The sequence below is a fragment of the Prosthecodimorpha hirschii genome, from assembly GCF_001305515.1.
Lineage (GTDB): Bacteria > Pseudomonadota > Alphaproteobacteria > Rhizobiales > Ancalomicrobiaceae > Prosthecodimorpha > Prosthecodimorpha hirschii.
This window is the reverse complement of record NZ_LJYW01000001.1, coordinates 3,221,718-3,556,426: the sequence shown is the minus strand read 5'-3', so window position 1 is coordinate 3,556,426 and position 334,709 is coordinate 3,221,718. Positions and strand designations below refer to the sequence as shown.

Annotated in this window: 287 protein-coding genes and 9 pseudogenes (1 of these 296 only partly in view); 115 read left to right on the top strand and 181 right to left on the bottom strand. The window is 67.6% G+C overall.

The features are described 5' to 3' along the window. From ABB55_RS29035 to ABB55_RS15530, 5 genes are all read right to left on the bottom strand, one after another. On the bottom strand, positions 1 to 1,180 hold a 1,180-nt coding region (locus tag ABB55_RS29035), incomplete at its 3' end, for a sigma-54-dependent transcriptional regulator (RefSeq protein WP_160321248.1). Further along, complete coding sequence (locus tag ABB55_RS15535) at positions 1,181 to 2,515, bottom strand: sensor histidine kinase (protein WP_210168256.1); 1,335 nt, start codon at positions 2,513 to 2,515, stop codon at positions 1,181 to 1,183. Positions 2,516 to 2,697: 182 nt separating this feature from the next. After that, a complete protein-coding gene (locus ABB55_RS31145) occupies positions 2,698 to 2,820 on the bottom strand; it encodes a hypothetical protein (protein WP_276326403.1) in 123 nt (40 codons plus the stop codon). Between the two features lie 65 nt (positions 2,821 to 2,885). Further along, complete coding sequence (locus ABB55_RS31140) at positions 2,886 to 3,008, bottom strand: hypothetical protein (protein ID WP_276326403.1); 123 nt, start codon at positions 3,006 to 3,008, stop codon at positions 2,886 to 2,888. A gap of 21 nt (positions 3,009 to 3,029) precedes the next feature. Beyond that, positions 3,030 to 4,904 (bottom strand): hypothetical protein, encoded by a 1,875-nt coding sequence (locus ABB55_RS15530; RefSeq protein ID WP_152982064.1) that lies wholly within the window; start codon positions 4,902 to 4,904, stop codon positions 3,030 to 3,032. Positions 4,905 to 5,182: 278 nt separating this feature from the next. On the opposite strand from ABB55_RS15530, the gene ABB55_RS15525 reads away from it, so the two are divergent. The 3 genes from ABB55_RS15525 to ABB55_RS15515 are packed head-to-tail and all read left to right on the top strand — an operon-like array spanning position 5,183 to position 11,240. Next, positions 5,183 to 6,367, top strand: a complete 1,185-nt coding sequence (locus ABB55_RS15525; RefSeq protein ID WP_054359617.1) for an HlyD family secretion protein — start codon at positions 5,183 to 5,185, stop codon at positions 6,365 to 6,367. After that, a complete protein-coding gene (locus tag ABB55_RS15520; RefSeq protein WP_054359616.1) occupies positions 6,364 to 9,111 on the top strand; it encodes an ATP-binding cassette domain-containing protein in 2,748 nt (915 codons plus the stop codon). The genes ABB55_RS15525 and ABB55_RS15520 overlap by 4 nt, the downstream gene beginning before the upstream one ends. A 2-nt stretch (positions 9,112 to 9,113) precedes the next feature. After that, entirely contained in the window at positions 9,114 to 11,240 is a 2,127-nt protein-coding gene (locus ABB55_RS15515; RefSeq protein WP_054359615.1) for an ATP-binding cassette domain-containing protein, read from the top strand. 85 nt (positions 11,241 to 11,325) lie between these two features. Here the strand turns inward: ABB55_RS15515 and bchJ are convergent, their stop codons facing one another. The 15 genes from bchJ to ABB55_RS15440 all read right to left on the bottom strand — a co-directional run bounded on the left by bchJ (position 11,326) and on the right by ABB55_RS15440 (position 25,108). Beyond that, complete coding sequence (bchJ, locus tag ABB55_RS15510; protein ID WP_054359614.1) at positions 11,326 to 11,913, bottom strand: bacteriochlorophyll 4-vinyl reductase; 588 nt, start codon at positions 11,911 to 11,913, stop codon at positions 11,326 to 11,328. Positions 11,914 to 11,915: 2 nt separating this feature from the next. Then, positions 11,916 to 13,541, bottom strand: a complete 1,626-nt coding sequence (gene bchE, locus ABB55_RS15505) for a magnesium-protoporphyrin IX monomethyl ester anaerobic oxidative cyclase (protein ID WP_054359613.1) — start codon at positions 13,539 to 13,541, stop codon at positions 11,916 to 11,918. A 147-nt stretch (positions 13,542 to 13,688) separates the two neighbouring features. Next, a complete protein-coding gene (locus ABB55_RS15500) occupies positions 13,689 to 13,967 on the bottom strand; it encodes a hypothetical protein (protein ID WP_054359612.1) in 279 nt (92 codons plus the stop codon). A gap of 336 nt (positions 13,968 to 14,303) precedes the next feature. Further along, the gene (gene pufC / locus ABB55_RS15495) at positions 14,304 to 15,326 is read right to left on the bottom strand and encodes a photosynthetic reaction center cytochrome PufC (RefSeq protein WP_054359611.1); all 1,023 of its coding nucleotides are present in this window, start codon (positions 15,324 to 15,326) and stop codon (positions 14,304 to 14,306) included. A 2-nt stretch (positions 15,327 to 15,328) separates the two neighbouring features. After that, the gene (gene pufM / locus ABB55_RS15490; RefSeq protein WP_054359610.1) at positions 15,329 to 16,294 is read right to left on the bottom strand and encodes a photosynthetic reaction center subunit M; all 966 of its coding nucleotides are present in this window, start codon (positions 16,292 to 16,294) and stop codon (positions 15,329 to 15,331) included. Positions 16,295 to 16,306: 12 nt separating this feature from the next. Next, complete coding sequence (pufL, locus tag ABB55_RS15485; RefSeq protein ID WP_054362085.1) at positions 16,307 to 17,131, bottom strand: photosynthetic reaction center subunit L; 825 nt, start codon at positions 17,129 to 17,131, stop codon at positions 16,307 to 16,309. A 127-nt stretch (positions 17,132 to 17,258) separates the two neighbouring features. Further along, complete coding sequence (gene pufA, locus ABB55_RS15480) at positions 17,259 to 17,450, bottom strand: light-harvesting antenna LH1, alpha subunit (protein ID WP_054359609.1); 192 nt, start codon at positions 17,448 to 17,450, stop codon at positions 17,259 to 17,261. 13 nt (positions 17,451 to 17,463) lie between these two features. Next, positions 17,464 to 17,688: a light-harvesting antenna LH1, beta subunit gene (gene pufB / locus ABB55_RS15475; protein WP_054359608.1), complete on the bottom strand. Its 225-nt coding sequence runs from the start codon at positions 17,686 to 17,688 to the stop codon at positions 17,464 to 17,466. A gap of 120 nt (positions 17,689 to 17,808) precedes the next feature. Next, positions 17,809 to 18,039, bottom strand: coding sequence for a hypothetical protein (locus tag ABB55_RS15470; RefSeq protein WP_244472047.1), 231 nt, complete (start codon positions 18,037 to 18,039; stop codon positions 17,809 to 17,811). Positions 18,040 to 18,098: 59 nt separating this feature from the next. Then, complete coding sequence (gene bchZ, locus ABB55_RS15465) at positions 18,099 to 19,544, bottom strand: chlorophyllide a reductase subunit Z (RefSeq protein WP_054359607.1); 1,446 nt, start codon at positions 19,542 to 19,544, stop codon at positions 18,099 to 18,101. Then, positions 19,544 to 21,070 (bottom strand): chlorophyllide a reductase subunit Y, encoded by a 1,527-nt coding sequence (bchY, locus tag ABB55_RS15460; protein ID WP_054359606.1) that lies wholly within the window; start codon positions 21,068 to 21,070, stop codon positions 19,544 to 19,546. Before bchY ends, bchZ begins: the two co-directional genes overlap by 1 nt. 11 nt (positions 21,071 to 21,081) lie before the next feature. Next, positions 21,082 to 22,065 (bottom strand): chlorophyllide a reductase iron protein subunit X, encoded by a 984-nt coding sequence (locus ABB55_RS15455; protein ID WP_054362083.1) that lies wholly within the window; start codon positions 22,063 to 22,065, stop codon positions 21,082 to 21,084. After that, the gene (bchC, locus tag ABB55_RS15450) at positions 22,062 to 22,991 is read right to left on the bottom strand and encodes a chlorophyll synthesis pathway protein BchC (protein WP_054359605.1); all 930 of its coding nucleotides are present in this window, start codon (positions 22,989 to 22,991) and stop codon (positions 22,062 to 22,064) included. Before bchC ends, ABB55_RS15455 begins: the two co-directional genes overlap by 4 nt. A gap of 73 nt (positions 22,992 to 23,064) precedes the next feature. Then, on the bottom strand, positions 23,065 to 24,243 hold the full coding sequence (locus tag ABB55_RS15445; protein ID WP_054359604.1) for a methyltransferase: 1,179 nt from the start codon (positions 24,241 to 24,243) through the stop codon (positions 23,065 to 23,067). 1 nt (position 24,244) lies between these two features. Beyond that, positions 24,245 to 25,108 carry a polyprenyl synthetase family protein gene (locus tag ABB55_RS15440; protein WP_054359603.1) on the bottom strand — a complete coding sequence of 288 codons (864 nt, stop codon included), beginning with the start codon at positions 25,106 to 25,108 and terminating at the stop codon, positions 24,245 to 24,247. Positions 25,109 to 25,209: 101 nt separating this feature from the next. Here ABB55_RS15440 and crtD point away from each other — a divergent pair, with 101 nt between their 5' ends. Both crtD and ABB55_RS15430 read left to right on the top strand, forming a co-directional pair. Then, positions 25,210 to 26,736 (top strand): 1-hydroxycarotenoid 3,4-desaturase CrtD, encoded by a 1,527-nt coding sequence (gene crtD / locus ABB55_RS15435; RefSeq protein WP_054359602.1) that lies wholly within the window; start codon positions 25,210 to 25,212, stop codon positions 26,734 to 26,736. Then, the gene (locus ABB55_RS15430) at positions 26,733 to 27,596 is read left to right on the top strand and encodes a hypothetical protein (RefSeq protein ID WP_244472046.1); all 864 of its coding nucleotides are present in this window, start codon (positions 26,733 to 26,735) and stop codon (positions 27,594 to 27,596) included. Before crtD ends, ABB55_RS15430 begins: the two co-directional genes overlap by 4 nt. Positions 27,597 to 27,601: 5 nt before the next feature. Here the strand turns inward: ABB55_RS15430 and ABB55_RS15425 are convergent, their stop codons facing one another. The 21 genes from ABB55_RS15425 to bchF all read right to left on the bottom strand — a co-directional run bounded on the left by ABB55_RS15425 (position 27,602) and on the right by bchF (position 51,955). Continuing rightward, complete coding sequence (locus ABB55_RS15425; RefSeq protein ID WP_054359601.1) at positions 27,602 to 27,811, bottom strand: hypothetical protein; 210 nt, start codon at positions 27,809 to 27,811, stop codon at positions 27,602 to 27,604. Continuing rightward, complete coding sequence (locus ABB55_RS15420; protein WP_420848248.1) at positions 27,808 to 28,848, bottom strand: phytoene/squalene synthase family protein; 1,041 nt, start codon at positions 28,846 to 28,848, stop codon at positions 27,808 to 27,810. Before ABB55_RS15420 ends, ABB55_RS15425 begins: the two co-directional genes overlap by 4 nt. Next, a complete protein-coding gene (locus tag ABB55_RS15415; protein ID WP_054359599.1) occupies positions 28,832 to 30,367 on the bottom strand; it encodes a phytoene desaturase in 1,536 nt (511 codons plus the stop codon). The genes ABB55_RS15420 and ABB55_RS15415 overlap by 17 nt, the downstream gene beginning before the upstream one ends. Next, entirely contained in the window at positions 30,364 to 31,314 is a 951-nt protein-coding gene (gene bchO / locus ABB55_RS15410; RefSeq protein ID WP_083463653.1) for an alpha/beta fold hydrolase BchO, read from the bottom strand. The genes ABB55_RS15415 and bchO overlap by 4 nt, the downstream gene beginning before the upstream one ends. After that, a complete protein-coding gene (dxs, locus tag ABB55_RS15405; protein ID WP_054359598.1) occupies positions 31,311 to 33,155 on the bottom strand; it encodes a 1-deoxy-D-xylulose-5-phosphate synthase in 1,845 nt (614 codons plus the stop codon). The genes bchO and dxs overlap by 4 nt, the downstream gene beginning before the upstream one ends. Positions 33,156 to 33,376: 221 nt before the next feature. After that, positions 33,377 to 35,131, bottom strand: coding sequence for a magnesium chelatase subunit D (locus tag ABB55_RS15400; RefSeq protein WP_054359597.1), 1,755 nt, complete (start codon positions 35,129 to 35,131; stop codon positions 33,377 to 33,379). Continuing rightward, complete coding sequence (gene bchI / locus ABB55_RS15395; protein ID WP_054362080.1) at positions 35,128 to 36,105, bottom strand: magnesium chelatase ATPase subunit I; 978 nt, start codon at positions 36,103 to 36,105, stop codon at positions 35,128 to 35,130. The genes ABB55_RS15400 and bchI overlap by 4 nt, the downstream gene beginning before the upstream one ends. Positions 36,106 to 36,236: 131 nt before the next feature. Beyond that, positions 36,237 to 37,451, bottom strand: a complete 1,215-nt coding sequence (gene hemA, locus ABB55_RS15390; protein WP_054359596.1) for a 5-aminolevulinate synthase — start codon at positions 37,449 to 37,451, stop codon at positions 36,237 to 36,239. Beyond that, positions 37,451 to 38,293, bottom strand: a complete 843-nt coding sequence (puhE, locus tag ABB55_RS15385; protein WP_083463651.1) for a putative photosynthetic complex assembly protein PuhE — start codon at positions 38,291 to 38,293, stop codon at positions 37,451 to 37,453. The genes hemA and puhE overlap by 1 nt, the downstream gene beginning before the upstream one ends. Positions 38,294 to 38,376: 83 nt before the next feature. Next, positions 38,377 to 39,447, bottom strand: a complete 1,071-nt coding sequence (acsF, locus tag ABB55_RS15380; RefSeq protein ID WP_054359595.1) for a magnesium-protoporphyrin IX monomethyl ester (oxidative) cyclase — start codon at positions 39,445 to 39,447, stop codon at positions 38,377 to 38,379. Beyond that, entirely contained in the window at positions 39,444 to 39,743 is a 300-nt protein-coding gene (locus ABB55_RS15375) for a hypothetical protein (RefSeq protein WP_200912107.1), read from the bottom strand. The genes acsF and ABB55_RS15375 overlap by 4 nt, the downstream gene beginning before the upstream one ends. Positions 39,744 to 39,809: 66 nt before the next feature. Next, a complete protein-coding gene (gene puhC / locus ABB55_RS15370; RefSeq protein ID WP_054359593.1) occupies positions 39,810 to 40,244 on the bottom strand; it encodes a photosynthetic complex assembly protein PuhC in 435 nt (144 codons plus the stop codon). Between the two features lie 19 nt (positions 40,245 to 40,263). Beyond that, positions 40,264 to 40,908: a photosynthetic complex putative assembly protein PuhB gene (puhB, locus tag ABB55_RS15365; RefSeq protein ID WP_054359592.1), complete on the bottom strand. Its 645-nt coding sequence runs from the start codon at positions 40,906 to 40,908 to the stop codon at positions 40,264 to 40,266. After that, positions 40,905 to 41,666 carry a photosynthetic reaction center subunit H gene (gene puhA, locus ABB55_RS15360; RefSeq protein WP_054359591.1) on the bottom strand — a complete coding sequence of 254 codons (762 nt, stop codon included), beginning with the start codon at positions 41,664 to 41,666 and terminating at the stop codon, positions 40,905 to 40,907. Before puhA ends, puhB begins: the two co-directional genes overlap by 4 nt. 107 nt (positions 41,667 to 41,773) lie before the next feature. After that, complete coding sequence (locus ABB55_RS15355; protein ID WP_054359590.1) at positions 41,774 to 43,207, bottom strand: MFS transporter; 1,434 nt, start codon at positions 43,205 to 43,207, stop codon at positions 41,774 to 41,776. Continuing rightward, entirely contained in the window at positions 43,204 to 43,902 is a 699-nt protein-coding gene (gene bchM, locus ABB55_RS15350; RefSeq protein ID WP_054359589.1) for a magnesium protoporphyrin IX methyltransferase, read from the bottom strand. Before bchM ends, ABB55_RS15355 begins: the two co-directional genes overlap by 4 nt. After that, positions 43,902 to 44,801, bottom strand: a complete 900-nt coding sequence (gene bchL / locus ABB55_RS15345) for a ferredoxin:protochlorophyllide reductase (ATP-dependent) iron-sulfur ATP-binding protein (RefSeq protein WP_054359588.1) — start codon at positions 44,799 to 44,801, stop codon at positions 43,902 to 43,904. Before bchL ends, bchM begins: the two co-directional genes overlap by 1 nt. A 13-nt stretch (positions 44,802 to 44,814) precedes the next feature. Then, on the bottom strand, positions 44,815 to 48,552 hold the full coding sequence (locus ABB55_RS15340) for a magnesium chelatase subunit H (protein ID WP_054359587.1): 3,738 nt from the start codon (positions 48,550 to 48,552) through the stop codon (positions 44,815 to 44,817). After that, positions 48,527 to 50,161 (bottom strand): ferredoxin:protochlorophyllide reductase (ATP-dependent) subunit B, encoded by a 1,635-nt coding sequence (gene bchB, locus ABB55_RS15335; RefSeq protein ID WP_054359586.1) that lies wholly within the window; start codon positions 50,159 to 50,161, stop codon positions 48,527 to 48,529. Before bchB ends, ABB55_RS15340 begins: the two co-directional genes overlap by 26 nt. A 1-nt stretch (position 50,162) precedes the next feature. Further along, positions 50,163 to 51,443, bottom strand: coding sequence for a ferredoxin:protochlorophyllide reductase (ATP-dependent) subunit N (locus ABB55_RS15330; protein ID WP_054359585.1), 1,281 nt, complete (start codon positions 51,441 to 51,443; stop codon positions 50,163 to 50,165). After that, positions 51,440 to 51,955 carry a 2-vinyl bacteriochlorophyllide hydratase gene (bchF, locus tag ABB55_RS15325; RefSeq protein ID WP_054359584.1) on the bottom strand — a complete coding sequence of 172 codons (516 nt, stop codon included), beginning with the start codon at positions 51,953 to 51,955 and terminating at the stop codon, positions 51,440 to 51,442. The genes ABB55_RS15330 and bchF overlap by 4 nt, the downstream gene beginning before the upstream one ends. A gap of 236 nt (positions 51,956 to 52,191) precedes the next feature. On the opposite strand from bchF, the gene ABB55_RS15320 reads away from it, so the two are divergent. The 6 genes from ABB55_RS15320 (at position 52,192) to fni (ending at position 59,179) form a co-directional block, all read left to right on the top strand. Further along, the gene (locus ABB55_RS15320) at positions 52,192 to 53,091 is read left to right on the top strand and encodes a cobalamin B12-binding domain-containing protein (RefSeq protein ID WP_083463649.1); all 900 of its coding nucleotides are present in this window, start codon (positions 52,192 to 52,194) and stop codon (positions 53,089 to 53,091) included. Positions 53,092 to 53,112: 21 nt separating this feature from the next. After that, the gene (gene ppsR / locus ABB55_RS15315) at positions 53,113 to 54,540 is read left to right on the top strand and encodes a transcriptional regulator PpsR (RefSeq protein ID WP_054359582.1); all 1,428 of its coding nucleotides are present in this window, start codon (positions 53,113 to 53,115) and stop codon (positions 54,538 to 54,540) included. 119 nt (positions 54,541 to 54,659) lie between these two features. After that, complete coding sequence (gene chlG / locus ABB55_RS15310) at positions 54,660 to 55,544, top strand: chlorophyll synthase ChlG (RefSeq protein WP_054359581.1); 885 nt, start codon at positions 54,660 to 54,662, stop codon at positions 55,542 to 55,544. After that, positions 55,541 to 56,875 carry a BCD family MFS transporter gene (locus ABB55_RS15305; protein WP_054359580.1) on the top strand — a complete coding sequence of 445 codons (1,335 nt, stop codon included), beginning with the start codon at positions 55,541 to 55,543 and terminating at the stop codon, positions 56,873 to 56,875. Before chlG ends, ABB55_RS15305 begins: the two co-directional genes overlap by 4 nt. Before the next feature lie 16 nt (positions 56,876 to 56,891). Then, positions 56,892 to 58,091 carry a geranylgeranyl diphosphate reductase gene (locus ABB55_RS15300; protein WP_054359579.1) on the top strand — a complete coding sequence of 400 codons (1,200 nt, stop codon included), beginning with the start codon at positions 56,892 to 56,894 and terminating at the stop codon, positions 58,089 to 58,091. Positions 58,092 to 58,159: 68 nt separating this feature from the next. After that, entirely contained in the window at positions 58,160 to 59,179 is a 1,020-nt protein-coding gene (gene fni, locus ABB55_RS15295) for a type 2 isopentenyl-diphosphate Delta-isomerase (RefSeq protein ID WP_200912106.1), read from the top strand. Positions 59,180 to 59,259: 80 nt separating this feature from the next. Here the strand turns inward: fni and ABB55_RS15290 are convergent, their stop codons facing one another. From ABB55_RS15290 to ABB55_RS15270, 5 genes are all read right to left on the bottom strand, one after another. Further along, on the bottom strand, positions 59,260 to 60,135 hold the full coding sequence (locus ABB55_RS15290) for an SRPBCC domain-containing protein (protein ID WP_054359578.1): 876 nt from the start codon (positions 60,133 to 60,135) through the stop codon (positions 59,260 to 59,262). Between the two features lie 160 nt (positions 60,136 to 60,295). Beyond that, positions 60,296 to 60,637 carry an ArsR/SmtB family transcription factor gene (locus ABB55_RS15285; RefSeq protein WP_181184292.1) on the bottom strand — a complete coding sequence of 114 codons (342 nt, stop codon included), beginning with the start codon at positions 60,635 to 60,637 and terminating at the stop codon, positions 60,296 to 60,298. Positions 60,638 to 61,064: 427 nt separating this feature from the next. Continuing rightward, entirely contained in the window at positions 61,065 to 62,033 is a 969-nt protein-coding gene (locus ABB55_RS15280; protein WP_054359576.1) for an NAD-dependent epimerase/dehydratase family protein, read from the bottom strand. Beyond that, on the bottom strand, positions 62,030 to 62,368 hold the full coding sequence (locus ABB55_RS15275; RefSeq protein WP_054359575.1) for an EthD family reductase: 339 nt from the start codon (positions 62,366 to 62,368) through the stop codon (positions 62,030 to 62,032). Before ABB55_RS15275 ends, ABB55_RS15280 begins: the two co-directional genes overlap by 4 nt. Further along, complete coding sequence (locus ABB55_RS15270; RefSeq protein WP_054359574.1) at positions 62,365 to 63,078, bottom strand: GntR family transcriptional regulator; 714 nt, start codon at positions 63,076 to 63,078, stop codon at positions 62,365 to 62,367. Before ABB55_RS15270 ends, ABB55_RS15275 begins: the two co-directional genes overlap by 4 nt. A gap of 88 nt (positions 63,079 to 63,166) precedes the next feature. Here ABB55_RS15270 and ABB55_RS15265 point away from each other — a divergent pair, with 88 nt between their 5' ends. The 5 genes from ABB55_RS15265 (at position 63,167) to ABB55_RS15245 (ending at position 67,774) form a co-directional block, all read left to right on the top strand. Next, the gene (locus ABB55_RS15265) at positions 63,167 to 64,087 is read left to right on the top strand and encodes a fumarylacetoacetate hydrolase family protein (RefSeq protein ID WP_054359573.1); all 921 of its coding nucleotides are present in this window, start codon (positions 63,167 to 63,169) and stop codon (positions 64,085 to 64,087) included. A gap of 73 nt (positions 64,088 to 64,160) precedes the next feature. Further along, positions 64,161 to 65,156, top strand: coding sequence for a TRAP transporter substrate-binding protein DctP (dctP, locus tag ABB55_RS15260; protein ID WP_054359572.1), 996 nt, complete (start codon positions 64,161 to 64,163; stop codon positions 65,154 to 65,156). Beyond that, positions 65,153 to 65,725: a TRAP transporter small permease gene (locus ABB55_RS15255; protein ID WP_054359571.1), complete on the top strand. Its 573-nt coding sequence runs from the start codon at positions 65,153 to 65,155 to the stop codon at positions 65,723 to 65,725. The genes dctP and ABB55_RS15255 overlap by 4 nt, the downstream gene beginning before the upstream one ends. Continuing rightward, positions 65,722 to 67,014 (top strand): TRAP transporter large permease, encoded by a 1,293-nt coding sequence (locus tag ABB55_RS15250; protein WP_054359570.1) that lies wholly within the window; start codon positions 65,722 to 65,724, stop codon positions 67,012 to 67,014. The genes ABB55_RS15255 and ABB55_RS15250 overlap by 4 nt, the downstream gene beginning before the upstream one ends. A gap of 19 nt (positions 67,015 to 67,033) precedes the next feature. Further along, complete coding sequence (locus ABB55_RS15245; RefSeq protein ID WP_200912031.1) at positions 67,034 to 67,774, top strand: SDR family NAD(P)-dependent oxidoreductase; 741 nt, start codon at positions 67,034 to 67,036, stop codon at positions 67,772 to 67,774. 97 nt (positions 67,775 to 67,871) lie between these two features. Here ABB55_RS15245 and ABB55_RS15240 read toward each other — a convergent pair whose 3' ends face one another. The 12 genes from ABB55_RS15240 to ABB55_RS15185 form a co-directional block, all read right to left on the bottom strand. Then, a complete protein-coding gene (locus tag ABB55_RS15240; protein ID WP_054359568.1) occupies positions 67,872 to 68,552 on the bottom strand; it encodes an ABC transporter permease in 681 nt (226 codons plus the stop codon). A 1-nt stretch (position 68,553) separates the two neighbouring features. Beyond that, positions 68,554 to 69,216, bottom strand: coding sequence for an ABC transporter permease (locus tag ABB55_RS15235; RefSeq protein WP_244472045.1), 663 nt, complete (start codon positions 69,214 to 69,216; stop codon positions 68,554 to 68,556). A gap of 41 nt (positions 69,217 to 69,257) precedes the next feature. Beyond that, complete coding sequence (locus tag ABB55_RS15230; RefSeq protein WP_054359566.1) at positions 69,258 to 69,863, bottom strand: hypothetical protein; 606 nt, start codon at positions 69,861 to 69,863, stop codon at positions 69,258 to 69,260. 60 nt (positions 69,864 to 69,923) lie between these two features. Further along, the gene (locus ABB55_RS15225; RefSeq protein ID WP_244472044.1) at positions 69,924 to 70,814 is read right to left on the bottom strand and encodes a transporter substrate-binding domain-containing protein; all 891 of its coding nucleotides are present in this window, start codon (positions 70,812 to 70,814) and stop codon (positions 69,924 to 69,926) included. A 216-nt stretch (positions 70,815 to 71,030) separates the two neighbouring features. Further along, positions 71,031 to 71,732, bottom strand: coding sequence for a helix-turn-helix domain-containing protein (locus ABB55_RS15220; RefSeq protein WP_160321245.1), 702 nt, complete (start codon positions 71,730 to 71,732; stop codon positions 71,031 to 71,033). A gap of 193 nt (positions 71,733 to 71,925) precedes the next feature. Beyond that, positions 71,926 to 73,425: a M81 family metallopeptidase gene (locus tag ABB55_RS15215; protein WP_054359564.1), complete on the bottom strand. Its 1,500-nt coding sequence runs from the start codon at positions 73,423 to 73,425 to the stop codon at positions 71,926 to 71,928. Beyond that, the gene (locus ABB55_RS15210) at positions 73,422 to 74,447 is read right to left on the bottom strand and encodes an oligopeptide/dipeptide ABC transporter ATP-binding protein (RefSeq protein WP_244472043.1); all 1,026 of its coding nucleotides are present in this window, start codon (positions 74,445 to 74,447) and stop codon (positions 73,422 to 73,424) included. The genes ABB55_RS15215 and ABB55_RS15210 overlap by 4 nt, the downstream gene beginning before the upstream one ends. Continuing rightward, positions 74,444 to 75,403, bottom strand: coding sequence for an ABC transporter ATP-binding protein (locus ABB55_RS15205; protein WP_054359563.1), 960 nt, complete (start codon positions 75,401 to 75,403; stop codon positions 74,444 to 74,446). The genes ABB55_RS15210 and ABB55_RS15205 overlap by 4 nt, the downstream gene beginning before the upstream one ends. Position 75,404: 1 nt before the next feature. Continuing rightward, positions 75,405 to 76,250 carry an ABC transporter permease gene (locus ABB55_RS15200; RefSeq protein WP_054359562.1) on the bottom strand — a complete coding sequence of 282 codons (846 nt, stop codon included), beginning with the start codon at positions 76,248 to 76,250 and terminating at the stop codon, positions 75,405 to 75,407. A 1-nt stretch (position 76,251) separates the two neighbouring features. Beyond that, positions 76,252 to 77,178, bottom strand: coding sequence for an ABC transporter permease (locus ABB55_RS15195; RefSeq protein ID WP_054359561.1), 927 nt, complete (start codon positions 77,176 to 77,178; stop codon positions 76,252 to 76,254). Positions 77,179 to 77,226: 48 nt separating this feature from the next. Beyond that, on the bottom strand, positions 77,227 to 78,798 hold the full coding sequence (locus ABB55_RS15190) for an ABC transporter substrate-binding protein (protein ID WP_054359560.1): 1,572 nt from the start codon (positions 78,796 to 78,798) through the stop codon (positions 77,227 to 77,229). 47 nt (positions 78,799 to 78,845) lie between these two features. Then, positions 78,846 to 79,724 carry a MurR/RpiR family transcriptional regulator gene (locus ABB55_RS15185; RefSeq protein WP_054359559.1) on the bottom strand — a complete coding sequence of 293 codons (879 nt, stop codon included), beginning with the start codon at positions 79,722 to 79,724 and terminating at the stop codon, positions 78,846 to 78,848. Positions 79,725 to 79,896: 172 nt separating this feature from the next. On the opposite strand from ABB55_RS15185, the gene ABB55_RS15180 reads away from it, so the two are divergent. Then, complete coding sequence (locus ABB55_RS15180) at positions 79,897 to 81,033, top strand: NAD(P)/FAD-dependent oxidoreductase (RefSeq protein WP_054359558.1); 1,137 nt, start codon at positions 79,897 to 79,899, stop codon at positions 81,031 to 81,033. Positions 81,034 to 81,143: 110 nt separating this feature from the next. Here ABB55_RS15180 and ABB55_RS15175 read toward each other — a convergent pair whose 3' ends face one another. Beyond that, positions 81,144 to 82,025, bottom strand: a complete 882-nt coding sequence (locus ABB55_RS15175; RefSeq protein WP_054359557.1) for a LysR substrate-binding domain-containing protein — start codon at positions 82,023 to 82,025, stop codon at positions 81,144 to 81,146. A 71-nt stretch (positions 82,026 to 82,096) separates the two neighbouring features. Between ABB55_RS15175 and ABB55_RS15170 the strand changes: the two genes are divergently transcribed. Next, positions 82,097 to 82,849, top strand: a complete 753-nt coding sequence (locus tag ABB55_RS15170) for a BtpA/SgcQ family protein (protein ID WP_054359556.1) — start codon at positions 82,097 to 82,099, stop codon at positions 82,847 to 82,849. Beyond that, on the top strand, positions 82,846 to 83,472 hold the full coding sequence (locus ABB55_RS15165) for a phosphoribosyltransferase family protein (RefSeq protein ID WP_152982062.1): 627 nt from the start codon (positions 82,846 to 82,848) through the stop codon (positions 83,470 to 83,472). Before ABB55_RS15170 ends, ABB55_RS15165 begins: the two co-directional genes overlap by 4 nt. 23 nt (positions 83,473 to 83,495) lie before the next feature. Here ABB55_RS15165 and ABB55_RS15160 read toward each other — a convergent pair whose 3' ends face one another. The 10 genes from ABB55_RS15160 to ABB55_RS15115 form a co-directional block, all read right to left on the bottom strand. Further along, the gene (locus ABB55_RS15160) at positions 83,496 to 84,296 is read right to left on the bottom strand and encodes a GntR family transcriptional regulator (protein WP_083464129.1); all 801 of its coding nucleotides are present in this window, start codon (positions 84,294 to 84,296) and stop codon (positions 83,496 to 83,498) included. A 5-nt stretch (positions 84,297 to 84,301) separates the two neighbouring features. After that, positions 84,302 to 84,796 carry a nucleoside deaminase gene (locus ABB55_RS15155; protein ID WP_054359555.1) on the bottom strand — a complete coding sequence of 165 codons (495 nt, stop codon included), beginning with the start codon at positions 84,794 to 84,796 and terminating at the stop codon, positions 84,302 to 84,304. Between the two features lie 169 nt (positions 84,797 to 84,965). After that, positions 84,966 to 86,057, bottom strand: coding sequence for an ABC transporter ATP-binding protein (locus ABB55_RS15150; RefSeq protein ID WP_054359554.1), 1,092 nt, complete (start codon positions 86,055 to 86,057; stop codon positions 84,966 to 84,968). Further along, positions 86,054 to 86,887, bottom strand: coding sequence for an ABC transporter permease (locus ABB55_RS15145; RefSeq protein WP_054359553.1), 834 nt, complete (start codon positions 86,885 to 86,887; stop codon positions 86,054 to 86,056). Before ABB55_RS15145 ends, ABB55_RS15150 begins: the two co-directional genes overlap by 4 nt. Next, on the bottom strand, positions 86,884 to 87,717 hold the full coding sequence (locus ABB55_RS15140) for an ABC transporter permease (protein WP_054362074.1): 834 nt from the start codon (positions 87,715 to 87,717) through the stop codon (positions 86,884 to 86,886). The genes ABB55_RS15145 and ABB55_RS15140 overlap by 4 nt, the downstream gene beginning before the upstream one ends. Positions 87,718 to 87,816: 99 nt before the next feature. Next, the gene (locus tag ABB55_RS15135) at positions 87,817 to 88,944 is read right to left on the bottom strand and encodes an ABC transporter substrate-binding protein (protein ID WP_083464128.1); all 1,128 of its coding nucleotides are present in this window, start codon (positions 88,942 to 88,944) and stop codon (positions 87,817 to 87,819) included. A gap of 310 nt (positions 88,945 to 89,254) precedes the next feature. Beyond that, positions 89,255 to 90,505, bottom strand: coding sequence for a site-specific DNA-methyltransferase (locus ABB55_RS15130; RefSeq protein ID WP_054359551.1), 1,251 nt, complete (start codon positions 90,503 to 90,505; stop codon positions 89,255 to 89,257). A 217-nt stretch (positions 90,506 to 90,722) separates the two neighbouring features. Next, entirely contained in the window at positions 90,723 to 92,261 is a 1,539-nt protein-coding gene (locus tag ABB55_RS15125) for an amidase family protein (RefSeq protein ID WP_054359550.1), read from the bottom strand. Positions 92,262 to 92,344: 83 nt separating this feature from the next. Next, complete coding sequence (locus tag ABB55_RS15120) at positions 92,345 to 92,542, bottom strand: hypothetical protein (RefSeq protein WP_054359549.1); 198 nt, start codon at positions 92,540 to 92,542, stop codon at positions 92,345 to 92,347. 28 nt (positions 92,543 to 92,570) lie between these two features. Next, positions 92,571 to 93,977, bottom strand: coding sequence for an amidase (locus ABB55_RS15115; protein ID WP_054359548.1), 1,407 nt, complete (start codon positions 93,975 to 93,977; stop codon positions 92,571 to 92,573). A gap of 479 nt (positions 93,978 to 94,456) precedes the next feature. On the opposite strand from ABB55_RS15115, the gene ABB55_RS15110 reads away from it, so the two are divergent. From ABB55_RS15110 to ABB55_RS15040, 15 genes are all read left to right on the top strand, one after another. Beyond that, positions 94,457 to 95,266, top strand: coding sequence for a GntR family transcriptional regulator (locus ABB55_RS15110; RefSeq protein WP_083464127.1), 810 nt, complete (start codon positions 94,457 to 94,459; stop codon positions 95,264 to 95,266). A gap of 117 nt (positions 95,267 to 95,383) precedes the next feature. Further along, a complete protein-coding gene (locus tag ABB55_RS15105) occupies positions 95,384 to 96,115 on the top strand; it encodes a type 1 glutamine amidotransferase (RefSeq protein ID WP_054359547.1) in 732 nt (243 codons plus the stop codon). A gap of 88 nt (positions 96,116 to 96,203) precedes the next feature. Then, positions 96,204 to 97,250, top strand: a complete 1,047-nt coding sequence (locus tag ABB55_RS15100; protein WP_054359546.1) for an ABC transporter substrate-binding protein — start codon at positions 96,204 to 96,206, stop codon at positions 97,248 to 97,250. A 2-nt stretch (positions 97,251 to 97,252) separates the two neighbouring features. Further along, the gene (locus ABB55_RS15095; RefSeq protein WP_054359545.1) at positions 97,253 to 98,383 is read left to right on the top strand and encodes a M24 family metallopeptidase; all 1,131 of its coding nucleotides are present in this window, start codon (positions 97,253 to 97,255) and stop codon (positions 98,381 to 98,383) included. A gap of 4 nt (positions 98,384 to 98,387) precedes the next feature. After that, on the top strand, positions 98,388 to 100,148 hold the full coding sequence (locus tag ABB55_RS15090; protein ID WP_200912030.1) for an ABC transporter permease subunit: 1,761 nt from the start codon (positions 98,388 to 98,390) through the stop codon (positions 100,146 to 100,148). Then, positions 100,145 to 101,149: an ABC transporter ATP-binding protein gene (locus tag ABB55_RS15085; RefSeq protein WP_054359544.1), complete on the top strand. Its 1,005-nt coding sequence runs from the start codon at positions 100,145 to 100,147 to the stop codon at positions 101,147 to 101,149. Before ABB55_RS15090 ends, ABB55_RS15085 begins: the two co-directional genes overlap by 4 nt. 370 nt (positions 101,150 to 101,519) lie before the next feature. After that, positions 101,520 to 102,161, top strand: coding sequence for a TetR/AcrR family transcriptional regulator (locus ABB55_RS15080; protein WP_054359543.1), 642 nt, complete (start codon positions 101,520 to 101,522; stop codon positions 102,159 to 102,161). Positions 102,162 to 102,314: 153 nt separating this feature from the next. After that, positions 102,315 to 103,550: a metal-dependent hydrolase family protein gene (locus tag ABB55_RS15075; RefSeq protein WP_054359542.1), complete on the top strand. Its 1,236-nt coding sequence runs from the start codon at positions 102,315 to 102,317 to the stop codon at positions 103,548 to 103,550. A 46-nt stretch (positions 103,551 to 103,596) separates the two neighbouring features. Beyond that, positions 103,597 to 104,820: an ABC transporter substrate-binding protein gene (locus ABB55_RS15070; RefSeq protein ID WP_054359541.1), complete on the top strand. Its 1,224-nt coding sequence runs from the start codon at positions 103,597 to 103,599 to the stop codon at positions 104,818 to 104,820. A 253-nt stretch (positions 104,821 to 105,073) separates the two neighbouring features. Beyond that, entirely contained in the window at positions 105,074 to 105,940 is an 867-nt protein-coding gene (locus ABB55_RS15065) for a branched-chain amino acid ABC transporter permease (RefSeq protein WP_054359540.1), read from the top strand. Continuing rightward, positions 105,940 to 106,824 (top strand): branched-chain amino acid ABC transporter permease, encoded by an 885-nt coding sequence (locus ABB55_RS15060; RefSeq protein ID WP_054359539.1) that lies wholly within the window; start codon positions 105,940 to 105,942, stop codon positions 106,822 to 106,824. Before ABB55_RS15065 ends, ABB55_RS15060 begins: the two co-directional genes overlap by 1 nt. Then, positions 106,821 to 107,582: an ABC transporter ATP-binding protein gene (locus ABB55_RS15055; protein ID WP_054359538.1), complete on the top strand. Its 762-nt coding sequence runs from the start codon at positions 106,821 to 106,823 to the stop codon at positions 107,580 to 107,582. Before ABB55_RS15060 ends, ABB55_RS15055 begins: the two co-directional genes overlap by 4 nt. Continuing rightward, complete coding sequence (locus ABB55_RS15050) at positions 107,579 to 108,277, top strand: ABC transporter ATP-binding protein (protein WP_054359537.1); 699 nt, start codon at positions 107,579 to 107,581, stop codon at positions 108,275 to 108,277. Before ABB55_RS15055 ends, ABB55_RS15050 begins: the two co-directional genes overlap by 4 nt. Before the next feature lie 215 nt (positions 108,278 to 108,492). Then, entirely contained in the window at positions 108,493 to 108,951 is a 459-nt protein-coding gene (locus tag ABB55_RS15045; protein ID WP_054359536.1) for a type III secretion system chaperone, read from the top strand. Between the two features lie 19 nt (positions 108,952 to 108,970). Then, complete coding sequence (locus tag ABB55_RS15040) at positions 108,971 to 110,332, top strand: hypothetical protein (RefSeq protein ID WP_054359535.1); 1,362 nt, start codon at positions 108,971 to 108,973, stop codon at positions 110,330 to 110,332. Positions 110,333 to 110,620: 288 nt separating this feature from the next. On the opposite strand, the gene arsC is transcribed toward ABB55_RS15040, so the two are convergent. The 10 genes from arsC to ABB55_RS14990 all read right to left on the bottom strand — a co-directional run bounded on the left by arsC (position 110,621) and on the right by ABB55_RS14990 (position 119,420). Continuing rightward, positions 110,621 to 111,055, bottom strand: coding sequence for an arsenate reductase (glutaredoxin) (arsC, locus tag ABB55_RS15035; protein ID WP_054359534.1), 435 nt, complete (start codon positions 111,053 to 111,055; stop codon positions 110,621 to 110,623). Then, on the bottom strand, positions 111,048 to 112,118 hold the full coding sequence (gene arsB, locus ABB55_RS15030; RefSeq protein ID WP_054359533.1) for an ACR3 family arsenite efflux transporter: 1,071 nt from the start codon (positions 112,116 to 112,118) through the stop codon (positions 111,048 to 111,050). Before arsB ends, arsC begins: the two co-directional genes overlap by 8 nt. Continuing rightward, positions 112,105 to 112,635, bottom strand: a complete 531-nt coding sequence (locus ABB55_RS15025) for an arsenate reductase ArsC (RefSeq protein WP_054359532.1) — start codon at positions 112,633 to 112,635, stop codon at positions 112,105 to 112,107. Before ABB55_RS15025 ends, arsB begins: the two co-directional genes overlap by 14 nt. After that, complete coding sequence (locus ABB55_RS15020) at positions 112,628 to 112,981, bottom strand: ArsR/SmtB family transcription factor (protein ID WP_054359531.1); 354 nt, start codon at positions 112,979 to 112,981, stop codon at positions 112,628 to 112,630. The genes ABB55_RS15025 and ABB55_RS15020 overlap by 8 nt, the downstream gene beginning before the upstream one ends. A gap of 195 nt (positions 112,982 to 113,176) precedes the next feature. Then, positions 113,177 to 114,169 carry an FAD:protein FMN transferase gene (locus tag ABB55_RS15015; protein WP_054359530.1) on the bottom strand — a complete coding sequence of 331 codons (993 nt, stop codon included), beginning with the start codon at positions 114,167 to 114,169 and terminating at the stop codon, positions 113,177 to 113,179. 8 nt (positions 114,170 to 114,177) lie between these two features. Further along, positions 114,178 to 116,361, bottom strand: a complete 2,184-nt coding sequence (locus ABB55_RS15010; protein ID WP_054359529.1) for a PepSY domain-containing protein — start codon at positions 116,359 to 116,361, stop codon at positions 114,178 to 114,180. 17 nt (positions 116,362 to 116,378) lie between these two features. Further along, on the bottom strand, positions 116,379 to 116,849 hold the full coding sequence (locus ABB55_RS15005) for a DUF2271 domain-containing protein (RefSeq protein WP_054359528.1): 471 nt from the start codon (positions 116,847 to 116,849) through the stop codon (positions 116,379 to 116,381). Between the two features lie 29 nt (positions 116,850 to 116,878). Then, on the bottom strand, positions 116,879 to 117,292 hold the full coding sequence (locus ABB55_RS15000) for a hypothetical protein (RefSeq protein ID WP_054359527.1): 414 nt from the start codon (positions 117,290 to 117,292) through the stop codon (positions 116,879 to 116,881). Positions 117,293 to 117,384: 92 nt separating this feature from the next. Beyond that, positions 117,385 to 118,683 carry a HAMP domain-containing sensor histidine kinase gene (locus ABB55_RS14995; RefSeq protein WP_083464124.1) on the bottom strand — a complete coding sequence of 433 codons (1,299 nt, stop codon included), beginning with the start codon at positions 118,681 to 118,683 and terminating at the stop codon, positions 117,385 to 117,387. A 65-nt stretch (positions 118,684 to 118,748) separates the two neighbouring features. Next, positions 118,749 to 119,420, bottom strand: coding sequence for a response regulator (locus ABB55_RS14990; RefSeq protein WP_054359525.1), 672 nt, complete (start codon positions 119,418 to 119,420; stop codon positions 118,749 to 118,751). 138 nt (positions 119,421 to 119,558) lie between these two features. Here ABB55_RS14990 and ABB55_RS14985 point away from each other — a divergent pair, with 138 nt between their 5' ends. Beyond that, positions 119,559 to 119,861, top strand: a complete 303-nt coding sequence (locus ABB55_RS14985) for a PepSY domain-containing protein (RefSeq protein ID WP_054359524.1) — start codon at positions 119,559 to 119,561, stop codon at positions 119,859 to 119,861. 115 nt (positions 119,862 to 119,976) lie between these two features. Here the strand turns inward: ABB55_RS14985 and ABB55_RS14980 are convergent, their stop codons facing one another. The 3 genes from ABB55_RS14980 to ABB55_RS14970 all read right to left on the bottom strand — a co-directional run bounded on the left by ABB55_RS14980 (position 119,977) and on the right by ABB55_RS14970 (position 123,871). Then, positions 119,977 to 120,783, bottom strand: coding sequence for an IclR family transcriptional regulator domain-containing protein (locus ABB55_RS14980; RefSeq protein ID WP_054359523.1), 807 nt, complete (start codon positions 120,781 to 120,783; stop codon positions 119,977 to 119,979). A gap of 215 nt (positions 120,784 to 120,998) precedes the next feature. Beyond that, positions 120,999 to 122,435: a glutamine synthetase family protein gene (locus tag ABB55_RS14975; RefSeq protein WP_054362071.1), complete on the bottom strand. Its 1,437-nt coding sequence runs from the start codon at positions 122,433 to 122,435 to the stop codon at positions 120,999 to 121,001. Between the two features lie 74 nt (positions 122,436 to 122,509). Further along, on the bottom strand, positions 122,510 to 123,871 hold the full coding sequence (locus ABB55_RS14970; protein ID WP_054359522.1) for an aromatic ring-hydroxylating dioxygenase subunit alpha: 1,362 nt from the start codon (positions 123,869 to 123,871) through the stop codon (positions 122,510 to 122,512). Between the two features lie 502 nt (positions 123,872 to 124,373). On the opposite strand from ABB55_RS14970, the gene ABB55_RS14965 reads away from it, so the two are divergent. The 14 genes from ABB55_RS14965 to ABB55_RS14900 all read left to right on the top strand — a co-directional run bounded on the left by ABB55_RS14965 (position 124,374) and on the right by ABB55_RS14900 (position 140,959). Then, positions 124,374 to 125,777 carry an aldehyde dehydrogenase family protein gene (locus ABB55_RS14965; protein WP_054359521.1) on the top strand — a complete coding sequence of 468 codons (1,404 nt, stop codon included), beginning with the start codon at positions 124,374 to 124,376 and terminating at the stop codon, positions 125,775 to 125,777. A 2-nt stretch (positions 125,778 to 125,779) separates the two neighbouring features. After that, positions 125,780 to 126,817: a D-cysteine desulfhydrase family protein gene (locus ABB55_RS14960; RefSeq protein WP_054359520.1), complete on the top strand. Its 1,038-nt coding sequence runs from the start codon at positions 125,780 to 125,782 to the stop codon at positions 126,815 to 126,817. Then, a complete protein-coding gene (locus ABB55_RS14955; RefSeq protein WP_054359519.1) occupies positions 126,814 to 128,070 on the top strand; it encodes a sarcosine oxidase subunit beta family protein in 1,257 nt (418 codons plus the stop codon). Before ABB55_RS14960 ends, ABB55_RS14955 begins: the two co-directional genes overlap by 4 nt. Before the next feature lie 3 nt (positions 128,071 to 128,073). Beyond that, entirely contained in the window at positions 128,074 to 128,337 is a 264-nt protein-coding gene (locus ABB55_RS14950; protein WP_054359518.1) for a sarcosine oxidase subunit delta, read from the top strand. Further along, a complete protein-coding gene (locus ABB55_RS14945) occupies positions 128,334 to 131,273 on the top strand; it encodes a sarcosine oxidase subunit alpha family protein (protein WP_054359517.1) in 2,940 nt (979 codons plus the stop codon). Before ABB55_RS14950 ends, ABB55_RS14945 begins: the two co-directional genes overlap by 4 nt. Continuing rightward, the gene (locus ABB55_RS14940) at positions 131,266 to 131,790 is read left to right on the top strand and encodes a sarcosine oxidase subunit gamma family protein (RefSeq protein ID WP_054359516.1); all 525 of its coding nucleotides are present in this window, start codon (positions 131,266 to 131,268) and stop codon (positions 131,788 to 131,790) included. The genes ABB55_RS14945 and ABB55_RS14940 overlap by 8 nt, the downstream gene beginning before the upstream one ends. A 12-nt stretch (positions 131,791 to 131,802) precedes the next feature. Beyond that, entirely contained in the window at positions 131,803 to 133,164 is a 1,362-nt protein-coding gene (locus tag ABB55_RS14935) for an aminotransferase family protein (RefSeq protein WP_054359515.1), read from the top strand. 287 nt (positions 133,165 to 133,451) lie between these two features. After that, positions 133,452 to 135,059: an ABC transporter substrate-binding protein gene (locus tag ABB55_RS14930; protein ID WP_054359514.1), complete on the top strand. Its 1,608-nt coding sequence runs from the start codon at positions 133,452 to 133,454 to the stop codon at positions 135,057 to 135,059. A 34-nt stretch (positions 135,060 to 135,093) separates the two neighbouring features. After that, positions 135,094 to 136,095 (top strand): ABC transporter permease, encoded by a 1,002-nt coding sequence (locus ABB55_RS14925; RefSeq protein ID WP_054359513.1) that lies wholly within the window; start codon positions 135,094 to 135,096, stop codon positions 136,093 to 136,095. Continuing rightward, entirely contained in the window at positions 136,092 to 136,997 is a 906-nt protein-coding gene (locus ABB55_RS14920; protein ID WP_054359512.1) for an ABC transporter permease, read from the top strand. The genes ABB55_RS14925 and ABB55_RS14920 overlap by 4 nt, the downstream gene beginning before the upstream one ends. An 11-nt stretch (positions 136,998 to 137,008) precedes the next feature. Beyond that, positions 137,009 to 137,836, top strand: coding sequence for an ABC transporter ATP-binding protein (locus ABB55_RS14915; RefSeq protein ID WP_054359511.1), 828 nt, complete (start codon positions 137,009 to 137,011; stop codon positions 137,834 to 137,836). Between the two features lie 17 nt (positions 137,837 to 137,853). Continuing rightward, entirely contained in the window at positions 137,854 to 138,585 is a 732-nt protein-coding gene (locus ABB55_RS14910; RefSeq protein WP_054362070.1) for an ABC transporter ATP-binding protein, read from the top strand. A gap of 173 nt (positions 138,586 to 138,758) precedes the next feature. After that, a complete protein-coding gene (locus tag ABB55_RS14905) occupies positions 138,759 to 140,315 on the top strand; it encodes a gamma-glutamyltransferase family protein (protein ID WP_054359510.1) in 1,557 nt (518 codons plus the stop codon). Positions 140,316 to 140,473: 158 nt separating this feature from the next. Next, on the top strand, positions 140,474 to 140,959 hold the full coding sequence (locus tag ABB55_RS14900; protein ID WP_054359509.1) for a RidA family protein: 486 nt from the start codon (positions 140,474 to 140,476) through the stop codon (positions 140,957 to 140,959). Here ABB55_RS14900 and ABB55_RS14895 read toward each other — a convergent pair. After that, a complete protein-coding gene (locus tag ABB55_RS14895) occupies positions 140,920 to 142,908 on the bottom strand; it encodes a heavy metal translocating P-type ATPase (protein WP_054359508.1) in 1,989 nt (662 codons plus the stop codon). The genes ABB55_RS14900 and ABB55_RS14895 overlap by 40 nt on opposite strands. A 581-nt stretch (positions 142,909 to 143,489) precedes the next feature. On the opposite strand from ABB55_RS14895, the gene ABB55_RS14890 reads away from it, so the two are divergent. Further along, positions 143,490 to 144,164: a trimeric intracellular cation channel family protein gene (locus ABB55_RS14890; RefSeq protein ID WP_054359507.1), complete on the top strand. Its 675-nt coding sequence runs from the start codon at positions 143,490 to 143,492 to the stop codon at positions 144,162 to 144,164. Between the two features lie 58 nt (positions 144,165 to 144,222). On the opposite strand, the gene ABB55_RS14885 is transcribed toward ABB55_RS14890, so the two are convergent. From ABB55_RS14885 to ABB55_RS14750, 28 genes are all read right to left on the bottom strand, one after another. Continuing rightward, the gene (locus ABB55_RS14885; RefSeq protein WP_054359506.1) at positions 144,223 to 144,927 is read right to left on the bottom strand and encodes an ABC transporter ATP-binding protein; all 705 of its coding nucleotides are present in this window, start codon (positions 144,925 to 144,927) and stop codon (positions 144,223 to 144,225) included. Next, positions 144,914 to 145,690, bottom strand: a complete 777-nt coding sequence (locus ABB55_RS14880) for an ABC transporter ATP-binding protein (RefSeq protein ID WP_054359505.1) — start codon at positions 145,688 to 145,690, stop codon at positions 144,914 to 144,916. Before ABB55_RS14880 ends, ABB55_RS14885 begins: the two co-directional genes overlap by 14 nt. Then, positions 145,687 to 146,688, bottom strand: coding sequence for a branched-chain amino acid ABC transporter permease (locus tag ABB55_RS14875; RefSeq protein WP_054362069.1), 1,002 nt, complete (start codon positions 146,686 to 146,688; stop codon positions 145,687 to 145,689). Before ABB55_RS14875 ends, ABB55_RS14880 begins: the two co-directional genes overlap by 4 nt. Then, positions 146,688 to 147,569: a branched-chain amino acid ABC transporter permease gene (locus ABB55_RS14870; protein WP_054359504.1), complete on the bottom strand. Its 882-nt coding sequence runs from the start codon at positions 147,567 to 147,569 to the stop codon at positions 146,688 to 146,690. Before ABB55_RS14870 ends, ABB55_RS14875 begins: the two co-directional genes overlap by 1 nt. Beyond that, the gene (locus tag ABB55_RS14865) at positions 147,560 to 148,402 is read right to left on the bottom strand and encodes a VOC family protein (RefSeq protein WP_160321244.1); all 843 of its coding nucleotides are present in this window, start codon (positions 148,400 to 148,402) and stop codon (positions 147,560 to 147,562) included. Before ABB55_RS14865 ends, ABB55_RS14870 begins: the two co-directional genes overlap by 10 nt. Before the next feature lie 2 nt (positions 148,403 to 148,404). Then, positions 148,405 to 149,199 (bottom strand): enoyl-CoA hydratase/isomerase family protein, encoded by a 795-nt coding sequence (locus ABB55_RS14860; protein WP_054359502.1) that lies wholly within the window; start codon positions 149,197 to 149,199, stop codon positions 148,405 to 148,407. After that, the gene (locus ABB55_RS14855) at positions 149,196 to 150,326 is read right to left on the bottom strand and encodes an acyl-CoA dehydrogenase family protein (RefSeq protein WP_054359501.1); all 1,131 of its coding nucleotides are present in this window, start codon (positions 150,324 to 150,326) and stop codon (positions 149,196 to 149,198) included. The genes ABB55_RS14860 and ABB55_RS14855 overlap by 4 nt, the downstream gene beginning before the upstream one ends. Positions 150,327 to 150,344: 18 nt before the next feature. Then, on the bottom strand, positions 150,345 to 151,547 hold the full coding sequence (locus ABB55_RS14850; RefSeq protein ID WP_054359500.1) for an acyl-CoA dehydrogenase family protein: 1,203 nt from the start codon (positions 151,545 to 151,547) through the stop codon (positions 150,345 to 150,347). A 155-nt stretch (positions 151,548 to 151,702) separates the two neighbouring features. Further along, positions 151,703 to 152,446 carry an SDR family NAD(P)-dependent oxidoreductase gene (locus ABB55_RS14845; RefSeq protein ID WP_054359499.1) on the bottom strand — a complete coding sequence of 248 codons (744 nt, stop codon included), beginning with the start codon at positions 152,444 to 152,446 and terminating at the stop codon, positions 151,703 to 151,705. Then, on the bottom strand, positions 152,443 to 154,089 hold the full coding sequence (locus tag ABB55_RS14840; protein ID WP_054359498.1) for an AMP-binding protein: 1,647 nt from the start codon (positions 154,087 to 154,089) through the stop codon (positions 152,443 to 152,445). The genes ABB55_RS14845 and ABB55_RS14840 overlap by 4 nt, the downstream gene beginning before the upstream one ends. A 17-nt stretch (positions 154,090 to 154,106) precedes the next feature. Beyond that, positions 154,107 to 155,372, bottom strand: a complete 1,266-nt coding sequence (locus ABB55_RS14835; protein ID WP_054359497.1) for an ABC transporter substrate-binding protein — start codon at positions 155,370 to 155,372, stop codon at positions 154,107 to 154,109. 45 nt (positions 155,373 to 155,417) lie between these two features. Beyond that, complete coding sequence (locus ABB55_RS14830; RefSeq protein ID WP_054359496.1) at positions 155,418 to 156,188, bottom strand: SDR family NAD(P)-dependent oxidoreductase; 771 nt, start codon at positions 156,186 to 156,188, stop codon at positions 155,418 to 155,420. A gap of 17 nt (positions 156,189 to 156,205) precedes the next feature. Beyond that, positions 156,206 to 156,961 (bottom strand): SDR family NAD(P)-dependent oxidoreductase, encoded by a 756-nt coding sequence (locus ABB55_RS14825; protein WP_054359495.1) that lies wholly within the window; start codon positions 156,959 to 156,961, stop codon positions 156,206 to 156,208. Positions 156,962 to 157,016: 55 nt separating this feature from the next. Continuing rightward, positions 157,017 to 158,276, bottom strand: coding sequence for an ABC transporter substrate-binding protein (locus ABB55_RS14820; RefSeq protein ID WP_054359494.1), 1,260 nt, complete (start codon positions 158,274 to 158,276; stop codon positions 157,017 to 157,019). Between the two features lie 334 nt (positions 158,277 to 158,610). Further along, a complete protein-coding gene (locus ABB55_RS14815) occupies positions 158,611 to 159,396 on the bottom strand; it encodes an enoyl-CoA hydratase (RefSeq protein ID WP_054359493.1) in 786 nt (261 codons plus the stop codon). Positions 159,397 to 159,495: 99 nt separating this feature from the next. Continuing rightward, positions 159,496 to 160,212 carry a TetR/AcrR family transcriptional regulator gene (locus ABB55_RS14810; RefSeq protein WP_160321243.1) on the bottom strand — a complete coding sequence of 239 codons (717 nt, stop codon included), beginning with the start codon at positions 160,210 to 160,212 and terminating at the stop codon, positions 159,496 to 159,498. A gap of 18 nt (positions 160,213 to 160,230) precedes the next feature. Beyond that, positions 160,231 to 160,713 (bottom strand): thioesterase family protein, encoded by a 483-nt coding sequence (locus ABB55_RS14805; RefSeq protein WP_054359491.1) that lies wholly within the window; start codon positions 160,711 to 160,713, stop codon positions 160,231 to 160,233. A gap of 476 nt (positions 160,714 to 161,189) precedes the next feature. Further along, entirely contained in the window at positions 161,190 to 161,819 is a 630-nt protein-coding gene (locus ABB55_RS14800; protein ID WP_054359490.1) for a TetR family transcriptional regulator, read from the bottom strand. A gap of 473 nt (positions 161,820 to 162,292) precedes the next feature. After that, a complete protein-coding gene (locus ABB55_RS14795; RefSeq protein ID WP_054359489.1) occupies positions 162,293 to 163,873 on the bottom strand; it encodes a hydantoinase B/oxoprolinase family protein in 1,581 nt (526 codons plus the stop codon). Further along, positions 163,870 to 165,963: a hydantoinase/oxoprolinase family protein gene (locus tag ABB55_RS14790; RefSeq protein ID WP_054359488.1), complete on the bottom strand. Its 2,094-nt coding sequence runs from the start codon at positions 165,961 to 165,963 to the stop codon at positions 163,870 to 163,872. The genes ABB55_RS14795 and ABB55_RS14790 overlap by 4 nt, the downstream gene beginning before the upstream one ends. Before the next feature lie 282 nt (positions 165,964 to 166,245). Beyond that, complete coding sequence (locus ABB55_RS14785) at positions 166,246 to 168,288, bottom strand: sensor histidine kinase (RefSeq protein WP_054359487.1); 2,043 nt, start codon at positions 168,286 to 168,288, stop codon at positions 166,246 to 166,248. Continuing rightward, entirely contained in the window at positions 168,281 to 169,669 is a 1,389-nt protein-coding gene (locus ABB55_RS14780; RefSeq protein WP_054359486.1) for a sigma-54-dependent transcriptional regulator, read from the bottom strand. Before ABB55_RS14780 ends, ABB55_RS14785 begins: the two co-directional genes overlap by 8 nt. A gap of 108 nt (positions 169,670 to 169,777) precedes the next feature. Further along, positions 169,778 to 171,493, bottom strand: a complete 1,716-nt coding sequence (locus ABB55_RS14775) for an OFA family MFS transporter (protein ID WP_054359485.1) — start codon at positions 171,491 to 171,493, stop codon at positions 169,778 to 169,780. A gap of 477 nt (positions 171,494 to 171,970) precedes the next feature. Beyond that, a complete protein-coding gene (locus ABB55_RS14770; RefSeq protein ID WP_054359484.1) occupies positions 171,971 to 172,855 on the bottom strand; it encodes an ABC transporter permease in 885 nt (294 codons plus the stop codon). A gap of 7 nt (positions 172,856 to 172,862) precedes the next feature. After that, positions 172,863 to 173,732 carry an ABC transporter permease gene (locus ABB55_RS14765; protein ID WP_054362068.1) on the bottom strand — a complete coding sequence of 290 codons (870 nt, stop codon included), beginning with the start codon at positions 173,730 to 173,732 and terminating at the stop codon, positions 172,863 to 172,865. Beyond that, on the bottom strand, positions 173,729 to 174,844 hold the full coding sequence (locus ABB55_RS14760; RefSeq protein WP_054359483.1) for an ABC transporter ATP-binding protein: 1,116 nt from the start codon (positions 174,842 to 174,844) through the stop codon (positions 173,729 to 173,731). The genes ABB55_RS14765 and ABB55_RS14760 overlap by 4 nt, the downstream gene beginning before the upstream one ends. 116 nt (positions 174,845 to 174,960) lie before the next feature. Continuing rightward, positions 174,961 to 176,040 (bottom strand): extracellular solute-binding protein, encoded by a 1,080-nt coding sequence (locus ABB55_RS14755; protein WP_054359482.1) that lies wholly within the window; start codon positions 176,038 to 176,040, stop codon positions 174,961 to 174,963. Between the two features lie 97 nt (positions 176,041 to 176,137). Beyond that, positions 176,138 to 177,238: a mandelate racemase/muconate lactonizing enzyme family protein gene (locus ABB55_RS14750; RefSeq protein ID WP_054359481.1), complete on the bottom strand. Its 1,101-nt coding sequence runs from the start codon at positions 177,236 to 177,238 to the stop codon at positions 176,138 to 176,140. Positions 177,239 to 177,618: 380 nt separating this feature from the next. Between ABB55_RS14750 and ABB55_RS14745 the strand changes: the two genes are divergently transcribed. Beyond that, positions 177,619 to 178,053 carry a helix-turn-helix domain-containing protein gene (locus ABB55_RS14745; protein ID WP_054359480.1) on the top strand — a complete coding sequence of 145 codons (435 nt, stop codon included), beginning with the start codon at positions 177,619 to 177,621 and terminating at the stop codon, positions 178,051 to 178,053. On the opposite strand, the gene ABB55_RS14740 is transcribed toward ABB55_RS14745, so the two are convergent. Further along, the gene (locus tag ABB55_RS14740; RefSeq protein WP_054359479.1) at positions 177,965 to 178,345 is read right to left on the bottom strand and encodes a transcriptional regulator; all 381 of its coding nucleotides are present in this window, start codon (positions 178,343 to 178,345) and stop codon (positions 177,965 to 177,967) included. The genes ABB55_RS14745 and ABB55_RS14740 overlap by 89 nt on opposite strands. A 179-nt stretch (positions 178,346 to 178,524) precedes the next feature. On the opposite strand from ABB55_RS14740, the gene ABB55_RS14735 reads away from it, so the two are divergent. Genes ABB55_RS14735 through ABB55_RS14710 form a run of 6 tightly spaced genes read left to right on the top strand, consistent with a single transcriptional unit; the run spans position 178,525 to position 185,570 of the window. Then, positions 178,525 to 179,460 carry a carbohydrate ABC transporter permease gene (locus tag ABB55_RS14735; RefSeq protein WP_054359478.1) on the top strand — a complete coding sequence of 312 codons (936 nt, stop codon included), beginning with the start codon at positions 178,525 to 178,527 and terminating at the stop codon, positions 179,458 to 179,460. Continuing rightward, positions 179,457 to 180,356 (top strand): carbohydrate ABC transporter permease, encoded by a 900-nt coding sequence (locus tag ABB55_RS14730; protein WP_054359477.1) that lies wholly within the window; start codon positions 179,457 to 179,459, stop codon positions 180,354 to 180,356. Before ABB55_RS14735 ends, ABB55_RS14730 begins: the two co-directional genes overlap by 4 nt. 3 nt (positions 180,357 to 180,359) lie before the next feature. Further along, positions 180,360 to 181,460, top strand: coding sequence for an ABC transporter ATP-binding protein (locus ABB55_RS14725; RefSeq protein ID WP_054359476.1), 1,101 nt, complete (start codon positions 180,360 to 180,362; stop codon positions 181,458 to 181,460). Between the two features lie 3 nt (positions 181,461 to 181,463). Continuing rightward, positions 181,464 to 182,867: an FAD-dependent oxidoreductase gene (locus tag ABB55_RS14720; RefSeq protein WP_054359475.1), complete on the top strand. Its 1,404-nt coding sequence runs from the start codon at positions 181,464 to 181,466 to the stop codon at positions 182,865 to 182,867. Beyond that, positions 182,867 to 184,261 (top strand): FAD-dependent oxidoreductase, encoded by a 1,395-nt coding sequence (locus ABB55_RS14715; RefSeq protein WP_054359474.1) that lies wholly within the window; start codon positions 182,867 to 182,869, stop codon positions 184,259 to 184,261. The genes ABB55_RS14720 and ABB55_RS14715 overlap by 1 nt, the downstream gene beginning before the upstream one ends. Before the next feature lie 19 nt (positions 184,262 to 184,280). After that, on the top strand, positions 184,281 to 185,570 hold the full coding sequence (locus ABB55_RS14710; RefSeq protein ID WP_054359473.1) for an ABC transporter substrate-binding protein: 1,290 nt from the start codon (positions 184,281 to 184,283) through the stop codon (positions 185,568 to 185,570). Positions 185,571 to 185,970: 400 nt separating this feature from the next. On the opposite strand, the gene ABB55_RS14705 is transcribed toward ABB55_RS14710, so the two are convergent. Continuing rightward, a complete protein-coding gene (locus ABB55_RS14705) occupies positions 185,971 to 186,666 on the bottom strand; it encodes a GntR family transcriptional regulator (protein ID WP_054359472.1) in 696 nt (231 codons plus the stop codon). A 244-nt stretch (positions 186,667 to 186,910) separates the two neighbouring features. Between ABB55_RS14705 and ABB55_RS14700 the strand changes: the two genes are divergently transcribed. From ABB55_RS14700 to ABB55_RS14675, 6 genes are all read left to right on the top strand, one after another. Beyond that, positions 186,911 to 187,918: an ABC transporter substrate-binding protein gene (locus tag ABB55_RS14700; RefSeq protein ID WP_054359471.1), complete on the top strand. Its 1,008-nt coding sequence runs from the start codon at positions 186,911 to 186,913 to the stop codon at positions 187,916 to 187,918. 61 nt (positions 187,919 to 187,979) lie between these two features. Continuing rightward, positions 187,980 to 188,762 carry an ABC transporter ATP-binding protein gene (locus ABB55_RS14695; protein WP_054362067.1) on the top strand — a complete coding sequence of 261 codons (783 nt, stop codon included), beginning with the start codon at positions 187,980 to 187,982 and terminating at the stop codon, positions 188,760 to 188,762. A 4-nt stretch (positions 188,763 to 188,766) separates the two neighbouring features. Continuing rightward, positions 188,767 to 189,621: an ABC transporter permease gene (locus ABB55_RS14690; protein ID WP_054359470.1), complete on the top strand. Its 855-nt coding sequence runs from the start codon at positions 188,767 to 188,769 to the stop codon at positions 189,619 to 189,621. A 31-nt stretch (positions 189,622 to 189,652) separates the two neighbouring features. Next, positions 189,653 to 191,383 (top strand): L-arabinonate dehydratase, encoded by a 1,731-nt coding sequence (gene araD, locus ABB55_RS14685; RefSeq protein WP_054359469.1) that lies wholly within the window; start codon positions 189,653 to 189,655, stop codon positions 191,381 to 191,383. Between the two features lie 15 nt (positions 191,384 to 191,398). After that, a complete protein-coding gene (locus tag ABB55_RS14680; protein WP_054359468.1) occupies positions 191,399 to 192,112 on the top strand; it encodes a ribonuclease activity regulator RraA in 714 nt (237 codons plus the stop codon). A gap of 503 nt (positions 192,113 to 192,615) precedes the next feature. Continuing rightward, entirely contained in the window at positions 192,616 to 194,574 is a 1,959-nt protein-coding gene (locus tag ABB55_RS14675) for a methyl-accepting chemotaxis protein (protein ID WP_054359467.1), read from the top strand. A 153-nt stretch (positions 194,575 to 194,727) separates the two neighbouring features. Here the strand turns inward: ABB55_RS14675 and lpdA are convergent, their stop codons facing one another. The 9 genes from lpdA to ABB55_RS14630 form a co-directional block, all read right to left on the bottom strand. Further along, positions 194,728 to 196,146 carry a dihydrolipoyl dehydrogenase gene (gene lpdA / locus ABB55_RS14670; protein ID WP_054359466.1) on the bottom strand — a complete coding sequence of 473 codons (1,419 nt, stop codon included), beginning with the start codon at positions 196,144 to 196,146 and terminating at the stop codon, positions 194,728 to 194,730. A gap of 1 nt (position 196,147) precedes the next feature. Then, entirely contained in the window at positions 196,148 to 196,549 is a 402-nt protein-coding gene (locus ABB55_RS14665; protein ID WP_054359465.1) for a MaoC family dehydratase, read from the bottom strand. 8 nt (positions 196,550 to 196,557) lie between these two features. After that, positions 196,558 to 196,971: a MaoC family dehydratase gene (locus tag ABB55_RS14660; protein ID WP_054359464.1), complete on the bottom strand. Its 414-nt coding sequence runs from the start codon at positions 196,969 to 196,971 to the stop codon at positions 196,558 to 196,560. Then, the gene (locus tag ABB55_RS14655; protein ID WP_054359463.1) at positions 196,971 to 198,284 is read right to left on the bottom strand and encodes a dihydrolipoamide acetyltransferase family protein; all 1,314 of its coding nucleotides are present in this window, start codon (positions 198,282 to 198,284) and stop codon (positions 196,971 to 196,973) included. The genes ABB55_RS14660 and ABB55_RS14655 overlap by 1 nt, the downstream gene beginning before the upstream one ends. A gap of 10 nt (positions 198,285 to 198,294) precedes the next feature. Beyond that, positions 198,295 to 199,269, bottom strand: a complete 975-nt coding sequence (locus ABB55_RS14650; protein WP_054359462.1) for an alpha-ketoacid dehydrogenase subunit beta — start codon at positions 199,267 to 199,269, stop codon at positions 198,295 to 198,297. Between the two features lie 10 nt (positions 199,270 to 199,279). Beyond that, positions 199,280 to 200,233, bottom strand: coding sequence for a thiamine pyrophosphate-dependent dehydrogenase E1 component subunit alpha (locus ABB55_RS14645; protein ID WP_054359461.1), 954 nt, complete (start codon positions 200,231 to 200,233; stop codon positions 199,280 to 199,282). A gap of 9 nt (positions 200,234 to 200,242) precedes the next feature. Beyond that, the gene (locus ABB55_RS14640) at positions 200,243 to 201,406 is read right to left on the bottom strand and encodes an acyl-CoA dehydrogenase family protein (RefSeq protein ID WP_054359460.1); all 1,164 of its coding nucleotides are present in this window, start codon (positions 201,404 to 201,406) and stop codon (positions 200,243 to 200,245) included. A gap of 242 nt (positions 201,407 to 201,648) precedes the next feature. After that, positions 201,649 to 203,223, bottom strand: a complete 1,575-nt coding sequence (locus tag ABB55_RS14635) for a class I adenylate-forming enzyme family protein (RefSeq protein ID WP_054359459.1) — start codon at positions 203,221 to 203,223, stop codon at positions 201,649 to 201,651. 25 nt (positions 203,224 to 203,248) lie between these two features. After that, positions 203,249 to 204,043 (bottom strand): SDR family NAD(P)-dependent oxidoreductase, encoded by a 795-nt coding sequence (locus ABB55_RS14630; RefSeq protein ID WP_083463636.1) that lies wholly within the window; start codon positions 204,041 to 204,043, stop codon positions 203,249 to 203,251. 219 nt (positions 204,044 to 204,262) lie between these two features. Between ABB55_RS14630 and ABB55_RS14625 the strand changes: the two genes are divergently transcribed. Continuing rightward, positions 204,263 to 204,913 carry a TetR/AcrR family transcriptional regulator gene (locus tag ABB55_RS14625; protein ID WP_054359458.1) on the top strand — a complete coding sequence of 217 codons (651 nt, stop codon included), beginning with the start codon at positions 204,263 to 204,265 and terminating at the stop codon, positions 204,911 to 204,913. Here the strand turns inward: ABB55_RS14625 and ABB55_RS14620 are convergent. The 4 genes from ABB55_RS14620 to ABB55_RS14605 all read right to left on the bottom strand — a co-directional run bounded on the left by ABB55_RS14620 (position 204,904) and on the right by ABB55_RS14605 (position 209,602). Next, positions 204,904 to 205,611: an ABC transporter ATP-binding protein gene (locus tag ABB55_RS14620; RefSeq protein ID WP_054359457.1), complete on the bottom strand. Its 708-nt coding sequence runs from the start codon at positions 205,609 to 205,611 to the stop codon at positions 204,904 to 204,906. The genes ABB55_RS14625 and ABB55_RS14620 overlap by 10 nt on opposite strands. Then, on the bottom strand, positions 205,598 to 207,415 hold the full coding sequence (locus ABB55_RS14615) for a branched-chain amino acid ABC transporter ATP-binding protein/permease (RefSeq protein ID WP_054359456.1): 1,818 nt from the start codon (positions 207,413 to 207,415) through the stop codon (positions 205,598 to 205,600). Before ABB55_RS14615 ends, ABB55_RS14620 begins: the two co-directional genes overlap by 14 nt. Then, positions 207,412 to 208,296 (bottom strand): branched-chain amino acid ABC transporter permease, encoded by an 885-nt coding sequence (locus ABB55_RS14610; RefSeq protein WP_054359455.1) that lies wholly within the window; start codon positions 208,294 to 208,296, stop codon positions 207,412 to 207,414. Before ABB55_RS14610 ends, ABB55_RS14615 begins: the two co-directional genes overlap by 4 nt. 76 nt (positions 208,297 to 208,372) lie before the next feature. Beyond that, complete coding sequence (locus ABB55_RS14605) at positions 208,373 to 209,602, bottom strand: ABC transporter substrate-binding protein (RefSeq protein WP_200912028.1); 1,230 nt, start codon at positions 209,600 to 209,602, stop codon at positions 208,373 to 208,375. Between the two features lie 484 nt (positions 209,603 to 210,086). On the opposite strand from ABB55_RS14605, the gene ABB55_RS14600 reads away from it, so the two are divergent. Beyond that, on the top strand, positions 210,087 to 211,454 hold the full coding sequence (locus tag ABB55_RS14600) for an MmgE/PrpD family protein (RefSeq protein WP_054359454.1): 1,368 nt from the start codon (positions 210,087 to 210,089) through the stop codon (positions 211,452 to 211,454). 150 nt (positions 211,455 to 211,604) lie between these two features. Here the strand turns inward: ABB55_RS14600 and speB are convergent, their stop codons facing one another. The 7 genes from speB to argH all read right to left on the bottom strand — a co-directional run bounded on the left by speB (position 211,605) and on the right by argH (position 219,053). Then, the gene (gene speB / locus ABB55_RS14595; RefSeq protein ID WP_054359453.1) at positions 211,605 to 212,648 is read right to left on the bottom strand and encodes an agmatinase; all 1,044 of its coding nucleotides are present in this window, start codon (positions 212,646 to 212,648) and stop codon (positions 211,605 to 211,607) included. Positions 212,649 to 212,693: 45 nt separating this feature from the next. Further along, positions 212,694 to 213,563, bottom strand: coding sequence for a polysaccharide deacetylase family protein (locus tag ABB55_RS14590; protein WP_054359452.1), 870 nt, complete (start codon positions 213,561 to 213,563; stop codon positions 212,694 to 212,696). A gap of 21 nt (positions 213,564 to 213,584) precedes the next feature. Beyond that, positions 213,585 to 215,003 carry an MmgE/PrpD family protein gene (locus tag ABB55_RS14585; RefSeq protein ID WP_244472042.1) on the bottom strand — a complete coding sequence of 473 codons (1,419 nt, stop codon included), beginning with the start codon at positions 215,001 to 215,003 and terminating at the stop codon, positions 213,585 to 213,587. A gap of 97 nt (positions 215,004 to 215,100) precedes the next feature. Further along, complete coding sequence (locus tag ABB55_RS14580) at positions 215,101 to 215,937, bottom strand: ABC transporter substrate-binding protein (RefSeq protein ID WP_054359451.1); 837 nt, start codon at positions 215,935 to 215,937, stop codon at positions 215,101 to 215,103. A gap of 26 nt (positions 215,938 to 215,963) precedes the next feature. Further along, complete coding sequence (locus ABB55_RS14575; protein WP_054359450.1) at positions 215,964 to 216,731, bottom strand: amino acid ABC transporter ATP-binding protein; 768 nt, start codon at positions 216,729 to 216,731, stop codon at positions 215,964 to 215,966. A 14-nt stretch (positions 216,732 to 216,745) separates the two neighbouring features. Further along, positions 216,746 to 217,597 carry an amino acid ABC transporter permease gene (locus ABB55_RS14570; protein WP_054359449.1) on the bottom strand — a complete coding sequence of 284 codons (852 nt, stop codon included), beginning with the start codon at positions 217,595 to 217,597 and terminating at the stop codon, positions 216,746 to 216,748. 49 nt (positions 217,598 to 217,646) lie between these two features. Continuing rightward, positions 217,647 to 219,053 (bottom strand): argininosuccinate lyase, encoded by a 1,407-nt coding sequence (gene argH / locus ABB55_RS14565; protein ID WP_054359448.1) that lies wholly within the window; start codon positions 219,051 to 219,053, stop codon positions 217,647 to 217,649. 109 nt (positions 219,054 to 219,162) lie between these two features. Between argH and ABB55_RS14560 the strand changes: the two genes are divergently transcribed. Then, positions 219,163 to 220,071, top strand: a complete 909-nt coding sequence (locus ABB55_RS14560; RefSeq protein WP_054359447.1) for a LysR substrate-binding domain-containing protein — start codon at positions 219,163 to 219,165, stop codon at positions 220,069 to 220,071. A 16-nt stretch (positions 220,072 to 220,087) separates the two neighbouring features. On the opposite strand, the gene ABB55_RS14555 is transcribed toward ABB55_RS14560, so the two are convergent. From ABB55_RS14555 to ABB55_RS14525, 7 genes are all read right to left on the bottom strand, one after another. After that, the gene (locus tag ABB55_RS14555; protein WP_054359446.1) at positions 220,088 to 220,564 is read right to left on the bottom strand and encodes a GNAT family N-acetyltransferase; all 477 of its coding nucleotides are present in this window, start codon (positions 220,562 to 220,564) and stop codon (positions 220,088 to 220,090) included. Positions 220,565 to 220,878: 314 nt separating this feature from the next. Next, positions 220,879 to 222,150, bottom strand: a complete 1,272-nt coding sequence (locus tag ABB55_RS14550) for a TRAP transporter large permease (RefSeq protein WP_054359445.1) — start codon at positions 222,148 to 222,150, stop codon at positions 220,879 to 220,881. After that, complete coding sequence (locus ABB55_RS14545; RefSeq protein ID WP_054359444.1) at positions 222,150 to 222,620, bottom strand: TRAP transporter small permease; 471 nt, start codon at positions 222,618 to 222,620, stop codon at positions 222,150 to 222,152. The genes ABB55_RS14550 and ABB55_RS14545 overlap by 1 nt, the downstream gene beginning before the upstream one ends. 9 nt (positions 222,621 to 222,629) lie before the next feature. Beyond that, on the bottom strand, positions 222,630 to 223,640 hold the full coding sequence (locus ABB55_RS14540; RefSeq protein WP_054359443.1) for a TRAP transporter substrate-binding protein: 1,011 nt from the start codon (positions 223,638 to 223,640) through the stop codon (positions 222,630 to 222,632). Between the two features lie 49 nt (positions 223,641 to 223,689). Then, complete coding sequence (locus ABB55_RS14535; RefSeq protein ID WP_054359442.1) at positions 223,690 to 224,451, bottom strand: SDR family NAD(P)-dependent oxidoreductase; 762 nt, start codon at positions 224,449 to 224,451, stop codon at positions 223,690 to 223,692. Between the two features lie 10 nt (positions 224,452 to 224,461). Further along, on the bottom strand, positions 224,462 to 225,649 hold the full coding sequence (gene rhmD / locus ABB55_RS14530; protein ID WP_054359441.1) for an L-rhamnonate dehydratase: 1,188 nt from the start codon (positions 225,647 to 225,649) through the stop codon (positions 224,462 to 224,464). Between the two features lie 11 nt (positions 225,650 to 225,660). Then, a complete protein-coding gene (locus ABB55_RS14525) occupies positions 225,661 to 226,413 on the bottom strand; it encodes an SDR family NAD(P)-dependent oxidoreductase (RefSeq protein ID WP_054359440.1) in 753 nt (250 codons plus the stop codon). 199 nt (positions 226,414 to 226,612) lie between these two features. Here ABB55_RS14525 and ABB55_RS14520 point away from each other — a divergent pair, with 199 nt between their 5' ends. After that, positions 226,613 to 227,617: a LysR family transcriptional regulator gene (locus ABB55_RS14520; protein ID WP_054359439.1), complete on the top strand. Its 1,005-nt coding sequence runs from the start codon at positions 226,613 to 226,615 to the stop codon at positions 227,615 to 227,617. A 75-nt stretch (positions 227,618 to 227,692) separates the two neighbouring features. On the opposite strand, the gene ABB55_RS14515 is transcribed toward ABB55_RS14520, so the two are convergent. Continuing rightward, on the bottom strand, positions 227,693 to 229,078 hold the full coding sequence (locus ABB55_RS14515; RefSeq protein WP_244472041.1) for an FAD-binding oxidoreductase: 1,386 nt from the start codon (positions 229,076 to 229,078) through the stop codon (positions 227,693 to 227,695). Positions 229,079 to 229,203: 125 nt separating this feature from the next. Here ABB55_RS14515 and ABB55_RS14510 point away from each other — a divergent pair, with 125 nt between their 5' ends. Then, positions 229,204 to 230,124 (top strand): LysR family transcriptional regulator, encoded by a 921-nt coding sequence (locus ABB55_RS14510; RefSeq protein WP_054359437.1) that lies wholly within the window; start codon positions 229,204 to 229,206, stop codon positions 230,122 to 230,124. 38 nt (positions 230,125 to 230,162) lie between these two features. On the opposite strand, the gene ABB55_RS14505 is transcribed toward ABB55_RS14510, so the two are convergent. From ABB55_RS14505 to ABB55_RS14465, 9 genes are all read right to left on the bottom strand, one after another. Further along, positions 230,163 to 231,284 (bottom strand): M20 family metallopeptidase, encoded by a 1,122-nt coding sequence (locus ABB55_RS14505; protein WP_200912027.1) that lies wholly within the window; start codon positions 231,282 to 231,284, stop codon positions 230,163 to 230,165. Positions 231,285 to 231,288: 4 nt separating this feature from the next. Next, entirely contained in the window at positions 231,289 to 232,227 is a 939-nt protein-coding gene (locus tag ABB55_RS14500) for a polysaccharide deacetylase family protein (RefSeq protein WP_054362062.1), read from the bottom strand. Between the two features lie 8 nt (positions 232,228 to 232,235). After that, the gene (locus ABB55_RS14495) at positions 232,236 to 233,144 is read right to left on the bottom strand and encodes a polysaccharide deacetylase family protein (protein ID WP_054359436.1); all 909 of its coding nucleotides are present in this window, start codon (positions 233,142 to 233,144) and stop codon (positions 232,236 to 232,238) included. After that, a complete protein-coding gene (locus tag ABB55_RS14490) occupies positions 233,141 to 233,899 on the bottom strand; it encodes an aspartate/glutamate racemase family protein (RefSeq protein ID WP_054359435.1) in 759 nt (252 codons plus the stop codon). The genes ABB55_RS14495 and ABB55_RS14490 overlap by 4 nt, the downstream gene beginning before the upstream one ends. A 37-nt stretch (positions 233,900 to 233,936) precedes the next feature. After that, the gene (locus ABB55_RS14485) at positions 233,937 to 234,749 is read right to left on the bottom strand and encodes an ABC transporter permease (RefSeq protein ID WP_054359434.1); all 813 of its coding nucleotides are present in this window, start codon (positions 234,747 to 234,749) and stop codon (positions 233,937 to 233,939) included. Further along, the gene (locus tag ABB55_RS14480; protein ID WP_054359433.1) at positions 234,746 to 235,603 is read right to left on the bottom strand and encodes an ABC transporter permease; all 858 of its coding nucleotides are present in this window, start codon (positions 235,601 to 235,603) and stop codon (positions 234,746 to 234,748) included. The genes ABB55_RS14485 and ABB55_RS14480 overlap by 4 nt, the downstream gene beginning before the upstream one ends. Then, entirely contained in the window at positions 235,600 to 236,667 is a 1,068-nt protein-coding gene (locus tag ABB55_RS14475) for an ABC transporter ATP-binding protein (protein ID WP_054359432.1), read from the bottom strand. The genes ABB55_RS14480 and ABB55_RS14475 overlap by 4 nt, the downstream gene beginning before the upstream one ends. A 3-nt stretch (positions 236,668 to 236,670) precedes the next feature. Then, the gene (locus ABB55_RS14470) at positions 236,671 to 237,702 is read right to left on the bottom strand and encodes an extracellular solute-binding protein (protein ID WP_054359431.1); all 1,032 of its coding nucleotides are present in this window, start codon (positions 237,700 to 237,702) and stop codon (positions 236,671 to 236,673) included. Between the two features lie 107 nt (positions 237,703 to 237,809). Continuing rightward, complete coding sequence (locus ABB55_RS14465) at positions 237,810 to 239,453, bottom strand: thiamine pyrophosphate-binding protein (RefSeq protein WP_054359430.1); 1,644 nt, start codon at positions 239,451 to 239,453, stop codon at positions 237,810 to 237,812. Positions 239,454 to 241,024: 1,571 nt separating this feature from the next. On the opposite strand from ABB55_RS14465, the pseudogene ABB55_RS29030 reads away from it, so the two are divergent. Beyond that, a pseudogene (locus ABB55_RS29030) lies at positions 241,025 to 241,304 on the top strand (tripartite tricarboxylate transporter permease); the annotation flags it as partial. Between the two features lie 870 nt (positions 241,305 to 242,174). Here the strand turns inward: ABB55_RS29030 and ABB55_RS14455 are convergent. Then, entirely contained in the window at positions 242,175 to 245,882 is a 3,708-nt protein-coding gene (locus tag ABB55_RS14455; RefSeq protein WP_054359428.1) for a caspase family protein, read from the bottom strand. A gap of 682 nt (positions 245,883 to 246,564) precedes the next feature. After that, a complete protein-coding gene (locus tag ABB55_RS31285) occupies positions 246,565 to 246,972 on the bottom strand; it encodes a hypothetical protein (RefSeq protein ID WP_152982061.1) in 408 nt (135 codons plus the stop codon). 46 nt (positions 246,973 to 247,018) lie between these two features. Between ABB55_RS31285 and ABB55_RS29025 the strand changes: the two genes are divergently transcribed. Beyond that, complete coding sequence (locus ABB55_RS29025) at positions 247,019 to 247,309, top strand: hypothetical protein (RefSeq protein WP_083463635.1); 291 nt, start codon at positions 247,019 to 247,021, stop codon at positions 247,307 to 247,309. Here ABB55_RS29025 and ABB55_RS30910 read toward each other — a convergent pair. Together ABB55_RS30910 and ABB55_RS14445 are read right to left on the bottom strand one after the other, a co-directional pair. Further along, positions 247,254 to 247,415, bottom strand: a pseudogene (locus ABB55_RS30910) (ankyrin repeat domain-containing protein); the annotation flags it as partial. The gene ABB55_RS29025 and the pseudogene ABB55_RS30910 sit on opposite strands and share 56 nt — an antisense overlap. A gap of 208 nt (positions 247,416 to 247,623) precedes the next feature. Beyond that, positions 247,624 to 248,514: a MurR/RpiR family transcriptional regulator gene (locus ABB55_RS14445; RefSeq protein ID WP_083463634.1), complete on the bottom strand. Its 891-nt coding sequence runs from the start codon at positions 248,512 to 248,514 to the stop codon at positions 247,624 to 247,626. Positions 248,515 to 248,778: 264 nt separating this feature from the next. Here ABB55_RS14445 and ABB55_RS14440 point away from each other — a divergent pair, with 264 nt between their 5' ends. The 7 genes from ABB55_RS14440 (at position 248,779) to ABB55_RS14410 (ending at position 258,217) form a co-directional block, all read left to right on the top strand. Beyond that, positions 248,779 to 250,425: a class I adenylate-forming enzyme family protein gene (locus ABB55_RS14440; RefSeq protein WP_054359426.1), complete on the top strand. Its 1,647-nt coding sequence runs from the start codon at positions 248,779 to 248,781 to the stop codon at positions 250,423 to 250,425. Between the two features lie 75 nt (positions 250,426 to 250,500). Continuing rightward, complete coding sequence (locus ABB55_RS14435) at positions 250,501 to 250,890, top strand: hotdog fold domain-containing protein (RefSeq protein ID WP_244472040.1); 390 nt, start codon at positions 250,501 to 250,503, stop codon at positions 250,888 to 250,890. A gap of 614 nt (positions 250,891 to 251,504) precedes the next feature. Beyond that, positions 251,505 to 254,222 carry an FAD-dependent oxidoreductase gene (locus ABB55_RS29015; protein ID WP_083463633.1) on the top strand — a complete coding sequence of 906 codons (2,718 nt, stop codon included), beginning with the start codon at positions 251,505 to 251,507 and terminating at the stop codon, positions 254,220 to 254,222. A 41-nt stretch (positions 254,223 to 254,263) separates the two neighbouring features. Next, a complete protein-coding gene (locus tag ABB55_RS14425; protein ID WP_054359425.1) occupies positions 254,264 to 255,322 on the top strand; it encodes a polyamine ABC transporter substrate-binding protein in 1,059 nt (352 codons plus the stop codon). 164 nt (positions 255,323 to 255,486) lie between these two features. Beyond that, positions 255,487 to 256,308 carry an ABC transporter permease gene (locus ABB55_RS14420; protein WP_054359424.1) on the top strand — a complete coding sequence of 274 codons (822 nt, stop codon included), beginning with the start codon at positions 255,487 to 255,489 and terminating at the stop codon, positions 256,306 to 256,308. Further along, the gene (locus ABB55_RS14415; protein ID WP_083463632.1) at positions 256,305 to 257,126 is read left to right on the top strand and encodes an ABC transporter permease; all 822 of its coding nucleotides are present in this window, start codon (positions 256,305 to 256,307) and stop codon (positions 257,124 to 257,126) included. Before ABB55_RS14420 ends, ABB55_RS14415 begins: the two co-directional genes overlap by 4 nt. A 38-nt stretch (positions 257,127 to 257,164) precedes the next feature. Then, complete coding sequence (locus ABB55_RS14410; protein WP_054359422.1) at positions 257,165 to 258,217, top strand: ABC transporter ATP-binding protein; 1,053 nt, start codon at positions 257,165 to 257,167, stop codon at positions 258,215 to 258,217. Between the two features lie 36 nt (positions 258,218 to 258,253). On the opposite strand, the pseudogene ABB55_RS14405 reads toward ABB55_RS14410, so the two are convergent. Further along, positions 258,254 to 258,556: pseudogene (locus ABB55_RS14405) on the bottom strand (integrase core domain-containing protein); the annotation flags it as partial. Positions 258,557 to 258,741: 185 nt separating this feature from the next. Between ABB55_RS14405 and ABB55_RS14395 the strand changes: the two are divergent. The 5 genes and pseudogenes from ABB55_RS14395 (at position 258,742) to ABB55_RS14375 (ending at position 269,868) form a co-directional block, all read left to right on the top strand. Beyond that, a pseudogene (locus ABB55_RS14395) lies at positions 258,742 to 259,877 on the top strand (IS3 family transposase). A gap of 529 nt (positions 259,878 to 260,406) precedes the next feature. Further along, positions 260,407 to 263,217, top strand: a complete 2,811-nt coding sequence (locus tag ABB55_RS14390; protein ID WP_083463630.1) for a S8 family serine peptidase — start codon at positions 260,407 to 260,409, stop codon at positions 263,215 to 263,217. Between the two features lie 7 nt (positions 263,218 to 263,224). After that, positions 263,225 to 265,339, top strand: coding sequence for a trypsin-like serine peptidase (locus ABB55_RS14385; protein ID WP_054359418.1), 2,115 nt, complete (start codon positions 263,225 to 263,227; stop codon positions 265,337 to 265,339). Continuing rightward, the gene (locus ABB55_RS14380) at positions 265,336 to 268,857 is read left to right on the top strand and encodes an AAA family ATPase (RefSeq protein WP_054359417.1); all 3,522 of its coding nucleotides are present in this window, start codon (positions 265,336 to 265,338) and stop codon (positions 268,855 to 268,857) included. Before ABB55_RS14385 ends, ABB55_RS14380 begins: the two co-directional genes overlap by 4 nt. Positions 268,858 to 268,905: 48 nt before the next feature. Then, entirely contained in the window at positions 268,906 to 269,868 is a 963-nt protein-coding gene (locus ABB55_RS14375; RefSeq protein WP_054359416.1) for a DNA/RNA non-specific endonuclease, read from the top strand. 43 nt (positions 269,869 to 269,911) lie between these two features. Here the strand turns inward: ABB55_RS14375 and ABB55_RS29010 are convergent, their stop codons facing one another. Beyond that, positions 269,912 to 270,214 carry a helicase-related protein gene (locus ABB55_RS29010; RefSeq protein WP_244472172.1) on the bottom strand — a complete coding sequence of 101 codons (303 nt, stop codon included), beginning with the start codon at positions 270,212 to 270,214 and terminating at the stop codon, positions 269,912 to 269,914. Here ABB55_RS29010 and ABB55_RS30905 point away from each other — a divergent pair. Continuing rightward, a complete protein-coding gene (locus tag ABB55_RS30905; protein ID WP_054359415.1) occupies positions 270,171 to 271,310 on the top strand; it encodes an RHS repeat protein in 1,140 nt (379 codons plus the stop codon). The two genes, ABB55_RS29010 and ABB55_RS30905, sit on opposite strands and share 44 nt — an antisense overlap. 449 nt (positions 271,311 to 271,759) lie before the next feature. Next, on the top strand, positions 271,760 to 272,452 hold the full coding sequence (locus ABB55_RS30900) for an RHS repeat-associated core domain-containing protein (RefSeq protein ID WP_244472171.1): 693 nt from the start codon (positions 271,760 to 271,762) through the stop codon (positions 272,450 to 272,452). On the opposite strand, the gene ABB55_RS29820 is transcribed toward ABB55_RS30900, so the two are convergent. The 3 genes from ABB55_RS29820 to ABB55_RS14350 are packed head-to-tail and all read right to left on the bottom strand — an operon-like array spanning position 272,382 to position 273,405. Further along, the gene (locus ABB55_RS29820) at positions 272,382 to 272,663 is read right to left on the bottom strand and encodes a hypothetical protein (protein WP_054359413.1); all 282 of its coding nucleotides are present in this window, start codon (positions 272,661 to 272,663) and stop codon (positions 272,382 to 272,384) included. The two genes, ABB55_RS30900 and ABB55_RS29820, sit on opposite strands and share 71 nt — an antisense overlap. Next, on the bottom strand, positions 272,660 to 272,878 hold the full coding sequence (locus ABB55_RS14355; RefSeq protein ID WP_054359412.1) for a hypothetical protein: 219 nt from the start codon (positions 272,876 to 272,878) through the stop codon (positions 272,660 to 272,662). Before ABB55_RS14355 ends, ABB55_RS29820 begins: the two co-directional genes overlap by 4 nt. Beyond that, positions 272,875 to 273,405: a crossover junction endodeoxyribonuclease RuvC gene (locus tag ABB55_RS14350; RefSeq protein ID WP_244472039.1), complete on the bottom strand. Its 531-nt coding sequence runs from the start codon at positions 273,403 to 273,405 to the stop codon at positions 272,875 to 272,877. Before ABB55_RS14350 ends, ABB55_RS14355 begins: the two co-directional genes overlap by 4 nt. A 704-nt stretch (positions 273,406 to 274,109) precedes the next feature. On the opposite strand from ABB55_RS14350, the gene ABB55_RS14345 reads away from it, so the two are divergent. The 3 genes and pseudogenes from ABB55_RS14345 to ABB55_RS14335 all read left to right on the top strand — a co-directional run. After that, complete coding sequence (locus tag ABB55_RS14345; protein ID WP_054359411.1) at positions 274,110 to 274,367, top strand: helix-turn-helix domain-containing protein; 258 nt, start codon at positions 274,110 to 274,112, stop codon at positions 274,365 to 274,367. Continuing rightward, entirely contained in the window at positions 274,367 to 275,647 is a 1,281-nt protein-coding gene (locus ABB55_RS14340) for a HipA domain-containing protein (protein WP_054359410.1), read from the top strand. The genes ABB55_RS14345 and ABB55_RS14340 overlap by 1 nt, the downstream gene beginning before the upstream one ends. A gap of 38 nt (positions 275,648 to 275,685) precedes the next feature. Next, positions 275,686 to 276,048 (top strand): annotated as a pseudogene (locus ABB55_RS14335) (integrase core domain-containing protein); the annotation flags it as partial. Between the two features lie 33 nt (positions 276,049 to 276,081). On the opposite strand, the gene ABB55_RS14330 reads toward ABB55_RS14335, so the two are convergent. Next, positions 276,082 to 276,573 (bottom strand): VapE domain-containing protein, encoded by a 492-nt coding sequence (locus ABB55_RS14330; protein ID WP_054359409.1) that lies wholly within the window; start codon positions 276,571 to 276,573, stop codon positions 276,082 to 276,084. Between ABB55_RS14330 and ABB55_RS30625 the strand changes: the two genes are divergently transcribed. From ABB55_RS30625 to ABB55_RS14295, 8 genes are all read left to right on the top strand, one after another. Beyond that, complete coding sequence (locus tag ABB55_RS30625; protein WP_200912147.1) at positions 276,566 to 276,769, top strand: hypothetical protein; 204 nt, start codon at positions 276,566 to 276,568, stop codon at positions 276,767 to 276,769. The two genes, ABB55_RS14330 and ABB55_RS30625, sit on opposite strands and share 8 nt — an antisense overlap. Continuing rightward, positions 276,769 to 277,275 (top strand): DUF2924 domain-containing protein, encoded by a 507-nt coding sequence (locus ABB55_RS14325; RefSeq protein WP_054359408.1) that lies wholly within the window; start codon positions 276,769 to 276,771, stop codon positions 277,273 to 277,275. The genes ABB55_RS30625 and ABB55_RS14325 overlap by 1 nt, the downstream gene beginning before the upstream one ends. Further along, positions 277,275 to 278,657: a recombinase family protein gene (locus ABB55_RS14320; protein ID WP_083463624.1), complete on the top strand. Its 1,383-nt coding sequence runs from the start codon at positions 277,275 to 277,277 to the stop codon at positions 278,655 to 278,657. The genes ABB55_RS14325 and ABB55_RS14320 overlap by 1 nt, the downstream gene beginning before the upstream one ends. Continuing rightward, the gene (locus tag ABB55_RS14315) at positions 278,654 to 279,058 is read left to right on the top strand and encodes a hypothetical protein (RefSeq protein WP_054359407.1); all 405 of its coding nucleotides are present in this window, start codon (positions 278,654 to 278,656) and stop codon (positions 279,056 to 279,058) included. The genes ABB55_RS14320 and ABB55_RS14315 overlap by 4 nt, the downstream gene beginning before the upstream one ends. A gap of 222 nt (positions 279,059 to 279,280) precedes the next feature. Continuing rightward, positions 279,281 to 279,874, top strand: a complete 594-nt coding sequence (locus ABB55_RS14310; RefSeq protein WP_054359406.1) for an ATP-binding protein — start codon at positions 279,281 to 279,283, stop codon at positions 279,872 to 279,874. Between the two features lie 122 nt (positions 279,875 to 279,996). Continuing rightward, positions 279,997 to 280,779, top strand: a complete 783-nt coding sequence (locus ABB55_RS29815) for a hypothetical protein (RefSeq protein ID WP_152982059.1) — start codon at positions 279,997 to 279,999, stop codon at positions 280,777 to 280,779. A 14-nt stretch (positions 280,780 to 280,793) separates the two neighbouring features. After that, a complete protein-coding gene (locus ABB55_RS14300) occupies positions 280,794 to 281,786 on the top strand; it encodes an ImmA/IrrE family metallo-endopeptidase (RefSeq protein WP_054359404.1) in 993 nt (330 codons plus the stop codon). After that, on the top strand, positions 281,783 to 282,442 hold the full coding sequence (locus ABB55_RS14295) for a hypothetical protein (RefSeq protein WP_160321241.1): 660 nt from the start codon (positions 281,783 to 281,785) through the stop codon (positions 282,440 to 282,442). The genes ABB55_RS14300 and ABB55_RS14295 overlap by 4 nt, the downstream gene beginning before the upstream one ends. Here ABB55_RS14295 and ABB55_RS14290 read toward each other — a convergent pair. The 3 genes from ABB55_RS14290 to ABB55_RS28995 form a co-directional block, all read right to left on the bottom strand. Continuing rightward, positions 282,439 to 283,020: a hypothetical protein gene (locus ABB55_RS14290; protein ID WP_054359402.1), complete on the bottom strand. Its 582-nt coding sequence runs from the start codon at positions 283,018 to 283,020 to the stop codon at positions 282,439 to 282,441. The genes ABB55_RS14295 and ABB55_RS14290 overlap by 4 nt on opposite strands. Then, the gene (locus ABB55_RS14285; RefSeq protein ID WP_054359401.1) at positions 283,017 to 283,850 is read right to left on the bottom strand and encodes a bis-aminopropyl spermidine synthase family protein; all 834 of its coding nucleotides are present in this window, start codon (positions 283,848 to 283,850) and stop codon (positions 283,017 to 283,019) included. Before ABB55_RS14285 ends, ABB55_RS14290 begins: the two co-directional genes overlap by 4 nt. 1,059 nt (positions 283,851 to 284,909) lie before the next feature. Then, positions 284,910 to 285,691, bottom strand: a protein-coding gene (locus ABB55_RS28995; RefSeq protein WP_420848231.1) for an IS5 family transposase whose coding sequence is annotated in 2 segments (ribosomal slippage) — positions 284,910 to 285,367 and positions 285,367 to 285,691 — 783 coding nt in all. Because the reading frame shifts where the segments join, the coding sequence is not laid out codon by codon here. A gap of 782 nt (positions 285,692 to 286,473) precedes the next feature. Between ABB55_RS28995 and ABB55_RS14270 the strand changes: the two genes are divergently transcribed. The 12 genes from ABB55_RS14270 (at position 286,474) to drmC (ending at position 309,432) form a co-directional block, all read left to right on the top strand. Next, positions 286,474 to 291,765 carry a phosphorylase family protein gene (locus tag ABB55_RS14270; RefSeq protein WP_054359398.1) on the top strand — a complete coding sequence of 1,764 codons (5,292 nt, stop codon included), beginning with the start codon at positions 286,474 to 286,476 and terminating at the stop codon, positions 291,763 to 291,765. A 654-nt stretch (positions 291,766 to 292,419) separates the two neighbouring features. Continuing rightward, entirely contained in the window at positions 292,420 to 293,235 is an 816-nt protein-coding gene (locus tag ABB55_RS29810) for a hypothetical protein (protein WP_152982057.1), read from the top strand. Between the two features lie 238 nt (positions 293,236 to 293,473). After that, on the top strand, positions 293,474 to 293,725 hold the full coding sequence (gene mads1 / locus ABB55_RS28990) for a methylation-associated defense system helix-turn-helix domain-containing protein MAD1 (RefSeq protein WP_083463622.1): 252 nt from the start codon (positions 293,474 to 293,476) through the stop codon (positions 293,723 to 293,725). Then, positions 293,718 to 294,815, top strand: a complete 1,098-nt coding sequence (locus ABB55_RS14260) for a DNA cytosine methyltransferase (protein ID WP_054359396.1) — start codon at positions 293,718 to 293,720, stop codon at positions 294,813 to 294,815. Before mads1 ends, ABB55_RS14260 begins: the two co-directional genes overlap by 8 nt. Continuing rightward, on the top strand, positions 294,787 to 295,227 hold the full coding sequence (locus ABB55_RS28985; RefSeq protein WP_083463621.1) for a very short patch repair endonuclease: 441 nt from the start codon (positions 294,787 to 294,789) through the stop codon (positions 295,225 to 295,227). Before ABB55_RS14260 ends, ABB55_RS28985 begins: the two co-directional genes overlap by 29 nt. Continuing rightward, the gene (gene drmD / locus ABB55_RS14255) at positions 295,218 to 298,337 is read left to right on the top strand and encodes a DISARM system SNF2-like helicase DrmD (protein WP_054359395.1); all 3,120 of its coding nucleotides are present in this window, start codon (positions 295,218 to 295,220) and stop codon (positions 298,335 to 298,337) included. Before ABB55_RS28985 ends, drmD begins: the two co-directional genes overlap by 10 nt. Continuing rightward, the gene (locus tag ABB55_RS14250; RefSeq protein ID WP_054359394.1) at positions 298,334 to 300,550 is read left to right on the top strand and encodes a type IIL restriction-modification enzyme MmeI; all 2,217 of its coding nucleotides are present in this window, start codon (positions 298,334 to 298,336) and stop codon (positions 300,548 to 300,550) included. The genes drmD and ABB55_RS14250 overlap by 4 nt, the downstream gene beginning before the upstream one ends. Further along, entirely contained in the window at positions 300,543 to 300,986 is a 444-nt protein-coding gene (locus tag ABB55_RS29805; RefSeq protein WP_160321240.1) for an Eco57I restriction-modification methylase domain-containing protein, read from the top strand. Before ABB55_RS14250 ends, ABB55_RS29805 begins: the two co-directional genes overlap by 8 nt. Beyond that, positions 300,910 to 302,841: an Eco57I restriction-modification methylase domain-containing protein gene (locus ABB55_RS29800; protein ID WP_160321239.1), complete on the top strand. Its 1,932-nt coding sequence runs from the start codon at positions 300,910 to 300,912 to the stop codon at positions 302,839 to 302,841. The genes ABB55_RS29805 and ABB55_RS29800 overlap by 77 nt, the downstream gene beginning before the upstream one ends. Before the next feature lie 2 nt (positions 302,842 to 302,843). After that, positions 302,844 to 306,833, top strand: a complete 3,990-nt coding sequence (gene drmA, locus ABB55_RS14230) for a DISARM system helicase DrmA (RefSeq protein WP_054359390.1) — start codon at positions 302,844 to 302,846, stop codon at positions 306,831 to 306,833. Next, positions 306,830 to 308,671: a DUF1998 domain-containing protein gene (drmB, locus tag ABB55_RS28980; protein ID WP_083463620.1), complete on the top strand. Its 1,842-nt coding sequence runs from the start codon at positions 306,830 to 306,832 to the stop codon at positions 308,669 to 308,671. The genes drmA and drmB overlap by 4 nt, the downstream gene beginning before the upstream one ends. Continuing rightward, positions 308,671 to 309,432, top strand: a complete 762-nt coding sequence (drmC, locus tag ABB55_RS14220; protein ID WP_054359388.1) for a DISARM system phospholipase D-like protein DrmC — start codon at positions 308,671 to 308,673, stop codon at positions 309,430 to 309,432. Before drmB ends, drmC begins: the two co-directional genes overlap by 1 nt. A 2-nt stretch (positions 309,433 to 309,434) precedes the next feature. Here the strand turns inward: drmC and ABB55_RS14215 are convergent, their stop codons facing one another. After that, a complete protein-coding gene (locus ABB55_RS14215; protein ID WP_054359387.1) occupies positions 309,435 to 309,680 on the bottom strand; it encodes a hypothetical protein in 246 nt (81 codons plus the stop codon). Between the two features lie 117 nt (positions 309,681 to 309,797). Here ABB55_RS14215 and ABB55_RS14210 point away from each other — a divergent pair. Next, positions 309,798 to 310,466, top strand: a pseudogene (locus ABB55_RS14210) (IS30 family transposase); the annotation flags it as partial. A gap of 4 nt (positions 310,467 to 310,470) precedes the next feature. Continuing rightward, positions 310,471 to 310,773, top strand: a pseudogene (locus tag ABB55_RS14205) (integrase core domain-containing protein); the annotation flags it as partial. Positions 310,774 to 310,882: 109 nt separating this feature from the next. On the opposite strand, the gene ABB55_RS14200 reads toward ABB55_RS14205, so the two are convergent. Continuing rightward, positions 310,883 to 314,599, bottom strand: a complete 3,717-nt coding sequence (locus ABB55_RS14200) for a caspase family protein (protein WP_054359385.1) — start codon at positions 314,597 to 314,599, stop codon at positions 310,883 to 310,885. Positions 314,600 to 315,207: 608 nt separating this feature from the next. Between ABB55_RS14200 and ABB55_RS14195 the strand changes: the two are divergent. From ABB55_RS14195 to ABB55_RS29795, 3 genes and pseudogenes are all read left to right on the top strand, one after another. After that, a pseudogene (locus ABB55_RS14195) lies at positions 315,208 to 315,441 on the top strand (transposase); the annotation flags it as partial. 165 nt (positions 315,442 to 315,606) lie between these two features. Further along, the gene (locus tag ABB55_RS14190; protein ID WP_083463619.1) at positions 315,607 to 315,942 is read left to right on the top strand and encodes a transposase; all 336 of its coding nucleotides are present in this window, start codon (positions 315,607 to 315,609) and stop codon (positions 315,940 to 315,942) included. Between the two features lie 593 nt (positions 315,943 to 316,535). Then, positions 316,536 to 319,238: a diguanylate cyclase domain-containing protein gene (locus ABB55_RS29795; protein ID WP_152982053.1), complete on the top strand. Its 2,703-nt coding sequence runs from the start codon at positions 316,536 to 316,538 to the stop codon at positions 319,236 to 319,238. Between the two features lie 50 nt (positions 319,239 to 319,288). Here the strand turns inward: ABB55_RS29795 and ABB55_RS28960 are convergent, their stop codons facing one another. The 4 genes and pseudogenes from ABB55_RS28960 to ABB55_RS28955 all read right to left on the bottom strand — a co-directional run bounded on the left by ABB55_RS28960 (position 319,289) and on the right by ABB55_RS28955 (position 322,010). Beyond that, positions 319,289 to 319,780 carry a BLUF domain-containing protein gene (locus tag ABB55_RS28960; RefSeq protein ID WP_083463618.1) on the bottom strand — a complete coding sequence of 164 codons (492 nt, stop codon included), beginning with the start codon at positions 319,778 to 319,780 and terminating at the stop codon, positions 319,289 to 319,291. Positions 319,781 to 320,141: 361 nt separating this feature from the next. After that, on the bottom strand, positions 320,142 to 320,627 hold the full coding sequence (locus ABB55_RS14185) for a Ros/MucR family transcriptional regulator (protein ID WP_244472037.1): 486 nt from the start codon (positions 320,625 to 320,627) through the stop codon (positions 320,142 to 320,144). A 173-nt stretch (positions 320,628 to 320,800) separates the two neighbouring features. After that, a pseudogene (locus tag ABB55_RS14180) lies at positions 320,801 to 321,037 on the bottom strand (IS21 family transposase); the annotation flags it as partial. A gap of 598 nt (positions 321,038 to 321,635) precedes the next feature. Then, positions 321,636 to 322,010, bottom strand: a complete 375-nt coding sequence (locus ABB55_RS28955; protein WP_083463616.1) for a hypothetical protein — start codon at positions 322,008 to 322,010, stop codon at positions 321,636 to 321,638. Between ABB55_RS28955 and ABB55_RS14175 the strand changes: the two genes are divergently transcribed. From ABB55_RS14175 to ABB55_RS14165, 3 genes are read left to right on the top strand one after another with little or no spacing between them, the layout of a single operon-like run. Next, positions 321,988 to 323,679, top strand: a complete 1,692-nt coding sequence (locus ABB55_RS14175; protein WP_338053651.1) for a recombinase family protein — start codon at positions 321,988 to 321,990, stop codon at positions 323,677 to 323,679. The genes ABB55_RS28955 and ABB55_RS14175 overlap by 23 nt on opposite strands. Beyond that, positions 323,679 to 324,590, top strand: coding sequence for a plasmid partitioning protein RepB C-terminal domain-containing protein (locus ABB55_RS14170; protein WP_054359384.1), 912 nt, complete (start codon positions 323,679 to 323,681; stop codon positions 324,588 to 324,590). Before ABB55_RS14175 ends, ABB55_RS14170 begins: the two co-directional genes overlap by 1 nt. Beyond that, positions 324,587 to 325,504 carry a plasmid partitioning protein RepB C-terminal domain-containing protein gene (locus tag ABB55_RS14165; RefSeq protein WP_054359383.1) on the top strand — a complete coding sequence of 306 codons (918 nt, stop codon included), beginning with the start codon at positions 324,587 to 324,589 and terminating at the stop codon, positions 325,502 to 325,504. Before ABB55_RS14170 ends, ABB55_RS14165 begins: the two co-directional genes overlap by 4 nt. Positions 325,505 to 325,753: 249 nt before the next feature. On the opposite strand, the gene ABB55_RS14160 is transcribed toward ABB55_RS14165, so the two are convergent. The 12 genes from ABB55_RS14160 to ABB55_RS30395 form a co-directional block, all read right to left on the bottom strand. Beyond that, positions 325,754 to 326,122 (bottom strand): hypothetical protein, encoded by a 369-nt coding sequence (locus tag ABB55_RS14160; protein ID WP_054359382.1) that lies wholly within the window; start codon positions 326,120 to 326,122, stop codon positions 325,754 to 325,756. A 231-nt stretch (positions 326,123 to 326,353) separates the two neighbouring features. Then, positions 326,354 to 326,689: a hypothetical protein gene (locus tag ABB55_RS30400; RefSeq protein WP_054359381.1), complete on the bottom strand. Its 336-nt coding sequence runs from the start codon at positions 326,687 to 326,689 to the stop codon at positions 326,354 to 326,356. Positions 326,690 to 326,691: 2 nt separating this feature from the next. Then, positions 326,692 to 327,171: a TIGR02594 family protein gene (locus tag ABB55_RS14150; protein ID WP_054359380.1), complete on the bottom strand. Its 480-nt coding sequence runs from the start codon at positions 327,169 to 327,171 to the stop codon at positions 326,692 to 326,694. A 119-nt stretch (positions 327,172 to 327,290) separates the two neighbouring features. After that, a complete protein-coding gene (locus ABB55_RS14145) occupies positions 327,291 to 328,331 on the bottom strand; it encodes a phage late control D family protein (RefSeq protein WP_054359379.1) in 1,041 nt (346 codons plus the stop codon). An 11-nt stretch (positions 328,332 to 328,342) separates the two neighbouring features. Further along, the gene (locus ABB55_RS14140; protein ID WP_054359378.1) at positions 328,343 to 328,564 is read right to left on the bottom strand and encodes a tail protein X; all 222 of its coding nucleotides are present in this window, start codon (positions 328,562 to 328,564) and stop codon (positions 328,343 to 328,345) included. A gap of 58 nt (positions 328,565 to 328,622) precedes the next feature. Then, positions 328,623 to 329,036, bottom strand: coding sequence for a phage tail protein (locus ABB55_RS14135; RefSeq protein WP_054359377.1), 414 nt, complete (start codon positions 329,034 to 329,036; stop codon positions 328,623 to 328,625). After that, a complete protein-coding gene (locus tag ABB55_RS14130) occupies positions 329,036 to 331,009 on the bottom strand; it encodes a phage tail tape measure protein (protein WP_160321238.1) in 1,974 nt (657 codons plus the stop codon). The genes ABB55_RS14135 and ABB55_RS14130 overlap by 1 nt, the downstream gene beginning before the upstream one ends. Before the next feature lie 5 nt (positions 331,010 to 331,014). After that, positions 331,015 to 331,503: a hypothetical protein gene (locus tag ABB55_RS14125; RefSeq protein ID WP_054359375.1), complete on the bottom strand. Its 489-nt coding sequence runs from the start codon at positions 331,501 to 331,503 to the stop codon at positions 331,015 to 331,017. Further along, positions 331,503 to 332,033, bottom strand: a complete 531-nt coding sequence (locus ABB55_RS14120; protein WP_054359374.1) for a phage major tail tube protein — start codon at positions 332,031 to 332,033, stop codon at positions 331,503 to 331,505. The genes ABB55_RS14125 and ABB55_RS14120 overlap by 1 nt, the downstream gene beginning before the upstream one ends. Positions 332,034 to 332,129: 96 nt before the next feature. Then, positions 332,130 to 333,644: a phage tail sheath protein gene (locus ABB55_RS14115; RefSeq protein ID WP_054359373.1), complete on the bottom strand. Its 1,515-nt coding sequence runs from the start codon at positions 333,642 to 333,644 to the stop codon at positions 332,130 to 332,132. A gap of 82 nt (positions 333,645 to 333,726) precedes the next feature. Continuing rightward, complete coding sequence (locus ABB55_RS14110; RefSeq protein WP_054359372.1) at positions 333,727 to 334,179, bottom strand: hypothetical protein; 453 nt, start codon at positions 334,177 to 334,179, stop codon at positions 333,727 to 333,729. 24 nt (positions 334,180 to 334,203) lie between these two features. Next, positions 334,204 to 334,709, bottom strand: partial view of a glycine-rich domain-containing protein gene (locus tag ABB55_RS30395; protein ID WP_054359371.1) — the final stretch only. Its footprint extends 2,332 nt past the window's final position; 506 of the gene's 2,838 nt are visible here — the last part of the coding sequence; its start codon lies off the right edge, out of view — the gene reads right to left on this strand; the stop codon is at positions 334,204 to 334,206.

Below are 334,709 nucleotides of genomic sequence, written 5' to 3'. Positions count from 1 at the left end.
CGGCATCCTCGATCTGGTCGCGGGCGCACATCAGGCTGGCCTGCTCGATGACGTTGCGCAGTTCGCGAATGTTGCCGGGCCAGGCGTGGCGCACGAGCGCCCGGCGCGCGCCCTCCGACAGACGCAATCCGGCGCGGCCGTAGCGCCGCCCGAACTCGGCCATGAAGGTCTCGGCGATCGCGATGACGTCGTCGCCGCGGGTGCGCAGCGGCGGCACGTCGAGCGTGATCGTGTTCAGCCGATAGAACAGGTCCGAGCGGAACTCGCCCTGGCGGACCCGATCCTCGAGCGCCGCATTGGTGGCGGCGACGAAGCGCACATTGATCGGTCGGTCGCGGACGCCGCCGACGGGTCGGATGACGCGCTCTTCCAGCGCCTTGAGCAGCTTGGCCTGCTGCGACAGCGGCAGCTCGCCGACTTCGTCGAGGAACAGGGTGCCGCCGTCGGCCGCCTGGAACAGCCCGATCTTGCGGTCGCCCGCGCCCGTGAACGCACCGCGCTCGTGCCCGAACAGTTCGGATTCGACGAGCTGCTCCGGCAGGGTCGCACAATTGACCTCGATGAAGGGCTGCGTCGCGCGCGATCCATCGAAATGCAGCGCTCGGGCGACCAGCTCCTTGCCGGTGCCGGTCTCGCCAAGGATCAGCACCGGCGGACCGGGCTGGGTGGCTGCCGTGTCGCCGCTGCGCTCGGCCTGGATCAGAAACCGGATCCGTTGCTTCAATTGCAGAACCGGTGGCGACTGGCCGACGATCCGGTCGAGCCCGCTGCGGGTCTGCTCGCGCGCGCGCAGAAACGACAGCGACTTCTCCATCTTGGCCTGACGCAGCAGCTTGCCGATCAGGATGCCGATCTCGTCGAGCGCGACCGGCTTGGTCAGATAGTCGTCGGCACCCGCCTTCATGGCCGCAACCGCCACGTCGACCCCGCCATGGGCGGTGATCATCACCAGCTTGGTCCACCGGTCCTGCGCCCGGATCTCCCCGATCAGCGCAAGTCCGGTCCCATCCGGGAGGTTATGGTCGATCAGGACGATATCGGGCTGCAATTCGCGATACCGGTCGAGGGCGGCCGCGATGCAGTCCGCGGTCTCCGCCTCGTATCCGCCGTTGCGCAGAAACGTGCGGATATTGCGTGCGAGCAGCGGCTCGTCGTCGACGATCAGGATCACGCCGCCCATTCAGGCCGACCTCAGCTCGATCGCGACCGTCGTGCCGGCACCGGGCTGGCTGGCGATCGTCAGTTGGCCGCCGAACCGCTCGATGATGCCCTTGGCCAGCACCAGGCCAAGACCGAGGCCGCGCGCCTTGGTGGTGAAATAGGAGTGGGCGACGCGGTCGATGATCTCGCCCGGGATGCCGGCTCCGCTATCGACGACGGCGATCCGGACGCGGCCGGCTTCCGTCGCCGGAACGACCGACAGATCCAACCGCCCGCCAGTCGGCATCGCTTCGATCGCGTTGGTGACGATGCTGTTCAGGGCCTGCTCGAGCAGCATCTCGTCCGCCATGACGCGGACCGGCGCGGCTTCGATGCCGCCGGCCACCTCGATCCGATACCGCTTGATCGCCTGGGCATACTTGCCGATCACGCGGCCGGCAACCTTCGCGAAATCGACCGCCTGCAGCTGGTACGGCTCGGCGCGCGCATAGGCGAGCAGGTCGCGAACGTAGCCGTCCATGCGGTCGACCTCGGCGATGACCTCGGCGGCGGCCCAGCGTTCGTCCGGAGGCAGACCGCTATGCCAGAGCTCGGCCGACGACCGGATGCTGGCCATCGGATTGCGCAGGCTATGGGCGACGGCGCTGGCCATCTGGCCGATCGCGGCGAAAGCCTCCATGCGACCGATATTGTCCTGCTGGCGCTCGATCAGCAAGGCGCCGCGCTGAACGATCCAGTAGAGCGACGAATAGAGCAGAAGCGCACTCAGCGCCGCGGCGAACCAGACGATCGCGGTCGCCGACCGGATGGTGGCGTCGAGCGACTGCGGCAGCTTGTAGATTTCGACGATGCCGAGAACCTTGCCTTGGCCGCGATCCTCGCGGATCGGAATATAGGCTTCGACGAAATGGCCCGTCTCGGCCAAGGCGACATGCTCCGCCTTGGTGTCGCCCGAGACCGAGCCGATCTCGGTCACGCGCTGGCCTTTCGAGGCAGCGACCAGTTCCTGATTGTCGTTGTAGACCTGACCGATCAGTTGCTTCTCGTTGGACCACAGCATCCGCCGGTCCGCCGAGTAGATGTTGACCCGGATGATGCCCGGCATGCTCATGATATGGCTGGCGTAGTAGCTGAGCGACTGCTCCTGCTGCGAAGTCTCGCCGCCGAACATGGCGGCCCCGTCGACGCGGATGATGCTTTCCATGAACTCCTGCGAGACTTCCGCCTCGCGTTCCAGCAGGCTCGTCGTCAGGAAATCGGTGACCGCATAGGCCGACATCGTGGACACCGCCGCGATGGTGCCGAGCGCACAGACGGCGAACCACAATCTGAGATTAAAGGCGCGTTTCGGCATCTCGTTCGCACCCGCAAGCGGCGGTGCGACGACCCCGATCGTCCCCGTCACCCTTTGCATCTTCGATAGAGCCATGACGCCTGGGAAGCAATCAAGCGAGACACCGATCGGCCGCGGGACCCGGAACCGGCCCGCGCCGGGATGCGCCTGCGCACCCGGACGCGGAGCCGGACGAACCCGGCCTAGATGCCGACGCAACGGGTCACGGGCGGCACGTAGACCGGGGTCGAGCCGCTGGTGTCGTTTCCGGCATCGTTGCTGCCGCGGGTCTGCTTGCCGGCGCGGACATTGGTCTGGATCTTCATGGTCGTCTCCCTTCGCGAAATCATGTGCCGCAGAGCGGCGGTTCGATGCGATCCGGCCGTCGGTTTCAGATGCCGACGCAGCGGGTCACCGGCGGCACATAGACCGGGGTCGAGCCGCTGGTGTCGTTTCCGGCGTCATTGCTGCCGCGGGTCTGCTTGCCGGCGCGGACGTTGGTCTGGATCTTCATGTTCGTCTCCTCATGGCACGTTCAGTGCTGTTGTCCGGCCGGCACTGCGCCGGCCGAATTCCATCGTGGCGGCGTTCCTTGGGCCGCTCCGATCTCGATGCCCTCCCGGCTGGTCGAAAGACCGATCCCGAAGAGGTCCGCCAGGTCGTCGAGCAGATACGGCAGCCGCGGCCGCTCGACCCCCTGCAGGCGGTTGTGAATGTCGACGTCGGCCGAGGCGAAGGCGCGCGCCGGCGCCGCCCGACCGAGACGGTCGTTGACGCGGTCCTGCGCCGCCGCGGCCGAGGTCAGCAGCGCCCGTTCGCGCACCAGATAGTCGGCGATCGCCGCCGCGAGCGCCGGCACCGGGTCGTCCGGGCCGGACCCGAAGTCGCGCGCGGCGCGGATCGCCGCGTCGACGCGGGCGACCAGGGCTGCGTCCGGGGGCGCGTCGCCGCGGGCGGGCAGGCGGTCGTCTCGGCCGAGACCCCGGCCGCACCAGACATACATGTCGTCATAGGCCCGCTCCCGATCCGCGCACCAATCCTCGCGGCCGAGATAGGTCGCATGCTCCAGCTCGGTCATCCGCGCCGCCAGATGGTTGCGGGTCCGGGCGGCGTCCGGCGACGCCTCCGGCAAGGCGACCGCCGCGAGGGCCCGGTAGGCGCGCGCGGTCGCCGGCCAGACGGCGAACAGCGCCGCGTGGGCGCGCATGGCGAGGAGTCCGTAGTCGAACGCGGCTTCGACGGCCGACAGCGCGTCGGCCACGGCCGCATCGAGCGGTTCATCCGCGTATCGCGCCGCGGTCGACCCGAGGATCAGGGTCTCGGCGAATTCGCGCACCATGATCCGGGGCCCGGCGCAGACCCCGGTCTCGGAGTGGAACGCATGATTGCGCTCGGCATAGTCGAGGATGTCGTCGACCGTGACGCGCGTTTCGGGCGCCACGGTCGGTTCGCCGACGGGGACGAACATCATCTGGTGCATGGCCATGCGCAGGCCGTCGGTGACCCGGAACACGGACGACAGCACCGGGTGCAGGTCACCCGTCGCTACCGGCTGGTCGCATCTCACCAGGGCGTAGGTCGGCACCGCCAGAACCAGGGCGGCGAGCCGTTCGACATGGCCGACGGTCCAGCCGTCCGCCGCTTCGGGGAAGCGCTTCAGGAAGGCCGAGCGGATCGCCAGCAGGACCGACATCATCTGCGGCCAATGGGTCCGCATGGCCTTCAGTGCCGTCGCGTTCATCGGCCGATCGCTGCGGTAGCGCGTCCCCGGATAGGTGCAGGCGAGCCACTCGGTCGGCGCCTCGAGACGCAGCGCACGGGGAAACACATTGGCCTCGCCGACCTGCCGTCCGTCCCGATCGACCGCGATATGGGCGATCCGGAACATCGGCACGATCAGTTCCAGATGGCCGGGATCGACCGCCCGACCGGTCAGTTCCTGCGTGATCGCCGCGCAGTCGGTCCAACTGCGCGCACGCACGGCCGGGGCCGGCGGCAACGGCGACGGTCGGGTACGATCCTCGAACAAGGCCGGTGTCGCGACCGACGCATCGGCGCGCACCAGGATCCCGGCCTCGAGCAGGTCAAGAAGAAGCGGCGCCACCGCATCCCAGGCATAGCCCGAACCCCAGCCACAGGCCGCGCCGGCCCGGAACCGCGACTGCCGCGCCAGCGTCTCGCCGAAGGCGAAGAAGGCCGGATCGTCGAAGCTCACGTCCTTGTCGCCGTAGTAGAGGTTCAACACGCGGACCTTGTCCGCCCCCGTCCGATACTGGACGACCATCCGCTTCGGCGCCGGCAACTCCAATTCGTCCGACGGATCGATCCCGGCCGCCACGACTCCCATTGCGGGAGCGGCGACCGGGAGATCGGCTGGCCGGGATGAGGCGAGAGTGTCGGTGGCGGACATCGGGGCTCCTGTCGGGCTCGATCCCTTCATTGCAGCCGCCGTGCCAACGCCGTCTCGCCGGCGGGCGAACGGGCACATGCCTATGAGATCTTGAATTTATTCGCGCGCTGCCGCCGATCGGCCGGGTCGGTGGGGCCGGTGCGTGGGTGGGGCATTTGCCCCAACCGGCTGGGTCTTCCCCCACGACTTGCACCCGGTTCCGGCGAGCCGCTAACCGTCGTGTCGCGAGAAAGGCAGCCGGCCGCCGGAGACCGCCTTCGCGCCAGCGGAGGCCACCCGTGGCGACCCCCTTCTCCCAGACCCTGCGATCGCTTTCGGGCGACAGCCCGCGCCGCGCACACGCCGCCTGGCTGGCCGCCCTGGCCCTGGCCGCGCTCTGGCTTGCCTGGCTCCAGTTCGGCTCGGTCACGGTCTATGAGATTTCGACGCGTGCGCGGCTGGAAGCGCTCGATGCGCCGCATCCGGTCGCGGCACGCGTGGCCAGCACGGTTCTCGCCACGCATCTGTCGATCGGCCGGGCGGTTGCCGCCGGCGATGTGCTGGTCGAGTTCGACGCCGCCGAGGAGCGCTTTCGGCTGGCCGAGGAGGAGGCGCGCGCCGACGCGCTGACCCGCCGCGTCGAGGCGCTTCGGGCCGAGATCGCCGCCCACCAGGAGGCCAAGACCCAGGAGATCGATGCGGCGCGCGCCGCCGCGGAGGGCGGTCGCAGCCGCATCCTGGAAGCCGAGATCGCCCTTCAGCTCGCCCGCGACAGCGAAAAGCGCGTCGCCAAGCTGAGTGCCAGCGGCAGCGCCTCGGCCGTCGAGGCCAGCCGGACGGCGGCCGATGCGCTCAGGCTCGCGGCTGTCCGGGATGCCCTCGTGGCCGAGACCCGACGGACCGAGATCGCCGCGCGCATGCGGGCCGCCGAGCGAAACGCGCAGATCGAGGGACTGCTGCAATCGGTGGCCGGCTTCGAGGGCGACATCGCCGCCAGCCGCAACGCGGCACGGCGCCTCGCGGTGGCGATCGAGGCCCATCGGGTCCGCGCGCCCGTCTCCGGGCGGATCGGCGATGCCCTGCCGCTGTCGCGCGGCGCCTACGTGGCCGAGGGGCAGCGCGTCGCCACCGTCATACCCGAGGGCGGCCTGATCGCCGTCGGGGAGTTCGACCCTGCCGCCACGGTTGGGCGCATCCGCGCGGGCCAGTCTGCCGTGGTTCGTCTCGACGGCTTTCCGTGGACCCGCTTCGGAACCGTCTCGGCCACGGTCACGAGGGTCGCCAGCGAGGTGCGCGACGGCCGCGTCCGGGTCGAATTCGGACTGTCGTCCGACGCCGCCCGCGTCGGCCTGCAGCACGGCCTGCCCGGATCGATCGAGGTCGTCGTCGAGGACGTGGCCCCCGTCGCGCTGGTGCTGCGCGCGGTCGGACTGATCCTCGCAGAGCCGGTGACGGTGGCGCACGCCGTCGGAGACCGGTCGTGACGACGGCCCGACGCTGGTTCGCCCCCGAGGTCGTGCAGACATCCGTGATGGACTGCGGCCCCGCAGCCCTGAAATGCGTCCTGGAGGGGTTTCGGATTCCGGTCTCCTACGGACGCCTGCGCGAGGCCTGCCGGACCGACGTGGACGGGACCTCGATCGATGCCCTCGAGGTGGTCGCCAACGATCTCGGCGTCGGTGCCGAACAGCAGCTGCTGCCGGCCGACCACGTGATGCCGAACGGCAATGACCTGCTGCCGGCCCTGGTCGTGGTCGCGCGCCCGGGTGGCGCAACCCATTTCGTGGTCGTCTGGCGGCGCGTCGGGGGCTGGCTCCAGGTCATGGACCCGGCGGTCGGGCGCCGCTGGGTTCCGGCGGCCCGCTTCGCCGGCGAGCTGTTCCGACACGAGACCAGCGTCCTGGCGGCCGACTGGCGTGGCTGGGCCTCCACCGAGGCCTTTCTGGCGCCGCTCCGACATCGCCTGCGCGCGCTCGGCGGGGCCGGCGCCGAGATCGATCGCCTGATCGCTCTCGGCACCGCGGATCCGGGCTGGTTTGCCTTCGGCGCGCTCGACGCCGCCGTTCGGCTGGTGGCATCGCTCATTGCCGCCGGCGGCATCGCGCCGGGCGAAGCGGCGCTCGGACTGGTCATGTCGCTGCACGCGGAGACGCTGGCGGCACCGACGGACATCCATCGCCTGATCGCCGCCGACTACTGGTCCGTCGTCCCCGACGCCGCCGGGTCTGCCGCGGGGGAGCGGCGGGTGATGCTCCGCGGCGCCGTCCTGGTCCAGTTCACCGGGCCGCGGACGCCGGCCGCAGCGGCGCGGCGCTGGACCGAGACCGACCGGCCGCTGTCGCCGGACCTGGCGGCCGCTCTGGCGGATCCGCCGGCGCGGCCGTTCGCGCCGCTGCTGCAGGGCCTGCGCGAGGACGGGCTGACCGCTCCGCTCGCGCTCGCCGCCGCGACGCTCGCCGCCGGCGCCGTCGCGATCGCCGAGGCGCTTCTCTTCCGCGGACTGATCGACATCGGCGAGGGTCTCGCCCTCGGCAGCCAGCGTGCCGCGGCCGCCGCCGCTCTGCTCGTCTTCCTGGCGATCGGCCTCGCCATCCGCTATCCGCTCGTCACCGAAGCGTTGCGGTTCGGCCGCGCCATGGAGCTTCGCCTTCGGCTGGCCTTGTTCGCCAAGCTGCCCCGCCTCGACGACCGCTATTTTCAGAGCCGGCCGGTTTCCGACATGGCCGATCGTGCCCATGCGGTCCAGCTGGCCCGGTCGGTCCCGAGCATGGCGCTGCACGGCCTGCTGACGGTGTTCGAACTGCTCGTCACATTGGCCGCCATCGCGGTTCTCGATCCGGCGAGCGCGCCGATCGCTCTTCTGCTCGCCGGCGCCGCCGCATTGGTGCCGGTCCTGCTCCAACCGGTCCTGAGCGAGCGCGACGCGCGCCTGCGCATCCATGGCGGTGCGCTCGCCGGCTTCTATCTCGATGCCCTGCTCGGCCTCGTGCCGATCCGGGCGCATCGGGCCGAGGCCGCAGTCCGGCAGCAGCATGAGGGGCTTCTGGTCGAATGGAGCCGCTCCGCACGTGCCTTCCTGGCGGCCGCCACCCTCGGCCGCGCCGTCCAATCCCTCGTCAGCGCCGGGCTTGCGGCAGCGTTGCTTGTCGCACATTTCCAGCGCCTCGACGGCGTCGCCGGCTCGGACCTCCTGCTCGTCTACTGGACCCTCAAGCTGCCGGCGCTGGGCGGGACGCTGACCCTCCTCTCCCAGCGCTATCCGGCGCAGCGCAACATACTGCTGCGGCTGATGGAACCGCTGTCGGCCCCCGAGCCAGCCGCCGCGACGGCCACCGCAGCGGCGCCGGCAGCCGTCGCCGCGGTACCGGCCGGCGTGGCGTTTCGCATCGAGGCCGGCCGGGTTGCCGCGGCCGGACACACCATTCTGTCCGACCTCGATCTGGTCGTCGCCGCCGGCGAGCAGATTGCCGTGGTCGGACCGTCCGGCGCCGGCAAGTCGAGCCTGATCGGCCTGCTGCTCGGCTGGCACCGCCTCGCCACCGGCCGCCTGATCGTCGACGGCCGTCCGGCCGGGCCGGCCGAGGTGATCGATCTGCGTCGCCGGATCGCCTGGGTCGATCCGGCTGTCCAGATCTGGAACCGATCGCTGGTCGAAAACCTCGCCTATGCCACCGACATGCCCGACACCCGGCGGATGATCGAGGCCCTCGACGCCGCCGAGCTGCGCGATCTGCTCGGCGGACTTCCCGACGGTCTGCAAACCGCGCTGGGTGAAGGCGGCGCCCTCCTGTCCGGCGGCCAGGGGCAGCGGGTTCGCCTTGCGCGCGCCTTTGCCCAGAACGCCGTCGGCCTGGCCTTGCTCGACGAGCCGTTTCGCGGCCTCGACCGCCGGCAGCGCTCCGAACTCCTCGCCGTCGCCCGCCGGCACTGGGCCGGCACGACCCTGATTTGCGCCACCCACGACGTTGCCGACACGCTCGGCTTCGATCGCGTGCTGGTCGTGGAGAGCGGGCGCATCGTCGAGGACGGCGCGCCCGACCGGCTGGCATCCACGCCCAGCCGGTACCGCGACCTCCTCGACGCCGAAGCCCGCCTGCGCGAACGGCTGTGGCGCAATCGCGACTGGCGGCGCATCCGCGTCCAGAACGGCCGGATCCACCCGGTTCCGGCCGGGCTCGTCGACGTCGCCGCGGAGGCCCGACAAGCCAACCGACGGGAGAGCGCCTGACCATGGACGCGATCGCCGCTGCCGCATGGCCGCCGGAAAGCCTTGCCGAGGCGCTGCTCGAACTCGGTCGGCGCGCCGGCCTCGCACCGGCCGCAGCCGAGATGCCGCCGCCGCCAGCCGCCGGACCGGCCGATGGCGCCGCCTGGACCGCCTGGATGATCTGGGCCGGCCAGCATATGGGCGTCGATGTCGAAGCCGTCGAGACGCCCCTCGGCGACCTCGACCATGTGCTGCAGACCTTCGGTCCCGCGCTGGTGCGCACCGAACTCGACGGACGCCCGGTCGTGTTCGCCATCGTCGGCAGACGCGGATCGGGCCTCTGCCTGATCGCGCCGGACCTCCGCGAGGTCCGGGTGCCGGTCGCCCGACTGCGGGCCCTGATTGCCGGCCGCCTGGAGCAGACGGCCGCCGATCACGTCGATCGGGTCATCGAACGGGCCGGAATCCCTGCGGAACGACGCGGGATCGTGCGCAGCGCGATGCTGCGCGAACGCCTGGGATCGGTTCCGGTCGCCGGCCTCTGGACGCTGCGGCTTCCGCCCGAAGCGTCGTTGCATCGCCATCTCGCCGACGCCCATGCCTATCGCCGGCTGACCCTGACCGTCGCGCTGCTCGCATCGGTCTTCGGTCTGGAGATTCTCGGGTGGATGCTGATCGGCTCCGCCGTTCTTGAGGGCCAGCTCAATCTCGGCTGGCTTGCCGCCTGGACGCTGCTGATGATCACCATGGTGCCGGCGCGGGCCGTCGGCGAGTGGATCGGCGGAGCGCTGTCGATCGATCTGGCCACATTTCTGAAGGGCCGGCTGCTCGCCGGGGCGCTGCGCTTCGATGTCGACGCCGTCCGCCGCGAGGGCGCCGGCCAGTTGCTCGGCCGGGTGATCGAGGGGCAGGCTTTCGAGGCGGTCGCCATCGGCGGCGGGCTGGCGACCTTGACGGGCGTCATCGAGATCGGCCTGGCCTTCTGGATCCTGGCCAAGGGCGCGGGCGGCGGTGTCCAGGTCGCGCTCCTCGCCGGCTGGCTGGTCGTGGCGGCCGTCCTGGCCCTGCGGTCCTGGAACCGTCAGGCCGAATGGACCGCCAATCGTCTCGCCCTGACCGGCGATCTGGTCGAGCGCATGGTCGGCCATCGGACGGCCCTGGCCCAGGAGCAGGCCGGGCGGCGCGACAGGCACGACGACCACGCCGCCAACCACTATCTTGCCCTTTCGTCGCGCATGGATGCCGCCGGCGGCAGGCTTCTCGCCCTGATACCGGGCGGCTGGTTGCTGGTCGGTCTTGCCGGCCTCGTCCCGGCCTTCGTATCGGGCGCGGCGGCCCCGGCCGCGCTCGGCGTCGCGGTCGGCGGCGTCCTGTTCGCGCAGCGGGCCCTCGCCACCATGACCGGCGGGTTCGACGCACTCGCGCGCGCCGCCATCGCCTGGAAGGCGGTCGGTCCACTCTTCCGGGCCGGCGCCCGGGCCCCCGATCCGGGCCGCATCCTGCCGCAAGCCGCCCCCAGGGCCGCCCCCAGCCCCCCGGGCACCCGGCTGCTCGATCTGGACGGCGTCGTCTACACCCATCCGACCCGCCGCGATCCGGTCCTCGACGGCGCGAGCCTCGGCATCGATCACGGCGAGCGCATCCTGCTGGAGGGCGGCTCGGGCAGCGGCAAGTCGACCTTGGCGTCGGTCATCGCCGGCCTGCGCAAGCCTCATGCCGGTCTGGTCACGATCGATGGTCTCGACCAGGCGACGCTCGGCGACGGCTGGCGGCGGCTGGCGACCGAGGCGCCGCAGTTTCACGAGAATCACATCCTGACCGGCAGCCTCGCATTCAACCTGCTGATGGGGCGGGCCTGGCCGGCGCAGCCGGCCGACCTCGCCGCCGCCGAGGCGCTGTGCCGCGAGCTCGGCCTCGGCGATCTCATCGACCGGATGCCGGCGGGTCTGATGCAGCCCGTCGGCGAGACCGCGTGGCAGCTGTCGCAGGGCGAGAAGAGCCGTGTCCATCTCGCCCGTGCGCTGCTTCAGGGCGCGCCCCTGACCGTGCTGGACGAGAGCTTCGCGGCGCTCGATCCGGACAATCTCGACCGCTGCCTGGCCGCGATCGATCGGCACGCCGGCGCCGTGCTGCTGATCGCCCATCCCTGATCACGCGCTGCGTCCGTCCGCCGCCGGACGGGCGGATCGCAGGCTCGGATCGATCCGTCCTCGATCGCGCGTCGATGGCGGCGGCTCATCGGCCGCGGCAGATCCTGAAGCGGCAGACATGGGCGCCGGTGACCGCCGCGCAGTCGGTCTCGACGCAGATGCAGGTCCGGTCGACCAGGGCGGCGTAGAGATGCCCGAATACGGCGGCGTTCCAGCCGCAGAGCGGCGATGGGGACGTCTCGCCGCGGATCAGCGGATTGTCGCGGATCTCGAAGGTCCAGGCATCGACGGCGCGGAACGTCCCCGTCCCGGCGAAGGTCCAGGCATGAGCGGCGATCGCGCGGGCCAGCAGCCGGGCCGAGAGCGGTGCCGGCAGGGCCTTCAGGAGCCGTTGCGCGGGCTTCGGGATGCGGTGGGCGAGGATATAGGCCGCGGTGCCGCGCCCGGCCTCGGCGGCCATGCCGGCGGCCTGTCGCGGCATCAGGCGGCGCAGCGTCCGGTGCAGGGCGGCTGCCTCGGTCTCCGGAATCATCCGGGTCCCGTCCGGGGACCCGGCCAGACCGGCCGCCGCCAGCATCCGCCGCGTCCCCTCCCGCCCCTGCTGACGGTCGATCACCGGCAGGAACTGCAGGATGGCGTTGGGGCCGATCTCGTCCCGGCGTGCGGGCGTCATGGTCAGGCCTGTTCGAGCTGCCGGTCGCCGCCGCCGCAGGCGCGAACCTCGGCCCGATCCTTCATCTGCGAGCGCACCGCCTCGCGTCGCTCGGCAGCCCGCGCGGCGCGGTCGGCGGCGGCATCCCAGTCGTCGAGCTGGGCCTCGGCCAGCGTCCGCGTCTCGTCGAAATGGAAGTCGACGGTCTTCTTGGTCTGCGGCCCCCAATAGCCCGCCTTGCCCAGATCGTAGAAGGTCCGCTGGAATCCGGCCTTCAGGAAGGCGTAGAGGCAGCCGAGCAGATAGCGACGGCGGAAGCCCGTTCCGCGCCAGGGATAGTGGAACAGGGCCTTCTTCATGTAGAAGCGGCGGTAGTTGTTCATCACACCGTCGAGCAGCTCGCCGCGCTCCATCGCCGCCGGCTTCATGATCGGCGTGACGAAATTGTACTTGCTGAAATCGAACACCTCGACCTGGTCCTTGATCTCCTGGAACAGCGGGGTGAACGGCCAGGGCGTATACATCGACCAGTTGGCCAGATCCGGCTGCCAATCCCAGGCCATCCGGTAGGTTTCCTCGAGCGTCTCGGGGGTCTCGTTGTCGAGCCCGACGATGAATTGCGCCTCGACCAGGATGTCGGCCTCGCGCAGCAGCCGGATGGCCGTCCGGTTCTCGTCGACCTTGGTCTCCTTGTTGAAGGTGTCGAGCTTCATCTGCGCCGCCGCCTCGGTGCCGAGGCTGACATGGACGAGGCCGGCGCTGCGGTAGAATTTCAGCTCGTCGCGGTCGCGATAGATGTCCGTGACCCGGGTGTTGATGCCCCATTTGACCCGGCGCGGCAGGTCGCGCGCGATCAGTTCCTGGCAGAAGGCGACGAATTTCTTCTTGTTGATGGTCGGTTCCTCGTCGGCCAGGATGAAGAAGCCGACGCCGTGATTGACGACCAGATCCTCGATCTCGTCGACCACGTCCTTCGGGTCGCGCACCCGGTAGTCGCGCCAGAATTTCCATTGCGAGCAGAACGAACAGGTGAACGGGCAGCCGCGCGCCAGATTGGGGATCGCCACGCGGGTGCCGAGCGGGATGTAGATGTATTTCTCCCACGCGAGGATCGACCAGTCGGGCTTGATCTTGGACAGATCCTTGACGGTGCTCGCCGCCGGCGTCGCCACGATCTCGTCGCCGTCGCGGAAGGCGAGGCCCTTGATGGCGCGGCGGTCGGCCGGCCAGCGGCCATCGCGGATGGCGCTCATCAGTTCGGTGCAGATCTCCTCGCCCTCGCCGCGGACGATGACATCGACCCACGGCGCCTCGCTCAGCACCTGCTTGTACATGAAGGTGGCATGGACGCCGCCCAGGATGCGGACCGCCGCCGGCACGACCTCCGCGGCGATCTTCAACACGCCCTCGGCCTTGTAGATGGACGGCGTGATCGCCGTGACGCCGACGGCATCCGGCGCCAGCCGTGCGATGCGCCGGGCCAGATCCTCGTCGGCGATGTCGTCCGTCATCGCGTCGATGAAATGGATATCGTCGAATCCGGCCTGACGCAGATGGCCGGTCAGGTAGGCAACCCACGACGGCGACCAGGTTCCGGCGATCTCGGCCCCACCCGAATGGTAGTTGGGATGGACGAAAAGGATCCGCATGGCCTGCCTCCCGAGTGTCTTTGATGATTGACAGTTGATGCGTCAATATGAATTGACATCAATCAAACACGGGTCAGGCCGGGTGCCTAGTACCGTCCATTGCGGACCTCGCGGGGCGCCTTCGCGGTCTGCGTCAGGCGGGGCGCCTCAGCCGTCCCGGCGCCGCCAGCGCAGAACCACCTCGCCAAGATGGGCGACGAGGGCGAAGACCAGACCGGCGGCGACCATGGCGGCGCCCGCGCCGGTCAGGGCGGCCCGCAAGGCCAGGAGCAGCCCGGCGCCCGCACCGGCATTGCAGAGGATCGCGGCCACGCCCGGGCCGCGGCCGAGACGCCGGGCGAGCCAGAGCGACACGAGGGTCTCGACGAGAAGGGCGGCGAGCGCGAGATCGGCCATGCGGCCTCCGGCGAACAGACTGTCGAGCATGCCGGCTCCTCAGGAGAATGGATCGACGCAGGTCGGCGGCCGCGGGACCGGCCACCCGAGCCGCTCCCGTTCGGAAGATGGACGCGGCAGGGCCAAGCGGTCGCGCATGGCGCATCGGGTGCCGCCAAGGCCGGACGCCGGTGCCGATCCGAGGCCGGGGCTGACGCCGCGGCCGGACAGAAAGACGCCCCCCGGGGTTCAGGACCGGGAGGCGTCGCTTCGATGGCGGGTGACCACCGTGCCGGAGGCATCGAGGGGGGTCCCGGCAGGTCCTGAACCGCGGGTGGCACCATGCTGGGAACGGTCCCGCCCCGCCCTTCGAAAGGGACCGCGCCGCTATTTCGGCGCGGTTTCGGTCGCCAGTGCCGGACGGTAGTCCTGCAGCATCGACGCCCCGAGCAGCGGCTTGCTGGCACCCTGATGGCAGGTCTGGCAGTTGGCCTTGGCCGGATCGCCCAGCGGACCCTTGCGGTTGTCGGGGAACACCGCCGCGAGAAGCGAGATGTAGTCCTTGTTGATGTCCGAGACCATGCGCAGCCCGTGCCAGGCCGTGACGCGCTGCGGATTGCTTTCGCTCCAGTTCGAGAAGGAGCGGCTGTTGTGGCAGAAGTCGCAATTGACCCCGAGCGATTGCGACAGATGGAACATCAGCGCGTAGGTCATCTCGGTGTCCTGGATCGTCTTGGACATGCCAGGCGCCAGAGCGGAGGTGGTCTGCAGACGGATCTTGCCCGGATCGGTCAAGAGCGATGTGAAGGGATCGTCGTAGAGCGCCGTGATGCCGGCGGTCCAGGACGCCTTGTTCTTGCCCGTGCCGGTCGCCGCCATGCCCTGGGCCTCGGCCGGTCCGGGATTCTGCACCCAGCTATAGGCCGGGATGCCGTTGCCGCGATGGCAGGTGTAGCAGGTCACGCCGACCTCGCCGACATGGGCCTTCCACTTCTCATTGATGTGCTGCGTCATCTGGATCATGCGACGCGCGACGACCTTCTGGTATTTCGAGTCGTCTTCCATCTTCTCGGTATTGTGGCAGTAGTCGCAGCCGGCCTCCGGGGCGACCCATTCGTTGATCGCCAGCATGGTGCGGTTGAACTCTTCCTCCGAGAGGTCGCCCAGCACCTTGAGATTCTGGTAGACCTCCTTGGCCCGCTTGCCTTCCTGGGAGGCCGGCGGTTGGGCCTCGGGGACCTGATTGGCCGCCGCCAGCGCGGCGGTCTGCTTCGCGGTGGACACTTGCACCATGCCGGTGCCGCGATAACCGGATTGCTTGCTCTCGACCTGGTCCTTGCAGCCGGCGAGCAGACCGGCGCCGACGAGGAGCATCAGGGCGGCGGCGGCGCGTTTCGAGGATGGCGTCATGATCAGCCTCCAGCCGCCGGGTTGACCACCGGCTTGTCGGGAAGGGGATAGGCGGGGGCCACGCCGTGGTCGACGGCCCATTGGAACCAGTTGTCGACGACGGTGCCGGTGAGGAGGATGCCGATGCCGCCGGTGAGCGGGCACAGCACCGCGAACCACCACGCCCAGCGATGGATCGATTCCATCGTGGCGTTGAAGCCCATCGTCCAGCGCCAGAACAGGGCGGCGCGCTCGGCGGCCGTGCCGCGATCGACGATCTGCTCCAGCTCGCGCTCGCCGCCGTAACGCCCGACCGCCAGGATCGTGGCGCCATGCATCGCGAAGAGCAGCGTCGATCCGTACAGGAAGGCGATCGAGAGGCAGTGGAACGGGTTGTAGAACAGGTTGCCGTAGCGGATCGAGAAGGCGGCCGTCCAATCGAGATGCGGGAAGATGCCGAAGGGCACCGCCTCGGACCACGAGCCCATCATCAGCGGCCGGATGAAGCCGAGCACCAGGTAGAGCCAGATCGCCGCCGCGAAGGCCCAGGCGACATGGGTGCCCATGCCGAGGGCGCGAGCCCGGACATAGACGCGGACCCACCAGAGCAGGATCGATGCGGTCAGGCAGAAGCCGGCAAGCAGCCACCAGCCGCCTTCCGCCATGGGGGGAATCGAGATGCCCCATTTCGGCGACGGCGGCTCCAGGGCGAGCCAGGGCAGTTGGCGCACGAACTGGACCGGATCCCAGTTCACCGACGCCCACATGTTGAGACCGATGATCTCGAAGGCGGTGATGCCGAAGATCAGGGCGGCAAGGCCGGTCCAGCCGAGATAGATCGGGCCGATCTGGGCGTCGCCGAAACGGCCGAGCAGATGGGAGAAGCCCATGCCGCCCTGACGCGGCCAGGCGGCCGCCCCGTCGATCACGCCTTCATAGGCCGGCCCGCGGGCCTGGACACGGGTAAAGATGTTGCGAAACTCGCTCATGTCCGGCCTCCCTCAGTTCCAGATCGGCAGGTCGAGCCACCAGCCCCACCATTCCGGCCATCCGCGCGTCCAGAGCGGGCCGCTGATGATGATGCAGACGGCGCTCCAGAAGCCCGCGCTGAGGGCGAGCAGGAGGCCGAGGCGGTGGATGCCGAGCGTGCCGATCGAATAGCCGATCGTGTCGCGGAAGAAGGTGTTCTCATGCTCCGCGGTCTTCATCGCCTCGCCCTTGGGCGGGTTCGCAGCCGACAGGATCAGAGAGCCGTGCAGCGCCAGCGCGAAGGTCGTCGTGAAGAAGAACGACACCGCGATCATATGCGCAGGGTTGTAGTGGAAATGGAGATACTGGTAGCCGACATTGGACACCCAGTCCAAGTGGCTGAAGATCCCGTACGGGAAGCCATGTCCCCAGGCGCCGAGCAGGACCGGCCGGATCACCACCAGCGAGACATAGGCGAAGATCGCGACGCCGAAGGCGAAGGGCACGTGATAGTCCATGCCCAGCTTGCGGCAGATTTCGACCTCGCGCAGCGCCCAGGAGACGAAGGAGCCGATGGCGCAGACCGTGATGATCTGCCAGAGCCCGCCTTCCTGAAGGGGTGCCAGGCCGAGGCCGTATTTCAGATCCGGCGGCGCGATCGAGATCTGCCAGATGTTCCAGGTCGGACCCAGCGCGGCGCCGTAGACGATCAATGCGGTCCCGAGGGCCGCGAAGAAGATCGTGGTGACACCGAAGAAACCGACATAGAACGGGCCGACCCAGAAGTCGAAGAGGTCGCCGCCGACGAGGGTGCCTCCTCGGACCCTGTATTTCCGTTCGAAGCTCAGCATGGCCATGAGGATGCCCTCCACCGGCAACGATCGGCCAGGCGGGCCGGCGTTGTCTTCTCGGGTTTGCGCGCGCAGCGGAATTGCGGCGGATGGAGCGGCTGCCGGGGGCGATCCGGCAGCCGTCCGGGACGGGTCAACCCACCAGTGCGGTCGGGGGGTCGATCACGTGCTGAATCTCGGCCGTCTTCTTGCGCGGGCCCTCGATCCAGTTGAACCGGTCCGTGCTGAGCAGGATGAAGTGAATCAGCACTGCGAGCACGAACAGGAAGGTGAACAGCGCCACCAGCGCCCGACGGGGATCGAAGAGAAGCCAGATCTTGTACATGGTCTTCTCTCCTTCAGGTCAGGAACGTGGTCGCGTGCTGGGCGAGCCGCTCGGCTCCATCGAGGAGCGTCGAGGCGTAGCCCTTCAGCGGGGGTAACCAGGGCCGCCACATCCAGACGAGCACATGGGCGACCACTGCGACCATCACGAAGCCGATGAAGCTCTTCATGAAGATGCCGTGGAATTCCTGTGCTTCCTGGTCGGTCAGCCCGGACAACGAACTCTTTGCCTCTGCCATCTCGGCCTCCGCAAATGTCTTGCCGTTGCCGCGCAGGCCCGCGCGGCTGGGTTCTGCCGCCCCGGACGTGCCGGCGCGGCATTCGGCCGGGCGGTCCCGGCCGAATTCGTGAGGGCTCGTTCAGCCCATGAAACAGTAGGGGATGGCCGCGTGGGCCATGGACCGGGCGCGCCCGAAGAGCGAGCGCGGCCCCGGCGCGCCGGGCACGAGGCCGGCGGCTTCCAGGACGATCTGCCAGAGCGCGGCGATCAGGAAGACCGGGAAGGTCGCCAGGAACAGCACCCGATAGGCGGTGGCCTCACGCTGGCGGCGCAGTTCGGGCCGAAGCCCGATCGGCAGGGCGGTGGACATCGAAACTTCCCCCGTGTTGTCGTTCTCTGGTGCCGCCAAGGCGGCGCGGGTCGCCGTCGTCAGGCGGCGCCTTCGAGTTCGCTGGTGGCGCGAAAGACGGATGCTGTGGTGACGCTGGTGTCGCCGCGGCGGCGCGCATCGCGTTCGGCGCCGTCGCGCAGCCGGCGCGCAGCCGAAATGCGCACCAGCACCGGATGGCGTTCCAGCGCCGCTTCGAGCGCTTCCTCGGCATTGCGCTCCCAGGCCAGCTCGGCAAGATGCTTAGCCGGCGTTGGATCGATCCGATCAAGATCGGTGCCGAGCGGAAGGATATGGAACAGGGCGTCGAACAGGGCGTTGCAGACTTCCTGCACCAGGTAGACGGCGCCCGAATAGCCCATGAACGGCGTTCCGGTATGCCGGCGGATGATCGCCCCCGGAAACGAAGCCGGGATATAGATCGAGCGCCCGCCGGCCTCGGCCGCATACATGCGCTCATTGTAGGAACCGAACAGGACCAACGGCGGCGTGGCCTTCAGGGACCGGCGGACGGCCTCGTTGTCGGTCTTGGCACCGGGAATGCGCGCCGTCTGCAGCGTGCAGGGCAGGCCCATCTCGTCTTCCAGGAACTGCCGGATGCCGCGCGCATAGGTCTGCGAGGCGACCACCGCGAAGCTCGCCGTGCCGAAGAAATCCTGCGTCACCGAGCGCCAGAGATCCCACAACGGCTTGATCGTCGTGTGTTTCTCGCGGGCGATGAACGGTTCCGGATCGAGACCGAGCGTCGCGCCGAGTGCGCGCAGGAAGGCCGTGGTGGCATGCAGGCCGATCGGCGCGTGCAGCCAGGGCCGGTCGAGCTGCTCGCACAGGGCGGCGCCGAATTCGCGATAGAGACAGACATTGACTTCGGCTTCGGCGAGCCGCGGGACGTCGGCCAGATGGCTGCCGAGCGGGAAGGTCATGCCGACCTCCGCGCCGATGCCTTCGATCAGGCGCCGGATCTCGGCGAGATCGGACGGCATGTTGAACATGCCGTAGCTCGGGCCGATGATATTGACCTTCGGGCGGACATCGGGAGCCCGCTCCTTAGCCGGCTTCTGTTTCTTCGGACCATACTCCTTCCAGAGCCAGGTCAGCGCCCGGTCGGCGCATTGCCACTGGTCCTCGTCGATGGTCCGCGGCAGGAAGCGCTGGATGTTCGAGCCTTCCGGCGTCACGCCGCCGCCGATCATCTCGGCGATCGAACCGGTGACGACCACGGCCGGCAGGTCTGGATCGAGCGCCCGGCGGGCCCGCTTCATCGCACCTTCCGTGCCGTGCTGGCCGAGTTCCTCCTCGCCGAGCCCGGTCACGACGATCGGCAGCTCGTGCGGCGGCAGCGCGTCGGTATAGTGCAGCACCGAGGTGACCGGCAGGTTCTCGCAGCCAACCGGGCCGTCGATGACCACCTGGAGACCTTTTATGGCCGTGAAGACATAGACGGCACCCCAGTAGCCGCCGGCCCGGTCATGGTCGAGGACGAGCATCAGATCATCTCCTCGGCCTTCTTCGCCTTGGAGGCGGATTCGCGCCGGCGGCGCATCTGTTCGCGGAAGGCGGGGCGCTTGAGCGGCTCGCCGGCCCAGACGCCGGCGGTGTCGCCCTCCCCGACCCCGTCGAAGAAGGCCTCCATGCGGGCGAAGCGCGCGCCGTTGCCGATCGCGCCATTGACGACATGGGCCAGCGAACCGGCGCCGGCAGCGCCGAACAGCGGGCGTGCGGAGACCAGATTGGTGAAATAAAGCGCCGGGATGGCCATCTCCTTGGCCTTCTGCACGACCGGGGTCGTGCCGATGGCAAGATCGGGCCGGATCGCCATGACGGCGGCGACATCGCGTTCGAGCGAGGCGCGGTAGACGACCTCGACGCCACGGGCCTCGAGCCAGGTCCGGTCGGCCTCCGACCAGGGCGTGCGCGGGCAGGCCGTGCCGACATAGGGCACTTCCGCACCGCTCTCGATCAGCAGACGGGCGACCAGGAGCTCGGAGCCCTCATAGCCCGAGACCGTGATCCGGCCCTTGACGGGAGAGCCGGCGAGCGCACCGCGGATGGCGGCGAGCTGGCGGTTCTTGGCCTCGTCGGCGAGACGGGCCGGAACGCCGGCGGCGGCCGCGATCGCATCGAGCCAGGCCATGGTGCCGTCGACGCCGACCGGCGCGGAGCCGACCACCGGCCGCCCGGCCGCTTCGAACTCGCGCACCGAGGCCGTGTAGAAGGGATGGATCGCCGCCACCACGGCGCCGTCGAGGGCGGCATAGAGCTCGCGCCATTCGCGCGTCGGCACGACCGGGCCGGCGGCAAGGCCCATCGGCTCCAGCATGCGGCCGATGCCGACCGGATCGGCCGGGAACATCTCGCCGAGCAGCGTCACGGTCGGCCGGTCGGACGGTCCGCCGCGCGGCGCCAGCACCGGGCCGTTCTCGGCCTCGCGGCGGGCGAAGGCGAGCATCGCGCCGGCTAGCACGTCCTTGGCTTCCGCATGGGTCGGCACGCCGAAACCGGGCACGTCGATGCCGACGATGCGGACGCCGTTGATCTCCTTCGGCAGCAGCCGGAGCGGCACGCCGGAGGCGGTCGGCACGCACAGATTGGTGACCACGATGGCGTCGTAGAGGGCGGGATCGGCGAGCGCATGGACGGCGTCGCGGATGTCCTCGAACAGCTTGCCGGTGACCAGCGTCTCCGAATTGAACGGAACGTAGCCGACCGTGCGCTTGGCGCCGTAGAAATGCGACGTGAAGGTCAGGCCGTAGACGCAGCAGGCCGAGCCGGACAGCACGGTCGCGGTGCGGCGCATGCGCAGGCCGACCCGCAGCGAACCGAAGGCCGGGCACATGCTCTGCGGCCGGTCGTGCGGGCCGACCGGATAGTCCTCGGCCAGGCGGTCGAGCAGTTCCGATCCGCCGGCGGCACGGGCGGCGGCCCTGAGGGTCTCAGCCCCGCCGTGACAGCCGTCGTTGACGACGCTGTCGGCGACCGGGGACGGTCCTGCTTCATCGAGGACGACGGTCATGGCGACACCGATCAGACGGTTTGATAGACGATCTCGAGCGACGGCCGGGACAGATCGGAAAGCCCGCACATGTCTTCGAGCGTGGCCGGTTCCAGCACCCAGTCGCGGCCGACATCCTCGCTCTTGAAGAGGCCGAGCAGGTCGTCCTGGCCGAGCGGCCGCGGACGGACCGGCGGCGCGTCGGCGACATTGCCGGCGAGGTCGTCGAACAGCGGCGCCCAGCGGTCGCCCGGCCGGCCGACGATCTGATAGTTCGCACTCTTGCGGCGGATGTCCTCGTCGGCCGGAATGGCGGCGAGCACCGGGATGCCGACCCGATCGGCGAAGGCCTGCGCCTCGCCGGTGCCGTCATCCTTGTTGATCACCATGCCGGCCACGCCGACATTGCCGCCGAGCTTGCGGAAATAGTCGACCGCCGAGCAGACATTGTTGGCGACATAGAGCGACTGCAGGTCGTTGGAGGCGACCACGATCACCTTCTGGCACATGTCGCGGGCGATCGGCAGGCCGAAGCCGCCGCAGACCACATCGCCGAGGAAGTCGAGCAGGACGTAGTCGAAGCCCCATTCGTGGAAGCCGAGCTTCTCGAGCAGTTCGAAGCCATGGATGATGCCGCGGCCGCCGCAGCCGCGGCCGACCTCCGGTCCGCCCAGCTCCATGGCGAAGACGCCGTCGCGCTTGAAGCAGACATCGCCGATCTTCACGTCCTCGCCGGCCAGCTTCTTGCGCGCCGAGGTTTCGATGATGGTCGGGCAGGCGCGGCCGCCGAACAGGAGCGAGGTCGTGTCGCTCTTCGGATCGCAGCCGATCAGCAGAACCTTCTTGCCGTTCTGCGCCATGTTGTAACTGAGATTGGCGAGCGTGAAGCTCTTGCCGATGCCGCCCTTGCCGTAGATGGCGATGATCTGGGTGGCCTTGGTGGCCGGGATGACCGGCAGCTCGTCCGGATCGTGGGTCGGCGTGGCCGCATCGGGCGTCTTGACGATCGTGTTCATGCCGTAGCCCTCCAATCGAGGATCATCTTCAGACAACCCGGATCGCTGAAGGCCTTGCGGTAGGCCTCCGGCGCATCGGCGGCGGGCGCCCGGTGCGAGATCAGGCCGTCGAGCGAGAGGCGCCCGTCGGCGAGCAGTGCCAGGACGGCGGCGAGATCGTCCGGCCGCCATTCGGCCGCGATGCGCAGACGGATCTCGCGCATGAAGGCCGGCGGGAAGGCGAAGCTCGGGCGTCCCTCGTAGAAGCCGGCGAGGACGATCTCGGCGCCGGGCGCGGCCCGGGCGACCAGACTGTCGATCACCTCGCTGTCGCCGCTGGCGTCGTAGATCACCGTGTAGTCGCGGCGCGGATCCTCGTCCGGGTCGAGCACGCGGTAGCCGCGCGCGCCGATCTGGCGGCTGGGATTGCGCTCGATCACGGTCGGGTGGCCGCCGAGCGCCACGGTCAGGCGGGCGAGCAGCCGTCCGAACACGCCGTGGCCGATGATCAGTTTGGGCAACGGTCCGCCGGCAAGCGCATGGCGCGCCGTGGCCGCCAGCGCCAGCAGGGTCCCGTTCGCACCGAGCGTCTCGTCGATCGGCGTGATCCGGTTGGCATCGACCAGGAGCCGCTGCGCCGCACCGCCGAACAGGCCCTTGACGGGTCCGTAGCAGCGGGCGCCCGGCACGAACACGAAGGTGCCCTCGTCGAGCCCGCTCGAACCCGGATCGACCACCCGGCCGACCGTCTCGTAGCCCGGCACGAGCGGGTAGCCCATGCCCGGAAAGGGTGGCATCCGGCCGGACCAGAGCAGCTTCTCGGTGCCCGTGGAAATGCCCGAATAGGCGGTCTCGACCAGCACGTCCTCCGCGCCGGCCGGCAGGCACCCGACGCGCTCAAGCGCCAGGGCACCGGGATTTCGCAGGACGACGGCGACGGTTTCCATGACGCTTCTCCTCCCCGGAGGCGACACACGACATTGACTGTAAGAGACGCCTGACGGTCTCTTGTGTCAATTATTATTTACGTTCTGTAGCCGCTTTTGTGTCCGCCGCCGCTGACAGCAGCGACACCAGCATGGGCCGGCGGGTCGGATGACGGCGGATATCCGTGAAGCCCGCCGCGACCATCAGGCGGCCGACCGCGTCGGCCGAGCGCGGTCGGCCCCGTCCCATGGCCATCAGGTAGAAGCCGAAATAGGCATCGCCCATGCGTTCCGCGCCCGGGGTCCGGGCGAGCGGCTCGGCGACCAGAAGTCGCCCGCCCGGCTCCAGGGCCGCGCGCGCGGCGCGCAGAAGCGTGAGGACGATCGCGTCGGGATGATCGTGCAGGATGCGGACGAGCGTGATCAGGTCCGCCCCGGCGGGCAGCGGGTCGCTGCGGAAGTCGCCCGCCGCGACGCGGGCGCGATGGCCGAGACCGAGTTCGGCGAAGCGCGCCGCGGCCAGCCTGGCCACCGGGGGAAGGTCGAACAGCACCAGGTCGAGCGTCGGATGGCGCGCCGCCAGCGCCGCCAGGAAGCCGCCGGTGCCGCCGCCGACATCGAGCACGCGCCGGTGCCGGCCGAAATCGTAGGCGTCGAGGGCATCGCCGTCGACGAAGCCGACGGTCGAGGCCATCAGCTCCGAATAGGCCGCAGCCGGGTGCGTCTCCGTGCCGGGCCCGTCCGCATAGGGCCAGAACCGCGCCAGTTCGGTGCCGCCCGGCGGGGCACGCAGGAGCGCGACCGGGTCGGCGAGATCGCGGTAGAACAGGGCGTGGTGCTCGATCATCCGCTGCAGGCCGGGATTGCCGCGCAGGGCGGCGCCGAGCAGGCCGAGCCCGTAGCGGCCGTCCGGGCGCCGTTCCAGAAGCCCGAGCGCCACCGAGGCATCCGCCAGCCGGGCCGTGGGCTCCGGCTCGAGCCCGAGACGCGAGGCCAGCGCGTCGAGCGCGAGGGGCTCACCGGCGACGGCATCGAACAGCCGCAGCCGCACGCCGGCGAGCAGGATCTGCGAGTAGACGAAGCCGGCGCACAGATCGAAGAGATCGGACGCGTGCCGGCCGGCGACCCGCCGGACAACCGGCAGGTCGGCCGCAAAACGTTGGAATCGCTGACTTTCGACCAAGCGGTTGCGCCAGCCGGCGAGCCGGTCGCGCAGGCGCGCGAACGGTCCGTCCCTCACCCTGCCGGCCCAGCCGTCGGTTTGGGCGGCCATGTCACGCCGCCTCGGCCGCCAGTTCCGCCGGCAGGAACTTGCGCGTCTCGCGCAGGATCATGGCCTTGAGCAGCGCGTCGCCCGGACAGACCGGCACCACCTCGACGGCGCGGGCGACCAGCACCCGCAACCGGTCCATCGCGCCGGCCATGCCGAATTCCCGCGTCGCGCTCGGCCGCCCGAGGGCCGCATCGCGACCGACCGGCTTGCCGAGTTCGGCGGGCTCGCAGACCAGGTCGCGGATGTCGTCGGCGACCTGATAGGCCTCGCCGATCGCCATGCCGAGCGCCCGCCAGGGCTCCGGTTCGAAGCCGGCCGCGGCGGCGCCCGCCATGGTGGCGCCCGAGATCAACGCGCCGGTCTTGCGGCGGTGATAGTCGGAGAGCCCGATGCTCGGTTCGCATTCCTGCGCCTGGCCGGCGACGATGCCGTTCGGCGCGCCGACCGCATCGGCGACGATGCCGATCAGCCGCCGGAGCCGCACCGGGTCGGAGACCCGCCGCGCCAGTTCGGAGAAGGCCAGCACGATCAGGGCATCGCCGGTCAGAAGAGCGACATTCTCGCCATAGGCGGCATGGATCGACGGGCGACCGCGGCGCAATGCGGCATCGTCGAAGCAGGGCATGTCGTCATGGACCAGCGAGGCGCAATGCAGGAGCTCGATGGCGGCGGCGGCGGCATCGGCCGTGGCCGGCTGATCGTCTGCGCAGGCGAAGGCGACCGCGAGGGTCAGCCGCGGCCGGAGCCGCGCGCCGCCGGGTATCACCGCATCACGAAGCGCGCCGCCGAGCCGCGGGGGACATCCGTCCCTGGCCGTGGCCAGTGCCAGTTCGAGGGCGGTCTCGATGCGGCCTGCAGCGTCCATGGCGAGCGCTCCTCTATGACTGTCAGATATTTTTGACTTTCATATCTGTCCGAAAAATATGACACTGCAAAGCGGAGAGTGTCAATCCGGGGAGCCTGGCCATGTCTGCCCGCGTGGTCGTGATCGGCAGCGGCATGGGAGGCCTCGCGGCGGCGGTCGAACTCGCCGCGGCCGGGATGGACGTGACCGTGCTGGAACGGGCCGGCCGGCCGGGCGGCAAGCTCGCCGTGATCGACACGCTGGCCGGTCCGATCGATTGCGGGCCGACCGTCTTCACCCTCAAGCCGATCTTCGAGGCCCTGTTCGCCAGCGGCGGCGCGCGGCTCGACGACCATGTCCGGCTGGTGCCGGTCGACGTGCTGGCGCGGCACGCCTGGCCGGACGGCAAGCGGCTCGACCTGCTCGCCGATCCGCTCGAGACCGCCGACGAGATCGGCCGCTTCGCCGGGTCGGGCGAATCCGGGCGTTTCCTCGATTTCTGCCGTGCCGCCCGGCACGTCTTCGACACGCTCGATCAGCCCTATCTGAATGCCGACGGGGCGAGCCTCGCCGGGCTGCTGCGGCGGGCCGGCCTGAGCGGATTGCCCGATCTGATCGCCCTGCGCCCGTTCACGTCGCTCTGGAAGGCGCTCGGCGGCTATTTCCAGGATCCGCGCCTGCGCCAGCTGTTCGCCCGCTACGCGACCTATTGCGGCTCCTCGCCCTTCGCGGCCCCGGCGACGCTGATGCTGGTCGCCCATGTCGAACGCCTCGGCGTCTTCGCGGTCGAGGGCGGCATGAGCACGATCGCCCGGGCGGTTGCGGACCTGGCGCAGCGCTGCGGCGCGCGCTTCCGATTCGCCGCGGAGGCGACGCAGATCATCGTCGCCCATGGCAGTGCCACCGGCGTGCGGCTCGCCGACGGCGACGTCCTGCCGGCCGACATCGTGGTCCACAACGGCGACATCGCTGCGCTCGGCGCCGGGCTGCTCGGCCCGGCCGCCGCCCCGGCTGCGCCGGCGATGCCCCGGCTGACCCGGTCGCTGTCGGCCGTCACCTGGGCGATCGCCGGGGAGGTCTCCGGCTTTCCTCTCGTCCGCCACAGCGTGTTCTTCTCGTCGGACTACGGGCGGGAATTCGAGGATCTGTTCCATCACCGGCGCCTGCCGACCGAGCCGACCGTCTATGTCTGCGCGCAGGACCGCGCCCAGGATCGCGATCCGGGCGGGCCGGAACGGCTGCTGGTCCTCGTCAATGCGCCGGCGGACGGCGATCTGCGCCCCCTCGAACCGCAGGAGATCGCGCGATGCGAGACCGCGACCTTCGCCCATCTGAAGCGGCTCGGCCTGACCGTAACGGCGGCGGAGAGCCGGATCACGACGCCCGCGGACTTCGCCCGCCGCTTTCCGGCGACCGGGGGGGCCCTCTACGGGCGGGCGACCCACGGCTGGTCGTCGGCCTTCCGGCGGCCCGGTCCGCGGACCTCGATCCCGGGTCTCTATCTGGCGGGCGGCAGCGCTCATCCGGGACCCGGCCTGCCGATGGCGGCTCTGTCGGGGCGGCTGGCGGCCCTGTCGGCGATCCGGGACTGGACTTCGACCACCCGGTCGCACCGGGCGGCTATGCCTGGTGGTACCTCGACGGCGTGAGCGACGACGGCGCATCGGCGATCACGGTGATCGGCTTCGTCGGCAGCGTCTTCTCGCCCTACTACGCCTTCGCGCGCCGGCGCGGTGCGGCCGATCCGGAGAATCACGTCGCCATCAACGTCGCGCTCTACGGGCGCGGCGCGGCCTGGGCGATGACGGAGCGCGGCCGCGGGGCGCTGCGGCGCGGCCCCGACCTCCTGGAGGTCGGGCCGAGCCGGATGCGGCGCGAGGGGCGGCAGCTGATCGTCGAGATCGACGAGATCGCGGTGCCCTGGCCGCGCCGTCTGCGGGGCACGATCCGGCTCGACCTGCCGGCACTCGGCACCGAGGACTACGCCCTCGGCGAGGACGCCCGCCATGTCTGGCGCCCGATCGCGCCGGTCGCCCGGATCGAGGTCGCGTTCGAACAGCCGCGCCTTGCCTGGCGCGGCAACGCCTATCTCGATCACAATCGCGGCACGGAGCCGATCGAGGCCGGCTTCCGGTCCTGGTCCTGGGCGCGCCTGACCAACCCGGCCGGCACCACGGTCTGCTACGCCGTCGAGGGTCGCCGGGAGGGGCCGCGCGGCTTCGCTCTGGCCTTCCCGCCGGCAGGCCCTCCGGTGCCCGGGCCGCTGCCGCCCTTCGTCGCCCTGAAGCCGACCCTGTGGCGGATCGCCCGCCCGGTCGCCTCGGAGGACGCCAGCAGCACGCGCATCCTGAAGACGCTCGAGGATGCGCCCTTCTACGCCCGATCGCTGGTCGCCGCGACGATCGGTGGAGAGCCGGCCGTCGGCATTCACGAGAGCCTGTCGCTGGATCGGTTCCGCCGGCCGGTCGTGCAGATGATGCTGCCCTTCCGCATGCCGCGCCGCGCCTGAACCGTTCATGGCCGCGTCTCGCCCGCGGACCCGCCCGTGGACCTGCCGGCGTCCGGAGGCCGCGCGTCGCGCTCTCGCTCCTGCCGCTCGCGCGCCTCGCGCAACCGCTTCAGCGATCTGAGCTCCCACCAGGCGAAGGCCAGGGCGGGCAGGAAGACCAGCATCATCTCGAAGGCCGAGAAGAGCATCCAGTTGCTGCCGTCGGCCTCGGTCATGACCGGACCCCGACGCGCACCGGCATCGGCCGCCGCGACGCGCGGCGGCGCTCCTCCTGGATGGTCAGGATCTCGATCAGCCGCGCGGCGGATCCGGGCCGCGCAGCGGCCGGGCCGGGCCTTTCGGCGGCAAGCCGGGCGACCAGGTCGCGGGCGCTGTCCGGCGCGGCATCGGCGCGCGGTGTCGATCCGGAAAGCAGCGCCGCCGCCACGGCATCGGCCATCAGCACCAATTTGCGCCGGCCGGGCACGACGGTGCGGGCCGAAATCGAATCGTGCCCGGCTGCGGCCAGGCGATGGCCGATCTCGCGATAGACGAGGCGGGCGGCATGGATCGCCGGACGGCAATCCGGCGGCAGCAGCGCGATGCCGGCTTCCGCGCGGGCATAGTGGCTCTCGGCCGCCGCCAGCAGGCGCGCCACCACCCGGGCGAGGCCGGGCGACGGGGACGGCGCCGTGAGCAGCGCCGGACCGTCCAGCCCTTCGGCGGCGAGCCAGTCGAGCGGCAGATAGAGCCGTCCCGCACGGGCATCCTCGCCGACGTCGCGCGCGATGTTGGTGTACTGCATGGCGATGCCGAGATCGGCGGCCCGTGCGAGCGCCGCCTCCGAACGGCGCCCCATCAGCACCGACATCATCATCCCGACCACGCCGGCGACCCGGAACGCATAGGCCTCCAGGGCGGCGAGATCGGCATAGCGCCGGCCATCCGCATCCCAGGCGAAGCCCTCGATCAGGGCCTCCGGCAAGGCGCGCGGCAGATCGATCGTCTCGACGAGATCGGCGAACAGGCGCTCGACCGGGCAGGCTGCCGGCCGGCCGGCATAGATGCGGTCGAGCCGCCGGCGCAGGTCGGCGACCGCGGCGGCCGGATCGGCGCTGCCGTCGACCGCATCGTCGGCCGCACGGCAGAAGGCATAGAGCACGGTCGCCGGCCCGCGCAGCCGCGGCGGCAGCAAGAGCGAGGCCGCGAAGAAGGATTTCGAGCCCTCCGCGAGGCTCCTGCGGCAGGCGCGGCGGTCAGCGGACGAGAGCATCGGCATGGGGCACCACCCGATCGAGGATGCGGGCCGAGGACAGCACGCCCGGCAGCCCGGCGCCCGGATGGGTGCCGGCACCGACCAGATAGAGCCCGTCCACATCCTCGCTGCGATTGTGCGGCCGGAACCACGCGCATTGGGTCAGCACCGGCTCCGGCCCGAAGGCGGCGCCCTTCTCGGCCAGGAAATCGGCGGCGAAATCGAGCGGCGTGGTCACCCGCGAGGTGACCAGCGCAGCGCCGAGCCCCGGCAGGACGGTGCGTTCCAGTTCGGCCGCGATCGCCCGGCGATAGGGTTCGGCGGCACGGGTCCAGTCGATCGGCGCATCCAGATTGGCCACCGGCGCCAGAACGTAGAAGGCGTCGCAGCCGGACGGCGCCAGGCTCGGATCGGTCGCGGTCGGGCGATGCAGGTAGAGGCTGAAATCCGCCGGCAGGGCACGGGCGCCGAAGATCTCCGCCAGCAGCTCCCGATAGCGCGGGCCGAGCAGGATCGTATGGTGCGGCACCTCCGGATAGGTCCTGTCGGTCCCGAAATACCAGACGAACAGGCTCATCGACTGGCGCATCCGGCCGACCTTGCGGTCGGTCCAGCGACGACGCGCCGCGGCCGGCAGGAGCTGGCGATAGGTGGCGGCCGCATCGGCATTGGAGACGACGATATCGGCCGGGACCGTCTCGCCGCCGGCGAGCCGCACCCCGCAGGCGCGTCCGTTCTCGACCAGGATGCGGTCGACCTCGGCGCCGTGGCGGATGCGCCCGCCCTGCCGCTCGATCAGCCCGACCAGGCCGGCGACCAGCCGGCCGGTCCCACCCATGGCGAAATGCACGCCCCAGCGCCGTTCGAGCGCGGAGACCAGCACCAGCACGGCGGTGGCCGTGAAGGGATTGCCGCCGATGAACAGCGGGTGGAAGCCGAGCGCGATGCGCAGCCGCTCGTCCTTGACGTAGGACGAGACCAGCGCATGCACCGACCGCCAGCCGCCGAGCCGGACCAGTTCCGGCAGGACGCGCGCCATGTCGGCGGCGCGGTCGAACGGCACATCGCCGAGCTTCTCGAAGCCGACCCGGAACATCGCCTCGGCATGGGCGAGAAAGCGCTCGTAGCCCGGCCCGTCGCCGGGGGCGAGGCGGTCGACCTCGGCGCGCATGCGGGCCGGATCGCCCGAGCAGTCGATCGTCGAGCCGTCGTGGAAGCGAATGCGGTAGAAGGGATCGATCGGCCTCAGATCGACATCGGCCGCCATGTCGCGCCCGCACAGCGCCCACAATTCGGCGAAGAGATGCGGGGCGGTGACGATGGTCGGGCCGGCATCGAAGGTGAAGCCGTCCTGCCGATGGACCCGGGCGCGGCCGCCGGACTGCTCGAGCCTTTCCAGCACGGTGACCCGGTAGCCGCGCGCGCCGAGCCGGATGGCGGCGGCGAGCCCGCCGAAGCCGGAACCGATCACCACCGCATGCGGCTGGCGGCGGACCGGGCGGGCGGCGCGATGCAGCGAGGCGTCGTGTCCGCTCATGGGGCACCCTCCGGCAAGAGTCCGTGGCGCACCGCCGCCGCCGCGATCAGCGCCGCGATGCGGTCGGGCGCCTCCTCATGGGCGAGGTGGCCGAGCCCGGCCAGTTCCACGATCTCGGGCCGCGCCAGACGGCGGGCCGTCTCGCCGGCCTGACGGGCCGGCACCATGCCGTCGCGGGCGCCGGCGACCAGCAGCACCGGGACCTTCAGGCGCGGCAGGTCGCGCAACAGCGGTTCCAGGTCCCAGCCGGCCATCATGCCGAAGGCGGCGGCGACCTGGTCGGGATCGGCGGCGAGCCGCCGGTAGAAGCCGGCAGCGGCCGGATCGAGCCGCGATCCGGTGCGCTCCAGGAGCCTGTCGACCACGGCCGGATCGCGCGCCCGGCGGGCGAAGAAGCGCGGCAGGAGCGGGTTGAGCGCCAGGAACCGGGCGACCGGCGAGACGGCCCGGGCGAGCGGTCCGCCGAAGCCGGCCAGCGCGCCGTTCAGGCTGACCACGAGACCGGGATGGATGGCGCCGTCGAGGCATAGCCGCAAGGCGATCGCCGCCCCGGCGGAGTGGCCGACGGCGAGCACCGGCTCGACCTCCAGCGCGCGCAGGAGGGCCGCCAGGGCGGCCGCCATTCCGGGCAGGTTGGTGCGGCCGGACGGCAGCGGCTCGCTGAAGCCGTGACCGGGAAGGTCGCACAGCACGACGGTGAAATGCCGGGCCAGAAGCGGCGCGAGCGCCGCGTAGGAATGCGTCGAGGCGCCGGTGCCGTGGATCAGCAGGGCCGCGGGGCCGGAGCCCATGACCTGGACGTGCCACAGGATATCGGCGCGGACGAAGCGGCTCGCCGCCCGGTTCGGCCAGTCCTGCCCGTCGCGATCGAAGCGCAGGCGCGCCAGCGTGGCGAGCGAGCGCCGCGCCGGCGGAGAGGCAGCCGCCACCGCGCCCGGATGGGTCATGACACGAATCCCGGCAGTCCGGCGGCGACCAGAACCGGCCGGTTGGCCATGCGCGGACGGGTCTGTTCGAGTGCAGACCGGGCGGCCTCGGCGATACCGGCGCCGTCGAGCCCGGCCGCCTGGAGCAGGACGCCGGGGCCGTCATGGGGCAGGAACCGGTCCGGCAGGGCGAGGGTCCGCACGACCAGGCGTCCGACCGGCATGCGCGCCTCGGCGATGAGCCTGAGGACCGCGGTGCCGAAGCCGCCGGCGGCCTCCTCGACCGTGATCAGGACGCGATGGCGGCGGGCCAGCGACAGGATCAGTTCGGCATCGAGCGGCTTGACGAAGCGGGCATCCACCACCGTGGCGAAGATGCCGTCGCGCGCCAGCCGGTCGGCGGCGTCGCCGGCGGCGGCGAGCCGGGTGCCCAGCGACAGGATCGCGACATCCTCGCCTTCCGAATAGATGCGGCCGCGCCCGATCGTGAGCACGCGCGCCGGTTCGCTGAGATCGACGCCGAAGCCGTCGCCGCGCGGGAAGCGGAAGGCGATCGGCCCCTCGTCATAGGCCGCGGCGGTGGCGACCATGTCGCGCAGTTCGGCCTCGTCGGCCGGCGCCATCACGACCATGCCGGGCAGGCAGGCGAGCATCGCCAGATCGTAGCTGCCGGCATGGGTCGCCCCATCGGCGCCGACCACGCCGGCCCGGTCGATGGCGAAGCGCACCGGCAGGTGCTGGATCGCCACGTCATGGACGATCTGGTCGTAGGCGCGCTGCAGGAAGGTCGAGTAGATCGCGCAGAAGGGCTTCATGCCCTCGCAGGCGAGGCCGGCCGCGAAGGTGACGGCATGCTGCTCGGCGATGCCGGTATCGAAGGCGCGGTCCGGGAAGGCCTTGGCGAAGCGCTCGATGCCGGTGCCGGAGGCCATCGCGGCGGTGATGCCGACGATGCGCCGGTCGTCGCGTGCCTCCGCGATCAGCGCATCGGCGAAGACCTGGGTGAAGCTCGGCGCGAGGGCCTTCGGCTTGGCCTGCACGCCGGTGGCCGGATCGAACGGGGTGACGCCGTGCAGGCGGTCGGCGGCCTTTTCGGCCGGGGCATAGCCGTGGCCCTTCTCGGTGCGGACATGCAGGACGACCGGCCCGCCGCAATCGCGGACCGCCTCCAGCGCCTCGACCAGAGCCGTCATGTCGTGACCGTCGACCGGGCCGCGATAGGTGAAGCCGAGCGCCGTGAACAGGTTCTCGGGCGCGTTGGTGCCCCCCGCCAGGGCGTCGAGATGGCCCGACAGGGCGCCGACCGGCGGCGAGATCGACATGGCGTTGTCGTTGATGATGACGGTCACCGGCAGCCCGGAGGCGCCGGCATTGTTCAGGCCCTCATAGGCGAGGCCCGCCGACAGAGCGCCGTCGCCGATGACGCAGACCACCCGTCCGGACCGGCCGAGCAGGCGGCGGGCAGCCGCGAAGCCGAGCGCGGCCGAGATCGAGGTCGAGGAATGGCCGGCGCCGAACGGGTCGTAGGCGCTTTCGTCGCGCTTGGTGAAGCCGGACAACCCGCCGCCCTGGCGGATGGTCTCCAGCCGGCCGAGCCGTCCGGTCAGCATCTTGTGCGGATAGGCCTGGTGGCCGACATCCCAGATCAGGATGTCGTCGGGCGTGTCGAACACCCGATGCAGCGCGATGGTCAGTTCGACCACGCCGAGGCTGGCGCCAAGATGGCCGCCGGTCCGCGACACCGAGCGGACCAGCGTGCCGCGCAACTCGTCGGCGAGCCGCGGCAGCAGCGCGGGGTCGAGTGCCCGGATGTCGGCCGGCACGGCGATATGGGACAGGAGAGCGTTTCCTTCCGGGGCCATGTCAGCACCTCATTGGCGGGACGAACCCGCACGTTGGCGGGACGAACCCGCGTTTCTGGCGGGGCGAGCCCGCATGTTGGCGGGACGAACCCGCGTGACTGGCGGGCCCAGCCCGCATTCCGGCGGGACGAACCCGCAATTCGGCGGGCGAACCCGCATTCCGGCGGGCGAACCCGCAACCGGGCGGGACCAGCCCGCGATGCGGCGGGAAAGCCCGCCTGTCAGCCGGCGCGACGGGCCGGCACCCTGGAACGGACGGCCGCAGCAACGACGCCGGCATCGGCGCGCGGCAGCGGCAGGTAGGTGGCGCCCATCGCCTCGGCGAGGCGACCGGCGCGTGGATTGGGGCGATCGGAAATGTCCAGCATCAGCGTCGGGACGGCGTGGACGCGCAGCCGGGCCGCCGCGGCGAGCGCATCGGCCTCCGCCCGGCCCCGCCCGCCGGCGCCGTCGAGGGCGACGTTGCCCTGCCCGTCGGTCAGGAAGACGAGGTTCGGCGCCTCGTCGGCCCGTCCCAGACGCAGCGCCAGCGCGAGCCCGGCCTCGATCGCGGCGGCGAGCGGCGTACCGCCGCCGGCAGCCATGTCGGCGAGGCGGCGCCGGGCCTGGGTGAGCGAGCCGGTCGGCGGCAGCACGGTCTCGCAGACGCGGCCCCGGAAGATGAGCAGGGCGACGCGATCGCGGCGGACGTAGCAATCCGACAGGATGATCTCGACCGCCCCCTTGGCCTCGGCGAGCCGGTGCAGGGCCGACGACCCGGAGGCATCGACGACGAAGACCGTAGTCGAGCGCGCATGGCGGCGGTGCCGGCGGATCGCCAGGTCGGCCGGGCGCACGGCCACGATCATGCCGGGCGGCGGCGCGGCGCGCAGGCGCTTCATGGGCGCGGCACGGCGCAGGGTCTCGAGGAGATCGAGCCGCGCGCCGCCGGTCGGCCGGCCGGGCCGGCTCGGCAGCGGCCGGCCGCCGGCGCCGCGCGGCGTCCTGCGATCGGGTCCGGACCGGCCATCCGCCGCCGAACGCGGGGCGGAGCGAGCCGTGGCGAGGCGGGCGAGCAGGTCCGGCGGCAGAAGGGCGGCGGTCGCTTCGATCACGCGGTCGGCGAGCGGGCGATCGGACGGATCGGTGTCGGTCTCGGCCGCATCGTCCGGTGCCTCCGCGGGCGGCGGCGGCGGTTCGGCGGCCTCCGGTTCCTGCATCGGCCAGCGGGTCGCACGCGGCGCCAGCACCAGATGGGCGGCGGCGACGACGTCCTCGTCGGCCGGCACAGACCGGCCGGCCAGCGCCGCGGACGCCCGCATGGTGCGCGCCGCCAGAATGAGCGCTCGCGGCGAGCCGACCCCGAGCGCGATGGCAGCCTCGGCAAGCGCGTGAAGGAGCGGATCCGGCAGGTCGACGGCGCCGAGCCGAGCCCGCGCCGCCTCGATGTCCGGTTCGTCCTCGGGCACCAGGTCGGCCAGCCGCACCGCGGACAGGTCGATCCGGAAGGCGAGCCGGTCGGTGAGCGCGCCCGGCAGCGGCGGATCGTCCGGGCCGCCTTCGTCGAGCGCGACGACGATGGGGGGCAGCGTCTGGAGCGGGCGCCGGGCGGCGGCCGGCGGCACGGTGTCGGACCGGTCGAGCGCGGCGGCCAGCCGGCCGGCCGTGGCCGTGCCGAGCCGTTCGGCCGACGGCACCACCAGCAGGGCTCCGGCCGCCTCGGCGAGCAGTCCGGGTCGGTCGACCGGACGGCCGGCGGCCAGCGTCGCGGCGACATCGAGCCCGCCGTCGAGCCGACCCGGATCGATCGAGGCCGGCAGACGGCGCAGCGCGATGCCCGGTCCGAGCTGTGCGACCAGCCGTTCGACGATCGGGTCGGTCGCGCCGCGGCCGCCGCCGAGAATGAGACCGCCCAATCCGACCGGGTCGACCGCGATCAGATCGGCGGCCCGCGAGGCATCCGCGAAGGCTTGCTGGGTCCGGTCCGGCGCGGTCATGACGCGAACACCTCGCGCAGCGCGATCTCGACCCGGGCGGTCGAGCCGACATCGTCGAGCGGGTTGCGGCGCAGCCGATGGCGCAGCGCCGACGGGGCCATCCGGCGGATCTGGTCGTCGCCGACCGCCGCGGCGCCTTCGAGGGCGGCGAGCGCCCGGGCGGCCCGGATGATGGTCAGTTCGCCGCGCAGGCCGTCGGTGCCGAGCGCGATGCACAGTTGCGCGGCCCGCTCGATGGCGGCATCCGGCACCGCGACGGCTTCGAGCGCCTTGCGGGCGACGACGATGCGGCGGCGCGCCTTGGCCTCGTCCTTGCTCCAGGCTGCCGCGAAGCCGGCCCGATCACGCTCGAAGGCGGTGCGCCGCTTCACGACCTCGACCCGTTCGGCGACCGTGGCGGGAGTGCCGACATCGACCGCAAGGCCGAACCGGTCGAGCAGCTGCGGGCGCAGCTCGCCCTCCTCCGGATTGCCGCTGCCGATGAGCACGAAGCGAGCCGGATGGCGCAGGCTGAGCCCCTCGCGCTCGATCACGTTGGAGCCCGACGCCGCCACGTCGAGCAGGAGGTCGACGAGATGATCCTCGAGCAGGTTGACCTCGTCGATATAGAGGAAGCCGCCATGGGCCCGGGCGAGCAGGCCGAGTTCGAAGGCCTTCTCGCCGCGGGTCAGGGCCCGTTCCAGGTCGAGCGCCCCGACCAAGCGGTCCTCGGTCGCGCCGAGCGGCAGGTCGACGACCGGGATCGGCACCCGCACGACCCGCAGGCTGCGCGGACCTGCGGCGGCGCACTCCGCGCACAGGTCGTCGCGGTCGTCGGGATCGCAGGCGAACCGGCAGCCGGCCACGGCACGACGCTCCGGCAGCAGGGCCGCCAGGGCGCGCACCGCGGTCGATTTGCCGGTGCCGCGATCGCCGAGGATCAGCACGCCGCCGAGACCCGGGTCGACGGCCGCCAGCATCAGCGCGCGCTTCATCTCTTCCTGGCCGACGATGGCCGTGAAGGGAAAGTTGGTCCGGCCGCGGGCCGGGCCCGTCGCGGCCGTTTCGTCCGTCTCGTCGACGCGGGTCAGCATGTCGGTTCCCCCTTGGTCTCTCGCCCGGTCCTTCAGGCGGCGACCCGCTCCAGTCCGATGTCCGCCCAGATCTCCGACAGGGCCGAGACGAGATGCTCGATGTCCGCATCGCTGTGGAACGGCGAGGGCGTGATCCTGAGCCGTTCGGTGCCGCGCGGGACGGTCGGGTAGTTGATCGGCTGGACGTAGATGTCGAAATCGTCGAGCAGACGATCGGAGATCTGCTTGCACAGCGTCGCGTCGCCGACCATGACCGGGATGATGTGGCTGGGATTGTCGAGATGCGGCAGACCCGCCGCATCGAGCCGCTGGCGGACGCGCGCGACGCGGTCGCGCTGGCGCAGGCGCTCCACCTCGCTCGCCTTGAGGTGCCGGATCGACGCCATCGCGCCGGCGGCGACCGCGGGCGGCAGGGCGGTGGTGAAGATGAAGCCGGAAGCGAAGCTGCGGACATAGTCGCACAGCGCGCGCGAGGCCGCGATATAGCCGCCGACCACCCCATAGGCTTTGCCGAGGGTGCCCTCGATGACGGTCAGCCGGTGCGCCTGGCCGGTCGCTTCGGAGACGCCGCCGCCGCGCCGGCCGTAGAGACCGACCGCGTGGACCTCGTCCAGATAGGTCATCGCCCCATGGGCTTCGGCGACCGAACAGATCTCGTCGATCGGCGCGATGTCGCCGTCCATCGAGTAGACGGATTCGAAGGCGACCAGCTTCGGCACGTCGGCGGGGACCTCGGCCAACTGCCGGTCGAGATCGCGCGGGTTGTTGTGGGCGAAGACGCGCTTGACGCAGCGGCTCTGCCGGATGCCGTCGATCATGGAGGCATGGTTGCCGGCGTCGGAGAAGACGACGCAGTTGGGCAGGCGCGCCGCCAGCGTGCCGAGCCCGGCCCAGTTGGAGACGAAGCCGGAGGTGAACAGCAGCGCCGCTTCCTTGCCGTGCAGATCGGCCAGCTCGCGTTCGAGCAGGACATGGGTGTGGCAGTTGCCGGAAATGTTCCGCGTCCCGCCGGCGCCGGCGCCGTAGCTGTCGATCGCCTCGTGCATCGCCGCCAGAACGGCCGGATGCTGGCCCATGCCGAGATAGTCGTTCGAGCACCAGACGGTCACGTCGTGTATGCCGTTCGGGCTGTGCCGGCTCGCCTTCGGAAAGGCGCCGGCATGGCGCTCGAGATCGGCGAACACGCGGTAGCGGCCCTCGGCGCGCAGGGACTGAAGACCGCTGAGGAAAAAGGCTTCGTAATCCATCAGACTGACCTCGGTGGATGGTCGGCCGCCGCACGCGGCGGCGGATCGCATGTCAGGACAGGCGGATGCCCGCAGGCACCCGCACGGCGGGATCGGAAGCCCCAGCGCCACAGAGCGGCGACATCGAGCGGCAGAACCAGAAAGCCGTGTTCGAGGATCGCGAGCCCGACCAGGGTCGCGATCAGGGTTACGGCGGTGGCCAGGAATGCCCCCGTCTCCGGCGCGATCGCCGCCGCGACCAGGCCCGCGAATAGGGCCGAGGACAGGACCAGCGAGACGGGGAAGAACGGGTTCATCGGGGCCCGCCGGAAGTAGCTCGCCAGATAGGCGAGATGGTCCGGCAGGAAGGATTCGCTGAGGTTGCGGACGCCGAGGAAGATGTTGACCTTGGTCGACAGCCGCATGCCCCAGAGGGTGAGGAAGGTCCAGAAGCCGACCGGGTTGGTCCCTCCCGCGACGACCTGCGCGACCACCAGAAGCGAGGCGGCGAGCAGGAGCTCGTGATAGAGCACCGTGCCGGCGGCGCCGGCGAAGCGGCGCCAGCCGCGATCCCCCGCGGCCTGCAGGCCGCGGCGCGGACCGGTGACGAAGCCGGTCAGGAACAGGATCTCGTTCCAGGCCCAGACCGCGATGGCCGCCGCGAAGGCGAGATGGGCGCCGGTCACCGAACTGTCGTCCCGCGTCGCCGCCAGCCCCCAGAGCGCAAGCCCCAGGAGCGCCGTGGCACCCGCCACGGTCCACGGAAAGGTCCGGCGCGGCAGCCCATCCAGATAGAGGACGATGCCGGTGCCGAACCACCACAGGAACAGGGCGTGGGCGATGGCCAGGCCGGTTGCGTTCACGGATCTCGGGCCTCCCTCCCGGAAATCCACCGCCCCGTCAGCGGGGCGGCGTCACGCGCTTAAGGCGGAAGCGGGTGCCGGGCCTACCAGGCCGGGGCGAGCCGCACCCGAGCCGGCACCGCATTGCGGTTGACCGGCTTCAGATAGAGCCGCGCGAAGGTGACGGCGGCGCCCGAGGCCCACACCATCCGCTTCGCCCAGCCGATCACGCCACCCTGCTGCCGCGCAGCTTCGATCCGTTCCGCCAGATGCCAGAGCCGGTCGAAGCCCCGGCGGAAGGCCGGGCTCTCGATGTCGAGCGTGATCGGGAACACCTGGCGCGAGATCTCGGTCGTCAGCCGCAGCACCTGGTAGTCGTAGTCGGTCGGATCGACCCCGATCGCCTTGTGGAAGGCCGGCCGCATGTGGTCGCGCACATACATGGTCGCGTAGACGGCGAGCAGGAAGAAGCGCACCCAGTATTCGTTCAGACCGGATGTCAGCTTCGGGTCCGACCGCATGATCAGCGCGAAGGCCTCGCCATGCCGGAACTCGTCGTTGCACCACTTCTCGAACCACTTGAAGATCGGGTGGAACCGCAACTGCGGATTCCGCTCGAACTGCCGGTAGATGGTGATGTAGCGCGCGTAGCCGATCTTCTCGGACAGATAGGTCGCGTAGTAGATGAACTTGGGCTTGAAATAGGTGTATTTCTTCGCCCGCTTCAGGAAGCCCAGATCGATGCCGATGCCGGCATCCTTCAGGGCCTCGTTGATGAAGCCGGCATGGCGGGATTCGTCGCGCGTCATGAAGCCGAACAGCTCGCGCAGTTCGGGATTCTTGATCCGCCGCTTGATCTCGGCATAGAGCACGCAGCCGGAGAATTCCGCCGTCAGGGAGCTGACCAGGAAGTCGGTGAACTCCTTGCGCAGGTCCTCCGGCAGGTCCTCCATCTTGAAGTCGTCGAACTCGGCGTTCTTCTGGAAATGGCCGCGGTTCAGATCGGCGCGCATCTCCGCCATGATCTCGTCCCACTCGGCCCGGACGCCCTCCACGTTGAGCGCGTCGAGCGCCTCGCAGTCGGTGGTGTAGAAGCGCGGCGACAGGATCGTATCCGTCTGCGCCATCTCGTTGGTGCTGGTCGTGGCGACCGCGCCGCCCTCCATCGGGATCATGACGGCCTCCCTTCCTGGAAGCCGACCTCGTAGAGCTCGGTCAGTTCGAGATAGCCGGCGGCCTTGCTGAACAGCCAGCCGAGGCGCGAGGCCGGGATCACGGTCGCCTCGCGGCGCACCACGATATGGGCGCCGAACGGCACGTCGACCGGGGCGTCGTGGACGATCACCTCGTCGCCCGGCTCGGGGTCGTAGCCGTCGAGCGAGACATGGGCATGCAGCCTTTCGGCGGTGTTCTCGATGTCAACCGTGCAGCCGACACGACGCGGCCTTTGCGGTTCGAACCAGTCCGACATCATGTTGAGTCCTCCCTCGATGCCAGTCTTCGCCACCCCTCGCAGGGCGGTTCGGATGGGTCGTCTTCAGCCGTGCAGGAGGCGCCCAAACGCCTCCGCATTGCCCGATCCGTACGCTCCCAGGTCGAGCGTCTGGCGGGTTGCCGGATCCTCCAGCACCAGCCGGCCGTCGACGCGCCGGATCAGGCGGAAAGGCACCTCGGTGCCCACGCCGTAGGTTTTCCGTTCGCGGGCCATCCCCCTCAGGATGCCGCGGACGAAACCGTTTTCGCCGGACTCCAGCACGACGGTGCCGTGCGGGCCGGTCACCGCGATCGCACCGTTGGGGCGGTCGCGGAAGACGAGATCGACAGCCTGGACCATCGCCATTTCGGGATGGGCCTGGGTGCCGAGGCCGGTATGCCGGCCGATCCCGGCTGCCACCACCGTCACGGCGACCAGCAGGCCGGCTCCCACGATGGCCGCGCGGGGAATGGGGTGTTCGGCGAAAATCTCGCTCATGGTCCGCCCTCCCCGCCGCTCATTCCGCCGCCACGGCGATGCCCGCCGGCATGCCGTCCCGCGCCGGCCTGGCAGCCGGGCCGGTCGTCTGACGTTCCGTACGCCGCAGGGTCTCGGCCAGCCGAAGCGCCAGGGCATCGACCTCGGGAACCGCGCGCAGCGACGGTTCCGGCCGGGCGAAGCGCCACGACCGAACATGCGGCCAGAGCGCCAGATAGCTGACCCGCGCCTCCGGCTTCAGCGCGAAGGCGATGTCGCCGCAGCCCCGTCCGCGCGGCTTCACGGCCGCCCCGGCGACCACGTCGAAGGGCAGGTTCACGGTCATCGGCAGGGCCATGCCGATGCGCAGGACCAGCCGACGGTCGGTCACGGTGTAGAGCGTGGTCCGCGCGGCGAGCCAGCCGAGCAGGGCCAGGATGCCGATCGCGGCCGCCGCGATCGGCAGGATGAAGGCGGCATAGCCGAGCGCGTCCAGCCACCCGGCACCCGCAGAGAGTCGGCCCGCGCCGCGCCAGACGAACAGCACTGCGAAATAGGCCGCCACCCAGCCGATCCGGAAGGCCGCGAACATCAGGGCCAGCGGGTCGGGCCGGCCGCGCCACAGGATGCGCTCGCCCCTGGGCAGCGCCTCCGGCAGGCCATCGGGAGCGGGAGCGTCGGTCACAGCCAGCTCTCCGTCCGCTTCGGTTCGGCATAGAGCAGCCCGCCGCCGAAATAGGCGCAGATCTTCTCTTCCTCCAGGAAGGTCACCTGGTCGGCATTGCGCAATGCCGGGACCGTCTGGAACTGGGCCGCGAAGATCGCGTCCACGCGGACGCTCCGGCGCCGGCCGTCGATGGCGGCGAAATTGACCGGGATCAGCACCCGGCGCCCCGAGCCGGTCAGCTCCGCCTCGTAGTAGCGGAAGATGAACTCGGAGCGGTCGACCCAGGCGTCGACGATGGTGCCGGCGACCTTGCGGTCACCCCCGACCACCGTCATGCCGCGCGGATCGGGATCCTGCGGAGCCGGATAGTAGTCCGTCGCCACCCGGAGCGGCACGATCTTCGGATCGCCGTCGACGGTCAGATCCGGCTCGTCGAGCCGCTCCGCCCAGGCGCCCGGGCCGACGCCGTCGAGCATCGGATTGCCGGTCGGGGTCAGCGGCGCCCCCGGCCAGGGCGCGACCGGGACGGCGGCGACCGCGCGGCGATCGACCCGATCCTCCGGAACCGTGACCGTGCCGCCATGGGGAAGATGGAAGGTCTTCGACGGCGGCGGCTCCGGGAAGCCGACGATCGAGACCCGCTCGTTGCTCCGGTCCGACTGGAGCGGATACCCTTCCCGCTTGTTCTCCCGATGGAGATAGAAGATCAGGCCGGCGAAGAAGAGCCAGAAGACGTAGAGGACGACCTGCGCCAGGTCCATATTGGGAATACCCATGACTTCCTCCCGGACCGCCTCCGCGGCCCTGTTCGGTCAGGCGACGATCCGCGCGCGCGGATCGCAGTTCCGGCCGGTCCGCCGAGGCGGGCCGGATCGAGGTTGCGTCATCCCGGCAGTTCGGCGAGGCCGAAGGCCCGGGAGGGGCGCCGTCCGGCGGGCTGCTCGTAGTTGACGAGCCGGCCGACGAGGGCGAGCGTTGCGAAGATCAGGACGATCTCGAGCGTGTAGACGACCGAGTAGCCGGTCGAGCGGTCCGACAGCACCGGGCCGAGCAGGCCGCGTTCCGCAGCGGCGCCGACCAGATCGCGGATCGCCCCGCCGGCGGCGGTGCCGAGGCCGAGCGCGGTCGCCTGGACGGCCCCCCAGGCGCCGAGCGCGAGGCCCTTGTCCTCGGCGTCGTCGCGCCACATGGCGGCCGTCAGGGTGCCGACCGAGAAGAGCCCGCCGCCGAGCCCGATCAGCAGCGTCCCGGCCAGAAACAGCCCGCCGCTGGCAAGCGGCGCCGCCAGCGCCACCGCCGCGAAGGCCGGCAGGCCGATCACCGCGCCGAGCCCGGCCAGCCGCATCGGGTCGGCGCCATGGCCGAGACGCCAGCCGGCGAACGAGAAGGCCGCGAGGGCGCCGACCGCCAGAAGCGCGGTCAGGAGCGTGGTGGCGGAGACGGAGAGATGCATCACCTGGCCGCCATAGGGCTCCAGAACGATGTCCTGCATCGAGAAGGCGGCGGTACCGAGCCCGACCACGACCAGCAGGCGGCGCGCGCCGGGGCGGGTCGTGAAGGCGCGCCATTCGTCGCGGAAGCGCGGCATCGGCACGTCCATGCGGGTGCGGCCGGGATCGCGCGCCTCCTGCTTCCAGAGCGCCACGAGGTTCAGCGCCATGGTGGCGGCCGCCGCACCCTGTACGACCTGGATCAGCCGGACCTCGCTGAAGTCCTGCAGCGCCCAACCGAAGATCAGGCTGGCGGTCACGACGCCGACCAGCAGCATCACGTAAAGGAGCGCCACCACGCGCGGCCGGTCCTCGTCGCGGGCGAGGTCGGTGGCGAGCGCCAGTCCGGCCGTCTGCGTGGTCTGCAGCCCGGCGCCGACCATCAGGAACGCCAGGGCCGCCGCGATCGAACCGACCACCTCGTGGCCGTCGCCCTCGCTGGACAGGACCAGGAGCGCGAAGGGCATGAAGGCGAAGCCGCCGAATTGCAGCAGCGTGCCGAACCACAGATAGGGAACGCGGCGCCAGCCGAGCACGGAGCGATGGTTGTCGGAACGGAAGCCGATGAAGGCGCGCAGCGGCGCGAACAGGATCGGCAGCGCCACCATGGTGGAGACCAGCACGGCCGGCAGGCTCAGTTCGACGATCATGACCCGGTTGAGCGTCCCGACCAGCAGCGCGGTCGCCATGCCGACGGTGACCTGGAACAGCGACAGGCGCAGCAGCCGCCCCATCGGCAGCGCCGGGCTGGCCGCATCCGCGAAGGGCAGGTAGCGAAGCCCGAGCTTGCTCCACGCCCGGGCGAGCCGGAGGGACGGGCCGGTCATGTCCTGACGAGCTCCTGTGCCTGGGAAATGTAGAAGCCGCGCGCGACGCGCCGGGAGCGGCCGCGCAGCCAGCCACCGAGGCCCGGATGGTCGTCGATGCGGCGGGCGAGGCGTGCGGCCGCGATCGGCTCGATCGCCGGCGAACGGTCGCTGCGCGGGAAGAACTGGCCGATCGCGTGCATGCTGGCGAGCAGCGGCGTCGACGGCGCGAAGGTGAACAGGATCGAGCGGCGCGTGCGCTGCGCCAGGCTCGCCAGCACGGTCTCGACATCCGCCGAGGGGTAGTGGATCAGGCTGTCCATGGCGACGACATGGTCGAAGACGCCGAGCGCGGGATCGAGCAGGTCGCCGACGATCAGGTCGATCGATCCGGGACCGATGCCGGCGAGGCGCTCACGGCCGAGTTCGATCAGCTTGGGCGAGATATCGACGCCGACCACCCGGGCCCCGCGCCGGGCGGCTTCCGCCGCCAAGGCACCGGTGCCGCAGCCGGCATCGAGGATGCGCATGCCCGACAGGTCATGCGGCAGCCAGGACAGGAGCGTGGCGCGCATCTCGTCGCGCCCGGCACGGACGGTGCGGCGGATGCGGCCGACCGGCGCGTCGGAGGTCAGCCGCGCCCAGGCATCCACGGCGGTGCGGTCGAAATAGGTTTCGAGCTGGTGTCGCCGCGCGGTGTAGCTTTGCGTGGTCATCAGTCGTACCCCAGCAGATCGAAGATTTCGCGATCCTTCAGCGGGCGGCCCTCGAAGGGCTCGCTGCCGACGATCAGGGACGCGGCGAGACGCAGATATTCCTCCTGGACCGCAACCACTTCCGGGGTCGGGTCCATCTCGAACAGCGTCGCCTTCTTGAGGCGGGAGCGGCGGATGGCGTCGAGATCGGGGAAATGGGCGATCGTCTTCAGCCCGGCGCGGTCGTTGTAGCGCTCGATCTGGTCGACGCCGGCGCTGCGGTTGGCGATCACGCCGCCGAGCCGGACGCCGTAGTTCTTGGCCTTGGCGTGGATGGCGCCGACGATCCGGTTCATCGCGAAGATGGAATCGAAGTCGTTGGCGGCGACGATCAGGCCGCGGTCGGCATGCTGCAGCGGGGCGGCGAAACCGCCGCAGACGACATCGCCGAGCACGTCGAACACGACGATGTCGGTATCCTCCAGAAGGTGGTGTTCCTTCAGCAGCTTGACGGTCTGGCCGACGACATAGCCGCCGCAGCCGGTGCCGGCCGGCGGTCCGCCGGCCTCCACGCACATCACGCCGCCGAAGCCTTCGACCATGAAGTCGTCGGGCCGCAGCTCCTCGGTGTGGAAGTTGACGCCTTCCAGCACGTCGATGACCGTCGGGATCATGCGCTTGGTCAGCGTGAAGGTGCTGTCGTGCTTCGGGTCGCAGCCGATCTGCAGGACGCGCTTGCCGAGCTTGGCGAAGGCGACCGAGAGGTTCGACGAGGTGGTCGACTTGCCGATGCCGCCCTTGCCGTAGACGGCAAAGACCTTAGCGGTGTCGATCCGCATGGACGGGTCGAGATGGACCTGGACGCTGCCTTCGCCGTCTGGGCACGGGACCGGCTTCCGGATCGGGAGCTGATAGTTCATGAGCCTCGTCTCCTTATGCCGCCGCCTCGACGGACACGCCCTCGAGCCTGTCCTCGAGTTCCTCCCCGGCCTGCCGCAACGCATCCAGCGTCGCCGCGTCGGGTGACCAGAATTGCCGCTCGCTCGCCTCGATCAGCCGGCCGGCGACACGGGCCGCCGCCGTCGGATTGAGATCGGACAGCCGCGCCCGCATGGCCGGATCGAGCACGAAGGTTTCGCAGACGCGCTGGTAGACCCAGGGCGCCACCGCCTGGGTGGTCGCCGACCAGCCGAGCGTGGTGGTCACATGCGCCTCGATCTGGCGCACGCCCTCGTAGCCGTGCTCCAGCATGGCCTCGAACCATTTCGGGTTGAGGAGCCGCGTCCGCGTCTCCAGGGCGACCTGCTCGGCCAGGCTGCGGACGCGATCCTCGCCGCGGGTCTGATCGCCGATATAGACGGCGGGCGCTGCCCCTCCGGCCCGGCGCGATGCCGCCGCGATGCCGCCGAGCGTGTCGACATACTGGTCGAGGGTGGTGACGCCGAGCTCGACGCTCTCCAGATTCTGATAGGCGATCTCGACCGACGCCAGCGCGCTGGCGAAAAGCTCCGGCCGGCGCATCGCGCGGCCGTCCCGCCCATAGGCGAAACCCTTGCGGCGCGTGAAGGTCTCGGCCAGTTCGCCGTCCTGATCCCAGGCCGAACTCTCGATCAGATGATTGACATTCGCCCCATAGGCGCCGTCCGCATTGGAGAAGACGCGCAAGGCGGCGTCTTCCAGCGAGCAGCCCTTGGCGCCGGCGACGCTGAGCGCGTGCTTGCGGACGAAGTTCTCCTCGACCGGCTCGTCGGCGGAGGCCGCCAGATAGGAGGCCTCGGCGAGCAGGCGCACCTGCATCGGCAGGAGATCGCGGAAGATGCCCGACAGGGTGATGACCACGTCGACGCGCGGCCGGCGCAGGTCGGCCAGGGGGACCAGTTCGGCACCGCTGACCCGGCCGTAGCCGTCGAAGCGCGGGCGCGCGCCCATCAGGGCGAGAGCCTGCGCGATCGGGCCGCCCTCGCTCTTCAGATTGTCGGTGCCCCACAGCACCAGGGCGACCGATTCCGGGAACGGATGGCCGTCGGCGACATGCCGGGCGATCAGCAGCGCGGCCTGCCGGGTCCCGTCCTTGAGCGCCACGCTCGACGGAATCCGGAACGGATCGAAGCCGTGCACGTTGCGGCCGGTCGGCAGGATCGCCGGGGTGCGCAGCAGGTCGCCGCCCGGGGCCGGACGGATGAAGCGGCCGTCGAGCGCGCGCATCAGGGCCGGCAGCTCGGCGTCGTGGGCCAGCAGGTCGGCCGTGCGGGCCAGTTCCTCCAGGATCGGACGGACGGCGGCGCGCTCCTCGGCCGGGAAGGCATGGACCAGATCGGCGACTGGCGTGCCCTCGGCGAGGTCGGTGGCGAGGCGCGGCTCCAGGCGGCGCGCATGGCTTGCCTCCGCGATCGAGATCAGGATATCGGCCCGGGCCGCGGTCGCCGGCGGGCTGCCGACGACATGCAGGCCGTGCGGGACGAGGGTGTTCTCGAGCTCGTAGACTTCGCGGGCGAGGGTGGCGATCTCGGCGTCCGCCGCCTCGGGCGTCCAGGCCGGTTCGGCCGGGCGCAGGTCGACGGCGGCGGCGAGCGCCTGGATCAGTTCGGCGGTGTCGGCCGTGTCGGCGGCGCCGGCTTCGCCGTCGCGCGACCGCCAGCGGGCGATGGCCGCCTTGAGATCGATCAGGCCGCGATAGAGACCGGCCCGGGTGATCGCGGGGGTCAGGTAGCTGACCAGCGTCGCGGCACCGCGGCGCTTGGCGATCAGGCCTTCGGACGGATTGTTGGCGGCATAGAGATAGACGTTCGGCAGGTCGCCGATCAGCCGGTCGGGCCAGCAGGCGCCGGACAGGCCGGTCTGCTTGCCGGGCATGAATTCGAGCGCGCCGTGGGTGCCGAAATGCAGCACCGCATGGGCGGCGAGATCCTCGCGGATCCAGCGGTAGAAGGCCGAGAAGGCATGCGTCGGGGCGAAGCCGCGCTCGAACAGCAGCCGCATCGGATCGCCTTCGTAGCCGAAGCCCGGCTGGACCCCGACGAAGATGTTGCCGAAGCGCGCGCCCAGAACCTGGATGCCGCGACCGTCCGCCTGCTGGCGTCCCGGCGCCGGCCCCCACTGCGCCTCGATCTCGCGCAGATGGCGTTCGCGGCGGACATGGTCGTCGGTCGGGATACGGCAATGAACATTGGCGGCCGTGCCGGCGAAGGCGGCGTTGCCATGCAGGATGGCGTCGCGCAGCGCCTCGGCGTCGGCCGGCAGGTCGACGCGATAGCCTTCGGCGGCCAGGGCCTTCAGGGTGTTGAAGAGCGACGGGAAGACGGACAGATAGGCGGCCGTCCCGGTCGCGCCGGCATTGGGCGGGAAATTGAACAGCACGATCGCGAGCGTCCGCTCCGCGGCCGGCGTCCGGCGCAGGGCGACCAGGCGGGCGACCCGCGCGGCCAGCATGGCGGCGCGTTCGGGGTCGGCGGTCATGTCGCGCGCCGCCGCCGGAGCGGCCGCGGAGGAGCGGCCGCCGAACACCATCGGCACGACCGCGCCGTCGAGTTCCGGGATCGCCACCATGATGGTCGATTCGACCGGATGCAGGCCGCGCGGCGACTCCCGCCACTGCTCGACCGTCTGGAACTCCAGCGGCTGGGCGGCCAGATAGGGCACGTCCAGACCGGCCAGAATCTCCTCCGCCGCCTTGGCGTCGTTGTAGGCCGGGCCGCCGACCAGCGAGAAGCCGGTCAGGGATACGACGGCATCGACGATCGGCCGCGGCTTGCCGCCGAGGCCGGCGGCGACGAAGAAGCGCTCGATCGCCGGCCGGGCATCGAGGCCGTGGGCGAAGGCCGGCACCACGCGCAGGCCGCGCGCCTCGAGCGCCGCGATGACGCCGTCATAGTGGCCGGTATTGCCGGCGAGCACGTAGGAGCGCATCACCAGCACGCCGACGGTGCCGGCAACCGGCCCGGCCGGACGCGGCAGGGCGGCCGCCTCGGCGCCGATCCGGCCGCGCAGACGCGGGTGGTAGAGGCCGACATCCGGATAGTCGACGGGCGCGGCGGCCTTGACGGCGCGGCGCAGCGCGGCGCGCGGGCCGGCGGCATAGCGCTCGACCATCATGCGGACCAGATTGGCGATATTGTCCTCGGACCCGGCGAGCCAGTATTGCAGCGCCATGAAATAGGCGCGCACATCCTGGGCGGTGCCGGGAATGAAGCGCAGGAACTGCGGGATGCGGCGCAGCATCTTGAGCTGGCCCTGACCGGCGCCGCCACGCGTCTGCGAGGATTTCGGCCTGAGCTTGTTGAGGAAGGACATCGCCGCGCCCTTCGGGGCCGACATGTCGAAGCCGCCGATCCGGGTCAGGCGCGTCACCTCCGCGGCCGACATGCAGATCACCATGGCGTCGCACGCGTCGCGGCGCGCCTGCAGCGCCGGCAGGATGGCGCGGGCATGGTCTTCCATGAACAGCATGCTGGCGATGACGATGTCGGCCTTGGCGACGGCGGCGCGGGCGGCATCGAGCGACGCCGGGTCGCCCTCCCAGTCGGCCGCGGCATGCAGATCGAGGACCAGGCCGGGCAGCTCGGCGGCCAGCTGAAGGGCAGCGCGGTCGACCACGCTGGAGAGGTGGTGATCGAGCGTTACGATGACGACGCGCACAGGCGTCGGGTCAGCGACCGAAATGTGCCTTGGCATCGTAAAGTGTCTCCACCGTGATCGACGCGCAACCCTTGTCGCGGGCGAAGATTTCCGTGTTCCGGCGTGCTTTCCCCCGGACGAAGAATGGGATCTTGCGGAGCTCGCGTTCCGCCTCCGCGGTCCAATCGGGCCCGGTCGCGGGCACCGGCGCCGCGGGGGACGCCGGATGGGCGACCGCCACGGGGGCTACTGCGGCCACCACGGAGGCCGTTGCGGCCGGGGCGAGGATCGGCTCCACGGGTGCGGCGGCGATCGGCGCGACCGAGGCGAGATGCGAGGGCGCGGCGCCGTCGGCAAATTCCGGATCGTCCCGGAACATGCCGAGCAGATGCTCCTCGAGGCCCATCATCAGCGGATGGACCCAGCTGTCGAAGAGCACGTTGGCGCCTTCGAAGCCCATCTGCGGGGAGTAGCGCGCGGGGAAGTCCTGGACATGGACCGGCGCCGAAATGACCGCGCACGGCACGCCGAGCCGCTTGGCGATATGGCGTTCCATCTGCGTGCCGAGCACGAGTTCCGGATGCAGTCCGGCGATGCTCTCCTCGACTTCGAGATAGTCGTCGGTGATCAGCGCCTCCAGGCCGTAGAGCGCGGCGGCGGTGCGCACCTCGCGGGCAAATTCGCGCTGGTAGGTGCCGAGGCCGACCACCGTGAAGCCGAGTTCGTCGCGGGCGACGCGGGCGGCCGCGACGGCGTGGGTCGCATCGCCGAAGACGAAGACGCGCTTGCCGGTCAGATAGGTGCTGTCGACGGAGCGCGCATACCACGGGCTGCGCGCCGTCTCGGCGGCCAGTGCCGGCGCCGGATCGACACCGGCCGCGGCGGCGACGGCGGCGATGAAGTCGCGCGTCGCGCCGACGCCGATCGGCACGATGTCGACCATCGGCTGGCCGAAGCTGCGCGCCAGCCAGGTCGCGGCCTGGCGGCCGGTCTCCGGATAGAGCACGACGTTGAAATCGGCCTCGCCGAGGCGGGCGACATCGGCCGCGGAGGCGCCGAGCGGGGCGACCACGGAGACGTCGACGCCCATCGTGGCGAGCAGGCGGGTCACCTCGACCACGTCGTCGCGATGGCGGAAGCCGAGCGCGGTCGGCCCGAGCAGGTTGCAGCGGGGCCGGCGGTCGGCCGGTCGGGCCGGGCGCGGCGTCCCGGGCGGCGGCGCGGACGGGCCGGCCAGCGCACGGACCAAGTGATAGAAGGTCTCCGACGCGCCCCAGTTCTCCTTGCGCTGATAGGCCGGCAGTTCCAGCGGGATCACCGGGATGCCGAGGCCGAGCGCCCGGGCGAGCCCGCCCGGATCGTCCTGGATCAGTTCGGCCGTGCAGGAGGCCCCGACCAGGACGGCCGCGGGCCGGAACCGCTCGCAGGCCTCTTGGACGGACGTCTTGAAGAGCTCCGCGGTGTCGCCACCGAGGTCGCGCGCCTGGAAGGTCGTGTAGGTGACCGGCGGGCGGGCGCCGCGCCGCTCGATCATCGTGAACAGCAGATCCGCATAGGTGTCGCCCTGCGGCGCATGCAGCACGTAGTGGACATCGGTCAGCGCCGTCGCCACCCGCATGGCCCCGACATGGGGCGGTCCCTCGTAGGTCCAGACCGTGAGCTGCATGTCACACCTCCAGCCGGTTGCGGCGGTCCAGCGGGCGGGCGAACAGCTCGGCGAGATCGCCGGCCTGTTCGTAGCCCTGGATCGGCGTGAAGACGGTCTCGATCGACCATTTGGTCGTGAAACCCTCCGCCTCCAGCGGATTGGCGAGGCCGAGCCCGCACACCACCAGGTCCGGCTTCGCCGCGCGGCAGCGGTCGAGCTGGGCCTCCACGTCCTGCCCCTCGGACAGGACGAGGTCCGGCGACAGGCGCGACAGATCGGGATCCAGATGGGCCCGGTGCAGGTAGGGCGTGCCGACCTCGACCGGGATCATGCCGAGTTCGCAACTGAGCATCCGGGCGAGCGGGATCTCGAGCTGCGAGTCCGGGAAGAAGAAGATGCGCCGGTTCTCCAGCGCGGCCCGGTGGCGCGCGACGGCGGCGCGGGCGCGCTGACGCGCCGGGCGGGTGACCGTCTCGAAACGCTCGGCCGGGACCCCGAAGGCGGTCGCGGCGGCCCAGAGCCAATCGGTGGTGCCCTCCGCGCCGAGCGGGAACGGCGCGGCGAGCCGGCGGGCGCCGCGATCCTCCAGCCGCCGGGCGGTCTCGGCGAGATAGGGTTGCGCCAGCAGCATGCGGGTCGCCGGGCCGACGGCGGGCAGATCCTCGCGATGGCGGCCGGGCAGGAAGGCGACGCGGCCGATGCCGAGATCGGCGAAGAGGCGGCGGAACTGGTCCTCGACCACGTCGGCGAGCGTGCCGACCACCAGCAGCGACGCCTCCGCATCGCGGCCCTCGGCCGGCAGGTCCGGCACCAGCGCGGCCAGGCAGGCGTCTTCGCCCTCGGTGAAGGTGGTCTCGATGCCGCTGCCCGAATAGGACAGGACCCGCGGCCGGTTGCCGAAGCCGAGCGAGAGCCGCGCGGCCGCCTTGGCGAGATCGAGCTTGATCACTTCCGACGGGCAGGAGCCGACCAGGAACAGCGTCCGGATGTCCGGGCGCCGGTCGATCAGCCGGCCGACCACGCGGTCGAGCTCGTCATGCAGGTCCGCCAGCCCGGCGAGGTCGCGCTCGTCGATCACCGCGGTCGCAAAGCGCGGCTCGGCGAAGATCATCACGCCGGCGGCGGACTGGAGCAGATGGGCGCAGGTGCGCGAGCCGACGACCAGGAAGAAGGCGTCGCGCATCTTGCGGTGCAGCCAGACGATCCCGGTCAGGCCGCAGAACACCTCGCGCTGGCCGCGCTGACGCAGAACCGGCAGATCGCAGGCGGAACGGGGGGCGAGGAGCGGTTGCGCCGTCATGTCCGCATCTCCCGCAGGGTCTCGGTCCGTGCGGCCGACGCCTGCAGGCGGGCCATGCGCAGCTTCCAGAGGAATTGCGCGGCATTGACCACGTAGGTGGCGTAGGCGGCGAGCGCGAGGCCCATCTGGGCGGCGGCATCGAGCGCGCCGGTCCACAGGGCCGCCAGATAGGCGGTGTGCAGCGCGATCACCACCATGCTGACCGCGTCCTCCCAGAAGAAGGCCGGCGCGAACAGGTAGCGGCCGAACACGTCCTTCTCCCAGATCGCGCCGGTGACCATGATCGTGTAGAGCACGAGGGTCTTCAGCACGATCGAGGCGGTGGCGGCGGCATAGCCCTCGCCGGTGGCCAGGAAGCGCAGCACCAGGGCGAGGCTCACCAGGAAGACGACGAACTGGAACGGCGCCAGGATGCCCTGCACCAGCGTCCAGGGCGAGGCATCCCGGCGATGGCGTTCCGCCGCGCTATAGAGCCCCCTGCCCGTCTGTCCCTGCTTCGGCTGCCGGTTCATCACGCGGCCTCCCTAGCCGTTTTATGAAGGCTAGGACCGAGGAGGCACGAGTGTCAATCTGGTTTGACGTTTTTTTAAAATGACACTCGACGTCGCTTCTGACAGTGAGACTGTCACTTTTTTTTGTCACTTCCCTCGGCGCCCACGATTCCCCACCTTGACAGGATGACGCGACGGGTGTGCGCTAGGGGCCATTCCCGCGCCATTGAAAAGTCGGGATCCATGGGAGGACACCAATGGTCGATGTTGACCTGGCGTCCGTTGACACGGGTTGTTTCGAAGCGCCGGCGGCAAGACCGCCACCGCGCGAAGGTCATCTACGCTGCAACGACGACCGTGTTGGTTCCCCGGATCGCTGGATGCATCTGGCCAGGACCATAGAAAGCGGCATTATTCCGCGGCTTCTGCTGACCTATCGGAGCGACCTGCGTCACACGGCAGCCGACGTTCAGGCGGTCGACTTCAATGCGTCGACCCCTGAGACACTTGGGCGCATCGTGCTGAAACGGCACGATGATGCCGCGCTCGGCTTCATCTACCAGCTGCTGGCCAGCGGCCTGCCGCTGGAATCGATCTTCCTCGACCTGCTTGCGCCGACGGCGCGCTGGCTTGGGGAAGGCTGGGCCGAGGACGAGCTGTCCTTCACCGAAGTCACCATGGCGCTGAGCCGTCTTCAGCGCCTGATGCGGACGCTTGCCAACTCCATGGCCGCGGCAGCCGACCGGTTCAGACCCGGCGGACGCATCATTCTGGCCACTGCTCCTTCGGAACAACATGTATTCGGGCTGCTGATGCTTGAAGAGTTCTTCCGACGCGACGGATGGGAGGTGGAATGTCTGCCCGGAAGCACGCGGGAAGACATTATCGCATCGATGAAAAGCTTGCCTGCGCGTGCCGTCGGCCTGTCGCTCTCCACGGACGAGCGCCTTGACGAGCTGCGGGCCTTGATCGCGGAACTGCGCAGCCTGCCTGGGGCGGACGGTACCGTGATCATGGTGGGCGGTCGTTATTTCCTCGACAACCCCGATATGGTGAAAGCCGTGGGGGCAGATTTCACTGCCATTGACGGAAGTCAGGCGATCAGCCACATACACAGCTATATGTCAGAGGAAGCGTACATCTCGGACAGGGCATAAGGCGAGAAGGCTGTGACCGCCATGGATACGACCGCCTTGAAGTCGCTGCAGCGGTTCAAAACGCCCGAATCCTGGTTCTCGGCTGTCGATGCACGCCATGCAGCGGCGCTGTTCGCCGCCTCGTCGGATGTCAGCCTGATCATCGACGGCAAGGGTGTCATCCAGGATATCGCCCTCGGCAACGAGGACTACTACCCGCTCGACCTGGAGACCTGGGTCGGCAAGTCCCTGCACGACATTGTCAACATCGACAGCCGCAGCAAGGCGGCGGCGCTGTTGCGGGATGCCACCTTCGACGCCCGCACGCGCTGGCGCGAGGTCAATGTCGTGATCCCGTCGGGCAGCAGCATCCCATTGAATTTCACGGCGGTTCGCCTTTCGGCGGACGGGGATGTCGTCCTCTTCGGCCGCGATCTCGCCACCGAGGCCCGCCTGCAGCAGCGCGTCATCGACATCCAGCGCGAGATGGAAGCCGACTATGCGCGGCTCCGCAACGCGGAATCGCGCTACCGCCTGCTGTTCCATATGGCGAGCGAGCCGGTGCTGGTCATCGACGCCGAGAATGGCCGGATCACCGAAGCCAACCCGGCCGCAGCCCGTTTCCTCGGCGTGGCACCGTCACGTTTGGTTGACAAGTCCGTTCGGGACCTGTTCGAACCGGCCTCGGCGAGCGGGCTTCAGAGTGCCATGACCATCGCCCGGTCGATGGGAAAGCTGCAGGACCAGTCGCTGCGCCTCGCCGATTCCGGGCGGGAAATCATCATGGCCGTGTCGCAGTATAGGCAGGATAGCCGCCAGTTCCTGCTGATGCGGCTTTCCGTGACGAATGCGCCGGAAGGCGAGACGGACTTCCCGTCGACGGCGCTCGAAGTCCTCAAGCGTCTCCCCGACGCCTTTGTGGCCTTCAAGCTCGACGGCGAAATCCTCGAAGCCAACAACACCTTCGTGGAACTCTGCCAGCTCGCATCCGCCGACCTGGCGCGCGGTGCCCACCTGGAGCGCTGGCTCGGGCGGCCGGGCATCGACTACTCGTTGATCGCCACCAACCTGCGCGACTACGGCTCGCTGCGCGACTTCGCCACCCTCATCCGCGGCGAACTCGGTGCCCGCGAAGAGGTCGACGTCACGGCGGTCTATGTTCAGGACGTCGACGAACCCTGCGTCGGCATGCTGATCCGGCCGGTGCGCCGGCGCTCGGCCCTGCCGCTGGTCCGCGAGGCGGGCGTCCAGTCGACGGTCGAGAACCTGTCGCACCTGATCGGCACCATGCCGCTCAAGGATCTGGTCCGCGAGACCACCGACATGATCGAGCAGATGTGCATCGAGGCCGCCTTGAAGCTGACCGACGACAATCGCGCGTCCGCCGCGCAGATTCTCGGCCTCAGCCGGCAAAGCCTCTATGCGAAATTGCATCGTTTCGGGCTCGGCGATCTTTCGAGCCAGGACTAGCCTGGAACGATTTTATTCAGCAGGGAAAAGTTGCGTCGGGTATCGTCATGTCGCATGCGAGCGACGCTCGACTGTAAGGCTGACTTGACGCTTCAGACTGTCAAGCCTATCATGCCTTCATGTCCTACCCTTCCCTAAAGGCAAGCGTTGAGCTCCTCAAGCCGATCACATGGTTCGCTCCCATGTGGGCTTTCGGTTGCGGCCTCGCCTCGGCAGGGCGTCCGCTCGGGGACCACTGGGTTCTGGTGGCCGGCGGCATTCTTCTGACGGGCCCGCTCGTCTGCGCGACCAGCCAGGCGGCGAACGACTGGTTCGACCGGCATGTCGACGCCATCAACGAACCGAACCGCCCGATCCCGTCCGGCCGCATCCCCGGTCGCTGGGGGCTTTACATCGCGCTCGCCTGGACGGTGCTGTCGCTCGTCGTCTCGGCCGCACTCGGCTCGATGATCTTCGCCGCCGCCGTGTTCGGTCTCGTGCTCGCCTGGGCCTATAGCGCCCCGCCGTTCCGGCTGAAGCAGAATGGCTGGTGGGGCAATGCCGCCGTCGCGGTCTGCTACGAGGGCCTGCCGTGGTTCGTCGGCGCCGCCTTGGCGTCCGCCGCCATGCCGGCCCCGCAGGCGGTCACCCTGGCACTGCTCTACAGCGTCGGCGCACACGGCATCATGACGCTCAACGATTTCAAGTCGGTGGAAGGCGATCTGCGCTCCGGCATCCGCTCGCTGCCGGCCCAGCTCGGGGTCGATACCGCCGCCCGCTTCGCCTGCTGGGTGATGGCGGTGCCGCAGGGCGTGGTGATCCTGCTCCTGATCTCCTGGGGCCGGCCGTACCATGCGGCGCTGATCGGTCTCCTGCTCGCCGTCCAGATCGTCCTGATGGCCCGGCTTCTGGCTTCGCCGCGCGCCCGGGCGCCCTGGTACAACGCCACCGGCACGACGCTCTACGTGCTCGGCATGCTGGCCGCCGCCTTCGCCATCTCGACGCTCAACGGAGCGGCCCCATGACCCCGCGCCCTCTCGGCTGGCTCGGCATCCTCCGGCTCGGCCTCCTGCAGACCGCCCTCGGCGCCATCCTGGTGCTGACCACCTCGACCCTGAACCGGGTCATGGTGGTCGAGTACGCCATGCCGGCGGCCGTTCCGGGCCTGCTCGTCGCCCTTCATCATGCCTGCCAGGCGCTGCGCCCGCGCTGGGGCTACGCCTCGGATCGCGGCGGCCGGCGCACGCCCTGGATCGTGGGCGGGATGGCCGTGCTGGCCGCGGGTGGGCTGCTCGCGGCGATCGCGACCGCCTGGATGGCGACGGCACCGGTCGCCGGGCTCGTGCTGGCGGTTGCGGCCTTCGTGCTGATCGGTCTCGGGGTCGGCGCCGCCGGGACCAACACGCTGATCCTGCTCGCGGAACGGGTCGAGGACGAGCGCCGGGCACCGGCCGCCACCATCGTCTGGGTGATGATGATCGCGGGCTTCATCGTGACCGCCGCGCTGGGCGGCCGCGCGCTCGATCCCTATTCGCCGGAGCGGCTGGTGGCCGTCGCGGCCGTCGTCGGCCTGCTTGCCTTTCTGCTGTCCGTCGTCGCCGTCAGCGGCCTCGAGGGATCGCGCCGCGCCGGAGCACCGGGCGCGGCCTCGAGCCGGTCAGAGCGCGACGGCGGCTTCTCGGCCATGCTGCGCATGGTCTGGTGCGATCCGGTCGCGCGCCGGTTCACGCTCTTCATCTTCGCCTCGATGCTCGCCTACAGCGCCCAGGATCTGATCCTGGAGCCCTATGCCGGAATCGTCTTCGGCATGACGCCCGGCGAGACGACGCGGCTCGGCGGCCTGCAGAATGCCGGCGTCCTGGCCGGGATGGTCACGGTCGGTCTGGCCGGACATCTCGCCGGCCGGCGCCCCGGCTTCGTCGGCGCGATGATGATCGCCGGCTGCGTGGCCTCGGCGGCCGCGCTCGCCGCGATCGCCGAAAGTCCGGCGCTGGGTTTGCCGATCCGGCCGCTGGTCGCCGCGCTCGGCTTCGCCAACGGCGCCTTCGCGGTGGCGGCGATCAGCATGATGATGGATCTGGCCGGAAGCGGGCCGCAGCAGTCGCGCGGCACCCGGATGGGCCTGTGGGGCGCCGCGCAGGCGATCGCCTTCGGGGCCGGAGGGCTGGCCGGAACGGTGGCGGTCGATGCCGTGCGCTGGGCGACCGGGCTCACCGTGACGGCCTATCAGGCGGTGTTTCTGGCCGAGGCCGTCATGTTCCTGGCCTCGGCCCTGCTGGCCCTGGCCATCGTGGCGCGCCCATCGACGGACCGGACGGCGCTCGGCGCGGGGGAGCGCATCACGCCCGCGGAATGACGACCGGGAGGGTCCGATGACCGAGGATGTTTTCGAGACGGTGGTGATCGGCGGCGGGCCGGCCGGGGCGACGGCGGCTTCCGATCTGGCGCGGGCCGGCCGGGCGGTGCTGCTGCTCGACCGCGGCGGACGGATCAAGCCCTGCGGCGGCGCCATCCCGCCGCGCCTGATCCGCGACTTCGACATCCCGGACCGGCTCCTGGTCGCCAAGGCACGGTCCGCGCGCATCGTCGCGCCGTCCGGACGGACCGTCGACATGGCGATCGAACGCGGCGAGGTCGGCATGGTCGACCGCGAGAGCTTCGACGAGTTCCTGCGCGAGCGCGCCGCGGCGGACGGCGCCGAGCGACGGACCGGCACGTTCAAGCGGCACGAGCGCGACGCGCGCGGTCGCCTGCGCATCGTCTGGACCGATCCGGACGGCCGCGAGGCCTCGGCACTGGCCCATCAGGTGATCGGCGCTGACGGTGCCAACTCGCAGATCGCCCGGCAGATGCTGCCCGCGCAGGCCCGGCCGCCGCTGGTCTTCGCCTATCACGAGATCGTCGCCACCGACGGCATTCTGCCGGCCGACTACGACCGGACGCGCTGCGACATCCTCTATGGCGATTCCGTTTCGCCGGACTTCTACGCCTGGGTCTTCCCGCATGGCGCCACGGCCAGCATCGGCACGGGCAGTGCGCAGAAGGGTTTCCCGTTGCGCGAGACGATCGCCCGGCTGCGCTGCCGGATCGGCCTCGACCAGGCCCGCCTGATCCGCCACGAAGGCGCGCCGCTGCCGCTCAAACCCTTGAAATGCTGGGATAACGGTCGCGATGTCGTGGTCGCCGGCGATGCCGCCGGCGTGGTCGCGCCGGCCTCCGGCGAAGGCATCTACTACGCGATGGCGACCGGCCGGCTTGCCGCCGAGGCGGTCGATGCGGCGCTCGCCCGCAACGACCCGCGCCGGCTTGCGGAGGCGCGCCGGGGCTTCATGCGCCAGCACGGCAAGGTGTTCCTGATCCTGCGCATCATGCAGCATTTCTGGTACGGCTCCGACAAGCGCCGCGAGCGCTTCGTCAGCATCTGCCGCGATCCCGACGTGCAGCGGCTGACCTGGTCCTCCTATCTGGAGAAGGAGCTGGTGCGCCAGGAATTCGGCACCCATCTGCGCATCATGATGAAGGACTTCGCCCATCTGTTCGGCATGATCACGCCCTGGGGAACCCGGCCGTGAGCCGCCCGGACCGCGACCGCTCGGCCAAACCGGCGGCCCTGCGACTGGCCGGCGGCGCGGAGGGCGGCATTCTGAACCGCAAGGACCAGCATCTCGACATCGTGCTCGACGGTCGGACGGCCCGCTACCGGCAGGCCGCGACCGGATTCGAGGTGATCGCGTTCGAGCATTGCGCCCTGCCCGAACTCGATCTGGAGGAGATCGACCTCGCCACGCCGTTCCTCGGCCGGACGCTGCGGGCGCCGTTCCTGATCAGCTCGATGACCGGCGGCCCGCAACGCGCGGCCGCCATCAACCGGCATCTCGCGGAGGCCGCCGAGGCTCTCGGCCTGGCGCTGGCGGTCGGCTCGCAGCGGGTCGCGCTGTCGGGTTCGGGCGACGGCGGCGTGACGCGCGAACTGCGCCGCCTCGCGCCGACCGTCCCGCTCCTGGCCAATCTGGGCGGCGCGCAGATCGTCGACGAATACGGTCTGGACGAGGCCCGCCGCGCCGTCGAGATGATCGACGCCGACGCCTTGATCATCCATCTCAATCCGCTGCAGGAGATCCTGCAGCCGGAGGGCGACCGCCGCTGGCGTGGCGCGCTCGCCGCCATCGAGCGGCTGGTGGTGGCCCTCGATGTGCCGATCGTCGTCAAGGAGGTCGGTTGCGGCCTGTCCGCCGCCGTGGCCCGGCGGCTGTCGGGCGTCGGCGTCGACATCCTCGACGTGGCCGGTGCCGGCGGCACCAGCTGGGCGGCGATCGAAGGCGAACGGGCCGGAACCGAGCATCAGCGCCGGGTTGCCGCCGCCTTCTCGGATTGGGGCATCCCGACCGCCGTCGCGATCCGCGCGGTGCGCGACGCCGTTCCGGGGGCGGTCGTGATCGGCTCCGGCGGCGTCCGCACCGGGCTCGATGCCGCCAAGGCGATCGCGCTCGGCGCCGATCTGGTCGGCCAGGCGGCCGCCGTGCTGGACGGCGCGGTCACCTCGACCGAAGCCGTGGTGGCGCATTTCCGCATCCTGCACGACCAGCTCCGCGCAGCCTGTTTCTGCACCGCCTCGCCGACCCCGGCCGCCCTGCGCCAGGCCCGTCTGCTCGCCGGCTGATCTCCGGCCCGGCCTGACCGATCGACCTGACTGGCCGGACCGGCCGGATTCCCGACCACGCGAGGGCATCGTCAGGGGCTTCAGGTCTCCCCGACGAAGCGGGCCAGCTTGCCGAGCGTCTGCAGGCCCAAGGCTTCCGCGCCGAATCCCTTGGCGTCCCGGAATTCCGCGGCCGTGTTGAAGACCATGGCCAGCGTCACCGCGGTCGCCCCGTCCTGCTCCTCGAACGAGGCCCAGGCATCGGCGTGTTTCGGTCCGTTCTCGCCCCAGTGCAGCGTGTAGGAGAACCCGTCCGGTGGCCGGACGTCGCCATAGCGATGGTGGTTGGGATAGACCGTACCGTCCGCGGCGATCATGTCGAAGACCCATTCGCCGCCCGCCCGGAGGTCGATCCGCTGGGTCCGGCAGGAGAACCCGTCCGGCCCCCACCAGAGCGGCAGCGTCTCGGGGTTCATCCAGGCCCCCCAGACCACGGCGCGCGGCGCGCGAATGACCCGCCGGAGCACCATGGTTCGCGCCGCCACATCGGCCAGATTGTCCATTCCCGCGCCGAATCCCTGCCGGTACCCCGCCTCCATATCCTCGGCGAGCGAGGAGAGCTGGACCGTCACGACGATCCGGCTTCCGCCGCCGACGGGCGTGAGATCGGCGGTCACCAGCGCCGCCGATTGCGGCACGCCGTCGACGGAAACGATCTCGGAATTGACGCTCAGGGCGTCGGCCTGCAGCACCAGCCAGCCGACCTCGCAGCGAATGGCGGGTTCGCCCGCGGTCTTGCACAGCGAAACCTCGCGACCGCCCACCCGGGTGTCGGCCTCGAGCCATTCGATCGTGACCGATGGAGCCGGCGCCGCCCACAGCGCCCGCGCAGCCGGTGCCGTCCAGGCGCTCCACAGCGCCGAAACAGGCGCCGCGACCGAACGTTCGAAAGAAAGCGTGGCAAAGCGGCCGCTCATCGGACCGCCCCTTCCGCATCGGCGCCGCGCCGGCGCACCGCGGAACCGCGGCCGGTGCTCCCGGCCGCGCGCCTCCTCCGGCCGGGCGACGCGCCACGGCGGGCGGAGGACGAAGGGGGGGCGCCGCCACCCGGCGCATGTGCGGGGCTCAGGGTCGTCATCATGTCTGGCTTTCCTTCATCAAGGCCATCACGCAGGCGTCCAGCCGGTCGAGCCGGGCTTCCCAGAGCGCCCTCTGGTCGTCGATCCAGGTCCGCGGCGCCGACAGGGCTTCGGGCACCAAGGCGCAGGTCCGGACCCGCCCGTCCTTGGACGTCGCAATCAATCCCGCCGCCTCCAGCACCGAGAGGTGACGCATCACCGTCGGCAGGCGCAGTCCGGTCGGATCGGCCAGTTCCTTGACCGGCGCCGGCCCGCGGGCGAGCCGGGTCAGGATCGTCCGCCGGGTCGGGTCCGCGAGGGCATGGAACACCTGCGAGAGATCGGGATCATGCTTAGTCATGAGGCTAACTATCACGCCGGCGGACGGCTTGGAAGAGACAGTTACCCGAGCAGCTAACTTTTTTCGGCGCCGGTCCGGCGACCCGGTGACCAGGCGACCAGGCCCTCGCGCGCCGCGGGGGCGCTCCCGGTGAAAGCCGCCCGCGGCGGCCGACGGTCTCGATCGCTTCGGCCGTCCCAATCCTTGATCTGGAGAGAATGCTGGTCCGGCCAGTCGAACCGATGCGCCGAAACCGGCAACGCGCCGTATCCCGGCGCCGATGACCATAGCGACACGCCGTCATCGATCGACCGGCGCCATCGGCAGCGTCATGACGAGCGCCATCGGCATTCGGCCGGGCCAAGGTCGCGATCAGCGGCGCCGAAGGTCAAGCTGTCTGTTTGCGCAGGCTTCTTCGGATCAGAGCTGAGCGCTCCGATCGGAGCTGCTAGGACGGCTGCACGCGGCCGAAGGCGGTCCACCGGATCGTCGACGCGAGATCGTGGCGGCAGCGGAAATCGAGCTCGCGGGCGGCCGCTTCCGGAGAGGACGGGGCCGGGCGGCGATGACGGAAGCCGGCGAAGCCGGTCGCCGGTTCGGGGCCGCATTCGACCGCGAGGTCGGGCAGGACCATCCGGACTGCGTCGACGAAGCCGGCAAGCGTGACCGTCCGACCCGTCGCGATGGTGTAGACCCGGGCTAGCGGGCGCGAGGCATCGAGCGCCGCCACGTTGGCGTCGGCGCAGTCGCGCGCGTCGACGAACTCCTCCTCGCCGCCCCAGACCAGATAGGGGTCGTCGAGCACCATCGTCCGACCCGACCGGCCGGCGGCGATCAGTCCGTCGAGCAGGCGGCCGGGCACGCTGGTCGACGGCCCGCCGTCCGAGCCGATCACGGCGCCGTAGCGCAGCACGACGGTGTCGAGGCCGTAGAGGTCGTGATAGACGAGCGCCAGATGCTCGCCGGCCAGCTTGGTCGCCGCATAGATGCTGCCCGGCCGCTCCGAGACGACCGCCATGCGGACATCCTCGCCGATCGGCTCCGGCCCGAGCGATCCGAAGACCGAGTAGGTGACCGTGGTCGAGCTGGCGACCACCACCCGCGCGACGCCCGACTGCCGCGCCACCTCCAGCACGTTGGCGGTGCCGAGCACGTTGACCTCGACGCCGCGGCGCGGGTCCTGGCGGATGCCGGTCGACAGCATGGCGGCCGTGTGGACGATGCGGGTGACGCCGTGAGTCCGGACGATCGCCGCCAGGGCGGCGAAATCGGTCACATCCGCCACGACCGCGGTGACATCGCCGGCGACCGGTGGCGGCGGCCGCACGTCGGCGAGGACGACCGCGTCGCCGCGGGCGGCCAATCGTTCGGCGGTCAGCCGTCCGATCAGTCCGGCGCCGGTCACCAGGACGGTCACGACACCGGGCCGGTCTCGCCGGCCTCCTCCAGCACCAGATGATAGACGCGTCCCTCGAACGGCCCCATCGCCTCGGCGATGCGCGCGCGCACCTCCTGGCGGACCGGGCTCGCCAGGGCGGCCTCCATGGCGGCGAGATCGTCGAACCAGAGTTCGAAGGTCATGTAGACGCTCGGCGCGCCGGGCTCCTGTTCGGCCGCCCGCCGGAGCGTCGCGCGGCGCAGGCCCGGATAGCGGGCGATGGCCGGCAATACGCCGTCGCGCATGCGGGCATCGAAGCCGGCGCGCTCGGTTTGCGGGACGGTGCCTTCCAGGACGGCGGTGCGGATGATCAAGGCTTCGATCCCTTCGGGGCAAGGAGACGGGCGACCGACGTCTCGGTGTTGGTCAGATGGCGGTCCATCAGGTCGGTGGCGCGGGCCGGGTCGCGGTCGAGCACGGCGGCCATGATGGCGGCATGCTCCGCGTTGATGTCGCGCACTTCCGCCTCGGCCTCGTGATGATGCAGGAGCCGGACTTTGCGGTAGCGCTCGGAATGGTCGGCCAGCGTTGCCCAGAAGCGCAGCAGCCATTTCGACCCGCAGGCCGACACCAGCGCGAGATGGAAGCGCCGGTGCTGCGCTTCCCAGCGCGCGGCGGCCTCCCGGTCGCCCGGATCGGCGGGCAGCGGCGTGCGCGACAGCAGATGCATGCTGGCGACGATCTCGGCCTCCCAGTCCGCCCCGCCCCGGGCCATGGCGGCCGTCAGGCACAGCCGCTCGATCGCCCGGCGCGTCGCCATGATGTCCGCGAGTTCGTCGAGCGAGGCATCCGTCACACGCGCGCCGCGATTGGTCTCGCCCTCGACCAGGCTCTCCGAGGCGAGCCGCATCAAGGCCTCGCGGATCGGCGTCAGGCCGAGGCTGTAGCGATCTTGCAGGTCGGCCGCCCGCAGGCGCTCGCCCGGCATCAGGTCGCCATGCAGGATCTCGCCGCGCAGGCGGCGATAGGCCCGCTCGGCCTGAGAGAGGGAGTCGGGGTCGTCCGTGTTGAGCAGGCCGTTCATGGCGGGCCGAATCCGGTTCCGGCAGAATTTGTATTGACAGTCGGATTTTATAAAATCATCCTTCCTTCATAGCAAAGGAAAAATCGACATGCCGAACGACATTGCCCCGGACCGCTGGTCGCTCGCGACGGTGGACCGCGCGGGAACCGCGATCGCGTGCCTGGAAGTCGGGGACGCCGCCTATGCGCTGGAGCCGAGCCTCGCCAGGGTCGGCCTTGCGGGCATGACCCGCGTCATCGACCTGTTCGGCGACTGGGACCGTTCCCGCGCGGCGCTCGACCGCGCCGCCGGCCTGGTGGACGAGGCCGACCGGGTCGCCTTCGACCGCCGCCTCGCGCCCCTGCTCTATCCGGGCAAGATCCTCTGCGCGGGAGCGAACTATTTCGATCATCTCGCCGAGATGGGCATGCCGGGGGCCAAGAAGGAGGAACAGCGCCTGTTCTTCTTCATGAAGCCGCCGCGCAACGCCATCGTCGGCGAGGGACCGACCGTGCATATGCCGATCGGGACCCGGGCCTTCGACTGGGAAATCGAACTGGCCGCCGTGATCGGCCGCACGGCCCGCAACGTCAGCCCGGAAACGGCGCTCGACCATGTCGCCGCCTACACGGTTTCGGTCGATTTCTCGGCCCGGGATCACAACCGCGCACCCGAGACCTTCTACAAGCTCGACTGGGTGGCCGGGAAGGCGAACGACACCTGTTGCCCGATCGGTCCACGGCTGGTGCCGGCCTCGACCTTCGCCGACCCGCAGGCGATCGGGCTGAAGCTCTCGGTCAACGGCGAGGTCAAGCAGAACGGCAGCACCGCCGACATGATCTTCTCGATCGCCGAGCAGGTCGCGATCGCGTCGCGGATCATGACGCTCGACCCGGGCGACCTGATCCTGACCGGAACGCCGGCCGGCGTCGGCGTGCCGAAACAGACCTTCCTCAAGGTCGGCGATCGGGTCGATGCCGAGATCGAGGCGATCGGCCGGCTTTCCGTGACGATCCAGGAGCCGCGCTGAGCGAGCCGCCAAGAAACTGCCGGCCGACCGCCCGCAGGCGGTCCGGCGGCGCGTATCCGAGAGGGGCAGACCGATGAGACAATTCCTCGCCTTCGCCGCCGCCGCCGTCCTGACGGCTCCGCTGTGCCTTGCCGCCGCGGCGCCCGCCGCCGCCGAGACCGAGATCCGCATCTCCACCGCCGCGCCCGACCAGTCGCCGCTGTCCGATGCCTTCCGCGCCATCAAGGCCCGGATGGAAGCGAAGTTCCCGGGCGAACTGAAGATCTCCGTCCACACCGCCAGCGCGCTGTTCCGCCAGGGCACCGAATTGCCCGCCATGCAGCGCGGCAATCTTGAAATGGCGAGCCCGGTCACCTTCGAGATCGAGGCGCAGCTCCCCGAATATGGCGTCTTCAGCGCCGCCTATCTGTTCCGCGACGCCGATCACCTGATCAAGACCTTCCGGTCCGACATCGGCGCGGAATTCACCAAGGACGTCGCCGACAAGATGGGCATCGTCATCCTCGACACCGCCTATCTCGGCACCCGCACCGTCAACCTGCGCAACGACAAGCCGATCAAGGAACCCGGCGACCTCGCCGGCGTGAAGATGCGCATGCCGCCCGGACCGGCCTTCCAGACGCTCGCCAAGGCGCTCGGCGCCACCGCGGTCTCGATGCCGATCACCGAGGTCTATCTCGGGCTCAAGACCGGGTCGATCGACGCCCAGGACAACCCGACCAACATGACCCGCGACTGGAAGTTCCACGAGGTGACCAAGCAGGTGATCCTGACCCGTCATCTCGTCCAGCCGGTCTTCATCGCCATGGCCAAGCCGGCCTTCGACAAGCTGTCGCCGGCCCAGCAGACCGAGCTGCGCGCGGCGGCCCGCGAGGCGGCGGACCAGGAGATCGCCAAGACGCTCGCCGACGAGAAGGCGGCGATCGACACCTTCACGCAGGCCGGCATCAAGGTGGTCGATCCGAACGTCCCGGCCTTCCGGGCCGCGGTCATGGACGAGTACCGCAAGGCCGGCATGACCGACAAATGGAAGCCGGGCCTCCTCGATCGCGTCACGGCGATCCGGTGACGCCGGCCGGGACGACGGGGCGCGGCATCGCCCCGTCCTTTCGCCGCGTGGCCGGCTTCCTGTCCGCCGCCGGCATCGCCGTCGTCTTCGCGCTCTTCGTCTTCGGCGTCGCCATGCGCTACCTGTTCGACCGCCCGGTCGGCTTCGTCGACGAGGCGGTCACGCTGATCAGCGTGTGGTCGACCTTCTGGACCGCCGCCTTCGTGCTGAAATGGCCGGAGCACATCGCCTTCGACGTGGTCTATGCGCATGTCGCGCCACCGGCGCAACGGGCCCTCCTTCTCGCCGGGGCGACCGGCTTCGTGATCCTGATGGGCGCGGCGATGCCCGGCATGATCGACTACACGCTGTTCCTCTGGCGCGAGCGGACCGACGTCATGCTGCTCCGCCTCGACTGGGTCTACGCGGTCTTCCCCGCCTTCTTCGCCATCATCCTCCTGCGCTTCGTCATCGTGCTCCGCCGCCTCGTCGGCGCCGACTGGCGCGCCGAGGTGGCGCACTGGTCGGGTGCGGACCTCGACGGCGACGACGACGCCACAGCCCCCAAGACTCCGGAAGGCGGCGCATGACCACGGGTCTCTGGACACTTCTCGCCACGGTGGTGATCGGCGGCCTGGTCAGGCTGCCGCTGGCGCTGGTCATGTTCGCTGGCGGGGCCGCCTATCTCTTCGCGACACGGCAGGATATCGGCCTGCTGGTCGGGCAGGTGATGAACCAGATGACGGCCATGTATGTCCTGGTCGCCATCCCGATGTTCATCCTGGCCGCCAATATCATGAATGCGGCCTCGATCTCCGATCGGCTCTGGGCCGCCGCCAACGCCCTGGTCGGGCGGTTCCGCGGCGGGATGGGCCATGTGACCGTCGTGGTCAGCATGATCTTCTCCTCCATGAGCGGCAGCGCCGTGACCGACGCGGCCGGCCCCGGCCTGGTTGCGACGCGCCAGATGCAGCGGATCGGCGGCTATCCGCCCGGCCTCGCCTGCGCCATCACGGCGGCGGCGGCCACCATCGCGCCGATCATCCCGCCGTCGATCCCGCTCGTCATCTATGCGCTGATCTCCGGCGCGTCGATCGGCGCGCTGTTCCTGGCCGGCCTGGTGCCGGGCTTCCTGATGGGCGCGGCCCTGATGCTGGCGATCCGTGCGGTGGCGGGGCGCCGGGCGCTGCCGGTCGGCGAGGTCGTCCCGATCCGCGCGATGCCGGCGGTGTTCGGGCGCGCCGCCCTGTCGCTGACCCTGCCGGTCGTTCTGCTCGGCGGCATCTGGACCGGCGTCTTCACGCCGACCGAAGCCGCCGCGGTGGCGGCCTTCTGGGCCCTGATCCTGGGCGCCGCCGTCTATCGCCGCATCGGCATCCAGACGCTCGGTTCGGTGTTCGGCGAAAGTGCGCGCCAGTCGGCCAGCACCATGCTGCTGATCGCCAGCGCCTTCATCCTCAACTATGCGATCGCCAACGAGGGCCTCGCCGCGCGCCTGGCGCTCGCCATCACGGACCTGCAGCTCGGTCCGATGCAGTTCATGGCGCTGGTCAACCTGCTCTTCCTGGTGCTCGGCTGCTTCCTCGACGGCTCGGTGATGATGCTGGTCTTCGTGCCGCTGATCCTGCCGAGTGCCAAGGCCCTGGGTATCGACCTGACCTATTTCGGCATCGTGGTGACGCTCAACTTCATGATCGGCCTGATCACGCCGCCCTATGGTCTCCTGCTCTTCGTCATGGCCTCGCTGGCCAGGGTGCCGCTCGGGCAGATCATCCGCGAGATCTGGCCCTTCGTGCTCGCCCTCGGCGGCGTTCTGGCCGTGTTGACGGTGTTCCCGTCGATCACGCTCTTCCTGCCGCGCCTGTTCGGCTACGAGTGATATCGAGATGTCCCGACAGATGTCCGAAATCGCCTTCGTCACCGGCGCCGCGCAGGGCATCGGACTGGCGACCGTCGCACGGCTGGCGCGCGACGGCTTCCGGGTCGTCGCCATGGACCGCGCCGCCGATCGCCTCGAGGAGGCCGTCGCCAGCCTCGCCGGCCCGGGGCTCGCCGGCCCGGGGCTCGACATCGTCGCCCGTCCGGTCGACATCTGCGATCGCGCCGGTGTTGCCGCCGTGCTCGCCGCCGAGGCGCGCGTCGACGTCATGGTCACGGTCGCCGGCATCTACCAGGATGCCGCCTTCCTCGACCTCGACGAGGCGTCCTTCCGGCGCATGCTCGACGTGAATGTGGTCGGCACCTTCATCCCGGCGCAGGAGGCCGCGCGACGGATGAATCCGGGCGGGCGGATCGTCACCATCTCGTCGCGCGGTGCGCTCGGCGGCACCCGCTTCGCCCACTATGTCGCCTCCAAGGCCGCCGTGATCGGGCTCACCCGCGCCATGGCGATGGAACTGCGCCCCGCCGGCATCGCGGTCAATTCGGTCGCGCCCGGCTTTACCGACACGCCGATGACCCGTTCGGCCCCGGCCGAGATGTTCGCCGCCTGGGAGGCGCTCGAGCCGTCCGGCAAGGCCGCGAGCCCCGACGAGATCGCCCACGCCATCGCCTTCCTGGCCAGTCCCGCGACGCGCTTCGTCACCGGCCAGACGCTGTTCGTCGACGGCGGCAAGTCCCTCGGCGGCCTCTCCATCTGATCGCGCGGCCATCCCGCGCCGGACGCCGGCATCGACGCGCCAGTCCAGGCCACGCGCCTGGTCCGTCAGGCCCGCACGGTGCCCAGCGCCATTGCCCTCAGCGGGTCACGGTCCATCGGCGTTCCAGCACCCGCAGGCCGCGGGTCAGAACGAGGATGATCGCGAGATAGATCAGGCCCGCCGCCAGGAACACCTCGTAGGGTGCGTAGGTTCGCGCGACTTCCAGGCGCGCCATTCCGGTCAGGTCGAGAATCGTGATCGTGCTGGCGAGCGACGTCGCCTTGATGGTCAGCACGATCTCGTTGCTGTAGGCGGGAAGCGCGGAGCGGATCGCCAGCGGCAGGACGACGGTCCGCATGGTCGAATACCAGCTGAGACCGAGCGCGCGTGCCGCCTCGACCAGACCGGCCGGTACGTTGCGCATGGCGCCGGCGAAAAGCTCGCCGCTATAGGCCGCGCCGTTCAGCCCCAAAGCGATGATCAGGCACCAGAAGGGATCGCGCAGGACCGCCCAGGCGAAGGATGTCCGGACCCAGACGAACTGGCCGGCGCCGTAATAGACGAGAAAGACCTGGATCAGCGCCGGGGTGCCCCGGAAGAACAGGATATAGGCCTGTGCCGGGACGTTCAGGAGCGGCGCCCGTGCGTTGCGCGCGAAGGCGAGCGGGACGGCGATCACGAATGCGAGCAGGAGGATCAGCAGCGAAAGGCGGCCGGTCATGCCGACGCCCTGCCAGAGCTTCGGCAGCACTTCGAGCATCAGGCTGAAGTCGAGCATCTCAGCGCCTCTCGTAACCAAGATTGGCCCGGCGCTCCGCAAGCCGGAGCAGGATCGTCGAGAGACCCGTCATGACGAGATAGAGGCACGCGGCGGCGAGGTACCACTTGAACGGCTCGCGCGTGGCCCCGGCGGCCATCGAGGCCGAGCGCATCAATTCCTCCAGACCGACGACCGAGATCAGCGAAGTCTGCTTGAGCAGGATGATCGACTGATTGCCGAAGGCCGGCAACGCGACCCGCCACGCCTGCGGCAGAACGATCCGCAGAAAGAGGATCGGAGCCGGCAGGCTGAGGGCGCGGGCAGCCTCGATCTGTCCGACCGGGACGGCACGGATGGCGCCGCGGAAGATCTCGGTCGCATAGGCCCCGAAGACGAAGGCGAGCGAGGCGACGCCGGCACCGAACTCGCTCACCTCCACGGTGCGGCCGAACAGCCTGGTCAGGGCGATGGTGCCGCCGAAGAACACGATCAGGATGATGATCAGGTCGGGCGTGCCCCGGACCACGATCGTGTAGGCCTCGGCGACGGCGCGCAGCGGGCGCGACGCCGAGAGCTTCGCCATCGCGCCCAGAAGGCCGAAGGCCGCGCCGAACAGGACCGCGGACAGCGCGACGCCCAGCGTGATCAGCGCGCCATACATCAGCTGAGGCAGATAACCCATCGGTGCGACCATGCCTTGCTGTCAGGAGGGACGGGCCGGCCTCAGGCCGCATCCCGCTTTTCGAGACGGCGGAACTGCTCGACGACCGGGCTGTCCGGCCAGGCCAGGATGCGATCGCGATAGGTCCGCTCGCGGCCATAGACGATCCAGGCATCGTCCGGGCTGCCGATGACCTCGTCGATCCGGAAGAGATCCGGATGCTGGCTGGCATATTCGAGATAGACGAGGCCGGAATCGTATTCGCCCGCCAGCATCTTCTCGAAAACGAAGGGGATCGAATTCTCGTGGAACCGATGCGTCCAGCGCGACAGATCGGCGTAGCTTTCGGTCGCGGGCCGCAGCAGTCCGATCGATGTCGGCGTCTCGACCGACTTCCGGGTCAGGATCGCCAATTCCTTGCTGGGCGAAATGAAGGTGTCGACCACGAACATCGACTTGTAGTGCGCTCCCATCGTCTTCGGCGTGTCGGGATGCACCGCGCACTGGATGATGTAGTCGATCCGCCCGTTCAGAAGATCGTCCGCCGCCACGGCGAAATCGTCGACAAAGACGATCCGGGCGCCGCCGATGCGATGAAAATCGATATATCGCTTCGTTACCAGCTCATGATTGGTTCCGCTCGGGCCGAGCGTTGCGAAGGTGATCACGGAACGTCTCCCCATCATTTTGGAGGAATGGAGAGCCGGAAGACCCGGCCCTCCGCATCCTCATTCACCCATCAGCTTGAAGGGGAAGTATTTCTTGGAAATGGTCTCGTAGGTGCCGTCGGCGATGATCTCGGCGAGCGCCTTGTTCACCCGGTCGCGCAGGTCGGTATCCTCCTTGCGCATGGCAATGCCATTGCCTTCGCCGAGGAGGCCGCCCTTCAGATCCGGGCCGACATATTCGTAGTCGGCGCTCTCGGGCTTCTTGAAGAAGCCGGAATAGCTTGTCAGCTTGTTCTGCAGCATGAGGTCGACACGGTCGGCCAGGAGATCAAGTTCCACATCGGTCGTCTTGTCGTAGACGACGATTTCCGACTTCGGGTAGGTCTTGATCAGGAAGTCGTGCTGGATCGATCCACGCTGCACGCCGATCCGCTTGCCGGCCAGCCCGTCCGGCGAGGCATCCTTGATGGCGCCTTTACGGGCGACGAACTGCGAGATGGTCTCCTTGTACCGGTTGGAGAAGGCAACCTGCTCCTTCCGCTTCGCGGTAATCCCCATGCTGGCGACGATGAGATCGTATTTCTTGGCGTTCAGCCCCGGAATGATCCCGTCCCAGTCCTGCGCGATGAATTCGCACTGCACCTTCATGCGGTCGCAGATCGCGTTGCCGATATCGATATCCCACCCGACCAGCTTGCCGGACGTATCCCGGTAGTTCCACGGCGGGTAGGTTCCTTCGGTTGCAAGCTTCAGGCGTTCCTGAGCAGAAACCGCCGTCATCATGAATATCATGATCATGGCCGCCAGTGAGGCGGCGATTGACATGCCGTGACGAGTAATTCGCATCGATCTCTCCTTGCCCTCGCATGAGAACAATTCGGAGCGGACCGCGAAATTGCTTTCGCTATGCTCCGGGTTCCGAAAGCTGGAGGCCAGGGTGCTGGACGCCATGGCGCGGCGTCAACATGGGAAGATAAATTTTCATGACAGGAAGAATCCGTCCCGCCGGCCTGCGGCGGACTGTCAGGAACGCGGCCCCATGGCCTGCCGGACCGGGCGCGGGCGGAAGTCCGAGAGGGGTACTGAGCGACCCGCTCAAAGCCGAAAAGGATTGCACACACAAGGACAATCGGAGCCGGGTCCGATCCATTCAGATCGCATCAGGATCTAGGCGCGCAGGTTGATCACGACCGACAACAGGCTGACCGGGCCGTTGAGAATTTCCTCGGCGCCATGCACCGCGTTGGCGTCGAACAGAAGAGAGTCCCCCGGCCCCACGTCGAGCATGCGGTCGGCATAGCGGAACTTCATCGACCCGGACAGGATATACATGAACTCTATGCCGGTATGCTGAAAGCTCGCGCTGCCGGACCCGGATTTTTCGATCTTCACGAAATAGGGCTCGACATAGATTTCGCCGGACAGAAGATGGCCCAGGAGCTCATAGGAATGGCCCGATTTCGATCCGCGCCGATCGACGATCAATCCCTGTCCTGCCCTGACGAAAGAGCAGTCGCGCCGGTTGTCGTAGCTCGCGAACAGGCGGGCGACCGGCACCTCCAGGGCGCGCGCGATCGAAGCGATCGACACGAAGGAGGGGTGGGCGGTCCCCCGCTCGATCTTCGACAGCATGCCGTTGGAGAGGCCCGCCCGCGTCGCCAGTTCGACCGTCGTCAACCCGGCCGCCCGTCGCAGGGAGCGGATCTGCTCGCCGACCGAGTTGGCGAGCGCATGCGCCTCGGTGGTCTTGGTGCGTCCGGGATCGTCCTGCCCGCCCTCCGGGCCGGGATGCCCGGTCGGCACGCGCATGGTCGGCCTATGGCGGGTCATCATCCCCAATGTGCCGCGACTGATGCGCTTCTTTTCCATGACGCCCGTCTGTTCGCTCGGCACCGACCCCGAACCGCACCCGATGCGGTTGCGGGGGCCGCCGGCCGCCGTCAGGCACCGGTCGGCCGCTCGTCGGCGGACGGCTTCGGAGCCTGAAGCCATCGGTGCGCCAGCCCTGCCGGTTCGTCAAGCCGGGGGCCATCGCGGAACGGCAGGGACGCGCATGCGGCCATCAGGCCGGCCAGGCCGTCGCGGCGTCGAGCGGGAAGATCGGGCGACGGACGCGACTGTAGGGCAGCTTGGTCAGGTCCGGCGAACACAGCGCGCCACCGTCGCAGACGATGACGCGGCCGGCGATCGGCTCGAAGGCGGCGCGGAAATGCTGCATCGACTTGACCGCCAGCACGCGCTTCTTTTCGGGCACGATGCCGAAGGCGCGGAACTGGCCGAGATCGAGCATCTGCGCCGCGTTGGCGATGACCAGCACGTCGAGACCGCCGACGCGCAGCACCGCCGTCGGCCCGAAGCTGCCTTCGAGCCCACCGATCATCAGCCCCTCGCCGACATAGCGGCCGTCCGAGAGGTGGCGCAACTCGCCCTCCAGCACCAGCGGTCCGCCGCCGATGCGCGGATCGGTCTTGCCGCCGAGCGCGACGCGCACGCGCGATCCGACCGGATGACGGGCGAGTTCGGCGACCGCCTCCGGGTCGACCAGCCCGCCGAGCGCGGCATCCTCGACACCGGCGGCGAGCAGCGCGGCGAGCAGCGTGGTGCTGTCGCCATAGGCGCCGCCGCCGGGATTGTCGGCATAGTCGGCGATCACCAGCGGGCCGTTGGCGGCGTCGAAGGCGCGCGCCTCGGCGGCCGCGGCCTCGACGGTCAGGAACAGGTTCGGGCTCTCGTGGCGCCGGTCCCACATGTCGCGGGCGAGGCCGTGCGCGAAGGCGCGGTGGCGGGCGAGATCGCCCTGGCAGGTGACCAGCACGGTCGGTCCGGTCTCGGCGATGTCGGCATTGCCGAAGCCGCCGTCGACCGAGACGGCGAAGACGTCCGGCTCCTGTTCATAGGCGATCGCGGCGGCGATGCGCGCGACCATCGGCCCGATATCGGTGCGCCCGCCGGTCACCTCCTCGAGCATCGGCGGCGCCGCGCGCAGCGTGACGGGCGCGATCTCGCCCGCCATCGTCCGGCGCAGGATCTCGGCCGCCTGGACGGCGCGCTCGCGCATGTCGACATGCGGATAGGTCTTGTAGGTGACGATGATCTGCGCGTGACGCACCATCGCGGCGGTGACGTTGGCATGCGGATCGAGCGTCAGGCCGATCGGCAGATCCGGACCGACGATGGCGCGGATGCGGGCGAGCAACTCGCCCTCGCCGTCCTCCAGATGCTCGGCGACCATCGCGCCGTGCAGCCCGAGCAGGATGCCGTCGAGCCGGTCGCGCTCGGCCCGGACGGCGTCGACGATCAGCCCGGCGATGGTCTCGTAGGCCTCGCGGGTGACCGGCCCGGACGGCGTGGCGCCGGTGCTGATCGGGTGGACGACCTGCCAGCCCTCGCGGCGGGCGACATCGAGGAAGCCGGCCAGCGGCGTGTTGGCGTCGCCGCGCGCTTGGATCGCCGCGTCGCCGGTGAACCAGTAGCGCTGGCGGAAGGAGTCCAGCGTCGCGCCGATACGGCTGAAGGTATTGCTCTCGTGCTGGAATTCCGCTGTCAGGATGGTGCGCGTCATGAACCGGCTCCGGCGCGATCGAGGGGGTGGTGGCAGGCGACCGGATGGGCCGAACGATCGAGTTGCGGCCGGATGCGGCGGCAGGTCTCGTCGGCCAGCGGGCAGCGCGGCGCGTAGACGCAGCCGGGCGGCAGGTCGAAGGCCGAGGGGATCTCGCCGGTGGCGCGCGCCAGCGTCTGGCGCCGGGTCGGATCGGGCACGAAGGCCGAATCGAGCAGCGCCCGCGTGTAGGGATGGCGGATCGGCGCGGCGGGCGAGGGCAGAATCTCGACCACGGCGCCCAGATACATGACGACGATGCGGTCGCAGAAATAGCGCACCAGCGCGAGGTCGTGGGAGATGAACAGATAGGTCAGGTCGAGCCGCGCCTTCAGGGCCTCCAGCAGCGCGACGATCTGCGCCTGGATCGACACGTCGAGTGAGGCGGTCGGCTCGTCGAGCACGACCAGGCGCGGCTCCAGCGCCAGGGCGCGCGCGATGCCGACACGCTGCTTCTGGCCGCCGGAGAGATGGTGCGGATGGTTGCGCGCCAGCGACGGATCGAGCCCGACCATGCCGAGCAGCGCCTCGGCCTTGGCGGCGCGCGCCGCCCCGGTCAGCCGGATGCCCTGGACGACGAAGGGTTCCAGCACGGCGTCGCCGATGGTCATGCGCGGATCGATCGACGAATAGGGATCCTGGAAGACCATCTGCATGCGCGCACGCAGCTGCCGCAGCCGCGCCCGCCTGGCGGTCGCCAGATCCTCGCCTTCGAACGAGACCCGGCCGTCGGTCGGTTTGATCAGGCCGAGCGCCAGCCGCGCCAGGGTCGACTTGCCGCAGCCGGATTCGCCGACCACGCCGGTGACCCGTCCGGCCGGCACGTCGAGCGTGACGGCGTTGACCGCGCGCAGCACGCGCCGCCGGGCGAACCAGCCGCCGGGCGTAGTGAAATCACGGTTCACGTCCTCGAAGCGCAGGATCGGCACGCCGGTCGTCGGCACGCCGGTCGTCAGCCCGTCGGTCATCGGCCCGTCGGTCATGCGCCCCTCCCGAGCGGGTGGAAGCAGGCGACGCGCGACGCGCCGATCGTCGCCGGCGCCGGCGCCTCGGCCCGGCAGCGCGCCGAGGCGGCCGGGCAGCGCGGCGCGAAGCGGCAATGCGCGGGATAGTCGGTCAGCCCCGGCACCTGACCGGGAATGCCGATCAGCGTGCCCCGGGCCTGGCCCTCGACCGGGATGCAGCCGATCAGCGCCCGCGTATAGGGATGATGCGGCGCGGCGAAGATCGACTCGACTGGGCCCGCCTCGGCGATCCGGCCGGCATAGAGCACCACCACGCGGTCGCAGGCCTGGGCGACGACGCCCATGTCGTGGGTGATCAGCACCAGCGCCAGGCCGCGCGCCTTCACCAGATCGACCATCAGGCGGACGATCTGCGCCTGCACGGTGACATCGAGGGCGGTGGTCGGCTCGTCGGCGACCAGCAGATCGGGATCGCCGGCCAGCGCCATGGCGATGACGATGCGCTGCTTCATGCCGCCGGAGAGCTGGTGCGGATACTGGCCGTGGACGACGGCGGCGCGCGGAATGCGCATCGCCTCCATCAGGTCGAGGCTGCGCGCCTTCGCGGCCCGCCCGTCGAGCCCGCCATGCAGCCGCGAGACCTCGTCGATCTGGGTGCCGACGGTGCGGATCGGATCGAGCGAGGTCATCGGGTTCTGCGTCACCAGCGCGATGCGCCGGCCGCGCAGGCGGCGGTGCAGCTCCGCCGGCCGGTTGGCCAGTTCGACGCCGTCGAAGACGATCGAGCCGGCACGGACCTCGCCGCGGATCAGCGGCAGCAGGCCCATCAGCGCCATGGCGGTCAGCGACTTGCCCGAGCCGCTCTCCCCGACCAGCCCGAGCACGGCGCCGCGGTCGAGCGAGAAGCCGATCTCCTGCACCGGGGTGAAGCGGCCGATGCCGATGGTGAGCCCTTCGACCTCCAACAGCGCCATCTCAGCCTTCCCTCAGCCGATTGCGGATCTGCAGGGCGTCGATCAGCGCGTCGCCGTAGAGATTGATCGCCACCACGGTGATCGCGATGGCGAGGCCCGGGAAGACGATCACCCAGGGCGCCAGGAACATCTGGCCGACGCCGGCGCTCATCATCGCGCCCCAGCTCGGCAGCGGCGGCTGGGCGCCGAGGCCGAAATAGCCGAGCGTCGCCTCCAGCACGATGGCGTCGCCGGTCGCCAGCATGCCGGCGACCAGGACCGGCGTCAGCGCATTGGGGACCAGATGGCGCAGCAGGATATGGGCATGGCCGGCGCCGAGCCCGACGGTCGCCTCGATATAGGTCTCGCCCTTCAGGGCGATGATCTGCGCGCGCGCCAGCCGGGCGAACTGCGCCATGTAGCCGACCGTGATCGCCACCGCGGTCGACCCGAGCCCGGGCCCCAGGATGGCGATCAGCACCAGCGCGATCAGGATCTCCGGAAAGGCCCAGGTGAGATCGACCACCGCCATCAGGAGCCGGTCGGCCCAGCCGCCGGCATAGCCGGCGATCGCCCCGAAGACGAGGCCGAGGGCGACCGAAGCGCCGATCGACGTGACGGCGACGCCGAGCGAGATGCGCGCGCCGTGCAGGATGCGCGAGAAGAGATCGCGGCCGAACTCGTCGGTGCCGAGCAGATGCGCGGCCGAGGGCGGCAGGTTCGCCTGCATCAGGGACTGCATGTCATAGGCATAGGGCGCCAGGCGGTCGGCGAAGATCGCGGCGAAGACCACGCCGACGAGGACGATCGCCGCGGGTGCGCCCCGGGGGGTGCGGGCGGCGGAGAGGAGAGCCGTGCCGATCGCCATCTCAGCTCATCCTGTCGCGCACGCGCGGATCCATCGCCGCCTGCGCCAGATCGCCGACCAGCGTGCCGAGCATCACGCCCATGCCGAGCATCAGGAGGCAGCCCTGCACGACCGGATAGTCGCGCTGGCCGAGCGAGGTGATCAGGAGCGATCCGAGACCCGGCCGGGCGAAGACATATTCGACCGTCACCGCGCCGCCGAGGATCCACCCGACCTTGAGGCCGAGGATCGTGACGACCGGCATCAGGGCGTGGCGGACCAGATGGCGGAAGAAGATGCGCCGCCGGGTCAGGCCCTTGGCATGCAGCAGGGTGACGAAATCCTGCTGCGCCACCTCGACGAAGGCGGCGCGCGTGACCCGGGCGATCAGCGCGACGCCGCCGATGCCGACGGTCAGGACCGGCAGCACCAGGGCGTCCCAGCTGCGCGCGCCGGAGACCGGAAACAGCCCGAGCTCGACGGCGAAGATCAGGATCATCAGGAGGCCGAGCCAGAAGCTCGGCAGCATCGATCCCATCAGGATGCCGGCCATGACGACGCGGTCGAACCACGACCCCGCGAAATAGGCCGCTGCCGCCCCGACCGAGACGCCGACCACGGTCGAGAAGAGCAGTGCCGAGAGCCCGAGCGCGAGGCTGTAGGGCAGATTGGCGAGGATCAGGTCGACGACCGGCTGCTTCAGGATGATCGCCTCGCCGAGATCGCCGGTCAGCGCCGCCTTCAGCCAGAGCGCGTATTGGACGACCAGCGGCCGGTCGAGCCCGAACTTGGCAGCCAGTTCCTGGCGCCGTTCGGCCGACGCCCCGATCTGCAGCATGTGGTCGATCGGGTCGCCGGGCACGAGATGGACGATCAGGAACACGATCGCCGACATGGCCAGGAAGACCGGGAGCAGCATGATCAGCCGTCTGACGAAATAGCCGAGCATCCCGGTCCTTCCCGTTCGGCGCCCCGACGCCTCAGTTCAAGAGACGGCTCAGTTGGAGACCTGGGCGTCGAGGATCGTCTGGCTGGTCAGCCGGGTGCCGCGGATGGTCTCCGGCAGTTTCAGGCGACGGGTCGAATAGGCGAAGACGTTGGCCGGCTCGTAGATCGGCGCGAAGGCATATTGCGACAGGATATACTCGTGATAGGCCTTGAAATTCGCCACGCGCTCGTCCCAGGTGCGCGACTTGGTCATGGCGGTCACGTTCAGCTCTTCCGCCTTCGGATCGTCGAACAGCGACACGTTCGGATAGCCGGCCCGGCGGGCGGCGAAGAACCAGTCGATGATGTCCGCATTGGTCCAGGAATAGGACCGGACGGCGAGCTGATGCTCGGTCTTCTTCTTGTACTGGGCGTTGATCGTCGAGGCGTCGAAGATGGTGATGTCGGCAGCGAAGCCGACCGCCTTCAGCTGCGATTGCACGACTTCGACCAGCCGCTTGAACTCCGTGCCGTTGGAGGTCCACAGCTTGACCTGCAGCCTGGCGCCGTCCTTGGCGCGGATGCCGTCGGGCCCGACCTTCCAGCCGGCCTCGTCGAGCAGCTTCTTCGACCGCTCGGGATCATAGGAGATCGCGAATTTCGGGTCGACCTTGGCCTCCTGCAGGCTGGAGATCAGGAAGCCGTTGGCGGTGTTGCCGACGCCGCCATAGAGCGATTGCCAGATGCTCTTCTGGTCGATCGCATAGGCGGCGGCCGCGCGCACCTTGATGTCGGTGAAGGGCGCCGACTGGGTGTTGATCGGCATGTAGACGATCTCGGTGCCCGGGATGGTCATCACCTTGACGGACTTCTCCGCCTTCAGGCGCGGCATGAAGTCGACCGGCACGGTGTAGAGCAGATCGACGCCGCCGGTCTGCAGTTCGAGGAAGGCCGTGGAATCCTCGGGGATCTCGCGCACGGTGATCTTCTTGATCTTGGCCGGACCGCGGTTGACCGAGAGATCGCTACCCCAGGTGAAGTCGTCGTTGCGGACCAGCACGGTCTGCTGGCCGACCGTGAACTTCTCCATCTTGAACGGCCCGGTGCCGACCGCCGCCGTCACGCCGTACTTGTCGCCGAGCGCCTCATAGGCCTTGGGCGACGGGATGCCCATGAAGGACGAGGCGAGGTTGAACAGCAGGTTCGGATCCGGCGCCTTCATGTGGAAGCGCACGGTCAGATCGTCGACGACTTCGACCCGGTCGACCTTGGCGACCGTGTCGGCATTCTCGGTGCCGGCGAATTTCGGCACCCACCACTCGATCACCTTGGCGTTGAAGGGCTCGCCGTCGTGGAACTTGACGCCGGGCCGCAGCTTGAAGGTCCACTGCATGCCGTCCGGGGTCTGGTCCCAGGACGCCGCCAGCGAGGGATGGAAGCTCTGGTCGGCATCCTGCAGCACGAGCCGGTCGTAGATCAGCGAATTGGCGCTGTTCAGCCGGGTGGCGGTGATCGGGTTGTAGCTCGGCGTGCCGACCTCGCGGGCGGTGATCGCGAAGGTCACCTCCTGTGCCGGCGCCGACACGACCGCGCCGAGGAGCGCGGCGGCGGAGAGGACAGTCACTCGAAACGGCAACGTCATGGCGGGCACTCCTTCAGAAAGCAGGAATCGACGCAGGTCGGGCGGGATCAGGATTCCGGGCCGGAGGGATCTCCGGTATGGCCGGTGAAGCGGGCATAGAGCTGGGAGACCTTGGTCATGCGCGCCTCGACCGCCGGGCCGATCTCGATCGACACGGCGTTCATGAACAGATTGACGAGGCTCGCCATCTGGGCGGTCGAATCCCAGAACAGATTGAATTCCGTCGGCACGACCAGAAGCTCGGAGACCAGGCCGCGCCCCCAGTCGCAGAAGGCGTCGGTGACCAGCGTCACCGGCACGCCGACCGCCATCGCCTCGCGGGCGACGACACGCGCCAGCCGCGAGTAGCGCCGCGCCTCGAACAGCACCAGCGCGGTATTCTCGACATCGGTGGCGAAGAGCTCGGCGAAATGGCCGCCCTCGAGGTCGAGCAACTGCACGCCGTCGCGCAGATACTGCAGCTGGTGGGCGAACATCTGCGCCATCGCCCGCTCGGTCTGAAAGCCGCAGACGAAGACGCGCCGCGCCGTGGTCAGCCGCTCGACCACCCGGCGGAAGTCCGCGCTCTGGGCGATCTCGTAGACGGCGACGAGGCCGGCGATCTCCAGTTCGAGCGAGCGGCCGAGCGGGTTCTCGGCCTGGCGGGCCTGCGCCTGGAAGTCGCGCAGCCGGTCGGCGATCAGCCAGGGCCGGTCGCCGAAGTCCTGGCCGAGCTGCTGCTTCAGGTCCTTCAGATTGTCGTAGCCGATCGAGCGGCAGAAGCGGCCGACGGTCGCCTCGCTGACCTCGACCTTCTCGGCCAGCGTCGCCGCCGTCTCGAACGGGATGGTCTCGGGGCGGGCCAGGATATAGGCGGCGAGCGCGCGATCGGCCTTCGTCCCGTCGACGAGACATGCCTCCAACCGCTGCCGCATCGGACCGTCCATGGGGCCTCTCCCGGCGGGGGTCCCGCCTCCTGGAGCGAAACTCTGTCTGTTTTCTTGCATCAGGTCAATACGCGAAAACTTTCTTGCAGTTTCGGTCGCCCCGGCGTATTCGCCGAAGGGGGACGAACCCCGCCGGCGGCGGAACGGCATCTGGCAGGCCAAGGGTCGAACGATGGCAACGGCTGATTTCCTGGTCATCGGGGCCGGCATTTCCGGCGCGGCGGCGGCCCACGCGCTGGCGGCGCACGGATCGGTCCTGCTCCTGGAAGCCGAGAGCCTGCCGGGGCATCACGCGACCGGCCGCTCGGCAGCGCTCTACACGCCCAATTTCGGCACCCCGCTGGTCTGCCGCATTAACGCGGCCGGGCGCGCCTTCTTCGAGACCCCGCCGGAGGACTTCGCCGCCGCACCGCTGCTCGGCCGCCGCGGCGGCCTGACCCTGGCGAAGCCGGGCGAGGAGGCACGCCTCGCCGAAGCGCTGGCGGCCGCGACGCCGCGCGATCCGATCGAGCGGATCGAGGCCACCGAGGCGGCGCGGCTGGCGCCGGTGATCCGAGCGGAGCTGATCGGTGCGGCCGCCTACGAGCCCGGCGTCGCCGACATGGACGTGGCGACCATCCACCAGGGCTTTCTGCAGGGCCTGCGCCGCCGCGGCGGGCGCCTGATCTGCAAGGCCCCGGTGACGGCGCTTGCCCGCGATGCCGGCATCTGGACCGTGACCGCCGGGGCCGAAACCCATCAGGCGCCGATCGTCGTCAATGCCGCCGGCGCCTGGGGCGACGTGATCGGCCGGATGGCGGGCGCCGCGCCGCAGAGCCTGCAGCCGAAGCGGCGCACCGCGATCGTGGTCGCCCCCCCGGCCGGGCTCGTCGTCGCCACCATGCCGCTGGTCGAGTTCGTCGGCCACAGCCCCTATCTGAAGCCCGATGGCGGGCGCCTGATGGCCTCGCTTGCCGACGAGACGCCCGTGCCGCCGCAGGACGCGCAGCCCGACGACCTGGATGTGGCGGTGCTGGTCGACTGGCTGGAGCGGCACACGCATCTGGCCATCCGCACGGCACCGCGCGCCTGGGCGGGTCTGCGCAGCTTCGTGCCCGACCTCAACCCCGTCGCCGGCTTCGATCCGGAGCGCGCCGGCTTCTTCTGGCTGATCGGACAGGGCGGCTTCGGCATCATGATGGCGCCGACCCTGGCGCGGATCACCGCCGAATTGGTCACCACCGGCGCATTGGCCGAAGACCTCGTCGCGCTCGGCATCCGCGCTGCCGATCTCACCCCGCGCGGCGCGCGCCCGGCCGGCGCGGATTGAGGCCATCCGCAAGGCGGCAAGCCGTCTCCCGCCCCCGGACCCGACCATTTCCGATGGCAGCATGGAGGCCGGTCGGGCAATCGCCCGGCACCGGCACGGCCGAGGCGGCGTTACCGGGACGCCGGCCCGGCTGCGTCGTCGAGGCTTTCGATCAGGCAGTTGACCAGTTGCAGCCCGGCGGCGGTCAGAAGGGCGTGCTTGTAGAAGAGCCCGATCCGGATCGTCTCCAGCGGCGGAAACCCGTCCTCGGCGGTCAGGACGACCATGTCGGGCAGGAGCGTCTTGCGCGTCAGCGCGGTGACGCCGAGGCCGACGCTGACGGCCTTCTGCAGCCCGCCGATTTCCGGATTGGTATAGGCGACCCGCCAGGCGCGTCCGGCCGAGCGGAGCGCGGCGAACATGCGCCGGCGATACTCGCAGCCCTCCGGATGGGCGGCCAGCGGCACCGGCTGGACCCGGCGGACATCGTTGACGCGGGACCCCGCCCAGATCGGCTGCTCCTCCCAGGCCCGCACCAGATAGGGATTGGCCTCCGCGCCGAGCAGACCGACGGCGATGTCGAGCTCGTTGCGGTGCAGGCGATCGAGGATGTCGCGCGACAGGCCGCAGACGATCTCGACATCGACGAGATGGCGCTCGCGGATGAAGGCCGAAATCGCCTCCTGCAGGAAGGCCACGGCGAAATCCGTCGGCAGGCCGATCCGGAGCGTGCCCTGGACGTGGCGGGTCAGGAGCTTGGCGACGGCCTCGTCGTTGAGGCGCAAGAGCTGGCGCGCATAGACCGCCAGCGCCTCGCCGTCCTCGGTCAGCTTGAGGAGCCGGCCCTCGAAGACCATCAGCTTCTTCTCGAGCAGGTCCTCCAGCCGCTTCATCTGCAGACTGACCGCCGGCTGCGAGCGGTTGAGCACCTCGGCCGCCCGGGTATGGCCGCCGAGATCGATCACCGTCACGAAGGCACGCAGCAGGTCGATCGGCAGATTGATTTCGTTCAATTGCTATCCCTTATGCAGGCATGTCGAGAATAAATTTTTCGATATGGACCGGCAAGGGCATAGTGGTCCGCATGAACCGTCGCGCTTTCCATCGCCTGTTCCAGTCGCCGGGTCCGGTCGTGTTGCCGGTCGTCCATGTGCTGAACGCCGGGCAGGCCGCGGGCAATGCCGCGGTCGCGATCGCCGCGGGGGCGCCCGGCCTGTTCCTGATCAACCACGACTTCGCCTATCCGGACCTGCTGCCGATCATCCGCCATGTGCGGCGGCTCTGGCCGGACCTCTGGCTCGGGGTCAACTTCCTGGCGGTGACCGGGCGTGACGCCTTCCCGGTCCTCGGCGACCTCGCCCGCGAGGGCGTGCGGGTCGACGCCTATTGGGCGGACGATGCCTGCATCGACGAGAGCCGGCCGCCCGAAGCCCAGCCGGAGGCCGAGGCCATCGACGCCGCCCGGCGCACCTCGGGGTGGTCGGGTCTCTATTTCGGCGGCACCGCCTTCAAGAAGCAGCGCGAGGTCCGCCCGGAGCACTTCGCCGCGGCGGCCGCCACGGCGACGCGCTTCATGGACGCGGTCTGCACCTCCGGCACCGCCACCGGACAGGCGGCCGACCTCGGCAAGATCGCAACATTCCGCAAGGCCATCGGCGACGGCACCCTGGCGCTCGCCTCCGGCATCACGCCCGAGAATGCCGCCGCCTACGCGGCCGATGTCGACGCCTTCATGGTCGCGACCGGCATCAACCGGACCGGCGACTTCTACACCATCGACCCGGAGCGGCTGCGCGCCCTGCTCGCGCTCTGCCGCCAACATGGAGCCCGGCTGTGACCCACGACAAGGGCCCGCGCAACGACCGCTGGTATCTCTCCCTGATGGCGCCGAACACCAAGGGCGAGCGCTTCGCCTGGCTCGATCCGACCTCGATCTACATCAACGGATCGGCCTTCGCCGACCTGCTCGACGATCTCGTCGCCGATCTCGACGGCCTGGTGGTCGACGTGGTGGCCGGGCTCGACGCGATGGGCTTCGTGCTCGGCTCGGCCCTGGCGACGCGGCTCGGCGTCGGCTTCCTGCCGATCCGCAAGGCCGGCAAGCTGTGCGTCGAAACCGACCGCGTCGCCTTCACCAACTATTCCGGGCGCAACCAGGACATGGAGATGCGCAAGCCGGCCTTCGCGCCGGGTACCAAGGTGCTGATCGCCGACCAGTGGATCGAGACCGGCGGCACGGTCGACGGCGCGATCCGGCTGGTCGAGCGCCAGGGCGGCCGCGTGGTCGGCCTGGCGGCGATCGCCATCGAGGAGAATGCCACCACCGACGCCTACCGGGCCGCCTATCGCTGCGTGTCGGGCGTCGTGCAGGGCTCCGGCTGGCAGGCCGAGTGCAACCGGCAGCGCCTGACCAGCTTCGAGACCTACGACCCGCAGCGCAGCTTTCCGGCGATCCGATGACATCCCGGCCCGCATGGACCGCGTCACATCTCCCGCATACGGGCCGCGTAGGGGGCCAGGATGTCGCGCAGGTCGGTTTCGGTGCGGCTGCCGAGCAGCGCCCGCTCTTCGACATGGTCGAGATGGGCGTCCATGATCGCCGCCGCGCGCGCGCCGTCGCCGGCGACCAGCGCCTCGATGATCTCGACATGCTCGGTCGCGCCGCACTCGGCCGAATGCGGGCGCCCATACATGGCCAGGATCAGCGAGCAGCGCGAGACGACCTCGGTCACGTAGCGGATCAGCAGCGCATTGCCGGTCAGGCGGGCGAGCGAGAGATGGAATTCGCCGGCGAGCCTGATCGATTCGGGATCGTTGCTGCCGATCGCGCGCCGCTCGCGGCGGACCAGATCGCGCAGATGCTCGACGGCTTCGGCGGAGAGCTTTCCGGCCAGGCTTTCGGCGACGATGCGCTCGATGCCGCGGCGGACGAGAAAGACCTCGCGGGCCTCGTCGAGGGTCGGATTGGCGACGAAGGCGCCACGGTTCGGCTTCAACTCCACGAGCCCCTCCACGGCGAGGCGCCCCAGGGCCTCGCGGGCGATCGTACGACTGGCCCCGAAGGCCTCTCCGATCGCGTCCTCCGGGAGTTTCGCCCCGGGGGTCAGGCGCTGTTCGATGATCGCCTGGCGGAGGGCTTCGTGCACGGCTTCGGTGCGGGAGGCCGGGGGCCTGCTGCCCGCCGGACCGACCGCCGGTTCGATCCGAATCGGCGGACCCTTGCCCTTGGCGGTCGGGTCGTTCACGTCCCGATCCAGGCTGCGAACGTCCTTGATATGCAGCATCGAGATCACTCTCCCATTTTCATCGCGGTCCAGGCCGCAATCACTTCGACCGCCTCCGCCTCCCGGTGGCGGCTGACCAGCATCGAGCCCGCATCGGCCGGCACGGCGCAATCCGCCCGGAGGCTGGCGACGTCGATCGGATGACGCATGGCGGTCGTGAGACCCGCCATGGCCTGTCCGGCCCCGCCGCTCGAGGCCGCATAGTAGAGCCGACGGATGCCGGCGATATGCATGGCCGCGATGCAGAGCGCGCAGGGTTCGCAGGAACTGTAGAGTTCGCAATCCGAAAGGTCCACGCATTCGAGCCGCCGCCCGGCATCGCGGATCGCCTCGGTCTCGCCATGCGAGGTCGGGTCGAAATGGGCCTTCGAGTGGTTCAGCCCCTCGCCGACGATCGCGCCGTCCCGGACCACCACCGCCCCGAACGGCTCGGTGCCCGGCTCGCTCAGGGCGCGCCGCGAGATCTCGATCGCCCGCTGCATGAATCGCTCTTCGTACACGGTCTTCTCCCTGGATGGTTGGTTGGGTCGGCATCGCGGCCGGGTCACGCCGACGGCCCGGGATGCCGCGCACCGGGCCGTCAAAGGCAACGTCGATGGCCCGTGGGCGACGGCGCCCGGCGCAGGGCCCCTGTGGATCGCGGATCGGCGGTCTCGCGGACCGCCGCGATCACTCGGTCTCGGGCAGGAGCCAGGCGTGGCGCGGCTCCCAGGCCAGATGGACCGCTCGCCCGGGCACGAGATCGAGCGCCTCGATCTCGTGCTGCTGCTTCTGGACACGGAACTCCTGCCCGCCCTCGGTCTCGACGAAGATGGTCTGGGTCGATCCGACGAATTCGAGCCCCAGCACCGTGCCGCGGACCGCAGGCCCGGACGGCGGCCCGTCCTCGGCCCGGGCCAGCGTGATCCGGTCGGCGGCGACCACGAAGGCGGCCGGCTCGCCAACCGCCAGCGGGCGCCGGGCCGGCACCGCGTAATGGCCGGCGGGTGTCTCGATCGTCGCCATGTCGTCCGCCCGGCCCCGGCAGACGCCGCGGAACAGGTTGTTCATGCCCATGAACTCGGCCACGAAGGGATTGGCCGGGGCGCGATAGACATCCTGCGGCCGGCCGACCTGCCGGATGCGCCCCTCGCTCATGATCACGATCCGGTCGGCGAGCGCGAAGGCCTCCGACTGGGCATGGGTGACGTAGACGAAGGTGATGCCGAGCTGGCGGTGCAGGCGCGACAGTTCGGTCTGCATGCGCACGCGCAGATGCGCGTCGAGCGCGCTCAGCGGTTCGTCGAGCAGCAGGATCGACGGCTGCGTGATCAGCGCGCGGGCGAGCGCGACGCGCTGGCGCTGGCCGCCGGACAGCTGGGCGATGTCGCGGTCGGCCATGCCGGCGAGGCCGAGCCGGTCGAGCCATTCGAGCGCCCGGCGCCGGCGCTCCTTGGCGCCGAGCCGCTTCATGCGCAGCGGGAAGGCGACATTGTCGGCGACGCTCAGGAACGGAAACAGCGCCAGGCTCTGCCAGACCATCGGCGTGTCGCGCAGATGCGCCGGAATGCCGGCCTGGTCGCGCCCGCCGATGGCGATCGACCCGCCGGTCGGCTCTTCCAGTCCGGCGAGCAGCCGCAACGTGGTCGACTTGCCGCAGCCCGACGGCCCCATGATGGCGACGAATTCGCCGGCAGCGATGTCGAGATCGATGCCGCGCACGGCGTGATGGCCGGGATAGCGCTTGTCGAGCCCCTTCAGGGCGACGAAGGACGAGGTCATGCGCTGTCTCCGCGCAGGTCCGGCCCGTGCATCGGCTCCGGGCGGAGGTTGGTGAAACGGCGCGCCAGGAAGACCAGGACGAGGCTGACGGCGAGCACGCCGGCGCCGATCGCGTTGATCTTGGGATTCACCTGGCCCTGCAGCTGGTTGAGGATGCGCACCGGCAACGTCTCGTGCACCCCGCCGACGAACCAGGCGATCATGTATTCGTCGAAGGAGACCGCTGCCGACAGGAAGAAGGCGGCGATCAGCGCCGGCCGGCAGAAGGGCAGCACGACGAAGCGCAGGCCGGCCCAGGGCGAGGCGCCGAGATTCCAGGCGGCCGGCTCGAGATCGCGGCCGAACTCGCCGAGCCGGAGCCGGATCAGCGCCATCGCGAAGGACGAGGCGACCGCGACATGGCAGGCGACGATCGTCTCCAGCCGGCCGGACAGCCCGATCCGCGACACGAAGGCGAGCATCGCCATGCCGAGGATGGTGGTCGGCACCGCCGGCGGGATGGCGACCGCGAACACGAACAGGCGCTTGCCGAAGAAGCGGTGACGGAAATCGATATAGGCCGCCGCGAAGCCGATCGCGGTCGACAGGACGGCGGTGCCGAGACCGACCCAGATCGAGTTGACGAAGGCTTCCCGGATCATCGGATCGGCCCAGGCCGCCTCGTGCCAGACGAGCGAGAAGCCGCCCCAGGGGATCGACGGGAACCGGTTGGCGTCGAAGGAGAAGACCACGATCACGGCCATCGGCATCGCCACGAAGGCGAAGAACAGGCTGAGCAGGCCGTACTGAAGGAGCCGCGACAGGCGGCGCACGAAGCGGGGGGAGATCATGACGCCCTCCGGCGGATGCGTACGCTGCCGGCCAGCCGGCCGAGCGCGAAGACCAGGACCAGGATGGCCAGCATCGAGACGCCGACGACCGAAGCCCGCGGCCATTGCGAGCCGGACTTGACGGTGTCGACCAGCAGGATGGACAGGGTCGGCGGCTTCGATCCGGTCATGAACAGCGGACCGACATAGTCGCCGAAGGCGAGCAGGAAGGTGGTGGTGCCGGCGAGCACGATGGCCGGCCGGATCGACGGGATCAGCACGCGAGTGATCACCTGGGCGCGCCGACAGCCGAGATTCTCCGCGGCCTCGATCAGCGTCCGGTCGACGCCCACCATGGCGAAGACCAGGATCAGGACCGCGACCGGCAGGGTCAGGGTGAGCAGCCCGACCTGCAGCGAGAAGGCGCCGCCGAGAAGCTGCAGCTTCGGCAGGCCGACCGCGCCGAGCACCGCATTGGCGATGCCGTCCGCCCCGAGCACCACCTGCCACGCATAGATGCGCAGCATGTAGCTGGAGAAGACCGGCACGGCCAGGAGCGAGACGGCGAGATCGCGCACTCGTACCGACAGGCGGAAGGCGATCGTGTAGGCGAGCGGCAGGGCGAGCAGCAGCGCCAGCACGGTCGTCGTCGCCGCGACCTGAAGCGTGTGGCCGAGCGCCCGGTGGAACGGCGTCGACCACAGGATGCGCGTCCAGTTGTCGAGCACGAAGGCCGGTTCCAGCCGGAAGGACCGGACCTGCCAGAAGGTGATCACGACCAGGAAGACGAGCGGGGCGAGGAAGAAGACGGCCTGCCATGCCAGGACCGGCAGGCCGAGGGCGACCGGCATGGCCGCCGGCGATCCCGAATAGATCGATGCCGAGGGCCGGAACGCGTCCGGGATCGGCGGTTTCGGTGACGCTGGCGGCATGCCGGTTTCCCTCGCCCGTCAGAGGCTCTTGAACTCGGACCAGACGTCGTTCCAGTCCTCGATCTTCTGCTTCTTCGGCAGTTCGCGGAACGCGATCCGGCCCTTCTTGTATTCGTCCATGACGTTCGGCTTGCCGAGTTCCAGCCGCAGGATCTGGGCTTCCTTCGGCATGGTGTCGTTGAGCAGCTTCCAGCCGGCCATCGACGGGATCGACTTCTTGTTGTCGACCTTGGTGGCCTGGCGCACCTGGCCGTCCGGCGAGGCGGTATACTGGATGAACTTGCGCGCCAGATCGCGCTTCTTGGTGCCCTTGGCGATCGACAGGGACTCGGTCCACTGCAGGCCGCCTTCGGCCGGAATGATGGTGTCGAGCGGCTTGCCGCTCATGCGCAGGCCGAGCGTGATCCATTCGCCGATGCCGGGCACCAGATGGGCCTGGCCGTTGGTCAGCGAGGAGAAGATGTCGGCGATGGTATAGAAGCCCGAGGCCTGCGACTTGAGCGAGAAGAGCTTCTTCTTCACCGCCGCGAAGGCCGCATCCGACAGGTCGAACGGCGGATGGTTGCCGGCCGCGAGGCTGACCGACCCCATCGACGGCAGGTACCAGTCGAAGAAGCCGACCTTGCCCTTGGCCTTCGGCTTCCACATGGCCTCGTAGGAGCCGACCTCGTCGGGCTTGTAGACATCGGTGTTGTAGGACAGGCCGAGATAGCCGAAATCGCTCATCACGCCGTAGAGCTTGCCGTCGAACCAGTGCAGCGGGAATTTCTGGAACTCCGGCCAGAAGTCCTTCAGCGGGTAGTCGGCCGGGTCGAGTTCCTCGAGATAGTCGGCGGCACGGAGCAGGTGCATGTATTCGGCGTCGGCCAGCACCACGTCGAAGGACCCCGGCGGCGACTGGTTGATGACGGCGAGCATCTGGTCGCCGCCGACATATTCCTTGATGCGAATTTTGCAGTTGTTCTGCTTTTCGAACTCGCCGACCAGGTAGGGATCGGCATTGCCCGGCCAGGACAGGTAGTTGAGCACATTCGGTTCGTCGGCATCGGCGGGCGACCACCGCGAACTCGCCGCGAGCGCCGCAACGCCGGCACCCGCGCGCAGGAAGCCGCGCCGGCTGAGATCGGGAAGGAATCGTGTCTGCATGGGACGGCCCTCGTGCTGATCGAGATCGCATGCGATGATCGCATGCACTGTCCCATACACAATTCCCATGCCAACCCGAGCGGACCGCCTGCATCCGCCCAAAGCCTATCGCCGCGGCCGGTTTTCCGCGGCCCAATTGCGGCCCGAGCCAAGGCGTCAGCCTATTCCATGCTCAGAGTGCATGCGAAATCATCGCAAGACTGCATGCGCTTGCCGGTCGGCTCTGTTGCGTCCGAGCGGTCGGGCCAAGGTGAGACTGCAGGGCTGCAGGGCTCCGGCCCTCGGCCTTCCCCGGCCCAACACGGGTCCCTCAGGTCGACCGGGCAGGCTCGCCGATGGGCGCGTTCGAGGCCGGCGGGGGCGCTGCGAGCCTGAAATAGCGGTAGCCGCCGCCGCCCCGCCAACCGGTCGCTTCGGTCACGCCACCCTTGTCCTCGCCGTCGATGACCTTCTTCAGGCGGGGGATGATGTGCGAGTGGCACTGTTCGCCCCGTTCGACCATGATCCAGCGACGGCCCATCTTGTGAGCGACCGCGCCGGTGGTGCCGGAGCCGGCGAACGCGTCGAGGACCAGGTCGCCCGGCGCGGTCGACAGGTGAAGGATCCGTTCCAGCAACCGTTCCGGCTTCGGCGTGTCGAACATGTCCTCGCCGAACAGGTCCAGGATCTCGCGCTTCGCATCCTGGTTGTTGCCGACCTCGTCGTGCTTCCAGATCGACGTCGGCCTCGTGCCCTCGGCAACGGTCTCAAGGTAGATCTTGGGAGCCGGAACATTGTTGCCGTCCTTGCCCCACCAGATCATGCCCTTGGCATCGAGTTCGCGCAGTCTTTCCTTCGAGTATCGCCAGTACGAGCCATTCGGCGGCCCTTCGATGACGCGGCCGGACGGACATGTGATCGGGTAGGTTCCGAGGCTGTAGGGGTTTCTGGCCGCCAGGGGGCCCGGGCGCCACAGGCCGCGAGGGTCATTGTCGGGGTTGCGATAGAGCTTGTTGTTGCGGGCGGTCCGCGGAATGCGGCCGATCGTCAGGACATCGATATTCTTGGCATAGAGCAGAATATGGTCATGCATGCCTGAAATATGCCGGGCCGACCCCTTCACGGAATAGACCTTCTGCCAGGTGATGTCGGAGACGAAGTTCTTCCGGCCGAAGACCTCGTCGCACATGACCTTGAAATAATGCGCCTCGTTGTCGTCCAGGGTGACCCAGAGGGCGGCATCCTCGGCCATCAGGACCCTGATGATCTCGATCCGCTGGCGCATCTGGTCGAGCCAGACGGCGTGCTCCACGCCGTCGTCATAATGCGCGAAGGCGCTGCCCGTATTGTAGGGCGGGTCGATGAAGACGCATTTCACCCGGCCGGCGAGGTCCGGCACCAGCGCTTTCAGAACCGGCAGATTGTCGCCGAAGATCAGCCGGTTGTCGAAGATGTCGGTGCCGGTCCCGCAGCCGGCCGCGCGATGCGACCGTTCCGGATCCTCCACCAGCACGGATGGCGCCTGGTCCGGACTGCCGTCCCGGCCGATCCCCGACGCTCCGGGTCTCCGTTCGATCGTCATGCCCCAATTCCGATGTGCCGCGTCATGGCCGGCCGCCAGTCGAGCAGACCGCAATCGTCGGAACAAGCATGATCCGTCCGCCGGCCGACCCCGGCGAACCGCAGGGCCCGTCGGCGGAACATCCCCCCTCTGCATCAATCCGTCGGCCCCGGCCGATGGCGTTGGGTGCCTCGCGGCGATCCGTGTGGCGGCAGCCGTCCGCCGGGTCGGGCCGCGCCTAGTCCGGGGTGGTGAAGGCCTGCCAGTCGACGGCCTTCTCATAGGCATGGGCGATCCGCAGCAGGAGCCCGTCGTCGAGATGACGGCCGATCAGCTGGAGGCTGATCGGAAGGCCGGCTGCCTTGCCGCAGGGCACGGCGAGGGCCGGATGGCCGGTATAGTTGGTCGGCTTGGTGTTGCCGGCAACCGGCAGCAGCATCCAGTTCTGGCGCAGGTTCATGTCGACGGCGGCGAGATGGTCGGCCGGGATCGTGTCCGGGAACGGCGCGACCGTGCGCACCGTCGGCAGGGCCAGCACGTCGACCTCGGCAAGGGCGCGGTCGAAGGCCGCGGTGTAGGCCTTGCGCATGTTGTGGGCCTTGGCATAGACGCCGCCGTGGAAATTGCGCCGCGCCAGCAAGCCGACGAGCAGGTTCAGCTTGGTGCGGGCGGGGAGCAGGTCGGCGTGCTGGCTCCACATCCGGTCGATGGCGGTGATCACCGATGCCGGATAGTGGGTCACCGCGCCGAAGCCGAAGAAGCCGGACTGGAAGACCGACAGGGCGCCCTCGAAGACGAGCCCGGCATAGGCGCCGGCGAGCTCGACATGAGCCGGCACGGAGATCCGGCGCACCTCGGCGCCGAGCCGCTCCAGCGTGGCGATCGCCGCCAGCACGCCGTCCGCCACTTCGGGCTGGATCGGCTCTGCGAAGCCCTCCTCGAGGATGCCGATCTTCAGCCCCGCCACACCCCCGTCGAGGCCGCTGAGGACATCGATCCCATCGGGAATGCCCCGGCGCTGGCGCGGGTCCAGGTCGTCGTAGCCGGCGACGGCCTGCAGCGCGCGGGCGAGGTCCTCGGTGGTCCGGGCCATGGGACCGACATGGTCGAGGCTCGGTTCGAAGGCGAAGCCGGCGCCGTAGTGGGACACCAGCCCGAAGGTCGGCTTCAGGCCGAGCACGCCGCAATAGGCGGCGGGGAGCCGGATCGAGCCGCCCTGATCGCCGCCGAAGGAGATGTCGACCTCGCCGGCCGCCAGCGCCGCACCGGACCCCGAGGAGGAGCCGCCGGTGAGGCGGGCCGGGTCGTGCGGATTGAGCGGGCGGCCGTAGTCGCCGACGAAGCCGTTCATCATCATCTTGCCGACGACCTGGCCGCCGGCCGCCAGGACGCGCGACACCACGGTGGCGTCGATGTCGGGCACGAAGCCCTCCAGGGCCTGCGAGGTGAAGACCTGCGGGATGCCGGCGACGCTGATGTGATCCTTGAAACTCACGGTCTTGCCGGCCAGCAGTCCGGTCGAGGCGCCGCCGATGCTGCATTTCCAGAGCCAGGCCCGGTACCGGTCCTCCTCCGGTCCGGGCCGGTAGCCGCGGGCGCGCTCCGGGTGGAGCACGGTCGGGGCGCCTTCGTCCAGGCGCGATTGGACGAAGGCATCGAGGTCGCGCAGCGCGTCGCGCATCACCGGCCCGTAGAGCGCGGCCTCTTCCGGTGCCAGGTGGATGCCGAGCGTGGCGGCAAGATCGACGAGACCGGCGGCATCGGGCAGCGAGAACATGCGGCAGCTCCATCGGATCGGGCACGGGATCGCCGGGAGGCCGCGGGGCGCGACCGGAACGCGGCAAGCGGGCGCGGCAGGGGTCAGCCCGGCGGCTTCAGGGCCGCCGGTGCCGGCGTGAACACGCTGCTCGGCTCCTCGGCATAGGACCGGTCGATCGCACGGAGCGCCGCAGCCGACTGCTCCAGGTCGCCGACGAAGGCCTCGAAGGCCGCGATCTCGTCCGGCGGGAAGTTCAGGCCGAGTTCGGCCATGCGTTCGACGAAGGTCGGCTTCGACATGTTCGGTTCCTCCCGGTGATGCGACGGATCAGGCGGCCAATGCGGCGTCGATGGCGAAGGCGGGACGCCGGGAGCGGAAGGCGGTCGCCTTTTCGAAGGCCGCGCCGATCCGGAGCGCGGTCGGATCGGCGAACGGCCGGGCGGCGATCTGCAGGGCGGTCGGCAGGCCCGCGGCGGTGAAGCCGTTGCAGACCGAAAGGGCCGGACTGCCAGTGACGTTGAAGACGGAGGTCAGATTGAGCCCGCGCGGGACGGCGCCCTCGCCGAATTCGGGCGCCGGCCGGTGCCAGCCGGCGGTGATCACGGCATCGCAATCGGTCATGAGGGCGGCCATCTCGGCGACCAGGCGGCCGCGATGGCGGACGGCGCTGACATAGTCGGAGGCCCGCAGGAAGGCGCCGGCGGCCAGGCGGCGGCGGCCGAGCGCGCCGTAGAGCATGGGCGTGCGGGTCAGATGGCGCTCATGGATCGAATAGGCCTCGGCGCGCGAGATCACGTTGAGCACGTCGCCATAGTGGCTGAGCGGCGAGACCGTGACGGGCTTCACCGTGGCGCCGAGCGCTTCCAGGGCCTTCACGGAGGCCTCGAAGGCGGCGGCCACCTCCGGGTCGCAGTCCAGGTCGGTCTCGTGGAAATGGCGGATCGCGCCGATCGTCATGCCGGCGATGCCGTCGGACAGGCCGTGCAGGAAATCCGGCTTGGGCACGTCGGCGCTGGCCGGGTCGAGCGGATCGTAGCCGGCGAGCACGTCCATCATCAGGGCGCAATCCTCGCTGGTCCAGCACATCGGACCGCCGTGATCGAGACTGAAGGACAAGGGCAGGATGCCGCGGCGGCTGACCAGGCCGTAGGTCGGCTTGTGGCCGGCAATGCCGCACAGTGCGGCGGGGAAGCGGATCGAGCCGCCGGTATCGGTGCCCATCGCGCCCGGGCACAGTCCGGCGGCGACCGCGGCGCCGGACCCGGAGGACGATCCCCCGGGCATGCGGGCGAGGTCCCAGGGATTGCGGGCGGGCGGCCACGGCAGATCGAAGGAGGGGCCGCCGGTCGCGAATTCGTGGGTGGCGAGCTTGCCGAGGATGATTGCCCCCGCGGCCTTGAGAAGGGCCACCGTATGGGCGTCCTCGGCGGGAATATGGTCCCTGAACAGCGCCGAGTGACCGGTCGTGGCCGTCCCGGCGGTGTTGTAGATATCCTTCAGACCGATCGGAATGCCGTGCAGCGGCCCCCGGTAGCGCCCGGCGGCGATGTCCGCCTCGGCGGCGCGTGCTGCCGCCAGCGCGCTGTCCTCCATCAGCAGGATGAACGCGTTCAACCGGGGATCCAGCGCCTTGACCCGCGCGATGAAGGCCTGCGTCAACTCGATCGGGGAGAGCTTGCGGGCCGCGATCAGGCGCGACGCCTCGGCGATGGTCAGGAAGTGCAGATCGGACATGGGGCGGCTCGCTCGACACGGAGGTGGACGGAACCTTGCGGAGTCGTGGACCCATTTTTGGATACAATTTTCAGGCCAATTCCGAATTCCGTCCGATAAACTCGCCGATGGCGGCAGGATCGTCCAGTTCGGGATACAATCTTGACAGAAGGCCGATCCTCCCATCGCCCCCGCATGCCGACGGAGGCGGCAGATGCCCGATATGCCGGCAGGCACCGGACCCTTGCCGGATGTCTGCGATCCCCCGTCGGGCTTCCGGGCCGGTGCGCGCAGTATCGCGCGTTGATGAGGCGGTCCGTGGCGGGCGGGCCGGACGTGGGAGCCTGAATGGCCGCCGAGGTTTGGCCGCAGGATCCTGCTCCGCAGGCCTTGCCGGGACCATGCCGGGCGCCCCGGCGGGCCTGGTCATGCACCCCGGAAGGGCAGCCTGCCCAATGTATGATCTTGTCACCATGCCAGTGGTATACCATTGTCATGCCATGACGACGCCAACCGAACCATGGTCCTCCGAGGGCGCCTCCTCCCTGCTTGAAACGACAGGCGCGGAGACCGCCGGCGGCCTCTCGTCGCCGCGCGCCGCCCCCGGTTCGCCACCCGACTCGTTGCCGGGCTCCGCGCCCGGCCCGGTGCCGGGCGCCGAAGAGGACAGCGGCAATCTCGCCGAAGGTGCCTTCGACACCCTGCGCGCCATGATCCTTGGCGGGTCGCTGCCGGGCGGGGTTCGGCTTCAGGAAAGGCGGCTCGCCGAGCGGCTGGGGCTTTCCCGCACACCGGTGCGCGAAGCGATCGGTCGTCTGGTCGGCGAGGGCTATGTCAAGCGGGAGGGCGGGATGCTGACGGTCAGCCCGGTCTCGGTCGAAGACATCCTGGAGATCCTGACCGTGCGCCGGGCCGTCGAAGGCGAGGCCGCCGAAATCGCGGCCGGGCGCTGCGAACCGGCGCTGATCGCCAATGTCCGGGCGGCGGTCACCGGCATGCTCTCGCCCGCCGACGTGACGCCGGAGCGTCATTGGTCGGTCGACGATCTCGTCCATCTGACGATCGCGCGCGCGACCGGCAACAAACTTCTCATCCGGCTCGTCAGCGACCTGCGCGCCCGCACGCGCATGTTCGGCCTCGCCCGCATCCCCCGCCGCTTCGATCCCGGCAAGGCCGAGCATCTCGCCATCCTGGATGCCATCGGCGAGGGCGACGGCGCGGCTGCGGCCGCGGCGATGCGGTTCCACATCGACAATGCCCGCCTGGCCATTCTGGACGCCCTGGCCGGGCCGGCCCTGTTGAAACGCTGACGCCGGGCACGGCCATCCGGAGACCCTCCGCATGCTCCGCCGCTCCGAACCGCCTGCCGTGGACCCCGATCCCTGCCCTGCCCCTCACGAGACCTCAGTCAGCCGACGGAACCGACCATGTCCCGACCGCGCCTGCTCTACCTTCTGAACGGCACCACGCGGGCCACCGCATCCCGCCTGCCCGATCTCTTTCGCGACGAGGGGCTCGCGGTCGACATGCTGTGGGCCTATGGCGGCGAGTTCCCGGAGGATCTCGGCGTCTATGACGGGATCTTCCTGTCCGGCAGCCCGCACGGCGCCTATGAGACGATCGACTGGATCGAGCGCGAGCACGACCTGATCCGCGATGCCGCCGCGCGGGACATCCCGATGCTCGGCATCTGCTTCGGCCATCAAATTCTCGCCTCCGCGCTGTGCGGCCGCGACCAGGTGTTCCGCCGGACCTCCTGCGAGGTCGCCTACAAATGGCTGTCGACCACGCCGGCCGCGGGCCGGGACCAACTCGCGGCCGAGCTGGGCGCGGAGGTCTACATGTTCGTCTGGCACAACGACGAGGTCCGTGCCGGACACCCGGACATGGAGATCCTGGCGACCTCCGATCTCTGCCCGAACCATATCTGGCGTCATGCGCGCTACCGCGCCTGGGGCATCCAGGGGCATCCGGAAGTGACCCGCGCCGAAGCGGTGACCTGGTTCGAGCAAAGCCGGGCCCGCCTGGAGGGCGACGGCGCGGTCATCGCCGATCTCCAGGCCAGCGCCGACGACGCCCTGCCGGCCAAGACCATGCTGACCCGGTTTGCCCGGCTGGTCGCCGACGATGCGGCCGGAGCCGCCCGGCGCAACGCCTGACCGCCGGCGACGACGGACACCCGGCGACGACGGACAAGAAGCAAGACGTCCCCCGCAAAGCCTCGAACCTGCAACGGAAGGTCTCGTCATGAAGCGCAGAACTCTCCTCACCGCGGCTGTCGCCGCCTGGATGCTCCTCCCCGCCGCTGCGGCGTCGGCCGAGGAGATGGTCTTCGCCAGCTGGGGCGGCGCCTATCAGGAGGCCATCCGCAAGGCCTGGCTGGAACCCTTCGCCAAGGCGAGCGGCGTGAAGTTCGAAGAGGACACCGGCCCGGAGACGGCCAAGATCAAGGCGATGGTCGAGACCAAGTCGGTCACCTGGGACATCGTCACGGCCGGCGGCGGCGGCCTGATGCGCGGCGTCGCGCAGGGCCTGTTCGAGCCGATCACGGCCGAGATGGTCAACCAGTCGGACGTGCTCGACGGCGCCAAGAACGCCTACGGCGTGCCCTCCGAGATCTTCAGCACCCTGATCGGCTTCTCCACCAAGGCCTTCCCGGCCGGCGGCGCGCAGCCGAAGACCTTCGCCGACTTCTTCGACGTGGCGAAGTTCCCGGGCAAGCGCACCCTCCCCGACAAGCCCGAGACCGTGCTCGAGGCCGCGCTCCTCGCCGACGGCGTTCCGGCCGGCGATGTCTACAAGACGCTCTCGACCGACGCCGGCATGAAGCGGGCGCTCGACAAGATCGCCGCGCTGAAGCCGAATGTCGCGGTCTGGTGGTCGAGCGGCGCGCAGCCGGTCCAGGCGCTCGGCGCCGGCGACGTGGTCATGGCGCTCGGCTGGAACGGCCGCTTCCAGGCCGGCATGGATTCCAACCTGCCGATCGCCATGTCGTGGGACCAGCAGATCCCGCAGGTCGGCTACTTCATGATCCCGAAGGGCGCGCCCAACAAGGCGGCGGCGGTGAAGTTCCTGAACTTCATCCTGAAGCCGGAGATCAATGCCGAGCTGTCGCGCCACGTCGCCTACGGCCCGGCGACCAAGGGTGCCTGGAGCCATATCGACGCCAAGCGCGCCGAGCGGCTGCCGTCGACGGCCGAGCGGCTGAAGAATGCGCTGTTCCTCGACATCGAATGGTGGGCCAAGAACGGCGCCAAGGCGACCGAGGCCTATACCGCCATGATCAAGGGCTGACCATGAGCATCGCCCGTCCCTGGTTCGCGCGCGAGGAGTATCTCGCGCGCGTCGAAAGACTGCGCGCCGGTCTGGTCGCGCAGGGCTTTGACGCCCTGGTCGCGTTCATGCCCGAGACCGTCACCTGGTCGACCGGCTTCTTCACCCGCGGCTATTCGAGCTACCAGTTCGCGATCATTCCGGTGGCCGGCGATCCGGTGCTCTTCTGCCGGGATGTCGAGGAATATTATCTCGACGCCACCTGCGTCTTCCCCGGCCGGGTGATGTGGACGGATTCCGACGATCGCGACGCCGTCGCGGCCGGCGCGATCCGGACGACCCTAGGGCCGAAGGCACGCGTCGGCATCGAGATGGGCGCCTGGCCGCTCAGCGCGGGCCGCTTCGCCGCCCTGCAGGCGAGGTTGCCGGAGGTCAGCTTCGTCGACTGCACCGCCCTGACGACCCGGTTGCGCCTCGTCAAGTCGCCGGCCGAGATCGCCTACCAGCGGGCGGCCGCGCGGGCGGCCGAAGCCGGGATGGCGGCCGGGATCGGGGCCGCCGTCGCCGGCACCACCGAGCGCGACATGGCGGCCGCGATCTGCGCCGCCATGATCCGTGCCGGCTCCGACCTGCCGGGTCCGGGCGTGCTCTCGTCCGGCGAGCGCGCCTTCCACCTGCACGGCGGCTATTCCGACCGCGTCCTGGAACGGGGCGATATCGTCCAGCTCGAAGTGACCCCGAATGTCCGCCACTACCATGCCCGCTTCATGCGGCCGATGAAGGTGGGCGTCGCCACCGACGAGGAGCAGCGCACCGTCGAGACGCTGATCGCCATTCAGGACCGGGCCATCGCGACGGTCGCGCCGGGCGTCGCCGCCACGGTGCCGGACAGCATCTATCGCGAGGGCGTGCTCGGCGCCGGACTGCGCGAGACCTACACCAACAAGACCTTCTATTCGGTCGGCCTGCTCCTGCAGCCGAGCGGCGGCGAACCGCTGGAGGCGGAGCCGAAGGCGACCTGGCGCTTCGAACCCGGCATGGTCTTCCACACCTATGTGCTGGCGCATGGCTTCGGCATGTCCGAGACGATCGCGGTGACCGAGACCGGGTGCGAGCGGCTGACCACCTTCCCCCGCCGGCTTTTCGTGACCTGACGCCATGGCGATCCCCGAGCCGCCGCCTGCCCGCCCCAGCCCCGCGGCCGTCCCGGCCGTCGCCGGCGTCCCGGCCTTCGCCGGCATACCGGCCGTCGCCGGCATGCCCGTCCGTCCGGCACGCCGTCTCGGCGGCTGGCTCGGTCTCCTGCCGATGGCCGTCCTGCTGACCGCCGCCTTCGCGGTCCCGGTCGTCTCGCTGCTCCGGCTCGGCTTCGGCGACGGCGGGCTTTCCTTCGAGCATTTCCGGCGCATCGCCGAGGTCCCGCTCTACCGCTCGATCCTGGCGACGACCCTGACGATCTCGGCCCTCACGACCCTTCTGTGCGTGGTGCTCTCCTACCCGGTCGCCTATCTGATGGCGACCGTCGGGCCGCGGCTGCGCGCCGTCCTGGTCGTCGTGGTCCTGCTGCCCTTCTGGACCAGTTCGCTCGTCCGCACCACCGCCTGGATCGTGATCCTGCAGGGCAACGGCATCCTCAACAAGCTGCTGATGGGGGTCGGGCTGACCTCCGAGCCGGTCGCCTTCGTCTACAATCTCTCCGGCGTCCTGATCGGCATGACGCATGTGCTCATGCCCTTCGTGGTGCTGCCGCTCTACGCCGCCCTGCGCGCGCTCGATCTCTCGACCGTCCAGGCGGCCGAAGGGCTCGGTGCCGGACCGGCCACCGTCTTCGTCCGCGTCGTGCTGCCGCTGACCGCCCCCGGTGCGGTCGCCGGCGCCACGATCGTGTTCATGAACGCGATCGGCTTCTACATCACGCCGGCCCTGATGGGCGGTCCGGCGCAGACCATGATTTCGCAAGTCATCGCCGACAACGTCAATCGCGAGCTGAACTGGGGCTTCGCCGCCGCGCTCTCGACCATGCTGCTCGGCGCGACCCTGGTGATCTTCATGCTGTTTCAGCGAGCCTTCGGGCTGGAACGGCTCTTTTCCGGCGCGGGGACCGCGCGCAGCGGCGAACCGTTCCGCCTGACCTCGCGCGGGCGCAGCGCCGGGGGCGTTCTGACCGTCGTGTTCGGACTGCTGGTCGCCGTCTTCCTGATCGCGCCGATCCTGGTCGTGTTTCCGATGAGCCTCGGCTCGTCGCCCTTCCTGTCCTTCCCGCCCTACGACTATTCCCTGCGCTGGTACGTGAACTTCTTCGAGACCTCGAAATGGTTCAACGCGCTCATCCGATCGCTCCAGGTCGCGGGGCTGACGGTGGCCGGTGCCGTCGTCCTCGGCACCGCGGCGGCGATCGGGCTCGGCCGCATCCCGGCACGCTGGCGCACCGCGATCGAGACGCTCTTCGTGCTGCCGATGATCGTGCCGGTGATCATCCTCGCGGTCGGGCTCTACTATCTGTTCGCCCCCACCGGCCTGGTCGGCACCATCTGGGGCCTGGCGATCGGCCATACCGTGCTGGCCGCCCCCTATGTCTTCGTCACGGTGCGCGCCTCCTTGAAGTCCTTCGATCCGAGCCTGGAGCTGGCGGCCCTCGGGCTCGGCGCCTCCTGGGCCACCATGGCGCGGCGCATCCTGGTGCCGACGATCCTGCCCGGCATTCTGGCCGGCGCCGTGTTCGCCTTCATCACCTCCTTCGACGACGTGGTGCTGGCCCTGTTCCTGACCAACATCCGGACGCGGACGCTGCCCAAGCTGATGTACGAGGGCGTGGCGCACGAGATCGACCCGACCATCATCGCCGCCGCCGGCCTGATCATCCTGGTCACCATCCTGTTGATGCTGGTCAATCTCCTTGTGACGAGAAGACGCGCATGAGCCTCACACAGACCGGCAAGCCCGTCGCCCTGCGCGGCCTCGTCAAATCCTACGGCGGTGCCGCCCCGGCCCTGGCCGGCATCGATCTCGACATCGAAGCCGGATCCTTCTGCACCCTGCTCGGGGCCTCCGGCTCCGGCAAGACCACGCTCCTGAAGACCATCGCGGGCTTCGAGACGCCGGACCGGGGCGAAATCCGGATCGGCAGCCGCGACATCGCGCCGGTGCCGGTCGCACGCCGCAACATCGGCATGGTGTTCCAGAACTACGCGCTCTTCCCGCATCTGACGGTCGCCCGCAACGTCGCCTTCGGGCTGGAGATGCGCAAGCTGAAGCGCGCCGAGATCGCCCGGCGCGTCGAGGCGGCGCTGGCGCTGGTCTCGCTCGACGGCTTCGGCGGGCGCAGTCCGCGCGAATTGTCCGGTGGCCAGCAGCAGCGCGTGGCGCTCGCCCGCGCGCTGGTCATCGAACCGGACATTCTCTTGATGGACGAACCCCTGGGGGCGCTGGACAAGAACCTGCGTCAGGCGATCCAGGTTCAACTGCGCGACCTGCATCGGCGCATCGGGGCGACGATCGTCTACGTCACCCACGACCAGGAAGAGGCGCTGTTTCTCTCCGACCGGATCGCCTTGATGGACAAGGGGCTGATCGTGCAGGTCGGGACGCCGCAAGAGCTCTATTTCCGGCCGGCCAACCGCTTCGTGGCGACCTTTCTCGGCGAATGCAATCTCCTGCCCGCCCCGTCCGGACGCGGCGAGATCGGTCTGCGGCCGGAAAAGACGCTGGTCGGCGGCAAGGCGGCGGCGGCCGACATCCGGCTCGACGGCACGCTCGTTTCGGCCGTCTTCACCGGCACCGGCTACCGGATCGCCGCCACCGTATCGGGCCGTCCGGTCACCGCGCTGGTCGCCAACGACGATCCCGCGGCGATGCTCGCACCCGGTTCCGCCCTTCCGATCGGCTACATGATCGGCCATGCGATGGCGCTCGGCGACTGAGGCCGAGCCATCCCCCCGGCGGGGCCGGCGGTCATCGAACCGGTGGCGATCGAAGAGGGTCGCCGGCCTTCGGCACGCGCAGGTCCGATGCCTCCGTCGCCGACGAGAAATTCGCGGCGACGCGCAGGTCCGTTGCGCCGAGTTCCCAGGGCAACGGGCGGGAAGCCGTCTCCGGGCCGGTCTGCCCGCGGAGCCGATACCGTTTGAAGCCGCCGGTCGGGCGAGATTGTCGGCACCTGTCGGGACCGCGGAGGCGACGCCGCTCGGCCTTTTCGAGCCGCACGCCGCCGACCATGATGAAATTGCGAAAAACAAACTTGATTGTTTGTAAATGCCATGCGGCAATCGGCACCGAACGGGGGCGGACGGCATGGCGCGCGAGCGGCGCAGGCAGAAGGACCGGACGGCGGAGACCTCGGCGCGGCTGAAGGCCGCGACGATCGACCTCCTGCACGACCGCGGCTTCTGGCGCATGTCGACGGTCGAGATCGCCCGGCAGGCCGGCGTCTCGCGCGGCGCGCTGACGCACCATTTCGCCAGCCGGGAGGAGATCATCACGGAATCGGTCGCCGACATGCTGCGGCGGGTGACCGACGATCTGCACCGCTTCGCCGAGGACTTCGCCGACCGCGGCGGATCGAGCGACGAGATCGTCGACTACATCTGGCGGATGATGTCCGACCGGCTGTTCTACGTCACCATGGAGTTCCTGCCGGAAGCCCGCCACAACGCGGACTTCAAGGCCCGCCTGATCCCCGTGGTGCGGGCCTTCCATGCCGGGCTCGACGCGGTCTGGACGGCGCTTGCCGCGCGCAGCGGCGTCGACCCGGATCGGACGCGCACGGCGATGAACGCGTCCATGTGCCTGGTCCGCGGCATGATCGCCCAGACGGTCATTCGCGACGATCCGCTCTACTACACGGGGCTGCTCGATTTCTGGAAGACGCAGCTGCGCCCCCTGTTCCCGGTCGCGTCCGGTCGCGGCGCGGAGGGCGGGAGGGCGCCCGGATGAGAGCGGCCCGCGCGATCGACCGCCTTTCGACCGGGCCCCGCGACGCCGCGGATCCGGCCGTTTCGTTCCCCCGGCCTGCCCGGGTCCCACCTCTCGCCAATCTCCCAGCCCGCTTCGCCGCACGCGCGGCCGCCTGAAACCGGAGTTCGTTCCGTGTCCACGACCCTCTTCCAGAATGCCCGCATCGTCGACGGCACGTCGGCGGAACGCCCCGGTCCGGTCGACGTCCTGGTCGAGGACGACACGATCCGCGCGGTCGGCCGCAATCTCGGTGCCGGCAAGGCGCGCGTCGTCGACCTCGGCGGCCGCACGCTGATGCCCGGGCTGATCGACGCCCATGTCCACGTGATCGCCGGCACCGCGGATCTCGGCCGCAACGCCGCACTGCCGGACAGCCTCGTGACCGCCCGCGCGGCCACCATCATGCGCGCCATGCTGCTGCGCGGCTTCACCACCGTCCGCGACGTCGGCGGCTGCGACCACGGGCTCCGGCTCGCCACCGAGGAGGGGCATTTCCCGGCGCCGCGCCTGGTCATCTCCGGCAAGGCCCTGAGCCAGACCGGCGGTCACTGCGACTTCCGCGGCCGTTTCGACGACCGGCCGGCGGCGTCGACCGGCTTCCGGCTCGGCGCACTCGGCCGGCTGTGCGACGGCGTCGACGAGGTGCGCCGGGCGGCGCGCGAGGAGATCAAGGCCGGGGCCGACTTCATCAAGATCATGGCCAATGGCGGCGTCGCCTCGCCGACCGATCCGATCCATTTCCTCGGCTTCGCGCGCGACGAGATCGTCGCGGCGGTCGAGGAAGCGGAGAATGTCGGCAGCTACGTGTCGGCCCATCTCTATACGGATGCGGCGATCCGCCGAGCGGTCGAGTGCGGCGTCCATTCGCTCGAGCACTGCAATCTGATCCGGCCGGAGACCGCGCGCATGGCCGCGGCGGCCGGTGCGGTCGCCGTGCCGACGCTGGTCACCTACGACAAGCTGGCGAGCGAGGGCGCGAAGGCCGGCTTTCCGGCGGACTCGGTCGCCAAGATCGACAGCGTCCGGCTCAAGGGCATGGAATCGCTGGCGATCATGCGCGAGGCCGGCCTGCCCATGGCGTATGGGTCCGACCTGCTCGGCGACCTGCACAAGCACCAGTCCGAGGAATTCGTCATCCGCGGCCGGGTCCTGCCGGCCCATGAGGTGATCGCCACGGCGACCCATGTCGCCGCGAAGCTCCTGCGCCTGGAAGGACGGATCGGAACGATCGCGCCCGGGGCCTTCGCCGACCTCATCGTCGTCGACGGCGATCCCCTGCGCGATCTCACGCTGCTGACCGGGCAAGGCCGGCACATGCCGGTCATCATGAAGGGCGGCGCCTTCGTCAAGCGAGGCCGTCTCGACTGATTTCGCAATCGCAGTCCCCAACCCCGCACTCCGAAAGGCAACGTCCATGTCGATCGATCGCCGCCAGACCCTCGCCGGCCTCGCCGGGACCCTCGCACTGCCGCTGCTCGGGCGGTCCGCCTTCGCGCAGGGCGCCGGCACCTTCCGGATCGGTGCGCTCAATCCGGTCACCGGATCGGGCTCTCCCTACGGGACCGGAATGCAGAAGATGATCCTGGCCGCGGCCGAGATGGTGAACGCCGCCGGCGGCGCCGGCGGGCGCATGTTCGAGGTGTTCGCCGAGGATACCCAGACCAACCCCCAGGCGGCCGTCCTGGCGGCGAAGAAGCTGATCGAGATCAACAAGGTGCAGGCGATCCTCGGGACCTGGGCCTCGGGCGTGTCGCTGGCCGTGATCCCGCTCACCAACGATGCCGGCGCGATCCTGATGCACACCTCCGGCGCGCCGGCGCTTTCGGTTGCACCGTCCAATGCCAAGGGGCTCGGCTACCGCTTCCAGGCGACCAACGACCGCTTCGGCCGCGCTTTCGCGGAGATCGCCCAGAAGGAGGGCTTCAAGCGGCCGGCCACCATGGCATTCAACAATGCGTCGGGCATCGGCAACACCGAGGGCTTCCGGAAGGCCTGGGAGGCCAAGGGCGGCAAGGTGCTGGAAGCGGTGGTCTACGAGCCGAACCAGCCGAGCTACCGGGCCGAGCTGCAGAAGGTGCTGGCCGCCAAGCCGGACGTGATCGTCACCGGCTCCTATCTCGCCGATACGACCATCATCCTGCGCGAATGGTTCCAGACCGGCGATGCGACCCGCTGGATCATTCCCGGCTGGGCCGCGAACCCGGATCTGGTCAAGGCGCTCGGGCCCGACGTGACAGAGGGCCTCTTCTCGGTCGATTCCATCTCCAACGAGGAAGCGCCGTCGTTCCAGATGTACGATGCCGCCTACCGCAAGGCGGTCGGGCAGCCGGGATTGAGCAACGTCTATGGCGCCATGACCTGGGACATGGTCGTGACGCTGGCCCTGGCCATGGAGGCGGCCGGGCCGGGTGCCGATGTCGCCGCGATCAACGCCAAGATGCGCGACGTGGCCAATCCGGGCGGCACCAAGGTCTACTCGTTCGCCGAGGGCAAGGCGGCGCTGAAGGCCGGCAAGATCAACTACGAGGGCGCCTCGTCGATCCTCGACTTCGACGCGGCCGGCGATGTCACGCCCGATTTCGGGGTGTCGGTCATATCCAAGGGCAAGATCGAGCGGCGCTACGTCACCAAGATCTGACGGGATCGCGCCCGCGCCCCCGCCGTCCGCCCACGGACCGCGGGGGTCCGGCCGGCGAGAGCATCTCCCGATGGGATGGAACCATCCGATCGATAAGGAAATGCACCCGATTCAATGGCTTGAGCCGATCCTTTTCGGTCGGATCGTTTCGATCCGACCGGGACCGGCTCCAAGCCTCGGACCGACGGAGCGGAGCGGCCGCGAAGCCGCGCCGCCCCGGTCGACATCCATTCGAATTCAACCCGAGCCCTTGATGACCGATCTCCTCGAACTTGCCATCGCCGGACTGATGTCCGGCCTCGTGATCGGGCTCGCCGCGCTGGCGGTGACGCTGGTGTTCGGCATCGCGCGCTTCGCCAATGCGGCGACCGGAGACACGATGACGCTCGGTGCCTATGCGACGCTCGGCGGCACGGCCGCGACCGGGTCGCTCATCGCCGGCGGGGCGATCGGAATTCTCGCCGGAGCGGCGGCCGGGGTGATCGCCTATGCGACGGTGTTCCGGAAGCTGGAGCGGCGGTCTCCCGTGGCCGCCCTCCTGGCATCGATCGGGGTCGGCTTCGTCATCCGCGCCGGACTCGGGCTCGTCTACGGGCACGGCCAGCAGGTGTTCCAACTGCCGTTGGTGCGGCCGTGGCGCGTCTGGGGCATCCGCATCCAGCCGACCGACCTCGAAATCGCGGCCGCGGCCCTGGCGACGCTGGCCGCCGTGTTCCTGATCCTGCACGCGACCCCCATCGGGCGGCAGATGCGGGCCGTCGCCGACGATCCGGACCTGGCGCGGGTGTCCGGCATCGCCCCGCGGCGGGTGATGATCGCGCTGTGGGCGCTGGCCGGCGGCGTGGCGGCGGTGGCCGGCTGCCTGCTCGGGATCAAGACCGTGGTGGCGCCGGAAATGGGCTGGGACATGCTGCTGCCGGCCTTTGCGGCCGCGATCCTGGGCGGGATCGGCCATCCGGTCGGGGCGGTGGTCGCCGGCGTCCTGCTCGGCATCGCGCAGGAGACCGCGACGCCCTGGGTCGGCTTCACCTACAAGATCGCCCTGTCCTTCGCGGTCCTGCTCCTGGTGCTGCTGGTCCGGCCGCGCGGGCTGTTCGGCCGGATCGAGGGGGTGCGCTGATGGACGCCTACCTGATCGCGATCGCGATCGTCACCGGCATCTACGTGCTGATGGCGCTTGGCCTCAATCTGCAATACGGGCTGACCGGACTGATCAATTTCGGCCATGTCGGGTTCTTCTGCGTCGGCGCCTATGCGGCCGCGATCCTCGCATCCCGCGGCTGGCCGGCGGCGGCGACCTTCCCGATCGCGGCGGCGGTGGCGGTGGCCGCCGCCTGGCCGCTCGGCCTCGTGTCGCTGCGGCTGCGGGACGATTACTTCGCCATCGTCTCGCTCGGCTTCTCCGAGGTCGTGCGGCTGGTGGCGACCTCGGAGCGCTGGCTGACCAATGGCGTGCAGGGCATCGCGGGCATTCCGCGCCTGTTCGCCGATCTCTCCGGCACGACGCAGGCCCTGGCCGTGCTCGCCCTGCTCCTGGTCCTCAACGGCCTCGCGATCCTGGCCATGCGGCGGATCGTGGCCTCGCCCTTCGGGCGCATGATCGAGGCGATCCGCGACAACGAGGAAGCCGTCCGGGCGCTCGGCAAGGACCCGGCGCGGTTCAAGATTCAGGTGCTGATGCTGGGCGCCGCCCTGGCCGGGGTCTCCGGCGCGGTCTATGCGCACTATATCGGCTTCATCGCGCCGGAGCAGTTCGTCCCGCTGGTCACCTTCCAGATCTGGATGGCGATCGTGATGGGCGGGGTCGGCCGGGTCTCCGGCGCCCTGGTCGGCTCCGGCCTGCTCATGCTGTTCCTCGAAGGCTCGCGCTTTCTGCGCGATCTGCTGCCCTTCGTCTCCGAGGTGGAGATGGCCAGCGTCCGGATCGGCGTGGTCGGCCTGGCGCTGATCCTGTTCACGCTCTATCGGCCGCAAGGCCTCATGGGAGACTTCACGCGCCGATGACCCTGGTCCTGTCCGGCCTCACCAAGGCGTATGGCGGCCTGCGGGTCGTCGACAACGTGTCGCTCTCGGTACCGTCCGACGGTCTGGTCGGCGTGATCGGTCCCAACGGGGCCGGCAAGTCGACCCTGTTCTCGCTGGCAACCGGGTTCCTGGCCGCCGATTCCGGCACGGTCTCCTTCGACGGGCGCGACCTCACGGCCGTGGCGGCGACCGGCCGCGCACGGGCCGGCATGGTGCGCACCTTTCAGGTGCCGCGCGAGTTCACCCACCTGACGGTCCGGGAGAACCTGATGGCGGCGGCTCCGGGTCAGGCCGGCGAGGGACTGCTCGCCGTCTTCTTCCGACCCGGCGCGATCGCGGCGGAAGAGCGCGCGATCGCCGCGCGCGCCGACGAGACGCTCGCCTTCCTGCGCCTGGATGCGGTCGCCGCCACGCCGGCCGGGCGGCTGTCGGGCGGGCAGAAGAAGCTGCTCGAACTGGGCCGGGCCTTGATGACCGGTGCGCGGCTGATCCTGCTCGACGAACCCTTCGCGGGCGTCAATCCGGTCTTGATCGAGGAGCTTTCGGCGCGCATCCGCGACCTCGCCGACCGCGGCGTCGGCTTCCTGATCATCGAACACGATCTGCGGGCGCTGACCCGGCTGGTCTCGACACTGCATGTGATGGATCGCGGCCGGTTGATCGCCTCGGGCGCGCCGGCGGCCGTGCTGGCCGAGCCGGCGGTGCGCGACGCCTATCTCGGAGGGGCGGCGGCATGATCCTCAGTCTGGAGGCCGTGACCGGAGGCTATGGCGAGGTCGACATCCTGAACGGCATCGACCTCGCATTGGAGGCCGGCAGCATCCTGACCGTCGCCGGCACCAACGGCGCCGGCAAGTCGACCCTGGCCAAGGCCGTGGTCGGCCTGCTGCCGCGGGTCGGCGGGCGGATCCGGCTCGATGGGCGCGACATCGTCGGGCTGCCCGCAGAAGAGCGGGCGCGCGCCGGGATCGGCTATGTGCCGCAGGTCGCCAACGTCTTCCCGTCGCTGACGATCGAGGAAAACCTGGCCGTCGTCGAAGGCGTCGCCGACCGGCGCGGCCGCATCGGCGCCCTGCTCGCGATGTTCCCGGCGCTGGCCGAGCGGCGCCGGTTCCGGGCGCAGAGCCTGTCGGGCGGCGAGCGGCAGCAGCTCGCCTTCGCCCGCGCCCTGATGACCGCTCCGCGCGTGATGGTGCTCGACGAACCGACCGCCGCGCTGGCGCCGTCGCGCGTCGCCGAGAGCTTCGAACGGATCGCGACGCTCGCCCGCACCGGCATCGCCGTGCTGCTGATCGAGCAGCGGGCCCGCCAGGCCCTGGCGATCTCGCATCGCGGCGCCATCCTCGACGGCGGCAAGGTCGCCCTCGCCGGCCCCGCCGCCGACCTGCTCGCCGACGAGACCGCCGCCCGGCTGTTCCTCGGCGCGGGCTGAGCCGCAGACCCACCCGGAGCGGCCGTCGGGTGTCCGATCCACCCGACGGTCCGGCGCAGCGGCACCGGCATATGGCGGCGCTGCCGTCAGGCCATCGAATCCAGCGCTTCCGCCGCGCGGGATTCTCCTTGCGTTGTCATGATCGCGACACCGGGCACGGATGGTGACGTTACGTTCGCCGCATCGGCGCCGTCGTGCCGACGAAGGGGGATCGAATGCGGGACCTGCACGAATTCATTCATGAGCTGCGCGGCCGGATCGGGCTCGACACGCTCGCTTTCGATGCGGACGGCCGATTCGAACTCGTGTTCGGCGACACGATCGAAGTGACCGTGCACCGCGTCGCGGACCGTGCGGTCGAACTCGCCTGCACGATCGACGACCCGGTCCGCGCCGGCGACGCCGCCCGCCTCGCGCGCATTCTGTCGCTCAATCATCTCGGCCAGGCCACGGGCGCAGGCCGGCTGGCGCTCGACCCGGTCGATGGCGCGCTGGTCCTGTGCGAGCGCATCGACCTCGACAGCCTCGACGGCAACGGCCTCGAAGCGCGCATGCTCGATTTCGTGCAGCGCGCCGCGGCCTGGTCGTCGGGCGAGCTCGACGATCTGCTCGATCCCGAACCGGCCGACGACCCGGCCATCGGCCGCGAATCCTTCACCACCATCCGCGTCTGAACCCTGGGGAGCATCCGCCATGGCCATCACCAACGATGTCAATCGCAGCTCGACCATCGGCATCAACGCGACGAAGCAGAACCAGGGAACCGAGCGCCAGGCCGTGATCGGCGACGAGAACGGCTCGTTCACGGTCAAGAAGGGCGATGCCCGGCGCAATGCCGGCGGCACCGGCGCGATCGCGGCGAAGTTCGCGGACATCAAGGCGAAGTTCAAGGGATTGATCCGGAACCTCAAGGAGGCCCACACCGCCCGCGTCGAACACCAGGCGGAGAAGCGTATTCAGGCGAAGGTCGATCGCTGGCACCGCTCCACCGTGAACCTCGACAAGGTCCCGGGCATGCGGAACGCCCACGACGTCATCGATCCGGCCCATAAGCTCCTGAAGGGTGGCGAGATCTTCGGCGGCAAGGGCATCCACAAGGTGGCCGAGCACCTGATCGCCGACGCCCACAATCAGGCCCGCGAGATCAACCTGAAGGGTGGCAACACCACCTGGCAACAGGTGCTCGAATCCCGTCTGACCCGCGAGATGGTCCAGAGCGAACACGGCAAGACCAAGGAGGATGCGAAAGCCAACCTCGACACCCTGCTCAGGCATTTCGCGACCTACGAGCAGGTCCCGAATGCGGGCGACCTCGGCGACATGGCCAAGATCCTGCGCAGCGTCGAAAAGAAGACGACGTCGGATGACGGCATCGTGGCGCTCGCGCGCAACGCCTTCCAGTCCGAGCTCGACAAGCAGTTGAAGGATGTCGAGCAGTTCTTCCGCGGGACCAGTCTGGGAAGTGCCGCCTCGTCATCCGTACTGCGCAACCTGAACACCGCGACGACGGAGCGGATCAGCCAGAGCTTCGCCGACGTCATGACGGATCCGAACAACAAGGCCGACGTGGATCTCGCCGAAAGCGTGCCGCCGTCGGTCAAGCCGACGCCCGAGCAGATGCAGGCGATCACGAGACTGACCGAGCAGTTCCTCGACAAGGCCTTCGGCCTCGGCGTCGACGGCGGCAAGGGCTTCGTCGACAACATGGACAAGCAGGTCGTCGGCTTTCTCAAGGAGACGACCGCGGAAATCCAGGGCAAGACCAAGGTCGATCAGGACGTTCGCAACGCGGCCTCGCAGAAATGGCTGTCGAACGGCGTCGCCCTGCGGGACTTCGCACCGGTGGCGACCCAGATCGGCCGCGATCTGGACCTCGGCAAGAGCAGCAGTCTCGTCGCCACCATGGTCCTGCGCGTCGTCGGCAACGTCCATCCGAACGCCGCGGTCGCCGGCCTCGGCGAGCACAACCGGCAGGCCTATCAGGACCTGATCGGTCGGCGCGGACCGCAGTTCCAGGAACTGCTCGGCCATCTCGGACTGCCGAAGCCGAACTGAACGCCCGACCGGGTCGATCGATGTGGTCAGGGCCGACCCGCCCGTGCGCGAGGCTGTCCTCCCGGGCAGCAAATCGATCCGGCACCGCCGGGCTCTCCCGGAGCAAGACCGGCCTGGTCGGTTTCGAAGCAAACTGGCGACAACTGGATGAGATCCGGGATCCGGTGCGGGTTTCTGCAAGACATTCGAATCGGCGCGCGCGGGTTCGCCGCGCCCGCATGACGGGACGCGGGAGCGCTCGGATCGAGCGCCGGCTCGCCCGTCCCCCATCCCGTCGACGACGCGGTCTCAGCCGACCCGGCACCCGGTCGCATCGATCAGCAGCGAACCGTCCTCCTTGGCGAAGGGGCCGGGCGGGAGGCGGTCGAGCAGATCGAGCACCGTCTCGCTCGGCCGGCACAGCCGGACACCCCTTGCGGTGCAGACGATCGGACGGTTGACCAGGACGGGGTGCTCGAGCATGGCGGCCAGGATCACGGCATCCTCGACCGACGGGTCCGTCAGCCCGAGTTCGGCGGCCGGCGACTTGGTCGTGCGCAGGGCGGCGCGCGGGGTCAGGCCGGCGGCGGCGAAGAGGCCGAGCAGCTGCGGCTCGGTCCAGCCGGTCCTGAGGTAGTCCACGATCGTCGGCCGATAGCCGGCCGCCTCGACGAGGGCGACGACATTGCGCGATGTCCCGCAATCCGGGTTGTGATGGATGACGACGTCGCGGACTTCAGCCATGACGGGGCTCCTTGATCGCTGCGGCGGCGCGGCGGACCGCCGGCGCGGCCTCGTACCAGTCCTTGCTGGCATTGACGATCTTCACGACCGACAGCATGACCGGCACCTCGATCAGGACGCCGACCACGGTGGCAAGCGCCGCGCCGGACTCGAAGCCGAACAGCGCGATCGCGGCCGCCACCGCCAGTTCGAAGAAGTTGGAGGCGCCGATCAGCGCCGACGGGCCGGCGACGCAATGCTGCTCGCCGGCGATCCGGTTGAGCAGGTAGGCGAGGCCCGCATTGAAGTAGACCTGGATCAGGATCGGCACGGCCAGCAGTGCGATGACCAGCGGCTGCGCAATGATCTGCTCACCCTGAAATCCGAACAGGAGGACCAGGGTGGCGAGCAGCGAGAGCAGCGACAGCGGCTGGACCACGCCCAGGAATCGGCCGAGCGCCGCCGCGCCGCCGGAGGCGAGCAGGCGCCGCCGGACGACTTGGGCGACGATCACCGGCACCACGATATAGAGCACGACCGAGAGGACGAGCGTGTTCCAAGGCACCGTGATGGCCGAGAGCCCGAGCAGGAAGGCGACGATCGGCGCGAAGGCGACCACCATGATGGTGTCGTTGAGCGCCACCTGGCTCAGCGTGAAATGCGGCTCGCCCCGGGTCAGGTTCGACCAGACGAAGACCATCGCGGTGCAGGGCGCCGCGGCCAGGATGATCAGTCCGGCGATGTAGCCTTCGATCTGGTCCGCCGGCAGCCAGGGCCGGAACAGCCAGCCGATGAAGAGCCAGCCGAGCAGCGCCATCGAGAAGGGCTTGACGGCCCAGTTGACGAACAGCGTCACGCCGATGCCGCGCCAATGCGCGGCGACCTCGCCGAGCGCGGCGAAGTCGATCTTCACCAGCATGGGCACGATCATCAGCCAGATCAGGACGGCGACCGGCAGGTTGACCTTGGCGATCTCCGCTGCGCCGATGACCTGAAAGACACCCGGCAGGGCGTGGCCGAGCCCGATGCCGACGACGATGCACAGGGCGACCCAGACGGTCAGATAGCGTTCAAAGCGCGACATCGGCAGCCTTTCGCGATGCGCCGTCGAGATGGCCGATCGCATCGAGTTCGCGCGTTATCGCCATGGAGTCGAGGCTGCGCATGGGGAGGTTCACGAACACGGAAATCCGGTTGCGCAGATACCGAAAGGCCTGCACGAACGCCTTTTCTTTTTCGATGTCGGTGCCCTCGACGGCAGCCGGGTCCTCGATGCCCCAATGGGCCGTGAAGGGCTGGCCCGGCCAGACGGGACACGCCTCGCCGGCGGCGCTGTCGCAGACGGTGAAGACGAAGTCCATGACCGGAGCGCCTGGGACGGCATAGATGTCCCAGGCCTTCGACGAGAAGCCCTCGGTCGGATACTCGTAGGCTCTCAGGACCTTGAGCGCGAAGGGGTTGACCGTGCCCTTCGGCTGGCTGCCGGCCGAATAGGCGTTGAACCGGCCGGCGCCGTCCTTGCGCAGGATCGCCTCCGCCAGGATCGACCGGGCGGTGTTGCCGGTGCACAGGAACAGTACATTGTAGGGGCGATCAGCCATCGGCGCTCTCCGGCGTGCAGCATGCGGAAGGTGTGGTAGCCATCAGGCCGCACAGCTCCGGGTGTCCGCCGCAGCAGTCGTCGAGCAGGAAGCCCAGGACGGCGCGGAGCTGCGGGATCTCGGCCCGGTACAGGATCGACCGGCTCTGGCGTTCGGCCGAGATCAGTCCGGCGCGCGCCAGCACGGCCAGATGCGCCGACATGGTGTTGTGCGGCACGGCCAGACGGCGCGCGAGTTCGCCGGCCGGGATGGGATCGGGCGCACTGGCGACCAGCATCCTGAAGGTGTCGAGCCGCGTCGGCTGCGCAAGCGCCGTCAGGGCGAGAATCGTTCGTTCTTGGTCCATATGTCGAGACTTATCGACATTTCATGACGGTTCTGCAACGCCCTGACGTTGCCCGGGGACATGATCGCCGGCGTCCCGGCTGCCGTCTGCGGACCTGCCGGGCGCCGATCCGAGGACCGGCCGCCATGCCGGCGGCCGGTCGAAGGGTCGCGGGGACGACGCCATGACCGCGCGAAGCGGCGGCGGACACCCACGTCATGGATGCTCGCCGACGGCATCCCGGCGCGACCATCGCTGCGGGGACAGAACCATCTCGCCGTCGCGATCCAAGGCCAGGACCCGCAATCCCCTGCGGTCGGCGAGTTCGCGTCCCGCCGCAGCACCGGCGACCAGGACGGCGGTCGCCCAGGCGTCGGCCGCCATGCAGGTCTCGGCAAGGACGGTGACCGAGGTCAGGTCGGACGCGGCCGGCGCATTGCGGCGCGGATCCATCGTGTGAGAGATCCGGCGCCCGTCGACCTCCCGGACATGGCGGTAGTCGCCGGAGGTGGCGACCGCGCAGTCGGCCAGTTCGAGGATGCCGGCGATCGCGCGGTGGCCCTCGCACGGCCGTTCGTGGGCGATCGCCCAGGGCCGCCCGCCGGGCTTGGTGCCGCGGGCGAGCATCTCGCCGTCGATACCGACCAGCCAGGATCGGAGCCCGGCCGCCGCCATCACGCGCCCGAGCTCGTCGACACCGAAGCCCTTGGCGATGCCCGAGAGATCCAGGCGCAGCGCGACGTGCTTGCGGGCACGCCGGTTGACGCGGTCGAGCTCGAGGGTCTGCGGCGCCGCGCAGTTGCGCCGCCGCGCGACCGCAGCCGCGGCGGCCGGATCGGGCGCACCGGCGCCGGCACCGAAACCCCAGGCCGTCACGAGATCGCCGACGCCGATGTCGAAAGCGCCGCCCGAAGCCGCCCCGATGGCGAGGGCGGCGTCGAGCACGATGGCGAGCTCGGCCGGCAGGTCGATCCATTGGCCGACCGGCGCGGCATTGAGCCTGTTCAGGTCGGAGCCCGGCTTCCAACTCGACATCTGGCCGTCGACCCGATCGACAGCGGCCTGCAGGGCTGCTTGCAGGCCGGCCGGCTCGAAGCCGGCGGCTGCGTGAACGACCGCCGTCCAGCGCGATCCCATGGTCGGGCCGCTCAGGGCATGGCGCAGGGGCGTCTCAGACCGATCGGACGCCGTGACCGGAAAACTCGACATGACGGACCTCAATAGATGTCTTCGACGTAGCGTCCGGTCGACTTCAGGGTGGCGAGATCGAGACCGAGCGGACGGACGACCAGCTCCAGGGCGTGGGTGACCGACTGCGCCATGTCGCGCCCTCCGCAGACGAGCACCTGGGCGCCGTGCCGGATCAGTTCGCGCAGGCGCGGGGCGTCGGCGGCAATGCGGTCCTGCACATGGGCCGGACTGCCGGGTCCCCGGGAGAAGGCCGTCACCAGCGTGGTCAGGCGCCTTTCGGCCAGGTACTGGGCCAGTTCGTGCTCGTAGAGGAAGTCCGACGCCGGACTGCGGCCGCCCCAGTAGAGATGGACCGGACGACCCGCATCGTTGGCCCGCACGAAGCCGGCGAGCGGACCGATTCCGGTGCCCGCGCCGATCAGGATCAGCGGCGCCGTTCCTTGCGCCGGGCGGAAGCTCGGATTGTCGCGGATGAAGGCATCGATGCGGCCGCCGGGCGCCAGTCCGTGCAGGAAGGTGGAGCAGAGCCCGCCTTCCCGCAGCCGGACGCAGATTTCGAGGATGCCGTCGCGGGTCGAGGAGGCCAGCGAATAGAAGCGCGGCATGGCGCTGCCCGGGGGCAAGATGCCGACGAGATCGCCGGCTTCGAATTTCGGCAGCCGGCCGGGTCTGGAACCCTGCAGGGGCGCGCGGAAGCGCAGGATGGCGACCGGCGCACCGACGGCGGCGCCGTAGTCTTCCCGTTCGGCGAGTTCCAGCACGGTGGTCCGGGCGGTCTCGGCGACATGCTCGAGATCCAGCGGATGGCCGAGCAGGATACCGAGATCGCGGCCCCACTGGGCGAATTCCTGGGCCGACTGGCGATCGATCCGCTTCAGCGGCATCAGGCAGGGCCACCCCTTCTCGGCGAGCGCGGCCGCGATCGTGGCGGCATAGCCGCAGAAGTCCGGGAAGGTTCGGTCGCCGAAACCGAGCACCGCATAGGGAATCCGGCCATCGAGCGTCGCCAGCCGGGCCTGGAACCGGCGCGCCGAGGCCGGCGCGTCGCCGTCGCCATAGGTGGCGGTCAGGATCAGGAGCCGCTCGGCCTGAAGATGCTCCGGCCCCAGCGCATTCATCGCAGCGATGTGGACGACGTGGCCGGCCTGGCCGAGCGCCGCCTGCAGGCTCTTCGCGAAGCCCCAGGTGGTGTTGCTCTCGCTACCGACCAGGATCACCGTATCGGGCGTGTCGGCGGGAACCGTTGCGGTCGCCGAGGCGTCGCGGCCGCGGCGCCACCAGGCGGCGAGGCCGGTGGCGCCAAGCACCGGGACGGCGGCTGCCGAAAGGCCGAGGAGAAGGCCGACGAGCCACAGGCCGCGGCCGGTATGGAGCATCGTGACGACGGCCTGCACGCGCTCGGGAAGGACGGCCGGCGTGAATCCCGCCAGGGTCCCGGTCGCCGGGTCGACGAGGCCTTCGCCCGCGGACGTCTTCAGCGTGAGAAGGCCGGCCGGATCGCCGGCGGCCGGAAAGTCGAGCCGCTGCAGCGCGGCGAGCGGCGTTTCCCGCAGCGCCTTGAGCGAACCGACCGGGGCCGGCGCACCGCCCGAGGCCGACACGGCGGGACTGTCGACCGCGCCTTGCGCAATCAGGCCGAACGTATCCGCCGTCATCCACAGGCCCGTCACCGAGGTCACCAGCAGGCCGACGACGGCGAACCGGCCGGCCTGCAGGTGCCAGCGCTGCGGGACCGGTCCGCGCACCGCCCCGAGCATTCCCCGCCAGCCGCCCAGCGCCCTGAGCAGCAGGGCGAGGCCGGAGACCGACATCGCCAGCATGGCCAGGGCCGAACCGCCCGCCGCAATCCGCCCCGCATCGCCGGCCAGGAAGGCGCGATGCAGGTCGGTCACGAAACGGAAGAAGCCCGAGGGCTGCCAGGGGCCGAGGCCCGCTCCGGTCGCCGGGTCGACGCGCTCGACGGCCGCCTCGTCGCCATCCGTATAGGCGACCGTCACGATGCCGGTCGGGCGGACGACGATCCGCTCGACCGTCTCGTGGCGGGCGGCCACCGTGGCGGCGAGATCGGCGACCGTGGCGGACGCCGGAATCGGCGGGTTGGACAGGCGGTCGATGGCCGGCTCGACCGACAGGACGGCACCGGTCAGCGCGGTCACGGAGAGGACCACGGCGAGCGCGATGCCGGGGAGCGAATGCAGGCGGCGAAGCATGGCGGATACCGGTCGGTTCAGAAGGTGATCTTGAAAGACTTCACATAGCCCTTGCCGGCGAGTGCCTTGCCGGAGGCTTCCGTGGCGATCGGCGCGACGATCTCGGAGGGATTGTCGCGGCCGTCCTCCACGGAGGTGTCGACATGCAGCTGGTAGCCGGCGTCGATCAGGGTGTCGGCGAGGTCGACGGTGATCTTGAGGGTCTTGCCGGCGCCGATGCTGGCCCCGGTGATGCCGTCGATCTCGGCCGCGCGGCCCCCGGACAAGCGCTGCCAGTCCGACAGGTGGCGGTAGTACTTGGCCTTGTCGCCGGCCATCCAGAGCGTGCCCTGATACTTGCCGGCGGCATCGGTGACGTAGAGCGCGACATAGGCCCCGGGCCCGCCATAGGCCTTCAGCTGGGTCTCCAGGGTGACGTCGCGGGCCTCCGCGAAGCCCGGGGCGATCAGGGCGGTGGTGGCGGCGAGGGCCGCAAGGGTGGTCTTCATGAGGTCTGTCCTTTCCGGTCCGATCGGGGTCACTGCACCTCGACCTTCGGGCGGCTCTTGCCGCCGAAGAGCCCGTTCTGGGGCATCGGGGCGGAGGGATCGCTCGGGCCGGTCGGCGAGAGGGCGGTGCCGCCGCGCGCGGACCCGCCGCGGCCGTTGCCGTGATCGTCGTCATCGTCGTCGTCGTCGTGGTGGCGGCGGCCGTGATGGTCGCGACTGTCGTGATGCCGGCGCCGTTCGGAATGCTCTTCCCGGCGGCGGTGGTGGCCGTCGTGCCCGTCGGCCGAGGCCAGGACGATCCGGCCGTAATCCTCGTCGAAGGCGCCCGCGATCGCCGCCACGGGGTCGCCGGCGAACCTGGCGAAATGGCCGGCCGCAAAGGCAGAGCCGACGACCGCGGTCGATGCGAGAAGGGCCGTCAGAACGATGATGCGCTTGGTCATGATGGTGTCTCCAGGCTCGTTGGCCTGGGGCACTGTCGGGCCCGCCGCTGACGCCCAACTGAAAGCGCGCTCGAAAGTCGTTCAGCCCGGCGTCAGGATCGGGCGCGTCGGGAGCCGGTCGCGGAAGCGAAGCGGACGGTGGCCCGGAAGCCGTCGCTTCCGCCGGGAACGGGCGACGCGAGGTCCAGCGTCAGCCCGGCGCCCTCGCAGATGGCCGCCGCGATGGCGAGGCCGAGCCCGGACCCGGCGGCGCGGGTCGGACCGCGCTCGAAGGGCCGGGTCAGGGCGGAGAGCCGATCGGCCGGCACGGCCGGACCGCCGTTGGTCACCTCGAAGCGATCGTCGGCGAGCCGAATCCGGACCGATCCATCCGGATCGCCATGCCGGACTGCGTTCTCGACCAGGTTGCGGGCCAGCACCGCGAAGGCATCCGGATCGAGGTCCAGCGCGGGGCCGCCGTCGGGCGGGATCGTCACGTCGAGCCGGTCGCCGCAATCGAACTGGCGGTCGAGCTCTTCGACGACGAGGCGCAGCACGGGCCCGAGCGGCGCGGGATGCTCGGAGACCAGCCCGCCACCTTCCGCCTTGGCGAGCTGCAGCAGCTTTTCGGAGAGCCGCGACAGCCGGCGCAGGGACTGTTCGATCGCCCGTGCCCGCTCGCGGCGCGGTTCGTCGGCGAGTTCGGCGACGAGCCGCTGGGTCTGGGCGAGCGCGGCGGCGATCGGCGTGCGCAGTTCGTGGGCGCTGTTGGCCGTGAAGCCGCGTTCGGCCTCCAGAGCGCTGCGCAGGCGGGCGATCAGCGCATTGACCGCGTCGGCGAGCGGCAGGATCTCGTCGGGCAGGCCCTCGATCGACACGGCCGAGAGGTTGCCGCGTCCGCGGGCCTCCAGCCCGCTGCTGAATTCCAGGACCGGGCGCAGCGTCAGCCATACGGCGAGCCAGACACCGGCGACCGCCACCGGCACCAGGGCGGCGAGCGGCCAGAGCAGCGCCAGGACCGCCTTGCGCACGGCCGCGCCGCGATGGGCGAGATCCTCCGCGGTGGTGACCAGGATGGTGCCCTGGACGGCGGCCTCGGTGTAGATGCGCAGCGTCGCGGTGGTGGCGAAGCCGTGCGTGAGGTCCTTCGGGATGGCGGAGCGGTCGGCGTCGCTCGACTGGAGGAGCACCGTGCCGGCGGCGTCGCGCACCACGTAGGTGATGTATTCCCGGTGCGGGCCGACCGGCGGCACGCGCTGCGGTTCGTCGCTGTCGCGCGCCAGCACCTCGGCATAGGCGAGCGGCAGGACGCGCTGGGCGACTTCCTGCAGCGCGCTGTCGAACACCTCATCGATCTCGTGGCGCAGGACCAGGCCGGCGACGGTGGCGGCCGCAAGCCAGAGGACCGCCATGCCGATGCCGATGCCGAAGGCCAGGCGGCGGCGGAGACTGCGTCCGGCGAAGCGGAGCGCGGCCTTCACGGCCGTCGCCCCGGGCTGCCCAGGCGATAGCCCATGCCGCGCACCGTCTCGATCGTCTCGGCGCCGACCTTCTTGCGCAGCCGCGCGATATAGACCTCGATGGTGTTGCTCTCGATCTCGGCGTCGAAAGAATAGAGCCGCTCCTCCAGCTGCGCCTTGGACAGGAGCGCGTTCGGACGCTCGACGAACGCCTCGAACAGCGCCCACTCGCGCTGCGTCAGCGCCACCACCCGGCCGCCACGGCGGACGGTGCGCCCGGCGAGGTCGATCTCCAGGTCGCCATGGGTGACGAGCGGATTCGGATTGCCGGAATAGCGCCGGCCGACGGCGCGGACGCGGGCGGAAAGTTCCTTGAGATCGAAGGGCTTCACCATGTAGTCGTCGGCGCCGGCGTCGAGCCCGGCGATGCGGTCGGAGATCTGGTCGCGGGCGGTCAGGATGACCACCGGGGTCACGTCTCCGGCCACGCGACGGCCCTTCAGGAAGTCGAGCCCCCGGCCATCGGGCAGCATCAGGTCGAGCAGGACGAGGTCGAAAATCGCGGCGCGGACCGCGTCGGACGCCGCGGCGACGCGGGTCGTCCAGTCGACGGAATGGCCGTCGGCGACGAGCTGGTCGCGCACGGCCTGGCCGAGCACCATGTCGTCTTCGACGAGTAGAATCCGCATCACGCCCCCGCTTCGGCCGCCTCGGCAGCCTAGCGCGGCCGGGCGAAGGGCGGTTCGGGATTTTTTTCGCGGCGTTCAGCCCATCGTCAGCCTGGCGTGGTCCGATCGGCCTCGTGTCGCCCGTCTGGAGACGCCCCCTTGACCCGCATCGCCGGCGCCATTCTGCTCGTCCTCACGCTCGCCTGCGGTCCGGCGGCGGCGGATTCCTATTGTCGGGTGCCGCTGGCCGACTGGCAGCCCCGCGAGGCCCTGCAGCGCAAGCTCGAGGCCGAGGGCTGGACGGTCGAGATGATCCGCGCCCATGACGGCTGCTATCGCGTCCACGCGGTCAACGCCGCCGGAGAACGGCTGCAGGGCCGGTTCGATCCGGCCACGCTGGCGATGGTCGGCCGCAGGGGAGAAGGCCGCGGCCATCGCCACGGCGACGACGATCACGACTGACCGGCCAACGCGACCGGCCCGGACCCCGGCGGTCCGGGTCCATCGCTCCCTCGCCCGCGCAGGCGTGGCGGGCAGGTTCGAGTCCGGGACCGGGGCCGGACACGGAGACGATCGGTCAGGTGAAGACGTCGCCCCGGCCGGCCTTGAGGGCGGTTTCCAACTGGACGGCGACGTGGCGCACGATCGGGAAGATGTCCGACAGCAGCTGCCGGGTCGAGACCGCGCTCATGCTGGTCAGCGCCGTCACCGCCCCGGCGACCTTCTGCTGGCTGTCGAAGAACGGGACCGCCAGCGAGCGCACGCCGACCTCGACCTCCTGTTCGACCAGGGCGTAGCCGCGGCTGCGCACCAGTTCCAGTTCGCGGCGGAGCAGTTGCGGATCGACCGTGGTCTTGTCGGTCAGCAGGACCGGACGGCTGCTCTCGATCAGCCGGTCGATCGCCTCCGGCGTATCGAAAGCCAGCATGGCGCGGCCGGTCGAGGTCGAGATCAGCGGCAGGCGCCGCCCGACCGGCACGGTCACGGCCAGGGCGCGCTGGGCGATGGCGCGGGCGGTATAGACCGATTCCGTTCCGTCGCGCACCGCCAGCGCCACGGTCTGCTCCGAGGCGGCGCTCGCCGCCTCCAGGAGCGGCATGGCGAATTCCGAGAACGGCAGGGCCGACAGGTAGGAATAGCCGAGATTGAGCACCTTCGGGGTCAGCCGGAAGGAGCGCCCGTCGCGCGCGATGAAACCGAGATGGGCGAGGGTCAGCAGGTAGCGCCGGGCGCCGGCGCGCGTCATCCCGGTCCGGTCGGCAACCTGCGACAGGCTCATGCTCGGATTGGCGGCGTCGAAACTCATCAGGACGCTCAATCCGTGCTCCAGCGACGCCACGAAGTCGCGGGGCTTGTCGTCAGTCGTTGCAGTCTCGTCGAGCATGCCTCACCTCTCCCCGGGCCGCTGCGGCGTGCGCCGGCCCTGGACGTCCCATCGATTCCGGCCATTCCCACGATCAGTCAATGTCATGATCGCACGGCGCCGACAAACCTTGTCTTGAGCCCGCGCGCATCGTGATGCGGCATGAGCGCCCGAACCGTCCCGTCGCCCTGCCGGCCGCCGACAGCGGGCTGCCGGCCGCCAACAGGACGCGACCATCAGAAGATTTCGAAATACTCCCGGTGCTCCCAATCCGTCACCTCCGCGTGGAAGCGCGCAATCTCGGCCGTCTTGATATGCACGTAGTAGTCGATGAATGTATCGCCCATTGCGCCGCGGAAGAAAGTGTCGGCATCGAGAGCGGCGACGGCCTCCTGCAGCGTCCGCGGCAGAAGCGGCCGGTCGGCCTCGTAGGGCACGTCCGCCGACGGTCCCGGATCGAGCGCGCGCGCCATGCCGTCCATGCCGGCCAGCACCTGCGAGGCCATGTAGAGATAGGGATTGGCGGCCGGCTCGCCGACGCGGTTCTCCAGGCGCGTGCCCGGATCGCCCGGGCCGCCGAGCACGCGGATCATGGCGCCGCGGTTGTCGCGCGCCCAGACCGCGCGGTCGGGCGCCAGCGAGAAGGAGCGATAGCGCTTGTAGCCGTTGATGGTCGGCGTGCTGAACACCGTCGCGGCGCGCGCATGGTCGAGAAGACCGGCCAGATAGCCCTGCCCGGCCGCCGACAGCGGGACGCCCGGTGCGTCGGCCATGAAGGCATTGGCGCCGGTGGTGCGGTCGACCAGGGATTGGTGCAGGTGCCAGCCCGACGAGACCACGTTCGGGATCCGGGGCCGGCACATGAAGGTGGCGTGATAGCCGTGCCGCCGGCAGATCTGCTTCACGGCGCTGCGGAACAGCACCATCAGGTCGGCCGGCAGCAGGCCGGCCGTCGGCTGGAAGGTGAATTCGCACTGGCTCGGGCCGAACTCGACCTCGACCGACCGGAGCGGCAGCCCCAGGGCCTGGATGTCGCGGCGGACGATGTCGAGAACCGGCGCGATCTGGTCGAAGCGCTGCTCGGTCAGATACTGGTAGCCGTGCGAGATGAGGCTGACCGCGGGCGGCTCGCCCGGCTGACCGGCATCGGCCGGCCGCATATGCGCGTCCTCGACCTTGAAGACGTGGAACTCGACCTCGAGCCCGGCCATGAAATCGTAGCCGCGCGCGGCGAGCGCCTTGAGGACGGTGCGGTAGAGATGGCGCGTGGCGAAGGGCACCGGCCGGCCGTCGTGGAAATAGGCATCGCACAGCAGCCAGCCGGTCTTCTCGGCCCAGGGCAGGATGCGGAAGCTGTCCGGATCGGGGATCATCAGCGCGTCCGCCGCGCCCTGCATCTCCGGCATGCCGAAGCCGCCATTGGCCGTGAAGACCGGGAACACCGAGCGATGCGAGGTGTCCTTGGCGAACATCGTGGTGGTCAGGGTGCAGCCGCCGTCGAGGGCCTTGAGGGCCTCTTCGGCGACCAGCGTCTTGCCGCGCAGGATGCCGTGCTGGTCCGGAAACGACAGGCGGACCAGCTCGAGCTTCTCGCTGCGGACGATCTCGGCGACGCGCCGGGTGGCGTCCCGGCGCTCCACGGTCTGGAGCCCGTGGCGTTCGACAAAACTCACGATGGCCACTCCGCTGGCTGATCCGGTCGAGGTCTTCTGGGGACGGTCAAGGGGCGGCGGTCACGCGACCGCGCTCATTGCGCCGCGGTCAGGTGGGGCACCTGCGCGGCGATCTCGGCGGGAACCGGGGCGGCCCAGGGCGCACCGCGCCGGCGCCTCACGTCGACCTCCATCCAGTAGATTTCCCAGCCGGCGGTCGGGCCGATGCCGTCCATCGTCGCCGGCCCCTGGATGCTGCGCGCATGGGCCTCGTCGAGCACCAGAAGCGGCGTGCCGCCGCCGGACGCGGCCTTCTCGATCTCCTGGCGCAGCAGGCGGCGATACTGGATGATCGCCTTGTCGGACTGGCCGAGATGCTCGCGGGTGCGGTCCTGGATGGCGCCCATCGATTCGACGGCCCACTGATCGTGAACGTTGATGTCGAGGCCCATGCCCGTATAGGTCTCGGTCGCCTGCTCGTGCGGATCGAAACCGTAATCGTTCGACTTGTTGCGGCGCGAGACATAGTCCGGCAGCGCGTAGAGTTCGAGGCGCTGGTCGCGCATCTTCTGCTTGTCGACCGGCGACGAGAAGCTCGTGAAGATCGCGTACCAGTAGCAGTTCTCGTCGTCGATCGGCACATGCCACTGCGTGATCGTCATCTCCGCGCTCATCGGAATGACGAAGGCATGCGGGAACAGCTGGTTGGTCACCCGGACATGGGTGCGCTCCTCATCGATCTGGCGCAGCGCGATCAGGCGCAGGCCGTATTCGGTCTTCTCGACATTGATGATCGGCCGGTCGTATTCGCGCAGGATCCGGGTCATCGGCAGGTCGCTGCCGGCCGAGGCGGCGCGGAACTGCTTGCCGTAGGACGCCGACGGGTCCTCGTCGTGGAAGAAGCGGTGCAGGAAGGAGGCGTGGGCGGGGTCGATGCCGACCTCGAGCGCCTGCAGCCAGTTGCAGTTCATCATGCCCTTGAAGGCGAAGGTGTGGCTGCCCGGAGCCGTGAAGCAGTCGATCTCCGGGAAGGCCGGAGGCGTGCCCTGACCGAGATAGGCCCACAGGATGCCGCTCTTCTCGACCACCGGATAGGACCGCTGCCGGATGCCGGCGCAGAGCTTGGAATCGGCCGGTTCGGCCGGCGTCTCCAGGCACTTGCCGTCGACATCGAACAGCCAGCCGTGGAACGCGCAGCGCAGCCCGCCATCCTCCAGCCGGCCGAAGGCGAGATCGGCGCCGCGATGCGGGCAGTCGCGGTCGAGCAGCCCGTAGCGGCCGGCCTCGTCGCGGAACAGGACGAAATTCTCGCCGAGCAGGCGCACCGGACGGATCGGGCGCTCGCCCTGCAATTCGTCGACCAGCGCGGCAGGCTGCCAGTACATGCGCATCAGCTTGCCGGCCGGAGCCTTGGGACCCGTCCGGGTGATCAGGTCGTTCTGCTCTTGGCTCATCATAGCGCCGGATCCCTCATGCTCGTCCGCGATGAATGATCGCTTCCCAAAGACGTGCAAATGACGAACACTTGTTCGACCATAAGCGTGATGGATACGCGCGCAAGCCGGTTCCAGGCGCGCGGACCGGGCCGACCCGGGTCGGGCCGGTGGTCCTGCGGCGCCGGGATGCGATAGCGCCGCGATCCCATGATGCCTATCGTTCGCATGCTGAATTAAAGTTCGCAATAGCGCCGATGACATATCGGGACTGCAGCGATGATGCCCAGCCCCCGACCCTTCCGCCGGACCGGTGAAACGGACGGCCGAACCCGCATGGCGGACCGGAGAGCCCGCGCGGGAGAGGCCAAAAGGCGCGCGATCCGGACCCTCCCGACCCGGATCCGCGGGCGGGTTCCGGCGATCGGAGCGGCAGACTAAAAATTGCTCTTGCGAACAGAAGTTCAGGATGCGTATGTTTTCTCCATTCCCTCCATCAACGCATGTCACGGGGCGAACGGGCAGAATGAACGAGGCCATGCTGATCGCCGGCCAACGGGTCGGTGCGCGCGAGTCCTTCGATGTCGTCGATCCGGCCACCGGCAAGGTGTTCGCGTCGGCGCCGGATTGCAGCGAAGAGCAGCTCGAAACGGCGATCGAGGCCGCCGCGCGCGCCTTCATCCCGTGGTCGCGCGACCACGGCGCCCGCCGCCGCGTGCTGATCGCCTGCGCCGAAAAGGTGCGGGCCCATGCCGAAGAGCTCGGCCGGCTCATCTGCCGCGAACAGGGGCGCCCGCTGCCGAAGGCGATCGGCGAGGTGATGGGCGCGGCCCGCTGGTTCGAGCACACGGCCGGTCTCGACCTGCCGGTCGAGGTGATCCGCGACGACGACGCCATGCATGTCTCGGTGCATCGCCGCCCGCTCGGCGTCGTGGCCGGCATCGCGCCCTGGAACTATCCGGTCATCTCGGCGGTCTGGAAGATCGCCCCGGCGCTGCTCGCCGGCAACACCATGGTGTTGAAGCCGTCGCCCTTCACCCCGATCGCCACGCTGCGCCTCGGCGCGCTGCTGCAGGACGTGATCCCGGCCGGGGTGCTGACCATCGTCTCCGGCGGCGACGCGCTCGGCCGCGCCCTGGCGGCGCATCCGGCGATCCGCAAGGTCTCGCTGACCGGCTCGGTCGAGGCCGGCAAGAGCGTGGCCGGCGCGGCGGCCGCGGATCTGAAGCGCATCACCCTGGAGCTCGGCGGCAACGACGCGGCCATCGTGCTCGACGACGTGCAGCCGGAGGCGATCGCCGACAAGCTGTTCTGGGGCGCCTTCCAGAATACCGGACAGGTCTGCTGCGCCATCAAGCGGCTCTATGTCCACGAGGACGTCTACGAGCCGGTGAAGGCGGCGCTGATCGCCCGCATCGCCGCCGCGCGCATCGGCAACGGCTTCGACGACGGCGTCGATCTCGGCCCGATCTCCACCGCACCGCAATGGACCCGCGTGCAGGAGCTCGCCGAGGATGCGCGCCGGGCCGGCGGCACACTGCACGGGGACGCAGCCCTGCCGGAGGCCGGCGGCTACTTCATGGCGCCGCAGCTCGTGACCGGCCTCGACGATCGCGCACGGCTGGTCGCCGAGGAGCAGTTCGGCCCGCTGCTGCCGATCCTGAGCTTCCGCGACGAGGCCGAGGTGCTGGCGCGGGCCAATGCAACCCATTTCGGCCTGTCGGGCTCGGTCTGGAGCGGCAGGCCCGAGCGCGCCGCCGAATTGGCCGGCGCGATGGACTGCGGCACCGTCTGGGTCAACCAGCATCTCGCCCTGATGCCGATCGCGCCGGTCGGCGGACACAAATGGTCCGGCATCGGCGTCGAGAACGGCAGCTGGGGCCTCGCCACCTATACCGACCTGCAGACCCTCTCCGTCGCGAAGGCCTGATCATGGCACTTGACGCATCGACTATCCTGTCCCGCCTCGATGCCCTGCCGCGGCTGCGCGTCCTGCACGGGCCGAGCCCGCTGGAAGAGGCGAAGGCGCTGTCGCGCCATCTCGGCGGGCCGCGCATCTTCCTGAAGCGCGACGACCTGACTGCCGCCGGCCTCGGCGGCAACAAGGTCCGCAAGCTGGAATTCATCCTCGGTCGGGCCCTCGCGGAAGGCTGCGACACCGTCATCGTCTGCGGCGGCTACCAGTCGAACCTCGCTCGGATCGCCGCCGCCATGGGCGCACGCGCCGGCCTGCGGGTCGAACTGGTGCTCGGCGGCGTGCCCGGCGAGCCGCATCCGAACACCGGCAACCTGCTGCTCGACCATCTGTTCGGCGCGAATGTCCATCTGGTCGAAACCGAGCCGCGCTGGGATTTCGGCACGGCGATCCCGGACCTCGCCGCGCGGCTGACGCGCGAGGGGCGTCGGGTGATGATCATGCCGCTCGGCGGATCGAGCCCGCAGGGCATGGCCGGCTACGTCATGGCGACCGCCGAGATGATGCAGCAATTCGGCGAGGCCGGCATCGCGCCGGACCATCTCTATGTCGCGGTCGGTTCCGGCGGCACCTATGCGGGCCTGGTGCTCGGCGAGTGCAATCTCAATCCCGGCTATCGCGTCACCGGCGTCAGCGTCAGCCGCAAGGTCGGCTATCTGGTCGACAAGGTGATCGCCGAGACCGCCGAGGCGGGTCCGATCCTGGGGCTGCCGCGCGTGCCGACCGCCGAGTCCCTGTCGCTGATCGACGACCAGATCGGCGCGCAATACGGCACGCCGACCGAGGCCGGACGCGAGGCGCTCGGACTGCTGGCGCGCCTGGAGGGCGTGCTGGTCGATCCGGTCTATTCGGCCAAGTGCCTGGCCGGGCTGATCGACCATATCCGCAGCGGCCGCATTGGCCGGGACGAGACCGTGGTCTTCCTGCATACCGGCGGGACGCCGGCCCTGTTCGCCTACGATCCCGCGCTCATCCTGCCGGATGCCGCCGCATGATGCCCTATTCGGTCTTCGCCCTGGCCCGACAGGCGCTCACCGGCCACCGCTCCTGGCCGGCGGCCTGGCGCGATCCGGCGCCGCGCGCCCGCTACCAGGTGATCGTCATCGGCGGCGGCGGCCACGGCCTGGCGACGGCCTACTATCTCGCCAAGACCTACGGCATCACGGATGTCGCCGTCCTGGAAAAGGCCTGGCTCGGCGGCGGCAATACCGGCCGCAACACCGCCATCGTGCGCTCGAACTATCTGCTCACGGCCAATTCCCGCTTCTACGAACACGCCCTGAAGCTCTGGGAGGGCCTCAGCGCCGACCTGAACTTCAACGTCATGTTCAGCCAGCGCGGCATGGTCAACATAGCGCACAGCAATGCCGAGATCTCGGCCCTGCACCGCCGCGGCAACGCCATGCGGCTGAACGGCGTCGATGCGGAACTCCTGTCGCGTGACGATCTCGGCCGGCTGATGCCGGGGCTCGACCTGTCGGCCGCGGCGCGGTTCCCGATCCTCGGCGGGCTGATCCAGAAGCGCGGCGGCACGGCCCGCCACGACGCGGTCGCCTGGGGCTATGCCCGGGCCGCCGACGCCCGCGGCGTCGACATCATCCAGAACTGCGAGGTGACGGGGCTCCGCCGCGACGGCGACCGCGTCATCGGCGTCGAGACGACCCGCGGCCCGATCGCGGCCGACAAGGTGGCGATCTGCGTCGCCGGCGATTCCGGCCGGCTGGCCGCCATGGCGGGCCTGCGGCTGCCGATGGAAAGCCATGTCCTGCAGGCCCTGGTCTCCGAGCCGGTCAAGCCGATGCTGGACGTGGTGGCGGTCTCCGGCGCGCTGCATGTCTACATCAACCAGTCCGACAAGGGCGAGCTGGTCATGGGCGGCGACATCGACGGCTGCAATTCCTATGCGCAGCGCGGCGACCCGCATGTGCTCGACCATGTCGTCGAATCCGCCGCGGCCCTGTTTCCCGCGATCCGCCGGCTGCGGATGATGCGCAGCTGGGGCGGCACGGTCGACATGTCGATGGACGGCAGCCCGATCATCACGCGCCTGCCGCTCGCCGGTCTCTATCTCAACGGCGGCTGGTGCTACGGCGGCTTCAAGGGCACGCCGGCCGCCGGCACGGCGATGGCCCATCTCGTGGCGACCGACCGGCCCCATCCGGTCGCCGACCGCTTCACCCTGGATCGCTTCGACACGGGCGACCTGCTCGACGAACGCGGCTCCGGCTCCAGCCCCTGGATGCATTGATCCATGCGGATTCCCTGTCCCTGCTGCGGCCTGCGCGCGATGGCCGAATTCACATACGGCGGCGCGGACGTGACGCGGCCGGCCGCGGCGCTGCCGCTCGATCCGTCCGCCGCGCCGGATGCGGACTGGAACGACTACGTCTATCGCCGCGACAATCCGGCCGGGCCGCATCGCGAGCTCTGGTTCCATGCCGCCGGCTGCCGCCGCTGGTTCGCCGTCACCCGCGACACCCGCACCAACGCCTTCCTGAGCGAGGCCGTGGCATGAGCGGCTGGCGCGCGGCGAGCGGCGGGCGCATCGAGCGCAGCCGGCCGATCGAATTCCACTTCAACGGGCGCCGCTATGTCGGCTACCAGGGCGACACGCTCGCCTCCGCGCTGATCGCCAACGGCGTCGATCTCCTGGCGCGCAGCTTCAAATACCATCGCCCGCGCGGCCTGGTCGCCTATGGGGCCGACGAGCCGAACGCCCTGGTCGAAGTCGGCGAGGGGGCGCGGCGCGAACCGAACGTGAAGGCGACCCAGGTCCGGCTGGTGCCCGGCCTGGTGGCGCGCAGCCAGAACTGCTGGCCGACGGTCGGCTTCGACCTGATGGCGGTCAACGATCTGATCGCGCCGCTGATCCCCTCGGGCTTCTACTACAAGACCTTCAAATGGCCGGTCGCCGCCTGGCCCTTCTACGAGCGGCTGATCCGCCGCGCCGCCGGCATGGGCCGGGCGCCGGCCGAACCGGACCCGGACGCCTACGAGACCGTGCACCGGCATGCCGACTGCCTCGTGATCGGCGGCGGCGTCGCCGGTCTCGCCGCGGCGGAGGCCGCGCTCGACCATGCCGAGAGCCTCGTCGTCGTCGATGCGCTCGATACCTTCGGCGGCCTCGGCACGGCCGAGGAGGCCCGGATCGACGGCCAGCCCTACGGCGCCTGGGTCGAGGCCGTGCTGGCGCGGCTGCGGGCGAGCGGAAAGGTCACCCTGCTGCCGCGCTGCACGGCCTATGGCCATTATGACGGCGATCAGGTCGGCCTGATCGAGGAGGTCGCCGGGGCGGTGCGCCTGCGGCGCTGGATGATCGATGCCGACCGCATCGTGCTCGCCACCGGCGCCTTCGAGCGGCCGCTCCTGTTCGGTGCCAACGACCGGCCGGGCGTCATGCTGGCCGGCGCCGCGCAGGCCTATCTGAACCGGCATGCCGCCGTACCGGGACGCCGCTGCGTGCTCTATGCCAATCACGACGGCGCCTACGAGGCCGCGTTCGACCTCCAGCGCGCCGGCGTCGCCATCGCGGCGATCGTCGATGCACGCGCGACCGTCGCCGAAGCCCTGGCCGCCCGCTGCCGGACCGCCGGGATCCGGCATCTCGCCGGCCACATGATCGCGCAGAGCCGGGGCCGCCGGCGCGTGACCGGCTGCGTGGTGCATCCGGTCGGCCGCCCCGACGCCACGGTGGCGCTGACCTGCGATCTCATCCTGACCTCGGGCGGCTGGAACCCCGCCGCCCATCTGTTCACCCATTCGGGTGGACGGTTGCGCCACGATGCGCGCATCGGCGCCCTGGTGCCGGATGCCCCGTCCGGACCCGGCGGCCCGCCGCCCCGCATGGTGGCCGCAGGGGCCTGCGCGGGCCTGTTCGAGCTGGCCGATTGCGTCGCCTCCGGGCGCGCGGCCGGTGCGGGCGAGACCGTAGGCGCGGCGCCGATGCCGTCGCCTTCGGGCGAGCCGCCCGTCGCGCCGGTCGGCACCGCGTCGAAGCAGTTCGTCGATCTGCAGAACGATGTGACGGTCGCCGATCTCGGGCTGGCGGTGCGCGAGGGCTATCGCTCGGTCGAGCATGTCAAGCGCTACACCACGCTCGGCATGGGCACCGACCAGGGCAAGCTGATCGGCCTGAACGGCGTCGAGATCATCGCCGCCGCGCAGGGCAAGTCGGCGGCGGCGATCGGCAACAGCCGGCCGCGGCCGCCCTTCTCGCCGGTCACCTTCGGGGCGATGGCCGGACCCTTCGTCGGCGACCTGCTCAGCCCGGCGCGGACCACCCCGATGCATCGCTGGCACGCGGCGCATGGCGCCTTCTTCGCCAATGTCGGCAGCTGGCGCCGGCCGCAATTCTACCGCCGCCCCGGCGAGAGCGACATGGACGCGGTCGTCCGGGAGGCGTCCAATGTGCGCCGCCAGGTCGGCCTGACCGATGTCTCGACGCTCGGCAAGATCGACCTGCAGGGGCCGGACGTGGCCCGGCTGCTCGATCATGTCTATGTCAACGGCTGGTCGACGCTGCAGCCCGGCCGCTGCCGCTACGGCGTGATGCTGCGCGAGGACGGCGCGGTGATGGAAGACGGCACCACGACCCGGCTGTCGGACGACCGCTGGTTCATGACCACCACCACCGGCAACGCCGAGCGCATCCTCGCGCATCTGGAACGCGCCCGGCAGGTCGATCTCGCCGGCCTCGACGTGACCATCACGCCGGTGACCGAGCAATGGGGCGCGATGGCGATCGCCGGACCGCGCGCGCGGCTCCTGCTCGGCGCGCTCGAACCCGATTTCGCGATCGACAACGCGGCGCTGCCGTTCATGAGCATGGCCGAGGGCCGGCTCGCCGGGATCGCGGCGCGGGTGCTGCGGGTCAGTTTCTCGGGCGAACTCGCCTACGAGATCTACACCGCCTCCGGCGACGCGCCGGCCATGTGGGCCGCGCTGGTCGCGGCCGGCGACGCCTTCGGGCTGATGCCCTACGGCACGGAGGCGATGATGACGATGCGCATCGAGAAGGGGCTGTTCGTGCCCGGCTTCGAGGCCGACGGCCGGACCCTGCCGGACGATCTCGGCCTCGGCCGGATGGTCAGCACCAAGAAGGAATTCGTCGGCCGGCGCTCGCTCGGACGTTCGGCCTTCACGGCCCCCGACCGCAAGCAGCTGGTCGGACTGATGACCGTCGACCCGACCCGGTCGATCCCGCGCGGCGCGCAGATCATCCGGTACGGGTCGGCGTCGCTGCCGGCGCCGGTCCCGATGGACGGCCATGTGACCTCCGTCGCCTTCAGCCCCGAACTCGATCGCTGGATCGCCCTCGGCCTGGTCGCAGGCGGTCGGGCGGCTCTGGGCGAAACCCGCATCGCGGCCTCGCCGCTGACCAACGAGATGGTGCCGGTGATGCTGTGCGACCCGGTCTTCATCGACCCGGAAGGGAGGCGGCTGCGTGCTTGATCCCTGCTGCATCACCCGTCATCCGCCGGCCCCGCTCGTCGAGGTGATCGGCAGCGACCGCGCCTGGGCGGGCCGGCTGGCCGACGCCGTCGGCGCCCTGGCGGGCGGCGCGACGGTGCTGGCGCTGTCGCCGGACCGGCGCGTCGTCCGGTTCGCCGGCAAGGCGTCCTGGCGCGAAGCCGGTGGCGAGGCGGCTATCGCCGAGGCCGGCGGCCGGTCGGTCGAGGTCGGCCACGCCTGGCAGCCTTTCGCGATCGAAGGCGCCGGCGCGCGCGCGCTCTTGGAACGGGGCATCGAGCTCGATCTCGACCCGCGCCATTTCGCGGTCGGCCATGCCGCCGCGACGCTGTGCGCCCGCGTCCCGGTTCTGCTGTTCGCCGACGGCGCCGAGGCCTACACGCTGTTCGTCGCGACCAGCTATGCCGACTGGCTGGCCGGCTGGCTGGAGACCGCGGCCAAAGCCGTCCGGTCGTCCGCTCCGTCGCAATCGACCGAATGTCTGGAACACGGTTCATAAGGGAGTGCATCGATGACCGTAGCCGCCGAGGCCCTCAAGCATGTCTGGTTTCATGCCACCAGCCCGCAGGCCCTCCGTGCCGAAGGCGGTCTGACCGTCTTCAACAAGGGCGAGGGCTGCTATCTGATCGACGAGGACGGGCGCCGCTACCTGGACGGTCTGTCCGGCGGCGCCTTCGTCACCAATGTCGGCCATGGACGCGCCGAGATCGCCGACGCGATGGCCGCGCAGGCGCGCGAACTGGCCTATGTGTCGCCCTACAACTTCGTGGCGCCCGCGACCGTCAAGCTGGCCGGCGTGGTCGCCGACCTGGCGCCCGGCGACCTGGAGCGGGTGTTCTTCACCTCCGGCGGCTCGGAGGCGGTCGAGACGGCGATGAAGATCGCCAAGCAGTATCATTGGCTCGGCGGCGATCAGAAGCGCACCAAGGTGATCAGCCGGCGCGGCTCCTATCATGGGTCGACCCAGTATGCGATGAGCATCAGCGGGGCGAGCCACGACTTCAACAACAAGATCTTCGGCCCGCTCGTGCCGGGTTGCGTGCATGTCCCGCACAACAACTGCTACCGCTGCGAATATGGTCTGTCGCGCCCGGGCTGCCGGACGCTCTGCGCCAGCATGATCGAGAAGGCGATCCTGCATGAAGGCCCCGAAACGGTGGCCGCCATCATCGCCGAGCCGGTGCCGGCCGCCGCCAGCATCTATCCGGCGCCGGACGACTATCTGCCGATGCTGCGCGAAATCGCCGACAAATACGGCGTACTGCTGATCATCGACGAGGTCATCGATGGGTTCGGCCGGACCGGCAGCATGTTCGCCTGTCAGCAGTGGGGCGTGGTGCCGGACATCATGACGGTCGCCAAGGGCCTGACCAGCGGCTACGTGCCGATGGGCGCGGCCATCGCCAGCAAGCGCGTGTCGGCCCGTTTCGAGGCGGCCAGCGGCCGCGAGGCCGGGCTCAACCATGTGCTCAGCTTCGGCGGCCATGCCGTCGCGGCGGCCGCGGCCTTGAAGAATATCGAGATCGTGCAGCGCGAGGGGCTGGTCGAGAATTCCCGCGAGATGGGCAAGTACCTGCTCGACGGCCTGGAATCGCTGCGCCGGCTGCCGCTGGTCGGCGACGTGCGCGGGCGCGGCCTGCTCGCCTGCGTGGAACTGGTTCGCGACAAGCAGACGCGCGAACCTTTCCGTCCGCAGGATCAGATGTCCGTTCGCATGACGAACTACATGCGCGACGAGGGCGTCCTGGTGCGGACCTATCAGGTGGTCGAATTCGGCCCTCCGCTGACCGCCGGCCGCGCCGAGGTGGAGATGATCATCACCGGCCTGGAGCGCGCCATCCTGCGCTTCGCCGCCGATGTCGGCCTGGCCTGACGGCAAAGTCCCGGACGGCGGCCGCACGCGACGGCCGCCATCCGACAGTCGATCGCCGCCACCCCGGCCCCGGCGGATTTCCGGGGGGACGCAGCCGGCCGGCGACGCCGCAAACCGGCGGCGGCCGGGCCTCGATGAGGTCGGTTCAGGCCGGCCGAAACGGGCGGTGGGTTGCCCATCGTGTAATCAAACAAAAGTTCGCATCTCATAAATTATAGCCAGCACGAGCCTTCACGTCGGCAGTCCGACGTGCTTGAATTCCCTCAACCAGAGACGGGAGCACCGACATGCTGACGCGCCGTACACTGCTTACACTGACCGCAGCCAGCCCGATCCTCGCCGCCGGAGTCTTCAGGGCGGGGGATGTCAAGGCGGCCACGCCGAAGGGCGTGATCGTCCAGGCCAAGCAGATCGACGATCTCGTCAGCGGCTTCGACCCCGCCGAGGCCTACGACATCACCAATCTCGAGGTGGTGCCGAACCTCTATCGCGGCCTGATCTCGCCCGATCCGGCCGACAACACCAAGGTGGTCGGCGATCTCGCCGAGTCCTGGACGGTCAGCAAGGACGGCACCACCTTCACCTTCAAGCTGAAGAAGGATGCCAAATTCCCGTCCGGCAAGGCCGTGACCGCGGAGGACGCCGCCTTCTCGTTCCAGCGCGCCATCAAGCTGAACAAGCAGCCGGCCTTCATCCTCTCGCAGTTCGGCTACACCAAGGACAATGTCGACGCGCTGATCAGCGCCCAGGACAGCGAAACCCTGGTCATGAAGCTGCCCGCCCCGGTGGCGCCGAGCTTCCTCCTGTTCTGCCTGACCGCGCCGATCGGCGGCGTCGTCGAGAAGGCGACGGCGCTGGCCCACGAGGTCAACGGCGACTTCGGCAACGGCTGGCTCAAGCTGCATTCCGCCGGCGCGGGCGGCTACCAGATGGTCGAGTGGGTCGCCAGCGACCACGTCACGCTCGATGCCAACCCGCATTCCGGCAAGCCGGACCAGCCGCGCCGCATCTTCATCCGCCACGTGCCGGATCCGTCGGCCCAGCTTCTGATGCTGCAGAAGGGCGACGCCGACATCGCCCGCAACCTGACCCCCGACCTCCTGAAGAAGGCCTATGCGGAGAAGGACTTCAAGGTCGTCTCGTCGGGCCAGGCCGTGTCCGTCTATCTGGCCATGAACCAGGCGGTGCCGGAGCTGCAGAAGCTGCCGGTGCAGCAGGCGATCAAGTGGGCGCTCGACTATGACGGCATCGCCACCAACATCACGCCCAACATGTATTCGGTCGCGCAGGGCTTCCTGCCGCCGGGCCTGCCGGGCGGATTGACGGACCGCCTCTACAAGAAGGATGTCGCCAAGGCCAAGAAGCTGCTGGCCGAGGCCGGCTTCCCGGACGGTTTCGAGGTGACCCTGGACGTGCCCTCCTCCGCCCCCTATGCCGATATCGGCCAGGCGGTGCAGGCGGATCTCGCGCAGATCGGCATCAAGGTCACCCTGGTCTCCGGCGAGATGCGCCAGGTCATGACCAAGACCCGCAAGCGCGGCCACCAGCTGGCGCTGCTGGCCTGGGGCACCGACTATTTCGACCCCTATTCCAACAGCCAGGCTTTCTGCGAGAATCCGGACGACGGCGAGGACGGCAAGCTGAAGCTGCTGGCCTGGCGCAACCACTTCGTCGACAAGGAGCTGAACGACATGTCGCTGGCGGCGAGCAAGGAGCTCGACAACGACAAGCGCATGGCGATGTATCGCGAGATGCAGCTGAAATTCGCCGAGCGCGCGCCCTTCGCCATGATGCTGCAGAAGATCGCCTCGGCGGTGATGGGCAAGGGCGTCTCCGGCTTCGTGATCGGGCCGCAGACCGGCTTCACCCAGTATGCCGACATCCGCAAGGCGTGAGGACAACGACGTGACCCGGCATCCGACCGTACAGATGCTGATCCGGTTGGGGACGACCGTCTCCAGCCTGGCGATCACCATGTTCGGCCTGGTGCTGGTCACGTTCTTCATCGGCCGGGTCATCCCGATCGACCCGGTGCTGACCATCCTCGGCGACCATGCCCGCCCGGAACTGGTCGAGCGCCTGCGCATGGAGCTCGGGCTCGACAAGCCGCTGCCGGTCCAGTTCTGGATCTATCTGAAGAACCTGCTGCAGGGCGATCTCGGCCGCTCGGTGATGACGACCAACCGCGTCGTCGACGACATCCGGCTCTATTTCCCGGCAACGGTGGAACTCGGCACGGTGGCGATGATCTTCGCCACCGTCGCCGGCATCCCGCTCGGCGTGCTCTCGGCGGTGCGCCGCAACAGCGCCCTCGACCAGGCCGTGCGGGTCTTCTCGCTGGTCGGCCACTCGATCCCGATTCCGGTGCTGGGGCTGGGATCGCTTCTGGTCTTCTACGCCTGGCTCGGCTGGGCGCCCGGCACGGGACGCGTCGGCGTCGGCTATGTCGGGCTGACCCCGAGCGTGACCGGCTTCTTGACCGTGGATGCCCTGATCGCGGGCGACACGGAGGTGTTCTGGGACGCCGCCGCGCATCTGATGCTGCCCGCCGGCGTGCTCGCCTATTTCTCGATGGCCTATATCTCGCGCATGACCCGGGCCTTCATGATCGACGCGCTGGCCGGCGAATATGTCATCACAGCGCGCGCCAAGGGCCTGTCGCCGGCGCGGGTCATCTGGCGCCATGCCTTCGGCAATATCGCGGTGCGCCTCGTCACCGTGCTGGCGCTGACCTATGCGGGCCTGCTGGAGGGCGCCGTGGTGACCGAGATGATCTTCAGCTGGCCGGGCATCGGCCAATATCTGACGGTGTCGCTGCTCAATGCCGACATGAATGCCGTGATCGGCGCCACCCTCCTGGTCGGCTTCGTCTACATGCTGCTGAATCTCTTCGCCGACGCCGCCTATCGAATTCTGGATCCGCGCGTATGACCGCCCGTCTCTTCGATCGCGCCTGGTTGCTGAGCGACAGCCCGCAATCGCGGACGCAGGCCGCCTGGGGGCGTCGCTATCGGCTGTGGCGCGACTTCCGCGCCAACCGGCCGGCCCTGATCGGCTTCGTCACCGTGATGGCGCTGCTCCTGTGCGCGATCTTCGCGCCGCTGCTGGCCACCCACGATCCGGTGGCGCAGAATCTCGGCCAGCGGCTGCAGCCGCCCTCCGCCGCGCACTGGCTCGGCACCGACGAGCTCGGCCGCGACGTCTATTCGCGCCTCCTCTATGGGGCGCGCATCACGCTCGGCATGGTGCTGGCGGTGGTCGCCCTGGTGGCGCCGGTCGGGCTCGCGATCGGCTGCATCGCCGGCTATTACCGCGGCATCGCCGATGTCGTCCTGATGCGCGTGACCGACGTGTTCCTCGCCTTTCCGCGGCTCATCCTGGCGCTGGCCTTCGTCGCGGCGATCAAGCCCGGCATGACCAGCGCGGTGATCGCCATCGCGCTGACCACCTGGCCGCCCTATGCCCGGCTGGCGCGCGCCGAGACCCTGACCATCCGCGATGCCGACTATATCGCCGCCGTGCGCATGGCCGGGGCCTCGCCGGGGCGGATCATCCTGCGCCACATCATGCCGCTGTGCCTCGGCTCGCTGATCGTGCGCGTCACGCTGGACATGAGCTCGATCATCATCTTCGCGGCCAGTCTCGGCTTCCTCGGCATGGGTGCGCAGGCGCCGTCGCCGGAATGGGGCACCATGATCGCCACCGCCCGGCGCTTCCTGCTCGATCAGTGGTGGGTGCCGCTGATCCCCGGCATCGCCATCCTGGTCGCCTCGCTCGCCTTCAACATGATGGGCGACGGGTTGCGCGACGCGCTCGATCCCAAGCAGGGGTGAGGGAGGCTGCGATGCTGGTCGAGATTTCCGGACTGACCGTATCCTTTCCGGCCCGGCAGGGCCGCCATGTCGCGGTCCGCGACGTGTCGATGACGCTCGGGACCGAGAAGCTCGGCATCGTCGGCGAGAGCGGCAGCGGCAAGTCGCTGACCGCGCGGGCGCTGCTGCGCCTGCTGCCGCCGGCCGCGGAGGCGACCGCCAAGGCCCTGCGCTTCGACGGCATCGACGTGCTCGCGGCGAGCGAGAAGCAGATGGGGCAGATCCGCGGCCGGCGCGCCGGGCTGATCCTGCAGGACCCGAAATTCTCGCTCAACCCGATCATGACCGCCGGCGACCAGATCGCCGAGGCCTGGCGCAACCGCCGCAAGGGCTCGCGTCGCGAGGCCCGCGAGGCGGCGATCGACCTCCTGGCGCAGGTGCAGATCCGCGATCCGCGGCGCGTCGCCGACGCCTATCCGCACGAATTGTCCGGCGGCATGGGCCAGCGCGTGATGATCGCCATGATGCTGGCGCCGGACCCGGAACTGCTCATCGCCGACGAACCGACCTCGGCGCTCGATGCGTCCGTGCAGGCGGAGATCCTGAAGTTGATGGAAGACCTGGTGTCCCGTCGCAACATGGGGCTGATGCTGATCAGCCACGACCTGCCGCTGGTCGGGCATTTCTGCGACCGCGTCGCGGTCATGTATGCCGGCCGGGTGGTGGAGGAACTGGCCGCGAGCGAGCTCGCGAAGGCGCAGCATCCCTATACGCGTGCCCTGCTCGACTGCATGCCCAGCCTGACCCATCCGCGGCCGCGCCTGCCGGTGATGGTCCGCGATCCGGCGTGGCTCGCATGAGCACGCCGGCCAACAGCATGATCGTCGTCGACGATCTCAGGGTCCGCTTCGCCGACTTCGATGCGGTGCGCGGCGTCAGCTTCCGCGTGCCGGCGGGCGGCAGTTTCGGCATCGTCGGGGAGAGCGGTTCGGGCAAGTCGACCGTGATGCGCGCGCTGGCCGGGCTCAACACAGTCTGGGACGGGTATCTGGAAGTCGCCGGCCGACCGCTCGGGCGCGGCCCGTCGCCGGATCTGTTTCGTCTCGTCCAGATGGTGTTCCAGGACCCCTACGGCTCGCTGCACCCGCGCCAGACCGTCGACCGCGCGCTGAGCGAGCCGCTCCTGATCCAGGGCCTCGGCGATATCGACCGGCGCATCCGGCGCATTCTCGACGATGTCGCGCTGCCGGCGACGGCGCGCTACCGCTATCCGCACCAGCTCTCGGGCGGCCAGCGCCAGCGCGTCGCGATCGCCCGGGCGCTGATCTCCGAGCCGTCGGTGCTGTTGCTCGACGAGCCGACCAGCGCGCTCGACGTGTCGGTGCAGGCGGAGATCCTGAACCTGCTCGCGGATCTGCGCGAGGAGCACGGGCTGACCTACCTGATGGTCAGCCACAATCTCGCGGTGGTGGCGCATCTCTGCCCGACCGTCGGGGTGATGAGCAATGGCGAGATGGTGGAAATCCTGTCGGCCGAGGATCTGCGCGCCGGCCGGACGCAAAGCCCGCAAACGACCCGGCTGCGCGCCCTGAGCACCGAACTGGGCTGAAGGCCCGTCACAAGTCCCGGCCGCGTCTCGGGCGCGTGCGGGACGAACGGGATATCCGAGGGGATCGTGCCGGCCGGGCGCTGAGCGGCGGCGGGCCACAAGGCGAGGACAGACGGATCGTGGGATCGAATCGAGGCCGGAAGCAGCCGGACCCAACCCAGCGCACGCGCTCGATGGTGTATTCGGCACGGGCGGCAGTCGCCACGTCGCATCCGCTGGCGAGCGTGACCGCGATCGACATGCTGCGCCGGGGCGGCAACGCCGTCGACGCCGCCATCGCGGCGATCGCCGTGCAATGCGTGGTCGAGCCGCATCAGACCGGCATCGGGGGCGATTGCTTCGCCCTCTATATGCCGAAGGGCGCCACCGCGCCGATCGGCCTCAGCGGTGCCGGCCGGGCACCGGCCGCCGCCAACCCGGCCTGGTACGCGGGTCAGGGCATCACCGAACTGGCACTCGATTCGCCGCATTCGGTCACCGTGCCGGGGGCCGTGGCGGGCTGGTGCCGGCTCCTCGCCGATCACGGCCGGCTGTCGCTCGGGGACGTGCTCGAACCCGCGATCCGCTGCGCCCGCGACGGCTATGTCGTGCAGCCGGTGGTCGGCCTCGACTGGTCGATGGAGGCGCCGATCCTGGCCGGCCACAAGATGGCGGCGTCGGTGTTCCTGCCCGAAGGCCGGCCGATCCCGGCCGGCGCCATGCATCGCCAGCCGCTCCTGGCCGCGACGCTCGACATCCTGGCACGCGACGGCCATGACGGTTTCTATGCCGGGGCGGTGGCGGCCGACATGGTCGAATGCCTGCGCGCCCATGGCGGCCTGCACAGCCTGCAGGACTTCGCCGACGCGCGCGCCGACTACGTCTCCGCGATCTCGACCCGCTACAAGGGCTACGACATCCTGGAACTGCCGCCGAGCGGCCAGGGCCTCGCCGCCCTGATGATGCTGAACGTGCTCGACGGGATGGACCTGTCCGATCCGGCCGTCAGCGAGGCCGACCGCATCCACATCCTGGCCGAGCTCGCCAAGCTCGCCTATCACCACCGCGACCACCTGTTCGGCGACCCGGACTTCGCCGCCACGCCGGTGCGCGAGCTCCTGTCGCCCGACTGGGCCGAATTCGCCCGCGGGCGCATCGACATGAGCCGCGCGGCGGCGCCGACCGTGTGGCCCGAGGTGACCCAGCGCGACACCGTCTATGCCTGCGTGATCGACGAGGACGGTAACGCGATCTCGTTCATCAATTCGCTGTTCCATTCCTTCGGCAGCCGCATCATGGCGCCGCGCACGGGCGTCCTGTTCCACAATCGCGGCGCCCAGTTCAGCCTGGTCGCCGGCCATCCCAACGCCATCGCGGGCGGCAAGCGGCCGCTGCACACGCTGATTCCCGGCATGGTGATGAAGGACGGCGCCTGCATCGCGCCCTTCGGCGTGATGGGCGGCCCCTATCAGGCGGCCGGCCATGCCGAACTGCTGTCGAACATTCTCGATCTCGGCATGGACGTGCAGCAGGCGCTCGATGCCCCGCGCAGCTTCGCCTATCGCGGCGTCCTCAATGTCGAACGGCAGCCGGATGCCGGCCTGATCGAGAATTTGCGCGCACGTGGCCATGACGCGCGCTGGTCGCCGACCATGATCGGCGGCGGCCAGATCATCTGGCGCGATCCGCAAAGCGGCGTCCTGGCCGCGGCCTCCGACCCGCGCAAGGACGGCTGCGCGCTCGGTCTGTGAGGGCGCGATGCCCCGAGGCCCCGCGCGGCGGCCTCGGGATATCCGAGCCCCCTGCCCTCTCGATTCCGGCCGGCCGGCCGAGGCCTCGCGGCCCTGGCCGGATCCGGCAAGCCGGGGCCTCACGCCCCCCATCAGCTTCAACCAGCAAGGTCCCGCCCATGAAGATCGAACAGCGCCTCGAAGAGCTCGGCATCGCCCTCACGGTCCCGATGGCCGGCCCCGGGCAATACGGCAAGCGCTACGGCAAGATGAAGCCCTTCGTCATCACCGGGCGGGTGCTGCATCTGGGCGGCCACTCCCCCGGCATGGAGAATGGCGTCGTGCGCTATCCCGGCCGGCTCGGCCATGACGTGACCATCGAACAAGGCTATCTGGCCGCCCGGCAGACCGGCATCAACTGCATCTCGACGATCAAGCGCGCGCTCGGCGATCTCGACCGCGTCACCGCGATCGTCAGCGCGATCAACTTCGTCGCCTGCACGCCGGACTTCTTCGAGCACTACAAGGTCGCCAACGGCATGAGCGACCTCTTCGACGAGGTGTTCGGCCCGGAGATCGGTCTCGGCGCACGGGCGACCTACGGCGCCCCGTCGCTCTCCGACAACTACTGCTTCGAGACCTCGCTGATCGTCGAGATCGCCTGATCGGCCGGCCGGCGTCCGTCGGGAGCCGGATAGGCGAGCAGACGCAGCGCGTTGGCGACGACCAGCAGGGTCGAGCCCTCGTGGAAGATCACGGCGGCGCCGAGCTGCAGCCCGAACAGGGTCGCGGGGACCAGCACGGCGACCATGCCGAGGCTGATCCAGAGATTCTGCCGGATGATCCGGCTGGTGCTCCGGCTGAGGCCGATCACGAAGGGCAGATGGACGAGCCTGTCGCCCATCAGCGCGACCTCGGCGGTCTCCAGCGCCACGTCCGATCCGGCCGCCCCCATCGCGATGCCGACGCTCGCATGCGCCATGGCGGGGGCGTCGTTGACGCCGTCGCCGACCATGGCGACCTCCCGTTCGGCGCGCAGCCGCCGGATCGCCGCGACCTTGTCCTCCGGCATCAGATCGCCCCAGGCCTCGTCGAGCCCGACCGCGCGCGCGACCGCCTCGGCGACGCGCCCGTTGTCGCCCGAGATCATGATCAGGCGGACGATGCCGAGCGCGCGCAGCGCGCGGACGACGCCGGCGGCTTCGGCCCGCGGGGTGTCCATCAGGCCGATGGCGCCGAGATAGAGGTCGCCGCGCCGCACGACCATCGTGGTCCGGCCGGCCGTCTCCAGCGCGCGCACGGATGCCTGAAGCGTAGCCGGCACGGCCGGTCCCGGCACCTCGGCGAAGAGCGCGGCCTTGCCGACCAGGACCGCCTCGCCGCCGATCCGGGCTTCGAGCCCGCGGCCGGTCAGGCTGCGCAGGCCCTCGGCCGCCGGCACCGCAACGCCGACGCCGAGCCGGGCCTGCCCATCCCGCACGACGGCAGCGGCCAGGGGATGGTCGCTCAGGGCCTCGACCGCGACGGAGACGGCGAGCAGGTCCCGTTCTGCGACGCCGGCCTCGGTCCTGACATCGGTGAGGCGGGGCTTGCCCTCGGTCAGCGTGCCGGTCTTGTCGAACGCCATGGCGCCGAGCGTGCCGAGGCGTTCGAGCGGTCCGCCGCCCTTGATCAGAACGCCGCCGCGGGCCGCGCGCGCGATGCCCGACAGCACGGCGCTCGGGGTCGAGATGGCCAGCGCGCAGGGGCTGGCGGCGACCAGCACCGCCATCGCGCGATAGAAGCTGGCGCCGAACGGCTCGTCGATCACCGTCCAGGCGAACAGAAGCACGCCGACACCCGCCAGCACGACCGGCACGAAAATGCGCTCGAACCGGTCGGTGAAGCGCTGCGTCGGCGATTTCTGGGCGTCCGCCTCGCCGACCATCCGGACGAGCCGCGCCAGCGTGCTGTCCGATGCGAGCCGGAGAACCTGGATTTCCAGGGCGCCGCTGCCGTTGATCGTGCCGGCATAGACGCGATGGGCGGCCGCAATGCCGTCCGGACGCCCGGCGGCGCGCGTGGCGTCGTCGACCGGCTGCTTGTCGACCGGCACGCTCTCGCCGGTGACGGGGGCCTGGTCGACGCTGCTGGTGCCGCGAAGCACGAAGCCGTCGGCCGGGATGCGCGTGTTCGGGCGGACCACGACCGTGTCGCCGGGCACCAGGTCGGCCACGGGGATCTCGGTCACGATCCCGTCGCGGCGCACCTCCGCGGTCGGCGGCGTGAGATCGGCCAGCGCCGCAATGGCCCGCCGCGCCCGCCCCATGGCGTAGTGTTCGAGCGCATGGCCGAGGCTGAACAGGAACAAGAGCAGCGCGCCCTCGGCCCATTTGTCCAAGGCCGCGGCCCCCGCGGCGGCGACCAGCATCAGCACGTCGATCTCGAAGCGGCCGAGCCGAAGCGCCTCGATCGCCTCGCGGAGCGGATGCAGCCCGCCGCAGACGAAGGCCGCAGCATAGAGCCCGAGCGACGCCCAGCGGGGGGCCTCCGTGCCGACCTCGACCGCGAACCCGGTCCCGAGGAACAGGCCGCACAGCACGGCCAGGATCAATTCGCCCCGCTCCTCGGTCATCTGCAAATATGCGTCCTTCCTCGGTGCGCCGGTCTCTCGGACGGATGACCCGCGCCATTGCCCAGCCTGCGGACGGCCAGTCTCCCGATTCGCAGGCCCCAAGGAATAGGGGCTGTCACGGAGGCAGGATACCGACGGTCATGGAACGATCGTCGGTATTCGATACGCGAACTTCTCATGCCTCTGACGTCTATGAGAAACTCGCGTTGCTTCAACGGCCCGAGGCGTCAGCATCCTGGGCCGTTGGCATGAGATCTTGTTCGGCGGTGCGGCCGATCTGCGGCCTTGACCGATGCCCGTTGACGCAAACGCGCTCTTCGCGCCCACGCTTCGGCCCGAGGGACTGATTCCGAAACGGCCGGCGGAGAGCGCCGGGCCCGATCCGGTCTTCCCGGCTTCGACGGCGGACCCGATGGCGCCGCAGATGTGCCGCACCACCGCGATCCGCCGCCGCGCGTCAGACGTCAGTCGACCGCCGACCCCTTCGTTGCGATCGTCGGGGCAGATCCGGAGCCGGAACCGTGTTTGGATGCGTCCCGTCGGGGGCGGATGGGCCGCCTGCCCAATCACGTCTGGTCGCCATGATCGCCACTTTCGCCGCCATCCTGGACTGGGCCGGACTGGTCGTCTTCGCGGTGACGGGGGCGCTGGTCGCGTCCCGCAAGCAGATGGATATTGTCGGCTTCGCCCTCCTGGCGACCGTGACGGGGATCGGCGGCGGCACCCTGCGCGACCTGGTGCTCGGCCTCGCCCCGGTCTTCTGGGTGCGGCAGCCGGCCTATCTGCTCGTCTGCGTCGGCGTCGCCGCTGCGGTCTTCTTCACGGCGCATCTGCCGCAATCGCGCTACCGGATCCTGCTCTGGCTCGACGCGGTCGGCATGGCGGTCTTCGCGGTCACCGGCGCCGAGATCGCCCTCGCCGCCCGGGCCGGCCCGGTGATTGCGGTCGCCATGGGGGTGGCGACGGCGACCTTCGGCGGCATCATCCGGGATGTGCTGGGCGGCGAGGTGCCGGTGATCCTCAGCCGCGAGATCTATGCCACGGCGGCGCTGTGCGGGGCGAGCCTCTATGTCGTGTGCGATGCGCTCGGCACGGCGCCCCCGGTCGCCGCCGTCCTGGGCTTCGCCGTCGCCTTCCTGCTGCGCGCCGCCGCCATGGCGCGCGGCTGGAGCCTGCCCCGCTACCGGCCGCGCCGCGGCCGGACGCCCGAGGAGGTCGAAACGCTCCGGCGGCGGTCCGGCGCGACGCTGCCGTGAGCCGATCCCGGCCTAAAGCCGTTGACTCTGGAGCGCTTCGAACCGGATGGGACGGGCGCTACAGCGCAAGATACCGGCGCTTGAGGTCCGGATTGTCGTCGAGGTCCTGCCAAAGGCCGTCGAAGACGATGCGGCCGGTATCGATCAGGAACAGCCGGTCGGTACACTGGCGTGCGAACCACAGATTCTGTTCGCTGAGGAGCAGGCCCGAACCGGTTTCCCGACAGACCGTGTTCACGTCGCGCGCCAGTTGCTCGACGATGACCGGGGCCAGGCCTTCGGTCGGCTCGTCGAGCAGCATGAGCCGGGGCCGGCCCGCAATGGCGCGCGCGACCGCGACCATCTGCTGCTGGCCGCCCGAGAGACGCCCGCCCATCCGATCCTTGAGAGGCACCAGCATGGGAAACCGTGCCAGCACCGCTTCCGGGGCTTCCAGTTCGACGCCGGGCCGCGCGGCGTAGCGGGCCATGGCAATATTTTCGAGCACCGTCACGTGGTCGAAGATGCGTCGATCCTCGGGCACCAGGGAGAGGCCGAGCCGGGCGCGCCGGAAGGTCGGCATCGCGCCCAGATCCTTGCCTTCCCAGGCGATGCGGCCCCGCACGCGCGGGCCGGCATTCAGGATGCTCTTGAACAGGGTGGATTTGCCCGCCCCATTGCGGCCGACGACCGCGACGCGTTCCTTCTCGCCGACCGTCAGGCTCACGCCATGCAGGATCTGGCTGTCGCCGTAGAAGGCGTCGATCCGGTCAACGCTCAGCATGGTAGATTTCCTGCCCCAGATAGACTTCACGGACCAGCGGGTTGGCGCGCACCTCTTCGATCGATCCGACCGCGATGATCTCGCCGTAGTTCATCACCAGGATCCGATCGGCGAGGCCGAAGATCACGTCCATGTCGTGTTCGGTCATCACCACGGTCAGGCCGGTCTCGGCGCGCAACCGGGCGATCAGGTCGGCGGTTGCGATGCGATCGGTCGGCGACATGCCGGCGGTGGGTTCGTCGAGCATGAGGATGCGCGGCCGACCCGCCAGGGCGATGCCGAATTCGAGACGCTTCTTGTCGCCGTGGGAGAGGAATTTCGCCTCCACGGCCGCCTTGTCGGCCAGGCCGACATCGAGCAGCCGCGCCTCCACCTCCGCACGGATGTCGGCGCGGGTCGCCACGCGGTACCAGGCCGGAGCGCTCTCGCCGCGGCTGCGCCGGCGCGCCTCGACCGCCACCGTGAGATTGTCGGCGACGGTCACGTCGGGAAAGATCCGCGCGACCTGGAAGGTCCGGCCCATGCCGAGCCGCGCCCGTTCGTGGGCGGGGGCCCGGCTCACGTCCCGTCCGTCATAGACGATGCGGCCGCGCTCGAAGCCGATCTCGCCGGTCATGACCTTGAACAGCGTGGTCTTGCCGGCACCGTTCGGTCCGATCACCGCGAAGGTTTCGCCGTCCTCGACGGTCAGGGATACGGATTTCAGGATGTGATGGGTGCCGTAGCTCTTGTCCACGCCTTCGACGCTGAGAATGGCCGTCATGACCGCACGCTCCCACCTTCGTCGCCGTCCGGCCCTGCGCCGCTCTTCCGGCGCCGGGACCAGCGCTGCTGCGCCGTCCTGACGAGGCCGATGACCCCGCTCGGGGCTGCCAGCACGATGATCAGCAGGGTTGCGCCGATGACCAGTTCGGAAAGACCGACCAGGTTGCGGGTCAGGTAGTTGATGATCGAGAACAGCACCGTTCCGACGACCGGCCCCCAGAACGAATGGGCGCCGCCGAGCAGGGATGCCAGCATCGGCTGGGTCGAATGGATCCAATGCGCCGATTCCGGGGTCACGATCTGCGCCCACGGCGCATAGAGCGCGCCCGCGATGGCGGCGACCGCGCCGGACAGGATGAAGGCCTGCAGGCGCTTGCGTCCGACATTCACGCCCAGGAAGGCCACGCGCTGGGGATCCTGCCGGATACTGACGAGAAGCCGCCCATAGGGGCCGTGACAGACCACCCACAGCACGGCGCCGATGACGAGGCCGGCGACGCACATGAAGTAGTAGTAGGCGGTGCCGCTGGTCAGCGGAATGGTGGCGAAGCCGAGTTCGAGCGTCGGCTTGGGGATGGACGCCAGGCCGTCCTCGCGACCGAGCAGGGTGCTGTAGCCGATCACGATGCGCAGCACCTCGGCCAGGGCCAGGGTGAAGATGGCGAGATGGATGCCGGTGGTCCGGCGCAGGAGCACGAGCCCGGTCAGAGCCGCCACCAGGGCGCCCAACAGGCCCGAGGCGGCGATCAGCCCGAGAAACGGCACGCCGAGCCCGGCCTTCAGGCCGTAGCCGGTCAGATAGGCGCCGATGGCGAAGAAGGCGGCATGGCCGAAGCTGGCCAGGCCGGTGAAGCCGAAGAGAAGGTTCCAGGACAGGGCGAAGATGGCCTCGATCACCACCAGCCCGGCGAGAAACACGATCCCCTGATCGGATACGGTCGGGAGGGCCAGGAACAGGGCCGCGCCGAACAGGATGGCGCCAAGTCGGAGAGCCATCATATGTGCCTCCCTCCGATCAGGCCTTGCGGCTTGGCGAGCAGGAACAGGATGACGAAGATGTAGGTGGCCATGCCGGGCATGTTCGGGATCACCAGGGAACTGCCGCTCTCGATCGTGCCGAGCAGCAGCGAGGCGATGAAGGCGCCGCGGACATTGCCGAGTCCGCCGATGATGACGGCCATGAAGGCCAGCAGCAGGTAGCTTTCGCCCAGGATCGGGGACAGCGTCTGGTTGGCGAGGAGAAGGCCGCCGGCGAGACCCGCCAGCGCGAAGCTGGCGATCACCGTGACGGTCAGGGCGGCCGGGACGTTGATGCCCAGCACGCCCGACATCCAGCTGTCGGACGCGACCGCCTGTAAAAGCTTGCCGATCCAGGTCCGATGGATGACCAGTTCGAGGCCGAGAAAGACGAACAGCCCCGCGGCGATCACGAACAGCGAATAGCTCGGGACGAACAGGGACCCGGCCGTCACCGCCCCGTCGAGCAGGGGCGGCGGGTTGATCGAGGCGTAGTTCACGCCCCAGATCAGCTTCACCACGCCGGTGCAGACCAGCAGCACCGCAAAGGTGGCGATGAGCATATAGGCTTCGTCGACATGGCGCAGCCGCCGCAGGACCAGCCGGTCGGCCACGAAGCCGAGCGCCGCCACGGCCGCCGCCGCCGCGAAGGCCGCGGCGATGAAGACATGGAGCGAGCTCGGATTGCTGCCGATGATCGAATAGGCCACATAGGCGCCGATCATGAAGAAGGCGCCATGGGCGAAATTCAGGATCTTCAGGATGCCGAAGATCAGCGTCAGCCCGGCCGCGACCAGGAAGACGGCCGATCCGGTCGCCGCTCCGTTGATGAGAGCGAACAGAATGTCGGTCAGCGCCATGAGGATGCCTCCTCGAAGGTCAGGCCGGCAATCCGGATGGCGCGCCCGTTCTGGAAGCACTTGTTCTGGAGGCGCTCGTCCAGTTTCGCCCGATCGTAAGCGGCCCCGAAGGCGGGTCCGGCAAGGCCGATGGCGGTCAGCCGTCCGCCTGCGCCCGGCGCCGGCTCGAACCGGATCATGCCCTTGTCGAGCCGGATGGCGGTCCCGCGATCGGCGTCCGGTGCGACCGGCGCGCCGATCAGCGACGACCAGCGGGCCGCCGTCCGGTCCGGTTCGGCGACCGTGAGGGTCGCGCTGGCGATCGCCTCCCAACCCGGCGCCCGGCGCGCCTGCCAGTCCGCCCCGGCCGGAAACCAGCCGCCGTCGAAGGGGCGGCCCTCGCGCTGCATCGAAAAGGACAGGATGGCGCCGCCGATATCGCGGGGATCCATCTGGACCTCATGGTAGGTCGGGTAATCGGCCGTTCCGGCCAGGCGCACGCCCTCGCGGCTCGCCCGCGCCTGGAACGTCCCGGTGTCGTCGGTCTCGGTGATGACCATGTAGCCGCCCTCGCCGCGCCGGGCGAGGTAGCGCGCGGCCGGCGTATCGGCCCGCAGCGGCGCGATCAGTTCCAGAAAATCGTCGCCGATCGGGAGCAGCGCGCCGGTCACGCCATGCTGCTTGAAGAAGGCGGCCTGATAGGGCGGCGGCTCGCGATAGGGCACGCCGTAATGCGAGAGATCGCCCTTGCCATGGCAGACGGTCAGGCCGAAGACCTCGATCAGGCGGTCGAGAACCGGCTCCAGCGTCTCGACGACCATGCAGATTTGCCGCAGACGAACGGGTGGCTTCATGGTCATCGCCCGCTGAAGACGGGCTTGCGGCCGGAGCGGATGGCGTCGATCGCCTCGGCATGGTCGGCCGACCGGCTGCTCAGCGCCTCATAGGCCATCAGCATGTCCATCTGCTCCTGCGCATAGGCGCGGAGCTTCTTGTTCAGGGCGATCTTGGTGTAGCGGATGGCGCGGGTCGCGCCGCCGACCAGGCGGCCGGCGAGCAGCGCCACCTTGGCATCGAGCTCGGCGGCGGGAACCACATGGTTGATCAGCCCCATCTCGCGGCCTTCCTGCGCCGAAACCAGCGCACCGGTCAGCAGCATCTCCTTCGCCCGCATGTAGCCGACCACATAGGGGAGGATCACGGCGGCGCCGTCGCCGGCCACGAGGCCGGCCCGGACATGGGTGTCGCCGAACCGGGCCGTCTCGGACGCCACCACCATGTCGCAACACAGCGCCAAGGTCGCGCCGAGGCCGATCGCATCGCCGTTCATGCGGCAGATCATCGGCTTGGGCAGTTCCAGCATGGAGAAGACGATCCCTTTCGCCTCCTCCAGGATGGCGAGGAAGCGATCGGGCTCGTCGATCATCGACTGGAGCCAGGCGAGGTCGCCCCCGGCGCAAAAGGCCCGGCCGGCGCCGGTCAGCACCACGACGTCGCAATCCTCCCGCTCCGCCAGGTCGCGAAACACATGGCGCAGCTCGGCATGCATCACCGCCCCGACCGCATTGAGGACTTCGGGCCGGTTCAGCGTGACCGTCGCGATCCGGTCCGCAACCTCGATCGTCACCGATTGATAGGTCGTCTGCGTCATGCCACCGCCCTCCCGTCGGCTGTGTTTGCGATGAACCGATCCATGTGCCAGATCAGGTCGCCGTGGGTTTTGCCGATCACCCGCAGCCGCTTGTAGATGTGGCCGACCATGCCTTCGTCGCTCATGCCCATGCCGCCATGGAGCTGGATGGCCTGGCTGCCGATGAACTCGGCGCTTTGCAGCACCCGAACCATGGTGGCCGAAATCGCCCGTCCGCGGTCCAGCGGAGCCGCCTTCGCCAGGGCGAGACCGCGGTAGAGGATCGAGCGGGCACTTTCCCGCCGCACCACCATTTCGGAAACGCGATGGGTCAGGACCTGGAAGTCCGACAGGCGCCGGCCGAACTGCATCCGCGTCTTGAGATGCTCGATCGTCAGCTCGAGGGCCCGCTCCATCAGACCGAGCGCCTCCGCGGCGAGCATCAGACGGGCCGCATCGAGCCCGTCGTCCAGGGCGGCCGCCGCCCCGGTTCCCAGAACCAGCGCGTCCTCCGGCAGGACGACGCCGTCGATGGCGAGGTCCGCCGCGCTGCGACCGTCGACGGTCGCATACCGGTTGAGCGCGAGCCCGGGTCCGTCCGGGGTGACGTGGAACAGGGCGGTGGTGCCGTCGAGATCGGCGGAGACGATCAGATCGTCCGCGATCGCGCCGTCGACGACCACGATCTTGCGCCCCGACAGCCGATACCCGCCGGAAACCGGCAGCGCGCGCGTGGCGACCGGCGGTAGACCGGTGCTGCCGCCGGGTTCGTCGAGCGCCACCGCGACGATCCTGTCGCCGGCGGCGACCCGGGCGAGCAGGCCGCGAGCCGCGGAAGCCGGCGGCGCCGCGGCCAGCAACCGGGCGGCCAGCACCGCGGAGGTGGCGAACGGGATCGCGGCGAGGTGGCGCCCGAGTTCCTCGGCGGCGAGCGCGGCGTCGGTCAGGCTGGCCCCCAGCCCCCCGTCGGCCTCGGCAACGAGAAGTCCCGGCAGGCCCAGTTCGGCGAGCCCCTGCCAAAGCGATCGCGAGAAGCCGTTCGGCATGCGCATGATCCGGCGCGCCGTTTCGAAATCCTGCGTCTCCGCCAGGTAGCGCCCGATGCTGTCGCGAAGCAGGGCCTGCTCTTCGGTCAGTGCGAAGTTCACGGACCTTCCACCTTTCCTTCAGTGGCCGGCAAAGAGTTCGCGCGCGATGATCTCGCGCTGGATCTCGTTGGTGCCGGCGTAGATTGTGGTTGCCCGGAAGAACAATTGCCGCTCCACCACGCCGACCGCATGATCGGCGGCATCGCCGGGTCGTTCGTTGGGCCGGTCGGAGGCGGCGGCGATGGTCGCCATGGCTTTCGCGCCGAGCAGATCCGCCGTGAGATCAGCGATGCGCTGCTGAATTTCGCTGCCGACGATCTTGAGAGCCGAGGCCGTGCCCTGGCTTTTCGCACCGCCGGGGGTCGCGAAGAGTTCGCGCAGCACCGACCACTCCAGGGCGGCCAGATCGATCTCGATTTCGGCAATCCGCTCGCGGATGGTCCGCATCTCCGCCAAGGCCATGCCGCCGCGGGTTTCCTTCAGGGCGATGGTCCGCAGCAGGGCCAGTTCGCGCTTGGAGCGGGGAACCTGGGCGTTCGTGACCCGCTCGTGGCCGAGCAGGAACTTGGCCTGGTCCCAGCCCTGGCCGACGCGGCCGAGCACGTCGCCGGCCGGCACGCGGACCTCGTCCAGGAAGACCTCATTGACGCTGTGGCCGCCATCGATGGTGACGATGGGGCGGACGGTCACGCCGGGCTGGTTCATGTCGAGGAACAGGATCGACAGCCCGCCCTTCTGCGGCCGCAGGTCGGGGTCGGTGCGGGCGAGGCAGAACATCTTGTCGGCGAAATGCGCCTCGGTGGTCCAGAGCTTCTGCCCGGTGATCACCCAGTGGTCGCCGTCGCGGACCGCACGGGTCTTGAGCGAGGCGAGATCGGACCCGGACGACGGTTCCGAGAACCCCTGGCACCAGAACACGTCGCCCGACAGGATGCCCGGAATGTGCTGGGCGCGATGGGCCTCCGAGCCGAACGTGTACAGCAGGGGTCCGATCAGGCGCAGGCCGAAATAGCTGAGAAACGGGGCGTCCGCCGCCGCGCATTCCTCCTCGAAGATATAGATCTGCATCGGCGTCCAGCCGGTGCCGCCGAAGGCCTTGGGCCAGTGCGGCGCAACCCAGCCCTTTTCGAACAGGATGCGGTTCCAGCGCACCAGATCGTCCTTCGGCGTGTGGACGAGACTGCGGGTGCGGCGCGCGATGTCGGCCGGCACGGCGTCGCGCAGAAAGGCCTGCACCTCGGCGCGGAAGGCCTTGTCCTGATCCGTGAACTCGAACTCCATCTGGCATTCCCACGATTTGGAGGAGCGGACCGCGCATCCCTCGCTGGTCGTCGACGGTATGGCGACAGGATCGGTCCGTCAACAGTTTTCGAATTTTAATTCGATTTCGATTCTGTGCGCAGCGGCTGCCGCTTCCGGCGCTCTGGCGCAAGGCGTCAGTGGAAGGTGCGGCCACCGTCGGCGACCAGGGTGGCGCCGGTCACCACGCTGGACTCCTCGCCGGTCAGGAACAGAATGGCGGCGGCGATCTCCGCCGGTTCGGCGATGCGCTGCAGGGCGTAGAGCGCCTTGGCACGATCCGCGAGCCGGTCCGGATCCGGGTGCCAGTCGGTCACCATGCGGGTGCGCGTCATGCCGGGCGCCACCACGTTCACCCGGATCGTGGGACCCAGTTCGGCGGCCCAGACCTTGGAGGCGACGGCCAATCCGCCCTTGCTGGCGCCATAGGCGCCGAGATCCGGATAGGGCACGATGGCCGAGCCGGAACTCACATTGACGATGGTCGCGGATCGGGCCGCCCGCAAATGCCGCAAGGCCGCCCGGATCACCAGGAACGGTCCGGTCAGGTTGACCGCCAAGGTCCGGTTCCAGAGTTCGAGCGTGGTGTCCTCGAGCTTGGCGACCGGAAAGACGCCGGCGGCATTGACGATTCCGTCCAGCCCGCCCAGCGCCGTCGCGGCCGCCTCCACGGCGACCTGGACCGAATTCTCGTCCGAGACGTCGGCGCCGAGGAGCACGGGTTCGACGGCCGTCGCGGCCGCCTCGAGCGGGGGCGGCGCGTCCCGGTCGATCAGCGCCAAGGCCGCTCCCTCGGCGGCGAACAGTTCCGCGGTCGCCCGTCCGATGCCGGAGGCGGCTCCGGTGATCAGGATGCGCCGCCCGGCGAGACGCCCGCTCATCGGGCCGCCTCCGCCTGGAGCTTGTCGCGGATGACCGTCCTGAGGACGTCCTTGCGCACCTTGCCGACGCTGGTGCGCGGAAATTCCGTGACGATCTCGACCCTCTCGGGGATCTTCTGCATCGCCGTGCCGGCTTCGACCAGGTAGCTCTTCAGGGTCTGCAGATCGACCTTCTGCCCCTCGCGCGGGATGACGAAGGCGCAGGCCGCCTCGCCGGTCCGCTCGTCCGGCATGGCCACGATGGCGATGTCCTCGATGGCCGGATGATTGAACAGGATGTCTTCGATTTCCTTCGGACTGATATTCTCGCCGGCACGAATGATCAGGTCCTTCTTGCGGCCCGTCACCGTGACGAAGCGGCCCTCGGCGATGCGGCCGAGATCGCCCATCCTGAAGAAGCCGTCGGGATCGAAGGCATCCGCATTGTCCTCGGTGCGCGCATAGCCGAGGAACATCTGCGGCGCGCGCGCGAGGATCTCCCCTTCCTGTCCGGCCTCGACCGGCGCACCCGATTGCGGATCGACGATGCGCGCCTCGGCCAGCCAAATCTCGCCGTCGGTCGTCGCGCCCTGTTCGATCATGCTGCGGCTGTTGACCCCGGCGGTGATGCAGGGGACTTCCGTCGACCCGTAGATGCGCGACGGGATGCAGTTGGGGAAGACCGGCGCCGCCTCGCGGACGAGATCGGGCGGCACCTGGGCGCCGCCGCACAGGAAGAAGCGCAGATGCGGCAGGCTCTCGCCCTGCCGCTTGGCCTCGTCGACCAGCCCTTGCAGAAAGATCGTCGCCGCCACGATGCCGTCGACCTTGCGCCGACGCATCATGTCGAGCGCCAGCGGGGCGTCCCATTTGTCGAGCATGACGGTGGTGACGCCGACCGTGAACGGCAGACAGAGCGAGTAGAGCGCGCCTGTGACATGGGTCACGGGCGAGGGGTTGAACATCACGTCGCGCGGGGTGAGCGAAAGATGCGTCAGCCGCATCCGGTTCTCGGCCTGCAGGGAGTTATGGCTGTGCAGGACGCCCTTGGCGCGTCCGGTCGTGCCGGACGTGTACATGATGATCTTGACCGCATCCGGATCGGCGCCCGGCAGCGGCGTGGCCGGATCGGCCTCCGCCAGCAGGCCCTCATAGCCGATGAATTCGTCCCGATCGTCGCGCAGGACGACCACGTCGACCGGCCGCGGCAGGCGCGGTCCCAGGCGGCGCATCATGTCCTTGTAGTCGAAATTGCGGAACGAGCCCGGAATGAAGATGAGCCGACTACGCGAATCGCCGAGCATGAAGCCGACTTCCAGGTCCCGGTAGATCGGCACCAGCGGATGCACGACCAGCCCGGCCATGGTGGCCGCAAGGCTGATCACCACCGTCTCGTACCAGTTGGGCAACTGGAACGAGACGGTATCGCCCGGCCGGTAGCCGCGCTGGACCAGGGCGCGGGCGAGGCGCTGCGCCTCCGTGTAGAGCATGCGCACCGTGAAGGCGCGCTCCCGCTCGATGACGAGGACCCTGTCCGGATCGCTCGCCATCATCGCCTCGGCATAGTCGGCGATGGTCTTGTCGGCCCAGGCGCCCTCCGCCTTGAGCTGGGACGCCCTTTCGGGATCCCACCGGACCGACCAGCCGCTGACGTCCTGACGCATCGCCTGCATTCTCCGCCTTACTTGAACTTGAACTCGACGGCCTTGCCCGGCGTCGGCGCTTCGATCACGTCCGCTCCCGCGACCCGGACGAAATCGCCGACCTTCCACCCGGCATCCGAGCCGTCCAGATCGAACTTGACGAAGTTCACGTCCAGGATCGCCTGATGATCCTCGGCCCGGAAGGTGCGGCGGCCCTTGGCGGTGTCGAACGACAGGCCTTCCAGCGCCTTTACCACCGCGGACGCGTCGGCGCCGCCGGCCTTCTCGATGCCCTTGGCGTAGGCGATGACCGCGGCGTGGCCCTGCTCGACATAGCCGAGCGGGAACTTGTCCCCCGTCTTGGTCACATAGGCCTCGTAGAGCTGGCGGCCGAGCGGGCTGTCCTGGTAGCCGCCGAAGTACCAGTGCATGGCGGTCCAGAAATTCGGCACCATCCGCTTGCCGAGCGCCTTGGGCACGTTGAACTCGTTGGCACCGTCGGCGATCACCTTGAACTTCCGGTCGAGGCCCATGCCAGCATACTGGGACAGCAGCGTGACCGCATCCGCCCCGTTGGTATTGTTGAACAGGCCTTCCGAAGGGGTCCGGGCAAGGCTGGTCAGCTGCGTCTTGAAGTCGGTGGCGCCGAACTTGGTCAGAACCGGTTCGGCGATCTCGACCTTCGTCTTCGCGATCTCCGGATAATATTGCTTCAGGCCATCGACGAAACCGTCCCAGGACTGATGCCCGTAGGCCGCATCCGGAAAGATGCCGGTCCACCGGGTGACGGTCGGATACTTCTGCGCCATCACATGGGCGAGCGCCCTATAGCGCATGTAGGAATTGTCGCTGATGCGGAAGTAGTGCGGCACGAAGGCTTCGTGGGTGAGGCTGTCCGCAATCGCCGCGCAGGAGATCAGCGAGGCGTTGCTTTGCTGCAGCATGGGCATGATGGCCAGGGCCACGGCGGTCTGGATGGCGCCGAACATCAGCGTCACGCCTTCGCCGACCAGGCCCTGCGCCTGTTTCACGGCTTCCGGCCCCGCCGCCTTGTCGTCGCGGGCCACGATCTCGAGGCGCCGGCCCAGAACGCCGCCGGCCGCATTGATCTGCTCGGCCGCGATCTGGGCGCCGAGCAGCATCGGCGCGCCGAGAATTTCCTGCGCGCCGCTCAACGGCCCGACGAAGCCGAGCCGGATCGGCGCGCCTTGCGCCCAGACCGGCATGAAGGGGGCGCCTGCAACGCCCGCCACGGCGAGGCCCGAGATACCCGACAGCAACTGCCGGCGATTGAGACCGTGCATCGAAAATCCTCCCAGAGACGTCGTTGTCTATTTTCTGTGTTCAGGTCAGCTCCACCAGCGACCGCCATTGACGATCAGGGATTGGCCGGTGATGTAGCGACTTTGATCGCTGGAGAAGAAAACCACCACATTGGCGATGTCTTGCGGCTCGCCCGCAAAGGCCATAGGCGTTTCTTTCAGATATTGCTCCCAGATCGGCAGCCGGTCGGCTGCGGCGGTCCGGATCGGTCCGGGGCAGATGGCGTTGACGTTGACGTGGAACGGCGCCAGCTCGCGGGCGAGCGCCCGGGTCAGGCCGATTACCCCGGCCTTGGCGGCGGCATAGTCGGCGACCCCGAGCGAGCCCATATAGGCCGCCTCCGACGCGATGGAGACGATCTTGCCGCGCCCGCGTTCGCGCATGCCCGGAACCACGGCCCGGCAGCAGGTCATCGTCGCGGCGAGATTGAGCTGCAGGATGAAGTCCCAGGTCTCCGGTTCGGAGCACCAGAATTCCGAGGCGCGCTCGCGCGCGCTCTGTCCGACATTGTTGAGCAGGATTTCGACCGGCCCGAGATCGCGATCGATCCGGGCGAAGGCCTCCTGGATGGCCGGCCGCTGCAGGCAGTCGACCGTCATCGGATGGGCCTTGCGTCCGAAACCGCGGACGCCGTCCGCGACCTCGGCCAGCGCCGCCTCCTGGATGTCGATCAGCACCAGGTCGGCCCCGTTGCGGGCCAGATGCAGGGCGGAGGCTCGGCCGATGCCGTTGGCGGCCCCCGTCACCACGGCCAGCCGGCCGCTCAGATCCGTATGCGTTGCCGCCGGTGCGATCATGCCCGTGTCGTCTCCCTTCAACCCAGCAACCCGCCGTCGACGGTGTGGACCGCGCCGGTGCAGTAGGACGCCTCGTCGCTCAACAGGAAGGCGACGAGGGCTGCGACCTCGTCCGGCCGTCCCGTCCTGGCGATCGGGCGGCCGGACGCCCCCCAGGGACCGGCGCCCGCCGTCCCGGCCAGGGTGTGGAACATCGGGCTTTCGATCGCCCCGGGGGCGACCGCGTTGACCCGAATGCCCTGCTCGCCATATTCGGCCGCGGCCGATGCGGTCAGGGCCACGACCGCGCGTTTCGAGGCCCCGTAGAGCGAGCGGTCGGCCCGGCCTTTGAGGGCGGCGACCGAGGCGAAATTGACCACGGCCCCGCCCTCGCCCTGCGCGATCATCTGGCGCAGGACATGTTTCATGACCAGGAACACGGCGCGGACATTGACGCGGTAGACGGCATCGAAATCCGCGACGTCGAGATCGACGATGCGGCCGGACGTGCCCAGAATGCCGACCGCGTTGGCGAGCAGATCGACCCGGCCGAAACGCGAGACGGCCGCCGCGACAGAGCGCGCGACCTCCGTCTCTTCGGCGAGATCGGCCGCGATGGCGTGCAGGGTCCCGCCGTCGCGGCCGGCCTGGAGACCGGCAAGCGCGGCCGCGTCGCGATCGATCGCCACCACCCGGCACCCTTCCGCCAGCAGCCGGTCGACCACCGCGACGCCGAGCGCCCCGGCGCCGCCCGTCACGAGGGCGACGCGTCCCGACAAACCCTTCAAGGCCATCTGGTTTCCACTCCGGTTGCGATGCCGCGGCCGGGCCTGGCGCCCGGGCCCGCGGTCATTCGATCACGAGCGCCTTGCCGGGCGTCGGGGGCCCGAGCAGATCCGCGCCCGGCACCTTGGCGTGGGCGGAAACCTGCCAGCCCGGTTCGCCGTCCTTCGGGCCGAGCTTGATCACGTTCACGTCGGCGACGACCTGATGGTCTTCCTTGCGGAACTTGATCCGACCCTTCGCGCTTTCGAACTCGATCGCCTCGAGCGCGCCGATCACCGCATCGGTGCCGGTCTGCCCGGCGGCCTTGATGGCGTTGGCGAAGGCGTTCAACGCCATGTGGGCCGGGCCGACATAGCCGCTCGGCATCTTGTCGCCGGTCCGCTTGACATACTCGTCGTAGAGGTCGCGGCTCGCCTTCACGTCCATATAGGCGTCATAGTACCAGTGCGTGCCGGACCAGAAATTGTCGGGCAGGTTCTGCTTCAGCACCCGGGCGAAGACCAGTTCGCCGCTCAGATCCATGAACACCTTGATCTTGCGCGTGAAGCCGAGCGGCCGCGCCTGCGTGATCATGGTCAGGAAGTCTTCGCCGGTCAGCGATTGATAGATGCCCTCGACCGGCTGGCGCATGACGGCCGAGATCTGGTTCTTGAAGTCGATCGCCCCGAACTTGAACAGAACCGGCTCGGAAATCTGCGGCGGCTTCTTGGCCAGCGCCGGATAGAAGGTCTTCAGCCCGGCCGAGTAGGAGCGCCACAAGGCGTGGCCGAACTCGACATCGGGCAGCATCCCGCCCCATTGGGTCAGATCGGGATATTGCTCCGCCGCAAGCCGGGCCTGGGCCTGGGCGCGCGTATAGGCGCTGTCGGTGATGCGGAAGAAGTTCCGATTGAAGGATTCGTGCGTCAGCGAATCCGCCACCGAGCCGATGGTGATCAGCGCCGCCTTGGAATCCGGCATGATGCCGGCGATCGCCAGGGCCGACGGGGTGTTGAGGCCGCCGACGAAGAGATTGATGCCTTCGCCCATCAGTTCCTTGGCGGCGGCGATGGCGGCGTTCGGGTTCGCCTTGTCGTCCCGGAAGACGATCTCGAGCTTGCGGCCGAGAAGCCCGCCCGCCGCATTGATCTGATCGGCGGCGATCTGGGCGGAGAGCTGGCAATCCGGCGCGTAGGTGGCCTGAGACCCGGTCAGCGGCAGCAGGACGCCGATGCGGATCGGGCCGGTGCCTTGAGCGAGAACGCGGCCGGGCGCGCCGAGCGCGGCGGCGCCGAGACCGGCGGCGCCGGCCAGAAGGCCACGGCGGGAGATGGTTGCGGACATGGTCGACCCTCGTGTCGGGCGCGCGTCGGCGCCGCGGGGGTGGTTTCCTCAAGGGGCCGTTCTTGAGCCGACGCCCTCGACCGAAACTCCATCACAGCAGGGCCGGGCTGTCAATTTTTTTGAATTCGATTTCGAAATATAATTCTCGCCAGCCACCCGGTCGGATGCGCCCGATTTCGGCGCCGCGAAGGGCGCGCACGGACGGCCGCCCGCGCCCGGAATGCTTTCAGCGGCAAGCGGTTCCGGGGACGGCCGTGCCGTCACACCGGCGGCCGGATCGGGGCGCCGGCGGGGCGTCAATGCAGCCTTGCGGCACGCGGGCAGCGCGGTCCCTTCAGGTCTCCCGGCGGATCGACCCGGCGAGACCGGAATCGCGGGCGGCCCGAAACGCCTCGCCGACATGGGACAGCTGATGGGTGTCGAAATGCGCCGCCAGCGCGGTGCGGAAGCCCTGGGCGTCGAGCGTCCGGTTGATGGAGCGCTTGACCAGGCGCAGCGCGAATGGCGGCGCGGCGGCGATCCGCGAGGCGAATTCCAGCGTCCGCGTCTCCAGTTCGGTGTCGGGCACCACCCGATTGACCATGCCGGCGGCCTCCGCCGCCTGGGCGCTCAGGCGCGAGCCGGTATAGAGAAATTCGCGAGCCTTGCGCGAGCCCAGCACCCAGGGATGCACCAGCACTTCCACGGCGGCCGCGCCGAGCGAATGGCAAACCGGATCGGCGAAGAAGGCGGTTTCGCTGGCGACGATCAGATCGCACATGTTGGCGACCATGAAGCCGGCGGCGATGCAGGCACCGCGGATCTCCGCAATCACCGGCTTGGGATGATCGAAGATGCGCAGGCAGTAATCGTAATAGTATCGGGATTCGAAATCCCACCGTTGCTCGACGGTGAAATCGGCCCGTTCGGCCTGGGCCTGCTTCAGATCGTGGCCGGCCGAGAAATGGGCGCCGGCGCCGGCCAGGATGACCACCCGGACCGTGTCGTCGTCCGCGGCGGCCGCGAAGGCGGCGTCGAGGCCCGCCAGCATCTCACGATTCTGGGCGTTGCGCGCCTCCGGCCGGTTCAGAACGATGCGCAGAACGGCATCGTGGCGCTCTGTCCGAATGAAGTCGGTCATGGTGTCGTCCCCTCTTGCGCGGTGCCGGCGCGATGGCCGGAAACGATAAGGCGCCGGGGGGCAGCAGGTCAATTTTCGAAATTGAATTCTTTTTCGAGTTCACGACCCTGCCGCGGTCTCCGTCCCGGGTCGCGGGCCGACGCCGTCGAAAAGCATCCGGACCGCCTGATCGGCGATCTGGTCGACCGACATGCGGCCGGGTTTGAACCATTCGATCGACCAGTTCATCATGCCGAGCAGCAGAAGGCGCAGAACGGACAGATCGACATCGGCCCCGATCACGCCTTCAGCCCGGGCCGCTTCGAAAAGCTCACGCCACAGGCCGGCATTGCGATCGAGCACTTCCAGGAAATGACGTTGGACCTTGTCGGGCAACTGGTCGAAAATTCTCATATGGGCGGACGTATAGTCGTTGTCCGAGAGCACAATCCTGAAATGACCATGGATCGCGGCGCTGATTCGGTCGCGCGCCGAGGCCCCGCCAGGCAGCTCGGCCATGGCATTGGTCACGTAGAGCGCCGTCTTTTCGTTGGCGATGCGCAGGACCTCGAAGACGATGGCCTCGCGCGAGTCGAAATAATAATAAATGCTGCTTGTCTGGGTGCGCGACTTGCGGGCGATGTCGCTCAGTCTGGCATGAGCGTAGCCTTTTCGGCGAAAGACGAAAGCGGCCGCATCCAGGATGCGCTGGCGCGTGGCTTCGGATTTCTTCAGCGCGGGTTTCGCGGGTGCTTTTGCTTTTCGGGGACGCGGCTCGCGGACCGGTGCACTATCGAGAGTCATAGGACGATTTCCAACCGTTTCGGGCCAATCCACTGGTGAAAGCATCCCATGCTATTGCCGAGCCGGCCTCCTGTGAATGTTCAAAGCGTGACAACCGCCGGCTTGCGGCGGTAGCGGAATGCCATCATGCCCGGCCTTCACGGCGGCCAATCGGGCGTGGAGGTCATCGGGCATAGATTTGGCGGACGGCGGCGCCATGCGCACGTGGATGGTCACGAACTCGACGATGGCCGCGAGGTAATCCCGATCGGCATCGTGGATTTCGAAGGCAAGATGCAGCCGCTTGTCGTCCAGATCGGCGAGGCGCGTCGTGACCAGGAGCCGGGTGCCGAGCTTCAACTCGCGGAAGTGGCGGATATGGGATTCAAGAACGAAGTTCGATTCCCCGGTGCGCTCGCGAAAGGCGACACCATAGTCCCACAGATCGTGGGCTTCGAGCGCGGCATTCTTGACGGCCAGAAGATAGTAGCAGGCGTTCATGTGGTCGTTGCCGTCGATCCAATCCGGTCCGACCGTCAAATACGAGCGCGGCATCCCAGTCTCTATGTGCACGACCGACTCCATGTCATTCGCAACGGGCTGCCGAAGAGGCGCACGGGACGGGACCGGCAGGTTCGCGCCCACGGCCCGGCCAGCCCGAAAACCCGGTCGGCTCGCCGTCGGACCGTCTCGACCCTCGCGTGCCCGCGCACGGCCCGCTCCCGTGTCGAACCGCGAATTCGGTAGACCGCCAAAGGGCGCCGGTCAATAATTTAGATTCTGAATTCATTTTCGATAAGAGGCGTTCGCCATCGACGGTCGACGATCCGCAGCGGCGGCCCGCCCGCCGCCTCGACCTCCGGGTCCGGAGGCGAGGGTTCCGGCGGAATCGGCCCGGAAAGGCCGGGCCCTGCCGGCGCGCGGGAGTGGACGGAGGGATCGACAGCCGTCACGGGAGCGCGGTCCGACCGTCATCCGCGGTCGGACCGAAGCCGATTGCGTGGGCGGCAGGCTTGCCTCTACGACCGCCGTCAGATGTCGGCCCGCATGACGTAGCGGCGCATCACGTCCCGGATCACGGCAAGCCGCGCCTCGGCCTCCTCGGGCTTATGGATGTCGCGGCCGAAGGTGATGGCGACCGTATAGGCGCCGGCGACGCTGAACCAACACAGGCTGGAGAGCGAATGCCAGACATCGACCGGATCGAGACCGGCGCGGAACAGGCCGGCCTTTACGCCGCGATCCAGAAGATTGGTGACGATCTCGATCAGCGTAGCGACGCCGAGCTCCTCGCGCGAGACGGCCTTCAAATTCTCGCCGCGATGCAGGTTCTCGATCCCGACCAGCGTCAGGAAGTCCGGATTGTTCAGGTAGTAGCGCAGGGTGAAGCCGCACATTTCGTCCAAGGCCGCGACGGGATCGTCCGGGAAGCGGAACTCCGCTTCAAGGTTGCGCAGGCGCCGGTAGGCCTGGACCAGAACCTGACGGAAGAGCAGTTCCTTGCGCTCGAAATGCCGGTAGACCAGCGCCTTGTTGACGCCCGCCGCCTTGGCGATGTTCTCCATGGTGGCGCCGGCAAGGCCGTTGGCGACGAACTCCGCCTCCGCCGCAGCCAGGATCGCCTCGCGGGTCCTGCCGGTCCGCTCCTCGTAACTCGCCATGCGCTTCTCCGATGCGGTCACCGGGACTCCATTCGAGACGATCGTCGCGCGATCTTGGGCAAGTTCGGTCCGACCGGATGGCTTCATCGAAGTCGGACAGGCTCTGGTGGTGATAGAATTCGTGGCTCGGATTCACGAGACGGATGAGTACCATCCGTCTCGATCGAACCCCTAGCAGATTGCTGAAAAACGCGTCGGAACGCGATCAGACGCGGCCCGTTTCAACTCTGTCATCCCCGGGCTTGTCCCGAGGATCCAGACTTTTCAAGGACTTAGCCATCGCACGGGATCCCCGGGACAAGCCCGGGGATGACAGAATGGCGGGTTCGGATTGATTTTCAGCAGCCTGCTCGTGGTCAAAGAGTGAGTGGCTCGGATTCACGAGACGGATGAGTACCATCCGTCTCGATCGAACCCCTAGCAAGGCCAACGGGTCTTTGGGAACCGTCGGCCGGCCGGAGGGGATCGCCCGTTCAGCCGTCCTTCGTGCCCCAGCCGCCGCCGCCCGGCGTCTCGACCGCCACCACCTCGCCGGGCTTCAGCGTGAGCGATCCTTTGCCCGGCAGGGCACGCCGGCTTCCGGCCGCGTCCTCCATCCAGTTGAGGCCGGTCGCCCCGTCGCCGCCGCCATGAAGGCCGTAGGGGGCGAAGATGCGCCGGTCGGTCTGCAGCGAGACGCGCGCCTCGTGGTCGAGGATGCGCAAGGCGCGCACGATGCCTTCGCCGCCCGGATGGCGGCCCGGCCCCGCGGAGCCTTGGCGCAGTTCGTAGCGCTCGACCCGGAACGGATAGCTGATCTCCAGGGCCTCGATGGGCGTGTTGAGGGTGTTGGACATGTTGGCATGGACGCCGCTCATGCCCGGACCCATCGGCCGCCCGCCCTGGCCGCCGCCGATCGTCTCGATATAGGTGTAGGGCTTGCCGTTGCGCGGGTCGCGCCCGCCGATGCCGATCAGGTTCATGGTGCCCTGGCTGGCCGCGGCGATCCGGTCCGGCGCGAACTGGGCGAAAACCTTCAGCACCGTGTCGGCCAGGCGCTGCGTCGTCTCGGTATTGGCGGCGCAGACGGCCGCCGGGCGGCGCGCATCCAGGAAGGAGCCCTCGGGCACGCGGATCTCGACCGGCCGCATGACCCCGGCATTGGGCGGCAAGGTCGGGTCCATCAGAATCTTGATCGAATAGAAGACGGCGGAATGCACCATCGCCTGCACGGCGTTGATGTTGCCGCGCCGGAGCGGGGCCGAGCCGTCGAAGTCGAAGATCATGCGATCGGGACGAAGCTCGACCTTCAGCCGGATCGGAACGGGATCCGGATCGGCGCCGTCGTCGTCCAGGCAATCCTCCGCCGACCAGGTTCCGGCCGGGAGCTCCCCGAGCCGCTTCAGCATGCGTCGCTCGGTATAGTCCAGGATGGCGTCCATGCCGGCTTCGAGCCCGTCGGCGCCGAACCGATCGGCCATGTCTTCGACCCGCCGGATGCCGATGCGCAAGGCCGCCAGTTGCGCATTGATATCGCCCCTGCGCTCCTCGGGCGTGCGCACATTGGCGAGTACCATCGCCATGATGTCGCGCTGCTCGACGCCCTGCCGGTACAGGAGGACCGGCGGGATGATCAGGCCTTCCTGGTAGATTTCGGTCGAGCGGCCGGGCATCGAGCCCGGCTCCATGCCGCCCACGTCGGAATGATGCGCCCGGCTCGCTACATAGGCGACCGTGCGGCCCGCGACGAAGACCGGGGCGATCAGGGTGATGTCGGGCAGATGCGCGCCGGCCAGATAGGGATCGTTGACGATCACCACGTCGCCGTCCTGGAGCGGGTCGATCAGCGCCAGGGTCGGCCCGACCGCCTTCAGCATCGAGCCCAGATGGACCGGGACATGTTCGGCCTGGGCGACCAACTGCGCGCGCGCATCGAAGATGGCACAGGAGGCGTCCATGCGTTCCTTGATGTTGGGCGAGAAGGAGGTGAGCTTCAGGACCACCCCCATTTCCTGGGCGGTCGCTTCCAGCGCATTCTTGAGGACTTCCAGGCGGATCGGGTCGAAGTCGGTCATTGGGCGACCTCCACGATGAGGCTTCCGGACGGATGGACGGTGAGGGTGTCGCCGGGATAGACGACCGTCGTGGCCGAGATTTCCTCGATCACGGCAGGGCCGCGGATCACGTCGCCGGCCTTCAGCCCGTCGCGGCGATAGACCACGGCCTCGTGCAGCGTCACCGGCGCGGTCGGGTCGAAGGGCTCGAAATGGACGGCCCGCGTCCCTTTCACGGCTTCCGCCGCCGGGCTCCCGGTGCCGGCCGCCAGCGTCGGCAGGACCGGCTTGTCGATCCGGCCGATGCCGGTGACCACGAAGCCGACGATCTCGATCGGCGCCGAGGGGTCGGCATGGCCGAAGCGGGCGCGATGCGCCGCGTGGAACCGGTCCGGCAGACCGGCCCAGAACTCCGCGGTCTCGATGTCGACCGGAATCGGCAGGTCGTAGCTCTGGCCGACATAGCGGATGTCGATCTTGACCTCGATCCGGCGCCGGTGCGCCGGAACGCCGTCGGCCTCCAGATGGCGCACCGCGCGATCGACCTGGGCGCGGATGGCCGGCAGGGCGTCGGACACGCCATCCGGACGCCAGCGGGCGATGCGGGTTTCGGCGAAGGTGTGGTGCAGGTCGGAGATCAATTGCCCGAGGGCGCACAGGATGCCGGGCGTCGGCGGCACCATGACGCGCGGCATTCTCAATTCGCGCGCGACCGGGCTGCCGTGCATCGGACCGGCCCCGCCGAACGGCACCAGCGTGAAGTCGCGCGGATCGTAGCCCCGTTCCACCGAGACGACGCGGATGCCGCGCACGATGTTGGCATGGGCGACGCGCAGGATGCCGGCCGCCGCCGCGACGAGGTCGAGGCCGAGCGGCTCGGCGATGGTCCGGGCGATGGCGGCGCGGGCGGCCTCCACGTCGAGACCGAGATCGCCGCCGAGGCGGGATTCGCCGTCGAAGCGACCGAGCACCAGATTGGCGTCGGTCACGGTCGGGCGGGTGCCGCCGCGACCGTAGCAGACCGGGCCCGGTACGGCTTCCGCACTCATCGGCCCGACCCGGAGGGCGCCGCCCTCGTCGATCCAGGCGATCGATCCGCCGCCCGCCCCGATCGCGTTGATGTCGATGACCGGCAGGCGGATCGGCACGGTCTCGAGCGTGTTGGTGCGGGTGATCTCCGGCCGGCCCTTGCGGATCAGGCTGATATCCGTGCTGGTGCCGCCGATGTCCATCGTGATGATATCGTCGATCCCGGCGAGACCGGCCACATGGGCGCTGGCTACCACGCCCCCGGCCGGGCCGGACAGGACGGTATGGACCGGCTTCAGCCGGGCGCTTTCGACGCTCATCAGACCGCCGGCCGCATCCATCACCATGACCGGGCGGTCGCCGGCCAGGCCGAGGCCGTCCTCGGCATCGGCCAGGAGCGTGCCGAGCGAGGCGAGGTAGTCGTGCATCACGGGGCGCAGATAGGCGTTCAGGACCGTGGTGCTGGCGCGCTCGTATTCCCGGAATTCGCCATTGACCTCGGTCGAGATGCAGACCGGCACGCCGGGCAGCAGCGCTTCCAGGATGGCCTGGGCCCGTCTCTCGTGGGCCGGATTGGCATAGGAGTGCAGGAACAGGATCGCGACGGCTTCGACCTTGCGGGCGGCCAGTTCCGCCGCCACGGCACGGACCCCCTCCTCGTCGAGGGGTTCGATCTCGACGCCGCCGGGGCCGAGGCGGCCGGCCACGGTGAGGCAGAGTTCCTGCGGCACGAGCTGTGCGGGGCGCACCACGGAGAGATCGAACAGGGTCGGCCGATTCTGGCGGCCGATCAGCAGGAGGTCGCGAAAGCCGCGATTGGTGACGAAAGCGGTGAGCGCGCCCTTGCGCTGGATCACCGCATTGGTGGTGGTCGTCGTCCCGTGGCCGACATAGCCGACATCGCGTCCGTCCGCCCCGGCCAGCGCGATGGCGCGACGCAGCCCGTCGACGGTGCCGCGCGCGCGGTTCTTCGGGGTCGTCGAGACCTTCGAAACCGTAATGGTTCCGGTCCCTTCGTCATACGCGATGCTGTCGGTGAACGTGCCTCCGACATCAGAAGCCACCCGCAGTCGACCGGCCATGTCGCATCCTTCGCTATAACTATAACGTTAGCGTTACAATTGAGCACGAGGAACCGCGCCGGTAAAGGGGGCACCGACGCCGACCGGACATGGAGGCCGGAGGCGCCCGGCTGACGCGCGCCGGGACCCGGGCCGCCGATCGCCTCTGTCAGGCCGCCGCACGGTCGGAACGGGTGCAGAGCCCCGCTCATCTCTCGAGCCGCGGCACGCAGCGCCTGTCGGCGAGCGCGGCCGGGACGGCGGCGAGGGCATCGATCCGCCTGCCGTCCTGGACCGGTCGCTTCATGTCGGGCCCGTCGACGTGTCGGCCGGCAGTTGGACGGTGAAGACCGAACCGACGCCGGGCGACGACGTGGCCGTGATCGTTCCTCCGGCCTGGCTGACCAGCGAATAGGAGATGGACAGGCCCAGGCCGGTTCCCTGCCGGGCCTTGGTGGTGAAGAAGGCATCGAAGATGCGCGGCAGCGTGTCCGGATCGATGCCGAGGCCGGTATCGGACACCGTGATCGACACGGCCGGCCCATCCCGCCAGATCGTGTCGTGGGTGGCGATCGACAGGATGCCGCCGTCCGGCATGGCATGGATCGCGTTGACGAACAGGTTGATCAGCACCTGCTGCAGGTCGGTCCGGTTCATGGCGATCCAACCGGCGGCCAGGTCGAGGCGGCGGATTTCGATCTCCGCCCGGGCAAGACTGTGGCGGACCAGCAGGAGGCTGTCGGTGATCACGTCGGCCGGCCGGTAGGCGCCCGAGCTCTCGGCGAATTCCGCCGGGCGGGCGAATTGCAGGAGCTTGCCGACGATCAGGTCGATCCGGTGGACCTGCTCGTCGATCAGCCCGAATTCCGTGCCGACCGGATCGGCGGCGGCACCGAGGATCTCCCGGGCGACGTCCAGATTGCCCTGGATGACCGCGACCGGATTGTTGATCTCGTGCGCGACCCCGGCCGTGATCTCGCCGATGGCCGCCAGCTTCTCCGACATGACCAGTTGCTGCTGCGTCTCGGCGAGCCGCTGGTTGGCCGCGCGCAGCTCGCGGGTGCGCAGGTCGACGCGGCGGTCGAGTTCCTCGGCCCATTCGCGCAATTCGCGGTCGCGCGCCTGGAGGCTGTCGAGCAGCCCGTCGAAGTGATGCGCGAGCCGGCCGATCTCGTCGCGGTTGGCGACATGCCCCGTGCGGGCGCCGAGATCCCCGGCCTCGACCTGCTCGATGGTCGCGTCCATCCGCTCGATCGGACTGAAGATGGCGCGCGCCCAGCGCAGGAAGACCGGGATCGACAGGGCCGCGACGACCAGGAAGGCCGCGACGACGGCCGCCACGAAGGCCATCTTCTGCAGGCGGAACGGCTTTTCGAGAAAGCCGACATAGAGCATGCCGATGCGGCGGCCGCTGCCGTCGGCGATCGGCTCGTAGGCGGAGATGTACCAGTCGTTGACCACGAAGGCGCGGTCGAGCCAGATGCGGCCCTCGTCCAGCACCGCCCGCCGCACCGCGGCCGAGACGCGGGTGCCGAGCGCGCGCTGCCCCTCGAAGAGCCGGACATTGGTCGAGATGCGCACGTCGTCGAGAAACAGGGTGGCGGTGCCGCGGCTCCCCTCCGGAAGGCTGGCATCCTTGTAGACGAGATCGTTCATCGTATCGATGAAGTCGAGATTCTGATTGAGAAGCCGTCCGCCCGCCAGCGCACCGGGCGTGCCGTCCGGCAGCCGCACCGGCACCGCCGACAGGATGACCATGCCGCGGGTCTCGGCGAGCCGGTCCGTCGGGACCGCGTTCGGCGTGTCGACCAGATCGATGCGCGCCCGCGCCTCGCTGCCCGGTGCGGCCCGCGCCAATTCGGCCGCTTCCATGATGTCGATCTCGGTGCCGGCGCGCCCCGCCAGCGCACCGGCCAGGACCGGGTGCCGCGGCAGGGTGCCGCCCGGATCCTCCGCGCCGCCGCCGACGACGAGCCGACCATCCGCACCGACCAGATGCAGGAAATCGAAGCCGAGTTCCGCCCGCCGCCGGGCTAGGAACTGCCGCGTCGCGGCCGCATCCGGGGCCTCGAGGACGCGCGCGAAAGCGGTGCTGTCGGCGAGCGCATGCAGGGTCTCGTCGCTGCGCTCCTTGAGACGCTCCAGATATTGCCGGGCGATGGTCAGGTCGCCATTGACCTTGACGATCAGCAGGCGGTCGAACCCCGACGCCCACCATCCGACCACGAGCAGGAGCAGGAGCGGCAGGACCAGGACCGTCGGCAAGAGCGCGATGGCGATCAGCCGGATGCGCACCGAGAGGCCGCGGCGCGCGCCCGCACTCGGCCCGGGTTCGCGGTCACGCATTCCAGACGGCCACTTTCCGGTCCAGCGTCTTGCGCGAGACGCCGAGCCGCCGGGCCGCTTCCGCCTTGTTGCCGCCGACGGCTTCGAGCACCGCCAGGACATGGTTCTTCTCGATCGCCTCCAGCGTCTCCTCGCTGGCCGGCCGGCGGCGCGTCGCACCGGCCACGAGGTCGCCGGGAAAGCTGCCGATGATCAGAGACCGCTCGATCACGCTGCGCAGCTCGCGCGCATTGCCGGGCCAGCGGTAGGTTTCCAGGTCGGACAGCACCTCGGGGGTCAGGGCCAGCGGCGGCATGCCCAGCCGTTCGGACAGATCCGACATGAACAGGCGCGCCAGCGGCTCGATATCCTCGATCCGGTCGCGCAGCGGCGGGATCGGGATCGACAGCACGTTGAGCCGATAGAACAGATCCTGGCGGAAGCGCCCGGCGGCGACCGCGGCGGGCAGTTCGGCATTGGTGGCGGCGACCAGGCGGATGTCGATCGGCGCCTCGCGCTCGGCACCGACCGGACGGACGCGCTTGTCCTCGATCACGCGCAACAGCTTCGACTGCATGGCGAGCGGCAGTTCGCCGATCTCGTCCAGGAACAGCGTGCCGCCCTGCGCATAGGAGAAGAGCCCCTCGCGCGCCGCCGTCGCGCCCGTGAAGGCGCCCTTCAGGTGGCCGAACAGTTCGCTCTCCAGCATGTCGGGCGGGATCGCCGCGCAGTTGACCGGCACGAAGGGCTTGTCGGCGCGCGGCGAGCCGAAATGCAGGGCGCGCGCGGTGACCTCCTTGCCGGTGCCGGATTCGCCGGTGATCAGGACCGTGGTCGGCAGCGGCGCGGCCCGCGCAACGACCGCCCGCAACTGAACGATCGCGGCCGAGCGTCCGACGATGCCGCCGGTGCCGGCCGAGGTGACCGGCTGGGCGGCCAGCTGCCGCCGCAGGACGAAATTCTCGCGGCGCAGCCGGGCGCGGTCGAGCGCGCGGGCGACCGCATTCAGGATCTGGTTGGCGCGCGCCGGCTTCAGGACGAAGTCGCTGGCGCCGGCGCGCAGGGCCTGGATGGCGGTTTCGAGATCCGCAAAGGCGGTGATCAGAACGACCTCGCCGAAGAAGCCGCCCTGGCGCAGTTCGCCCAGCCACTCGATCCCGGTCCGGCCGGCCATCACATTGTCGAGGATCACGAGATCGAAGGGCGCCGCGTCGATCAACCGCTGGGCCGCGACCGTGTCGGCCGCCTCCTCGACCCGCCGACAGCGCGGCGCCAGCATGCGCATCATGAAGTTGCGCATGCCCGGCTCGTCGTCGACGATCAGGATGCTGGCCGCGGCGAGCAGCGGGCTGAAGGCCTCGTCCGCCTTGCCGGCGGGTTCGCTGACGATCGATCTGTCCATGCCGGTTCCTGGCTGGCCGCCCCGGGGCGAGCCGCATCGTCCGGCAGAAGGACGGCACCTGCAACGGCCTCGGCCGTGCCGGACCGCCCCCCGCCGGACCGACAACCCTCAATGGAACAGAACGACCGCCTTCTGCAAGGTGATCCACACGCCCCACAGCAGCGGCAGGCCGACCGCCGCCCAGGCGAGGCCGACCACGACCAGGGAGGCCGACCCCATTCCGGCGACCGACGGATCGCGGCGGACGCCGCCGGCGGCGCCGGCCTTGCCCTCCTCCAGGAAGTCCTCGAAATCGGCATGGACGCCGGATTCGCGGGCCGCGACCGCGGCGGCGGATGTCTTGCGCAGCCGCGCCACATCCGCATCCGTCATGTAGTGCCGCTCGGCGACGGCCCGGACCAGAAGGTTGCAGACGAGGCCGAGGACGAGCAGGCCGGCCATGATGTACATGGTCTGGTCATAGGCTGCCTCGCGCGGGATGCCGGCCGCAAGCTGGAATTCGCGCAGGTAGTTGACCAGCACCGGGCCCAGCACGCCGGCGGTGGCCCAGGCGGTCAGCAGCCGGCCGTGAATCGCGCCGACCATGTGGGTTCCGAACATGTCGGCCAGATAGGCCGGCACGGTCGCGAAGCCGCCGCCATACATCGACAGGATGATGCAGAAGAACAGCACGAACAGCAGCACGCTGCCCTGGTGGGCGACGGTCGGGACCGAGGCATAGAGCACCAGGCCCAGGATGAAGAAGACCGAATAGGTCGCCTTGCGGCCGATCTTGTCCGAGAAGGACGCCCACAGGAAGCGGCCGGCGATGTTGCACAGGCTGAGGAGACCGGTGAAGCCGGCCGCGATGGCGGCGATCTGGCCCTTCTGCACCGCCGACAGTTCGGCGAACTTCACGTCGACGCCGATCAGCTTGCCGCCGAACACCTCCTGCAGCATCGGCGAGGCCATGCCGATGACGCCGATTCCGGCCGAGACGTTGAGGCACAGCACCGCCCAGATCAGCCAGAATTGCGGGGTCTTCCAGGCGATGTCGAGATGCACGTGGCGGCTGGTGACCATCGCGTTGGTGCTGGCCGCCGGTGGGGTCCAGCCGGCCGGCTTCCAGCCCTCGCGCGGCACCCGATAGCCGAGCGCGCCGCCGATCATGAACACGAAATAGATCGCCGCCATGGCCAGGAAGGTCTCGGTGACGCCGACCGAGGTCGGCGTGGCGAAGTGCTTCATCAGCATGTCGGCGAGCGGGGCGCCGATCATCGCACCGCCGCCGAAGCCCATGATGGCCATGCCGGTGGCCATGCCGCGACGGTCCGGGAACCATTTGATCAGGGTCGAGACCGGCGAGATGTAGCCGAGCCCGAGGCCGATGCCGCCGATCACGCCCGAGCCGATCCAGAGCATCCAGATCTGGTGCAGCTTGACCCCCAGCGCCGAGATGACCAGTCCGCCGCACCAGCACAGCGCGGAGACCAGTCCCGCCTTGCGCGGCCCGGCCGTTTCCAGCCATCCGCCGAACACGGCTGCCGAGCACCCGAGAAAGACGAAGAACAGGGTGTACATCCACCCCAGCATGGAAATCTGCCAGTCGCAGCCGGTGGCGAAGATCGTCTGCACGAAGCTCATGTCGGCCGGGCAGGCGACCGGCGCCGTCACCCCGACCGCGCGCGACAGCGGCAGCCAGAACACGGAAAAGCCGTAGGCCATGCCGATGCACAGATGGATGGCGAGCGCGGCCGGCGGCACGAGCCAGCGGTTAAAGCCGGATCGCGCGACGGTGCGCTCCCGGCTGAGAAAGGACGGCGAATAGACCGCAGCGACGGACATCGATGTTTCCTCCGAGCTTTTTTCTTGGTTGGCCCGGATCGTCGAACGCCGGGCCCCGCTCGCACGGAGCAAGCCGCAGGCCAGGGTTCGTCGGCAGGATGTCCCCGGAGCATTTGCCGACAGGACGGGATCGTCCAATCGATGAGGAAATGGCTCGGATTCAAGGACTTGAGCCGGTCCTTTCCGGTCGGATCGATTCGCTCTGACCGGGACGGGCGCCAGGCCGAGCGCGGCGGCGGACGGACATTTTGTCCAGGTGACGAGGCCCGGTCCGTCCTGCCGGGACATTTTGGCCCGTCGCCGGGGCGAGCGATCGGCCGGTGTCGGATCGGCTGGTCCGATGGTCGCGCAGGCGCGCGGGGAGCCCCCATCACGGTCCGCGATGCCGATCGGCGACGGCTCGAAGCCTCGGCCGCCGACCGCCGGTCGCCGGTCGCACCACGCCGCAACGGCGCGTCTGGCGGCAGGGGGTGGGGATCAGGCCTCGGGGGTCGCGGCGGCGGGGCGGGTCGGCTCGCGCTGGATCAGGATGCTGATCAGGGCGAGCAGGCCGGAGCCGAGGATCAGGAACAGCGAGACGGCGTTCAGGACCGGGGTGGAGCCCCCCTTCACCATGCGGTCGTACATGGTGATGGTCAGCGGCGCGTCGGAGCCGACCAACATCAGGGTGGTGTTGAAATTCTCGAAGGAGACCAGGAAGGCGACCAGGAAGCCGGCGACGAGGGCCGGGCGCAGGAAGGGCAGCGTCACCGTGGCGAGCACCCGGGCCCGGCCGGCGCCGAGATTGAGCGCGGCCTCCTCCAGCGCGCCGTCGAGCTTGCGCAGGCGGGCGGCGATGACCAGCGTGGTGATGGTGGTCAGGAAGGAGAGCTGGCCGAGCACCACCAGGACGAGGCCGGGCCTGAGGAAGGTCAGTTCGAGGTCGAGCCGCTCTTCCAGCGTATTGGCGATCGAGCTGGCGAAAACCAGGATCGAGATGCCCAGGATGACGCCGGGGATGACCAGCGGGATCACCATCAGGACGAAGAGGACGCGCTTGCCGGGAAAGTCCTTGCGCTCGAACAGGAAGGCGTTGGTGGTGCCGATCGCGGTCGCGGCGGTGGCGACGACCAGACCGACGACGAGGGAATTCGCCAGGCCGACCAGGAGCCGCCGGTCGTGGAACATGCCGAGCCTGGGTTCGGCGGCGCCGAAGAACCAGTCGAGCGTGAAGCCGCGCCAGGGCAGCGCGGCGAATTCGGAATCGTGGAAGGCGAAGACGCAGGCGGCGGCGAGCGGTGCGACCAGATAGACGAAGAACAGCACCACGTAGCCGCCATAGCAGGCCCGGAGCAGAGCGGAGCGGGGTTCGGCGGCGTTCATGGGGCGATCACCTCCGGGCCACGGTGGTGGCCAGCTGCTGGCCGGTCAGGCGCAGGCCGATCCACACCACGAGGGACGTGAAGACCAGGAGCGAGACGCCGAAGGCGGCGCCGGACTCCCAGTTGAACCGGGTGATGAACTGGTCGTAGATCTGTTCGGTGAACCACATGCTGGTCTTGCCGCCGAGCAGGACGGGGGTCAGATAGCTGCCCGCCGTCAGCATGAAGACGATGATCGAGCCGGACACGATGCCGGGCATCGCGTAGGGCACGACGATGCGCCTGAGGACGGTCAGGCGCGAGCCGCCGAGGTTGAAGCCGGCCTCGATCAGGCTGTCGTCCATGCCGTCGAGGGTGGAGACCAGCGGCACGATCATGAACAGCACGACCGTGTAGACGAGGCCGACCACCACGGTGGCGTCGTTGTAGAGCAGTTCGACCGGTCCGGCGGCGAGGCCGAGCGCCTGCAGGGCACTGGAGACGATGCCGGTCTCGCGCAGGAGAACGATCCAGCCGAAGGCGCGCACGAGGTCGCTGACCCAGAGCGGGACCAGGCAGAGCAGCAGCAGCGCCGCGCGGGAGCGGGCGCGCGCCACCTTGGCGATGTAGAAGGCGACCGGGAAGGCGACCAGCAGCGCCAATGCCGTGACCAGAAGCGACATCACCGCCGTGCGCATCAGCGTGTTCAGGTAGATCGGCTCCTTCAGGAAGGCGATGTAGTTGCCGAGGCCGTATTCGAACATGCGCGGCGCGACCTTCTCGCGCAGCGACAGAAGCACGACCCCGGCATGGGGCAGCACGATCAGGAGTCCGATCCACATCACGAAGGGCGTCAGCAGGAGGATCAGCGCCAGGCGGTCGGCGTCGCGCGTCTTCATGGCGCCGCGGCCCCGGCCAGGAAGCATCGGGCCCGTTCGGCCGGCCAGGCGACCTCGACGGTTTCGCCCTGCGCGATGCCGGCGGCAGCACCCGATTGCGGCAGATCGGCCTCGACGATATGGCCGGCCGCGGTGCGGACGAGAAGCCGACTGGCGGCGCCGTTGAACAGGATGCTCTCCACGGTCCCCGACAGGCGGTTGACCTCGCCGCCGTCGACCGTTCCGGCCGCGCCGCGCCGGACCTCGATCGCCTCCGGCCGGACGAAGACCGCGATGCGGTCGCCGACCGCGGGATGGCGCGAAGGCTCGGCCCAGCGGCCGAGCATGGCGTCGCCGGAGGTCGTCGCGAAGGCGATCCGGTCGCCCTCGGTCCGCACCACGGCGGCGTCCCAGCGGTTGGTATCGCCGACGAAGCCCGCCACGAAGGCGGTGGCGGGCGCATGATAGAGGTCCTGCGGCGTGCCGATCTGCTCGAATCGGCCGTGATTCATCACCGCCACGCGATCGGACATGACCAGCGCCTCCGACTGGTCGTGGGTGATGTAGAGGAAGGTGGTGTTGAATTGATGCTGCAGGAGCTTCAGTTCGATCTTCATCCGCTCGCGCAGCTTCAGATCCAGGGCGCCGAGCGGTTCGTCGAGCAGCAGCACGTCCGGTTCCAGCACCATGCAGCGCGCGATGGCGATACGCTGCTTCTGGCCGCCCGACAGCTGGTGGACCTGCTTCTCGGCGACGCCGGGAAGCCCGATGCGGTCGAGCACCGCGGCGACGCGGCGGCGGATCTCCTCGCGCCCCATGCCGCGGCAGCGCAGGCCGTAGGCGATGTTCTCGCCCACATTCATCATCGGGAACAGGGCGAGGTGCTGGAACACCATCTTGACGTTGCGGCGGTTCGGCGGCGTGTCGACCACCGAGCGGCCGTCGATCCGGATGTCGCCACCGCTCGGATCCTCGAAGCCGGCGATCATCCGCATCAGCGTGGTCTTGCCGCAGCCGGACGGGCCGAGGATCGAGAAGAAGGATCCGCCCGGCACCGAGAAGGACACCCCGTCGACGGCGAGGAAGCGGCCGAAGCGCTTGGACACGTCCTGGCAGGCGAGGTCTGAAGGCATCGGGCTCCCCGGTTTCGGCCGCGGCGGCAGCGCCGCGACCCTGGCTCGGTGTGTCGATGATGATGCGCGGCCGATGCCGAGCGCGACGGCGTCGGCCGGGGCCCCGACGGGCCGGATCACTTCGCGGTGGCGGCCTTGATGCGCTCCAGGGTCTTGCCCTCGATATCCTCGACGCCGGGCTGGATCACCGCCGCCCACTTGATGTTGGCGATGTCGGCATCCGTGAAGGCCGCCTTGATGGCTTCCTTCTTGTCGGCCGGCATGACGTCGATGCCGCCCTTGACGGCGGTGACGGCGCCCGTCTTGGCGCCCATCAGGGCCGCGATCTCGGGGCGGGTGACGAAGTTGATCCACTTGTAGGCGGCATCGTCGGCGCGGCCCTTCCGGGGCAGGGCGAAGCTGTCGATCCAGCCGACCGCGCCGCTCTTCGGCGGCACGTAGACGATGTTCTTGTTCTGGGCGAAGATCTTGTAGGCGGTGGAGTCCCAGGTGTCGGAGGCGACCGCCTCGCCGGAGAGCATCATGGCGGACAGGTCGTCGCCGCCGCGCCAGTAGGCCTTGACGTTGTCCTTGCAGGCGATCAGGCGGTCGGCGACCTTGCTCATGATCTCCTGGTACTTCTTCAGGTCGCCATAGGCCGCATAGGGATCTTCGCCCATCGCGAAGGCGCTGCCGACCAGGATGGTGCGGGCGAGCCGCATCGAGGTGCGGCCCTTGTATTTCGGGTCGCACAGGTCGAGCCAGTCCTTCAGGTCCGGGGCCTTGGTCTTGTCGACCATGATGCCGGACGTGCCCCAGAGATGCGGCACCGCGTAGACCTTGCCGTCGATGCTGGTCGAGGCGACCACACGGTTGAACATGATCGGGTCGAAGCGGCCGGTTTCGATCTTCGACAGGTCGAGCGGCTTGTAGATGTCGAACTCGACATGAGCCGCCTTGATGCGGTTGAAGCCCGGCTGGGCGAGATCGAAGCCGCTGCCGCCGGTGGCGCGCAGCTTGGCGATCATCTCCTCATTGTTGGAGAGGGTCACCTCGACCTTGATGTCGGAATATTCCTTCTCGAAGGCCTTGATCACCTCGTCGGAGGCGTAGCCGCCCCAGGTGAGGAGCCGCAGCGTCTCGGCGCCGGCCGGCAGGGCGACCGAGACGACCGAGAGGGCGGTGGTCGCGGCGAGGATGAAGAGATGCCGTTTCATGACTTCGTCTCCTGTCTGTCGGCGGCCTCCGGGCCGGGGATTCGGGACCCGGCGGCCCGGCGGTTCCTGCCGGGGCGGCGGCGGCCCGAGGGTTCGTTCAGAGCATGCTGACCTGATGGGTGGCGCGGGCGAGCCATTCGGGGGCGATCTCGACGCCCCAGCCGGGCTCGGCCGGGATGGTCACGTGACCGTCGACGACCCTGTAGGGGTCGTTGCGGTAGAGGCCGTACTGCCAGGGATAGTAGTCGGCCTCCTCGATGGAGAACTCGAGATAGGCGCCGGCATTCTCCAGGGCGCCGAGCAGATGCATGGTGAACAGCGTCACCATGCCGAGATTGGCGCTGTGCGGCGTGCAGGGGAGGCCGGCATCGGCGGCCATGCGGGCGACCCGCAGGGTGCGGACGATGCCGCCGATGTAGCAGACATCGGGCTGGACGATGTCGACCGCGCGCATGCCGATCATCTGCTTCCAGACCGGCATGAAGCAGTCCTGCTCGCCGCCGGTCACGTCGATATCGAGCGCGTCGCGCACCGCCTTGGTCTGCTCGAGCTCCCAGTAGGGGCAGGGTTCCTCGAAATGGACGACGCCGTGATCCTCCAGCATGCGCCCGACTTCGATCGCGCGGCCGGGCGAATAGCAGCTGTTGGCATCGACCAGGAGGGTGGCGTCGTCGCCCAGGGCGCGGCGCACCGCGGGCACGATCGCCTCGGTGCGGCCGGGCCATTCGTCCTGGTCGTGGCCGTATTCGGCGCCGACGCGGAACTTGAAGGCGTCGAAGCCATGGGCGTCGCGCAGGCGGAGGAAGCGCTCGGCCTCGGCCTCGGGCGTGATGTCGCGCTTCATCGAAGACGCGTAGGTCCTGAGCCGGCCGGGCGTGCCGCCGAGCAGCTCGCAGACGCTCCTGCCGGCGACCTTGCCGGCCAGATCCCAGAGTGCGGTCTCCAGGCCGCAGGTGGCGCGGCAGAGATAGGAGCCCGGGAACTTGTGCTCCTTCTCCGGGATCATGTCGACGATCGCTTCGATGGCGGTGGCGTCCAGACCGAGGGTCCAAGGCGCCACCTGCCGGTGGACGATCTGGCAGGTGATGTCGGCATTGTAGGTGGAGACCTGGCCCCAGCCGACATCGCCGGTGTCGGCGGTGACCTTGACGAAGCCGACGAAACGGTCGGCAAAGGTCTCGATGCAGGCGATCTTCATGGCGGCCGGGCTTCCTGACCAGGATGCGGACAGGTGCCTAGGGCTAGGCCAACAATGGTCTCATGAGGAGGGCCATTCCAAAGCCCTTTGGCAGACCATTCCGCCGAAGCCGGCCGCCACCGGCGCGGTCGGCGGTGACCTTGCCCCCAATTTGCCATCGCTCATAGCCGGACTCTGTTCTGTTTCTGGCGGCCTTGGGATCGGGTTGCAAACGCGTTCGGGGTTGGGCCGGCGGCGCGGTCCCGGATGCGTTCCCGGTTGCTCGATGGTGCGATCTCCGGCGATAAATCTTTGTGCTGGCCAAGAAGAGGGTCCCGGTCGTGAAGCCAAGGGCTACGAGGCGAGGTCATGGGACGGTCGATTTCCGTGCGGCTCTGCCGATGGATCAGATCACGCCGCTGGCTGTTCGCGAGCGGCTGTCGTTCCGGCTGCGCAAGATGATCGGGCCGGGCGGGCGCATGACCCTCGCGGAGGCCGCGAAGGCCACCGACATTTCCGAGGCGACGCTGAAGGCCTATGTCGAGGGGCGGGCCTGCCCGAACCTCGCGCGCTACGGCCGGCTTCTCAGGGTCTTCGGTCCGGAGGTCGGCATGGAGCTGGCCATGATGATCGGCTGGGAGCCGCGCGCCTCCAATTCCCGCCTGCCGGTCACCGAGGATCTGCGCGCCGTCCGCGATGTCACCGCCCAGACCATCGGCGCCATCGACCGGGCGCTCTCGCACGGCGTCAGCCTGTCCGATCCGTCTCCGCCGCCGGACGCGGCTCGGCCAGCATCCGGTCGAGCAGCCGCAGCCGCTCGACCAGTTCGCTCCTGAAGGCGGCGAGATCGATCGCGCCCGGCTGGCTGCTCTCGCTGCGCGGCATCCAGCCGTACATCCGGTCGATGTCGCGGCCGAGCTCGGGGCCGAGCACCAGGAGGAGCCGCTTGAACTTGGCGAGGTTGGGACAGGCCGTGCCGGCCGCATAGGCCTTCAGCGAGCGCTCGTCGATGCCGGTCAGGTCGGCCACGCCGCGATAGGACCAGCGCCGGCCGGGGCCGATCATCTTGCGCAGCTGGAGCGAAAGCCGCCGGGTCACCTCCGCGGTGGTGATGTGCGAGACGTCCAAGGCGTCCCCGTCCGACCGTTGCCCCACGGCACCCTCCTTCAAGACAGCTTTGCCGAAACGTATAGCCGATTGATCCGCATCGACAATGGGTTATGGCCCGCAAGCGAACGTTTTGCGGGAAATCGCCATTGAATCGAGGCGTCGTCCGTCGTCCACTCCGGAAAAAGCGGGAGGGCACTGTGTCCGGCGAGCGTGCGATCGAAACGAAGGAACGGGAGGGCCTCCGGCGACGCCCGAAGGCGCGCCGGTCGCCGGAGGCCGCCACAGCCTGGGGGTTCGTGCTGCCGCTGGTCGTCGCCGAATTGGCCTTCGTCGCGGCGCCGCTCGCGCTCGGCGCCTGGTACAGCCTGTTCCGGGTCGACTACTTCGAGCTGACCGAGTTTCGCGGCCTCGGCAACTACTGGACCGTCCTGACCTCGACGATGGTGCAGCAGTCGCTCGTCGCGACCCTCCTGTTCTCCGCCTTCTCGCTCCTGTTCACCGTCAGCCTCGGCATGGCGCTGGCGCTGCGCCTGGAGGCGGACACCCGGACCAATACCTGGATGCGGGCGATCGTGCTGGTGCCCTATGTGATCAGCATGCTGGTCGGCTCGCTCCTGCTGCGGTGGATCTATTCCCGCGATGCCGGCCTCTCCGGCATGCTGCTCGGCCCCTTCGGGCTGGCCGACTTCTCGCTCCTCGCCGACCCGGCGACCGCCATGGCGGCGCTCGTTTCCAACGCCGTCTGGCGCGACAGCGCCTTCGCGATGATCGTGCTACTCGCCGGCCTGAAGGCGATCCCGGGTCAGCTCTACGCGGCCGCCCGGGTCGACGGCGCCGGGCCGTGGATGCGCTTCACCCGCATCACGCTGCCGCTTCTGCGCGTGCCGATCCTGATCGCCGTCGTCCGGCTCCTGATCCACTTCGTCAATGTGCTGACCTTCGCGCTGGTGCTGACCGGCGGCGGGCCCAACAACGCCACCCAGACGACCGGCCTCGCCATGTACCGGCTCGGCTTCGTCGACTTCCGCATCGGCGAGGCCAACGCGCTGGCGCTCCTGGTCTTCGTCTTCAACCTCCTCCTGATCGGCGCGAACCTCGCCCTGTTCCGCCGCGGCCGGAGCCTCTCGCCATGACCCAGCCCGATCCCGGCCCCCTGCCCCGCCCCGCCGCGGCCCCGCCCGCCCATCGAACCCGGTCCTGGCGCCGCCGGCGGGCCGGCCGCAGGCTCGGCGGTCTCGCCGCCGACCTCCTGATCGCCGCGGTCGCGCTCGGGCCGATCCTGTGGGGCTTCTCCACCTCGCTGAAGCCGGCCTCCGAGATCCTCGCCTATCCGCCCGAACTGGTCCCGTCGCGCCCGACGCTCGAGCATTACGCGCTCCTCTTCACCACCGGCATCCACCGCTTCGTGCTGAACAGCGCCGTCGTCTCCGTCGTCGCGGTGCTCCTGTCGCTGGGGATCGGCAGCCTCGCCGCCTATGCGCTCGCCCGGCTGCGCTTCCGCGGCAAGACCGCGCTCCTCTTCGGCATCGTGGCGCTGATGAGCATCCCGCTGCCCTCGGTCCTGGTGCCGACCTTCACGCTCCTCACCTCCGTCGGCCTCGCCGACAGCCTGACCGGGCTCGCGCTCCTCTACACCGCCTATCAGCTGCCGATCGTGGTTTGGCTGCTCTACGGATATTTCGGCTCGCTGCCGATCGAACTGGAGCAGGCCGCCCGCATCGACGGCTGCTCGCGGATCGAGACCCTGCGCAAGGTCGTGCTGCCGCTCTCCGGGCCCGGCCTGGTGGCGGCCGGCCTCTTCGTCCTCACCTTCGCGTGGAACGACTTCGTGGTCGCGGTCGTGATGGTGTCGTCGGAGAGCGTGAAGACCCTGCCGGTCGCCATCTACGGCTATCTCGGCTTCTACGGCCGCGACTGGGGCCCGCTCACCGCCTCGGCGATGCTCTCCATCCTGCCCGTCATCGCCGTCTTCCTCCTGTTCCAACGCTATTTCCTGTCCGGCATGACCGGCGGCAGCATCAAGGGCTGATCCATGACCAGCGTCACCTTCGCGGGCGTGCGCAAGACCTACGGCGATGCCGTGGCGCTCGCCGGGCTCGACCTCGCCATCGAACCGGGCGAGTTCGTCGCCCTGCTCGGGCCCTCAGGCTCCGGCAAGACCACCACCCTCAACCTGCTCGCCGGCCTGATCGACGCCGACGACGGCGAGATCCGGATCGGCGGACGGGTGGTCAACGACGTGACGCCCGACCGGCGCGACATCGCCATGGTGTTCCAGAACTACGCCCTCTACCCGCACCTCACCGTCTTCGAGAATCTCGAATTCCCGCTCCGGGCGCGCGACCGCCGGGTCGCCGCCACCGTGGTGGAGGCGAAGGTCGACCGCGTCGCCGGCACGCTCGGCCTCGGCGACCTGCTGCACCGCTACCCCAAGGAACTCTCCGGCGGCCAGCAGCAGCGCGTCGCGCTCGGCCGCGCGATGATCCGCGAGCCGAAGGTCTTTCTGCTCGACGAACCCCTGTCCAACCTGGACGCGCGCCTGCGCATCCGCATGCGCCGGGACATCAAGGCGCTGCACGAGGCGATCGGTTCGACCATCGTCTACGTCACCCACGATCAGGCCGAGGCGATGACGCTGGCGACCCGGATCGCGGTCTTCGCCGAAGGGCGCCTGCAGCAGTTTGCGAGCCCCGCCGAAATCTATGCCCGGCCGGCCAACCTGTTCGTCGCCGGGTTCCTCGGCGAACGCGAGCCGGTGCTGATGGCCGGGCGGATCGAGACCGGGGACGGCCTCGCCTTCGTGGCCCCCGACGGCAGGCTCGCGCTCGACGCCGCCGCCGCCCGCCACCTCGCGCCCTTCGCGGGCCGGCCCGTCGTCCTCTGCATTCGGGCCGAGGCGCTGCGCCCGTCGCGGGGGACCGATGGCGCCGACGGGGCCGTCGTCGCGCAGGTCGAGCTCTCCGGCCCCGACGCGATCCTCTACTGCCGGCTCGACGGCGGTGCCGAGGTGGTCGCCCGCGCCGACCCGGCCGACGGCTTCGCCAAGGGCGACCGCATCGGCCTCACCGCCGACGCCGCGCGCCTGACCGCGTTCGATCCGACCACGGGAGCGGCGCTCCGCGCCGGGGAGTAGATCATGTCCGAGACACTCAATCTGGAACGATGGGACGTCCTGGTGGTCGGCGCCGGCGCGGCCGGCATCGGCGCCGCGATCGCGGCGGCGCGCAACGGAGCCCGCGTCCTGCTGGTCGATGCCGGACCGATGGTCGGCGGCGAACTGGTCTCCGGCATCCCGGTCGACGGCTGCCTGTCGAGCCGCGGCGAATGGGTGGTCGGCGGCGTCTGCCGCGATCTCTTCGCCGAATGCGAGCGGCTCGGCGGCTATATCGGCCCGATCAACGACTACCGGTCACTGCATGTCGTCGCGGTCGATCCCGAGATCATGAAGGTGGCGGTGGTCAATCTGCTCTCGGCCGCCGGCGTCGCGCTGCGGCTCTACAGCTATGCCGACGGCGTGGTGATGGACGGCGACCGGCTGCGCGGCGTCATCGTGGTGACCAAGGGCCGCCGCGTGCTGGTGGAGGCGGCGACCGTGATCGACGCCTCCGGGGACGGCGACGTCGCGGTGGCGGCCGGCGTGCCGCACGAGATCGGCGATGCCGCCCTCGGCGAATTGCAGCCGGTCACCCTGATGTTCCGCATGATCGGCGTCGATGCCGAACGGCTCCTGCGCTTCGTGCGCGACCACCCGGAAAATGCCGGGCTCGGCGAATTCGAGGGCCTCGGCCTCGACCGCCGCCAATGCGCCGAGGCGCTCTACCGGCAGGGCCTGCCGAAGGTCTTCCTGGTCGGCGACGGTCCCCTGATGCGCGACGCCATCGCGCGCGGGCTGCTGCACCGGTCGAGCATGATGGGCATCACCCCGACCTCGCTCGCCCGCCGCGAGGTCAGCGTCAACACCACCCGCGTCGGCCATCTGGACGCGACCGACACGGCGCGCCTGAGTTCCGCCTTCGCCGACCTGGTCCGGCAGGTCTGGGACTGCGCCGGCTTCCTGAAGGCCTGCGTGCCGGGCTTCGAGCAGGCCGTCTTCTCCGGCCTCGCCCCGCGCATCGGCATCCGCGAGACGCGACGCATCCTGTGCGACGTGGTGCTCGGCGACGACGACGTGGCGCTCGCCCGCAAGCGGCCCGACGGCATCGCCAAGGGGGCCCACGAGATCGACGTGCATCTCGCCGGCACCGGCCATCACCGTCGGCCGATCCAGGGGGGCGGGTCCTACGACATCCCGTTCGGCATGCTGCTCGCCCGCGGCATCGCCAACCTGATGGTGGTCGGCCGCTGCATGTCGGCGACCCGCATTGCCCATTCCTCGGCGCGCGTGATGGGCACCTGCCTCGCCATGGGCCAGGCGGCGGGCACCGCGGCCGCCATGCTGCGCGAGGACAACGACCCGCTCAACGACCTGCGCGCCCTGCCGGTCGACCGCCTGCGCGCGCGCCTCGCCGCCCAGGGCGCCATCCTGGAGGGAACCGCCTGATGGCTGAGCGCCTGCAGTCCCGCACCTACGACGTGGTCGTGATCGGCTCCGGCAGCGCCGGGCTCGCCGCCTCGGTCTCGGCCGCCCGCAACGGAGCGCGCACGCTGCTTGTCGATGCCGGGCCCTCGGTCGGCGGCGAACTCCTGAGCGGGCTGCCGCTCAACGCCTGCCTCAGCGCCCGCGGCGAATGGGTGGTCGGCGGCGTCCTGCGCGACCTGCTCGACCGCTGCGAGGCCATGGGCGGGCTCGTGCCCCCCTATTTCGACTGGCGCTCGCTGTGGCTGGTCTGCGTCGATCCGGAGATCATGAAGATCGCCTGCACGCTGATGGTCGCGGAAGCCGGCGTCGATCTCCTGCTCAATACCTTCGCCGAAGACGTCGCGGTCGAGGACGGGCGGATCACCGGGCTGGTGATCGCCAACAAGTCCGGCCGGACCCTCGTCACCGCGGAGGTCTTCATCGACTGCTCGGGCGACGGCGACATCGCGGTGCGGGCCGGGGCACCGTCCGAGAAGGGCGGCGACGACGGCGCCTTCCAGCCGGTCACCATGATGTTCCGCATGCAGGGCGTGGAGACCGCACCGCTGCTCGACTTCGTGGTCGACCATCCCGAACATGTCGGCCTCGGCGAGCGGCCCGACCTCGTGCATCTGGACAAGCGGGACTGCGCGCGGCGCCTGCGCGAACAGGCGGTGCCCTCGGTCTTCTTCGACGGCCGCAAGCCCTTCCTGTCGGAGGCGATCGCGCGCGGCGAACTGCACCCTTGCGGAATCCTGGCGGTCTGTCCGGTCTCGCCGGCGCGCCAGGAAGTGAGCCTCAACACGACGCGGCTCGCCGATCTCGACGCCACCGATCCCACCGCGCTCAGCCAGGCGCTGCCGAGGCTGATCGACCAGGTCTGGACCTGCGTCGGCTTCCTGCAGCGCCGTGTGCCGGGCTTCGAACAGGCCGTCTTCTCCGGCCTCGCCCCGCGCATCGGCATCCGCGAGACGCGCCGCATCATGGGGCTGGAAGTCCTCACCGGCGCGGACGTGCTGACCGGCCGCAAGCGCGACGACGGCATCGGCAAGGGCGCGCACGAGCTCGACGTCCACGGCGGCGGCCGCGAGCACCGGCGCGAGATGATCCGCGCCGGCGGCTCCTACGACATCCCGTTCGGCTGCCTGGTGCCGCGGGACGTGCTGAACCTGCTCGTCGCCGGACGCTGCCTGTCCGCCACGCGGGAGGCGCACGGCTCGGCGCGCGTCATGGGCACCTGCATGGCCATGGGCCAGGCCGCCGGCACCGCCGCCGCCTTCGCAGCCGGGTCCGGCACCTCGATCCGCCAGCTTTCCGTCCAAGCCCTTCGCGACCGCCTCCGCGAACAGGGTGCCATCCTGGAGACGGATCACTGAGGCGACCACGGAGGAAGCGATGTCAGCATTCCTGAACAGACGCCTCGCGATCGGCCTGCCGCTCGTGCTCGCGCTCGGCGGCACGGCCGCGGCCGAGACCACCATCACGATGTGGACCTTTCTGGATCCCAACAAGGCGTCGCCGCGCGAGGTGGCGCTGAAGCAGATGATCGCCGCGTTCGAGGCGCAGAATCCGACCATCAAGATCCGGGTGGAGCCGCAGGACTTCGCCCAGATGCCGCCGAAATTCTTCCTCGGCCACCGCACCGGCAGCAATCCCGATCTGGTCTGGATCGACGCCAAGAATCTCGGCGGCCTCGCCAAGTCGGGCGCCGGCGCCGATCTCGATGCGGCGGTGGTGTCGAAATGGCCGGCCGGCGCCAAGGACGATTTCTTCGTCAAGGCGGGCTGGGATGCCGGCATCGCCGGCGGCAAGCTGGTCGCCCTGCCGCTCTTCCACGGCGCCAGCGTGATCTACTATCGCAAGGACCTGCTCGCCGCCGCCGGCATCGACCCGGCCTCGCTGACGAGCTGGTCGAAGCTGATGGAGGCCGCGAAGAAGACCACGGTCGTCAAGGACGGGCGGACCGAGACCTGGGGTTTCGGTATGCCGCTCGCCCCGATCAAGACCGAGAGCACCCCGATGCTGATCGGCCTCCTCGACCAGGCCGCTCCGGTGTTCCAGAATTGCAAGGCCAACTATGCCAACGAGGTCGGGATCCGCGCGCTCGCCTACACGGCGGCCATGATCACCGACGCCAAGGTGACCCCGACCGAGGCCCTGGTCTCCAATGTCGACGACGTCACCGACCAGTTCACCGCCGGCCGCTACGCCATGGCGATCTCGTCCAACCTCCGCTACAGCGTGATCGCCAAGAACGCCAAGTTCGGCGCCGACCAGATCGGCATCCTGCCGTGGCCGTCGTGGAGCGGCGAGAAGCCCGGCGCCATGCCGGTCTCGGGCTGGTGGGTCGCCGCCTGGGCGAAGTCGCCGCGGCTCGCCGAGGCGGCCAAGTTCGCCGAATACATGGTGGGTTCGGAGGGCGGCAAGCTGTGGGCCACGGTCGGCGGCCAGGTCCCGACCCGCAAGTCGCTGATGTCGGATGCCTTCTTCGCCAAACCGGAGGCCGCCTGGGTGAAGACCATGATCGGAGCCTGGACGGCGTCGAGCTGGATGGAGCCGACCGAGTGCAACACGCGGACGCTCCAGGCCGGGCTGAACGAGGCCCTCGCCCGCGTGATCCAGGACAAGATCGCCCCGAAGGACGCGCTGGCGGAAGCGGAACAGAAATTCGCCGCCGCCCAGTAGAGGGTCGCCCAGTAGAGGGTGTCGGCGCGCCGGGCCGCGCGCCGCCGTCCCAAAAGCATTTCCCGATCGGATGGAAGCCTCCGACCGATCGGGAAAGGCTCCGGCAGGCTGCTGAAGGTCACTCCGAACCCGCCATTCTGTCATCCCCGGGGCTTGTCCCGAGGATCCAGCGCGATGGCTAAGTCCTTGGAAAGTCTGTATCCCTGGGACAAGCCCGGGGAGGACAGAGTTGAAACGGCCCGCGTCTGATCGCGTTCCGACGAATTTTTCAGCACCTGCCAGAGTCAACGGCTTGGGCCGGTCCTTTTCGGCCGGATCGTTTCGATCTAACCGGGACCGGCTCTGGGGGATGAAGCCGGCCCGGAGCGGACCGGATATCCGTGACGTTCGAAACGGGTCCTCAGCCGCGAAAATATTCGGGGTGGGATGCCTTCAGGGAGTCGGCGAAGTCCAACGAGCGGGACAGGTGATCGCGCAGGGCGGCCTGGGCCGCGTCCGGGCTGCCGGCCTCGATCGCGTCCACGATGGCCGTGTGGGCTTCCAGGATCTCCGTGATCTTGCCGGCTTTCGGCAGATGCAGCCGGCGCAGGCGGTCGATGTGGCCGCTCTGCCGGCGCACGAGATGCCAAAGCTCGAGGACGCCGGCCGCCTCGTAGGTGGCGCGATGGAACGCCTGGTCGGCCTCCACGAAGGCGCCGTGCTCGCCCACGTCCGCAAGCGCCTTCTGCTGGCGGATGAGGCTGCGCAGACGCGCCACCAGCCCCGGCTCGGGCGCGAAGGCGAGCGTCCGCACGATCTCCAGTTCGATCGACCGGCGCAGGAACTGGCCCTGCCGGGCCCGTCCGAGATCGATCGGACTGACCACGGTGGCGTGCTGCGGGAAGATCTCGACGAGCCCCTCCTCCTCGAGGCGCATCAGGGCATCCCGGATCGGCGTCGACGAATAGCCGAACCGCTCTTGCAACTCCTGCCGGGAGAGCACGCGCCCCGGTGCGAGCGCGAGCGTGATGATCTCGTCGCGCAGGATGGTGAAGACCTGTCCCGCCCCGCTGCGCGGCCCCCGGCCTCGGCTCGGCGCCGCCACCAATTCGACCATCCAACCGACTCCTTCCGAACACGCTCCTTCCATAGCACGGCGCCGCGCTTGACGCACTAATGCATTAGTGCTTTAGTCGGACCAAGGTGCTCGACGGGAAGGGCGATACCGGAGCGGGTGGGGCGATAGCCGGCTCGTGTCCGTGGATCGGCCCCTTCGACGAGGCTGCGACCGCGGAAGAACTGCGGCGAAACAACGGGATTGTCGGGCGGCCGCGCGCCGGATCGGCAGGAGGAGACGCTTGATGTTCACCCGCCGCAATGTCCTTGCGCTCGGCGCCGCCCTGGTGGCTGCGCCCGGCGGCGCATTCGCACAGGCCAAGACGGATATCGCGATCAGTCGCCAGCCCGGCATCCTCTATCTGCCGACGCATGTGATCGAGAAGAAGAAGCTCCTGGAGAAGCATGCCGAGCGGCTCGGCCTGCCGGGCGTGACCACGAAATGGATCGCCTTCTCCAACGGCGGCGCCCAGCAGGACGCGCTGCTGTCCGGCAGCGTCGACATCATCAACACCGGCACCGGGCCGCTTCTCGTCCTGTGGGACAAGACCCGGGGCCGCGTGAAGGGCATCTGCGCCAGCTCCGCCCAGCCGCTCCTGCTGATCAGCCGCGACCCGCGCATCAAGTCGCTGGCCGACTTCGGCGAGGGCGACAAGATCGCGGTGCCGACGGTCCGGGTCTCCACCCAGGCGATCCTGCTGCAACTGGCGGCAAGCCAGATGTTCGGGCCGGACAAGTGGAACCACTTCGACGCCATGACGGTCCAGCTCGGCCACCCGGACGCTTTCGTGGCCCTGAAGAACCCGAGCCACGAGGTGAAAAGCCACTTCGCCGCGCCACCCTTCCAGGCCTATGGCTTGAAGCAGGTGCCGGGGGCGCATGTGGTCGCCAACTCGGCCGAAATCATCGGGTCGCCCTTGAGCCAGGGCCAGTTCATGACCACGACCGGCTTCGCCGAGGCCAATCCGAAGATCGTGCAGGCGCTGCGCGCCGCCGCCGAGGAGGCCAAGGCCTTCGTCGAGACCAACACCGCCGAGGCGCTCGAAATCTACCGCGAGGTGACCGGCGACAAGACCTCGACGGCCGATCTGCTCGACGTTTTGAAAGAGCCCGGCATGATGGAGTGGAACATCTATCCGCAGGGCACGATGAAGTTCGCCACCCACCTCGCCAAGATCGGTGCGATCAAGAACCAGCCCGCATCCTGGAAGGACTATTATCTTCCGGTGGCCCATGACCTCCCCGGCAATTGAACGCGACGGCGCGGCCCCTCCCCCGACCGCCATGCGCGGCCTTCCCTCCGGGCCGGCGGGCATGGCGCGCCGCGCACCGGCGACCCCGCTTCTCGACGTGGCCGGAGTCACGCTGCGCTACAAGACGCCCGGATTGGTGATCACCGCGACCGAGCGGGTTTCGTTCCAGGTCGACACCTCCGATCGCTTCGTCCTGCTCGGGCCTTCGGGCTGCGGCAAGTCGACCCTGCTCAAGGCGGTCGGCGGCTATATCCGGCCGAGCGAGGGCTCGATCACCATCAAGGGCCGGACCGTGACCGAGCCCGGCGCCGACCGCATGATGGTGTTCCAGGAGTTCGACCAGCTCCTGCCCTGGAAGACCGTGCTCGAGAACGTGACCTTCCCGCTCATCGACGCCCGCCGCCTCGGCCGGCGCGAGGCGGAGGAGAAGGCGCGCCACTACATCGAGAAGGTCAACCTGACCCGGGCCCTCGACAGCTACCCGCACACGCTTTCGGGCGGCATGAAGCAGCGCGTCGCGATCGCTCGGGGGATGGCGATGGAGCCCGACATCCTGTTGATGGACGAGCCTTTCGCCGCACTCGACGCGCTGACCCGGCGCACCTGCCAGGACGAACTCCTGCAATTGTGGGAGGAGACGCGCTTCACGGTCCTGTTCGTGACCCACTCGATCGCCGAGGCGATCAAGATCGGCAACCGGATTCTTCTGCTCTCGCCGCATCCCGGCAGGGTCAAGGCCGAGGTGGTCGACGTCGACACCGCGAGCACCACGGACGGCAGCGCCGGGCGGCTCGAAAGGGAAATCCACGACCTTCTCTTCGCCCAACCGGCCCACGCGGAGTAACCCGATGAGCACCGCCCGCATCGTCCTGCGCGACGCCGCAGGTCCGGCCTCGACCGAGGTCGAGCGGAAGGTCGGCCTTGCGGAACTCACCTGGGACATCCCGGCAGTGCGCAAGGCCGCCATCCTGATCGTCCTGGCGCTCGCCTGGGAAGCCTATGGCCGCATCCTGGACAATCCGCTGCTGTTTCCGACCCTGTCGGAGACCGTGCAGGCGCTGATCGAGAATGTCAGGTCCGGCATTCTGCCGGCGCGGGCATGGTCGTCCATCAAGGTCCTGCTGATGGGTTACGGGGTCGGCGTCACGCTGGCCGGGCTGCTGACGGTGCTGGCCATCAACACCCGGATCGGCTCCGACTTCCTGGAGACGGTCACGGCGATGCTGAGCCCCTTGCCGGCCATCGCGCTCCTGCCGCTCGCCCTCATCTGGTTCGGCCTCGGCAACGGCAGCCTGGTCTTCATCCTGGTCCACTCGGTGCTCTGGCCGGTCGCGCTCAACACCCATTCGGGCTTCCGGGCGGTCTCGCAGACGCTCCGCATGGTCGGCCGGAACTACGGGCTGCGGGGCTTCGCCTATATCCGCAAGATCCTGATCCCGGCGGCGTTCCCGTCCATCCTGACCGGCCTCAAGATCGGCTGGGCCTTCGCCTGGCGCACCCTCGTCGCCGCCGAGCTCGTGTTCGGCGTCTCGTCCGGCCAGGGCGGGCTCGGCTGGTTCATCTTCGAGAACCGCAACCTCCTGGAGATCCCGGCCGTCTTCGCCGGTCTCCTGACCGTGATCGTCATCGGCCTCGTGGTCGAGAACCTCGTGTTCCGCACCGTCGAACGCCGCACCGTCCTCAAGTGGGGCCTGCAGCACTGAACCTGCCGCCCCGTCCAACCGGATCGCCCCCGTGACCAAGACCCCCGACCAGCTGCGCAGCGCCCGTTGGTTCGAGCCGGACGACTTCCGCTCCTTCGGCCACCGCTCGCGCATGAACCAGATGGGCTATGCGGCGGAGGACTATCGCGGCAGGCCGGTGATCGCGATCGTCAATACCTGGTCGGATCTGAACCAGTGCCACGCCCACTTCAAGCAGCGCGTGGAGGACGTGAAGCGCGGCATCCTGCAGGCCGGCGGCTTCCCGGTCGAGCTGCCGGCCATCTCCCTCTCGGAGAGCAAGGTCAAGCCGACCACGATGCTCTACCGCAACTTCCTGGCCATGGAGACCGAGGAGCTGATCCGCTCGCATCCGGTCGACGGCGCGGTCCTGATGGGCGGCTGCGACAAGACCACTCCCGGTCTCCTGCTCGGCGCGACCTCGGCGGGCGTGCCCGCGATCTTCGTGCCGGCCGGCCCGATGCTGCGCGGAAACTGGCACGGCAAGGTGCTGGGCTCGGGCTCGGACGCGTTCAAATACTGGGACGAACGCCGGGCGGGCACCATCTCCGACAAGGACTGGTCGGAAATGGAGGTCGGCATCGCGCGGTCCTACGGCGTCTGCATGACCATGGGCACCGCGTCGACCATGACGGCGCTGGCCGACGTGATCGGCATGTCGCTGCCGGGGGCCTCGTCGATCCCGGCCGCCGACGCCAACCACATCCGCATGTGTGCCGCCGCCGGGCGCCGGATCGTCGACATGGTCTGGGAGGACCTGACCCCGGCCCGCATCCAGACCGAGGCGGCGTTCCGCAACGCGATCAGCGTCGCCATGGCGATGGGCTGTTCGACCAATGCGGTCATCCACATCATCGCGATGGCACGCCGCGCGGGCCATCCGATCGGGCTCGAGGACTTCGACGCCGCAAGCCGAAAGGTGCCGGTCATCGCCAACATCCGGCCGAGCGGCGACCGCTACCTGATGGAGGATTTCTACTATGCGGGCGGGTTGCTCGGGCTCCTGACCCGGCTGACGCCGCATCTCGACCTCGACCAGATCAACGCCTCGGGCAAGACCTGGGCGGAGAGCCTGGAGGGAGCGGCCGTCTACGACGACGACGTGATCCGGCCGCTCGACCGGCCGATCTATGCGGAGGGGGCGCTGGCGCTGCTGAAGGGCAATCTCGCGCCGAACGGCTGCGTGATGAAGCCCTCGGCCGCCGATCCGCGCCTTTTGCGCCATGCGGGGCCGGCCCTGGTGTTCGACGACTACCCGGCCCTCAAGGCCAATATCGACCGCGACGACCTCGATGTCACGCCCGACACGGTGCTGGTGCTGCGCAATGCCGGCCCGCTCGGCGGCCCGGGCATGCCCGAATGGGGCATGCTGCCGATCCCGAAAAAGCTCGTCCGCCAGGGTGTTCGCGACATGGTGCGCATCTCCGACGCGCGCATGTCGGGCACCAGCTACGGCGCCTGCATCCTGCACGTCTCGCCGGAATCCCATATCGGCGGCCCGCTCGCGCTGGTGCGGACCGGGGACGTGATCTCGATCGACGTGCCGGCGCGCAGCATTTCGCTCGACGTGCCGGAGGACGAACTCGCGCGCCGTCGGGCCGCGCTGCCGCCGCCGCCGCCCCGCTACGAGCGCGGCTACGGCTGGATGTTCTCCCGCCATATCGGGCAGGCCGACGCGGGCTGCGACTTCGATTTCCTGCGCACCGATTTCGGCGCGCCCGTCACCGAACCCGTCATCTTCTGATCCCGAGGAACCGCCATGTTGACCGACGCGACCCGCGAGAAGCTGAAGCATGTCAGCACCGCCACGCTTGCCACCGCCCTCTTCAAGCGCGGCCTGCGCCGACAGTATCTGCAGGATGTCCATCCGCTGAGGTTCAAGGGCGACAACATGGTCGGCCCGGCCTACACGCTCCGCTACATGCCGGCGCGCGAGGACCTGAACCCCATCTCGGTGTTTCAGGACCGCGCGCACCCGCAGCGGAAGGCGGTCGAGGAGTGCCCGCCCGGCGCCGTGATGGTGATCGACAGCCGCCGCGACGCGCGCGCGGCCTCGGCCGGCTCGATCCTGGTCACGCGCCTGATGGTTCGCGGCTGCGCCGGCATCGTCACGGATGGCGGATTCCGCGACAGCCCCGAAATCGCCGATCTGGCGCTGCCGTCCTACCATCACCGCCCCTCGGCACCGACCAACCTGACCATCCACCAGGCGATCGACATCAACGTGCCGATCGGCTGCGGCGACGCGCCGGTGTTTCCGGGCGACATCGTCGTCGGCGACGGGGAAGGCGTCATCGTCATCCCGGCCCATCTCGCCGACGAGATCGCCGACGAGGCGACGGAAATGACCGCCTTCGAGGACTTCGTCACCGAAAAGGTGCGGGAGGGCCGCTCGATCCTCGGCCTCTATCCGCCGACCGACGAGCAGTCGAAGATCGATTTCGCCGACTGGCGGGCGCGCACCGGCCGCTGAGCCGGACCGATCACGACGCGCGGCCTGCCGGGCGCTCGCACGCTCAGAACCATCGGGCGGATTCTCTCGACGGTCGGTCCCAACGGCGCGGGCCCGCATGCGCCGGGACGACCTGTCGCGCGAACGCGGCGGCGGGCATGCGCCGCCCGGCCATGGGCTTCCGGCCCATGGAAAGCCCGGTGCGGCGGTCGGTTCCTCAATCCCGGCCTGCCTGGCCCCACGGACCCGCTCCAGCTTCCGGGGATCTGTCAGGCGGCGTTGGCGGACATCGTCGGGCTGGACAGCCTGTCAGCCGACCCATCCGCTGCCGCCTCGCACCAGCCGAAGACGCCAACGACGTCATGGCCGGCGGATAGCACTGCGACCGTGATCGACCGGCTTTGACCGGCCCGACGCATCTATCAACCAAGCATTAATTCTGCGGACGCATTCTGTAATTCATATTTCTATCGCTCAAACCCGCAAATCGTCGATCGAAACGTTTTGCATCGAGGGGAGATCGGATGCGCATCCGCGGTATCATCACGATGTTGAGTGTCGGATCCTTCGTCGTATCGGCCGCGCTGGCAGGCACCATCTTCTTTCTCGACCGCGAGAACGACAGGGCGATGTCGCTGACCCACGAAGGGATCGAAGCGCTGGTGCTGAGTGCCGATGCGGACATGGCGCACGACGCGATCCGGGGGGTCGTGTACCGGGCGCTGCATACGGCGTCCCACCGCGACGACGCGGTCCTCGCCGAGATCTCGGAGGAGATCAAGACCTACACCAAGACGCTCGAAGACAATGCCGGCGCCTTGCGCAGCGGCCCGATCGGCCCTCGGATCGAGCCGGAAACACGGCGCATCGCACCGCGGATCGACGAGTATATCGTGGCGGCGCGCAGCATCGTGGACGCGGTCCTGAAGGGCGGCGGCTCCACGGCGGAGGCCAGCCTCGACCGCTTCAACGCGACCTTCAAGACGCTCGAGACCGAAATGGCAGCCCTGAGCGGCGCCATCGAGCGGATCAACGGCGAGTTCCGGGAAGAAGCCCGCATCGCGTCCGTCTATGGCTCGATCGCCAAGTATGTCGGCCTGTTTGCGGCCATTCTGATCGCCCTCGTGCTGTATCAGGTGGCGTCCCGCCGCGTGAGTTCGCCCATCGACCGCCTGGCGCACAGCATGCACGCGCTGTCCGAAGGCCAGTTGGACATGGTGATCGGCCATACCGACCGCCAGGACGAGGTCGGCGACATGTCGCGCGCCGTCGAGATCTTCCGCGCCTCGATGGTCGAACGGCAGCGCCTGGAAGCCGCCGCCCAGTCGGAGCAGGATCGGCGCGACGCCGAGCGCCGGGAGATGGAGCGGATCATCCTCAAGTTCCGCGACGACGTTTCGGTGATGATCGCCCGGCTCAGCCACCAGACGGTCACCATGAGCGGCACCTCCTCGATGCTGACCTCGGTGGCGCAGTCCACCGCCGCGCAGGCCTCGACGGTCGCGCAGGCCTCGACGGAATCCTCGGCCAGCATCCAGACCATCGCGTCGGCAACCGAGGAGATGGGCGCCTCGATCCGGGAGATCGCGCACCGGGCCGGGCGCGCCTCCGAGATGGTGGCCGGCGCGGCCAGCGATGCCAGCACGACCAACCGCCAGATGGCCGCCCTGACGGAGACGGCACGCCAGATCGGCACGGTGGTGGAACTGATCCGCGGCATCGCCGACCAGACCAACCTGCTCGCCCTCAATGCCACCATCGAGGCGGCGCGGGCCGGCGACGCTGGCCGCGGCTTCGCGGTGGTCGCTTCCGAGGTCAAGAGCCTGGCCGAACAGACCGCCCGGGCGACGGGCGACATCGGGCAGCAGATCACCGCCATCCAGGCCTCGGCACGGGCAACCGAAGAGGCGGTCTCCGGAATGACCGCCAAGATGGCGGAGGTCAACACGCTGACAGCCTCGATCGCCGCCTCCGTGGCCCAGCAGGATGCCGCCACGGGCGAGATCGCGCAGAATGTGAACCTCGCCTCGCAGGGCTCCGCCGACGTGTCGCGCAGCGTGACCGGCGTGATGGACGCCATCACCCAGACGGAAGCGGCCGCCACCAACGCCCGCACGGTCTCCGACGAACTGGCGAAACTCTCCGGCGAATTCTCCTCGACCGTGGAAGCCTTCCTCAATTCGATCAACAACGAGGTTCGCGACCGGCGCGGGGCTCGGCGCCTGATCACCGAGCGACAGGTCACCGTCGCCGTCGACGGCAGGAGCGAGCGGGCCAACCTGACCGAGATCAGCACCACGGGCGCGAGGCTGACCATCCGCGGCCGCTTCGCCGCCGGCAGCATGGTGCGGATGACGATCGATGGCGATGGCGACTATGCCGCCCGCATCATGTGGGTGACGGCCGAGGAATGCGGCATCCGGTTCGAAAGCCCGATCGCAGAACCGGTCGTGATGCGGATCGCCAACAAGGCGGCCGCCTGACCGACGATGCGCCCGCCGACGACGTCGGCGACGCGCCGGTGCCGGTCCTGACCGGGGACAAGACCCGCACCGGGCCTCTCCGGGCTGTGGCGCGCGCCGCCGGGCCTTGGTCTCCCGAGCGGCGCAGCCGGCATGGCCGATCGCGTCGCGCGCCTATGGGTGCGCCGCCCCGGCGACCGCGGTCTCGCCGCCGGTGCGGGGGCGCGGCGGCAGGTGGATCGCACCGCCGTCGCGGGCGTCGTGGGCCGCCTCGGCGAGCGCCTCCGACAGGGTCGGGTGGGCGTGGACGGTCTCGGCGAGCGCGGCGAGCGTGAGCTCCATCTGAACCGCCAGTGTCGCCTCGCCGAGCAGTTCGGTGACGCCGTGGCCGACCATGACGATGCCGAGAATCTGTTCGTCGACCGCGTCGGCGACGATCTCCACGAAGCCGTCGTCGTGGCCGCCCGCGATCGCCCGTCCGTTGGCGGAGAAGGGAAAGCGGCCGACCTTCACCGGTCCGCGCGTCCGCGCGGTGGCGGCATCGAGACCGACGGCGGCGATCTCCGGCGTGGTGTAGACGGCGCGCGGGACGACACGGCCGGACCGGCTGGCCGGCCGGCCGAGCAGGGTCGCCACCGCAACCTCCGCCTCTGCGGCGGCCTTGTGGGCGAGTTGCGGCCCGCCGCAGACGTCGCCGACGGCGAAGATGCCGGGCGTCCGGGTGCGGCCGTGATCGTCGACGGTGATGACGCCGCCGGGTCCGCGGAGGCCGAGCGGATCGTCGCCGAGGACGCCGGTCTCCGGTACCCGGCCGACCGCCACCAACACCCGATCGGCGACGACCTCGCGCGCCGCGCCGGCGGCGTCCGTCAGGGTGGCGACCAGCGCGCCGTCGCGCCGTGCGAGGCGTTCGACGGTGGCGCCCGTCGTCACGGCGACGCCGCGTCGGCGCATCGCGGCCGCGAGGACGGCGACCGCGCCGGCGTCCTCTCCGGGCAGGATGCGTTCGGCCCTCTCGACCACCGCCACCCGCGCCCCGAGATCGGCGAAGACCTGCGCCAGTTCCATGCCGATGACGCCGCCGCCGAGCACGAGGAGCCGTTCCGGCACCGTGTCGAGCGCGATCGCCGCGTCGCTGTCGAGCACTCCGGGAAGCTCGAGACCGGGGATCGCCGGCCGTGCCGGCCGCGAGCCGGTCGCCAGGATCACCGCATCGGCGACGAGGACTCGGCCCGAGCCGGCAAGACGCAGACGGCCGGGGCCGAGCAGTTCGGCGCGCTCGGCGACGTGGTCGATGCGATTGCGGCGGATCAGCGTCTGGACGCCGCCGACGAGGCGGGCGACCGCGGCGGTCTTGCGCGCCATGATCGGCGCGAGATCGGCGCGACCGGCCGATCGGCCGACCCGGTCGGCATGCGCGGCGGCCGACCCGAGCAGGCTCTTGGAGGGAATGCAGCCGACATTGAGGCAGGTGCCGCCGAGGGGGCCGTCCTCCACCAGCGTGACCGCGAGACCGGCGCGGGCGGCGCGGATCGCGGCTGTGTAGCCGCCGATGCCGCCGCCGACCACCAGGAGGGTGCGTATCTCGGTCATGTCACCCCACAGCCGCGGGCAGGACGGCGACGCCCTCGATGACCTTCTCGCCGGCCTGGTTCAGGCAGGCGAAGGGGATGCGGGTACCGCCGCCGGGGTCGGCCTCCGGGGTCGCGGCGTCGAGACGGATGACGTCGCCGGGGCGCGACGGGCGGTGATAGCGCAGGTCCATGGTGGATCCCGGCGGCAGCGCCGGAACGCCCAGCCAGCGCTGGAGCGCCATGAAGATCGGCTCCATCGGCAGGCAGCCATGGGCGATGGTCGAGCCGAAGGCCGAGGCGGCGCCGAAGGCGCGGTCGACGTGGACCGGGTTGAAGTCGCCCGACACGGCGGCGTAGCCGTCGATCAGGTCTTGGGAGATCGCGATCTCGGCGGTGGGCAGCGAGGGGGCCGGTCGGGTCATGGCGGGCCTCACGGAACGATGGCGGTGAAGGCGACGGAACAGACGAGGTCGCCCGTCCGGTTCCGGGTGACCATCTCGTATTCGAGGAACTTGCGTTCGCGACGAACGAAGCGCGCCGTGATGGTCAGCACCGTGGTCAGATCGTCGCCCGGACGGGCCGGGACGCCGTAGCGGTTGCGGTCGCCCACCCGGATGGCGCCGGGCGGAAAAACGTCCGCCTCCCAGCCCAGGCGCAGGCCGAAGGTGAGGCCCATCGAGGTCGGCGCGACCGGTCCGCCGGGGGCATCGGCGCGATAGGCCGGGTCGTCGTAGCCGAGGAGGGCACAGAAGGCGTCGACATCGGCCTGGGTCAGCCGGATGTGGCCCTCGCGCAGCGGGCGGCCGATCTCGGCGGCCTCGAAGGTCGTCAGCGGGTCGACCATCAGCGCAGTCTCGCGGCGAGCAGCATGGGGTCCTCCAGGAAGGCGCGCAGTTTCGAGCGGAAGCGGCCGGCGACGGCCCCGTCGATCAGACGATGATCGAAGGTCAGGCTCAGCATCATCGTCGGCCGGGCGACGACGAGGCCGTCGCGCACCACCGCCTCGTCGGCGATGCGGCCGATGCCGAGCAGCGCGGACTGGGGCGGCTGCAGGATGGGGGTCTCGAAGTCGCCGTCGTAGGAGCCGAAATTCGAGAGGGTGAAGGTCGCCCCTTCGATCTCGTGCCGGCGGAGACGTCCGGTCCGGGCGCGGTCGACGAGGTCGCGCCGCTCGCGGGCGATCTCGGCGATCGACTTGGTGTCGACGTCGCGCAGCACCGGGACGATCAGCCCGTCGTCGAGGGCGACGGCGAGGCCGATGTCGACGCAGGCCCATTCCACGACCTCGTCGCCGACGATGGCGCGGTTCAGCGCCGGCACCGCCCGCAGCGCCACCGCGGCGGCCTTCAGCACGATGTCGGTCCAGGTGACGCGAACGCCGAACTCGGCTTCGCTTGCCAGACACGCGGCGCGCAGGCGCATCGCCTCCCCCATATCGACCCGAGCGAAGCCGGTCATCTGGGCGCTGGTCGACAGGCTGCGCATCATCGTCTCGGCAATGGTCCGGCGCATGCCGTCGAGCGGCCGGCGGGCGGCGACGCGGTCTCCGGCATCGCGCGCGATGGCGGCCCGGGCAGGGACCGGAGCGGGGACCGGGCGCGGGTCAGCGCCGCTCGCGCGGGACGCGGCCGGGGCCGGCGCGGCGGTTTCGACGTCGCGGCGCAGGATCGCCCCGCCGGGACCGCTGCCGACAATGCCGGAAAGGTCCAGGCCCCGCGCCGCGGCGAGGCGACGGGCGATGGGCGACACCAGCAGCCGGGTGCCGTCGGCCGCGACGGCGCGCAGCGAGAGCGGCGCGGCCGCGCCGGTCTCGGCCCCCGCGTCGGCGTCGGCCGGGACCGGGGCCGGGACCGGGGCCGCGATCGGCGCCGGGGCCGCCGATGCCGTATCGGTCGCGGAGGCGCCCCGGCCGACCGCGCCGGCCGTGTCGTGAAGCCAGCCGATCCGCGCGCCGACGGCGCAGACCGTGTCGACGGCCGCGGCGCGTTCGAGATAGCCGTCGCGGTCCGCCTGGATCTCCGAGGTGATCTTCTCGGTTTCGATGGTGTAGAGCGTCTCGCCCTCGGTCACCTTCTCGCCGTCCGCCTTCTCCCAGCTGCGGAGCGTGCAGTCGGTCATGGTCAGACCCAACTTGGGGATCGCGATCGCATGCGCCATCGGTCGCTCCTCAGGCCAGAAGTTCGCGAACCGCCGCGACGATCTTGTCGGCGGTCGGATTGAGGAAGTCCTCGAACCCCTTGCCGAACGGCGTCGGGGTGAAGGGCGGGGCCAATCGCACGACCGGGGCGTCGAGGTCGAAGAAGCCGTGCTGCATGATCTGCGCGGCCACCTCCGAGCCGAAGCCGAAGGGCTTCAGCGACGCGGTGACGACGATGGCCCGGTTGGTCTTGGCGACCGAGGCCAGGATGGTGTCGATGTCGAGGGGGCTGATGGTGCGCGGATCGATCACCTCGATCTCGATGCCCTCGGCGGCGAGGATCTCGGCAGCGGCGAGCGCCTTTCCGACCATCAGGCCGGTCGCCACCACGGTCACGTCGCGGCCCGGTCGCTTGATGTCGGCCTTGCCGATCGGGATCAGCACTTCGCCGTCCTCGATCTCCTCCTTCATCCGGTGCAGGGCGAGGTGTTCGATGAAGATCACCGGATCCTCGTCGCGAATGGCCGATTTGAGCAGGCCCTTGGCGTCGCGCGGGGTCGACGGCATCACCACCTTGAGCCCGGGGACGTGGCCGACCCAGCTCTCGAGCGACTGCGAATGGTGCGGGCCGATGCCCATCTCCACCGCGACCGAGGTGCGGATGACGAGCGGCATCGAGAACATGCCGCCGTAGAGATAGCGCGTCTTGGCCGCCTGATTGGCGATCTGGTCGAGGCAGAGACCGAAGAAGTCCATGAACATGATCTCGACGATCGGCCGGCGGCCGGTCATCGCCGCGCCGACGCCGAGGCCGACGATGATCTCCTCGCTGATCGGCGTGTCGCGCACGCGGGCCGGCCCGAAGGTGTCGAAGAGCCCGCGGGACGCGCCGAAGGCACCGCCGGCGGCGCCGACATCCTCGCCGAGGAGCAGGACGCGGTCGTCACGGGCCATTTCCTCCCGGATCGCGTCGATGATCGCCCAACAGTAGGTCTTGGTTGTCATGGGGCGCCCCTCAAGCCGCGTAGACATGGTCGAGCGCGCGTTCCGGTTCCGGCAGCGGGCTGTCGAGGGCGAAGCGGATCGCCTCGGCGACCCCCGCCTCGGCCGCCGCGTCGATGGCGTCGAGCCGCGCGGCGTCGGCGTCTGATCCGGCGAGAAGGACGGCGCGCAGGCGGGCGACCGGGCAGCGCGCCTTCCACGCCGCCTCCTCGTCGCGGCTGCGGTATTTCTTGGGGTCGCCCTCGAAATGGCCGCCCCAGCGGTAGGTTTCGAGTTCGAGCAGTGTCGGCCCGTCACCGGCACGGGCCCGCGCCAAGGCGCGCGCCGTGGCGTCGCGCACGGCAAAGACGTCGTTGCCGTCGACGGTCTCCCCGGGCAGCCCGTAGCCGGCGGCGCGGGCCGCCACCCGCGGTTGGGCGACGGTGTCGGCGAAAGGCGTCATCTCGGCATAGAGATTGTTCTCGCAGACGAGCAGCAGGGGCAGGCGCCAGGCGGCGGCGACGTTCAGGGTTTCGGCGAAGGCGCCGTTGTTGCTGGCGCCCTCGCCGAAGAAGGCGACGGCCACCGCGCCGGCCCCGTCGAGCTGCATGCCCAGCGCCGCGCCGGCGCCGATCGGCAGGCCGGCGCCGACGATGCCGTTGCCGCCCAGGACGCCGATCGCCGGATCGGCGGCGTGCATCTCGCCGGCCCGGCCGCCGCAGATGCCCGACGCACGGCCGAACATCTCGGCCATCATCGGGCGCAGGGCCATGCCCTTGGCGAGGTAGTGGCCGCGACCGCGATGGGTCGACACCACCTTGTCGCCGTCGCCGAGCAGCGAGCAGACGCCGACCGCGCAGGCCTCCTGGCCGAGATAGGAATGGATGTAGCCGGGAAACAGGTTGCGGGCGAAGACGTCGTTGAGTTGCGTCTCGCAGGCCCGGATCAGCATCATGCGGGCGTAAAGGTCGAGCGGCGCATCGTACATGGAGCGACCTCAGTAGGAGCGCGGCAGGCCGCAGCCGACCTGGGCGATGAAGTTGCGGGTCATCTCGTTGGTGATCGGCGCGAAAATCAGCTGGCGGATGTCGCGGTAGTAGCGCTGCATGCCGTATTCGGTGGTGAAGCCGTAGCCGGCGAGCACCCGCATGCCGCGATCGGTGGTGCGGAAGGCGGCCTCGGAGGCGAAGTATTTCGCCATCGCCGCGGGCAGCGAGCAGTCCTCGCCGCGGTCCTGCATCCAGGCGGCCTTGTAGGTCATGAGGCGCGCGAGCTCGAGTTCGGTCAGGCTGTCGGCGAGCTGGTGCTGCACCGCCTGGAACGCGCCGATCGGCCGTCCGTAGGCCCGCCGTTCCTTGGCATAGCCGTTGGCGTCCTCGTAGGCGCCCTGACCGAGACCGAGACAGGTCGCGGCGATGAAGATCCGCTCGTTGTTCAGCGTGTCGAGGATGGCGTGCCAGCCGCGACCCTCCACGCCGACGATCGCCGAGGCGGGGACGCGGACATTGTCGTAGACGACCTCGAAGGAATGCAGGAAGCGCGAGCCGAGCTTGTCGATCTTGCTCCACGAGATCCCGGGCGTGTCCTTGTGCACCAGGAACACGGTCAGGCCACGCGACGGCTTGTCGGGATCCCGGCTGGTGCGAGCGACGACGAAGAGCCAGGAGGCGATGTTGATCCCGGTCGTGAAGACCTTGACGCCGTCGATGATGTAGTCGTCGCCGTCGCGGCGCGCGACGGTCTTCATGGCGCCGAGGATGTCGGTGCCGCCGTCGGGTTCGGTCAGCGACAGGGCGAAGTGGCAGGCGCCAGCCGCGATCTCGGGCAGGAAACGGCGCTTCTGCTCCTCCGAGCCGTGGCGCTCGATGGTGACGGCGCCGAAGGAGATGTCGAGCCCGTAGGCGAGCGCCACGGTCGAGGAATGGCGGGCGAGTTCTTCGAGGACGATCGTCTCCTCGACGACGCCGCCGCCCGAACCGCCGTATTCCTCCGGGATCGAGGCGCCCATCAGGCCGATCTCCGCCATCTGGTCGAGCAGGCGCGCGGGAAATTCGCCGTCGCGATCCCAGGCCGCCACCGCGGACTTGGGCATCTCCTTCTCGACGAACTTGCGGACCAGATTCTGCAGCGCGATCTGATCCTCGGTGAAGGCGAAATCCACAGCCGTCCCTCCAGGATGGTCCGCCCGGAGCCTCGCAGGAGAGGGCTTCAGGGCAGGACATACTAGTCAGTATAATTTATTTCTTGAGCGTATATAGGGCCGTACCAGGTGTGTCAACGGCCCGTCCGAGGCGGATTTCCGCGGTCTTTCAGGGGCGGTCGCGCCATCGCGCGGGCACGGTCCGTCGGCGCGCCGGACGGTCGCCGTGCGGCGCGCAAGGGTCCTGTCGAGAGGCGAGCGGGCTAGCCGGCGGAGGCGGCGGAGGCGGCGGACGCGGCCTGTTCGTGGCGCAGTTGGAACTTCATGATCTTGCCGATCGAGGTCTTCGGCAGTTCGTCGCGGAACTCGACGAAGCTCGGGACCTTGAACTTGGCCAGGCGGCGGGCGCACCAGTCGCGCAAGTCATCCTCGCCGACCGTGGCCCCCGGCTGACGCACCACGAAGGCCTTCACCGCCTCGTCGCGCAGCGGATCGAAGACGCCGATCACGGCCGATTCGAGCACCGCCGGGTGGTCGTTGAGGACGCGTTCGACCTCGCTCGCGGCGATGTTCTCGCCGGCGCGCTTGATCACGTCCTTGGAGCGGTCGAAGAAGTGCAGGTAGCCGTCCTCGTCGAAGCGGCCGTTGTCGCCGGTCAGGAACCAGCCGTCGCGCATGCAGGCGGCGGTCGCTTCCGCGTTGCCCCAATAGCCGGAGAACAGCGGCTCGCCGCGCACCACGATGGCGCCGGTCTGCCCGAACGGCACGTCCTGCAATGCGTCGTCGACGATCCGCACCTCGCGCCCGAGCAGCGGCAGGCCGATGCAGTGGCGCTTGGTGATGCCGTGGACGAGCGGGTTGGAGGTGCAGATGCCGAGCGTCTCGGACAGTCCATATCCCTCGATCAGCCGGACTCCGAACCGACGCTCGAAGTCGCTCCATTCCTCCGCCGAGGTGGGCAGGGCGTAGAAGGAGAAGCGCAGATCGTGCTCCGCGTCGTCGGCGCGCGGCGGCTGAGCCAGCAGCGTGCGCAGCAGCATCGGCACGATGCTCATGAAGGTGCATCGATGCGCCTTCACCTGGGCCCAGTATCGGCGGGCGCTGAAGGCCTCGAGCAACACCACGGTGCCGCCGACCGCAAGGGTCGGCAGCGTGCCGACATACTGGCCGTTGACGTGGAACAGCGGCAGCACCACGCAGGAACGCTCCCGCTCGCTCATGCCGAACAGCATCGCGGTGGCGATCGCCTGGATCACCGAGGCCCGATGGCCGATCACCGCGCCCTTCGGCCGCGACGTCGTGCCGGAGGTGTAGATGATCTGCGCCGGATCGTCGGGGGAGACGCGGACGGGGCGCCGCTCGGGGTCGCCGGCGGCCTCGATCTCGGCCAGGGTGACGAAGCCGGATGTCGCCGCGGTCGTCTTGGCGAGAATGCGGATGTCCGGCAGGCCCGCGGCGCCGGCCTCGGCGACCGTCGCCAGGAACTTCGGCTCCGTGACCAAGGCGGCGGCGCCGGAATCGGCGAGGAGATAGGCCAGTTCGTCGGCCGAGTAGAGCACGTTGACGGGGACCATCACGGCGCCGGCCTGGTTGGCGGCGAACCAGGCGACGAGGAATTCGGGGCTGTTGGTCACCATGATGGCGACCCGATCGCCCGGCCGAATGCCTTTTGCGACGAAATGGTTGGCGAGCCGGTTCACCCGCTCGGCGAAGGCCCGGTAGGTGAAGGACACCACCGCGCCGGCATCGTTCTCGAAGATCAGGAATTCGGCGTTCGGCCGGCGATCGACCTGGAGATGGAGGAGGTCGGGTACGGTCTGGTTGCCGCTCACGTCCATGGGATGTCCTCGTCGGATGTTGTGCTCACCGGGCGCGCTTGCCGCCCTCGACCGGCAGGGCCGCGCCGGTGACGAAGGAGGCTGCATCCGAGAGCAGGAAGAGAACGGCCGCGGCGATCTCGTCGAGGCCGCCGAGCCGCCCCATCGGCGTCGTCGCGACCATCGACGTGTCGAGCGCGTCGCCGAACAGGCGTTCGCTCATCGCCGTGCGGAAGGAGCCGGGGCAGACGGCGTTGATGCGGATGCCGCGGTCGGCATAGTCGAGCGCGGCGGCGCGGGTCAGGCCGAGGAGCCCGTGCTTGGCGGCCGTATAGGCCGGCATGCCGGCGACGCCGCCGAGCGAGGCGGTCGAGCCGATGTTGACGATAGCGCCGCCGCCGCCGGCGAGCATCGCCGGGATCTCGGCGCGCAGACAGAAGAACACGCCGCCGAGGTTGATATCGATGACGCGGCGCCATTCGTCGACGCCGTAGTCGGCGACCGCGGCGCGGGCCCCTTCGATGCCGGCGTTGTTGACGGCGCGGTCGAGCCGGCCGAAGGCGTCGAGGCAGGCGGCGACGGCGCGCTCGGCGTCCGCCGGGACGGCGACGTTGCAGGGCTCGAACCGCGCGGTCCCACCGGCGGCCTCGATCGCCGCGACGGTCTCGCGCCCGCCGTCCGGGTCGATGTCGCAGACCATCACCGCGTCGCCGCAGCGTGCCAGCGCCACCGCGATGGCGCGGCCCAATCCGGCCCCGGCCCCGGTCACCAGCGCGGCGCCCGGCCCGCCGAACGTCGGCGCCGCCGCTCCGCCGAAGCGGGCGGAGTCCTTGCTCTCCATGCATCCTCCCAGGCGCCTCCGGCCGTCGGCGGCTTCGGAGAGGCGATTATTCTTGTTGGTCTGAATAATATACTAATCAGTATAATCCTGGCAAGCGCGGACCAGGGCGCGATGCCGCAGGCGGCGCCAAACTCGCTGGTATGAATTGTTACTATCGTCGAACCGGGCTATGGCTGAGCGGCGGGCGGCCGTTCGACCCGCGACCGGAAAGGACGTCGCATGGGGAAGAGACCGCGGGCGGTCGAAGGCGAGAACCTCTGGGACGAGATCACCGCGTTGAAGCGCGAGCGGATACTCGGCGAGGCCGTCGAGCTCTTCTATCGCAAGGGGTATCTGCCGACATCCGTCGACGCCGTGGCCGAGCGGCTCGGCGCGACCAAGCCCTTCGTCTATTACCACTTCAAGAGCAAGGTCGATCTCCTGGTGGAGATCTGCGAACGCGGCACGCGTGAAGCGCTCGCGGTGATCGCCGCGGCGGTGGCGCTCGACCTCGGACCGCAGGAGAAGCTCGAACGCCTCGTGCGCGACTTCACCGCCGTTGTCCTCGATCACCACAAGCTGGTGGCGATCTATTTCCGCGAACAGCTCAACCTGCCGGAAGAGGCTGCCGCCCGCATCGCCGCCATGCGGCGGGACATCGACCACCACTTGCGCGCGCTGCTCGCCGAGGGGCGCGAGGCGGGCGTCTTCCGCTTCGACAATCTCGCCGTCGCCAGCCTGATCGTCGCCGGCATGGTCAGCTACGCCTTCGCCTGGTACCGCGAATCCTTCAGCGTGCCGCGCGAGGAAATCGCCGACACGATGGTCGCCCACGTCCTGCGCAGCCTCGGCGCCGAACCGCTGGCGCGCGTCGGCGCCGCTCAGAGATAGGCCTCGGCCAGGCGACGGCTTCCTTCGGGCGAGGCGAGCAGCGCGCGATCGCCGGCCACCGCCAGAGTGCCCTGCCGCAGCACCCAGCCGTAGTCGGCGATGCGCAGGGCCATCGACGCCATCTGTTCGGTCAGGAGCACGGTGGTCTCGCGGCTGCGTGCCAGGTCGACGACGAAATCGAAGAGCTGCTGGACGATGACCGGCGCCAGGCCGAGCGACGGCTCGTCGAGCATCAGCCAGCGCGGACTGCGAATGGTCGCCGAGGAGACGATCAGCATCTGTTGCTGGCCGCCGGACAGCAGGCCGGCGGCCACCGATCGCTTCTCCGCAAGCGCCGGAAAGCGGTCGAAGACGGCGGCCCGCATTGCGGCGAAGCCGGCGTGGCGGCGGCCGAAGCGCCAGGCGACCTCGAGATTCTCCTCGACCGTAAGGCCGCGAAACAGGCGCCGCCCTTCGAGCACGCAGCCGAGACCGAGATGGGCGCGGCGTTCGGCGCCGAGCGCCGAAACGTCGACGCCGTCCAGACGGACGGTTCCGCTCGCCGCCACAAGCCCCATGACGGCGCGGATCAGCGAGGACTTGCCCGAGCCGTTGGCGCCGAGGATCGCGGTGATCCGTCCCGGCTCGGCACGCAGCGACACGCCGCGCACCGCGCGGACAGCGCCATAGGAGACGGCGAGAGTCTCAACCTCGAGCATCGGTCGTCTCCATCCGCCCGAGATAGCATTCGGCGACCTTCGGATCGTCGCGCATGGCGCCGATGGCGCCCCGGAAGATCTCGCGACCGCCGTCGAGCACGACCACGCGGTCGACGACGCGGGCGAGGAAGTCCATGTGGTGGTCGACGATCAGCACGGCGACGCCGGCGGCGCGCAGATCGAGCACGGCGCGCTCCAGCCGGCCGATCTCGCCCTCCGAGAGGCCGGCGGCGGGTTCGTCGAGCAGCAATACGTCGGGCTCGACCATCAGGGCGCGGGCCACCTCGACCAGACGACGATAGCCGTAGGGCAAGGTCTCCAGCACCCGGTCGGCGACGTCGTCGAGCCCCATCGCGGTCAGCACGCCGGCCGCCCGGGCGATCGCAGCCGGTTCGTCGCGGCGGATGCGACCGATTCCGAACCCGGCCTCGAGCGCGCCGTAGCGCGCGTGGACATGGGCGCCGAGCAGGACGTTTTCCAGCACCGTGAACCGGCCGACGAGACGCGGATCCTGGAAGGTGCGCACCATGCCTCGCCGGGCGACGACGTGCGGGGGCAGGCCCGAGACGTCGGCCCCGGCCAGCTCGATGCGGCCGGAGGACGGCGGATAGAGCCCGCTCAGCACGTTGATCGTCGTGCTCTTGCCCGACCCGTTGGGACCGATCAGACCGAGGACCTCGCCGGCGGCGAGCTCGCAGGAGAAGTCGGCGACGGCGGTGAGGCCGCCGAAGGACCGCCTGAGCCCCGTCCAGGCGAGCACCGTCCGTCCGACGACCCGCCGGGCGCTGCCCCCGGTCGTGGCGGTTGGGGGCGCCGCCGCCTGGCGCCAGGCCGGACGGATCATCCGGGGCGGCGGAAACAGCAGGCCGGCGAGACCGCGCGGCATGACAACGAAGATCGCGACCAGCACGGCGCCGTAGAGGATGAACTTGAAGTCTTCGAAGACCTCGAGCTGGAGCGGAAGCCAGGTCAGGGCGACGGCGCCGACCACCTGCCCGGGCAGCGAGCCGAGGCCGCCGATCACCGACATCACCAGGATCTCGATCGAACGGTGGAGCTCGAAGCTCTCCGGTCCGACATAGCTGACGAGGTGTCCATAGAGGGCACCGGCAAGCCCGGCGAGGCCGGCGGAGAGCGTATAGGCCTGCCGTTTCACCATGGCGCTGTCGATCCCGATGCTGTCGGCGGCGGTCTCCGATTCGTGGACGGCGAAGAAGGCCCGGCCGACGCGCGAACGGTTGAGGCCGGACAGCCAGAACAGGACGGCCGCAGCGATGACCGCCAGCAGGCGAAGATAGTCGGCCGTGTCGAGGGTTCGGCCGAAAACGACGAGACTGCGCAACTGCGGCGACGGGATGCCGGTGATGCCCATGACGCCGCCGGTCACGGAATCCCATTCGCGCACCACCTCGACGAAGATCATGCCGAAGCCGAGGGTCATCATCGCCAGATAGAATTCGCGCACCCGGCCGGCCGGCCAGGACAGGATCCAACCCGCCGCCGCCGCCATCAAGGCTCCCGCCGGCACCGACAGGGCGAAGGGCCAGCCGGCGACCTTGACCAGCAGCACCGACGCATAGGCGGCGATGCCCATGAAGGCGGCTTGGCCGAGCGAGATCTGTCCGGCCATGCCGGTCAGGAGGTTGATGCTGCAGGCGATCAGGATGTTGATCACCGCGAAGGAGATCAGCTGCCGGGTCGCTTCGGACAGGTGGGGGGCGGCGGCGACGATCGCCAGCGCGAGCAAGCCGACGAAGCGGGCGTCGCACAGGACCGCACCGAGGAGAAACCGGATCCGCGTCATGCCTTGACCGCCTCCGCGCGGCCGAGAAGGCCCTGCGGCCGGACCGCGAGCACCACCATCAGGACCGCCAGCGACACGCCGTGGCCGGCCGCCGTCGACACGTAGCCGCCGACGACCTGCTCGATGACGCCGATCACTAGGCCGCCGAGGAGGGCGCCCCAGTTGCGCCCGAAGCCCCCGACGATCGAGGCGACGAAGCCGGAGATCAGCAGGCTGAAGCCGAAGGCCGGATCGACCGTGCCGATGATCTGGGCGGTGAGGATGCCGGCGACGCCCGCCATGGCGCCGGAGAGGGCGAAGGAGACGACCACCACCCGACGCATCGGCACGCCGAAGACCCGGGTCAATTCCGGGTCCTGCGCCACCGCCTGCACGACCCGACCCCAGACCGTATAGCGGATGGCGAGATCGAGAAGCGCGATGACGGTGAGCGAGAAGGCGAAGACGACGAGGTACTGGGCGCCGATCCGGATGCCGAAGAGATCGACGAACTGCGCGGCGTCGAGCACCACGTCGGGGAAGGCGACCGCCTGATTGCCGAGATATTTCGACACGATGCCCTGGATCAGGATGCCGAAGCCGAGCGTCGACACCGCCCAGCCCATGCTGCCGCCGACCTTGGAGGCGGGCAGGACGCAGACCCGCTCGGCGATCACCATGGCGAAGGCCGAGGCGAGGATGCCGACGGTCCCGGCGAGCCAGATCGGCACGCCCGACCGGGCGGCGACCGCCGTCGCCATGGTGCACAGCATCAGGATCGCGCCCTGACCGAAGTTGACGGTCCGGGTGGTCCAGAAGGTCAGGTTCAGCGTGACCGCGATCAGGGCGTAGATCGACCCGACGCTGAGGCCGGCGACTGCGAGCGTGATGGTGAACCGCATGGGGGTCTCCGGGCGAGGCGACGACGGGGACGGACCGGTCGCCCGGCCCGCCCTGAGCGCGTGCAGACCGCTCGGTTCAGCCCTTGAGCACCTCGAGACCGAGCTTCTCGCCCTTCTTGACGACGCGCAGCATGGCGAGGCTCTCGGTACCGATGCCGTGATGGCGGTCGGCCGAGAAGTTGTAGATCGTGTTGACGCCGGGGTAGTCGCGGATGCCTTCCAGCGCCGCGATGATCGCCGCCGGCTCGGTCGACTTCGCCCGGCGGATGCCCTCGAGCAGCAGGTTGGCGCCGTCATAGGCAGGGATGACGATCAGCGACATCTGGATCTGGGGACGCTGCGGGTCCGGACCCCAGTAGCGATCGGTGCCGAAGCGGGCCTTGTAGGCCTCGACGAAGCGCGTCACCTCCGGCCGCGGCTCGTCTTCGACGAGGACGCCGACCATCGGCGCGACGGTGCCGACCGCCGCGTCGCCGGCGCCTTCGAAATAGGGCAGCGACAGGCCGCCGGCACTGGTCACCAGCGGCTGCTTCAGACCGAGGCGGGCCATGCTGCGGCGGATGTTGACGAGGTCGGTACCCAGGCCGATCACCAGGAACGCCTCGGCGTCGCTCTGCTGCAGGCGCACCAACTGGGCCGTGACGTCGGTGGCCCGCTGATTGTAGGCCTCGACGGCGATCTTCACGTCCGGTCGATGCTGCTTGACCACGCCGAGCAGGGTGTCGCGGCCGGAGACGCCGTAGCTGGTGCTCTCGTGCATCACCGCAATCGATTTGAAGGTCTTGGCCACATAGGTGCCGAGCACCTCGGCTTCGACATTGCTGATGATGCCGAAGGTGAAGACGTTGCGCCGCGGCGCCTTGCCGAAGGTCTGCGGATAGGTCGCCGCGGTCGCCTGGGCGAGCGCGTTCACGTAGGGCCTGCCGCTGGCGGTGACCATGTCGATCACCGCCATGGTGGCGCCACTGCCGGCCGGACCGAGGATGGCGGTCAGCGACGGGTCGTCGAGCAGGCGGCGCATGTTCTGGGCGGCGCGGTCGGGCACCATCTGGTCGTCGAGCGCGGTCACGATCTCGATCTTGCGGCCGTCGATGCCGCCCTTGGCGTTCCACTGCTCGATCGCGAGATCGAAGCCGCGCTTGTTGCCTTCGCCGAACTCGTTGTAGGGCCCGGTCAGCGCGGTGGTCAGGCCCAGGCGGATGACCGAGGAGTCCTGCGCGACGGCACGGCCGCCCCGCGCCAGCAGCGCCGCAGCGCCGATACCGGCCAATCCTCGAAACAGATCACGGCGTGTTCCCATCGACATGGACGTCTCCCTGGCATCTTCGTTCCCGATGTCCGCGGCGCACCACATCCTTATCGGTCGAAGAATATACGCATGAGTATAACGAAGCGTTCGGCGGTTGCCAAGCCGGGGCGGGACGATCCGGGGACGGCATCGACGCCCCCGGCACCGCGGGCACGGGCGCGACCGCGGGCCGTCTGAAGGCCCCATCGGCCGCGGCTTCGGGCGGACGCAGCCGGTTCCGCCGCACCGCGCCACGTCGACCATCATCGCCGCGCCCGCGACGTGCCTGTTCGTTTCCAGGTGCCGAGCATCCTGGCTTGCCTCGGTCTCCCGGAGGGGCGGCAGCGGTCGTCGCCTACGCGCCCGGCGGCCGGCGGCCGGCGGCCGGCTCGGGGCACAAGGGCCAGGCGGTGACTTGGCGATTATTCTTATTGGAAGATTTTAGTACCGATGAGTATATTCCCGTCGCCGCGCCGGAGAGCCGGATGGGAGGACCAGAGACATGACGCTCGCACGCCGCATCGCGCAGTTCGTGGTCGGGCTCGACGACGCGACCTTGCCCGAATTCACCCGGGATCGCCTGAAGGCCTGCCTCATCAACGGCTTCGGCATCGCCCTCGGCGGCCTCGACACACCCTTTCACCGGGTGGCGGCCGACGCCGCGATCGCTCTCGACGGCAGCCCCGAGCATGGCGCGACCCTGCTCGGCGACGGTCGGCGGGCATCGCTCGACGGCGCGCTCTCGGCCAATTGTGCCCTCTTCCACGGGCGCGCCCAGGAGGACACCTGCGGCACCGTCCATCTCGGCGCGATCGTCATCCCGATGCTGACCGCCTTGGTCGAGGCGCGGGGTCTGCCGCTCGAACGTCTCCTGCCGGCGCTGCTCTCCGGCTACGAGGTCGCCGGCCTGTTCGACGCGGCCTACGGCGCGATCACCGCACCCGGCGGATTGCGGGCCTCGATCCTCTACGGCACGCTCGGCGCTGCCGCGGCGGCCGCGAAGCTGATGGATCTCGATGCGGATCGGACCGCCGCGGCGCTCGCCAACGCCGCCGCCTTCACCGGCGGCACCCTGCAGTCCTTCGCCGACGGGACCGACGAGTGGCGCTATCAGCTGGGCGTCGCGGCGGCGAACGGCCTGCGCGCCGCCGCCCTGGCCGCCGCCGGATCGGTGTCGGCGCCGGCCGCCTTCGAAGGTCGCGCCGGCTTCGTCCGCGCCTTCGTCCGGACCGACTGCGACGTCGAGGCGCTGGTCGCCGGCCTCGGGCGCGATTGGGCGATCGACCGCGTCACCTTCAAACCCTATCCGGTCTGCGCCTTCAACCAGAGCCCGGTCGATGCGGCCCTGGCCCTGCGCGCCCGGCTCGGCGGGCGCCGCCTCGCGGCGGTGACGGTGCGCATGAACCCCTACGAGACCGGCTATGCCGGCATGCTCGAGCGCGGTCCCTTCGCCACCATCTCGGGGACGCTGATGAGCATCCCCTTCTGCATCGCGACGACACTTCTCCACGGCGTGCCGGATATGCGGCGGATGACCGACTACCACGACGCCGCGGTCGCCGATCTGATCGCGCGCCTCACCGTGGTCACCGACCCGGCCGTGCCCAATCTCTCCGCCGACATCGAAGCGACAACGACGGATGGCGAGGTGGTGATCGAGCGCCGCCGGGCGAGCGCCACCGACTATGCCTTCGACCGCGCCGGAGCGGCCGCCCTGGTCCGCCGCATCGGCGCCGAGCAGGGGCTCGACCCGTCGATCCATGACCGCCTGGAGCGCTTCGTCGACGGGTTGCCCGGCGGTTCGATCGCCGAACTCGTCTCCGTCTTCGCGGCGGCGCGGTCGCCGGTTCTCCAGACGCGTGCTTCGTGACGCGGGCGGCGCTCCAAGCCGTAGGGCCGGAGCGGTCGCCGTGAGGCGGCGCTCCATCCCTCGATCGCCGCAACCGGCGCCGATCCGGTGCTCGGACGGGGTCCGTGGCGCGCGCCGCCGGACCGTGGTCTCCCGGGCGGCGCGGCCACCTCAGCGGCGGCGGGCGATCGTCCGGCTGGCGAGGCAGAGCTGTTCGAACAGGACCTGCGCGGCCGCCTGGGCGGTGTTGCTGGTCGCGTCATATTGCGGCGCCACCTCGACGACATCGCCGCCGACGAAGTCGATCCCGGCCAGGCCGCGGAGAATGGCCAGCACCTCGCGCGGCATCAGCCCGCCGACCTCCGGCGTCCCGGTTCCGGGTGCGAAGGCCGGGTCGAGACTGTCGACATCGAAGGACACATAGGTCGGCCCGTCGCCGACCACCGCGCGCGCCTTCGCGATCACGGCGGCGATGCCCATCTCGGTGACCTCCTCGGCATGGATCACCGTCATGCCGGAGACGGTCGAGAACTCCCACAGATATTCCGCCCCGCCGCGAATGCCGATCTGGATGGTCCGCTCGGGGTCGAGCGTGCCCTCCAGCACGGCCTGGCGGAACGGGCCGCCATGGTGGAACTTCGAGCCCTCGTAGACGCCGCCGGTGTCGCAATGCGCATCGATATGCACCATGCCGACCGGCCTCTCACGCCCGACGGCGGCCAGGATCGCGCGGCTGATCGAGTGGTCGCCGCCGACGGCGAGCGGGATCACGCCGGCCGCGACGATCCGGGCGAAGAAGGCCTCGATATCGGCATGGCAGCCGGCGAGATCGAAGCGGCTGCGGAAGGGCACGTCGCCGATGTCGAGGACGCGGCAGTCGAACATCGGCGTCTGGCGCAGCACATGTTCATAGGGGCCGATGCGCTCGACGGCACGCACCGCGCGCGGTCCGAGGCGGGCGCCGGCGCGGTTGGTGACGCCGAGATCCATCGGCACCCCGACGAGGGCGACATCCAGATCGGCGAAGCCTTCGTCCGCGGCGGTCGGGCGGAACGGGGCATCGAGCAGGGTGGCCGGATCGGAGAACGGCCATTTGCGCCGGTCGCCGTCGGAGAATTGCAGGCTGGCGGCCTTGCGGAAGTCCGGGTCGTCGATATCCGCGCCGCCCGTCGCGGTGTAGCGGGCGCGCAAGGCGGCGAGCTTGTCTGGAGTCATGTCGGCATTCCCTCCTGCGCGTCCGTGTCGGACGGCCGATGGCGTTCAGAGCGAGGTCGGCTCGCAGGCCGCATAGTGACGGGCGATTTCGGCGCCGGTCGCGATCCACACGTCGTCCCGGGCGGCGACATGGCGCAGGAAGTCGCGCAGCAGATGCCAGCGCATCGGCCGTCCGGAGACCTGCGGGTGCAGCACCATGGTGGTGACGCCGCCCCAGCTGTGCGTCGCCTCGAATTCGTCGATCCACAGGTTCAGCACCGCCTCGCGGCCGAAGATCGGACGCGGATCGACCCGGCTGGTCATGCCGAAATTCCAGTCGTCGAAGGCATAGTTGACCGGGATCTCGATCGGTCCCGGCCGGTCGTCGTGCAGGCGATGGCGATAGGGGCGGATGTCGTCACGGAACGAACTCGAATAGGTCACCCCGCTGTCGGTCAGATAGGCGAGGAGTTCCGGGAAATTCTCGCCCGACGGCGCCCGGTAGCCGATCGGGCGCACGCCGAGCGCCCGGTCCAGCGCCTCGAAGCCCCGGTCGATCTCCTCGCGCGCCGCCTCGAAGGCGCCGCGTTCGGGCCGGCGGTGCAGGTAGCCGTGATGGCCGATCTCGTGCCCGGCCTCGACGATCGGCACGCACTGGGCCTGATGGGCGAGCGCCGTCCAGCCGGGAATGAAGAAGGTCGCCTTCAGCTTGAGCTCGTCGAGCAGCGTCAGGATGCGCTCGATGCCGACACGGCCGTCGTAGCCGCCATGCGAGACGGTGACGAGACGGTCGCCATTGGCCGGCGTGTTGCCGATCCAGGCGGTCTCGCCGTCGACGTCGAAGCCGATGAAGAGCGCGCTGCGGGCGCCGTTCGGCCAGGGAAAGTGCGGCGCCGGCGCGGCGCGGTTGAAGGCGATCGGCGGAAAATCGGTCATCGACACGAACCTCGGGAACGGTCAGCGGAAGGGATCGGCGACAGGCCCCGCGCCGGTCAGGCAGGCAAGCAGCGGTTCGACATCCTGGCTCTCCGGCAGGGTGGCGACGAGGCCGGCGACCGCGGCAGCCGCCTCGGCCGAGAGCGCGAGCCCGGCCAGTTCGGCGAATTTCGCATCGATCGCCGCCGGCGTCATCGGCCGTTCCACCGAGCCGGTCGGTCGCGGCACGCGCTTTTCGGCCCGCGTGCCGTCCCTGAACCGGAGCGTGACGATCGGTTCGTCGAGCGGTGCGAAGCCCTCGTCGACGGCGAGCGTGATGCGGTCCAGCACCGCGGCGACGCTGGCGTCGTGGCGCCGAGCCTGCGCATAGGCCGACAGACCGGGCTCGCCGTGGACCAGCCGCAAGGCCAGTGCCAGCGGCAGGCTCATCTGGGCGGCGGCGAGCGGTTCGGCCTCCCGCCGGCCGCACATGCCCATCAGCAGGCCGCTGACGCGGACATCGACCCCGTCGACCGTCTCGCCGGTCCGGCCGGTCTCGGCGAGGAGATCGCCGACCGCGTCGATCGCCGAATGGGTACCGCGGCAGGCGGCATAGGGCTTCAGCGAGACGCGCGACAGCTTGTAGACCGTGCCGAGATCGGCGGTGAACCGGCTCGGATCGCCGGCGCCGTGGCCGAAGCTGCGGAAGAAGCCGCCCCACACGTCGTCGAAGACCTGCGCGGGCCCGCGAAAGCCGGCGCGTGCCAATTGGGCGGCGAAGAGACCGCCCTCGGCGGCGCGGCCGGCATGCACCTTCTTGGTCTGGGCGCCGTCATGGATGAAGGCCCACAGGCCGGACGAGAAGCTGGTCGCCGCCGTGATGGCATGGGCGGTCGCGGCGGCATCGAGCCGCCACAGGCGGGCGACCGCGGCCGCGGCGCCGACCGTGCCGCAGGTGCCGGTCGAATGCCAGCCGTCGCCATTGTGGCGATCGTAGCCGCCCGCGGCCTCCAGCAGGCGGCGGCCGACCTCGTAGCCGACGACGATCGCGGTCAGGAGCTCGGGTCCGGAGACGCTCCGACCTTCCGCCGCGGCGAGCACGGCGGGCACCACCACGGCACCCGAATGGTCGCAGCCGCCGGTATCGTCGAGTTCGAAGACATGCGCGGCGACGCCGTTGACGAGCGCGGCGTCGCGGGCGCTGGCGCGCCGGTCGGTCCCCCAGATGCGCGCGCCGGTGCCGCCGTGCGGCTCGATCGTCCCGAGCACCAGGGCAAATTCCTGCGACCGGGTGCCGGCGAGCGCCGCGCCGAGGGTGTCGAGCAGATGCACCTTGACCTTGGCGGCGACACCGGCCGGCACCGCGTCCCAGCGCAGCGCCGACGCGAAGGCGGCGAGACGCGCGAGTTCGGTCGCGCCGGTCGCCGGCACGTCATCCCGTGGATCGGTGGACATGGTCATTCCTGTCTCGATGGGGCGACGGGACCGCGCCTCAAACGCGATCCCGCATGCGCTTGGCGTCAACGGCCCGATGCGTCCGCATCCCGGGCCGGCGGCCTCACTTCACCGCTTCGCCGTTGATCAGCACGGTGTCCAGCATGGTGACGCCGAGGCCGTAGCTGTCGAAGATCTTCTTGTATTCGCCCGACGCGATCAGCCGCTTCAGCGCGCCCGCATAGGCGTCGCGCAGGCCGGTCTCGGCCTTCGGGAAGGCGATGCCCTGCAGCACGGCCGTGAAGGGCGCGCCGACGATCTGGTAGGTGTCCTTCTCCAGGCTGATCAGGTAGGGCAGCGTCTCGGAGCCCTGGACGGCGCCGTCGACGCGACCCTGCTTGAGCTGCGCGCGGGCATCGGCCGAGCCTTCCGAGCCGACCACCTGGATCGCCGGCTTGCCGTTGGCTTCGCAGTTGGTCTTGCTCCAGGTCGCGGTCTCGTCCGGGAAGGACGTGCGCCGGCTCATGGCGACCTTCTTGCCGCACAGATCGGTCGGGACCTTGAATTCGTCCTTGCGCTCGAAGGAGGTGTAGAACTGCGCGCCGGACTTCATGTAGTCGACGAAATCGAGCGTCTCGCGGCGCTTGGGCAGATCGCTCATGCCGGAATGGATGAGATCGACGCGGCCGGTGGTCAGCGACGAGATCATCTGCTCGAAGCCGATGTCGGACCACTCGACCTTGACGCCGAGTTCCTTGGCGAGCGCCAGGCCGAGGTCGATGTCGAGACCCTTGAGCTGGTTGGTCGCCGGGTCCTTGTATTCCATCGGCGGATAGTTCGGCTGGTTGGCGACGACCACCTTGCCGGCCGTCTTGATGCGGGCCGGCAGATCCTGCGCGGCGGCCGGCGTGACGGCCGCACAGGCGAGACCGATGGCAAGGATGGCGTGCTTCGGCGTCATTGGCTTTCTCCCAGGGTCGAGATCGTTCACTTGTGGACGGCGCGGATGAACGCCGCGCAGCGGGCATTGTCCGGTTCGGACAACACTTTCTTGGCCGGGCCGACCTCTTCGATCCGGCCGGCTTCCATGAAGGCGACGGTGTCGGCCACCCCGCGGGCGAAGCCCATCTCGTGGGTGACCACCACCATGGTCATGCCGGACTCGGCGAGATCCTTCATCACATCGAGAACTTCGGAGACCAGTTCCGGATCGAGCGCCGAGGTCGGCTCGTCGAACAGGATGAGCTCGGGCCGCATGCCCATGGCGCGCGCGATGGCGACGCGTTGCTGCTGGCCGCCGGAAAGTTCGGACGGATAGTGGTTCATCTTGTCGGCGAGGCCGACCCGGGCGAGCAGCTCGCGCGCATGGTCGGCCGCCGCCTTGCGCTCCTCGCCGAGGACATGGATGGGCCCCTCGGTCACGTTCTGCAGCGCCGTGAGATGGGGAAACAGGTTGAAGCGCTGGAACACCATGCCGGTGCGGCGGCGCTGGCGGGCGATCTCGCTGTCGCGCATCTCGTAGAGACGGTCCCCGTCGCGCCGGTAGCCGAGCAGTTCGCCGCCGATCCAGATGGCGCCGCCGTCGATGCGCTCCAGCATGTTGATGCAGCGCAGGAAGGTGCTCTTGCCCGATCCGGACGGACCGATGATGCAGCAGACCTCGCCCTTGCGGATGTCGAGGCTGGCGCGGTCGAGCGCGGTGAAGCCGGTGAAGCGCTTGGTGACGTCGATCGCCTTGACGAGGATTTCCGACATGCTCCGCCTCCCCGTCAGCCCGCCGCCTTCAGACGCTGGATTCCGCGCGCGAAGTAGCGTTCCACATACATCTGGCCGATCGAGAGCACCGTCACGGCCGACAGGTACCAGAAGCTCGCCACCAGAAGCAGTTCCAGGACGCGCGTGTTGGCGTAGTAGATGATCTGGGCGTTGTGCAGGATCTCGGAATACTGGATGACGCTGGCGAGCGAGGTGGTCTTGACCATGCCGATCAGTTCGTTGCCGATCGGCGGCAGGATCACCCGCATTGCCTGCGGCAGGATGATCCGGCGCAGCATCAAGAGCTGGCCCATGCCGATCGACCGTGCCGCCTCATACTGGCCGGCATCGACCGACAGGAGCCCGCCGCGGACCACCTCCGACGTGTAGGCACCCTGCTGGATGCCGAGCGCCAGCATGGCGGCGACGAAGGGCGTCATCACGTCGACCGTGCGCCATTCGAACAGGCCCGGAATGCCGATCTTGGGGAAGACCAGCGCCAGGTTGAACCACAACAGCAGCTGCAGGAGCGCCGGCGCGCCGCGGAAGATCCAGACATAGCCGGTCGCGATGGTCGACAGCACGGGGTTTTCGGAGATGCGCATGATCGCGAAGATCACGCCGAGCGTGATGCCGACCGCCATGGCGGCGAAGGTCATCAGGATCGTGTTGACGAGGCCTTCGAGAATGCTCTGCGAGAACAGGAACTGGCCGACATAGTTCCACTCGATCTTGCCGTTGATGAAGGCCCTGACCAGCGCGGCCAGCAGCAGGCAGACCACGCCCGCCGCAATCCAGCGCCCCCAATGCCGCCGCGGCACGATCCGAAGATGGCTGGTCTGGTACATGTCGCGTTCGTCGGTCATCGCGATCCCTCCCGTCGTGGCATCGAGGCACTGCGCCGGATCGATCGCGTTATGCGCTCGCCCAGGCCCGCTGACGGGCGAGTGTCGCCACCAGACGTTCGATCTGCCCGCGGACGCTGGCCGGGGCCGTGCCGTTGTGGCCCGACCGCGCCGCCACCGCCGCCTCCGGGGTCAGCCGGGTCAGCACGTCCGCGGTCAGGCGCGGATCGACCGCAGCGAGGTCGGCCGCCGAAAGGTCGGACAGGCCGCAGCCGCGCGCCTCGCAATGGCGCACCAGCGCGCCCGTGATCTCGTGCGCCTCGCTGAAGGGTATGCCGCGCCGGGACAGCCAGTCGGCAACCTCCGTCGCCAGGGTGAAACCGAGCGTCGCCTGGGCTTTCAGGCGATCCCGGTCGACCGTCATGGTGGCGATCATACCGGTCATCGCCGGAAGCACCAGTTCGAGCGTGTCGAGCGCCTCGAAGGCGGCCCATTTGTCCTCGGCGAGATCGCGATTGTAGGCGAACGGAATGCCTTTCAGCGCGATCAGGACGCCCTGCAGCACCGCGATAAGGCGGGACGCCCGGCCCCGCGTCAGCTCGGCGATGTCCGGGTTCTTCTTCTGCGGCATGATCGAGGAGCCGGTGGCATAGCCGTCGTCGAGGTCGACCCAGGCGAACTGCTTGGAGTTCCAGATGAACACCTCTTCGGCGAGGCGCGAGAGGTTGACGCCGATCATGGCGGTGACGAACAGGAATTCGGCGACATGGTCGCGCGCCCCGACGGCGTCGATCGAATTCTCGCACGGGCCGTCATAGCCGAGTTCGACGGCGGACAGTTCGGGATGGAGCGCGATCGCCGAGCCGGCGAGCGCGGCGGCACCGAGCGGCGACAGGGCCGCGCGGCGATCCCAATCCATCATGCGGTCGATATCGCGGGCGAAACCCTGCGCATGGGCCAACAATTGATGGGCGAAGGAGACCGGCTGGGCCGGCTGCAGATGGGTGAAGCCGGGCGCGATGGTGTCGACATGCCCCTCAGCCTGGGCGACGATCGCGTCCTGCAGCGCCAGCAGATCGACCGCGACCGCGCGCGCCTTGGTCCGAAGATGCAGCTTGAGATCGTTGGCCGCCTGGTCGTTGCGCGACCGGCCGGCGCGGAGCTTGCCGCCGAGCGGGCCGAGCCGGTCCTTCAGGACCCGCTCCAGGAAGGTGTGGACATCCTCGTCGGCCGGGATCGGCGCCACTTCGCCACGGGCGAAGGCTGCGGCGACGTCGGCAAGTGCGGCCTCCACGATCGTGCATTCCTCGGCGGTCAGAATGCCGGCGCGAACCAGTTCACGGGCATGGGCGGCAGAGGATTGCAGATCTTCCGGCGCCAGGCGGAAGTAGTTCGCAGGCGCGCGCGACAGATCGACCAACGCCTGCGACGGCGCCTTGCTGAACCGGGCGCCCCACAACCCACCTGCGCTCTTCATGTGCAACCACTCCTCTTGCCCGCGCATTGGGCATCAGGGGGGCGCCCTCGACAAATGAAATGAAGTCAAGCATGCTATTCCATATTGGAATAGTCGGGGATCGTCGGCCTTGCACCTGCCCTCCACCACCGCGCTGAGGGTGATCGCCGCCCTCGCCCAACACGGCACCGTCTCGGCGGCCGCGGTCGCGCTGAGTCTGACGCAGAGCGCGGTGAGCAAGCAGTTGAAGGCCGTGGAGGCCCTGATCGGGCTGACGCTGTTCAACCGGGCGCGGCATGGCCTGGTCCCGACCGAGGCCGGGATCGTCTATATCGAACAGGCCCGCGTCGCGCTCGGCGCGCTGGAGACGGCGGCCGTCCGCACCGCACGGCTGCGCGGCAGCCGGCCGGTCCTGCGCCTGCACGTGCTGCCGATCCTGGGGGACCGCTGGTTCATGCAGCGCCTGATCGGCTTCACGGACCAGCACCCGGACGTGGATGTGCAGTTCGTGACCTATGCCTCGCGGGAGGCGCATCGCGATGTCGATGTGGTCTTCCGCTTCGGCGAGGGGCAGTGGCCCGGCTGGAACGCCGATTACTTTCTCGGACGCGATGTCGTGCTGGTCGGCGCGCCGATGACGCTCGACCGCGGCGGCGGCATCGCCGATTGGCGCGACATCGCCAGGTTCCGCCTGCTGGTCCATCCGCAGACCCCGCTGCACTGGGACCGGCTGTTCGCGCAGTATGGCGGCCTCGACATCCCGCCCGAGCAGACCATCACGCTATCCTACTATGCCCTGGTCATTCGAGGCGCGATCGGCGGGCAGGGTCTTGCGCTGGTCCCCAGGACCCTGATCACGCGCGAACTCGCCGCCGGCGAACTGGTCAACCCGCTCGGCATCGGATTCGAGAGCCAGAACTGCTACTGGCTGACCACGCCCAACGAGCGGCCGCGCGAAGGCGTGCTGAAGCACTTCTGCGTTTGGGCGCTCGCGGAGGCGGCGCGCTCCGAGATGCCGCAAGGTGCGGTTTCTTCGTGAGCGGGCGCGCGGCGCGTCACCGGGTCCGGCCGGCGGTCTCGGCCAGCGCGGCGCCGGTCAGCCGGTAGAAGAGTTTGGAGGCCTCGCGCCGCGCCCCGAGCCCATCGTAGAAGGCGAGCAGCGCCGCGTCGTCGCGATCGGCGGTCCAGTCGATGCGGCCATAGCCCTCGGCTGTCGCCAGTTCGGCAAGCGCCGCGATCAGCCCGCGGCCGAGACCGAGGCCGCGCCGGCCCTCCGCGACGTAGAGCTCCTTGAGGAACAACCCCTTGCGCAGACCGGGTCCCGGATAGAGCGCCGCGAAGGCGGCAAAGCCGTCGATCCCGCCGCCAGTGTCGGCGACCAGGATGCGGTTGCCCGGCGGCAGGTCCGCCAGATCGGCGAGGATCGTCGCGCGCGGCGGACAGGGCACGCCATAATGGGCCTGCATCTGTTCGAACAGCGTCGCGAGGGCCTCGCTGTCGCGCGGCTCGCAAAGCCTGAACGCTGTGGTCATCGACTATCCCCTGCCCCGGAACCGTCCCGCCCCTCGGCCACCATGAGCCCCGGACACGCCCCCTGTACTGCGCGGCGGTGCCGGCGGCAATGTCGCCCTTGACGTGCCGTATCGCTCGACGGACCGCCGTCGTCGCCGTTGCGCGCCCGTCGTCAGCCGGGCCCATGGCGCATCCTTCCAACGCCGCGAAAGGACGGCACCATCGAAGTCCGGGACCATCGAAGTCCGGGATCGAACCTATCGCCGGGCAGCCGCATCGCCTCGACAAGCGGCCAGGGGATCGCCCGTCCCGAGACCGCGGGTCCGGCCGTGCCTCATCCGAGCAGGCGCGGCGCGATCAGCGAGATCCAGGGCACGAAGGCGATCAGGAACAGGGCGACGACCAGGCACAGGAACACCGCGATCAGCGGCCGGTTGGCGCGGTTGACGTCGACCCTGGCGATCTTGCAGGTGATCAGCACCAGCACGGCGACCGGCGGCGTCAGCGAGCCGAGCAGGACGCCGAAGGTGATCACCATGGCGAAGTGGTAGGGGTTGAACCCGTAGGCGTCGGCGATCGGCTGCAGGACGGGCACCAGCATGACCATGGCCGGGATGGGTTCGATGAAGATGCCCACCACGAGCAGCACGACCAGCACCAGCAGCATGACCACCCAGGCCTGGTCGGTCGTCGCCTGCAGCCACTGCGCGATCATGGCCGGCACGCCTTCGCGCGCCACGATCCACCCGAACAGCGCAGCGCCCCCGAGGATGATCATGATGCTCGACGAGACGATGGTCGCGTCGGACAGGTTGGCGGCCAACTGGCCCAGCGTGCTGCGGCGCGTGCCGAGGGCGAAGAGGACGCCGTAGGCGACGGCGATGACCCCGGCCTCGGTCGCCGTGAAGAAGCCCGACACGATCCCGCCGACGATGATCGCCGGCATGATCAGCGCCGGGATGGCCTGCCAGACGGCGCGTCCCGTATCGGCGAGGCCGGCGCGCGGGTAGGTCTTCAGCGTGCTGCGGCGCGCCAGGATGGCGACCGCCGCCATCAGGACGAGAGCGACCAGGATCCCCGGGCCGATGCCGGTAAGCAGGAGCGTCCCGATCGAGAGCCCGGTCATGGCCCCATAGATCACCATCACCACGCTGGGCGGGATGATCGGTCCCAGGATGGCCCCTGCCGCGTTGATCACCGCCGCATCCTCCGCCCGGTAGCCGTCCTTCTTCATCTCCGGGATCAGCATCGAGCCGACCGCGGCGGCCGACGCTGCGGCCGAACCGGAAATGGTCGAGAACAGCACGTTGGTGATGATGGTGACGTGGCCGAGACCGCCCTGCAGGTGGCCGACCAGGGCCCGGGCAAGCCCCACGAGGCTCGTGGTGATGCCGCCCACGTTCATGATGGAGCCGGCCAGGATGAACAGCGGGATCGCCAGCAGCGGGAAGCTGTCGAGTGACGAGTACATCTTCTGCGGCAGGACGATCAGCGGGACCGAGCCGTCGACCAGGAGCGCGACGACGGAGGCGAGCCCCATCGAGAAGGCGATCGGCATGCCGATGGCGATGAAGACGACAAGACTGACGACGAGGGCGATGAGCATCAGTCGAAACCTCCGACGCTCCGGCCCGCGGGGCGGGTGAGCAGGATCAGCACCGAAAGTGCGGCGGACAGCGGGATCGGGAGGAAGAACCAGACGCGCGAGATGCCGAGCGCGGGCGAGGTGACCGGTAGCCCCCGCATCGCAAAGGCGTAGCCGGCCCAGGCGAGGACGCCGCAGAAGGCGACCGAACAGGCCAGGTTCGTCCCGTCCTTCAGGCGCTGGACCAGCGGGTTGTCGGTCGGCAGGACGTCGACGACGATTTCCTCGTGGTGCCAGAGCTGGACGGGCAGGCCGAGCAGCATCGCCCACACCAGGAGGAGCACGATCGTCTCCTCCGTCCAGAACATCGACCAGCCGAGCGCGTAGCGGTTGATCACCTGTACCAGCGTCAGCACGATCATGGCGGCGAAGGCCGACGCCGCCGCGAAACGCGTGACGCCGACCAGCCTGCCCACCCAGGTTTGAAGCATGACCCCGCCTCAGAGCTTGCGGATCTTCTCGACCAGTTCGGTGCCCTTGGACGCGGCCGCAAACTCGTTCTGGAGATTGGCGAGCGCATCCGAGAAGGGCTTCAGGTTGGGCTCGTTCACCTCCATCTTGCCTTCGCCGGTGAGCTTGGCGATGGCGGCGGCCTCACGCTCGAAATGCTTTGCCCGCTGCTCGCGCGCGGTCTCGGCGCCCGCCTTGTCGATCGCGGCGCGCTCTTCGGCGCCAAGCTTGGCATAGAGGCCGGAGTTGATCGCGAAGGAACCGTCGAGGAGAATGTGGCGCGTCTTCGAGAAGTATTTCGTCACTTGGAAGATTTTGAACGTGTACGCGACCTCGGCGGTGCCCTCCATGGCGTCGACGACGCCGGTCTGCAGCGCGGCATACATTTCCGGGGCCGGAATGGGCGTCGGAATGGCGCCGAGCGTCGAGAAGGTCTTAACGAAGACCGGCGCCTCCGGCAGGCGAACCTTCATGCCCTTGAAGTCCGCCGGGGCGGCGATCGGCCGGGTGCGGGAGTAGGTGTAGCGGTAGCCGGTCACCATCCAGTTGACGATCCGGATGCCCGACTTCTTGTCCAGCGCGGCCGAGAGCGTGGCCCCGACATCGCCGTCGACCGTCTTCTGCCAATGGTCGAAGTCGCGGTAGAGATACGGCAGGGCGACGACGCCGAATTCCGGGACATAGTTGGCGTAGAGGCCGGATTCGCCGAAGCCCATGTCGAGCGTGCCGATCGAGACGGATTCGATGATCTCCCGCTGCCCGCCCATCTGGGCCGCCGGAAGGATCTGGATCGTGACGGCGCCCTTGGTTCCCTCGGCCACCTTGGCGGCGAACAGCTCGGCGGCGGCATGCTGCTCCGATTGGATCGGAAGATGGTGGGCGAGGCGGATGGTCCGCTTGCTCTGCGCGCGCAGGATGGAGGGTGCGGCGAGCGTGCCGATGGCGGCCGCGCCGATCCCGACCATGAAGTTGCGGCGCCCCAACGTGAGATCGATGGACATGATATTCCTCCCTCTCTTCTGTCGACCCGTATGCGCCGGGCCGTGAGCGCTACGGCATGACGCTGCCGCCGTTGACTTCGATGATCTGCCCGGTGACGTAGCTCGCCATGTCCTCGCTCGCGAGGAACAGCACCGCACCGGCGCATTCTTCCGCCGTCCCGAGTCGTCCCATCGGGATGGCCGTGGCGAGCCGGGCGAGCAGCTCCGGCGCGGTGTGGGCGTCGTGGATCGGCGTGGCGATCACCCCCGGCGCCACGGCGTTGACGCGGATCCGGTCCTGGACGAGCTCCTTCGCCAGAGCCCGCGTGTAGGTCGAGACATAGGCCTTGGTGGCGGCGTAGAGGCCGGCGCCCGGGCTCGCCCCGGTGCGGGCGGCCTGCGAGGTCATGTTGACGATCGCGCCGGCGCCCTGCCGCCGCATGAGCGGGATGGCGGCGCGGCCGAGCGCCAGCATCGACCGGGCGTTCAGGTTGAACACCGCTTCGATCAGGTCGTCGGGTGCCTCGGCGAGGGGCGCGCGGCGGACGAAGCCGCCGGCATTGTTGACCAGGATGTCGAGCCGTCCGAAGGCGGCGTCCACGGAGCGCGCCAGGTTTTCGGCCGCCGCGCTGTCGGTGAGGTCGGCCCCAAAGGTCCGCGCCTCCGCCCCGGCCGCCCGGATCGCGTCGGCGACCGCTTCGGCCGCGTCCATCTGCGAATGGCCGTGGACGGCGACGCGGCAGCCCTGCCGGCCGAAGGCCTGCGCCACCGCGGCGCCGATGCCCGACGAGGCGCCCGTCACCAGAACGACTTTGCCGACGAGATCGCGCATGGCATTCCCCTCAGGCGGCCGGATAGGGACGATGGAGCGCACAGTCCGGATTGAGCCGGACGCCGAAGCCCGGCCGATCCAGCGCCGAAACCTTCAGCCGTCCGCCTTCCGGCAAAGGCTCGTCCAGCAGGAGCGGGTGGAACATCGGCACCACACGGTCCGCCTCGGGGGCCATCATCAGGAACTCGGCGAAGGGGCTGTTCGGGCGCGTCGCCACGAAGTGGTAGCTGTAGACGCTGGAGCCGTGCGGGATGACCGGGCAGGCATGCGCGTCGGCAAGTGCGGAGATCTTGATCAGTTCGGTCAGCCCGCCGCACCAGCCGACATCGGGCTGAATGATGTCGCAGCAGCCCATCTCCAGGAGCAGTCGAAACCCCCAGCGCGTCGCCTCGTGCTCGCCGGTCGTCACCAGCATGCCGGCGGGTACCGCCTTGCGCAGCGCCGCGTAGCCCCAGTAGTCGTCGGGCGACAGGCATTCCTCGATCCATTTCAGCCCGTGCTCCCGTCCGGCGATCGCCAGACGGGTGGCATAGTCGAGGTCGAGCGCCATCCAGCAGTCGTACATCAGCCAGAAGTCGTCGCCGACCGCATCCCGCATCGCCGCCAGGGCCGCGACGTTGGCCCTGAGGCCCTCCTCCCGCTCGGCCGGGCCGTGCTTCAACGGCATCTTGCCGCCGATGAAACCCATCTTCTTGGCGAGGTCCGGACGCGGGCCGGTGGCGTAGAAGACGAGTTCGTCGCGGACCGCGCCGCCGAGCAACTGGTAGACCGGCTCGCCGCGGACCTTCGCGAGCAGGTCCCAGAGCGCCAGATCGACGCCCGAGATCGTGTTCAGGACCACGCCCTTGCGGCCGTAGAACTGGCTCGCGGCGTACATCTGGTCCCACATCCGCTCGATCTCGGTGACCGGGCGGCCGACCAGGAAGCGGGCAAGATGGCGCTCCACGACAAAGCAGCCGATTTCACCGCCGGTCGTGACCGCGAAGCCGACCGTGCCGTCGCTCGCCTCGACCTCGACCACCAGGGTGCCGAGGACGTTGAGGCCGAAGGAGCTGCGCTTCGCCCGGTATTCGGGGTAGCGCGACATGGGCGTGGCGATCTGGCCGTCGATCCAGTGACCGTCGCCCTGGTCGTGATAGTCGGCGCCGCCGCCCCGGACGGTGAAGGCGCGCACGGCCGTGATGGTGGGCATGGGCATGGCGTCGCTCCTCAGTAGACGGCCCGGCCGCCGGAGATGTCGAACACCGCGCCGGTGGAAAAGGCGCAGTCCTCGGACGACAGCCAACCGATCATGGCGGCGGCCTCTTCGACCGCCAGGAACCGCTTCATCGGGATCTTGGCGAGCATGAAGGCGATATGCTCCTCGCTCATCTGCTCGAAGATCTCGGTGCGGGCGGCGGCCGGCGTGATGCAATTCACCAGGATACCGGCCTCGGCGAGCTCCTTGCCGAGCGACTTGGTGAGGCCGATCAGGCCGGCCTTCGACGCGGAATAGTGGGAGGCGTTCGGGTTGCCTTCCTTGCCGGCGATGGAGGCGACGTTGACGATGCGGCCATACCCATTGGCCAACATGTGCGGCACGATCGCCCGGCAGGTCAGATACGGGCCGGTCAGGTTGACGTCGACGACCCGCCGCCAGACGTCGGGCGAGAGCTCCCACAGACGCCCGTTGCCGCCCGTGATGCCGGCATTGTTGACCAGGATGTCGATGCGGCCGTGACGTTCGACCGCGGCAGCGGTCGCGGCCGCAACGGAGGCCTCGTCGGTCAGTTCGACGACCGTGGAGGAGACCGGTCCGTGCGCGGAGAGCGCCGAGGCCGCGCGGTCGAGCCGCTCCGCATCGATATCCCACAGCGCGACCGCCGCGCCGGAGCGCAGGAAGCGTTCGGCGGCCGCATAGCCGATGCCGCGGGCTCCCCCCGTGACGACGGCGACGCGGCCGGCGAGATTCAGACTGTTCATGAGGCCGACCTCCTCCTGGCGCCGATGCGGTCGAGGCTCGGCGCCGCCCGCGCGTCGCGGCGACGCGGGCGGTCGGCTCGGGCTCCTCCCGGAGGCACGACTTTCACGCCGCGCATTCGTTCTTGATCGGGTTCTAGCGGAGGCGGTGATAACCGGATAATGAATTTATGGACTTTGTCGATGAGCGAAGGTTATCGCCATGTCGTTCGAGCTTCCGCCAACCCCATCGGCCCTCGCGCGCCTGCGCTTCCGCCATCTTCAATTGATCGCCCGCATCGCCGCGACCGGCAACCTGCACCGCGCCGCCGAAGAGATGAACATCACCCAGCCGGGCGCGACCAAAATGCTGCAGGACTCCGAGGAGATCTTCGGCATCCCAGTGTTCGAGCGACACCCGCGCGGCCTGACGCCGACCGAGATCGGCGCTTTCGTGATCGACTATGCGCGCCAGACCATCGGCGATCAGGCGCGCTTCTTCCGCAGTCTCGCGAACCTGAAGCGGGGCGGCTACGGCATGCTGTCGGTCGGCGCCATCATGGCGACGGGTCCGGACATCCTGCCGAACGCGCTGGCGGAGCTGAAGCGGCGACGGCCGCTGATGACCGTGGTGCTGTCGACCACGACCAGCGACCAGCTGCTCGAAGCGCTGGAAAAGACCGAGCTCGATCTGGTGATCGGCCGTCCGACCGAGGCGCGGCACAGAGCCCTGTTCGACGTGGAGCCGCTGGCGCTCGAGGATCTCTGGGCCTTCTGCGCCGCCGACCATCCGCTCGCCGGGCGCGCCGAACTGACGCTCGAGGAGACGGAGGCCTTCCCCTGGGTGCTGCAGCAGCCGACCAGCCCGATGCGCCAGGTCATCGACCGCACCTTCGCGGCGGCCGGCCTGCCGCGGCTCGACAACCTGGTCGAGACGACATCGATCTTCGCGACGCTTCATCTGGTGCTGCGCGGCGGCATGATCGCGATCCTCCCCCACACCATCGTGCAGGACGCGGTCGCGCGCGGCGAACTCGTCCGTCTGCCGATCCGCATCGACAACCCGCTCGAGCCCTACGGCATCATTCGCCGGCGAGGCGAGGCGCTCACCGCGAATGCCGAGGAGTTCGTCGGGATCTTGCGCCAGATGTGCTCAAAACCGCCTGCCCAGTCAGCGTCCCCGCAGCCTCATCAGGGCTCGAACGGCGAGACGCCGGGAACCCGTTGAACCGCCGCACTACAAGCGAGGCCCCTTTGCGCGATCGGTCCGCCATGCGACCGACCGCCGTGTCTCGACGACGCGTCACACGACCTTGCCGGGATTGAGGAGGCCGTCCGGGTCGAACAGGCCTTTCAGCTGCCGCATCGCCGCCAGCTGATTCTCCGTCCGACAGCGGGCGAGCCATTGACGCTTGATGGTCCCGACACCGTGCTCGGCCGTCACCGTTCCGGACCATTCCTCGACCAGCCCATAAACCGCCGTCTCGATGGCGTGGGCACTGCAGGGCTGTTCGTGGCCGGTGGCGACGAGCAGATGCAGGTTGCCGTCGCCGATATGGCCGAGATGAAGGCTGCGGCGAACGCCAAGGCGGCCGAGGGCCGCATCGCAGGCCTCGACGAAGCGGCCGAGCAGCCTCGGCGCGATGCCGAGATCGAAATTGACGTGGGGGCCGAGGGCGGGATCGACATCGCCCACGGCCTCGCGGACCGACCAGATCGCCCGCGTCTCGGCCAGCGACTGGGCGATGACGCCGTCCTCGACCCGCCCGGCCTGGAGCTGTTCGCCGAGCCAGCCTTCGAACGCGGCCTCGCCGTCGGACCGGTCGTGCGCCGTCTCGACCAGGGCATAGATGCCGTGCCGACCGGCCAGCGGCGAACGGGCCAGCCTGGCCTCGCCGCAGACGAAATCCCAATAGGACGGCCACATGCCCTCGAAGGCGACCAGATCCGCACCGAAGTGCCGGCGCGCCGAGGTGAGCAGCGACAGCGCGGTATCGAAACCGGCGAGACCGAGAAGCGCGGTATTGGTCCGCACCGTCGCCGGGACCAGACGCAGGATAGCCCTGGTCACGATGCCGAGAGTGCCCTCGCTGCCGATGAACAGGTGCTTCAGGTCGTATCCCGCATTGTCCTTCAGCAATTCGCCGAGGCCGTCCAGCACGGTACCGTCGGGCAGCACAACCTCCAGACCCAGGATGTGCTGGCGCGTCATGCCGTGGCGGACCACGCGGATGCCCCCGGCATTGGTGGCGATCGTCCCCCCGATGGTGGCCGAGCCACGCGAGCCGATGTCGACCGGATAGTCGAGGCCGACCGCGCGGGCCCGTTCCTGAACCGTTTGCAGCGGCGTGCCGGCCCAGACGCACATCGTCATGGCGTCCGGGTCGACGGCGATCACGCCGGACATCCGCTCAAGCGACAGGACAGCGTTGCCTTCGAGGCAGACCGCACCGCCCGAGAGGCCGGTGCGGCCGCCTTGGGGAACAATCGGCAGGCCGTGGCGGCGGCAGATGCGCAAGGCGTCGGCGACGGCGTCGGTGTCGGCCGGACGCAGCACCGCCACCGGAACGGCACCGGGCTCTCCCGACAGGTCGGCCGCATAGCGGGCGCAGTCGGCCGGATCGACGATGAGGCCGGCGACGCCGAGCCGTCCGAGGAGATCGTCGATGGCGGGATGTCGCGTCGTCATAGTTCCCCTCATGTCGGGTGATGCCGTGCCACGGCTGCCAGTCGACCCGAATGTTTCCCTTGTGACCTCAAAGGATTGCATTATATTCGCCGATGACGTGGCAACAGCATGCCAGAAGTGTATCGATGGCCATCAGCACAAATCTCGCTCGACTCCCCAGCCTGCGCTACTTCATCGAAGTCGCCCACTACGGTTCGTTTCGCCGTGCGGCCGAACAACTCAACATCGCTCCGTCGGCGATCAATCGGCAAATCAGCAATCTTGAGGCAACGCTCGGGGTGCAGCTGTTCGACCGGGAGCGCGGCCGGACCGGCTTGCGACTGACCGAGGCGGGGCGGATCCTGCAGCATCGCGTCGCCTCGATCATGAACGAGTTGGTGATCGTCGGCGAGGAGCTGAACGAGCTGAAGGGCCTGCAACGGGGCCATCTGCGGCTGGCGGTCAACGAGGTGGTGGCCAGCGATCTGCTGCACGGGTTGATCGCCAACTTCCACAGCAATTTCCCGGATCTGACCTATGCGGTCATGGTGGAGAACACGCCCGAGATCGTTCGCCGACTGCAGGATGGCGACGTGGACATCGGCATCGGATACAATTTCCCACCGACCGCGGACCTGGAAGTCCTGTCGACGCTGAAGCGCGAGACCTGCCTGATCACGTCGCTGGACCACCGGCTGGCGCGCCGGCGCCTGGTCCGGCTGGACGAAATCGCCGGCGAAAAGTTCATCTTTCCGGACAAGTCGCTGGCGCTTCGCCGCATGCTGGACGACACCTTTGCCAAGGCGCAGTTGAAGGTGCATCCGGTCATGGAAACCAATTCCTTCACGCTGTTGCGGCAAATGGTACAGAACGGCCTTGGGGTCAGCATGGTGATCGGCCAGTTCCTGCAATATCACCCGGAACGCATTTCTTTCGTTCGGGTCGACAACACGGCGATCGGCAGCGGTCTTCTGTCCTGTTGCAGAGTGGCCGGCCGCACGCTGTCGACGGCGTCGCGGGCGTTCTCGGCGAGCGTGAAGACACTGTTCAGTCAGTATGGTGCCTGACGCGGCAAGCGACGCTGCCGGGCCGCGTCGGGTGTCGATCATCGGGCCGCAAGTTCCTGAATGAGGGACCTGAGCAGGAACTCGCGACGGGCCAGCGCGGAGACCGCGATATGCTCCGCGGGCGAATGCCAGGCATTGCCGATCGCCCCGAGGCCGTCGAGGGTCGGGGTCCCGACCGCGGCGGCGAAATTGCCATCGCTGCCGCCGCCGCTGCGCGTCTCGACGAGCGGAACGCCCAGGCCCTGGTTGATGCGCCGGGCGACGGCGAAGAGATCCAGCGTTCCCGGGGTCCGGGCCAGGCATGGCTTCTCGATGCCGCCGACGACCTCGATGCGGATGTCCGGATCTTGCGGCACGAGACCCCGGATGCGGCGGTCGATCGCCCGGCCGATCCCATCGTCCGCGAAGCGGACGTCGATGTCGCAGCGGGCATGGCCCGCGACGACGTTGGGCTCGGTGCCGCCGGCGATGCGGCCGACATTGAGGGTCGTCTCGGTCGCCGGGTCGGTCAGCGCGTCGAGGGCGACGATCGTGCGGGCGAGTTCGGAGATGGCGCTGCGGCCGTCGGCATGGGCGGAGCCGGCGTGGGATTCGCGGCCGAAGATGTCGATGCCGTATTGGGCCCGCCCCTTGCGGAAGGTCACGACTTCGTCGCCGCGCGCGGGCTCGGGCACCAGCACGCAGGCGGCCCCGCGCGCCTCCCGCTCGATCAAGGCGTGTGAGGTCGGCGAGCCGATCTCCTCGTCGGTGTTGTAGATCAGCGTTACCGGCCCGCACAGGCCTTCCGCGCTGCCCAGGATCTCGCGCAAGGCAGCGAAGGCAAGATAGGCACCGCCCTTCATGTCCGCGATGCCGGGACCGTAGAAGCGGTCGCCGTCGCGCCGCATCGGCAGCGAGCCGGGCGGGCAGACGGTGTCGAGATGGCAGGTGATCAGGACGCCCCTGCCCGCGCCGGCGCCGCCGGCGAAGCGTGCGATCAGATGGTCGCCCATGCCGTCGCGGCCGGGGATGCGCTCCAGCGCGGCGCCGAGCGGGCGAAGATCGTCGGTGATCCGGTCGAGCAAGCGCCCGATCTCGACGACGGCGCCGGTCGGTGTCTCGATCTCCACCCAGCGGCGGAGACCGGCGAGCAGGGCCTCGTTGTCGAGCAGATTCGGCACGGGGTCAGCTGAGACTGTCGGCATGATCGCGCCAGATCGAGGTTTGGAGTTTCAAGGTCGAGACGGCGGGGAAATGCGCGGCCCAATGCGCCGCGATCTTTCGACTGCTCGCGGCGAACACGTCCGGCATGGTCGAAACCTCGCGCAGGAAGGTCTCCAGCATCGTGAAACGATGTCCCCAGCCGGAGCGCGCGGGCGAAACCGTCATGGGGAAATAGCGTCCCCGGCGGTACTGGGCGGCAAATTCGGCGCGCCAGTTGCGCAGCAGTGGCGCCGGGCGCTCCAGGCCCGTGCCCTCGTGGGGAAACATCAGAAAGTAGGTGTCGTCCAGATGATAGTAGTAGGGCAGCGTCAGCAGCGATCGCGGACCGGCCGGGTCGGTGACCCAATAGTAGGGCAGGTCGTCGGCGAGGCCGTTGCCGACGTAAAGGAAGCCCTGCTCGATCGCGAGATCGATGGTCTCGCGGCGCAGGCTGCCGGTCGCGAACCGGTCGTCGGGGCGCGGCAGGCCGTACCAGCCGTCGGGGCGCCGACCGATCGTCTTCTCGATGGTCTCGGCCGTCCGCCGCATCCGCCAGGCTTCCTCCTCCACGGAAAGATCGGACGGGTCCTCGCCGAGCAGGCCCTGGGCGGCGATCTCGTGGCCGGCGGCCGCGATGGAGCGGATCGTGCCCGCATAGGCCTCGGCGACCAGGGCCGGCACCGTGAAGGTGGCGGCGAGGCCGAGCGCGTCGAACAGCTTGAGAAAGGCGTCGAGGCCCTCATGCATGCCGAAATGAAACTGCGGAGAGCCGAGATCCTTGGCGTCGATGCCGCCGCCGCCGCTCGCCGGATTGAGGTTGACGACCAGATTGAAGCCGATCCTCGCGCCAGCAGGCCAAGAGATCCGATCGTCGAAGACCGTCGTTTCGTCGGAGCTGGTGTAGTTGTCTTTCCAGGGCATCTTGCCGCTCACATCGCTTGCTGGACGGATTGCACGGGATGGTTTTCGAACACGTGCGCCGCGAGTTCGCCGCAGGTCGGGAACCAGACTCCCGGCAAGGTCTGCATGCGTCGGATCAGGCGTTCGAGCATGTCGACGCGCAGCGCGTGGCCGGAGACGAAGGGATGCAGCAGGAAATTGAGGTAGCCTCCGGCCTTGTACTGGTGCTCGAAGGCGGCCCACCAGATCTCGAACACCTCGTCGACATCCATGACGCGCTGCGCGGCGTTGGGGGTCGCGAGCCAGCCGAAGCTGAAATACATCGCGTCATCAAGGGCGTAGTGGAACGGCAACTGCAGCATCGCGTTGCCACCGGTCCCGTCGAGCTCGTAGAAGGGCCGGTAGAGGGCGGAGGTGAAGGAGTTGTAGACGATGCCTTTCCGGCGCAGAAGCGCCGGGGTATGGCTGCTGCGGGTGCCGGTGATCGGTCGGCCGGCGATCGCCTGCAAGGCCTCGATCGCGCGGCCGAGATGGGCCTCCTCGCGCTCGGGATCCTCGGGGACCTCGTGCTGCCACATGTGGTCGGCCAACTCGTGGCCGGCCGCCACGGCCCGGTGCAGTGCGGCCGGATAGAGTTCGCAGATCCGCCCGGGCGTGAAGAGCGTGACCTTGACGCCGTTGGCGTCGAACATGTCGAGCAGCCGCCAGACCCCGACGCGGCCGCCGAACTCGCCCTTGGCGCGCTGGCCGGCCGGTTCTTCGAGCAGCCGGCGCAGCAGCATGGCGTCGAAGTCGAGCGTGAAGTTGACCGCGATGCGGACGCCGGCCGGATAGCGGAAACCGTCGATCGGCAGGCGCCGCGCGCGCTGGCGGGCCGCGACCGCGAGGAGGTGGGCGAACTCCGCCTCGGCTGGCCTGACCTCGGATTGGATCGTCATGGTGTGATGTCTCCTCGTGGGGTCTCCGGCCGGACGCCGACCGGCGCCCGCTCCCGGATCGTTTCGCCCCGGGGGGCGAGTTGCGCTTCCGCGGCCCTGAGGCCGGCGACGACAGGGTTGATCACCGGGATGCCCGCCGCGGCGCCGAGCCGATCGGGCAGGCCGGGCGCGAAGGACATGGCGAGGCAACCGAGAACCAGCACGTCGGCCCCTTCGCTGCGGCATGTGCGGGCCTGGGCGACGATGGCGGGCAGGTACCGATCGGGCTCCCGGACCAGATCCCGAACGGTGCCGCCGACCAGGACCTCGGAGAGGAACATCGGTTCGAGCCCCATGCCGCGGATGCGGCGGCGCAGGCCGGGCGGCGTCGGATCGGACGAGAGGACGGAAAAGCGGTCGCCGATCGCGGCCGCTTCCAGAAGCGCCGCCTCGCCGGGGCCGAAGACCGGCAATCCGGAGATCTCCTGCAGCGCCTCGGTCGCCGGGTCGCTGAAGCAGCCGATCAGCACCGCGTCGTAGCCGTCGTCGCGCCAGCCGAGGGCAGCGTCCTTGAGCGCCGGGAAGACCATCGCGATGTCGGCGGCGGATTCCACGGCCGGCGGACCCTCCGACGGCGAGGCGATGTCGACCTCCAGGCCGGGCGCCCAGCCGCGCAGCATCTCCAGGCGGCGGGCGACCTCCGCGGGGCCGGCCGTGCGATGCAGCGGACTGACCAGCTGGTAGAGCAGGCGAATGCGGTTCGACATTGCGGTCATGGATCGCTGGAGCCCGTTGACGACACGAGGGGAGGACTCAAAAGGCCCGTTGGAGGCCGACGAGCCGCTGGACGAGGGCGACCCCGACGAGGGCGAGGAGAATGGAGAGCGTCGCGGCGGCGGCGGCGGTCGGCTTGAACTCGTAGGTGAGGAAGTCGAACAGCGCCAAAGGCAGCGTCGTGCCGCCGACCGGCTTCAACAGCAGCGACATGGTGTAGAGATCGAAGCTGTTGATGAAGGCGAAGATGGCGCCCATCACGAGCCCGGGCCGGACCAGCGGCAGGGTCACCAGCCGGAACGTCTGCCAGCCGGTGGCGCCGAGGCTCGAGGACGCTTCGCCGAGCGAGGGCGGGACCTGGCGCAGTGCCGCGGAGATCGACACGTAGGCGTAGGGGAACGACATCAGGATATGGCCGATCTGCAGCCCGAGCAGGCTGCGGCCGAGACCGATCTTGTAGAGGAAGAACAGGAGGCCGACCCCGGTCAGCAGTTCCGGCACCAGGAGCGGCAGCACCATGCCGATCTGGAACCAGCCTCCGAGCTTGCCCGCCATGGCCTGGCCGGCCAGCGCCGCCATCATGGCCATGATGCTGGTGACGACCGCCGTGATCAGGCCGACGCGCAGGGAGACCAGGAGGGCGGCAACGAGGTTGTCGCGCTGGAAGAACTGCCCGTACCACTGCAGCGAGAAGCCGCGCGGCGGAAACTCGATCAGCATGCCGGACGTGAAGGAGGCGCCCACGATGGTCACCAGGGGCGCCAGCAGGAAGACGTAGAGCAGGACGACCAGCAGTCCGAAGCCGTAGCGTGCGGCCGGAGCGTCGCCGAAGGGGGTCGCAGCCGCGGTCACGCGCGCACCCGGTCGAGCAGCCGCCAGGTGGCGAGGGTGAAGACCGCGACCACCAGGAGAGTGGTCAGCGAGAGCCCGATGGCGAGCGTGGAGCCGAGCGGCCAGCGGAAGGTGCCGGTCAGTTCGGCGATGATCTGCGTCGGCATGTAGGTCACCATCTGGCCGCCGAGCAGGGCGGGGGTGACGTAGGCGGCGATCGCGAGCACGAAGACGAGGGTCACGCCGGCCTGGATGCCCGGGAAACTCAGCGGCAGCACGATGTCGCGGAAGGTGGCGGACCGGGAAGCGCCCATCGAGGCGGCCGCCTCGACGAGGCTCGGCGAGATGTTGCGGATGGCGTTGTTGATCGGCAGCACCATGAACGGCATGAAGACGTGGACCAGCGCCAGGACCACGAGACCTTGCGTGAACAGGAGCCGCAGCGGCCGGTCGATAAGGCCGAGGCCGAGGAGCGACTGGTTGAGCGGTCCGTTCAACGCCGCGATGATCATCCAGCCGAAATTGCGCACCAGCACGCCGGTCATCAGCGGCGAGGCGATCAGGGCGTAGAGGATCACCATCTTCAGCCCATCGGCCTTGGACAGGTGCCAGGCGACCGGATAGCTGACGATCAGGCAGAGGACCGTGACGGTGGTCGCAACGAGCAGCGAACGGCCGAGGGCACCCCAGTAGTAGGGATCGCCGAGGACGCGCCCGTAATGCATCAACGTGTAGTCGTTGCCGAACGGCTCGGTGACGCCGGGCGTGCGGAAGCTCATCTCGACCATGTTGGTGATCGGCAGGATCATGAACACGAAGATCAGGGCCACGGCCGGCAGACCGAGCAGCAGCTGCAGTCGCGCCGCGCGTCTCATGCCGGCACCTTCGGCATGGCCCAGGCGTGGGTGCAGTCGATGACGACGCCGGCGCTCTCGCCGGGCACGACGCGGGCGTTGGGCGGCGCGGCGAGCTTCAGGATGTTGCCGTCGGGGAGCTCGATCTCGCAATGCTGAGAGGCGCCCAGGAAGGCGCATTTGGTGACGATGCCGCGGAAGGCGGCGGTGTCGTCGGGTCCGGCGAGGCGCAAGGCCTCGGGCCGGAGCAGCAGTTCGACGTCGCCGGCCGTGCGGGCGGCTGGGGCGCAGTCGACCTCCAAGTCGGCGCCGCCGACGCCGACACGCATGCGCGTCTCGCCGGCCGGCACCGCAGTGCGGCAGGTGAGGATATTGGCCTCGCCGGTGAAGTTGGCGACATAGCGCTCGGCCGGGCGCTGATAGATCTCGCGAGGGCTGGCGAACTGCGCCACCCGGCCGGCCTTCATCACCGCGACCATGTCGGAGATCGCCATGGCCTCCGACTGGTCGTGGGTCACGTAGAAGGCCGTGATGCCGGATTGCTGCTGCAGGTCTCGCACCAGCCAGCGCACCTCGTCGCGCAGACGGGCATCGAGATTGGCGAGCGGTTCGTCGAGCAGGAGGAGCCTCGGCTTGAGCACCAGGGCACGCGCCAGGGCGACGCGCTGCTGCTGGCCACCCGAGATCTCGCGCGGCAGGCGGTCTTCGAGGCCGGTGAGGCGGACCAGCCGCAGCACCTCGACCACGCGGGCGTGGATCTCGGACTTGGCGCATTTGCGCAGCTTGAGACCGTAGCCGACATTCTCGGCTACGGTCATGTGCGGGAAGAGGGCGTAGTTCTGAAACACGACGCCGAAGCCGCGGCGGTTGGAGGGGATGGACAGGATGCTCTCGCCGTCGATCCGGACGTCGCCGCCGTCGGGCTCGAGAAAGCCCGCCAGACAGCGTAACGTGGTGCTCTTGCCGCAGCCCGATGGGCCGAGCAGCGTCACCATCTGGCCCGCGCGCGCCTCCAGCGAGACGCCGTCGAGGGCGACGACATTCCGGTACTGCTTGCGCAGATTCTTCACCTCCACCGTGGCCATGGCTCAGATCGTACGGTCCCAGAGGTCGTTGAGCTTCGGGATCAGGGCGAGCGTTTCATCCCAGTCGAAGCGGATGGCCTTGGACACCACGTCCGCCTGGAGCGGCCACTTTTGCAGGGAGGCGGGCAGCTTGACGGTCTTGTTGGTCGGCGCGATCAGCCAGTTCTCCGCCATCCAGAGCTGGATCTCGGGGCTCAGGACGAAGTTGATATAGTCTTCGCCGAGCTTCTTGTTCGGATGGCTCTTGAATACGCTGAAGGAGTGATCGAAGACAAACATGCCTTCCGCCGGGACGACGTAGTCGACCGGTATGCCCTGCTCCTGCATGGCCTTGACTTCGCCGATGTCGATCGGCGCCACCGCAATCTGCCCTTGGGTCATGAGCGGGGTCAGCTGCGCCGAATAGCCGATCTGCGGGAAGGGAGCGAGTTCCTTGAACTTGGCGACGGCTGTCGCGACATCGCTGCGGCCGGAACCGAAATGCTCGCCTGCCCACAGCGCCATCATTGTGGCGGCCGAGTTGGTGATCTTGTAGAGGCCGAGCTTGCCGCGGAAGCGCGCATCCCACAGGTCGGCCCAGCCCTTCGGCGGCCGGTCGACCATGTCCTTGCGGTAGGCGAGGACGAGCGGCGCCAGCATGCCGGTGACAGCGGTCTTGCCTTTGAGGATCGCGGGCTCGATCAGGTCGGCCATATTGGGAACCAATGCGGGCGTCAGCTCCTCGAAGAAGCCGTCGTTGCGGATCATCGCCGTGTATTTCTCGTTCAGCATCACCGCGGGGAACGGCGGGCGATCGGGACCGGCAGCGCGGAAGTTGGAGATCCAGCCCATGCCGAGGCCGATGTCGAGATCGAACGGCTTGCCGATCTGCTTGGCGAATTTCGGCATGACGAACTTGCGCCAGTCGTCCTCCCAGCGGCCACCGAACATGTTGACGATGAACTTGTCGCTCTGGGCGAAGGCGGGAAGGTCGAAGGCGGCAAGCCCGGCGAGGCCGGCGCTCGTCTGCAAGAAGCTGCGTCGAGTGAAGTTCATCTGCGAGTCCCTTCGGTTGTGGTTCCCATCCGGGTCTTGGCGGTCCAGTCTTCGCTCTGCCGGCCGGGTGAGGCGGACGGATCCGGCGAGCGGTCTCCGACGCGTGGTCAGCTCATGTCGACATGATCGGGGTCGAGCCTGAGATCGATCAGCCGCACCCCGCCGCCCCGGCCGACGAGCGCGACGGCGGCGGCGAGATCGTCCGTGCCGCGCACCGTCACGGCCGCCGCGCCGAGCGCGGTGGCCACCGCCGCGAAATCGGGCGACGGGATCAGCGACAGGGCCGGATCCATCGTCCGGTTGGTGAACTGGACGTGTTCGGCGCCGTAGCTGCCGTCGTTGCAGATGATGACCACCAGGTCGAGCCGCTCGCGCACGGCGGTCGAGAGTTCGGCGAAGCCCGACAGCTGAAAACCGCCGTCGCCGACGATCAGCACCGTCTGGCCGCGGGTGGCGCATGCGGCGCCGATCGCCTCGCCCAGGCCACAGCCGATCGCGCCGAAATGGCTGGTGTAGACGAGGCGGTTCGGCGCCGTGACGGGCAGCGCGCGCCAGCCCGTCGTGACGAAGCGGCCGAGATCGGCGACCAGGGTCCGGTCGCGATCGATGGCGCGGTCGAGGGTCAGCAGGGCCGGCACGAAATCGAGGGTTCCCGGCCTGGTCGGGCGGAAGGCAGGGATCTCGGCGAGAGCGGCGCGGTCTCGTTCGAGCGCCTGCCTCAGGTCGTCGTCGGCGAAGCCGCTCGGCGGGATCTCGGCGAGATCGAAGCGCTCGACCATGACGCAGGCGGTCTTCGCGGCGTCACCGTGGAGGAGAAGGGTCGGCTGGGTGCGCCGATCGTTCGGCTTGTCGTCGGGCAGGATCTGGACGATCCGCTTGTCCCGCGTGTAGGCGCCGGTCTCGGTGGTGTGCTTGCTGAGGCTGGCCCCGAAGGCGACGATGCAGTCCGCCCGCAGGATCGCGTCGACGGTCGCCGGCCGAGACAGGCCGCCGAACACGCCGAGGTCGAACGGATCGTCGTGGAACAGGCCGGAGGCCTTGAGCGTGGTGGCGACCGGCGCCTGGAGCCGGCGGGCCAGCGCCAGCAGGGCGTCCCGCGCGTCGATGGCGCCGCGCCCCGCCAGGATCAGCGGGCGGCGCGCCGAGGCGATCATGCCGAGAGCATCGTCGAGGGCGTCGCCGTCGGGGGCGGCGGCGCGCTCCGATGGGGGGAACCCGGCCGCCGGCGCCCCCTCGGCGGCGGCGGTCCACTGCAGGTCCACCCGCATGTTGAACACGACCGGGCGGCGTTCGGCGGCGGCCTGCCGGAAGGCATGGGCGAGGTCGGCGCCGGCGGTCGCGGCCGAGGCCATCTCGACGAAGCCGGCGCCGGTGGCGTCGACGATCTTGCGCTGGTCGATCTTCTGCAGGTGCTGGGTGTCGCCGGGCGGCGTGTCGCCACAGACGAGAACGATGGGAATGCCGCCCTTGACGCCTTCCACCAGCGCGGTCACCACGTTGGTGAGCGCCGGGCCGTGCGTGATGGTGGCGACGCCGGTGCGGCCGGAGACCTGCGCATAGCCGAGAGCGGCAAGAACCGCGGCGGCCTCGTGCAGGCAGGCGACGTAGCGGCCCGATCCGGCGCGCACGAAGGCGTCGGTCATGAACAGATTGGCGTCGCCGACCAGCCCGAACAGGGTCTCAACGCCCTGCTGCGCCAGCGTTTCCGCCAGAATCTGATGAACGGTCTTCGGCGCGCGGGCAACGATCATGAGGGATTTCTCGCTCGGCCGGTCGAGGCGAAACCGGCGGTCCTCGGCATTAAGGCAGCTCGGAAATGGAAACAAAAGCGCAAAGCGGCCGCGAATAAGTTGCGCAAATTAGATCATAGATCGAGGTCTGGTGATCCCGGGCCGAGGGTGGCGCCGGGGGTCACGGGTGATGGGACCCCGGAAACGGAGGTCGTTCCCGAAGCCCGACGAGCAGCCAGGCTCGGTTCGCCCTGAGGCGAGGACGAGCCCGATGACGGGGACGGGGACGGGGAAGCGGTCCGCTGCGGGGTTCACGGCGAAGGTCGCGCCGGACGCGATCCGTGGAGAGCAGACGGTCGCGCAACTGGCGGCCCGGCACGGCGTGTGCCAAACGACGATCAATACCGGAAAGACGCAGGCGATCGGGGGCATGTCCGGCGTGGTCTCCGGCAAGGCGGAGACCGCCGAGGCGGCTGCGGACAATCATTCCGAACCCTGCATTCCGTCCTCCCCGGACTTGTCCGGGGGATCCCGTGCGATGGCCAAACCCCTGGAAAGTCCGGATCCCCGGGACAGGCCCCCTCGTATGACAGCGTTGAAACGGCCCGCGTCCGATCGCGTTCCGACGCGCCTTCCTTCAGCACCCTGCGAGCCGGCGCGCGTGGGCGAGACCGACCAGCGTCACGCCAACCTGTCCGCCGAACGGGGCCCGCCTCCCTTCAGGCTGGGTCCGAACGCCGTTCGAAAGCCGATCGCAGCCTTGAATGGGCACAGAGCGAGCCGTCATCAAGAACGGCCGACTTCCGCCAATACGGGAGCTGTGTACTGAAGTTGCGGGGTACGCTGGCCCGGAGACTTTCGGGCTCCGGCGGAGAAACGCGTCCGCTTCCGCGAGGCCGCCGGTTCACGGCGATCGATCATATCCGTTGGAAGGTACCGATATTTTCCAGACGGACGCATCGCTGAGAGCAACAGGTCTCGAAGCGGCTGGCGGAGGGAGAGGACCGCAGATCCAACCTTCTCCGGTCTGCTGCATTCGAGGTTGGTCGCAGGGACAGAGACCTTCGCTGCGGGGGCGCGTTGCGGCGGAGTTCCTCGCGGTCGCCGCCGCGGTCCGGCGCAAGCGGCGCCACCGACGTCATCGCCTTGCAGGGCATCAGGCCCGAACCCGTCGGCCTGATGAAGGCGACATCGCCCGTGACCGAGCCAATGACCCTCTTGCGATCCGATCCGTCCGACCCATTCGTACAGTGCCCGGCTGCACCGTGTTAGCCTTCCTGCCTGACCGTCCGCGTCGGTCGCAGTGGCGCGCCTGCATCCACCGCGGAGCAGTTCGGTATCAACGATGCCGGTGTCGATTTTTCCTCGAAGGCGGCGATCCTCGTCTCCGCCATGTCGGCCCATATGCACAGACTGACGAATGTCGGACCGCCGGTCGGTCCCCGTGGGCGGCTTGGCCGGACTGACCGTATGGCCGCGCGAACTGCCGACGACGGCGGTACTGCAACGGCTCTTCTGCGCGCTCCCGTTCACAGACGCCCGATTCCATGCGTCCCGAACGCGGCCATGGTCTTTCGGGTCCTGAGGCCCCGATGGCGGACCTGATCGCCAACCTGCAACTTGGGCTTTCGGTCGCCCTCACCTGGGACAAATCTGGCTTTCTGCTTCATCGGTTGCTTTGTCGGCACGCTGATCGGGGTGCTTCCGGGCGTCGGACCGGTCGCAACGATCGCAATGCTCCTGCCGATCACGTTCCGCATCGACCCGATGGGCGCCCTCATCATGCTCGCCGGCATCGACTACGGCTCCCAGAATGGTGGTTGGACTACCGCGATCCTGTTGAACATCATCGGCGAGGGGACCGTGGTGGTGCCGAGCGCGTTACCGAATTGCGTTTTGCCTGTGCCGGGAAGCGCCTGATCGCATCGGCGTTGGCGACGTAGAGGTAGCCGCCGACCATCGCCATGCCAAATGGCGTGTTTAGGTGGTTGAGGAAGACGGTTTACGTCTCCGGCTTGCCATCGCCATTGGCGTTGCGCACCAAAGTGATGCGGTTTCCGGGGCCGTCGCCGGAGCCCGCGCCGGTGGAGATCCTGCGAACCAGACCTATGACGAGGTCCTTCGGCCGGAGGGGGGCGATGTCTCGGGACCCCGCGTTTCGGCGACGAGCATGTCGCCATTCGGCAATGGATAGATCAAGCGTGGGGGCTGCAGGCCGGTGGCGAGGGCCGTCACCTTCAGGCCCTGCGCGACGTTCCCGCATACCGAGACAGGGTCTCGGCCGCTCGCGACAACGTGTGCGACAGAGGCTGCCTACCTCAAGCCGAGGGTCGTCATTGCCGATCGTGGCTACGACTGCGTTCAACTGCGAGAGACGATGCGGGCCGGTCTATTAGTCCGGTCATCCCAACCCGAGCGAGCGGCAGGATCCAGATGACGATCGACGGCCACATGCATGCCCCCAAGAAATGCATCGAGTGCTGCATCAACAAGCTCGAGAACTCCTGACGTATCGCCCTGAGATACGATGAATTGTACTCAAAATTCGTTTTCACCCTATATTGTCGGCCATGGGCTGATGTGTCCACGGTATCCAGTTGTCGAGGCGATTATTGCAGTGGCCAGTGACGATTCAGGTGATGGTGGTGGAGCGGTAGGCGAGCGGATCGACGCCGCTGAGCGTGCAGGTCTCGATCAGGGTAGCGCCGTCGGCTGAACCTACGAGTATAAATGAATGCGGCTCTATTGGGTTCGGGCGAGAAGTCCATCGCGAACATGGCCGAGCCTTTTGCCGTTCCGGGAAACAAGCGTCCAGCCTTTTTCGCTACGCACGACCGTGACCAGCGAGCCGGGTTGCAATGTGGTGACAATGGCGCCCGTGCCGGCGGCGGCCAAGACCTCCGCCCGTCCGAGAATGACATGAGTTGGCCTTTCCTCGGTCGCGGAAGTAAGCGCAGGGGTGGACGTGTCGCCTGAACCTGGTCTAGCTGGATCGGGTCCTGTAGCGGCGCCGTCCGGGACGACGGTGGTGGCAGTTGCGAGCGCGAAGTTGTTTCCGGAGAACTTCGCCTGCGGAACTTGGCGGAACTTGAAGGCCTTGTCGGACAGCGCAGGCACTGCCTCGTCGAGATAGCGGATCAGCTCCAACACGTCGACCTTGCCGTCCTGGTTGCCATCTGCGGCGCCGAGGCCCTGGAGCAGGGCGTAGGTGAAGACCCCGTGGCCGCGATAGCCTTCCAGGGCCGGCTTGTCGTCGCTGGCGGCGGCGATGGTGGTACGCCCCATGGCGGCAGTCATCTTCTCCATAGCGACAGCCCGTTCGATTCCGCGCATGGCGACCCGCTCCCCGGTAAGTGAGCCGCTCTCACAGGTATCGAACAGAAGCACGCTGCGCTGCGCCGGGATGTGGGCGAGCCAGGCTTGGAACCGGTCCTGGCCAATGCCGGAGGTGATAAACGAGTTCTCGTCGCGATAGCGGAAATCACGTGGGAGATAGTAGTAGCGGCCATCCACGGTCTTGCCGTGGCCGGCAACGAACAGGACGAAGGTGTCTTCCGGCCGCATCCGGCCACTGAGATCGGCGAAGGCGGCGTCGAGACCCTCGACCGAGACCTCTCGGTCGAGCACCAGTCGGGTTTCCACCGCGGCATGCAGCCCGCCGGCCCGGACAAGCCCGTCCGCCATCGCCCGGGCATCCGGAACCGCAAAGGCGAGGGTGAAGCGGCTGTCGAAATAGTCGTTCACGCCAATCGCGAGCACGAAGAGCCGGCCGCCGCCCTTGGGTGCTGGCGCGTCGCGGGCGATGGTGATCGCCGCCGGCACCGAGGCGATCACGTTGCCGTCGTTGTAAGCGACGACCTCGATGCGGTTTGGCCCCGCCGCGAGGGTGACCTCCTGCGAAACCTTGCGCACGGGCGCGCCCGGCGCGGAGCCGGCACCGCTCGCGTCGGTTCGCCCGATCCCGCGCTCGGTGAGCCCGAGCGTGATGCCGTTGACGCGCCATTCAATGCGTCCAATGCCGCCGCCCCGGTCGGTGATCGCGGCGGTCAGGCTCACCCTCTCGGCCGAGACCTTGGCCGGAGCGGATCCAAAAGCGACCTCAGGCGGCTCGCCGGAGGCAAGGGTCTTGTCGAGGCTGATGCGCGCGGCCGCCTGCCTGACGATCCCGTTCGGATCGCCGGCGAGCTTCTCGCGGACCAGATCGGGCCGGTAGAGTTGGTCATAGACCTGGTCGATGCCCACCACCTTGTCGCCCTGGACGATGCTGAGAATCCGGCCGCTTCCGCCAGATCCGGTGAAGAAGCCCTCCGGCGTCATGGCCAGCCAGCCGCCGTCCCGGGTCGCGATCAGGGTTGCCAACAATTCCCCGTTGGCCGCCGACCAAAGGCGCACGGTGCCGTCGACGGAGACAGAGGCGAAATTGCATCCGTCCGGCGCCACCGCGACCGCCTGCACCTGACCCTCGTGTCCGCGGCCGGTCGCCAGTGCCTTGCCGTCGGCGACCGACCAAAGCATGACATTGCCATAACTGTCGCCCGAGACGAGGCGGGTTCCGTCCGCGCTGAAGGCCACCGCCCGCACCACGCCGATGTGACCCTTCATCGCCTGTAACGGCTTGCGGCTAGCAACATCCCAGGTGCGGACCGTCCGGTCGCCGCTTGCGCTCGCCAGCATCTTGCCGTCCGCCGAGAAGGCGAGCCCTCGGATCGCCCAGCTGTGGCCCTCGAAACTGCCTTCGACAGCCCCGCTGACGACATCGAGGAGATCTATCTTGGAAGTCTCCAGGCTGCCCATGGCCAAGCGCCGGCCGTCGGGCGCGAAGGCGAGAGCGGTCTGCACATCGGTTCGCTTCACCTTGCGCAGGAGCGTGCCCTTGGCCATGTCGACGATGCCGTCGCTGCGCGCGCCAGCCGCCAGGAGGCCGTTGTCGGAGCCAGCGAAATTGAAGTTCTGAGACAGGAGCCGGCGGGTGGACTGCGCAAGCGCTTTCGAGATCGGATCGCGTTCCTCCTGGGGCGTCAACGGTTCCAGCGTGCCTACGTAACCGGTCAGGGCCTTATCGCCGTCGAGCAGGAAGGACTTGAAGCCGAGCCCGCGATAGCCGACCGAAACCCGCGTCCCGCCCTTGTCGGGCAGGGCGACGATGACGCTGTCGTTGCCGGTCGAAAGGCGGCGCAGGCGCGCGCCCGTCTCCGCGTTCCAGATATCAGCGGTCCCGCCGCCGGTGACGAGGGTTGGCCCCTTGCCGATCCAGGCGATGGAGTTGATTGCGGTCACCTCCTCGCCGAAGGTCTGCATCGGCTTGCCGACGGCAGAGTCGACGAGCCGCAGGCGGCCGTCCGCGCAGCGCGCCAGGAAGGCCTTGCCGTCGGGACGGAACCCGTAGTTCGCGACCGGATAGGTCCTGCCGGCATAGGCGGCCGGCTTGTTCCGGGAGATCAACGCACCGGTCTCGGTTTTCCACCGCACCACCGCGCCGGTCGCGGTGACGCCGGTCAGGGATGCGCCGTCTGGAGCGAAATCGACGGTGTCGATGGGGTCCGTCTCCTCCGGGGTCGTCCGCGCTGCGCCGCTGGCGAGGTCCAGGATGACGGCCGCGCGCCTGATAATGATTGCCGCCTTGCGCCCGTCGCGCGAAATGGCAAGGCGGCCCTTGTCCCAGCTCGAGAAGTCCGAGACATTCCAGCTCGGACCGGCAGCTCCCTCGACCGTCACGATGCGGATCGATGCATGAAAGCCCTCGGCCGCGACGGTAAGGATATGCTTTCCGTCCCCCAGAAAGCGGGCGGAGATGTAATCGCCCGTTGGCAGCGTGTGGTCGATCTCGACGCCATCCTCGAAGCGGAAGATGTGCAAGGTGCGACGCTCGGATGTCTGCCCGGCCGGCTGCCTCGCGGCGGTGACCCAGTGTCGCCCGTCGCGGGCGACTGAAACATCGGTGATTTCGCCGTCCTGCAAGGCGCGGCGGTCGAGCTGGACGCCGAGCAGGCGGTCCCAGACAATGAGTTCACCGCGATTGTTGCCCGCCAGCACGGTTTCGCCGTCCGGCGTGAAGGCAACCACCGACAACGTGTCGTCGGCATTGTCGGTCAGAAGCGTGTCGATCAGCCGCCCGCTGGCGACATCCCAGATCTTGACCTCGCGGTCGCCCGAAAGACTGGCGGCGAGCGATCCGTCCGCGGTCATCGCCGCATGGGCGACGGGGTATCCGTGTCCTTGATTGGGCAGCAGGCGGGCTGCACCGCGAGCCTCGAGTTCCATCTTCGGCCAAGGCTGCGAGGCCCCGAGGAACGGCGCAAAGCCGCCGCCGTCGAGCTTGGCGACGGGCGTCGCCGACGCAGCATGGGCCCACGCCGCCAGGAACGCCATGGTCAGGATGCAGGCGGTCCGGATGCTTCGGGCGATGGCGGCGGCGGGCCGCAATCCGATGGTCTCGCGCAAACCGCTCATGTCCCCGTGTCTCCGCCCCGTCGCCCCGGGCGCACGGCTCCGCCCCGAGCCCGCTCCTCCCACGACACTGTGCCAGAGCTTGTCAATTCTCCATAGAGGTTGGCCTCAAAGCGAATGGGAGGCCTTGCGCGGAAAATGGAAAATTTTATTGGCGGGAGCGCAAGGCGGACCTGAACAGGGAAAATCCGCTTTAGGCGGATTACTCGCCGTTCCCAGCGGGCAGCGATGATTTGGGCCCGGCCGCCTCTAACCTTGCCCCTGGGATGTCCTCGTTCTGAACTGGAATCCGTCGGCGGGAATCCGTGCAGTCATGGGATGGCGATGGTGCCCGGTGGCAGGGCTGCCGCCTTCCCGGCTCTTTGGCGCTCCGATGGCGGAACGAATCGGCCGTTCCAGGGATGGAGTTCCGATCGGGAAGCGATGGGGTGTTGCCGTGAAACCGCGTGCCAGTTGGAAGGGTGTGCTGAAGATCGGCGAGCTCCGCTGTCCGGTCGCGTTCCATGCGGCCGCCTCCACGGCCGAGCGACTGGTGCTCCACACGGTCAACGTGAGCGCGACGAACGCCCCATCTATCGCGGAGGCAGCAGGCTGAGGATTCTCCCTCCGAGCTTCTCGAGGAGATGGGTCGGATGGACGAGTACGGCGTTGATGCCATGCATCAAGACATGCATGAAGCCAGTGACTATCGGCGGATCGAGCTGATCACTGGTCGCAGCAGGCGGCGGTCGTGGACGGCGAGTGAAAAGGCGGAGATCGTGGCGGCGAGCGCGGAACCGGGCTTAACATCCCGGACGTGGCCCGACGGTGGGGCATGAACCGTGGGCTGCTGTTTCGTATGGCCGCCGACCCGGGATGGTTCGATGCGGCTGAGGCGCGAAGAGTTTGCCCTGTTGGTGGCGGGTCTGGACTGGACGCGGGTGGCCCGAACGACGGTGAAGAGGCCTGATCTCGTTGGATTCGTTTGTTGAATCGTCCATTCTTGGTAGAGTTCCCCATGCCGCTTCACTCCTCGTTGCTGCCGCGCGACATCGACGAACGGATCCGTATGGTGCTCGCGCTGGAAGCCGAGAACGCCGAGCTTCGCGTTCACTCCGCGCTTTTGAAACAGATGATCTTCGGCCCCCAAGTCGGAGAAGCTGGCGACGATCGATCCGACGCAGAGCGTCCTCGAACTGGGCGACCTCTCGGACGATCCGGTGGAGGCGAACGACGACGCGGTGCCCGAAGGCGAGGCGAAGAAGCGGACAGCCCGCTCGGCGTCGCGCAATATCGGGACGTTGCCGAAGCACCTGCCGCGTTGCGAGGAAGTGATCGAGCCGGAGAGCACGGCGTGCCCGTGCTGCTCCTCGCTGCCGCCGCAGCCTGGCCGCGGCTTTGGAAGGCGGCGACGTGCAGTGGTGTCCGGCCGTTGCCGTCTTGGGCATTGAGATCCGGCTTCGATCGGACGAGATCGGAAATTTCCGCAAGCGACCCGGGCGCGGCTGCGGCGTGGAGCCCACGATAGGCGGCGAGTTCGGTCGACGACGGAGCCATCTGAGCCGACACCGCTTCGCAGGTCAGGGCGAAAGCGAGGGCGGCGCCAGGGCCTGGCTCCTGGCGGAAAGACCGGCGCCCTTGGGGACGATAGCGCCCTGGGTGCCGACCACCTTGAAAAGACCGACGACCTCTTTGGGTGCCTGCACTGGACGGACAAAGGTGGTGCATTTCAGGTCTTACCGTTTTCGCGACCCGGTGGGATTGTTCAGCTTGTCTTGCGGTGCTCGTCCCAATACGCACCCTGCAAGGCAAGGCGCCCGAATTCCCTGGAAACCCGTTCTACGGCGTCGGAGCCACTCCGGGCGACGATGAAATAGATGAGCGCTTCCAGAACCGCGATGGTGGGAATCGACGACTGGTAGAACGAAACGTCGAGGCGCGGCGTCACGAGCACATGAGTTGCAGCTGGCGCGACCGGTGAGACCGGGCTGTCGGTGATGGCGATGATCTTCGCGCCGGCCTCGCGTGCCAGGTTCGCCGCGTTCACAGCATCCTTGGCATAGGGCTCGTAGGTGATCACGAGAGCGCAGTCGCCCGGCTCGATCGCGCCGAGAGCGTCGATCAGCATGCCGTGGGAGCTGTCGACGAGGACGACGCCTTTCCTGAGCAGTCGCACGACATAGTAGAAGAAGAACGCCGGAGCATGGTTATTTCGGAACGCGATCAGATGGATCGTCGGGCATTCCATCATAGTCGCCGCCGCGGCTTCGATCGCCTTGATGAAACTCTGATCGAACAGTTCCGTGGTGAGCGACAACATGTTGGTCACCGCCTTCTGCGCGCGGTCGGTCACCTCGCTCTTGTCCTGGGCGGCGATCAGGTCACCGGCGGAGGCCGCATAGCGCGAGGGGCCGTCGCCGAGCGAGATCTCCTCGCGAAACAGGTTGCGCAAATCGTTGTAGCTATCGAGACCAAGTTGAGATGCCAGTCTTACCAGTGCTGACGGACTGACCTTGGCGCGCTGCGCAATGGTGCGCATCGGGTAGAGCGCAATCTCCTTCGGGGAAGCCAGGACGTATTTGGCGGCCCGTTGGATTTGCGGCGTCATGTGCGGATAGGTTCGTTCGATCAAATCCCGCAGCGATTGCTCGTTCACGCTCTGCTCTCCCGGACAACGTCATCCGCGCCCGCGTCTGCCTCGGAATGCCGATGGCCCGCCATGGCTGACGCCGTACCAGACATTCGCTGAGATGCAAAATTTTCTCACAATGTATTCTTGACAAATCTGTTTCGCAAGAGTGCAATGGCCCGTGCTGAGCGAAAGTCGGCGATGGCGCTCGGCGACGAGGTGTTCTTTGAGGCTACCGAAAATTCCGCCTGAAGGCGGGCGAGTTTCAGTTTAGCCAGCGGATTCAATGACATGAAGCGAGAATATTTGCCGGCGCAGCCAGTTGCGCCGGTCCAGGAACGTATTCGGCTCATCGAAGCTGCTCCACTACCGAGGAATGTGAGCTCGATACTCGCCGATGCGGCGGCCGACGCCCCCGAGGCGCTGGCGGTGCACTTCTTCGAAGAGGGTGTCGCGTTGAGTTATGCCGATCTGAAAAGCCGGGTCGACAGTTTGGCGCGCGGCTTGTCGAAGCTGGGGGTCCGACCTGAGGCAAGGGTAGGCGTCCTGCTGCCCAACATCGCGGCATTTCCGATCACCTGGCTCGCGCTCGCCCGCATCGGTGCGGTGATGATTCCGCTCAACATCGCCTATACCAGCCACGAGATAGGGTATGTGCTGAACGACGCCGGTGCGCAGTGGTTGGTCACTCACGACGAATTCGCTGAAGTGATTGCCCAGACCCCGGTCGGCAAGATGCGTCCGCCCGATGCGTGCACCATCGTGGTGGGCGCGCCGCGTGACGGCCAGAAGGCCTGGAGCGAGGTTCTGGAAAGCGGCGAAGACGCCTCGCTCCCGCTTCCTCCTCTTGATGCGATCGGGCACGATCACCTGCTCAATCTGCAATATACCTCCGGGACCACGGGGCTCCCGAAGGGATGCCTGCTGACCCACCGCTACTGGGTCACGGTCGGCACCGTCAACGCCTATCGCGACGGGCTGGACTATCGGCGCATTCTTGCCGCGACCCCGTTCTTTTACATGGACCCGCAATGGCTGCTGCTGATGGCCATGCTTCAGCGCGCCACGCTTTTTGTCGCGCGCCGGCAAAGCGCCAGCCGTTTCATGCAGTGGATCCGCGAGTATCGTATAAACTTTACCTTGTTTCCGGAGATCGTCTTCAAACGTCCGTCGGAGCCCGATGACCCGAAGAACGAGATCATCCGAGTCAACGTCTACCACCTCGGCAGGGATATCCATGCCGAGCTGGAGAAGAGGTTCGACTTCGTCGCGCGCGAGGCTTATGGTATGACCGAGATCGGCTCGGGTATGTTTATGCCGATCGAGGCCGTCCACATGGTCGGCTCGGGATCGTGCGGGCGGCCGAGTCCGTTCCGCAGGGCGCGCATCGTGAGCCCCGACGGCACGGTGCTCGGCGACGATCAGGTCGGGGAACTGCAGATCTCGGGCCCCGGAATTCTGCTCGGCTACCACAACCGGCCGGAAGCGACGGCGGCGGCCTTCGACGGCGAATGGTTCCGCACCGGGGACATGGCCCGGCGCGACGAGAACGGCTTCTACTATATCGTCGGCCGGCTCAAGGACATGATACGCCGCGCCGGTGAGAACATCGCTGCCAACGAAGTAGAAGCTGTGCTTCGCCAAGTGCCGGAAGTGGCGGATGCCGCTGTCGTGCCGGTTCCCGACGACACGCGCGGAGAGGAAGTGAAGGCCTATGTCGTCCTTCGTGACGGCTACACCGCCGACGTCGTGCCTCCGAGGCTGCTCCTGGACTCCTGCGCGCAGAAGCTCGCCCGGTTCAAGGTGCCTCGCTACATCACCTACCGCGATACGCTGCCGATGACCGCATCGGGCAAGATAGCGAAACATATCCTTCTCAATGAAGACAAACTGAAGGCAACGGAAACCTTCGACGCCGTGGAGAACCGCTGGAGCTAGCACGAAAAACTCTGGAGAGGCGTGCCGGATGTCTCGACTTTCTTGCGAGCGGAACAACGCGATGGGGACGGGCTCATGACTGAAGAGAATGGGCAGGGGCGGGCGACGCTACGTGTGCGGCTCGGCATGCAGGACACGCACTACCGCGAATATCTTGTTCCGGCGTCTACGATCCTTCGGCTGTTCGGAGATTGTTCGACGGAAATAGGCCTGCGGGAGAACAAGGGTCGGACGGGTATGCTTGCTGCCTATGAGAGTGCGCAGTTCCTCCTGCCCTGCCGCGTCGGCGACTATCTCGAGATCACGGCCGAAGTCGTCTCTCGCGGGAACCGTTCGAAACGCGTCGCCTTGACCGCTTATCGACACGTCGCGGCCCCCGAAACCGACGGGCAGCCCTCGACGATATGCGATCCTCCTGAACTCGTCGCACGCGCCGTGCTCGTGTCCGTCACTCCCGCCCAGTAACCCTCGAGGTCGGTGCGCAGCACCTTCACGGCTTGCGCCAGGACGCCCGGAACACCTTATGTCGAACCCTGCGGAAGCCTCCTGCGCGCAGTCGACCGTCATCCCTCGCATCGCTAGTCGTCCTCGTCGACAATCCTCCCCTCGATGCTCTGTCGCAACAGGTTCGACAGGGGCCGATCGACGTCATCTTCGGCGCGAACCGCACTGGCAGTTTCGTCGTCGGTGCGGACAGATGCGAGTTTGACATTCCCATGCTGGAGCCGCGGCTTCCGGCGCTGATCGCGACCCTCGAGGCGAGCGAGAAGCCGGTCGTGGCGGCGCGGGCGCGCGGTCAGGACTCCGTCGGGACCGGGTGACGTCGATCGGGCGATCGCCGACCGCCTCGGCTTTCCCGTGCGGCACGCGGCCCTCTGTGCCGCAGCCGGATCGCAATGCGTCTGTGGCCGCCACCTCGATACCCGAGGGAAGTCGCGGGATCGGCGGCACCGACGGCCGAAAATCGAAGCAGACGATCGCCTTCGCCGCGTCAATCCTGTTGACCTCCTACCGCAGCTGTGAAACATTAACATCATAAACAGGAAACGCGAAAAATCTGTTCCTCAAAGGAGGCGCGATTGGCTCGTGCATCTGATCCTCGTTCGGTGCAGGACAAGACCGTCCGAGTGGATGTCGACACGGATCTGCTCGTCGTCGGGGCCGGCGTCGCCGGCGTCGAGGCGGCGGTCCTCGCCGCGAAATCCGGTATCTCCGTCCTTCTCGTCGACGAGAACCCGATCGATCCTGTGCTGTTCGGCATGGACGTGCCGCATCATTTCGGCAGCCGTTACGGCTTCGAAGTGGCCAATACCCGTGACCTCATCCAGACGATCGCAGCAAATTACGAAGCCGCCTTCGAGGAAGGCGTCGAGATCGAACTCGCGAGCTCGGTGCTCGGCCTTTATGTCCAGGGCCCGAGTCTCGGGTGGCTGCCGGGCAATCTCGCCCTGATGGAAACTCACGGCAAAATTCGCATCATCCGGTTCACGAACGCCATCGTGGCGACCGGGTGCCGCGATTTCTGCCTCGCCTTTCCGGGTTGGGAGACGCCGGGCGTCATGGGCGCCGCCGCCGCGTCCCTGCTCGTCGATCGCTATGCAGCGCTCAAGGCAAAGACAGCCGTCGTCATGGGATCGGGTATCGAGGCTCTGTCCATCGTGCGACAGGCTCAGGCGGCGGGTATTCGTGTCGTCGCCGTCATCGAGGCGGAAGCCTCGGCTCGTGGAGGAGCCGGCTTCATGGCCGAGATGGCCCTGCGTGAGGTTCCCGTCCTGCTCGACGTCGTCCCCGCGGGCGTCGAAAGCGACATCGAAGGTGTGACGGCGTTGAAAGTGGCGGGCTGCGACGGCTCTGCGCCGAGAATCCTCGCCTGCGACACGGTCATCAATGCGATCGGCTCGGTGCCAAGCATCGAGCTTTTGGCGGCTGCCGGCGCGCAGATACGACACGATGCGGGCCGCGGCGGTTTCGTGCCGGTTCTGAAGACGACCTTCGAAACCACGCTTCCGGGCGTCTTTGCCATTGGCGATTGTGCCGGCACAGGCCAGCTCAAATCCTCCGATCCCGACATCGCCCGGCAGGAGGCGAGGCTCGCCGTCGAGAGCATCGTCTCCTGCCGGGCCGTCGACGGGACAATGCCGGCCGCTCAGGCCGACGGCGATCGCAATCGCGCGGCGTGGATCGCTGCCCTACATTCGCGAACGGCCGATACCTGCGTCTGCCAGTGCGAGGAAGTGACCGCCGATGATATCCGCTCGGCGCGATCGCAACGTCACGTGCCGGACGTGGCGGCACCCGAAGGCGGCCTCGCCCGCCTAGCAAAGGGTGGCGTTCTGCTGCAGGACCAGCTGAAGCGTGTCACCCGCGCGGGAATGGGCCCCTGCCAGGGACGCCGATGCCGCGAGCAGATCTCTGAAATGCTGGCCGGTGAACTGAAGCGCGATGTCTCGGAATCGGGCCTGGCGTCGTATCGCTTCCCCGTCCGGCCAATCCCCCTGTCGGTGCTGGCGGAAGACCATGAGCCTGCCAACATCAGCGAAAACTGGGTGTCATGGTTCGGCATTCCGGACCAGTACAAGCCACACTGGGATCTGGCGGCGCCGGCACCCCGCGTTCGCAGCCGTTGCGCCGCGCCCGGGGCCGAGGTCGTCGTCGTCGGTGGCGGTGTCATCGGCCTGAGCGCGGCCTGGTGGCTTCTCCGCAACGGTATCAAGGTAATCGTGCTGGAAGCTGGCGCGATCGGTAGTGAAGCCTCCGGGCGCAATGGCGGCGGATCGGCAGCGTTTCACAGCCCGCTCTTCCCGGAAGCCGAGGCTCTCTGGCCGCAGATGGACGAGCTTCTGGGCTATCCGACCGAATTCCGGCCAGGCCGGCTGAAAATCATTCGAACTGAGGCCCAGCTTTCGGCGCTGAAATCGTCCATCGACGCCGCCCAGCATGTCGGCTGCAGTGTCGAGCAGCTCGATGCCCGACAGGTGGCCGAACTCGTACCGCTGGCTGGCGCGGATGCCCTCGGCGGCGTGTATTTCCATGGCGGTGGTCACATGAACCCGCTGAGGACGCTGCAGGCCTATGCCTGGGCGGTCGAGGATCTGGGTGGACGAATCCTACAGCGGACGGGTGCGACCGGTTTTCGCGTGCGGAGCGGCCGCATTGTCGAAGTCGAAACCGCATGCGGCAGTTTCGCGTGTGACGCTGTGGTTCTTGCCGCCGGCCCCAATGTCGGCTCGCTGGCGGCACAGCTTGACGAGATCGTTCCGGTGGCCTCGGCGCGCGCCGAAATGGTCCTCACCGAACCACTGCCGCCGATGCCTTTCACCAATGTGGACGGCAACGGCATCTACGGCCGGCAGACGCTGCGGGGCAACCTTGCCTATGGCGGAGGGCCGCACGAATGGCTCGCTTCCGCACCCGCCGCCGGTTTGCCGAAGAGCGGATCCCCGCTCATTCGCAGCATCGCGAAACGGGTCGCCGAACTCCTGCCGCTGGCGTCGCACGCCCGGGTCATCAGGTCGTGGGCCGGGTTCATCGAATGCACGCCGGACGGTCGGCCGATCATCGACCGCCTTGCGAGCATCGACAATGCGGTCGTGGCCACGATGTCGAGCGTGGGGTTCGGGCTGTCGCCGGCAGCGGGGCGGGCGATCATGGAACTGCTCCGCGACGGCCGCTGTGACTTTGCGGATCTCGGCTCCTTCAGCCTCTCACGTTTTGCGGACCTCGGTGGAGACTGGCGGGAGGAGCGAGGGTGGGTCGCCGCCACGCCACCCCGGACGATTTACGAGCTCAACGTCTAGTCGACACCAATAACAGGCACTTCCAGAACCGGAGCAGAATCATGACGAGTGAATCCGACAGATCGCGACGTGACGTCCTCATCCTCGGCGCGGCCACGGCCCTCGTCGGCGCAGGACTTGCCGGGCCCGCCGCCGCGGAACTGAAGACCGTCGTCTACAACAATTCCGGTGGCGCATCGGCCGATGCCGCCCGCGCCGCATGGGGCGGGCTGATGCGCGATCGCGCTAGCTCGAATCTGCTGGTCACCGCTCCCGCGTCGGTAGCGCGGCTCAAGGCTATGATCCAGGCGCGAAACGTCGAGTGGGACGTGGCGGAACTGGTCAGCCAGGAGCACAAGCAGGCCATCCGCGAATCCATGCTGCAGAAACTCGATCTGAGCGTGATTGATCTTTCGCATACGCCGGATGACTGCAAGGACGAATATTCCGTGGTTTACGCCTTGTATTCGACAGCGATGGCCTACTCTTCCAAGATCGCGGCGGCAAAGCGGCCCGGAAGCTGGGCCGAATTCTGGGATGTTGCAAAGTTCCCCGGCCGGCGCGCGCTGCGAAACCATCCGGTGGATAATCTCGAATTTGCTCTCCTCGCCGACGGGGTCCCCAAAGACAAGATATATCCGATCGACTTCGACCGGGCCTTCGCCAGCCTCGACAGGATCAAGAAGCATATCGCCGTCTGGTGGCGCGACGGCTCCCAGCCGGCGCAGATGCTCATCGACGGTGAGGTGGATTTCACCTCCGGGTGGCACGGCCGCTTCTTCGCGCTGGCGCAGAAGGGCGAGACCGGCTTCGGGGTTCAGTGGAATCAGGCGATGCTCAAGCGGTCCTGGGTCGGTGTGCCCCAGGGCGCCAAGAATCCCCGCGAGGCCATGCAACTGATCTCGTTCATGATCGATCCGACCGCGAGTGCGAAATACGCCGAAGGCATCGGCTATATCTGCTGCGACGCGCGCGCCAACAATCATCTCCCGGAGAATGTCCGCCCCTGGGTCATGTCCAACCCGGCTATCGCGGAGCTGACGGTTTCCGCCAACGAGCAATGGTGGCTCGACAATGGGGAACTCGCCCAACGCAAGTGGAACGACTGGATCGTGACCTAACGATGCCTCGGTGCCGATATCCAGTCGAACCTCCATCTCCGCAACGTGGTGACGGATGTTCGACCGGCATCCATCAGGCGCGGCGTCGCGGGCTGTCCGCGGCGCAGATTTAAATCTTCCGCGATCGTGCAGTGTGGCTGTCAATCGGTAGGACAAAGACATCTATGGTCCGTCGATGGTTCTGGATCCCCGGCCTGGGCTTTCTGGTCTTGTTCTTCTTGCTGCCCGTGGGAGCATTCCTGCTGCAGAGCGTGCTCGATCCCGGCCCCACTTTCATGCATTTCGAGCGCCTTTTCGAAGGGCGCGCTTTTTGGGTCTCGCTCGGCAACACGTTCCGGATCAGCATCACCGTCACGCTGATATGCGCGGTGATAGGCTTTTTGATCGCGCTGCGGATCGCCACCTTGCAGCGCCCCTATGCCAATGCGCTGCTGGTTCTGATCGTCATGACGGTCTGGATCAGCCTGCTAGTGCGCAACTATGCCTGGATGGTGCTGCTCGGTCGGGAAGGCATCATCAGCACCTCGCTGGTCGCGCTCGGTATCTTCGAACGCAAGACGTCGCTTCTGTTCAACGAGGCCGCGGTGGTTCTGGGGATGGTGCATGTACTGATCCCCTACATGATCATACCGACCTATGCCGCCGTTCAGGCGATCGACCCGGCTCTGCTGCGGGCATGCGACAGCCTCGGCGCGCGGCCGGCGCAGGTCTTCTCTCGGGTGCTGCTTCCCCTGAGCCTGCCAGGCCTTGCCACAGGCTGCCTGCTCGTTTTCACGCTGTCGCTCGGCTTCTACGTGACGCCGGCGATCCTGGGCGGCCGCGGGCAGACGACCTTGACCATGCTGATGGAGATCGAAGTCAATGAGCAGTTGAACTGGGGTTTCGCGGCCGCTCACGCCGCAGTCCTGATCGCCATCACGGCTGTTCTGTTTTTTGCCTATCGTTCGAAGTTTGGGATGGATCGACTTTGGGGGCAGGAACTATGAACTTTACTCAACCCCAATACAGATCTCTGGTGCGCGGCCCGTTCGGCTGGCTGCTCAATGCTTGTCTCGTGTTGGCCGTCGTCTTCCTGCTTTGCCCGATTGTGATCGTGACCATCATCTCGTTCAGCGCCGATGCGTATCTGCGCTTCCCGCCGTCGGGCTATTCCTTTCGGTGGTACGAAAATTTTCTGTCCGGCGACCCGTCATGGATGGCGGCCTCCAACAAAAGCTTCGCAGCGGCAACGCTCACCGCGGTCGTGACGGTGGTGCTGGCGATACCAACGGCGCTCGCCCTGGTGCGCAGCCGCATCCGGGGAAAAGGTTGGCTGGAGTTGGTCATGCTCGCGCCCTTGCTCATTTCGCCGATGATCTCCGCTATCGCGCTCTACGGATGGATTGCGGCGTTCGGCTTTGTCGGGACCATGGCCGGGTTGGTCGCGGGCCATATCGTGTTGGCGCTTCCCTATGCCATCCTGAACGTCGCGATTTCGGCCAAGGCGCTCGATCCCCGGTTGGAACAGGCCGCCAGCAGTCTCGGCGCCCGGAACTCGCAGGTCTTCCGTCGCGTGACGCTGCCGCTGCTCGCGCCCGGAATCATCGCGGCCGGTTTCTTCGCCTTCCTCACCTCCTTCGACGACGTGATCGTCTCGCTCTTCCTGAGTGGCCGCGAGCCGACGCTTCAGAAACGCATGTGGGACGAGATACGGCTGGAAATCAGCCCGACCGTGGCTTCCGCTTCCACTCTGCTGATTTTCCTGACGATCGCCGTGTTCCTCGCCATCGCGTTGGTCCGGCGTTCGTCGGAGAAGGCAAGCTGACAACTTTCGAAGAGATACGCCGGATGACGACGTCTCACGTGATCGAACTCAAGAGCCTGAGCAAGACATTCGGCAACGTGAAAGCCGTGTCGGACATATCGCTGGATGTGGCTGACGGCAGCTTCACGTCCTTCATCGGGCCGAGCGGTTCGGGAAAATCGACCCTGCTGTCGATGATCGCCGGATTCGACCAGCCGACCAGCGGCACGATCCGGCTGCATGGCAAGGATGTCAGCAAGCTTCCGTCCAGCGAACGAAACATCGGCATGGTCTTCCAGAACTATGCCCTCTTCCCGCATCTTTCAGTATTCGAGAACGTGGCGTTCCCATTGCGCGTGCGAAACATGGACGCACGAACGCTGACGAGCAGGGTCCATGAGGCGCTGGAATCTGTCGGTCTGAAGGGCTTCGAAGCCCGATGGCCGAAACAGCTTTCCGGCGGTCAGCAGCAGCGGGTGGCGCTTGCGCGCGCTTTCGTTTTCGGCCCAGAGGTTCTGCTAATGGACGAACCGCTGGGCGCCCTCGACAAGAACCTGCGCGAGCATATGCAGAGCGAGATCAAGGCGCTGCAGCGGCGCCTCGCCGTATCGGTGATCTATGTCACGCACGATCAGGGCGAAGCACTGGCGATGTCCGACAATGTCGTCGTCATGAGCGACGGGCGCATCCAGCAGGTCGGGGCTCCCGCGGAGGTCTACCGTCGGCCGCAGTCCAAATTCGTCGCGCAGTTTCTCGGTGAGACCAATTTGCTCGAATATGACTTGGTTTCCCGCGGCCTCTCCGGCCCGATCGGGCGTCTCGCCAACGGCGCGGCGTTCGTCCTGCCCGATAATATCACCGACGCCGCGTCGGGCACGCTGTCGCTGAGGCCGGAAGAAATCGAATTCGCCGATCCGGCAGAGAGCGGCTGCCGGCACGCGCGCATTGAGGAGACCGTGTTCCTCGGCGACTGCATGCGCTGTCGGGTCGACTACCAGGGCCTGCCGCTTTGGGTGAAACTGCCGGCAACGGTGATGAGGAGCGTCCCGCGCGTGGGGCAGAACGTGGCATTACACTGGAACGAAGCATCGCTTGTTCCCCTCGACGACTGAACCGCCCCGGGTTTGCCGGAGGCTGATTGGCTCAAATCATGCCGCCCTGGCTGGTGGGACCAGCCTGGCATAGTAGCGTGCCTCGGCCTCGGCGGGCGGAATGTTGCCGATCGGCGCGAGAAGTCGTCGGGTGTTGAACCAGTCGACCCATTCGAGTGTAGCGAACTCGACGGCTTCGAAGGACCGCCACGGCCCGCGCCGATGGATGACCTCGGTTTTGTAGAGGCCGTTGATCGTCTCGGCCAGGGCATTGTCGTAGGAATCGCCGACCGTGCCGACCGAGGGTTCGATCCCGGCCTCGGCCAGGCGCCCGGTGTATTTGATCGACACGTATTGGGCGGATTCAAGCGGTCGTCGCAACGGGTTGTTTTTCGGCTTGCCGGAGCAGTGCGTCAAGCGCCTCAGCGGGAGTCTTCCAGCCGAGCGTTTTCCACGGCAGAGGTGGCTTCGGGAATCTGACCAGGTCCGTTGAGTGGTCTTTCCGCCTGTGAGCAGCCACGATGGCTTGGCGAACAGGAGAGAAGATGTCGAGACGACCGCGCCGAAACCACACCCCGGCCTTCAAAGCGAAAGTGGCGCTGGCTGCCATCAAGGGCGAGAAGACGCTCGCCGAACTGGCTCAGTAGTACGACGTCCATGCGAACCAGATCACGACGTGGAAGTCGCAGCTCCTCGACGGAGCCGCCGGCGTGTTCGGCGCCGAGGCGCGACCGGATCCCGAGACGCCACCGATCGACCTGAAGGCTCTCCACGCGAAGATCGGTGAGTTGACGCTGACCAACGATTTTTTAGCCGGAGCGCTCGTGAAGGCCGGCCTTCCGAGCGCAAAGCGATGATCGACCCCGCGCACGAGCTGCCGATCTCGAAACAGGCAAAAGCTCTCGGGATCAGTCGGGGCAGCGTCTACTACGTGCCGAAGCCGGTGCCCGCCGTTGATCGGGCGATCATGCGGCGGATCGACGAGCTTCATCTGAACTATCCGTTCGCAGGCAGCCGGATGACGGCAGCTTTGCTGGCGAACCAGGGCGTCGATGTTGGCCGGCGCCATGTCCGAACTCTGATGAAAAAGATGGGGATCGAGGCGATCTACCGAAAGCCGAATACCTCGAAGCCGGCGGTCGGGCACAAGATCTATCCGTACCTTCTTCGAAAGCTGAAGGTCGAGCGGCCGAACCAGGTCTGGGCGACGGACATTACCTACATCCCGATGGCCAATGGCTTCGTCTATCTCACGGCCGTCGTCGACTGGTTCACCCGGCGCGTCCTGACGTGGCGGTTGTCGATCACGATGGAGGCCGAGTTCTGCGTCGAAGCTCTTCAGGAGGCTCTGGCCCGCTATGGCAAGCCGGAGATCTTCAATACGGATCAGGGCTCGCAGTTCACGTCGGCGGCCTTCACCTCGGTGCTTATCGACGCTGGCGTCGCGATCAGCATGGACGGCAAGGGATCTTGGCGGGACAACGTCTTCGTCGAGCGGCTCTGGCGGTCGGTCAAATACGAGGAGGTCTACCTCCGCGCCTACGCCACGGTCGCCGAGGCCCGCACCTCGATCGGCCGATATCTGGCCTGGTACAACGGGTCACGTCCTCACTCGAGTCTTGACCGGCGGACTCCGGATCAGGCCTATTTCAACAACACGCCGCTCCTCGCGGCAGCATGAACGAGGCGGGAATCCAATTAACGGACCGGGCCTGACTGTTCAAATCAGCGAGACCACCTCTCTACAGCCCTCGCTTGTCGTCGCGGCGCTCTCGACAAGCCGATTATGCTTAATCGAATGCAGTGCAAGTTCTGCGTAAAGCCTAATATGTAGGTTGCCGTTCGCATTTTGTACAATATCTAGCTGTCGCTCAATAAAGACACTGCAGTCAATTGGTGTAACGCCTGCCTGCAATAGGCACTGGTACAAGCAACTCAAAGGGCCAGTGGTCGCATTGGTTCATAAAATCAAAAAATCGGTCGTAAATACTTAGAATTCCAAAGCGACACCTGCCGGCATTGCAACATTTGCTCGATCACAATACACAGCGCGTGTCAATCACCAATTTAGACTTGCAAGGCCGATCTCATGCAGTATAACATATTGCTAAGATACCAACAAAAGCAGACATTTGATAGCAGCTGGGTCTCCACTGCTCGGGCATTTTCAATGGTCTAACACTATCAACCCATGCCTTCGAGGTGATCCGATGTCACCACTCGATACCCTGAGGCTCATTTCTGCGGCAGCTGGCGAACAGGATGCGGTTCTGAGGGGCGGCATCATCCGATTTGTTCTCGAATTGAGCAGAACTGACGACCTCGAGACGATCAAAAAGAACCTCAGGGAGCTGATTGGCGGACACTTCACTTTGGCCCCGCTCGGCGCGCGGCTGCCTCGGTTCCAAGTGCTACAATTCCCGGGCGTACGGCGCACACTCGCTCCGGATCGGCTTTTCGCCGTGGCGGACGCGCTTGTCGACGCCCTCGCGCTGCGTTCTTGCACGCCCGACGTCGGCTCAAGGATCTATGCCGAGCCCGACGCTAGGATTCTCCGCGATCTGACGCCCGAGTCGGTCATCCTCGACACCTTCTGTTGGTCGAGTGCCCCCGCACCAGCCGACAGCAATTGGTCTGTAAAGGCTGTGCGGGCGCCCGAGGCGTGGGCCTGGTCGAATACGCTCGGCGAAGGGATCGTGGTCGCGCAGCCTGATACCGGGGTCGCCGCTCATCCCGAGATCGATCCCGGCGCGCTCAGACTCGACCTCGCCACCAATATCATCGACGGCACTCGAGACCCGACCGATCCGCTGAACCGCAGGACCGCCAATCCCGGCCACGGCACGGCCACCGCCAGCGTCGTCGTCAGCCGGAAGCCGGGACAGGTCACCGGGACGGCGCCAGGCGCCAGCTTGGTCCCGATCCGATGCATCGAGGACGTCAAGATCTTCGATGGAACGCCCGTGGCGGCGGCGGTTCTCCACGGGATCGAAGTCGGGGCCCATGTCATCACCATGAGCCTCGGCGGTCTCCCAAGCATGTCCTTGTCTGCCGCGATCGACGAGGCCGTCCGCGAAGGGATCATCGTTTTGGCCGCGGCCGGCAATTGCGTCGGCTTCGTCGTCTTTCCGGCCGCCTATGACGCGGTCATCGCCGTGGCCGGCGTGGACAGCAACGACCGGCCCTGGAAGGGGTCCAGCGCCGGCGGATCGGTCGCCATCTCCGCGCCCGCCGAGAATGTCTATGTCGCGCGGCGGACGCCGGCGGACCAAGGCGTCGGAACGGTGAGCGGCGGACAGGGGACCTCTTTCGCCGTGGCCACGGTGGCCGGCGTTGCCGCCCTGTGGCTCGCCCATTTCGGCCGCGACGCGGTCATCCGAGAAGCCGACAGCCGCGGCACGACCGTCCAGGCGCTGTTCCGAAGCGCTCTGACGGCTACGGCGCGGCGTCCCGTCCGTTGGAACCCGAACAAATTCGGCGCGGGCATCGTCGACGCCGAAGCGCTTCTGAAACTCGCCCTCTCCGCAATACCGGAGACGGCGGGCATGATCGAGGCGGCACCGCAACCCGGCGCCGAGCCAGGATCGGCCGAGGCCGAGGTGGCGCGCATCTTCGCCAGCGCAGCGGAAGGCGCGATGGAGGGGGAGTTCGATTGGCACCGCTACGGTGCAGAAGCCGCCTATCTGGCTGCGGACCATGTCCGCCGGTCCGGCAGCGCCTCGATCTCGCTGGAAGCCGTGGGACGGCCTCGACCGAGCGATGGCCTGGCTGCCAAGGCGCCGGCCATTCTGAGGCACATGCTGCAGTCCAAGGGCGCCCATCTGGCGTCCCCCATCCCCGCCGAGAGCGTGCGCCGGAACACAGTTCAGATCCTCGGGCGCGATTTTTCGGCAGGGGTGGAATCGACCGAGGCCAGCAGGGCTCATCTCGAGGGCGCGGGCTTGAAGAACCTGATGACGACGGTCGAGCGGTGGGATTCGCTGATGCGCCAAAGTTCGGAGATCTCGAGCGAATCCCACGCGACTCGGCTCGGCCTGTTGGACAACGGCGAACGCGTCGTGAATGAACTTCTCAAGAACGGCGAAGCCAGTCTCGCCCTGGATGATCGGGTCACCCTCGAAGCGCTCGTCCGCCTGAAGGGCCGTCCGGCCTTCAAGGTCACCGATAGCGCCATTGTCATGGACGAAGCCAAGCTCACCGATTGGGGCGGCACGTTCATGCTCGCCGAACAATGGATCAAGCCGCTTGTCCAGGCCGTCGGTCGTATCGACCTGAACCACGACCATGTGGGAACCGGCTTCGTGGTCGGCGACGGCCTCGTCATGACGAACCGGCATGTCCTGGAAGCGATCGCCGACTTGGTTTCGGGTCCGAACGCCCCGGAACAATGGCTCCTGAGGGATGCGGTGACGATCAATTTCGACGACCGCGGTCGCGGCTCCAAGCATCGGTTTGCTGCAAAGTCGGTCGTGGCGGCGGGACCGGACGAGATTGCCCGGCGTGTGGACTTCCGTCATCTCGACATGGCGGTTCTGGAAGTCGGCACCGAAGCGATGGTCGCCGAAGGCAATGCGCGAGCCAAGCTGCCGGCGGCCTTGCCGATCCTTTGCGACGAGGCGGACGGAGAGTCTGCGACCGACGTCCTGGTGGTAGGCTATCCAGCCAGACCGGGTCTCGACGCCTTTATCGACCCTGACACCAAGGAGCACAGCGACGACATACAGAAGAAACTATCGATGATTTTTGGCCTCGACTTCAGCCGAAAGTATTTGAGCCCAGGCCGTATTGTCGATACCGCCGGCTCCTTTGCCGACGACACGAAGAAATGGGTCATGTCGCATGACGCGACCACGCTCGGCGGCAATTCAGGCTCGGTGGTGGTCGCGCTGACCGATGGGCTTCCGGCGCTCGCCTTGCATTTTGCGGGCCGGCCGCTGACCGCCAACTACTGCCACAGCATCGGCGCGGTGAAGGCATCACGCGCTCTCCCCACTGCTTTCGACAAGATCAAGTGCCGCTGAGGCTCGCATGCCGGTCATCGATCAGGATCCGCCGAACTCTGCGGCAGCCTTGGGCGGCAGCCTCAGCGACCGTCTGCTGGCGGCGCTGAAGGGGCGGGTCCTGGTCGCGTCGCGCGAAAATTTCGTCCAGATCTACAACACCTTCGTCGACCGCCGTCCGGGCGATGCTCTGCGCTTCCAGGTGATCGCCGCCCGCCGTCAAAAGCGGCAGCCCATCGCCGACCCGGACGAACGCACGCTCGCCGACATCGAAGCGGCCCTGCAGGAAGCCAAAGACGCCGGTTTTCTGGAGGACTTCATCACCACCTTCGGCGACCGTCTGATCGGCCCTGGCATAACCGGTGGCGGTCTCCTGGAGACGGCGAAGGTGCTGGCGACCGCAGGCAGCCGAGACACCAACGCCCGCGACAGCGTCACCACCAGCCTTCAGGCGATCGTCACGGCCGAACCGTTCCGCAATCCGCTCTTGAGCGCCCAGGGCATGATGATCGCGCGGCGTCGATGCTGCCGCATCGTCGTTCAGGCAGGTCCCGGCAACCGCATCACGGGAAGCGGATTTCTGATCGGCCCGCGTCTTGTCTTGACCAATTGGCACGTCGTCCAGAGCTTGCTGGCCACACGAGCCGGGCCGGCGGTTCCTGCCGGCGCCTTCGAGGCGACACCCGGCAGCGACACTAAACTCTCCGTCGACTTCGACTTCACGGCCGGCCCGAGCGACAGCCAAGGCGGGCCGACGAGCATTCGAGCCTCGCGAGACTGGCTGGTGTGCGCCAGCCCGGCGCATCCGAGCGAGCATGGCGCCCATGAAGGCCAGCCCGGCTGGCCAAACGACCCGAAAGACTTGGCGGGATTCGATGACTTCGCCGTCATCGAACTAGATCGCGCCGTCGGATACGAGCGAGGCTTCTACAATATCGTGGAAATGCCACTGCCTCCCCTCAATGGCCGCATCCTGGTCTTCCACCACCCCGGCACTTTCATGATGCGGCTGTCGACCGGCACGCTTGGCGCGACGCCGCCTATCAGACAGGCGTTCAACTTGCCGGCCGGGTTCGATGCGCGGGTCCTGCACGACGCCAACACCATTGGCGGGTCGTCCGGCGGGTTGGTTTTGAACTGGGACATGCAGCCGGTCGCGCTGCATCAGGCGGGCTTGCGCTACTTTCCGATTGCGTCGGAACATGACGACGCCGGACGGCCGCTTAAGACCGCCGAGATCAACGCGGCCATCCCGATCGAGCGCGTCGTCGCGGTCGCCATGGGCGCGATCCTTGCCCGGATGGGCGAACGCAAGCTCCCGACCTATGTCACCGGGCGCAACAGCCTCGGACTGCTCGAAGCCAAGCCGCTGATCGGGCGACTGGTCCTTCAGGATTCCATTCTCCGGGCCCGGGACGGCAAGGTCCGCATCATCATCGTTCGGCCGGGATTCAGCCAGGCGGACCGACGCGTCCTCTCCAGAGTGGGCAAGAGTTTCACCGCGCGCATTCTCGAAGCGCTGCTTCCGCCCGCCGAGCATCGCGTCGTCTGCGTCAGTGCCGAGCGCTTCCGGAACGACGCTGCGACGACGGCTCGGGCGCTGATTGACGCCGTCGGTGTGGGGAAAGGGGCCACGAGCGTGCCAGCGCCCGCCCCGGCGGCCGCGGGGCCGGCCCAAAACAGCTCGACGGAACTTATCGACCAAGTCAATCCCAGCGCCGGTGCCGTTCGGGATCTCTTCATCCGTGAAGCAGGCAACGGCGTGTTCTGGCTCGTCATCGACGATCTGGAAAAGTTCAACGTGCCCGATACGTCGACACAGGCGTTTCTCGAGCAGCTCTATCGCGAGATTGCCGTGCACCCGCACCTGCGCCTCGTCTTGATCGGCGTCACCGATCCCGACCTAGCGGCCCTGCGCGGCATCGATCCAGAGGCCAAATGGGAGGAACAGCTCGCCTCCCATCTCGATAAGAAGGACGTCGAATCCTGGCTGCGGCGTCGGCTCGACGATCCGTCGCCAGAAATGACCCGAGTCTTCGCCGGTGCCCTCGTCTCGGCATCCTGCCGTCGCACGCCCGAAAGCCCGAGCGTCGCCGTCGCCGACATGATCTCATCCGATGTCGAGCCGGAGTTTTCGCCATGAGCAGCGACGCGGCAGCCCTGAACACCGGCGCGGCGCCCTTGGCACAGGACGACGCGGCATCGATCGCCGATCAGCTCAAATGGCTGGCCGCCTTGCGTGGGTCCTTCGATCCGCTGAACCTGATCGAAGAGGTCGAATCGCTTCAGAAGGGCGAAGGCAGCGCCCGCCTCGCCGACCGCGCCCTCAACCGGCTTTCCCGTTCGGTCGATGAAATCATCAGCGCAGACGGGACTCATTGGCGGCTCAATGCCGATGCCCGCCACGCCGCGCTGGCCGAAATGGTCAAGGCCGGCAAGCTGCGCGCCATGCTGTCGAAGACGCCCGACGATCCGAAAGACCAGTTCGGCCGCCTCCTGCGCAGCGCCTTGCTCGCCAAGGGCGCGCGCGGTGCACCGAAGCGCTTGAGAACGCTCGATCCGGCCGGCCTGATGGACTGGGCGCTCGCGCTCGATTTCGCCGAACGCACCGTCGGTGACCGATCCGCCCCCGGCATCACCAACCCTCGGATCGAGCTGGCGCGCCGCGCCGAAGACGCGCGCCTCGAACATGTCGCGCCACGCGACAAGTTCTTCGGCCGCGCGGAGATCTCGAAAGCCCTGGTCGCCTATGCCCTGGAACGAAAGTTCGAGCCACCGCTGAGGCAGCTCAGCCGCGACCGCAAGGACGCGTCGTTCGTCCGACCTGTGCTCGTCACCGGCATTGGCGGATCGGGGAAGTCGGCCCTCGTCGCCAACCTGGTGAGACGCCTGAAGCGGCTCAACTGGACCGGTTCCGTCGTTGTGACGCTGGATTTCGATCGCCCGTCGCTCGCCTTGGGCGGCGAACGGGAATGGCTGGCCGAAGTGACACGGCAAATCGCCCGGGCGCGACCCGCCCTAGCGGACCGTCTATCCAAGGTCCGTGTCGCAGGACGCCGGATTCTGGAAGAGTACCTCCGCGAATATGGCAGCATGGAGCGTTTGCCGGCCACGCATCAGCTCAATGTCGTCGCGACTATGCGTAACAAGCTCAAGGAGGCGCTGGCGGAGTCCGACCTCAACCATGAACCGCTGATCATCGTCCTGGACACGTTCGAGGAGGTCATGGTTCGGTCGGACATGGGACTGGACGACCAGGCCCTGGAGCGCGAACTGTTCGGCCTCGTGCTCGCCTTTCTCGATTCCCTCGACGATCTGGGCGGCCGAAATGGTCCGCTGTTCGGCTCGGTTCGCGGGATCGTGGCAGGACGCATTCGCCCCTTCAGCGACGACGACCGGCGTCTCGGCCAATGGTTCGACTCGTGGTTCGAAGTGGAGGAACTGGAGCCGGCGGCAGCGGTCCGCCTGCTCCGGGATCGGGCGGGCCCGACTTTGAATCAGAAGCGGGCGCGACAGATTGCCGGAATGTTCCCGCGCTTTCCCCTGGTGCTTATCCTCGTGGCAAGCTTCATCGCCGGAGACAAGGACGCGCCGCTGGAAGACATCCTGGCAGAAGGCGGCCTCGGCCAACTCAATGCCGAACGCGCCACACAGGCCCTCTACAAGCGCTTTCTGGATCGCGTCCCGGAATACAGGGAAACCGATCCCGGCGGGCTGGCGGTCACCGTTCCGCAATCGGACCTCAGGCGCGTGGCCCAGCCCGGACTGGCGCTGCCCTTCATCACGTCGCAATTGATTCAGGAGGTCCTGGCCGACCCCTGCGGCCTGGGCGAGGTCGACCGGAAACGCGCCGGCCTCCTGTTTCGCGGTCTGTCGAAGACGGCCTGGCTGGTCGAGCCCGCGGGGCCCGATCGCGTCAGGCACGTTCCGGCCTTGCGCCGCATCATGCTGCCGATGCTTGCGTCGGATTCCACCGCGGATGCGGACGGGCACCCCATCAAGGCGCGGTTCCGGGCCGTCCATGACGCCGCCGCGCGCTGGTATCGTGAAGGAGGCGCATCTGAGCCGGAAGCTGCCGCGCGCGCCGCCTATCACGATTGCTTCCGGGGCGACGTGACTACCATCAAGGCCGATCCGTTGATGCGCCGCCGGGTGCTTGATCTCGCCGGCGACGATGTGCACTCGATGCCGGCCGAGGCGCGCGCGCTGCTGATCCTGGAGAAGGGAAGGAGCTCCGCCCTGACCAGCGAGGACTTGGCGGTCTTGCCGAGGGACATGCGCCGTCAGGCGGAACTGGAGCGGCGCACCTCACGCACCAAGCGCGGTCTCGTGGATGAACAGCAGCCGCTCAACGTGCAAGGCGCTGGAGCCGAAGCCGTCTCGGCAGCGCCGACGCTCGGCGCCTTGCGCAGTTTCGGCGAGATCCTCAACGACACCGAGGTCGCGTCCGCGGTTGAGACCAGCTTCGCCGCCGCCGATTTCGAAGCCGTTTGCGCTATCGCCTGGCCGAACGTAGCCGCCCTAGCGGCAGCAGCGCAAAGGGCTTTTCTAACGCCGAACTGGAACCACACGAACAATCTGGAAGGGCTCTGGATCTGGAAATGGGCCATCTCGGCGCTCACCACCGGCAACAACCGGGAGGATATCGACCCATGGTGCCGCACCATCGGCAACGCCCCTCTTGAAGCAAGCTTCAGTGGGCCCGGATTTGGCCATTTCACATTGGCCCTAATGATCGCCACCGTAGCCTTGGGACGCGCGCCGAGCTTTCTCGCCCAAGCACCCTATTTCGAGCAAGTTGCTCGCTTTGCCGAACTGGGCAGCAGCGATCAGCCGATCAACACGCTTACCGACGCGAGGCTTCGCCAGTTGCTTCCGCTCTGGACGGGTTTGACGCCGGCTGTGCCGCCACCTTTCAAGCTCTCCGTCGCCGTTGCAAGACTCGTCGGTCTGGCTGTCGGATTTGATCAACGAACGGGGTCACGGAAAACACGATTTGCGCTAGCCGTTATGTTTGATCCGCCTGAGTCCTTGCGCGTCGAGTTGTTGGGCTCAGCCTTCGACACGCAAGGCAGCGGAGATCGGCGCAAGCTGACCGCCTCTAATCTTCTGTCTTTGCTAAGAAACATGGACAGAGGCGAAGCTTTTTTACGCCCTATTCGCGGATACAGCAATCCCGCCGGTTTTGCTTTGCCGTACGAGGCTCGAGTTGGTGATCGACTTCCAGAACCATTGCTTCCCGCATACGGCATTCTGCTGCGAGGCCCGACTCCGGAGCTCTATGACCCAATCCGAACGGCGCTGGTCGATGTCGTCCGCGCTAGCCCCGATACTCTGGTGAATGCGATCGGAAACTGGGAAGGCCGAGCCCTATACTGGCCAGAGGACTTTTCCGCGCCGGTCGTCCAGAATCAAATTTCGAAGTCGCGAAGCGCTGACTTTGCACTCGCCCAGTTGATCGGCGTCCTCGACCTCAATGGCTTGCTCTCGGCTTTCCTCATGACATGCTCCGAGGCCCTGCCGATGGAGCAACGACTTCAGGCTGTCACGCGCGCGTTACGAGTCTACGATAAGTTGCTGCTGGAGCACTTCGACGCGATCGATCTTGTTCCCAGCGGCTTGCGGCGCGATTGGGGCGCCACCCCGAGCAGTCAGTCCTAGGCACATCGCCAGTTTTAAGTGTCATCGTTCAAACCTGGGAGTTCGGTCATGGTCGATCTGTCTGTTCGTCCCCGCCTCGCCGACTTGAGCCGCCTCGGCGGCCCCGCCGAAGTCGAGATCGAGGCCCATCAGGCCGGCATCGAGGATGCGCTCGAGGCACGGCGGTCGCCGCGGCGATCGCCGCCGTCCCGCTTCGACGGTCGGACCGGCTATCACGAAGACTTCCTCGGCTTCACGGTGCCGCTCCCGACGCCCGTCGGGCAGAAGAAGCAAGACGTGCTGGCGGTTGCCGGCAGCGAGAACGGACGGCTCGACTATCAGCACTTCTCGGTGGTCATGAGCCAGGCTCACCGGATCGCGATGTTCGTGGCCGTCAACATCGACGGCGCCCACACGGTCGAGATCGCACGTGAGCGGGACAAGTGGCAGCTGGACGGACGTATTCCCGACGAAGCCCAGATCGGGGAGGATCTCTACGCTGACAATATCCTCGACCGCGGCCACCTCGTGCGCCGCCAGGACCCCGTCTGGGGAACCGATGCGACCGCTCGCATCGCCAACGACGATACGTTTCATTTCACCAACTGCTCCCCGCAGGCCGCCAACTTCAATCAGAAGACTTGGCTCAGCCTGGAAGACTACATCCTTCAGAATGCGCGCGTTCAGGATGCCAAGATCACCGTCTTCACTGGTCCCATCTTCCGGCAGACCGACCGGCTCTATCGAGGGGTCCGAATCCCCCTCGCTTATTGGAAGGTCGTCACCTTCGTCTCCGACGCAGGTCGGCCCTCGACGACTGCCTATATCGTCGATCAGGTTGAGGAACTCCGCGACCTCGAGGCGACCTTTGGCGCGTTCCGGACCTATCAGCGCAGCGTCGCCGCGATCGAGCGCCTCAGCGGGATCTCGTTCAACGGGCTCGCCGATTTCGATGGTTTTTCAAACGAAGAAAAGGCCAGCCGGACCAGTATCGTCGCAGAACTTCGCTCAACGGCAGACGTTAGAGTTTGACGTCTCAAATTGAGACTTTTCAATACCATGTTAGGCACGTGTCTCACTGTACCGTCGCCCTGAACAACTCGTCGCGATCAGCCTCGGCGTTGGCATCCGGTGGCATCAGAGTGTCGTGCATGAGTTTGCGTTTGCGGGTCAGCAAAGCGTCGAGGTTCTCATCAAAAGAGCGATGGGCACCCCCGAGCGTAGCCATCGGCAGATAGACGGTAATAGGTCTGGTCTGCCCAATCCGGTGTACCCGACCGGTGCATTGGTCCTCGACCGCCGGGTTCCACCAGCGCGAGAGATGAATCGCGTGATTGGCGCGCGTAAGCGTCAGGCCAACACCACCCGCCCGCGGCAACAAGAGCCGCGAGACGCTCGCCCGCTTCGAAGGCGATGCCGCCCAATCGCGCCTGTTCGGCTTCGACAAGCTCAACCGCCCGACCTCCATCACCGAGCCGGACGGCGCCGCGACCACCATGGCGCACGGAATCTCGAGCGAGCCGACCGGCCTCTTCGTGGTCACGACCACCGACCCGAACGGCAATATCGCCAAGGTTCACGCCGACGCCTTCAAGAACCAGATCCGCCAGGATCGACTGCTCTCGGGAACCGTGGTCCCGACCCTCTTCACCTTTGACGTGGCCGACCACCTGACCGGCATCACCGATCCGCTCGGTGCCGTCTGGGCCTACAGCTATGACAGCCGCGGCAACCGCGTCCAGGCGATCGATCCCGATCTCGGCACCTGGACCTATGCCTACGATGCCTCCGACCGGATGACCGCGCAGACCGACAGCCGCGGCACGGTCTCGACGCTGACCTATGACGGCCGCGACCGCGTCGTCTCCAAGACGGTCACGCCGACCGTCGGAGCCGCCGTCACCACCACGTCGGTCTTCGACGAGGTGCGCTCCGGCTTCTTCAATATCGGCAAGCTGACCCGCCAGGAGACCTCGGGTCCCAATGGCGGCGCCCGCGCCTGCCACGACTACGACCCGGCCGGACGCAAGGTCTCGGAGCGCTGGTCTCTACCCCCCGCCTCCGGCACGGCCTGCACCGGCTCCTCGGGCGAGGACTTCGCCATCGAGGCGCGTTTCGACGTGGCCGGTCGCCTGCTGGGCAACAGCTATCCGGATGGCGACGCGGTCGGCACGCCCGCCGCGCCCGTCACCTACGACGCCGCCGGCCGGCTCCTGTCGATCCCCGGCCATGTTGCGAACTTCACCTATGATGCCGCCGGCCGCACCCTGCGCGCCACTTACGCCAACGGCGTCACCACCGACTTCACCTATTCGACCGCCCGCGGTTGGCTCGACCGGGTCCTGTCGCCAACGGCGCGACCGTCATCGAGGACAAGACCTACACCCGCGATCCCGGCGGACGCATCACGGAAGGCCGCTCCACCATCGCCAAGGAGGACTGGAACTACGGCTACGACACACTCGACCGGCTGACCAGTGCCACCAATCTCGACGACGGCACGCTCACCCAGAGCTGGACCTTCGACAATGGCGGCAACATCCTCAGCGCGACGAGCGTCGGCAGCTACGTCTATCCCTCGGGCACGGCCCCGCGTCCGCATGCCGCGACCTCCGTCGGCGGCCGGTCGATCAGCTACGATGCCGCCGGCAACACCCTATCGGGGTTGGGCCGCAGCTTCGTCTGGGACGGCGAGAACCGGCCGTCCAGCATCACCAAGGCGGGCGTCACTGTCGCCTTCACCTACGGCCCGGACGGCGAGCGCCTGGCCAAGGCCAAGACCGTCTCCGATCCCGGCTGTACCGGCACCCGCGATGCCGTCACCCTGACCTTCGGGGCCGACCTGGAGCGCGACACGCGCTGGACCTGCGCCTCCGGCACCTGGAGCTCCGCCTTCGAGTGGACCAAATACCCGCACGCCGACGTGAAACGCGTCGGCACCGGCGCGGCGGCCAAGCCCTACTTCCTGCACCGCGACCACCTGAAATCCGTCCGCACCGTCACCGACGGCACGACCGGCGGCACCGCCCAGGTCTCGACCTACCGTCCCTACGGCGACCGCACCCAGACCAACTTCCTCCCCACCGCCCCGGAAGAAGACAAGGGCTTCATCGGCGAGCGCCACGATCCGGAAACGGGTCTCCTCTACCTGCACGCCCGCTATTACGACCCGGTCATCGGGCGCTTCGTCTCGCCGGACACCTGGGACCCGACCAAGCCGGGCGTGGGCACGAACCGGTACGCGTATTCGGACAATGATCCGATCAACAAAAGTGATCCGAATGGGCATTCAACGGGCAATTCCAGTACTGAAACTGAAGAAGATTCTGGAAAATCGAGGAAATCTAATGACAATGTCCAAGTTGCGGGAATGTCAGAGGTTCTTCCGGGTGCTTTGCTTGGCACTGCATATGGGTTTTCTAATGGTTATGTGCCGCAGGGGCGGTTAGCAGGAGCAGTTTTGGGCGCAGTAATCGGAGGTATAAGGGGATATCTCGCGCCAACTCTCGAGGAGGCACCGGCTACGCCTCCGAAAGGTTTTAATCCTAATATTGGAATCCATCACGGTCCGACATCTGGCTCAATGGCCGCATGCGGTCAAAGCTTGCGAGCGTGAAGGCAGCCGCGAAGTCGCGAGCAGCGCTCAGCATGTCGCCGTCGATCGTGCCGGCAGCGAACATCCGGCCGAGCGTGTCGACCACGCGGTGGTGGACGACACGAACGCCATCGGGATCCGCCTCGACAACCTCGCGGGTCACGAGACGTGATGAAGGCTTCGCCGGCCGGTCGATGGTGGCGCGGGCCTTTCGCTTCGATTTTGCGCTCATCGCTGTACCTCCTGCGTGCCGTAGAGCTTGTCGCCGATGGTCCGGACCAGTTCGCGGTCGGCCCAGCCAAGACGGGGGTCGTCGAGTGCGACGACCAGAAGGCCGTGATCCCGCCACCCTGCCGCCTTCACGGCGTCCGGGGCGATCGCGGTCGGGATCATCTGCCCGAGCGCGCAACGCGGCTCACGCGGAGCGCCTGCGAGGGGGCGGCTCATCGCACACCCCCTTCGGTCTCGGTCGCCCAGATCAGAATGGCGATGGCGTCGGCTTCGTTGTCGTCGGCCGGGACGAAGCCATGGGCGCGCACCGCCGCGGTGACGGCGGCCTTGTCGGCATTGCCCTTGCCGGTGATATGCCGCTTGATCGTCCCGACCGGAACACCCTGGTAGGCGATCGACTTGGTCTCGCACCAGGCGGTCAGGGTGGCGAGAAAGCCGCCGTAGATATGGGCGGCGTCAGTCCCGGCATGACGACGAACTTCCTCGAAGTAGAGGGCCGAGATCCCCGGGGCCTGGGCTTCGATCTGGTCGAGCCAGGTCTTGAAGCGCAGGTAGCGCATGCCACCGCCGTCGTAGCGGCTCGGGCGGAACGAGACCGTACCGCTGGCAATGTGGCCGTCGGGCGAGCGCAGTGCCCAACCGGTCGCGCTGCCGAGGTCGAGGGCCAGGACAGCGTGATGGTCGTTCGACAGCCGGCGGGATTGAGCCGTCGGGTCGGTCGCCGAGGTCAGGGATTTCTGCATGGGGAAGGCTCACGGGACTGCGTGGGCCTTCGGCTTTGGTCGTCGCGAGAATAGCTTCAGCGCCCCGAGGTCCGGAAGCCAAAATCAGAAGCGGTAAGGCCGACCGGATCGAAAAGACACAGGCCCGCGCCTCTCCTGTCACCAACCCCTTGGGAGGTTGGTGATAAGAAATACCGTTCTGCGTCAAAGGGTTGATCCGATTGTCACCAACCTCGGCTGTCACCAACCTCTCCAAAGATATCCCTATAGGGGCGTGAACCCCCAAAGCCGGACACCGCCTCCTTCATGCATGTTCGAAAGAGGTTGGTGACAATGGTGACGTTGGTGACAGCGTTGAATTTAATGAGGAAATTTTGTCACCAACCTCGTTTGGAGGTTGGTGACAAACGGGGGGTTGGTGACAGGAGTGAACCGCCCCGGGTTTGCCGGAGGCTCCAACTCCCGAATAGGATGGAGCCATGACAAGCCAGACGACGAACAATTTCTTGCCGGAAGCCCGCGCCCGGGCGGTGCGGAACCGAGCCCCGTGCCGGGCCCCGGCCAGTCGGCGTCAGTCCCTGTCGCGGTAGCCTTGTCGAGAAATCCTTACAAATGTGAGGATTTCGGCATTTGCTGCGCGCCTGGGACCATAATCCTCACGATCGTCAGGATTATGTTGCCGGAGGCCGGCGCTTTTGCTAAAATCCGCATGATCGTGAGGATTCATGCGCATCAAACTCTCCAAGGCGAGCGACATCGGCCCATTGGTCCGGGCCGTCCGTAAGGCCCAGAAAATGCGCCAGGACGATACCGCGGGCGCTGTCGGCGTGAGCGAGAACTTCCTGAGCAAGATCGAGCACGGTGCCGACAAGGCCCAATGGAACAAGCTGTTCCAGGTCCTGCAGGGCCTCGGGATCCACGTCGTCTTGGACCTGCCCGAGGAAGCCCGGTCATACCTGCCGAAGGGCACGGAGCAGAGTTGATGGCCGCCCGGACGCTCGTCGCCTCCATCAACGGTCAACCGGTCGGCGAATTGGGCGAGGTCGCGGGCCTCTGGTCGTTCACCTACGTCGAAAGCTGGCTCGAGAATGCGCAGCGCTACCCGCTGAGCCCACACCTGGCCCTACGCGCTGAGCCCCATATCGATGGCGGCAGCAACCGACCCGTGCAGTGGTTCTTCGACAATCTCCTCCCCGAGGAAGCGCAGCGCACACTCCTCGCCACCGACGCCAAAATCGACGCTGCCGATGCCTTCGGCTTGCTCGCCTACTACGGCGCCGAGTCTGCCGGCGCCCTGACCCTCCTGCCTCCCGAGGCGCAAGTACCCGCCGGCGGCTTGAGGCCGCTGCCCGACGCCGACCTCTCCGCCCGCATCAAGGCGCTTCCGAATGCCCCCCTCGGACGCCATGCCGTAAAGCGCATGTCGTTGGCCGGTGCACAGCACAAGCTCGCCGTCGTGATCGAGAACGGCGCACTCTTCGAGCCAATTGGTGCACAGCCATCGACCCACATCCTAAAGCCGGATCATCCAGACGAAGACTATCCCCACTCCGTCATCAACGAGTGGTTCTCGATGAGGCTCGCGCGCGCGCTCGGCCTCGAGGTTCCCGATGTAGAACGCCGCTACGTCCCCGAGCCCGTCTACCTGATCCGACGCTTTGACAGGCAACAGACCGCAGCCGAATGGCGGCGGCTGCACGCCATCGATGCCTGCCAGCTTCTCAATCTCGACCGCTCATTCAAATACGCGCGCGGCAGCGTCGAAACGCTCGCGGCACTGGCCGAACTCTGCCGCAGCCCGGCGCTTGCGCGCACCCGCCTCTTCAACTGGCTTGTCTTTAATGTGCTGCTCGGCAACGGAGACGCACACCTCAAGAACCTGAGCTTCCTCGTAACGTCCGCAGGTATTCAACCGGCACCCTTCTATGATCTGCTGAGCACAGCGATCTATGACTCGCGCCTCTATCAAAAACAGGGGTGGCCCGATGGGTCGACGCTTGCATGGCCAGTCATGGGAGCCGGTCGCTTTTCAGCGCTCAACCGTCCTATTCTTATCGACGCTGCACGCACACTTGGATTGCAGGCGGCCACCGCCGAGCGTTTGATCAGCAGGCAACATGGCCGCATCGTAGGAATCGCAGAGGAGATGCTCGCCGAAATAGAAGCAGGCAACGACGGTATCGTGACGCCTCAAGGCGAACAGCGCTGTCTCCGCGGCATCCTACACACCGTCATCCGCGAGATGGCCGGACGGCTCACGTGAGACCTTAGCCGTCGGGATTGTTTGATCGCGCGAACATGCGGGTCGTGCGCGAGTTGGAGGCGCTGATGGCCCGTCGTGGGAAGCCTGTCATGATCGTCAGCGACAACGGCACCGAATTCGTCAGCCATACCGTCCCGCGCTTCCGCGAGGCGACTCGGATCGAGTGGCACTACATCGCGCTGGGCAAGAATGCCTTCGCTGAGAGCTTGAACGGTCGGCTCCGCAACGAATGCATGAACGAGCATGTCTTCTCTTCGCTTGCCGAGGCGAGACGGATCATCGAGAACTGGCGGATCGACTACAACACCCTCCGCCCCCATTCGAGCCTCGGCGGCCTCGCGCCGTCGGTGTTCGCCAGCTGGCCCGATCAGTGCCAAATCACCGCCGGACCAAACTTATGACCGGCAGGAAAACGGGGAGCACGTCACCGGCAATCAACTTTTCCGATACCGCCATTCTCTCACGTCGCCCAGCCGCCGCTGATACCTGGTCCACCCGTTCGCCTTCAGGTACGCCGCGACCCGCATCTGGTCGAACTTGGTCCACCGCCCTGGCTCGATCCCGATCGCCTCGCGCAGGATCTCGCCAATCGAGACGTCGGTGAGCGGCGAGGCTCGCTCGACGGTCTCATCGCGCCAGTCGTCGAACCCGTTGTAGCCGCGATTCACGCGGCGGGTCTCGGTCGTGAGCCAGGCCTCGATGATGTCGTCCCAGGCATCGGACTGGTAGCGCGCTTCCTGCTCGGCGCTGGCAGCCGCAATGAGGGCGGGGTCGTCGAGCCACCAGATGGCGCCGGCATCGAAGCGGGCGACGGCCTCGGCCCAGAGCTGGGCGCGGTCGCGCGCCAGGGCGGCGAGATCGATGCGGCTGCAGCGCACGGGCCAGAAGCGGCGGTTGCCGGTCTCGTCGCGTAGGTAGGTGACCAACGCCCTCCACCCCGATCGTATGACCGCCGCCGAGCGTCTGGACACAGTCGCCGCGCTGCTTGCGGCCGGCATTGCGCGCGCGCTTGGAACCAGTGCTGAACCTGGCGAAGAGACCGCAGTTTGCCTGGACTTCTCGCGCCACGAGAGCGTGCATGCCGACGGCCGCAAGACCCGCGGTGACAAGAGGACGGCCTGATGCTCGACCCCAAGCAATATGACGATCCGACCATCACGGCGCGGGTCACCGCGCTGGAGACCACGCCGACGCCGGAGCTGAAGCGGCTCTGGCGCGAGCTCTTCCAGAAGGACGCCCCGCCGTTCAATCGACGCTACCTGATCAGCCGGCTCGCCTATCGCATCCAGGAGATCGCCTTCGGCGGGCTCCGCCCGGAAACGATCGTCCGCCTGGAACGGTTGGCCGAGGAGCATTGGGGGCCGATCGACGGCAAAACCACGGCAAAGCGGAAACCCGGCCGCGACGCCGACCGTCGCCCGATCGTCGGCACCAAGCTCATTCGGGAATGGCAGGGGGTGCAGCACACCGTGACGGTGCTGGTCGACGGCTTCGAATATCAGGGCCGACGCTATGCCTCGCTCTCGGCCATTGCCCGCACGATTGCTGGCAGCCGCTGGAACGGCTGGGTGTTCTTTGGGCTGAAGTCCTCGGCCACCAGCCAGGCGGCGATCGTGGAGGCGCGCTGATGGCGAGGGCGAAGACGGTCAGAACGGCCATCGAGCCGGCCAGTGGTCCGGCATACGAGCAGGATGGCAGGGCCCCGCGCCGACTGCGCTGCGCCATCTACACCCGCAAATCCTCCGAGGAGGGCCTGGAGCAGGAGTTCAATTCTCTCGACGCGCAGCGCGAGGCTTGCGAGGCCTATGTAGCCAGCCAGCGCGCCGAGGGCTGGGTTCTCCACCCGGCCTTTTACGACGACGGCGGCTTCTCAGGCGGCACGTTGGAGCGCCCCGGGCTGCGGCGCCTCATTGCCGACATTGAAACCGGCCTTGTCGACATCGTAGTCGTGTACAAAATCGACCGTCTCTCCCGCTCCCTGATGGACTTCGCCAAGCTCGTCGAGGCCTTCGACCGCAACGCCGTGACCTTCGTGTCAGTAACCCAGTCGTTCAACACCACGACGTCGATGGGGCGGCTGACCCTCAACATCCTCCTCTCCTTCGCCCAGTTCGAGCGCGAGGTGACCGCTGAACGCATCCGGGACAAGGTCCGCGCCAGCCGCCAGAAGGGCATCTGGATGGGTGGCTGGGCACCGCTCGGCTATCACGTCAAGGACCGCAAGCTGATCGTCCAAGAGACCGAAGCCGAACTGGTCCGGCGTATCTTCCGGCGCTTCCTCGAAACAGGCTCGGTCACGGTCCTGACCCGCGAGCTTCATGCCGAGGGACGCCTCACACAGCACGGCAAGCCGTTCCACAAGGGGCTTGTCTATCGGCTCCTGATCAACCGGGTCTATCTCGGCGAGGCCGTGCACAAGGGGCGGAGCTATCCGGGCGAGCACGCGGCCATCATCGATGCCGAGACCTTCGACCACGCGGCCTCGATCATGGCGACCCAACGCCGGACGCGGGCAGCGGAGACCCGCCGGGCAACGCCGGCGCCATTGAAGGGCCTGCTGTTCGGGCCGAACGGGGCGGCGATGACGCCGACCCACACCAAGAAGGGCGACCGGTTCTACCGCTACTACGTCTCGACCGACGTTCTGAAGGAGCGCGGCCGGCCGAGCTCCGCCGCGCCGACCCGGCTTCCTGCGGCTCAGGTCGAAGCTCTTGTCGTCGATCAACTCCGCGCCCTGGTGCGGGATCCCGCGCTCGCCGGCCGCGTCTCCGAGGAGCTGAAGGCTTCGCACCCCAAACTGAAACTCGCCGACATCGACGCGCAGCTGCGCAGCTTCGACGCAATGTGGGACCAGATCTTCCCGGCCGAGCAGGCGCGCATCCTTCACCTGCTCATTCAGCGTGTCGACTTCCGCGGTGATCGGATCGATGTGACGTGGCGCGGTCACGGGTTCTCGTCGCTCGTCCGCGATCTGGTCGCCGGCAACAACCGGGCGAAGGTGGCGGCATGACCAAGGCATCGGCTCCCGCCACCTTCACGGTGTCGGTTCCGATCGAGGTCCGCCGGCGCGGCGGGCAGAAGCTGGTCGTGCTGCCGGGCTCGGTCAAGCCGGCGTCGGGCAACATCGCGGCGCGGTCGGATCAGAAGGTGGTGCTGTCGCTCGCTCGGGCGCTGCGGTGGCAGCGGCAGCTTGATGTCGGGGTTCGGACGACGATGGGGGAGATTGCCGAGGTGGAGGGGCTGACCGCGTCCTATGTCGCCAGGATCATTCGCATGTTGTCTTACGCGCCGGCAATCATCGACGCGGTCGTGTGGACCGACAAATTTCGGGATTTGATTGTTGATGAGTTAGAGACGGCGCCGGAGGCGTTGTGGGATCGGCAGTTGAAAAAGGCAAAACATGTGGAGTAGGTCCCTGCAAAATTCCCAAATCGAACGGTTTTCGCGCCGACCAAGTGGGGTCTGCTTTGTGCCAGAAGTGGTCTCGGCCACTTACTTCAGAGCGAACCCGCCTCCAAAACCCAAAACCCCCAGCCGATACAATCTGGCCGCCTTCGACCGTATGTTGACAGGCCGCCGGTAAAAATGTTCTGCAACTTTTGGACGTTGTTGTGCTGTGATCGGAGTTTTAAGATGTATGACGTGATCTACCTCACCGGCGCCCCGGCGGCGGGAAAGAGTTCCGCGGCCAAGCGACTCGCCGAGCGCGTTCCGGGTCTCGAGGTTTGGGAGTTTGGTGAGCGCCTCACTGCCTATCTGCGGCGGCGGCTGGGACCGGATCTTGCTCAAACCGATCTCCGGGAGAAGTCGGGTCGAATTGCAACACCGGAGGACGTAGCCGCAGTAGATAGGAGCCTCATCGGGTTCGTTTCCGAAACTCGGTTGAGGGCCCCCGTGCTCATCGACAGCCATCCAGTCACCAAGGAAACGTTTGGATATCGGGTCACCCCGTTCGGGATCGAGGGGCTCCAGCAGCTAAAGCCGACGCAGGTGTGGATGTTGTATACCGACCCGAACGTGGCGGTAGGACGCATCGAGCGAGATCCCCAAGGGCGGCCGTTGATAACGGTCGAGGAGGCGCGGATGCACACGCACCTGCAAGCCTCTGTCGCTTGCACATACGGCGTCCTTGCGGGCGTACCGGTCCACTTCTTCGATGCCTCGCGTTCGCCGGAGGAAATAGACCTGGAGCTTGAAAGCAGAATTGGCCGGCGTCCGACGGCCTGAGTGGCTAGTGGCATATCCGCCGCGTCTTCCTAGGAACCCTCAGGCGCAAACGGATTAGACGATCGCGCCAATGGAACGATGCACCGCCGTTCGATAGTTTGTCTTCGTCAGGGGATGCCGAGATGACCACCAACGAGATAAGGCCCGTCGGAGAGCGGAGGGCGCAGCAATTTCTCTGCTGGACGAGGATGCAGGCCGAGGCGGGCCAGCCGCTGGAACGCATCCTCGCGAGGAAGGACAATGAACGCATGGCCAGCGGAGGGCATTTCTTTTGGGGAGTCGGCAATGCCCCGTCCCGGCTCGTGCCCGTACTGGCGCGCCTCGGACGCACAGTCCCGGCGCTCTTCTCCGTCATGAAGTCGAGGCCTAAGGCCCGTGACACGGATCCGAGTGGACTACTCGCTTGGCGCCGTTACGTCGACGCCCACGGCGCCGTCCGCGAAATGCCCGAGTGGAGCATTGTCACCAGCCGAAAGGAAACGCCGGGTGGAGTGAAGGACAGGCACTATGCACTCGTGTGCAAGTCCGCGGAGCCTCTGCTTGCAACCGCTGGCGGCGTCTTTGAGCCTGGCTGCTATCGGAACGTCGGACCTGCAGGTGGTCCGATCGGTGCTTCGCAAGTCACCGCACTTCTTGAACCAGCTCCAGAGCCTTTGCCATCGGCTCGGTATACGATCGATGTCTCGGCCATGTTGGTGTCCGGCCTCTGGGTGAAGTTGCTCGATCCCATCGAAATTCCGAATTCGCTCCGGTCCGAGCTCAATGCTATGTCCGGAGACGCCACCCCAGGGGCCTGGCTTTCGCTCGCCCGGGCCGTCCGGCGGGGCGAAGTGAGTGACAGAAAGATGCCGGACCAGTTCGAACTCGGTACGCAATCGGCGCCGAGCACCGCGATGTTGAACTAGGAGATAATCCGCTGGTGGACGAGACGGCCAAATCGCTGCGCAAGAAGCTGACTGGCGCCGGCATCAGCGAGGCCGCGATCAACGCAGCTTGGCCAGCGTGGTGGAGCGAAGCCGCTGCCTCCTCCCCATCGGCGCAAGCCGAACTGCGCTTCACCCTCGCGAGGCGGCTCGGACTGGCGCCTAAGCCGCTGCTCGGTGAGCGGGTCGAGTTCGTCTGGAAGGAGAATGCACGCTACAAGCACCTTGCCGACCTTGAGAACGATCAGCAAGGGGCGCTCGCGTCGTTTGGCGTTGCCGTGAGCCAGCATCTGGCGGCGGCCGCGGGCCGAGCCTATGACCTCTCCGGCGTCACCGCGCCGCGTCTACGCGAGATGCTGCTCAGGAACTCTCAGTTCATTACCCTCGCGAACCTCTTGGCATTTAGTTGGGGCGCCGGTGTACCTGTCGCGCATCTGAAGGTGTTTCCGCTTCCTGCAAAATCGATGCACGCGATGGCGGTCCGCAACGGCGGGCGCCAAGCCATCCTTCTCGGACGCGACGCAAGCTATCCAGCCCCGGTGGCATTCACTCTCGCCCACGAGATCGGACACGTCGTCCTCGGCCACGTCGGCGAGCGCGGGGCCCTCGTGGATCTTGAAGACCCGGCTTTGGGAGACGATGGAGATCCCGACGAAATCGCCGCAGACGAGTTCGCGCTGGAGCTCCTAACGGGTTCGCCTCACCCGGAAATCGAGTGGAACATCGACGACTTTAACGGCGCGGAGCTGGCGGACGCCGTCTTGCGGGCCGGCCCCGATCGTCGAATCGAGCCAGGTACGCTCGCTCTTTGTGTTGGCTACAAAAGCGGACGTTGGAAGTCCGCCATGTCCGCCCTAAGCCGCATCTACCCGCAAAAGAAGCCCGTCTGGATGGAAGTCAACCGGCTTGCGGACAAGGAACTGAAATGGGACTCGCTGTCCCAAGAGCAGGAGGAGTACTTGAGACTAGTGCTCGGGCTTGACGTATGAGCGGCACAGTGCTGGACAATGACGTTCTACTGAAGACGGCAGCCTGGTCGCTGGCCGCCGAAGTGCCGGCAGTCCTGAAAGACCGAGGCGGACCCAGCGTCCTCGCGGTGACCGCGATCGTCGTGTCTCGGCAGCTCCAGCGGTCAAAGCGGATTGTCAATAAGGATGCCGCTGCAGCCGCTCTCTCAGCTATGCTTGCTTCCTGCTTATGTCTCGAACCCACAAAGGAAGAGATGGAGCTTGCAGCAGGCCTTGAGACTTTTGCCCAGGAGCGAGGGGTACCCCTCGACAGCGGAGAGAGCCTGATCGCCGCTGTTGCGGCTTCGCGGGCTTCGGCTTCGCTCCTGACCGGCGACAAGAGAGCCATCGAGGCACTAGAAGACGTCAGCAACGCGCTGGGGCTGACGGCACAGCTTGCGGGCAAAGTCGTCTGCCTTGAACAGTTGATGGCCTCTATAGGACTGCTCCGTCATCCTGTCGAGCTTCAGACGCTGGTCTGCGCCGAGGTGGGAGTCGACGGCGCGATGGGAATGGCTTTCCGCTGCAGGTCAAAGGCCGAAGTGGACGCGGAGGCGTTGTTCGAGGCCCTAAGGAGCTACATCGACTATCTGCGAAGCAGAGCTCCGATGCTGCTGTTGCCCGGGTACTTCATCTAGGCGGCACCCCTTACGAAAACGGCGTACGGCTTTTCAAGCTCGGCTACGAGGCTGATAGACGCCTCGCGGTTCGGGACCTCGTTCGACAACTCCGGGGCATCAGTCACCGTTAGGCAAGCCTTGTCGACCCGCCCCTTGATGTATCGGTTGCCAGATCGTCCTCGACAGTTCCCGATGGCAACGGCGGTCTGCGCAAGCGGGAGCATGAGCTCTGCGTGACGCAAGTTTTTGAGGACCAGCGCGTATCTCGAACCCTTAACGGAAACTCCATGCGGCACGGGCCGCCAATGAATTCCGTCGATGGAATATTCGGTCGCGAGCGTGGGCTCCGCGAAATGCTTCGAGTTCATCGCCTCCATCACCAGTACAATCGGTTCGTTGCGCTCCGCGAAACCTTCTGCGAAGGGTTGGACCATGGTCCGCGGGTGACACGTACCGCCACCGTAGCCCCACATCGCGATGCCGGCCTCGTCGATCTCCTTCTGTTTTCGGGCGATAATGTCCTCAAGGGTCTCCCCCGCATGAGTCCCGACCTTCATGTAGATCAAGGGCCTGCCGGGCTTGATAATCGCATTCATCTAGGCTCCTCCAGAAATTCAAATTCGTATTCGTTTTCGTTGGCGTTCCCATAATCCAGTCGTTTGCGTTCCCGAACGTAACGGACCCGGGGTACAGTTGACCGACCATAAAAATTCTGAAGGCGGTTAGGGTCCGTAATGCTTCTGCTCTCGACTGTCCGGGCCTCACCCGGGAGCGCCGCAATCTCTAAATTGCACGACTTCAGCTCAGGAGCATCATCAAGATGATAGCCGTGCATCCGGGGCATCATCCGAGAAACGTAGTGCCCGCGCTCAAGCGCGAAAGACTGCGTACTTGCAAGTACTTGCTTGGGCCATTCTAACTCTTCGTCGTCAGCGATGACTATAAGGCCGCGCCCAGCATAACCGGTAGATTCCATCCCGCGTTCGACGAATACATGAACGCTCTCGCCGTTGTTGCTCGCGCCCCACGGCGGGTTAGTATAAAAGCAATCATATTGCCCCAGAGCAGGGAATTCGTCCAGGCAGTTGTAGAGGACGGCGTCGATGTGAGCGAGCCGCTCCTTATCAGCAAAGCGTTTTACAGCCTGGACAATTCGCTCATCGAAGTCAAATACAGTTATCTGGCTCGGACCATATTCGACAGTCCCGCGTTCTTTCAAATATGCGACGCAGACACTGATGGCATCACCATCGCCGATGAAGGCCAGCCGCTTGCCATCGGCCCACGCGGCGACAAACTCGCTCTGCAAAACCATGTCGCCGGCCTTCATGTAAATTTGGTCGAACTGGCGGATTGGGCGCGGCCTGTTCTGGACCACATCTGAGATCGCGTTGATCGCCTCCCTGAGGTCGATGTGCTTGGGCATGAATGATCCCCCCGAGCGAATAGATACCATTTCACAATAAATACAGATTCCCGTCAAACGCGAAAGAGACGCACACCAGAATCGCAGGGTGGTTTCCCTGCCCGCTGGTTCGCAAGGCGTATCCGGTGGAAGCATCCGCTTAGGGCTAGAGTCCGCCGTGGGCTCCTCTGGTCTTAACAGCGCGAGGATTGTTGAATTGGGGCGGTGCCTCTCGATCGTATGGCAGCTCCAAATCGGCTGCCGCCAAAAAAAGACCGGTCGGCAGGCTCTCTCCGTCGCCTATCACTGCATGTCGCGACTCTTCGCCGCCCTCGCTCTCGCCCACAGCAATGGCTGGCACGCCCGGAGGCCGCGCTCTATCGATCGCCGTTGATCTCCTCCTTTTCGACGGCTGGGACCCTGAGACCATCGACGCCGACCAGCGCCGAGACCTCCTGGAGATCGTCGCTGACCGTCACGAGGCTCGGTCCATCATCAGCACCAGTCAGGTGCCAGTCGGCCAACGGTATGGAAATCCGCGGCAGTTGCACCCTCGCCAACGCCGTGCTCGACCGCCTCGTCCACAACGCCTACCGCATTGAATTCGCAGGCCAGAGCCCTCGAGAGAAGCGCCCTCTGGAGCAGTCGCCGGCCAGGGCTTGACCAGCCCGACCATTCATCGAACATTCAATCCGGGCCGACGAAAACACGACGCAAGATAGCTGGCCTAAAATCGGAACGCATGGCAGGCTTTTTCGGAAGCCGTAAGCTCAATGTGGGAGCGACGTGCGCATGTCTACGGACCGGGACCCAGGAGCATCTTGCAAAAGAGGCGCGGCGGACTTTCCGCTTCTATCTGCGGATAAGGCGCTGGACCATGCGTGGCGCTATTTCGCCTTGCATGCCCAGCAGCGGATTTCGGTGTTCAACTTCTTCATCGTTCTGTCGGGCATTTTGGCGACGGGCATAGGCGCTGGCTTCCAGGCGGGAAAGCCCATGGCTCCAGTTGTTGCGATCCTTGGTGCGCTGCTGGCGCTATTCTCATTCGCTTTCTATAAGATGGACAGACGAGGATCAGAACTAGGCCGTGTTGACAAAGTGCCTGATCCACAGCCGGATGGCGCCGATGAGCGCGAAGCCGAGGTAGCTGGCGGAGGTTTTGTCGTAACGGGTCGCGATCCTACGGTCGTTCTTGAGTCGGTTGAAGCAGCGTTCGATCCGGTTGCGCAGGGCGTAGACGAAACCGTCGACGGGGAGCCGCGCGAGACGGTTGCGCTTCATGGGGATGACCGGCTCTGCCCCGCGCGCCAGCAGGTCGTCGCGGATGGCATCGCTGTCGTATCCCTTGTCGGCGATCAGCACCTTCGGCTCCGGCCCCGGCTGATCCATCACCGGGCCGAAGCCCTTGGCGTCGGGTGCCTCGCCGGGTGTCAGGACGAGGGCGACGGGGAGCCCGAGACCGTTCGCGCGGAGGTGGATCTTGGTCGTGAGGCCACCACGAGAACGGCCGATATCGTGGTGCGAAGGGCTTGAAGCGAATCCCCTTTTTTCGCGCCCGCCGAGTGCTGGTGGGCGCGGACGATGGTGCTGTCGATCATCTGGACGCTGGCCTGACCCTCGTCGCTCTCGTTGAGCGCCTCGAGGATGACGTCCCAAAGACCGGCCAGGGTCCAGCGTCGGAACTGGCGATAGACCCTGGTCCACTTGGGAAAGCTCGCATCGAGGTCACGCCACGGGGCACCTGTGCGGGCGATCCAGAAGACGGCGTCGAGGATCGCTCGGTGATCCTGCGGAGGTCTGCCGCTGCGCGCCCCCTCGCGAACCAGAAACGGCGCGAAAATCGCCCATTCCTCATCCGTCATCCGACCTCGAACCACGACCGCTCTCCCGCAAAGAGCAGCCTTGAATCAGACCGAAGGCGATTTGGGAATCCCCTTTGTCAACACGACCTAGTGAAGCTGGCGGAGGCCGCACTGATTTTGGGCGAGAGCACCTATCTTCCCGATTTCGCACGCATCGTTGCGGTAGAAGCAAAGAGCCGACTTCCATCGACCATTCCGCCGAAGACTTGGTCATTTGGTCAATCTTTTAGACTCATATTCTGGGTCATGGGCCTGGCGGGCGTTGGTGCGAGCATGTTTTCGCTTTTTCGAGTGCTGACGTGACCTCGGGTTGAAGTTTGCCAGCCTCGAGCTTAATTGACTGATGTGCACACTCAAAACTCAGCAAGGCAAATCGTCACCTAGATGTACTAACTGCGCTACTCTTATCGTTATCTGAGATCGAGAGCCTATATAGTTCCATATGGCGACGCTGGATTACCGTCGACGGCAAGTATTGGCTCCCGCATCATTTCTGCAGTCCAATGTTGTTTGTAAATCTCTTAAGCTACGAATTCCCGTAAAACTACAGTGCAGCGCGGGGAGTTCGGCGACGAATCGGCAACGAACCACTCCGCCGTCGCCCTTTGAGATTTCGCCGCATTCTTCTGCTGTCCCTGTCGGAAGCACCTACGAAGCGGCGCCGCTTGCACGCCCGACATCGTTGTTGTTGACGGACACGCAACCAGAGCTCATGATATAGTATCGAAGGCAAACAGTAAGCCGATCGGTCGCACTCCGATTCGGAGGAATTCGCGACCCCAATGAACTATAAGACCGCGGACGACATATTGGAGGAGGCGAAGCGGCGCGGTATGCGCCGCGCCTTCATCGTGACCGCGCTGCTTCTCGAAATGAGGGCGATCAGGGCGCATCTCACCGACATGGGGTCTGTGCTCGGGAAGCGCGGCACAATTTACGAGTGCGGCTGCTTCACTGACCGCGGCCAAGAATGGTTGATCGTCGTCGCTGAAACGGGCGCGGGTACCCACCCAGCACATAGCATCGTGAGTGATGCGCACGTCGTATTCAGTAAATTCGAAGTGATGCTTCTGGTCGGCATCGGTGGGTCGCGAAAGGATGATGCGCCTTTGGGCACGGTCGTCGCCTCCGATAAGGTTTACTGGACATATGGCGGAAAAGCCGGAGAAGAATTCACTTTCCGGCCGAGTGCATTTCTGTCTGATTTCAATCTGGTCGGGATCGCAAGAAAAGTTCGAGCAGACGAGGAATGGCCGACTCGTATTCGTCCCTTTCGCGGCGCTTCCTTGCCAGCGCCGGAGGATTACCCGGTCGATTTCCCTCCTATAGGTTTGGTCGCCCCGATCGCCTCGATTGAAGCGGTGCTCGATAGCGTCGAGAGCGAGCTCGAAGCGCAAATCGCAAAAGGCTACGGCGATACCCACGTCGTCGAGATGGAGGGCTATGGCGCAGTATACGCTGCCACGGCTGAGCGGACGCCCAGTATCGTCATCCGCGGCGTCTCAGATATGCGGCAGAAGAAGTCGGCGGGAAGCGACAAGCTTCTGCAGCCGATAGCCGCCTGCCACGCGGCCGCCTTCGCGTTCGAGATGCTGAGCCATTTCGGCCAGCTCTATCCAGCGCCCGAGCAGCGAGACGGGGCTCCGCCCGCCTTTCCGCTACTTTCCCCGTCGCCGGAGACGAAAACTGCGGCACCGTCTCCAACGGCCGCGTCCGAGCCCGCGTCGGTTTCAAGCCGTCCTGCGCAGAACCGCATCGCCGTCGTCCTCAACCTGTCGGTCGACTTCGGAACCGAGGACGGCGAACGCATCGCGCGCCTGCAGGATTCGCTGCGCGCGATCGGGTCAAACCAGCGCATCGAGATCGTCAGTGTCGAGGCGGGCTCTCTCCGCCTGTTCGTCGCCGACCCCGACGCGGCGCTGGTTCGCACCGGGATCGATAGGCTACGCGAAGGGCTCGCCGAGCGCGAGGATGCCGAACTCATCGGAATGCTGCTGTATGCCGACTACGAGCGGCTCGCCGGCATCCGCGCCGCCTTCGCGTCTGCGTCGACCGAGCTCTTGGCCTGGCCCGCCACCTTGCCGGGTGGCGAGACGATTGAACGGCCGGAACTCGGCCAATTACGCATGCGTATAGAGGACCACAATACCTCGATCACGGCGCTCCTCGGCGAGCCTGGCGCCGGCAAGTCCGCGCTGCTGGCGACTATCGCCAAGGCCTACAGCGCCCGGGGATGGCCGGTACTCGCGATCAAGGCCGATCTTCTCGACGCGGACATCGCTAGCGAGGACGACCTACAGGCCCGTCTCGGCTTCGACGCTTCGCCGAGCGAGCTCATCGCCGCGCTCGCGGCCTATGGGCCGGTGCTCATCATCATCGATCAGCTCGACGCACTGGCGCAGCACCTCGATATGCGGACCGGGCGGCTGAGCATATTGCTCAACCTCATCCGCAAGCTTGGCGGGCGGGACAATGTCCACATCGTGCTCTCGTCGCGCACCTTCGAGTTCCAACATGATGTGCGTCTTAGAACCGTCGCCGCTGAAGGGCTTATCCTGCAGCTTCCTGCCTGGAGCGATGTCGTCGCGCTGCTCGAAGCGAGCGGTGTAGATGCCGGCGCTTGGCCGGCTGACGCACGGGACGTGCTGCGGCGGCCTCAGGCGCTCGCCATCTATCTCCAGCTTTCGACCCGCTTTCAGTCGGAGCCTTTCGCCAGCTACCAGGCGATGCTCGAACAGCTTTGGTCCGAGCGCGTGCTGGTCGGCCAGACGGCGGCAGCGCGCGAGCAGCTTGCCTCCGACCTCGCCGACCAGATGGCGACGCACGAGAGCCTTTGGCTGCCCGCCGCCCGCTTCGCCAATCGGAATCCTCTGCTGCGTGCGCTCCAAGGCGCTGGCGTGCTGGCGGTGCTCGACGGATCGGTCGGCTTCTCTCACCAGACGCTGTTCGAGTTCGCGTTAGCCCGCAACTTCGCACGCGAGGCCGGCCGACTGTCCGCGTTTGTGCTTGGACGGCAGAGCTCATTGTTCATTCGCCCAAAACTATGGGCCAGTCTCACCTATCTGCGCGCCGTCGATATTGCCGTCTATCACGAGGAGATCGAAACGATCTGGCGCACGGTCGACCTCCGGCTCCATCTTCGAGTCCTGCTGATCGACTTCCTCGGCGCGCAGCCAAAGCCTACCGATCGCGAAGCCGTGCTAATGGCCGAGATCCTCGGCAACGACGCGCTGCGTCTGCGCGGTTACAGTGCGCTGAGTGGAAGCCCAGGCTGGTTCGCGCGGTTCAAGCGTAGCTTCATCCTCGATGCGATGATCCAGTCGGAGACCGCCAACCATCAGATCAACATCCTGTCGCACGCGATAACGTTCGATCCCGAGGGCGTGCTCGCGCTCGCCAAGGAATGCTGGCTGCCCGATCCCGCCCATGACAGCCGCCTCTGGTGGTTGTTCCAGGCGGTCATCAACTGGACCGACGAAACGCTCGAAATCGCCGCCAAGGTCATTGGGCGCGCCAACCTCGCGCCGAGGATGATCGACCATCTCGCCGGCACGATCGGCATTGAGCAACCTGCCATCGCGCTCAAGATCGTGCTCGCGCGGCTGCGCCGCGATCTCGCCGACGCTGTAGGAGCCGCCCACGCCCGCGCCACAAAGCCGCGTCCGGCCTTCGCAGCGCCCAATGAGGAGATGGCGTGGCGAATGCGCCAAGATCCGCGCGAGCCGGTCAAGCAGCTGATCGAACGCGGCGACGAATGGGACAGCCTGCCGGCGCTCGCCGAGCAGGCTCCCCAGGCTTTCCTCAACATCCTTTGGCCCTGGTACCGCGACGTGTTTGACGCACTCGCCCGCTTCGCCGAGCCGCACGAGATGCCCTTAGTCTATGCGCTTACCTACGAAGCCGATTTCCGCTTCGAGGACGAGGCGCACATCGATCTTCCCGAGCACGCCCTGCTGGGCGCGCTCAGGATCGCAGTCGAGCAGCTTGCCGAAACCGACCCGGACGCCTTCGCGCGGTGGGCGGCGGCCAACTACGATGTTCCGCTCGCGCCCGTTCAGCGCCTTGTCGCGCATGGGATCGCGCATCAGCCCAAACAGCTCGCGACGCTAGGGCTGGACTTCATCCTCGGCGACGAGCGGCGCTACCATCTCGGCTCGATCCACGATCTCCACGGGACCGCCAAGGCACTGATCGCCGCAGCCGCTCCGCATTGGAGCGAGACTGAGACCGCGCGCTTCGAATCGGCCGTGCGGAGCTACGCCCCGCCAGCACCTCCCGAGATAGCCGATCCCAAGAGCCGCATGAACTGGCGCCATTTTAACCGTCGTACTCAGCTAGAGTTGCTTCGCTCGCTGCCGATACACCGCCTGTCGGCAGCAGCGCGGCGCCAGGTCGCCGAGGAAGCGCGGCGCTACGGCAGCGGAAGTTCTGGCCCAGCCTTCACCGGCGCACAATACATCGGTTCTGTAATGGAAGCCGACGCGATGGCAAAGGCAAACGATGTCGACATTGTACACGCATTCGACGAACTACCTGACGAAACCGGATGGAATCATCCGCGCAGATGGATGGCGGGCGGCAACATACAGCTCGCACGCGCCTTCTCGACCTTTGCGAAGAGCCATCCTGAGCGGGCCATCAGCATCCTTGCCGCGCTGAACAAGGACAATGGCACGCGTGCGGCGGCCTACACGCTGGACACGCTCTCCGAAGGCGCTGAGCCCGCGTTGGTCATGGACCTGCTCCGCGATGTCGTCGAGCGCGGATTCGATGGGACCGAATTCCGCCATTCCGCCGCGCGGGCGCTGGACCGCCTTGCGCAGCGCGGCGCATCGATCGACGATAAGCTGCTCGACTTGCTGGAAACTTGGCTCGACTCGAGCCCGCCCGAAACCGACAAGGGCGAGGAGGAGACGGCCCACGGCACTGGCATACTTGGAAATGTGGACGAAACCCGATCCCATGCTGCCGCCGGTGACAAGGCCGAAGCCGACGACGGCGAAAGCCTACTCTGGGGCTACGGTGGGTTCGGCTTCGTCCCGGGCGGCGCCTATCCCGTCGTAGAGGCGCTGGTTCAGCTTCGGCTCCGACGGAACGAGCCCGATGCGGCGCTCGCGGCACTCAGCGCCTATCTCGACCGCAACCAAAGCCTTGAGGAATGGCGTTCACTCGCACACCTCCTACCCTATTTGCACCGCGCCGACGCCACCCGCATTGATGCGTTCCTGGAAGCCTTGTTCGAGAAGGTGCCCGGCCTCATCGGAACCCGGCTCGCGGCGCGGTTTCTCGCGCAAAGCCGTGTGCAGCATCCCGCCCTCGTAGAGCGGCATCTCGCCGACTGGCGCGACGCGCCGTCGCGCCTTGCACGGCAAGCCTATGGCGAGATCGTCGCTTTGGCTGCGCTCCTGAATCCGGAGATTGCCTGGGGCACGCTTCGGCTTGACGCAATCCTCGCTGATGAAGATGCAGCCGATGCACGAACTGGCGCGGCTTTGTCGACGGCGCATGTGTTCGCCGACCGCGGCCGGCGAGCCGAGGCCTCCGCCTTGCTTACACGCCTGCTGAAGTCCGGCGAGCCCGGGGTCTGGCGATCGGTCTTCGACATATTCCGGATTGTTGACGAGCTGACCCCCGACGAGGGCACCATCGGGCTGCTTCAAGCGATCGCCGACTGCCTCCATCAAGCTCCGCAGGTCGATCCCACCTTCGTCGTCGAACGGCTTGCGAGCCTTTTACCGCATCATGCCGTGCTGGTGGGCACGATTGCGCAGCGTCTCGTTAAAATGTGGCAAACGGAGCTCGGCAACGTTCAGAGCGCGACCGCGATCGCGACGTCGCAGCTCCTCGACCTAGCCATCACGCTCCATCGGTTGGGACCGGAGACGCGCGAGATCGGAACTTCCCTTCTAGAACAGTTGATAGCCACTAATGCTTTAGAAGCGCGACAACTGCTTGAAGAGATCGATAATCGTTTCCGCAATTCCGCTCAGTCAGCGACGCGTCCAAGGCTATTGCGACGGTCCGGGCGAGCACCGCGCCGTAGTGCCCGGCGGCGCGGGTCAGCTGACGATTGATCGTCGGATTTTTTCCGTCGACGGAACACGGATCCCTTCTCCACAGGCTTCACCGGGACACCAAAGAAGGCCGTGGCGGCGGAGCAAAGCTGCCACGGGCCACGGCGGAGGGTTGCAACAACACGATCGCAGGCTCCGCTTTCGATCAGAACCCGCGGTTGGCATTTCCCGAGCCTCATCAAGCGCGAGTTTGGCTCGGAAGCTCGTTCGCTCGACCGAAAACTAATCGTATCGAGACAAAGCTCACCATTCTCGGAATTGGTTGGTTTCCGCCAATTTCCGAGCTGTGTACTAAGGATCAGAGGTTCACAGGCTCGGAGAACTGAGTCCTTGCACGGAGAAACGAGCCTCGACCAGACAGATCACCGGTACACAGCCTTGGGTCATATACTTCGGAGTTAACGAAGTTTTTTGCCCGTCTTATTGGGCAGAGCATTTGTCCTTGAGTCGACTGGCGGAGGGAGCCAACCTGGCAACCAACCCTCTCGGCGGAAGCCTTCGCAGTATGATGACAAGCCTGCGAAACGGAACGAATGCACCGATTTCGTGGGGTTTCGCTGACCCGGTTGTGCGGACTTGTCAAGCATCAGCGGGTGAGCGGCCGAACAAAATAGGGTAAGCTGGTTTTGACGCCATTTTCGATTTGAGAAACAAATGCCCCGTACTTTCACCACGCTTCGTCATCCTGTGGAGAAACTGCTTGAGGCCGAACATTTTATCGCGCGCATGGTCGAGTCGGATGGGCTCAAGTTTCAGTTCGAGTTAAACGCCTTCCTATCCGCCAGCCGCAGCGTGACGTTTGTGCTTCAGAAGGCTTTCGCGGATGTTCCGGGCTTCGCCGTTTGGTACGAACAACAGCAGGCACGGATGAAGGCTGATGCCGCAATGCGCTTTTTCCTTGAGCTTCGGAACGTTTCCCAAAAGCAAGGCCCGGTTGCTTTTGTGGGTGGTTCACTGCCTAGCGGCGGCTGGACGTACCGCTTCATCGGTAGACCACATTCAGTGCCTGAGGCTCTATTGGGCCGCGACGTTGGAGCTTGTTGCGCCGCACATCTGATGAAGCTGGCGACCCTGCTTGCTGAATGCTCTCGCACTTTCCCTTTTCATTCTTGTCCCGGGCGAGCGTTCACTGAGGAAGGCATGGTGGCGCTGGGGTACGGATGGCGGGACGTCGAGGCGGCGCTCGGACTCCCGCCGGGATACACGGAGGTGGGTGACATTTCGGCCGCCGAAAAGCTGCGCATTCTCTGCCGCGAGGTAGAACCGCTGGACCGGGAGTCCATTGAGCGCATTGCCCAAGGCGACCTCCGGGCTGATGGCGTGAGGCTTCAGTTCCCGGACACGAGCGGCTCCGATCTGGTCGACGATATCGCTGCGATGATGATGCCGGGCTGCGCCACAGGTGGACAACCACGCGACGCCTTCCTGGGCGCCATCCTGAAGCGCATCAACGACATCGAGTCGTCTTAGGTATTCGACGGCTGCTGCGCATTCTTGCCAATGACCTGCCGTACCCCTGTTGTGATGGCGCATCTCATCCGCAGGTCATCGCTCCACGTCTGCCATTGATGGCTTTTCCAAATAGACCCTATCATAACCAGACTAATTGCCATCTAATCAGATTAAACCGGCCTGTTTCCGGTTTACGCCGCGCCGATCGCGTGACATACTTGAAATTGACGAAGGCTGTCCATCGAGGGGCCGAACCATGTCCGACCGTTGGGTCTCCGTTGAAGAGATCGCTGAGTATCTCGGTGTCAGCAAAGACACCGTCTATGGTTGGATCGCGAAGAAAGACATGCCGGCCCACAAGGTCGGGAGGCTTTGGAAGTTCAAGACCGACGAAGTTGATGACTGGGTTCGGTGCGGAAAAGCGTCGGACGATCAAAAAGAAGGCGAAGCGATCAAGGTCGATTCACAAAAAGGGAAGAACGCGGGGGGAGAGAAAACTGATGGCTGATGTCGCGTGCGTCGACCTATTTTGCGGGGCCGGAGGCCTCACGCATGGCCTGATCTCGGAGGGCGTCAGGGTCGTCGCTGGCGTTGACGTCGATGAAGCCTGCCGCCACCCCTTCGAAGCCAACAACGCAGCTCACTTCATCAACGAAGACGTTGGACGCCTGGCTCCCAAGCGCCTCAACGAGTTGTTCGGTGATGCAGAAATCCGGGTGCTCGCAGGTTGCGCCCCCTGCCAGCCCTTCTCGACCTATGCCCAACGCTACGATGTCGTTGGGAGTCCTCGTTGGGGGCTGCTCTATCAATTCGGACGACTGATCAAAGCCACCCGTCCCGACTTGGTCACGATGGAGAATGTGCCTTCGGTTGCCAAGCACGCCGTGTTCGATGACTTCGTCGAGACCCTTCAGAAAATAGGATACCACGTCCACCAGGGGGTGGTTGATTGCTCCCTCTACGGACTGCCGCAGAACCGACGGCGCATGGTGCTACTGGCGTCCCGCCTCGGCCCCATCGATCTGGTCGCCCCGACACATGGTCGTCCGACGACCGTTCGCGCGGTGATCGGCAGACTCGCCCCGATCACTCAGGGCGGTGCACATCCGAAGGATGTGCTGCATGCTGCATCCAAGCTCTCCGACCTGAACCTCGAAAGAATTCGTGCCTCCCGACCGGGCGGTACATGGCGGGACTGGCCAAAGCATCTCGTTGCCGACTGCCATCTGCGTGAGACGGGCCATACGTATCCGGGCGTCTATGGCCGGATGGTATGGGATGAGCCTGCTCCGACCTTGACGACCCAGTTCTACGGCTTCGGGAACGGTCGGTTCGGACATCCCGAACAGGACCGCGCCATCTCTCTGCGAGAGGGCGCAATTCTTCAAGGCTTCCCCAAGACCTATTCCTTCATCCCCAACGGCGCTCCCGTTCATTTCAAGGCCTTGGGTCGGATGATTGGAAACGCAGTTCCGGTCACTCTGGGCGAGGTGATCGGCCGGAGCATCGCTGCCCATCTAGGGATCAACGCCGAGAAGGCGAAGAGAAAGAAGAAGGGAGCCGTGGCGGATGACGCGCGTAAGTCCCTCGTCGCATGACGCCAGCCGTCGTATGGCCCGCGTACGACAGAAGGGCACGCAAGCGGAAATCGATCTCCGCAAGCTTCTGCATGCCAAGGGCCTGCGCTACCGCCTTCACGTTCCGCTCCTGACGAAGCCCAGACGCATCGCCGATATTGTCTTCCCTAGGGCAAGGATAGCCGTCTTCGTCGACGGTTGTTTCTGGCACGGCTGTCCCCAGCACGCTTCCTGGCCGAAGAGCAATGCCGATTTCTGGCGGGAAAAGATCGAAACCAATCGATCCAGGGATGCTGATACCGATCAGCGGCTGAACGCCCTTGGTTGGAAGACGGTCCGGATCTGGGAACACGAAGACGCCATCGAAGCCGCGATCCGCATCGCCGAACTCGTCGACGCGCGCAAGAAGAATGGGGCTCACCTATGTCGATGACTGCGGATGAAATGGTGGCCAATGTCGCGCACGCCACCGCCCCTGAGCCGGGCCAGCTGGTCGAGGCTCGCCGCCGCCAATGGATCGTCTCCGAGGTCGAAGGCGGTTCGGTTGCCCCCGGACTTCCTAAACGGCATCTCGTTCGGCTGGCTTCAATCGATGAGGATGCGCTGGGCGAAGAGATCGAAGTACTCTGGGAGCTAGAGCCCGGAGCGCACGTGATCGAGCGGGCCGGACTGCCGCGCATCACCGGGCTGGATGACCCCTCTACGCTTCAAGCCTTCTTGGATGCGGTGGTTTGGGGGGCTGCGACGAACGCGGATCGCGGCTATCTGCAGGCGCCATTCCGCAGCGGCGTCAGCATCGAGGACTATCAACTGGATCCGCTCGTGCGCGCGATCGACATGGCGCGCACAAATCTTCTGATTGCCGACGACGTCGGCCTCGGAAAAACCATTGAGGCAGGGCTTGTCGTTCAAGAGCTGCTCCTGCGTCACCGCGCCCGCACTGTCCTCGTGCTCTGCCCTGCCTCGTTGCAGGAAAAGTGGCGCGTCGAGATGCAGGAGAAGTTCGGACTCGAGTTCCGGATCGTCGACACGGACTACGTCAAGCGTCTGCGCCGTGAGCGAGGTCTCCACGCCAATCCGTGGACGTCTTTTCCCCGTCTCATCACGTCGATGGACTGGGCCAAGCAGGGTGAAGGCTTGCGTCTTCTGCGGGACGCATTGCCCCCGCACGTCAGCCATCCCAGGAAGTTCGACCTGTTGATCATCGACGAGGCACACAACGTCGCGCCGACTGTCGGCCGCTATGCTGTCGAAAGCCTCAGGACACGACTGGTTCGTCTGGCCGCACAACACTTCCAGCACAAGCTGTTTCTCACTGCCACGCCGCACGATGGCTACACCGAATCCTTCACCGCGCTCCTCGAACTTCTCGATGATCAGCGGTTTGCGAGAAACGTCCTCCCCAGCGACCCTCAGCTAGCCCGAGTGATGGTGCGTCGGCTGAAGAGCGATCTGGTCGATGCCAACGGCAAGCGCATCTACCCCGAACGGCGGCTCGAGGCGCTGCCAGTGGAGTATGGCGAGGACGAGAGGGACGCCAAGCGGCAGCTGGAGGCATACATCAAGAGCCGCGAAGGCGGTGCTGATGGAGGGCGAGCCGTCGATCACTTCGTGCACCAGTTGCTACGCAAGCGCCTGTCATCGTCACCTGCAGCCTTCGCAGCTACACTGGAGCGGCATATCGCGACGATCGAAGGTCGGGCGGCTACCGATCGCAGCCAGAAGAAATTCGATGACCGCATCCTTCGGCGGGCGATAGCGAAGACCGAAGAAGACTACGCAGACGATGCCCAGCGGGACGCCGCCGAGGCTGAAGCGATTGAGGAAGCGGGCAAGCACGTCCGGCCACCGACCGACGAAGAACGCCGGATGCTCGACCGGTTGCGGTCCTGGGCTCAGCAGGCAGCTCGTCGAACCGACGCCAAGGCCACCGCCGTGCTGGATTGGCTGGCCAGTCACCTGAAGGACGGCGACAGGTGGACGAATGAGCGGGTGATCCTGTTCACGGAGTATCGCGCCACTCAGCAATGGATGCAGGAGATCCTCGCATCCCACGGTTTCGGGGGCGAGCGATTGGCTCGCATCTATGGCGGTATGGACCCTAAAGAACGCGAGGGCGTGAAAGCCGCATTCCAGGCCAACCCAGCGGAGTCCCCGGTGAGGATACTGCTGGCGACCGACGCTGCTTCGGAAGGTATCGATCTCCAGAACCACTGCCATCTGATGATCCACCTCGAAATTCCGTACAACCCGAACGTAATGGAACAGCGGAACGGGCGCATCGACCGTCATGGTCAACGCGCGAGCGAGGTCGTCATTTGGCATCCGGTAGATCCTGAAGGAGGCCACGGTGACGATATCCTCCGTGCGCTTCGCAAACTGGATGCGATGCGCGCCGACATGGGGAGCGTGAACCCGGTCATCGCGCCTCAACTGCCAGACCTCCTTGAGGGGCGCCGCCGCGATCTCGACACGAGACAAGCCGAAGCCCGGATGGAGAAATCCCGCCGCTTCGTGAAGGCGGAGCGCGACCTTCGCGAACGTGTGGCCAAACTCCATGAGCGGCTGAACGAGACCCGGCACGAACAGAGCCTCGTGCCCGACCACATCGAGCGGGCGGTACGCACGGCGTTGCGTCTTGCGGACAAACCCGACTTGGAGCCCGTTTCTCTGGCCGGTGCACCAGATGGCACGGTTTTCCGAATGCCGCCGCTCTCGGGTTCCTGGTCCCGATGCCTCGAGGGTCTAGAACACCCCTACACGCAGAAGGTTCGACCGATCACCTTCGACCACGAGGTCGCCAAGGGCCGTGACGACGTCGTCCTCGTTCACCTGAACCACCGGCTTGTCCAAATGAGTCTGCGGCTCCTGCGCGCGGAGATCTGGGCCCGTGACGACGTGAAGAAGCTTCACCGCGTGACCGTACGCTCGCTGCCGGATGGGCGGATCGAGGGTCCGGCCGTGGTGGTGATGTCGCGGCTCGTCGTGACCGGCGGGAACCATCACCGTCTGCACGAGGAGCTCACGGAGGCTGGCGGCTATCTTCGCGATGCCGGTTTCCGGCGAGAGGAACGGGTCACGGAGGTCCGACGATGGCTGGAGGAGTCGCACCCCGCGGCCCTGTCGGATGCGACGTTCGACGCATTGAGGACGCGCTTCGACAAACAGCGTGATTCCGTTCTGGCAGCCGTCGAGGCACGCTCGAAAGACCGGCTACGATTCCTCGCTAACACGATCGAGACCCGGAAACGCAAGGAGGCCGAGGACATCCGCCAAGTCCTGGACGATCTCGAACGAGCGCTGAAGACCGAGATCGCGGCGGAACAGCACCCCGTGCAGCTCTCTCTTTTCTCCGAGGATGAACGCACTCAGCTCAAGCGTGACCGAGCGGCCCTCGAAGCACGCCTCGCCCGGATCCCGAAGGAGTGCGAGCAAGAGCTACGCGCGATCGAGGAGCGGCACTCCAATGCCGTCGAGCATACCTTCCCCGTGGCCGTGGTGCTGCTGGTTCCGAACTCCCTCGCGACGGAGAAGCGCGGATGAGCAACGATCACGAGTGGCTGAACCTCATCGAAGTCTCTGGGTCCTTTCTGGCGGTGCCCGTGCTGCGGGAAGTCTTCCCGCAAGGCCTCGAAGCTCTGCCTTCCGGGCGGCCTCAGCGGCTTCGTCGGACCTATGAGGAATGGCGCGATGCCGTCGACGTGGAAGACCTCGACCTTCCAGCGCTGCACGCGGCCTGGATCAACGACGTGCTGGTCACCGCGCTGGAAATGGATGAGACGGTGCTGCGCAGGGGCGCGACACTGCCTGAGCAGCTCACCGTCTCGATGCCCGAACACGGGGTCACGGTCGCGCCCGATCTGGCGGTCGTGAATCCAACGAACTCCGACGAACCGCTTCTGCTCATCCACGTCTACGAACCGGACACCGATCTGGACACGACGCGCCGTTTCGATGGCCTCGCGATCACCCCGGCTGACCGGATGGTCGCTCTGCTCCGGGCGACGGGATGCCCCACTGGCATCGTCACCAATGGCGAGCGCTGGATGCTCGTCCACGCGCCTGCCGGTGCCATGGCAGGCTTCGCGAGTTGGTATGCGCGCCTTTGGGGCCAGGAAACGGAGACGCTGCGCGCCTTCGTCAGCCTTCTGGGCGTCCGTCGTTTCTTCGGACCCGACGAGGGCAAGCTGCCGGCGCTCTATGAGCGGTCCCTGAAGCACCAGGACGACGTGACGGAGGCGCTCGGAGAACAGGTCCGGCGCGCCGTCGAAGTGCTCGTTCAGGCGCTCGACCGAGCCGATCAGGATCGCAATCGCGAACTCCTGCGCGACGTCGATCCGCGAGAACTCTACGAAGCCGGTCTTACGGTCATGATGCGGCTCGTCTTCCTGCTATCTGCCGAGGAACGTGCCCTTCTGCTTCTCGGAGACCCCCGTTACGACTCCTTCTACGCCATCTCCAGCCTGCGAATGCAGCTGCGGGCGGATTCCGAAGAGATCCTCGAGCGTCGCCGGTCCGCTTGGTCGCGGTTGCTCGCCCTGTTTCGTGGCGTCTTTGGCGGCATCGACCATCCGACGCTGCGGCTGCCCGCGCTCGGTGGGTCACTGTTCGATCCTGATCGCTATCCCTTCCTCGAAGGTCGCAAGAAGGGGACGAACTGGCGAACCGACCCGGCCGAACCGCTCCCGATCGATGACCGCACCGTTCTGCTCCTGCTGGAAGCGATCCAGACTTTCGAAGGTCGCACGCTGTCCTACCGTGCACTCGACGTCGAGCAGATCGGGCACGTCTACGAGGGCCTCCTCGAACGCACGGTGAAGCGCGTCGACGATGTCACGCTGGAACTCGACAGCGGCGCGAAAGCGAAGAGCCCGCGCGTGACGCTCGGCGAGATCGAGTCGGCGCGCCTGGATGGTCCGGCAAGGGTTGCTGAACTGCTGAAGGAACGGAGCGAACGCTCGGAGTCCGCCATCCGCAACGCCCTTGAGCGGGCAGCCGACGATCGTCTCGCCGCGCGCCTCCTCACCGTTTGCCGCGGCGACGTCGGTTTGCGAAATCGCATCCTGCCCTACGCGCCCCTCCTGCGGACCGACCCCTGGGGCTATCCGCTCTTGCACCACAAAGGCGCTTTCGTCGTCGTGCTCGGTGCCGACCGGCGCGAGAGTGGCACGCATTACACGCCCAAGAGCCTCACCGGGAAGATCGTCGCGGAAACGCTGACCCCAGTCGCCTACCGCGGTCCGGCCGAGGGCAAGGCGCCCGAGGACTGGGAGCTGAAGAGCGCCGAGGAGCTGCTGGATCTGAAGATTTGCGATCCTGCCATGGGGTCCGGAGCCTTCTTGGTGCAGGCGTGCCGATGGCTCTCGGATCGTCTGGTCGAGGCTTGGTCGGTGACGGAGGCCAGCGGCAAGCAGATCGACAGCGAAGGGCGGATCGTTGACGCCTCCTCCGGAGGCTTCGACCCCCTGTCAAAGGACGTAGAGGAACGCGCCATCGTCGCCCGTCGCCTCGTGGCGGAACGGTGCCTCTACGGTGTGGACAAGAACCCGCTCGCCGTGGAGCTGGCCAAGCTCTCACTCTGGCTGACCACCATGTCCAAGGGACGGCCCTTCGGCTTCCTTGACCACAATCTGCGCAGCGGCGACAGCCTGCTCGGGATCCACGACATTCGGCAGCTGACCGAGCTCAGTATGGCCCCGAAAAGGGTCGAAACAGCTCCGACTGTTCGGGCGGAGCATCCAGGCCGCTGTGGATAGTGCAATCGAACTACGCACCCGGCTGCGCTCCATTCCTATCCGGGACATCGGAGATGTGGATGCGATGGCCGCACTTGATGCCGAGTCGCGACAGGCGCTGCTTCTGCCGCAGGCAGTGGCCGATGCCTTCGTCGGAATCATTCTGGCGGAAACGCGCGCGACCGAGCGCGCAGATCGACTGCAAACTCTTGAGGTCTTGGCCGATGCTGCGGCAAACGGCACCGAGGCCGCGATAGATCGGCTTCGTCGGGATGCGATGACTGACCTGCGCATCGACGCGCCCGATGGCCTCGCCCGCGAGCCCTTCCATTGGCCGCTCGAATTTCCAGAGGTCTTTGGTGATGATCGGGACGGCTTCGATGCGTTCATCGGCAATCCACCCTATTCTGGAGGAAACGCGCGCGACCGAGCGCGCAGATCGACTGCAAACTCTTGAGGTCTTGGCCGATGCTGCGGCAAACGGCACCGAGGCCGCGATAGATCGGCTTCGTCGGGATGCGATGACTGACCTGCGCATCGACGCGCCCGATGGCCTCGCCCGCGAGCCCTTCCATTGGCCGCTCGAATTTCCAGAGGTCTTTGGTGATGATCGGGACGGCTTCGATGCGTTCATCGGCAATCCACCCTTTTCTGGAGGAAAGCTTATTGGTCGTCGGTTTGGTTTATCCTACCAAGAATACCTTAACTACGTGCGACACAACGCTGTGGGTGCCGCAGACTATTGTGTCTACTTCATGCTCCGATCTTTTTATTTGCTCAGGTCTACGGGCGGCCTTGGGATGATCGCAACCAAATCTATTTCCGAGACGGGGTCGCGCGCTGTCGGCCTTGACCAGATTATTGCATGTGGAGGGACCATTTACCGAGCCTTCTCTGAAATTCCATGGCCCGGAAACGCAGCGGTTGTAGTGTCAGTTGTTTGGATATCAAAGCAACCTTGGAGAGGCACTGCCATTCTCGACTCGACTACAGTCCGCCTAATCAACGGAGCATTAGAGGAAGATTTTGAGCTGAAGCGGCCTGTCAAACTAAAGGAACTCAAAGGGTTATTTTCTGAAGGTCAGAACATAATGGGTCGAGGCTTCGAACTCACCCAAGCGGAACGAGACGAAATAATTAGTCGTGATCCAAAGTGTCGCGAGGTCATTGTTCCTTTATACAATGGCCAAGACTTAAATTCATCTCCAGTATTGGAGCCTTCTCGTTGGGTAATATATTTCCGCGACTGGCCGGAGGATCGTGCACGCAAGTATGGTCCAGCGTTTGATCGACTTGCAGAACTTGTTCGACCATACAGGGAATCGCTTACTGGACAGATACATCAAGACTGTTTCTGGAAATTTTGGGATCTGAGGCCATCCATCCTAAGTGAATTTCCGAAGAGGGAATCCGTCCTAGCGATCGCTTCAGTGACGAAGCATGTTTGTTTTGCGCGGGTCTCAACTGATGCAGTTTACAACACGCAAGTAAAACTGATCTTCCTCGACGGTTGGCGAGAATTCTGTGCGCTGCAATCATCGTTGCACGATGTTTGGGCCAGATGGCTGAGCGGAAAATTGGGAACCTCCACTCTGAGATACTTCACATCGGCGATCTTGGAAACTTGGCCGATGCCGAGGGCGGGAGTGCGTGATCGTTTTGAACCACTCGGATCGCGCTACGTTTCCACCCGTCAACAGCTCATGCGCGAACGCTCGGCCGGCCTCACAGAGATATACAATCAATTCCACAATCCGGAAGATCGATCCGACGATCTTGAGATGTTCCGAAAGCTGCACAAGGAAATGGATATTGCTGTCTTGGATGCGTATGGATGGGACGATATCGATCTTGGGCACTCATTTCGAGAGGTTGATTATCTACCCGAAAATGATCGGGTTCGATTCACTATCTCCAATAATGCTCGCATCGAAGTACTCAGGCGACTCTCAGAACTCAATCACCAAAGGTTTGAAGAAGAAGTCGAGAATGGCCTGCATGGGAAAAAGGTACGAGTAGATGCCAGAGCACGACCCTGTGTTGGGGAAAAATCTACTCAGAAATCCTTCGACCTCGAGGGCACATCGGCGCATGCGCCCGAGAGTGAGGGAAACCCAAATCGCGCGACCGAGGCGATTAGGACATTTCTTGAGGCACGGCGGACTTGGTTGAGCAAGTCAGACATCCTCGCCTATGTCGACATCCCCGACGGCCAATGGAACGCAGCGATCAACGAACTGCTGGCGAGTGGCACTGTCGAACGTCAAGGCGAGCGTCGCGGGGCCCGCTATCGCATTTCCGAGAGTGATTGAAGATGACCGAGCTGATTGAACAAGCCGCCCTCCAGCATACCGCGTGGATCATCCGCGGCGAGCTGGCCTCCAACGGGTATTCCGTCCGGATCAACCTTGGTCCAACCGACGAAACCGCCATCGCCCCTGGGGATTGGGCAGTCGTCGTGGGCTCCGACGGTGCGGCGAGGAGCGTCAGTCGCATTCTGCGTATCCGGTCCGATGCTGATGGTCGGACCATCTATTTCGACCAGGCTCAAACCGTTGACCCGGCAGTTCCCCTGACCGTGCTCGGCCTGACCGCGCCCAGCGCACCGGCAACTCGGCTGCCGTGGGGTGATTTCTTGCGCGTCCTTCCGTTGCTCGGCGCCGCCTCACCTGACGCGGTGCCGCTGATCCAGGACGTGGTCTACGTTCGCGATCTTCTCGAGCTTTCCGTGCGGGATGACCTACTGGGCCCCGCGGAAGGGCCGCGCGAGTTGATCAAGGACATGAGCGTCCGCGATCGTTACCTAGTCGGCAAGTTGGCGCCCCGACGCCCGGGGGACGATCAGACCGCTCAGGTGGAACCGGCTTCCGCCGCCGATGAGGCCGGGGACCTTGAGGAAGAGCGGACCGCCTCGCTGCACGAGCCGGGGGCAGAGTTCCCGAGTGCCACCGGCCGCGTGGAGCCCGAAGACGACGCGCTCGACGAGATCGACACCACGAACAACCAGTCGCTGGTTCCCTCCAGCATGGGCCTCACCTTCTGCGTAGCGCCCGATGTCGGGAAGCTGGCCGTCGATGCACGGTGGGGACGGTACGAGCGGGTCCCGAACGATGAGCACGAGATCGTCAAGACGCGAAAGAATCGCCAGACCGGTCACCAGGAGGAGGTGAAGGTCAGGGTCTGGCAGCGCATACCGTGTGGTGGCGTTGTCACGGTTCCGCTCGTCGACGGGCCGATCAAGCCGTCCACTCCCGATCCCGACCAACCGGATGTCCGCCTGCAGGGCACGGTTCGGACGAACAACAAGGGCGAGCGCCTGGTCACGTTGTTCCTCGTCAACGGGCAGTTGGAACCCGAAGACAACAAGGACCGCGCCTGGCTGTTCCAGCCGGAGATCACCGTAGAGGCCCCCGAAGATCACGGGGACAAGTCGGTCTTTCGGCGTCGCCCCTCCAACGAAGTGGTCGTCGACGACCCGGAACGCGACCGTCTCGCGCTCATCTATCGCAACAGGCTGGAGTTCGCGGTCGGACACGGGGTGTCCGTTCACGCCGATACTACGCGCGAGGACCCGACGAAGGCCCATCGCGTCAGAACCGAGATCATCCCGCGCTACGAAGTCGCCGTCACCGAAACGCCCGGCCTCGACCCCAGGGACCGCCCAGCCATGCGGCGCATGGTCGACGAGGGCTGGCTCGACATGACGCGGCTGGCGGAGATGGCGCCGGACGCGCTGCGCGACGCTCTTTCGTGCCTCGTCGACGATTACGCCGTTTGGATCGGTGAGCAGAAGGCCCGGCTTGGGTCCGAGATCATCGGCTTCGACAATCCGGGCAAGGACGTCATCGAGCGCTGCGAGGAGATCCTGCGCCGCCTTCGAGAGGGCATGGGCACGCTCTTCGCCGATCCGAAGGCGCTGGAGGCGTTCCGCTTCGCCAACCGATCCATGGCCATGCAGCGTGTCCGAAGCATCTACGCTCTGAAGCGCAGACGGAACGAAGCCGTCGACGTGACCACTTTGGACGTCCCGAAGAACAGATCGTGGCGCCCGTTCCAGCTTGCGTTCCTGCTCCTGTCGATCCCGTCGCTCGCCGATCCGACACACCCGGACCGGACGAAGCCGGTCGAGGCGTTCGCCGATCTCCTCTGGTTCCCGACGGGTGGTGGCAAGACCGAGGCCTATCTCGGCGTGGCGGCTTTCGCCATGGCAATGCGCCGCCTGAAGAATGATCTGGGCGGCCTCGACGCTTCCCGCGGTCTCGCCGTCATCATGCGCTACACGCTGCGCCTCCTGACCCTGCAGCAGTTTCAGAGGGCGACGACGCTGCTCTGTGCGATGGAGGTCATCCGTCGTGCTAACGACAAGACCTGGGGCAAGGAGCCGTTTACGCTTGGTCTCTGGGTCGGCAATCGCGTGACACCGGGCACGACCGAAGCGTCTCACCAGGCTGTCGAGGCCATTCGAAACAACGATCGCAACAAGGCAGGCATTGCATCGCCTGCACAACTGACCAGCTGCCCTTGGTGCGGATCGGAGATCTCCGGTGGCCGCGACATCGAGGTCGACAGGATCGCTGGCCGAACGCTGATCCACTGCGGCGACAAGCTGGGCGGCTGCGATTTCTCGAAGGCGAAATCCACTGGGCTGCCTCACCCAGGGCTTCCCGTGAAAGTCGTCGATGAGGAAATCTATCACCGCCCGCCGACGATGATGATCGCGACCGTGGACAAGTTCGCGATGATGGCGTGGCGTCCCGAGGTTCGGAACCTTTTCGGCCGCGTCGAGCAGGAATGCGGACGCCATGGGTTGCTCTGGCCGAGTCACGACTGCGGCACGGGGCACCGAGCGAGGGGGGCATATCCGGCCGCCAGTGTGAAGCCGGTCCGCGCAATTCGACCACCAGACTTGATCATCCAAGACGAGTTCCACCTCATCAGCGGTCCGTTGGGCACCATGGTCGGTCTGTACGAAACGGCCGTCGACGAGCTGAGCAGCTGGGCTCTGGGCGACACGAAGGTCCGCCCCAAAGTCGTCGCCTCCACCGCGACCGTGCGGCGGGCCGATGATCAGGTGCGCAATGTTTTCATGCGCAGGATCTCGGTGTTCCCACCTTCCGGACTGGACGTCGAGGACAACTTCTTCTCGGTCCAGAGACCGATCAGCGAGAAGCCCGGGCGGCGGTATATGGGGGTCTGTGCGCCCGGCAGCTCGCGTCCTGCGGTGCTGATCAGGACCTACACGGCGTTCCTGACCGCGGCGCAGGCGCTGTTCGATCGGTTCGGCCCGGTGGCCGACCCCTACATGACACTCGTCGGCTACTTCAACTCGCTGCGCGAACTCGGCGGCATGAAGCGGCTGGCGGAGGACGACGTCCAAACGCGTTCATTCCGCGTCAATATGAGCTTGGTGGACCGGCCGGGGCTCTCCCAGCGTCGTGTCGAGGAAGTCAGCGAATTAACCTCGCGCGTCTCCAGCCAGGACATTCCTCGATACCTCGATCAGCTTGAGGTGCCGTTCGAGGGGGCGTTCGATCCGGCACATGGCAAATGGGTCACCAACAGAAAGCCGGGAGAGGCCCGACCGATCGACGCCGTGCTGGCGACCAATATGCTTTCAGTCGGTGTCGATGTGAATCGCCTCGGGGTGATGGTCGTCAACGGTCAGCCGAAGGGAACGGCCGAGTACATCCAGGCAACCAGCCGTGTGGGCCGCACGCCGCCGGGTCTCGTGGCGACCGTGCTGACTTGGGCGCGGCCTCGCGACCTTTCGCACTACGAGACGTTAGAGCACTACCACGCGACCTTCTATCAGCATGTCGAGGCCCAATCAGTCACCCCGTTCTCACCGCGAGCGCTGGATCGGGGGCTCACCGGCGCGATGCTTTCGATCATGCGGCACACTTATGATCCCTTCGCGGCGAACACTGGGGCTGGCGCCATGAACAGTCCAAGTCTCAACGAGATGCAGGAAACGATAGGTGCCGTCACCGCTCGTACCTGGGAAGTCACCGAGGACTCGGGGAAGAAGGCTCTGACCGAAGCCGAGATGAAGAGCCGTGCCGACGAATGGGCCAATGAAGCGGGCGTTGGCGGCCGTACGCTCGTCTATCAGAAGCATGGCGCGGGTCCCACCGCCTATCCGCTGCTCTCAGCTCCCGGCATCAGGCCTTGGACCGATTGGACCGTCCCGATGTCGATGCGCGAAGTCGAGCCCGGAGTGAGGCTCGTGATGGAGGACGACCGATCGACCAGTGATCCGACGTGGCGACCGCGGGTTACGGCCCTCGAGGAGGATCAGCAATGAGCAGGACACCCGTAGGAGAAATCCGACCGAGCCAGCTGCTGTGGACGTATGGTCCTGGAGCCTTGATCGACCTGCCGAACATGTCGGTGGTCACGATGGGGATCGATCGCTGGGAGAAAGATCGGTGTCAGCCGATACAGGAGGCACGCTTGCTGGCCAATGTCCGGAGCGTGCTCGGTCCCCAGGTCGATTCATTGCGTATGCCACCCATCGGCGAAAGGGACATCGTAGACCCCTTTTCTGCTGCGGCGCTGATCGGCGTGCCCGTTAAGCCTTTCCCGAGATGGCTGCGCTGCGTGAAATGCGGACTGCTGTCACCCTATGACGCCGGCTTGTTCAAGCTGAAGGAAAACAGATATCGCCCTGAACTGACGCGTTTCGTCCATGAGGGCTGTCGTGGATCGAATAATGATCAAAGGGCCAGGGATGCCGATGCCGTCCCGGCACGCTTTCTCATGGCTTGTCGGGCTGGCCACTTGGACGACTTTGCCTGGCACTGGTTCGTTCACGGTGGACCTAGCACCTGTCGTGCGACGCTGAGGTTCTTCGAGAGCGGCGCATCACTTCAAACCGAGAACCTGTGGGTCAAGTGTGACGGCTGCGGCGCATCGAAGAACATGGCGCAGGCCTTTGGTCAGGCGGGCCGAGACAATCTGCCGGGGTGTCGCGGGCGACATCCGCACATTGACAAGTTCGAGGACGATTGCACGGAAGACCCTCGCGCCATCCTTCTAGGGGCGACGAATGGCTGGTTCCCAGTTACATTATCGGTCCTGGCCATACCGCAAACAGGAAGCCCTTTGACGCAACTAGTCGCGGACGGCTGGACTTTCTTCGAAGACGTAAGTTCCGCCGGCGAGGTCGCATTCGTCGTCAAGACCCTCAAGAAGACCGCTCAACTCCCCGGTATCGAACAGTTCACCGACGAGCAGATCTGGACCGCCATAGAAGCCCATCGCAATGGCGGATCGGCTGTCGAGCAAAGTGATCTGAAGGGACCGGAGTGGGATGTCCTGACAGCCGACAACCCGCCCACAGATTATCCGCACTTCATGAGCAAGAAGGTCGGCATTCCTTCGGGCTTTGGTTCGGCGATCACACGCGTCCTCTTACTGGAGCGCCTTCGTGAGGTGAATGCCCTACTAGGGTTCACGAGGGTCGAGTCCCCAGACGAAGGCACGGGAGACGATGCAGCCCCACGTGCTCCACTCGGACGCGCCGCGCCGAATTGGGTGCCGGCCACCCAAGTTCACGGCGAAGGTATTTTCATCCGTTTCGACGCCGGTGCTTTGAAGGCTTGGGCGGACAGGGATCCCGTGAAAGCGCTTGATGCTCGGCTCAGACAAGGGCACCGCGGATGGCGTCAAAAGCGAAACCTCGACCCGAACGAAGGTTATCCGGGCGTCCGCTACGTTATGCTGCACACCCTCGCGCACATGCTGATCCGGGAACTGGCGCTGGAGTGCGGCTACAATGCTGCGAGTATTCGCGAGCGGATATATGCGGATGTCGAAGACGGCAGGGATCAAGCCGGATTTCTCATCTACACGGCTGCGGCAGACTCCGATGGAACGCTCGGTGGACTGGTAGAGCTCGGCAAGCCCGAAAATCTCGGCCGACTTTTACGCCAAGCGCTGGACCGCGCCCACATCTGCGCCTCCGATCCTCTCTGTGCGGAACACGATCCTAGCAAGGATCAGTCGCTTCACGGCGCAGCGTGTCACGCTTGTTCGTTCGTCTCGGAAACTTCCTGCGAGCGCGGTAATCGCCATCTTGATCGCTCCCTGGTCGTACCCACCCTCGAAAACCCTGATGCAGCATTCTTCGAGACTGTCTGATGGAAGCAATGCTTGTCGCAGCCACGGACCTCGTGGCCCTGTTGTCTCCGGCGAGGATCGAAGCACTCGCCGCTCGTGTCCGCGGCTCGATTCCGATCAAGCGAGACGGAAGCATGCACCAGCTCGTGAGCACGCCGGCTGCTCGCGCAGCGCTTGATCGCTTGATCACCGCCTGGAAACAGACGGAAGTATCAGGCGATGTGCTGGCCGGGATCTTGGTCGGCGCAGCCTTTGCCCGCCAAGAGGCGCAGCGCGAGAACAGCGTCGAACTAGTTTGGACGGGCCCGACGACACCATTCGTCGCCACCCGCCGCACGGAGCAGGTGCTGTTGGATCTCATCGGTCACGCGCGAAGTGACCTCTTTCTCGTAAGCTTCGTTGCATACGACGTCTCCACGGTGGTCGATGCATTGAATGCTGCAAGCACTCGTGGCATCGACATCCGAATTCTGTTGGAAACCTCCACGAACCATGGCGGGAGCCTGTCCGTCGATCCTATTGCTACAATGCGGCGCTGTGTTCCTTCGGCAGCGCTGTATGTCTGGACCGACCGACCGGCACCGTTCGCCGAAGGACGCGTTCACGCGAAAGTGGCCGTTGCCGACGGCAATTCAGCCTTCTTGACCAGCGCCAACCTGACTGGGCACGCGCTGGAGAAGAATATGGAGGCCGGCGTCGTGATCAGCGGTGGACACGTCCCCGCAGGACTGCGTGCCCATCTTCATGCTCTAATCGAGACCAATGTCATTCGGAAATTCTAGCATCACACTCGGCAACTACGCGCCTGATCGCGCAGGCGCGCGTAGTCCAGCATCGCCCGTTCGAGCGCCGCGCCGGGCGGCAGGCGCTGGATTTCGTCGGCAAGCTGTGCCTGGAAGGCGCGGTCGTATATCGCCACCGGCGGGCAGACGACGGACGGCCTAGAAGGCGCCGTCGCGCAGGCAGTTAGTGAGAGCGTCGCGATCACGAGGAGCGGCAGCGCCCGCTTCGAGCATCCGGTCCTTTGCATCGGAGACCTCCTTCTGGGATTTGAGTTCGGCCTCGCGGCCTTTCGCCGCCTCGGCGGCGGCGCCCGCCTTGCGGCCAGCGGCGAAGATCGCCGCGGTGGCGATGACCAGTACGCCTCCGGCGAGGCCTTCGCCGGATGCTTACGATGACCACCGCGACGATGAGGACACGGGGACGCGGCAAGGGCTTTGTCACACCCGAGATCATGATCAGCTAGCGGCCTGCGGAAGCGGCTGACCGCGCCGTGCCCGGGCATTGGGAGGGCGACCTGATCCTGGGCCTCAACCGCTCCGCAATCGGCACGCTGGTGGAACGCACCACCCGCTTCACCCTGTTGCTGCACCTGCCGCGGATGCTTGGCTATGGGGAGACACCGCGAGTGAAGAATGGACTGCCGCTGGCTGGTCACGGCGCGAAGGCCGTCCGTGAGGCCGTCACGCGGACGATCGTCGGCCTTCCGGATGAACTGAAGCGGTCGCTGACCTGGGATCAAGGGTCCGAGATGGCGGAGCACGCCCGGCTGAAGGTCGACGCCGGCCTCGACGTCTACTTCTGCGATCCGCACAGCCCCTGGCAGCGCCCCACCAACGAAAACACCAATGGGCTGCTGCGCCAGTACTTCCCGAAAGGAACGGACCTCAGCGCTCATGGACGAGACGAGATCGCCGCCATAGCCGCCGCGCTCAACGCACGGCCGAGGAAGACACTCGGCTGGAAGACACCCGCTGAGGCGCTTGACGCACTACTCAGGCAAGCCGAGAAACAACCCATTGCGACGACCGCTTGAATCCGCCCAATATGTCAGCATCCGCTGCACTGAGCGGCTTGCCGAGGCCGGCATCGATCCCTCCGTCGGCAGCGTCGGCGATAGCTACGACAACGCGCTCGCCGAGAGCATAATCGGGTTGTTCAAGACCGAGGTCATCCACCGGCTCGGGCCGTGGAAGTCGTTCGGGGCGGTGGGGTTTAAGACCCTCGAATGGGCCGATTGGTTCAACCTCCGGCGCCTGCTGCAGCCGATCGGCAACATCCCGCCCGCCCAGGCGGAAGCGAACTACTACGCAACCCTTGAGAACCTCAAGATGGTCGCGTAGGACTCAAGCAATCAAGCCTCCGGGAAACCCAACGCAGTTCAACAGGGCACTGTTGGAGTAGCCGGTGTTTGGCTAAAAGAACCATCTACATCAACACCACACACCCACTTTACTGCATTCGTGCCAGGAGGCCATCACGGACGTGGCCGAGCGGCTTGCCGTCGCGGGCGATGAACGTCCAGCCATTCTCGGAGCGCACTGCAGTGACAAGGGAGCCGGGCTGGAGGGTGGTGACGACCGTGCCCATACCGGCGGCCGCCAGGACATCCGCCCGTCCGAGAATGACATGGGTCGGCCTCGCTTCGGACGCGGAAGGGGGCGCAAGGGTGGCCGCGTTGCCCGAACCTGCCCGGGCCGGATCGGGTGCTGGGGCGGCACCGTCCGCAACGATGGCAGTGGCAGTCGCCAGCGCGAAGTTGTTGCCGGAGAACTTCGCCTGCGGGACCTGACGGAGCTTGAAGGCCTTGTCAGACAGCGCAGGCACTGCCTCGTCCAAATAGCGGATCAGTTCCAGCACGTCGACCTTCCCGTCTCTGTTGCTGTCTGCGGCGCCTATGCCCTGGAGTAGGGCGTAGGTGAAGACTCCGTGGCCCCGATAGCCTTCCAGGGCCGGCTTGTCGTCGCTTGCGGCGGCAATGGTGGTACGACCCATGGCGGCGGTCATCTTCTCCATAGCGACAGCCCGTTCGATGCCACGCATGGCGACGCGGTCGCCGGTGAGCGAACCGCTTTCACAGGTATCGAACAGAAGCACGCTGCGCTGCGCCGGGATGCGGGCAAGCCAGCCTTGGAACCGATCCTGACCGATGCCGGAGGTGGCGAAGGAGGTCTGATCGCGATACCGGAAATCACGCGGGAGATAGTAGTAGCGGCCGTCCACCGTCTTGCCGTGGCCGGCGACGAACAGGACGAAGGTGTCTTCCGGCCGCATCCGGCCGCTCAGATCGGTGAAGGCGGCGTCGAGCCGCTCGGCCGAAACATCCTGGTCGAGCACCAGCCGGGTCTCGATCGCGGCATGCAGTCCGCCGGCCCGGGTGAGCGCGTCCGCCACCGCCCGTGCGTCCGGAACTGCAAAGGCGAGGGCGAAGCGACTGTCGAAATAGTCGTTCACGCCAATCGCGAGCACAAAGAGCCGGCCGCCGCCTTTCGGCGCCGGCGCGTCGCGGGTGATGGTGATCGTCGCCGGTACTGAGGCGATCACGTTGCCGTTGTTGTAGGCGACGACCTCGATCCGGTTCGGCCCCGCCGCCAGCGTGACCTCCTGCGACACCTTGCGTACCGGCGCGCCGGTCGCGGAGCCGGTGTCGCCCATTTCGGTACGCCCGATCCCGCGCTCGGTGAGCCCGAGCGTGACGCCGTTGACGCGCCATTCGATGCGCCCGATGCCGCCGCCCCGGTCGGCGATCTCGGCGGTCAGGCTCAGCCGCTCAGCCGAAACCTTGGCGAGAGCAGCGCTGAAAGCCACCGCGGGCGGCTCACCCGATGCGAGGGTCTTGTCGAGGCTGATGCGCGCAGCGGCCTGCCGAACGATCCCGTTCGGATCACCGGCGAGCTTCTCACGGACCAGATCGGGCCGGTAGAGCTGGTCGTAGACTTGGTCGATGCCCACCACTTTGTCGCCTTGGACGATGCTGAGAAGCCGGCCACTGCCGCCGGATCCGGTGAAGAAGCCCTCCGGCGTCATGGCCAGCCAACCGCCGTCCCGGGTCGCGATCAGGGTCGCCAGCAATTCGCTGTTGGCCGACGACCAGAGGCGCACGGTGCCGTCGACGGCCGCGGAGGCGAAGCTGCGTCCATCCGGTGCCATTGCTACCGCCTGCACCTGGCCCTCGTGGCCGCGGCCGGTTGCCAGCGCCTTGCCGTCGGCGGCCGACCACAGCATGACATTGCCGTAGCTGTCGCCCGAGACGAGGCGGGTTCCGTCTGCGCTGAAGGCCACCGCCCGGACCACGCCGTTGTGACCCTTCATCACCTGCAGTGGCTTGCGGCTCGCGACGTCCCAGGTGCGGACCGTCCGGTCGCCGCTCGCGCTCGCCAGCATCTTGCCGTCCGGCGAGAAGGCGAGCCCCCGAATTGCCCAGCTGTGGCCCTCGAAACTGCCTTCGACTGCTCCGCCGGCGACATCGATGAGATCGATCTTGGAAGTCTCCAGGCTGCCCAAGGCAAGGCGCTTGCCGTCGGGCGAGAAGGCGAGGGCGGTCTGTACGTCGGCTCGCTTAACCTTGCGCAGGAGCGCGCCTTTGGCCATGTCGACGATGTCGACAATGCCGTCGCTGCGCGCGCCGGCGGCCAGTAGGCCATTGTCGGAGCCGGCGAAATTGAAGTTCTGCGACAGGAGCCGGCGGGTGGACTGCGCGAGCGCTTTCGAGATGGGATCGCGTTCCTGCTGGGGGGTCAACGGTTCCAGCGTGCCGACGTACCCGGCCAGGGCCGTATCGCCGTCGAGCATGAAGGACTTGAAGCCGAGCCCGCGATAGCCGACCGAAACCCGCGTCCCGGCCTTGTCGGGCAGGGCGACCATAACGCCGTCGTTGCCGGTCGCAAGGCGGCGCAGGCGCGCGCCCGTCTCCGCGTTCCAGATGTCAGCGGTCCCGCCACCGGTGATGAGGTTTGGTCCCCTGCCGATCCAGGCGATGGAATTGATTGCGGTCACCTCCTCGCCGAAGGTCTGCACCGGCTTGCCGACGGCAGGGTCGACAAGCCGCAGGCGGCCGTCAGCGCAGCGCGCCAAGAAGGCCTTGCCGTCTGGACGGAATCCGTAGATCGCAACCGGATAGGTCCTGCCGGCATCGGCGGCCGGCTTGTTCCGGGATATCAGCGCGCCGGTTTCGGTCTTCCACCGCACCACCGCGCCGGTCGCGGTGACGCCGGTCAGGGATGCACCGTCGGGGGCGAAGTCGACGGTGTCGATCGGGTCTATCTCCTCCGGGGTCGTCCGCGCCGCGCCGGTGGTGAGGTCCAGGATGACGGCGGTCCGCCTGATCATGATTGCTGCCTTGCGACCGTCGCGCGAAATGGCGAGCCTACCCTTGTCCCAACTTGAGAAGTCCGAGACGCTCCAGCCTGGGCCGGTCGCCCCCTCGACCGTCACGATGCGGATCGATGCCTGAAAGCCCGCGGCCGCGACGGTGAGGATATGCTTGCCGTCGCCCAGGAAGCGGGCGGAGATGTAATCGCCCGTCGGCAGCGTGTTGTCGAGCTCGACGCCATCCTCGACGCGGAAGATGTGCAAGGTGCGACGCTCGGATGTCTGCCCGGCCGGTTGCCTCGCGGCGGTGACCCAGTGTCGCCCGTCGCGGGCGACCGAAACATCGGTGATTTCGCCGTCCTGCAAGGCGCGGCGGTCGAGCTGGACGCCGAGCAGGCGGTCCCAGACAATAAGTTCACCGCGATTGTTGCCCGCCAGCACGGTTTCGCCGTCCGGCGTGAAGGCAACCACCGACAACGTGTCGTCGGCATTGTCGGTCAGGAGGGTGTCGATCAGCCGCCCGCTGGCGACATCCCAGATCTTGACCTCGCGGTCGCCCGAAAGACTGGCGGCGAGCGATCCGTCCGCAGTCATCGCCGCATGGGCGACGGGGTATCCGTGCCCCTGGTTGGGTAGCAGGCGGGCTGCACCGCGAGCCTCGAGTTCCATCTTCGGCCAGGGCTGCGAGGCCCCGAGGAACGGCGCAAAGCCGTCGCCGTCGAGCTTGGCGACGGGCGTCGCCGACGCAGCATGGGCCGATGCTGCCAGGAACGCCATGGTCAGGATACAGGCGGTCCGGATGCTTCGGACGATGGCGGCGGCGGGCCGCAATCCGATGGTCTCGCGCAAACCGCTCATGTCCCGCGTCTCCGCCCCGTCGCCCCGAGCGCACGGCTCCGCCCCGAGCCCGCTCCTCCCACGACACTGTGCCAGAGCTTGTCAATTCTCCATAGAGGTTGGCCTCAAAGCGAATGGGAGGCCTTGCACGGAAAATAGGAAAACTCATTGGCGGGAGCGCAAGGCGGACCTGAACAGGGAAAATCCGCTTTAGGCAGATTACTCGCCGTTCCCAGCGGGCAGCGATGATTTGGGCCCGGCCGCCTCCAACCTTGCCCCCTGGGATGTCCTCGTTCTGAACTGGAATCCGTCATCGGGAGTCCGTGCAGTCATGTGATGGCGATGGTGCCCGGTGGCTGGGCTACCGCCTTCCCGGCTCATTGGCGCTCGAATGGCGGAACGAATCGGCCGTTCCAGGGATTGAGTTCCGATCGGGAAGCGATGGGGTGTTGCCGTGAAACCGCGTGCCAGTTGGAAGGGTGTGATGAACATCGGCGAGCTCCGCTGTCCGGTCGCGCTCCATGCGGCCGCCTCCACGGCCGAGTGACTGGTGCTCCACACGGTTAACGGTGAGCGTGAACCGCCCTGGGTTTGCGGGAGGCTCCAACTCCTGAGAAGGTGGAGCCACCATGAGCAAGACGACGAACAAGTTTTCGCCCGAAGTCCGCGAGCGCGCTGTCTGGCTGGTGCTGGATCACGAGCATGAGCATGCGTCCCGCTGGGCTGCGATCACGTCGATCGCCGCGAAGATCGGCTGCACGGCGCAGACCCTGAACGAGTGGGTGAAGAAGGCCGAGGTCGACGCCGGCAAGCGAGCCGGCGTGCCGACGGAGATGGCCGAGCGCATGAAGGCGCTGAAGCGCGCCAAGGCACGCAAGGCCGGGCCAGACGGCACGAAGGCGAAGGTGGAGATCGCCATCCCGATGTTCGGTTACAAGAACCATGTCGGCATCGACGCGGCGCACCGGCTGATCCGCGCCTTCACGGGCACCTAGGCGGCCGCCCACGACGGCGCGCAGCTGCCGGCGGTGCTGGCGAAGAACACGGTGAGCGGCGTCTGGGCTGACACCGCTTATCGCTCCCAGGCGAACGAGAAGCACCTGGCCGAGCGCGGGCTGACGTCGAAGATCCACTTCCGCGGGCAGCCCAGGCACGACCTGGCGCCGTCGCAGAGGAAGGCCAACCGGGCGCGATCGAAGGTGCGCTCCGGCGTAAAGGGGGTCTTCGCCGACCAGAAATGCGCCCTCGGGCTCATCGTCCGCACCATCGGCCTCGCCCGGGCGACGACTAAGATCGCCCTGGCCAACCTGACATACAACTTCCGCTGCTACCTCTGGCTCGCCGAGCGCCCGAAGACAGCCTGAGGAAGGCCCCGGACGGGGGCGGACGCAGCGTCAAAGGCCAGAAAGCACCACGAGCGACCCGTCTGTCAACGCCGCGCGAATGGGCGCTCTCCGGTCCAAAAGCGGCGGCGGGCTGGGTTCTTCGAGGTGCCCGTCCGACAAGCGTCGCCCTGTCCACGTCCGCCGACGCGGCGGGCCTGCTCAACCGCGAGACCTCAGCGATCAAGGACAGTCTCTCCGCCAAATTTGACGTTTTCCGCGTCAGCGAATACTTCGGAACAGATAGAATTGACGTTTTCGAACTAGGCTAGCTGTTTGCGAATTCGAGTATCGACCGTCCCGTGATCGTCTAGGAGGCCGTTGCCGACGCAAACCTCGGTCAACGTATCTGGGGTCCTCGGAGACGGCGTAGCCGAGTTACAGAACGTCGGAAGCCTTGAAATCGAGCTCAACTATCAAAATGGCGACATGATGACCCTCAAGGGCGACCAAGTGGTAGGTTATCAAGCAGTCTGATAGTGACCTCTAAAGTTGAGCAGTTCTCCGTGAACCAGTGAACGAATCATTCAATATTTATAACCATCATTCGGCTCCACGATTGGGGCTCATGGGTCATGTCTGTCTGGTCTGCCTTGCTTGCCAACCTAGCCATCCTAGCGCTCTCTGCGTGCGCATGGGCTCAAATTGAGCCTATGCTGTCAAAATTGTCACTCAACCTCCGATATGTTACTCTCGGGTTTCACTTTTCTATAGCTGCACTATCCGCAGAGGCATTTGCCCTTCAAATTGAGGAGGGTATTTATCTTGGCCTACGGACTTCATTTGTTGTGCTGGCAACGTTGTTCGGAGGAATTCTCTCTGGTGGTATTGTCGCGGTTGCTGAAATCATACAGAGATTTTTGGGCGGTGGTGTCGGCGCAAGTGCTGGTGCCATTTCAATTGTCGCTACGTATATTATCAGCTGTATTTTTGCATACAAATTTGGAAAGCGATACTCTATATCAGCGTTAGTAACGATCTCATTTTTAACTGCCGCGGTTGGTCAAGTTGTGGCTATATTGATTATACCCTCTGTTATGTATTTGCATATGCAGGCAGCTATAAAACTATTCTGTCTGACGTCTCTGTCAAATGCGGTTTTTGGAATCATTCTCCTTCAATCAGCAAAAAGAAAGGAATTGGAGGACGCAAACGAAAAATACCGCACAGACATACAGGCACTTGAGCAACGTTGGAGTTTTGCTCTGGACAGCGCTCGTCAGGGGGTCTGGGATATCGACCTGGCAAAAGGCAAAACATATTATTCTCCGATATGGAAAAGCTTAATCGGATACGGACCAAACGAGCTGACCGACGCGGATGATCTTTGGCTGACGCTCATGCATCTGGACGATCGCGCGGCCGTGGAAGCAGCAAATCAAGCCCATCTTGCCGGACAGGCGCCTCAGTTTGAAGCTGAGTTTCGCATGCGTCACAAGGATGGACATTGGGTCTGGATCCGCGATCGCGGACGGGTTGTAGAACGCGGGCCGGATGGAACCCCTCTACGAATGATCGGCACTCACGCCGATGTAACCGAACGCCGGTTAGCTGAAGAAAGGATCCGGGTGAATGAAGAACGCTTTCGGTCGATATTTGCACTTTCTCCGGTCGGCATGGCTCTTGTTGATGTCGAAACTCAAAAATTTGTCCTCCAAAGTCAGTCCTTTGCCGCGCTGCTTGGTATTCCACCCGAAGCTTTTGCCGGACTAACATTTCAGGATGTCTTGGCCCAAGATCAAAATGCTGTTGCTCCCTTTCTACAGGCATTAACAGACGACTGGCGATACGGCCCTCATGAAATGGAGTTGGCTGACACATCCGGTCAACGGATATCAGTCATAGTAACCGGTAGTCCACTAGTCGATCTAGTTGGCCAAGTGCAGATGCTATTGGTTTTTCAAGATATTACAGTTAGGCGAAATCAAGAAAAAATGCTATGGCGCCTTGCGAATATCGATCCACTTACTGGTTTGCCAAATCGATTAAATTTCAACAAGACACTATCTGATGCCATCGAGCGGGCTAAGCGATCTGGCAAGAAAGTTGGGTTGGCGATCTTCGATATTGATCACTTCAAATTGGTCAATGACACTCTAGGGCATGATGCGGGTGACGGCCTTCTGAAGGCAATTGCCGAACGAATATCCGATGTCCTAACGAGGACCGATTCAGCGGCCCGCCTCGGTGGCGACGAATTCGCCGTGATTTTTGAGGGCATTGGTGATGCCGAGGAATTGGTTGGTCCACTGGAGGGCCTCGCGCGCGCAATTCGTCTCCCGCTTGAGCTGTCGGGGGATATAAGACATTTTTCGTCAAGCATAGGTACCAGCATATATCCAAATGATGCGCTGGATCCCGAAGATCTTATGAAGGCTGCTGATCTCGCGCTGTACAAAGCAAAATCACTTGGGAGGAATAGATTTATATTTTTCTCACCAAAATTACGGGAATCATTGCTAGCGCGAGAATATGCAAAGAGAGAGGTTCTTAAGGCTCTCAAGTCGGGGCTGTATCATGCAACATTCCAGCCCATAGTTGATCGCGATGGAACCACCTGTGAGGCATTGGCCGTTGAACTGGCATTTGTCCACTCCGATGCCGGCGATCTTTCAAAGGATCACGTAGAGTCAGCGCTTAAAGATAACGACGTATCCATCGCAGCTATTGGAATAATTCTCTCTGAAGCGTTAGCGTTGGCGTCAAGATTAGAGGCGGATGGTATTCGCTACGGGCGTCTTCTTGTCCGAGTGTCGTCGTCACAGCTCCGATCATCAGAATTTGCCGATGAACTCCTTCTCCGCCTTGATGAACATCACTTAGAGCCGTCGGTACTCTGCTTGGCAATAAATGAGGATGCGATATCGTCGCGAGGCGCCGACATTGCCTTCAAACAAATGAACCGCTTACATGCGCTTGGTGTTACCTTCATTCTGGACCAGTTCGGAGAGGGCCAGGCATCCTTGGCCCAATTACACCAGTTGCCGATCTTCGGTGTCCGTATTGCCGATGGCTTCGTCGCGAATCTCGAGGGCGACGGCTTCAATCAGGCAATAGTGGTGGGCCTGCTGGACCTCTTGCATCGGCTTGGCTTGGCGCTGATAGCCGGACAGATCGAACGACCGTCCCAAGCTGACTTTCTGACAAATGTGGGCTGTGACTGGCAGCACGGCAATTTTCTTGTTCCACCACTAACGGCGCCAGAAGTCGTATCGGCGCTTCGAAATTGGGGCACTATGTCAGTTGAATCGAGCGAGTCGCAGTATTACTTAATTTAAAGCGATAAAAGGGATCAAAATTTTATTTTCGATGGCCTAATAACTTATAATCACTGCGCAAGGATGTCCTTCCGAGGTCGTCCTGCGGATTGCACACGTCCATCGGAAGACGATCTTTGGATATAGGATCCGTCTATTTGACACAATTCAGAAAACAAGCCATCAAACATATCCAATGTCATGCGGACCGGATCGAGTTCACCAATTACATTATATCGAAAATATAGAAGATCCATTTGGGTATTTCGTGCTGCAAACGCAACTGTCCATCCCGTGTACATTCTCACCGAAATCGCTTTGAATGCCACAATTGTAAGCCCAGATTGCCGTTCATCCTCTGCGATTTTCACTATTTGGTTTGACAGCAAAGACCGCTCGCCTTCCATTGATTGCAAAAAATAGCGCTCATTGAATAGCAAAGCACCGGAAATGCCAGAAGCACTATCATACGTAGTGCAAGACAACAATATTTCTTTCACCCAAGCAGGAGTAACACCTCGGATGGCGCATCTGGTATAGAAATTCACCCTGGCGAGGTACATGCGGTCCTCCCAATCTAATCGATTAGTAAGTATGCCGGGGGGCTCTAAAATTTCAATATGTCTGCACTATAATTAAAAATACTTATGCCTTTCGCGCAAGGCCGTGGCTGAGATCGATTCTGGATGCCCGAGGCCTCAAAACGTCGGATTACCAAACCCTATGTCGATCACGGTTTAGGTCGCAGCCAAGCGGGCGGCCCATAGCATGCCGGTTAGATCGGGGCGCTTGCCGCGGAGTGGGCGCCATGATGATGCCCTTCTCGGCGGTTCGCACGACCTTGTCTTTCATGACGTCCTGCGGCGAGCGAACATCGACCCAGCGCAACCCCCGACGCTCGTCCCATGCCAAGCCTAGCGGTACTTAGACAATAGTCACCTTCTTTGGCCGACCTCGTTTGGCTTTCAGCGCGGGTTCCTTCGGCGGGGGTGGGGGCGGCGGTTCAACCTTCTTGCGACCGAGGCCCGTTGACTTGGCGAGCCTCGAGCGCTCGGCGGCATAGTCCGGGGCGACCATCGGATAGTCGGCGGGCAGGCCCCATTTGGCGCGGTAGGCGTCCGGGGTCAGGCCGTAATAGGTCAGCAGATGCCGCTTCAGCGACCGGAACTTCAGGCCGTTCTCCAGGCAGATGATATACGTCCCCGTGATCGACTTCCGGATCGGGACCGCCGGCACCAATGTGGGCTCGGCTGGGACAACCGCGGCCTTGCCGTCGGCGGCTTCCTGCAAGGCATCGCGGACCGTGCAGATCAGCTCGGCAACGTTGGACACTGCCACCGGGTTCCGGCTTGCATATACGGTCACAATGCCGGCGGCAACGATCACCAGGTCATGCGGCTCTATCGACACGTCGGAAGACCTCTCTGAGATATTTCCAGGCACCGACTGTGCCGGAACCCTCTGCAAACGCAAGCCATTCCGCAGGCCACAGCGCTCAGCCGCCGCGTTTTCTGGATCTGGCCGGGTCACCAAGCGTGGACGGCCTGCTTTACGACGGTGTAGCCGCCGGGGAAGTCCCGCTATAGCCGGACCGCAGTCAATCCGGTATAGGCCGCCAGCCGCTCGCGAAGATAAGGAAGGAACGGGCTGACGCCCTTCGACCGACGCACCCGCGGCCCATAGGCAGGCAGCTCCAGTCCCTTCGCAATGTGGCGCCTGACCGACTTGCGATCGAGACCGAGCAGGCGGGTGATCTCCGTCAGCGGCAGTCCCTGCCGATGCAGTTCCAGGGGCATCATAAGTTCCCCAAGCGTGATCACCGAACCGCTCCTCCGGCAGAAGCGCTCCAGCACCGGCGACGACGTGGCATTCCGCCCTCTGGCATGCAAGAACGCGGCACGGCGCAAGGTGAGGATTTTCGAGGCCCACAAATGGGGAGAATTCAACGCTCGCTCACAATTACCAATCGCGCGGGATGGACAGCTCGATCGAACCGCTCTCCGGCAGTACCGTCCTTTACCATAGCCATTTCGCGTATAGCGGATCGACGTTGTTGAGCTTGGCGGTCTCGACGAGTGAGGCGACATAGACAGAATGAACGGGGCATAGTGCTCGGCCGCAAGAACTAAACCTTTGCCGGCTCCGACGATGGCGGCCATCGCGCCGTCGCCATGTACCCCCTGATCGAAACCGCCAAGCCCAACGACGTCGATTTGAAAGCGTGGTTCGCAGGTGTTCTTGCTCGGTTGCTCAAAAATCCCTTACGATCTATCGGCCGACTGCGACCTTGTAACCCGAAGATTGCAAATAAGCACAATAATACCGTCCAATAACGATCCCCACAAATGATTTCCACTCGATTTCCGCCGAAATATTGTGATATTATTGCGACGGCTTTTAACAATTAATCAAGATTAATTATTTTGCTTTTATAATCTTAATGGCCACCAGGAGATCTTCAATTGCGTGTTCGGCATGGGTCAGCTTGACCGATGCAATCAGGTCAGCGCGCCCTGCCATGCTCAGGAAGGCGTGAAGGACGTCATCCGAGTTTCGCGCAAGGGCCACCAGATGCTCACCGCTCGGACCGTAGCGCCCGGAGAACCAGTTTTTCGCGGTCCGCTCGTTGGCTCCCGTCCATGCTGCCGCTGTCTTCACACTGGCATGGGTGGAGCCGAGCGAGCGCTTCAGCGCAGCCGCAATCTCCCCGGCAAATCGAACGTCTTTCAGCGATGAACCACCACCATTGGCTTCGCCATCCGGAAAGAACTTGCCCTTTTTCGGAAACGACATTCCACGCTCCTTCGCGTTAGATTGCGAGAAGCATTGTGCCGGAGATTTTAAAGAAGCGACGAGCGACGCCCGTGTGCTGCGCGAGGATGAGACATTGAAAGGGCAGCACTCGATACCACACCGCCAAGACGACAACGATCCCGATAGCGAAATCGCCGCCGTCGCCTACGTTCGCATGTCGACGGACCACCAAAAGTACTCGACGGAGAATCAGCTCGATGTCATCAGAAAGTACGCCAGTGCGCGCGGGCTGAAGATACTGCGTGTGTGCGAGGATTCTGGGCGAAGTGGCCTTCGACTCGACGGCCGGGAAGCGCTGCAGGGGCTTATGGCCGAGGTCAAGTCTGGCCACGCGGAGTTCTCGGCAATTCTTGTATATGACGTGAGCCGCTGGGGCCGCTTCCAGGATGCTGATGAAGGGGCCTATCATGAACATGTCTGTTCACGGGCCGGTATTCGAGTGCATTATTGCGGTGAGCAGTTCGAGAACGACGGCAGCATTGGCTCCAATCTCTTGAAGACCGTCAAGCGGGTCATGGCTGGCGAGTACAGTCGCGAACTCTCGGTCAAGGTATTCGCGGGCCAATGCCGGTTGGTCGAACTGGGATTTCGCCAGGGCGGCGCGCCCGGCTACGGCTTGCGCCGTGTGCTGATCGACGAGCACGGCAACCCCAAGGGCGAGCTTGGGCGTGGTGATCGAAAGAGCCTTCAGACCGACCGCGTCGTTTTGGTCCCCGGCCCGCCGGCAGAGGTGGTGACGGTGCAGCGAATGTATCGTCTGTTCGTCGTCGAGAGGCGATCGGAACGAGAAATTGCAACGGTGCTGAATTTGGAGGGCATCAAGACGGATCTCGGAAGGCCATGGACGAGGGCCGCGGTCCATCAAGTCCTCACTAATGAGAAATACATCGGCAACAACGTCTATAACAAAATATCATTCAAACTGAAGCAGAAACGCGTCGCCAATCCGCGTGAGATGTGGGTTCGCGCTGAGGGGGCGTATTCGGCAATCGTGGAGCGGGCACTATTTGATCGCTCGCGCTCGATCATTGATGCGCGCAGTCGACATTATTCGGACGATGATATGCTGGCAATGCTCAGAACCCTGCTCGCAGAATGCGGTACGCTTTCCGGCGTTTCGATCGACGAGCAAGACGACATGCCGTCGTCCAGCGCCTATCGGTGCCGGTTCGGCAGCCTGCTCAGAGCCTATGAATTGATCGGCTACGCACCCGATCGCGACTACCGTTACATAGAAATCAACCGCGCCTTGCGCGACGCGTTCCCGCATATCGTTGCAAACATAATGGCAGGAGTTGCCGCGAACGGCGGTAGGGCGTTTCGAGACCCCGTCAGCGATCTCATCCGGGTCAATGACGAGTTCACCGCTTCGGTCGTCATCGCCCGATGTGTTCGGACTGCAGCTGGATCGCTGAGATGGCGGATACGGCTCGACGCCGGTCTGGTTCCGGATATGACCATTGCGGTCAGGATGGACGAGGCGAACGAGGTGCCTCTCGACTACTACCTCCTGCCCAGCATCGACATGAGCCTGACGCGCCTTCGCCTGGCGCAGCAGAATGGTCTGTCGCTCGACGCCTATCGCTTCGAGACCCTTGATTTCTTCTATGCCTTGGCCGGCCGGGTCCCCACCGCGGAGGCAGCGTGATGATCGACGAAACTGTCAATGATGCTCAAAGGCACGTCTCCACTATCGCGACCGCGAAGATTCGCGTTCTGAACCCTCGCGTCCGCAACCGACGCAACTTCGAAGAGATTGTCGACAATATTGCCAAGGTTGGGCTAAAGCGGCCGATCACGGTCAGTCGACGAGCCGGTACCGATCCGGTCGAATATGATCTCGTGTGCGGCCAGGGACGGCTGGAAGCATTCATTGCGCTCGAGCAGAGTGAAATCCCGGCGATCATCATCGACGCGAGCGAGGACGAGTGCCTCGTGATGAGCCTGGTGGAGAACTGCGCCCGCCGTCAGCATCGGTCGATCGATCTGATGCAGGAAATCGGAACGCTCCGTCGTCGCGGCTACAACGACCGTCAGATCGCCGATAAGATCGGGGTCAGCCCGGAATATGTCAACATGATCGCCGGACTGCTGGAACGCGGCGAAGAGCGCCTGGTTTCGGCGGTCGAAACCGGGCTACTGCCGCTCAATCTCGCCATCGAGATTTCGCGGGCCGATGATGAGGGCGCACAGCGCGCCCTGATGGACGCCTACACCGAGAAGAAGTTGCGAGGTAAGAAGCTCGCCGCCGTGCGTCGGCTGCTCCAACAACGCAAGCGCCGGGGCCGTCAGGTCGACGAAACACCGTTTGGCAGGAAGGGAACGGGCCAGAAAGTGCTGACGAGCGACGCTCTGGTGCGCGTTTACCGCCTGGAGGCCGATCGCCAGAAGCTGATGGTCAAGAAGGCAGAGATCACCCAGAGCCGGCTTCTCTTCGTGGTCGAGGCCTTCCGCGCTTTGCGAGAGGACGACCACTTCCTGACGCTCCTGCGTGCAGAAGGGCTCGATTCGATGCCGGCGTGGATGGAGAGCCGCTTGGGCACGAGGTCCTCAGGATGAAGCGCGAGCCACGCCGCCAATCCGAACCCGTCAAGATCGCCTTCGAGGAGGATTTCGTGGTGTTGCCCGTCGGCGCGATCCTGCCGGTGCATGCGCTACGCAAGACCGTGAGGGCGAGCCAGAAATACCGGCAGATCACGGCGTCCATTCGTGAAGTGGGCTTAGTCGAGCCGCCGGTGGTTGCCCGCGACAAGAGTCAACCCGGCACATATCTTCTGCTGGACGGCCCTGTCCGGATCGAAGTCTTGAAAGATCTCGGAATTGGCGAGGTCGAATGCATCGTTTCAACCGACGACGAGGCCTTTACCTACAACAAGCGGATCAGCCAGTTGGCCGCCGTCCAGGAACACAAAATGATCCGCCGTGCCATCGAGCGCGGCGTGTCCGAGGAGAAAATTGCGAAGTCCCTCGACATCAAAGTCCATAGTGTTCAGCGGAAGGTGAGGCTGCTGGATGGGATCTGCGAAGAGGACGTAGCGCTGCTCAGAGATAAGCCGTGCCCGATCGCTCTCTTTGAGACATTGCGAAAAATGAAAACGCTCCGACAGATTGAAGCCGCGGAGCTCCTGGTCAACGCTAACAATTATTCGGTCGCCTACGTGTCAGTGATCCTGGCGGGCACTCCGCAGTCCCAGCTCGTCGACGCTGCCAAGTCAAAACGCGTCAAGGGTCTCACACCGGAAGCGATGGCCCGCATGGAAAACGAACTCAGTCGGCTGCAAGAGGCGATCACGTCGATCCAGGAGTCCTATGGGAAGGATCACCTGCATCTCACTGTGGTCAAGGGATATCTGGCGAAGTTGCTCGGGAATGGTCGCATCGTCCGATATCTGAGGATGCATCGACCCGAATTTATCGGCAAGTTTCAGACCATTGCAGAGATGACGTCGACCTTGCCGGTCGAAGTTGCCTGACGGCCGTGCCTTGCGGTGATGATGGGGACCCGGACCCGACAAGCGCGGGGACCACGGGAGACGCCGCACGGTGGGGCGGATCGATCGCGGTGGTGGGGATGGCGGCGAACCCGTTCGGAGCCCACAAGGCCGGCTGAGCTTTCGCCGGTCACGTGCCGATGAGAGTCGGCATCAGAACGCAAAAAATCGGGGGTGCGCCGACGATGGTCGGCGCACCCCCGCTGAGATACTTCTCCATATGCTGGTTCTTCAATCGTCGCCGGCGGCCTTTCCTTTCACCTCCCGCTCGACAAAATCATCCGCCCGATCGCGGACGGCCGTGACGGTGTTGATGGCGGCCTGACAGGCGATCATGCCGACGACGCCGAACAGGAAGGCGGCGACGGGCTCCATCTCGGCCGGAGACGGCAGGTGCTTGTCTTCGAGCAGGAGCGCGGCGGTCCCGATCAGGATCTTGGCCGCGACGGGATGCCAGACATAGGCGCTGGCGGCGCCGACGAGGCCGCGGGTGATGCGCTCCCACCAGCGTCCGGTGCCGAGCACCATGCCGACGGCGCTCCCAACGGCACCGGCGACGATGACTTTGACGGAGAGCCCAAGAAACACCGGCTCGCTCATGGGCGTCCTCCTGTGGGGGTGAGGTTGGGACTGCGCCCGGCGATCAGGTCGTCACGGATCCTGATCGCCCCGACATGGGCCTGGTGCCGGTTCGCACAGTCGACGAGATGCTTGCGATCGGAGCCCCAGAACCGGACGACTTCGTCCTCGGAGAGGTCGCGGTTCGGGAGCGTTGCTGGCCGTTCGCAGGCGCGCGTCAGGGTGAGGTCGACGGGGTCGATCCGCGGCGGGTTACCGGAGCCGGTCGAGGGCGCGCACGCGGTCAGCGCCGAGACCGCAGCGAGGAGAGGCAGGGACCGGAGCATGAAGCACCTCGTCGAGGATGGCGGCGGTCTGGCGCTCGGCCTCGAGCGAGCCGAGCGCAATGGCACGGGTGGCTTCGCGAGCGGTCTCGTTGGCGAGGGCCTGGCGGTTCTGCTCGGCGATGGCGCGCGCCAGGCAGGCGGCGCGTTCCCGGGTGGCGCCGCGTTCCTCGGCAACGAGCGCTACGATCCCGAGCGCGATGAGGCCTCCGAGCAGCGCGGCGAGAGCCCCACGGCTGGGGAGGAGAAGTCCGAGACCCAGCATGGTCAGGCCTCGCTCCGGGAGAGCTGTCCGTCGCTGGTCATGAGCGGCAGGGCAAAATTGTCCGGCTCCGACCCGGCCGGCCAGCGATAGCCGAGTGCACGTTTGCGATCGAACGGTTTGATCGAGACGGCATTGCCCTGGTTGCCGCCCAGCACCATCAGATGGTCGGCCTTGTCCTTGCCGACCACAAAGCCGACATGGCCGGCATGGGGTCCGCGCTCGAACACCACGATGGCGCCGACGGCCGGTGCGCCGAGCTTGATGCCCCAGGTCAGGTAGGACCGCGCCCAGCCGGTGCGGGCGGAGACGATGCCGGCCTCTTCGAGCACGGCGGAGACGAAGGCGGCGCACCAGGGCGTCTCGTCGTCGGAGACGCCCGGAACCCTGGCGGTCTTCCAGAGCCCGACGACCTTGGGATTATGATGGGGGCCGACGATCTCGGCGAGACCGAGATAGGCGCGGGCACGATCAAGCCAATGCATGGATGTCCTTGTGCGGTCAGGGGTGAGGGGCGAGCGCGGAGAGGCGAGCCATTCGGCGCGCAGGGGAAAGCGCATCTGGGAAGCCTCCGGGGATGGGCCGGCAGTCCCGGTCTCGACCGTCAGCCCTGCGGGCGGGCGAGTTCGATCCGCGTGACGAAGCCGCGGGCGCGGTCGAGGGCGTGGGTGACGGACTTGGCGGTGTAGGTGCGGTCGATATCGGGATGCAGGCCGCTGACGACTACGGGAGCCCCGGCCTGCGCACTGGCCAAGCCGTCGATCTCGACCGTTCCGCCGCCCTTCTCGTGTTCCTGGTCCTTGCCCTCGGCCATGGCCGCGTCACCGGCCTCGCCCTCGTCGGCGCGAGAATGACGAATGCTCTGCCGGGTCGAGCCCGTCCCGCCGGTGACCGTGATGGTCTTTTCCAGCCACTTGGCCTGAGCCGGGTCGTACCAGCGGCCATTGACCTCGGCGAAGGGCGGGCGGCCGGCATCGGGGGCGAGGTCCCAGGAGATGACGTTGACGCCGTAGGTGACGGAGAACGGCGACAGGGCCTGGCCGCTGGCGGAAAGACCGGCGCCTTTGGGAACGATGACGCCCTGGGTGCCGACCACCTTGAAGAGGCCGCCGACCTCGCGCGCAACGCGTCGGCCCCAGCCGATGGCGCTCTCGCCATCCATGGCCCAATAGGGCCGCGTGATCGAACCGAGGCTCGCGTGAACCTCGATTGTCAGGCCGCCGGCCGTGCCGAAGTCTGCGGCCGCGTCCTTCAGGCTGGCCCCGTCCTTGTGACGGGTCTTCGGGCTCTTGGCGTCGGAGGTCGTGTCGAGAGACGTGCAGCGGATCTCGATCGACCGGCCGCCGCCGCGGTCGCCCCGCGAACGGGCGGTCTCGACGAAGCCGGTGAAGACCAGGGTCACACCGCGAGGCTCGGCGCCGAGCGCGATGGTGACGGGCGTGCCCTTCGGAGGCAGTGCGAAGGCCGGCATGGGCGGCACGGTGCCGGGGATTGTGTCGGAGAGCAGGATCGTGGCCGTGTCGGCATCGGCCTCCTCGTTGAGGACGACCTCGACCCGCATCAGATAGGGGGCGATCCGGTCGTCGACCGAGACGCCACCGAGCGTGATTGCGTAGCGGGCGCGCGACCAGGCGAGGTTTGCCATTGAGGCCTCCGTCAGTCGACCAGCCGCAGGGGTGGAATCGTGCGCGCCCGCTCGAGCTCGCCGACCTCAGGGATGACGATGCGGGTACCGACGACGAGTTCGTCGCTCGCCTGCGCCAGATCGGGATTGGCCTCCAGGGTTCGCTCCACCAGACCCGGCACCAAGCCGCCTGCGACCTTGAACACCAGCCGCTCGAGCGTGATCCCGCGGGCGCGGACCGTGACGACCGGCATGGTGCTGCCTCCGGCGGGTCTTGCTTCAGAGAGCTGGCCCGTCTTGGCGAGACAGACCTCAGAGCGACAGCAGCGCCGCTAGGTGCCCGGCCGCACTCGGCTGGTCGCAGGCCATGCATTCGATCTCGAAGGTGACCTGTCCGGGCCGGCCCCGGCCGTCGAGATGGGTGGCCTCGGCGCGGATATTGGTCATGACGACCCAACCGAGAAGCCGGCCGTCGCCGCGCAGCAGGAGCTGGGGCATGCCGGTGCGCATCAGGGCAACGAGACTGCGCACCGCCTCGCCGCCGCCGAGATGATCGGGGAACAGCGCCCCGCGGATCGTGAAGCGGTCGTCGCCGGCGCCGACATGCTCGAACGGCTTGCGGCTGCCGATGATGTCCTTGCGGGCAAAATCCTCGGTCGCCTCCTCACCGAGGGTGTCGGCATTGACGACAAGGTCGAACGCGAAGGGGCCGATCGACATCAGCATCAGCGCCGCCCGCCATCGTCACCATAGTTGCCAGGCGGCGCGAAGCCGCCATTGAAGCCCGAGGGTGCCTCCACGCGCGGACGGATCACCGGATGGACGGCATCGAAGGCGGCCTGGATGCGAGCCGCGATGGCCTTGGCTTCGGCGACCGCCGCCTCGCCATTCTGCCGGATCGTCTCCGGCAGACCCCGCGTCGGATCGTCGAGCGGCGCGACGGGCATCGTCGGCAAGACGGTACCCGACCAAGGAGCTCGACGCTGCTCAGGCGTCGGCTTGCGGATCGGCAGCCGGTCGGTCGGCGGGGCCGGCGGCTTCGGGATGTCGAGCGGACCAGCATCGTCGAGCGAACCATAAGGCTGGAGACCGGGGAGACGGCCGCCGATCTCGGTGGACTGCCGCATCGACTTCAGTCGGGCGATCTCGGCCTGGAGCGCCATCATGTCGGCGACCGCCTGCTCCCGCATGCGGGCGATCTCGGCCGGTATCGTCCGGCCACGGTACTTCTCGTCGATCCGCTTGGCCGTCGTCTCGAAGACGCCGATCATCTGCTTCAGCCGCGCCTCTTTGGTGGCGACCTCGTTGTCCATTCGAGCGTCGATCCGGTCCTGGACGGCGCCGAGCACACCGCCACGCTCGCCGCCGAGAAAGCGCAGTGGATCTTCGACCGCCTTGGCGAGGTCCCGCACGCCGTCGCGGATGCGGCCCTCGCCCAGCGCGCCGATCGAGCGGCCGAGATGGTCGAAGCTCGTCGCCGCGCTCTCGGCCGCGCTGCCGAGGCCGGAGAGCAGGCTTGAGACGCCGGCGCTGTCGGCGAGCCGGCCGAGCGAGCGCAGCGCCGTGTCCCAGGCATCCGTCAGCCGCTTCAGCCCGGCGGCCGCATCGCCGGAGACCTGGCCGAGATCCTTCAGCGTCGTGCCGTCCACGGAGCGCAGCGCATGCCCGAGCCGCTGGAGTTCGCCGCGCTGCGCCAGGAGGGCCCGCATGCCACGGGCGAACTCCATATCCTGGAAGAGCTGCGGCAGCTTCGAGAGGTCACCCTTCAAGGCGCGGGTCGAGAGATCCAGGAACACCTCCAGGAGGTCGCGGCCCTCCTGGCGAGCCTTGGTCATCTCCTTGCGCAGATCGACACCCATCTTGGAGAACTTCTTCGCGGTCTCCTCCGATTCCATCTTGGCGAAGATGTTGTTGGCCGACGCCGCGGCCTCCTCGGCCGAGCCGGTCTGCGCGCGGATCACCTGCAGCATGGCAACCATCTTGCGCAGGCCCTCGGTGCCCGACATTCCGATGGCGGCGGCGGCCGGGGCGAGGCTCGGCAGATAGCGGGCCATGTCCTTCAGCTCGAACTTGCCGGCCTTGCCGCCGGCCACAAGAATGTCGAAGGCCTGCTGCATCGACTTGGCGGGGATCTTCAGCGAGGTCCCAAGCGCATCGGCCGAGTTGGCGATATCGACGATCTCGGCCCCGGCGGCCTGGGCGGTGCGAGCGACGGACGGCAGGAACGCCATGGCGTCGGGCAGCGAGCGGCCGGCGGCGACCAGCGCCTCAACGCCGCCCAGGACCTCGGACTGGGTCAGACCGACCTCGCGTGCTGTCGCCTTCAGCTGCGGTCGTGCCCGCGCGATCATGCCGGCGGTTGCGTCTGCGGTGAGGCCGACGCGGGTCAGGCGACGCTCGAAGTCGGCAAAGCGGCGATAGCCGTCAAAAGCGGTAGAGCCGGCCGCATAGCCCCCAATGGCGCCGGCCAGCATCCGGCTGCTCCCAGCCAGGACGGTGCCGGCAGCGCCGACACCGGCGACGAGGCCTGCGCCAGACCCGCTTCCAATCCCACTCCCAGGTCCACCACCGAGCGTTCGGCGGCCCTGGGCCTTGCGGGCCGTCGCGTCGAGCTCATGCAAGTCCCGTCGCATGCGGGCGGCCGGGCCGCTGACCTGGTTCAGGAGCTGCATGGTCAGGGTGGAGCGGATGTCACCCATGCCGGTCATCCATGCTCGATGCCCTCCATGGAGACGCCGACGAGGTCGACGAGGCGGTCGGCGCGGGCCGTGGGCAGAACGGTCTCGTCGTCGTCGAGATCGGTCGGGCTGGCGGGAATGCGCGGAGCTGCTTCCGACGCCACGGAGGCCACACTAGCTTCCGGGTCGGTTGCGATCAGCGGAGCACTGTTGGGGACCGGCAGGAAATCGGGCGGCAGGAGGGCCCTGGCGGCTTCCAACGCTGCCTCCACATCGGGCCAGCGGAGGAGGCCGACTTGGTCTTGGTCGAGGTCCGACATCGCCGCCAGGATCTCGCGCGGGCCGACGCCGTCGAGACCGCGCAAGGCCTCCAGATCGTCGAGTGTCGGCGGTACCAGGTCAATGTGCGCAATGCGGCGACGGCCGAGCCGGAGTGGGTAGGCGAGAGCCACGCTGATACGCGGCGCTGTCGTGTCGTAGGTCGGCTCATGCCGCGGGGCGGGATGGAGCACCATCACGCCAGCCCCAGATACTGTCGGCGCGTCGCCCACTCGTCGATACCGAAGCGGCGGACGACGGCGCGGAAGAAGTCGACCAGGAACCATTCCTCGCCGCCGATCACGAGCCGGTAGTAGGTCACGTCGGCGAGCATGTGGTCGTGACCCATCTCCTTCGACGGCCCGAACTCGTCCGGCGTCATGGTGCCGAGCGAGCCGCGGAACTTGGCGACGCATTCCAGTTCGGCGCCGTCGGACTTCCGCCGGATCGAGCCGCGCATGGTGATGGTCTCGACGCGGCCGGAGCCGATGGCCGCGGCGCGATAGGCCTCGCGGTCGAAGCCGGCGAGCTTGAACTTCGGCTCGAGCGGCTTGATCGAGCCCATGTTCCACTTGACGCCCATCGGCGCGCCACCGGCCTGATGCTCGACGGTGACGAAGTCGACGCCCGGAAGGGTCGCGTTCTGGACGACCAGATGCTTGGACTTCGATGGGTCGTGCTTGCCGATGAAGACATTGGCGGTCTCCAGAAGAAGGACATCAGACATTTGGGATATCTCCAAACAATCCCAATTCTGAACGAATCGTGATTGAAATAAATTCAAGGTTGCGAATTTTTGGAACAAATATAATACGAATCATGATCACCCCTCGACCAGGACGCCGGCCTGCCCGGAGAGGGCCGCGATGAGGTCGTCGATGGCCTGGACGTAGGGCCGCGACAGCAGGGTGGCCTTCCGGAACACGGGCGCCTCCTCGAACTTGGCCTCGATGAAGATGTGACCGGTCCTGAGGTCCGAGGGGTTGTTGAGGTTCGGATCGAAGCGGCAGGCATAGCCGAGGATCTCACCGCGGGCTTCCGCGATGCGGAGCACGTCCTCGACCGTGTCGACGATGGTCTCGATCGTCTGGCGGGTCAGCCGGAAGCGGCCAAAATAGCTGCGGAAGGTGCGGATCACGGTGAGCTCGATGAAGTCGCGCCCGCGCACCTTATGCATCTGGCTCCAGATCGGCTCGGAGCCGATGGTCTCGAACGCGAAGGAGACGAAGCCCCCCTCGGCGGCGGCGAAGTCGTCGCCGGCTTCACCGCGCACGAGCGGGCCGATCTGGCGGGCGAGAAGCTGTTGGGCCTCGACGCTGTCGTCGAGCCAGGAGAACTCGATGGCGCGAGTCGGCGCGACGATGCCGGTGACGGGCTGGTTCAGGATCGGGTTGAACGGCCGGCCGTCGGCCTGGAAGTCGCGGCGAATGTGCAGGCCGATCTGGATTGCGGCCTGATCGGTCGCGACCACGTCGCCCGCCGTGTTCGTGACCAGAACGCCGGGCGTGACGATGCCGATGCGCTCGGAGGCATGGAGTTCGCGGAAGTCGAGGTCACCCTGCTCGGAGATGCCGGGCGCCTGGATGTAGGCGATGCCAAGGAATGCGTTGAGCACGGCCGGCAGGGCGGCGACGATCGGGTTGGCCATGCGCGCAACAGTGACGGTGACGACAGCCGGGGTCTCGGGCGTGCCGCCGGTCAGCGTGAGCGGATAGGTGCCGGGCATGAAGCCCTCACCAGGATCCGTGATGGTAAGACCGGTGACGGCGCCAGCGGTCAGCGTGACAGTTGCGGCAAAGCCTGTACCGGCTCCGGCCCCAACGGGCAGCGATGCCGTCGGCACCGTATCATAGCCGGCACCCGCCGCAGTCACGACATAGCCGGTGACGCCGACTTGAGTCCGGCTGGCCCAGCCGCCCGGAATGTGGATCAGGCGCGGGTAGGCGCCGACATCCGGTCCGCCGCGCTTGAAGGCATGGATCCCGGACCGGGCGGCGGCATTGCCGACGATGCCGGCGATGGTTGCATCGTCATCGTCCCCCTCGGCCGTGCGCACGACGATGATCTGGGCCCCGGTCTGGGTGCGGCCGAGTTGAGCATTGATCAGGCCGATGGCCCGGCCCATGTCGCCGTCGGGATCGATCATGCGTGCGGTGGCATCGGTCGATTGGAAGCGGACGCAGGTGTCGAGCGGAAAGCGAGCTGCGAAGGCCTCGGTCGACGTGGCTGCTGCTTTCTCGAACGGACCGATCAGGCCTGCGACCGACATAACGGCATAGGATGGCGGCGCCGGCTCGTTGGCCTCGCGTTGGATGGACAGGCCGACGGTCACGGACATGGGGGTATCTCTCCGAAACAAGCAGCCCGCCGCGGCTAAACCGGGCGGGCGAGGAAGGCTGGGATTCGGACACGGTGCCGCGCTACAGGCCGCCGGCGAGACGAAACAGGTCGTCGACCTCGGACACCGTCATGCCGCGGGCAAGCCGGACGGCCTCGACCAGCAGGTGATCGCGGCGGAACTCAACGGCACCGCTGACCAGCATGGTGGCCGGAAAGCGCTCGGGCTCTGGAAGCGCGTCGATGACGACCTGCAGGGCGGTAGGAATGTCGCCGGTGCGCACCGCCGCGAGAGCCTCGGCCTCAGTGATGAGGCTGGAGATCGCGAGAGCGTGGAAAAACTGCCGATCTGAGACGACCGCAGGGACGGGACCGGGCGTTGGAGACGGTGGCGAAAACACCCCATCGTCATAGACCCAGCCGATCTCGGCCGTGCCGTTGTCCAGCACGAGCAAGGCGCCCGGCAGGCTGTTCGGGCCGTCGGCCAGGATCGTGTTCACGACCCGGCCGGCTTCGACGACGTGGTAGCGTGGCATGGGCCGGCCTCCTCGCAACAGGCTTCAGAACACGATGACGTGGATCTCGCCCCGGGCACCGGCTCCGGAGGTCGTGCTGTCGCCGGCGCCACCGCCGCCCGGGGCGATACCGTCCTTCGCGGTGGACGAGCCGCCATTGCCGCCGAACTTCGAGACCCCACCGAGGCCGGAGCGGGCGGAGCCGCCGGCGCCGCCCCATTCGCTGTTGCCGCCATTGCGGTCGTTCTCGGCGCCGGCCCCGGCGCCGCCGCCGAAGTGCGAGGCGGCGCCATGGCCGGAGGCGCCGGTGGCACCACCGAACAGGGTATCGCCGGAAGCCCCAGTGCCGAGGCCGCCCGTGGCACCGGACGCAGCCCCGCGGACGCCACCACCGCCGCCCCCGGGAGAGTTCGAGCCGGTCTGCGTGCCGCCGGCGCCGCCGTGGCAGGTGAGGAAGGTCCCGAAGGTGCTGTCGCCGCCGGCCTGGCCGGCCTGGTTGCTGGTTCTCGGGCCTCCGCCGGCCGCGATCGTGACCGGCACGGTAGCGGGGA

Bases quoted from the DNA above. Each gene is read 5' to 3' on its own strand.
- mads1 (WP_083463622.1), top strand. From the start codon at position 293,474: ATGTCCGACCGTTGGGTCTCCGTTGAAGAGATCGCTGAGTATCTCGGT.
- ABB55_RS14380 (WP_054359417.1), top strand. From the start codon at position 265,336: ATGAGCAGCGACGCGGCAGCCCTGAACACCGGCGCGGCGCCCTTGGCA.
- puhC (WP_054359593.1), bottom strand. From the start codon at position 40,244: ATGAGCGAGATTTTCGCCGAACACCCCATTCCCCGCGCGGCCATCGTG.
- ABB55_RS14490 (WP_054359435.1), bottom strand. From the start codon at position 233,899: ATGACCGCAATGTCGAACCGCATTCGCCTGCTCTACCAGCTGGTCAGT.
- ABB55_RS14705 (WP_054359472.1), bottom strand. From the start codon at position 186,666: ATGGTCGAATTGGTGGCGGCGCCGAGCCGAGGCCGGGGGCCGCGCAGC.
- ABB55_RS14515 (WP_244472041.1), bottom strand. From the start codon at position 229,078: ATGACGACGCGACATCCCGCCATCGACGATCTCCTCGGACGGCTCGGC.
- ABB55_RS15235 (WP_244472045.1), bottom strand. From the start codon at position 69,216: ATGGGTTATCTGCCTCAGCTGATGTATGGCGCGCTGATCACGCTGGGC.
- pufA (WP_054359609.1), bottom strand. From the start codon at position 17,450: ATGTACAAGATCTGGCTTCTCTTCGATCCCCGTCGGGCGCTGGTGGCG.
- ABB55_RS14900 (WP_054359509.1), top strand. From the start codon at position 140,474: ATGAAGATCGAACAGCGCCTCGAAGAGCTCGGCATCGCCCTCACGGTC.
- ABB55_RS15000 (WP_054359527.1), bottom strand. From the start codon at position 117,292: ATGACCAAGCGCATCATCGTTCTGACGGCCCTTCTCGCATCGACCGCG.
- ABB55_RS14250 (WP_054359394.1), top strand. From the start codon at position 298,334: ATGAGCAACGATCACGAGTGGCTGAACCTCATCGAAGTCTCTGGGTCC.
- bchE (WP_054359613.1), bottom strand. From the start codon at position 13,541: ATGCGGATCCTTTTCGTCCATCCCAACTACCATTCGGGTGGGGCCGAG.
- ABB55_RS15245 (WP_200912031.1), top strand. From the start codon at position 67,034: ATGTCCGAAATCGCCTTCGTCACCGGCGCCGCGCAGGGCATCGGACTG.
- ABB55_RS15515 (WP_054359615.1), top strand. From the start codon at position 9,114: ATGGACGCGATCGCCGCTGCCGCATGGCCGCCGGAAAGCCTTGCCGAG.
- ABB55_RS14845 (WP_054359499.1), bottom strand. From the start codon at position 152,446: ATGAGCGGGCGTCTCGCCGGGCGGCGCATCCTGATCACCGGAGCCGCC.
- acsF (WP_054359595.1), bottom strand. From the start codon at position 39,447: ATGATCCCGATGGAGGGCGGCGCGGTCGCCACGACCAGCACCAACGAG.
- ABB55_RS15010 (WP_054359529.1), bottom strand. From the start codon at position 116,361: ATGCTTCGCCGCCTGCATTCGCTCCCCGGCATCGCGCTCGCCGTGGTC.
- ABB55_RS15425 (WP_054359601.1), bottom strand. From the start codon at position 27,811: ATGACCGAGGCCGACGGCAGCAACTGGATGCTCTTCTCGGCCTTCGAG.
- ABB55_RS15125 (WP_054359550.1), bottom strand. From the start codon at position 92,261: ATGTTCTCGCTGCCCGATGCCGCCGGTCTCGTCGATCTTGCCGCCACG.
- ABB55_RS15455 (WP_054362083.1), bottom strand. From the start codon at position 22,065: ATGAACACGATCGTCAAGACGCCCGATGCGGCCACGCCGACCCACGAT.
- ABB55_RS14320 (WP_083463624.1), top strand. From the start codon at position 277,275: ATGGCGAGGGCGAAGACGGTCAGAACGGCCATCGAGCCGGCCAGTGGT.
- ABB55_RS14755 (WP_054359482.1), bottom strand. From the start codon at position 176,040: ATGAAACGGCATCTCTTCATCCTCGCCGCGACCACCGCCCTCTCGGTC.
- ABB55_RS14270 (WP_054359398.1), top strand. From the start codon at position 286,474: ATGAACTATAAGACCGCGGACGACATATTGGAGGAGGCGAAGCGGCGC.
- ABB55_RS14385 (WP_054359418.1), top strand. From the start codon at position 263,225: ATGCCGGTCATCGATCAGGATCCGCCGAACTCTGCGGCAGCCTTGGGC.
- ABB55_RS14260 (WP_054359396.1), top strand. From the start codon at position 293,718: ATGGCTGATGTCGCGTGCGTCGACCTATTTTGCGGGGCCGGAGGCCTC.
- ABB55_RS14355 (WP_054359412.1), bottom strand. From the start codon at position 272,878: ATGAGCCGCCCCCTCGCAGGCGCTCCGCGTGAGCCGCGTTGCGCGCTC.
- ABB55_RS15225 (WP_244472044.1), bottom strand. From the start codon at position 70,814: ATGGCGTCCAGCACCCTGGCCTCCAGCTTTCGGAACCCGGAGCATAGC.
- ABB55_RS15290 (WP_054359578.1), bottom strand. From the start codon at position 60,135: ATGAGCGGCCGCTTTGCCACGCTTTCTTTCGAACGTTCGGTCGCGGCG.
- ABB55_RS15330 (WP_054359585.1), bottom strand. From the start codon at position 51,443: ATGACGGCGCAACCGCTCCTCGCCCCCCGTTCCGCCTGCGATCTGCCG.
- ABB55_RS14895 (WP_054359508.1), bottom strand. From the start codon at position 142,908: ATGACCGAGGAGCGGGGCGAATTGATCCTGGCCGTGCTGTGCGGCCTG.
- pufM (WP_054359610.1), bottom strand. From the start codon at position 16,294: ATGAGCGAGTTTCGCAACATCTTTACCCGTGTCCAGGCCCGCGGGCCG.
- ABB55_RS14455 (WP_054359428.1), bottom strand. From the start codon at position 245,882: ATGAGCGGTTTGCGCGAGACCATCGGATTGCGGCCCGCCGCCGCCATC.
- ABB55_RS14525 (WP_054359440.1), bottom strand. From the start codon at position 226,413: ATGAACAGTCTGAATCTCGCCGGCCGCGTCGCCGTCGTCACGGGGGGA.
- ABB55_RS15215 (WP_054359564.1), bottom strand. From the start codon at position 73,425: ATGACGCGCACCATCCTGACAGCGGAATTCCAGCACGAGAGCAATACC.
- ABB55_RS15535 (WP_210168256.1), bottom strand. From the start codon at position 2,515: ATGCCGAAACGCGCCTTTAATCTCAGATTGTGGTTCGCCGTCTGTGCG.
- ABB55_RS15020 (WP_054359531.1), bottom strand. From the start codon at position 112,981: ATGGACCAAGAACGAACGATTCTCGCCCTGACGGCGCTTGCGCAGCCG.
- ABB55_RS15115 (WP_054359548.1), bottom strand. From the start codon at position 93,977: ATGTCCGATCTGCACTTCCTGACCATCGCCGAGGCGTCGCGCCTGATC.
- ABB55_RS15420 (WP_420848248.1), bottom strand. From the start codon at position 28,848: ATGCTCTCGTCCGCTGACCGCCGCGCCTGCCGCAGGAGCCTCGCGGAG.
- ABB55_RS14750 (WP_054359481.1), bottom strand. From the start codon at position 177,238: ATGAAGATCGCCTGCATCGAGACCTTTGCCGACCGTTTCGTCGGCTTC.
- ABB55_RS14555 (WP_054359446.1), bottom strand. From the start codon at position 220,564: ATGACCACAGCGTTCAGGCTTTGCGAGCCGCGCGACAGCGAGGCCCTC.
- ABB55_RS14710 (WP_054359473.1), top strand. From the start codon at position 184,281: ATGTCAGCATTCCTGAACAGACGCCTCGCGATCGGCCTGCCGCTCGTG.
- ABB55_RS14955 (WP_054359519.1), top strand. From the start codon at position 126,814: ATGATGCCCTATTCGGTCTTCGCCCTGGCCCGACAGGCGCTCACCGGC.
- ABB55_RS31145 (WP_276326403.1), bottom strand. From the start codon at position 2,820: ATGAAGATCCAGACCAATGTCCGCGCCGGCAAGCAGACCCGCGGCAGC.
- dxs (WP_054359598.1), bottom strand. From the start codon at position 33,155: ATGGCCCCGGAAGGAAACGCTCTCCTGTCCCATATCGCCGTGCCGGCC.
- ABB55_RS14930 (WP_054359514.1), top strand. From the start codon at position 133,452: ATGCTGACGCGCCGTACACTGCTTACACTGACCGCAGCCAGCCCGATC.
- ABB55_RS14950 (WP_054359518.1), top strand. From the start codon at position 128,074: ATGCGGATTCCCTGTCCCTGCTGCGGCCTGCGCGCGATGGCCGAATTC.
- ABB55_RS15190 (WP_054359560.1), bottom strand. From the start codon at position 78,798: ATGACGTTGCCGTTTCGAGTGACTGTCCTCTCCGCCGCCGCGCTCCTC.
- drmD (WP_054359395.1), top strand. From the start codon at position 295,218: ATGTCGATGACTGCGGATGAAATGGTGGCCAATGTCGCGCACGCCACC.
- ABB55_RS29800 (WP_160321239.1), top strand. From the start codon at position 300,910: ATGCGTTCATCGGCAATCCACCCTATTCTGGAGGAAACGCGCGCGACC.
- ABB55_RS14285 (WP_054359401.1), bottom strand. From the start codon at position 283,850: ATGCCCAAGCACATCGACCTCAGGGAGGCGATCAACGCGATCTCAGAT.
- ABB55_RS14170 (WP_054359384.1), top strand. From the start codon at position 323,679: ATGATCGACGAAACTGTCAATGATGCTCAAAGGCACGTCTCCACTATC.
- arsC (WP_054359534.1), bottom strand. From the start codon at position 111,055: ATGGCTGAAGTCCGCGACGTCGTCATCCATCACAACCCGGATTGCGGG.
- ABB55_RS14580 (WP_054359451.1), bottom strand. From the start codon at position 215,937: ATGACGCCGAAGCACGCCATCCTTGCCATCGGTCTCGCCTGTGCGGCC.
- ABB55_RS15220 (WP_160321245.1), bottom strand. From the start codon at position 71,732: ATGGAAAAGAAGCGCATCAGTCGCGGCACATTGGGGATGATGACCCGC.
- ABB55_RS14850 (WP_054359500.1), bottom strand. From the start codon at position 151,547: ATGGAGTTCGAGTTCACGGATCAGGACAAGGCCTTCCGCGCCGAGGTG.
- ABB55_RS15070 (WP_054359541.1), top strand. From the start codon at position 103,597: ATGTCGATCGATCGCCGCCAGACCCTCGCCGGCCTCGCCGGGACCCTC.
- ABB55_RS14760 (WP_054359483.1), bottom strand. From the start codon at position 174,844: ATGCCTTCAGACCTCGCCTGCCAGGACGTGTCCAAGCGCTTCGGCCGC.
- ppsR (WP_054359582.1), top strand. From the start codon at position 53,113: ATGGATACGACCGCCTTGAAGTCGCTGCAGCGGTTCAAAACGCCCGAA.
- ABB55_RS14765 (WP_054362068.1), bottom strand. From the start codon at position 173,732: ATGAAGACGCGCGACGCCGACCGCCTGGCGCTGATCCTCCTGCTGACG.
- ABB55_RS31140 (WP_276326403.1), bottom strand. From the start codon at position 3,008: ATGAAGATCCAGACCAACGTCCGCGCCGGCAAGCAGACCCGCGGCAGC.
- ABB55_RS15270 (WP_054359574.1), bottom strand. From the start codon at position 63,078: ATGAACGGCCTGCTCAACACGGACGACCCCGACTCCCTCTCTCAGGCC.
- ABB55_RS14720 (WP_054359475.1), top strand. From the start codon at position 181,464: ATGTCCGAGACACTCAATCTGGAACGATGGGACGTCCTGGTGGTCGGC.
- ABB55_RS14745 (WP_054359480.1), top strand. From the start codon at position 177,619: ATGGATCAGATCACGCCGCTGGCTGTTCGCGAGCGGCTGTCGTTCCGG.
- ABB55_RS14800 (WP_054359490.1), bottom strand. From the start codon at position 161,819: ATGGCGAGTTACGAGGAGCGGACCGGCAGGACCCGCGAGGCGATCCTG.
- ABB55_RS14110 (WP_054359372.1), bottom strand. From the start codon at position 334,179: ATGCCACGCTACCACGTCGTCGAAGCCGGCCGGGTCGTGAACACGATC.
- bchF (WP_054359584.1), bottom strand. From the start codon at position 51,955: ATGAACCGGCAGCCGAAGCAGGGACAGACGGGCAGGGGGCTCTATAGC.
- ABB55_RS15095 (WP_054359545.1), top strand. From the start codon at position 97,253: ATGAGCATCGCCCGTCCCTGGTTCGCGCGCGAGGAGTATCTCGCGCGC.
- ABB55_RS28985 (WP_083463621.1), top strand. From the start codon at position 294,787: ATGACGCGCGTAAGTCCCTCGTCGCATGACGCCAGCCGTCGTATGGCC.
- ABB55_RS15060 (WP_054359539.1), top strand. From the start codon at position 105,940: ATGGACGCCTACCTGATCGCGATCGCGATCGTCACCGGCATCTACGTG.
- ABB55_RS14145 (WP_054359379.1), bottom strand. From the start codon at position 328,331: ATGGCAAACCTCGCCTGGTCGCGCGCCCGCTACGCAATCACGCTCGGT.
- ABB55_RS14520 (WP_054359439.1), top strand. From the start codon at position 226,613: ATGTCGTTCGAGCTTCCGCCAACCCCATCGGCCCTCGCGCGCCTGCGC.
- ABB55_RS15470 (WP_244472047.1), bottom strand. From the start codon at position 18,039: ATGTCCACCGCCCTGCCGATCGGGCTTCGGCCCGAACTGCGCCGCCAG.
- ABB55_RS14310 (WP_054359406.1), top strand. From the start codon at position 279,281: ATGTATGACGTGATCTACCTCACCGGCGCCCCGGCGGCGGGAAAGAGT.
- ABB55_RS14130 (WP_160321238.1), bottom strand. From the start codon at position 331,009: ATGGGTGACATCCGCTCCACCCTGACCATGCAGCTCCTGAACCAGGTC.
- ABB55_RS14415 (WP_083463632.1), top strand. From the start codon at position 256,305: ATGAACTTTACTCAACCCCAATACAGATCTCTGGTGCGCGGCCCGTTC.
- ABB55_RS14325 (WP_054359408.1), top strand. From the start codon at position 276,769: ATGCTCGACCCCAAGCAATATGACGATCCGACCATCACGGCGCGGGTC.
- ABB55_RS14690 (WP_054359470.1), top strand. From the start codon at position 188,767: ATGAGCACCGCCCGCATCGTCCTGCGCGACGCCGCAGGTCCGGCCTCG.
- ABB55_RS15250 (WP_054359570.1), top strand. From the start codon at position 65,722: ATGACCACGGGTCTCTGGACACTTCTCGCCACGGTGGTGATCGGCGGC.
- ABB55_RS14465 (WP_054359430.1), bottom strand. From the start codon at position 239,453: ATGATCGTTGCCCGCGCGCCGAAGACCGTTCATCAGATTCTGGCGGAA.
- ABB55_RS15185 (WP_054359559.1), bottom strand. From the start codon at position 79,724: ATGGACGGTCCGATGCGGCAGCGGTTGGAGGCATGTCTCGTCGACGGG.
- bchM (WP_054359589.1), bottom strand. From the start codon at position 43,902: ATGACCACGCAAAGCTACACCGCGCGGCGACACCAGCTCGAAACCTAT.
- ABB55_RS29820 (WP_054359413.1), bottom strand. From the start codon at position 272,663: ATGAGCGCAAAATCGAAGCGAAAGGCCCGCGCCACCATCGACCGGCCG.
- ABB55_RS14425 (WP_054359425.1), top strand. From the start codon at position 254,264: ATGACGAGTGAATCCGACAGATCGCGACGTGACGTCCTCATCCTCGGC.
- ABB55_RS14815 (WP_054359493.1), bottom strand. From the start codon at position 159,396: ATGACCGACTTCATTCGGACAGAGCGCCACGATGCCGTTCTGCGCATC.
- ABB55_RS14675 (WP_054359467.1), top strand. From the start codon at position 192,616: ATGCGCATCCGCGGTATCATCACGATGTTGAGTGTCGGATCCTTCGTC.
- ABB55_RS15300 (WP_054359579.1), top strand. From the start codon at position 56,892: ATGACCGAGGATGTTTTCGAGACGGTGGTGATCGGCGGCGGGCCGGCC.
- ABB55_RS15040 (WP_054359535.1), top strand. From the start codon at position 108,971: ATGGCCATCACCAACGATGTCAATCGCAGCTCGACCATCGGCATCAAC.
- ABB55_RS15130 (WP_054359551.1), bottom strand. From the start codon at position 90,505: ATGACGATCGAACGGAGACCCGGAGCGTCGGGGATCGGCCGGGACGGC.
- ABB55_RS14610 (WP_054359455.1), bottom strand. From the start codon at position 208,296: ATGCGGTTCACCATCACGCTCGCAGTCGCCGGCCTCAGCGTCGGGTCG.
- ABB55_RS15150 (WP_054359554.1), bottom strand. From the start codon at position 86,057: ATGACCTCGTCCTTCGTCGCCCTGAAGGGGCTCGACAAGCGCTATCCC.
- ABB55_RS15305 (WP_054359580.1), top strand. From the start codon at position 55,541: ATGACCCCGCGCCCTCTCGGCTGGCTCGGCATCCTCCGGCTCGGCCTC.
- ABB55_RS14635 (WP_054359459.1), bottom strand. From the start codon at position 203,223: ATGGACGTGAGCGGCAACCAGACCGTACCCGACCTCCTCCATCTCCAG.
- ABB55_RS15400 (WP_054359597.1), bottom strand. From the start codon at position 35,131: ATGACCGCGCCGGACCGGACCCAGCAAGCCTTCGCGGATGCCTCGCGG.
- bchB (WP_054359586.1), bottom strand. From the start codon at position 50,161: ATGCAGCTCACGGTCTGGACCTACGAGGGACCGCCCCATGTCGGGGCC.
- ABB55_RS14865 (WP_160321244.1), bottom strand. From the start codon at position 148,402: ATGAAGCCACCCGTTCGTCTGCGGCAAATCTGCATGGTCGTCGAGACG.
- ABB55_RS14965 (WP_054359521.1), top strand. From the start codon at position 124,374: ATGAACGAGGCCATGCTGATCGCCGGCCAACGGGTCGGTGCGCGCGAG.
- ABB55_RS15160 (WP_083464129.1), bottom strand. From the start codon at position 84,296: ATGCTGCATATCAAGGACGTTCGCAGCCTGGATCGGGACGTGAACGAC.
- ABB55_RS15140 (WP_054362074.1), bottom strand. From the start codon at position 87,717: ATGCCGGTCGCCCTCGGCCTGCCGGTCCTGGCATGGCAGGCCGTCTTC.
- ABB55_RS15340 (WP_054359587.1), bottom strand. From the start codon at position 48,552: ATGCCAAGGCACATTTCGGTCGCTGACCCGACGCCTGTGCGCGTCGTC.
- bchJ (WP_054359614.1), bottom strand. From the start codon at position 11,913: ATGACGCCCGCACGCCGGGACGAGATCGGCCCCAACGCCATCCTGCAG.
- ABB55_RS14160 (WP_054359382.1), bottom strand. From the start codon at position 326,122: ATGAGCGAGCCGGTGTTTCTTGGGCTCTCCGTCAAAGTCATCGTCGCC.
- ABB55_RS14200 (WP_054359385.1), bottom strand. From the start codon at position 314,599: ATGAGCGGTTTGCGCGAGACCATCGGATTGCGGCCCGCCGCCGCCATC.
- ABB55_RS14215 (WP_054359387.1), bottom strand. From the start codon at position 309,680: ATGCAAAGGACCGGATGCTCGAAGCGGGCGCTGCCGCTCCTCGTGATC.
- ABB55_RS14115 (WP_054359373.1), bottom strand. From the start codon at position 333,644: ATGTCCGTGACCGTCGGCCTGTCCATCCAACGCGAGGCCAACGAGCCG.
- ABB55_RS14540 (WP_054359443.1), bottom strand. From the start codon at position 223,640: ATGTCCATCGATCTCACGTTGGGGCGCCGCAACTTCATGGTCGGGATC.
- ABB55_RS15320 (WP_083463649.1), top strand. From the start codon at position 52,192: ATGGTCGATGTTGACCTGGCGTCCGTTGACACGGGTTGTTTCGAAGCG.
- ABB55_RS14980 (WP_054359523.1), bottom strand. From the start codon at position 120,783: ATGCTCGACGAGACTGCAACGACTGACGACAAGCCCCGCGACTTCGTG.
- ABB55_RS14660 (WP_054359464.1), bottom strand. From the start codon at position 196,971: ATGGTCGACCCGCTGACGACCTTCGAGGCCGCCGAGATCGGCCGCCCG.
- bchL (WP_054359588.1), bottom strand. From the start codon at position 44,801: ATGAACTATCAGCTCCCGATCCGGAAGCCGGTCCCGTGCCCAGACGGC.
- ABB55_RS14885 (WP_054359506.1), bottom strand. From the start codon at position 144,927: ATGCTGAGCGTTGACCGGATCGACGCCTTCTACGGCGACAGCCAGATC.
- ABB55_RS14315 (WP_054359407.1), top strand. From the start codon at position 278,654: ATGACCAAGGCATCGGCTCCCGCCACCTTCACGGTGTCGGTTCCGATC.
- ABB55_RS14875 (WP_054362069.1), bottom strand. From the start codon at position 146,688: ATGGCTCTCCGACTTGGCGCCATCCTGTTCGGCGCGGCCCTGTTCCTG.
- ABB55_RS15375 (WP_200912107.1), bottom strand. From the start codon at position 39,743: ATGTCGGACTGGTTCGAACCGCAAAGGCCGCGTCGTGTCGGCTGCACG.
- ABB55_RS15285 (WP_181184292.1), bottom strand. From the start codon at position 60,637: ATGACTAAGCATGATCCCGATCTCTCGCAGGTGTTCCATGCCCTCGCG.
- ABB55_RS29810 (WP_152982057.1), top strand. From the start codon at position 292,420: ATGCCCCGTACTTTCACCACGCTTCGTCATCCTGTGGAGAAACTGCTT.
- ABB55_RS15355 (WP_054359590.1), bottom strand. From the start codon at position 43,207: ATGACCGGCCCGTCCCTCCGGCTCGCCCGGGCGTGGAGCAAGCTCGGG.
- ABB55_RS14295 (WP_160321241.1), top strand. From the start codon at position 281,783: ATGAGCGGCACAGTGCTGGACAATGACGTTCTACTGAAGACGGCAGCC.
- ABB55_RS14825 (WP_054359495.1), bottom strand. From the start codon at position 156,961: ATGGCCTTGAAGGGTTTGTCGGGACGCGTCGCCCTCGTGACGGGCGGC.
- ABB55_RS14350 (WP_244472039.1), bottom strand. From the start codon at position 273,405: ATGCAGAAATCCCTGACCTCGGCGACCGACCCGACGGCTCAATCCCGC.
- ABB55_RS14960 (WP_054359520.1), top strand. From the start codon at position 125,780: ATGGCACTTGACGCATCGACTATCCTGTCCCGCCTCGATGCCCTGCCG.
- ABB55_RS14905 (WP_054359510.1), top strand. From the start codon at position 138,759: ATGGTGTATTCGGCACGGGCGGCAGTCGCCACGTCGCATCCGCTGGCG.
- ABB55_RS14475 (WP_054359432.1), bottom strand. From the start codon at position 236,667: ATGGCCACGGTGGAGGTGAAGAATCTGCGCAAGCAGTACCGGAATGTC.
- ABB55_RS14945 (WP_054359517.1), top strand. From the start codon at position 128,334: ATGAGCGGCTGGCGCGCGGCGAGCGGCGGGCGCATCGAGCGCAGCCGG.
- ABB55_RS15205 (WP_054359563.1), bottom strand. From the start codon at position 75,403: ATGGCGCTGTTGGAGGTCGAAGGGCTCACCATCGGCATCGGCCGCTTC.
- ABB55_RS15085 (WP_054359544.1), top strand. From the start codon at position 100,145: ATGAGCCTCACACAGACCGGCAAGCCCGTCGCCCTGCGCGGCCTCGTC.
- ABB55_RS15110 (WP_083464127.1), top strand. From the start codon at position 94,457: ATGACGACGCCAACCGAACCATGGTCCTCCGAGGGCGCCTCCTCCCTG.
- ABB55_RS14585 (WP_244472042.1), bottom strand. From the start codon at position 215,003: ATGACCATGTCCACCGATCCACGGGATGACGTGCCGGCGACCGGCGCG.
- ABB55_RS14680 (WP_054359468.1), top strand. From the start codon at position 191,399: ATGTTGACCGACGCGACCCGCGAGAAGCTGAAGCATGTCAGCACCGCC.
- ABB55_RS14970 (WP_054359522.1), bottom strand. From the start codon at position 123,871: ATGATGAGCCAAGAGCAGAACGACCTGATCACCCGGACGGGTCCCAAG.
- pufB (WP_054359608.1), bottom strand. From the start codon at position 17,688: ATGGCAGAGGCAAAGAGTTCGTTGTCCGGGCTGACCGACCAGGAAGCA.
- ABB55_RS14140 (WP_054359378.1), bottom strand. From the start codon at position 328,564: ATGCCGGTCGTCACGGTCCGCGCCCGCGGGATCACGCTCGAGCGGCTG.
- ABB55_RS14795 (WP_054359489.1), bottom strand. From the start codon at position 163,873: ATGACCGACTTCGACCCGATCCGCCTGGAAGTCCTCAAGAATGCGCTG.
- ABB55_RS15025 (WP_054359532.1), bottom strand. From the start codon at position 112,635: ATGGCTGATCGCCCCTACAATGTACTGTTCCTGTGCACCGGCAACACC.
- ABB55_RS14125 (WP_054359375.1), bottom strand. From the start codon at position 331,503: ATGGTGCTCCATCCCGCCCCGCGGCATGAGCCGACCTACGACACGACA.
- ABB55_RS15050 (WP_054359537.1), top strand. From the start codon at position 107,579: ATGATCCTCAGTCTGGAGGCCGTGACCGGAGGCTATGGCGAGGTCGAC.
- ABB55_RS14150 (WP_054359380.1), bottom strand. From the start codon at position 327,171: ATGCATTGGCTTGATCGTGCCCGCGCCTATCTCGGTCTCGCCGAGATC.
- ABB55_RS14570 (WP_054359449.1), bottom strand. From the start codon at position 217,597: ATGACCGACGAACGCGACATGTACCAGACCAGCCATCTTCGGATCGTG.
- ABB55_RS14375 (WP_054359416.1), top strand. From the start codon at position 268,906: ATGGTCGATCTGTCTGTTCGTCCCCGCCTCGCCGACTTGAGCCGCCTC.
- ABB55_RS14575 (WP_054359450.1), bottom strand. From the start codon at position 216,731: ATGTCGGAAATCCTCGTCAAGGCGATCGACGTCACCAAGCGCTTCACC.
- ABB55_RS14840 (WP_054359498.1), bottom strand. From the start codon at position 154,089: ATGCGTCAGGACGTCAGCGGCTGGTCGGTCCGGTGGGATCCCGAAAGG.
- rhmD (WP_054359441.1), bottom strand. From the start codon at position 225,649: ATGCCCATGCCCACCATCACGGCCGTGCGCGCCTTCACCGTCCGGGGC.
- lpdA (WP_054359466.1), bottom strand. From the start codon at position 196,146: ATGACCGAGATACGCACCCTCCTGGTGGTCGGCGGCGGCATCGGCGGC.
- ABB55_RS14835 (WP_054359497.1), bottom strand. From the start codon at position 155,372: ATGCACGGTCTCAATCGCCGGCAGTTGCTGTCGGGTATCTCGGGCCTC.
- ABB55_RS14420 (WP_054359424.1), top strand. From the start codon at position 255,487: ATGGTCCGTCGATGGTTCTGGATCCCCGGCCTGGGCTTTCTGGTCTTG.
- ABB55_RS14545 (WP_054359444.1), bottom strand. From the start codon at position 222,620: ATGCTTCAAACCTGGGTGGGCAGGCTGGTCGGCGTCACGCGTTTCGCG.
- ABB55_RS14715 (WP_054359474.1), top strand. From the start codon at position 182,867: ATGGCTGAGCGCCTGCAGTCCCGCACCTACGACGTGGTCGTGATCGGC.
- ABB55_RS14695 (WP_054362067.1), top strand. From the start codon at position 187,980: ATGGCGCGCCGCGCACCGGCGACCCCGCTTCTCGACGTGGCCGGAGTC.
- ABB55_RS14535 (WP_054359442.1), bottom strand. From the start codon at position 224,451: ATGCGCGATCTCGTCGGCAAAGTCGTTCTGGTGACGGGCGCCTCGTCG.
- ABB55_RS14890 (WP_054359507.1), top strand. From the start codon at position 143,490: ATGATCGCCACTTTCGCCGCCATCCTGGACTGGGCCGGACTGGTCGTC.
- ABB55_RS14870 (WP_054359504.1), bottom strand. From the start codon at position 147,569: ATGGCGCTGACCGACATTCTGTTCGCTCTCATCAACGGAGCGGCGACC.
- ABB55_RS14120 (WP_054359374.1), bottom strand. From the start codon at position 332,033: ATGTCTGATGTCCTTCTTCTGGAGACCGCCAATGTCTTCATCGGCAAG.
- ABB55_RS14645 (WP_054359461.1), bottom strand. From the start codon at position 200,233: ATGTACGATGCGCCGCTCGACCTTTACGCCCGCATGATGCTGATCCGG.
- speB (WP_054359453.1), bottom strand. From the start codon at position 212,648: ATGACTCCAGACAAGCTCGCCGCCTTGCGCGCCCGCTACACCGCGACG.
- ABB55_RS29815 (WP_152982059.1), top strand. From the start codon at position 279,997: ATGACCACCAACGAGATAAGGCCCGTCGGAGAGCGGAGGGCGCAGCAA.
- ABB55_RS15135 (WP_083464128.1), bottom strand. From the start codon at position 88,944: ATGCAGACACGATTCCTTCCCGATCTCAGCCGGCGCGGCTTCCTGCGC.
- chlG (WP_054359581.1), top strand. From the start codon at position 54,660: ATGTCCTACCCTTCCCTAAAGGCAAGCGTTGAGCTCCTCAAGCCGATC.
- ABB55_RS15120 (WP_054359549.1), bottom strand. From the start codon at position 92,542: ATGTCGAAGCCGACCTTCGTCGAACGCATGGCCGAACTCGGCCTGAAC.
- ABB55_RS14910 (WP_054362070.1), top strand. From the start codon at position 137,854: ATGATCGTCGTCGACGATCTCAGGGTCCGCTTCGCCGACTTCGATGCG.
- ABB55_RS14665 (WP_054359465.1), bottom strand. From the start codon at position 196,549: ATGACCCGACCGGCCCCCTCGCTGCCCACCGCCGAGATCGCGATCTCC.
- ABB55_RS15415 (WP_054359599.1), bottom strand. From the start codon at position 30,367: ATGAGCGGACACGACGCCTCGCTGCATCGCGCCGCCCGCCCGGTCCGC.
- bchY (WP_054359606.1), bottom strand. From the start codon at position 21,070: ATGACCGTCGTCCTCGATGAAGCAGGACCGTCCCCGGTCGCCGACAGC.
- argH (WP_054359448.1), bottom strand. From the start codon at position 219,053: ATGAAGAGCGCAGGTGGGTTGTGGGGCGCCCGGTTCAGCAAGGCGCCG.
- ABB55_RS14785 (WP_054359487.1), bottom strand. From the start codon at position 168,288: ATGCGTGACCGCGAACCCGGGCCGAGTGCGGGCGCGCGCCGCGGCCTC.
- ABB55_RS15105 (WP_054359547.1), top strand. From the start codon at position 95,384: ATGTCCCGACCGCGCCTGCTCTACCTTCTGAACGGCACCACGCGGGCC.
- ABB55_RS15445 (WP_054359604.1), bottom strand. From the start codon at position 24,243: ATGGCCGCCCAAACCGACGGCTGGGCCGGCAGGGTGAGGGACGGACCG.
- ABB55_RS14550 (WP_054359445.1), bottom strand. From the start codon at position 222,150: ATGCTCATCGCCCTCGTCGTCAGTCTTGTCGTCTTCATCGCCATCGGC.
- ABB55_RS14435 (WP_244472040.1), top strand. From the start codon at position 250,501: ATGACTGAAGAGAATGGGCAGGGGCGGGCGACGCTACGTGTGCGGCTC.
- ABB55_RS14470 (WP_054359431.1), bottom strand. From the start codon at position 237,702: ATGAACTTCACTCGACGCAGCTTCTTGCAGACGAGCGCCGGCCTCGCC.
- ABB55_RS15080 (WP_054359543.1), top strand. From the start codon at position 101,520: ATGGCGCGCGAGCGGCGCAGGCAGAAGGACCGGACGGCGGAGACCTCG.
- ABB55_RS14920 (WP_054359512.1), top strand. From the start codon at position 136,092: ATGACCGCCCGTCTCTTCGATCGCGCCTGGTTGCTGAGCGACAGCCCG.
- ABB55_RS14650 (WP_054359462.1), bottom strand. From the start codon at position 199,269: ATGACAACCAAGACCTACTGTTGGGCGATCATCGACGCGATCCGGGAG.
- ABB55_RS14510 (WP_054359437.1), top strand. From the start codon at position 229,204: ATGGCCATCAGCACAAATCTCGCTCGACTCCCCAGCCTGCGCTACTTC.
- drmB (WP_083463620.1), top strand. From the start codon at position 306,830: ATGAGCAGGACACCCGTAGGAGAAATCCGACCGAGCCAGCTGCTGTGG.
- ABB55_RS15195 (WP_054359561.1), bottom strand. From the start codon at position 77,178: ATGCTCGGCTATTTCGTCAGACGGCTGATCATGCTGCTCCCGGTCTTC.
- drmC (WP_054359388.1), top strand. From the start codon at position 308,671: ATGGAAGCAATGCTTGTCGCAGCCACGGACCTCGTGGCCCTGTTGTCT.
- ABB55_RS15145 (WP_054359553.1), bottom strand. From the start codon at position 86,887: ATGATCTCCCCCCGCTTCGTGCGCCGCCTGTCGCGGCTCCTTCAGTAC.
- ABB55_RS14730 (WP_054359477.1), top strand. From the start codon at position 179,457: ATGACCCAGCCCGATCCCGGCCCCCTGCCCCGCCCCGCCGCGGCCCCG.
- ABB55_RS14605 (WP_200912028.1), bottom strand. From the start codon at position 209,602: ATGTCGATGGGAACACGCCGTGATCTGTTTCGAGGATTGGCCGGTATC.
- ABB55_RS15090 (WP_200912030.1), top strand. From the start codon at position 98,388: ATGGCGATCCCCGAGCCGCCGCCTGCCCGCCCCAGCCCCGCGGCCGTC.
- ABB55_RS14780 (WP_054359486.1), bottom strand. From the start codon at position 169,669: ATGGACAGATCGATCGTCAGCGAACCCGCCGGCAAGGCGGACGAGGCC.
- crtD (WP_054359602.1), top strand. From the start codon at position 25,210: ATGTCTGCCCGCGTGGTCGTGATCGGCAGCGGCATGGGAGGCCTCGCG.
- ABB55_RS14935 (WP_054359515.1), top strand. From the start codon at position 131,803: ATGACCGTAGCCGCCGAGGCCCTCAAGCATGTCTGGTTTCATGCCACC.
- ABB55_RS14860 (WP_054359502.1), bottom strand. From the start codon at position 149,199: ATGACGCAGACGACCTATCAATCGGTGACGATCGAGGTTGCGGACCGG.
- ABB55_RS15200 (WP_054359562.1), bottom strand. From the start codon at position 76,250: ATGGCGATCGGCACGGCTCTCCTCTCCGCCGCCCGCACCCCCCGGGGC.
- ABB55_RS15210 (WP_244472043.1), bottom strand. From the start codon at position 74,447: ATGACCGACGGGCCGATGACCGACGGGCTGACGACCGGCGTGCCGACG.
- bchO (WP_083463653.1), bottom strand. From the start codon at position 31,314: ATGACCCATCCGGGCGCGGTGGCGGCTGCCTCTCCGCCGGCGCGGCGC.
- ABB55_RS28955 (WP_083463616.1), bottom strand. From the start codon at position 322,010: ATGTCGTTTCCGAAAAAGGGCAAGTTCTTTCCGGATGGCGAAGCCAAT.
- ABB55_RS14440 (WP_054359426.1), top strand. From the start codon at position 248,779: ATGAAGCGAGAATATTTGCCGGCGCAGCCAGTTGCGCCGGTCCAGGAA.
- ABB55_RS15170 (WP_054359556.1), top strand. From the start codon at position 82,097: ATGAACCGTCGCGCTTTCCATCGCCTGTTCCAGTCGCCGGGTCCGGTC.
- ABB55_RS14625 (WP_054359458.1), top strand. From the start codon at position 204,263: ATGGGGAAGAGACCGCGGGCGGTCGAAGGCGAGAACCTCTGGGACGAG.
- ABB55_RS15015 (WP_054359530.1), bottom strand. From the start codon at position 114,169: ATGTCGAGTTTTCCGGTCACGGCGTCCGATCGGTCTGAGACGCCCCTG.
- ABB55_RS14925 (WP_054359513.1), top strand. From the start codon at position 135,094: ATGCTGATCCGGTTGGGGACGACCGTCTCCAGCCTGGCGATCACCATG.
- ABB55_RS14990 (WP_054359525.1), bottom strand. From the start codon at position 119,420: ATGCGGATTCTACTCGTCGAAGACGACATGGTGCTCGGCCAGGCCGTG.
- ABB55_RS14820 (WP_054359494.1), bottom strand. From the start codon at position 158,276: ATGTCCGCAACCATCTCCCGCCGTGGCCTTCTGGCCGGCGCCGCCGGT.
- ABB55_RS14590 (WP_054359452.1), bottom strand. From the start codon at position 213,563: ATGACCGATTTTCCGCCGATCGCCTTCAACCGCGCCGCGCCGGCGCCG.
- ABB55_RS14620 (WP_054359457.1), bottom strand. From the start codon at position 205,611: ATGCTCGAGGTTGAGACTCTCGCCGTCTCCTATGGCGCTGTCCGCGCG.
- ABB55_RS30400 (WP_054359381.1), bottom strand. From the start codon at position 326,689: ATGCTGGGTCTCGGACTTCTCCTCCCCAGCCGTGGGGCTCTCGCCGCG.
- ABB55_RS14805 (WP_054359491.1), bottom strand. From the start codon at position 160,713: ATGCCGCGCTCGTATTTGACGGTCGGACCGGATTGGATCGACGGCAAC.
- puhA (WP_054359591.1), bottom strand. From the start codon at position 41,666: ATGGGTATTCCCAATATGGACCTGGCGCAGGTCGTCCTCTACGTCTTC.
- ABB55_RS14995 (WP_083464124.1), bottom strand. From the start codon at position 118,683: ATGGCGGTCCTCTGGCTTGCGGCCGCCACCGTCGCCGGCCTGGTCCTG.
- ABB55_RS14290 (WP_054359402.1), bottom strand. From the start codon at position 283,020: ATGAATGCGATTATCAAGCCCGGCAGGCCCTTGATCTACATGAAGGTC.
- drmA (WP_054359390.1), top strand. From the start codon at position 302,844: ATGACCGAGCTGATTGAACAAGCCGCCCTCCAGCATACCGCGTGGATC.
- ABB55_RS15500 (WP_054359612.1), bottom strand. From the start codon at position 13,967: ATGCTCGACAGTCTGTTCGCCGGAGGCCGCATGGCCGATCTCGCGCTC.
- ABB55_RS15240 (WP_054359568.1), bottom strand. From the start codon at position 68,552: ATGCTCGACTTCAGCCTGATGCTCGAAGTGCTGCCGAAGCTCTGGCAG.
- ABB55_RS15530 (WP_152982064.1), bottom strand. From the start codon at position 4,904: ATGTCCGCCACCGACACTCTCGCCTCATCCCGGCCAGCCGATCTCCCG.
- ABB55_RS15045 (WP_054359536.1), top strand. From the start codon at position 108,493: ATGCGGGACCTGCACGAATTCATTCATGAGCTGCGCGGCCGGATCGGG.
- ABB55_RS15065 (WP_054359540.1), top strand. From the start codon at position 105,074: ATGACCGATCTCCTCGAACTTGCCATCGCCGGACTGATGTCCGGCCTC.
- hemA (WP_054359596.1), bottom strand. From the start codon at position 37,451: ATGGATTACGAAGCCTTTTTCCTCAGCGGTCTTCAGTCCCTGCGCGCC.
- ABB55_RS14775 (WP_054359485.1), bottom strand. From the start codon at position 171,493: ATGTCCGTCGCTGCGGTCTATTCGCCGTCCTTTCTCAGCCGGGAGCGC.
- ABB55_RS29795 (WP_152982053.1), top strand. From the start codon at position 316,536: ATGTCTGTCTGGTCTGCCTTGCTTGCCAACCTAGCCATCCTAGCGCTC.
- bchI (WP_054362080.1), bottom strand. From the start codon at position 36,105: ATGAAGCGCGCGCTGATGCTGGCGGCCGTCGACCCGGGTCTCGGCGGC.
- ABB55_RS15100 (WP_054359546.1), top strand. From the start codon at position 96,204: ATGAAGCGCAGAACTCTCCTCACCGCGGCTGTCGCCGCCTGGATGCTC.
- ABB55_RS14615 (WP_054359456.1), bottom strand. From the start codon at position 207,415: ATGACGCGGATCCGGTTTCTCCTCGGTGCGGTCCTGTGCGACGCCCGC.
- pufC (WP_054359611.1), bottom strand. From the start codon at position 15,326: ATGACGCCATCCTCGAAACGCGCCGCCGCCGCCCTGATGCTCCTCGTC.
- ABB55_RS14915 (WP_054359511.1), top strand. From the start codon at position 137,009: ATGCTGGTCGAGATTTCCGGACTGACCGTATCCTTTCCGGCCCGGCAG.
- ABB55_RS14135 (WP_054359377.1), bottom strand. From the start codon at position 329,036: ATGCTGATGTCGATCGGCCCCTTCGCGTTCGACCTTGTCGTCAATGCC.
- bchZ (WP_054359607.1), bottom strand. From the start codon at position 19,544: ATGCTCGTCCTCGACCATGACCGGGCCGGCGGCTACTGGGGTGCCGTC.
- ABB55_RS14480 (WP_054359433.1), bottom strand. From the start codon at position 235,603: ATGAGACGCGCGGCGCGACTGCAGCTGCTGCTCGGTCTGCCGGCCGTG.
- ABB55_RS14600 (WP_054359454.1), top strand. From the start codon at position 210,087: ATGACGCTCGCACGCCGCATCGCGCAGTTCGTGGTCGGGCTCGACGAC.
- ABB55_RS15440 (WP_054359603.1), bottom strand. From the start codon at position 25,108: ATGGACGCTGCAGGCCGCATCGAGACCGCCCTCGAACTGGCACTGGCC.
- ABB55_RS15180 (WP_054359558.1), top strand. From the start codon at position 79,897: ATGGCAACGGCTGATTTCCTGGTCATCGGGGCCGGCATTTCCGGCGCG.
- ABB55_RS14495 (WP_054359436.1), bottom strand. From the start codon at position 233,144: ATGACGATCCAATCCGAGGTCAGGCCAGCCGAGGCGGAGTTCGCCCAC.
- pufL (WP_054362085.1), bottom strand. From the start codon at position 17,131: ATGGCCATGCTGAGCTTCGAACGGAAATACAGGGTCCGAGGAGGCACC.
- ABB55_RS14725 (WP_054359476.1), top strand. From the start codon at position 180,360: ATGACCAGCGTCACCTTCGCGGGCGTGCGCAAGACCTACGGCGATGCC.
- ABB55_RS14700 (WP_054359471.1), top strand. From the start codon at position 186,911: ATGTTCACCCGCCGCAATGTCCTTGCGCTCGGCGCCGCCCTGGTGGCT.
- ABB55_RS15265 (WP_054359573.1), top strand. From the start codon at position 63,167: ATGCCGAACGACATTGCCCCGGACCGCTGGTCGCTCGCGACGGTGGAC.
- ABB55_RS14790 (WP_054359488.1), bottom strand. From the start codon at position 165,963: ATGGCCGGTCGACTGCGGGTGGCTTCTGATGTCGGAGGCACGTTCACC.
- arsB (WP_054359533.1), bottom strand. From the start codon at position 112,118: ATGTCGCGCTTTGAACGCTATCTGACCGTCTGGGTCGCCCTGTGCATC.
- ABB55_RS14345 (WP_054359411.1), top strand. From the start codon at position 274,110: ATGCGCATCAAACTCTCCAAGGCGAGCGACATCGGCCCATTGGTCCGG.
- ABB55_RS14655 (WP_054359463.1), bottom strand. From the start codon at position 198,284: ATGGCGCATGCGATCGCGATCCCCAAGTTGGGTCTGACCATGACCGAC.
- ABB55_RS14630 (WP_083463636.1), bottom strand. From the start codon at position 204,043: ATGGAGAGCAAGGACTCCGCCCGCTTCGGCGGAGCGGCGGCGCCGACG.
- ABB55_RS14390 (WP_083463630.1), top strand. From the start codon at position 260,407: ATGTCACCACTCGATACCCTGAGGCTCATTTCTGCGGCAGCTGGCGAA.
- dctP (WP_054359572.1), top strand. From the start codon at position 64,161: ATGAGACAATTCCTCGCCTTCGCCGCCGCCGCCGTCCTGACGGCTCCG.
- ABB55_RS14770 (WP_054359484.1), bottom strand. From the start codon at position 172,855: ATGAACGCCGCCGAACCCCGCTCCGCTCTGCTCCGGGCCTGCTATGGC.
- ABB55_RS14500 (WP_054362062.1), bottom strand. From the start codon at position 232,227: ATGCCCTGGAAAGACAACTACACCAGCTCCGACGAAACGACGGTCTTC.
- ABB55_RS15055 (WP_054359538.1), top strand. From the start codon at position 106,821: ATGACCCTGGTCCTGTCCGGCCTCACCAAGGCGTATGGCGGCCTGCGG.
- bchC (WP_054359605.1), bottom strand. From the start codon at position 22,991: ATGGAAACCGTCGCCGTCGTCCTGCGAAATCCCGGTGCCCTGGCGCTT.
- ABB55_RS14165 (WP_054359383.1), top strand. From the start codon at position 324,587: ATGAAGCGCGAGCCACGCCGCCAATCCGAACCCGTCAAGATCGCCTTC.
- ABB55_RS28960 (WP_083463618.1), bottom strand. From the start codon at position 319,780: ATGTACCTCGCCAGGGTGAATTTCTATACCAGATGCGCCATCCGAGGT.
- ABB55_RS14830 (WP_054359496.1), bottom strand. From the start codon at position 156,188: ATGATCGCACCGGCGGCAACGCATACGGATCTGAGCGGCCGGCTGGCC.
- ABB55_RS14340 (WP_054359410.1), top strand. From the start codon at position 274,367: ATGGCCGCCCGGACGCTCGTCGCCTCCATCAACGGTCAACCGGTCGGC.
- ABB55_RS14880 (WP_054359505.1), bottom strand. From the start codon at position 145,690: ATGACGGCCATTCTCAGCGTCGAAGGCGTGGACAAGAGCTACGGCACC.
- ABB55_RS15005 (WP_054359528.1), bottom strand. From the start codon at position 116,849: ATGAAGACCACCCTTGCGGCCCTCGCCGCCACCACCGCCCTGATCGCC.